Below are 378,249 nucleotides of genomic sequence, written 5' to 3' on the forward strand. Positions count from 1 at the left end.
CCCCCCAGGGAGGAAGCAAAGACCGTTCCGCCGGGATTGACTGTGGAGGAAAACGGGCTGACGATCACCGCCCTGCGCTCCACCGACCAGGGAGTGGCTTTCGTGGTGGAATGTGACGGCAATACCATCTACCATGCCGGGGACCTCAACTGGTGGCACTGGGACGGAGAACCGGAGGAATGGAATGAAGAAATGGGCCGCAGCTACCGCCGCCAGGTAGACTTATTGGCGGGAAGGAAAATTGATCTGGCTTTTCTTCCGGTAGACCCCCGTCTGGGCAGAACGCAGCTGTGGGGGGCGGAATATTTTCTGGAAAAGGTCTCACCGTCCGCCTGGGTTCCCATGCATTTCTGGGAAAAATACGGCATCTTCGCCGCCATGGAGCAGTCTCCCCAATGGCCTCTGCTTTCCCGAGGGCTGGTGAAGCTGGAGCATCGGGGACAAAAAATTGTGCTGGAAGGTGGTTGACACCATGGAATATGACATTCGTCCCGGCCGGTACCGGCATTTCAAGGGCAAGGAATATCAGGTGCTGGGGCTGGCCCGTCACTCTGAAACCGAGGAATGGATGGTAGTCTACCGTCCCTTGTATGGAGAAGGGGGACTGTGGGTTCGTCCAGCCTCCATGTGGGCGGAAACAGTGGAGCGGGACGGCAAGGTCCAGCCCCGTTTTCTGCTGTTGGAAGAGGAAGCGTCTTCCCTGTAAACGCTGCCGGGAAGGATTTTGTTTTTCCCTTTCAATATGGTCCACCGTTTCCTCTGAAAATGGATGGAAGCAGCCGAAACTTTTTTCAGGATATCAAATTACCTGCTCCGTACCCTTTCAAACAGCCTGCGCTCTTTTGCGGGTCATGTCCAAAAGCGCCCTGCGCTTCTCCGGGATATCCGATGATTACCGGTTCGGCGTCCCGGCGAGTTGGAATTAACTCATAAAAAATCAATACAGCTCCCAAACATATTCTCTATCCTCTGCCGTTGGTCTTTGCCTTGACGTTGCCACGGGGATTTGCTACAATAACCCTTGTTTGGAAGTTCGGTCCCTTCCGAAAACTGGAGGGGCCGTATTTTTTTGTCACGGAGGCATAAAAGATGGATGTGATCCTGGTGATGCTGGCAGGAGTGCTCATCGGCGCGAAATGGTTCCCGGAACGGTTTAAAAAACAAAACGAAACCCTCCAGGTGGTGTGTACCGCCCTGCTGATCTTCTCCATGGGAGTGATGCTGGGACAGCGGGAAAACTTTCTTCAGGAGCTGACAGTCATCGGCTGGCAAAGTCTGCTGTTCGCTCTGGTGCCTGCTGCTCTTTCCGGCGTGGTGGTCTTTCTGATGACCCGCCGCTGGAAGCAGGACGAAGAGAAAAAGGAGGAGAACTGATATGGTCTGGATCGCTGTGGCTGCTCTGCTGGGAGGCATCCTGTATGGACTTTCCGGATTGCAGCTGGCTCCTGTGAGCCTGCTGACTCAAAACAGCCAGCTGGTGCTGTACGCGCTGATGTTTCTGGTGGGGATCAGTGTGGGCCTGAACAAGGATGTTCTCCGCAGAATACGCAGTTATCAGCTGCGGGTACTGGTGATCCCTGCGGGAGTAGTGGCAGGCTCTCTGGCCGGCGGCCTTGTTTGCAGCCTGATTACCGGGCTGCCTGTCAATCAGGGAACCGCCATTGCCAGCGGTCTGGGCTGGTACAGTCTTTCCGGCGTCATGCTCACTGAAATGGCCGGAGCTCACCTGGGCAGCATTACCTTTCTAAGCAATCTGCTGCGGGAGATTCTGTCCTTTTTCAGTATTCCCTGGGTATCCCGTCATCTGAATTTTTACACCTGTATCGCTCCCGCCGGAGCCACCAGTGAGGACACCACTCTGCCCATGATGATCCGTTATACCAACGAGGAAACCGTGGTGCTGTCGGTGTTCAACGGTGTTCTTTGCTCCGCCCTGGTGCCCTTTCTCATCCGGGCCTGTTACCGCTTTTTGTAAAAGGGACACAGGGGAAGAAAGATTTGAAAGCCCTTGCCAGAAAGGACTTCTTCCTCCGCCTCCTGAGCACTGGATGCGTGGTGAGTTCATGAAGCCTTCCCCCGCCATTTCATTTGCGCCATTTGGATTTGAGAGAACAAATGGATGGGATGGAGCTTGATTCAAGCCCTGGTATGGATCGCTTTTTCCCCGCTGGCGATTGGTTCCCAGCGGCCTCTGTCTGCTTTTCTCAAAGATATGGAAAGCGTCCCCTGTGAGCTCGGCTGAGCTCACAGGGGACGCTTTTATATCTGCTGCAACCTCTTATTCTGTCCGGCCATACCGGCGGAACCGCTGATATCTCCGTTCCGTCAGCTTTTCCGGGTCCATGGCGCTGTACTTCGCCAGGGCTTTTTCCAGCTTTTCTCCCAAAAGAGCGTAAAGCCGTTCCCGGTTCCGGGGCTCGGTAAAGACCTTGTCGGCAATCTTTTTCTCAAACAGCTGCCGGGCGGTCACCTGGAGACACTCAGCAGCCTCAGGGGCACGGGAGGGGTCCTTCCACAGGATACTGGCGCAGCCTTCCGGAGAGATGACGGAGTAAACGGCATTTTCCAGCATCCACACTTCGTCGGCCACCGCCAGACCCAGAGCGCCGCCGCTGCCGCCTTCTCCAATGAGAATGGAGATAATGGGGGTTTTGAGGGTCATCATTTCCATGAGATTTTCCGCAATAGCCTGACCCTGGCCCCGCTCCTCCGCCTCCAGGCCGCAATAGGCCCCGGCGGTATCCACCAGGCAGATGACAGGGCGATGGAATTTCTCCGCCAGCTTCATCTGCCGCAGGGCCTTCCGATAACCCTCCGGGTGGGCGGAACCAAAGTTGCGGGCGATTTTCTCCTTGGTGTCCCGGCCTTTCTGCTGGGCGATGACTGTCACAGGGCGGTCCCCCAGCCGGGCGATGCCGCAAACCACCGCCGGATCATCTCCGAAGCGCCGGTCCCCGTGGAGCTCCACAAAATCGGTGAAAAGATGCTCAATATAGTCAAGGCCGGTGGGCCGGTCCTTGGCCCGGGCAGCCTGTACCCGGTCGTAAGCTGTAGGCTGTGCCGCTGCCGCCATTACTTTTCCTCCTCCTTTGTGGTGCTGTGGAGCGCCAGCAAACGGGCCAGCAGCTCCTTTTGTTCCTTTCTTGGGGCAACCAGATCCAAAAAGCCCTTTTCCTGGAGGAATTCCGCCCGTTGGAAGCCTTTTGGCAGCTTCTGGCGGATGGTCTGTTCAATGACCCGAGGCCCGGCAAAGCCGATGAGGGCCCCCGGTTCTCCCAGGATGATGTCCGCCTCCATGGCAAAGCTGGCAGTAACGCCCCCGGTAGTGGGGTCGGTAAGGACGGCGATATACAGTCCCCCGGCATCGCTGTGGCGCTTGACGGCGCCGCTGGTCTTTGCCATCTGCATCAGGGAAATGATCCCTTCCTGCATCCGGGCGCCGCCGGAGACAGTATATCCCACCACCGGCAAATGGTATTCCTTTGCGTACTCAAAAAGCAGGGTGATTTTCTCTCCCACCGCGCTGCCCATACTGCCCATCATAAAGAAGGGGTCCATCACAAAAAGACAGGTGAGGTGTCCGCCGATGGTGCAGACGCCGCAAACCACCCCTTCCTCCTCATGGCTCCCCAGGCGGGCAGCCTGGAGCTTCTTTTCATAGCCGGGGAAACTGAGAGGGTCCACACCGGTCACGGCGGGGAACAGCTCCTGGAAGCTTCCCTCATCGGCAATGAGATGAATCCGCTGGCGGGGGCTCATACGGAAGTGATGGCCGCACTTGGGACAAACGTGGAGGTTCTCCGCCAGATCGCTGGAAAACAGCACCTTTTTGCAGCTGGGGCAAGCCACGCACAGGTCATCGGGCACCGAAGGACGCTGTTCTTCCTGAGCGCCGGGACGCTGGTCCCCCTCCTCCAGCTCGTTGCGGGGGCGCATGAAGATATTTTTACTGAGCATCAGGAGCTCTCCTTTCCTGACAACGCCCGGAACAGACCGGCAAGGCAGGAGACAAAGGGGACCGCCCTCTTCTCTTCCTTTCCTGCCGGTTTATTCTCAGAGCCGTCAATGTTCGCCGGATGAACCGGACTGCCATTTGGCTTTGGTCATAAAGTTGGTGCGGTAGCTGCCGTCCCGGAACTCGGGATCGCAGAGAATATCCATTTGCAAAGCGCTGTTGTGGGTGACCCCCTGAATCACCAGATCACCCAATGCCACCTGCATCTTGCGGATGGCCTCCTCCCGGTCCTTGCCATGAACGATGAGCTTGCCCATCATGGAATCATAGAAGGGCGGGATGGCGTAGCCCTGATAGAGAGCGGTATCGAACCGCACCCCAGGTCCGCCGGGGAAGGTGAGGAAGGAAACGGTGCCGCAGCAGGGCCGGAAGCCGTGAGCCGGGTCCTCGGCGTTGATACGGCATTCAATGGTATGGCCCTGGAGCTGAATGTCCTCCTGGGTAAAGCCCAGAGGCATCCCAGCCGCCACCCGGATCTGCCATTTCACCAGATCCACCCCTGTCTCCATCTCGGTGACAGGATGTTCCACCTGGAGACGGGTGTTCATCTCCATAAAGTAGAAGTTGCCCTCTTTATCATAGAGGAACTCAATGGTGCCGGCGTTCTCGTAGCCCACCGCTTTGGCAGCGGCGGTGGAGACCCGGATCATTTCCGCCCGCTGCTCGGGGGTAATGACCGGGGAAGGGCTTTCCTCCAGCAGTTTCTGATTTTTCCGCTGCATGGAGCATTCCCGTTCTCCCAGACAAACCACATTTCCCTGCTGGTCGGCGATCAGCTGCATCTCAATATGCTTGACCGGAGAGAGGAACCGCTCCAGATACACCGCTCCATCTCCGAAAGCACTGGCCGCCTCGCTGGAAGCGGTCTGCCAGGCGTTGTCAAACTCCCCCATGGAGTTGACCAGACGGATGCCTCGTCCGCCGCCTCCGGAGCGGGCTTTGATCAGCAGGGGGAAACCCAGCTTTTCCGCTTCCGCCCGGGCTTTTTCCAGCGTCTCCACCACATCGCAGCCGGGAATGACCGGCACTCCCGCGGCAATCATGGTGCGGCGTGCTTCATCCTTATCTCCCATGCGGCGCATCACCTCAGCGGAAGGGCCGATAAAGGCGATGCCGCACTGGGCGCACAGTTGGGCAAACCGGGGGTTTTCCGACAGAAGGCCATAACCGGGGTGAATGGCCTGAGCGCCGCTGACAATGGCGGCGGAAAGGATGGCGGAAAGGTTCAGGTAGCTCTCCCCTACCGTGGGGCCGCCGATGCAGTAGCTCTCATCGGCCATGGAAACATGGAGGGCATCCCGGTCAGCGGTGGAAAAAACCGCCACAGTGGAGATGCCCATCTCCTTACAGGCGCGGATGATCCGCACCGCGATCTCGCCGCGGTTGGCGATGAGCAATTTGGAAAACATGGGAATCCCTCCTCCGTTGTGTCGTCTAAAGGGCCTGAAAGGCTTTTATTTCTGCTCCTCCGGCACCAGAGCGAAGGAAAAGTCCGCGCTGACGCAAAGGGTGTCTCCCACATAGCCTTTGGCGGAGGCAAAATGGAAAGCCCCCCGGCTGCGGGTGACGGTGCATTCGGTCCGCAAGGTATCTCCGGGGCGGACGGGATGACGGAATTTTACCTTATCCAGGCTGGTGAAATAGGGGGTAGCGGTCCCCGAGATCTTTCCTGCCAGCAGTACGCAGCAGGACTGAGCCATCATCTCGCACAGCACCACACCGGGGACCACAGGATTACCGGGAAAATGTCCCTGGAGGAACCATTCATCCCCCCGGACATGATAGCGGCCAACGGCGGTGTTCTCTCCGGTGACCTCCGCTTCCTCCACCAGCAGCATCGGCTCCCGGTGGGGAAGGATGCCCTTGATTTCTTCTTTATTCATCTCTGGCTCCTTCTTTCCTCACTGGATGCGGAAGAGTGGCTGGTCGTATTCCACAACCGCGCCGTTCTCCACACAGACCTCGGTGATCTCTCCGTCCTGCTCGGCGGTGATCTCGTTCATCAGCTTCATGGCCTCAATGATGCACAGCACATCTCCCTTATGCACCCGGTCCCCCACCGAAACAAAGGGGGCGGCACCGGGGGTGGGAGCGGCATAGAACATTCCCACCATGGGGGAGCGCACTTCCTTACCAGCGGCAGCGGGAGCTTCCGGCTGAGAAGCGGGGGCAGCAGGAGCTGCCGGTGCCGGAGCGGCGGGCGCGGGAGCGGAAAACACCGGCGCGGGGGCGGGAGCCTCCATCAGCCGGGGGGCGCAGGGGCCCTTCTCCAGGCGGATTTTCTCTGTGCCTTCGGTGATCTCCAAAACGCTGAGGGTGGAGCCCTCCAGCACCTGTACCAGTTCTCTGACAGTGTTCAGATCCATCAGTGGTTCGCTCCTTTCCCTTATTCCTCAAACTTCCGCAGAGCCAGGCAGGCATTGTGGCCGCCGAAGCCCAGGGAGGTGGACAGCGCCGCGGTAACAGGCCGCCGCACCGCCTCATTGGGTGTGATATCCAGGTCACACTCCGGGTCCTTCTCCCGATAGCCGATGGTGGGAGGAATGATTCCCTCCCGCAGGGCCAGGACGCAGGCAATGGCCTCGATGGCCCCGGCGGCTCCCAGCATGTGGCCGGTCATGGACTTGGTGGAGCTGACCGAAGCCTTGTAGGCCCAATCCTCTCCCAAAGCCGATTTGATGGCCAGGGTCTCAGTGCGGTCATTGGGGGGAGTGGAAGTGCCGTGGGCATTGATGTACAGCTCCTCGCTGCCGTCGAAGCCCGCTTCGGCTACAGCCTGACGGATGGCGTTGGCTGCTCCCAGGGCATCGGGACGGGGGGAGGTGATGTGATAAGCGTCGCAGGTGTTGCCGTAGCCGCAGATCTCTCCCAGGATCTCAGCTCCTCTGGCCTTGGCGTGCTCATACTCCTCCAGCACCAGCACACCGGCGCCCTCGCCCATGACAAAGCCGCTGCGGCGAGCGTCAAAGGGGATGGAAGCCTGGGTGGGGTCCTCGGCGGTGGTGAGGGCCTGCATATTGGCAAAGCCGGACATAGCCATGGGGGCCAGGGAGGCTTCGGAGCCGCCGGCGATGATGGCGTCTGCATAGCCGTGTGCGATGGCCCGGAAGGCCTCACCGATGGTGTGGCTGGAGGTGGCGCAGGCGGTCACCACAGGCAGGGTGGGACCCATGGCCTGGAAGCGCATGGCCACTTTACCCGCTGCCATATTGGAGATGATCATGGGGATAAAGAAGGGAGAGACACGGCCTACGCCTTTTTCATGGACCTTGTCGCACTCCGCCACAAAGGTGAGGATGCCGCCGATGCCGGAGCCAATGTACACGCCCAAACGCTCGGGGGCGATTTTTCCTTCCAGACCGCTCTGGGCCATAGCCTGGGTGGCGGCACCCATGGCGTACTGCACATACAGGTCGGTCTTGCGGATATCCGCCTTTTCCATGCAGGTCAGGGGATCGAAATCCCGCACCTCGGCAGCCAGATGTACCTTGAGGGCGGAGGTGTCGAACCGGGTGACCTTGTCAATGGCACAGCGGCCTTCCGTCATGCCGTTCCACATCTTTTCCACGGTGGAACCCAGGGGGGAAACCGCCCCCAAACCGGTAATTACGACTCGTCTCATGCTGTTGACGCTCCTGTTCTTCGGGAAGTCACCCGATTAATAATCATGGGAGAAAATAAAGAATTTACCATTTCAAGGAGAGCCGCGCCTGAAAAGACGCCTGGCCCAGGTCCTTCACCAGCTGGTAAAGGAAGGCATCCTGCTCTCTTTTTTCTCATTTACAGCGTGTTACATGGCCATGCCGCCGTCTACCCGGATCACCTCGCCGGTGATATAACCGGCAGCAGGGGAAGCCAGGAAAGCGGCCAAAGCCGCCACATCGGCGGGGGCGCCCATCCGCTTCATGGGGATCTGTCCGGCGATGCCCTCCCGCACCTTGTCGGAGAGAGCGCCGGTCATGTCGGTTTCAATAAAGCCGGGGGCAATGGCGTTGCAGGTGACCCCACGGGCCGCCAGCTCCCGGGCCACCGACTTGGTAAAGCCGATGAGGCCCGCCTTGGCGGCGGCATAGTTGGCCTGACCGGCGTTACCCATAAGGCCCACCACCGAGGAAATGTTGATGATCCGGGCCCCGGAACGCTTCATCAGGTGACGGTACAGGCTCTTGGTCAGGTTGAAGGCTCCCTTGAGGTTGACGCTGAGGACCCGGTCAAAGTCCTCCTCCTTCATGGACAGCAGCAGGCCGTCCCGGACGATACCAGCGTTGTTGACCAGGATATCCACCCCGCCCATCTCGCTGATGACGGTGTCGGTCAAGGTCTTGGCGGCGTCAAAATCCGCCACATCACACTTATAAATGCAGCACCGGCGGCCCATGGCCTCAATCTCCTGCTGCACCTGCTGGGCGGCGGCGTCGCTGGCGTTATAGACAATGGCTACATCCGCTCCCTGGCGGGCCATAGTCAGTGCGATCTCTCTGCCCAGTCCCCGGGAACCTCCGGTGACCAGGGCGATTTTTCCGCTTAACATCGTATTTTTCCTCCTCAGCCTTTCAGCAGCGCCAGAGCCGCGTCCAGGGTCTCGCTGTTTTCCACCCGGCAGACGGTAACGCCGGAAAGGGTCTTTTTCACCAGACCCTCCAGGGTCTTGCCAACGCCCACCTCAATAAAGGTGTCGCAGCCTGCTTCCGCCAGGTTTTCCAGGGTCTTCTGCCACTGAACGGGGCAGCGGACCTGAGCGGCCAGCAGTTCAGCGCCCCGGCTGCCGTAAGGCTGGGCGTTGAGGTTGGCATAAACGGGAATCTCCGGCAGAGAGATGGGATGCTCCTCCAGATACCGCTCCAGGCCCTTTGCCGCGGAGTCCATCATGGGGCTGTGGAAAGCGCCGCTGACCGCCAAAGGCATCACCCGGCCCTTTAAGGGAGCGGCCTGTTTGGCCAGCTCATCCAGCCCTTCCCGGCTGCCGGCCACCACCAGCTGTCCGGGGCAGTTATAGTTGACAGGATACAGCCCGCCGATCCCGGCGCAAAGCTGTTCCACCTGCTCATTGGAAAGGCGCAGCACCGCGGCCATGGCGCCAGGGTTCTCCTGGGCTGCCTGCTGCATCAGCTCCGCCCGGCGGCAAACCAGACGGAAGCCCTCCTCCCGGGAAAAGGCTCCCGCAAAGGTGAGGGCCGCCACCTCTCCCAGGGAGAAGCCGGCGCAGAAGTCGGGACGGATACCCGCTTCCACCAAAGCGTCCGCCGCCGCCAGATCAGCGCAGAAAACGGCAGGCTGGGTGTTGATGGTGACATTCAGCTCCTCCTGGGTCCCTTCAAAGCAAAGGGCGGAGGTGCCGGGGCGGATACTGTCCGCCAGGGCGAACACCTGGGCGGCAGCGGGAGAACGCTCTGCCAGCTGACGGCCCAATCCGGGGACCTGAGCCCCCTGACCGGAAAAAAGGAAGCTTATCTTACCCATTTGCAGGCTCCTTTCAGGATCTCCTCCGCCTGGGTGCAGACGTCGGTGATGATTTCAGCAGCAGGCTGCTCCTTTGTGACCATGGAAGCGATCTGTCCGGCCAGGAAGCATCCCGCCTTCTCGTCTCCCTCCACAGCAGCTTTCCGCAGAGCACCCGCTCCGAGGCCCTCCAGCTCTTCGTTGGAGACATTGGGATCGTATTCCTTCTTCATATACTCCCGGGTGAAGGGGGTTTTCAGAGAACGGACGGGATGTCCCAGACGGCGGCCGGTGGAAGCGGTGTCGATATCCCCTGCCTCCAGGATCTTCTTCTTGTAGTTGGGATGGACATTGCACTCATGGGCTACCAGGAACCGGGTCCCCATCTGGACGCCCACAGCGCCCAGCATGATAGCGGCAGCAAAGCCGCGGCCATCAGCGATACCACCGGCAGCGATGACAGGGATATCCACCGCATCGCACACCTGAGGCACCAGCGCCATGGTGGTCAGCTCGCCGATATGTCCGCCGGACTCGCCGCCTTCGGCAATGACCGCCGCTGCGCCTGCCCGAGCCACCCGCTTTGCGATACCGGTGGAGGGGATGACAGGGATCACTTTGATGCCGGCTTCCAGCCAGGCGGGCATATATTTGGCGGGATTACCGGCGCCGGTGGTGACCACCGGAACACCCTCCTCCACCACTACCTTGGCCACTTCGTCAGCGAAAGGGCTCATGAGCATGATATTGACGCCGAAGGGCTTGTCGGTCAGCTTTTTTGCCTCACGGATCTGACCCCGAAGCCATTCACCGTTGGCGTTCATGGCGGAAATGATGCCCAAGCCACCGCCATTGGAGACAGCCGCCGCCAGAGACGCGTCGGCGATCCAGGCCATACCGCCCTGGAAAACCGGATACTCGATACCCAAAAGATCACAGATAGGTGTTTTAATCATAACGACAGATGCTCCTTTTTCTGCGGGCTCCAACGGCCCGTCAAACAATTTGAAATATAGTTTTGCTCCGGTTTTCAGACCGTGTGACGTCAAAATGGTTCCACGGTTTTTCTATGTATCCCTCTGCACAGCAAGCCGGTCCTCTGCGAAACCGGCCTCAACTCCCAGAGAGTCTTTTTCCCGGACAAAATTCAAGCAGCCTTGCCAGTACGGATGCCGCTTTTTATAAAATCAGGCGTTTTTCTCCAGCTGGTCGTCGATGAAAGTTACCAACTGCTCCACGTTTTCCAGCTTCTCGTCCGGCTCAATGGTGATGCCGAACTCATCCTCCAGACCCATGAGGATCTCGGTCATATCCAGAGAATCCAGCGCCAGGTCCTCAAAAGTGGTGCTCAGGGTAATCTCTTCCGGGTCCATTTCGCGGTAATCGCTGATGACTTTCACAATGCTTTCAAATGTAGACATGATAATTCCTCCCTTTTTCTGTTCACAACTGAAATTGCCTCGAGGGGCTGTTTTTTACTTTTTTTCCTTTGCCCACCGCAGAATACAGGCTCCGGTGGTCAGTCCGCCTCCAAAAGCGGTGAGGGCCAGCAGGTCTCCTTTTTTCAGGCGTCCCTGGCGGCTCAGCTGATCCAGCAGGATGGGCAGGCTGGCCGCTGAAGTATTGCCGCACTGATCAATGTTGCTGGCGATTTTCTCTGCGGGCATCCCCAGCTTTTTCCGGGCCGCCTCCAAAATGCGCATATTGGCCTGATGAGGCACTACCAGAGCGATATCCTCCAGGGAAATCCCCGCTTCCTCTGCCACCTTTTCCACACCCTTGCTCATGGCGGACACGGCGAACTTGTATACCTCCTGGCCATTCATCATCAGGCTTGCAGGGCCCCGGTCATAGCCGGAATAGGGGCAGTTGCCGTTGACATGGGGAATACAGAGAGCATCATTGTTGCCGGCAGCGGACAGATGGATGGACAGCAGATCCTCTCCCGGCTCCAGTACCGCCGCCGCGGCCCCGTCTCCAAAAAGGACGCAGGTGCTGCGGTCGGTCCAATCCATCAGCCGGGTCATGGCCTCGGCACAGATGACCAGCACCTTCTTCACCCGTCCCCGGGCAAAGTATCCTGCCGCCGCATCCAATGCATACAGGAAACCGGAGCAGGCGGCGTTGAGATCATAAGCGGGGCAATGAGCTCCCAGCTCCTTTTGCACCATGCATCCCAGCGAGGGGGTAATATACTCTCCTGCCAAAGTGGCGCAGAGGATCAGATCCACCTGTTCCGGTGTGCTGCCGCTGTCCTCCAGAGCGGCACGGGCGGCAGCCACCGCCATATCCGTCACTGTTTCCTGGGCGGCCACATGACGGGCACGGATACCGGTGCGGGTGGAAATCCACTCGTCGCTGGTGTCCAAAAAAGCAGTAAGATCATCATTGGTAACCACCTTCCCAGGCAGATAGCTGCCGGTACCTGTGATGGTAAAGCTCATGGAACAGACTCCTCTCTCCGGCCCCACTTCGCAAAGGCCGTGCCAGATTCAACCATTGATTTGACTGGAACAGTATATTACTTTGAACTCCAAAGTGTCAAGGGTTTTGACCCCCGAATTTGTAAAAAAATTGTAACAGGCGTTACACACCGTTAAAAGTCCCAAAAACATTTCTGAAACTCACAGGAAGCTGTTAAGAACGTCAAAACCAGCTTGTCCCCTTTGTAAAGGTTGCCGGACCTGTCTGTCTTAATCATTGAATGATTTTACCAATAAACACGGGCATAATCTGTCATGGTCGGTCGGATTCCCGGAAAAAAAACGGTGGGCATACAATCTGGATAAAGCCGGGGAATACCAAAAGCAGTGGCGGAACTGGAGCGGTTTTACCGGTACTCCCCTCTTCGCCCCAACGGCAGCGCCCTGCCGACAGACAAATCACCATCCACCTATATAGTTGTGTTGACAACTATACCGCTTCACCGATATAATGGTAAAGGACGATTTTTTCCCCCATCTCCACGGGAATCGTAATTTGCACAGAAAGGGATGTTCAGATTGAGCGAGCGTTCTCAAACTTCCGATGAACTTCAGGAACGGAAATTCCGGCAAATGGTGGAAACTCCCATCCCCAAGCTGATCGTTACCTTATCCATCCCCACCATCATCAGTATGCTGGTCAGCTCCATTTACAATATGGCCGACACTTTCTTTGTAGGCCGTTTGGGCACCAGCGCCACTGGGGCTGTGGGCGTGGTTTTTTCCCTGATGGCTCTCATCCAGGCAATCGGCTTTACCCTGGGCATGGGGTCCGGCAATTACATTTCCCGGCTGCTGGGACAGAAAAACCGGGAGAAAGCGGAAGTGGTCGCCGCCACCGGTTTTTTCACCGCACTGGCTTTGGGCGCACTATTAGGCGCCCTGGGTCTTATTTTTCTGGAACCGCTGGTGCGGATACTGGGCGCTACTGATACCATCCTGCCATACGCCAAGGACTACGCCTCCTATATCCTCATCGGTTTTCCCTACATGGCCGCATCCTTTGTGCTCAATAACATCCTTCGTTATCAGGGCAACGCCATGATGGCCATGACCGGTATCGCCACCGGCGGCATCCTCAATATCGTGCTGGACCCCATCTTTATTTTTGTGCTGGATATGGGCACCGGCGGCGCGGCGCTGGCTACTATTCTCAGCCAGCTGGTCAGCTTCTGCATCCTGCTGTATCATTCTTTGGGACGAAACGGCAATCTGGGCATCCATATCAGTAAATTCACCTTCAGCTGGGCGGTCCATCGGGAGATCATCCGGGTGGGAATGCCCTCCTTCTACCGCCAGGGACTGGCCAGCCTGTCCACCATCTGTCTGAATCTCAGCGCGGGCCCATTTGGCGACGCTGCCATTGCTGCTATGTCTGTGGTAAGCAAGGTGTTCATGTTTGCTCTTTCCGCCCTGCTGGGCTTTGGTCAGGGCTTCCAGCCGGTATGCGGCTTCAACTACGGCGCTTCCCGTTATGACCGGGTACGGGAAGCCTTCTGGTTCTGCGTCCGTACCGCTTTTCTGGTTCTGGTTCTGCTGGGAACATTGGGCTTTATCTTTGCCCCCCAGATCGTGGAACTGTTCCGGAAAGGCGATCCCGAGGTCATCCGCATCGGCTCCATGGGGCTTCGGTTCCAGGCGGTGGTATTCCCTCTCTGCGGTATCACCACCATGGTCAATATGCTCACCCAGTCGGTAGGTGCCAGCGGTCGGGCTTCCATTCTGGCCATGTCCCGCCAGGGTATCTTCTTTATCCCCCTGGTCATCATTCTGCCCAGGCTGTTTGATGTCACCGGTGTGGCAATCAGCCAGCCTTTATCGGATCTGTGCACGTTTCTGCTGGCCGTTCCTTTGGGGATGCTGACCCTGCGGGAACTGACACAAAAAGAACAGCTGCAAAAGCAGAACAAAGAAGGAGTATAATATGCCTCAGCAGAAAGCCAATCGCTTTATTTCCATTCTTTACCGATACAGCCAGCGGTACTTTACACAACAGCTGCGGCGCATTGATTGTCCCATCGAGGTGGGAGAGATGTCCTGTTTTCTCCAGGCCTGCCGGCATCCCGGCATCAGTCAGGACGGCATCGCCGCCAATCTTTATATGGATAAAGCCACTGTGGCCCGTACGCTCCAGCGGCTGGAGCACAGCGGATATATTCGCCGTGAGCCCTGCGAGACCGACCGGCGGATGAATCTGATCTATGCCACTGACCAGGCGGAGCCTATTTTCCGTCAACTGCAGGAGCTTATTGAGCAATATCACCAGATGCTTTACGCCGGTATGACCGAAGAAGAGATTCAGGTGGCGGTACAGATGCTCATCCGGATGAAGGAGAATGTTTCCCGCACCCTCCGCTGCCGCCAGGAGGAGGACCAGGAAGAAAGATAATGCCTGAGGGCTTGCTTTTCCAGGGGATTTGTGGTAGAGTAAAGGCCACAAGCATAAACGCCGTGACACAGGAAGAAGTACCCTTTTCCGCGGCCTGTTCAGAGAGGAGCGTCTCCGGCTGCAAGCGCTCCCAAAAGCGGGAAAAGGCGAATGCACCTGTCAGCGCCGGGAGGAAATTCCCTGGCGGGTGGCTCCCGTTACCGGGCCGGACCGTTGCAGACGGTCTTTGAGTGAAAAAACGAAGTGGAACCGCGGTCATGCCGCCTTCGCTGTCCTTTGGGATGGGAAGGCGGCTTTTTTTATCCCACAGCAGCGCAAAAGCTCCGGAAAACAGAGGGTATCTCTGGAAGCCGGACAGGAGCATCCGCAAAAGCGGCCATTCTTTTCACTGCTTGATGGATTTGTTTTGCCTCAAAATTCCTTTTTGGGGCAAGATGATCTCTGTTGGAAAAAAGGTTCTATTCTTTTACCTGTCAACATATCACAGAAAAATGGAGGAGATATCGATGAAAGTATTCAACACCCTGTCCCGGCAGAAGGAAGAATTTATCCCTCATGAGGAGGGAAAGGTGAAGATGTACGCCTGCGGTCCCACCGTGTACAACTTTATCCATATCGGAAACGCCCGTCCCCTCTGCGTCTTTGACGTGCTGCGCCGCTACCTGGAGTTCCGGGGCTATCAGGTGCGTTTTGTTCAGAACTTCACTGACATTGATGACAAAATCATCAACAAGGCCAACGAGGAAGGCACCGATTATAAGACTGTCTCCGAGCGGTATATCGAAGAGTACTGGACCGATGTCAAAGGATTGGGCGTGCGTCCCGCCACTGTCCATCCCAAGGCCACTGAAACCATTCCGGAGATCATTGCCATCGTTCAGGAGATCATTGACAACGGCTATGGCTATGTGGTAGACGGCAGCGTTTACTTCCGCTCCAGAAAGTTTAAAGATTACGGAAAGCTGTCCCATCAGCCCCTGGAGGAGCTGGACGCCGGCAACCGCATCGAGGTCACCGACGGCAAGGAGGATGGACTGGACTTCGTGCTGTGGAAGGCCGCCAAGCCCGGAGAACCCAGCTGGGAATCTCCCTGGGGCCAGGGACGTCCCGGCTGGCACATTGAGTGCACCGCGATGATCCGCAAGCACCTCCAGGACCCCATCGATATCCATTGCGGCGGCCAGGATCTGATCTTCCCCCATCATGAGAATGAAATCGCCCAGGCGGAGTGCTGCTGCGGACATAGCGAATACTCCCGCTACTGGATGCACAACGGCTTCATCAACGTGGACAGCCGGAAGATGAGCAAATCCCTGGGCAACTTCTTCACCGTCCGGGAAGTGGCCAATAAATACGGGTATGAGCCGATCAAGTTCATGATGATCCAGGCCCATTACCGCAGCCCCATCAACTATACCCTGGAAGTGATCGAGCAGTGCCAGGCTGGTCTGGAACGGCTGTATACCTGCCGGAACAACCTGGACTTCGCTCTGAAAAACGCCGTGGAAGGCGAGCTGGACAAAGACTTTGCCGCCCAGGTGGACAGCCGCCGGGAGCAGTTCATCACCGCCATGGACGATGACCTGAACACCGCCGACGGCCTTTCCGCTGTCTTTGAGCTGGCCCGGGACATCAACAGCTACACCGCCCAGCCCAGAACCAAGGCTTCTCTGGAATATGCCGCCCAAGTCTTTGACCAGCTGACCGATGTGCTGGGCATCCTCTATAACCGCAAGGAAGAGAACCTGGACCAGGAGATCGAAGATCTCATCGCTCAGCGTCAGGCGGCCCGGAAGGCCCGTGACTTCGCCACCGCTGACAAGATCCGTGACGATCTGAAAGCCCGGGGCATCATCCTGGAGGACACTCCTCAAGGCGTCAAATGGAGCCGCCAGAAATAAACCGCTTGCAGAGATAAAGGGGGATGTTCAAATGCGTTTGGCAACAGTAGGTACCAGTTGGATCACCAGGGATCTGATCGCCGCCGCCCGGCAGCAGGGCCGGCTGGAGCCCTGGGCTGTATGTTCCAGAACAATGGAACGGGGGCGGGCTTTCGGGGCGGAGAACGGTATCCAGCGGGTCTTCGACAGCTATGAAGCCCTTTTGGCCGACCCCCAGGTGGATGTGGTTTATCTGGGCACGCCCAACTCCCTTCACTTTTCTCAGATGAAGGCGGCTCTCCTGGCTGGAAAAGCTGTCATCTGTGAAAAGCCCTTTGTCTCCAATATGGAGGAATTTCATCAAATCAAAGCGCTGGTGGAAGAGCAGGGCAGCATGGTCTTTGAGGCCATTACCACCTGCTATGTGCCCAATTTCCACCGGCTGCGGGATGCTTTGAATCAAATTGGTCCCGTTCATGCCGCCCGTCTGGAATTCACCCAAAAATCCCAGCGCTTTGACGCTTTGAAGAACGGCAGCCGAATCACCGCTTTTGACCGGAACTATTCCGGCGGCGCCCTGTATGATATCGGCGTGTATGCGGTCCATTTGGCGGCGGGATTGTTCGGTAAGCCGGAAAAAGTCTTTTGCATCAGCAACTGGCAGCAGCAGGATATTGATACTTCCGATGCCCTGCTGCTGGGCTATCCGGAAATGGTCTGCTCTGTCCTTTGTTCCAAGGACAGCCACTCCGACCAGCGCAGCGTCATTCAGGGAGAAAACGGTTATCTGCTGATTCAGGGATCTCCCGCCTATTGCGATGACATCCAACTGTGTCTGGCGGGACAGGAACCGGTAACCATTTCTCAGCCTCGCCAGTGGCAGCGGATGACCTACGAGCTGGATCATTTTGTTTCCGCTTTTGAACGGCATGACCTGGATGCGGTTCGCCGAGGGCTGGAGCAAAGTGAGCGAGTGATGGATATCCTCTGCCGTGCCCGGATGCACTGCGGCCTGCGTTTCGCTGCAGATGAACAATAAGCTCCCATTTCAGCGCAATAAAAAGAGCGCCTCCACCGGCAGTTTTGCTGATGGAGGCGCTTGTTATATTTGGTGATTCCGGGAAACGCTGTTGGGGCAAGATAAATCTTTCTGCTATAACTGTATCCACCCAAGTAAAAATCAAGGTACCCTTCACTGGTCTCTGGAAACGCCGGGTCCAATCCTCTTGATTCTGCATCCTGGCGGACACAAGGCCAGGTACAAGGGCAAACCATATGTTGTGCGTTTTATAATTTTAAATTTTCCTGGGAATCAGGTTTTTCTGTAATTTGAAGAGGTGGCACATGAAGTGCCGCCGCTCAGACTATAGAAAAACCTAATTCCAAGAAAAGACAAAATTCAAAATTATAAAAATCAGGACATGTGCCTGATTTTTATACCACGACCCGCGCCCACTGGGGCGCGAAACCGGGGGTATCGAAGCTGGTTTCATCAGGAACCAGCTTCGTATCCAGGGGATATTGGATACCCCCTGGAAGCGTGTCGATTTTTTCGACACGCTCAGGCGGCGGCACATAAAGTGCCGCCGCCCCTTTGCTCTCCCCGCTCTGGCGCGGGGTTTTTCTTTGGATTTTTATTTTTCCTCCAGCGCCACCTTGATGGACAGGTCTTTGAGGGCCTTGTCGTCCACAGGGCTGGGGCAGCCGGACATCAGCTCGCTGGCGTTCTGCACCTTGGGGAAGGCGATAACATCCCGCAGGCTGTCCGCACCGATCATGGTCATCACCAGACGGTCCAGACCGATGCCTACGCCGCCGTGGGGTGGTGCACCGTACTTGTAAGCGTCCACCAGGAAGCCGAACTTAGCCTCGATCTCCTCCTCAGTGAGGCCCAGAGAGGTGAACATCTTGTCCTGAAGCTTGTAGTCGCTGATACGGATGGAACCGGACAGCAGCTCCACGCCGTTGAGCACCAGGTCATAGGCCTTGGCCTTTACCTTGCCGGGATCGGTGTCCAGATATTCCAGGCACTCCTCCATGGGCATGGTGAAGGGATGGTGCATGGCCACCCATTCGCCCAGATCCTCATCCCACTCGAAGAAGGGGAACTGGGTGATCCACAGGAAGTTGTATTTGCTCTTGTCGATAAGATTCAGCTGTTTGCCCAGCATATTCCGCAGGGCGCCCAGCACAGGGAGGGTCACCTTATTCTTATCCGCAACGATCAGCGCCACATCTCCCTGGCGGCAATCCAGCCGCTCCAGAATGGCGTTCATTTCTTCGGGGGTCATAAACTTGCCGAAGGAGCAGGTGGGAGTCTCCTCCACATAGCGGATAAAGGCCAGACCTTTGGCGCCGATACCCTTGGCAGCCTCGGTCAGCTTATCGATCTCCTTACGGGTGAGGGTCTTGACGGCGTCCTTGGCCACAATAGCCCGGACGGAGCCCCCTGCCGCCACAGCAGAGGTGAATACGGAGAAGCCGCAATCCTTCACCAGGTCGGACAGGTCAATGATCTCCATGCCAAAGCGGGTATCCGGCTTGTCGCTGCCGAAGCGGTTCATGGCGTCGTCATAGGTCAGCCGGGTGATGGGTGTGGGGATATCCAGGTCCAGAACCTCTTTGTACAGACGATGGATGTAGCCCTCCACCATCTCCAGGATATCATCCACATCCACAAAGGACATCTCCAGGTCGATCTGGGTGAACTCCGGCTGACGGTCCGCCCGCAGGTCCTCATCCCGGAAGCAGCGGGCCAGCTGGATATACCGGTCAAAGCCGGAGAGCATCAGCAGCTGCTTGTAGATCTGGGGGGACTGGGGCAGGGCGTAAAAGCTGCCGGGATGGACCCGGGAAGGCACCAGGTAGTCACGGGCGCCCTCAGGGGTGGATTTCATCATCATGGGAGTTTCGATTTCCAGGAAACCGTTCTCATAGAAATAATCCCGGGTCACCTTGGCGATCTTGTGGCGAAGAATGATATTCTGCTGCAGATTCTTCCGCCGCAGGTCCAGATAACGGTATTTGAGGCGCAATTCTTCCTTGACGTTGCTGTTCTCAACAATCTCAAAGGGAGGGGTCTGAGCCTGTCCCAAAATGCGGAGATCGGAGACATACACCTCCACGTCACCATTCGCCAGATCCTTGTTGACGCTTTCCCGCATCCGGACCACGCCTTTGGCGGCAAGGACATATTCTGAACGGACGCTCTGTGCCTTGGTTCTCAGTTCCTCGGCGGTCTGGTCGTCAAAGGCCAGCTGGACGATGCCGGTGCGGTCCCGCAGGTCGATAAAGACCAGCATGCCCTTATCCCGGATTTTCTGTACCCAGCCGCAGACTATCACTTCCTTGCCCACCAGGGCGGAGGTGGTTTCGCCGCAATAATTGGTTCGTTTGAGTCCTGACATGGTATCTGCCATAACTGCTTCCTCCAAAACAATGCCTCTTTTCAGGCAGGATTGAAAACTTTACAGGCCCGGCCCACCGGACCTTTTTCCTCCCCAGGGAGATTATTTCTTCTCCTCCAGATGCTCCATGGCATCCTCCAGATCGGCGTAGGCGGTGCTCATGATCTCCTCATAAATGGCATCGGAGAACCGGTCATCCAGGGGAACTGTCCGGGTGGAACCGGAATACATGCTCTTGAGCGTAGCCTCTCCCTGCTCCAGCTCATTGTCACCCAGAACAATGGTATACTTGGCGCCGATCTTGTTGGCGTATTTCATCTGAGCCTTGATGGAACGGCCCATCAGGTCGCTTTGAGCCTGGAAGCCGTCGCTGCGCAGCAGGTTCACCAGCTGGAATGCCTTCAGACCAGCCTTGTCCCCCATGGAGGCGATATAGACGTCGCAGGTCTCCTCCGGCGGGAAGTCGCAGCCCTGATCGATCATTACCTTCAGCAGCCGCTCCAGACCCATGGCAAAACCGATGCCCTCATAATCAGGGCCTCCCAGCTCTCCCAGCAGGCCACCGTAACGGCCGCCGCCGCCGCAGACCAGACGGTTGCCTTCCTTGTCAGTGAAAACGCATTCAAAAACAGTGCGGGTGTAGTAATCCAGACCCCGGACGATGGTGGGATTGACCACATAGCTGATGCCGGCCTGGGTCAGCAGTGCCTTTACCTGTTCAAAGTGGTCAGCGCAATCTTCACATAGGTAATCCAGCACCTTGGGTGCTCCTTCAGCAATAGCGCTGCACACCGGGCTCTTGCAGTCCAGGATACGCATGGGATTTTTCTCCAGGCGCTCCAGGCAGGTGGGACACAGCTGGTCGGTATACTGGGCGAAATAGGCCTTGAGGGCCTCATGATACCGCTTGCGGCAGGTGGGGCAGCCGATGGAATTGAGTTCCACCTGGATTCCCTCCACCCCCAGGGTGTCATAGATCTCGTGGACCAGGGCAATCACTTCAGCGTCAGCCGCGGGAGAGGTGGCGCCGTACATCTCCACGCCAAACTGGTGGAACTCCCGGAACCGTCCGCTCTGAGGCTTCTCATACCGGAAGCAGGAAAGGACATAGCTGAGCTTTACAGGCAAAGCGTCCCCCAGCAGGCCGTTTTCAATGGCCGCCCGAGCCATACCGGCGGTGCCTTCCGGGCGCAGGGTGATGCTCCGTCCGCCTTTGTCCTGGAAGGTGTACATCTCCTTGTTGACCACGTCGGTGGTCTCACCCACGGAGCGATTGAACAGCTCAGTGTGTTCAAAGGTGGGAACCCTCATCTCCTTGTACCCGAAGAGGGCGGCGGTGGTGAGCAGTGTCCGCTCGATATACTGCCATTTGGCGCTGTCCCGGGGCAGGATATCCTTGGTTCCCCGGGGGGCTGTGGTAAGTAATGCCATAGTCAGAGACCTCCAAAAAAGCTTTATCCCGGCTCAACGGAAAGGGCAGACCAACGGTCTGCCCCCTCAGCCGGTAAAAAAATCGTTGAGAGCGTTTCCGGCACCGTGTCGGAAACCATGTTTATTTGGGATTGACAATATCCCGCCAATCCAGATCTCCATGCTCCAGGGCATGGATGAGCGCTTCGGCGGTAGCAATATTGGTGGCCATGGGGATGTTGTACACATCACACAGGCGCAGCAGGTTTGCTTCGTCCGGTTCGGTGGATTTTGCGCCGATAGGGTCCCGGAAAAAGAGGAGCAGGTCGATCTCGTTACAGGAGATCCGGGAAGCGATCTGTTGGTCGCCGCCCTGGGAGCCGGACATAAAGCGAACGATGCTCAGTCCGGTAGCCTCCGCCACCATTTTGCCGGTGGTGCCGGTGGCACAAAGGTTATGTCTGCTGAGAATACCACAGTACGCAATGCAGAACTGAACCATCAGTTCTTTTTTCGCGTCATGGGCGATGAGTGCGATGTTCATAGTGATAAATACGCTCCTTTCCGTTCAGTGATACAGAACCAGTTCCGCGTCCTCCCCCATCAGGCGGCGGGCAATGCGGTCCAGCTCCGCGTAGGCGGGAAAAGGCAGCTTATCCGGGCTGGGCATCCCCAGCTCCTCCGCTTCGGGGATAGCTCCCAGCAGCTGCGCTCCCACCAGGTCGATAACGTCGTCCAGGTCACGGACGTGTTTGCTCTTTTTAAGTGTCTTGGGGACCCTGTTGATGACCAAACGCTGCTGATGCAGACCGGCGCGATGCAGGAGCGCGGACACCCGTCCTCCGCAGCGCACCGCCACAGGCTCGGGTGTGGTCACGATAAGCGCCTGATCGCACATTTTTGCCAGCATGGTCTCCATGGGACCAAAGCCCGCTCCGCAGTCGGTAAGCAGCCAGTCATAATTTCTGTCCGCCCACAGCACCAATGTCCTCAGCTGTTCTTCTCTTGGAACATAGGAAGGGTCCAGTGGAGCGCATAGCAGTTCCATCCCATACCGGTTATGCCGAAGCAAGGCGTCTCCAATCTCGCAGCGGCTCTCCAGCACATCCGCCAGATCATACACCGCCGCGTCCTCCACCGAGAGGGAAATATCCAATCCGCGGAAACCATTGTCCGTCTCCAGAATCAAAACCCGGCCGCCCCGGGATGCCAACCCAGCAGCCACACCGGTGCAGATGGTGCTTTTGCCCACTCCGCCCTTTCCGGACACGATCATGATCTTTTCCGCCAAGGCAATCCCTCCGATGGCGCAATACGCTGATTTGCCTCAAAATTGAACCGGACTGTTCAATCATTACTAGTGTAGCACAAAAACGAGGGATTGAAAACGTGTTTTTGTTCGGTTTTTGCTAAAAATCAAATTTGTTTTAAATTTTTGTGGAGAATCATGGAAGAAGTGTGCCGCTGTCCTGCACAGATTCCGTTTTGGAGCCGCCGAAGAAATACTCTTCCGCGATGGCACGGGCCACCGGAGCACCGGTATAGCCCTGTCCGCCGTTTTCCAGCACCACGGCGATGGCGATCTCCGGGTCCTCCGCGGGGATATAACAGATGTAGCAGGACGTAAGGGTGGAATCCCCTTCGGGGGTACCGGTCTTGGAAGCCACTGTCAGGGGAAAGCCGGTCCACAGCCAGCCGGAGGTACCGCCGTCAGCGGTAGCGGCAACCATACCTTGGTGCACTGTCTCAAAGGCGGATTGGGGGGCAGGGACCTGATCCACCACCTGGGGCTGGGTTTCGCTGATGGTGGTTTTGAAGTCGTAGCTCTTGATGGCCTTGACAAAGTGGGGCTGCATCCTGGTGCCGTTGTTGGCCAGGGTGGCCACATAGTTTGCCATCTGCAAGGGAGTGAAGCCGTGGTCCAGCTGGCCGATGGCCGACTGGATGACGTTGCCGGAGGTCCAGGTTTCCCCAATGGCCTCACGGGTAGCGGGGCTGGAAAGCTGGCCGCTTGCCTCCGGCAGCTCCACCCCTGTCTTGGAACCCAGGCCAAAATGGGCGGCATATTCGTTCTGTTTGTCGATCCCCAGCCTCCAGCCGGTTTCGTAGAAAAAGACATTGCAGCTGCGCTGGAGGGCGGTTACCACATTGATGGGACCATCGGCGTGCATACATTTTGGCTGGTAATCCGGGAACCGGGTATACACCATATTGCAGGTGATGGTCTCAGTTGGTGTAATGACCCCTTCAGAAAGCCCCGCAATAGCCACCGTCGGCTTGTAAGTGGAACCGGGGCGGTAGACGCCCATGGTGGCCCGGTTGAGCAGCGGTTCCGGTTTCTGGGTGGAAAGGGTGGCATAATCCTGTTGATAGGTGCTGATATCATAGGAGGGATAGGTGGCTGCCGCCAGAATCTCACCTGTCTTGGGGTCGATGGCCACCGCCGCTCCGGCGCTGGCGTCCCGGCCCTGTTCATGGGTCAGGGAGGTATTGGCGTTGAGGTTCTTGATAGTCTCCTCCAGCCCCTCCTGGGCCGCCCGCTGAACGTCACGGTCCAGCGTGAGGACCACCGTGTTTCCCGGTACAGGGGCTACCGTCTCCTCCACATCCACGACGTTGCCCTTGTTGTCCAGGGTGATCAGACGCTCCCCCTTCTGGCCCCGCAGCTCGCTTTCAAAGGCGGCCTCGATACCGCTCTTGCCCAGGTATTCATCCCCTTTGTAGCCCTGGGGATTATCGGCGCTCCACCACAGACCGTCCTCTTTGAGCTGAGCCATCTCTTCCTTGTAGATGGGGCCCATCATGCCGATGATGTGGGGGGCCAGGGTGCCGTCCACATATTCCCGGATGGGGCTCTCCACCACATCCACCCCCGGCAGCTCGTAGCTGTGCTCCAGGATGGTATCCCGGGCCACCGAGCCCACGTCACTGGCAAAAACATAGGTGTTCTCCAGGCTGAAATCCCGCAGCACCATCTCATAACGGATACCTGCCAGCTTGCGGCGGGTTTCGGCGTCGTAGTCCCACAGATCGTAGAACCGCTGGTCCGACAGCCAGTACATACACTCCTCAGCGGTGGCATATTCATTGATTTCCAGGTCCCGCTTCAGCTGAGCCACCTGGGTGTCATACCCCTCTTTGAAGGTGAAAGGCTCCGTTTCACTGATGGGCAGGTTGTCAGTCCAGCTCTGGCCCAAAGATTCCATCAGGGTAATAAGGCGGTAAAGCACCTCATTTTCCTTGCCGTAGGGCAGATAGGCCCGGTCTAGAATGATGTTGTAGCCCACCCGGTTGATGGTAAAGGGCCTGCCGTACCGGTCCACGATTTCCCCTCTGGTGGCACTGACCGTCTGACGGCTGACAGTACCCTGGGTCGCCTTGTTTTTATAGGATTCCCCTTCGGCGATCTGAAGAAGCATCAGCTGGTAAACAAAAAGTACAAAAATGCACCCTACCAGTCCGCAGAGGATCGCGAAGCGGATATTTTGCTGTTTTTTATTCATGGGAAAAACCTCCTTTCCCTCCGGAGACCGGAGAGACCGGGCTGAAACCTTTTCGCCTCAGGCGGCGAGGATCTTTTTCTGAAAGGTTCCATGGATCATGCGGGTAAGATAATAAAGGGGTGCCGCCGACACCGCGGTATAGATGCACATGGGCAGCAGCCTGTACAGATAATAACGACCTGCTCCCTCGTATCCCCACAGCAGAAAACTGAAAAAGAAGCCGATCCACTGAATGACCGCCATGGTTATAAAGGTAAAGAGGATGGCGTTGGCCACTACGGGACGCATATAGCTCTGCACCAGCAATCCTATGGTGACGCAAAAGAAAAAGAGGGTCAGGGTATAATAGCCGAAGGAGTAGGAACTGAACAGGTCGCAGCAAAATCCGGCGAAGGCCCCCATAAAGCCTCCCGCCAGTTCCCCTTCAAACATGGCAATGGAGATGGCCATAGCTGCCGCCAGCATGGGTTTGATATTCATAATGGCAAAAAGACCAGGTGTATTCTGCATCACTGTCAAGGCCAGCAGCACCAGCACATAAATGGCAAATTTGGCTGCTTTATACCGTGTAGACAGCATTGGTTTCCTCCTTTCCATCCCAGAAACAGGGCAAAACGGGAATCATATCACAGCAGACGGAAAGCATCCCTGTAAAGTGTGATAACCTTACAGGAACGAATTCTGTTTTCCGGCAGGCCCTCTCCCCGGATAAAAGCATTCCGCTTCATCGGGGAGGATACTGTCAGCCTTTGCTGATACCAGCGGTCTGTTTTCTTACTGCCCCAGCATCACTTTCAGAGAAAAGAAGCCAAAAATTACTCCGTAAAGCCAGCATTCTCATCCTTGCCGGCAAAATCCTTGATCACTACAACGCTCTTGGTTTCCCGGATATCAGCGGCAGGCTTGATAACGGCATAAAGAGACAAGCCGCTCACTTCATTTTCCACCGATTCCACCTCACCGATCACCAGTCCCCGGGGCATCATGCCTCCCACGCCGGAGGTGACGATAGTATCCCCCACCGTCACGCCGCTTTCCCGGGAAAGGAAGCCCAGTTTGCACCGGTCCTGCTCCGCCAGAGGGAAGGTACCGGTGATGACGCCGGTGTCCAGACTGCGGATATCCACGCCGCCCACATCAATGGAAACATCCAAAATCGTGGTGACCTTGGCATAGCCATAGCTGACCCCCTGCACCACTCCCACCAGGCCATCGGAGGTGATGACGGGACAGCGTTCCGTGATCCCATGATAGGTTCCCACATCGATAATAAACGAACCAAAGCGGTCATCGGGACTGCGTCCTATCACCGACGCCGGCTCAAAAACAAAATCCTGATTTCTTTCTTTCAGCTCCAGGTATTCCCGGAACTGATCATTTTCCGTTTTCAGGTTCTGATAATCCACCATCTGTTCGGTCAGCCTGCGGTTTTCCTCCCGCAAAGCCTCATTTTCCTCCACCAGCTGGGCCACATTGAGGTAGGGGCCCAGAGCATCTCCCGCCAGACCGGAAAGGGACGCGGTCACTCTGGCCACCGGTGTCATAATGATTCCCCCCACGCCGGAAAGAAAAGGCATCAGGGCGTCTGTATAAATGGCCCTCAGCAGGAAGGCGAACAGCAGGGAAAACACCGCCAGCAGCAGGTGGAACCGCTTGCTCTTAAAAAAGTCTTTCATGGCTTCTCCCTTCGGGACATAGATATGGCAACGCCCGCAAGCCTATGGGCCCGCGGGCATCTGAGCTGCTTTTCAAAACAGCGTTTAGTGTCTCTCATCGGTGAACAGCGCTTCCTTCTGCTTGAAGGGGAGCTCCAGAATGCGCCCGGTGCCCAACGCCACGCAGTCCAGAGGATTTTCCGCGATATGCACCGGCATCCCTGTTTCAATAGAGATCAGTTCATCCAGACCCTTGAGCATGGCGCCGCCTCCGGTGAGGGTGATGCCGCGATCAATGATATCGGCGGACAGTTCCGGCGGGGTCCGCTCCAGAGTGGTGCGGATGGCGTCCAGAATGGTCACCACAGAATCCGCCAGTGCCTCCCGCACCTCCTTGGGTGTCAGCAGGATGTCCTTGGGGAAACCATCCACCAGATTGCGTCCGGTGACCTGAATAGGCTCCTCATTCTCATAAGGATAGGCGGAACCAATGCGGATCTTGATATCCTCAGCGGTTCGTTCGCCAACCAGAAGATTATATTTCTTCTTGATGTAAGCAATGATATTGCGGTCAAACTCATCTCCCGCAACCCGCACCGACTTGGAGGTGACAATACCTCCCATGGAGATAACAGCCACCTCGCTGGTGCCGCCGCCAATATCCACCACCATGCTGCCGATGGCTTCCTCCACCGGCAGTCCGGCGCCGATGGCCGCGGCCATGGGTTCCTCGATGATGGCCACAGATTTGCCTCCGGCAGTTTCCGCCGCTTCCCGAACCGCCCGCTTTTCCACCGCGGTGACGCCGGAAGGGATGCAGATCACGATACGGGGCTTGCCGAAGATACGCTTGCCCACCACCGACTTGATAAACTCAGAAAGCATGCTGGCGGTAATATCAAAGTCCGCGATAACGCCATCCTTCAAAGGACGGATGGCTACAATGGAGCCGGGGGTACGTCCCACCACATCCTTGGCCTTCTGGCCCACATGGATGACATGGTCGTTGCGGATATCCACCGCCACCACCGAGGGCTCCCGCATGATGATACCTTTGCCTTTCATATAAATCAGGGTGTTTGCCGTTCCCAGATCAATGCCAATATCCTTGCTACCAAACATCTGTCCTTCTCCTTTCCGGCCTGGCCGGAGCTTGTTTCTATGACAAACGGGATTTCTTCCCATCCCGGATCTCCGGCAACGGAAAACGCAACTGGACCCGCGTCCTCCCATAAAGTGAAGGCCGCCGATCTGCCGGAGAGATTTATTCATCTTCAATTGGCTTGTGAGGCTGATTAAAAAGATTTTCGGGAACACCTTCCATTTTCCCGTCGCGAATGCGTGCCGGGTTCTGGAAAGCTGCAGGTCTGCCGGACAGACAAGAGGTTCCGATTCAGACCACTGAACAATGTTATAAAAAGCACCTCAACAGCCGTTTAGAGTTATTATACCCTATCCCGAGACGTTTCACAAGAAAACCAGCGCCAATAATTGCCCCGAAATTATTGCAAATATATGAATTTTTTTCGCTGACCGGTGTGCGGAAAGGATTTGGTCACAAAACCTTCGCACACCATCCCCTTGTCTTACCTATTCCGCTGCCAAAACACACCGGAAAGTTTTGGTCCCCTCTTCCCGCCTGTACCCATGCTCCGCGCCCATATCTTTGAGGAATATCATAGGACGCTATTACGGAAAGACGGAATACAGTTTGCCATCCGGGTCCGCCCGGCGGACAAACCTGAAAATCCAGAGTATCCCTCTGCGGTTTTATCCCCTCTTTCAGGATGGTTCAGTCTTCCTTTCCTTCCAGTACCCGGGCAAGGCGGGCGATGGGCAGTCCCATCACATTGAAGTAATCCCCTTCCAGCCGCCGCACCAGCAAGCCTCCCCGTCCCTGGATGCCATAGGCTCCCGCTTTATCCATGGGTTCTCCGGTGGCTACATAATCCTGGATCTCCCGGGAGGAAAGGGGATAAAACTCCACCTGGGTCTGCTGCGTAAAGACTTTGCGTTCTCCGGGGCCCAGTACCGCCACTCCCGTATAAACGCTGTGTACCCGACCGCTGAGAAGCCGCAGCATCTCCTGGGCTTCTTCGGGGGAATGGGGTTTGCCCAAAATGCGCCCTTCCACCGCCACCACAGTATCCGCCCCGATGATGCGGCAGTTCTGACACTCCGGCAGCTGTGCCACCGCCGAAGCTTTCCGCTCTGCCAGCAGCGCCACCGCTTCCTCCGGAGCAATCCCTTCCGGCAGGCTTTCATCCGCCTGGGAAACCTTCACCTGAAAATCATTGGTATAATAAGACAGCAGCTCCCTGCGTCTGGGAGACTGGGATGCCAGAATCAGTTTCATTCTTCTCCCTCCTTACCGGGTGCCGGTGGAGCCAAAGCCACCGGTTCCCCGCTGGGAATCCTCCAGCTCCTCCACCTGGTTCAGTTCCGGCGTGACTACCGGCAGGATCACCATCTGAGCGATACGCTCTCCCGGCTGAACTGTGTAGGCCTCCTCCAGCTGACAGGTAAGGCCCACCATCATTTCTCCCCGATAGTCGCTGTCAATGACCCCTACCCCATTGGCGGGGACCACGCCCTTTTTGATGCCCAAACCGCTGCGGCCAAAGACCAGCGCCACATATCCCGGCTCCAACTGAATGGCCACCCCTGTGGGCACCACCGTCACCGCCCCATGGCGCACCTCCATGGGCTGGGAGATAGCGGCCGCCAGATCGTAACCGGCGCTGCCTTCCGTTGCCCGGCGGGGAGAAATTGCCTCCGGGCGGGTGAGCTTGTATTTTAACTGTTTCATGGAATTTTCTCCTTTCGGGATCAACAAAAATTCTCCCATGGTCTCAACACACTTTTGGTATTTGAAAAAGACTTTTCCTGTTTTTACGATTTTAAATTCGAGTTGCTCTTTCAAATCGTCTTTTGCCAAACTGGAGGGCGGCGGTTTATCCGCTGTCCCCTTTGGCCGCCCTTGGGCGGCCAATCCTGCATCAAAGCAGCGAGTGGATTGTCCGGCTTTACCCGGACAACCGGCGAGCGGGCGGTTTTTCCCATACCGGGATAGGAACAGGGACCATCCCTCCATCCGTTCCCCTTAACACTAAAAGATACCAACCAAAACAGCGGCAGGCACTTTTCCAGACTAACCCACTCGCTATTGCCTCAACGATGGGATTCCAAAGGGACGAGTCCCTTTGGGCGTAACCCCCGTATCCAAAGGCAAAAACTTTCGTTCAGCACCACTCCGGAAAGAACATCAATCTCAGTTTTCCAGAAAGCAGCGAGTGGATTGTCCGGCTTTACCCGGGCAACCGGCGAGCGGGCGATTTTGCCTCTGGCGATACAGGAGCAGGATCCATCCCTCCAACCGTTCCCCTTAACACTAAAAGGTACCAGCCAAAACAGCGGCAGGCACTACCTCTGACTAACCCACTCGCTGCTGCCTCAACAGTGGGATTCCAAAGGGACGAGTCCCTTTGGGCGTAACCCCTGGCACAAACTTCCGCCCAACTCTCGGCCCCCAAAAAGGCAGAACCATCTTCCCGGCTACCTCTCACCGCTCATTTCAGTTCCCGGTAATAAAGTCCCCCGGTACGTTTTCCGTCAAAGGATATCCCCTGCTGCCAAAGGCGGAATACCTTGGCGCACCGAACTGGGTCCTCGGTGGTAAAGCGGAGCACCACATGGGACATTCCCCGCAGGTCACTCTGCTTGTCTCCCAGATAAAGGGGCACCATATTGAGCAGCTGGGAATATTGCTTGTGATGACACAGAAGAGGAAAATCATTTCCCAGGCGGTCGGTGACCACTGTTCTGCCGCTGCAGCCGCCGCAGCCTTTGGGCCCTTTGGCAGGACAGCTGCGGAAAATCATCAGAGGCAGATTACCATAACCAATCATCCCTGCAGGCATTACCTGAGACAGCTTCCGGGCTGCTTTCAGATTCAGCTCAAAGGAGAGGATCGCTTCCTCCACCCCAAGGGCCTTGTAAGCTTCCAGGGCATCCCGGTTGAGTATGTTGAGGGAATAGTCCCCCACCAGCCGGAGCCCTGCCTCTCTGCCCATATGGATGGCGGCCAGATTGCCCACCATCAGCGTGGCAAGGCCCTGCGCTTTCAGCCGGGGCAGCAGCTCTTTGAGGCGTTGCTCCGCTTTTTGGAAGGCAGCCACCGGCAGCTCTCCCACCAGCTTCTCTCCCAAACGGGTCATCAGCTCCGGGTGCTGTTCCAGTTCCTCCACCGGCAGGATGATCCGCCGGGCCTGGGATTCCATCTCCGGGGACAGCTGCTCTACCTGTTCCAGCCGCACCCAAAGGGCCGGTTTCCCATCCCCCACCGGGGAAAGTACAGCCTGAGGCTCCGGCTCCCGGACAGAATGAGGGCGGGGAGCCTCCTCTTTGGCCAGCAGCTGCTCCAGGGCAGATGATCTCATGGCATTGAGGGCGGACACCGGCAGCATCAGCCCTTCCCCCAGACAGGTTTCCAATTCTCCCAGATAGTAAGGAGTACCCCCGCATTTTTCCATGCTCCGGCGCACCAGGGCCTCGTCGGTGGGGCGGGTGCGGGCCAACTGAGGCTCCGGTCCTTCCACCTGCACTTGTGTCCCCTGTTCACCGGTAACTGTCAAACTGGCGGGGCGTCCTTCCTCCATTTCAAAGTGCATCTTCACCGGTACCAAAGGATTTTCTCCCCGGTAAAGGGCTGCCAGCTCCCCCAGCACCCCGGCGGCGGCGGTGACATCCTCCTTGCGCCGGATGCCGAACATGGACAGATCCCGCTTGCCGGTGAGATAGCCGTCGGTAAATCCGCTGCGGGAAAAGACCGCCTGAAGCCGCTCCAGCTCCGGGGTCTGTCCATCCAGCGCCTGACGGCAGGCAGTGACGGCAGCGGCCACATATTCCGGCCGTTTCATCCGCCCCTCAATTTTCAGGGAATCCACCCCCAGCTCCCGCAGCTGCTCTATGCGGCTGATGAGGCTCAAATCCTTCAGCGACAAGGCATACTCTCTTCCCCTCGCCTTGAAATTGAGCCGGCAGGGCTGGGCACACAGGCCACGGTTGCCGCTGCGCTCTCCGATCAGGGAGGACAGGTAACATTGGCCGGACATGGACATACACAGCGCGCCATGGACAAAAACTTCCAGCTTCATATGGGTTGCCGCCCGGATGGCCCGGATCTCCTCCGCCGTCACCTCCCGGGCCAGCACCACCTGAGAAAATCCCATCTCCTCCAGCTGCCGCACCCCTTCCACGCTGTGGGTGGACAGCTGGGTGGAAGCGTGAAGGGCCAGCTGGGGGCAGATCTGCTGCACCAGTTCCGCCGCGCCCAGGTCCTGGACCAGCACCGCGTCGGCGCCGCTGTGGGCGATGGCTTTGATCTCCTCTATGATCGCTTCCCGCTCGCTGTCCAGAAACAGCGTATTGAGGGTAACATGGACCGCCACTCCCCGGGCATGACAATAAGACACCGCCTCCTCCAGGGACTGTTCCCCGAAATTTTCGGCGTTGCGCCGGGCGTTGAAGCCCTTGCCTCCCAGATAAACCGCTGTCGCGCCGCTGCGTACCGCGGCCAGCAGTTGTTCCCGTCCCCCCACAGGGGCCAGTAGTTCCATCTTACGTTCCATATGCTCCTCCCTCAAAGGCGGCAAAAAAACAGGAGCGGAAAGCCTGTCCCGCCCCTGGGTGTGCTCATGCTGTTTATTTTCTGACCTGTCCCCGGGCCATATCCAGTTCCCTTTTCAGCCGTTCCACCTCCCGGCGGGCCTCCTCCAGTTCAATACGGGCCCGGGCGGCGTCCTCCAGATACTGGCTCAGCTGATCCCGCATCCGATCAGTGGCTTCTTCCCCGGCGTCCAGCTGATCCAGCAGGTTCAGGGCAATAATGACCAGGGCATCCACAGAGGAAAGATTCCTTTTGGAATCCATGATCTCGGTGAGATCATCCTCCAGCTGCCGCTCGATCCGCCGGATACGCTCCTCCTCGCTGTCGGTGGTGATGGTATAGGTGTTTCCAAGGATGCTGACCTTGATACGGTTTGCCACAGTTTACACTCCCTTTTATTTCCATGGGTCCCTTTTATCAAAAAACGAGCCGGAACCCTTCTTTTCTCTTCTCTACGGGCAAAAAACCACGTACTTACATATTATATAGGAAAAAGCGCCTGGAAAAAAGGGCTTTTCAAGATTTTTATCCGCTTTCTTCCTGGTAAACATTGAAGATTCCAGCTTTTTACGGTATAATAAGGGCGTTAGGGCCTGGAAAACACTGTGTTTTTTCCTGTATATTGATTCTTTTTGCCCTTCTCTGTTCTCCCGTACCGGGGATTTTTCTTTCTTCTTTTTCCAGTCATTCGGATACGGGAGTGCAAAATCTTTGCCGTTTTCCACGGCAGAATGGAGTTTCCCACTATGAACAAACCTGTCAATATTTCCGTGGATCAGATTCGTCAGGCCATCTGTGACAAGCTGACCGGCGAAATGTCCACCAACCCTACCAGCGCCTCCAACGAGCAGTTCTACAAGGCCTCCGCCCTGGTGGTGCGGGACCTGATGGAGGAGCGCCGGAAAGCTTTTATCGCCCACTGCAACGCCAAGGGACAAAAGCAGGTGTACTACCTGTCCATGGAGTTTCTCATGGGCAAAAGCCTGAAAAATTCCCTGTATAACCTGGGGCTTCAGGATAAGTTCGCCCAGGCTCTGGCCCAGTGTGATATCAAGCTGGAAAATCTGTATAAATGTGAGCCGGACCCCGGTCTGGGCAACGGCGGTCTGGGCCGTCTGGCCGCCTGCTATCTGGACGGTCTTGCCACCGACGGATATCTTGCCACCGGCTACAGCATCCTGTATGAATATGGTATGTTCAAACAGCGCATCTCCGATGGCTGGCAGAGCGAGCTGCCGGACTACTGGCTTCCCGGCGGAGAGGTCTGGCTGGAGGCGGTTCCGGAGCATACGGTGGAAGTACGCTTCGGCGGCACCGTCACCGAGCGCTGGGACAACGGCCATCATATGTCCCAGCACACCGGATACAGCACCGTTCTGGCTGTGCCTTACAATATGTATGTTTCCGGCTATGACACCCAGGCGGTGAGCCTGCTGCGTCTGTGGCAGGCCAAGAGCCCCGGCATCGATATGGACCTGTTCAATAAAGGCGACTATCTGGGAGCTTTCGGCAAAAATTCCTATTCCGAGGTCATCAGCAAGGTGCTCTACCCCAACGACAACCACGACGAGGGCAAGATGCTCCGTCTGCGTCAGCAGTATTTCCTGGTCTGCGCCGCGGTAGGAGACATTTTCCGCCGCCATATGTCTGTTTACGGCACCATTGACAATTTTGCGGAAAAGAACGCCATCCATATCAACGACACCCATCCCACCCTGGCTATCCCCGAGCTGATGCGGGTGCTGCTGGATGAGTGCGGCTACAGCTGGGATCAGTGCTGGGATATCGTCAAGCGCACCTTTGCCTACACCAACCACACTGTCATGTCCGAGGCTCTGGAGCAGTGGGACATCGGCCAGATGGAATCCCTCCTGCCCCGGATCTATCAGATCATCTGCGAGATCAACCGCCGCTTCTGCATTGAGCTGCGGGAGCGGTACCACAAGAGCGAGGAAGAAATCCGCCGCATGGCCATCATCTGCGACGGCAAGGTGCGGATGGCTTATCTCTGCGTGGTGGGCAGCCACAGTGTCAACGGTGTTTCCAAGCTGCATTCGGAGATCATCAAGGATGATGTATTCCACGACTTCTATACCGTGCAGCCTGCCAAGTTTACCAATGTCACCAACGGCATCGCTTCCCGCCGGTGGCTGATGCAGTCCAATCCTCTGCTGAACAAATTCATCGTAGATCATATCGGAGACGGCTTCCTCCATGACTTCTCTCAGCTTTCCCGCCTCAAAGAGCTGGAAAACAATGATGAGGTCCTGCGGGAGCTGGGGGATATCAAATACCGCAACAAGCTCAACTTTGCCTGTTATCTCAACGATGAGCGGGGTGTGGTGGTCAATCCCCACTCCATCTTCGACGTTCAGGTGAAGCGTCTCCATGAGTATAAGCGGCAGCATCTCAACGCCCTGCACATTGCGCTGGAATATCTGTGGATCAAGGATCATCCCAATGAGGATTTCGTTCCCAAAACCTATATTTTCGGCGCCAAGGCTGCCCCCGGCTACTATCTGGCAAAGCAGATCATCAAGTTTATCTGCGATCTGGCCGCTCTCATTGAGGCTGATCCCCAAGCCAGGGATAAGCTGAAGATCGTATTCCTGGAGGAGTACAATGTCTCCATGTCCGAACGGCTGATGCCCGCCAGCGAGATTTCCGAGCAGATCTCCCTGGCTGGTACCGAAGCCAGCGGCACCGGCAACATGAAGCTGATGCTCAACGGCGCGGTCACATTGGGCACCCTGGACGGCGCTAATATCGAAATCGGCCAGCAGGCGGGAGAGGAAAACATTCTCATCTTCGGCATGAAGGCCCACGAGGTGGAGAACCTGAAACGCCAGGGATACAATCCTCAGAACTTCATTAACGGCAATGAGGATCTGCGCCGTGTGGTGAACTTCCTCAACTCCCGGCCGGATCTGGCCTCCTTTGGAGAGATTGCCCGTTATATCGCCCACAATGACCGTTATATGGCCATGGCGGATTTCGCCAGCTATTGCGACGTTCAGCGCAACGCTTCCCGCATCTACAGCCAGGAGCCTCTCCGTTGGCAGCGGATGAGCCTGCGGAATATCGCAGGGTCCGGTATCTTCTGCGCCGACCGTTCCATCGAGGATTACGCCCGGGAGATCTGGCATCTGAACAAGTGATTTCCATGGTCTTTTCCCGACACAACAGCAACCCTTTCAACAGCACAGGAGGGCGGCTCATCAGCAGCCGCCCTTTTCGGTATTCTGATTTATCATAACCGGAGAGGAACCCTTCGCCATGATCTTTTGCAGCAGAAACGAATTTCACAAATCCCCTTTCGGCGCCGTGCCTGCCGGCACCGCCGTTTCCTTCCGCCTCACCTTTCCACACAATACCCCTGATCCCAAGGCGGTACTGGAGGTGTTCCAGGATGATGTTTTTGACGTCCCTGCCCTGGTAACCCCCTTTGTCTTTGAATCCAGAGCGGAAGGTTTTGACAGCTACATCTGCGAATTTACTCCTTCATCCCCCCAGCTGCTGTTTTACCGCTTTTCCATCCTTTCCGGTGGGAACCGCCGGATACTGGGGCGGGACGCCGGCGGAAGCGGCAGTTTTGAAAGCAAGGACCTGTGGCAGCTGACCGTTTATGACCCTGGTTTTCAAACGCCTCCTGAGCTGGCCGGAGCGGTATTTTATCAGATTTTTCCAGATCGCTTCTGCAACAGCGGCAAGCCTAAGAAAAATGTTCCTTCCGACCGCATTCTTCACAAGGATTGGTATGAGGAACCTGTGAGCCGTCCCAATGCACAGGGAGAGTTTTTGTGCAACGACTACTTTGGAGGAGATCTGGAAGGAATCCGGCAAAAGCTTCCCTATCTGGCGGAGCTGGGGGTGGAGGTGCTGTATCTCAACCCCATTTTTGAGGCTCACTCCAATCATCGCTACAATACCGCCGACTACAGCCGGGTGGACCCTCTGCTGGGGGAAAATGAGGATTTCCGGCAGCTGTGCGCCGATGCTGAAAAGCTGGGCATCCGGGTGATGCTGGACGGCGTGTTCAACCATACCGGAAGTGACAGCGTTTACTTCAACAAAGAGGGCCGCTACGGCCATACCGGCGCTTACCAGGACCCCAACAGCCCTTATCGCAGCTGGTTCAGCTGGGAGCAATATCCCACCCGTTATCAAAGCTGGTGGGGGTTTGAGACCCTCCCCAATGTCAACGAGGAGTGTGACTCTTACCGGGACTTCATTTGTGGGGAACAGGGGGTTTTGCGCAGTTGGCTGCGGGCTGGGGCCAAAGGTTTCCGGCTGGACGTGGCGGACGAATTGCCGGACAGCTTCATCCAGGATATCCGCAAAGCCGTCAAAGAGGAGGACCCCCATAATCTGTTGTTGGGAGAGGTGTGGGAAGATGCCTCCAACAAGATCAGCTACGGCTGCCGCCGCCAGTATTTTCAGGGGCGGGAGCTGGACAGTGTGATGAATTACCCCTGGCGCACCGCTATCCTCAACTTTATCCGCTATGGTGCGGGAGATGAGCTGCGGGAAGCCATCGAGACCATTCTGGAAAACTATCCCGCGCCGGTGATTCCGGTGCTGATGAACTGCCTGTCCACCCATGATGTCCCCCGGGCCATCACCGCTCTGGCCGCACCCCCTATGGATGGCCATGACCGGGAGTGGCAGCGGCAGCACAACACGCTGGACGCCAATACCTTCTACACCGGCCGGCAGATGCTTTTGCTGGCAGCCATGATCCAGTATACCCTCCCTGGCGCTCCCTGTCTGTATTATGGCGATGAAGCCGGGCTGGTGGGGTATGCGGACCCCTTTAACAGGGGAACCTATCCCTGGGGCCGGGAGGACGTGGGGCTGGTGGACTTTTTCCGGATTCTGGGCAGTCTCCATAAAAAATCTCCCACCCTGCGTACCGGCAGCTTTGAAGCGGTATCATTCGACCACCACAGCTGCACCTATCTGCGGCGGCTGGAGAATCACACGCTCCTTGTCTGTGTCAACCGCAGTCGGGAGGATCTGGAGATTCCCTACGACCCATGGCTGCTGCGGGACGCGGAACCTTTGCTGACAGTGGGGGGAATGGAGGACTGCTTCTCCCTACATGGCCATTCCGCTATCCTGATGCGTCTGCCTGACGGAGAAAAAGCCGCAAAAAGCTTTTTCGTTACCACAGGTCACCAATCAAAGGAGTAACCTGATGAAAAAAATGAGTAAAACCACCCTGGTCCTTTATGCTGTCATTGGCATTGCCGCCATTGCCTGCCTGGCGCTGCTGCTTCTCCCCAAAGAGCCTCCCGCTCCCTCTGAACAGCTGGTGGCAGTGCTGTGGGTGGATGGAGATGTCTTTGAGGAAATTCCTCTGGGCACCGCCGAGGACGGCACCTTTTCCATCCTGGACAGCACAGGGCACAACATCACCTTTGAAATCAAGGACCATGCCATCCGCTTTCTGGAATCGGATTGTCCTGATCAGGTCTGTGTCAATACCGGCTTTGTCAGCCAGGATATGGACCTGGCCGCCTGTCTGCCCAATCAGACGGTGCTGTCGGTGGAGCTGCGGCAAAGCCCATAAGTCTCCGGCATGAAAGGCAGCAGTTTTCTCTGTATTTCCAATTTTTCTTTTCCGCTAAGGTATTTTATTCAAAGCAAAATTCCATAAAAAACAACAGGACAATTCCCTTCATTTGAAAGGATTTGTCCTGTTTCCTTTTGCCCGGAAAAATATCATGCGCACAATTCTGTGACACCCAAAAAACTCACTGTTTTTACAACCTTGATCAGCAGATCACTGATCATCCTGTGTTTGGTGCAGAAGAAATTTTACGAGATTTTCTGTTCGATTGATATGTTCTGTGATCGCCTTTTCCACCTGCCGCTCATCATGGTTGAGCAGCGCATCGATGATATACTGGTGTTCTTCAATATTTCTCCGAATATTTTGAGGGATATCCCGTGGATATACCGACGGCATGGAAAACCAAAGCTGCTGGAGCATCTGCTCCAGGCGAGGACTGTTGGCAAGGCGCCAGATTTCATAGTGAAATTCTTTGTTGAGGAAACGAAACTCCTCTTGTTTTGGCTCTCCCTCCAAACAACCTTTAATCTGTCGCTGGATACAGATAAGATTCTCATAGCTTCCGCCGTTGCGGCAGGCCTTTTTTCCTGCAAGGCACTCCAGCAAAACACGAATCTCCAGCTGTTCCTGCACACTCTCCACAGTGATCTCCTTGACCACTGCCCGCTTATTCTTTTTGATCTCGATCAGACCTGCATTTTCCAGTACCAGAAACGCCTCCCGCACCGGCATTCTGGAAACCCCCAGCTGCTCCGAGATTTTTTCCTGAATCAGTTCCTCTCCCGCATGAAAGGTTCCTTTATAAATGGCCTCCCGCAGTTTTTCTGTCACAAGTTCCTTGGCGGACATTCTGTTGATCGGTTCCATTTCACGCTCTCCTTTGGTGATGAATCTTTTTTATTGTATCACGGCTTCTGTTTTTTCACAAGTTGAGGGAAATAAAATATCCAAATTTTCTCTTTCCGTTCCGTACAAAACGACAATTTTTGATAAATTCGTTTTTTATCATTGACTTTTTTATGCTATTTGTATAATATATAATCATATTTTGGATACAGAATCCTTTATCCAAAATGAATATGTTTTTGAGGTGATTTTATGAGTCCGGCTGTCATTACATTGATTATCCTGGCTGTTGCCGCATTTTTCTTTGTAACCGACAAACTTCCCATCGCGCTGACCTCTATGTTGGTGGCCACCGCTCTGTCACTGGCAGGAATTCTGGAACCCGCAGAAGCATTTGCGGGCTTTGCGGATGGTACCGTTATTCTTTTTGGCGCCATGTTCATTGTGGGCGGGGCTCTGTTTGAAACGGGCATGGCTTATCGGATCGGCAAATTCTGCACCAGTCTGGCCAAAAGCGACCGGCAGCTGCTGGTAATCGTAATGGTCGTCACCGCCGTACTTTCCTCTGTGCTTTCCAATACCGGTACAGTAGCTGTTCTGATGCCCATTGTAATTGGCATTGCAGGTTCTTCCGGTATCAACCGCTCCAAGATTCTGATGCCCTTCGGTTTTGCGGCAGGTATGGGCGGCCTGATCACCTTGATCGGCACCCCCGCCAACGCTATCGCAAAAACCGCACTGGAAACCATGACCGACGACCGTACACTTACCTTTTTTGAATTCGCCAAAACAGGAATTCCTCTGTGCGTAGCTGGTATTCTCTTTATGGGGCTTGTGGGGTACAAGTTGATCCCTGCCCGGGCTACCAGCGAGGTAGTCGTGGACAGCGGCGAGAAAAAGGACGTACCTGTCTGGAAGCAATATGTTTCTCTGGCTGTTATGATCCTGACTGTGGTAGGAATGGTTTTTGAAAAGCAGATTGGAATTCCGCTGTTTCTCACCGGCATCATTGGTGCTCTTGTACTGGTAATCACCGGAACGATCACCGAAAAACAAGCCTATGCTTCCATTGATATGCGCACCATTTTTCTTACTGTAGGCATGATGCCCATGGCCAGCGCCCTCAACTCCACCGGAGCCGGTCAAATGATTGCCGACGCTGTTCTGAGCATTTTCGGCGACAAGCCCAATCCCTTGGTCATCACCGCCATCATGTTCCTGCTGGGCGCCCTGCTGACCCAGTTTATGACCATCAATGCCTGCACCACTCTTCTGGCCCCCATCGCTGTTGCCATTGCCCAGGGTCTGGGTGCCAGCCCGGTAGCGGTGGTAATGGCTGTGCTGCTTGGTTCCAATGCTGCCTTCTGCACTCCTATTGCCACGACTCCCAACACCATGGTATATGGTTATGGCGAGTACAAATTTACCGACTATGTCAAAGTAGGACTGCCGCTGGAGATTATCTACTTTATCGGCACTATGCTGCTGGCTACTGTCTTCTGGCCTTTCTATTAATTTTCCTACTCCAAGGAGGATACCATGAAAATCACTCATATCACCCACGAAGCTTTCCAGTGGCCCAGAAAAGTCCCACTGCAAAATGGAACCCAGACCTATACTCACTGCGGCCTTTCGATTGTAAAAATTGAAACAGACGAAGGCATTACCGGATACGGTTTTTCCGGGCCTCTGATTTCCCGGGACCCTTTTATTCTGGCAGAGCTGTTTACCGATCAGCTGATAGGTGAAGATCCTCTGGACACCGAGCGCATCTGGAAAAAGCTTTACAATCCCAAACTGGTGGGCCGCAGAGGGTTGAGTACCCGAGCCATCAGCGGCATTGATATTGCTCTATGGGATATTAAAGCCAAAATGGCCGGTCTTCCTCTTTATCGGCTGCTGGGGGGAGCCCGGAAAAAGGTTCCTGCTTATATTGCAGGCGGCTATTATGCTCCCAATAAAGGCTTGAAGGAGCTTCAGCAGGAGATGTACAGCTACATCCAGCAGGGAGTGGCAGGAGTCAAAATGAAGGTGGGAGCCCTCTCCATCGCAGAAGATGCCGCCCGGGTTAAGGCCGTGCGGGAAGCTATTGGACCTGATCATATTCTGATGCTGGATGCCAATTGTTCCTATCGGTATCATGAGGCAATTCAGTTTGCCCGCCGGATAGAGGAGTATGACATCTACTGCTTTGAGGAACCGGTGGCGCCGGATGATTACGATGGAATGAAAAAGATTGCCGCTATGACCTCCATCCCCTTGGCTGCCGGTGAGAATGAATACACCAAGTACGGATTCCGGGATCTGATTCTCACCCATGCGGTTCCTATTCTCAATCCCGCGCCCTTTCTCAATGGCGGCATTACCGAAACAATGAAAATCGCTGCTCTATCGCAGGCATTTGATCTGGAACTGGCTCCCCATGGAGATCAGACCATTAACGTCACCATCGGCGCGGCGATACCCAATGTCTCCTATGTGGAATATTATCCCAAAGAATACGACGCTTTGTGGAATGAAAGTCTGGACTACCGGTTGACCATCGACAATGATGGAACCATGAGTCCCACAGAACGTCCCGGCATCGGCTTTGAGCCTAATTACGAGGCTCTCAATCCTCATCGAGTCAAATAAAAATGCGCCTCCGCTCCTGTTTTTTTCCACTTTTTTGGATATCCTAGTGGAAAAGAAGGGAGTGGGGGCGTTTGTCTGTTTTGATGGAACTGCGTGAACTGCAAAAATGGTATCCCCAGGGGGATGGGGTGGTCAAAGCTTTGGATGGAGTGGATCTGACAGTGGAGGAGGGAGAATTTGTCACCATTATCGGGCCCTCCGGTTCCGGCAAATCCACCCTGATGAATCAACTGGGGTGTCTGGATCAGCCTACCGGCGGACACTATCGTCTGGAAGGAGAGGATGTGGCCTCCCTCAATGAAGAACAACTATCCCACATTCGACGTAAAACTATCGGCTTTGTCTTTCAGGGGTTTCATCTGCTGCCGGGACTGACCGCCCTGGAAAATGTGGAGCTCCCCCTCTACTATCAGCGGATACCAGCTTTGGAACGGCGGCGGATGGCGCTGGAAGCGCTGGACCGTGTGGGGCTTTCCCACAGAGCGGAGCATCTCCCGGCTCAAATGTCAGGAGGCCAACAGCAGCGCACCGCCATTGCCAGGGCCATCGCACCCCGTCCTCCCCTGATTCTGGCGGACGAACCTACAGGAAATCTGGACCGGCAGGCAGGAGCCCAGATCATGGAACTGCTCCGGCAGCTGTGGCAGGAGGGCCGAACCCTCATCCTCATTACCCACGACCCCGATATCGCAGCTAAGGCCCCCAGAACGGTGGTCATCCGGGACGGCAGAGTGGTGGAGGAGGTGCGGCGGGATCAGATGCCATAGAGCGGGCCAAGAGCGGATAACCCTGAATAGCCCTCCCGACAGCAATTTTCTTCAGAAAATAAACAAGCAGAATATTCCCACCGTATTGGGCAGATTGATCCCTTTCGCTGCTTATGATATACTTTTCCTGAACGATAACCCAACACGATCAGAAAGGAATCGGGAGGGGGCGAGGGGAATGAAAAAAGCGATCCGCACAACATTGCCGCCTTGTGTCGGCGCCAGTATCGGCGCTATTCTGGTACAGGCTTGGAACCATCTTGGGGTATGGGGACTATGGGATATTTTGTTTCATTTTCTGGTGACGTTCCTTGTCACTACCTCGATCATGACCCTGTGCATCTGGATTTGGAACCTGATTCGGGGGAAGAACTAAGAAACGGGAGAAAGTGACGTAACGAAGAGGTTCAGCGCGTTTCCAGCGGTATACAATCCGCCGGATTGGTATTCCAATGGGTACTGAGCATGGCCTAAAAATCAGATAAATCCCCAAGTTTATCATTTTTAAATTACTGTATCTACTAAAACTAAGACCTTTATCATATGGGGGCGGCGGTTTATCCGCCGCCCCTTTTGGCCGCCTTGTGCGGCCATCTTTTCCACCAAAGCAGCGAGTGGATTGTCCGGCTTTACCCGGACAACCGGCGAGCGGGCGATTCTGTCTCTGCCGAAACAGACGCAGAGACCATCCCTCCAACTCGTTCCCCTTAGCACTAAAAAGTACAGACCAAAACAGCGGCAGGCACTTTCCTGGACTAACCCGATCGCTATTGTCTCAACTATGGGATTCCAAAGGGACGAGTCCCTTTGGGCGTAACCCCTGGCACCAACTCTTTACCCGGCAGCCATTCAGGGCAGACAAAAAATCCCTACCCAAAGCAGCGAGTGGATTGTCCGGCTTTACCCGGACAACCGGCGAGCGGGCGATTCTGTCTCTGCCGAAACAGACGCAGGAACCATCCCTCCAATCCGTTCCCCTTAACACTAAAAAGTACAGACCAAAACAGTAGCCGGCACTTTCCTGGACTAACCTACTCGCTATTGCCTCAACTATGGGATTCCAAAGGGACGAGTCCCTTTGGGCGTCCCCCCCGTCTCCCCTTCTTCCCCGCCAAATCTGATTGGTAAGCAAATGCCCCGCCCTCTGCTTAAACCAGAGAACGGGGCGTTTTTATCTGTGATTATCGTTTTTCAGCCAATCCAGCTTTCGTCAGAGGGATTGTCCCGGAACTTGCGGATGCGGGCGATGTCGTCGGTCTTGATGTAGCCTTCCTCAGCGGCCACTTCCAGCAGAGCGTCCAGGTTGCACAGGGAAACGTTCTTCACCTGGGCCTCAGCCATGCGGTCCAGGCCCTTCTTCATGCCGTAGGTGAAGATGCTGACGATACCCAGCACCTCGGCTCCCGCTTCCCGCAGAACCTTTACCACTTCCAGCACACTGCCGCCGGTAGAGATAAGGTCCTCCACCACGACCACTTTCTGGCCGGGCTCCAGCTTGCCTTCGATCTGATTGGTGCGGCCATGGTCCTTGGCGCCGGAACGGACATAGCCCATAGGCAGGTCCAGAATGGTGGCGGTGATAGCGGCGTGAGCGATACCAGCGGTGCTGGTGCCCATGAGCACCTGACAGTCGGGATAATGCTCCTTGATGAGGGAAGCAAGGCCCGCTTCCACATCCTTGCGGACGGCGGGGGCGGTGAGGGTCAAACGGTTATCGCAATAGATAGGGCTCTTAATGCCGCTGGCCCAGGTAAAGGGCTGCTGGGGACGCAGAAAAACAGCTTCAATGGACAACAGATCCTTGGCAATGGTTCTTTCCAGATTCATGACGATTCTCCTTTTCAGTCAAATAGGGCTCAGCCGACAAATTCCTTCACGCAGCGGCGATATGCGGCCACCGGATCGGCAGCGGCGGTGATGGGACGGCCCACCACGATATAATCGGTACCGATCTCACGAGCTTTCTCAGGAGTGGTGACCCGCACCTGATCTCCCCTGTCCCCGTCAGCAAAGCGGATGCCGGGGGTCACGGTGAGGAACTCCTTACCACAGGCTTCCTTCACCATGCCAGCCTCCAAAGGAGAACAGACCACGCCATCCAATCCCGCCTCTTTGGCGTTGCGGGCATAATGAATAACCGTATCGTTGATACTGGCGTTAATGAGCAGTTCCTTCTGCATCCGCTCCTCGCTGGTGGAGGTGAGCTGAGTGACAGCGATGAGGAGCGGCCGGGTGCCGTCGGGACGGGTAAGGCCCTCTCTGGCAGCTTTCATCATCTCGATGGTACCGGCGGCGTGGAGGTTGGCAATATCCACATCCAGCCGGGAGAGAACCGCCATGGCCTTCTTGACAGTGTTGGGAATATCGTGGAGTTTCAGGTCCAGAAAGATGCGATGTCCACGGGCTTTCAGCTGACGGACGATCTCCGGGCCTTCGGCGTAGAACAGCTCCATGCCGATCTTTACAAAGGGCTTCTCCCCTTCGGGAAAACGGTCCAGAAAAGCCAGGGTCTCTTCGCCGGTGGCGAAATCGCAGGCGATAATGACGTCACGGTTCATTTCTTGTATCCTCCTATAATATCACTCAGCTTCTCGATGCCCAGCCGCTCCATTTCCAGGGGCAGCTGTTCAATGATCTCCTTGCAGGCATAAGGGTCGCGGAGGTTGGCAGCGCCCACCTGGACAGCGGTAGCACCTGCCATCATCATCTCCAGCACATCCCGCGCGGTGGAGACGCCGCCCATGCCGATGACCGGCACCGAAACGGCGTGGGCAACCTGATACACCATTCTCAGGGCCACCGGGAAGATGGCCGGGCCGGAGAATCCGCCCATCACATTGGCCAGGATGGGTTTGCCGGTACGGATGTCAATGCGCATTCCTAACAGCGTATTGATGAGGCTGATACCATCGGCTCCCGCTTCCTCACAGGCCTTGGCAATGGAAACAATATCGGTGACATTGGGGCTGAGCTTGATGTACACAGGCTTGGTGGTCACAGCCTTCACCGCTTTGGTGACGGCAGCAGCCATAGCCGGATCAGTACCGAAGCTCATACCTCCATGGCGGACGTTGGGGCAGCTGACGTTCACTTCAATCAGGCCCACCTGTTCCTCTTTGTCGATCATCTCGCAGCATTTGGCATACTCCTCGATGGAGAAACCGGAAATATTGGCGATGACCGGTTTGTGGAAAAAGGTTTTCAGCCGGGGCAGCTCCTGGGAGATGACCGCCTCAATACCGGGATTCTGGAGGCCCACAGCGTTGAGCATCCCTTCGGGGCACTCGGCGATTCGGGGAGTGTCGTTGCCGAAGCGGGGCTCCAGGGTGGTACCCTTGAAGGAGAAGGAGCCCAGAATGTTGATGTCATAAAAATCCTTGAACTCCCAGCCGAAGCCGAATGTGCCGCTGGCGGGAATCACAGGGTTGTCCAGGTGCAGCCCGGACAGGTTTACCGACAGGTCCCTTACCATATGATCTCCTCCTTTGTCAGCACAGGGCCATCCTTGCAGATGCGCTTGGAGCCGTACTTGGTCTTGCAGGAACAGCCCATGCAGGCGCCGAAGCCGCAGCCCATCCGCTCCTCAAAGCTCAACTGGCCGGTGGTGGGGCAAGCGTCGTACAAAGCCTTGAGCATGGGAATGGGACCGCAGGCACAGTAGTCGTCATAGGTAAGCTTCGCCTGGGCGATGGCATGGGTGACAAAGCCCTTCACCCCGGCGCTGCCGTCGGCGGTGGCTACATACACAGGGCAGCCCAGCTCCTCAAATTCCTTCTGATAAAAAACATCCTCTTTGGACTGGAATCCCATGATCATCACCGGGGTCTTGCCCGCGGCCAGCAGGGCCTTGGCCAAACCGTAGAGGGGCGGCACACCAACACCGCCGCCTACCAGCAGCACCCGCTGTCCGCAGCGGCTCACATCGAAGCCGTTGCCCAGGCCGGTGAGGAGGTCCAGCTTCACCCCCGGCTCCATGGTGCTCATCTGCCGGGTGCCCTCCCCCACCACTTTGTAGATGAGGGTGATGGTGTTTTCGTTCCAATCGCAGATGGAAATGGGTCTGCGGAGGTAACGGCCCTCCAGCAGGATGTTGACAAACTGTCCCGGCGCGGTGATAAAGCTGGTGTCTCCAAAGAGCTTCATCACATAGACATCCCGGGCCAGCTTCTGCTGATACAGGATGGTATAGATGCCTTTTTTATACATGGCTCACCGCCTCCTTTCAATGATTCCCCGTCCCCCGAAGAGGACGGGGCCGCTGTATTCATCATAGCAGAAAACAGGATTCTGCAAAAGACCGCAGGAAGAAAGATCTGTCCGAAATCATTCGCTGTCGATGGTGGAAACGCCCATGGTGATCTCCTCCAGAACATTGAGCAGTACCCGCACCGTCTCCAGGGAGGTGAACATCGCCACGTTATTTTCCACGGCGGTACGGCGGATGAGGAAGCCGTCGATGGTGTCCTCCTTGCCCAACTCCATGGTATTGATGACATAGGTGACGTGGCCCTTCCGCAGGGATTCCAGAATCTCCTCACTGTTCTCGCTGATCTTCTTCCGGGCTCTGGTGCGGATACCGTGGGACTTGAGGTAAGCGGCGGTACCCATGGTGGCCTCGATGTTGAAGCCCAGGTCGTAGAAGCGGCGCACCAGGGGCAGCGCCTCTTCCTTATCCCGGTCAGCGATGGTGACAAAGATAGTGCCATAGTTGGCCACATTGATGCCGCTGGCCTGAAGAGCCTTGTAAAGGGCGCGGTTCCGGCTGCGGTCATAACCGATGGCCTCACCGGTGGATTTCATTTCGGGAGAGAGGTAAGCGTCCAACCCACGAATCTTGGAGAAAGAGAAGGCGGGAACCTTTACATACCACCTCTTCTTCTCCGGCCAGCACACTTGGGTGATGCCCAGCTCCTTGAGGCTGTGGCCCAGGATGACCCGGGTAGCCAGATTGGCCATAGGCACACCGGTGGACTTGGAGAGGAAGGGAACGGTTCTGGAGGACCGGGGATTGACCTCGATGACATAAACATCCTCATTGGCGTCCACAATGAACTGAATGTTGTAAAGGCCCACAATACCGATGCCCAGTCCCAGACGGACGGTGTAATCCACAATGGTGTCCTTCACCTTCTGGCTGACGGAGTAGGTGGGATAGACGCTGGTGGAGTCGCCGGAATGGATGCCGGTACGCTCTACCAGTTCCATGATGCCGGGAATAAAGACATCCTTGCCGTCACAGATGGCGTCCACTTCCAGCTCCTTGCCCATGATATACTTATCCACCAAAACGGGCTGCTCGGTGTTGATTTCCACAGCGGTCTGGAGGTATTTCCGCAGGCCCGCCTCATCGGAGACGATCTGCATGGCCCGTCCGCCCAGCACGTAGGAGGGCCGTACCAGCACAGGATAACCGATGCGGGCGGCAGTCTTTACACCGTCCTCAATGTTGGTCACCGCTTCGCCGGTGGGCTGGGGGATCTGGAGGCGCTCCATGATCTTCTCAAAGCTGTCCCGGTTCTCCGCGTTCTCAATGGCCTTGACGCTGGTACCGATGATGGGCACTCCCAGGGCCTCCAAACGCTCCGCCAGGTTAATGGCGGTCTGTCCGCCCAGGGAGACCACCACGCCCTTGGGGTTCTCCAGGTGAAGGACGTTCATGACATCCTCGATGGTGAGAGGTTCAAAATACAGCTTATCGCTGGTGGTGTAGTCGGTGGAAACAGTCTCGGGGTTATTGTTGATGATGATGGCTTCATAGCCCGCTTCCCGAATGGCCCAGATGGCGTGAACGGTGGAATAGTCAAACTCCACGCCCTGACCGATACGGATGGGACCGGAGCCCAGCACCACGATCTTTTCCCGGTCGCTGACTACCGATTCGTTCTCATCCTCATAGGTGGAGTAGAAGTAAGGAACATAGGAGTCAAACTCGCTGGCGCAGGTATCGATCATCTTGTAAACCGGGAAGATGTTCTCCTTTGCCCGCAGACGATACACTTCCAGTTCGTTCATTCCCCACAGCTTGCCGATATACTGATCGCTGACGCCCAGCTTCTTGGCCTCGCGGAGGATCTCCAGATCCATGGGATGGTCCTTGATGACTTGATCGAAGCGGACGATGTTGCGGATCTTCTCCAGGAAGAAGGTATCGATCTTGGTGACATCATAGATGAGGTTCAGGTCCACATCGTAGGAGATGAGGCGGGCGATGGCGAAGATCCGGTCATCAGTGGGATTGGCGATATACTTCAGCAGTTCGGCCTCGCTCCAGTTATCGAATTTCTTGTGATAAAGATGGTTGACGCCGGTTTCCAGGCTGCGGATGGCCTTCAGCAGGCTTTCCTCGAAGGTGCGGCCAATGCTCATCACTTCGCCGGTGGCTTTCATCTGGGTGGACAGATGGTTGTCGGCGTTGGCGAATTTATCAAAGGGGAAACGGGGAATCTTGGTAACCACATAGTCCAGGGCCGGCTCAAAGCTGGCGGGAGTATTGGCAATCTGAATCTCGTCCAAAGTCAAGCCCACAGCGATCTTGGCGGAAACCCGGGCGATGGGATAACCGCTGGCCTTGGAAGCCAGAGCGGAGGAACGGGATACACGGGGGTTGACCTCAATGAGGTAATAGTCAAAGGACAGGGGGTCCAGGGCAAACTGAACATTGCAGCCGCCCTCGATCTTCAGCGCCCGGATCAGCTTGAGGGCGCTGTCACGGAGCATATGATACTCCTTGTTGGTCAGGGTCTGGCTGGGGCAGACCACGATGGAGTCACCGGTGTGGACGCCCACAGGGTCCAGGTTTTCCATATTACAGATGGTGATGGCGGTATCGTTGGCGTCCCGGATCACCTCATACTCGATTTCCTTAAAGCCCCGGATGCTCTTTTCCACCAACACCTGATGGACAGGGGAAAGCTTCAGCGCATTTTTGGCCAGCTCCCGCAACTCGCCCTCATCGTCGGCAAAACCGCCGCCGGTGCCGCCCAGGGTAAAGGCGGGACGAAGAACCACAGGATAACCGATCCGCCCAGCGGCTTCCACCGCCTGTTCAATGCTCTCCGCAATCTCAGAAGGAAGCACCGGTTCACCCAGGGACTGGCACAGCTCTTTGAACAACTCCCGATCCTCCGCCTGCTCGATGCTCTGGAAGCTGGTGCCCAGGATCTCCACCTGGCACTCCTCCAGCACACCCTTCCGGGCCAGCTGCACCGCCAGGTTCAGGCCGGTCTGTCCGCCCAGGCCGGGAACAATGGCATCGGGGCGCTCATAGCGGATGATCTTGGCCACATATTCCAGGTTCAGCGGCTCCATATACACCTTATCGGCAATGTGAGTGTCGGTCATGATGGTAGCGGGATTGGAGTTAATGAGGACAACCTCGTAGCCCTCTTCCTTCAGGGCCAGACAGGCCTGGGTGCCGGCATAGTCAAATTCCGCAGCTTGTCCAATCACGATGGGGCCGGAACCGATGACCAGCACCTTTTTGATATCTGTTCTCTTAGGCATTCTTCTTTCCCTCCTTGTTCTGCTCCATCATGGCAATAAACTGGTCAAACAAATAAGCCGAATCCTGAGGACCAGGGGCGCTTTCAGGATGATACTGCACCGAAAAGACCTGATCTTCCTTGCAGCAGACACCCTCAGCGGTATCATCCAGCAGATTCACATGGGTCAGAGTCAAACCAGTACCTTCCAGTGAAGCGCGGTCCACAGCGTAGGAATGGTTCTGGCTGGTGATTTCAATGCGGCCGGTCTCCAGGTTCTTGACCGGATGGTTGCCGCCCCGATGACCGAATTTCATCTTGTAGGTACGGGCGCCATAGGCCAGAGAGATCATCTGGTGTCCCAGGCAGATACCGAAGATGGGCAGCTTACCCCGCAGCTGACGGATCAACTGGATCACCGGCTCAACATCCTCTGGGTCGCCAGGGCCATTGGAGAGGAACACACCGTCTGGACCCAGGCGGAGGATCTCCTCGGCGGTAGTGGTATAGGGAACCACTGTCACATTGCAGCTGCGGGCATTGAGGCTGCGGATGATGTTGTGCTTGATGCCGCAGTCCACCGCCACCACGTCGTACTTATGGCGGGAGGTGCGGGAATACCAGCGCTTTTTGCAGCTGACTCTGGCCACCTGATCCCGGGGCAGTTCAGTAGCTTTCATCCGGGCTACTGCTTCCTCCCGGTCCGTCTCAGGCGCGGTGAGGAGGACCTTCTGGCTGCCTTCATTGCGGATAATCCGGGTGAGCATCCGGGTATCCACACCGGTGATACCGGGAATATCATTTTCCTCCAGCAGCTCAGCCAGGGTCTTGGTAAAGCGGAAGTTGGAAGGCTCGTCATTATAATCCCGCACAATCAGTCCGCCGATGGTGGGGGTACCGGTCTCATAGTCCTCGTCGGTGATTCCGTAGTTGCCGATGAGGGGATAGGTCATTACCACCATCTGACCGGTGTAGGAGGGATCGGAAACAATCTCCTGATACCCCACCATAGAGGTGTTGAACACCAGCTCCAGCATGGTTTCTTTTCGGGCTCCAAAGCCCCATCCGTACAGTTCCCGCCCGTCTTCCAGGACGATCTTACGGTCATAAGGTCTTCTTTCCATCACTCACTGCTCCTTTTTGATTCCAAACCCGGCGATATCTTCCACCGGTCACTCCTGCCAAACGATCTGCCCTTCCACCATCGTCATGGTGTTGCGGCCCCGCACCTTCCATCCGGCAAAGGGGGTTGCCCTGCCCATGGAAAGGAACGTGCCGGGATCGATCTCATACTCCTCTGTCAGCTCCAGCACCGCCAGATCTGCCGGCTGTCCCGGCTCCAATCCTCCCGCAAGTCCAAAGACTTGTCTGGGCCGCACTGACATCCGCTCCACCAGCTGCTCCAATGTCAACACACCGGGCAGTACCAGGTGGGTATACAGCACTGGAAATGCGGTTTCCAGTCCCACAATACCCATGAGACTCTTTTCCAGTCCCCTGCCTTTCTCCTCGGCACTGTGGGGAGCATGGTCGGTGGCAATCATATCCACTGTGCCGTCCAGCAGTCCGGCAATCAGGGCATCCCGGTCTTCCTTCCCTCTCAAAGGAGGATTCATCTTGAAGCGGCCATCCTCCTGGAGATCCTCGTCACACAATACCAGGTAATGAGGACCGGTTTCACAGGTTACCCGAACGCCTCTGGCCTTGGCCTGACGAATCAGCTCCACCGATTCCTTGGTGGAAACATGGCAGACATGATACCGGCAGCCGGTCTCCTCCGCCAACTTCAAATCCCGCTCCACCTGCTTCCATTCGCTGGCCGAGGAGATTCCTTTGTGTCCGTGAGCAGCAGCATAAACCCCTTCATGGATCCAGCCACCGGTGAGGAGGCTTTCATCCTCGCAGTGGGCCACGATCATCTGCCCCAGAGCAGCGGCCCGCTCCATAGCCTCGTGCATCCGCTCCTCCTGCTGCACCCCTTTGCCGTCATCGGAAAAGGCCACCGCTCCTGCTTGGGACAGGGCGGCCATATCCGTCACCTCTCCCCTGCCTGTCTGACCCATGGTGATGCAGCCATAAGGATATACCCGGATGCGGGCATCCCGGCGAATGGCTTCCTGCTCCACCGCCAGATGCTCCGGCGTATCAGGAGGCGGGTTCAGATTCGGCATGGAACACAGGGCAGTATATCCTCCCCTGGCTCCTGCCGCCGTGCCTGTAGCCACCGTTTCTTTATAAGAAAAGCCGGGCTCCCGCAGATGAACATGAACATCAGCAAAACCCGGTACAATATATTTGCCGGAACAATCCAGCACCGCCGGGCTGTCAGAACGGGAAAGTTCCCTGCCGATCCGAACAACACAGCCATCTTCTATCAGCACGTCCAAAGGAAAAAATCCCGTTGGGGTGTATGTCATTCCGCCAACCAGCAATCGCTTCATCCCTGCCGCTCCTTTCTTTTTTCATGCCTCGGAAAAAGCACCGTGACATGGGCTGTTACGGTGCTTCCAGTGTGTTTGTTTATTTAACCTGTTTTATTCTACCATATTTTCTCCATTCAGGCAAGTGAAAAGGCACACTCTCTTATTCTTTCGGCTATGTTTGCAAAATCTTTGACCATAAATTTCCTTCTTTGCGCTTGTTTGTATGAAACAGAAGAAAAAATATATACTTTTCCTTTCCTGGGGGCAACTGGCTGCCCCAGAAGTTTTAACTATGTGTTTCTTTTCATACAATGGCAGGACAAGTTTATTTGCTCATCCCAATACATTCTCACAAGCACATTATTCTTATGAAAAATCAAAAACAACTGCCAAGGGAATGGAACGGAAAACGATTATTCAAAAATGCCTCTTCCTTGGTGTTGACTTTAAAACAAAAATAGAATAAAATAGATATGATTTGTCAGCGGATGCTGCCGCTTGTACTGATGAAAAAGTCAATGTACAGTGCGTACGCTTTGGGAGAATACGCCCAGAGCCTCTTACAATTTCACATCGGGGTGTAGCGCAGTTGGTAGCGCGCATGCTTTGGGAGCGTGAGGCCGGAGTTCGAGCCACACTTTCTCAAAATCCCGGAAAGCTCTGGGACGCTAAGGCGGACGGAGTTTTGCCCCTCGCCGGGAACTGGTCAAAAACCGGCGCTGACCCCATATTTGACTACAATCAGAAAACTTTATACCCGGGTGTAGCGCAGTTGGTAGCGCGCTTGCTTTGGGAGCAAGATGCCGGGAGTTCGAGTCTCCCCACTCGGACCAAAAACCGCCTCAAAACATCAGTTTTGAGGCGGTTTTTGTAACTTTTTCGACAATGACTTGTTTGGCGTTCTGCATAAATAAGACCTCAAATGTGGTCAACACACTTTTTCGGATTTGTTTTGAATTTTCGTTGTAGACATGGTTTTTGGCCCGTCTCCGCCACAATTCGTTCCGAAAAGAGGCAAAGGAAAACTGCACAATTTTTGAAATATGGGGTCATAACCACCTATTCACGATCAGTTCATGCGGCCACAGCTTTATCTTTGTATCTTGCGTCGCAAAATCTGATGAGCCAGTCTGCGCCTCCCGGCCTTGTCCCTCTCGGCGAGGCCGTATATAATGGCAGTTGGAAACAGTGAAAGAAACGAGTAAGGAGCAGTGCTATGCGGATCCTTATGCTGGGCAACAGCTTTACATTCACCAACAATATGCCGAAGATGCTCTCTGAGTTGACCGGAGCGGAAGTGATTCACCACACCCGGGGCGGGGCGCGGCTGTCGGAACAGCTGAACCCCAACACCAACTTGGGCGGACGGACCCAAGCAGCCCTTCAGGACGAGAAGTGGGACTATGTGGTGCTCCAGGAGATGAGCCACGGCCCCATCACCGCCCCCAAGAGCTTCTTTTCCAGCGTGGAGCAGCTTTGCCGGCAGATTCGGGCAAACGGGGCAGTCCCCATTATGTTCGCCACCTGGACCTACCAGAAGGGCGGGGCCAAGCTGACGGACAAGGGCTGGGACTACGACGAGATGGCCCAAAAGCTGTCTGAGGCCTACCACAAAGCGGCACGGGAAAATAACGCCCTGATCGCCGACGTGGGAAACCGCTTTTATGAGCTGTCCCACGCCCAAAGCCTCTACGCCGCGGACGGGGTCCACCCCAATGAGGCGGGCTCCCATATCGCGGCGGAGACCATTGCAGCAGTGATCCGGCAGCACGAAAAGGAGGCGCAGTAATATGCCAAACACCACAAAGCAGGCTCTGGAGGAATCCCTGAAGCATATGCTGCTGAAAAAGCCCCTGGACAAGATTACCATCCGGGACATCACCGAGGACTGCGGCATCAGCCGCATGGCCTTCTACTACCACTTCAAGGACATCTACGACCTGGTGGAGTGGGCCTGCATCGAGGACGCGTCCAAGGCCCTCCAGGGGAAGAAGACCTACGAGACCTGGCAGGAGGGACTTCTGCAGATTTTTGAGGCGGTGCTGGAGAACAAGCCCTTCATCCTCAACGCCTACCGCTGTATCAGCCGGGAGCAGATGGAGCGGTTCCTCTATCAGCTGACCTACGGCCTGATCCGGGGCGTGGTGGAGGAGCAGAGCCAGGGGACGGCCGTCTCTGAGGAGGACAAGTCCTTTATCGCCGAATTTTACAAGTACAGTTTTGTGGGGGTTATGCTGGACTGGATTCGTCAGGGGATGACCGCCGACCCCCGGGTGCTTACGGGAAAGATCAGCGCCGCCATGCGGGGCAGCATTGCCAACGCCATCCGAAATTTTTCGGAAACAGAATAAGAGCCGCTTTACAATCCGGGCCCGATGATCAAAAACTGATCATCGGGCCCGGATTGTAAATGGAAGAATGGCTCCCCAGGGGGTAAGATCATGCCATCAAATGAATCCGGCCCGCAGAAGCGGCAGGATCGGAAAGGCGGTATCTGACATGGATAAGAAATTGGGAGCACTGACTGCAGCGGCGGCTGTAGCTGGAGCGGGCGCGGCGGTAGTCCTGGCAAAGAAGGGGGCGGGCGGCCAAAAGGCGGTGGAGAAGTCCGGGCCTGAAACCTGCGCTTCGGCCTCCTATCGGAATACGGAGCTGGGGAAACATGAGAAAAACCGCAAGGGCATCTATTATACCAACGGCAACTATGAGGCCTTTGCCCGGCCGGAGAAGCCGGAGGGCGTGGAGAACAAGAGCGCCTACATTGTGGGCAGCGGCCTGGCGGCCCTGGCGGCGGCCTGCTTCCTGGTGCGGGACGGGCAGATGCCCGGGGACCACATCCACATCCTGGAGGCCATGGACGTGGCCGGCGGTGCCTGCGACGGCATCTTCGACCCCAGCCGGGGCTATGTGATGCGGGGCGGCCGGGAGATGGAGGACCACTTTGAGTGCCTGTGGGACCTGTTCCGCTCCATCCCCTCTTTGGAGAAGCCGGGGGCCTCGGTGTTGGATGAGTTCTACTGGCTCAACAAGCACGACCCCAACTACTCCCTGTGCCGGGCAACGGTGGACCGGGGCCGGGACGCCCGCACCGACGGGAAGTTCAACCTGAGCCAGAAGGGCTGCATGGAGATCATGAAGCTCTTCATGACCCCGGACGAGGACCTGTACGACAAGACCATCGAGGACGTCTTTGACGACGAGGTGTTCTCCTCCACCTTCTGGCTGTACTGGCGGACCATGTTCGCCTTTGAGAACTGGCACAGCGCCCTGGAGATGAAGCTCTACTTCCAGCGCTTCATTCACCACATCGCGGGACTCCCCGACTTCAGCGCCTTGAAATTTACCCGGTACAACCAGTACGAGTCCCTGATTCTGCCCATGCAGAAGTACCTGGAGGAGGCCGGGGTGGACTTCCGCTTCGGCACCGAGGTCACCAACGTGATCTTCGACATCCGGGACGGCAGAAAAACGGCCACCGCCATCGAGTGCCGGGTCAACGGCGCGGAGCAGGGCATTGTCCTCACGGAGAACGACCTGGTGTTCGTCACCAACGGCTCCTGCACCGAGGGGACCATCTACGGCGACCAGGACCACGCCCCCAACGGGGACGCGGAGGTGCGCACCAGCGGCTGCTGGAGTCTGTGGAAGAACATCGCCAAGCAGGACCCCGCCTTTGGACGGCCGGAGAAGTTCTGCTCCGACATCTCCAAGACCAACTGGGAGTCGGCTACCATCACCACTTTGGACGACAAGATCCTCCCCTATATCACCAACATCTGCAAGCGGGACCCCCGCACCGGGAAGGTGGTCACCGGAGGCATCGTCAGCTGTCAGGACTCCAAGTGGCTGCTGAGCTGGACCATCAACCGCCAGGGGCAGTTCAAGGAGCAGGAGCCGGAGAAGGTGTGCGTCTGGGTGTACGGCCTCTTTACCGACGTGCCCGGCGACTATGTGAAAAAGCCCATGAAGGACTGCACCGGGAAGGAGATCACCCAGGAGTGGCTCTACCACATCGGCGTGCCGGTGGAGCAGATCCCGGACCTGGCCGCCCACAGCGCCGTGTGCGTGCCCACCATGATGCCCTACATCACCGCCTTCTTTATGCCCCGGACCAGGGGAGACCGGCCCGATGTGATCCCCGACGGCTGCGTGAACTTCGCCTTCCTGGGCCAGTTCACCGACACCCCCCGGGACACCGTATTCACCACTGAGTACTCCGTGCGCACTGCTATGGAGGCCGTCTACGGCCTGCTGGGGGTGGACCGGGGGGTGCCCGAGGTGTGGGGCAGCGTGTACGACATCCGGGAGCTGCTGCACAGCACCGTCTGCCTGATGGACGGCAGGTCTCCGCTGGAGGTTTCGCTGCCCGGCCCCCTGGAGCTGCTGAAAAAGCCCCTGCTGAAGGCCATCCGGGGGACCGTCATCGAAAAGGTCCTGCGGGATCAGGACGTGCTCCGGGACGGCATGTGACCGTTGGGTTCTGCCATTCTGCGTCCTGAAAACCGAGGAGACGACCGTTACCCAGAATACTTTCATCCCTAACCGGGGCCTCCTTCTCAAAGATTATCGCCCGTCATGAGATTGAAAACATTGATATAATGACAAATGAAAGAGGATCGTATCGAGTTATGATACGATCCTCCTCTATTTCAGATTCCCCACCCCCAGTATCCCCCGCATCATCTCATACCACTTGGCCGCTGTGTGCCTTGTCACCCCGGCGCCTCGGGCGATGGCCCGGAAGCTGGTCACGTCGGGGTGGAACTTCATGTACGTCCCAAATTGCAAACCTCCGCACAAATCACTTGCCACAGCGCGCAAGCAGTTGTATAATTTTCATTGAAAAGTAGTATGATAAATCTGTAAAGTTTTCAGTGAGGTGTGGCGCTATGGAGATCAAACGGGACCGCTATCTGAACAAGCTCATATCCTTCATGTGGGATGGACAGGTGAAGGTCATCACCGGCATCCGCCGCTGCGGAAAGTCCTACCTCCTCCGCAATCTGTTCCGCACTTATCTGTTGGGGGAGGGCGTTCCGGCAGATCACATTCTCTCCTTTGAGTTGGATCTGACCCGTGATATTCGGTACCGGAACCCGCTGGAGCTTGCAAATCGTGTCCGGGAGATCGTTGAAAACCAGAGGGAGCAATTCTATCTTTTCGTAGACGAGATCCAGATGTCGGACGAAGTACCGAATCCCTATAACCCGGACGGGAAGAAGATCACCTTCTACGATGCGCTCAACGATTTGAAGTCCCTGTCCAATCTGGACATCTATGTGACCGGAAGCAACTCCCGGATGCTGTCCTCAGACATCCTCACCGAGTTCCGGGGGCGCAGCGACGAGATTCGGGTGCATCCGCTCAGCTTTGCGGAGTACTACTCCGCCGTGGGCGGGGACAAGGAGGACGCATTTGAAAATTACGCCTTCTACGGCGGGATGCCGCTGATCCTGTCCCGCCCCACTGACGCGGCGAAAATGCAGTACCTGCGTTCTCTCTTCTCCGAAGTTTATTTGAAGGACATTGTGGAGCGCAAGAAGGTCAAACGGGAGGATGTGCTTTCGGATATTCTGGACCTGCTCTGCTCCTCAGTGGGATCGCTGACAAACCCCACCAGGGTGGCGGATACCATCAACTCCAAGCAGAAACGGAGCGGCGAGAATACGGTTTCCCCCAACACTGTGAAAGCGTATATGGATCACTTGGCGGACGCGTTCCTTTTTACTGAGTGCAAGCGCTGGGATGTCAAGGGGAAAAACTATTTCGATTACCCTAACAAATATTACTGTGAGGACATCGGCCTGAGGAATGCCCGCATCGGCTTCCGCCAGCAGGAGATGACCCACATCATGGAGAACATCCTTTTCAATGAGCTGATGGTGCGGGAGTGCGCGGTGGACATTGGGATCGTGTACAGCAATGAGCGAAACGCCAAAGGAAAACTGACCCCGGTAGCACGGGAGATCGACTTCATTGCTGCTTCCGGCGGAAAAAAGACTTATATCCAGTCCGCCTACGCTCTTGGGACGGAGGAAAAGTCTGTCACGGAAAACAAACCGCTCTCCCTGACGGGGGACTCTTTTCCGAAGATCATCGTCCGGCACGACATCCGGAAACGTTGGTACGATGACAACGGCGTTCTGAATATTGGAGTCTTGGACTTCCTGCTGGACGATACATTGGTCTGAGCAACGGATCATCTGGATCACAGGAAGAGGCTGGTATCAAAGTGTGATACCAGCCTCTTCCACATTTTACGCCGCCCGCCCCAGCATCCCCCGCATTATCTCATACCACTTGGCCACCGTATGCCTTGTCACCCCGGCGCCCCGGGCGATGGCCCGGTAGCTGGTCACGTCGGGGTGGAACTTCATGTACGTCCAGATCTTCTTCTGAGTTTTGGTCAACTTATCCGGCGGGGTGACGCCCCGTGCCTGGTCCCGCAGGGCCTGCCGCTCCGCGTTCATCTGCTGAATCAGCACCTTCAGTTTCGCCTCGCACTCCTCCCGAGTGTGGGCGTAGACGCATTTGGAGTGTTTGGTGCCGTCCGGCCAGGTGGGGGAGTAACGGCCCTCAAACAGGTGGTCATTGATCTGGGTGATACACCCGGTGCCGGGCTTTCGCTTTCGTCCCAGCACTGGCTGGAAGTTCGCGGTTGGGTCCTGCGCTGCCTGCTCAGGGCTCTCCAACACCTCGTTGCCCAGCCCCCGGTCGATCTTGGCCGCCGCCTCGGTCTGCATATCCCCTGTGACGTGGGTGTAGATGTCCAGGGTGGTTGCCGCCGACACATGGCCCAGCATGGCGGAGAGGGTCTTCACATCCATGCCGCTCTCCAGGGACAGGGTGGCAAAGGTGTGGCGTAAATCGTGGAATCTAATCCTCTTACACCCGGCCCGCTCCAAAATGATCTGGAGCCGCCGGCGCACCGCTCCCGGCGTCATGGGCACGTCCTCCTTGACCGGCGAGGGAAACATCCACCGGGAGTCCACCGTCTCCCGGTATTGCCGCAGCACCTCCACCACGCCGGGCGGCAGGACCAGCCTGCGGATGGACGCCTTGGTTTTGGGGACGCTCACCTGGAGCTGTCCCTTCACCTCGTAGACCTGCTTGTTCACGGTCAGGGCCCCGGTCTTGAAATCCAGATCGTCCCACTGGAGAGCCAGTAGCTCTCCTCGGCGCAGGCCGGTGCATAAGTCCAGAAGAAACAGTTCGAAATAACCTTCTGCCTGTGCCTGGATGAGGAACCGCTGGAGCTCTTCCCGGCCCAGCACCTGCATTTCCCTGCCCCGCTTGGGCGGCAGCTTGCAGCCCACCGCCGGGTTGGTGCGGATCAGTTCCTCCTGCACCGCCTTCTCCAGCGCGGACCGGCAGGCGGCGTGGAGGCCGCGTACCATGGAGTCGGAGAGGCCCTTGCCGAACTGCTCCGTGCGGATGAGCCGCCCGCCCGTTTTCATCCGGGCATAGAACTGCTGGAGGTCCTTCTGGGCCAGCTGGTTCAGGGGGATCTTCCCCAGCTCCGGGATGATGTGCTGATAGATCTTCGCCTCGTAGTTGGCCTGGGTGGTGGGGCGGATCTGGGGCTTCACATAGTTCTGATACCAGAAGTCCAGCCACTCCCCGAAGGGCATCTCCGGCCGAATTTTCTCCGTCTTAGGGCCGGTCACCGTCTCCCGGAGCTGTTTCAGCTTTTCCTGGCACTCCCGTTTCGTTTTGGACAGGACGTTTTTCGTCTTGGGAAGGCCCTTCTCGTCGTAGCCGATGACCACCCGGCCCTCCCAGCGGCCATCTTTCCGCTGGCGGACGGAGCCCTCGCCCTTTTTCCGCCGCTTAGCCATGGCGTGCACCTCCCTCCGGCCTGCCTCTCTGCCACGGTTTCAGGTCTTCCCCCAGGAGATCTTCCAGAAAGCCGCCCACGATGTGGCTGGCCTCCTGCTGCATGTCCGGCGTCACATGGGTGTAGGTGTCCAGGGTGAAGCTGGCGTTGGTGTGGCCCAGAATGCCGGACAGGGTCTTGGCGTCCACGCCGCTGGTGAGGGCATGGGTGGCAAAGGTATGCCTTAAATCGTGGAATCGGATCGCAGGCAGCCCCGCCTCTCTCAAAATTCGTTTCATCCAGTAGTAGGCGGCGCTGGGGCGCACCGGTTTCTCCGGAGCCAGAGGTTCCGGGAAGATCCACTGGCTGACGGTGTGCTGTTTCCGCTCCCGCAGACGCTGGACGGTGCTGGGCGGCAGGCGGATGGTCCGCCGGCCCTGGCTGGTCTTTGTCTCACCGATCTCCAGCTCTCCGGCCTTGGGGACATTCACGGACCGAAGAATCTTCAGCGTCCCGGCCTTCTCATCGAAGTCCTGCCACATGAGGCCGCAGATCTCGCCCCGGCGCAGGCCGGTGGTCAGCTCCGTGTAGAAGAAATCCCGCCAGATCTCGTTGCGCTCCACTGCAGCCAGAAATGTCTCCATCTGCTCCTTCGTGAGGATCTGCTTGGGACGATGGTTGGCCTTGGGCACCGCAGCTCCATCGGTGGGGTTCCGGGCGATCACATGGGCCGCCTCCGCGTCCTTCAGGCACCGGTGGAGCATGGCGTGGATGCGGAGCACCATGGTGTCCGACAGCTCATGCCCGTGTTCCGGGCGCTCGCGGACGCGGCCCTCGTGTTTCAGTGTTCGGTACAGCTTCTGGATGTCAATGCGGGTCACCCGGGAGACGATCTTGTTTCCCAGGTAGGGCTTGATGTAGCACCGGATGAACTGCTCGTAGCTGCGCAGGGTGTTGGGCCGCAGGGTGGCCGCGCCGTAGTCCTCCATCCACCGGTCCAGCCACTCTCCCAGAGTCATGCGGCTGTCCTCGGTGAGCTCCACGTCCTGAAAGGCATCCAGATCCCGGTGGAGCTTGTCCAGCAGTTCCTTCTGGGTCTTTGCCAGGACATACCGGAAGATGGGCTCGCCGTTTTGCTTGTGGCCCACCACGATGCGGCCCTCCCAGCGGCCGTCCTCCCGCTTTCGGACCATGCCGTCGCCGGACGGCCTGCGTTTTGCCATAGGCTATCCCTCCTTATTTGGGTCGAGCAGACTGCCGTCGTCCTCATCCAGGGCCTCCAGGATCATGCGGACTCCCAGACGGAACCCCAGGACGAAGTTCTCCAGGGCCATGGTGCTGCCGATCTCGTTCTCCGCATTGATGAGCCGGAGCAGCAGCGTTTTTTCTTTGTCCTCCAGCAGGGCGGTGAGTTTCTCCTCGCACTCCGCCGACTGCTCCATGGCCTTTTTCAGGGCAGTCCCCGATTTGACGATCTGATCGTTGGGGGTGATGTTTCCAAAGTACAGATTTTCCAGTGTGTCTCTCATGTGTGCCGCCTCCTTTGTCAGCAACACACAATACCCGAACTTCCTTCCAATAGCTACCCCCAACTGCAACTATTTTCAGAAAGTTATCATCTGCGGGCAGGATTTTATCTTTGTATTACGGTCCAGATTTTGATATGCCTGCCATAGAAAAAACCGCCTGCATCTCTGCAGACGGTTCCGGTGACAAATCGTTTCTCCCTATGGAGAAGATTGTCTCTATTCGTTTGTTTCGTCGTCCTGCACATCTCCAAAGAGGATGCGAAGATAATCCCGGCGGCCGTAGAGCACACGATCCACATAGACATCGTTGTCAAGAACTCGGTAAAAAGTGAGGTAACTGCCGGTCACCAGGAAACGATAGTCACTCTCGACATCGGCAATCGAGGACAGGGACGCACCAATCAGACTGTGCTCCCGCAATCTGCGGATGTCCTTTGTGATGTTCCGTACCGTGGAGATCGCCGCGCTGGGATTTTCCAAATTCTTTGCGATATAGGACTTGATCCCGGCCAAATCAGCCTGCGCCTCGTCGGATAAATGCAGGTTATTCATCTGCGATTCCGAGATGTTTTTCTACGGCCTCCAGCGTCAACCAGCCCTTTTCCTCCCCGGACTTGCGGCCCTTGGCCAGCTCGTTCATCAGTCGGAGGGTGGCCTGTGTCCGCTCATAGTCCTGCATGTCCACGATGGCGTAGCGGCCCCGGCCATTCTTCGTCAGAAAAACCGGTGCGCCCACTGCCACGTCACGCAGGACCTCCGTGTAATTACGCAGATCGGAGATGGGTTTGATGTTCGGCATGGTATTCAGCCCCTTTCTTGCCCTTAGTATACCTCGATCTGCTGTAAAATTCAACGGCATTTTTTACTGCGGTTTCGTTGGTGATTGCTACCACCCCATGGTCATGCCGCCCATATCCTGCCGGGGAGCTTCTTCATGGTCATCCGGCTTGTGACCCATGGCGATCTTCTTTTTCTGGATTTTCCGCCGCAGCTTTCGGTCCACCCGCTGTCCCACCGGGGCGGCGGGCGGCACCGAGTTGTCACGAAAGATCTGACTCAGATGGTGGAGCAGTCGGGTGGCCGCCAGGAACACATTGGGCCTGCGCACCTGATCGAAGTGCTCCAGAAAGAAGTCGGCGTACTCATTTCCCTGTTCCGCCGATTCATAGAAATACGCCCAGGCCCGCTCCCGGTCCTGTTTGACATTCTGTCCGGTGAGGTACAGCTTTCCAAGAGCGTACTGGGCGTACTGGTTTCCGTGTTCGGCGGAGTCGGTGAGATAGGCCACCGCCTTTCGCACGTCTTTCGGGACATCTTTCCCCTCCAGATACAGCTTTCCCAGGCGGTAGGCGGCGCAGGTGTTCTCCTGCGCCGCCGCTTTTTCATACCAGGATACCGCCTCGTCCATTCGGTTCTGACTTTGCAGAAGTTTTCCCAGCGCGTACTGAGCGAAGTCATATCCCGCATCAGCTGCCCGCCGGAACCACAGTTCTGCCCGCTCGTCATCGGGGAGAACACCCTGCCCGTCCCGCCAGCACTTGCCCAGCTGGTAGGCGGCCAGAGAGAAACCTCTCTGCCAGAGCTGTTCCAGCACCCGCACCTGTTCCACTTTTTCACTCTCCGGGTTTTCGTACTCCTCCAGCACCTCCTTGGCACTCTGGTAGGCCTCGGTCATCTGCCAGTCGGAGTCCCAGGCGAAGTACACCGCATCCTGGTCCTCATCCACCTCGTCTCTCATGCGGGCGTCCTCGAAGGTAACCGTGCCCAGCCGGAGCCGCTCCGCCTCCCCGATGACCATGTTCTGGATGGCTTTGAACTCCTTCTGCTGTGAGAGAGGCAGGTGTTCTCTGGGGGAGTCTTTGTAGTAACGCTCCAGCTCGTCCCGAAGCCGGTTCCACTGTTCATAGCACTCTGCCACCTCTGGAACCTTGGCCAGTTCGTCCACGATGGCGTCCACCTGCGCCTTTGCCGGCTTTTTCAGGTAGCCGTAGACCTTTTTGCCCTTGTGGTTCTCCAGCATCCCGGCCAGCGTCTCCATCTGCTCCATGATGACGGGGCTGTGGCACAGACCTGTCTCCATCTCCCGGATGAGCCGCCCCATGGCCTCCGTCGCCGCGTCCCGCACTTGGCCGTAGGACAGATCTTTCTGCTGATACAGGGACAGCAGCTCGTCCCGGAAGATCTCATTGGACAGCTGGGAGCGCATCTTCTCGATACCCTTTTCTGTTAGAAATCCTTGCTTTGGGTCCGCCGACCAGACTATCATGTGGATGTGAGGGTGGTGCTTTTCGTCGTGGAATGCGGCCCGCCATCGGAAATTGTTCGGGGAAATTTTCATGGCCTGAGCCAGTTCCGTCTGATGGGCCAGCAGGAGTTTCCGCCAGCTCTCGCTGTTCTCGTAGCCCAGCCGGTGGGCATCTTCCCGTTTTAGGGAGTAGACGAAGGTCCACACCGGCCCGGTATGCCCGTTGATCTCCTCCATGGTGTTCTCCAGATCGGCGGGACCGTCAGCGGAGAACAGGCCGTGGGAGCGTGAACGCTGGGCCATATATTCCAGGTATCTGCCGCCGTCATGGGAGGGGGACGGAGCTTCAATCAGCTCCACCCCCTCCCGGATGGCGATGTACTCGGCGTAGTGTCCGCCGCCGTTTCCCGGCTTGATGTAGCCCGACTTCTGGATCAACCCCGGCATCACTCAGCCTCCTGTTGATAGCGGACAGCGTCCTCGAAACTGATTTCACCGTTGGTTTCCTTCACCTCTTTGACGCACCGGACCCGGGCTTTTCGTAGCTGATCCGGGTCGATCTCTATGTCGGCAGCCAGGATATTCCCCATGAGGTTTTGATCCACCGACAGCTTGAACAGCAGGTGTCCCATCCGTTTACCGAATGCATTCAGCTTGCCTTCCAGCACATCGGACAGGACGCGGGGCAGGTAAGCATCGGCAGATTCCGCATCCAGATAGCCGGAGTAGAAACGAATGGCCTTTTCGATAAATTCATTTCTGGTGGAGCAGTTATCTCGCCTGTAGCGCGATTCCACCTCGGTCCAGGCGGATTCACTGAGCCAGACGGAATGTTTCTTGTTTTCCTTTTTCAAATTCAAAATCCTCTCTTTATTGCATTAGCGCCGCCCGAAAGCCTGTCACAGCGGGGATTCAGGCGGCTTTTGAGAAAAAACAGCGCCAATCTCAAATCGGGTTGGTCAGAACAGCGCCAACTCCAACTCCTGAAACCGCCCGCACTGCGGGCGGAAGTGACCGCCCAGGCGCAACAAAAGCGCCAGGGCTTTCTCCTGCTCCTCGTCGTACCTCGTAGCCCCTATCCCGAAGCGCCCCTGAAATCGGGCCAAATCCGCCCTGAAAGCCCCAGGTGGGGCAGGGACTCTGCCCTGCCCCCAAAGAGGGCACACAGCCCCTCACAGGCCGTTACACGGGGAGAGTTGCTTGCTGCAGGGAACGGCGTGCTGCGGCAGAAAGATCCGGCAGTATTCCTCCGGGCCGGACACCCGATGCCGGCGCATCATCTCGCCGCACTGAAACATCTGGAACACCGCATTTCGATAGCAGGCCTTGATCTCCTCACGGCACTCTCTCGCAAAGTTCCTCTGTTCATCTGTCAGATTCCCGCGGTTCTCATCGCAGAGGAACAGGGCCACCCCGTCTTCGTCGATAGACTCCTCATGCGTACGGTTCCACTGGTTGACAATGTACCGCCGCACGTCTATGGCGCGCCGTGCTGACAGAGACGGATCCTGCTCAATCAGGCAGTCGATCATCTGCATCAGCATCCGGATGCACACTCCTTTCTCTCCAGCGCCGCCATGCGCTGTTCCGCTCTCTGTCGTTCCAGAGCCAGGTCAGCTGCGTGGAGCTGCCGCTCATAGAACTGTTCGATGGACATCTGGATGGGCAGGATGTAGTAACGCAGACAGCCGTTGAGGGTGCGGCCGTCCCGGGTGGTGACGGTGGTGCGCTCCGTCCGGATCAGCCCCCGGTCCTCCAGCTCGGTCACATACTTGCGCACTGTGTTGACGCTCATCCCCACCGCCTCTCCGATGGTCCGGTAGCTGGCCACGCACTGGTAGGTCCTCCGGTCCTCCCGGTGGAGGAGAAACCCGTAGACTGCGATCGCCCCGGCGGACAGTCCCAGGGAGAAGATCTCGTTGGGGAGGGGGAAGTAGTTCTTGATAGGATCCCGCTTGGGCCAGTGCTGTTTTCTCATTTGGCACCTCCCGACTGTCCCTCCGCCCACTGGATGAACTTCTCTTTCGGAACTACCATACGGCTCCCCACCCGCAGTGTGGGGAAACCGGGATCGTTGAGCAGCTCGTAGGCGGTGGAGATGGACACGCCCAGTACCTGCGCCACCATCTTGGCATTGAGGAACAGGGGCAGGTCGTCGTAGGATTTGTAGACAGACAGTTTCAATGTTTAGTACCTCCGGTGTTTCAAATTCAGAGAAAAATTTCTTGCGTTTCGGAGGTCTCTCTGTTAAACTGGAACACAGATCAGGCTGTGTTTTCCGAAACGCAGCAGGCCGCTGAACTGTTGCAGCAGTTCGGCGGCTTTTTTTGCAGGAGCTGTCTTTTTAGATCTGTCTGGCCATGCACCATACCCGTTCCTGCCCTGCGGCCTTGTTTGACCAACACAGCGTTTTCTTCCCCTTGGTACGCTCAATTGTCGGTGCTCTGCGACAACGTCCTGGCGTTACTTCTCCGGGGAGTATCGTCTCTGGTGATGGGTATTCGGTTTTCAAGGTGCCGTTCCGAATGTTTGGGATCAGTTTCCCGTTGACAATCGGATTTTTCGGTGTTAGACTATTGTAAGATTATTTTGACAGTTCCTTTGCAACTGTATCGTAACATGATTTCCAGTCGCTGTCAAGACTATCTTAAAACTAATTTATAATTGTCTATTTCGGAGGGCGCCGACATGTGGTATGCCAAGATGTACTTCTCTGAGAAAAAAGAGGTTTTCCAATTTGATAGCCACGGGGTTCAGGGCGTTCCCTCGACCTACGAGGAATTCCCGTTCCTGGAGAGCCTGCTGTCTTTTCTGGAGGCGGACTGTAAGGAGTTGGAGCCCCTGCTGCGGCGGGCTTATGAGAATTGGTCCCTTCTGATCGACAGGGATGATAGAGATGCTGGGGTCCGTACCTTGATGGATCTGGGTGACCTTGGGAGCCGGCACATCTACCTGCATCTTCTGTATGTGCGCTGGTTTGAGCGGTTTGGGCGCATGGGGATCACCCAGGACCGGGGGAGCAGGGAGGATCAGCAGATGCTGGAGGAGCTACAGGGCCTTCCGGAACAGCTCCCGCTTTATCAGCAGCAGGTACAGCGCTTCTTTGATCTCGTTCTGGATGTGGACAAGGCAGGGCGGGATCCCCAACAGCAGGCGTCGGCCCACTATCTCTACGATGCCCCCAAGGATCCGTCTCTGTTCTCCTTCCGGCCCATCCCCCTCAGCTTTGAGCCGGTAGAACCGGGCCGGTGCTCGCCGGTCTTGTATCCCCTCCACATTTCGGACATGATCGACTACTCCCTGCGCAGCTGCGTGGAGCGCGGGATCACCGTCCGGCGGTGTAAGAACTGCGGACGCTGGTTCCCCCAGACCGGCCGGGTCAGTGCGGAGTACTGCGAGCGCCCGGTGGCCTCCGGCCAGCAGACCTGCCGGGAGGCCGGGGCCTTCCAGCAGTGGACCAAGAAGCAGTCCGACGATCCGGTGTTCAAGGCCTACCGCAAGGAGTACAAAAAGCGCTTTGCCTGGATCAAGGCCGGCCGCATCACCGACGAGCAGTTCTACGCCTGGAGCGAACAGGCCAGAGAGATGAAAAAGAAATGCGACCGGGAGGTCATCACCCTGGAGGAGTTCCAGGATTGGCTGAAGAACGCAAAGGTGCCGCTCTGATAGCGGCCTGTTTCAAAACGGAGAAAGGGACTGGCCGGAGGCCAGTCCCTTGTATTCTTTGACTCGGCGATGCAGTTTTTGATGGGGTCATATGTGCTTAGACTCTCTATTTCCGAGTCTATGACTCCGTCTCATAGGGCCAGGTGCTGATGCCGCCGAATTCGTAGATGTTGGTGTAGCCCAGTTCTGCCAGAGCAGAGGATGCCGTCTTGCTGCGGTTCCCACTGCGGCAGTAGACCAGAACGGTGGAATCCTTTTCGGGGATCACCTCGGTGGCGGTGTCTTCGTCGATGCTTCCCACTGGCAACAACACTGCGCCGGGGATGTGGCCGCTGTCGTACTCGTCCTGCTCCCGCACATCCAGGATGATGACTTCCTGGGTGTCCATCATCTCTTTGGCCTCCTCCTGGGTGATCTGCTGGTAGCCATCCGCGGAGTTTCCGCCGCACCCAGTCAACAGCAGAAGAGATAAGAGTATAGGCAGGATTCGTTTCATCTGAGTTTCTCCAGAAGTCCGGCGGCAAAGGTTCTGTGCCCCTGCTCTGTGAAGTGTACGCCATCATAGTCCCGGATAGCGGCGTCCAGAAAGTCCCGGCTGTTCTGATCCAGGGCGCTGGTGTCTTCGCTGTTCTCCTCGTCCAGAATGCCGTCCGCTTCCTCCTCGTTGGCCCCGTAGCTGTAGATCGTCGCCACCCGCAGTTTCTTTGTGGGGTCGGCTGCCATCTGCTTTTTGAACTCCTGATAGTAGAGCTTGGCCATGTCCACCGAGGCCACCGCGAAGATGGAGTTGAAGCCGCTGATCCTCTGCTTCTGCTTGATCTCCTCTACCGCGCCGTTTTTACCGGAGGCCACCTCCGCGATGTTGGTGAGGGTATTGAACAGATAGGTCTTGTCCCCTCTGTAGGTCTTCTGGTCGAAATGCTCCAGGATGTACCGGGTCACCAGCTCGATGCGCTCCGGCGCCATGAAGGCCTTTTCCCGGTCGATGTCCCAGACCGCCTTGTCGTCAATGTCCGGCTCGGCGTCCATAGTCTGGATGTAGTCCACCCGGAAGGGCAGCACATTCTTGTCGTTGATGGCGTCCACGATGGTGTACGTGTGGAGCTGGTCGCCGAAAGTCTGGGCGGTGGTGAAGAACTGCGCCCCGCCGGCGGCCCTGGCGTTGGCCGCAAAAATGGGGGTGCCGGTGAAGCCAAACAGATGGTATTTCTTGAAATTCTTTACGATGGCCGTGTGCATATCTCCGAATTGACTGCGGTGGCACTCGTCAAAGATGATGACCACATGCTTTTGATAAAAAGCGGCCCCTGATACTCCACCAGGAAAATACCGACATCACGGCAACCGATATACTTTTGAAGTGAATTAATATGATGCTGCCAGTTTTTTCGAAACGATGCTTCATACATCTCATAACTGTATGGCGGCGCTTCCATTTCACAAATTTCACGAGTCAGGCTATTTGCGGGCGGGGCATCGTTCAACTCGCGGCCCATTCTTTGGAATCGCTGTTCCGCCTCTTTACAAAACTGTGCTTGTCTCTGTCTATGTTCCGCACCTTTCCTTGTTTCTCTCGACGCGGTGATTTGAAAGTGCTCAATAAAACCGTTTTCAAACAAAAAGTCCGGAAAGTTGCTCTGTGCGGGATTGGGCCTTGCACTTTTCAAAATACGAATAATCTTTTGCGGGTCACTGCAAAAGTAATGCACCGAATTTCTGTCCAAATTTTGCTTTACCCTTGTGAGGCAGTTGGTTTCCTGCTCACCTCTCATGCTTCGATCTCTCCAATGATCTTGTCAATCTCCGCCCGCAGCACCTGCTCCCGGGCCACGATCTTCTCAATCTCGGCATTCAGCGCGGTGATGTCGATGACCTCCCGGGTGTCCTCCTGCTCCACATAGGTGGAGACGGACAGGTTGTACTCCTGCTCCCGGATCTCCTCATAGGCAGCCAGATGGGAGAAGTGGGCGACCTCGGCGTGGCCGGCGAAGGTGTCCACGATGCGGTCGATGTTCTCCGGCGTCAGCTTATTGTTGTTGGTCACCTTGACGCACTCGCCGGAGGCGTCGATGAACAAGGTCTTGCTATCCGCCTTGTTCTTTTTCAGCACCATGATGCAGGTGGCGATGCTGGTGCCGAAGAACAGGTTGCTGGGCAGTTGGATCACGCAGTCGATGAAGTTGTTGTCGATCAGGTACTGGCGGATCTTCTTCTCCGTACCGCCCCGGTACAGGATGCCGGGGAAGCAGACGATGGCGGCGGTGCCGTTGGACGCCAGCCAGCTGAGGCTGTGCATGATAAAGGCCAGATCTGCCTTGCTCTTGGGGGCCAGCACCCCGGCGGGGGCAAAGCGGGGATCGTTGATCAGCAGGGGGTTGTCGTCCCCAGCCCACTTGATGGAGTAGGGGGGATTGGAGACGATCAGCTCAAAAGGCTCATCATCCCAGTGCTGGGGGTTGGTCAGGGTATCCTCACAAGCAATATCAAACTTGTCAAAGCCGATGTCGTGGAGGAACATGTTGATACGGCACAGGTTGTAGGTGGTGATATTGATCTCCTGGCCGTAGAAGCCGTTGCGGACAGCGTCACGGCCCAGCACCTTCACAGCCTTCAGCAACAGAGAGCCGGAGCCGCAGGCGGGGTCTATAAAGACGTAATCTTTGATACAAGCCCGGTCGCCGGAAAAGTGTATAAAAATAGCGAAAACCGCAGGAAACAAGGCGTTTCTTGCGATTTTCGCTGTATTTGTCGGTGTTCAATTTGTCCTATCAGAGCACAGCTGAGGTTTGTCTGATGCTGATGTCTGGGCTCCTGCGCGGCAGGCTCAGGGAATAATTAAAAAGTATGGCAAAATTAAATGGTTCGGGCAAAATTAAAAAGTATCAGTCGACGACTTCAATCCAACCATTATTCAAGCACATGGTCAGGTTATACTTGACATCCTGACAGGCCTTATCCCCACTCTCGAAATTCAAGACCACATACTCTCCGTCGCATCCAACTACACGAGCGTATGCTTTCTTCGATTTGTGGAACACCCGTCTACCAATGAGCTCGCCATATGCGCTTGTATCGCTCTGCAGTCCTTCTTCTTCCGGTTCCGGAGTAGAATGTGGAGTCTCTTCCTTAACAGGCTGCACAGGTGCAACTCTATTCGACTCCGGCGCTTTTGCCACTTCCTTCGGCTTGGGATTACTGGCAGTCTGCAGTTGGGCTTTGCGCTCCTCTGCAGCTTTTTTCTTCAGCTTCAGAAGCTCTATAATTTCAGCGATATGAGTAGGTGTGAACCAGAAATCATAGTCGTTGATAGCAACTGAAACGTGGTCATTCTCCTCAATGTCATTTTCTGACACATCAAGGATGGAATCTATTAGCCGGTCTGCCAGGTACTTATCATTTCGCAGCGTTCTAAACTTTGCGGCGCAATTCGGACAAAGGCAGACGTTCAACGGGTCGAGCTCTACATCCGGCTTCTGTTCCAGCTGGCACATTTCCACATTGGAGAACGGCTTGTGACACAGCTGGCAGGCATATCGATAAGACGAGTTTACGCGATACATATTCATCAGGTATGCGCGGACATCGTCTTGCGGTCGACTGACGCGGATACGCCTCACGACAGTCGCATATACGGTTGGGCTGGCATAGGACAGTATTTGAGCGGCATGCTTCTTCAGCGCCTCCCAGTTCTTAACGGAACCGGTCGGGAACTCAAATTCGTCCTCCTCAGATTGACCAGTAGAACCTTCTTGTAGAGACAGCCCACCAAATTCACGGCTGAGCTGCTCCGGCGTAATGTGGAATCGGCGCTCCAACTCGATTTCAAAATAGGTTTGTTTCTTCTCATCTGGCAAGGCATCGTAATCCTTGACAATAGCCTCATGCTGGTCAATTTTCCCTTTCTTAAATCCAAGAATGTCGTACAAATTTGAATCAAGGCTTACCTTCCCATATAGCGACTTGTTCAAATCGTGCTTTGATATGGCCTTGTGCGAGACCAGTTCTCCAGACTCAGTATAGAGCCATTTTCCGTTCCAGTCAGAAAGACGCCAGTTAAACCCATCCCTGTTCAGAGTATGGATTACATCTGCAGGCTCGTCATATTTATTTGGCGTTCCTCCGCCGATATAAACAGTACCAACAAGGCGAGACATGTTCTCCTGCAGTGTCTTAAAAATCACCTGTGATTTTATTAAGGCGTCTTTAGCTTTCGCATGCTGGGAGATGTAGAGAAGGGCCTCTTCCAACTTATCAATGCCGAGTTTCCAGCGAAAGTCTCCGGTCGTTCTCCACTCAGGCTGTCTGCCGGGATTGCCGGTATAGTATTCACCCCAGGTTTTTTCGTCCCCGGTGATGATTTTGTCTGTAACGCCAAGCGCCCGTAGGTCATCAAAGGTGATTCCGGCTGACTGGTATGCGTCAAAGTCGACAAAGTAGATATCCGGCGCAATGCCTTTGTAGTATTGCTCCAGCATTAGACCGGTTTCGGACTGAGGGAACCGAATAACCTTTGAATGTGGCCGTACCCAGTATGCCTTTCCTCCTGACCTGCACTTTATGTAGAACGCTTTCCGAACAATCTGTCTCAGGTCAGCCTCGTAGTCAGAATTCCTGAGATACTTGACAAGGGCGTGTATGTCTTGTACGTGCTCCTCAAATGAACCGCTAAAATCTGTACCAGCATACCGCTTTTCAAGAGATTTTACAAAGTGCTCGTACTCGTTGGGCGTCTTCAGGTGCAGTACATTTTCAAAGAAGGTTCGGCACTTCTCAAATAGATATGGATGGACAAATTCCACCTCGGCCTGCATCGCCTTCTTCGACGGAAGAAATACATTGGGCAAATAAGAAGACTGCGATTTTCGGTATGGAGCAACCATGCGGTTGGATGCTGTGCGGACAATCACAGCGTCGAGAATATTTCTGTAATTCGATTCGGAGAAAATATTCGGGACAGTCTCATACAGCTTGTAAAGCCTAACGAGCCAGTCATTATCTCGGTTTTCCAAAAAATTGTGATTTTCGTTGAAGTAGCTTCTAAGGTCTTCCGGACGAATAACCTCTATTCCCAAAATGCTGGAGAAATAAGAGAGCACATCTTTGTACGGGCCTGTCTCCGTCAACGAAACCGGAAGCCATTCATAATGTCTTTTGTCGTTGATAAGTTCCGAGATTAACTCGCTGGGCAATAGCTCTGCAATTTCTCTGCTTCTCGCAATAACTGCATTGGCAGCCTTAGTGTAGCCCTTCCCATCCTTAACCGGCAAAACGCGCTCCGACGAAAACAAATCCCGCATTTCTTCGTATAAAGGATAGAAAAGCGGATAGACATCAAAGTCGTCCTCATCAAGAGGAAGAATCCGAATCAGGCTCAAGTCAAGGAGTCCCATATCGCGCAGCTCAAGGACACTCTGTCTGAGGAGCTTTGCCGTTTGTTCAGCCAGAGCCTCGTTTTCCTCCTCATCGGCAGGAACACTGCTCCGGTTTGGAGTAGTGCGGAACGGGCCTTGGACAATGAAGTCAAGTTTGCTTTCGGTCTCTGTCGGGAAGTAAACGGAGATATACGGATTCTTTGCTTTTTGGAAAGTGGTTTTTCCTTCTTTGTCTGTTGCGACTGTGAACGCAACGTCAATTGTACGGGTAGAAACCCCCGAATCAATCGGCATCGAAAATTTGATGAATGACAGAGACTCGTCCGTCTTATCATCCTCGGATTCAATTGCCGACACGCGGGTGCAGTGGTCATTTACCGGCTCAGCATCCAGTAAATATTCCCCTGATGCTTCTTTGCCCGGAATCTTGATTTCGTACTCAATGAGTTCGAGGTGCCGCATGAAAAGGAGCGTGGTCACTCCGAGATTTTTGAGTCGCTTTGTAATAGCTTCATTCAGCGCAGCCAGATTTTTAAATCCCGAAAACTGGAATCCAACGCTATATGGGAACACGAAGAGGGTCGTATAGCCAGCCGGAACATCAATGGAAGGGATATCTACGGGCTTCGTGAAGTCCTGTATCTCAACAGCGAAGGGATGGCAATTCTCTGCCAGCTCCTTTTTGCGCGGCGAGCTATACAGCCTGACCGTTTCACATATGCCAAAGACTGATTTGAAGCCGACACCGAATTCGCCAATCTGGTTTAAATCATTAACCTTGTCCGACTGCCCTATGTCGCACAGGCCCTGCAGGTTCTCCGTAGTGAAGGATTTTCCATCGTGCATCACTTCAAGCCTGTCAGAGTATTGGACAAACCGAATTCCAGTAGCTCCTGCGTCTTCCGCGTTCTGGAGCAGTTCGTAGACAAAGTGTGATTTATCGGTATAGAGCTGAATTATCCGTTCGAGCGACCGCCTGAGCATGCCGTCCCTATCTTGATTCTGGAGAATCTTATCAGCTATATTCAAAGCGCTCACCTCTTTACTTTACCGTGATAACCCCGTTTGCAATCAACGTAGTATGTATATCTGCCTTCGCAATCTTCGCTTCAATCTCTGAAACCTTCTGCTGATAACGCTGTGTAGCGTTTTCCAATTCAGAGCGATGCATAGTTGCAATTCGTTCATCCCCGGCCTCAGCAATCTTTCTTTCCAAGACCAATTTCCGGTTTCGGTAATTGTTCTTTAAGCTCTCTAATTTATAGCGAGCGACTTGCCTTGTAGACTCTGTATGCTGGGCTTTCTCAGCTTGCCACATCCGGACATGGTGTTCCTCCAAAGCATCCCATGCCTCCGGCTTTAGCTTTGAAGAATAGTCAACTGCGGCAGCTGTCAGGATGTATTCCGGGAGCTCTGCTGCAATTCTCGGTTCTTCACAGATTGCTACCAATTTGAAATTTGAACGAATCCCAACATAATCCCACGCATAAATAGACATCGGGTAATCACCGGCTGGAATCTCGTCAGAGTAGTATTCCAAGTGAATATAAACGAGCTTGTTGGTGGCAAAATAGGATGCGGCTTGTTTGACCAGCGGGTGCACCGGAGTAACGAAAAAGGCGGTTCGGTTTTTCTCGGCAGCTTCTGAATCAAAAGTAATCGGGTGGTTCGGATTGTTGCCCTTAAGATAAACCTCCCATTTCCTACGCAGGCTGTTCCGCAGGCCAGTCAGATTTCTGAGGTCAGACAGGATTTCAGAACGCGCCACTGCACTGAGGCGCAGCGTTTTCAGAGCACCATCACCAAGGATATAATTGCTACCACCTAAGCGGTGATTGAGATACATCTCTACAAGGTGCTGAATGCTCCTGGCCGACAGGAAGGGACTTTCTGCCTCCTGAATTTCCTTTGACATCGTATAGTTCGATAAATCGAACCCGAATAGCTCCTTTTCCTCGCTTTCCAGCTTGTTCAGCTCTTGAGCCTTGCGCACCTCATTATCAGCCATCTGCTCCAGCTTTGCTTTTCGCTCTGCATCCGTAAGGCTGGTATCCAGTGCAATCAGCTCAATTTGCCTGCCGATTTCGCCGAGAATCTCCTCGCACTCACCGATGCTTCCTTCAAAGACACCGATGCGGGAGAGGCAGCGGTCATAAATATCAGCGTCTACCGTATCACTGGTGATAACGTTATAGATGTTGACAACTTCGCTCCCTTGGCCTCGACGGTCGATACGACCGATGCGCTGCTCGATGCGCATGGGATTCCAGGGCAAGTCATAGTTTATCATCATGTCACAGAACTGATAGTCCAAGCCTTCAGAACCGACTTCTGTGAAAAGCATGATGTCAATGGCTTCCGGGTCGTCCTTCGGGAGTTCAAACCGCGCCCGGAAATCCAGCCGGTCATCATTTTTAACGCTACCATCGATTTGCTCGACACGAAATCCCGCTTCTCGCAGCTTTCTTTTGATATAATACAGCGTATAGCGGAATGTGCTGAACAGGATGATTTTATTGTTTTCAGATTTCTGCTTTTCTCGGATAATCTGGAGCACCCCATCGAATTTCGGGTCGTCCTCCGGCAGGTTATCCGCCATTTCCAAAATGTTCTTTGCGATAGAGCGGAATGTCTCCAAGTCCATCTCGCTGAACTCGCCATCATCGAAATCAAACTCCGGGTCGTCCGTCATCTGCTCAAATCTATGGTCAATGATACCCCGGATGTGCGGAGCAAGTCCAAAGATGCAGCTTGCGGCCTGACGACGAATCGTTGACATCATAAATTTGACACCACGTCCACCGTGCAATTTGGACAGCGCGGCAACTTCAAATGTCAGCAGAGCATCATGGAGCTCCCGCTGTTGGTCGGTAAAATCGCTCTCCAGCGTATGCGTTCTCCGAATGCAGAAATCTTGGATATCCTTTCTGCGCGTCCGGTTGAGCATCATATTGAAGCTATGGAGAGACTCAATATCGGTAATGAGCTTTACCCGTTCCTCTCGGGTGATGGTGTCCTGTCTGAGAACCTTCCGGATTTGCTCAAATACCGGATTATTTGCGATTACATTTTCGCCCCATTGGGTAGTGAGAACACTGTCCAGCATCTCCAGTGCTTCTGCTTTCCAGTTTTCCTTCGCAGCTCGAACGATGTGGGCACACTGAGAGATATACGGATTCGGACGCGACATCATCGTGAAGCTCTTCTTGTCGATTACGACATCCGGGCGCAGCAGATTAAGCAGCGTGTACAGGTCGTCGTCACTTGTCTGCAGCGGAGTCGCGGTCAGCATTACGACAGCGTCTGCGTGCTGGCAGAAGTAGTGGACGCACTTATATGCAAATGCCTTGTCCTTCTCCATGCTGCCATTGCGCAGGTGGTGGGCCTCATCAATGATGACCAGGTCAAAATGCGGTGCCGGGTCTAATTGTTGGAGGCCGAAGCTCTTATGGCGCTTGGATTGGTTCCCTTGGTATGTCCTCGCATCCAGAATGGAATACGGGACGATGACCTTTCCATAGCGGGTAGGCCATTCACCGTCACGGTCGGTATCAGAGATAATCTGCCGAAGAGTATCGCCATCCAAGGGCGTGAATTCCTCGTCAAAGCGCTTCATCTCATTTTCCCACTTGCGGTCTGCGACAAGCGGCTTCGGGCAGATAATCATGATGTTTTCCAAATCGGAACGGGCCTGCAGCTCCTTGATAATCAGACCGGCCTCGATGGTTTTACCGACACCGACACTGTCTGCAATCAGAATCCTTGGCTCATCTGCTTTTATCAGTTTCAATGCCGGTCTGAACTGATAGGGCACGAAATCGATACGGGCAGCATTAAGGGAATACAGATTTCCGGCAGACGGATTGTTAATCTGGTAGGCAGAAAGGTAGCTTCGCAGGGTCTCAGAATCCACCCACTCATATTCAGGTGTGCTGCTCACCAGCGCAATCTGACCCTCATAATAGGTCTTCAGCGCACCTTCGACGAACACCTCGTACTTCTTGGTGTCGCCAAGCTGTGTAACAGAAAACACCATACCCTTGGTGTCCGGGCTGCCGACGATGTAAACGAGGCTTCTTTCTGTGATATCGTCCTCCTGCACAACCTCCGGCTCCACTATGACATCTGCCTGCTTGGGCACGGTAACGGTTGGGCGAAGCACTGACTGCGGAGGTGTTTCATCCTTGAATGCTTCGGGACGCTCCACCCTTGCTTTGAACTGTTCCAAATCAGGAATCAGTCCGCTCCGGTTCATCTGGGTGAAAAACCGGATGAGGCATTCAATGTCCGATACGATGGTATCCTTGCCGGGAAGCTCTGCGCTGACATGCGCCCAGTTGTTCCGGACGCCAATCATATCGCGGATGCACTCCCGCTCACTGGTCGGAAGATAGGCATAGCCACGCATCGTGTACCACGACTTGTTGGCAACACGAAGAAGCGCCGCAAGGTCTAATTCCTCCAGCTTAGAAAGGCCCTTTTTCTCGATGAGCTCTCTCTGGGGATAGCTCAGATTGGAGAGTACGCACTCCTCCCACCAGTCTTCACCGGATTTGGGCAGCATCACAGAAAACCACGACGCCAGTGCTTGCGCGGCCTTGTGAAGATAATCGTTCATCCGGGATATGATGTTCTCGTCGTACATTCTGCTTCACCAGCCTTTAACCGAAAAATCCATCCTCATCAAAAATATGGTCAAGCTCGTCATTGGACATCGCGTGGGAAACGCGGTCACGGACGGCGCTGCGGGACATATCCAGTCTCTTGATGCGCCCGTTCAGCAGCCGGATAAGCTGAAGCCTGCCGACACCGGGATTCTGACGGGCATACTCAGCAAAGCCCTTAGCCTTGCCCAGATTGTCCGTTCTGGTACCATCATGCGGTTCCAAAATATCAATGACGAAGCCCATCTCATCCTTCCGGATAATCAGAAAATCGGGATACATCGACTTCTTCTCCGCGTTCTGCTCATAGGGAATGCACAGAGACCACGACTTTCTCGGCGGATTACGGAGCCAGCAGATATAGTCCGAACGGCCACGCTCGGCCTGAAGGACAGCCTTTTCCCAATTGTTCAGGTTAATGACGGCCTTGCCTGTCGCATTGTCCACAAACAGATGGTCGGTATAAGCCTCGCCGACATTGCTGCGCTCAATGCTGATGGTCTCCGGCAGCCGGAAGTTATGCTTACTGATGATGTCGCCATCAGAAACAATGCTGTCATACTTTTTCCGATACCGCTCAGTCAGGCCGGTGATACGGCGGCGATTCGCGTCATTGATATCGTGGAAACGACTGCGGGCATAGTTATGGAGCATATCCATGCAGTCTGCGTCGGCGGCAAAGATGATGACGTCGATTTTGTATCCGGCAGGATTATCGTCATCTGCGTATCGGGTGCCGTAGCGGATGCCGACACCCTCGTTGCCCAGCTTGAGCTCCGCAAGACGGAACTGACGGTCGAGGTCGGTATCCGTGGTGGAAAACAAATCCATCTCCGCATGGTCATCCACGGACTCGCCGAACACATCAAACGTCTGCGTTTTCAGCTTGAACTGCAGTACCTGCGCGGCCAGCTCGTCATATCTACCCTCGTCCTTTGTCTTCTTGATGAAGCTGCGAATCATTTCTACGATTTCATTCACAACATCATAGGAGGCAGAGGGCTGAAGGCCGGACTGCGTCAGGAGCCGGGTAAGGCTGAACAGAGATTTCAGATAGTCGTTGATTCTGACTTTTCGCACGTCATATGTCAGGAGTCCGGCATCATTGATGGCCTTTACGATAGCCTCACGGTCAAGTTCCGGCTCTTCGGAAACGTCCGCCGGAGCAGGCTGAGGCTCAGATGTCGCGGTTGGCTCTGTTCCTGCAACGGCTCCGTCTGCAGGCATTACGGTGTTTATACCACTCGCCGGGTGAACGGCATCCGTGGTGCCGGGAGCAGGTGCCGCTGGTGCGCCGAATGAGGTGCTGCCACTTTGCGAGGGCGTCTGCTGCGTCGGCTCCTGCGCAGAAGGTTCGTTGCCGGTCTCAGGTGAAGGGCTGTCTCCCCAAGAAATCTGGCCGGGAAGTTGTGGTTTTGGTCTTGCGGGTCGCTGAGCCGTAGCCGGTCTGGTCGGACGGACAGTCCACGTTTCGATGGTGCTGTTCTCGAAGGAATCGCCGATAACATCGGTGGGGATCTCACCTCCCTCGGTGCTCTGAAGGGCCTTGACAACATCCTCAACAGTCTGAGCATCAAAGTACGGCAAATAGAGGTGCACGTCGTTCAAAACATCGTCCACCTGAATATGCATCTGCATGGGTGTTCTGACCATTCTGCCGAGCAGCTGCGCGATATAGGTCGCATCTGTAGCACGACGGAAAGACATCATGGTTTCAGCGCGAGGGCAGTCCCAGCCGGTGGAGAGGTTCTCTTTAAAGAAAACCACCTTGACATTCTTATCATCCGCAATGCGGGACGGCTCCAGATATCTGACTGCGACACCATTGATTTGGATGGTGCTGGTCGTCTGGCCGAAGGTATGTACAACTTCTCCGTCCTGAAAGCGGAAGCCTGTCCGCTCCTCAATCTTCCGCAGGCAGTCATCCAAGTCAGTATCGGAAATGCCGCTGCCGGTCTGGTTCTGCACCTGAATCACGAAAACCGGATTCACATAGGCGTAGTGCTGCTCCTGACAATACTGAGTCCAGTGCTCCCACTTCTGCTTCCAGTCATCGGCAGCAGCCTGCAGCACAGCCATATCCTTGCTTCCGGAGGCATCCTCCGGATAGGCGATGATGATTCTGTCCTTCAGTAGACCGGAGGCCCGCACATCGTCGGCGGACACGATGACCTTCTGGATGGTCGATTCTGTCCCGGACACCAGATTGTTGAAGCGCTCCGGTGTAGCGGTCACGCCAAGCACGACCGGAACGGGAGCCAGACGGTCTTCCCGGCTGCCCTTGAGGAACTTCTGCATGATGGTGGTGGCCTGTGCAGCGGCTCGGCCCTGCATACCACGGTGGGCCTCGTCAATGATGAAGTACAAGCGGTCATACTTCTCGTCCATCGTGTTCTGCAGCGTTTCCCAGATGGTGAAGGTGCGTCCGTCGCCCTTCTTCGTCAGGTTACTGCTCTTGCCGAGCTTCTGAGTGTTCAGAAAATAGATATGCCCATCGTCCAGCATCTCCTGGTCGAAGGATTCATCGGTGATGGTCACGCACTGGTTGAGCCGAATCTTATCCGCCTTCAGGTCAATCTTGCTGCGTGACTGTTCATTAAGCTCCGGAGAGTCCGAGAGCCAGACGAAGATGGCATCCGGCTGGTCGGGATACTCCTCATCGCCGAAATAGATGGATTCAATCAAAGACGCCAAGATGATGGTCTTACCCGCTCCGGTGGGAGCGGTGAATGAGAGAACCTGCGGTGTGTGGGTGCGCTGGTAGGCGCCGAGGGCTTCAGCGGTCTTTCTCCGCAGCTGGAACAGCGCCATCTTCTGGAAAGGAAATAATTCTACTTTCATCTTAGCGTCCTCCGTGGTTAATCCGGAAGTTATCCAGATAGTCTCTGTAAAGCTGATAGGTGTCCTCAGCATGCAGGCCGGAAACCATCTCCCGGTAGCCCGGTTCGGAATTGGTCACGATATATACCGTCGTTATGGAGTCCTCGCCGTTCACCCGCGCAGCAAACGCCTCGTACTGCGACTCATCGGTCAGCACAGCGAAATGATTTACCGGCAGCACCAGCATGGCGGGCACTTCCGCTGTCTCCTCAAGCGCGGGACAAGGCCCGTGGGCACCGGCCTTCAGCCAGAGCACTGGGAGCAGCTCCTTAAATTGGCGACCCAGCGCCACGGCGTTCTTATCGAGGAAGCCCAGCTTGAAGAAAGCAGCATTAGCCATAAAGCCATCGGCCATGGAAATATCGCTGCCAAGATAAGACCCTCTCAGCGGATTTCCGTTGACATCATGTCCTTCGATGGAACACACCGTTCTCGGCCATGTCACATATCGGGCAATCCCCAGCCTGTTCCATTCCTTATCTCCCGGTTGATATCCGCCAGCGCGGAGCGCCTTAGCCTCATCATCTGAGACCTCATTGTTTGTAACCATGATGCAGCGACGATGGCCGCCGTCCTCTGCATTTAGAAGATTGACCGCGTGAAGCGTCGTGCCTGAGCCTGCAAAAAAATCTACGATAAGGGCATTTGGTTTGCTGTCTACAAAGAATCTTATTACATCGTGAACCGCATATAGCGATTTAGGGAAGGGGAATTGCCTTCCAGGAAGTATTTTTGTTAATAAATCTGTTCCATGCCTCGTTGCGTCATGAGCCTTTATTCTCCATTGTGTTCCGGGCATAATATCTCGAACTTCATTGGTCGAGATAATAGAGCCATCCTCAGCATATCCATCTATTTGATAGGTTCCTTCTTCGACTTTTTTTATTTCTCCGCTTGTAAGAAAAGTAATTGGAACTCCGTTTTTTGTTGGCCTTCCGAATTTGATGTATCCTTTGGATTTGTACTCTAAGAATTTGTCCCGATTAATATTCCAGTAGTGCTCTCGTCCTTGAGTGTCAATCGGGAATACCGGAAATGTTCCTTCCGGCGAAACAACAGTGCTTCTATCCCTTTCAAGCGGAAGCGGCATCCCCACGCTATGAAACTTCCCATCATTAGTAAAAAACACTGGATAGAAGTTGCCCGGACTTCTCTCGCGAAAGCCAGCGCTACCACTCCGAATCAGATACTTCCAAGTTAAATGAGTCGCTCGTTCATCGTCTGGATTCATGCGCCATTCATCAGATAGTGGCAATCTCTGAATTGTTGCCTCTCCGAATACCAGCACATATATGTACTCATCAAGCCTTGTAAACTGTTGCTTTCGTGCGGAACCTTTAAAACTAATCACACTACTTATCATCTGCATTATCGCTTCGGGAAACATTTCCTCCAACAAACAACCCAGATGAAGATATTCTTTTTCATCTATGGTGACTATCATAACCGAGTCGGCAGGATTCAAGAGACGTTTGGCAAGTCTCAGCCGTTTCTCCATCATGGAAAGCCACTTGCTGTGACGATAAGTATCACTGCCATCCACGTAGTCGTTATTGTATTTCCAGTCACGAGCCCCTGTGTTATAGGGTGGGTCGATATAGATACAATCCACCTTTCCGGCATAGAGGTACTCCAGCAGCTGGAGCGCATGGTAGTTGTCCGCCTCAATCAGCGTGTGCCACAGGTCGCTGTCCGGCGCATTGCAGACGGTGTCCAGCGGCTGCAGATAGGGATAGATGGGCTCACCGAATTGGGCCACGCAAACCAGGGTATCCACGGGAAGCACGACGTGCTCCTTCGTCGCCTTGTGGAAGCAGGTAGCCTGCCCATCCTCGATTTTCTCTACATAGTAGATGTCAGTAACCTGTCCGTCCTTCTTGGCCACGACGGAACCGCGCTTTACCGGGATATCGTAAAGCGGTGTGGCCTCCGGCAGATGCTCTTCAAATACCAGACCGAATTTCTTCTGGCGATTAGCCCGCTTCATCTCTGCGCGAATCCGCTCACGCAGGGACTCGTCCGGAATCTGGCTAATCAAATCGTCTAAAGCAGCCATGCGTTTTGCCTCCTGTGTCTTTCTCTGGAGATTACTCTTCAGGGATTTTTTAATCATCAACGAGCTCCTGGGGCTCATCACATTTTACAACCTGTCCTGTCCCAAAATCAGGACTCCAAGTAAATTTCGGGACTATTATACTGCACCTGTTCTGCTTCTCGGCGAATGCTCAGGTTTTCGCATTCCAGAAGCGCAGGCTTCAACCGGAGTTGGTCATTATCGTCAAAGGTAATGTACTGGCTCCGTTTTTCTGTAATATAGGCTGCCGCTTCGCGGGTGAAGCCATTTCGCTGCAGCCAAACTGCCTCCGGATTCGTTGTGCCGTACTCAACGAGTTCGTACCAATCGGTAAAAGAAGCATCCGGGAAACATGCTCTGTATTCCTGCGAAAACCGGAGGAAGTAGTTTGCAATCCGAAAAAGGATTACATCCTCGATGTCCTCCAGCATCCCGCTGATGAGTGCGTTAACATAGGCAGGCTCATTCTTGAACGCGACATACTGACCTTTGAGCTTTACCTTTCCTTTGCCGGTCGATAGATAGTAATCAATGGAATCTGTAACCATGTGGTTTAAGCTCATGCCAGAAACCCACTGATTCAGGACAAAGGCATAGTGCGACAGCTTCGTATGTGCTCCGGATGATTTGTTTTGAAAGCCAAGAGTATCGTACTCGTAGGTTTCCCACTTGAAAATGTCGCATAGCCGCTCAAGAAAGTTCCTCAGCTCATTATAATCAGCCTTGCCTCCAATGCGGATAGCCGGATAATGGAGTCTTCCACTGCGGATTTCCCTTGCGAGTCGTTCTGTCTGGTCAAGAGATAGGTTGATGTCATCATCAAGGGAATGCTCCCGGCCAGCGAAGGCTGCGGCAATGGCGGCTTCATCCTCCGGGCTCAGCACATCGGAGAACTCCTTTTTCACCCGGCTTGCACGTCCAGAAACAATATCTTTCAACAGGATATTGGCCACCTTGCGAATCAAAGAATACTCCGCTGGTGGCAGGGAGCCATCCTTTGGTATTTCAGCCTGCCCGCTCTTCAAAACAGAAACAATGCCGGTTTTCTGTTCCGGGGTCAAAGCAGTGGCCAGCGACAGCTGCTGTGGTACGATTTTCTCCTGCAGCAGATGGAGGAAGCGTTCTTTTTTCGTCTTCCGCTTTATACACACAAGGAACACGTTGCCATACAGGTTGAACTCTATGCGCCCGACCCTTCCCATCAGGTTTCTGAAATCGACCGGAGACATATCACCACCATTTTTGTGGCTGGTGATGAAAAGGTTATCCGCAGGCAAATTGACGCCTTCCAGTAATGTACTGGTACAAAACAGGGTATGAATTTTTCCGTCCTTATAGAGCGATTCGATACGAGCCCGAATCGTCGAGGGCAAATACCCCATGTGATAGGCTACGCCTTTTTCCACAATATCGGCCAGGTAGTAATCGCCGTGAACATCCTGCCGGATGTCTTGCGCCAGAACATCCAGGTCACTATCATGCAACGGCTGGAGCTGTGCGGCATACTGCAAAGCATACTCCACAACATTGTCCTTACTATTCGAGTACACGATACTCCTGGCACCTTCACCCAATTCACGGACAAAATCCAGTAATCCCTTGTCCTCCGGGAAACTGCAGTATTTTGTGAGTTTCTGAGTCGCCTCATTATAATAATGCAGCTCGAAACGCTTGAAATCAATCAGAAACTTCTCCTGATTCACAGGCGAAAACTTCGTTGCTATTTTATAGTTCTCCCTATTTGCAACGTCTGGGATGAGCTGCAAATAGACTTCTGGATTCGGGATGTTCGGAGACGCAAAAATAATGTGTGGAGGTGTGCTCCTTTGAGAAAGCATATCAACCACCTTGTAGTAGAATGCGCTCCGGCCATCTTTCTTGGAAATCTTGTGAGCCTCATCGATGAAAAGGTATTCAATAGGAATATCCTTCATCAAAATCAGCAAGTAGAGCAGGCGTTCTGGGGTCATGGCAAAGATGAAGTTATGCTCTTCTTCCAAGGCCATTGCTCCCGCTGAGGTAACAATTCTATAATTTTTCTCCTTGAGCTCCGGCCCAAGAACCTCTGTCAGTTTTTCCGTCGTTTCATTTATGAGGGCTTTGGTCGGAACTATAATAGCGAAATTGCACTGTCTGCCTTTTGCTATCTGCTCTCGGATAAATGTCCTCATGATATATGATTTCCCCAGCGATGTGGGGGCTGAATAACTGAAGTACGGTTCGTTAAACTTCTCGTATATTTCCTTTTGAGCGCGGAAGAAGTATTCATTCTCTGCTTCCGGGATACGCAGGTATTCCTTGCTGACCTGGGTGAAAATACGGTCAAGGAGGTCTGCGCTCACATAATCTGCAGCTTTGAGACTCACACCTCTAAAATTGCTCACGCTGGTGAGAACAGAGCCGAGATAATACTGTATCAATTCGTCATCCGGATGGAGAGCATTCAAAAGAGCGACGATTTCCTGCGCCCACAGCTTGTGGGTCTCCTCATTCTGCGTATGTACTGATTTTGAGAGGATATCTGCAAACCGCAAAGCTGCAGGTACACTTATCTCCTTTTCCGGAAGATTTGTCAGCCCAAAGAGCTGCCGACCATAGTTGTATAGAATGGCGTCATACAGTTCGTTGAGATACGGATTCTCCTCAATGCCATCAAAGAGGACAGCGCCGATGGTGGTTTCTTCCATCAGATGCCACCTCCTATCAGCATGTTGATAATGCTGGTTTTATCTTGGGGCGCATTGTTGAACGGCAGAACGTAAATATAAAACGAATGCATCCCAAGATGGAGGGCCGTAATCTTCTGCGAAATATATTCCGCATTCTCAGTGATTGCACTTTCCATTCTTGCAACAGCTTCTTCTATGAACTCTGTCGCGGAATAGTCCTCTGGATTTAATCCAAGAGAATAGCCAAGAAATAGGCCAAATGCGGTTCCGGGCGGTTCCTGCCCCTGCTTCGTAGGAATCAGTATATCCTTGACCGCAAGCGCTGTCTGAACATCCACGCTCCTCCCGAAAGCAGCGCTGTTGACCAGTTCCACGCCTGTAATCCGCTTTGCTTTTATCTGAACCACCGCGTCAAAAGCCGCGTCAATGGCAGATTTCAGGTCTCCTTCCATTTGAGAAGACCCGTACACCATTTGGTATTCGGAGGTGTCCCGCCCGATGGAACGCAAATGAATCCCGGCGCAGTTTGTGCTGGCACCCAGTTCAATAGAGCTCAGCAACTTAGGCGCCTTTAGCACCTCTTCCAAAAACGCATACAGCAGCATATCCGCCAGCTCGTTTCCTGTGCTGTGTTCGCGGATATATTGCGCAGCGTCCATGCCGACGCTTTCCAGGTCGCCCTCTGCCTTATACCGCTCCATCTCAGCTCTGGAATATACATAGCGACCTATGTTGGTATTCAAATACTTTTTCAGACCGGCATAGGTGAATTCGTTATCTTCGATTTTGAGACGGAAGATTTGATAGTCTTCCGGATTTCTGAGCCCAAGAGGAATCTGGCAGACGGGGACGAATGCATCCTCAAAGCCCTTACCTCGAACCGACATAGTAAGGCCGGTAGCAGCTCCACTTTCTAACAGGACTAAACGATTGAGTTCGTCCTGATTGAACGAACTTATATACTCACGTGAGACATCTTGAATGTATGTGCGCCCAGCCTTGTTATCGACTGTCCGAACGACAAAGAAGAAGAAATCTGTTAGCATCTCTGCCAGATTATATCGGTACTCAAGCCGATAGTAGCCCTTGGTATTAGATGTGATGGTGCCGATTCGCACATCATCAGCAATATCATCGTCCTGAAAAAGCAAATCCAAGAGAGCGTGAACAATATGCTTCCGCTTCTCTGGATAGAGCTTCGGAATTATCTGTGTCTCGAAACAGGCCAGAACGGACGGCGCGTGCTCCGGAGAAATCTCATCTGTAATCGCCGGTGAAATATTGTTTGAGCAGTTGACCAAGTGGCCTACGGTACCGTCATCTTCCCGGATGTCATACATGGAATTGACTGCTAAAAACATTGTTCCACAGAGGAATTTTTGCGTCGTGCTTCTGGGAGAGCACAAAGTGAGTATTTTAAGGAATGACCCAAAACAAAGGTGCCCTGCCATCTCAAACTCCTCCTTTCACAAATCGGAACAATTACTCTTTTACATAGTTGACTATGTCGCCGATATCGCAATCCAGCGCTTCACATATCCGCCCCAGTATTTCCATGTTCACAGGTAAGCCCTTTCCCATTTTGGCCATTGTAGAGGAGGTTATATTTGTCTCTGCCATAAGGTCTTTTTTCATCATGTTCCTGTCGATAAGCATTTTCCACAATTTATTATAGCTGAACATCCTTGCACCTCCTTGGGTACCGTAGTGCCGTACTGCTGATACTCAAGCATTATATCACAAAACTTTGCTTTTTGCAATATGAAGTTTGAGTTTGCGAAGATTTATCATTTCCGGTCTAATCCATTTTTTGTTCCACCAAGGTGTCCTGACAAGAGACTTCAATCTTCCAAGTCCGTCCAAGTCTCAATCATGTAATCCAAGTTTGAAAAGCTGTACTCTGTAATTGCTCAAGCGCAGAGTACAGTTTTTCTTTTTGGAAAGGCAGGTGAAAACCAATGCTCTCAAACCGTGATTGGGTCATCAACATCGAGAATGCCGCAGCAAAAGTGGCAGCCGAGTATGGCCAAAAAGTGGTGGATTCCGTGTTCTGCCGCTACGACGCTCACAGCTTGGAGGATTTATCTCCTTGCTACTACGGCGAGGTGTTCAGCGACTTAGAGCAAATCGCCAACGACTAAAGGCTACACAGCCGCCCTAAGCAAGGCGTAAAACTACTTTCCCGAAAACCGACTCACCTTCTTCGTGGCCACGAGGTGTGTTCGCAGTCGGTGGACGGGAGAAAGTTTATATAGAGTGCCAGCTTGCGAACGGCTGGTCACCGAAACGAAGCGGAGAAATCCGCATGAGGTGACCATCTATGTACAGAAGAACTGGCAGCCATACAGGTTATCTCCGCTTCGGCTTCACCGCCGAAAGGAGAAAATCTTATGGCAAAGTACGACAATCAGAAGCAACCCTTTATCTACGACCGCGCCACCGGTGAGAAGATTCCGGTCAGCAAAGAAGTCCGCGACGCCTACTACGGCGAGGCAGCCCGCATCCGGATGAAGGAGCAGGCTCATGGGCGCTGCGTCTGCCCGAAGAGCAAGGTCTGGGCCTGTGACGGCGACTGCCTCATTTGTGAGTACCATCGTTCCGGCGACCTGGCTTCTCTGGACGTTCCCATCGGTGAGGATGGTGAGGATATGGTGCCCTGGGATAGTCCGTCTGCTTTCAAAAATGCTGAGCCCTGCACTGGTGGTGCGGACGACTATCTGCGACTGCCGACTGAGGAGATTATTCCAACGGCAGAGAGAAAGATTGCCGGCGTTCCACGATGGCGGGGAATCGCTGGGTACTCTCTGGCGGGGTTATTTGCCCTGTACGCCATCTATCAGACTGATGTGTTCTCACGGGTGGGGTGCATGTCCGGTTCTCTGTGGTTTCCTGGTTTCAAGGAGTACATTTTCTCCCACGAGCCGAAGCGCCGGCCGGACTGCATCTATTTCTCTCTGGGGGACAAGGAGGCTAAGACACGCAATCCAGTCTTGAAAACAGTTCAGGAAAATACAGAGGAGATCCGGGCTTTTTACCAAAGTAAAGGTATCGACACAGAGTTCCAGCTGAATGCCGGAAACCACTTTGCCCATGGAATCGAGTGGACGGCGGCGGGCATTCAGTGGCTGTTGAGCAGATAGTGGATGATCTTCGGCCCTTATTCTTTGAATAGGCGCGTGAAAAATTGATACGCCTGCCGAGCAGAAAAGACTTGCCTAACCGCCGCGGCAGAGGTACAATACCCCAAACCCAAAGCCACGAAAAGACGCTTCCCAGCCGGGACCGACAGACACCTGCCGCCCCTGGTCAGGAAGCGTTTTTGACCCCATATTTGACCACAGTCAGGACCGGAGCACGTGGAAACAGCGGATTTAAGAGCGTCAAAAAATATTCAATACCGAGCAGAAAGCGCCGGATAGCGCTATAAATCGCCACAAAAAATTTGGTTCAAGCGTTTGGGAGCATGATGTCGGGTGTTCGAGTCACCTCACTCCGACCAACTTTATCAGAAAAACCGCCTGAACAGGCGGTTTTTCTGCGTTTTTAGTTCTGTTTTTGTGCTCAAGGCGATTGCTGTTCAGCGGTGGTTTCAGGGGCAGAAAAGTGGCGGGAGCACGAGTAAGGATAGCCACCGAAACCGCCAAATCCCTAACCCATCCCTAATTGGAAGAAACAGCAAAAACCGAGCTTTTATGACTTAATAATTGAAACCAAATTCAATTTTCGCTATAATAAATTTCGTTGAGCTGGTGAGAGACTTGTTCTTTTCCGTCTATACCGCTTCGGGAAATTTGCAACCTCTTTTATAGATCAAAAAGGAGGTACCGCCATATATGGAGTACATAACAATCGGAGTATGCATCATTGCAGTTGTTGTTATTGGTGCAGTAGTCATGCTCAAATCAAGAATAAAAGCCACTAATAGCTTATCGCCATCTGAAGCATCAACGGATAGCTCAAACAGGGCAACATCTATGTTGCAGGATACTGCTTCTCAGGAGTTTAGGATTTCAGTGGAAATGCTTCCCGCTGAAACGATTAGCGATGAGAGCGAATTGATTGAAATTACTGACAGCAGGGTTTTGGCTCGAGTAAACAGCCTTGTTCCTGGCTTGGTGCAGACTGGTAATGTAATTAACAACGCAGTCCAGGCGGCACAAACTCAAGGCGAAGTTCTATATCGGGCAATCATTCCCGCCGGAGCAAAACTTGCAGATTCAAGAGCAATGGATGGCGCTGTTCGCGGTTTTTATCACGGTGCGGAGGGTATCCAAGGACACGCAAATTGGGTAGCAGTTGAAGCTCAAAAGGGCACTACTGTAATTGCTAATACAGCTGCAGCTGCAATGGGTGTTGCATCTATAGTCGTTGGTCAGTATTATATGACACAGATCAACGCCGAATTGGGACAAATCAGTGATGGCATTTCTAAAATTGCAGATTTCCAGGACAACGAATATCGAAGCCGAGTTTTCTCCCTGGTCAGCCATGTTAAGAAAATCGCTGAGTTTCAAGTGGAGATTCTTGAGAATGATGAGTTGAGACTTTCTAAAATCGCACAGTTGGATAGTCTGGAAGAAGAATGCACCAAACTTTTAGGGCAGGCCAACCTTACATTGGCAGGCTTTACAAGGAAGAATGACCTTGATTTTGCAACCTATGAAAAAGAATTGCAAGAGGTGCAGAACTGGTACATATATCAGAACACCTTACTGGAAATGCTCCATAAACTCTCTGACCTTAGATTCGCTCTGCATCTTGGCGCTGTTTCCAAAGCGCAGTGTACCGCATTGTTGCCGACCTATACTCAGCAAGTCGAGGAAACTCAGTCCCGTATAACTCAGTGGCATCAGGATACCACAAAGCGACTCAATGTCGATACAGCAGAGATACGCCGAAAGAGAGATGGCTTGGATAAAGTCATTCATTTCATCCCTGGTCTGATAAACGATGATTGGAATTTCTGTTCCATCTCCGAAAAAACTGCATGTATGATTGATTGTCAAGCCAGTGGGCGCGCTGAGTTGCACCACGATAATTCAGATTTTTACCTTGAAGATGTGCAGTTGATTTCCAAAGGTGGTAAAGTGTATTATCTACCGCCGTGCAAAAATTGAGCGACTTCTAATTACTCTGCAAAAAACAATGCTTTTCTGCGCAACAAAACGGAAGCCCAAGGGACATACCTCTGTCCCTTGGGCTTCGTTTCTTTTACCCTACCTTCTCGAACGGAATCACCTTGCACCGACCATCCTCTGTTGGTTCCGGCGGGTCGGGCGGCTCGGGTTCCGGCTTGGCCGTGGCCGTTTCCATGAAGCCGCCGATCTTCTCCGCCGCACCTCTCTGCATCTCGTTGGTGATGTGGGTATAGGTGTCCAGGGTAAATCCGGCGCTGTAGTGGCCCAGCATACTGGACAGGGTCTTTACATCCACGCCGCTGGAGAGGGCCATGGTGGCGAAGGTGTGCCGGAGATCATGGAAGCGCACATGCTCCTCGATGCCGGCCTTCGCCAGCAGCTTGCGGTTGATCCGGGACACCGCGTCCGGGCTCCAGTACCCACCGGTGCGGGGCGACGGGAACAGGAGGGGATTGTCCGGGTGCTGTTCATGCTCCCGCATCAGGAGTTCCACCGCCTGCTGGGACAGTGCCACCCTGCGGATGGAGTTCTTGGTCTTTGGCTCGGTCACCACCAGCTCCCCGTCGATGCGGGTGACCTGCTTGCTCACCGAGAGGATGCGGTCCTTCACGTTCAGGTCATCCCACCGAAGCGCCAGCAGCTCCCCGCGCCGCAGGCCGCTGGACAGCTCCAGGAAGAACATGGGCAGGACACCGTACTGTTCCGCTTCCCGGAGATAGGCTCCCAGCTTTTCCGGCGGCAGGATGGTCATCTCCTTTTTCTCCTTGGGCGGGATGCGGCAGTTGTCGCAGGGATTGTAGGGAATCAGCCGCTCCTTCACCGCCTGCTTCAGCGCCGAGGAGAGCACCATGTGGATGCGCCGGACCGAACTGCCGGTGAGGGCAGTGTTGGTCTGGTCTTTCCACCGCTGTACCCGTCCGTTGGTTCGGGAGTCATTGTAGAGCTGCTGAATCTGAATGGACGTAAGCCGCTTGAGCTTAATCCCTCCCAGAGCTGGAATGATGTGGTTTTCGATGGCATTGGCGTAGGTCTTGGCGGTATTGGGGCGGATCACCGGCTTGCTGTAAGTTTCAAACCACAGCCTGCACCACTCCGCCACCGTGTAATCCTCGTTGTAGTTGATGGGGATTCCCCGGTTGTCCCGGATGGCCCTGGTCAGTTTTTCCTTGCACTCCGCCTGGGTCCTGGCGGATACACTTTTCTGGATCGTCCGTCCAGTCACCGGGTCGATGCCCTGGGTATACCGCCCCTCCCAGCGCCCGTTGGGCTTTTTCCGGATGCTGCCCTCACCGTTTGCACGTTTCTTTGGCATAGATGATTCCTCCTTCCATAACACAAACACATACCACAGAATCGCTCCAATAGCTACTGAAACTTTTTCTCTGCCTGCTCCTCGATCCACGCCATAAATCTGTCTCGGGGAATGATGATCCGGCTGCCCAGGGTGATGGCGGGAAAATCCTGCCGGTGTACCACCTCATAGGCATGGGCCAGGCCGATGCCCAGCACATCCGCCACGTCCTGCACATTGAGCATCAGGGGCAGTTCCTCAAAAGAATGATATTTCGATCGCTTCATAGAACTCCTTTCTGCCTTCCCGATGGGAAGGGCTTATTCTTTGTTTAGGCGGCTCACTTTCTGCGCCGCTTACAGGGTCGGGCTGGGGCTCTGCTCTCCCTGATCGTCCGGCTTCTGGCCCAGGGCAATCTTCTTCTGGCGGATCTTCCGGCGCAGCTTCCGGTCGGTCCGCTGGCTGCCCGGCAAAACAGGAGGAACCGAGTTGTCCTGGAAGATCTGCCCCAGCTGATGGAGCAGCCTGGTGGCGGTGAGCAGAAGGTGGGGGCTTTGGGATTCCCCGGCGTGTTCCAGGAAGAACCGGGCATACGGATTCCCCTGTTCTGCCGCCATCTCAAACCAGCGGTACGCCTTTTCCCGGTCTTGCTCCACCTCTTTTCCCATGAGATACAGCTTACCCAGAATGTACTGGGCGAACGGACTGCCCTGTCCGGCAGAGGCGGTCAGATACTCCAGCGCTTTCGGCACATCTTTGGAAACCAGCTCTCCCTGAAGACACAGTTTTCCCAACCGAGAGGCGGCAGCCGGATTCCCCTGAGCCGCCGCTTTTTCGTACCAGGTAATCGCTTCCACCATCCGCCCCTGCGTTTCCAGCAGCCTGCCCAGAGCATACTGGGAGAAATCATAACCGGCTTCGGCGCCGTGGCGAAACCACAGTTCCGCTTGTTCATCATCCGGGAACACTCCTAGCCCGTCCCGCCAGCACTTTCCCAGCTGGTGAGCTGCCGCCGGGAAGCCGCCTTCCCAGAGACGCTCCAGCGTCTGTACCTGCTCAGCCTTTTCCGCTTCTGTAATTTCCGGCTCCGACAGAATTTCTTTGGCGTGTTGGTAGATTTCCCACCTCTCCCGCCGGGAATCCCCCTCCCGAAGCACCGCTTCCTCTTTCTCCTCCACCTCATCTTTCATGTCTTCGTCCTCGAAGGTGAACACTCCCAGCCGCAGATTCTCTGCCTCCCGGACGACCATGTTCTTGATGGCACGGAACTCCTTCTGCCGGGAGAGCGGCCGGTGTTCCCGGGGTGTGTCCTTGTAGTACCGCTCCACCTCGTCCCGAAGCCGGTTCCACTCCTCATAGCAGGCCGCCACCTCCGGCAGCTTTGCCAGCTCATCCACGATAGCATCCACCTGTGCCTTTACCGGTTTCTTCAGATACCCATAGACCTTTCTTCCTTCGGCATTGCCAAACATCTGGGACAGCCTGTCCATCTGCTCCGCAATTACCGGACTGTCGCAGAGGCCCGTTTTCATCTTCCCGATGAGACGGCTCATGGCCTCCATGGCTGTATCCCGTACCTGCTGATATCTGGACGGTTCTCGGGATTTGAGCCGGGCCAAATGTAAAACGAAGAAGTGCTGCTTGACCAAAGGGCACATCACTTGTGGGGACTGCAGGGAGTACGAGTCCTGCGAAATCATTCAATCATTTCTCAACCACCACGGCTATAAATACGGGAAGTACAAGCAGGCGCTGGAGTACATCCGCGCCCATGATTATGCTGCTTTCATGAAAGCGGCTGAAAATTGGAAAAACGCCTATGGCAAATACCCCGAACAGGACAACTAAAAAGTCAGTAGCGCCCGCTGAAATCTGTGGATGTTCAGCGGGCGCTATTCTTTGTATAGGCATATTAAAAACTGATATGCCTGATGTGTGCATGAAGCAGAATTGGGGCAACAGCCAGTTGCTTTGCTTTTTGCTTCCGCTGTGGTACAATCCAGGCAAGGTGGTGATCAACATGGATACCAAAGAAATCCTTCTGGAACTGCGCACCAAGCGTGGACTTTCCCAGGAACAACTGGCGGAACAAGTGCATGTGACCCGACAGGCGGTTTCCCGCTGGGAGACCGGGGGTTCACTTAGATAAAGATACCACATCAATCCCACGCTGACTTTTGCTCAACCGATACAGCCGGAGGGCTGGATAACAAGAAAAGGCGGTATGCGCCCCGTGGAGGGGTAGCGTACCGCCTTTTCTTGTGGGGGTTTCCAAAGGGGGCAACGCCCCCATTTGGCACACGACTTTGCGAAGCAAAGTGTAGTGTGTTATACGCTCTGTCGGCGTTGCCGTGAAAATGCCGTTGCCGCCGGGGAGGGCAAGGGCATTTGGAGCGGCAGGAAAACAGGGCTGTGCTTGCGTGGCGTAGAGCCGTAAGCACAGGTCTGGTTTCAACAGCAGACTGGGCGTATATGAAAGCCCCCGTCCCTCGTCCTACGCTCCGACTTGTGGACAAAGTGTCCCGAAGTTGTGGCTACACTCCCGGAAAAGTAACAGGACAGCGGGCAACCGTCAAGGCTGAAATGAACGGGCTTACACCCGGCCTTGACCGCCACCCGCCGTTCCGCTGAATGGGTGAACAAGGCGACCAATCCCTCAAAGTGCTTGGCCGCTCTCTTTCTGATTTTGGAGTGTTTCTTTTCTCATAATTGAAATGGGCGGGAAGCCATTTTAGGGCTTTCCCGCCTTGATTGCCCATCAGCAAAGCCAGACGGAACGGTCAACGGCGGCGCATGAAATGCGCCGTTCATCTTGACCGTTAACTGGCTTTGCTATTTCTCTGATAAATGAAATTTCGATTTTTAGAAATCGTTTAAGATAGCAATGCGGCTCCACTTGAAATTTTTTCTTTTACTGCAAAAACAGCCTCTTGGATAGAATAGGTTGTCGTTTCTATAACATTCGATTCATATATCCCCAAATTACAAAATTGCTCCCACATTGTTTCTACTAATTCAACATTTGTTTTTCTGTCTAATTTTGAACGTTCCACAGCTCGTTTCATAGTTTCTTCTTTACTGGCTCTTAAAACAATATAGTGTACTTCATAATCTTCTCGAACAAGGGCTCTCCATGGTTCTAAAAACCACGGCCCGACAATTCCATCTACAATTACATCATATCCGCCGCGGGCATAGCGCTTTGCAGCTTCTAAAAAGGCTTCAATGACAACTAAATTTTGTTCGTTGGACTCTGGTAAATGCGGCGGTATTGCTCCTTTGCTTAAATAATGAAAGGCTATGTCACAACAAACAGTTGATAAATAGCCATTTTTATAGGGGAGTATCAGAACTCCCCTACAAACTGTTATTTGCAGTTATCTATACTCATTTGGAATTTCGATATGAAGTGTCTCACACAATAACTTCACATCATGTGCATCATTTTCATCAAACTCGTATCCCAGATGGAACATTACTTGACTATATGGTTCAATACAGGAAACCTCTATTTCCTCAATTCTTCCTTTACCCGAAAAAGTTTCTACCGGAAAACAATCCCCATCATAAAGAATTTCACCTTCGTCCGTATATTCAAAACAATGCAAATCAATAATTCTGTTTTTCAAATCTTCCCATACAGTATGGTTCAATGTTGTATATTCCATCTTAATCTCATAAAAGCCATTAGCTTTCATTATTTCTATAAAGTTCTGATAATCGATCTTTTCTACAAAAATGTCAATATCATTATGGGCTCTTGACTGATATCCAAGAAGAGCATCTACACCCCAGCCACCATCAAGAAAGACTTTAATCTCCGCATCTATTGCAAATTGAAGAATCTGTTTTACATCTGTTATATTGACCATCTTATCATCTCCACAAATTCTAATTAGGCGACCAGAGGAACTGCTGGTCTGTTTGATAAATCTCTGCATTTAGCAGTTTTCAATGTTGCCAAAACGAAAGTTAAGAAGATGTTCCTTTTCTCCATGTCGCTTTCTTTGGCGTAATTTACAAGGTTATTCCACACAAGATAGTTGTTCAGATACTTGGTAGAAACACCGTTAAAGCCACGCATAAACCTCTTTAACTGGCTATGGTAGCTATTGATATGTTGGATATTATAAATGCCTTTCTTGGCTTTGCCAGTCTTTAACTGCACAAGGTCAATGCCATTGGCATTTGTAAATCTCACATAGGAGTTCATCTTGTCCGTAACAAGAGTGGAATTGGTCTTAATCCTACCATCATAAATATGATGTAAATCTATTGTAGAAACTCTACCAGTATTCGTAATCTTGGAGATAGACAAGCCATTCCTATTAACCGCACAAGGAACACATACCTTTTCTTGGGACAAGCCTCTGATATGTGTAGAATGACCACGCTTATGAGCCTTGCGTGGCATAGCAAATGTCTTACTCTTGCTATGATTGCCCTTGTACGAGATGGCGAAAAAAGTTTCGTCAGCCTCAATAATGCCGTCAAGGGTAACATCGTCTGCCATATTCTGAAGTGCATCCAAAATCTTGTGTCTCCAAAGGAATGCGGTGTTTCTGTGAATCCCACAAGCAACAGCAGTCTTACGAATGGATAAGCCATTCATCATACAATCAATGTACTGCTCCCACACGGACAAGTCTTTTCTTGTACCAGACACAATGGAGTTCGTAGCAATCACGAAGGACTTGCCACAATCCTTACATACATATCGCTGTGTGCCATCTTTACGATGACCATTGCGAACCACATGGATACAGCCACAAAGAGGGCATACACGACCATTTGCAAAGCGTTCCTTTGCTACGAAATCTTCAATATTCAAAGACTTTACAAAGGCAGGACTTAAAAGCATTGTTTTAAGGCTTTCCTGCTCTGCGACAGTCAACTTACCGATAATATCTAATGCGTCTTTGATAGTAGGCATATCCAATTACCTCCTTCGGTGGTACTGTTTCTTACTATTATTATACGCTATTTCTCGTCAAAAATCAACCATTTGTTGTGACAGAGCCTAATGAAAAAAGTCGTCTGTGTGCATATGCACAGATTTATCCATGTTCGATTCTTTTGCGACAATCGACGCAGTTGTTGTCTTTCCTGTTCCCGGCGAACCTGTAATCACAATAATTCTTCCTTGATTCATCTACATTCTCCCTCGCAATTCAGATTTACCGCTCTCTTTCTGATTTTGGAGCGTTTCTTCTCTCAAGATTGAAATGGGCGGGAAGCCATTTTAGGGCTTTCCCGCCTTGATTGCCCATCAGCAAAGACGGGCGGGACTGTCAACGGCGGCGCATTTATGCGCCGTTCATCTTGACCGTTGATTGGCCCCGCTAACTTTGCTACTCTGTTCTAAGTAATTCCTCAATTTGTTTTTTCATATATTCTACAAGTGCCATCGCTTCCTTTTCTACTGTCTCCCATTCATCAGACAAATTTCCCAAATAAGCTTCCTTTGCCGTTGTTAGCAGGGGGGGAAATCTCTCCGGCAATTTTAAAATTACCCATTTTGCGGCAACATCTTTTGTCGTGATTTCTTCTGTTACTAAAGTAAACCACATTCGTGATAAGGTTAATAACACATTTCTTTCATCACCCTTAAAGCTGGAAATCAAACCAGGTAAAGAAAACCGAATTGCTTTTTTAATTTCGTGAAATGGGATAGCGGGAATAAGCTCTTTGCTTTCCGCCCCCTTCAAAGTTATGCTATTTTTTCTTGCTTGCCATAATAAAATCATTATATCTGGGTCATTGCAGGCTTGCGGATATTCTCCTGCTTCCATCTCTCCCCTTAGCCATTCACCATACATATACTGACATTTTGGCGGAAATTGCAACGGAACAATATCAGATTGATTGATAATAGTTACCTCTAAAGGTCTTTTTTCAATACAGCCTACGGAGCCAGAAATTTTCAATAATTGCTTTGTTAGATCTGCTCTGATTGAATTACTCAATTCTTGTTTAGTAATTATCAGTATATCTATATCACTATCTGGACGCAGCCCATTCATTGTTGCTGAACCATATAAATATATCCCCAATATTTGACCTTGTAATATGGTTTCTGCTATTGAAATAACTTGATTTACTTGTTGTGGAAATTCATTTATATTCATTGTAACTCCTATATGTATTTATTTTTACTCCTCAACAACTGATAAAACAGCGTCTAAGGCTAATTCTAAGGCTATGGATATACTTGTTTTTCCCCATTCTCTTTCTTGGTATTTATGAGGGTCTGCAAGAGTATCGGCTGAAAAAAGCAGCATAGCCCATGTAACTTTTCTAAATTTTGCACACGCCGCCAATGCGGAACATTCCATTTCTACTACTTGACATCCCTCTTCTTTCCGATACTGAACCATTTCTACTGTTTCTCGATAAAAACCGTCTGTTGTCCATGTTTTAACTTCCCAATATGGTATATTCTTTTGGCTTAAAGCAGATTCAATCGCATTTATACCAGCCTTTGAAATCTCTACTTCTCGGGAGGGAGGAAGATAATGGTAAGATGTTCCCTCATCTCTCAATGCAGAAACAGGTATCAAAAATCTATTTTCCGGGATGTCTTCCAATACGCCGCAGGAGCCGACGGAAATAATCTTTGTTACACCCCCTGCAATTAAATATTCTAAAACTTGGACGGCAGCAGCACTTCCCACAGGAGCCGGACATAGACATATTTTCTCCTGATTATAAAGACATTCATAAATAGGATATCGTCTTGTTGCACTTTCAAATTCATCTATCTGTATTCCATCATGGGTATGTGCATAATTTTCAACCTCGTCTCCTAAAAAAGCAAACACTGCTTTTGCAGGAAAACATTTTTTCCCATTTCCCGGCTGAAAAACAGCTTTTGATGCGGTATCGTACTCTAAAACAGGGTAGTCATGCTTTACTAATGGCATATTATTATCTCGAATAACAGGCTATTATTCTATTCCTTTCATCATCTTTTTTGCCAACTGCTTGAACAGGTCGGCAGTTTCTTCATCCATCGGTGCAAGCTGTCCGATCTGTCCGGCAACCATCGCCGCTACATCGTCAATGGAAAGCGGGTTTTGCTTCTGTTCCGCCAATGCGTCCCGCATGGCTTGGAACATCGCGGCGGTCACAGCTTCTCCCGGCTGTTCCCCGTTGTCAATGTCTTTCTTAATATCCCGCAGGATAGCAAGGAACACATTTTTGATTTTCTCAATCTCCGCCTCATGTTCCCCCATCTTCTGGGCGTTCAAAAGCTGTAAATCCTGCTTTGCTTCCGCCCGGTGTTCCGGGTGTTCTTTCATCAGGTCGGACAGGGAAGCCGTTGCTATCTCGATAAGCTGGTTTCTTGCTGTTATGCCTTTTGCCGCTGTGTCCTGAAAATAAATCCGTATCAAATCTATCAGCTTAGGAAAATTCCTGTGTTCCAACAGGCGGTTGAGGATTTGCACATCAACAGCACCCGTCACGAGCCCCCTCACGGCTCCCTCGGACAAGCCTAATTCAGAAATATCGTAGCTTTTACGGACGCTCACGGTGGATAAGCCCAGTATGTAGTCTGTCGATACCTTAAATTCCTTTGCCACGCCTATGAGAATATCACTGCTGACCGTTCTCGTTTCGCCGCTGACAATGCGGCTCAACTGGGAAGCGGAAACCCCTATCTTCTCCGCAAGTTCCTTTTGTGTGATGTGGTTCCCGTTGCATAAATCGGAAATCCGCTGTCCGGGTGTTCCGGGTAAAGCCATAGATACGCACCTCCTCCGCATACTTCCATTATACAGAATGATTGCAAAAAATGCAATTTCCAAAGTGTAAACTTCATCAAAATGCAATTCTCGCAAAATTCCGGGGATTGCATTTTTTTCGTGTAGACTTAGGGTAGTTCATCGATGGACAGCACCTTGAAAACAGAATGACCGTCCGAAAAGGAATACCCCGGCTGGGGAAGCACCGCAAGGAACCGGACTTCGAGACAAAATGTCCCGAAGCTGCGGGGAGCGTGCCAACGCCGGAACACGCCGCAGGAATGGGGCAGGAAACCTTTTCGGGGAGAACGGCAACGGAAAGCAAAATGGAGGGAACGCATGAGAGATAACCCCTATAAAGACTTGCCGCCACTGGAACGCAGGCCGGACGGTTCCCTTTACCGCATGACACCGGCGCAGAGAAAACAGGCGGCCAGCCTGATACGCCGGGAGTGTTGTTGCTGTGAGGACGGCAACTGCATTGTCCTTGATGATGGGGACACCTGCACCTGCCCGCAGACGATTTCTTTCTCGGTCTGCTGTAAGTGGTTCCGCTGGGCGGTCTTGCCGCTGGACGGGACGCTGGAAGCGGAAATTTTCCGGGATAAGGACTTGAAACGCTGTGCGGTCTGCGGTGGCGTGTTCGTCCCCAAATCCAACCGGGCAAAATACTGCCCCGGCTGTGCCGCCAGAGTTCACAGGCGGCAGAAAACAGAAAGTGAACGGAAAAGGAGGTCTGCTGTGGACAGTTAGGAGCGAAAAAAGCCTTGATTTATCAGGCTTTGCAAGCCCCAAACCGGGGCAGGTGGTATAAAGTATCGCCCGCCCCGGAAAACGGGCTTCTAACCGTCCACAAAACGAACTATGACAAATACCATCTATATCCACCAGCCGGAAAAGGCGTTCAGCTTCACCCGGCTCCCGAATTTTCTCTTTGAAGCCCCCACATTCAAGCCCCTGTCCAACGAGGCAAAGGTTCTGTACGCCTTTATCCTGCGCCGGACAGAGTTATCCCGCAAGAATGGGTGGGCGGATGACTGCGGACGGATTTTCCTGTATTACCCTATCTGTGAAGTGGTCACACTGCTCCATTGTGGGCGGCAGAAAGCGGTGAATACCCTGCGGGAACTGCAATACGCCGGACTGGTGGAGATCCAGAAGCAGGGCTGTGGAAAACCCAACCGCATTTTCCCAAAATCCTATGAAGCGGTTCCAAACACCGACTTTAAGAAATCCCGTTCTGGTACACCGGAGGACTGAAAACCGTACCCATGAAGTACGGAAATCACTCCTGAGACGTACGAAAACCGGACGGTATATAGAAATACAAAGATAAAAAGATTGATTTATATTCTATCCATTCCAATCCTATCCGAGCTATTTTCTGCGGGATTTTCCCTGTGGAAAACCCCGGATAGGAAAGGAATGGGGAAAGGAGCAGAATGGCACAACACGCAATTTTACGGTTTGAGAAGCACAAGGGCAACCCGGCAAGGCCGCTGGAAGCCCATCACGAAAGACAGAAAGAACAGTATGCCAGCAATCCCGACATTGACACAAGCCGGAGCAAATACAACTTCCATATCGTCAAGCCGGAGGGACGCTATTACCACTTCATTCAGAGCCGGATTGAGCAGGCCGGGTGCCGAACCCGCAAGGACAGCACACGGTTTGTCGATACGCTGGTAACTGCCAGCCCGGAGTTTTTCAAGGGGAAATCCCCAAAGGAGATACAGGCGTTTTTCCAGAGGGCGGCGGACTTCCTCATTGGCCGGGTAGGACGGGAAAATATCGTGTCGGCGGTGGTACACATGGACGAGAAAACGCCCCACCTGCATTTGACCTTTGTTCCGCTGACAAAGGACAACCGCCTGTGTGCAAAGGAGATTATCGGCAACCGGGCAAACCTGACGAAGTGGCAGGACGATTTTCACGCCTATATGGTGGAGAAATATCCTGACTTGGAGCGTGGGGAGAGCGCCAGCAGGACAGGCCGGAAGCATATCCCCACCCGGCTTTTCAAACAGGCGGTTTCCCTCTCCCGGCAGGCAAGAGCCATTGAAGCCACACTGGACGGCATTAACCCGCTGAACGCCGGAAAGAAAAAAGAGGAAGCCCTCTCCATGCTGAAAAAGTGGTTCCCGCAGATGGAGAATTTCTCCAGGCAGTTGAAAAAGTACAAGGTCACAATCAATGACCTGCTGGCGGAGAATGAGAAGTTGGAAGCAAGGGCAAAAGCCAGCGAAAAAGGAAAGATGAAAGATACGATGGAACGGGCAAAGCTGAAAAGCGAACTGGACAATTTACAGCGGCTGGTTGACCGTATCCCGCCGGATATACTGGCGGAACTGAAACGTCAGCAGCGGCACACGGTAAAGGAAAGGTGATAGATATAAGCAGAAATTTTCGCCGCCTTTGTGCGGCATTGTACCTTGAAAACTGAATATGGAGGACACTGGATGGCAAAAAGTGAAAGCGATATTTTTACACCCCGAACAGGGCAGGTTATACAAGCAGAGAACGGCACGCAGTATTTTGTATGTGGGAACAACCGTATAAAAATCTCCGAACACTTCGCCGCAGGCGGGAAGCCCCTCGGTGATCTGATTGTAGATGTGGTGCGGCATACCGCAGAAAAAGCCGCTTCAACCTGATAGCCCATCATTGATAACACGCCCACGCTTATGATATAATTGCCATAGAGCAAAAGTATTGTAAGCGTGGGTTGTTTCTTTAGAAGGAGGATTTTTACGGTGAAACAACCTTACAATACTACGATTTACAACACGGCGCTTTATATGAGATTGAGCCGGGACGATGAAAACTATGGTGACAGCGTAAGCATTGAAACACAGCGGACAATCCTGCAACAGTACGCAAAGGAACAGGGGCTTCATGTAGTCGGTGAGTATGTGGACGATGGCTGGTCGGGGACGAACTTTGAACGCCCGGATTTTCAGCGCATGATGGACGATGTGGAAGCCGGAAAAGTAAACTGCATTGTTACGAAAGACCTGTCCCGTTTCGGGCGGGAACATGTGATGATGGACTACTATCTGGAATTTCTGTTCCCGGAGAAACGGGTGCGCTACATCGCCGTTGCAGAGAATGAGGACACAGAGAAAGGGCTTTCCGATTTTGTCCCGTTCAAAAACCTGTTCAATGAATGGTTTGCGAAAGATACAAGCCGCAAGGTAAAGGCCGCTTTCAAAGCAAAGTTTGCCACAGGACAGCGTATCGGCGCCTATGCTCCCATCGGGTACAGGAAACACCCGGAAATCAAAAACAAGCTGATAATCGACGAGGAAACCCGCTGGATAGTGGAGAAGATTTTTGACCTTGCCATTCATGGCAGAGGGGCGGCCAGTATCACAAGAATACTGATTGCGGAAAAGGTTCCCACGCCGGGATTTATCAACTTCCAGCGTGACGGGACTTTCGCAAACATCTATGCGGGTGCACCGGAGGAAAAAAGCTACGCATGGACGATAGCGCAGGTCAAGAGCATTATGAAAGATGAAACCTATATCGGCCATACCATCCACTACCGGGAAACAAATATTTCCTTTAAGAACAAGCGGAGGGTACGCAAGCCCCAAAGTGAATGGGTGCGGGTGGAGAACACGCAGGAGCCGATTATCAGCGAGCAGGTTTTCCGGCAGGTACAGGAGCAGATAGCAAACCGCCGCAGGAAGTGCAAGGATGGTACAACGCAGATTTTTTCCGGATTGGTAAAATGTGCGGATTGCGGCTGGTCGCTGTCCTATGGGGAGAACAGGCAGAACAGCAAGCCTTACGGCCATTATCATTGTAGCAAGTACGGGCAGGGCACACGCCAATGCTCCATGCACTATATCCGTTATGATGTGCTTTATGCCTATGTCCTCTCCCGTCTGCAATACTGGTCGGGACTGGTACAACATGATGAAGAACGGCTCTTGAAGCGGCTGTTAAATGCCACTGATAAGGGACAGGCCGCCGCAAGAAAGAAGCAGGCCGCAGAACTGAAAAAGGCAGAGAAGCGAAAAGCCGAAGTCGATACTTTGTTTGCCCGGATGTATGAGGACTGGGCGGCGGGGCGTATCACGGAATACAACTTCTCTATGCTGTCCGGGAAGTACCAAAGCGAACAGGCTGAACTGGACGAAAAGATTGAGCGGCTTCAATCCGCTATCACCACTGAAAGCCAGAACGCCGCAGACGCAGAAAAATGGATTGCCTTGATGAAAGAGTGCGTCAATCCAACGGAACTGACCGCCGAACTTTTGAATACGCTGATTGAAAAAATCGTTGTCCATGAAGCGGTCAAAGGTGAGGACGGAAGCAGGGAACAGGAGGTAGAAATCTTCTACCGCTTTATCGGCAAGATTGATTGAATGACACCAATATCTTTAACTATGTGATACCGGTGAAACAGTGCCCAACACAGAAACCTTGAAACTGCTCTCCAGGCTGTTTGATGTCTCCATCAACACCCTGTTGGGTTCCCCCAGGCAGCTGATCTGCCAGTGCTGCGGTATGCCCATGGAGGACGCTAATATCAGCCGGGAGCCGAACGGTGCCTTCAACGAGGAGTACTGCAAGTGGTGCTATGCCGACGGAAAATTCGTCTACACGAGCCTTGAGGAACTGCTGAATTTTCTGGAAAGTCATATGTCCAATGAGGCTTGGCCCCCGGAGCAGGTCAGGGCCTACTTTGAAGCTCAACTGCCCAAACTGAACCACTGGAAGCAGAGCATGACATAAATACCTCCCTCTGAAAACCTGAAGTTTCAGAGGGAGGTATTTTTTATCTCATATCATTCAGGACTTAGGATACAGACAGCCTGGACTTGTCTGCAAAGCCAATCATCTGAATAAGATGATAGTTCACGATTTGTTGTGTAATTCAGCAGCGTAATAATATGAGTTTTATGAACTGACTTCGTACATTGAGATTATCTATTAGTATTTTAACCAACTCTAGGTTTCCCGGCGTGAGAGGATTGCCTGCATTGTCAATATTGTGGATTTTGCTATCGTCAGCCAATGTAGAACCGTCTTCTCCGCAAAATAGAAAAAGTTGGCATTACATCTGGCTTGTAGAAGTATCGTCTCCATTCAGATTTTTGTATATGAAAACGCCATCTCTAGGTTGATTTGAGTGGCATAATTTGTCATAATGTGATACACTTTAATAAATAATAAAATAGATTTCTGATCTCCACCTCTTTGCATATGAGGTGAAAACTAGGTGAAATACATTGGGATACTTTAGCAGTAACAATGTTGCTTATGAAGGTTGGGTGAAAAAAGAATGTTACAGTCAATATTGTACTATCCCACAATCGATATAAAAGATAGCGCTTGGCTTAGGTGTGCTGCCTTATATTGGGATGAAGTGTGCTCTATCGTGCCGAACAGAGATTATAATCGTTTTTCTCCCGAGATCCTATATTTGCAGGAAAGAGGACAGTACAGGGCTATATATCCTAAAGATATTTTCACCCTTGGGAAGCCCGCTGAATTTTCAAATATGGTCAAGAGGTACTTCTTACATTCCTCAAATATCAATAGGAGATATTGGAAGCACGCCGAACAAGCAAATCTCGTTCAATTATATGATCCTAGCCTTTCAGCATTAATCTATTATGAAAAGATCCCTCCTGAAGTGAGGCGTATGTTAACAGAAGGCGGACTGATACGCACAGAGGGGGATGGTTATATCGAAACAACAGAAGAATTTGCAACACAATATATGCGCCTTTTAGTTGAGTTTGCGATCAAATACGATGATCACAACATAGTAATCGGAACAGACCGGAAATCAAAGTTGAATAGTATTTATCCGCAAACTTATACTCGAAAAGATGATAATGCCGCAATCTGCCTAATGTTAGAAAAATGTCTACCAATTCCGGCCAATGATGTTAGTTTTGAGACTTTATTAGATTTCAAAGAAATTCATAGAGATGAACTATTATCTCTGCAATTTAAGTTGCTAGAATTTGAACGCGGCGTTGCTGAATGTGAAAATGATATAATGCTGAAAAATCATATATCAGCTTTTAGAATAACTTGGGAAAAAGTCTTATCTGAATCAGAAAAATTGTATAAAGCTGAAAAAGTCAATTTTGTTTTAGGCAGTATAATCTCGTTTATTTCCACTGGAGGCGGAATGGCTGGGTTAGCCCAGTGGGCACAGCAATATGCACTTGCAAAAATTCCTAATATAGCTGTGGGTGCCGCTGTAGGTATGGCGGGTTTGATTGGCATAGGCGCATCATACCGAAAATTTAAAGAGCGAATTCGGGAGGACATGACAGAGGAGGGGTTTGCCTATTTGATTTCCGCCCAAAAATCAGGTTTATTATCTAATCACCATCCTGTGGAAATATTATGAGAGATTATGTATTATCGAAGTTGAGATATAAATTTTATACTCAGCTTTAAGAATAAAAACTTTTTGTTGACGGTCTGCACCCTTGGTACAACTGGATTGAGTTAAGTCTAAGATGATCGTATTTAATGCTGTTATAGGTCACTCTCTACCATAATTCTTTTTGATTAGAATTATCCGTTGTTTTACATCTCCTTCATCAAAATGACAACATTCACAAATTGCGAAGTTCACCACTCAGTTTATAATGGTTTCCATGTAAGTTTCTTTATCAACAGCCTAGAGGTGCCACAGGATAAGAGAGTGTAAGCAATGAATTTCTATTTCCTGGAGCAAGCAACTCAGTGTGGGTAATATCAATACCTGACTTTATATCCCAAAATCATGGATATACCAAGGAGTGAAGTTTTTGAAAAAAGGTAGATATCTCATTCTGGTTGCTTTTTGCTTTTTGCTAATAACTGCGAGCGTTGGATGTAGGGCAAGTGAAAATGTAATAATAGTAAATGATTTAATCTCTAATATCGACACAGTAACCCTTGATACTGAAGATTCAATTATTGATGCAGAACAAGCGTATGATTCACTAAGCAGATGGGACAAGATGCATGTTAGAAACCATCAGAAGCTGTTAGATGCGCGAGAAACTTATAACCGAATTAAAGATGTAAGTAATTTAATCCAAGGACTTGAAACTGTGACAATTGATAGTGAAGAAGACATTACTAAAGCGGAATCCGCGTATGAAGCCTTGTCTTCTGAAGAACAACAAGCTATTCAAAATTATGACTTATTGATAGAGGCAAAAAAGCGCTATGAATCTTTGGTACGTATTAACAGAGTAGAAAAAGCAATTGAAGCAGCAAAAGAAATTGATGTTGAAGAAATCAAAAGCAAGAGTGACATTGCTCTCTATATAGAAGCAAAAAAACTATATGACGCTTTGGACGATACTGAAAAGAGTGAGGTCCAAAACTATAATGTATTAACAGACGTAGAAGCTAAGATTCCAATAGGATGGACCCTTCCAGTCCTGTCAGAAAAGGATTATTGGGAATTTATAGACACTACAATAAGAGAAATATTTCGCAAACACAATCTGTTTATCATTAGAATCGATAGTAGAATGCCCTACTATAACTATTATATTGAGCCGGGTAGATTGCTGGATGACAACACATATCAGCCAATTGGCCTACAGAAAGATAATTATGAAGCACTTATTAGTGAAACGAAAGAATCATTGCATCAACTATTGAAGCAATATTCTATTGATTATGGGAATGGATTTTTTAGTAGGCCAAACAGGGACATCGTCGGCTTGCATTTTTACAATCGTTTTAATAACTCTGTATATGGCAGAGGCGCATGTCTGGGTGTTGCGGATTATCAAGTAGATTTACTTAACTACTATTATCATCACTGGTCTGAAGATTATATACAGATGGATAATTTTGATGATTATTACTGGATAGTCAGTGAAGTATATACCCCTTGATTTTCAACTCACCGGAACTGGAAACTCGATGTGGACGGTCCGGTAGTTGGTTCGCCTCACAGGATGAGACCTATGCTATTGTCGGCCCGGAAAAGTTGCCCAAGCCCTGCGTTCACCTTTGTTGTCTGCATATACCCAATTTACCACAAAGCAATTTTTCTAGATTTGGCCCTTAGACAACAGCTACAGTTTGCTGGTGCCCAATAGCTACATCATTAACTCCTATATTGATAACGAGGACGAGTTGTGGCAAAAGATGACACCATCTGGGAGGAACCAGGACGGATAGCCCAGAAGATTTTGTTGCAGGATCGGGTATACCGTGTCTATGACCGATATGCTCGAGCATTCGTTCACAAAAATTGGTGAGCACAGTCAGAACCATTCTGCATGAGTAGTTTTTACCAAAAAGTAAAATACTCCATCATAACAGGGGCAGGTTCCCAGTTGTCTGAAACTATCCTGCTCAGAGCGGTACATAAAACAAGCCATCCGCAGGCAAGTGCTGCTTGTGGATGGCTTGTTTCTATGGTCCCAGCATCTTCTGAATCATCTCAAAGTGCTTGGCCACTGTATGCCGGGTCACCTTAGCTCCCTTGGCAATGGTGCTGTAATTGGTTTCATCGGGATAAATCTTCATGTACTCCCAGATCTGCCGCTGCTTCTTGGTGAGTTTCTCAGGTGATGGGACCCCTCGTAGCCGATCCAGGATTGTCTTCTGCTCGGCATTCAGCTGCTGGATGAGCACCTTCAGCTTCTCCTCACACTCTTCACGGGTATGAGCATAGACGCATTTGGAGTGCTTGGTGCCGTCCGGCCAGGTGGGTGAGTAACGCCCCTCGAAGAGGTGGTCATTGATCTCAGTGATGCAGCCAGTCCCGGGCTTTCTGGTGCGCCTCATGACTGGTTGGAAGTCGGCGAGCGGATTCTGCGCTGTTTCAGAAGAGTTCTCCGCTACCTCATTGCCCAGGCCTCGGTCGATTTTGGCGGCGGCTTCGTTCAACATGTCACTGGTGATGTGGGTGTAGATATCCAACGTTGTCGCCGCCGACACATGACCCAGCATGGCGGAGAGGGTTTTGATGTCCATACCATTTTCCAATGCCATGGTGGCAAAGGTATGACGCAGATCGTGAAATCTGATTTGCTTGCACCCGGCCCGCTCCAGAATGATATGGAGCCGCCGGAGCATGGAGCCGGGTGTGAGCGGCATATCCAAATTTTTCGGAGAGGGGAACAACCACCGGGATTTTGCTGTCTTTCGGTATTCCCGGAACACCTCCACCACAGCAGGCGGCAGCACTAATTTGCGGATAGAGGCTTTTGTCTTGGGGACACTCAGCTGCATCTTTCCATTTACCTCATAGACCTGTTTGGTTACGGACAGCGTTCCGGTATCCAGATCCAGGTCGGACCACTGGAGGGCCAGCAGTTCGCCTCGGCGGAGGCCAGTGGATAAATCCAGCAGGAACAGTTCAAAGTAGCCATCCGCCTTGGCCTGAATGAGAAATCGCTGGAGTTCCTGGCGTGACAGCACCTGCATCTCCGGGCTCCGCTTGGGCGGTAGCTTACAGCCTACCGCAGGATTGGTCCGGATCAGGTTCTCCTGCACCGCCTGATCCAGTGCTGCCCGACATTTGGCGTGACACATTCGAACCATCCGATCAGACAGCCCCTTCCCAAATTGTTCTGTGCGAACGAGCCGCCCCTCCTTTTTCAGGTGGGCGTAGAATTGCTGGAGGTCCTTCTGGGTCAACTGGCACAGCGGGATCTTGCCCAGCTGCGGGATGATATGCTGATAGATGGTGCTCTCATAAGTGTTCTGCGTGGCGGGTCGGAGACCGGACTTGATGTAAGTCTGATGCCAAAAGTCCATCCATTCACCGAAGGGCATATCGGCGCAGATCTTTTCGGACTTGGTGCTGCCCACTGTCTCCATCAGCTTGGTCAACTTTTCCTGGCACTCGTGCTTGGTCTTGGCCAGCACATTTTTCGTTTTTGGAAGGCCCTTGTCGTCATAGCCCACCACGGCCCGGCCTTCCCAGCGGCCGTCTTTACGCTGCCTTATGGTGCCGGTTCCGCTTTTTCGTTTCCTTGCCATGGGTTCAACTCCTCTCCCAATAGATTTTTCAGAAAGCCGCCAACTACATCGCTGGCGGCTCTCTGCATATCCGGCGTCACATGAGTGTAGGTATCAAGCGTGAACGATGCGTTGGTGTGTCCCTGGATATACGGAGCCGGTGGAGTACCGAGCATCCAGTAAAAAGGACACCACCTGGCTGGGTCGTTTTACCTTCGAAGCTCTTCGGGATTTTAGCGGTATGAACCGTATTTTGACCATCATTGCACGCGGTTTTTTATTTCACGCTTCGGATGGTACGCTGTTGTCAGGCGATCCGAGAGAACGAATCAGTTTTGCTTACGATGGCCTGTGTGCCTGGTGTAGCATTCCGGAGGGAGGCGGGAAGCCGAAAGAAGGTTGGCAGCACCGCACCGATTTTGCGTCACTCCACAAACAGTTTCCCAAGTTAGTGGACAAGGATAGCTGGGGCTGGTTCAGTCGCCACTTCCATCAGGCTATGCGGTTTGCTACCGAACATCCGGAATTGGTCCGTAAAAACTATGCGGACTCTGCCGGCGAGCTAAGCAAGCGGTTTGACCGAGTGTGGCGCAGCAAGGTGCTCCAATACCAAACCAAGGCTCTTTCCACCTCTACGGAAGGTGCGTGGACGATCCGCTTTGATGATATGATTGCCGATGCCCTGGAATTGGGCCCTCTGCGCCGCACAGAACCTGAACTGCCGTCGGATCTGACAGAGAGACTTGAGCAGATTCGCCCTGAGAAAATGCCTTCCAATGTCCTGCCCACCCTGGTGGCTTATTACCTGGCCAACCGCCCAGAGGACAGCGACTGGGTAGTACTCCCTGTGACCAATTTTGACTGTTACTTCGGCGATACCAACTTTGGCCGGAAGTATCTGAACCAACTTCCTCGGGAGGTCATAGAGCGGAGCAATAGTTTCGGTATTAGCCGATATCGAGTAAAAGCGGATTATCTGCCCAAATAAACGGCGGGACTGGCCAACCGGCCAGTCCCGTATTCTTTGTATAGGCGATGTAGGTTTTGTTCCGTTTATCTTACGTTTCCGTCTCATACGGCCAGGTGTTGATACCGCCGAATTCATAGATATTGGTGTACCCCAGTTCGGCCAGTGTGGAGGAAGCGGTCTTGCTCCGGTTCCCACTGCGGCAGTAGGCCAGGGGGATGTCCCACTTTCCGGCGTTGGTAAAGCGGATGCCCATTCGCTCTGCCATAGCCCGGCAGAGCTGGGCGAAGGCGCAGGAGCCGTCAATGAGCTGCTTGCTTGGTACCCACGTTCCCAGGGTCACCGGCGGCGGTGCGATCAGCAGGATCTTGTTTCGATCCAGAGGGATACTTGAGAGGAACCGTTCCAATCTCTCAGCGGCCTGCTCGGGACTACGCCCCTGGAGCAGGTCGTTGGTGCCCAGCATAACGATCAGCAAGTCGGTGTCATCTGGGAAAGCAGGAGCGGCAGAGGGGATCTCCCGGCCGTTCTGTCCCATATTATAGACTGTCCACCTGGTTTCCGTAGCCAGGATGTCTACCCATCGGCAGTCCGCGTCATGCCGCCCGCCGAAATAGCCCCGCGGGTCGTAGCCGTAGGTGTTGGAGTCACCGAAACAGATGACCATCATCTTGTATCTCATCCTCTCTGTGTGGTATCGCTATCATAAATCCAGCAGTTGTTTTACTGCTTCTGCCATCGCAATCGGAGAATCCAAACGCAATGTCTCTACTCTGACAAGGCTCCCACTGGGAGAAGAATAGCAAAGAGGGCTTTCCTGTCCTGACATTGCTTCACAATTCGGATAAAGCAATACCGTCTGTTTCGCCTGATATTCCTTCTGGTATGCGTACATCTGGTACATATCAGCCTGTGAGATCCCATAATTGTGCCACTGTGGAGATAGTAGCTTCCACTTGGTATCCAATACAGTCCGCTCGCCGCTATTCAAATCTTCAATGACCAAATCCGGCCGCAGGGCAAACTGCTTCCGGGGCAGTTCAAAGAGATATTTCCCCTTTGCCTGCACATGAACACGATATTGCTTGGAATCCAATTGCCGACGCAGAACTGCTGCCACATAGCTCTCAAAAATCCGCTCCATGGGGAACAGAAGGGCCAAGGCCGCCTGCCCGCCGGAAAAGGTGGTAAAACTCTTTCCCTGCAAAAATACCCGGCACAACTCCAGAAGTCGCTGGTAGTCTGCCATGGAGCGGGATTGCCCACATCTCTGAAAATCCTGCTCCACATTTTTGGACACCGGAACTTGCTCCATGACGGATAACACGATCCGCAGATCCTTGCGGTTTTGTACATCCGTAGTGTGCCGCTGCAAGTAGAGCGCTGTGGACTTGACCAAGCGGTTTTCCGGGCAATCCACGCTGAATACATCGTACTCTACGAAGATTCGTTCCCGGTGCAGCAGATTCTTTCGGATATTCTCCGAGAATACGATTTTTCCACGGACACAAGTTTCGTTGTCCTGCTTTACCGTATAATCCGATTTTAAGCCGCGCCCGATCAGGCGATGGGTCTCGTCCAAAAACATGCGCACAAACAGATCCATCAAGCGCATACGAGAAGTATTCAGGTGGGCGGTGTGAAATGTCTTGAACGGAGCCTCCTGGACCGTTCTCAGCATGGTGAGAAACACTTTGCGGACAGCCTGGTCGCTGTTATCCCCTGCCAGCGTCAGTTTGGGCAGGATTTCAATCTCTGTTCCGTCTCTGGTGGTGATTACTCCTACATAATTTTTGGCGGTAATCACCTTACCAAAACCAGGTCTTGCGCTCAGGCTCATCAACTCCAGCGGTTCAGCACCGGAATTTGTGTCCCGATTGGAGAGAATAAATTGCTCCAGCTGATCGAAAGCGTGTTCCGGCAAAGAGATCATGCCTGCCCGTGGCGGTCCATTGCGGGTAAACCCCATGTATTCCCGAATGGTATATTGTTTCAATGGAGTTCACCTCCCAATAGAATGTGCCAGTCAGAGATTCCGGTATACTTCCGCATCAAAGAAGGCATCCGGATTGATGCGGTATGTGGGGTTTACCTCAAATTCAAGATCTGTACCGAACAAGCTCTGAAGATTGGCTGTTTCAACCTTGAAAAATCGCTGATGTTCTGGACGCTTTTTATCTCCCAGCACCAGACAGATCTTCTCATAGTCGTCATAGAAGTACTCCTGCAGAAGCGGAACGACCTTATCCCGGAAGATTTCGCCCAGGGTCTGAATAGAGCGGGACTGACGCAGAGGGGTAAAGAAAGCGTGTCCCAGCGTATGCTCGCGGTCAAACAGAACCTCGATCCGGCGGTTCAGCGTCGTAAGCAAGTTGCTGATGGAAATGCCCTCTACCTCTACGCCATCCAGAACGCCACTGTCTGGCATCATTTCCACGAAACTAAACCGGCGGCGAAGGGCAGTATCCAACATAGCGATGGAACGGTCGGCCGTATTCATAGTGCCCAGCAGATAGACATTATCCGGAATTCCAAATACTTCGTGAGAATAGGGCAACTTGGCCTGCAATTCTTCGCTCCGCCCCAGCCGCTTGGACGGCTCAATTAGGGTGATGAGCTCGCCAAAAATTTTCGAGATGTTGCCGCGGTTAATTTCATCAATGATAAATACATAGGGCCCCTTGGTTCCCTTCGTCGGGGCCGAGCCGGAAAACCCGTTCTTGTTCAGAACATCTATCACAGTTGCAACCGTAGTATTGAGACGATAAACGGTGGACAATGTCAAACTCTTTTCCAGGCGGAATTCGGCAATTCCGATGTTTTTCCTTTGTACCAGCCATTTAACGGTTCGCAGCCGCTTATAATGCTCAAGCTCTGGATGCCATTCAGGTTCTCCGGTTACAACACCGATTGCATCAATGGAATGTGCGGTATAGCAGGAAAGAATAATATCTCCCAGCTGCATTCTGGACAAAAACGCGTTCAATACAGTTTTCCCGCCCACATGGTAGTCCATATCATCCGTGATGCTCTCCCCGTATTCATCCCATCCAATCCGAATGCAGCCATGCTCCATGCAGTAATCTCGAACCGGATTGTCTCCTGTGCTTGCAAGAGATACTTTCCAGATTGTTGGGTTCTCTGAGAAACCATAGGGGTTTTGATTGGGGTCTACTGCGGGGGGCTGTGCTGTCGCACAGAATTTTTTAAATACACCATCAGCAATCTCATAAGAGATGTCGCCAGAGTCCTCTTCTTTATCCTCTGCAAAAACCGGACGGATTCCCTCGATAAAGTCCTCGTAACCGAAGGACTGGTGGAAGGTCGTAAATTCGATCCGCCCATTCTGTCGGTACTGCCGGTATCGCTCCAACACCTTTTCGTGGTTTTCTGCCTGGACTTCTTCCAGCGATTTTCCCTCTATGATCGCCACAGCATAGTTGACCGTCTGGTAGGTCTTTCCCGTCCCGGGAGGGCCATAGAGAATCATATTCTTTGCAAACGGCATAGGATTGTTCCTCTCTTTCCGAAACAGAAGTTCCAGCGCATCTGCCAATTCATCACGGAGCTTCCAGGAGTATGTGCCAGGCTGATCCTGGAGAGCTGTGCGGCCTACAAACAGAATTGGCCACCATTTCTTATCATTGTTTTCGTTCTGAACCAGTGGGCAGCCTGTTTTTTCCTGTACTCTCCGGGCAAGCTGAACCATACTGCCGTTATAATGGGTAGAAGGACCTCCTAATTTCAGGCTCAACTGTTTGCAGGTTGTCTCTCCGCCTGCCTGTTGAATGGCTTTCAGAATCTGCAAATTTTCCACTGTGCAGATTGTTTTGTCCGCAAGAAGTTTTAACCACTGTTCTGCGCTGATCTCTGGATCATACTCTGACAAATTGGGCCAATAATCGCTTTTATGTAGCCGGCTTCCAAAGTAGATGATGTCATCGGTCAACAGGTGATGTTCAACATCCGGATAATATGTGCTTCCCAACTCTGATCGTTTTGTCTCGAATATGTTTAGCAGCTCGCTGTCCTGCTGGACGCAGGAAAGAACCTGGTTGGCAATCTCCTGGTAGGTAAGTACATTCTGGGTGTCTCCCATTTTGCAGTTGGCGCTTAAGCCCGTCTCTTCCAGAAACGCCTTGAGCTTACCGTATTGATAGAGAAAGCGTTGGCCTGGTTGCGCAAAAAACAGGTAGGTGCAGATGGTGCGGTCCCCTTGATAATGCTGCTTCATGCTTTCTTTGAACTGATACTTGGCTAACAGGGCATCTGCACTTTGCTTAAAGTTTTGGATTTGCTCAACAATATCTGCTCCGGGAGCCAGAAGCTGCTGAAACATAGAGCGGACCGTATCAGGCTCCTTTTCCGCAAAGAATGTGATCATCTTACAGGGAAACGAGTAATTGGTGTCCAGCAGATTTCTCGCCTGGGCCAAGGATTCCTTCAGCATTTCTGCAAAATCGGCTCTCTCTGGCTTCCAGTGCTCCTGAAAACACTGAACAGCCTTCCACTTATACGCTTCTTCCGGAAACCAGGCGGCAAAGGATTCCTTGTATTGGCTGACAACACGGCGGATGGGATCGGCAGACAGCTTCCACGCCGCCATATCCAGAATCCGATAATTTTTGAAAGAGAAATTGGCATCCCGGAAATCTTTGATTTTCCGGCAGTTCTCTATATAAGTTTCCAGCTTGCCACGGGATTTCAGTTCAATCCCCAGTGCCGCAAAAATATCCTCACTGCCCACATTGCTGTTGATGACAGGGAAAGTGAGCGGTTTTAAGCAGTGCAGTACCACAGAGGCTGCAGCGGCCTGCATCCCACGGAACGATTTCGTCAACACCGATGCGGCACGCTGGAACATCTCCTCATCGTCCGTCATATCCAGAAGATCCACGCACATTCTGATAAAAGCGCGCACGGATTGGATATCTGTCTTGCCATGGAACGAGTAAAAACCAGTACCAAACATTCCGATATGGCCTGTTCCGGAGACAGCTTTTTCCTGGTGCTTGTACACGCCAGCGTCCGCCCGGCTTTTCAGGTCATCAATCAGATGGTCCAATTCTTGTTTGCGAACCTTGGGCAGATGCGTTGCATGGACAGCTTCATGCTTTTTGTCATAACTGTGCCGCCATGTTCCAATGCACATGAGATAAATGGCATTGAGATCCTGGTAGTCCAGCGTAGCTTCATCCACATCACGATAAGCGGCCACAATCATACGCACCAGTTCATAGCTGCCGTCGTGTACATCCGGTGACAGTTCCGGAGTGCTTTTCAGCTTATTCAATATCTCTTGATTCATTTGAGGTCACCCTCCGTTTGTGCGACCTGCAACCGGCCATAATACTGCTCCAGCTTCTCGTCGCAAATCCGCTCGATTTCTTGCTTTTCCTCCCGGGTCAACTTCTTCCAGACAGATTCATCCACCTGAATCACGCCCAGAGTCTTGGTGTGATGAAGCATCTGCATATCTTCAAATCGCTTGAAGGGGTTTGACAGGATGTTCCGCTGGGCCTGGGCGACGGTATAGCCGCCCTTGGCGTAGATGCTGTTGGCCTTTTCCACCACCAGCCCAGCCGCCCGGCGGACCTCGTAGAACTCCCGGAAGTAGGTAACGATGTCGCTGAGTTTCACCCGTCCCTTGTCGTCGGCAAACAGCAGCATCGCCTTGAGCAGTACCGGCTTGTAGGAGTAGCTCATGTCCATCTGCCGCACCATGTCCAGAAACAGATCCTTGCGGTTGGAGTCGTCAATGAGGGTCCAGCCGTACTGCTGAGCATACTTCTGGAGAGTTTCCTCTTTGAAATACTTGAAGGTCCGGTGCTCGCTCATGGGTACCACCAGATCGGGCACCAGCAGGCCATCCCGGACATACCGCTCGATGGTCTCCGTCTGCACATCCACCCGGCGGACGAACTCCATCTGAGAGATCATCCCGGCGGCTTCCTCCTGCCAGTTGAAGATGTCCACCAGTTCGTAGTCCAAGGCGTCCACCGGCCAGTCAATGAGGGCATCCGGGCGTTCGCCCTTGTCATAAAGCCCCTGTTCGGCGGTCTTTTGCCCCTTGGTGCCCAGCACCAGGGCACCGGGCTTGTACTCCTTCAAGCGGAACAGACGGTGCATGGAGTAGGGCATGTTGTACTGGCTGGCGTTGTCCACGAAGTCAAACACCATCAAGCTCTCCTTGCCGGGGGACAGCCGCATCCCGCGGCCCAGCTGCTGGGTATAGAGTACTTTGGACATGGTGGGTCGGGCCATGAACAGCACTTCTGTGGCCGGGCAATCCCAGCCCTCGTTGAGCAGGTCACAAGCGCATAGTACCTTGGTCTCGCCCTTCTCAAACCGGGCCAGCACTTCCCGGCGGTCACTGGCCTTTACCTCGCCGGACACCGCCTCGGCGGCCACACCGGCGTCGTGGAGCCGCCCGGCGATCTCCTGGGCGTGCTTGACGGAGGCACAGAAGATGACGGTCCGCTTGTCCTTCACATACTGGAGCCAGGTGTCCACGATGAGCTGGTTGCGCTCCGGGACATAGATCTTGCTCTCCAGATCCCGGATGTTGTACTGGACGCTGTTGAACCGCACTTTGGTCAGGTCGATGTTGGTGTGGATGCGGATGCACCGTACCGGCACCAGCTCGCCAATCTCCACGGCGGTCTGGATATCCAACTTGTGGGCGGTGTTCTTGAAAATGTCCAGGATATTCTTATCGTCGGCCCGTTCCGGCGTAGCGGTCAGGCCCAGGGTAAATTCCGGTGTGAAGTAGGACAGAACCCTCTGGTATGTATCGGCGGAGGCGTGGTGGGCCTCGTCTACGATGATGTAGCCGAAGTCATCGGGCTTGAACCGTTCCAGATTCAGCGCCACGCTCTGGATGCTGCCGCAGACTACAAAGGCGTTGCCTTGCTTCATGCTCTCCACATAGCGGCCCACCGTGGCTCGGGGCCACAGCTCCCGGAAGGTCTTGGTAGCCTGATCCACCAGTTCTACCGTGTGGGCCAGGAACAGCGTCCGCTTGCCAAACCGCTTGGCATCCATAACGGCGGTCACCGTTTTGCCAGTACCGGTGGCGTGGTAGAGCAGGGCGATGGTCTCGAAGTTGCAGCGCATCTTCTCCAAAGCCGCCAGTGCCTGCTTCTGGTGTTCCTTCAGCTCCAACTGGGAGCCGTCCAGAGACTTGCCTCGCTGGGTGGGGATGTAGTCCTCGATCTCTTTGAAACTGGGATGCTGGCCCAGAAAAACCCGCAGTTCGTCCTTCACGGTCTCCGGCTGCTGCTGTATCTGCCGTACCGCCCAGCGGTACACATCCCAGCCCAGGTAGATCATACTGTTCTGCTTGAGCAGATCATCGCAGAACTTGTTCTGAGAGACCAGCTTGGGGTTGTGGGACGCCTCGTCGTCGATCTCAATGGCCACCTTCCGCCCACCGTTTTCGATCAGAAAGTCGGCAAACCGGCTGTTCTGGTAAATGTCGGAGAAGGGGTACTGGGAGTAGAGATAGCCGGCCTTCTCAGCGCCGAAGGTGTCGGAGAACAGTTCAATGAACAGATCCTCGGCACTGCTGCCGGAGGCGGAGCGGTAGGTAGGCATGGAGGTCACCTCGGTTTCCTGTTAAGATATGTATCTGTAATCTTCCCAAGATCCGCTAATCGGGATTCAATGGCACCTTTGCTTCTGCCATGCTCCTTGGCGATTGCAGAAGTTGTCATTCCTGAGTCAAATTCATCCAGCAGTTTTTCTTCCTCAATATCTGTCCATGGTTTTCCGGCATTTCGGGGCAGACTTTTTTTCTTGGGCGGAGGAATCACATTCAAAATTTCATGAAAGGCTCGAATCATTTCAGGCTGATTGCATATATGGTTTTGGGGTAAAAGTTCTCCAGTGAATGGATCAATGCCATCAGCTAAAGCAGATAATAGCTCTTTTGCTTTTACAATATCCATTTAGCAATCCTCCTTTACTCCCTTCAGCAGGATCTTCTTCTCGAATCCGCCCCGTTTGGCAGCCTTGTCCGACCGCACCTGCTCCAATTCTTCCAGCGTCCAGCCGCGGGCCTTCACGACCGCCTGCATGACCTCCAGAAGGTCGGCAAGTTCTTCCAGGGATTTGCTCTCCTGGTATTCCGCTAATTCCTCATTTAGCTTCTGGTCCAGGAGATACAGGTAGTGCTCGTCAGAAAGCGTTTCGCAGACACAGGTTTTCCCATCGGCTTTGATAATTTCTGGAATACGGTCACGGACAAGTTTATTGTATTGTTTCATAGCAAAAGTCCCCCCTATTATGCTGCGACGAAATCTCTATTTTCCAAGTTGTTTACAGATATTTTTCTTTAAGAATCTTTGCAACACGTATGTGAGCAATATTTGAACTTCTATACAGTTCCTCCACAATTTCAGGAACAGTTCGATTTTCATAGATGCCTTTATTTTCTTTTTCGGTGTCAATTCCGTAATAATTTAAAAATGTCTTACTCAACCATCCGTGGTATGCATCAGTACGAAATAATTTTTGTTCTATCCCGGTCAAACTTAGGCCCTGAAAGAGATAGTAGTATATAATTTCTGGTATCAGATCATTAATATTTCTATGGTCAAATAAATCATATGTTTTAAACATTAATCATCCTCCTTAATCCAATTGATTAGTTCTTCTTCTGCAAATGTTGGAACGGTATCTAAGCAACAATCATATTCTGCATTAAATACGCCTTCAGGGGTTTTCTCGTTAAAGTGAGGAACATTTTTAGCATCAAAATACCGCAAATTTTCTTTCATGTAGATTTCATCGTATTTAATGCCATAAAGCATGTCTTTGTCGACATTTGCAATTGCTGTTTCAACATGCATAAGTAAGATAAAATTGTCAACATATTTATCGCGAATTTTATCGACTAATTCTTGAAGAGATAATCCAAAGTCACTCTTACGAAACATAACAGACACAATTTTGATGTCATATAATTCGCTGAGGAGTTGGTCATGCTTAAAATGATGTACACGGGTAGGCTTCAAAGTGGATTTTATTTCCAATCTTTTGTTCTCTGTAAAAGAGAAATCAAATTTCATTCTATTGCGAGACTGCCAAAATTTAGCTATATTGCAACCGGCCTCTCCTAAATACAAAATCGTATATAGTTCCGCAAAAAGGCCCTGAAGTTCTGATTCAGATACTTTTCTCTCTTTATCAAACAATGCTGAGATAACTGAAAATAACTTTGCTAAATAAAGTTGATCTTCATCAAATTCACTTTGAGAAAATGCTTTTGTTAATCGAATAAATGCCAGTATATTTTCTTCGTCTTTTTCTTTGCATGTGAATAGATGCACTATCCTTGTAACGATTTTATCTTCGCTTTTGAAAACACATTTTTTATTAAAAGCAAATCTTAGAGAACGCGTTTCCTGACATATCGGCATAACTTTTGTGACTCGTGAAGGAATCATAAAGACTACATTGTTATTATAATCTTTTCCAAAATAGCATGTGTTGTCAACTAAAAACACTTCATACGGTTGGTCAGTTATATGTTTATCCTGTAATGCTTTTAATATCTCTCGAATTTCCATCACGCTCTCACCACCAGTTTCTCCAATTCACATGCACAGTTTTCTGGAATATATATTGCTAATGTAGGGGCATAAAAGTTTATTTCAGGTCGGTTAGTTGGTTTAACAAAGTGAATTTGCAACTGAATATGTTCCGGTTGTTTATCTGCAAGACTACGATCTCCTTCATAATATAAGGCACTGGATACATTTGGATTTCGGCCCTGAAATAGCTGGTCAATTGAATTATCATCATTAATTTTACGTGTAGAGTGTTTTGTATCCCGTACCCAATAAACATCAACGGGTGTATTCAGGTTTAATTTCAAAAAAGCTTCGTCTAAAAGCGTAAAATATCGTTTATTAAGTATTTCTCCTTCAACATATTCCAATTTTGATAGAAGTTCGCCGAAAAGTACATGGTAATCTTGTTCACATAGCACAGCATGAATTTGAACATCGTTGTGGTGCTCAAATGCAATTTTTTTACTATACTTTCTTCTAAAAGAATCAATAGTAGTTGTATTATTTTCCACTTTCTGCTTATCAAGCATAAAGTATTTTTGCGGCTTCCACTCAGACAATGCAAAATTTTCGGTTTTAGCAACATTCGCACGGGTTAATCTAAGGAAAGCACTTCGTGCAAGTTTAAAAATTCTCGGCATTTCCTTAAATGGAATTCCTCGCTCCTGTGCCCGTTCAATAGATGCCCACATATCCTCATCATGTTCAAGAATGCTGGTAAAGTCATCTTTTATATCCTTAGTTGTAAAAACACGACACACATCAAGATAGCGAGATTTATATCCAAACCACCGTGCTCGTTGTTCTGTATTGTCAACATTACTCTTACCTTTTGCGCGTCTTGTAATGTAAGTAACTGCGAGTCCTTTAATTGTTATACCACGTTCAACAAGATTCCCGCCGACAAAGATATTTGTTTTGTAATGCTCAGAATTTTCGCTGGCGTTTTCATCACTATTACATACAAGGACTGGAGAACAAGCTTTGATCCGATATAGGATCTCATTTTCAATTTCCTCAAACGGCAAACAGATGACTCCGTCAGACACAAAATTGTCATATGCCTCAACAAGTTGTTTCCGGAGAGATATATAAGAAATATCGCGGTGTCCAGCAAGTTTCGTCTTTGCTTTTGATTTCCAGTCATCAAGAATGGATTGTATTTTCACCTCAACAATTTTGTGATCATACTTTTTCTGGCTGGGGTGTATTAGCATTGCGTGATCCCCCATATCACCTCGACTTTTACGAATGGCGTTCCCTACAAAAAACATTGCCATTGCTTTATACACCGATGGTGGAACCCCAGTTCCATCAAGAAGATTTGGTTCCTTTGCCGGAATTTCATATACATATTTGTCACAATCTTCTCCGTGAAAGGTTTGTAGGCCACAATATCCCTCTCCCGGGTAAACAAGTTCTCCAAAATCAGGAGAAAGCGTATCAAATGTTTCTATAAGAATGTTAGCCTGCGGAGTAGCTGTAACAGACAGGAAACAGTGGCTTTTTAGCTTGTTTTTTAGATTTAAAACAGAGCCATATGTTTTGCTAATAGAATTCTTGTAAGCGCGCGTATTGAGGGTTGCCTGGTCGCCCTCATCATCAATAATCAGCACAGACTTGCTCGCTAAATAGGAATTTTCAAATATCTCCGCTATCTGATCAATATGCTTGTTATGTTTTAGCCCAACAATAATTACTTTATGTCCATTTTCAAGGAAATCTTTAATACGAGCTGGATTAATTAATGTCTTATTGTCATTTGTTTTTAACACAGTGAGCTTTTCTGAGTCTACATTAAATGCAGACTTAATTCTGGTCGCATTCTGTTTTAGAAGATCGAGTGTATTTCCGCCTAAAACAATAGCAATGTCATATCCATTATCAAATGCCAGCGCAAGCACAGAGATAAAATTTGATGTTTTACCACTCTGCACCTTACCGATGACTATTCCTGTTTCTGCAATTTCCTCATGAATATTAGGGTTTGGGCAATGGCTAAGAATTCGAACAGCGTTGCAGAATACCGCATTTATAGCGTCAAGGCTCATGTCATCTGCGAGCATTCTTTTCTCGACATTTGAGCGAAAATATCCATCGACTGAAATGCTCCAAGTTTTAGGCTCTTCACTATCGCAGACAGTAAGCCACTTATCCACCATTACTATTCATCTCCTTTGCGTACAGATTCAAGTATTTCATTCATTTTAAGGCGAATTGCAGACGGCTCAATTCGACCATCTGGAGAAACCGTCATTGACTCTATTTCGGCCAATACAAGTGCAATGGACATCCGCATCATAATTGGCATGAACTCTCGTTTTTCAATGAGTGGTTTGAAAAAGGAATGACGCATATTGATAGAGAGTGTATATTCATTTTCGCCATCAGCTTCCACAAGCAACCAATCCATTGTAGGGTCACTCATATCAAAAATAATATGAAAAAGATATTCTATGTGTTTATACATAAAACGATAATTGACATGATTTCCACCCTCAATAGTCACTCCGTCATCACTTGGCGTAACTACCTCTTCTTGTGAAGAGTTCTCTTGTTGCAAATCTGTCAATTTTTCTTGAATAGCTTTTTTAGCCGGATTTTGAGGTTGGTTGGGTTCCTCTTCAACAATTTCGATTTGTAGATTTTGAACTAGACCAGAGCCAGAAAGGTCTTGTGTTGCCAAGTGTACAAGGTCTTTTGTATGAATTTTTTCTCGCACACGAATACTTTCTGCCTTGCGACGATAGTCTTGTGTAAAATTCTGCAGTGCCTCGATAAATGCTTCCTCTAAACCACTATTGTGCCAGTCAAAGTTGTCTTTTGCCTGTGTAACAGGCCAATTATCCATATGCAGTTCTCCGTATAGTCTCTGCCATGCATAAGAATTTGCATCACCAAATAATTCAACTGGACGATAATTTTTTTCAGATCCTCCAACAATCACTCTTCCTCGCCGAATAAGAGTAAAACCAGCATCTTTCACACTACCTGGAATTCGGATTGCAATAAATCCAGACACATGCAAATCTTTACCTTCATGATTGACAGTAAATTCTATTTCTTTTTTCCACGCTTTGTTCTGCCCGTTAATATTTTCAACAAAAACAGGTGCTTCTTTAAATTGAAGTAAAGTGCCATTGTAAAATATTTTAACTAATCCAGATCTAATGTCTTCTCGATAGATGCTGCTAAGAAGTTCTTTTACCTTACCAACTGTTCTAGGGCCAACTATACGTTTATTTAGTTTCTTAATTACAATTTTTGTGTAGTGTTCTTTGGCGCTAACTAAATCTTCTCGTACATCAATCTCTTCTGTTTTGTATTTTCCAAGATCGTCAATGTTAATCTCAGTATAATACTTATTTCTTGATCCAAGTTGCGTTGATTCAACTGACCAAACAGATCCGAACCAACAAGCCGCAGTTTTAAGCCCCATTCCAAATTCGTTTCGGCCTGTCGTTTTCTGAGGCGGCCTATCGAGAACTACAGCTCGTTGAAAGTCTGACCATTCCATACCATATGCATCATCATAGATTTCAATGGAATCACCCATATCCTTGTCTTCGATATAGTCAATAGTTATCCGAAGTCCCTTTGCATATTTTTGCGACATAAGTTCATTTTTGTGATCGAAAAAACTCTGCGTAGAATTGTCAACAAACTCGGCAATAGCAGTCCAAGGTTGATAGCTAAGCCGTTTATATGTAGCATAGACACCGCTTGTTGGCCTGATATTTAGTTTTTTAGCCATCAAAGTCACCATCCCATCCGTCGTTCGCTAATGCAAACAGGCGTTCCCCTAAAATTTTCAACACACGAACATTTACTGAGTTTCCGAGTTGTTTATACTGTGTAGCATCTGTACCACGGAACTTAAATCCGCCATGAAAGCTTTGCAAATTTGCAGCTTCTCTGGGAGTTAATTTCCTAAAATGATTCTTCTTTCTGTCCCAAATAATAGGAGTATTTACAATAGCGACAAGGGAGGGATAGAATGTAGGACGCTTTGCACGGATTCCTGATTGACGAATTTGTATTAGACAATCATGGATATCGGAGACATCTGCACCACAATTCCATTCAAATTTTTTGAATAATTTAATTCTATTTAGCATGTCATACTTTTGAATCCAGTTATCAATAAAAATTCTATTGTCTAAATACAGCTTTCTATTTCGTTCCAAAAAATTTTTCTTCCATTTGGGCATATCGCCATATCCTTGTGCTTGGAAAACGGCCTGATCATCATCAATCCCTACGCCAAAACTATCTATCCAGATAGGAAATCCAATCACCTTAATCCCTGTGCCAATTCTAAATTCATCCCATGCGAAAATCATCTTTTCCTGCTCTTCAGAGATCATATAAGAGTCATCAACATTTTCTTCCAGTATTGTCCATGCATCCCCCATCTTACACTTTCGAAGATACTTTTCTAAGTGTAAGTCAGTTTTATGAATAAATCCGTTGCTTAGAATTTTCTCATTTCGAATATCCTTCCGAATCCCAAGTATATATACTCTTTCACGAATTTGAGGAATTCCGAAATCTGAAGGAGAGAGGATAAGTGGTTCTTCTGTAATATAGAAATTGCGTTGCATCAATTCGGATGTAATAATGCCCCAATTCTCAGTCTTGTCCGCTAAATTTCGAACATTTTCAAGAATAATAAACTTGACTTCTGGATGCGCATCGAGAATGTTCATTATTGTATAAAATAGATTGCCACGTTTTTTATCCTGAAAGCCCTTTTGGGCGCCAGCTTTACTAAACGGTTGGCATGGAAACCCAGCACACAAGACATCAAACGGCGCAATAGTTAACGGATCTATTTCTGTTACATCTCGGCGAATTTCTTTTTCTTGGGTATGATAATTAAGTTGGTATGTTTTCCTACATTCCTCATTAATCTCAGCTGCCATAACACATTCGCCACCCAGATACCTCATTGCCTGATGAAAACCGCCAATACCAGCAAACAGATCCACAAATCTAAATCGTTTTTTACCAGGAGCCTCTTTATTTGTGCGACGATCTGCTGGTTTTTTTGCATCTTCAGGAATATACCATCTGTTACCATCCCTCACTGCACCTTTGATGCGCCCTTTTTTACAGAGTATAGTAACCCAAGTAACAGAAACCCCCCATTTTTGAGCAATTTCCTTTGTAGTCAATAGCATTGTTTCACTCACCTTATTATAGTTAACAATAACGTCTCCGTTTTTAAATTCTGTTCATTCTATCGCATTAATTGTCCAAAATAGTGGTCTCATTTTCAATCGGGTACAATCTCCACAATGTCCTCTATTTGGCAATTTAACGCCATGCAAATTTTTAAAAGTATTTCTGTGCTAACATGACCATTTCGACCCATTTTGGTGACTGAGGCAGGACTAATGCCTGCTTTCACACACAGATCTTTTTTCTTCATGTCTTTGTCGATAAGAAGTTTCCAAAGCTTTTTATAGCTAACCGCCATAACAAGATTCCTCCACGCCAATATGCAAAATGCCCTGCCAGACGGCAGAGCATTTTGGAGATTGCAGCTATGCCGCCAAGGTCTCTTCCAACACCTGACAGCGTTGTGTATAATAATAGCATATTCAGCAGAAATACGCAAGAAAATCATGCATTCGCATGATTTTTAGTTTCTTTACAACAGGGGCCTATGTAACTTTCATGTCTCGCATCTATTGCATCCAAAGACTCTTTGCTGTAAAATAATTTGACTTTCAACGGTTATCAATCGTTAAAGTGAAAATTGGGGGAAGCAAAATGCCAACCTTCACAATAGACGGCAAAAGAATATCTGTTTTCCCAGGGGGCAAAGTCGGAGGGCCAGCAATCTACCTACATACCTTTTCCGATGAAGGTCAGAAGGTATTTGCGGCCACGCAGGCATCCGATTGTCCGCCGTTTACCTTGGTGGCTATCAGTGATCTGGACTGGAACCACGATATGGTTCCCTGGAACAGTCCGCCTGCTTTCAAAAATGCTGAGCCCTGCACTGGTGGTGCGGACGACTACCTGCGTCTCCTCACCGAGGAGATTATTCCAGCGGCAGAGAAGGCGATTGATGAAGTCCCTTGTTGGAGAGGGATTGCCGGGTACTCTCTGGCGGGGCTGTTTGCCCTGTATGCGATCTACCAGACGGATCTATTTTCTCGGATGGGCAGTATGTCTAGCTCTCTCTGGTTTCCCAGAATGAAGGACTATAATCCGCCAATTTCAGCAGGTGGACCACCGGGATGGTCTGAAACCCACGCTCATAACGGGAATAAACGGTCTGGCTGATTCCCAGAATTTCCGCCACATCCTCCTGCCGCAGGTCTTTATCTTCACGCAGATCTTTCAGTCTTTGAAAATACACACAGCCCACCGCCTTTGCTTATTTATACGATCAGCGATAACACATCTTCCTGTCAGGAGGCTTGTGGAAAAACTGATAGGTGCTAAGAAGGCCTTGGGTGGAACTGTTTCAGCAAAGCCCCTTCCATATACTGGGAAATGAGCATAGCAGCTAAAAATACAAACTATTTCTGTTTTGACAGGAACTAACTGCGATAAAATCAGTGATTTGGACATTTGTGACTCTCTTTGACCTCTGATATAAGAAACTTTCAGCCAGAAACAACCTGCTTCCATGCCATGTATGGGGGCTGTTTTTTTATATGTTCCTATTCGGCTTAAAGTTTTCTTTTGAAAATCAAAAGATACCATATTGTGCAAACTGGGCATAAATGGTAGAATGTATATAATAGTATCTTATCCGATCAAAACATCAGCGCAGGATCAAAAACAAGAGAGGTGCCATAGTCACATCGGTGATGGCGAGAGAAAATGCATTGCATTTATTTTCCTCAAAGGAGCTGTGAGTGAATATGATGGATTTCAATCTGTTTACCCAACAAATGTGGCACACCTATTTTGCGGATATGAACGAAGACGGAACACATCCCATTCAAAATTTCATTGATCCGACTTGCACAATTATCGGAACCGGCAAGCACGAAATCTACCAAACCGCACAGGATTTTCAAGCCGCTATGTACAAAGAATTTGCTGAGCGCAACAACATTCAGTTTCAGTTCCGGGATTTTTGGTGCGATTCGGTTTTGCTGTCAGAAGACCTTTGCCTGGTACATGGAGAAATCTATATTTACTGGGAAAGCGAAGACCAGGAAACCACCATTGATATGGACAGCCGATTTTCCATGGTGTACCGCCGCAGAGAGGACGGATGGAAAATCATTCACATTCATCACTCACTGCCCAATATGGAGCAGGCTGATGGAGAGTACTATCCCAAAACTCTTCTGAGCCAATTCAATGAAAAAATGGAAAAGATGGAATATCTGCGCATATTGGCTGAGAGAGATGGGCTGACCGGATTAATAAACTACCGCACCTTTCAGGAACGTTATAAGCAATATGTAGATACCAATCTCTTCTGTTGGCTCTTCATCATTGATGTAGACCGATTCAAGGATATCAACGACACCTTTGGCCATATGTCAGGAAATCATGTGCTCAAAAAGATGGCTGTGACGCTCAATAAGATGGTGCGCTTTTCCGACATCGTATGCCGAATGGGAGGGGATGAGTTTGTCCTTCTCTGCAGCGGCATTGAAAGCGAGGAACAGGCACAAACCTTCGTACAGATCATAAAAAAGGCCATTGCAGACGCTGGAAAAGACGAAAAAGCCTGGACAAGCATTTCCATTGGAAAAGCAAGACTGTCTGCCGCCGACAAGCTGGAAGATATTATTGAGGCGGCAGATATCGATCTGTATCACGACAAGAAGAATCACCGCCACTGTCTGTCCCAGCAAATTTAATGTGCAAACAAGCATCACCTCAGAACATATTTGCTTTGTTACAAATGGATCATCATAGCTATACAGCTATTTAAGAGAGGATCTGTATTATCGTGAAACGAATAGGACAGTTAGTATGGATCATATTAACTGTATGTATCGCAGGCTCTATGATTTCCATCGCGTGGGGGGATTCAGACGGGCGTACCGTGGTGCGTGTGGGATTTCCCATCCAGCACGGTATTTCCTATCTGGATGAAAACGGAGAGTACGCCGGGTATATGATCGACTATTTGGAATACCTCAGTCTGTATACAAACTGGGATTATGAATTTGTAACAGTCGAGGGGGATACCAATACACAAATCAACACCTTGATGCAGATGCTGATGACCGGCAAGATTGACATGATGGGAACCATGAACTATCTCCCGGAGCTGGAGGAATATTTTCTTTATCCCAGCTACAGCTATGGAACCACCTACACATCTCTGACGGTTCTGGAGGATTCCACCAAGTGGGCGGAAGAGGATTTTTCCTCTTGGGATGGGATGATCGTTGCATCGGCTCCACAACTCTCCCAACGCATGGAAGATCTGGCACAGTATGCGGACTTGAATCATTTTACTTATACAGTCAAGGAGTACCCTTCCATTTCAGACGCACTCCAGGGGGTACGGATGGGCGAAGCCGATGCTGTTCTCCAGGTTGACATGGCAATTATGGATGACTTCCGCACCATTGCACGATTTTCTCCCAATCCCTACTACTTTGCGCTGTATAAGGGGAACCAGTCTTTGCTCCAGCCCCTCAATAATGCGCTGTACCAGATAAGCCGGGCCTATCCTTATTTGCAAAACGAGCTTTACGATGAGTACTTTCACTCCAGCAGCCGCTTTGTCATATCGGAGCAGGACAGGCAGTATATCCAGGATTTGGGGACATTGAAGGTTGCTTTCTGCGATGGAAATGCACCGCTGCAATATGTCCGGGATGGAAAAATAGATGGAATGGCTGCCAGCTACTTTGCCGCCCTGGCAAAAGCAACCGGGCTGCAATATGAACCTGTTATCGTACAGTCCTGTGAGGATGGCATCAGGCTCATCCAACAAGAACAGGTGGACCTGATTGCCTGTGCCGCCAGCACCTCAAGTTATATTACAGTGGACGGTATCCAGTTCACCCTGCCTTATTTCAGCGGAAGCAGTTTGCTTGTTTCAGGGCCATCCGCCGATGCCCCATGGGATAATGAAAATTCCCAGCGTTTTTATACAAATACCCAGTTTGTGTTTAACAAGCTGAGATCCGGAGATATAGGCCATAGCCGTCTGGATTCCTATTCCATAAACTATTACCTTCAAAAACAAGAGCTTTATGAAAATCTTTCTGTTGATTGGTCCAGTGACAAAAATGTATCCTACTGTATAGGCGTGACCGGTCATGTTCCAGGCAATTTGCTGTCCATTTTAAATCGCTATATTGGCTCTGTTTCAGAAACAGAAAGCCAAAATATGTTCTATAAAGCCATGTCTGCAAAAGTGATCTATACCCCCAGAGAATGGCTGTATGTGCATCGTTTTCATCTGCTGTCCGCATTTATTGTCCTGCTGTTGTGTCTGTGCCTGTATTTCTTATATCACAGCATTAAGAAAAACCGCCAGGAAGCAAGCCGTACCCAGCAGCAGTTGGATCAGCTGTCCCGGTATGACAATCTGACGGGCGCATATAACGGCGGGGAATTCCGCTTGCTGCTTACCCAGGCTTGCGCTCAAAAAATTCCCCTGATGCTGGTGGCTCTGAACATCAGGAACTTCAAGTATATCAACGAGACCTACGGTCTTTCCATCGCCGACGAATTCCTGTGCCGCATCAAGCATTGTCTGGATATGATCTGCCGTCCGGGAGAATTTTTCTGCCGGCAGTCAGCAGATATCTTTTTCCTTGCCTTGGGAGAAAATCAGGAGGAGCCTGCCACAGAACGTATTCACGCCCTTCTGGAGCTGATCCAGAAAGAGGCATCCCCCCTGCTGGGAGAATATTCTGTCTCTGTCTATTGCGGCTGCGTACTGACTGCGGCGCCTCCCGAGCCATTCTCAGCCCCTGCCAAGCATAACTACATGATGGCCGCCTTGGCACAGGCAAAAAAGGATAAAAAGCAGTCTATCTGCATCTACGACGAAAGCCTCCATGATACTGAGCAGATGCGGCTCTACATAGAAAGCCATATGCAGCGCGCCTTGGAACAGGGCGAATTCTGTATGTATCTGCAGCCGAAAATGGATCTGCATACGGGCCTGCTGACAGGCGCTGAAGCCTTGGTGCGCTGGCAGAGCAAGGACAAAGGTATGCTCTTTCCAAATCAGTTTATTCCTTTGTTTGAGGAAAACGGCTTCTGCGTACAGCTGGATCTCTATATGGTAGAGCAGGCATGCAAACAGCTGCGACAATGGATGGATGAAGGAATCACACCAATGAATATATCCGTTAATCAGACCAGGCTGCTGTTTGCCAGCGAGGGATATGTGGAAAAACTATTGGCCATTACAGGAAAATATCACATCTCTCCCCGCTACATCACTCTGGAGATCCTGGAAAATCTGGCTTTGGAGCATATGGATCAGGTCAACGACTGTATTACCCAGCTGCGGGCTGCTGGATTCCGCATTTCCATGGATGACTTTGGAAGCGGCTACTCCTCACTCAACACTCTGGGACGGCTGAAAATTGACGAGTTAAAGCTGGACCGCCTGTTTTTGATGGGCGTTGCCAAGGACACAGAAGGCACCCAGCGAAAAATCATGGCTTCCATCCTGGAGCTGGCCAAACAGCTGAATATCAGCACGGTGGCTGAGGGAGTGGAAACCCAGGAAAATGAGCAGATGATGGCCCAACTTTCCTGCAACTATGGTCAGGGATACTATTATAGCCGTCCTTTGACCACGGCCGATTTTAAACGGGACTTTCTGATGCCTTACTCCATGCAGATGGCAGGCGCGATTTCTTCATAATTAAAAATAAATGGCCCTGCCTGATCCGAACAAATGGCTGACATTTGCTTGGATCAGACAGGGCTGTTTGATGTCCAAAATCCTTGAAACAAAAAGGGATTCAGGCTTTTTATATTTGTTCAAACCGCCAGCGGGGAACTGCATTTTTTCTCTTCCCTTTGAGGAGAATAATTTTCCCCGCTGTCCTTTTTTATCCCCCGTGAGAAAAAACTATGCCTGATGGGCAGAAATCAAATCATTTCCCCGGAGAATTCTGCCTCCAGCTGCTCTTTCGGACGGCCAATGTACTGCCGGGATTTCTGGAGACGCAGCTCCATGTCCGCAATTTTCTTCTGAATATGCCCGCGGCTTTCTCCCCTGTTGGTGTGCAGAAAAAAATAGTATCTTTCCTGTAATGTCTCTGCTTTGGGCGGGAATGTAATGGTCCTGTTCCCGATTTGGTTGCCTTCCAGCTCATTGCGGGAGATCTCATCCTCCATAACCGCCATATAGAGCGCATATCGGGTGAATTCCCTCAGGGGCATACGAATTTTCCGGCGCCAGCAGACAGCAGCTCCAGCCACAACCGTCAGGCCGCTCAGGACTGCAATTTTATGAACTGTCTTCATATTTCTCTCTCCTTCTTTTTCAGTGAAACGGCGAAAATTCCCAGCGCTGTGCCCATCCCAGGTATATCCGTTCACACCGACAGTGAGATCTGTCACAGGCTTTCCCATGGCAGCGCCCTTCGTTTTTCTATTGTATGAAAAAGTGAGCAAAAGCGCAAGGCAAGGAAAACATGACATACAGTTGTCCTGTTCCTATGGTATAATACAGAAAAAGTCAGCAAAGGCGGTGATTTCCATGAAGATGGAACGGCTCATCGGCATCCTGTCCATCCTGCTCCAAAGGGAAAAGATCACCGCCCCGGAGCTGGCGGCACAGTTCGAGGTATCCCGCCGTACCATCCAGCGGGACATCGAATCCCTCTGCCGGGCGGGCATCCCCATCTCCACCACCCAGGGCACAGGGGGCGGTATCTCCATCATGGAGGGCTACCGGGTGGACCGCACTGTGCTCACCGGGCCGGAAATGCAGGCTATTCTGGCGGGACTGCGGAGTCTGGACAGCGTCAGCGGTACCCGGCGCTATGCCCAGCTGATGGAGAAGCTGTCCGCTGGGACAGGCAGGCTGATACCCGGCGGCGCCCATATGCTCATCGACCTCTCCTCCTGGTACAAGACCAGCCTGCCGCCGAAAATTGAGTTGATCCAGGGGGCCATGGAACAGCAGCGCACCATTTGCTTTCGCTACTTTTCTCCCAAAGAGGAATCAGTGCGCACCATCGAACCTTGCTATCTGGTGTTCCACTGGTCTGATTGGTATGTGTGGGGCTGGTGCCGGATGCGGGAGGATTTCCGCCTGTTTAAACTAAACCGTATGACGGAGCTGACCATCGGCGAGCCCTTCGCCCCTCGCTGCGCGCCGCTGCCGGACCTTACGCCGGAACGGATCTTTCCTGTAAAATACCAGGTCACCGTTCTCTTTGATCCCGCCTGCCGCTGGCGGCTGGTGGAGGAGTACGGGGCAGACCGCTTCACCGTGGAACCGGACGGCCGGCTGCGCTTTACCGGCGGCTTTCCAGACGCGGACAGCGTGCTCAGCTGGGTTCTCACCTTTGGGGACAAGGCGGAGCTGCTGGAACCGGAAGAATTGCGGCAGCAGCTTGGAGATTTGACCAAAACATTGGCCCACCGTTACCAAGGGAGGAATTGACATGGCGTCTCATCCGGATTTTGTCAACTATGTAGCCGAGCAGCTGCGGGAAGCCGGAGCCATCCGCAGCCGGAAAATGTTCGGCGAATACGGCCTTTACTGCGACGATGTCTTTTTCGCCGTCATCTGTGACGATCAGCTTTTTGTAAAAGTCACCCCCCAGGGCGAAGCCGCATTCCCCCATCTGCCCAAGGCTCCTCCTTATGAGGGGGCCAAGGATTCCTTTCTGGTGGAGGATGTGGAGGACCGGGAGCAGATGACAAAGCTGACACGCATCACCTGCGATGCTCTGCGAAGCACACCCTCAAAAAAGCGGAGGAAATGACCATGGCTTTTGATTACAAAAAAGAGTATAAAGAATTCTATCTGCCCCCCAGAACACCGGGCATCATTACCGTGCCTGCCATGAACTTTCTGGCAGTAAGGGGCCAGGGCGACCCCAACGGGGAAAACGGCCCTTACAAGCAGGCTCTGGAGATGCTTTATGCCGTAGCCTTCACCATCAAAATGAGCAAGATGGGCAAACACAAGCCGGAAGGCTACTTCGACTATGTGGTGCCGCCCCTGGAGGGCCTGTGGTGGCAGGAGGGCGTTTATGGGGTAGACTACGCCCATAAAAAGGATTTCCATTGGATCTCCCTCATCCGCCTGCCGGAGTTTGTGACCAAGGAGGTCTTTGACTGGGCGGTGCGGGAAGCCGGGGGAAAGAAACAGCGGGATTTCTCCCCCGTGGAATTTTTCTCCTGGGAGGAAGGGCTGTGCGTCCAGTGTATGCACATCGGCCCCTATGATGACGAACCCGCCACCGTGGCCGCAATGGAGGAATACGCCAGGTCACAGGGGTACCAGGAGGACTTCGGGGAGGGGCGGCTCCACCATGAGATCTATTTAAGCGATGTGCGGCGGTGCGAGCCCCAGCGGCTGAAAACCGTCATCCGGCATCCGATCAAGATTCAGCGGAAGGATCAAACATGACAGAAATCAGGAAATTGCGGCACAGCGACGATCTTTTCGCCGTAAGCCGGGTATACGAGGAAAGCTGGAAAGCGGCTTATAAAGGACTTCTGCCCCAGGAGTATCTGGATCACCTGCCAGCTGGAAAATGGGTCCCTCTCCTGCGGCAGCCGGGCCGGGATTCTTTGATCCTCCTGGAAAATAACACGGTCATCGGCGTTTCCAGTTACTGTGCCAGCCGCACTCCGGAGTTATCAGGATGGGGAGAAATCATATCCCTCTATCTTCTCCCTTCTCGCTGGGGAATGGGCTATGGACGGCAGTTGTTTTCCGCTGTTATAAAACAGTTGGAAGCTGCGGGCTATGAAAATCTCTTTTTGTGGGTCTTGGAAAACAACCAGAAGGCCAGGCACTTTTATGAACAGATGGGGTTTCACCCTTATACAACTTACCTCGACGATGCAATCGGAGGAATGCCGGTGCGTGAAATTCAGTACCGCCGGAATATGTCAAAGGACACTGATGCTCCAGCTATAAGGAGGGACACGCCTTGAAAGGTTTTATCCGTACGCAAACCCGCTTTTCATTATGTGGTCTGAACTGTGCTGTCTGCTCCATGCATCTGGGCGGCTACTGCCCAGGCTGCGGCGGCGGCGCAGGCAACCAGAGCTGTGCCATCGCCCGGTGCTCTCTGGAGCATGGCGGCATCCAGTTTTGCTGGGAGTGCCCAGAGTATCCCTGTTTCCGTTATGAAGGCTTTGACGCCGGGGATTCCTTCGTCCCGCACCGGAACCGGACGCAGGATATTGCCAAGGTTCAGGAACTGGGACTGGATGCTTACCTTGCCCAGCTGGAGGAAAAACGGGCGATTCTGGGTGAGCTGCTAGCCCATTACAACGATGGCCGCCGCAAAACGTTCTTTCACACAGCGGTCTGTCTCCTGCCCCTGGAGGATTTACGCTCTGTGATGGCTTCCCTGAACAGCCAGCGGGAACTGGGTGGGCAGACGGTCAAAGAACGGGCTTTTTCTGCTGTGGAGCTGCTTGAGGAAGCTGCGGACCGCCGGGGCATCGGCCTGAAGCTCAACAAAAAGCCAAAGAAAGGGTGATTACATGGCGGCTTCCAAGGTAACCGTTCATTTTCCCTGTCCGGCAGAGCAGGTGTGGCATACGGTAACAGACCTTACCCATACCGCCTGGCGGAGTGATCTGGCCCGGGTGGAGGTTTTGGACGAGGCTCACTTTGTGGAACACACCAAAAGCGGCTATGCCACCGCCTTCACCGTCACAGCCTGTCAGCCTCTCCACTTCTGGGCCTTCACCATGGAAAACGGCAATATGTCCGGCTCATGGGAGGGGATCTTTGAGGCGGCGGAGGGCGGCACCCTGCTGACCTGTACCGAGACTGTCACTGCCAAGCATTGGTGGATGCGCCCCTTTGTCCCCGGCTATTTGAAACGGCAGCAAAAGCTGTATCTTTGCGATCTGCGAAAAGAGCTGCTGAAATAATCCATGTTAATCTGCGTTGCTTGCAGCAACGGGTTATTTTCCTTACAATGATGGCAACACCTGAGCGAAAGGAGTTCTCCCTCATGTTAAGCGAAAATATAAAAGCCATCCGAAAATCAAAGGGTCTTTCACAACAAGAGCTTGCCGTCAAACTGAATGTGGTGCGGCAAACCATCTCAAAATGGGAACAAGGATTGTCCGTCCCGGATTCCGATCTGTTGATTTCTCTGTCGGAAGCCCTGGGGACACCGGTGAGCACTTTGCTTGGAGAAACTGTTTTGGAATCGGAGGCTGATGCGATAAAAGCAATCTCCGAAAAACTGGAAATCATCAATCTGCAGCTTGCCCAAAGAAAAACATTAAGGAGAAAAGTCCTTTTTTGGCTGCTGATTTCATTCTGTGCAGCAATAGTGGCTGCTGCTTCGTTTTTGATCGCGGTAAACAGTCCCTACCTGGGTTGGGATTACAGCAATCCGGAACTGGCCGTTGCGGGAGCAGCCTTTCACGTATTTGAATGGGGATTTGTCAGGGTGGCGCCCATTATCCTCATTGCAGCAATCATTGGCGCTTTTCTGATTGGGAGAAAAGAATAAAGCTTTCTGGGAAGGACATTTCCAACAGCTGACCACCTGATAAAACGGAAACATCCTTTTGATTACCATGGGAAAGGAACTGGGTTATGGAAATCAGACTTGCACAGGCACAGGACATTGACGCCTGGATGGCACTGGTGGAACAGGTTCGGGATGTTTTTCCCGGACTGGAGACCGCTGAGGCGATGGAAGAACACAGAGCCACCGTCCTGCGCTTTATCAAAAATGCTTCCGCCGTCTGCGGGGCAGAGACAGACCGGATGGCAGGCATTTTGCTTTTCTCCAGGGAATCAGGCCAGCTGTGCTTCCTGGCGGTGGACCCCTCCTACAGAAGGCAGCATATTGCCCGAAAGATGGTGTCCTTGATGCTGACGCAGATGGATGAAGGAAAAGATATTACTGTCACCACCTACCGTGAGGATGATCCCAATGGACAGGCTGCACGGGCTTTTTACAAGCGTCTGGGCTTTTCGGAAGGAAAACTGACAGAAGAATTTGGCTGCCCGGTACAGGAGTTCATCTTAAAGCGGCCAGCCGCCGGACAAATATGAGCACGGAAAATCGGGCAGAAACCGCTGATTTCCGGTATGCTGAATCCAGAAGGACGGTGTGACCAATGGATTGGGTAACAAGCATCCATCAGGCGATCCAGTATATCGAAGAGCATCTCCGGGAGGAGCTGACCATCGGGGAGATCGCACAGCAGGCGGCCCTGTCTCCCTTTTACTTTCAAAAGGGCTTTGCCATGCTGTGCGGTATGACGGTGGGCGACTACATCCGCCAGCGCCGGCTTTCCGCCGCCGGAATGGAGGTCCTCACGACGGACTGGAAGATCATCGACATCGCGCTGGAGTTCGGCTACGATTCCCCGGACAGCTTTACCAAAGCCTTTGCCCGCTTCCATGGGCTTACACCCGCCGCACTGCGAAAAAGCGGAGGCGCGGTCCGTTCCTTTGCTCCGCTTCGGATCAAAGTCACATTGGAAGGTGGTCAAAACATGGATTGCAAGATCATGAAAAAAGAGGCGTTCACAGTGCTCTGCCGGGCAAAAACCTTTAAGTATGAGGACGCGTTGGCCCAGGTCCCCAAGTTCTGGGCGGAGCATTTCGCCGCAGGCGGCGGCAAAGTGGTGTGCGGTATGTACGGCATCAACCTGGACGAAAGCATGGGCGGCAGCGAGTTTGAATATCTCATCGCTGACAACTATGATCCCGCAAAGGAAATTCCTGACGGCTTCACCACCCGCACCATCCCGGCCCACACCTGGGCGGTGTTTCCCTGTACCGGCCGGATGCCTCAGGCGCTCCAGGGACTGAACCAGCAGATCTTCTCCCAGTGGCTGCCCACGAACCCCGACTACAAGATCGCCGCCGGCATCAACGTGGAACTGTACAGCGACGCCAGCAAATTTGAGAACGGAACCCAGGATCAGGACTATTACTGCGAGATCTGGATTCCGGTAGTAAAGAAATAACACTCCCATATGCGCCAGGCTCCAGCGAAAATCCAGGAGTCGGGCGCATTTTTTGTTCTCTGCCATGGGGTGCTGGTATCTTCCCTCCGTCTGGCCGGTACTTGCTTCATTTTGGGCTACCATGTATAATTCAAGTTGACAGAAAACGGACAAGGAGCATTGCCATGCGTATTCTCATGTTGGGCAACAGCCTTACCTTTGCCAATCATATGCCACAGACGCTGGCCCTTCTGACCGGAGCGGAAGTGGTACAGCATACCCGGGGCGGCGCAAGGCTGTCGGAGCACCTGAATCCCAAAACCAAATTGGGCGCGCGGACACAGGCAGCACTGCGGGATGATCATTGGGACTTTGTTATCCTTCAGGAAATGAGTCACGGCCCTGTCACTTCCTCCAAAAGTTTCTTTTCCAGCGCAGAGCGGCTTTGCCGGCAAATTCGGGAGAATGGAGCCATACCCATCCTTTATGCCACCTGGGCCTATGAGAAGGGCAGTGTCAAGCTGACAGAAAAGGGCTGGGACTATGAGGAAATGGCCGGTAAAATGTCCGCAGCCTATAGCAAAGCCGCTGATGAAAACCAAGCCCTCATCGCTGATGTGGGACAGCGGTTTTATGAACTGTCCGGCACACAAAATCTTTACGCTGCCGATGGTGTTCATCCCAATGAAGCCGGCTCCCGTATCGCGGCGGAGATCATTGCGGCGGTGATAAACCAGTATAAGGAGAAACAACCATGATTCGAGAGATCTGCAAAGATGAAGCATTTCTGGCTCAAAAGGCAGAAGCCGCCACTCCGGAGGATAAGGAGATTGCTGCTGACCTGCTTGAAACCCTGGAGCACCATAAGGACGGCTGTGTAGGTATGGCCGCCAACATGATCGGCGTAAACAAGCGCATCATCGCTTTCGACAACGAGGGTGAATATATGGTGATGTTCAATCCGGAGATCATCAAAAAATCCGGCCCCTATGATACGGAGGAGGGCTGTCTTTCCCTTACCGGAACCCGTCCGGCCAAGCGGTGGGAATCCATCAAAGTACGCTGGCAGAACGAGCATTTCCAGCAGCGGCTGAAAACCTTCCATGGCTGGACAGCTCAGATCATCCAGCATGAAATCGACCATTGTGAGGGAATCATCATATGAAAAAGTGTAAAATCACCGTCATGCGCATCACCCGGTATGAGGATTTGATGGCCCAGTATGAGAACCCCATCTCCCATGCCTGCGACATGAAGGTGGGACAGGTATTCATCGCCAACGGCTGGGAAAAACCGGAGGGCTTTTGTCAAAGCGCCTGGGACACCCTCTCCCCTTTTGTGCTGGCGCTGAGCCACGGCGGAGAGAACTTTTATGACGGCTGGATGAAGAATCCAAAATCCGCCATGCTCTCCTGCAACGATGGCTTCCGCCCTGTGAGCTTTCTGGTGGAAGCCCTGGACCAGGACGCAGACTGAGGAGGAAATACCATGTTTAAAAACAAAGTTGCAGTGATCACCGGCGGTGGTAAGGGGATCGGCAAAGCCATCGGGGAACAATTCCAAAAGGAAGGGGCCAGGGTATGCGTCATTGACCTGCTGCCCAATGATTACTTTCAGGGCGATCTGGCCGATCAGGCTGTGCTGGAGCAGTTTGCCCACAAGGTCATCGCCGACTACGGTCACATAGATTATCTCATCAACAACGCTCTGCCCCTGATGAAGGGTATTGACCAGTGCAGCTATGATGAGTTCAATTACGCGCTGCGGGTGGGTGTCACCGCTCCCTTTTATCTTGCCAAATTGTTTGCCCCTCATTTTGCTCCCGGCGGCGCCATTGTCAATATCTCCTCCTCCCGGGACCGGATGAGCCAACCTCAGACCGAAAGCTACACAGCGGCCAAGGGAGGCATCTCCGCCCTTACCCACGCCTTAGCCGTGAGCCTCAGCGGCAAGGTGCGGGTCAATTCCATCTCTCCCGGCTGGATCGACACCGATTATACGGTTTATGATGGCCCGGATGCCATCCAGCAGCCTGCGGGCCGGGTAGGCAATCCTCTGGATATTGCCAATATGGTCCTGTACCTCTGTTCGGACAAAGCAGGCTTTATCACCGGGGAAAATATTTGCATTGACGGTGGCATGACCCGTCAGATGATTTACCACAACGACTTCGGCTGGAAGCTGCAAGGAGGAAACCACTTATGAAAACCGCAATCTGCTACTACTCCCGCCACCATGGCAATACCCTCAAAGTTCTGGAGGCCATGGCTCAGGAAGGTGAAATTCATCTTATTGATGTAACTGCCCGCCAAACCGTTCAGCTGATGGAGTATGACTGCATCGGCTTTGCCTCCGGCATCTATGGCTTTGAGTTTCAAAAAGCTGTGGTGGAGTTTGCCCGGCAGTATCTGCCTGCGGGCAAGCCGGTATTTTTCATCTACACCTACGGCGGGGTCAAAGGCACCGGCTCAAAGGCTGTAGCGGAAATAGCCAATGCCAAGGGATGTTCCATTCTGGGGGAATTTTCCTGCAAGGGTTACGATACCTTTGGTCCTTTTAAAATGGTGGGCGGCATCGCCAAGGGTCATCCTGACACACAGGATCTGGACAACGCCCGCCGATTTTTCCGGCAGATCCAGGAAGGTCTGGAAGAAAAACAATAAAAGCGGAAAAAAACTAAACCCGGCATGGGATTTTCTCCAAAGCAATTTCAAAAGAACACCCCAACACCTTGTATACTGGGACGCCGCAGACTGTAAAAAACCTATTTCAAGGGAAAAGTAAAATTTAAAATCATAAAAATCAGGACATGCGCCTGATTTTTATACCACGACCCGTGCCCACTGGGGCGCGAAACCGGGGGTATCGCCGCTGGTTTCGTCAGGAACCAGCGGCGTATCCAGGGGGTATTGGATACCCCCTGGAAGCGTGTCGAACTTTTTCGACACGCTCGGACGCCCCAACACCTTGTATGCTGGGACGCCGGACTGTCAAGTCAAACAGGACAGGAGGATCACATATGAAGCTTGCCATTGTATCTGACACCCATGGCCTGCTGCGGCCCCAGGTGGTGGAGCAGCTGAAAAACGCCGATGTCATCCTCCACGGAGGGGACATCAATAAGCAGACCATTGTGGACCAGCTGCGGCAGTACGCGCCCCTCTACATCGTCCGGGGCAATAACGACAAGGAGTGGGCTGAGGCTATCCCCCACCATCTCACTTTTACTTTGGAAGGTGTCAACTTTTTCATGGTCCACAACAGAAAAGAAATTCCGGAGGACCTCTCAGGGGTGGATGTGGTGGTGTTTGGACACTCCCACCAGGCTTTATTGGAAGAAAAAGACGGCATTCTCTGGCTCAATCCCGGTTCCTGCGGTCCCCGGCGGTTCCATCAGGAGATTTCCATGATGACGGCAGAAATCGTGGATGGAAAAATTCAGGTGGAAAAGATCGTCATTCCCCATGAGGTGAAATAATGGAACTGGGACTGACCTTTCCGCTCCAGCGATTTTTGAAAATGAAAACACCTCCCTATGGTGCAGAGACGGATCGGCGTTTTTGCTGGGATCTTCATGTGATCTACCTGCAGGGGAGGTGCTGTCTGCTGGCTGTCCACTGTTACAGTCGTTATTCCTTCGTCCGCTGTGATGTATCACCCTTTCAGTGGGCGGATCTTCCGGGACTGTTCCTGGGAGGACTGACAGAAAGCCTTTCCGCCGGGGGATTTGCTTCCAATCAGATGGAGGCATATCTCCGGCAGGCGGAGGACATCCAAATTACCCGCACCCATGGCCGCCGGGAGGTGGCTTTTCTCAACCGGGCTTGGGATGATGTGCTGGCTCTGGATTTTTGCCTGGACACCTCCCGCCAGGTGCAGCCGCTGCTGGACCATGGTGTAAATACCCGTCCCAGCCGGTGCGTTGGCTTTGAAGGGCTTGGAACGGGGCTGGAACGGATGAGAGAGCTTTTGAAGTAAAGGGAAATGGTAATATGCAAACCGAAAAATTTTATATAGGCACAGTTCCCGCAGTTTTATACGGGAGACCTGCGGACCAGGGATATATTTTTCTTCACGGTCAGATGGGCTGCAAGGAGGAGGCGGAAGCCTTTGCCCAGGTAGTTTGTCCAAAAGGATTTGAGGTGCTGTCCATCGATCTCCCCGGTCATGGGCAGCGGCAGAATCGGGGAGAGGCACTGCTTCCCTGGACAGCGGCGGCGGACATCCGAGGAGCGCTGGACTGGGCAGAGAAGCGGTGGAAAAGGATCTCCCTTCGGGCAAACAGCATTGGGGCTTACTTTGCCATGCTGGCTTTTGATCACCCCTGCCGTGCCCTGCTGGTCTCCCCCGTTCTGGATATGGAAGGGCTTATTTTGACGATGATGGGCTGGGCCGGGGTGACGGAAGAGCAGCTGCAAAAACAGGGCGAGATCGCCACCTCCTTTGGACAAACCCTCTCCTGGGACTACCTGTGCTGGGTGCGGGAGCATCCGGTCCATAACTGGAGCTGTCCGGTTCGCATCCTGTACGGAAGCGGTGACAACATGATCTGCCGCAGTGTGGTGGAAGAATATGTCCGCGGGCACAATGCCGCTCTCACGGTGGTGGAAGGCGGGGAACACTGGTTCCATACACCGGAGCAATTGGCCGCGCTGAAAGAATGGGAGGAGACGGAAGCTTGAGTCGGGAAGAATGTCTGATCTGCAAGGCTCCCCTGGAATACCTGGTCCGGGATGAGCTCATGGAGTGCGCCATCTGCCATAAAAAAGAGCCCAGCAAAACCCGCTGTGTGAAGGGCCATTATGTCTGTAATGAATGCCATACCCAGGGAATGGACTGCATTTTCGGCCTGTGCCTCGCCGAGACCTCCGCCGATCCTGTGGTCATTCTCCGGAAGATGATGGACCAGCCTTTCTGCCATATGCACGGCCCGGAGCACCATGTGATGGTGGGGGCGGCTCTGCTTACCGCTTACAAAAACGCCGGAGGCCGGCTGGAGCTGGAAAAAGCTCTTCATGAAATGTACAGCCGGGGCAAAGAGGTCCCCGGCGGGGCGTGCGGCTTCTGGGGAGCCTGTGGAGCGGGGATCAGCGCCGGACAATTTCTGGCCATTGTTACCGATTCCACTCCCCTGGCCCGGGAGCCCTGGGGCCTGAGCAATCAAATGACTGCCCGGGCGCTGGAAAGTATCGGCAAGGCAGGAGGCCCCCGATGCTGCAAGCGAGATTCCTTCCTTGCGGTTCTTGCTGCCGTGGACTTTGTCAGGGAACATTTTGGGGTGGAAATGGAGCGTACTGTCCCGGTCTGCTCCTACAGCCCTGAAAACGGCCAGTGCATCGGCAGGCGCTGCCCCTTCTCCAAAGCCAGACGGCAAAATCCTAAAGTGGCATTTCTTTGCGTCCACAATTCCTACCGCAGCCAGATGGCGGAGGCACTGGGCAAAAAGCTGGCCGGGGATGTGTTTAATAGTTTCTCCGCCGGCACCAGTCCCACCGCCCGAATCAATCCTGATGCTGTGCGGCTGATAAAACAGATCTATGGTATCGACATGGAGCAGACACAGCACAGCAAATCTCTGGAGCAGCTGCCGGCGGTGGATATTGTGGTGACCATGGGCTGCAATGTCCAGTGCCCCACTTTGCCATGCTCCCACCGGGAGGACTGGGGACTGGATGACCCCAGCGGTAAGGGGGATCAGGAATTTCTCGCCACCATAGCCCGAATTGAGGAGAAGATCCTGGATCTGAAGCACCGCATCCAGAAAGGCGAGCTGGGCTGATTGGAAGAAAAAGAGAACCCGGGGTTTCTGTAAATTCGGAAGCTCCGGGTTCTCTTTGGTTACTTCAAAATCTGTTTCAGCATCTCCCGATGGGAGAAATCCTATGGGGAAAGCCTTCATAGGCAATCCATGGAAAAAGTTCAGCGCTGTGCCGCCTGTCAGTATCGCCACAGCCAGCATCCCAATCTCCAGAATTTCACCCTGGCACACAGTTTATACCAGTGTTTCCTTTGGTATGCCGGGATGCCCAAAATCTGTTTGACATCCATAGACACTTTTTCCTCCTTGGGGAGTGTCGTCACTGCTCCTTTTCATCCAGCAGCAACGTCTGCCGGGGGGCGCAGCCCAGGTCCTTGAATTCAGAGAACAGGCAGTCAATGCGGGCAGGGCGGACCCGGATGAGATGCATGGGGCTGGGCAGCTTTCGCAGTGTCTCCAGGGGAATCTTTTTCCATGCGGCATGGGCGTTATAAGCCTCGCTGAAAGGCTCCACCAGTTCCGCCAAGCCCATCACCTGCATTCCATGAAGCTTTCCGAAACCCTCATACCGGTCAAAAATAGCCAGGCACACATGAGGATTCTTCTGGAGGCCAATAAACTTTTTGCCGCCCTCGCTGAACATCCAGAAGCTGCCTTCATGCCAGCTGTACTCGATGGGAGTGCAGCGGACATAATCCCCCGCTCCCGTGGCCAGGGCACAGGTGTTGTTGGCCAGGATATATTCCTCCGCCATATGCCACAGCACATCCCGTTCCACCTTGACGCTGGCAGCATCTTTTTCTTCCCAGTACCGGGCAGCGGCCTCATACTCCTCATTTGTCACAAAAATCCCTCCCAACCTGTTTTTCTCCAGTATAGCACAGCCACGGAAAAAATGTCAGGAAACCGGGCGAAAGTGACCGCTTTCCCTGGTGGATTTTTTGCGGCCCGGGCGATATACTGAAATCCAGAAACCATCTTTCAGGAGGGAAACGCCATGAGTTTGGGAAGCAGTTTGTACCATGCCCGGAAAAAGAGCGGGCTCTCCCAGGAAAATGTGGCTGAAAAGCTGGGTGTCAGCCGCCAGACCATCTCCAAATGGGAGACCAACGAGACCCTGCCGGACATCCGGCAGTCCAAAAGGCTGGCGATGCTTTATCACATGACCCTGGATGAACTGATCGAGTACGATTTTGACGAGGAGCAGGCCCGCCAGATGATTGAAAGCGTCAGTGATGAGGCTCAGTCCCGAATTGACTGGAACAAAGTGTGGAGCAAAAAATATCCGGTTCTGGCCACCTATCATAAAACGGTGCGCATCGACGATTATGCCCCTGCCCTGCAGGAAATGCTCACTCAACTGCGGGTGGATTACGGCTACAACCATACCGACGCCCTGCTGGTTCTGAAGGACATTCTGGCCCGGGTATGGAAGGGGCAGTTATGAGTTTGAGGTTTATCGACGGCTCTGCCGACTGCGGAAATCCGCCTCAATGTCGTCTTTCCAGTGCTCATCCAGTTGGATGCCGCACCGGACAGCGGCAGCGGCCCGGGCCACCGTCTCATAATTCAGTCGTGTTCCCTCTCCATCGCAGTGGTAATTCACCGCTCTGTCGGCGCCAATTCCCAGATGTCCCGCCGTTTCCACCGCGTCGATATTGGCCCCCAGAAACAGAAACTCCCATCCGTACTTCTCCTTCTGCCTCTGGATCATCCTTTTGATCTCATGGGCGGAATAACGTCGGCTGGCGTTTTCCATACCGTCGGTAGTGATGACAAAGAGGGTGTGTTCCGGTACATCCTCCGGACGGGCATACTTATGGATGTTGCCAATGTGGTCAATAGCCCCGCCGATGGCGTCCAGCAAAGCGGTACAGCCCTGGACCCGGTATTCCCTTGAGGTGATGGGTCTTACATTCTCCACCCTCACCCTGTCATGAAGCACCTCCGTCCGGTCGCTGAAAAGAATGGTGGAGACAAAAGCCTCCCCGGGCTCCTTCTGCTGCTTTTCCACCATGGAATTGAAGCCGCCGATGGTGTCCCCTTCCATTCCCTGCATGGAGCCGCTGCGATCCAGGATAAATACCAGTTCTGTCAAATTCTTTTTCATCACAAAATCCCCCTGTACTGTGTTGTTTTTCTTACAATCACAGTATAGAGGGATTTTTTCTTTGTTTGGTCGCCTGGCAAGCGACAAACTTATTGGGATTGTGTGAGCCTTTCTTTGATGGCCTTCTTTACCTTTTCCAGGTCCGGGTCACACAGCAGAGGCAAAATTTTCACCAACTCCTCCGGCTCCAAATCCCACCAACACAATTGCAGCAGCAGACCGGTCAGCTCTTCATCAAAGCGTTGTTTGATAAGCCTCGCTGGATTTCCGCCAAATACGGTGTAGGGGGGAATATCCTTGGCCACCACAGAACAGGCGGCCACAATAGCGCCATCCCCGATCTTGACCCCGGGCATAATGACACATTCCCGTCCGATCCAGACATCGTTGCCAATGACGATATCACCTTTTCTGGGAAGCTGATCCAGATGGGGCGGCGTGTTCTCCTGCCACGCCCCGCCGAACACGTGAAAGGGATAGGTGGTGACACTGCTGATCCGGTGGTTGGCAGGGCCCATGATAAACTTTGTGCCGCAGGCGATGGCACAGAATTTGCCGATGATGAGATGATCACCGAACTCGGGATAGTTGAACAGCACATTATTTTTTTCAAATCCGGTGGGGTCCACTGCATCATCGTAATAGGTGTAGTCCCCAATGGAAATATTGGGCGCCTTCACCACATTTTTAATAAAGCAAGAGGTTTTATATTCGTTTGGAAAGACCTGATTGGGGTCTGGTATCTGATACATCGCTGTCATCCTTTCTTTTCTTTACATCACATCCTTTCTGCCGCATGTTATGGTGGCAACCGCCCTCTTTTTTCTTATTTCCTTCACTGTTGTGCACTCCTGTTATCATCCGTCGCTGTGCTCGCCTGGCAATTATTTTCTCAGAATCTGCTCCATGGATTTTCCCTTGGCCAACTCATCCACCAGCTTGTCCAGATACCGGATCCGGCGCATCAGCGGGTCCTCGATCTCCTCCACCCGGATGCCGCATATCTTGCCTGTGATCAAAGCACAGTTGGGGTTGATGGCAGGGGCGCCACGGAAAAAATCGCCGTAGCTGATGTCGGACTGTTCCAGACGGGCAATATCCTCCGGTGTATATCCGGTGAGCCATGCAGTCACCTGGTCCACCTCCTGGCGGGTCCGGCCTTTTTTCTCCGCCTTGTTCACCAGAAGCGGATACAGCTTGGCGAAAGACATCTGTGTTACATCAGTACGGGGCATGGCGTCAACCTCCCAGCAGGCTTTGATCAAATGCGAACAAGGCCTCATTGATTTCAAAAATATTGTAGTTGTGATGGGCAATGAAATACTCCACAATGATATCAAACTTACTGGCGTGGGAGAACGCAAAACCCGCTTTTTCCAGCATCTCCCGTGCCTCTTCCAGGGGCAGCTCCAGGGCAATGGCAAAGGCCATGGCAGTGGGTTTGGAAGGCTTGTAGTGAACATCGGAGCGGATTTTGGAGAAAAGCTTGCGGTCAATATTGGCCTTCTTGTAGCATTGGGCGTCGGTCATGCCCCGCTCATCGATCTTCCGCAGCAGCATTTGGGAAAAGCTCTCGTCCACCTGAGACAACGCTTCATCCAGGCTTTGGGGCGCCGGCGCACAGGGTGCCGATTCCCACAGCGCTTTCTCCATGGGTTTCACAGATACGGGGGCTGCGGCCATGAACCGGCGGCGCTGCTCTTCCCTGCTGTCAGCATGCTCTGCCGCATAGCGATCATCAATATAGGCGGCGATGTCGGCAAAGAGCTTGCTGCCGATGGTATAAGCTGCCCGGTCAAAGATCACCAGATAAACCGTCATGTCGTGATGGCAAAGAAAATCCCCGATGGTGTCCACCGCCACCTTGATGGCCTGGTCCTTGGGGTAGCCGTACACCCCGGAGGAAATCAGGGGAAAGGCTACTGTCTCGCACCTGTTGGCAAGGGCCAATTCCAGAGAGGAACGATAAGCAGAGCTCAACAACTCCCGCTCCCCATGACCTCCGCCCCGCCAGACAGGACCGACTGTATGGATCACATATTTTGCGGGCAGACGGTAACCTTTGGTGATTTTGGCTTTTCCCGTTTGGCAGCCGCCCAGGGTGCGGCACTCAGCCAGCAGCTCCGGTCCGGCGGCACGGTGGATCGCGCCGTCCACACCCCCACCCCCCAGAAGGCTTTCGTTGGCAGCGTTGACGATGGCGTCCACTTTCATAGTGGTAATATCGTTTCGCACAATGTGCAGGGGCATGAGAACACCTCCTTTATCAATAAATTTATCATATCATACGCAGTGGAGTCTGACAATTCCTGTTGGGGGTGGACCATGTCCCTTTTCGGAGAAAATCAGGAAAATCCGCAGCTGTCAGTTTAAAGGCATCTTTTGGAAGATCTGTCAGCCAAACGCCCAAGCAAACACCATCCGCCGATCATCACTCCCGGCAAGGCGCCAAAACTCGCCCCCGGTCCACAGGGTCGTTGGGCACAGGGTATCCGGCGGAAATCAGCCTAAAAGAATAAACGGCACTTTGAGATATCCTCCAGCTCCGAACAAACACGATCCAGCGTATCGGCGTCCCTTCCCCGGCTGTGACGAACTTTTCACCACAAATCATTCGGTGTTTTAAAACCGGTCTGTGAATGCTGAAAAAATTTCCTTTTGTCCACGGTATCCTCTTGACTTTCTTTGACAGAAGGATATAATTAGAATTAGAATAATTCTAAAAAGGTTGATGCCCATCATGACCAAATACGCAAAGAAGATTCTGGAAATCGTAGAAAACTCCCACAGCCACATGACGGCGGAGCAGGTGTTTGACGCTCTGAGGCAAACCTATCCCAAAGTCGTGCTGGCCACAGTCTACAATAATCTCAACCGGCTGTGGGAGGAGGAGCGTATCCGCAAAATATCGGTGGAAGGAATGCCTGACCGGTATGATCGGATCAAGCGGCATGACCATCTGGTCTGCAAGGGATGCGGAAAACTGCTGGACGTGGATCTGAGCGATTTGACGGAACAGCTGCAAAAGCAGGTAGGCATCCCTATTCTGGCCTACGATTTAAAGCTGGTGTATCTGTGTGATGAGTGCAAAAATAAACTTCAGCAGAAAGGAACGTGAGGAAACTGAAACATCTGCCCTTGTCGGTTCGTGTCCCCATTGAGGATGAAAATCCCAGCATTCTGCGCCGGGAAGAAAAATGCGTCCGCTGCGGAATGTGCAGGGATGTGTGCACCAATCTGATGGGCGTACACGGGACCTATACCTTTGAGCAAACCGGAGACAAAGCCATTTGCATCTATTGCGGACAGTGCGCCAATGTCTGTCCTGTGGACAGCATTGTGGAACGGGACGAATCCCCTCAGGTGCGCCAGGCCATCGCCGATCCGGAAAGAGTGGTGGTGGTCAGCACCTCCCCCGCTGTTCGGGCGGCGCTGGGAGAAGAATTCGGTATGGAGCCGGGTGCTTTTGTGGAAGGCAAAATGGTGGCTCTTTTGCGGGCGTTGGGCGCGGATTATGTACTGGATACCAATTTCGCCGCTGATCTGACCATTATGGAGGAAGCAAGTGAACTGACCCGGAGGATCACAGAGGGGAACCAGCCTCTGCCCCAATTCACCAGCTGCTGTCCAGGGTGGGTACGGTTTGCTGAAATCTATTATCCCCAGCTGCTGCCCCACTTGTCCACCGCCAAAAGCCCCATCGGTATGCAGGGTCCCACTGTAAAAACCTATTTTGCCCGGAAGATGGGACTGGACCCCAGCCGTATCGTCCATGTAGCGCTGACACCCTGCACAGCGAAAAAATTTGAGATCCGCCGGGAGGAAATGCACGCCGCCGCTGATTATCACCAGCTGCCCCACCTGCGGGATACCGACCAGGTGATCACCACCAGAGAGCTGGCCAGATGGGCCAGAGAGGCTGGTATTAACTGGAATGCTCTGGAGGATTCTTCCTATGATTCCATCATGGGCCGCGCTTCCGGCGCAGGGGTCATTTTCGGCAGCACAGGGGGTGTGATGGAGGCCGCCCTGCGCACCGCCTATGAGTACATCACCGGCAATCCTGCTCCCGCTGTTCTCTATGATCTTCAGCCGGTAAGAGGATATGAAGGGGTCCGGGAAGCGGATGTGGAAGTGGGAGAAATGACCCTTCATGTGGCGGTCATTTACGGCACAGCCAATGCCAGGAGATTTCTGGACGCCATGGCAGCGGGAGAGAAGCAGTATCATTTCATAGAAGTGATGGCCTGCCCCGGCGGCTGCATAGGGGGAGGCGGACAGCCCAAGAACCTGCTGGGCAACGCTGATGAGATTCGGAAAAGCCGCATGGCCGCCCTTTACAGCCGGGACAGCGCCATGACACTGCGAAAAAGCCATGAGAATCCCGACATCAAAGAGGTGTATGAGGCTTTTTATGGTCGCCCCCTCAGCGAAATGGCGGAAAAGATGCTCCACACCACCTATCAGGATCAAAGCGGTATGATAAAAAAGAAGGGAGGACCAGGGATGAGCAAATGGGTATGCAGTATTTGCGGTTATGTGTACGATGAGGAAAAGGAAGGCACCGCTTTTGAGCAGCTGCCGGACAATTGGGTATGTCCCTTGTGCGGCGCGGCAAAAAGTGCCTTCTCCCAGGACAAGCCCAAGGCGGCCAAAGCGCCGGTAACTCCCATTGAGGTGGATGAGGATGTCCGTCAGCTGTCGGCCGGTGAATTATCTGCTGTTTGTTCCAATCTGGCCAGAGGCTGCGAAAAGCAATATCTGGACCGTGAGGCAGCCCTTTTCCGGGAACTGTCTGATTTCTTTTCCGCGGCTTCCCCCGCTGTCCCGGATGACAGCCTGGAGCACCTGATGGCCCTCATCCGCAAGGACCTTGAAGAGGGATATCCCGCTTTAAGCTCCGCCGCTGAGAAAAACGGCGACCGGGGCACACAGCGCATCTGCGTCTGGGGTGAAAAAGTGACCCGCATTTTGGATTCTCTGCTGGAGCGCTACCAGAAAGAAGGGGAAGCCTTCTTAAAGGATACACAGGTCTGGGTCTGCACTGTCTGCGGCTTTATCTATGTGGGCGATGCGGCTCCTCGGCTCTGTCCGGTATGCAAGGTCCCCTCATGGAAATTTGAAAAGGTGGAAGGGAGGCGCTGAGATATGAAACGAATCGCTGTAAGAAACATCCGCTTATGCACCAAGGACTGCCTGTGTCTGTATGTATGTCCCACAGGAGCCACAGATACTGAAAACAGCATCATTGATGTGAACAAATGCACCGGCTGCGGCGTTTGTGCCGATGCTTGTCCCAGCGGCGCCATCTCCATGGTACCCACAGAGTATCCTCCCCAGCAGAAAAAGACGGAGGAAGTGACCGCCCTGGCCAACACCCTTTCAAAGAGCAAAGCGGAAGCGGAAAGCATTGCCCGCCAACTGGCTCAAAAGACGGAGCAGCCTGGACTTTACCGTCTGGCAGCGGCTATTGAAAAATCGGTGCGGCTGGTACATGAGGATTTGCTGCGGGAGGCGGGATATATGCTGCCTCAAAGCGCCAACACCCACCAGCTGCTGAAAAGCTGGGCGGATAATCCTCCCTCTCCGGATTTTCCCGCGGCGGCTGCAAAGGAGCTACTGGAGCGTATTCCATGTAACGAAAAGGAAATAAAAACCGAAACGAAAGGAGAAACAAAAACAATGAGCAAGTGGAAATGCAAGGTTTGCGGATATGTATATGAGGGCGAAACTCTGCCGGAGGATTTCACCTGTCCGGTCTGCCGTCAGCCGGCTTCCGCCTTTGAAAAAATCGAGGAAGCCCCTGCCAAAAACGGCAGTAAATACGCTGGGACCCAGACGGAGAAAAACCTGCAGGCGGCTTTTGCCGGGGAATCCCAGGCGCGCAACAAATATACCTACTATTCCTCTGTTGCCCAGAACGAGGGATATGAGCAGATTGCGGCGCTGTTTTTGAAAACCGCGGAGAATGAACGGGCCCACGCCAAAATGTGGTTTGAAGAGCTCAACGGTCTGGGCAATACTGCGGAAAACCTTCTTCATGCCGCTGAGGGAGAAAACTATGAGTGGACCGATATGTATGATGGATTTGCCAAAACCGCTGAGGAAGAAGGCTTCCCGGAGCTGGCAGCCAAGTTCCGTCTGGTGGCTGCCATTGAAAAGCGCCATGAAGAGCGCTACCGCACCCTGCTGCGCAATGTAGAAGCGGCCCAGGTCTTTGAGAAGAGCAGCGTCAAGGTTTGGGAATGCCGCAACTGCGGACATATTGTTGTGGGAACCGCCGCCCCTGAGGTATGCCCCACCTGCTTGTATGCCAAGAGCTTCTTTGAGATCAACTGCGAGAACTATTAAAAACATCTGACTTGCAGAAAGTATGCCTGAGAGGAGAACCGGGCTGGACTGCACTGAAAAGCAGCCGCCGCTGCGGAAAGCCGCATCAGCCTGTGATCTCCTTACAGCGGTGGGACATCCTGTCTGGCTTCTTCGTATTTTCTGCATCAGGATAGTATTCACCGGCACTGATTCTCCCCCGATATTTGCATTCACAAAAAAGGAAAAGGGCATCCCTGTGATTTGATCTATGGGGATGCCCTTTTTCTCTTTTCATGCCCCATGGTCCGTAAGGGGCTGTTTTGACAGCTGCGCTGAACGCTCAAATAAGAGCGCCGTCAAATCTTCCGCTGATTGCAGCGCCATCAGCTGACATGAAATGAACCACCAAAAGAACCTGCGGCCTGTGAAAAACAGGCAGCAAGCTCTTTTATTCCCTTCCAGCGGCATTTTTGTCAGAAGGCCGACCGGTTCTGGATTTTCCCAGTTGAACCGCGGAGTATTTTATTCTTCCCGGTGCAAAACAAATTTTTCCCCTCTCATTTTCCCAGTTCCAGCAGCAGCTCCAGATACTTTTCCGCCGCCTTGGAAAAAATCTGATATTTCTTCCACACAAGATGCATTCCCGCTTCCAGCCTGGGCTCCAGCGGACGAAAGCACAGGCCGCTGTCTCCGGAAACATTGATGATCCGGTCCAGACACAGTACACAGCCCATACCGTCCTCCACCATAAGGGAACCATTAAAAACCAGGTTATAGGTCCCCACGATCCGCAGACGGCTGATATTCTGCCCAAACCATTCTGCCAGCAATCCATTTTGGAGAGCCTGACGGGAGATGATCAAAGGTTGGTCCAACAGATCCTCCGGTCGGATGCTCTCTTTCCAGGCCAAGGGACTATCTCTGCGCATCAGCACTCCCCAGACATCCCGGTAAGGCAGAGGGATGGCATGATATTTGGAAAAATCCACATGGTCAAACAACAGCCCAAAATCAATGAGCCCCTTGTCCAGCTGCTCGCAGACATCGGTGCCATCCCCGCTGGAAATATGAAAGTGTACATCGGGATACTCCTGCTGGAGCCTGCAGGCGGCTTCGGTGAGAAAATGGACCCCCACTGTCTCCCCCGCTCCAATATAAACGTCCCCGGACAGAAACTCATCCCCCTGGGATAGCTCCCGCTGCGTCTTGTCCACCAGCTCCAGAATCTCCTCCGCCCGTTTGCGCAGCAGCATCCCTTCTTCCGTGAGGGAAACACTGTGGCTGTTCCGGACAAAAAGCTGTTGCCCCAGCTCCTCCTCCAAATCCCGAATCTGCCGTGACAGGGTAGGCTGAGTGATGTGCAGCACATTGGCCGCCCCGGTGATATTGCCCTCCCGGGCAATGGTAAGAAAATACCGCAGCACCCGTAATTCCATGGACCTCGACCCCTTTCGCTTTCAGTATAAGGGAAAAAAGAAATGCTTTTAAGGCATGGCATGAAATATTATATGGGTATTTGCTATTTCACTTTGGATGGATTACACTAAAACCAGAAAATGAACCATCAGGGAGGTCTTGAAATATGGAACGGCAAATGTTGGAAGGTAAGGTGGCTATTATTACAGGAGCCAGCTACGGCATGGGACGCACCATGGCGGAGCTGTTCGCTGAGGAGGGCGCCGCCGTTGTGCTGACTGCCAGGGGAGCGGAAAAGCTCAATGAGGCAGTGGAGGCCATCAAGGCCAAGGGCGGCAGAGCCATCGGCGTTGTGGCGGATGTGTGCTCCACCGAGGACACCAAGCGGGTGTTTTCCTCCGCCCTGGAAGCCTTCGGGGATGTGGATATCCTCATCAATAACGCGGGCATCGGGGAACAAAAGCTTATTGACGAAACCGACGATGACTGGATGCTGTATGTGATGAACACCAATCTGGGCGGTCCCATGCGGTATATCCGGGAAGCGCTGAAAATTTTTCTTCCCAAAAACGACGGCGTCATCATCAATATCTCCTCGGTCAACGGTACCCGTCCCTTCTGCGGCGCCACCTACACTTCCACCAAGGGCGCGCTGAACACCCTGACCAAAAACGTGGCCATGCGGCTGGTGGATACCAATATCCGCTGCAATGCCGTGGCCCCCGGAGCCACCATCACCCCCGCCCATCTGGCCAACAAGGCGGGAGAGCAGCCTGGCGGAGCCAAAATGCTGGCCTACAGCGGCCACTATGTATACTTCCCCGGTCCCGAGTGCCAGTGCATCGACCAGGCCTATGCCTGTCTGTATCTGGCCAGCAAAATGGGCCGGGCCGTCCGGGGACAGGTGCTCCAGGTATGCAACGGCGCGTTTCTGTGATGGGCCGGGCCATGGACCCCGGAGAGATGGAGCAAGCCCTCCGTGACGCGGGATGCACCGGGGAGGACATCGCCTGCATGATGGAAAATGCCGGTGACCCCAAAGGGCTTCTGACACTGCTGGCCCGGCACCGGGCGGCGCTGCTGGAAGAGGTGCACCGGGGGGAAAAGAAAATTGACTGTCTGGATTATCTGATCTATCAGCTCAAGCATCAGCTGTAACATGAAGGAGGAATCGTTATGCTTGGAAACTTTACCTATTGCAATCCCACACGTCTGCACTTTGGCCAGGAGGCTTTGGAGCAGCTTTCGGGGGAACTGGCAAACTACGGTCCCAAGGTACTGCTCACCTATGGCGGCGGGTCCATCAAAAAATCCGGTCTCTATGACCAGGTGGTACAAATTCTCAAAGACAGCGGCAAGGAAATTTTTGAGCTGCCCGGCGTAATGCCCAACCCCACTGTGGAAAAGCTGTATGAAGGCTGTAAATTGGCCCGTGAGCAGGATGTGGATCTGATTCTGGCGGTAGGCGGCGGCTCGGTGTGTGATTACGCCAAAGCCGTGTCCGTTTCCACCTGGTGCCGGGAGGACCCCTGGGATAAATATTACCTGCGCATGGAGGATGTGGATAACCGGATCATCCCTGTGGGCTGCGTGCTGACCATGGTGGGCACCGGCTCGGAGATGAACGGCGGCTCGGTCATCACCAACCACCAGCAAAAGCGGAAAATCGGCCATGTGTTCGGCAGCAATGTCATGCCCAAATTCACCATTCTCAACCCCACCTATACCTTTACCGTTCCCTTCAGACAAATGGTTGCGGGAATTTACGACGCCTTCAACCACATCTGTGAGCAGTATTTTTCCGGTGCGGACGACAATACTACCGACTATATCGCCGAGGGGCTGATGAAGTCTCTCATCGTCAGCTCCCGTACGGCCATCAGGGAACCGGAAAACTATGAAGCCCGTAGCAACATTATGTGGGCCTCCACCTGGGCTTTGAACACCCTGCTGGCCATGGGCAAGTCCACCGACTGGGAGGTACACATGATCGGCCAGTCCATCGGCGCCTATACCGACGCCACCCACGGCATGACCCTTTCCGCTGTATCCATGGCTTATTACCGCTTTATCATGGAATACGGTCTGCCTAAGTTTGTCCGCTTTGCCGTCCAGGTGTGGGGCATTGATCCCCAGGGCAAGAGCGACCGGGAGGTGGCCCAGGCGGGACTGGCTGCTATGGAAAGCTGGATGAAGGAACTGGAGCTTACCATGAACATCCGTGAGCTGGGCGTGACTGAGGAGATACTGGAAGGCATCGCCGACGGCGTGTTTCTCATGAATGGCGGCTACAAAGTCCTCACCCGGGATGACGTGATGACCATTCTGAGAGCGAGTATGTGACAGGAGGCAGCAAAAATGAACAGCAAAAAACGGGTATTGATCCTTTCCACCAGTCCCCGGAAAAATGGAAACTCCGACACGCTGGCGGAGGAATTTGCCAGAGGCGCCAGGGAAGCCGGACATGAGGTGGAGAAAATCAGCCTGTCCGGCAAGGAGATCCGGTTCTGCCAGGGTTGCCTGGCCTGCCAGAAAACGGGGCGGTGTATCATCCATGACGACGCCGACGCCATTGTGCAGGAAAAGATGGTAAGAGCACAGGTGCTGGTGTTCGCCACCCCCATCTACTACTATGAGATGTGCGGCCAGATGAAAACCATGCTGGACCGCTCCAATCCCCTCTATTCCTCCGACTACGCCTTCCGGAAGGTCTATCTGCTGGCCACCGCCGCTGAGGATGGCGATGAGGTCTGGCAGCGGGCCGCCAGCGGCCTGGAGGGCTGGGTAGAGTGCTTCCCCAAGGCCCGCATGGCCGGGGTGGTATTCGGCGGAGGCGCTACCGAAGTGGGTGCTATCCGGGGCAGCGATGCCATGAAACGGGCATATGAAGCCGGAAAAGCCCTTTGATCCACACTTTGGAGCGTCAAGCATGGTGATGTTATGATAACAAAGATTTTAGCCTGTTGGATCGCCCTGGCCGTAGTTCTCACCGGCTGCGGAGCCGTGACTGAGACAGTTTCCGGCAGCTCCGCCGGACAGGGGGCAGAAAGCATGGCGCAGCAGCCGGCCTCTGGCTCTGCGGAGCAGTCTGAGCAGCCATCAGAGCCGCAGCAGGAGCAAGAATCTCAACAAGAACCGGAGCAAGAATCTCAGCAGGAACCGGAACCAGAGCTTCAGCAGCAGCCGGCAGAGGAAGCCGTGCAATCCACGGGGCAGGAGGAGGCGGAGATCATGCTTCAGATTCAGGTGGGCGACACCCTTCTGACCGCCGCCCTGGAGGACAATTCCTCCGCTGATGCCCTCAAAGAGATGTTAAGTGAGGGGCCCCTTACCATTGAGGTGGAAAATTACGGCGGCTTTGAAAAGGTGGGAACGCTGCCGGAAAGCCTTCCCCGTAACGACACCCAAATGACTGCCCAGCCGGGGGACATTATGCTTTATCAGGGCAATTCCATCGTCTTTTTTCACGGTTCCAACTCCTGGTCCTATACTAAACTGGGGACCATAGAGCAAACCGGGGATTTGGATTTAAAAGAGGTCCTGGGCGGTCAGGAGAGCACTGTCACCCTTTCGCTGGGATAACGGTTTCTCCCTCTGTTTGGACACAGGACCCTTTCATCCTCTTTCCCACAATACTCCTGATCCATAAAATAAAGTCCGCTTACCGGCGCATCCTCCTTTCCAGAGAGGTTTGCCGGCAGGCGGACTTTTTAGATTTGCTTTCAGCAAGGGGACAGCTGTTTCCTCTTTTGTTGGGGAAATAGGAAAATATTTAATCCCAAAATCACCGTTTTATCCACAGTGGCAGCACCAACATGGGAAAATCCCCCAACAAAAGGTGAGCGCAGATCTTTTCCCTTTGCCTTTACGGTGCAAATCCGATTTTTCTCCGGGCAGGCCAGGGGAAATCCCGCCATTGACCGCCTTCCTCATCCCCTTTTCCCACAATCAGGCTGGTGGCCGCGTCAGCCAGGTATCCCAGGTAGCTGGCCACAGCGCTGTCGCCGCACAGCAGCTTCCACATGGTACCGCCAAAGAGATAGGACTGGGCAAACTCCCGCCAGCTGTACAGCTCCTCCGACGCTTTCTGGGAAAGCTCCCACAGAATACCCACTGCTTCCCCCTGGGTGATCCACCCCAGGTAGCAGCCCCAGCGGGTGAGCATGGCCGCCCGGCCAATGTCCCATCCGGCCATGAACTGGGGAGGGTACTGTTCCTTATACCGCTGGGCAAAGCGCCAGGCCCGGGCGATATTCTCCTGGTCTTCCTCGTCCTCATCTCCGTCCATCAGCTCCTCGGGAGAATCCGCCTGACTGTAGAGATGATACCGCAGAATATATCCTTCCCCAGACAGATAGCGAATCATGTCCAGCAAATCGCTCCGGCCATCGATGCCCCAGGAGCGGCGGACAATGGACACCACCTGCTGCTCCAGCACCGGGATATGGGCTTCCACATCCATTCCCTCCAGGCTGTGATCGTTGATGGTGGAGACGATGCCGGACAGCAGAATCCCAAACCGCTGCCACCGGTCGGTGTCCTTGCCATAGGGGACCGGCTCCGGCTCCGGCAGTTTTCCAATCCGGTCCATGGTTTCCTCCAGGAGAGCATAGGTCTGCGCCTCCCACCGGGCATCCATTTCCGGCTCTTCTTCCTCTTCCCCGTCCTCTTCTTCCATGGCCAGGGTTTCCATCGCCGCCGACAAAACTCCCAGGTCTTCCCCAAAGAGCTGGTTGAGCATCCCCACGCTGTCCAGCGCAGCGGAGGAGGCTTCCGCCACCCGCTGGTCCACCATTTCCTGGATGTGCTGCTGGTTGGCGGCCATCTGGGCCATCACATCTTCGCTGAAGATCTGCCCCAGAATCTCCACCTGCCGCTGATTGTTGGCGGCGGTCAGTTCCTCCGTACGGGCAGCGGCATCTTCTTCCGTCTGCCGGGGGGCCGGTTCTGACAGCTTTTCTGTCAGGGCCTCCGCCTCTTCCGTGCTCTTTTTCAGCTCTTCCGAGGCCTTTTGCTGGGCTGACTGAGCCCGTTTCATAATCGCGTCCAAATCAAACATCGTTTTTCTCCTCCTTTTCCGGGGGCAGCGGATGCCAGACCGGTGGTTCCTTGCCCCGGTCAAACAGCTTCCTGACGCCGTGGAGGACCGATTCCACCAGATGGAACCATAAATTGCCCGCCACCGCCGCCGCTGCAAGAAGCAGCAAAACTCCTCCTATTTCTCCCCAGGGCATGATGATCCCTCACTTTGTAGCGAAGCGATGGAGGAAGAAATCGGTAAAAGCTGCCAGCTCTTTGTCCTGGGAGACATAGACATACAGGCTCTCGTCCTCCAGCCAATCATAGGCGTTGATGGCAATGTAGCCCTTCTTGTCCGGGTAGATGACAAAGGCGTCGGTGGGATATTTGTTCCGGTAGGCCTTGAGGATCTGGGACCGGCGGTAATAGGTGGGGTCGCCGCAGCCGGACAGGTCCGGGACCGTGGGTACCGCCACGATGGTTTCGTCGGCTTCATTCCATCCCACGATGAGGTTGCCGATCTTTGTTTTGCTGCCGTGAACAAAGCCGTAATTGAAGCGGCTCACATCCTCGGTGTAGCCAAAAATCAGCTGGTAGCGGTCCCCATCCTCCACTACCTGGTTAAAAAGCGCCCGCATTTTCTTGGCATTGGCGTCGCTCTTGGCCATATCGATTTCGGGGCCCTTGAACAGTTTGCTGAAAAATCCCATGATGGTTTCCTCCTGAAAATTTTGTTTTGGTATGGTCACGGCATATGAGCCGATCTGCCCGGAAGGATTACCGCCGGAGTTCTGAAAAGCAGCAAGCTCCGCACCGGCAAAATAAAGATAATTTTTATAATTTGTTTTTATTATAAGGAAAAGAAATCCGCCGAGCCGAAATATGAATTGAAATCATACCTCCGTCCGGACGGATGGCAAAACATGATTCTGTCCGCCAAGGTCACTCCCGGATCTTTTCCAGATAATCCACGATGGCATCGATTTGAACAGCAACGGTTTCATCGGCGGCTTCTGGAACAAACAGCGGCAGCGCCATGGGAATAGCCCTGCGGATCACCATCACCGTCAGGCAGAGATTGGTGAAAAGAGCAATCCGCTCCTTACTGGCTCTGATTCCAAAGCATTCCAGAATCTTTCCAAAGAGAAGGAGCTGCTTTTGGCGGAAAACGTCATAGCTTTCAGGGGACAGGCGGCGGAAGATCATCTGCTGCTCCTCGATGGTCAGCACCGCGATACCGTTCTTTTCCCCATAACAGCAGGAGGAAATGAACTGCTTCACACCCTCCCGCCAGGTGAGCGCCGGGTCCTCCATCAGCTGTCGGGCATAGGCAATGACCCTGGGCTGCTGCAAATAGAGGGCCTCCACGATCAGATCCTCTTTGGTGGGAAAAAAGGAATAGAAAAAGGTGCGGGAGATGCCCACAGCCTTATAAATCTGTTCCACTGTGGTATGCTGAACCCCTTGTGCGGCCATCAGTTCCAGGCCGGTGGAAATCAGCGCCTGCCGGATCCGCTGACGGTCCTGCTGGGAATAAGCAACCTTGGGCATCCTTTTCCCTCCCTGAAATAAAATCATTTTTTGTAATTTGTTTTTATTCTATCATGGCTTTTCCTCCAATACAAGAACAATTTCTCTTTCTTTTCCCGGCGGCCCCCGCTGCTCTTCCCTCTTCAAATTTTCAGGGCCGGGTCTCCTCCCCTCTTTCAGACAGGAGTCTCCGCGCTTTCAGCAGAGTATCAGGACGGCTCCGGCGACAAAAACTTTCTTCCTTTGACAAACAAACCGGCGGAACCGTTGCAATCGGAGCAAATTTTCGCTACAATGATAACTGTTGAAGTGGGCCAAAAGCCGTCGCCGCCCTGGAAGGTGAAACCAGCCGTTTTGATCCGGGGTGTGATACTTGTGTCAACAGAAAAGAGGAACGTCAATGGAAAGACTGATTGGAACCGTATCCCGGGGTATTCGCGCCCCCATTATCCGGGAGGGAGACGACCTGGCCGCCATCGTGGTGGACTCGGTGGTAAACGCCCTGGAATCTGAAAACATCGCTATTGGGGAAAAGGATGTCATCGCCGTTACTGAGGCGGTGCTGGGCCGCGCCCAGGGCAACTATGCCACCGTGGACAATGTGGCCGCTGATATGCGGGCAAAGTTCGGCACCGGCACAGTGGGCGTGATCTTCCCCATCCTCAGCCGCAACCGCTTTTCCATCCTGCTCCGGGGCATCGCCAAGGGAGCGGATAAAATCGTGCTGATGCTCAGCTATCCCTCCGACGAGGTGGGCAACCACCTGATGGATATGGATCTTCTGGATGAAAAGGGTGTGGATCCCTGGCACGATATCCTCACCGAGGCCCAGTTCCGGGAGAAGTTCGGCAAGGTGATCCATCCCTTCACCGGTGTGGATTATGTGGAATATTACGGCAATCTCATCCGGGAAGCCGGGGCCGAGGTGGAGATCATCTTTGCCAACCGTGCTACCGACATCCTGAAATACACCAAAAAGGTGCTGGCCTGCGACATCCATACCCGCAAGCGTACCAAGCGTCTGCTGAAGGCGGCCGGCGCGGAAATCGTACTGGGACTGGATGATCTGCTCACCGCCCCCGTGGACGGCAGCGGCTTCAATCCGGACTACGGTCTGCTGGGCTCCAACAAGGCCACCGAGGAGCGCATCAAGCTGTTCCCCCGGGATTGCCAGGCCTTTGTGGAGGATGTTCAGGCCCGGATGCTGAAGCGTACCGGCAAAAAGGTGGAAGTGATGGTTTACGGCGACGGCGCCTTCAAGGACCCGGTGGGCAAGATCTGGGAGCTGGCAGACCCGGTAGTTTCCCCCGGCTACACCGACGGACTGGTTGGCCAGCCCAATGAGGTGAAGCTGAAATATTTGGCGGACAATCAGTTTGCCGACCTCAAGGGTGATGAACTGAAAGCCGCCATCAGCGACTTTATCCGCAAGAAGGACGCGGACCTGGTGGGACAGATGGTTTCCCAGGGCACCACTCCCCGCCGCCTCACCGATCTCATCGGCTCCCTGTGCGACCTGACCAGCGGCAGCGGCGACAAGGGCACCCCCATCATCTATATCCAGGGTTACTTTGACAACTACGCCAAATAATCGGAAATAAGATTTATTATCAGCTCAACAGCGTCAGCCGGCGGACTTGCTCCGCCGGCTGAACTGCTGCCGGACGGGATGAAGGACAGAAAAAGGCCGCTGCCCCATCCCGATGTCTCTCTATTTGATTTCAGGGAAAGGCTTTTGGGGGAGGCAGCGCGGGTGCAGACAAGACGCTTTCAGGAGCGTGGAAGCAAAAGAAATTTGCGGGAGCTTTTTCTGGCAAACCATCAGCAGGACAAAAAATGGGAGATGAAACAAAATGGTTGGGACAGGGACCATCGTCAATGTGCTGGCAATCATAGCAGGCGGCAGCTTGGGACTGCTGGTCAAAGGGGGGCTGAAGCCTCAGTATCAGGACAGCATTATCAAGTCGCTGGGACTGGCCACCATGTTCATCGGTACTTCCGGCACCCTTCAGGGAATGTTTTCGGTGGCAGGAGAAAGTTTGATTTCACTGGGGACCCGGGATACTTTGGCGATGATCCTCGCTCTGGCTCTGGGCACCCTGGCAGGAGAGATGCTGGACTTTGACGGAAAGATGGAACAGCTGGGACTGTGGCTGAAATCCAGGGCCGACCGGAAGGGAGACAGCCGGTTTGTACAGGGCTTTGTCACCGCCTCCCTGGTGGTGTGTATCGGCGCCATGGCTATTGTGGGGTCCATTCAGGACGGCCTTACCGGCAACGCCTCCACTCTTTATACCAAGTCCATCCTGGATTTCATGATTGTGATGATCTTCGCCTCTACCTACGGCAAAGGAGCCATCTTCTCCGCCCTTCCGGTGGGTGTGATCCAGGGAGCCGTCACCCTCTGCGCCGGGCTCCTCTCTCCGGTATTCAGCCCCGCTGTTATTGCCAATCTTTCCTTACTGGGAAATATGCTCATCTTCTGCGTGGGCGTCAACCTCAGCTTTGGAACCAAGTTCAAGGTGGCCAATATGCTGCCCGCTTTGGTGCTGGGTGCGGTCTTTACCGCCTGGGGGCCGCTTCTGCCCTTTTGAAACTGGTCCGTTTAAAAATTCTGCTTGCAGCTTTTCAAAGCAGGTCCGGGAATGTGATTTCCCGGACTTTTTCTTTTATACGCTTCCTTTCCTGTCACCGGAGCCTGGGACTGATGTCCCACTGTGGGAAAAGCAAAATTTTGAAAAAGTTCCGTTTTTTCACAATAATCCTCCCTGTTTCTTCGTTATATAAATAAGCGGCTTAAAAACACTTTCCAATGCAGTAAAAGCAGCCGATTCAGACACTATTCAAACAGACTGTGAACAAAAGCAAATAATTTGTGAACAGGGTTGCGCTCAACTGTACTAATGTGTTATAGTACAGTAGTACAATTTGGTCAATACGGACACAAGAACTGAGGGATGAGATTGTCTGCGATCATCAAAACGGTGGACTTGCGAAAAGCCTACCGGGTGGGCACCGAAAAGGTGGTGGCCCTCCATTGCATCAATCTGGAGATTGAAAAAGGACAGGTGTGCTGTATTCTGGGCACCTCCGGTTCCGGTAAATCCACTCTCCTCAACCAGCTGGCGGGGCTGGAAAAGCCCACCCGTGGCGAGGTGTGGATCAAAGGCAAGAAGATTTCCGCCATGACGGAAAAACAGCTGGCCCATTTCCGGCAGAAGAATGTGGGATTTGTTTTCCAGTCCTACAACCTGCTCCAGGGAATGTCCGCTGTGGAAAATGTAGCGCTGCCGCTGACCTTCCGGGGCATCAGCAAGAAAAAGCGGCTGCGCCTGGCCAAGGAAATGCTGGTGGCGGTAGGTCTGGGAAAGCGTCTCAAGCACAAGCCCAGTGAAATGTCCGGCGGTCAGCAGCAGCGTGTGGGCATTGCCCGGGCCTTTGTGGCCAAACCGGATGTGGTATTCGCCGATGAGCCTACGGGCAACCTGGATACCAAAACCACCCGGGAAGTGATGCACCTGTTTCTCAGCTTTGCCCGGAAGCAGCAAATCACCATTGTACTGGTTACCCATGACCAGAACCTGGCCCGCTACGCCGACAGAATCGTTACCATTGTGGACGGCGAAGTGATCAAGGATGTGCTCAATGATTCTCTGTATGACATCACCCTCCGGCTGGAGGAAGAGTTCGCCGGCAAAATCAAGGAAAACGCTTCTGTGGAAGCGCTGCGGGATTTTCTGCTGGAAACCAGCGACAAATATGGAGACGGTGTTTCCGCCCAGCTGCTGGAGATGGCAGTAACAGAGGAAAAACGGCAGGAAATGGTTGAGCTTACCCGACGGATGCTTGATTCTGAAAAGGATCTCCAGCGGGGAACAATGATGAAGAAAATCGGCGTGGAAGCAGGGCTTCTGGATAAAGAGGTACCCATTCCAGCGGAGGAAGAAGCCCGTGCCCGGGAGAATGCACAGGTCTCTGCCGCGCCGGAACCTGTGCCGGAACAGGAAAACAGCGTACCCCCGCAGAGCGCCGAAGAATACATCCCCGGAGGGGACAAAGGTCCTTCCCTGGTAGGAAGCGACAAATGATAAGCATGGGAGGAAAAATCAGTGAAAGTACATAACCGGTTTCTGGCCCTGACTATGGCAGCGATGATGCTGATCAGCACCATGGGTTTTGTTTTTGTCACCAGCGCCAGCGCGGCAGGCAATACGACGGCAGCAGTCATCTCCGCCAGTCCCAGTAAAATCAGCAAGGGAGACGACGTCAAGCTGAAAATACAGGTAACGGATGAAGACATCAATCCCGGACAAAAGGCTGATAAGGCTGAAGCTATTAAAAAAGCCACCTTCGAATTTAAGGAAAGCGGCAGCGGATTTGAGCCTTCCAACAAGGGCACTGTCAAGTTTTCATCCCCTCAGGTAACTGTAGATCCTGTAAAAACCCTTATCACCTATTCCTTTGAGGTGGAGAATCTCAACTACAACGGCTCCAATAAGCTGTTCAAGTGTACGGTAAAAATTCCCGGATACCCCTCTTACAACCTGGAAGCAGATATTTCCGACTTCGTTTCCTCCGGTTCTTCCGGGTCCTCCGGCTCCTCCAGCTCTTCTGATGGCGACCCGGTGGCGCCCTCCGATTCCACCCAGAGCTATGTGGTCACCAAGGTTTACCGTTACTCCAACATTGACAACACCACCCGCCCCGGCACGGTCATCTTTGATATGAACGACCAGTCCATGATCGGCAGGGGCGATTCCACCATTCGCCAGGGCTACTATGCCGATATCCTCATCACTGTCAAGGATAACAGCGCCCCCGGCGGAGACTATGAGATTCCTTTGGGTTCCAGCAGCGTTTTAGGCAGCTTCACCTATCAGCAGGGCGTAAGCTCCATCCAAAATCTTACTGACAAGGACGCGGGTTCCTTCACCTTCCTGCTGGAAAAGGTGCGCTATACCGGTTCCAGAAAGCAGCTGGCCTTTTTCATCACCGGCGATGGTTACAAAACCACTGTGGATCTGGAAATCAGCGAGTGCAAAACCCGCAGTGAAGCCGAGGCGGAAAAGGAAGAGGACGATGATACCCCGGACTACAGCAAACTGGAGCGGGCCACTCCCTATGTCATCATCAGCAACTATGGCTATGGCGGCGGCCAGGTTACGGCCGGAGACACCTTCCCCCTGAGTCTGACCTTCTATAACACCAGCTCGGTGCTGTCGGTCAACAACATGATGATCACCGTCACCATGCCCGATGACCTGATGCTCACCAGCTCCTCCAACACCTTCTATGTGGAAAATCTGGGCCGCCAGGAGACCATTACCAAATCCATGATGGTCACCGCAAAGCCCGCCGCGGCAGCCCAGTCCCACAACATCACCGTTTCCATGCGCTATCAGTATGTAGATGATAAGGTTGAGGCCCGCAAGAGCGCTGAAACCAGCGAAACCATCGCCATTCCTGTGGTGCAGGTGGACCGTTTCCAGGCCACCGGCGTGGAGCTGGATCCTGAAATCTACATCGGCGAGGAATCCAACCTCACCGTCAATTTCGTCAACAAGGGACGCAGCGAGGTCTATAACCTGTCCGCTGAAATCTCCGGCAACATCAACAATCCCGGACAGCAGCAGAACCTGGGCAACCTGGCTTCCGGCGCCACCGGCACCGCTGATTTTTATATCACTCCCTCCGGCGAGGGCGAGGTAACCGGCGAGGTCACCATCACCTACGAGGATACCAATATGGTGGAAAAGACCATCACCGTTCCTTATAACACCACTGCCATTGATCCTATGGCCGGTATGGAGCCCACGTATCCCGGTATGGGCGGTGATGTACAGGTCCCCGTGGAAGAGCCTAAATCTCCCATGCCCATTATTATCGTTGTGGCGGTGGCCGTGCTGATCCCCACCGCGGTCATCATCAAGAAGAAGATCGACAAGAAGAGGAGTGAAATGGAGGATGCGGATCTCTGACCTGCTTGCCATCTGCTACCGGAATCTCACCAGGCGCAAGCTGCGCACCGCTCTGACCGCCTTCGGCGTGGTCATCGGCGTCTGCTCCATCCTGGTGATGATCTCCATCGGTATCGGTCTGGAGCGGTATTATGACGATATGCTGGCCTCCTGGGGCGATTTGACCATGATCACTGTCAACGATTACAGCGGAAAAGGCGCCCTGGATGACGCCACAGTGGCTAAAATCCAGGCCATTCCCGGAGTTGAGATCGCCACACCCTTTTATCAGCCCTGGGACCTGGGTCTCCAGTTCAAAACCAAGGACGGCCGGTATGTGGCCTCTCCCCAAATCTATGGGGTCTACCCCGCGGCACTGGAAAAGATGGGCTTTGAACTGAAGGAAGGCAAATACCTTCATGATGGCGACAAACCCTACAGCCTGGTGGTGGGCGAAAATTTCGCCTACCGCTTCCGGGACACCAAGCGAAAAGGGGATAAAAGCCGTGTGGACCCTTACCCCGACCCTGTAACCGGTAAAATCAAGGACCCTTTCGTGGACATTAAAAAGGATAAGTTTATCCTTTTCGCTCCGGCACAAAAGGAGAACGGCAAGGACCTGGAGGTGACCCCCGTCTTTTCCGGCGTTCTCAAAAAGAACGACGCCAACTGGGAAACCTCCGAAGGCGTCTTCATGGATATCAATGAGCTGAAGGACCTGGTTAAAAAGTACAACAAGCTCAACGGTCTGCCCCAGAAAAAGACCATCACCTATGAGGAAGTGCGGGTCAAATGCGTGGAGATGGATCAGGTAGCTGCCATCCAGAAGGAAATTGAAGACATGGGCCTTTCCTGCTGGAGTATGGAGAGCAACCGCCAGGCCATGCAGGAGCAGGCCCGGATGATCCAGCTGGTGCTGGGCGGTCTGGCTGCCATCTCCCTGTTTGTCGCCGCCATCGGTATCGCCAACACCATGGTCATGTCCATCATTGAGCGCACCCGGGAAATCGGCATTATGAAGGTCATCGGCGCCGAGGTGGGCAATATCCGCACCCTGTTCCTGATGGAGGCGGGTATGATCGGCCTCATTGGAGGCGTGGTAGGGGTCATTCTCAGCTATGGTGTATCTTACCTGCTTAACTACTTCGCCGGAGGTTTCTTCGGCGCAGGCGGACAGATCTCTGTGATTCCATTGTGGCTGGTACTGTTCGCCCTTGCTTTCTCCATCCTGGTAGGCGTGCTGTTTGGATTCCTGCCGGCCAACCGGGCTGTGAAAATCTCCGCTCTGGAGGCTATCAAACACGATTGATCACCCTGTCCGGAATTTGAAAATCACCGGTCTGCAACTGATTGCGGATCGGTGATTTTTTGCTCCTGCGCCGAAGTGTGGTGAAAAAGGTCGAGGGGAAATGGTTGCGTCAAAATCGCTTTCATATTATAATATCCGGGAAAGTATCTGGTAAAAAGCAGGTCAGGTTGCTGATCATTCTCTCTTTTGGGAAAAAAGTTTTTTACATAAAAAAGCAGGACCGATGCAATAAACCGGTCAAAACGCGGCACTGAATAAATGTGCCCGGGAAAGGGCGGTGTGATATGCTACTGAGCCGGGAAACCATTGCAAAAGCGAAAGGCGGAGACCGGCAGGCCTTTGGCCAGCTGTATGAATCGGTAGCCTTGGAGCTGTATAAAGTGGCACTGTATACCTTGGGCAATCCAGAGGACGCCGAGGACGCGGTCAGCGAGACCTTTCTGGAAGCATGGAAAGGAATCAGCGGACTGAGGGAGGAAGACAGCTTCCGCCCATGGATCTTTCGCATTCTTTCAGCGCGGTGTAAGCGGAAAATCAGCGGCTATATCAAAGAACGGGGCAACATCGATCTGGAAGACTATCTGGAAGAAGGCGTGGAGGACCGAAGCCCCCGGAGAGCAGAGGTGCTGGAGGTTATGAACCGCCTTACACCGGAGGAGCGGGAGATCGTGGTATTGTCCGTGCTGGAAGGCTACACCATGCGGGAGATCGCCCAAATCAAGGAACTGCCCCAGGGAACGGTCAGCTCAAAGCTTCACCGAACGCTGAAAAAACTCAGGCAAATGCTTAATGATTGAAGAAAGGAGCGGGAAAGATGGCGCTCAATGAAAAAGACCAGGACCTGGAACAGGAGCTGGAACAAGCGCGGCTGTATTTTCAGGATCTGCCGGAAGTACGCCTGCCCGCTTCGCTGACGGCGGAAAGTCTCTTTGAACGGCTGGATGAGCTGGAGCAAAAGGAGGCTGAAAGTCAGCAGCAGCAAAAGAATGGAAAGGTGCTGTTTTGGAAAACCTGGCGCCCGGTATTATCCTATGCCGCTGTGTTTATTCTGCTGGTGGCGGTTTATTATGGTATGGGTATCGATACCCAAAAGCCGGCTCAGCTGATGAGCAGCGCCGCCGCTGTATCTCAGCAAACCGCTGAGGCGGCCCTGCCCCAGGCCCAGCAGGCAGCGCCCACAGAAGAAAACGCTTCTCCCAGAGCCTATCTGGCTCAGGAAGCTCCCCAGGGTGACGCGCCGGCTGAGGCTCCTGCGGAAGAGAGCGCTCCGGCTGCTGATACTCGGCAGGATTCCCCTGAGGAAAACGAGATCGGGCCCATGCTGGCTTCCAGCGGTGAAGCAACGGCCCAAAGCAAAGCAAACAGTGAGGAGGATTCCACCACTGCTTATTACACCGGAGTGGTAGAAGCTCTCCGGCAGGTGGAATTCTGGCCCGAAACTCAAACGGAACAGCTGCCTCAGCTGCCGGGAAATGAAATCGTGGTCCGTGACGGGGATTTATATTTCCGGTATAAAAATATTGATGGCCAGCCCAATATAGTGGAAATTTATCAGGACAAAGGGCTGACCCCTGTATCCTCCTTTCAGGTGGCAGACGCCGTGATCGTGGATCTGGTTCCCCTGGGAGACAGGCTGGCGGTGGTGGAGCAGGAGGATGACAGTTCCGCCCTTTATACCGGACAGCTGCTTACTCCTTTGGAGGAGGGACAGGCAGCGGCTCTTCCGCAGTGCGGAGCGGTAACAGTGTCGGTGTATGATCTGTCTGATCTGGAACAGCCTCGCCTGGTGGAAAGCTTCACCCAGGATGGGAAATATCTGGATCATATGCCAACGGAAAACGGACTGGTGATGGTTACCAGAAAGCATATTGATTTGACAGAGGGGCAGGCAGCGCTGCTGTGTCATGGGGCGCCCATCATTCGTCAGGGCAATAATGCCGTTGCCCAAGCCCTCTCTCCCCAGCAGGTAACGGCGTATCAGGGAGAAACCGGGCGGGAATATGTCGTTCTGTCTCTGGTGGACCTGAGCGGAGAGGATCGGCCAACCCAAACCCAGGCCGTGTTGGGAAGCCGTTTGAATGTGCAGCTGTCCCCCAACGCAATTTTTGTACTGGACAGCGAGGCCCAGGATAATGGCGGAAAGCCTCAGGCTGTATTTGATCTGGGAGAGATAGAAGTTCAGCTGCGGTAACTTCCCCCAAAAATGGATAGCGATCAAAACAGGGAGAACCGATGATAAACACGGTTCTCCCTGTTTGCGTATGGAAAGTTTCTCTTGCTTCCATATTGGATTATTCCCTGGATATGCCCCTTGGCTGACGGCCAAACCAGCGCTGATTCCCCATTGTTTTCCGTTCCGGCGGATGGAGACCACAGGTTCAAAATCAAGGGCGGAAGGATACTTTTGAGAAAAGGCCCTCCCAAGCATCCATCCTCCCACCTGAAAAAAAGATTGAAATCAGAGGTTTCTCTTCTGTTCCGGGCAATAAGGCAGAATAAAGTCTCCCGGAACGGGATCTCTGATTTCCGTACAAGAAAAAAGAAGAAGCCGCTCCTCCGAAAAGGGTGCCGGCTTCTTCCCATTTTTTACCATATTTTTTCAGAGGCATATCCGCCTTTTCAATAAGCAGCCTCTTATTTCATCTGGCCATAGATCTCGTCCACTACCTGGAACAGCTGTATCAGCTCCGGCATTTGGTCCACAGGGGTATTCTCCGGAGTGATCTCAAACTTCATCTGGATATAGGGGGCTACAAACCTCTTGCTCAGGAAAATATGGAGCTTCTCCCCCTGAAAGCCAATAAGCATGGGCGTATTGGGGCAGGCCTCCGCCAGCCGCAGGATCTTACCGGTCACCTCCGGGGTCAGCACCGAGGCCGCGGCAGAACGGTCATTGGTGAGCACCTGGAATTTTTGGGCGAATTTTTCTCCCACGCCTCCCAAAGTCTCCAGGGAGGGGTTGGCATCCAGGTAGCCTTTGACCTCCTCTTCCGGCAAAGCCCCCTGGCTCATGATGCGGATGTAAGCAGGAAAGCTGTGAGGATAGCGCACCTCCAGCCAGCTGCCCATCATCATAGGCAGACGTTTTTTCTTATCCAGCTCTCCTTTTGCGTCCACCCGGCGGATGACGGAAATATCTCCATGGCGGAAGGGCAAATCCTGATGGGTTCCGGAAACCATCTCCCTGCTGAGGAAGCCATCTTTACTGTCCCGCCACCAGATCAAGCCGGTGTCCTTGATTTCCTCACGGGTAAAGCTGCCCTTGAGGGCGTATTGAAGATTTGTTCCATAACTGCTGTAAGCCTCCAGGGCCAATTCTTTCTTGCTTTCGTTTTCAAATCGTTTGATCTGCGGCCGCAGCAGCAAATAATACAGCGCCAAATTAGCCACGATCACAAAAATCATCGCGGCTGCGCTGACAAAGTAGCATCCCAACGCTACCATATAACCTACTCCGTACAGGGCGGTAGCCATCTTGGCGTTTTTTCGCCGGGCTTCAATATCCTTGTACATCTTGGAACGATCTGCCATGTGTGCAACTCCTTTGTTTGTGGATAAGCCGCCTTACCGGCGGACGATAGTTCTATTATAATCTACCCACCATTCCGCCGCAAGGGTTCTCCGGGGATTTATTCCGCGATGCCGTAAACCCGCCGGGCATTTTCCGCCGTGATACGGGCCAGCTCTTCGGGAGAAACGCCCTTTATCTCCGCCAGCCGCCGCAGCACCTGGGTCAGCATGGAGCTGTCGCACCGCTTCCCTCTCCAGGGCTCCGGAGCCATATAAGGGCAGTCGGTTTCAACCAGCAGCCGGTCCAAAGGCACCACCGCCGCCGCCTCCAGGGCTCGCCGGGCGTTTTTGAAGGTGACCACGCCGGTAAATCCAATATACATCCCCAGTCGAAGGATCTCCAGCGCCATTTCAGCGGAGCCGGAATAGCAGTGGACGATACCACGGGGGCGATGTTTGCGCAGCAGCTCCATGGTGTCCTGATGGGCGTCCCGGTCATGGATGATCACCGGCAGCTCCAGCTCCTTTGCCAGCTCCAGCTGCTCCTCAAACACACGCTTTTGGGCCGCCTCCCACTCCCGGTCATAGTAATAATCCAGACCGATCTCCCCAATGGCCTTGACCTTGGGATGGCGGCTCAGCTGCCGCAACTGGTCCAGGTAATCCGGCGGGACCTCCGCCGCTCCATGGGGATGGACCCCCACCGCCCCATAGATATAATCATGTTTCTCCGCCAGCTCCACCGACATCCGGCTGGTGGGCAGGTCGGAGCCGATGTTCATGATCCATTCCACTCCACCCCGATGGGTGGCCTCCAACACTTCTTCCCGGTCCTGGTCGAAGCGCTCGTCATCGTAATGGGCATGGGAATCAAAAATTCCGGTCATGGGAACTTCTCCTTTCAACCGGCTGTCCATACTCGCAAGCCGGTTCCAAGCTGAGCTGCCGCCTCCCGCTCCCCTTTCTCACCGCCCGGGAACTTGGGACACAGCGCACTGTGATAAAACGCCCCCGGCTTTACCGCCGGGGGCGCAGCGTGTTTCAGTCAAAGGGCTGTTTGCGGCAAAAGCGCCTCTCTCAGTGAATACGGGTACCGGCGGGCACAGCGTCATCCACAAAGATCACCTTGCAGCCGCCGTCGGGGGTATCTCCCGCCAGCAGCATTCCCTGGGATTCCACGCCGCAGAACTTGGCGGGCTTGAGGTTGGCGATCACGATGATCTTCTTGCCGGTCAGCTGCTCCGGCTCATACCAGGGATGGATGCTGGAGACGATCTGACGTCCGCCCATACCGTCATCCAGCTTCAGCAGCAGCAGTTTTTTAGCCTTGGGTACGGCGGTGCACTCCACCACCTTGCACACCCGCAGGTCCACAGTATCAAAGCCATCCAGCGTGATCTGAGGAGCCACAGGAGAAACTTCCGGCTTCTCCTCCTTGGGCTGGGCAGCCTCTCTGGCAGCCTTTTCCGCTGCTTCCAGCTCTGCCAGCTCCTTGGCCGCGTCGATGCGGGGGAAGAGATTTTCGCCCTTGACCACAGTGGCGGTGGCTCTCAGGCCGCCGAACTCCTCGGCGCTCTCCCAGCTCCGCTCCTCCTCGCCAGCGCCCAGCATATCCAGGATCTTTTCCGCCGACTGGGGCATAAAGGGCTGGAGGAGAATAGCCGCAAGGCGGACACATTCCAGCAGATTATACAGAACAGTAGCCAGACGGGGCTTATTGGCCTCATCCTTGGCCAGCACCCAGGGAGCGGTCTCATCGATATACTTATTGGCTCTGGAAATGACCTTGAAAATCTCCATCAGAGCGTTCTGGAAAGCAAATGCCTCCATCTGCTCCACATAACGGGCCCGGAGACCGCCGGCCAGCTCCACCAGCTCCTTGTCCATAGGCTCGGCCTTCCGGTCCGCAGGGAGGGTGCCGCCGAAGTATTTGCCCACCATGGCGGTGGTACGGCTGACCAGGTTGCCCAAGTCATTGGCCAGGTCGGCGTTGATGCGGGAGATCAGGGCCTCATTGGAGAAGGTGCCGTCAGAACCGAAGGGGAACTCCCGCAGCAGGAAGTAACGGATGGCGTCCACACCGTAACGGTTGCACAGGACAACAGGGTCCACCACATTGCCCTTGGACTTGGACATCTTGCCGCCTTCCAGCAGCAGCCAGCCGTGGCCATATACCCGCTTGGGCAGGGGGAGATCCAGAGCCATGAGCATGGCGGGCCAGATAATGGCATGGAAACGGACGATCTCCTTACCCACAAAGTGGACGTCGGCAGGCCAATATTTCTCGTAATCGTCGTACTTCTCATTGCCGTAGCCCAGAGCGGTGATGTAGTTGGTCAGAGCGTCCACCCAGACATATACCACATGCTTGGGATCAAACTCCACCGGGATACCCCAGCTGAAGGAGGTACGGGAAACACACAGATCCTCCAGGCCCTGGTTGATGAAGGCTTTCATCTCATTGACACGGGAGGCAGGTGTGAGGAACTCGGGATGCTCGTCATACAGCTGGAGGATCCGGTCAGCATACTTGGACAGACGGAAGAAGTAAGCCTCCTCCTCAGCGTCCACCACTTCCCGGCCGCAGTCGGGACATTTGCCGTCCTTCAGCTGGCTCTCGGTCCAGAAGGTCTCGCAGGGGGTGCAATATTTTCCCTTATAGGTACCCTTATAGATATCGCCCCGGTCATACAGCTCCTTGAAAATCTTCTTGACCGATTCCACATGATAATCATCGGTGGTACGGATAAACCGGTCATTGGAGATGTTCATCAGTTTCCACAGATCATGGATACCGGCGACCACTTTATCCACATACTGTTGGGGAGTAACACCGGCGGCCTTGGCCTTCTCCTCGATCTTCTGACCATGCTCGTCGGTGCCGGTAAGGAACATGACGTCATAACCGGTCATTCGCTTGTAGCGGGCCATGGTATCGGTGGCCACGGTGCAATAGCTGTGTCCGATATGCAGGTTGTCCGAGGGATAATAAATAGGGGTGGTGATGTAAAAAGTTTTCTTCTCCACAGGTGATCCTCCTAAAAAGCGAACTGCGCCGGGCCTGGGTCCGGTCATATGGGTATAGTATAACACCATCGCCGAAAAATTACCAGACACAATCCGCCCGGATGGCGAAAAAGAGGGGAAAAGAAATTTCAGTGGCATTCAGCTCAATGCGGATGGGGAAATTTTGGTTCTGATGGCAGATTTTATATTTTCCCCAGGGGACGCACCATTTTTCCCTGTTTCCGTGCCAATGCGGCAAACTGGGCCGCTCCGCCCCAGTTATGGTTGACATAAGTCACCACCACATCCGCCTGGCGGAGCATTCACTGATTGCGCCAGCTGATGGCAGCACGCGGAGGCACCTTTTCGATCCCCTCTGGCAGCAGCGTATGGGAGAAATCCGGGAGAAGAGATTCTTTCCGGCGGACGGGAAAATAGGCCAACACCACCTCATAGCGGATGTGGGGATATTTTTGGCTCAACTGCTCCAGCACTGACAGCACCAGGGAGTCGAATTTTCCCTGGCTGCCCACATAAAAGGTATCCACTTCCTGAGTTTCAATCAGCTCCACCAGCATTTTCCTCAGCTGGGGTTTGACAGAATCCGGGCAGTCACGGTGGCCGAAAAAAGTGCAAACCTTATTTTTCATTCGTAACACATCCCCAAAAATTTTATGCACTAATAATCAGTCCATATTTCAAATAATACCATTATATTAAGCTAAACTCAATTCATATTTAGTGCATTTTGAGTGTATTGTGAAAAGGGTAATGAGTATGGGCAAACAAAGACATGTTAGTATCCGTGCGGATGGGGAAATGCTGGATAAATTCTATTATGTTTCCAAATACAATGGACGAAGCGGCAGTGGCCAAATACTGTTTTTGATGCGCTCGCTGGTGGAAGAATTTGAGCAAGAACATGGGAAAATCACGGAAGAGGATTTGGCACAAATGCGTTCAGACACTTAAACATATTTTGGAACTCTTCGACTTACACCAGGGCCAAGTATAGATGACTTTGCTTCAATGGTAACAGCAACCAGGGTGGTGAGGGGCATGAAACTCAATGAAGCATTGAGCAAACGTTTACAGGAGCTTTTGCAGCAGCGGGGTATGACCCAATATCAGCTATATATCAAAAGCGGCGTACCCAAATCCACCATCGGAAACGTCATCCACTGCACCTACGATTCCATTAAACTGCGGATTATTCACGAAATGTGTCAGGGACTTGGAATTGGAATCAACGAATTTTTTGATTCGCCCTTGTTCGATGAAGAAAATCTGGAACCTTAAAGCCTTCGCCGTGTGCGGAGGTTTTTTATTACATCCAGTTTCCCTTGCTGAAAGTAAGGCGGGATCTGTTTGTACATCAAAAACGCGCTTTATTTTTGAAAACAGTGTTGACCCTGCGTACAACTTGATAACTGGTGCAGGCGATACATCGCCTATATAGTATCACACATCGCCTATAATTGCCACTGTTTTTTCCTAAAATGCAATTGGGTGATGAATATGACGACTATTGAAGCCGTTAAAAACCGTATTTTGGAACTCTGCCAGGAACACAACATTACGATTAATAAGCTGGCCAATTTGTCTGCTCTGCCGCCATCTTCATTGAAGGCAATTCTGTATGGCAGAAGCCAGAATCCAAAACTCTTAACCATCAAGATCCTTTGTGACGGTCTCGGCATTACCTTGGGCGAATTCTTCTCTACACCGGAGTTTGATCACCTGGAACAAGAAATTCAATAAGCGTTAAAAGTGTATACCCAGGTTGTTTTCTCTACGGGGTGGAAGGATGGAACAAAAGATTCGGCGAGATCGAAAGATAGGGGACAATCTACGAAAATTAAGAAGTGATCGTGGATTATCCCAGGAAAAGCTTTGCGCCCAACTGCAGCGGCGAGGATGCGATATTGGAAGAACCACCTACGCCAAGTATGAATCAGGAGAGTTGAATATCAGAGCCAGCGTTCTGATTGAACTGAGAAAGATTTACCAGTGCAGTTATGATGACTTTTTTGAGGGGTTGGATGTTGGTGAATAAAAGGACATCAGGAAACAAACTGGAACCCAGTGACACATTCAGAGATCAGGATATAAATAGGAAGGTGGAGCATTTTGATTTCATATGAACCGCTATGGAAAACTATGAAAGAGAAAGGCGCCACCACCTACACCCTCCAATATAAAGGTGGAGAGCATAACATCAGCAGTTCCACTATCCGCAGGCTGAAAGCAGGAGAATCTGTTTCCACCAACACACTGGACAGCCTGTGCAAAATCCTTCAATGCAACATTTCAGATGTAATCCAATATATAGACAAAACCCCATGATTTCAAAATTGAAATCATGGGGTTCTGTTTCGGTTGCAGGATTTTCTCGGTATACTGGGAAAACCGCTTCAAAACACCACTCCATTCTTGTTTCTTTTGAAAAACGAAGTGAAAGATTGCGAACCCGGCACAGCCGGGGAGGCATACTTTTTGTGGTATCGTTAGTCTGCAGCCCTCATGCCGGGCGGGCACTTCCTTTGTAATGAAACAAAGGAAGCAAAATTCACCAGCGTTCCGCTTCGCCGACACAAAGTCCGCTATGCTCCAGCCCCCTGGACGGGGGCTATCCGCCCGCTCCCTTGTGTCGGCTCCTCCGGAAAAAGTCCCACTTGCTTCGGCTGCTCGGTTGTAAACGCCCTCCCGACGCCTCCGCTGCGCTAGCAACTTTTCCCGGGCGCTGGTTATTTCCATTTTATAAGGAAAAAAGAACGGCTGCTCTTGCTGTCCCGCCTGGTACGCTCGGAAAAATGGCCCAAGGGGTCTGCTCCACCCCGTAGTCCATTTTTTGCCGCCTGACACACGGGGGCGGCATACCCTCGCTCCTACCCACGGCAGGAAGTACAGACACCGCCGCCTTGCTAATACCGGAATTCCGCTGCCGCCCTCGCCGACACAAAGTCCGCTATGCTCCAGCCCCCTGGACGGAGGCTATCCGCCCGCTCCCTTGTGTCGGCTCTTCCGGGAAAAGTCACGCTTGCTTCGGCTGCTCGGTTGCCTGTGCCCTTTAGGGTAGTAAACGCCCTCCCGACGCCTCCGCTGCGCTAGCAACTTTTTCCGGGCGACGGTGTTTTTATTTGATGCGGAACCGGTATTCCGTTGCGCGGATAAGGTAGAATTCAAATCCGCCCCAGGCGGATGGAGCTTGAGACGAAAGTAAACAAACAGGACCGCTCTCCTGCAAACCGCCGGTTTCGCTCTCTTTAGGGGCGGCGCAGCTAAGCTGCGCCGCCTTTAAGCCGCACATTTGCGGCACTGCCTAAATTCCCTTTTAAATTTTAATCTCCCCCGCCCGAAAAAAGTTGCTAGCGACCAGACGGCGTCAAAAAGGCGCGCTTGTTACCCTAAAGGGCACAGGCAAGCCTTTAGCCGGACGGGAGCGGGACTTTTTTCGGAGGAGCCGCCGCAAGGGAGCGGGTGAGGAATGCCCAATTCCTTAATTGGGCGTTCCGAGGGCAGCGGACTTTGCGGCGGCGAGCGGGCGGCTTTACCTCTGTCGGCACAGGAGTAGGAACCATCCTTTCATCCCGTTCCCCTTAACACTAAAAGGTACCTGCCAAACAGTGGCAGGCACCTTCTTTGACTAACCAGATCGCTTTAGCCTCAATAATGGGTTTCCAAAGAGACGAGTCCCTTTGGCCGTATCCCCTGTCTTCCCTTTCGGCCCTGTCAAGCCTCCAGCCTTTACTCCAGTCCCAGGCCCCGGCGGATTTCCGGCAGCAGGCTGTCCCGGTTCTCGGTGGTGACGGTGAGCACCAGGGTATCCTCCCGGTTTTTGATCCGGTCCAGGAGGGGGGAATCCTTCTTTTGCAGCACACCGATGACCCGCTTGGGGCTGTCCAGGCAGGCTTCCACCAGGCGGGAAAATTCCTTTGCCTTCAGCTCCTGGCGGCCCAGCTCATCCATCAGAATAAAGGGCTCGGCAGCGGCCAGGCTGTCCGTGAGGACCCGGACCCCCAGGGTCTCAAAAACTTCCTCCACTCCGATGACCCCCTGTTGGGCCACCCGTATGGTGGTGACAGAATCGTTGACAAAGGGAGGCAGGGGCACAAAGCCATGGAAATAATGCCCTTTGAGCACCCCATCAATCCGCAGGGGCATGGTGCGAAAGCCGGTATGCCGCAGGCCGGTTTCCCTGATGAGAGCATCCAGAAGGGTGGACTTCCCCACCTGTTTTTCTCCGGTGAGGAAGAGATTGTTCGCCATGTTCAGACCTCCTCCGGCAGCTGCAATCCCATACCGGAAAGCACCGCACGCAGGCTCTCCTGCTGCTCCGGTGTCAAGGGAACAGCCTTGCCTCCCAACGAAACGGTCAGTCCCTGGGAAGCAGGAGCTTCCAGATCATAGCGGTTTTTCCGCTCCATCTGCTTTTCATTCTTATGACAGCCGCACTGACAGGCGGCCCCTGAATGAAGGTCGGCGGCTTCCGGCAGCAGGAAGGGCTTCCCGTGGGCCATCAGCTTGGCCTGGCTCTCCCCGGTATAGGGGCAATCCTCCCGCTTCTTTTCTCCCCGCAGAATGGCCAGAGCCATCTCCCCACAGGAAAGACCGCACTGGGCACAGCTTTCCGGGGTCACGTTGGGCAGCAGATCAAAAACCTTCTCCTCCACCAGGTCCGCCAGGCGCTCCACCTGACGGGTAGCGTCGATGGCGGGCAGCCCCAGGACCTCATTCCGCTCCCCAGCGATGCGGCCGGAGACAGCGATGGTGTAGTCGTTCTTCCGCTCGGCCACCTCTTCCTCTCTGTGGGCGGTGATGATCCGGGGCACAGGAGCGACATAGTCCCCCTCCAGAATGACAAAGTCCTGATGGTAGAGAGCCAGGATCTCATTATTGGTCATGGCACGGCGGGTAATAATAGCCGTCTGGTTCCGGGCTTTGGCAGTCACCAGTTCCGCTCCGGCCCGGCTGTGGCGGGCGGTATTGCTGCTTTCGTCCTCAATGGTGAAGGTGGGACAAAAGATGGTCTTTACCGTTCCCACCGAATAGCCCCGGCGGCGCAGCTCTTGAATGAGACTGGTAATCGTGGTGGTCTTGCCGGACCGGCGGACGCCCACAACACAAAATACTTTCATTTGATCGCTCCTTTATCTTCCTTGCAAACAATATATATATGATGCCCAAGCCAATCCGCTCCTGAACAAACAAAGCGGATTTTCCAGCGGACCGTTTTTCCTTTTAATCCTCCGCCAGTATTTCTTCCAGCCGGTCCAACAGCAGCTGCTGGGCGGCGTGGCTGTAGAGAATGATGGAATAGGCAATCCCCTGCTGGTTGGTCCGCTCCTCCCGCCGCAGACCCAGCTGGGCCCCCAGAGCGGTGATCAGACGGTTTTTCTTGCCGGCGGCCCCCTCCTGGTCCTTGAGGTATCCCTGACTGAGCAGCCAACGGAGAAGGGGCTGGTAGGAGAGCTTTTTCATCCGGCCTTCCGTCACCGCCGCCGAAGCCTCATTGAGGCTCCTGACCAGAGTGGAAATATTCACCGGCTCCGGAAAGAGGACCACCGCCGCTTTTTCTTCCGGGGTGAGGGCGAAGGGTGCGGGACCGCTGTGACCGCCGCTTACCACGCCGCCGTTGCGGATGACCCGTTCCAACACTCCGGCAGTGTAGGCAAAGCATTTTTTCAGCCGTTCCCCGCCCAAAGGGTCCTCCCGGGACAGGGAACTGCCGGTGATGGGGTCTATCCCCTGGGAAAGCTGATCCAGATACATTTTAGCCCGTTTCATCACATCCAAATCGTTCAAAGAAGCTCCCCTCCCTCCCAAATATACATTCAGTAATATTTTGTCGAATTATTTCAATTTATGGAGTTTCCAGTTCAGTCGAACTGGCGCAGCCACTTGCCCATCTCCACCAAACCTGCTTCGATGATTTCCGGGGTATTGCCGTAGCCGATGCGAAGGGTGTGCTCCATCTCCATCACCGCTCCCGGCAGCAGCATCACGCCGGTTTCCTCCTGGAGGCGGCGGCAGAATTCCTCTGAGGGCAGGTCCATGTCATAGCACAGCAAAGCGGTGGTACCACCCTGGGGAATCATCCAGGTGATGTGGGGCTCATTCTCCACCCACTTGGTGAGAAATTCCTTATTACGCCGCAGGATGCCCAGGTTTCGCTCCACGATTTTGTCCCGGTTCTCCAGGGCCAGAGCTGCCAGCAGATCGTTGATCATGCCGCAGCTGATGATATGGTAATCCCGCTGGTGGGCGATCTTCTCCACCAGCTCCACCGGAGCCGCTACCCAACCCATCCGCAGGCCCGCCAGGGAATAGGTCTTGGACAAGCTGCCGGTGGATACCGCTTTGGGATACAGATCAAACACGGAAGCGGTGAAGGGCTCTCCCTCATGGACCAGTCCCCGGTATACCTCGTCGCACAGCAGCCAGGCGTCATGCTCCCGGGCGATATCCACGATCTGACGGAGATAAGCCTCATCCATCACAGCACCGGTGGGGTTGTTGGGGTTATTGATGCAAATCAGCTTCACGCCGCCTTCCGCCAGCTTCCGCAGCTCCTGGAGGTCCGGCAGATATCCGTTTTCCGGGCGCAGACGCAGGATATCCACCTTTGCTCCGATGGATTCCGGGATGGAATACAGCTGTTGGTAGGTAGGCAGCACCGAAATCACATGGTCCCCCGGTTCCACCAGGGTAAGCATCAAAATGGCATTTGCGCCGATGGCCCCATGGGTAATGGCGATATTTTCCTTTTTCGCGGTGCGGTAGAGGCTGGCAATGGCGTTGCGCAGCCGGTCGCTTCCCTCAATGTCCCCATAAGTCAGCCGCATCTTTAAAATCTGGTCCTGAACCCCCTGGGGGTCGCCGGTCATCTCCAGCAGCTCCTGCACCGTCAAAGAGGCCACGCAGGTCTCCGCCAAATTATAGCGGCAGCTGGTTTCATATTGGTTCATCCACATCTCAACGCCAAAATCCTTGATCTTCATCTTCTTCACCCTTTACGGAAAAATCGGAGCCTGGAAGGCTTCTCCCCTGTAAGGGACAGGCGCAGCGCGGCTTCCTTCCGCCTGCTTCCTTCCGTTCCACTGGGGATATTGTAGCACAATCCGTCTGAAATACAAAGCAGTTTCTTCCATCTGCCCCTTTTGGATTTGTCCTCTTTGCTCTTTTTTTCATCAGCTGCGAAAACAGGCACAGATTTTCGTTTTAAATCAGGAAAATCCCTATAAAAATCTTCTTTCAAAGCCGCCTCGTCCCTTTTCCCCCGCCTTGATTTGTGCTACAATAATCCGTATTAAACTGAGGCGGCTGCTGCTTGCTTTCAGTTATCTATTTTCCGGGGACCATTGCCCCTCCAAGGAGGAATCACTGTTGACCGCGCCTTATCTCATTGCTGATGCTCATACCCACATTTTCCCGTCCAAAATTGCCGAGAAGGCTGTCGCTTCCATTGGAAGCTTTTATCATATCCCCATGTGTCACCGGGGTTCTCCCGAGGCGCTGCTGGCCTCCGGAAGCCGTATCGGCGTGCGGAAATACCTGGTATGCAGCACTGCCACCCGTCCTGGTCAGGTAACCTCCATCAACGATTTTATCCATGAAGCCTGCCTTGCCCATCCGGAATTTGTGGGACTGGCCACTCTTCATCCCGATTATGAGGATATTGAAGGGGAAATCCAGCGGGTAAAGGAATTGGGGCTTCACGGCATCAAGCTTCATCCCGATTTTCAGCAGTTTAACATTGACGATCCCGCCGCGATCCATATGTATCGTCTGCTGGCCCGGGCAGGTCTGCCGGTGCTGTTCCATACCGGGGACAACCGGTACGATTACTCCGCTCCCACCCGTTTGGTACGGGTAGCCAGGGAAATTCCCGAGCTGACCTGCATTGCCGCTCATTTCGGGGGCTACAGCCGCTGGCAGGACTGTGACCTGTACAAGGACTGCCCCAATGTCTGGTTTGACACCAGCAGCAGCCTGTTCACCCTGCCTGTGGAGCGGGCCATGGAACTGATCGAAGAACTTGGGGAGGATCGCTTTCTGTTCGGCACCGACTTTCCCATGTGGGACCATGAAGAGGAGCTGGAGCGGTTCCTCCGCCTGCCCCTTACCGAAGCCCAGCGGGTGAAGATCTTTGGAGGCAACTTCCAGCGCTTGTTTGGGGTGACCTTATGAACAATGTGCTTCGACTGCTGGGATTGACCGGCGCCGCAGGGGCGGCGGCTCTGGCGGGAGAAATGTCGCTGAGCCACTGTCTGCTGGAAACACCGGTCATTCATCTTGCCTGTGACGGGCTTCCCGCTGCTTTGGAAGGATTGCGGATACTTCACCTGTCGGATCTCCACTGCCGGATGTGGGGAAAAAGCCACCGCCGCCTGCTGGAGGCCGCCTGTGGGCTGGATCCTCAGCTGGTAGTGATGACGGGGGATATGATCGACCGGGTGGAGGATGATTTCGGGGTGATCTGGGACCTGTGCGGGCAGCTGTCCCGCCGGTGGCCGGTTTTCTTTGCCCCCGGCAATCATGAGCAGCGCCTCAGCTCCGCCAACCGTTCCCTGCTGTATGAAGGGATGGAAGCTATGGGGGTAACGGTTCTGCTCAATCAAAAGCAGGAACTGGCCTTTGGGGACGGCAGGCTGACCCTGTGGGGGTTGGCTCTTTCCACCCGGTACGAGCGCAATTATATCAACGGCAAAAACGTGGACGTCACCCTCACGGCGGCGGATGTAAATGAACTGCTGGGCAAGGCCGACCCAGGGGTCTTTCATCTGCTGCTGGCCCACAATCCCCTCTTTTTCTCCGCCTACCGCCGTTGGGGGGCAAATCTCACCCTCTCCGGCCATGTGCACGGGGGAATGGTGCGGCTGCCTGGGGTGGGAGGGCTTCTCTCCCCGGAGCGGTGCTTTTTCCCCCAATATGACGGCGGACTGTATGGGAACAGTCAAAGGCAAATGTATGTCAGCCGGGGCCTCAGCGGCGGTCCCCGGTTTCTCAATCATCCCCAACTGCCGCTGCTGGTGCTTCATCATACTGAGAAAACGGAGAAAGCATAATGATTCTTCACGCTGGAGGCGTTGTATTTGAGTAATTATATTTTGCAGACCCGGGGATTGGGTTTTCTGGATCTGCTGCGGTATCCCGATCTTTCTATTGAAGAAAATAAAGCTACCTTTATCCTGGGGGAGAGCGGCTGCGGCAAATCCACTTTGCTGCGGCTTTTTAACGCCACCCTTCTGCCCTCTGCGGGAGAAATTTTTTACCGGGGAGAAAATATCAGGCAGCTGGAGGTACTGTCCTACCGGAAAAAGGTGCTGCTGGCCTCCCAGGACGTCTATCTCTTTGACGGAAGCATCCGGGATAATTTTAATGCTTATTATCAGCTGCGGGAACAGGCCCCCATTGATGAGAAAACCATGTCCACTTTTCTCTCCCTGTGCTGTCTGGATTTTGACCTGGATACTCCCTGCGGACGCCTTTCCGGCGGAGAGCGGCAGCGGGTTTTTCTGGCCATCTGCGTCTCCTTCGGCTTTGACGTGCTGCTGCTGGACGAGCCCACCTCCGCTCTGGATGAAAAGACTGCCCGGCAGCTGATGACCAATCTCAAAGAATACATCTCCGCCCAGGGAAAAACACTGGCAGCGGTCAGTCACAGCCGGGAATTGGCGGAAGCCTTTGGGGACCGGATCATTCTGCTGGAAAAGGGGGCGCAGCCATGAACGGTGGTATTGTGGAAATTCAGCTGCAGCAGTTTGTGCTGGTATATCTGCTGCTGTTGGTGGCGGCGGCCATCATGAAAAAGTGCCAGATCGACCAGACCAAACTGCTCATCGTAGCCAGCCTGCGGATGTCGGTGCAGCTGGTGATTGCGGGGTTCATCCTCACGATTATTTTTGAAAACCCCCATCCTCAGTTTACCCTGGCTTACCTGGCAGCCATGACCATCTTTGCCATCTTCCGGGTACTGTCCAAAAACAAGGGCCTCAATCGCCGCTTTCAGCTGGTCATCGCCCTGTCCATCGCTCTGTCGGGGCTATTGGCGGTGTTGTTTTTTATCTGCGTGGTGGTGCGGGAAAGCTTTTTCAATCCCCAGTACGCCATTCCCCTCAGCGGTATGATCATGGGCAACACCATGAATGGCGTCTCCCTGGGCATCAAAACCTTCCGGGAAAGCCTGGAGGGACAGCAAAGGAAGATTGGCACGTTGCTGTCCATCGGCGCTTCTCCCCAAAAGATCCTGCTGCCCTTTGTCCGTCAGGCTATGGAGACCGCTCTGCTGCCCACCATGAACTCCATGCTGGGGATGGGGATCGTCTCCCTGCCCGGCATGATGACAGGACAAATCCTGTCCGGCACCATGCCCGGCACCGCCATCCTTTATCAGATCGCCATGATGATCTCCATCTGTACAGTGGTATGTATGGCCTGCTTCGGCTCCCTTTATTTCGGCTATCGCACCCTCTATCGGAAGGATACACAGATCATTGAGCTGTGAAAAACTTCTTGACGGCTGAGGCTCCTTGATTTAAGATTAAAAAATAAGTTTTATAAGCAATTTTTTCCACAAGGAGGATTTTTCATGTCATCCAAAGTTTATTTCTCCGACCTGCGGGCACTGCCCGGAACCGACCTGCTGGGAAAACTGAAAAAGCTCATTCGGGCCGCCGGTATCGGTCAGATTGATTTTGAAAACAAAATGGTCGCCATTAAAATCCACTTCGGTGAGCCGGGCAACCTTTCCTATCTCCGGCCCAACTACGCCAAAGCGGTGGCGGACGTCATCAAGGACCTGGGAGGCAAACCTTTCCTTACCGACTGCAACACCCTCTATGTGGGACGGCGGAAAAACGCCCTGGACCACATTGACGCGGCCTATGAAAATGGTTTCACCCCCTATTCCACCGGATGTCAGGTGATCATTGCCGACGGTCTCAAGGGTACCGACGATGTGGCGGTTCCTGTGGCAGGCGGCAACTATGTCAAGGCGGCCAAAATTGGCCGGGCCATTATGGACGCTGATGTCTTTATCAGCCTCAATCACTTCAAAGGCCATGAATCCACCGGCTTCGGCGGCGCCATCAAGAACATCGGCATGGGCTGCGGCAGCCGGGCAGGAAAGATGGAGCAGCACAACGCCGGCAAGCCTACCGTCAATGAGGAGCTGTGCCGGGGATGTCATGTCTGCGCCAAGAACTGTGCCCACGATGCCATCTCCTTCGGGGCGAACCGGAAGGCTTCCATCGACCACAACAAGTGCGTTGGCTGCGGCCGCTGCCTGGGGGCCTGCAACTTCGACGCCATCTACAATGAGAACTATTCCGCCAACGCGGAACTGAACTGCAAAATGGCAGAATACGCCAAAGCGGTGGTGGATGGCCGTCCTCAGTTCCATATCAGCCTGGTCATCGACGTCTCCCCCTACTGCGACTGCCATGCGGAAAATGATGTGCCTATCATCCCTGATGTGGGTATGTTCGCCAGCTTCGACCCTGTGGCCCTGGATCAGGCCTGCGCCGACGCCTGCAACAAAATGCCCCCCATGCCCGGCAGTCTGCTGGATGATCATATCCATGCGGAAGGTTTTGTGGACCATCATGACCATTTCACCAACACCTCTCCCGAGACCGATTGGAAGGTCTGCCTGGAGCACTGTGAGGAAATCGGCCTGGGCAGCCGGGAATATGAGTTGATCACCGTCAAATAATCCCTATTCTTCTTTTGCTCCCCTTGTAGTCAAAAAGATAAGCGGCGTTTTCACCGGCACACAGTCCGGCAAAAGCGCCGCTTTTTTCTTTTCTCTGAATATCTCCCCCTGGGGGTACAAGCTCTCTTTCCTCTCAGCGGTAGACCTTACCCATGGTAAAGCCCCGGCCGCGGACCTCGTTGGCCCGGCTGACGATCAGAAAGGCTTTGGGGTCTATTTCGTTGACCCAGGCGCTCAGGCGGGGCAGCTCCCGGTTTCCTACCACCGTCATCACCACGGGAATCTGCTGCCGCAGGTGTCCTGTTTCCGCTGTCAGCAGGGTGGTGCCCCGGTCCATCCGGGTCTGGATCATGTCGTTGATCTCCTCGTATTTCTGACTGATGATCTGCACCTGGGTCTGGCTCTTGCCCAGCAGCAGCACCCGGTCCAGCACAAAGGTATAGATGATGACCACCAGAATACCGTAAAGCACCTGCTCCCCATTGGAGAAGAAGAACTGGAGTACCAGGATAACACAATCAAAGACATACAAAGAAACAGACACCGGAATTCCTGTCTTTTTTTGCAGCACCAGCGGAGGGATATCCATGCCGCCGGTGGATGCCCCCGCCCGAATGACCAGACCCATACCGACACCAATGAGGCCTCCGGCATAAAGCACTGCCAGCATGGGGGCCCGGGTCAGCTGGGTGATGCCGGGAATTTGCTGGAGCACTGACAGGATAAGTGGGTAATAAAAGGTACTGAGCAGTGTGGTGAAGGCAAAATTCTTCCCCAGCACCCAAAAGCCCAGCAGGAACATCAGTACATTAAACGCCCCTACAAAGGCGGCAACGGGAACTCCCGCCAGGTAGTTAAAAAAGAGTGCCAGGCCGGTGGTTCCTCCGGTGATGAGGTGATTGGGCAGAATAAAGGCCGCCACAGCAAAGGCATAAGCGGTATTGCCCAAAAGGATTACTCCGATGGGCACCAGTTTTTGAAGATGCTTCATGAACATCATACGCTCCTTTTTTGGGAGATGGCCGGACTGAACCAGACTGGTACAACCGGACAGGAATCAGTATACCATGATCCGCTCCAAAGGGAAAGTCCCTTTCCACATCCTTTGGGGGCTGTCAGTCTTATTGGAAAAATGGCTTTTCTCAGCGGTAAAAAAGGCGCAGCCTCCGGAAGGTGTTTTCGGAAAGCTGCGCAATGATAAGCTGAAATTCTTTTCTGCAGAGACGGCTGATGAGCCCTTGCATCCTGGTTCTCCAAAACAGGAGCCTGCCGTTTTCTCCGCCTGTATCATGGTCAAAGGGCCGAAACCGCCTGGAGAACAGTGCCGTCCTTCCCCTCAACGATTCGGAAGGTATAGGTCAGCTCCCGGCTCTCCATCACCTGACCGGTTTCCACATTCCATTTGTCCAGCCGGATGCCGTAAGCGGCGGTTTGCCCCTCCACCGTTTCATCCACAATGGAAAGATCTCCCCAAAATCCTTCTCCGGCGGCAATAAACAGATAGGCGTCCTTTTCCTCATTGTAACTGGGCAGCATCCGGGGGTCATCGGAAAGGGGATACTCATAATCTTCTATCCCGTAATGCTCCCATACATAGGAGACAAGGCGCTGCCGTGGGACAAACAGATATCCTCTCTCGTCAGTCTCAAACTCATCCTCATGATAAGCGCAAAGCTGAAACAGACTGTTGCGGCCAATGGCCTCCCGGTCCAGTTCCTCCACCGAGGCAAAGGATTCGGTATAAAACCCGGCAAACTCCAGGGCGTACTCCCGCATCCTCTCCAGGTCCTCCCCTGTCAGGGAAGAGAACTCCTCTTCGCCGGAGGATGAGGCTTCTGGCGCGCTGGATTCCATGGCCGGAGAGGCCCCGCTTTCCTCAGCAGAAGAACTCTCCGAAATGGACGCTTCCGCCTGAGAAGAAGCTGGGACGGTTTCTTCCCCGCATCCGCAGGCCAGTACCCCGCAGAGGATAGCCACAGCAAGGCAAAGCATTTTCTTCATCGTTTCCGCTCCTTTCAGCGGCGTCAACAATAACCAGCAGCTGCCGGTATTCTGTTTCAAAACATTCCCCTGAAAAAACGGCACCGGCCTCCAAAAAAAGCCAGTGCCGCCGCTTCCGGTCATCTCTTGCTGCGGCGGATGAACCGGGAGATTTTTCTTTGTGTCAAACTGTACCCAAGCAAATTTTCAGGTCCCGCCAGGACGTCAGTCCTGTGCCACAGCGGCCCGGTAGCCTTCCATCTCCTGATGATTGCCCAGAACAAAGTGTCCCGGCTCCACTTCCTCCCAGAAGGGCGGGTCCTCCTCATAATGATGGCAGGAGGGGTCGTATACCTTGAGAACCTTTTTCCGCTCGGAAATGGGGTCCGGCTGGGGGATGGCAGAGAGAAGGGCCTGGGTGTAGGGATGGAGGGGATGACGGAACAGCAGCTCTGTTTCCGCCAGCTCCACGATCACGCCCTTATGGATAACGGCGATACGGTCGGTAATAAAGCGCATCACCGACAGATCGTGGGCAATGAACAGATAGGTCAGTCCCCGCTTCCGCTGAAGCTCCGCCAGCAGGTTGAGGACCTGGGCCCGGATGGAGACGTCCAGGGCGGAGATGGGCTCGTCGGCGATGATGAATTCCGGCTCCATAATCAGGGAGCGGGCGATGCCGATCCGCTGCCGCTGTCCGCCGGAAAACTCATGGGGAAAACGGCTGGCGAATTCCGGCAGCAGACCCACATCCAGCAGGGCCTGCTCCACCCGGCGCTTCCGCTCCTCAGGGGAGAAGTGACCGATGTTGTAAAGGCCCTCGGAGATGATGTAATCCACCTTGGCCCGCTCGTTGAGGGAGGCCATGGGGTCCTGGAAGATCATCTGGATCTCCCGGGTGATTTTTTTATCCAGCTCTCTGGAGATCTTGCCGCTGATCCGCTCCCCCTTGTAAAGGACTTCCCCCTTGGTGACGGGATTGATCCGGATGATGGCCCGGCCGATGGTGGTTTTGCCGGAGCCGGACTCCCCCACCAGTCCGAAGGTCTCCCCCCGGTAGATGTCGAAGCTGACCCCGTCCACCGCCACAAAGCGGTTCTTCCGTTCCCCGAATACCACCTGAAGGTCCCGGACCGACAGCAGCACTTCCTTCTTTTCAGCAGTCATGGCTCAGACCTCCTCCCTGCTTGCGCAGCTGGCTGATGTGCTCCGGCGGCTCCACCTTGGGAGCTCTGGGGTCCAGCAGCCAGGTGCGGGCCTTATGGGTGGGGCTCACCTCAAAATAAGGAGACCGGGCCTTGAAGTCCACCTTGAGGGCGTGGGGGTTCCGGGGGGCGAAGGCATCCCCCTTGATCTCCTGGAACAGATTGGGCGGGGTGCCCTTGATGGAATACAGCTCCTGGCCCTTGACACCCAGCTGGGGCAGGCTGGACAGCAGCGCCCAGGTGTAGGGGTGGCGGGGATCGTAAAAGACCTCCTCACAGGTGCCGATTTCCACAATATCCCCGGCGTACATGACGGCGATACGGTCGGCCACATTGGCCACCACCCCCAGGTCGTGGGTGATGTAGATGGTGGTCAGGTGATATTTCTCCTTCAGCTCCTTGAGCAGCTTGAGGATCTGGGCCTGAATGGTGACGTCCAGGGCGGTGGTGGGCTCGTCGCAGATGAGGATGCGGGGTCCGCAGGCCACGGCGATGGCAATGACCACCCGCTGGCGCATACCGCCGGAAAACTCGTGGGGATACTGATGATACCGCCGCTCCGGCTCGGTGATGCCCACGTCCCGCAGGCATTCCAGCACCTTTTCCTTCAGGGCTTTGCCCCGGAGACCGTGGCGGATGGCGATGGCCTCGCCGATCTGATAGCCGATGGTTTTCAAAGGATTCAGGCTGGTCATGGGATCCTGGAGCACCATGGCGATCTCCCGGCCGCGGATCTTCAGCCAATCCTTTTCTTTTTTATACTTGGCCAGATCCTGTCCATTATAAAGGATCTTGCCTCCGGCAATAACGCCGTTCTGGTCCAAAAGCCCCATAAAGGTCTTGGTGAACACACTCTTGCCGGAGCCGGATTCACCTACAATGGCCAGGCTTTCCCCTTCGTACAGGTCCAGGGAGACGCCCCGGATGGCATTGAGGACCCGGCCTCTGAGGTTGAATTTAACGTCCAGATCCTGTACCGACAGGATGACGTTGGACGGATGTTCCGCCATAACTGAGCGCCTCCTTTACATATGATTTTTGGGGTCTGCGGCATCGGCAAAGGCATTGCCGATGATATAGAAGGAAACGGTGACCACCGACAGCACGATGGCCGGGAAAATCAGCTGATACCGCAGGGACTGATACATCAGCATTCCGCGGCCGGTGTTGATGAGGTTGCCCAGGGAGGGGATACTCACCGGCAGACCCAAGCCGATATAGGTGAGGAACACCTCGTTGCCGATGGCCTCGGGGATGGTGGTGGCGATGCGGAGCATCATAACGCTCACCAGATAGGGCAGCAGGTTCCGCAGGATGATGCGATAGGTGGGAGTACCCAGGCAGCGGGAGGCCAGATTATAATCCCGGTCCCGGATGATCACGATCTGATTGCGGATAAACCGGGCCATCTTCAGCCAGCTGGTCAGACACATGGCCAGAATGATGGTAGACATACTGGGCCGGAGAATGTAGGAAATCAGAATCAGCAGAATCGTTTGGGGAATATTGTCCAGCACGTTGTACAGGGCGGTCATAATGTGGTCCAGGCTGCGGACATAGCCCCACAGCACTCCCACGGTGATGCCGATGACCACTTCGGACAGCGCCACGGTAAAGCCGATGATGAGGGATGTGCGGGTACCGCTCCACACCATGCTCCACAGGTCCTGACCGATGGAGTTGGTACCGAACCAGAACTCCTCGTTGGGCTGAACATTGAACAGGGTCATTCCTGTTTCAGGGTCATTGTTGATAAGGGTGGCAGGACGCTGCCCCGGCAGATGAGGCTGGATGAAGGTAAAGAGCAGCAGCGCTGCCAGCAGAATCAGCAGCAGTACCGCCGTGCGGTTCTTGAAAAACACCCGGAAGGTAGAGCGCCAGTAGGAATAATCCGACCAGGTGACCCGTTCCGCAGCGGCCTCGTCATAGTTTGCAAAGGTAAAATCCTTGTCGGAAATCATTTCCTCAATATGATCGGACACCCGGTTAGGTGCGCCGTCCAGAAACTTTTTCATATCAGCGGGCGCCTCCTTTCGATGTAAAGGTGATTCTGGGATCGCAGATGCCCATGAGGATATCTCCCAGCAGCAGGCCCACAATACTCAAAGAGGCGTAGATGAGCACCAAAGCCTGAACCATAGCGTTATCCTGCCGCTGAATGACATCTACCAGCAATCCGCCCATGCCGGGCACGGAATAGAGGGATTCCACATAGATGGAGCCCATGGCTGTCAGCAGGATCATGGAAGGGATGGTCTGGATCAGCGGCACAAAGGCGTTGGGGAACACATGGCGGGCCATGATGGCAGAGTTTTTCACACCCTTGGCCCGGGCCAGCCGGACATAGTCCTTGTTCAGCTCATCCACCATGTACCGGCGCATCCACAGCGCAAAGGTGGCGGTGTTGTAAAGGGACAGGGAGATGGTGGGCAGAATCCAGCTGGAAAAATCCCCCTCCTTAAAGAGCATGGGCAGTCCCAGCCATTCCGTCGCGTAGGTTTGGATAAACAGGTGATAAACCGCAGACGGAATCGCCATCACCAGCACCACAAAGGCCATTCCCAGTTTATCAGGAATGCCGTCCTTGAAACGGGTCATAAAAACACCCAGCGGAATACCTACCACCAAAGAAAGCGCCATGGCCAGCAGCCCCATCTGGATGGAGATGGGAGCCTTTTCCGCGACGATCTCGGAAATGGGAACATTGGGGCGATAAATCCAGGAAGTGCCCAAATCACCATGAAACAGATCCGTATAAAATTTGGCCAGCTGCACCGGGATGGGATCCCGCAGGCCCATTTCGGTAAGGATCGTTTCCCGCTGGATCTCGGTCATCTTATCATAGCTGTCGCCAAGATAGCCCTCCTCCGGCATCAGCCGCAGCAGGCAGAAGATGATGGTCAGAATGACAAACAGCGTCAGCACCGCTTGTGCCAGCCGTTTGAGCAGGTATTTGAACATGAGCAGCGCTCCTTTTCTTTTGGAGTAGGTTCACGGACGCAAACAGCGCCGCAAAAGCTGTGACGTTGTTTCCGCCCGCAAACAAAGGAGAATCCCCGGGGTCCCGACGGCTTTCGCCGCCGGGACCTTCGGGGTGAGGATGGTTCATCGTTTCAAAGAGCAATCATCAGGACTGGCTTGCCTCTTTTGCAGTCTCCCAGGCAGTTTCGGCAGCCTGGAACTCTTCCAGACTCATAGACTTCTCCAGCAGCTTCGCGCCTTTATACTTGAGAGTGGAAACACCAAAGGGCGCAAAGGGCCGGTCAAAGGGGCTGACCATATTGACGCAGTAGCCGTCGTTTCTCACCGCAAAGGGGATCACAAAGGCGTGCTCGATAAAGTAAGCCTCCGCCTCGGCAAACAGCTCATACCGGGCGTCAATATCCAGTTTTTCCGCTTTCGCGGTATCCAGCATCTGATTGTAAACAGTGATGGGCTGGCCTACATACTGGGGATCCAGGCCGGGAGTACCCTCCGCATACACTTGATCGGTGAAATAGGAAGGATCGGTAGCCATTTCAGGCCAGTTGTAGGTGGAGCCTACGCCGAAAGGATCGGTATAGGTCTCGGGATCGGCATAGTCAGGGCCCCAGTTGCACAGCATCAGCGCGTAGTCGCCCGCCTGACGGACCTGGGAGAGGAAGTTGGTGGCAGGACCAGCTACCAGAATAATGTCGATATAATCCTTGCCCAGGGTCTCCTCCAGCTGCTGCTCCACGATCTGGCACTGTTTATCCCAGTTGGCGGTGGAGGGGTTGTAGCTCATGAGGATCTTTACAGGGAAGGTGGCGCCGGCAGCGGTCAGCTCTTCCACAGCCTTTTCCTTGTACTCCAACGCCTTTGTGGTGTCAAAGCCATGTGTGGGATCGTTGGTGTATGCCTTCAGGGGCTCCAGCTGAGTGTAGTCCACACCCTCGCTGTTGGAAACAAAGTTGGGAGGAGTGAGGGTATTGTTCAGCTGGCTCTCAGGATCATAGGGTTCCTCAATGGCCTTGGCCTTCACACGGTCCAGACCATAGAAGATGGATTTACGGAAGTTCTCGTTGTTGACCGCCAGGGTCCAGTTGTCCGGCTCATACTCTTCGTCAAACCGGGGATAGAAGTTGAAGGCGTAGAAATAAGTGAAGTAACCATTGCGCTGAGGACCTACCACCTGGCTCAGTTCAGGATCGTTCATCCAGGTGGGCAGCAGATCGGCGGGGATAACGGCATAGTCGGTCTCGCCTCTCTGATACATGGTGGGAGCCAGGGTCAGAGCCTCTTTGTTGAAGGTCTCCTGGATCTCTTCAATAAAGACATTGTCAGCATCCCAGTACTTGTCGTTCTTGACATAAGTGTGGGAAACCTGAGGCTGGAAGTCTGCCAGACGATAGGCGCCGCAGTAAAGCATGGTGTCTGCAGTGGTAGCAAAGCGGTCACCCATTTCCTTAAGGAAGTCACCCTGAACGGGCATGAAGCAGACATATGTAAGCATGGACAGGAAATAGGGGCAGGGAGCATTGAGGGTATACTCCAGAGTGGTGTCATCCACCGCCCGGACACCGATCTCGTTGATGTCGGTAACAGTGCCGGCGTAGAACTCGGCGGCGTTCTTGATGACGCTGCACACGATCTCAGAGGTGGTGGACTGGTTCTCGGGAGTTACTACCCAGTGCAAAGCGTCCACAAAGTTCTGAGCGGTAACAGGGCCGTACTCGGTACCGTCATTGCGGACCCACACCGCGTCGTCACGGAGCTTGAAGGTCCAGGTGAGGCCATCCTCAGAGGTGGTCCACTCAGTGGCCAGCGCGGGCTGTACATTGCCGTACTTGTCGTACTCCACCAGGGTATCCACACCCTGAGCGGCAGCTTCCATATCTACCGTTTTGCTGGAATACAGGTAGTTGAGGGTGGTGGCCTCAGAGCCGTACAGCTTGCGATAAACGCTGGAGCCTTCCGAAGCAGCGCTGGAACCGGCGGCGCTGGAGCCGGCGGAACTGCTGCTGGAACTGCCGGAGCCGCAGGCAGACAGGCTCAGGATCATCGCCAGGCTCAGGACCAGGGATATCAGTCTTTTCATCTTCTCTTTTCCTCCTTATAGTGAAATCCGATTTATCATTCTGAAGCAGACGCCGGACCACAGTCCCGCGTTTGACAGAAGAACTGCGTCTTTATTCCCAATGATCACAGGGAATACCGCCCACACCAACACCGGGGGCATCGGTCATGGCAATGCCTGCGCCTTCATAAATGGGGCCGCCGTCATAGGGATCATACTTGCACAGAGACGGACCGTCCAGATCCGCCAGAGTGATGATCCCCTTGCCTGCCGCCAGGTGAGCCGCGGCGCTGACGGAAAGCTTGCTTTCCAGCATACAGCCGATCATACAGTGCACCTGATAGATCTCCGCCACAGCGCAGATTTTCAGCGCCTGCCAGATACCGCCGGTTTTCATCAGCTTGATGTTGATCAGGTCCGCTGCGCCCCGCCGGATGATCTCCACCGCGTCCTCCGGGGAGAAAACGCTCTCATCCGCCAGAATGGGGGTTGCCACCTGCTTGGTGATCTTCTCCATTCCCGCCAGGTCATGGGCCTTTACCGGCTGTTCTACCAGCTGGATATCCAGCCCTTTGTCCTCCATGGCGGTAATGATCCGGACAGCCTCCTTGGCGTTCCAGCCCTGGTTGGCGTCCACCCGGATGTCCACATCCGGTCCTACGGCCCGGCGGATGGCGGCGATGCGTTCCACATCCTTTAAGCCTTCCTTGCCCACCTTCACCTTCAGGATATGATATCCCTTGGCCACAGCGTCCAGGCTGTCTTCCACCATGGTGGGAATATCGTTGACGCTGATGGTCAGATCCGTTTCAAAGTGGGTACGGTGCCCTCCCAATACCTTATAAAGAGGACGTCCCAGGCTCTTGGCATACAAATCGTATAAAGCCATGTCCACAGCAGCTTTGGCGGAGGTGTTTTTCACCATGCAGCTGTGGAGCTTGGTCATCACTCCATCCAGATCCTCCAGGTCCATTCCCACCAGCGCGGGACGGATATAATCATGAATGGCGCACAGGATGGAACCTGTGGTGTCTCCGGTAATAACGGCCGTGGGCGCCGCCTCACCATAGCCTTCCAGGCCGTTGTCGGCAGTGACACGAACCACTATGTCCTCCACCTGCTCCACTGTCCGCAGAGCGGTCTTGAAAGGCCGTTCCAGCGGAATACGAATCGAGCCGGTGCGGATATCCACGATCTTCATCACAGCATCACCTTCAAAAATGCAACTTTTGGACCAGTTTGGTGCAAACAGAAAAAAGCATCAGCGAAGCACCACCGAAACCGGAATTTTTCTTTTTTCACCGTTCTTCTTTCTCTATATATGATATTGTTGCCATTATACCACCCGATTTTAGGGATGTAAAGCGGTTATAGAGAATTTATTCAGGTTTAAACGAACAAAATACATTGCAAATTCAGGCGTCAATTGACATTTGCTACAAACGCTCCACGCCAAAAATGCAACTATTCATCTGACAACCTGGCTCGAATATTAAGTTGTAATCATAACATTTCTGTACTTTTTACCGAAAAAAAGGCTTGGTTTTCCTTTTTAAGGGAAAAATTATGACGCTTTTATGCTTTACCTCTCCCGCCAGCAGGGAAAACCGCCCTATTTTTTATTCTGCCTTTTCCTCTCTTATCCCCTGTTCATTCCCCGTTTTCCCCCGCCAAAATCGCCGGGAACATATTTTGCAAAAGAAAAACAAAATAGTGGTGCCAAAGACACTTTTATGGTGTATGATAGAAGCGTAAAACAACAGCAGCAAGGAGGCTGCCTTTATGGACTATCTGCAAATGGTGAAGCAATACCGTCCACGAACCCTGGAAGAGGAAGGAGACCGCCTGCAGATGCTCCGTCTGGCGGAGCTGTTCCCGGACGGACTGCTGACCCGGGACAATATGGTGGCCCACTTTGCCAGCAGCGGCCTGATCCTCAACAGGGATATGACCCATGTCCTGCTGGTGCGCCACAATATCTACCGCACCTGGAGCTTTACCGGAGGTCATGCCGACGGTGACCCGGATCCCCTTGCGGTGGCCCTTCGGGAAGCGGAGGAGGAGACCGGTGTTTCCGTCCGCCCCCTGATGGAGCAGCCCGCTTCTCTGAATATTCTGGCGGTGCGGGGGCACTGGCGGCGGGAGGAGTATGTTCCGCCCCACCTGCATCTGGACCTGGACTTCCTGCTGGAGGCAGACGACCAGCTTCCTGTCCGCTGCAAACGGGACGAAAACAGCGCTGTCCGATGGATTCCTCTTTCGGAATTGGAAGAGGTGTGCGGCGAACCCCATATGCTGGAAATATACCGAAAGCTGCTGGAACAGGCCCGCATTCTTCGGGGATTTCCCCGTCCCCAGCGGCTGCGGCAGCTGGAGGGGCAGCGGGAAACCGTTTTTCTGGAAGCAAAGCAAGCCACCGGCGGCCTGCCGGAAAGCCTGTGGGAAACCCTTTCCGCTTTTGCCAACACCGCCGGAGGCGTCGTCCTGCTGGGGGTGGCGGAGGAGCCGGACCATACGCTGCGTTTGTTTGGTCTGCCCGATGCCGAAGCGCTGGAAGAAGATTTCTGGGCCGCCCTTGGTGACCCAGGACTGATCCATAATCTTCATCTCACCCGCAGCAATGTTTATATCCAGCGAGAGGAGGGAAAAGATATTCTTGTCATCGAGGTTCCTCCCGCTCCCGGGGAGCGCCGTCCTGTCTATCTGGGGGATGATCCCTTTCAGGGGACCTATATCCGCCGCCGGGATGGGGACTACCGCTGCACCCGCCGGGAGGTACTGTTCCTGGCCAAAGAAAATCCCAGACTGCTGGAAAATTTGAATCATCCTGAACCCACAACAAAAAGAACGGAAAGAATGGAGAATGATCATGGCTGACACCGGCATTTTCGACATCATCGGCCCCAATATGGTGGGGCCTTCCAGCTCCCATACGGCGGGCGCACTGCGCATCGCCCTGCTGGCGGGAAAAATGCTTCATTCCCGTCCGGCCTCTGTCCAGTTCACCCTTTATGGCTCCTTTGCCCGCACCTATCGGGGGCATGGTACTGACCGGGCGCTGCTGGCGGGTATCCTGGGGATGAATACAGAAGATCTTCGGATCCGGGATTCCTTTTCCCTGGCGGATCAGGCAGGACTTCAATATTCCTTTGAGGAAAACACAGAAAACCGTGAGGTGCATCCCAATACAGTGGATATTTCTCTCCGCGGAGAGGATGGCGAAGAGGTGCGGATCACCGGTGTTTCGGTAGGCGGCGGCGCGGTGCGCATCACCCGCATCAATGGCGTCAAGGTTCGCTTTTCCGGCGAATACAACACCCTCATTGTCCGTCAGCTGGATACTCCCGGTGTGGTGGCCGCCATTACCCGGGTACTGGCGGAGCATCACATCAACATTGCCTTTATGCGGATGTATCGGGAAGGAAAAGGGGACATCGCCTATACCATTGTAGAGGCGGACGGTCAGATCCCTGAAGCTGCCGCCCAGGAGATCCGTTCCCAGGACAACATCCATAACGTCACCCTTATCACCATCTGATCAACGGGAGGAAGAAATCATGAACTTCAAAAACGCCCATGAGCTGCTGGAGCTGTGCAGCAGTCAGGGTATGGATATCGGCCAGGTGATGGTACAGCGGGAAATCACTGTACTGGAACATTCTCAGGAGGAAACCTTTCAGCGTATGCGCCGCGCCTACAGCATTATGAAAGACGCCGCCGGCACCGCCCGCAAAACCCCGCAAAAGACCATGGGCGGACTGATCGGAGGAGAGGCGTCCCGGCTGGAAAAGCGCCGGCTGGCGGGACAGTCCATCTGCGGCTCTCTCATGGCCAGAGCTATCAGCTGCGCTATGGGCGTGCTGGAAGTGAACGCTTCCATGGGCCTGATTGTGGCCGCACCCACCGCCGGTTCCTCCGGGGTGCTCCCGGGGGTGCTGCTGGCCCTGCAGGAGGAACACGGGCTTACCGATGAGGACATGCTGCCGCCGCTGTTCTGTGCCGCGGCTGTAGGCTACCTTATTTCCCGCAACGCCACTGTGGCCGGAGCGGAAGGCGGCTGTCAGGCAGAGGTGGGAGCTGCTTCCGCTATGGCTGCCGCGGCTGCGGTACAGCTGATGGGCGGCACGCCGGAGCAGTGCCTCAGGGCTGCTTCCACCGCCCTGGCCAATATCCTGGGGCTGGTGTGCGACCCCATTGGCGGATTGGTGGAGGCCCCATGTCAAAGCCGCAACGCCATGGGCGCTTCCAACGCACTGATTTCGGCGGAGCTGGCGCTGGCTGACGCAGCTTTGGACATTCCCTTTGATGAAATGGTGGACGCCATGCTGGCTGTGGGCAAATCCATGCCTTCAGAGCTGCGGGAAACTGCTCTGGGCGGTGTAGCAGCCTGTCCCAGCTGCCGCAGCAGAGGAGTATGCAAAAAGTAAGAAGCGGCCCAAAAGGGACGCAGCGGCATCCGCCTGGATGATTGATGTAAAACGGAATATAAAAAGAGCCTTCCGGAAAAGATCGGCATTGAAGCTTTTTCGGAAGGCTTTTCTTTTTTATCCTATCGCCCAAGGATTTTTGGGGCTCACCCCCTTGGTTTTTTACAAAAAATCAGCCCCTCCCCAATTTTCTTTACATGGGGAGGGGCCGGTGCCTCAGCAATTATTCTGCTTTTGGAAAAATTATGGAATTTACTGCAAAACTCCGGTAGTCTGCACTTCCGGCTGCTCCGGAACACTTTCATCCAGTGTCAGGTCCAGGGTTTTGGCTCTGCCATCCCGGAGAACGGTCAGGGAAATGGTATCGCCGGGATTATGGTTCTCAATCACGGACTTGAAGTCGGACACCTGAGAAATTTGTTCCCCATCCGCTTCCAGGATGCAATCGCCCTGCTGCAGACCGGCTTTCTCAGCGCCGCTGCCTTCCTCTACGGAATAAACATAAACACCCAGATACTGGACCCCATACCGCATGGCGGTAGAGAAATCCTGAATATCCACCAAAGTCACGCCCGCTTTGGATCTTCCGCCTACATAGCCCTGGGAGATCAGCTGCTCTATGACCGGCATTGCAGTATCAATGGGGATGGCAAATCCCAGTCCCTCCACTCCGTTGCCGGAGGTCTTGGCGTTGACAATGCCGATGAGCTCGCCCTTGCTGTTAAACAGTCCGCCGCCGGAGTTGCCGGGGTTGATGGCGGCATTGGTTTGCAGCAGGCTCATGTTTTCGCCTTCTACGGTAACCTCCCGGTTCAAAGCACTGATGATACCGTTTGTAACGGTTCCGCCCAGCTCGCCCAGAGGATTGCCTACAGCAATGGCGGTATCGCCCACCTGAAGACTGTCAGAGCTGCCGATCACGGCGGCAGTCAAGCCTTCCGCATCAATTTTCAGCACAGCCAGATCCGTCTTGGAATCTGCCCCCACAATTTCCGCGTCATATTCGGTGCCGTCATACAGCCGAACTGTCACTTTGTTGGCGCCTTCAATGACATGGTTGTTGGTGACGATGGTGCCATCCTCAGAAATGATGACGCCGCTGCCGGCACTGGCGGAAACGGTCTGGGAAGAGAAGAACCCGCCGCTGCCTACGACTTCCGCCGTGATCTCCACCACCGAGGGAGAAACCTTCTCCACTACCTGGCTGACGCTCAGCTCCTCACCTGAGGACGAAGAAGAGGTTCCTTCGGTGACCACGGAACGATAGATGACAGTGCCGCTGTCGCCGCCCATCAGTTTGAGGGCCGCATATCCGCCGCCAAAGCCCGCCGCACCGGAGACCACCATGCAGCCTGCCAGCACCAGCGCCATATTGCGGCCTTTGCGGTGTTTTTTCCTTTCCGGGGGTCTCTGCTCACCGGAAGGGGTGCTGTAGGGCTGGTAATAGTTCATGCGATTCAGATCAAAATTCTGCCGTTCATTTTCATTATGGTTATAGCCGTTGTTCTCAAACATTCTGAACAACCTCCCGCTTTATGAATTCAGTTCCTGCTGTCCAGGTCCTTCCTGAACTGTGACCTTATAATAATGGATAAATGTGAAGCGCAATTGAAAAAAATGGTGGGAGCGAATGAAAGTTTTTTAAAAAAATTGTTACTTTGTCAAAAAGTCCGCAACTGTAAAAAAGAGACCCTTTCTCTTGCTCCTGGTGAAAAACGACCTGCTCAGCGGAACTCACTGCTTTCCCACAACTTTCCCGCCCCATTGTGCTCCTGTCCCGGAAAAGGAAAGGGGTGTTATCGGTGTTCTGAAATTGGCTGTTGGGCTTTAGAATATATTGCCGCCGCCCCAAAATATGCTTTGATCAGGGATATCATCGAAAGAAGAATTTGCATTTATTTTTCCAAAACCACAAAAAGAGGCTTGCGCTGCTGTTGTATAATAGAACAACAGGACCAGTTCCTTGAGAGATTTGAGAGAAAAAGGATGTGTCTTTTGATGAAAATTACTGTTATTGGGTGTGGACGCTGGGGCAGCTTTTTGGCCTGGTATCTGGACACTCTGGGGCATGAGGTGACCCTCTGCGGCCGTCCTGGTTCCTCCCATCTGGAGCAGTTCCGACGCACACGCTCAAATGGCCTGATCACCTTTCCGCCAACCGTGGCCTTTTCCACCCATCAGCAGGCTGCTGTGGAGGACTGTGAAATTCTGGTCGTTTCAGTGGGCGCTCAAAGCCTCCGGGCACTGATGGGCAGCCTTCCGGTGGAAAAGCTGAGGGGAAAACCCATTGTTTTGTGCATGAAAGGGATTGAAAATGGCACGGGCCTGCGTTTGAGCCAGGTAGTGGAAGAATTTGTTTTTTCCGATACACCGGTTGCCGTATGGGTGGGCCCCGGTCATGTGCAGGAATTCACCCGGGGCGTACCCAACTGTATGGTGATTGATTCCCAGAACAGACAGGTGACCTCTTCTCTGGTGGAGACCTTCCGGGGGCCTCTCATCCGTTTTTATTATGGTACGGATCTGATCGGGACCGAGGTGGGAGCCGCCTCCAAAAATGTGATTGGTATTGCCGCCGGTATGCTGGATGGCCTGGGCCTTTCCTCCCTGAAAGGAGCACTGATGGCCCGGGGAGCCCGGGAAATCGCCCGGCTGATTGAAGCTATGGGGGGCGACTGGCGCAGTGCCTACGGCCTTGCCCATCTGGGAGATTATGAGGCTACCGTCTTCTCTCCCCACAGCCACAACCGTGCCTATGGCGAAGCCTTTGTTACCGGCAGGGATTTTGGCCAGCTGGCAGAGGGAGTGGAAACCGCCCGTGCCCTGGCCCTGCTGGAGCAGCGGTACCAGGTGGAGCTGCCCATCTGTGACGCGGTGCGCCAAGTGCTGGATGGAGTATCTGCCCCTCGGGAGGCCCTGGAGCAGCTGTTTCTCCGCAGCCTCAAGGAGGAGTTTTGAGGGGGAGTCATCCAAAAGCTGACAAGGAGATGCGGGAGGACGGCCAAAGGTATGATTGGTACCAAAGGTCATGAGGGGATACGCCCAAAGGGACTCGTCCCTTTGGAAACCCGCGTCGCGGTGGACTGCGCTGCATTCGGAACACCCAATTGAGAATTGGGCATTCCTCACCCGCTCCGTTACCGCTCCTTCCCCCCAAAAGGTCCCGCTTGCTTCGGCTGCTCGGTTGCCTGTGCCCTTTGAGGGTACAAGCGCCCTCACGACGCCTCCGCTGCGCTACCAACCTTTTGGGGGCGAGGGTGATTTCCATTTTATAAGGAAAAAAGATGGTAGCCTGCCGCTGTTTTGGCTGATACCTTTTAGGCTTAATGGAGACGATGTGGAGGGATAGTTTCTGCTCCTGTCCCGGCAAGGGCAATGTCACCCGCTCGCCGGTTGTCCGGGTAAAGCCGGACAATCCACTCGCTGCTCGCGGCGGGGATGATTTCCATTTTATAAGGAAAAAAGATTCTGGCCGCCAAGGCGGCCAAAGGGTGCGGCGGTAAACCGCCGCACCCCATTTCCACTGCAAAAAGTTCTTGCTTTTTATTCTCTCCGGCGTTATAATGTCCCATCGTGAGGGAATGAAGTTCTCCCGGGGCCGTGAGCCTGAACCGCTTTTTAAAGAGCTGATGACTTCTGTGATCGAATTCACAGGGTCACCAGCTCTTTTTTTGTCTCTCTGGCGGTGATTTTCACCATTTTCATATGACTGCAAATATCCCTCGATTTGTTTTTCTTTCATAAGAATATCTGTAAAATATATCCAGACTATAGAAAAAACCGGTTTCAAGGGAAAACAAAATTCACAATCATAGACCCGCGCCCACCGGAGTGCGAAACCGGGGGTATCACCGCTGGTTTCGTCAGCAACCAGGCGGTGTATCCAGGGGGACTGAGTCCCTCTGGAAGTGTGCTGAATTTTTGCGGCACGCTCAAAAATATATCATTCAAGGCAGATGGATCTGTCTTTAAAAGGAGTTTTTGATCATGCTTTTAAGTCTCGCGCTTATCTTTCTCTGCGGAATGATCCTGGGAGGGCTGTTCCATCGGCTGCGGCTGCCCCCGTTATTGGGGATGCTGCTGACAGGAATGCTGCTGGGTCCCAGTCTGCTGAACCTTCTGGACAGTTCTATCCTGTGCATTTCCGCCGATCTGCGGAAAATCGCCCTCATCATCATCCTCACCCGGGCGGGGCTGAATCTGGAGCTGGACGAGCTGCGGCAGGTTGGACGGCCCGCAGTGCTGATGTGCTTTGTTCCCGCTTCCTTTGAGATCATCGGTATCCTGCTGCTGGCTCCGCCTCTGCTGGGGCTCTCCCGGCTGGAGGCCGCCATTCTGGGGACAGTATTGGCAGCGGTTTCTCCAGCGGTGGTGGTGCCCCGGATGCTGCGGCTGATGGAGGAAGGCTGGGGCCGCTCTGCCGGGGTGCCCCAACTGGTGATGGCGGGGGCTTCGGTGGACGACGTCTTTGTCATCGTCCTGTTCAGCGCCTTCACCCGCCTGGCTTCCGGCGGGTCCGTTTCACCTTTGGATCTGGCCCGTATTCCCATTTCCATTGTGCTGGGTATCGCGGGAGGTGTGCTCTGCGGTCTGGGGCTCTCCCTGCTGTTCCGCCGCTTCCATTTGAGAGACAGCCTGAAAGTGCTGATCATCCTCAGCATTTCTTTTCTCCTTGTAACAGTGGAGGACCACCTCACCGGGGTGATAGGCTTCTCCGGCCTTCTGGCGGTGATGAGCCTGGGGGTCACCCTTCGGCTGCGCCGCCGGGAAGTGGCGGAGCGTCTTTCCGCCAAGTACGGCAAGCTGTGGGTGGCAGCGGAGCTGCTGCTCTTTGTTCTGGTGGGAGCCGCTGTGGATCTCCGGTACGCCCTGCTGTCCAGAGGCGCGGTGGTGCTGGTGATTCTGGGGGCGCTGATATTCCGTATAGCCGGGGTTCTGGTCTCGGTGTCCGGCAGCCGTCTGTCCCGTAAGGAGCGGTTGTTCACGATGGTGGCCTACTGCCCCAAAGCCACGGTCCAGGCGGCTATCGGCGGCGTCCCCCTGGCTATGGGTCTTGCCTGCGGTCAAATGGTGCTGACTGCCGCGGTGATGGCCATCCTCATTACAGCGCCTTTGGGAGCTATTGCCATTGACGCCACCTACCGGCGTCTTTTGAAGCGTGACCCTGTGGAGGGACACTGATTTCTATCCGCTGCAGGCTCTTGGGTGGTATGGCTGCATCCCCGGAGCCTGAGGCGACCAAGTCCATTCCAAAGGCTGGCAAACAGCCCTGTACTTTTCTGTTGCGCCGTGCTACAATGGAAACAAGAGATACCGCGCTTTCGGGCCGGTATCCTTTATTCTGACACAAAAGGCGATGATCATTTTTGCAGGACCAGAATCTCCTTACTGTAGGCAGCGTTCCCAAAAAGATGCTTCTTTTCGCTATTCCCATCTTTTTCAGCAATCTGTTCCAACAGCTCTACAACGCCGCCGATTCCCTGATCGTGGGCAACTTTATCGGTGAGCAGGCCCTTGCCGCCGTCGGCTCTTCGGGCAGTCTCATCATGCTGCTGATCGGCTTTGTCAACGGCATGGCGCTGGGCGCCGGAGTGCTGATCGCACAGCTTTATGGGGCTCAGGATCGTGAGCGTCTGGAACGGGCAGTACATACCACTGTGGCGATGGGGCTTGCCTGCGGCATCGCCTTGACTGTGCTGGGTGTGGCTCTCAGCCCGCAGATCCTTCGCTGGATGGGTACACCGGAAGATGTGATGTCCAGTTCAGTGCTTTATTTCCGGGTCTACTTCCTTGGATGCAGCGCGGTGGTGCTGTATAATATCGGCGCGGGCATCCTCCAATCGGTGGGCGACAGCCGCAGCCCCATGAAGTATCTGATTCTCTCCTCCATCGTCAATGTTGTGCTGGACCTTTTGTTTGTGGCTGTATTGGGCTTCGGCGTGGGCAGCGCCGCCCTGGCCACTGTCATCAGTCAGGTGGTCAGCGCTTTCCTTGCTTTCCGCAAGCTCAGCCTTACCCAGGAGGCCTATGGCGTGCGCTGGCGGCAGGTTCGCTTTGATCTGCCCATGCTTCGCCGGGTGGTGGGATTGGGCATCCCATCCGGCGTGCAGAACTCTGTTATCGCTCTGGCCAATGTCATTGTCCAGTCCAACATCAATGTCTTCGGTTCCGCAGCTATGGCCGGATGCGGCGCTCACGCCAAGGTGGAGGGCTTTGCCTTCCTGCCCATCACCTGCTTTGCGCTGGCCCTCTCCACCTTTGTCAGCCAGAACATCGGCGCCCAGCGGTATGACCGGGTGCGCAAGGGCATCCGCTTCGGTCTGTTGTGCAGTCCCCTGCTGGCGGAGGTCATTGGTGTTATCATCTTCTTCCTCTCACCTGTTTTCGTCTCTGCCTTCAACAACCAGCCGGAGGTGATCGCCTACGGCGTCAACTATGCCCGCACAGTAGCTCTTTTTTATTTCCTGCTGGCCTTCTCCCACTGCTGCGCCGGTATCCTTCGGGGAATGGGCCGTCCCATTATTCCCATGGCCATCATGCTGCTGATCTGGTGTGCTTTGCGCATTACCTATATCACGGTCACAGTTCGTATCTTCCCCACCATTCAGGTGGTCTACTGGGCCTATCCCCTTACCTGGGGCATCAGCTCCCTGCTGTTCGCCTTCTGTCTGACCAAATTGAAGTTCCCGCCCATGGAAGAAATTCCTCAGGCCGAAGGCTACTGAAAAATCATGACCAGACCAAAGGTTCCGTTTTTTTGAATGTTTCAGTATTCCATATCACAGTTAAAGGGCGGCGGCAGATAAACTGCCGCCGCTTCAGTCTGTTGAGGAACCTCTTCCAAGGCACAACCAGAATTCAAAATCATAAAAATCAGGACATGCGCCTGATTTTTATACCTCGACCCGCGCCCACTGGGGCGCGAAACCGGGGGTATCGCCGCTGGTTTCGTCAGGAACCAGGCGGCGTATCCAGGGGGTATTGGATACCCCCTGGAAGCGTGTCGAACTTTTTCGACACGCTCAAGCGGCGGCAGATAAACTGCCGCCGCTTTTTTTGCAGACAAATCCAAACTTGCCTTAAAAGCGAAAGGTTGTTTTGCGGACATAGCAGCACCCCAAGCCCTTTTGCCCCGTACTGCGGCAGCGAAGAGCGAAAGCTTCATTCCGATGGATAATAAATGTGCCAAGTTGATTTTTGAGGACTGCCCATATCTCCCACCATGCCCTTTCGCCGTGGTTTTTCTTTTCCCCGTCTCCATTTCATGTTATAATACCTCCATATCAACAGAAAGGACCCTGTCTATGAATTTGATTGAACAGCTGTCCCGGGAGCTTTCTCTCCGGGTTTCACAGGTGCAGGCCGCTGTGGACCTGATCGACGCCGGCAACACCATTCCTTTTATCGCCCGTTACCGCAAGGAGATGACCGGCAGCCTGGACGACAGCCAGCTGCGGGACCTGGATGACCGGCTGACCTATCTGCGGAATCTGGACAAGCGCCGTCAAGAAGTTCTTTCCTCCATTGAGGAACAGGGCAAGCTGACCGAGGAGCTGTCGGCCGCCGTCGCCGCCGCCCAGACCCTGGCAGAGGTAGAGGACCTGTACCGTCCCTATAAGCAGAAACGGAAAACCCGCGCCAGTGTTGCCCGGGAACGGGGCCTGGCCCCTTTGGCGGAAGCGATCCGGGCTCAAAACACCCTGGCAGAGCCGCTGAATATGGCCAGGGAATATGTCTCTGCGGAAAAAGGAGTGGAGACCCCGGAGGATGCCCTGGCCGGGGCTTTGGATATCATTGCCGAGGAGCTGTCGGATGACGCTTCCATCCGGGGAGAGCTGCGGCAGCTGATTCAGGATCAGGGGGTGATTGTCACCACCGGAGACCCGGAAAGCGCTGTTTACGCCATGTATGCCGACTTTTCCGAAGCGGTCAGACGTATCGCGCCCCATCGGGTGCTGGCCATCAACCGGGGCGTAAAGGAGGGGGCGCTGAAAGCCTCCCTTCAGCTGGACGGAGACCGGGCGGTGGCACTGCTGTGCCGCCATGCCGTCACCGCCAAAAATCCCTGTGGGCGAGCTGTAGCTGAAGCGGCTGCGGACAGCTGGAAGCGTCTGCTTGCTCCCTCCCTGGAAAACGAAACTTTTTCCACGCTCTTTGAAGCCGCCAGTGAGCAGGCCATCAAAGTATTCGGGGAAAATCTTCATCATCTGCTGATGCAGCCGCCGGTAAAGGGGCGGGTGGTGCTGGGGTTGGACCCCGCCTATCGTACCGGCTGCAAAATCGCAGTGGTGGACGAGACCGGCAAAGTGCTGGATACTACCGTCATCTATCCCACTCCGCCCCAGAACAAGGTGGCGGAAGCGCAAAAGATTCTCTTGAAACTCATTGAAAAGCACGGGGTGTCGGTCATTTCCATCGGCAACGGCTCCGCCTCCCGGGAATCGGAGCAGTTTGTGGCTCAGCTGATCCGGGAAAGCGGTCTGCCCCTGTCCTATATGGTGGTCAGCGAGGCGGGCGCTTCGGTCTATTCCGCTTCCAAACTGGCCAGTGAGGAATTTCCTCAATTTGACGTTTCCCTCCGCAGCGCTGTTTCCATTGCCCGGCGTCTCCAGGACCCTCTGGCGGAACTGGTGAAAATCGATCCAAAGGCCATCGGCATCGGTCAATATCAGCATGATATGCCCAAGGCCCGGCTGGACAGCACCCTCAGCGGCGTGGTGGAAAGCTGCGTCAACTCGGTGGGAGTGGATCTGAACACCGCCTCCTTCTCCCTGCTGGGCCATGTGGCTGGGATCAACGCCGCCGTGGCCAAGAATGTGGTGACTTACCGGGAGGAAAACGGCGGCTTCACCGCCCGTTCCCAGCTGCTGAAGGTACCCAAGCTGGGGAAAAAGGCTTATGAGCAGTGCGCCGGATTTCTCCGCATCCCCGGGGCCAAAAATCCCCTGGACGCCACCGCTGTCCATCCGGAAAGCTACAAGGCAGCTGCCCTGCTGCTGGAGCGGTGCGGCTTCCAGCTGGCGGACGTAGGAACTGAGGCTCTCTCCACGCTGCCCCAGCGGGCAAAGGACCAAGGACTGGAAAAGCTGGCTGAGGAAGCGGGGATCGGTGTTCCCACCCTGCGGGATATTATCGATGAGCTGATGAAGCCGGGGCGGGACCCTCGTGATCAGCTGCCCCCTCCCATCCTCCGCACCGATGTGATGAAGATGGAGGACTTAAAGCCGGAAATGATCCTGACCGGAACGGTACGCAATGTGCTGGATTTCGGTGCCTTTGTGGACATCGGCGTTCATGAGGATGGTCTGGTCCATATCTCCCAGCTTTCGGAGCGGTTTGTGAAGCATCCTTCCCAGGTAGTGAAGGTAGGAGATGTGGTAAAAGTGAAGGTGCTGGATGTGGACCTGAAGCGTGGCCGTATTTCCCTGACCATGAAGGGACTGGACTGATATTTTCACGGTGTAAGAGAAAAAGATAAAAGGGTGTTCCCGCACTGTTGAAGTGGGAACCCCCTGGATACGCCGCAGGTTCCTGACAAAACCAGCGGCGATACCCCCGGTTTCGCGCCCCGGTGGGCGCGGGTCGTGGTATAAAAATCAGGCACATGTCCTGATTTTTGTGATTTTGAATTTTGTTTTTTGGAATCAGGTTTTTACAGACTGAAAAGGCGTTCCCGCACTGTTGAAGTGGGAACGCCTTTTTTATGCGCCACAACCGCACAAACCTTTTTCTGGAGAAGTACATGATCCCTTTGCTTGAGAAAAGGGGTGACGACCTTTACCGGACCGCCTGATTGGAGATATACAGCCCCATATCCCCCTGATCTCCGGACCAGCTGATGCTCACCGATTTTTCTCCCTTGGTCATCAGGTATCCCGAGGAAACTTCCTCCGAGGCTCCCTCCGCCTGTTCAAAGCCCTCCTGGGTCAAAAGCTCCAGGTAGCCCTCCGGGTCCGGCACTGATGTCATCTGGATATAGCAATACCCCTTCTCCAGATCGATCCATCCCCGCACCACTTCCCCTTCCGGCCGGGGAATTCCCTTGGTGTAATCGTTATCAGGCCAGACCCCCTCCTTTAATTGCATCAGGGTACCAATGGCCTTGGGGGGCTGACCACTCTGCCAGATCCCGGCCGCCACTGCCGCCGTCAGCACCAATATAATAGGAATGATCCACGCTCTTTTTTTCATTGTTTGTTCCTCCCGGTAGCCTTAAAGCGCCGCAGTAATATCACTGCCAGTATGCCCGCTGCCAGTGACAGCAGTACCAATATCATCAGCGGAGAAATCCCCGGGTTTCCCACTACTTCAATGGCGGTGACGGTCACAGCCCCTCCAATAGCATCCTGGGGAAAGAGCCCACCTGTCATTGCGCCTTTGAGGAAGACCGCAGTTGCTGCAAACGCAAGGCACAGCACTCCACAAAAACATCCCAGCAGCAGACACAAACGTTTCCTTTTTCCGCCCAGCTGAAGGTTTATCTCCCGTGCAAAATCCTCCGGCGGACCCAAATGCTCTGCTATCTGTTCCTCTGTCTGTCCATGCTCTCTGCCTGCTTCAAAGGTATCGGCCAAATCCTCCAATACCCGCTGTTTATCTTTCCGGCTCAGGTCCAGCTTTCTGGCCACCGCTCTGCAATATTCCTCTTTCACAGCTCTTCCTCCTTCCGCCGCTGCCGCACCGGCTGCAAAAACTCCTCCACACACCGGCTGTAGCTTTCCCAAAACTCCGCCAGCTCCAAAAGAGTTTTCTCTCCCAGATCGGTGAGGGAATAATACTTTCTGCTGCCGCCATTGGCTGGAGCGGGGGCCACACGGCAGCGGATCAACCCATTTTCCTCCAGACGGTAAAGGATGGGATAAATCGTTCCTTCCCGTGCCATTCCCATCACTCCGCCCCCATGTTCATTGAGGCGGGTAATGATTTCATAACCATAAGTTTCTCCCTGTGCCATCAAGCTGAGCAAAATCATTTCCAGGGAGCCCTTCTTGAACTGGCGGAGATACCGGTCCTCCATCCGCGTCTCCCTCCTCCATGTTACTATGCATTACTATTTAGTATTACTAAGTATACCAGCAAGCACATCTCCTGTCAAGGAAGTGGTGTTTCCCCATTATTTCACAACATTTGACACAACCTCCTCAAAATGTGATATAATAAGCCCAAAGCAACATTTTATATGGTCTGCCGCCGGCAACATCTTGATTTTGCGGTATCTGCCCTCAGTGGGCTGCTGTCAAATGGCTGTAGTGCTCCTTTCTTTACACTCCACGCCACAAGACGGCATTTCTTTTTTCTTTCTTCTGACACTGCGGGACGGAAAATCTGTCCCCATTCCAGGGAAAAACTGCTCCTTTTCTGATGGATGGGCCGGTATCAATACAGAATTTTGCTTTGAACGACGTGTTTATTTAAACTGCTGATGAATCAAAGGAGGTTTTTTATGAAGATTCTGGTCATCGGAGGCGTGGCTGCCGGTACCAAAGCCGCTGCCAAACTCAAACGTCAGGACCGAAGCCTGGACGTCACCCTTATCGCCAAAGATCCGGATATTTCTTATGCTGGATGCGGCTTGCCCTACTATGTGGGCGGCCTGATCCCTACCAGAGAAGATCTGATCGTCAACACTCCTCAAAAGTTTGCCGGACTTACCGGTGTCAATGTCCTGACAGGACGGGAAGCGACCCATCTGGACAGCAAGGCCAAAACCGTCACTGTGCGGGATCTTTCCAGCGGCAAGGAGGAGATTTTTTCCTACGACGCCTGTATTATTGCCACCGGCGCTTCCCCCATCCTTCCTCCCATTCCCGGCGCGCAGCTGGACGGCGTATTCAAGGTTCGTACGCCTGATGACGCCATTGCTCTGCGGGAACACGCCAAAGCCAACGGCTGCCGCCGCGCGGTGGTAGTGGGTGGAGGCTTTATCGGCCTGGAGATGGCTGAGAACCTCAAGGCCCAGTGCCTGACGGTAACAGTGGTGGATCTGGCTGATCAGATCCTTCCCAATGTCTTTGATCCGGAAATGGCGGAATATGTCCGCCGCCACCTGGAGAAAAACGGTATTCGCATCCTCACCGGTACTCCTCTGGAGGCGATTCTGGGACAGGGCCGAGTGGATGCCGTCAAGACCGGTCAGGGCACTCTTTCCGCCGATCTGGTGGTGCTGTCCATCGGCATCCGGCCCAACACCGCTTTCCTGAATGACAGCGGTCTGGAAATGTTCAAGGGCACTATTGTAGTGGACGAGCATCTGCGGACCAACCTGCCGGATGTCTACGCCGCGGGCGACTGTGCCATGGTCAACAACCGGATCACCGGCAAGCCTCAGTGGTCCGCCATGGGCTCCTCCGCCAACTATGAGGGCCGCACCCTGGCTCAGATTCTCACCGGAGAATCCAAGCGCTATCCCGGTGTACTGGGCACCGGCGTGGTGAAACTCCCCGGTCTGAACGCGGGACGTACCGGCTTGAGTGAAGCGGCTGCCCGCTCCGCCGGTTATGATGTGGAGACGGTGCTCGCTGTTACTGATGACAAAGCTCATTATTATCCCGGCTCCTCCATCTTCATCACCAAGCTCATCGCAGACCGTGCCAGCCGAAAGCTGCTGGGCATCCAGGTGCTGGGCGGCGGCGCTGTGGACAAGATGGTGGACATCGCCGTTACCGGCATTTCCATGGGAGCGGTGCTGGAGGATTTTGAAAATTTGGATTATGCCTACGCACCTCCCTTCTCCACCGCTATCCATCCCTTTGTGCAGGCGGTGTATATCCTGCAAAACAAGCTTTCCGGCGCTTTTGAGACCTTCACCCCCGCCCAGTATGCCGCGGGTGAAGCAGCCGGATATACCATTCTGGACGCGGCCCGTGTTCCATCTATTCCCGGGGCCGACTATATCCTGCCCACCACCGTTAACGGTCCGCTGGAGGGCCATCCCAAGGATGAGCCCTTGCTGCTGGTGTGCAACCGGGGCAAACAGGCTTATTTCCTCCAGAACCGCCTGAAATATTATGGCTACACCAATACCCGGGTGCTGGAGGGCGGCCTGGTTTTCAACGAGGTGAAGTCCTGCGGCTGCGGACCTTCCGTTACACCTGCTCAGATCGCCGAGGTGAAAGCTCTGGGCTTCCTCTTTGACAAACGCACCCGTGACCGTTTCAATGGACGGATCATCACCCGAAACGGCAAGATCACCGCAGAGGAACACAAAGCCATTGCCGAGGCGGCGGAGCGTTTCGGCTCCGGAGAGGTGACCATGACCACCCGTCTGACCATGGAGATCCAGGGCGTACCCTACAACAACATCCAGCCTATGCGGGATTTCCTGGCGGAGCATGGGCTGAGCACCGGCGGAACCGGCTCCAAGGTGCGTCCCGTAGTGGCCTGTAAGGGTACCACCTGTCAGTATGGTCTTATTGATACCTTCCAGCTGTCGGAGGAGATCCACGAGCGGTTCTTCGTGGGTTACAACAACGTCAAGCTTCCCCATAAGTTCAAGATCGCTGTGGGAGGATGCCCCAACAACTGCGTCAAGCCGGATCTGAATGACTTGGGCATTGTGGGACAGCGGGTACCCCAGGTCCAGCTGGATCAGTGCAAAGGCTGCAAGGTTTGCCAGGTGGAGCAGGCTTGCCCCATCAAAGCGGCACGGATGGAAAACGGCAAAATCGTCATTCCTGAGGATAGCTGCAACCATTGCGGACGCTGTGTTGAGAAGTGCCCCTTCCATGTAGTGGATCAGTCCACCTATGGCTACCGTGTCTATATCGGCGGACGCTGGGGCAAGAAGGTAGCTCAGGGCCGTCCTCTGGACCCGGTATTCACCAGCCGGGAGGAGGTTCTGGCCATTGTGGAAAAGGCCATTCTCCTGTTCCGGGAGCAGGGCATCACCGGCGAGCGTTTTGCGGATACCGTGGCGCGGCTGGGCTTTGAAAACGTGCAGAAACAGCTGCTCAGTGATGAACTTCTTTCCCGCAAGGAAGAAAATCTCACCGCTCAGGTGCATTTGGTGGGCGGCGCCACTTGCTGACCTCTTGCTGAGCAATTGCGGCTGTGAGCGATCCTGGGAGCCTGTTTGATCGTCTATGAAAAAGGAAGCCGGCCCCAGAAAACCGGCTTCCTTTTGTTTTGATCTGAAAATAAAAGGGAAAGGAAATGAAACATGAAACGCAGCGAAATCAACGATGTCATCCGGGAAATGGAAGCCATGGTAAAACGCTCCGGCGTTCATCTTCCTCCTTTTTGTCATCTCACACCGGAGCAGTGGGCCTGCGCCGGGGCGGAATATGATGAGATCCGGGACAATATGCTGGGCTGGGATATCACCGACTATGGTCTGGGAAAGTTTGACCAGGTGGGATTCGCCCTCATCACCCTGCGCAACGGCAACGCCGCCCAACCGGAGCGCTATCCCAAAACCTATGCGGAAAAGCTTTTGTATCTTCGTCAGAGCCAATATTCCCCCATGCATTTTCACTGGAGAAAAATGGAGGACATCATCAACCGCAGCGGCGGCAATGTACTGATTCGGGTGTATCTGTCCACACCGGACGAGGAACTGGACCGGGAAACTCCTGTGAGCGTCAGCGTGGACGGCGTCCGCCGGACAGTGCCTGCCGGCAGCCAGATCCGGCTGACCCCCGGTGAAAGCATCACCATCTTTCCCGGACTGTATCATGATTTCACGGTAGAAGCCGGGAGCGGACCAGTCCTGCTGGGGGAAGTAAGCCAGTGCAACGATGACAACACCGATAATCGTTTTTGGGAACCTGTAGGCCGCTTTCCCACCATTGAGGAGGATGAACCGCCTTACCGTTTGCTATGCGGGGAATATCCTCCAGCCAAATAACTGCGCGCAAGAAACGAAAGAACAAGGTCCTCCGGTTTCATCAGTGCAACCGAAGGACCTTGTTCCATCACTCCCACTTCCGGCAGTCAGGATGACTTGGGAAAAAGCGGCGGAAAAATATCGGGAACAGAAAAGGCGGCGGACCTTACAGTCCGCCGCCCATTTTTGTCTGAATCAACGAGGAAATCAGCCCTCAGAGATCGCACCCACGGGGCACGCACCAGCGCAAGCGCCGCAATCGATGCAGGTATCAGCATTGATCTCGTACTTGCCGTCGCCCTGAGAAATAGCGCCGACGGGGCACTCGCCCTCGCAGGTACCGCAGCTGATGCACTCATTGCTAATTACATGAGCCATTGGTAAAACACCTCCATTAATTTTTCAATCACATTGTACCACATTGTCCGGAAAATGCAACTATTTTTTTATTCAGCTTTGTCCCCTTTTTCCTCAGCGGGGTCTTGTCCTTCTTCAGAAGAATGGGGCTTCTGCTTTTTGCCTGCCTTGGTTTCCCGATGCTCTTTAGGCTCTTTTCCTTCCTTTTGCTGCTTGGAAGGGCTTGTTTCCTGCTTTTTGCCGGGGCGCTGCTCCTTGGGACGGTTCTCCCGGAGGCTGCGGCAATCTTCCTTGTTATAAACTTCCACAGAACCATCCGGGTCCTTGTCCAGATGCACCTTGAGCATTCCTGTCAGAAGGCTTACCTCGGTCACTGTTCCCTTACCATCAGGGGTCTGCACCGGTGTGCCCACCTTTGGGGTGGTGCGCAGAAGATCTTCATAAGCTTCCTGCTCATATTTCAGGCAGCACATCAGCCGTCCGCAGGTACCGGAAATTTTGGTGGGATTGAGAGAAAGCCCCTGCTCCTTGGCCATTTTGATGGATACAGGCTGAAACTCTCCCAAAAAGGAAGAGCAGCAGAAAGGACGCCCGCAAATCCCCAATCCGCCCAGCATCTTGGCCTCATCCCGGACGCCGATCTGCCGCAGCTCGATCCGGGTGCGGAATACCGACGCCAAATCCTTTACCAGCTCCCGGAAATCCACCCGGCCGTCAGCAGTAAAGTAAAAAAGGATCTTGCTGTTATCAAAGGTATATTCCACATCCACCAGCTTCATATCCAGCTTGTTGGCTGCGATTTTTTCCAGCCCGATGCGGAAAGCCTTCTTTTCTTTGGCTTTGTTTTCTTCAATATGGCGCAGATCCTCCGCTGTGGCGGCACGGATGATCTTTTTCAGCGGTTTGACAATATCATCCTCCGGCATCTGACGGTTGCGGATGGCCACAGTGCCGCACTCCACTCCTCTGCTGGTCTCCACCACCACCGGAGTTCCCAGCGGCAGATTCTCCCCATTGGGATCAAAATAATAAATCTTGCCCACTTCCTTGAAGCGGACGCCTATGATCTCAGCCATGAATCACGTTCCCTTCCCCGGCGGCATGCCGCCCTTGGTGATATCGCAAAGCTCCCTCAGCGGCGAAGCCGTTCCGCCAGCGCCGCCGACAGCAGAGCTGTATTGCCGTTTGCCTCATTGCGCTCCCAGGTCTGATCCACCCATTGCCGCAAAGCTATGGCCCGGGGCAATGAAATATTCTTCTCCTCGCCAACCTCTCTGCTGCCCAGCAGACGGGACAGGGAAACCAGCAGGCTGCTGTAGGCCGCCCGGTCCTTTTCCCAGGGCGCCATCAGCACCATCAGACGGTATCCGTCTCCCGCGGCCATGGCGTCCAGCAGCTGCCACAGAGCTTGTCCCTGTTTTTTCTCCCCTTCGTCGGTCAGCAGGCACAGTCCCCTGCCGGGGCTTCCCCCTGACAGCAGGGCCGCCTGACGGTACTCCTCCTCCCTCAGTCCCGGAGCCAGCTGCCGCAGCTGCTGGGCACACTGCTGGGTATCCAGCGGGGGCAGCGCCACCGTCACTACCCGGGAGAGAATGGTGGGCAGCAGCTGATACCGGTTGGGGCACAGCAGCAAAAACAGCGTTTCCTCCGGGGGCTCCTCAATGAGTTTGAGCAGCAGGTTCTGACACTCCACACTGATCAGCTGGGCGTTTGGAAGGATAAAAACCTTTCCGCGGCCCTCGCTGGGGCTCTGCCATGCCTGCTGGCGCAGCTGCCGTATGGCTTCCTTTTTATAAGCCGCGGCGGTTCCGCCTCCCACAAACAGATCGCTGTGGACCCCTTCCAGCACCTTGCGGCAGTCCAGGCACTCCCCGCACATCCGCCCCTGCTGGCGGCGGCAAAGCACCGCTCCCGCCAGAGCGTGGGCCAGAGCCGTCAGCCGACGGTCCTGGGGATCTCCCTCCAGGCAGAGGGCGTGGACCAGCCTTCCGCTGTCCACCATCTGGGCCAAAGCCGGAGGCATCTGCGCCTCCAGCAGTTCCCGCTGCGTCCACTGTGCCACCTGCAAACCTCCCGTATCGCAGAAAACGGCGGCCGCCTTGCCGCGGACGCCGTCTCCCGCTTTGCTGGCTGCCCGTTACGGGTCAGACTTTTTTGAACTGCTCCACATCCAGCACAAAAATGGTTGCGCCGCCGATGGCTACCTCCACAGGAGTGCCGGCGTACATCCCCGCTCCAAAGGAAGCGGTGGAAGGCACCATCTTGGTGCGTTTCTTGCTGTTCTCCGCAATGATCTCGATGGCGGTATCCACCTTCTCAGCCTCGGTACCCACCAGCAGCGTGGTGTTGCCGGACATGAGAAAACCGCCGGTAGTGGCCAGTCTGGTCACAGAAAAGCGCTGCTTGGTCAGCGCGCTGGAGACCTTTGAGCTGTCATCGTTGGAAACGATGGCCAAAATCAGTTTCATCATCATAGATCACCCGTCCTTTCTTGGCAAAGGGGCGCTCCCGCTGTTCAGCATCCCCAGGGGAACCGAAGAGCGGAAATACCCGGGCTTTTGTTTTTATTTTACCACAGAAACCTGTCGGATGCCACAAGTTTTTAAAGTATTTATGGCCTGGGCGGTGATTTCTTCCCCAGGAACCAGCAGCGGCATTCCCGGCGGGCAAAAACTTACCAGCTTGGCTGCAACCCGTCCCTGGCACTGCTCCAAAGGCAGCACCACATGGGGCCGGGCCATGGCCTCGCTGATGGACAAAAACTGCCGGGGCAAAACATACGGCTCCGGAGGACACACCAGGGAGGGACGGCGCAGAGGCATTTCCTCCAGCGCCAGCTCCAGGCGCCGCAGTTCCTCATCGCTGTTGGAGGGAGAGGGCATAAACACCCCCACCGTTTCCCCGATATACTCCGGCTCCACCCCCCGCAGTCTGATCCATTCCCCAAACTGCCTGGCGGTGCAGCCCATGGAAGCAAAGCCCACTGTCAGACGAATGGGATCGCACAGGAAGGTACGAACGATCTGATAGCCCCGGCGGGCGGCCCGACCCTTCTGCTCGTGGACCCACTGGGCCAACCGGGTCATCCCTTCCACGCCGCCCCCTTCCATCTGTTCCAGCGCCATATCCGCCGACAGCATGATGAGATAACTGGGGCTGGAACTGCCGAAGAGGCTCATGGCATACAGGGCCTCTTCCCGCATATCCGGGTCCGCCATATGAAGGGCGGCAGCGCCGGTGAGAGCGGGAAGATTTTTATGGAGGGAATCTGCGCAGAGGTCCGCCCCCAGCTGCATGGGATGCATGGCGGCCCGGAAGAGATTGAGATGAGCACCGTGGGCGTTGTCCACCAGCAGAAGTGTACCATACCGGTGACAGATCTCGGCAATGGCCGCGATATCCGCCATCTGGCCGAAATAGTCAGGGCTGGTGATGTATACCGCCGCCGCGTCCCGATGCTCCCGGAGGGCCGCCTCCACCGACTGAGGGCTGGGAGGCAGGCAGATGCCCACAATCCCTTCCTCCTCCCGGGAGGCCGCGGGACAGCTGACCCATACCGGGTCCAGCCCCAGCAGACCCATCATCGCCACAGCGGAACGGTGCAGTGTTCTGGCGGCAATGATGGTACGCCCCCGGCGCCGGGCAAGGAAGAGCATCGCCTGGATGCACAGGGTACTCCCCCCCGCCGACAGCAGCGAGGCTCCCGCCCCATAGCACAAAGCCATCCGGTCCTCCAGCTGTCTGAGGGGACCGTCGCATTCAAAGAGACTGTCCGCCCCCTGGATCTCGGTGATGTCATAGGGGGCCGCCTCGGTAAGCGGCCAGGGGAGATGACCTTTGTGTCCCGGCATATAAAACCGTGCCCGGCCCTCCCGGTTGATCTCTTCCAGCGCCTGACGCAGCGGAGTATCCTTTCCCGGTTCCATCATCTTCCCTTCCCCCTTCCATCCGTTTACAGTGCTCCCTGCTCCACCCGTTGGCGAAGCGCCTCCTGAAAACCTTCCCTGTCATCGGGAGACAGCTCCAGGCGATAGGTTTTATCCCCTTCGGCGAAGATCACATAAAGCCGATGCCGGCCCATAGCCAGCGGCACATAGCCGGTCACCTTGGCCTCCCTCACCGCGTCCAGATCGGTGATGGAGCTGTAAGACACATACAGACGGGAAATACCGCTTTGCAGCTGCATTCCCTCCTCCTCCAGCACATAGCGGGTACGCCACAGCTGGGCAAGCCCCACAGCGTCTACCAGTGCGCAGGCTGCCCCCACCAGCAGCATCAGGATATTACGATGGGCAACGAAGGACCATATTCCCCAGGCAGTCACCGCCAGAGAAACCGTCAGCTCCAGATAAAAGGTCCAATCTGCCTTTCCCCGAAAAATAAGGGGCTGTACCTGATCGTTCATCTTTTATCTCCATTCCTCTCCCCCTGTTTGTGAGGAGCACGCAGTTTTCGCCGCAAGGTCCGCAAAAACTCATTGCAGCGGATGGCACCGTTGACCATCATATTGATCAGCGGACGATAATGGTAATCAAATTCTCCTGCCAGTTCATCCACCCTGCCTCCAAAGCCCCGTTTGAAGCGATAGAGACCATACATATGGCCCTTTTCATTTTCCAGATCCCCGCTGATACCCTGAAAATCGTAAACGGTGCAGCCGGTTTCCACCGCCCAGCAGATCATTTCCCACTGCATCAGATAGTTGGGCATCAGCTGGCGATAGGCGTTGTCGGAAGCGCCGTAAACATAGCAGCATTTTCCGGCGTAATTGGTGGTGATGGCGCCGGAGACCACCTTGCCTTCCACCTCTCCCAGATACAGCCGCACATGGCAGCCCAGAGCGTCCAGCATCCGTTCAAAGTAGGCTTTGGGCCGGGTATTGAAGCCGTCCCGTTCACCGGTCACCTGATAGATGCGCATAAACTCATCCAGGTCCTTCTTATCCCCTACCCGGATGGTAACACCATGCTTTGCGGCGTAGCGGACATTGTAGCGGGCCTTCTGTGTCAGCCCCGCCAAAAGCTGCTCCTCGGTGCGTCCCTCCAGGGGCAGGCGGTAGTTGAACCGGGCCTGAACCGTTTCAAAGCCCTCGGGACCGTAGAAGCGATGGAAACCCATCTCCTCCATGGTTTTAAGAAACTCCTGATCATCGGCGGGAACATCCGGGTCCATCTTGAAGGTATGGGCATTATAGGTTTTAGCCAGCGCATCGATACCGGCTTTCAGATCCTCCAGCACCTTCCGGTCGTGGAGGTCACAAACCGGACCTCTGGGGGCGTACATAAAGCAGGTGCCGAAAAAGGGCATCTTCTGGATGAGAACACCGCAGCTGCCCACGATCTTCCCTTCCTCGTCCCGGGACACCACCACTTCAAAGCGCCAGTTGTTTTTTACTTCCGGCCAATGGATGGACTGGGTAAACTCTCCCCGGGGATGGTTGGAAACAAAATCCTCATATTCCCGGTATTGTTCCCGTCGCAGTATCTCCAAACCAAATCATCTCCATCATAAAATCACGATTTTCGCCGTTGTCAGCAATGAATCAGGCCGTCCGGCCCTTCCATGGCGGTTTCTTCCGGGCCGGGGTCTTCCAGCAGCTCCAGGTTCCGCTCCAGCACCCCGGCGCCCCGCCAGCCGTAGCTTTTTTCCGGCAGCAGCCGTTCCAGCTTTTCACGGGTGAGAAAAGGTTCAATGTTCTCCCGCAGTCCCAAAATAGGAGTAAGAGGACTGCTCTTGTTCCAGGGACAGACGGCGGTGCAGATATCGCAGCCCCAGGCCAGTCCCCCTTCCCGCACCTGCTGCTGTTCCCAGGGGGTGAGGACACCCTTCTTTTGGGTGATCTGGGAGCGGCACCGGCTCTTTTGGAACTCTGTCTGCGACAGCGCGCCGGTGGGACAGGCCTCCAGACATCTGCGGCAGCTGCCGCAATCTCCCCGGGGCGGACCCTCATAAGGGGAAAGGGGAAGGTCAGTGACGATCTCACAGACGAAAACTCGGGACCCAATCCCCGGTATGATCAGCTGGCCGTTTTTACCCCGAAAGCCAAGGCCCGCCCTCACCGCCGCCTCCACCTCGGGGATGGGGGAACTGTCGGTAAATCCCAGCAGGACCGCCTGGGGAAAGGCCTGCCGCAGAGGCTGAAGCAGCCGTTCCAGCATGGCTCCTGCTACCTGATGATAGTCGTCACACCAGGCATACCGTGCCAGATTGGTCCGGGAAGCTTCACCGGTATAATAGGGCAGCGCCAGCGGAAGAACCGAACCTGTTTGAGGTAGCAGGCGAAGAGCGCGGCAGGGCAGCCGCACCGACAGCGCCTCCAAGGCGCAGACGCCCCAGGCAGGAATTCCTTCCGCCTGGGCTCCCTGTTTGAGTATTGCCAGAAAACGGTCCTCTTCGGTCATCATCTTCCTGTTCCTTCCCGCTTGACAGCAGCATTTTACTCAAAGGATGAAAGAACCCCGGAAATACCGGAGCCGGAATGTATCGAAAAACAAAATTTTCCTTCCTGTTTCCGCCCTTTCCGGTATTTCCCCTGATTCAGTCCTGTCAGAGCCTGTCGGACAGCCGTTCTCAGGATTTTTCCGGCAGTCCCAGCGCCTTGGCCACTGCCTCCATATCCACACCGTTGTCTTTGTCATACCGCACCCGGTCCAGGGTATCCTTCAGCTCCTTGCGCCGCAGCAGGATGCCGCTGCCGCCGGTGATAAAGGTAGGCTGATCCTGGGTAAGGGGCACGAAAACATCAATGGGAGTATTATAGATGCGGTTTTTACCCAGCAGCTCCCGCACCCGGGCCTCCGCCTTTCTGGCCTGATAAAGGGGGCTGACGATCCGGCTCTTCTGAGCAGTCTCTTCTTCATTGCCCTCCGCCAGCAGCCATTCCTCCTTGTCCAGATCTCCGTAATAGCTGCCCTTACGGTACAGGTCGCAGGCAATGATGATTCCGAAGGGACCGATCACCAGATGATCCACCGGACAGTCTCCGCCCACCGAAACATCATGATACACCTTCCACTGGCGCAGCAGCCCATGCTTGCGCAGCAGGCCGGCCACCTCTTTTTTCGTGCGGGAAGAAAACTTGCTGCGGCGCACTGAACGGAAAATCACCACCAATACAACCAGCAGCAGCACGCCCATTAAAACCCAGTACCAAAAGAGAATGTCATTCATGTCTGTTGTTCCTCCGTTTTATCTTGTCCAAAGAGAAAGAAAACGTTTTTCTCCCCTGATGAAAAAGTTCTTTATTTAAAAAATCAAATCCTCCATCCCGGCCCAAGGCAGAAACCGGACAGCCGCCGGAACACCCTGAGGGGTCAAAACGGCCTGCGGGGATGGCAAAACTCTTTCAGTCTGCCTGATCTCCCCCAGCCTGGACAGTGGTTTTTCAAAGGGCGCCTTTGGAGCATCCCCTTCTCCCATGAACTTCTTCAAATGCCAGGAAAACAAACCGTTTTCCTTTTGGCCTATTGTATCATACTTTCCGTCTTTTGAAAACGCCGGAGAGGTTCTTTCTCCTTCTTTGCCGTCCCTTACCTCCGTCTTGTGACAGAGGGGCCAATTCTGAACAAATCGGGAACAAAATCCCGCCTTTCTTGACACCCCTCCGATTGTACGGTACAATCAAAACACAGACTGATTCCAGGGCGGCGTATCTTTGCCCCCTGTTTTTTCGGGAGGGACTTATTTGCAGCGTTTTATTCTCATTCTGGCCATTATCATCGTGACCATCATTTTCGCTCTCCAGGGATTTGATGCCACCTATCACCTGCCGGAGATCATCGGCGAGGAGCAATCGGTATCCGAAGACCCTCAGGGACCGGAGCAGGCCATCACCGACATCTACTTCAACGTTTCCATCATGGGCGTTCAGGACGCTACCCCGGAACGGCTGGAAAGCGACTTTGGCATTGATCCGGAAATTTACACCAGCCTTTACGGCAAATATACCGACGGCCGCTTCGGTATCGCTGATGTCATCATCATGCGTCCCCGTTCCGGTCAGGAAGATGAGGTGCGGGAGGCCCTGCAAACCATCAAGCTTTCCCGGATGAGCCTGTTCCAGAATTATGACATCTACAATGCCTATTCCATCGCGGAAAACGGTACCATCTATCAGCGTGGGGACTACACCATCCTGCTGATGATCGACAATGAGGAACAGGTACGGGAGATCATCGACAGCTATATTCCCAATTGATTTTTTCGTCGGAATATGCGGCACACAGCAAAGCGCTTTGGCCCACAGAGGGCTGAAGCGTTTTTTGTTGTCTTGTCTCCCACGGCAGCGCATTTTCCGGGCGGAAAGAAGAGGGGCATTTTTACTTGTGATACCGGCCTCCGGCGCTGATGGAAAAGGCCCGGTACAGCTGCTCCGCCAGCATCACCCGAAACAGCTGATGGGGGAAGGTCATGGGAGAAACGGACAGACGCAGGGCAGCCTTCTCCTTCACACCGTCCCACAGACCAAAGCTGCCGCCAATGACCAGATCCACTTCGCTGGCAGTCTGCTGTATCTGCTCCAGATACCGGGCAAACTGGGGGGACGACAGTTCCTTGCCCTCTACGCACAAGGCGATTAGAGGACCTTTCCCTGTTTTTTGCAAAATGCGTTTGCCCTCCTCCTCCAAGCCCTTGGCGATCTGGGCTGGAGAAGGAGATTCCGGCAGGCGATACTCCTCAATCTCCGTCACCCGGAACCGGCAGTATCCCTCCAGACGCTTCCGGTATTCCTCCAGGCCCCGGCGGAGCCAATCCTCCTTCAGCTTGCCCACGGCGATGAGATTGACGGTGAGCATCCTTTCCCCTCCTTAACGATCCTCTTGCGGCAGCGACACAAAGAAATCCAGAGCCCGCCGGATGTAGGTTTCCCAGAAATCCCACTCATGGGCTCCCGGACCTTCCTCCCAGGTGTGAGGATAACCGCACTCCTCCATCACTTCCAGAAGCTTGCGGCTCATGGGCATACATTCCTCGTCCTCGGTACCGCAGCAGAGATAGGCGGGCGGACGGCGGACGCCGGAAGCGGACAGGCGGCGGGTGAGAGCGTAGACGTCCTCTTCGCTGCCGCCGATGGGCTGGCCGGTATGGAAGATGCAGTCCCCCAGCCCTTCCCAATAGGAGTTGACATTATATTCCCTGGCAATGGTCTCCACATCCAGCGCCCCGGACAAGGAGGCAAAAGCCGCATACTGTTCCGGGCACCGGAGAGCAGCCTTGCAAGCGCCATAACCGCCCATGGACAGTCCCGCGATGAAGGTATCCTGCCGGCGGGTGGAAACAGGAAAATGAGCCCGCACAAAAAGGGGAAGCTCCTGTGTGAGGTAGGTGAACCACTTCAGGCCATGAGCATTGTCTGTGTAATAATTGTTTTCCCCATAAGGCAGCACCAGCGCCATCCCCAGATGACCGGCATAGCGCTCCACATTGGTCCGCCGCAGCCAGACGGTTTCATCCCCATTCATACCATGGAGAAGATAAAGCACCGGAAACGGCTTTCTGGGGGCATAGCACTCCTCCAGGGTCATGGCCGCCACCTGCCCGCTGGAATATTCCGGCAGGCAGACATTGACCTTGGTGATGGTCCGCAAGCTGTGGGAATAAAAGCTGCACTGAAACAAAGACATCTGTTTTCACACTCCTATGTATCCATTGGCCCTCTGGTCTCATCATAAAATGTCCGGGACAGCTCAATTGCAGCGTATGCTGAAAGAACACACCATCACCATATGCCGCTGCTGTGGGAACGCTGCCGAAAAAAGGGCTTTTTCAAAAACAAACCGGCTGGCTGGGCTCCAGGCGCCGGGCCACCTGCAGGAGAAAATCCCGTCCCTCTTCCAGACCGCTTTCCACCAGTACCTGACGCACTGTTTGCCCCGCCAGGTCCGGGGTATTGTTTTCCTTGCTCAAATGTCCCAGAATAAACCGCCCCGTACCGCTGAGGGCCAGACGGCGGATGCACTGAGCGCTGTCGGTATTGGATAGATGTCCCCTGTCGGAACGGATGCGGGTTTTCAGATAATAAGGATAGGAGGAAACCGCCAGCATGGCTTCATCGTAGTTGGCCTCCAAAAACACCAGGTCCGCTCCATACAGTCCTTCCCAGATCTCAGGCGTTACCCGGCCCAGGTCGGTGGCAAAGCCAACCGTCCGCTCCCCTGCCTCCAGGCGAAAGCCCTGAGAATGAGCCACATCATGGGGGGTGTCAAAGGGGATGACCCCCATACCGGCGATATCGCTGGGGCCGGACAGCTCCATCAGCTGGGTATCCTTTTCGGCGCAGCCCGCCCGAAGAATACCGCACAGTGTCTCTTCCGAGGCGTACACCGGCGCACGCAGCCGTTTTGCCAGCACCCGCAGGCCGCTGATATGGTCGTTGTGATCATGGGTGATCAGGATGGCCTTGACGGCGGAGGGATCGATCCCGCACTGGTCCAGGGCCGAAAGAATGCTTTTGCAGGAGCGTCCGGCATCGATGAGCACCCCGGCCTCTTTGGTTCCGATATAAGTGCTGTTGCCGCTGCTGCCGCTGAAAAGGGGACAAACATGGATCAATGGTGTTTCCTCCTGATGACGATAAAATAAAAACAAAGGGGGCCTGTCCCAACAGAACAGACCCCGGCAGGGATTTGCTTACAGCGCTTTGGACAGGGGCGCGTCCGGCAGCGTTACCCGGCGGATATCCGCGCCCAGAGCGGTGAACTTCTCCACCACGTCCTCATAACCTCTCTCAATGTGAATGATTTCCTCGATCTCGGTGGTGCCGGTGGCCAGCAATCCGGCGATGATCATAGCCGCGCCTCCCCGCAGGTCGGTGCAGCGGACAGGAGCGGCGGTCAGCTCCCGCACTCCCTCGATCACCGCCACCTTGCCATCCACGGTGATATTGGCGCCCAGGCGGATCAGCTCGTCAATATACTTGAAGCGGTTGTCCCATACGCCTTCGGTGATGATGCTCACTCCGTCGGCCATGGTGAGCATGGCGGCCATCTGAGGCTGCATGTCGGTGGGAAAACCGGGATGGGGCATGGTCTTGACATTGATGCGTTTGAGCGGACCGGTGCGGCGGACCCGCAGCCAGTCGTCCCCTTCCTCAATTTCCGCTCCGGCGCTGCGAAGCTTGGCAGTGATGGGCTCCATATGCTTGGGAATCACGTTTTCCACCCGCACATCCCCGCCGGTGGCCACAGCGGCAGCCATATAGGTGCCTGCCTCGATCTGATCGGGAATGATGGTGTAGGAAGCGCCATGCATCACATCCACACCCCGGATCTTGATGACATCGGTACCAGCGCCCCGGACATCAGCGCCAATGGAGTTGAGGAAGTTGGCCAGGTCCACGATATGAGGCTCCTTGGCCACATTTTCCAGGATGGTCAAACCCTTTGCCCGGGTAGCGGCCAGCATGATATTCATCGTAGCCCCTACCGAAACCTTATCGAAATAGATATGAGCCCCCCGAAGCTGGTCGGCTTTGGCGTTGATCATACCGTTTTCAATCTCTACCTGAGCGCCCATGGCCTCAAAGCCTTTGATGTGCTGGTCAATGGGGCGGACCCCAAAATTGCAGCCGCCGGGCATGGAAACACTGGCCTGGCCGCACCGTCCCAGGAGGGAACCCAGAAAGTAATAGCTGGCCCGCATATTCCGCGCCAGATCATAAGGAACCACCGGGTCGCAGAGATAGCTGGTGTCGATCTCCACCGTCTTTTTGCCCAGCATCCGCACCCGGGCGCCCATCTCGGTGAGCATCTGAAGAAGCAGCGTCACATCGCTTACATTCGGAATATTTTCCAGCACACAAACTCCCTGGGCCAGAATAGTGGCAGGGATAATGGCTACAGCGGCGTTCTTCATGCCGCCGATCTCCACAGTACCCCGCAGGGTATTTCCTCCGGTGACAAAAAATTTATTCAAAACGGTACTCTCCTTACATTCTCTCTCTTTACAATCACAAGGGTCCCAAAAGGGACAGGGAATATTCTAAAAACACACAAAAAGATTTCATGTTCTGTCCGGGGCAGGTTACTCCGGTCCAATCCATGAAATTTTGTTATCAGATTTTCCTTTATATATGATGGATGGAAAGATGGTATGGTAAAATCTTGTTGAAAATCGGCAAGCTTGTCCGCCGGAAAATCCCAACGCTCTGCCTGTTTAAGAGGCTTTTCCTCAAACTTTATATGCACAGATTATTATACCATCTGCATGGAGAAAATGAAAGAGTTATCTGCAAAAAACCAGCGTTTTCTCCGGTACAAGAAGATTTTTCCAGAATATGGTCCTGATTTTTATCATATCCGCTGCAAACGCATGGGCTTTTTCAGGCAAAAGGAGGGCCAAAGGGCATAAAACCTGGTTTTTACACCAACAAAAGGATCAGAAAGAACATCTTCCCCCAAATGTTTTTGGGGAGCAACAGTGACCGTTTGCAAAAGGATGAGGTACCTTTTTCCAGTCCCAAACAGCTGTATCCAAATTTTACCTGAAACTATGCGTTTCCATCAGACGATTGTCACCCAAAAGGAGACGTCATCAGCTGTATCACAGGAAATTTACGGCGGAAGGAAGGTATACTGATGATGACTGTGGCCGAGAAGCAGTCTTTATTCCTTTTTTCAGAGCAGTTTCAGCAGAGGGCCTTGTATTTCATAAAAGACGCTTCCATATTAACTGTCCGCCTCAGATTTCGTCGGAACTGGATATTCCGCAGCTGAAGAAGCCTGATTTTTACCAGGCTCGTCCCCTTTTTGAAAAAACATGACACATCCTCTGAGGAAAGCCCAAAGGATGTGTCAAAAAATCAATTTAAAATCGCTTTTTGTTTTTGCGATAAAGCCGCTTTTTACTTATCCAGCGGCTTCATGGCAGGAAACAGCAGGACGTCCCGGATGCTGGAAGCGCCGGTAACCAGCATGGTCAGCCGGTCCACACCCATGCCCATGCCGCCCGTGGGGGGCAGGCCGTATTCCATGGCGGTGAGGTAATCCTCATCCACATCACAGGCCTCATCGTCGCCGGCTGCCTTGGCTGCCGCCTGAGCCTCAAACCGCTCCCGCTGATCGATGGGGTCGTTCAGCTCAGAGAAGGCGTTGGCATATTCCCGGCCAATAATGAACAGCTCAAAGCGCTGGGTATACCGGGGATCATCCGGCTGCTTCTTGGCCAGAGGAGAAATGTCGGTGGGATGGCCGCAGAGGAAGGTGGGCTGGATCAGCTTGTCCTCGCAGTACTCCTCAAAGAACAGATTGAGGATCTCGCCCCACTTATGCCGCTCCTCATACTCGATGTGATGCTCCTTGGCTACCGCACGGGCCTCTTCCAGGGTCTTAATCTGGTCAAAGTCCACTCCGGCATACCGCTTGACCGCTTCGGTCATGGTGATGCGCTCAAAGGGCTTGTCCAGATCCAGCTCCACGCCCTCATAGGTCAGCTGAGCACTGCCGGCCACCTTCTTGGCCACGGTACGAACCAGCTCTTCGGTCAGGTCCATCATGCCGTGAATGTCGGTGTAAGCCTCGTACAGCTCCAGCATGGTAAACTCGGGATTGTGACGGGTGTCCATACCCTCGTTGCGGAAGGTACGGCCGATCTCATACACCCGGTCAAAGCCGCCCACAATCAGCCGCTTCAGATGCAGCTCCAGCGCGATGCGCAGATACATATCGATATCCAGGGTGTTGTGATGGGTGATGAAGGGCCGGGCCGCGGCGCCGCCTGCCTGATTGTGGAGCACCGGGGTCTCCACCTCCAGATAGTTGCGGTTATCCAAAAAGCTGCGGATCTCCCGGATCACCTGGCTGCGCTTGACAAAAACATCCTTGACTTCCGGATTGACGATCAGGTCCAGATACCGCTGGCGGTACCGGGTGTCCACATCCTTGAGGCCATGGAACTTCTCCGGCAGCGGCCGCAGGGACTTGGTCAGCAGGGTCAGCTTATCCACCTTCAGGGAAATCTCTCCCCGGCGGGTGCGGAACACCTCGCCTTCCACACCCAGGATATCGCCCAGGTCATAATCGGACATGGCGGCGTAAGCTTCTTCACCCAGGTTGTTGATCTTGATGTAAAGCTGGATCTTGCCGGTGGGGTCCTGGATGTCCATAAAGGTTGCCTTGCCCATATCCCGCCAGCTCATCAAACGGCCGGCCACAGTGACAACCTTTCCCTCATAGGCTTCAAAATTTTCGGTGATATCTTTGTTATAAGCGGTGCGGTCAAAACGGGTGATTGCAAAGGGGTCCTTTCCCTGAGCCACCAGCTTCGCCAAACGCTCCCGGCGGATACGCTGCTGTTCCTGAAGCTGCTCCTCAGCGTTTTCCTGCTGAAGCTGAAGGTTCTCGTCTGCCATGTTGTTTTCCTCCTTACGCCGGATATCCGGCCCTTTCCTCGTCCTGAAAAATGCGAGCCCTGGTAAACAAAGCCCGCATCCTTCTCTTCACTGGCCGCGCCCCTGCTCTCAGGTGCGGATCTCCAGAATCTTGATGTTGAAATTGCCGGCGGGGGCATGAACCTCCACCGTCTCCCCTTCTTTATGTCCCAGAAGAGCTTCGCCCACAGGGGACTTGTCGGTGATGGCGGGAATCTCGTTATCGCTGGAGGATTCCGCGCTGCTGACCAGACGGTACTCCAGCTCCTCATCATATTTGATGTCCAGGATCTTGACGATGCTGCCGATGGAGACAATTCCCTTGGGGATGGCGTCCCGATCCACGATCTTGATATGCTTCATCTGCTCCTCAATGAGCAGAATGCGTGCCTCCAGCTGGGCCTGCTCATTTTTGGCCTCATCATATTCGCTGTTCTCGGACAAATCTCCGAAGCCTCTGGCGGTTTTGATCTTATCCGCGATCTGGCTGCGCTTGACGGTTTTCAGTTCCTCCAGCTCCTGCTTGAGGTTCTCATAACCCTCGGCAGTCATCATAATGGTTTCCTGTGCCATAATGCAAGCACTCCTTTTTTCTGTTGATATTCGGGGGACCGGCCAAACGATCCCAGAAAATTCTGTTTTTTTCGCCTTCTGCGGCTATAAGCAAAGAGGAAAGTCCCGCGTGACCCCGCGCAAGACTTTCCAGCGATCCGCCCGGGAGGTTTTCACCCCAGGGCATCCGACATATCGGCGGGGCTTTCCAAACGATCCCCGCTTTTTTCGGGATACGACTAGATAGGACAAATTGCGCCGCAACCTGCCCAGTAGACATTATTATAGTAAACTACACCCCCCCTGTCAAGTTTTATTTCTGGAAAATACCGGTGTTTTGACTGTTTTTTTCCTTGACACCGGGATGTTCTTGTATGTTTGTCCCATCTGCATTTTCTCCTCCGCCGCTTCTTTGTCCTATTGTATGGCGACCGGCAGAAAAAAATGTCTTTATGAATAAAACCCTCTGTTTTAAAAAAACAGGCCCCCTGTATCAGGACAAAGTGCTTCTGAAAGTAAAATACCACTTTCATGGCCAGCCATAAAAAACCGATCAGGTTTTCATTCTTGGCTGTGAGCCTGTGATAAAGGCATTTCTCTTTTCAGAACATCCTGAAACAAAGGGCCTGTGTTTATTTTTGATTTGAAGCCGCGGGTGCGCTTTCTGCGCCGCTCAGTCAGCCGCTACTGCCGTGGAGCCAGCTACGGCATTTTCCGTCTTGGCCAGAACAGTGACCACTTCCAGCGCTTTGCCCAGCTGTGTGTCCACTTCCTGTACGCCGTAAATATTGGCCCGCTCACTGTCCGCCACATTCAGCTTCACCCGGTAGTCAGGGCTTACGCCGACACCATTATAAGTCTCGCCATCGGTGGTAGCATACAGCGCGGTGGTCAGCACCAGACCGGAGCCGTCAATAAGCTTGTAATCCTTCTGGATGCTGCCCTGTCCGGCAGTGGTCAGGCCCACCACCTTGCCTTTGCTGTTTTGCTGAATGACCAGGGCAAACAGCTCCGGAGTACCCACAGTGGTGTCATCCACCAGCACCGCCATAGGCAGGTCATAGGAAGCGCCATCAGATTCTCCCAAGGAAGTAAGAGTGCCATCCTTGGCCTTGCTACAGGCAATGTCCCCTTTGGGGCAGAACAGCTCCAGCATATCCATCACATATTCCGCGTTGCTGCTGCTGACCCCCCGCAGATCAAAGATCAGGGCGCTGACACCTTCCTGGGTCAGCTGCCGCACCGCCCGGTCCAGCTGTTCCGCTGTAGCGGCGGTGATATTGGAAAAGCGGATATAGCCTGACCCGGAAATATTCTGGCTGGTAACGGTGGGGGTATTCACCTGGCTGCGGGTGATTTCCAGGGTGGTCTCATTGTTGTCCTGGCGCTTGACCAGTGTCAGCTTGGTACCAACATCCCCCTTGAAAGCAGCGGTGAGGGCCGCATAGTTATCCGCCCGGGCCGGTTCCCCATCCACGCTGATGATGATATCCCCTTCCTGAAGGCCCACACTGGCGGCGGGAGAATCAGGATAAACGGTACGCAAACGGATATAGCCGTCCTCACTCAGCTCGGTGACCACACCGATGCCCACATACTGACCATCATCGGTTTTCTGATAGGCTTCATATTCCTTGGGGGTAAGATAACGGGCATAGGGATCCCCCAGACCGCTGATATATCCTGCCGCCGCGCCGGAAAGCAAAGCGTCCTCATCGATATCCCCATAATAGTTGTCCCGGACATAGCGGTCGATCTCGGAAAGCTTATCGTAGGTAGCTTCCCGCTCGTCCAGATTTTTCAGTTTATCATTGAAAATATTGGCGGAGCGGATGCTGGTGATGGCAAATACCACCGCCGCCACAAGGGCCATATAGGCGATGGCCGCGCCCAGAGAAATTTTTTTGTTCATCGGCACCTCCGTATAGGCTGGACCCGGACAGGGTCCGAATTTATGAAGCCAAATAGTTCAGGGGATTCTGATGCTGACCGTCAACACGGATCTCAAAATGGAGATGGTTGCCGGTGGACCAACCGGTGGTTCCCACCTTGGCGATGGTTTCGCCCTTGCTCACCCGCTCTCCCAGCTGGGCAACGATAGCGGAGAGGTGTCCGTAAAGGGTAGTATAACCGCCGCCATGGTCCACGATCATATACCGGCCATAGCCGACGCCGGGGACATAGGTATTCTTGGTGTAGCTGACCACCCCGGCATTGGGGGCCAGAATGGGTGTTCCGGCAGGAGCCGGGAAGTCCACGCCGGTGTGGAAATCTGTACCGCCAAAGCGCCAGCCATAATAGGAGCTGATGCTGCGATAGCTGGGAATGGGATAGGAGAAGGAACCGCCCACATAATCTCCGCTGTTGTCCATGGCGGCATAAATGGCGTCAATTTCGTCCTGGACCTCTTTCATCTCCTGCTGGAGCGCCTCTTTGTTGGCCAAAAATTCCTGCTCCATCTGAGAGATGTTCTGGATCTGCTGTTCTGTGGCGGACAGCTTCTGATCCAGCTCGGCTTTCTTTGCTTCCACCGAAGTCTGGGACGCCTCCAGATCCTCCCGGTCGGCATCCAGCGCCTTCTTGGCTTCCTCCACGCTGGCCTTGTCGGTATTGAGCTGATCGATCAACGCCTGATCGTGCTCCGCCACCCGCTTGAGATACTCGCTGCGGGTAAGAAATTCGCTGAAAGAATCGGATCCGAATACCAAACCCAAGGTGGTGGTATTGTCGGTCATATACATACTGCGGACCCGCTGCTTGAACAGCTCATAATTTTCATCAATATCACTGTTGAGGTTGGCGATCTCTTCCTCACGGTTGGCGATTTCTGTTTCCAGATAGGTGATTTTCTGATTGAGAACGCTGATCTGTTCCTTGAGGATGGAAATCTCGCTGGCGGTTTTTTCTTTGATGGCCAGCTGCTTTTCCTTTTCCGTCTTGGCCTGATCGATCTTGTTCTGCAGCTCGGTTTGTTGTGCCTCCAGCTCCTCATAGCGGGAGTTCAGGTCCTTGAGGGTATCCTCATCATCCGCCTGCACCTCCATTGCCGCCAAAGGCAGCATCGCCAGCAGCATCACACAGCAGACAACCGCTGCCGAAAGCTTGTACCAGAATTTTTTGCCCATTGGAAAACACCTTCTTTGTCCTTGGTCCATGGGAAGACCGCCGCTTGTTTCTCACACTTTCAGATAACGTCCCAGGAAGAACAGGCTTCCCAGCACACCGAAGCTCACTCCCGCTGCGGTAAAGCCTCCCAGCAGCCGCAGCCCGATGCTGTCAAAGGGGATCAGATTGGCGTATGCCATCTGCAGCCAGCTGGAACCGGTCTCCCCCAGCCACCGCAGCACATAATCATATCCTGCCCACAGCAGTCCGAAGGCCAGCAGCGCCGATACCAGACCGATGATCATTCCTTCCACCAGGAAAGGGATGCGGATAAAGGTATCTGTAGCCCCTACATATTTCATGATGCTGATCTCTTTGCGGCGATTGAAAACCGTCACCTTGATGGTGTTGGAAACAATGATCACCGACACCATACCCAGAATGGCCACGATCAAAAATCCCGCTGTGCTGACGCCTTTTTTCACATCCACCAAGGTAGCCGCCACATCGGTGGGAGCCACAGCGTAATTCACTCCCGGCATATTATTGATCCGGGCAACTGTTTCATCCAGCAGCTCCAGATCCTTCAGCTGAATGGAATAGGATGCGGGCAGAGGATTTTCATCCCCCTGAAGGCCCTCCAGCAGATCAGCGGCATCCTCCATGATATTCATCTGCTCTTTCAGGGCGTCTTCCTTGGAGGTGTAGGTGACTGAACTGATGTTGCGGTCACTTTTGAGGGACTGGCCCAGGGCATCTATGGTAGCCTGGTCCGCGTCATCCTGTACAAATACCACCATCTCGTTCATGGCTTCAATGTAGCCCATGATGGAGTTGACATTCATGCTGAACAGCACCGCCGCGCCGATGAGAAGCATACAGGCCACCAGCACACCGATGGACGCCACCGACATCTGACGGTTGGCCTTGATGTTGCGCCCGCCCTCCTTGAGCAGGTAGCCGAAGCTGGACAGGGTCATCAATAGCCACCTCCCGCGGGATAATCCGCCACCACACGGCCCTTTTCCAGCATAATGACACGGTGGTCGAACTGCTCCACCAGCTCCTGGGCATGGGTGACCATGACCACAGTGGTGCCGCATTTGTTGATTTCATTGAGCAGGTCCACGATCTCATAGGACAGCTCCGGATCAATGTTGCCCGTGGGCTCATCGGCGATGATCAGGGAGGGGTTGTTCACCAGCGCCCGGGCCAGCGCCACACGCTGCTGTTCACCGCCGCTGATCTCCTGAGGATAACACCGGGCTTTGCCCGCCAGCCCCAGCAGGTCCAGAATATATGGCACCCGCCGGCGTATGTACTTGCTGGAGACCCCCGTCACCTGCAGTGCGAAAGCCACATTTTCAAACACCGTCATAGTGGGAATCAGGCGGAAGTCCTGGAACACCACCCCGATGGTCCGGCGAAAACCGGGGATCTGCCTGCGTTTCATGGTACTTAAATTATAGCCGTTGACCTTGACGATGCCCTTTGTGGGGGCGATCTCCCGCAGCAGCAGCTTGATAAGAGTGCTTTTACCCGCGCCGGAATGGCCCACCACAAAAACGAACTCCCCCTTGTCGATCTTCAGAGTGACGTTGTGGAGGGCGTCGGTACCGGTATCATAGGTTTTGGACACCTTGGTAAACTGAATCACTGGTCCACCGCCTTGCAATCATAAAAAGTAATCCCCGCTTTTCCCTGTGGGACGCAAAGAATGGGGAGCGCGTTGTATCCCTCCCCATTCCTGATCGTCCCTCCGGGCGAAGCTATTCCGGCTGAGTGCCGCCCAACCCTTAATACTTGACAGGATTGGCGGTCAGATATTTCTTGACCATCAGCGCCACCTTGAAGATAATGGCGTGATCGAATTCCCGCAGGTCCAGACCGGTGAGCTTCTTGATCTTTTCCAGACGGTACACCAAAGTGTTCCGGTGGACAAAAAGCTTCCGGGAGGTTTCGGAAACATTCAGGTTGTTTTCAAAGAACTTCTGGATGGTGAACAGTGTCTCCTGATCCAGGCTTTCAATAGACCCTTTCTTAAAAACTTCCTTGAGGAACATCTCACACAATGTGGTGGGCAGCTGATAGATGATCCGGGCGATGCCCAGGTTATCATAGCTGACGATGAGCTTTTCGGTATCAAAGACCTTGCCCACCTCCAGGGCGGCCTGAGCCTCCCGGAAGGACTTGGCCAGATCCTTCACACCGGTGACCACGGTGCCGATACCCACCACCACTTTGGTGTAGAACTCGCTGCCCAGAGTATCCACAATGGAACGGGCCAGCTTTTCCAGGTCCTTGGTATCGATGCCGCTCTTGATCTCCTTGACCAGAACGATGTCGCTTTCACTGATGTTGAAAACAAAGTCCTTCTGCTTGTCGGGGAACAGGTTCTGAATGACATCGAAGGCGGAAATATCGTTGGCGGAAACAATGCGGATGAGCAGCACCACCCGGCTGACTTCGGAGCTGAAATGCAGCTCCCGGGCCTTGACAAAGATGTCCCCCGGCAGGATGTTGTCCAGAATGACATTTTTGATGAAGTTGCCCCGGTCGTACTTTTCATCATAGTATTGCTTGATGTTGTTGAGGGAAATGGTCAGCACCCCGCACAGCTTGGCGGCCAGGTCGTCGGTACCCTCCACAAACACAGCGTATTCCGCCTTCATCTTGGAGCCGAAGGGCTTGTAGGTATATTTATCATGGATGAACAAATCATTGCTCTCATTGAGCATCTCTGCCACCCGCTCCCGGGGTTCGCCGATTTTGGTCAGGTCGCTGCAAGCGATGATGATGGCATTTTCATCTACAACGCCTATCGTTTTGTTGGTGACGTCGCGCATCTGATAAACGAGACCCTGGAACAATCTATTAGACATACTTCTTACCCCTCTTCACCGTTTGATGATCTGCTTATAATCTCTTATGCAAAGTGACCGGAAACAACCATCTGATACAATCTCTATTGTAACTTGTTTTTTGTGCAATTGCAACAGTTTTTAAGAAATAAATTGTGGCTTTGCAAATCACAATTGGAGACTTTTATCATTTATGAGGGGAAAATCCCAATTTGACTGTGAAAAAAGCTGCTTTTGACACGAAAAAAGCCGTCATTTTTCCTTTTTCTGCGTTTTACAGGAATATTTACCAAAATCGTGCCGCCCTTATTTGGAGCTTGTTTTACATTACCACAAAATTATTTCTATGATATGAACGCACCATGAGCCATTTTTTGCCGTATGTGGCCTCTTTCCGACATTTTACCCAAAATTCAGTTGGATTCTTTTTCTTGTGCAATCTCACCAAGGCCCAGGGGCATCCGCTGCTCCAGCAGCGCCAGTTCTTCCCCTGTCAGCTCCCGGCAGGCTCCTTCCTCCAGCTGAGGGTCCAGGGGCAGCGCGCCCATGGAGATTCGCTTGAGGGCCAATACCGTTGCCCCGCAGACGGTGAACATCCGCTTGATCTGGTGGTACATCCCTTCACAGATGGTCACCTCTCCTTCCCGCTCTCCCCGGGAACGGAGCACCGCCGGCAGGCACTCCCCTTCACCTTTGAGGGGGATGCCCGCGGCAAAGGCCCGCACCATCTCCTCCGTCACCGGACGGTCCAGAAGAGCGATGTAGGTTTTGGGCACATGACTGCGGGGGGAAAGAATGCGGTGGGCCAGATCCCCGTCATCGGTGAGGATCATCATACCGGTGGTGTCCTTGTCCAGACGTCCCGCCGGAAACAGGCCGGGCCGTTTCAGCTCCGGCGGCACCAGATCCACCACCGTCCGCTCCCGCTCATCCCTGGTGGCGGACACCACGCCCGCCGGCTTGTGGAGCATCAGATACAGGTGTTCTTTGAGGGCGATTTCCCGGCCGCTGACCATCACCCGGTCCTTGTCACGGTCCACCTTCCGCCCCGGGTCGGTCTCAGGGATGCCGCCCACTGTCACCTGGCCCTTGCGGATGAGGGCTTTTACGTCCTTGCGGCTCCACATTCCCTGATCCGCCAAAGCCTTGTCCAACCGCACCAACGCCATAGTTCCGCCTCCTTGATCGGCTGCCGCCGTTGTCTTTACCGCAGAACATCATACCACATTTTCCCCTTTGCTGTCACGGCCCGGCTCATATTCTTCTTTTCCTACAGCATAAAAATAGAAGGAAAGATTCTTTTTACCCATGTGTCTCTTTCCCCTTCATTTTTTGCCCCGCTCCATTTTAAACTCATCCCTCGTCAAAGGAGGCGTTTTGATGTTTATCCTTTCCTTCCGGCTGCGCCGGGGCGTAGCTGCCGCAGTTTTCGCCGTTTGCCTGACCTTTCTGGGATTTTTCTTCCTGGCTGGGGATGGAGAGGCCATCCCTGTTTTTGGAGTGCCCAAACCGCCCAAGTGTAAAACCAATGAAGACCGAGTGGCCTATCTCACCTCTCTGGGATGGGAGGTAGCGCCGGAGCCTGTCTCCCAAACAGAGGTGCTCATTCCAAAGGAATTTGATGAAATCTATGTGAAATATTCCCAGATGCTCCAGAGCCGAGGCTTCCGTCTGGAACGGTACAAAGGCAAAACCGCTGATAAATATGTCTACCAGGTGCTCAATTATGAGGGAGAGAAAGGACCGGAGGAGGCGCTGGCCAGTCTGCTGATGCGGGGGGACACCATCATCGGCGCCGACCTGAGCAGCCCCCGTCTGGGAGGATTCCTCCAGGTGCTGGCGGAACGGGAGCCGGCGGAAAAATAGGGAAGATCAAGCTGTAACAGGGGCCTCTCACCGGATACAGGATTTATTCAGCCGTATGATCTCCAAGCCCTGTTTTTGGGCATAATTCAACGTGTAAGCGCTGCCCCCTGTGGAGCGGATACAGTATGCCACACAGATGGAGCTGCGGTCCACCAAAGATCGGTTACGGAGAAGCATACAGTCCTGGCTGTAATGTTGGGATACATACACCACTTGATCCGCTTTTTGGAGAATGGCTTGATAGCGATCCACATCCGCCCTGGACCAGTTTTTGGTCTGTTCCCTGCAGGGCAGCACTAAAATCAAGGAAATTTGCGGTGCTCGTTCTCTGAAACGCAGCACAGCCTCAGCAGCAATCGTATCAAATCCCAGAGCTCCACCTGTGCAAAAATAGCAGACTCCCCTTCCGATCAAGTACTCCAGTGTTTGTTCCAATTCCGTCAAAAGCCCTGGTAAAGTTCCCTTTGGGATGATTCGATGACCAGTAAAGCAGCAGGTTTTTTCTTTCATAAAATCAAGCCTCCTTATTTATAGACTTTAACATCATATAATCGAAAAGTCTACATCCTCAATCAAGAAGGACTCTATTATCTAACCATTACATTAGATATTGGAGGCATTTGTTTATGATAAAGCTTAATATTCTGGCTCTTTTGGAGAAAAAGGGGAAAACAAAGTATTGGCTGTATAAGCAGTTAGGAATGAGCTATCAAAATTTCAGTCGCATGGTCAACAACCAGACGTCCTCCATTAAGTTGGAGCGGGTGGAGACACTTTGTCAACTGTTGGATTGTACACCCAACGATCTTTTCATTATTAATTGGGAAGATGAAAGAGCAAGCAGATGAATTTCCTTTACGAAAAATTATTGGGACAACAGATACGAAACATTCGGATGAGCAAAAAGTTATCTCAGGAACAATTATCCGCTCAACTGCAGGTGCGGGGCTGCGACATCACCAGAAGCGCCCTGGCCAAAATAGAGGTGGGACAGCGGCACATTTACCCTGATGAGTTAAAAGCCCTCAAGGAGATTTTTGGCATCTCCTATGATGAGCTTTTTGTTTGAGGCACAGGGGGGATTTTCATGATAAAGCTGAATATTCTGCCGCTGCTGGAGAAAAAAGGAAAAACAAAATATTGGCTGTATAAACAGCTGGGAATGAGCTGGCAAAATTTCAGCCGCATGGTCAACAACCAGACGTCCTCCATCAAGTTGGAACGGATCGAGACCCTCTGCCAGCTGCTGGAATGCACACCCAACAATCTTTTCCTGATTGACTGGGACCATGAGAGGCCAAAAACCTGAAGCCCCTGCAGCCGGATGCCTTTTTCCTGGAAGCATCCGGCTGCGGGCGGTTCAGGCTGCCTTTCTCAAACAAAGAATCCAGGTCAGCTAAAATCAGAAACCGTTTACACCAGTTGGGACAAACCACGAAACTACCATTGCCCCCGTCATTCCCAAACCTAAAAACGCAACGCAAAACGGCGGCACGAACCATTTTTGGTCCGTGCCGCCGCACTGTTTTTCTGGGAAAGATGCTAATTATTCATCACTGCGGAGCGCCTTGGCTTCCTCAATGACAGAGGCTTCCAGCATCTGAGGCAGCTGCTCATACCGCTCAAAGGTGAGGGTGAAGGAACCGCGGCCCTGGCTGATGGAGCGAAGCGTGGTGGCGAAATCGCCCATCTCGCTCATGGGAACCTCCGCAACGATCTCCTGGAGCTTGTCGTCGGTGGGATTCATGCCCAGCACACGGCCCCGGCGTTTGTTCAGCTCACCGATGATATCACCGGTGTTGGCGTCAGGAACATAGACCTTCAAAGTGCCGATGGGCTCCAGAATGACCGGACCGGCTTGAGGCAGGCCCGCCTTATAAGCCAGAGAGGCAGCGGTCTTGAAGGCCATTTCGGAGGAATCCACCGGATGGTAGGAGCCATCCACCAGAGTGGCTTTCAGGCCCACCACGGGATATCCTGCCAGAACGCCCTGCTTGACGCAATCCTGCAGACCCTTTTCCACTGCGGGGAAGAAGTTCTTGGGCACCGCGCCGCCGAATACGTTCTCTTCAAAAACCAGACCCTCGCTGTCGCAGGGCTCAAACTCGATCCACACATCACCGAACTGGCCGTGTCCGCCGGACTGCTTCTTGTGACGGCCCTGGACCTTCACCTTCTTGCGGATGGTCTCACGGTAAGCCACACGGGCTTTCTCCAGACCCACATCCACGCCGAACTTGTTTTTCAGCTTGGAGACGATGACATCCAGGTGCTGCTCGCCCAAACCGGAAATCAGCTGCTGCTTGGTCTCCACATTGTTCTCATAGGAGATAGCGGGATCTTCTTCCATCAGACGGGCAAGAGCCGCCGCGATCTTGCCTTCATCGCCCTTGTTCTTGACGGTGATGGCCATGGTCAGGCAGGGCTTGGGGAACTCGGCGGGCTTGAAGGAAACCACCCGCTTGGGATCGCAGAGGGTATCGCCGGTGATGGCGGAGGAAAGCTTGGTAACAGCGCCGATATCGCCGGCAAAGATGGCGTCGGCATCCTCCTGCTTCTTACCCTTGACGCAGATGAGCTTGCCCAGACGCTCCGGCTCACCGGTGCGGGCGTTGACAGGGGTGGAGGCGGCGGTCAGACGGCCGGCCACTACCTTGATAAAGGACAGCTTGCCCACAAAGGGATCAGCCACGGTCTTGAAGACCAGACCGGCAAAGGGCTGATTCTCGTCGCAGTCGATCATGACTTCCTTGCCATCGGGCGCAACAGCCATCTCACCGGCATTGTCGGCGGCGGAAGGCAGAATGGAGATCATGGCGTTGAGGAGGGGATGAATGGCCTCGGTAGTCAGGGCGGAGCCGCAGAACACAGGAGCGATGGTGCCGCTCTTGACGCCGCTGAGCAAGCCGCTGCTGATTTCCTCCTGGGTAAAGGGCTCGCCGGAGAAGAACTTATCCATCAGCTCCTCGCTGGTCTCAGCGATGGCCTCATAGAGGTTGTTCTTCATCTCCTCAATGTAATCGGCAGCGGCGGCAGGCAGCTCCCGCTCTTTCCGCTGGCCGGAAGCATCATAAGCAAAGACGGTGTTTTCCACCAGGTTGACATAGCAGACCACCTTATGGTTCTCCACATAGGGCACTACCATGGGGCAGATGTGGTTGCCGAAGACTTCCTTCATCTGAGCCAGCACCTTGGTGAAATCGGCGTTCTCCCGGTCCATCTTATTGACGTAGAACAGCTTGGATTTCCCCATCTTGGTGGCAGCCTTGTAGGCTTTCTCGGTACCAACGTTGACGCCGGATTTACCGGAAACCACGATCAGGACGCTTTCGGCGGCGCGAATGCCTTCCACCATGCCCACCTCGAAGTCAAAGAGGCCGGGGCAGTCGATCAGGTTGATTTTTGTTTCCTTCCACTCCATGGGAGCCACGGCGGAGGATACGCTCACCTTCCGCTTGATCTCCTCGGGATCGAAGTCACACACTGTATTTCCATCCACCACACGACCCAGGCGGTCAGAGGTCTTGGCCCGGTAGAGCATGGCCTCCGCCAGGGAAGTCTTTCCTGCGCCGCTGTGTCCTGTGATGGCCACATTTCTGATCTTATCCGCTGAGAATTGTTTCATAACTGGCTTTCCCCTTTCTGTTCACCTGCCGTCAGGTGTGATGGAAGTCCGTCCGGACAGCGCTGCTCTCCGGCGGCACTGTTTCAAAAAGCCCTGAGGCTCCATTGAAATCAGATTTTGGTGCGATACTTTTACCGCGCCATGGTAATCATTATACCGGCAACTTGGATTTTTTGCAATAGATTTTTACGCAAAAGTACCAATTCAGTTCCGGGGTATGTGGGTAAAAATTATATTTTTTGTCCAGTTTTTGACCTGAATATGAAAAATTTCCCCTTGTTATAATCCTAACGATTGTATGGTTATACAAAAGCCAGATTCAAACTTTGTGCGTCGTGGCTATTGCTATTTTGGACCCGTCAATAAAGGCTGGGACCATTTGGTTATTCCGCTAAGTTTTTGTCCCACGCCTGATAAAAGGGGATTTTTTCCATGATAGAAAGCGCTGTTTCCCGCATATCACAAAAGAGCCGAAAAATTTTCATTTTGCCCCAAAACCTGCTTCGAGGCTCTCCGGCAGGCAAAAAGAGGCACTTTTTCTGGGCCTGTGGCTTTGAAGACAGCTGATGTGATTTCTTTTGGCCCAAATATAACGGGGCTGGGCCCACCCGGACGCAATACCAGAGAGCATCGCCGCTGGTTTTGTCAGAAATCTCCAGCGTACCCAGGGGAACCCAGTCCCCCTGGAAGCGTGTCGAACTTCTTCGACACGCTCAAAGGCCCGCGCTTTTATAAAAAGCGCGGGCCTTTGTTCAAATAGTATTTCTTATCGGAAACCAGTTTTTCTTACAAACCGCGAATCAACGGCACCGTCAGCTGTACCAGCAGCCAGAAGAGCTGATATACAGCAATGGTAATCCAGGTCAAGGCACTCATCCCCTGGGTAAAGGCAAAGAAGGTGACGATGGCGAAACCAATGACCACCGACAGCAGCAGGAACGCCGTTTCCAGAGTGATGCTTCCAGCGCAGGACCGGGCGGCCAGCAGGGCCCGGACATAGGAAGCCGGACTGCCGTTATGGAGAAGGCCAGCCCGCACCCGCCCCCTGGGGGCCAGATACTTGGCTGTGGCTCCGTGAAGAGCCGCCGGCTGGATGGCCACCAGTTCCTTGGGGAAGTCGTAGATCCGGGAGATTTCCTCCGCCGTGACATTGGGATCGGTGGAATAAATACACACCGCCATATCCCGGTCGCACAGCAGCTCCAGCGCCCGGCGCATCTGCTTATCCGCCTTGTAGGACAGGATATACATGGCTGCCGCCTGGCCCGAATTGGACAGATACAGCACCCGGTTGCCGTTCTGGGTATACCGCTCCTCCCATTCCTCGGAGGGCAGCTCCACCCCATAGGCATCCATCAGCTGCCGGTTGCCGATGAGGACCCGCCGTCCGCCCACCCAGGCGGACAGACCCATCTCATCCTGATATTCCAGGCTTTCCACCTTCTGCAGGATGTGGCCGTCCGGGACCATTTCCCGGAACAGGGGGGTGAGGGGAGAATCACAGCTTCCCAGGACGCTGACGGCATCCAAAATCACCTGATCAATGGGACGGCGGTCCAGGGTCTTGATGCCCTGGATGGTAACACAGCCCTTGGGAAACAGCTCAGAGCATTTCAGATACAGGGTATTGACCCCGCTGAACCGTCCCACCGCCTCATAACCGCAGAGGGTTGCTCCCCACCGTGCCAGTCTGCCGTTGACCAGGGAAAGGGGCAGATTGGAGGCGATCACCCCAGCCACCGGAGAGGTGATGCAAAGGGCTCCGGTATAGACACAGGCGGCGGTAAAGATATCCTTGCTGAACAGGTAAGAAATCAGTGCCATCACCAGGGCAGCCACAGCGGTCATAGGGGCGATGATCTTGGAAATATCCTCCGCCTTGCTCTCGCTGAAGGCCTGGTCCAGAAAGTTGCTGACACTGGAGGCCTGGCTGAAATAGGCCACCCGGGGTTCATCCTCAGCGACATTTCCTGCCAGACGGCGGCTCAGCTCCCGGCTCTCCACCACGCCGGCCACCTGCTTGTCACCCTTGCTGACAGCAAAGGAGAAGCTGTGGGCCATCCGGGAAAGCATGATCAGCTTGCCCAGGGTATTGAACAGCAGCATCAGCACCGCCATGGGAAGATAGATATTGCTGGAATATTCCTCATACAGCGCCGGGGTCATCGCCACATAGGCGCCCTGAATCAAACAGGCGAAAACCGCCAGAGAACTGTAGCAGTCATTGTTTGGACGCAGCCGCAGCAGCGAAAGCATTCCGCCTCCCACAGTGTTTCCGCTGACTACAGTGGAAATCATCACCAGTATCACACCGGACCAGAGATAAGCACTCAGGTTCTCTCCCGGATCCAGAAAACCAGGCAGCGGGAAGGCATACTCCGGCGCCAGCGTCAGGTATACCACCATCGCCAGTGTAATCAGGTTCACTCCCAGGCGGATAAAGAGGCTGGTGCGCATCCGGTCCAGCTGCTGGGCCACCTGGGCGTTGTTTTCCTGACGTTTTTTCACCGGACGGGCGGCAGCTGTTTCCTCCTCTTCTTCCTGAGCTTCCGCCGTGGCCTGGAAGATCTCTTCCGCCTGCTGCGCTCGTTTGGACTGGGGCGGACGCTTTGGCTGACGGGCAGGCCGCTGAGGTTCATCCCGTTCCTCCTGGGCGGTGCTGGCCAGAATCTTGGCGTCCAGCTCATCCTCCGGCTCTGCGCCCCCTTCTCCGCTGGTAACGATCCGGGCTGCGGCAGCCATTCTGGAAGGTCTTCTTCCCGGCTGATATAAGCTGCGCCGTCCTCCTTCATTGGCCTGCTGTGAACGGCGTGGACCTTTTGCCTGCTCCTGACGCGGCTCTTCCCCGCCTTCCTGCCGGACACCCGGCCTGGCCTGGCGGTTCTGCTGGGACTGCTGACGCGGACGGGACTGCTGCTGTGAACGGACCCGCTGCGGCTGCTCCTCTTCCGCCATTTTTGGGGCCATCTTCTTCAGATCCGGTATGGGGCCGGTTTTCTCCCGGGCCCGCTGCTCCCAATCCGCTACAAATGTCTGGGCAGGAGTAGGCTTTTCCGGTTCCTCCGGGGTCAGGGGCTCTTCCAGGAAATCCAAATCCGCTTTTTCCCGGCCTCCGAAGCGATCCAGCAAAGCATCCATCTCTTCAGGTGTGGTAGGGGTAAAAGCCTGTTCTCCCAACCGTGGGCGAGTGGGAGCGGAACGAGGCGGACGGCGGCGAAACGCAGTGCTTCCCTCTTCCTGTTCCTCCCCCTGCTCAGACCCTTTCCGGGAATCCGTTTTCCCTTTCATGGCGCCTGTATGTTCCCCTGTTGGGGACAGTTTCTTTTTCAGGTGCCAAAATCTATCCTCATTCTCTTCATCATCCTCCGGCTCTTCCCGCGCCGCTTTCCGGGCTGGAGGAGCGCTTCGGGTGGACTTTTTCTTGGGGCTCCAGGAATCTTTCTCGTCCTCTTCATCCTCTTCCGGCTCTTCCCGTACTGCCTTCCGGGCTGGGGGAGCGCTTCGGGTGGACTTTTTCTTGGGGCTCCAGAAGTCCTCCTCGTCCTCTTCGTCTTCCTCCGGCTCTTCCCGCACCGCTTTCCGGGTTGGGGGAGCGTTTCTGAAAGACTTTCTCTTGGGGCTCCAGAAATCCTCCTCGTCCTCTTCGTCTTCCTCCGGCTCTTCCCGCACCGCTTTCCGGGCTGAGGGAGCGTTTCTGAAAGACTTTCTCTTGGGGCTCCAGAAATCCTCCTCGTCCTCTTCGTCTTCCTCCGGCTCTTCCCGCACCGCTTTCCGGGCTGAGGGAGCGCTTCGGGCTGACTTTTTCTTGGGGCTCCAGAAGTCCTCCTCGTCCTCTTCATCTTCCTCCGGCTCTTCCCGCACCGCTTTCCGGGCTGAGGGAGCGCTTCGGGCTGACTTTTTCTTGGGGCTCCAGAAGTCCTCCTCGTCCTCTTCGTCTTCCTCCGGCTCCTCCCGCACCGCTTTCCGGGTTGGGGGAGCGCTTCGGGCTGACTTTTTCTTGGGGCTCCAGAAGTCCTCCTCGTCTTCTTCGTCTTCCTCCGGCTCTTCCTGCGCCGCCTTCCGGGCTGGGGGAGCGTTTCGAAAAGACTTTCTCTTGGGACGCCAGAAGTCCTCCTCGTCCTCTTCATCCTCCTCCATGGGCTTTTTTCCAAAAGTTCCATTGGCACGGCCGGAGGAAGAAGAACCGGTCCATACCTTCACATCCTCCTCGTCCTGCTCAATGTCCTGAGAAGAACGCTCCCGTTCCTCCGCTCCCTGGGAACGGCGGACGGAGGATTCTTTTTTGCCGCGGCTACTGCCAAACTCACTGAGAATATCGTCAACACTGTATCTGTCAGCCACTGATGAAAAAACCTCCTGTCTACCTCTGTCCTCCGGGCGGGTCACCGGTTTCTGGCGGCCAATCCCATCCTCTGCCGTGCCACTTCATACAGGATAATGCCTCCTGCCACCGACGCATTGAGGGAATTGACCTTCCCACGCATGGGCATGGACACCACAAAATCACACTTTTCCCGCACCAGGCGGCTGACGCCCCGGCCTTCCGACCCAATGATCAGTCCAACACCGCCGCTGTAATCCATAGAGCACCAGTCCTGGCCATCCATATCGGCGCAATAGAACCAAACGCCCCGCTCTTTGAGCTGTTCCATCACCGCCGGAAGATTGGACACCCGCACCACCGGCAGCCAGGCCACTGCTCCCGCCGCGGATTTGGCCACCGTGGCGGTCAATCCGGCGCTGTGGCGCTTGGGAATGATGATCCCATGAGCTCCAGCCGCCTCGGCGGTACGGATAATGGCTCCCAGGTTGTGAGGATCCTCTATATCGTCCGCCAGCACCACGAACAGGGGTTCATCCCCTGCCCGGGCGTAGATATCCTCCAGTGTGGCATAATCCGCCGCCGCCAGTACCGCCGCCACTCCCTGGTGGCTGCTGATGCCGGACATCGCCTGCAATTTTTCCGCTGTGGCATCTTTGACAGGAATCCCCCGCTGACGGGCCATGGCGGCGATCTTTGCCAACGGACCTTTTCGGTCCCCCTGCTGTATGTAGACGCTTTCCAGCTCCTGCTGAGAACGGAGGGCTTCCAAAACAGGATTGCGCCCCGCTATAATCGTATCTTTTTTCTGCTCCATCCTTTTACCCCACCGGCAGACCCGGCTTATCCTTCCCAGAGCCCTTTCAAACCAAATCCCTCTTTTTCTCACCCAGAACAATCTACTCCCTTTGGGCGCTTTTTCACCCGGAGCTGCCTGTATCAGAAAAGAACACAGATCGCCTGCTTTTCAGGGGGCTCTTTCTTTTCACTTTTCAAGGCTTTTGCGGCCCTTATTCGGGCCGCTTCGCTGCTTTTCGATATATTTAGTATAGTATATCACATTTTCCACCGGATGCAAAGAAGAAAAGGCCGGTCTTCAGGGGATATTCCAATCATTACCATTTGCTCCCCAGACAGCTTTCCAACCCGTTTTCCGGCCTTTCTCCGCCGTCAGCGGAGAAACATCCCTGCCGCTACAGCTCCCAGCGCCATTGCTGTGGCAAAGCGCAGTGCTGACAGCGCCAGTTTGGGCAGCGCCACAGACCGGCGGGGGGTATAGCGAATCCCTTTGAGGTATTCCATTGCCCTCTGCCGGATGGTCCCCTCATCCCGTTCTTGTTTCTCCGCCTTGATAAACAGGATCGCTTTTTCAAAATAATCGTTCTCAGTCTCCACTACTTCCACCACTTTTTTATTGACACCTTTGAGCATGATGTAATCCCCTCTCTGTTTCCCCGTCCCCCGCGGACAAGATACCTCCGCTGTGCTCCGGAAATTATTCTGCCGTCTCTCCGGCTTGATTATTTTCTGTCCCGGATATGGATTTTATACCCCATTTTCCCATTTTCCCCATCCAGTTTGTGGAGCATTTCACTGCTTTTGACGATTATTCCACGATGGCAGCGGTGGATTATACCCGTTGTAATATGGTGTTTTCCACTCTTTCCACCCCCGTCTCCACAAATCCTGTTGAAAACCCTGTTGAAAGTGTGGAAAAATCAAGGGTTTGACCACTTTTTTCGCTGAATAAAATGGTGGAGAACTGGAAAAGGATCGTTGTTTTTTTCCCCGGATGTGATAACAGAGTGTTGAGATTCTGTCTCCAGGTAAAACATTTTTCCGCGCATCACGGACGCTTCTTTTTCTTTCCACCATCAGGTCTGACTTTTTTCCACAGTTTTGCCCCGGTATCCCTGCCTGCAGCTGCCGCAGCGCCATGAAAATTTCCCTCAAGAGGCTCCACAGTCCTCCTGTTTCTCACAAACTGTCACAATATTTTCCTCTTGGAGAGGCATTTCCATTTGCCGCGTTTTTTGCTATAATACCCCCATTCGCCCCATGATTTGACCCAAGGCCCAGCGGCGGAACAGCTTTTACGGGTCTTTTCTCATCGGTCAAAGGGGCTGACCACCGCCGCCTGGCAAAGGAGCGATCTGTAATGAAGCCTGTTTTTTCTCAAGAGGGGATACTGCTTCCCGGTTTTGCCCCCCAGCTGGATCTTCCCGGCACATTGGACTGCGGACAGGCCTTCCGCTGGCGGCAGATGGAACCGGACCGATGGGCCGGGCCGGTGGAAGGACGGGTATGGACCATCGCCCGTCAGGGGGAGGATATTCTCTTTCCCGGAGCGGACACAGAAGATTGGCCGCAGCTGCGCCGGTATTTTGATCTGGGCCGTTCCTACGGACGCCTGAAAACACTGTACCGTAAAGATCCGGTTCTCCGGGACGCCATGGCCTGGGCTCCGGGGATACGGGTGCTGCGTCAGGACCCCTGGGAAACCCTCTGTTCCTTCATCATCAGCGCCAACAACAACATCCCCCGGATCAAGGGGATTCTGGAGCGTTTATGCCGGCTGTACGGGGAACCGCTGGAGGAAGACTTTTTCACCTTTCCCACCCCGCAGCGTCTGGCAGTGCTGGAGGCGGAGGATCTGGCGCCCATCCGCTGCGGCTATCGGGCGGAATATTTGCTGGACGCGGCCCGGCAGGTTTCCAGCCGCCGGTTATCCCTGAAAAAGGTGGCCCGCCTGCCTACCGGAGAAGCCCGTCAGGCACTGATGGAGGTCAAAGGGGTGGGGCCCAAGGTGGCTGACTGTATTCTGCTGTACGGTTTTGGCAGGGTGGAATGTTTTCCCATGGATACATGGATGAAAAAAGTTTCCGCCGTTTTGTATCCCCAGGGGCTGCCGGAAGCGCTGCTGCCCACCGCCGGCATCGCACAGCAATTTTTGTTTCACTATGCCCGCCACCACGGAGAACTTTTTGAGGAAAAAGCTTCTTTGCAGGCGGTATGATGGAGAAATCCGGCTTTTAAGGGCAAAAACATGGAATTTCTTTGCATTGCATTGAAACAAAGCTGTCTTTTGAGTTATAATGAAAACGATGTGGGGCCCTTCAGGTCCCGCCCCCCTATACTTGAATAAAAAGGAGAATGCGTCATGCCATTGGTTTCCACGAAAGAAATGTTCCAGAAAGCCTATGAGGGCGGTTACGCCATCGGCGCTTTCAACGTCAACAACATGGAGATCGTTCAGGGCATCACCGAGGCTGCCAAAGAGGAAAACGCCCCTCTGATCCTTCAGGTTTCCGCAGGCGCCAGAAAGTATGCCAAGCATATCTACCTGGTCAAGCTGGTGGAAGCGGCCATTGCCGACACCAATCTGCCCATCGCTCTTCATCTGGACCACGGCGCGGATTTTGAAATTTGCAAATCCTGCATCGACGGCGGCTTTACCTCCGTAATGATCGACGGCTCCGCCCACAGCTTTGAGGACAACATCGCTCTGACCCGCAAGGTAGTGGAATACGCCCATGAGCGGGGCGTGGTGGTGGAAGGCGAGCTGGGCAAGCTGGCCGGCATTGAGGATGATGTCAATGTTTCCGCCGAGGACGCCAACTTCACCAATCCTGCCGAGGTAGAGGAATTTGTCACCCGCACCGGAGTGGATTCCCTGGCCATTGCCATCGGCACCAGCCATGGCGCTTACAAATTCAAGCCCGGCCAGAAGCCTCAGCTGCGCTTTGATATCCTGGAAGAGGTCTCCCGCCGTCTCCCCGGCTTCCCCATCGTGCTCCACGGCGCTTCCTCCGTCATCCAGGAGGATGTGGCCATTGTCAACCAGTACGGCGGCAAGATGCCCGACGCCATCGGCATCCCTGAAGAGATGCTGCGCAAGGCCGCTACCATGGCTGTCTGCAAGATCAACATCGATTCCGACCTGCGTCTGGCCATGACCGCCGCTATCCGCAAATATATGGCGGAGAATCCTTCTCACTTTGATCCCCGTCAGTATCTGACCCCCGCCCGGGATCACATCCGTGAGCTGGTTCGCCACAAGATCGTGGACGTGCTGGGCTGCGCCGGAAAAGCCTGATTTTCCTTTCCCTTCATTTCATACAAACGCAAAAACAGCGGCCGCCGGAAATAATTCCGGCGGCCATTGTGCTTTTATTTGATTTGAAAGAAGTCCGTCTGAAATAGACGGGTGTCCGTAAAACAGTTAATCCTCCGTATGGCTTAGACCATGCGGAGGATTTGTTTATGTCTAATCTTCAAACTTGCTGGCGGCAAACGGTTTGTCAAAACCGTTTGCGGACGGCAAGTCCACAAGGGATAGACGCACAAGCGTCGCAAGGGAGTGTAGCTCCCTTGACGGAACAAAGTGACGAAACATTCTCGGTCTGGCAGTTTTTTCTGCTGACGGAGAATGAAGCTCCGCAGGACGCACATACTCCCGATAGGAGAGTATAGAAGTGCGCCCTTTAGTTCCTAAAGGGATTTTATCAGTTCGCCAAACTGAAAGTTTCCGTTGCTTGTCTATTTATATAAAGCCTCTTTTTTTTGCTTCTTCAATCAATATAGGTTGAATTAAAGGATATGTCCAATTTTCAACTAACTTATCTGAAATCAATATCTTCTCAATCTCACTATGTAATTCCTCAAATGAGTTAATGTCTGCAATAAATAACATTCCGAAAGTTTCATCATCAATATTTTCATTTACTCGTGTCTTTCCTTTAACAGAATACACACATATTGGTTCAATTCTAAAATCAACTGCTCCTGTTTCTTCTTGTAATTCTCTTTTAGCTGTTTCTAAAATACTTTCTCCAGGTTCTCTGTGACCTCCTGGTATTTCATAAGTCTCTCTTTCTTTGTGTTTACAGAATACCCACTTGTTATCTGTTTTGGATATTATCACTGCAAACTTCAAAAATTCATCTGCGACATTGTCATAAAATTTTACTTCTACCATTCTATCAATACCTCGTCAAATTAGGATTTGTTGCTCACTTTTCGTATTCAAATTATACCATAAAACTTGTGAACAGTTCTACCGCAACTTTGGACTATATGAGAAAAGTCCGAACAGTTTTCTGCCCGGACTTCCTCGCTCAATCATAAATCAATTCCGCTTTCACAATCTCCTCTGCCTGTGCCTTGCAAGCGTTCATCTGCCGCACCCATTCCATTTGATTATCGGCTTTCAGTTGCTCGGTCACGCCGTACTGCTTTGCCAGCTTCGGCACGATCAGCTCCATGCGGTTTCGTGCCGCTTCGTCAATCTTAGCGCAATACTGTCTTACGTACACCCAGCTATGATTTGGGGCTTTTTACTTTAATGGAGCCCTTTGGACGATCCAGCGCTTTCCAGGGAAAGGAAGCTTAGTCATCCCAGCCCATCCGCTCCAAAGCGTCCTCCAGCGCATCCTCCTGACGGTCCAGCGCCTCCTCCTGGCGCACGATTTCCACCATCTTGGTCACAAAATCCTCCCGGGTGATGTTGCCGGCACGATAGTCCTGCTTGAGAGTATTTTCCTCCACTTCCAGGGCCCGGCCATCGGTTTCCACCTGCCGCAGCTGCTCCAGCAGCTGTTCCAGGGTACCCTCCGGCAGAGTGCGGTTCATTCTATAGTTCATGTCCACCACATCTTCCAGCAGATCTTCCTCTGCCTCCAGCACATTTTCCTGAAGCTCCAGCTCTTGCTTCTGGACAATAAAGGTATCTCTGTCCAGCTCGCCGATCCGGTATTTCGCTTCCAGATTGTCAATTTCTACATCAATAGCTTCCTGCTCTGCCTTGTTGCGGTAATAGTTTTCCTCATCAGTGGCGGCGTCCCCGGTGACAACATCCGACAGCGTGCTGCTGCGGCTGGAGGAAACTGCGCTTTCACTGGAAGAGGCGGTGCTTTGAGCAGAAGACGAAGCCATGCTTTGCGCAGCGGAAGAACTTTCAGAGGAAACCGCGCTTTGGGACTGAGCACTTTGAGCCAAAGAACTGGACTGGATGGACTGGGTCATCTTTTCTCCATTGGCCTGTGTGCAGCCGGAAAGAAGCAAAACTGCGAAAATCGCTGTAAAAATCATTTTTTTCATGTTAAAATCCTCCTGTAAGCTTTTGATCGTTCCAGGGGGGCTTCCCTGGTCTATGGCTTTATTCTATCCGTGAAAAATGAGAAGAACATTAAAGCAGCGGTGAAAATCAAATTTTTTTGAAAATGTCCCCGCATCCTTCCGCCGGCCAACCTGCCGCAGGCGTACAGCTGCGGGCCATGCCATAAGGAAGGAAATCATTCCTTTGGGACTGTATGGGGGATAATCTGATTTTTACCACGCTGTGGAAGGAGGAATATGCTTTGCGTATTTTATTAGCGGAGGACCAGCCGGATCTGCTGGATGTAACCGTCAAGCGGCTGCGTGCCGAAGGCTTTGGCGTGGACGGCTGTGCCGATGGCCAGCAGGCGCTGGACTATCTGGATGCAACTGATTATGATCTGGTGATTTTGGATATTATGATGCCCAAGGTGGATGGGCTGACGGTACTGCGCACCCTGCGCTCCCGGAAGAATCCGGTGCCGGTGCTGCTGCTTACCGCCCGGGACGCCATATCCGACCGGGTGGAGGGGTTGGACGCGGGTGCTGATGATTATCTCACAAAGCCCTTTGATTTTTCCGAGCTGACCGCCCGGGTCCGGGCGCTGCTGCGGCGCAACTCCACGGAAAAAAGCGATTTGCTCCAGGCCGGCGATCTGGTGATGGAGCTGTCCACCCATCGGGTCACTCGGGACGGCAGGGAAATCAGCCTCTCCACCCGGGAGTTTGCCCTGCTGGAATCCTTGCTGCGCCACAAGGGCGCCATTCTCTCCCGGGCGCAGCTGGAAAATCAGGTATGGGATTACGGCTTTGAGGGAGGCAGCAATATTGTGGATGTTTACATCCGCTATCTCCGCAAGAAGATCGATGATCCTTTTGAGAAAAAGCTGATCCATACGGTTCGGGGGACCGGTTACACCCTCCGGGATGAGCCATGAAGAAATTATCCATCAAAGCCCGTGTGACCCTGTGGTACACCTCCTTTATGGTGGCGGTGCTGCTGGCCACAGCGGGGCTGCTGTTTCTCACCACCCGCAGTCTGTCCCGGCAGCAGCTGAACCAGCAGTTGGTCAACGCCGTCACCGACCTGGTGGGCGATGTCCATTTCCGTTATGGCGAGCTGGAAAGCAGCAAGCTGGACTTTTATCAAGGCGGTGTTTCCCTCTTTGTCTATGATGTACAGGGATATCTGGTTGCTCCCAAAGTGAATCTGGGGGTACAGGTGGATGCGCTGCTGGAAGATCAAACTATCAAGACCGTAGAACAAAATGGAGAAAAATGGCTGGTCTACGACCTTTACGCCATGGATGGCTCCACCGGTTTCTGGGTCCGGGGGCTCTGTTCCCTGACGGAGGCCACCCGTACCTCCAGCCTGCTGTGGCTGCTGGTGCTGCTGGTACTGCCAGGGGTGGCGCTGGCGGCGGCGCTGGGAGGATGGCGCATCACCAGAAGGGCATTCCTGCCGGTGGAACAGATGGCCACCACCGCTGACGCCATCTCCTCCGGCAGCGATCTGAGCCAGCGGGTTCCCCTGTCCGGCGGAGAGGATGAGCTCTACCGCCTGGGGGCCACCCTCAACCGGATGCTCTCCCGACTTCAGCGCTCCTTTGACGCAGAACGGAGATTCACCTCCGACGTCTCCCATGAGCTGCGCACACCTCTGGCGGTCATCCGTTCCCAGTGTGAATTTGCCCTCTCTCCCCAGGCCAATTGCAAGGATCAGCTGGAGGCCCTTGAATCTGTCTCCCATCAGTGCGGCTATATGTCCGCCATTGTCTCCCAGCTGCTTCTGCTGGCCAGAGGGGACAACGGCACCTTTCAGCCCCGTCTGGAGCGGCTGGAGCTGGGAGAGCTGTGGGAAGCGGTGTGTATGGATATGGAGGACCAGGCCCAAAAGGCGGGGCTGACCCTTCGGTGGCAGCTGGAACCGGGGATCTTCCTCACCGGCGATGAGACCCTGCTGATCCGGCTGCTGACCAATCTGCTGACCAACGCCATCCGGTATAACCGGCCCCAGGGACAAATTGATGTCTCTCTCAGCCGTCAGGGGCAGCAGGCTGTATTGGAAGTGAAGGATACCGGCATCGGCATCCCGCCGGAGCAGACAGATCAAATCTGGGAGCGGTTCTTCCGGGGGGACAAGTCCCGTTCCGGGGAATCCAGCGGCCTGGGATTATCCATGGTCCAGTGGATCGCCCAGGTACACAAGGGAAAGGCCTCCGTTCAAAGTACACCGGGGCTGGGGAGTATCTTCACAGTGAGGCTGCCCCTGACAGAGTAAGGGGACACTTTGACAGGAGGAAAATTTTCTGCCGGTTGTTTGACAATGCCGTATGTTGCCTCCCCCTGCGCAAAACATTTTTCTTGTTTTCACCTTCGCAAAAGCCTTTTTAAACTGAATCAGACAAGCAGGCGGTCTCTGAAAAGCATCAGAAACCGCCTGTTTTCATTTCCATCTCCATTTGTCATAGCCTGGATAAGCACCAGTACACACTACTTTATTTATATTGTCAGCTCCAGCGCTTTTTCCAGCAGCTCCAGCAAAATCTGCTGCTGCCGCAGCTCCAAACCACACAGCAGCTCATATGCCTGGCGGGGATAATCCGGTCCCTTTTGGGCGGATACCGGTTCGATCTTCTCAAACAGCCGGTCCAGCGAAATCCCCAGCCCTGCTGCAATCTTCTGGATGCTCTCCATAGAGGCATTTTTCTCCCCCCGCTCCACCTGGCCGATATAGGTGGCGTGGAGGCCGCACCTCTCCGCCAGAGCCTCCTGGCTGAGCCCCTGCCGCTGGCGGAATCCCCGAATCCTTTTGCCGATAATCTGTGTCAGCTCGCTCATCCTTCTCACCTCAAAGATAGACTATCGGTATTATCTTTTCCAAACAACAGACTATTGACATGATATTCAAGGCAATATATACTATAAATATTATTTTTGTTATAATAGATATTATAGTATGTTGGAGGCTGCGGAGAACATGGGTTTGTACCGGCTTCTGTTATGGCACCCCTGGGGAAGATGGCCGTGGAAAGCATTATGGGATTTCATGGCGGAAATGCCGGCATTCCTCAGACCCGTCTTATGCTGGTGCGACGGTGAAAAGCTGATCTTGCTGTTTTGCTTTGGCGGGCAAAACGCCTTGCTTCGTCTGGAATGGAAAAGGGGCCTGATTTTGGGGATTTTCCTTGGAGCCGTAGTTCTGTGCTGTGTGGGCCTGCTGTATCTGACCTGTCTTTACCATAAAAAACACAGAAATACTCCTCCTGATTGAGGCGGATGCTTGACCAACTGGTGATATCCATTCCATCTCTGCACCGCAGTAAAATTATTTTTTTCTGTCGCCCCTTTCCAACTGGGGCTCTCTTCCTTTCGCCTTCCTTTTCTGCTACAATGACAGTGGAATTCACCCAACCGTCACAGTGACAGCAGCAAAGGAGGCGTTTTTGATGTTTTGCCCTTATTGCGGTACACCCATTGATGACCTGACCCTTTCCGCCTGTCCCCATTGCGGCAAAGATATCTCCGGGGATGCTTTTTCCCAGCTGCGGGATGAAAACGAATCGGTTTTTCCAGCTTCCCCTCCCCAACCGCAGACCTGTGATTCTCCTTTCTCCCCTCCTTCCTCCAGTTCTCGTCCCCACCAGGAAGGGCCTTCTCCTGCTGGTGCGGCTGCCCCTGTCCCTTCCCGCAAAAGGTCGGCGGCACCCTTTCTGATTGCGGCCGCTGTGGTACTGGTGCTGGCGGCTGCGGGTATCCTGTTTTATTTCCAGCAGCAGGTCACGCCCCAAGAGCAGCAACAGCGCCTGTCTGAGATCGTGGTAGAGGATTACGCTTTCCTTTCCCTGAAGGAACTAAAAGAGCTGATTGGACCGGTAAACACCGCAGAACTGCCTGAGGGGGTTACTGAAGGTACCGCCTATCAAACCATCTGCACTCCGCCTGTTACCTTTATTCTGGGGGAGCATGGCGTGGAACAGGTTGCGGTGGAGCTGTCCCAACCGCTTCCTTATCATTCATTTATGCCCATGGTTTCCCTCGCCCGCGATTCCATGGAGGAGGGCGGATGGCTGGAACTGACCCGGGATGCCGCTGTTATCTCCGGTGTTTCCGACCGGATCTCCCAGATCGTACTCACCTTTGAGGAGCCGGTTTATTCTTTTCCCGACCTGGCCGGAAGTCGGATCACCCGTTACCGGGTGGTGCTGGATGACCAGGCGGCGGGTTTTTATCACAGCAATCCTCCCACCCTTGTGGGGCATCGGATGGACCCTGCCCTGGTGCCGGAGGATGAAAAAATCGGTACCGACGTGATCACCGGCAGCCTGCGCAATCTCAGCGACCAGGATGTTGCCCTGGCGGTGATCTTTTATGAATGGACCTATTGGGAAGAGGGAGCCCGTAAAAACTCCATGCTGCTGTATGCTCAACTGGATGATATCCCCGCAGGAACAGCGGCGCCCTACCGCATAGAGATCCCTCAGGATTATGAGGGGTTCTCCTCTGTTGTTTACGGTACAGCGGGTCTGTGGTACTGAGGAGCTCCTTCCAGCTGTATCCCGCCTGCCGCCTCCCTTGCAGAAACGACCGGTTTTGGGTACTCTGTTCCCAAGGACCGGATACAGTGACCGGGTCTAGAAAGGAGGACCTATGTTCTGTCCATTCTGCGGCTATCCTCTGCCCCCTCAAAGCAGCTTCTGTCCCAATTGCGGACAAAGTCTGGCCGGCCAGCTGGGGGAGGAAGCGGATGCTTCTTTCTCCACCCCCCAGGCAGCCGCATCTTCCTCCTCCCCTTTCCGGGAGGAAAATACCGTTCCCACTGCCCCGGAAGAAGATGTTTCCACCTGTGCCAAAGAGGAGGAACACCCCGCTTCTTCTGAGCCGGCTTTTTCCCCTGCCCCCACCCCAAAAGGTACTTTGCCCTCCAGTCAGTGGGTCCTTTGGGCGCTTCTCTCCCTGAGCGGGACTTTGCTGGTGGTGCTGGCTATAGCCTTCTTTGTTTATGGGCCGCCTCAGCTGTCCCAAAGGGGCGCCATAGGAGAAGCGGAGCAGGAATCTTCTGCCCAATCCAGCGTTCCCGTTTCTCAATGGGATACCTCTTCCGCTCCCTCTTCCTCCTCCGTGCCAGAACCCCCTTCCTCTGATGCAGCCGAATCCTCCGGCGGCCAGGTTTCTTCCATAACTTCCCCCATTCCTCTGCTGGAATCCTTTCAGGGACTGACACTGGAGCAGGCGGAGGAAATGGTGGGACCCCTGACGCAGTTGTCAGAACAGCCGCTCCTGGATCAACTGGAGATGACGGCCATGAAAGACGCTGACAGCAGCCTGGTTCTGTTATTTTCAGAAGACCGGGTGGCAGGAGCCTCCTTTGCGCCGGCGGAGGGAAGCAATACCCTTTTCCACCTGTTTCAGAACCCGGAGGACTTTGGATTGCAGGTTTCCGAAGAAACCATGATGTATCAGGGGACCGAAAAATCCATCTATCTCTCCCAGGTCTCCCCCAAAATCCAATGGTGTATGCTTCGTATGGCTGACAGCGATACAGCCATTTCCCCGGATTCGGAGATCATGCTGGTGATGACGATTTTTCCCGACCATATGCTGGGATATCTGATGGCTTCCATGGACGATTCCGGCCCTGCCAGCAGTTTTGGGCTGTGGTATGACGTTTCCTCCGGCGTTTATGGCGGAACCGTTGTGGAAGCGTGGAACCTGACCCCCATTCCCGCCTCCTATGTGGAGATCCGCTACCATGTGGAGGGCGATGACACCCTGATGTACCAGTGGTTTCCCGCCCCCGCTCCCGGAGATCATGCCCTTTACCCCATCTCCACCAAAAGCAAGGACCAGGTGGAACTGGTACAGCTGATCCTGTGGCCTGAGGAGGAATAGCCTTCTTCCTTTTGGGGAAAAGCATCCTTTTTGAACCATTACTTGACGTTCATTCTTTCTCATTTTCATCCATAACGGCACAGTCTTTGTGAGTGGTCAAAGGCTGTGCCGTAAACTATGGGGCAACACACCTGAGAAAGGAAGTGAAATACCATTGTCTGCCAAGGCAGCCAGAGACTTATCCCACTTTTTCCCAAAATGGCAGGGAAAAAGTTTTACTCATAAGCAGAAACTTTCTCCCCATTTGCCCTTCACACCGAAAGTCCCGGCAAAAACCGGGGCCTCACAATATAAGCCTTGAAATTCCAAAGGGATAAGGCTTTTTGGATGTAGCCCCACCCTACCCCCTCTCTTTTTTCCGCAAGCCTTCTTGAAAGTTCTCCTCCATCAAAGCTGACGGGTGAGGCGGCAGCAGAGGATGGTGATATCATCCTCCCGGCCATCGGTTCGCCGCAGCCGGGCGGTGCGGGCCAAGCGCTGGCAGAGGCTGTCCAGGTCCTCCTGGCGGAAAGCCTCCAGTTCCCGAAGGATCCATTGACAGCCCTGAGCCGAGGCTCCATCGGAGAGGAGGACCAGCAGATCCCCTTCCTCCAGGGTAAAGCTGCTCTCCTCAAACTCCACCCTTTCCAGGATTCCCGCCGGCAGGGATGTAGATTCCACCAGCACCCCCCTGCCCGACCGGCGCAGGATGGTGGGCGCTGCGCCAGCCTTATAAAGGCGCACTTTGCCGGTATACAGATCAATGGCCGCCGCGTCCAGGGTAGCCAGGGATTCCTCACCGGACTTGACCAGCAGCGCCGCGTTGACCATCCGCAAAGCGGAACGGTAGTCCATCCCCGCCTCCAGCATCCGGGTCACCAGGGAAGCGGCCATGGCGGAATCCACCGCCGCCGCGCTGCCGGTGCCCATGCCGTCGGAGAGAAGCAGGTGAGCTTGTCCGCCGCTGGTGGTAAAGAGGCGGAAGCTGTCTCCGCAAACACTGCCCCCGCCGCTGCACAGCTGGCAGGAGCCATATTCCACCCCGTAAAGAGGACGCTCCCGGAAGGTATAGCGGACATTTGCCCCATACCGGGCAACCTCAGGATAACTCATGGTCAGCTCCAGAGCCTCCCCGATTTCTGCCGCCAGCTGCTCCGGTACCGCCCGGGCCTGCTTGTATTGAGGGATTTCCGCCACTGCCGTCACCCGGCCTTCCCGGTCCTTCCAGCATACCGCCCGCTTCGGTTCCAGCTTCGCTTCCCGAAAGATTTCCTCCACATGGGCCGCCAGAGCCGGGGCCCCTGCGGCAATCTCCTCCAGCTGCTCCACCATCCCTTCCAGGGCGATGGCCATACCGTCAAACTGGTCGGTCACCAGATTCCTGGCCCGGGCCGCCCGCCGCCTGGCTTCCTCCTTGCCGGTCCAGGCAGTGTATTCCGCCGTCAGCAAAGCCGCCATCTGATCCCGCCGGATGCAGCGTCCCAGGCTGTCCGGCAGGTCCTCTCCTTCCAAAGAACCGGTGTTTTTCAGCTTCCGGACGCTGTGGCTCAGGGCATCCACCGTGTCTGAATAATGTTCCTGCCAACAGGCCATGGAGTAGGGACACTTTTTGCACAGCCGCTCCGCCACCCGGTCAAAGATCCCGTTGAGGTCTCCGCCTGCCGTTCGTGCCAGCCGTTTGGCCACCTCCCTGGTGGTATCCGACACCTCCCGCAGGGCTTCCGCTGTACCGGTGAGCCGTTCCTCCAGCAAACATTTGACTGTGGCTTCATCAGCGGCGGATGGGGTGAAGGTAGCCGCCAGCAGCCGGAACACCGTGGGCGGTATCATTAAAAACAGTACCGCCGCCAGCGTCACTTCAATAAAACCAGATGGCGAACGGCTGGCAAGAGCACTGACGGCCCCATAAGTAAAGGTGAAGGCCAATGTACTGCCCAAACGCCCAAAGACGGAAAAGATCCCTGCCAGCATTCCCCCCAGGCCATAGATGGTGACATACAACGGGAAATCCCCCGTACAGAAGCCCACCGCAAGTCCCGACAGGATCCCCGCCATGGCAGCGAAGGAATTTCCCCTTACCCGCACCGCCGCCAGCACCGCTGTCGCCGCGGCGATTCGCCCCAGAGTCACCCCGCCCAGCTGGATGGTGTGCAGCCCCATCACCCCGATGGCAAACAGCACCCCCAGGGCGGTGGCGTAAAAGCGGGTGCGGCAGTCCTCTCCCGACAGAATGGCCATAGCTCTGTCCAAAAAGGAAGCCGCCGCCCCGGCAATGACGATCTGGGTCAGCCACAGCAGCGCGTCATACAAAAGAGGGTCCCGGTACAGGGCGGGAACCACCCCCGCCAGCAGCACGCAGGAGGAGGCGGTAAAGGGGCAGATCCATCCCTTCCACCGGTCCCACTTTTCCGGCCGCAGCAGCCAGCGGATCAGGGTCACCAGAAAGGAGGCGGCGATATACCGGTATCCTCCTGAGACCCCTGCCGAGGCCAGATAGCCCACCGCCACCCCCAATGCGGTGGGCAGGGTAAAGCGGAAGGGCACCGCCGCCGCAAAGGCCACCCCAAAAGGGGCCGGCTGGCCGATAATGCGGGCCATGGCAGCCACCATTCCGCCTCCCCCACAGCATAAACACAGGGCGGCATAGCTGCGGCCCTCCAGCAACCGGCCCAACCGTTCGGTCAGTCTCAGGCCGGTGATTTCTGTTGTATTCTGCATTTGACAAACCTCCTCCGGTTCTTCCGTCCGGCCCTGAGAACCGTTGCCCCTTTTGGTTCATCATAGGTCCGGACAAGCTGATAGGGTCAGTGTACACCGGCTGTTCCGGCGAAGTTTGTCGCTCCATGTATAACACTATGTAATTTATACAAATTGTAATGATTCTGTCTTTTTTCTGCCTTGACAAGCCCCTGCCGGGGACGCTAATATATAGGGTACGAAGCCAGAGCTGCCATGTGGCAGCAGCAAGAATAAAAGGACGGTAAAAGCTATGAAATTCGACAAAGTAAGGACCCGGTTCGCCCCCAGTCCCACGGGCTATATGCACGTGGGCAACCTCCGTACAGCGCTGTACGCCTACCTCACCGCCAAAGCCCAGGACGGCACCTTCATCCTGCGCATTGAGGACACCGACCAGGAACGGTATGTGGAAGGGGCTGTGGACATCATCTACAATACCCTGCGGGAAACCGGCCTGAACTGGGACGAAGGCCCTGACATCGGCGGCCCTGTGGGTCCCTATGTCCAGAGCGAGCGAATGGGAATGTTCAAGGACTATGCCCTCCAGCTGGTGGAAAAGGGCGCGGCCTACTACTGCTTCTGCGATAAGGAGCGGCTGGAAGAGGTGCGCACCATCCAGCAGGCCTCCGGCATGGCTCCCCGCTATGACGGCCACTGCCGCAACCTGACCCCTGAGGAGGTCCAGGAGAAGCTGGATGCCGGCATCCCCTATGTCATCCGCCAGAAGATGCCCCAGGAAGGAACCGTCACCTTCCATGATGAAATTTTCGGGGATATCACCGTCAATTGCGAGGAGCTGGACGATCAGATCCTCATCAAAACCGACGGTATGCCCACCTATAACTTCGCCAACGTGGTGGACGACCACACCATGGGCATCACTCATGTCATCCGGGGCAACGAGTATCTCTCCTCCGCCCCCAAGTACAATCTGCTTTATGAGGCCTTCGGCTGGGATATCCCGGTTTATATCCACTGCCCCCCTGTGATGAAGGACGCCACCCACAAGCTGTCCAAGCGCAACGGCGACGCTTCCTATGAGGACCTGATCGCCAAGGGCTATCTGAAGGACGCGGTGCTCAATTACATCGCTCTGCTGGGCTGGAGCCCCAAGGGAGACCGGGAAATCTTCACCCTGGAGGAGCTGGTGAAGGAATTTGATCCCTCCGGCATCTCCAAATCTCCCGCCATCTTCGACAACCAGAAGCTGCGGTACATCAACGGCGAGTATATCCGCGCCCTGAGCCCCGACGAGTTCTATGAAAAGGCCCTGCCCTGGATGCGTCAGTCCATCCACAGCGAAACCGCTGATCTGCGGGAGCTGTCCACCGTTCTCCAGGCCCGGTGCGAGGTGCTCAGCGATATCCCCGAGCAGGTGGACTTTATCGACGCGGTACCGGACTATGATGTACAGCTGTATGTGAGCAAAAAGATGAAGACCACCCCCGAAAGCAGCCTGGAAGCCCTCAAAGCCGCTCTGCCGGTGCTGGAGGCCATCCCGGCGGAAAACTTCAAGGCTCCGGTCATTCATGACGCCCTCTTTGAGCTGATCGCCAAGCTGGGTGTAAAGAACGGCTGGCTGCTGTGGCCAGTGCGTGTGGCTGTTTCCGGCAAGCAGTTCACTCCCGGCGGCGGTGTGGAGCTGTGCGCCGTTTTGGGAAAGGAAGAATCCCTCTCCCGTATCCGGGCCGCTATTCAGAAGCTTTCCTGACCGGTCCGGCCCATCGTCCCCTTTCCCTGCCGACTGCAAGACCGGAGCCTTCCTTTGGGAAGATTCCGGTCTTTTTTCCTGTCAAAGAATATTTTTTCTGGAAGCTAGTGAACTTTTCTCTTTTCTTTGTCAAAAAACATGATATAATCAGAATAGTATTTTGTACCAATCTTTCAAAAAAAGCAGGTGGACCATTCTATGACGTACGCTTTTTCTGACCGTATGGCCTCCCTTCAGCCCTCCGCCATCCGGGAGATCCTGAAAAACACCTCCAGCCCCGATGTTATTCCCTTTGCTGCCGGTAATCCCGCTCCGGAGGCTTTTCCTCTCAAGGAGATCGAAAACATTACCCGCATCATCATGGGGGATAATCCTGTGGCTGCGCTGCAATATTCTGTTTCTGAAGGATATCCCGCCCTGCGGGACGCGGCCTTCAGTTTTGCTGAAAAGCGGGAGCCGGGCATCCGCAAGCCCGGGGACACCATTCTCATTGTTTCCGGCGCGCAGCAGGGTATTGAACTGGCGGCCAAGTGCCTGATCAACGAAGGGGACACTGTGCTGAGTGAAGACCCTTCCTTTGTGGGTGCTCTGAACGCTCTGCGTTCCTATCATCCCAATCTGGTGGGCGTACCCATGGAAGAGGACGGCATGAATCTGGACGCTTTGGAAAAGGCGATGCAGACCCAGCCCAACGTCAAGCTGCTGTACATCATTCCCAATTTCCAGAATCCCACCGGCATCACCACCAGCCTGGAAAAGCGCAAAGCCATCTATGAGCTGTGCAAACGCTACGGCGTGATGATCCTGGAGGACAATCCTTACGGAGATCTTCGTTTTGACGGCAGCTATATTCCCGCCATCAAGACCATGGATACCGAGGGCCTGGTCATTTATGTGGGCAGCTTCTCCAAGATCATTTCTCCCGGCCTCCGGGTGGGCTATGTCATCGCCAACAGTGACTTCATGGCCAAGATGGTGGTGGCCAAACAGTGCAGCGACGTCCATACCAATATTCTGGCTCAGATGGTCTGTGAGCGGTTCCTCATCTCCTGCAACATGAACAGTCATCTGCTGGGGCTGCAAAAGATCTATAAGAGCAAGGCGGCGCTGCTGATCAAATGTCTGGAAGAGCACACTGCCGGCCGTCTTACCTGGCGGGCGCCTCAGGGCGGTATGTTCATCTGGTGCACCCTCCCTGAAGGAAGCGATATGGTGGCCTTCTGCAAAAAAGCGGCGGAAGCCAAAGTAGCTGTGGTACCCGGCAGCGCCTTCCTCACCGATCCTTCCGAGCCTTGCCGCAGTTTCCGGATGAACTATTCCACCCCCTCCAACAAGCAGATCATCAGCGGCTGCGAGATCATGGGCGGCGTGCTGAAGGATTTCCTGCGGTAAATCAAAATCTATTCATACTACCCGGGCGGTCGCGGCACAGGTTCCGGCCGCCCTTGTTACTTTTATCAAAAGGAGCGATCAAACCATGAGCGAGACTGTAGCCGTCCCCCAGAACGGGGAGCGCAAGAAGGTCATCTTTTCCGGCATCCAGCCCACAGGCACTTTTACCTTGGGCAACTATATCGGCGCGCTGAAAAACTGGGTCAAGCTCCAGGATGATTATAACTGTGTCTATTCGGTGGTCAACCTCCATGCCATTACCGTCCGTCAGGACCCCGCCCAGCTGAAAAAGAACACTTTGAGCGCCTACGCTCTGCTGCTGGCCTGCGGCATCGACCCGGAGAAGAGCATTGTCTTCATCCAGAGCCATGTGCCCGCCCACGCGGAGCTGGCTTGGGTGCTGGATTGCCACACCCAGTTCGGGGAACTGAGCCGGATGACCCAGTTCAAGGATAAATCCGCCCGCTATGCCGACAACATCAATGCCGGTCTGTTCACCTATCCTTCCCTGATGGCGGCGGATATCCTCCTTTACCAGGCGGACCTGGTGCCGGTGGGCGCCGACCAGAAGCAGCATCTGGAGCTGACCCGGGATGTGGCCAACCGCTTCAACAATCTCTATGGCAACACCTTCCGGATTCCGGAACCCTATATTCCCAAGGCGGAGCAGGGAGCACGGATCATGTCCCTCCAGGACCCCACCAAGAAGATGTCCAAATCCGACCCCAACCCCAAGGCTTTCATCTCCATTCTGGACAAGCCGGAAACCATTGTGAAGAAATTCCGCAGCGCTGTCACCGATTCCGAAACAGAGGTCTGCTACCGGGAAGGCAAGGACGGCATCAACAACCTGATGGGGATCTATTCGGTGGTCACCGGCAAGAGCATGGACGAGATCACCCGGGAGTTTGCCGGAAAGGGCTACGGAGATTTCAAAACCGCTGTGGGTGAAGCTGTGGCGGAGGAGCTGCGGCCCATTCAGGAGCGGTATGAGCAGCTGATGAACCAAAAGGATTACCTGGAGCAGTGCTATCGCCTGGGCGCGGAAAAAGCCCGCTCCATCTCCGCCCGCACCCTCCAAAAGGTTTACAAAAAGGTGGGCTTTCTTCCCTGAGGCCCTTTGCACCTGAGCATATTGTAAATTGCAGCCGTCCCTGGACCGTTTTGGTTTGGGGCGGCTGTTTCTTTTTTGTCGCCGGGGATGAGGGGAGAATAGGCCAACCATCCACCGGCTTTTATCTATGTTTCAGCGTTTTCCATCTGCTGTTCCTTTCGGGAAAGCCGCTTTTTCCCTGGCCACAGACACGGGCTTCAAGACAGATCCAGCTTTTCAGTCCGGTTTTCTGCCGCCCCCTTTGGCCGCCTTGGGCGGCCAGTCTTTTCTTCAACGCAATGGTATCAAAAGAGAGCGCCCCGGAGCAATCTCCGAAGCGCCCAGACTGTAGAAAAACTTATTTCCAGGAAAAAACAAAATTCAAAATCATAAAAATCAGGACATGCGCCTGATTTTTATACCACGACCCGCGCCCACCAGGGCGCGAAACCGGAGGTATCGCCGCTGGTTTCGTCAGGAACCAAGCGGCGTATCCAGGGGGACCGGGTCCCCCTGGAAGTGTGCCGAATCACTTCGGCACACTCAGAGGGACATGCGCCTGATTTTTATACCACGACCCGCGCCCATCGGGGCGCGAAACCGGGGGTATCGCCGCTGGTTTCGTCAGGAACCTGCGGCGTATCCAGGGGGACCGGGTCCCCCTGGAAGTGTGCCGAATCCTTTCGGCACACTCAGAGGGACATGCGCCTGATTTTTATACCACGACCCGCGCCCACCAGGGCGCGAAACCGGGGGTATCGCCGCTGGTTTCGTCAGGAACCTGCGGCGTATCCAGGGGGTATTGGATACCCCCTGGAAGCGTGTCGAACTTTTCGACACGCTCAGCGCCCCGGAGCAGCCTCCGGAGCGCCCTTTTCTTTCTTCTCTTCCTTAAAGAATAATACAGATCAGTCCGCTGCAGCCCTCGTTGATGATCCGCTCGATGGTTTCCTGCATCTTCATCCGTGCGTCGCCGGGCATCCGGTACAGCTTGTTGCGCAATCCCTCGTTGACCAGCTCGTGGAGGGACTTGCCAAAGATATTGGATTCCCAAATCTTTCCCGGAGATTCCTCAAACTCCTGAAGCAGATACCGCACCAGTTCCTCCGACTGCTTCTCACTGCCTACAATGGGGGCTACCTCGGTGGTGATGTTTGCCTTCATCATATGAATGCTGGGAGCGCTGGCACGAAGGCGCACACCATAACGGCCTCCCTGCTTGACAATCTCCGGCTCCTCCAGGGTCAGCTCATCCAGGGTGGGCATCACGATGCCATAACCGGTGGCGGAAACCTCTTCCAGGGCGCCGCTGATCTTTTCATACTTTTCCTTGATGCGGGCCAGTTCCACCATGCAGGGCAGCAGGCTTTCCTCATCCTGGATCTCCAGGCCGGTGGCCTCTCCCAGCACCCGGTAGAACAGTCCCCTGCCAATGTCTACCCGGCATCGGATAGAGCCTGTGCCCAGGTCGATGGCGGCAATGCGAATATCCTCAATATACTCGCAGTCTTTCAGCCCCGATACCGCCGTTTCCGCTGTTGCCACCCTGGACAGGGCGGGAGCAATGGAGCGCACCTGCTTGCAGATGGCCTCCCGGAGCCAGTGGCCTTTTTCCAGACGGAGAATCCATGGGGGGATATTCAGCGCTACCTCCCGCACCGGGAACTGATAGAGGATCTGGCCCAGAATGGCTCTGATCTCCTCCTCCCCCAGTTCCAGGCAGTTGACCGCCAGCACCGGTACCCCATACCGCTCACTCAGCTCTTCCTGCAGCTGCCGGGCCTGCTGGCTCCGGGGCTGAGCACAGTTGAGGAGCACCACGAAGGGCTTGTTGATGGCTTGCAGCTCCTCCACCACCCGCTGCTCCGCTTCCTCGTACTCCTGACGGGGAATATCGCTGATGCTGCCGTCAGTGGTGATTACCAGGCCGATGGTGCTGTGTTCGGTGATTACCTTTCTGGTGCCCAGCTCGGCGGCCATATTGAAGGGGACCTCCCGATCAAACCAGGGCGTCATCACCATTCTGGGCTGTTCATTTTCAATATAGCCCAGGGCGCTGGGCACAATGTATCCCACACAGTCGATCATCCGCACCTGGAAGTGCACCTGACCATCCAGGGTGATCTTCACCGCTTCCTCAGGGATGAATTTCGGCTCGGTGGTCATGATGGTCCGCCCTGCCGCCGACTGAGGCAGCTCATCCACCGCCCGATCCCGTCTGGGCTTGTTGTCGATATTGGGCAGCACCATGGTTTCCATAAAGCGCTTGATAAAGGTGGATTTTCCTGTACGCACCGGCCCCACCACGCCGATATAGATATCCCCGCCGGTCCGCCGGGCAATATCCTGATACAAACTGGTCGTTTGTTCCAAAGCTCTTTCCTCCTTTGTCACCCGGTCCTCTAGATCACCGGCACCAGCAGCACTTCCCGCTTTCCCGGCTGCCGCTCCTCCTCCGGATTCTCCTCCTGAATACGCCGGATGCTGGTATTGTAGCGTTTGGCTATCTCCCAGAGGGACTCCCCCTCCTCCGCCAGGTACAGGTAAAGTCCCGGGGCCATCAGCCCCTCCCGGGGCTTTTTTTCATCCACCTCCAGCGACTCGATCACCGACTGTTCCCCAGTCAGGTAGATCATCCCTTCCAGTACCAGCTGGCACCGAAGCTCCGCGCCGCCGCCGGTGAGGGCAAAATCACTGCTTTCCGCCTCCAGCCGCAGATCTGTCTGCCCCGCAGGCAGCTCCATATTCAGCTTCTGGGTGAAGGGGACATTTTTATCCAGATACAGGATCTCCCCTTCCTTGGTCTTTACCAGCATACAGAGGGTGATTTTCCCTTCTATTCCCACGCCTCCGGCCTCGGGGCGCAGGCTCCAGGAGCCCGGCTCACTCCACAGATCCAATACCTGCTGGGTATTCTCCGGCAAAGGCATGGTCTGCCGCATGGGGAAGGGTTCCCGCACCGGTCTTACCTCCCGCAGCAGCGTATGCCGGCGGGTGCGGAAGGTACAGGGATGACGGGTGGAATAGCAGTCCGTACAGATTTGGGCCTGATATCCTCCGTGGATGCGCACGGTGAAGAGCACCGAACCTGTAAGCACCACACAGCGGTTTTCTCCCTGGCCGTCCTCTCCCGGCTCCAGCTCCAGGGAGAGAACCTCCATGCGGCTGTCGCACAAGCTGTCTTCATCGGCGCCTTCCATCTCCAGGGCGGCGGCAGCGGGCACAGTGAAGTTCATCTGCTCCCATTCTCCGGAAACGCTGTGGTACAGCATCCGTACCTCCAGCTCCCCCTTGACCGACACCCTGCCTCCGGATGCCCGGCACTCCACAATTCTGGGGCTGCACTGCCAGCGGAGAATCCGAAGAATGGGCGGTTTTCCATAGGTCAGCTCCAATGTCTGTTCCAGATGGCTTTCCCGGCTCTCCTGTCCCAGGATGCGTACTCCGTCCACCTGTTCCTCCCGCAGCTCCAGCTCCGGCTCCTCACCGCCGCTGACCGCTTCCTCCTTGCGGCAATGGATCACCCGTACCGTCAGTGTCACCGCTCCCCGGATGTCCAGACGCCGCTGTCCCACGCCCCGGCAGTTGATATAACCGGGGGCCGCCGAGACGGTGACGCCGGGAGACTGGGCCTCACCCCGCAGTTCCATCAGCCGGGAAAAGGGCACCTTGAATTCCGCCTTGGTCAGCTCCTCTCCCGAGGCAACATAGTAGACCGTCAGCCGGGCGATTCCTTCCACCTCCAGCTGACCTCCGTTGAGACGGCGCGCGGTGACCACCGGGGTCATCACACACCGCAGCACCCGGACCAGATCCGGGCAGTCGTCCGGCAGCATGGCGTCACATTCCACCGGCTGCTCTACCGTGGTATCCAGCAGCACTTCGCTGGGATACAGCGGCTGCTTGTTGAGCTTCAGTTCCATTCCATGACCTCCTCGCCTGTTCCTTCACGACAATATATTCAGGGTTTGTACCGTTTAGAAGGCCCGGCGGGAGGAAATGTCCCTTTTTCCTTTTTTCATTCCCTGGGGCGATATCAAAGGCCCTTGCCTTCCCTGTTTCAACAGAAAAAGCGCCCTGAACTCCCGGAAGGGAATCCAGAGCGCTGGAACAATCTGATGCCGGTCAGCCGGCTTTTTCCGTTTCGCAAGGGGATGGAGCGGAGGGCTCCGGTGGAATGAAGTGCATGCGCAGCTGCCGCAGCTCATACAGCGAGACCGGAATGAGCAGTATATCGGCGAAAATCCAGGCGGCGGGGTTTGCCATACAGATGGCGTCAAAGGCAAAGCGTCCCACCAGCAGGAAGGCCACCAGGCTTCTGGCCGCCAGCTCAAAGACACCCGCAGCCATGGCAGGAACGCCGAAGCCCATGCCCTGGAGGGAGTTACGCAGCAAAAACAGCACTCCCAATACGGGATAGAACAGGGCGTTGATCCGGAGAAATTCCTGGGTATAGGCCAAAATGGCCACTTCGCTTTTATCCAGGAACAGCAGGGCAATGGCGTCTCCCCAAAACCAGGTCAGAACAGCAGCCACCACGCAATAGCCCAGGGACAGTCCCAGGCTCAGACGGATACCATGATCGATTCGATCCACCCGTCCCGCACCCAGGTTCTGTCCGCAGTAGGTGGCCATGGTGATGCCGATGGTCTCCATAGGCTGGGTAACGATATTCTGTACCTTGTTGCCTGCCGTTACCGCCGCCACCACCTGGGAGCCAAGGGTGTTCACCGCCGTCTGGATAATGGTGGAGCCCACAGCGGTAATGGAAAACTGCAGGGCCATGGGTAACCCCATGGACAACAGCCGAACGGCGCTGCGGCGCTCCGGCCTCAAATCCTGGCGGCCCAGGTGAAGGATGGGGAAACGCAGCACGATATACACCAGGCACAACAGCCCTGATACTCCCTGGGAAATGACGGTGGCCCAGGCGGCTCCCGCCACTGCCAGGTCAAAGCGCAGAATGAACAGCAGGTCCAGCCCCACATTCAGCAGGGAAGAAAGGATGAGAAAATACAGAGGTGTGCGGCTGTCTCCCAACGCCCGCAGGATTCCCGCCAGCATATTATAAAACATGGTGGCGCCGATGCCCCAGAAAATAATGGAGATGTAAGTAGCCGCATCCTGAAAAATATCCACAGGGGTCTGCATCAGAGTCAGGATCATGGGAGTACCCCAAACGGTGACCGCCGTCAGCACCACTGTGATGATCACGCCCAAGTAAAGGGAATGAGCCACCCCCCGGCGGAGGCTGCCCATATCCCCCGCCCCAAAGGACTGGGCCAGAGGCAGGCTGAAGCCGCTGCAAATGCCGGTAACAAAGCCTATGACCAAAAAGTTGATAGAACCGGTGGAGCCTACCGCCGCCAACGCCTGTACCCCTACAAAACGCCCCACAATAATGGTGTCGGCCATATTATAAAACTGTTGGAACAGGTTACCCAGCACCATGGGAAAAAAGAATCCCAAAATCAGCCCCAGGGGCTTGCCCCGGGTCATATCCTTAACCATTGTTTTTCCTCTTCCTCCATCCCTCATGCCGTATCTGCTGCAAGAAAGTTGATCATCTTTTTCATAGGGATTTATCTTAACCGCAGAATTATCAAAAGTCAATGGATTTTTTGCAGCCGATTTTCAAAGCCTTTCATTTTCGGCAATTTGAACCGCACCGCTTTCCTTCCATCCGCCTTCCCTGTATAAAGTGGAACAAACACTTTGATTCTTGACAGAAAAAAAGGGCTGCGTTATAATATCGTTAGATGATATCATTAAATGATATTGAGGCTCCGCAGAAGTATTTTCCATGATGCTTTGGGGTTATCCAGCGTTTATCCATCCCTCAGCCGTCTGCCGGGCCGGTTCGAATCAGAGCCGGAATCTTCAGCGGAAAAAGCTTGCCTGCTTTGATGGGATGGCAACCAATCCTTATGGAGGGCTGACTTTTCCTTGCGCAGCTTCCCTTCCTTCTTTGTCATTTCCCGGAAGCAGAGCATATTTGCGCCAAAGGCAGCAGGCAGTCTCTCCCTTTATAACACCCAAAAGGCGCTTTGAACAGTGGGAATAAAACCGCTCCGGCCACACACCTTTTACTTCTGCCCCCAGGCAATTCAAAAAGGGGGGCTCTCTGCTCTGCCTGTTCCAATCCCCAGCAAGGAGGTCAAAAATGCCGAAAAAACCCCTGGATACCCTGACTGAATCCATGTTTTATGTGCTGATGGCTTTATACCATGCGCCCATGTGCGGTATTGATATCGCGGCCTTTATTGAAGAGCGCACCGGCGGCAGACTTCAAATGGGGCCGGCCACCCTTTATACCATTCTTGGCAAGTTTGAAAAAGTGAAATATATCCGGGAAATTGAAGTTCAGGGGCGCCGCCGTACCTATGAAGTTACTCCTCTGGGCCGGGAAGCCTGGGAGGAAGAGGTTCAGCGGCTCCGCTGCTGCGTCGCCAACGCTGAGCAAACTATCAAGGAGGGGTTATTATGAGTAGTTCCCGCCATGTTTACCAACTTCCCCCCTGCCCCGCCTGGGATGTGGAGGGAACTGAAAGCTGGCTGACCGATCAGGCCGCCGCCGGGCTGATGCTGGCGAAAGACGGTTTCTTCGCCGGCTTTGCCACCTTTGAGCGAACCGAACCTCAAACCGTCCGGTACCGTCTGGAGGCGGCTCCCAAGCCAGTGAGCTTCTGGGCCGATGACGGCGGGAAGCCGGACCCCGAGGCGGAAAACCTCAATGCCGCCTATGGCTGGGAGTATGTAGCCTCCCGAGGTCAATTTTACATCTATCGCACCAACTCTCCGGAGGCCCGGGAGCTGAACACCGATCCCAAAGTGCAGGCTATCGCTTTGGACCTGGTTCGGAAACGGGAACGGGGCAACTGTCTGAATCTGTTGTTCTGGACACTGTTCTATCCCGTTCTGGGGATGCGGGGCGGCATTCTGTTGGTGGCGGTAGAGGTGGGCAGTTGGTTTTTCCTGTGGACCTTCTTGCTGGTTCTTTGGTTCTTTCTCCGTTCCCTGGCCGGTTTGCTGTATCTGCGAAAGCTGCGGAAAAAATTGGCGTCGGGGGAGGCCCCGGATCATCGGCGGGATTGGCGGAAACCCATAGCCCGCCATCGTCTGGCAACCCTGGCTTTGATTCTGGTTTGCGGTGCCTGGGCAGCGGTGGCTCTCCATCTGTGGAGCAATGAGGTGATGGATGTTTATAAGCAGCCTCTCACCGATCAAGCTCAACTGCCCTTTGCCACTATGGCAGACTTCCTTCCCGGGGACTGGCAGCGGGCTGATATGAACTGGACCAATACCATAGAGCGGCGCACAGACTGGCTGGCCCCGGATATGATCCATTTCAATGAATCCGGCAGCATTTCTCTGGGGGACGGCAGAAGTCTCCAGGGCGGTCTGATCATCGATTATTATGAAGCCCGTACAGATTGGCTGGCTCATTGGCTGTTTTTGGATTTGCAGCGTGCCGCCAAACGCACCCGAGATTACGAGGTATTGCCCGCGGTGGAAGTGGGAGCGGACGAAACCGCCGCTTACCAGGAATATTTCCCCACTCTGCTGATTCGCCAGGGAAATAAGGTGCTTCAGGCGGTCTTTTATCAAACCTCCCCCAACTACACCATGCCCAGAGAGCAATGGGGCCGGGTACTGGCGGACAGCATCCAATAAAAGAAAGTCCTCCACTGAAAAATATTTTCTGTTTTACCATTTGAGAGGACCCCGAAATAAAGATAAAAAGTGAGCATCAAAACACAAAGTGAAGTGCACCCCATTTGTTAGACAGTATGATATACTGACTAAGAAGTGGGGTGCTTTATTATGCCAAAAGGAATACCAAACAAACGTTATACACCAGAATTCAAGAAGCAGGTGGTTGAGGCAGTCATGCAAGATGGCCTTAGCTATGAGGAAGCTGCCAAGCTATACGAAGTCCATGGACATGGACGCATTCAAAGCTGGGAACGGATTTATCTGGAAGAAGGTCCGGAAGGCCTTGCTATAGAGCGTCGAGGACGCAGGAGTACGGGCGAAACGGAGAGACTGCCAAGCAAAGTGGAAGAGGATTTACTCGCTGAGGTTCAGCGGCTACGAGCAGAAAATGCTTACTTAAAAAACTTGCAAGCCTTGGTTTTGGAAGAAGAGCGACGCCAGCACAAAAAGCGCAGGTAGTTCAAAAACTGAGGCATGAATTCTCGCTGTCGTTTCTGCTCGAAATCGCTCAACTTCCTCGTGCTACCTTCTACTATCATCTGAAGCAGATGAGGGTACCAGACAAATACAAGGAAGTCAAAGCAGAAATCACCCTGATTTACCACGAGAACAAAGGACGGTATGGGTACCGCCGTATCACAACTGAGTTACATAACCGTGGATTTATTTGCAATCACAAGACTGTCCAGCGGCTTATGAAAGAATTAGGCTTAGTCTGCCGTGTCAGAATCAAGAAATATCATTCTTACAAGGGAGAAGTGGGCAAAATTGCTCCTAATTTGCTAAACAGGAATTTCTGTGCTGAAGAGCCAAACCAGAAATGGGTCACCGATGTGACAGAGTTCAGCCTATTTGGCCAGAAGCTCTATCTTTCTCCAATCCTGGATTTACACAACGGGTATTTGGTGAGTTATGCCATCTTTGACCGACCGATTCTGAGTATGGTTACTACCATGCTGGATAAGGCTTTTGAAACAATACCAGATGCAACAGAGTTAATCCTTCATTCCGACCAAGGTTGGCAATACCAACATAAGCAGTACCAGCGTATGCTTCGTAAGAAAGGAATTCAACAGAGTATGAGCCGCAAAGGTAACTGTCTGGATAATGCTGTTATGGAAAATTTCTTTGGCTTACTCAAAAGTGAGTTGCTGTATCTGCAAGAATTTGAATCTATGGAGCACTTCAAGCGGGAACTGCTGGACTATCTGGATTACTACAACAACCGCCGCATCAAGGCAAAGCTGAAGGGCTTGCCGCCTGCTCTTCACAGACAACAAGCCCTTTCGGCTGCTTAGACAATTTTTACTTTCAAATATTGTCTAACTTTTTGGGGTCACTTCATTTCTGGATGATGGATTGTTTTTTTACTTTATTTTGCGGTTTTCCGGCTTATTTGCGGCCCATAGCCAGAACGGATTCCTTGCCCTGGACGCCCATGACCTTGTCCACCACCTGGCCGTTCTTGAATGCCATGAGAGTGGGGATGCTCATGATGCCGTACCGTCTGGCCAGCTCAGGCTCCTCATCCACATTCACCTTGCCTACCTTGGCAACTCCCTCCAGCTCATCAGCAGCCTGATCCACAATGGGGGAAAACATCCGGCAAGGTCCGCACCAGGAGGCCCAGAAATCTACCAAAACGGTCTTATCACTCTTAAGGACCTCTTGCTCAAAATTATTTGTGGTAAAAGTCAATACTGCCATAATTGATACTCCCTTTCCTGCATGATTGGTTTGTCGGCCGGGACGAATACTTTCATCGGCCCGAACCGTTATTCTGTTCGTTTTCTATATTATATACAGCTTTTGTGTAGTTTTCAACTGTTATTTTAAAAGAAACAGTTGGTTCTTTTTTGGCTGTTTTTACTCATTTTGACCACAATAGCCGCTGATCCTGTTTCTCCGGGGCAAAAGCTTTCCTCCGCACCAGGGAATCCTTCCCGTTTCTGTATGAAAGCTTACTGCATCAACAGGTGCTGCGGCTCCTGCCATGGACGCAGCTGCTCTTTTCTTTTGGAATTCACAGTGCTCCGGCAGTCTCCATCATTCGCTCTACCCGCCGGGCCAGAGCGGGGCAGCTCTCCAGTGTGGGATCCTGGCGGAGCAACAATTCCGCCGCCTCCTGGGTGCGGGCCAGCAAACGGCTGTCAGCGGCAAGATCCGCTACCTGCATCTGCGGAAGACCATGCTGCCGCATACCAAAGAAATCTCCTGGTCCCCGCAGCGCCAGATCCTCTTCGGCGATCCGAAAACCGTCGGTGGTTTTGCAAAGGGTCCTGAGCCGCTGTCTGGTTTCCGGATTCTGGGTATCGCTGAGAAGGATACAGGTGGACCGCTGGGTGCCTCTTCCCACCCGTCCCCGCAGCTGATGAAGCTGGCTGAGACCAAACCGCTCGGCATTCTCAATCATCATAATCACAGCGTTGGGCACATCGATACCCACCTCAACAACGGTGGTTGCCACCAGCAGCTGAATTTCTCCCTGGCTGAAAGCGGTCATCACCGCCTCCTTTTCCCGGGGTTTCATTCTGCCATGGAGCAGCCCCAACCGATAGCCCCGGAAACTGGTTTGCTCCAGCTGGCGCACCCACTCCACCGCCCCTTTCCCCTGAGGCATCGGGCTCTCGGGGTCTTCTTCCACCAAGGGGCAAACGATATAGCCTTGAAGGCCCCGGTCGAGATGCTGGCGAATATAGCCAAAAGCCCGCTCCCGCTTTGGGCTGTCGATGAGATAGGTTTCCACAGGGCTGCGTCCGGCGGGCATCTCATCAATAACGGACAATTCCAGATCCCCATAGATGATCAGTGCCAATGTGCGGGGAATAGGGGTGGCGGACATTACCAGCGTATGGACCCCTTCTCCTTTCGCGGTGAGGGCCATCCGCTGGGCTACACCAAAGCGATGCTGCTCATCGGTGACCACCAGTCCCAGCCCAGCCCAGGACACATCCCCTGTCAGCAGGGCATGGGTGCCTATACACAGGTCCAGCTCTCCTGCTTCCAAAGCGGCTTTTATCTGCTTCTTCTCCTTAGCCCCAGTGGAGCCGGTGAGCAGTCCCACCCGTACACCCAATGGGCTCAGCAGCCCCGTAAGGGTCTTGAAATGCTGCTCCGCCAGCAGCTCAGTAGGAGCCATCATGGCGCTTTGCCGCCCGTTGAGAAAGGCGAAATAACAGCAGGCCGCTGCCACCAGAGTTTTTCCGCTGCCTACATCACCCTGAACCAGGCGATTCATGGGAACTTCCCTGCACAGATCCTCCACAGCCTGGCTGATGGCCCGTTTTTGCGCCCCAGTGGGGGTGAAGGGGAGGCTATGGAAAAAGGGGGCCAGGTCCCGTGGTTCCATGGCGCAGGCACGCTGACTGCTGCGTCCCTCTTTGAGACGGGCAAACCCCATTCCCAAGCAGAGCAGTTCCTCAAAAGCCAGCCGCTGCCGCCCCTGTCTGGCTTGCTCCAGGGTTGAGGGAAAATGGACCCATCTGAAAGCCTGCTGCAGATCCATCAGTTCATAGCGCTGGCGCATCCAGGGAGGCAGGCTGTCAGGGGCCTGCTCCAGGTTGTCCAGAGCTGCCGCCACATGACGGGCCAGCATCCGGGAAGTAATACCCGCCGTTAAAGAATACACCGGAACCAGCTGGGCTCCCTGAACCGGGTAAACCGCCGGGGACTGCATCTCACGCCGGAGGAGTGTGCCCCCCATCCTGCCATAGAAAAGATATTCCTCCCCTTCCCGCAAAGCTGCTACGGTATATTTGCCGTTAAAAAAGGTGAGGGTCATGTCCCCATGGTCATCCACCACCTGCACCTTGAACACAGACAGTCCCTTTCGCAGCCGCTGTTCCCCGCTTTTGGAGGCCACGATCCCCCGCACCGGCACAGTCTCTCCCAGCTGCGCTTCCAAAATGCTCCGGGGATGGCGCAGGTCCACATAGGACCGGGGTACATGGTAAAGCAGTTCTCCCACTGTGCCAATGTTCAGGCGTTGGTACAGCTTCATCCGGGCTTCCCCCACGCCTTTGACGAAACGGATTTCACTGTCCATCGTCAGCGCCATCCTGATCCCCCCTTTGCTGCCTCTCATTATAACCCGGCAAAATATTTTTGTCATCCATATCGGAAAAATCTCCCCAAAAGCCTCTTTTTTCCTTTATTAAATATCAAAAAGCAGTTGACATTCTCCTTCTGGATTGATATAATAATTTAGCGTTCAAGACGAGCCATTAGCTCAGTTGGCAGAGCATTTGACTTTTAATCAAAGGGTCCGGAGTTCGAACCTCCGATGGCTCACCATATTGAACGAGGGTCGACTTTTGGAACAGTTTTTGTAGGCTGTCCCAAAAGTCGGCCTTTGTTTTATCCTCAAAGCCTTGCTTTCAAGGGTTTTACCGTGACAAGTTATCCGTAAGAATCTGGACATTAAAATCCAAACAGTTGAAAATGGCGGCAAAAGCAGCGAAAAATCAGGAATCTGAACCCCTCTTTCCAGAAACAGAACTTTTATTGTTTCCTGAAAAATGCGTCCTCATATTGCTCTGGCGTTTGAAGGTTCAGGGTGGTATGCGGGCGTTTTGATTATAAAAGGCAATGTATTCGTCAATCTTCTTTCGCAGTTCAGCCTCGGAGCGGTAATTATTGCGGTAAAACTCCTCCTTCTTAAATACTGCGAAGAACGATTCCATCACAGCGTTGTCGTGCGGCGTTCCCGCATTGGAAAACGACTGTGTGATCTTTAACTTTTTCAGCAGCTGACGGAACGCATGGGAAGTATATTGACTGCCCTGGTCGCTGTGAAAGATTAAATTTTCCCCCGGCATTCGGGTGTCGTAGGTCATCCTGAGCGTCGCCGTAATCAGCTGTGTACTATTGCGTGTGGATACTTTATGGGCAATCACTTTCCTGGAATATAAATCAACAATGGCACAAAGGTAATAATACCGATCCTTCAATTTCATACAGGTAACATCGCTGACCCAAACACAGTTCGGGGCTTCTGCATGGAACTGCCGCTGTAAAATGTTAGGCTTCCGCTCGTAGCTGTTGGATTTTTTCCACTGTCGCTTGGATGTGGTCGATACACTGCTTAGCCCCATCTCACTCATGAGTTCCCGCACCAATGTTGTACCCGCTTTATAACCGCGCTCATGAAGCACCGCACAAATTTTTTCACTTTCAAATGTCCGTCGGCTGTCATCGAAGATTTCCTGAATTGCCGCTCGCAATTCTTCCCGATGTTTGGCATAGGAGCTATTATCCCGTTTATTCCGCTTGATGTGGTTGTAAAAGGTTCCCCTTGGAACATCTAAGGCTTCGCAAAGAACATAGACACTAAACTGACCGTAGAGCGGCTCCAATACTGCAAGCTTCTCCTGTGTTGTCGCACTGGCAACCGCAGGAACGGATTTCAGGACTGCAATGATTTGCTCCTGCTTTTCGCAGCGGCGGTGAAGGCTGTCAAAGTCTTTCGGAGTAACTGTACGGGAACTGTTCTTGGACTCGACAGACCGATAGGCTTGAATCCAAGAGTAAAAGGTGCTTCTGGAAATCTGATGCTCCTGGCAGATCTCAGTAACCGACTTTCCGTTGTAATATAGACTGGCCAATGTGCGCTTTTCTTTCTCACCATAACGCATCATATGTAATCTCCTTTCACCTTATTTGACTTTTTATGATGATTTAAGTGTATAAGGAGCCCATAAATATGACAAGGGAAAGTTTAAATGTGAGAGGGACATGGCACAGTAAAGGTGCAAAAAACCTGCATTTGTACAGCTGGCCTTGAGGTTGGGAAAAGGTCTGAAAATGCCAGACAGAAATCGATTGTAGAAATAATAAAACCTTGTTATAATGAAAGTCATAATAATGGAAATAGCATTCAAATAAACCGATAATAAGGAGGCGAGGCCGAATTGTATACCCCTATGACGCTTGAAGAATTGATGGAAGCTCAGGAGGGCGAAGGGATTCAGTTTAAGGAAGCAAAGAACCGGTTTGATTTTGGAGAAGCACTTCGTTGCTGCTGTGCGCTTTCAAACTGTGGTGGGGGAAAACTTGTCTTTGGCATTTCGGATAAACGCCCTCGACAAGTTGTCGGTAGCCAAGCATTTGAACAGCCCGAACGCACACGTAAGGGTTTGATCGATAAGCTGCACATTATGGTTGACTTTCAAGTTTATGAACATGAGGGTAAGCGTGTTTTAGTATTTGAGATAGCAGGCCGACCGGTTGGCCTGCCTGTGCAAGCTGATGGCGTTGCCTGGTGGTACGAAGGAGATAGTCTGATTCCTATGCCAGAAACCATTCGCCGACATATCTATGCGGAGGCAGGGTTCGATTTTTCTGGCAGTATTTGTGTTGAGGCAACTCTTGGTGATTTAGATTCATCTGCTGTAGACGAGTTTCGCAACAAATGGGCTGAAAAAAGTGGTAATCGTCGGATCATGAGTCTTTCGCAAGAACAACTTTTGCGAGACTGTGAAGCCATTATTGACGAGGACGGAATTACATATGCAGCACTGGCGCTATTTGGTAAACGAGCAGCGCTCGGAAAGTTTTTGCCACAAGCCGAAATCGTTTTTGAGTACCGCTCGTCAAATGCTTCTGGCCCAGCAAATCAGAGAGAGGAATTTCGGGTAGGATTTTTTTCTTGCTATAACCGCTTGTGGGAGCTTATTAATCTGCGTAACGACAAGCAACACTATCAGGAAGGTTTTTTTGTTTATGATATTCCCACATTTAACGAACGCGTTGTTCGCGAGGCAATTTTGAATGCAGTAAGTCACCGGAATTATCAAATGGGTGGGAGCGTGTTTATCCGGCAGTATCAAGATCGGCTTGTAGTAGAGAGTCCAGGAGGCTTTCCGAATGGAATTACAATTGAAAATATCCTGGACCGGCAATCGCCGCGTAACCGCCGTATTGCTGAAATTTTAGCGCTTTGTGGTCTGGTTGAGCGCTCTGGTCAGGGAATGAACTTGATGTATGAGTGGAGCATTAAGGAGGCAAAACAACTGCCTGATTTCACAGGCACAGACCAAGATTTCGTAAAATTAACTCTAAACGGTCTGGTGCTGGACGAAAAAATGTTATCGCTCATTAACCGCATAGGTGATGAGCGGATGGAGTCGTTGACCACTGGCGATTTCTTGGTAATCAACGCAATGTATCATGCAGAAAGCATTCCTCAGAATCTCAGGCAGAACTTAAAACGTTTAGAAAATCTGGGATTAGTAGAGCATATCGGCCGCAACAAATATGTTCTGGCGCGCAGCCTATACGCCGCAGTTGGAAAATCCGGTGTACATACGCGGATCGTTGGTTTGGATCGTGAAACAAACAAGGAACTGCTACTGAAGCACATCCGCGAAAATGGCGAGCACGGAACGCCGCTCAGAGAATTGCAACAGGTACTACCTGGGCAAAGTCATAATCAATTACAGGTTCTTATGCGTGAGCTTCAGCGTGAAGAACGTGCATATTGCAAGGGTAAAACCCGCGGCGCAAGATGGTTTGCAAATGATTTTGGTTCAGACTCGGATAATTAAATGCGACTGAAATGAGACCTAAGTCGCATTTCAGTCGCATTTAAAAGCAATTCTTTTCATTTAAATTACAATAGTTTGGTTTTAAATGCATGTCTGAAAGCTATTATCTATAGTGTTGCGATGTTCCAAAAAGAGACACGATTTGTATCGTGTCTCTTTTTTTGTGTTTCACCACTTATGAAGAGAATCGCTGTACCGCAAAATCCAGCAGCCGGGGCGCGTATACGGTTAAATGTTTGAACGGACCTGCTGAAAATGCTTCCGCTTCTTCCGGGGTCTCCGGCGTCAGGTAAAACACCGGATCGGTCACATCATAGCAGTCAAAAAGATAGCGGCTGCCTCCCGCCATGACATAAATTTCAAACACAGGAGAAGTCCTGACCGGATCACTCACCAAATCCAGGTCTTCTTCGCTGATACTGTTGAGGATTTCCACCACTTCTTTTTCTTCTTTTTCTGATAACACAAGGTTTTCCGGGAACGGGAACAGTTTATGGTGGAAAGGATCGCTCAGGGAGATACCCTCCACATCTGTGGAGGAGATGGTTTGACACCATTTGAAAAACATACTGTTTTGGGTTTTGCGGCGAATGATGAAAGGTACCACTGCCTGTTGAACCACAAAAGCGCCGCAGAGCAAAAGAACCAGCAGACACAAGCTCCCTTTGACCGCTTTCATGTAACGTCCCTCCTTGCCCACTCAGCTGCCAGGCGTCTGTTCGCTTTTTGTTTTTTCCACTGTTTTCTGTTTTATTTTACCATCCGCATCATTTTGGTACAAGTTCCGCCAGGCTCTGCCCTCTTTTTCTTTTTTCAGACTGATGAAAATCATCCCCTCTTTTTCCAGCCCTTGCGCCTTTTTTCTATTCTGCTATAATATCCTCATAGATCAGGATTCCTGCTCAATCCGGTCCTGAAAGGAGCTGTCTTCATGGAAATCATTCCAGCCCAACTGCAGCATCTTCCCGCTATTTTGGACATCTATGACCATGCCCGGACGTTTATGGCCCAAGCGGGCAATCCTACCCAATGGGGAGATGGATATCCCCAAAAGGCACTGTTGGAGGAAGACATCGCTTTGGGGCGCCTGTGGGTGGCAAAAGAGGGAGAAACGCTTCACTGTGCCTTTGTCTTCTGTCCCGGACCGGAACCGATTTATGAGGAAAGCGCCGAAGCCTGCTGGCCTGATGACGGTCCCTACTGGGTGATTCACCGGATCGCCTCGGCAGGCCTTCAAAAGGGTGTAGGCGCAGCGTGCATCCAATGGTGTCTGGAACAATGCGCCAGCCTGCGCATTGATACCCATCCTGATAATCTGCCCATGCAGCACACCTTGGAAAAATGCGGCTTTTGCCGCTGCGGCCGTGTCTATTATGGCGATTCCCCGCGAGTGGCTTTCCAGAAGTACGGCGCTCTTTATAAACAAAACTGATCCTCTGTCTTTTCGTTTTGGAAAAACCATGGCCTGTTATAATAAACCCTTGGAAAGGAGCTTTTCTTGTGCCCCCTGTCGTTTCTTTGCTGCTGGCGGTAGTTCTTTATCAGCTGCCTTATACTGCCCTTGTGTTGTTGATTGCCTGGCGCATCAAAGATCCCACCCGGCGGCGCCCCCCTTTTGTAGCGGTTTCTCTGATACAGTTTTTTGTCAGTACAGGAGGGCTCATTTTTTTGATCACCTCCCTGGTACTGTTTGCGATATTTTACAGCTTGTTCATTCTCCGGCCATCAGGACGGCTGCGGTAACCCGGACAAAGAGAGGTTTTTCCGCTTTTTATTTCCTGGATTAAATTCAAACCCCGGACTGTCGTTTCTGCTCACAGTCCGGGGCTTTTTTATCAGCTCTTTATTTATCCGACTTTTCCCTGATTTCCCCCTCGTCGGTGATTTCCAGGGGAATCATCACCGATTTGGTATAGCGGATGATATTGTCCAGCCGTTTTTTGTCATCGGGGGCATAAAACAAATAGGCTTCTCCTTCTTTTCCCGCCCGTCCGGTACGTCCCGAACGATGGGTATACGTCTCATTGTCCAGCGGCGTCTCATAGTGGATAACAGCGTCCACATCGGTGACATCAATTCCTCGGGCCGCTACATCGGTTGCAATGAGGATGGCGATTTTTCCTGCTTTATAGGCCGCCATGATCCGGTTGCGGTCCGATTGGGCCATATCTCCATGCAGGCACTCCGCCGCGAATCCCCGGTCCACCAGCTGTCCGCAAAGGCTGGATGTGGCATACTTGGTGTTGCAAAAAATGAGAGTGCGGTGAAACTCTTTCTGCTTGAGTATCGCCACCAAGTCCCGAAGCTTTTTGCTGCCGGTGCTCTGAATGCAGTATTTAGTAATTTTAGGTTTGCTGGCTTCCACCGGCAGCACGGTCAGCTCCACCGGATCCATCTGATACAGCCAGCCGATATCCATCACTTCCCGTGAAATGGTAGCGGAAAACATCACCATCTGCTTGTCCTTGGGCAGCCGGTCCAGGATCTTTCGCACATCCTTGAAAAAGCCCATATCCAGCATCTCGTCCGCCTCATCCAGAACAGCATACTTGACCTTATCCAGACGAATTGTTTTTCTGGCCATATGGTCCAGTAAGCGCCCCGGCGTGGCCACTACGATCTGAGGACGGTTTTTCAGGGCGCTCAGCTGCTTACCCATAGGCTGCCCGCCATAAACTGCCACCACCCGGACGCCTTCCTTAAAATAAGCCAGATTCCGAAGGTCATCGCAAATCTGCGTACACAGTTCCCGGGTTGGGCAAAGAACCAAAGCCTGGAGCCATGGCTTATCCGCTTCCACTTTCTCCACAATAGGAATGCCAAAGGCACAGGTTTTTCCAGTACCAGTGGGCGCTTTGGCAATAATTTCCCGTCCCTCCAGCATCACAGGGATGGCTTTTTCCTGAATCTCTGTCATCTGTGTAAAGCCCATTCGCTCTATGGCCTTATGCATCTGCTGGGAAACAGCCAAATCTTTATATTCCATCATTCTTTCAACGCTCCGTTTTCCGCCCCTGATTTTGCCTCACATCAGCTGAGGTTTTCTGTTTTCTATTATAATGCCTCCCGACCTGCGGCGCAAGGGGCAGGTAGAGTACGCCCCCAATGGTTCTGAACACTCGCTGCCAATATAAATTTTCAGCGTAAAGTATGAAAGGGAAAATGCTTTCTTCATCATACATTCTCCAAAACTGCCAGGTGTGATGCGAAAATTTGACTTCGCATATATTCACACAATCAAAACCACCAGTTGAACTGGTGGTTTGCACCAGCCTTAGAAGGGCATATTACCAGCCCGCGTCTTAAGACGCACTGAATGTTACTTCGCTTGCATCACTTGCTCCGCAGCCCGTAAACGGGCAATTGACGTTACTTGGAAGTTTTTTTCATGGACGAAAATTTGCTCCTTGCAGCTCGCTTCGCTCGATGCTTGAAGCTAAAGCTTCTTATGGGATGCCTCCACCGACAGAGTCGGTGGTTTCCATTGACAAGCAAATAAATATCCCCCCGCAAAGCGGGGGGTATTTCCGTTTCGGGCATAGCCCTAATACTACAGGCAACGCACAAGTGCGTTTTTTATTGGCCTGCCAGCCACGCATAGGATTACTTGCTACCCGTAAACGGGTCTCTGGGATCGTAAAGACTTATTTGATCACTTTCTCGATCCATCTTTAATTGGTTCTCGATATACTCTTTTATTGCTTTTGTATTCTTTCCTACTGTGTCCACGTAATATCCTTTGCACCAAAATTCACGGTTCCGATATGCAAACTTCATATTCCCAAACTTTTGAAATATCATTAAACTGCTTTTTCCCTTGAGGTATCCCATAAATCCCGATACACTCATTTTTGGGGGGATACTTAGAAGCAGATGGATGTGATCTGGACATACTTCTCCCTCTATAATCTCAACCCCCTTCCATTGACACAGTGTTCTGATGATATCTCTTATTGCTGCTCTTTTTTCGTTATAGAATACTTTTCTTCTATACTTTGGCGCAAATACCACATGATATTTACAATTCCACTTCGTATGTGCTAGACTGTTTGTGACGTTATTTTGCTCTGGCATTTTAATGTCCTCCTAATGTGTTTTTCAGCGTAACTGGCAGGTCACGTTTTTACTTTAACACATTAGGAGTTTTTTATCTTTTTCACCGCTTAAGCTCTTTTGAACCACGCGACTATCGCGTGGTTTTCTTTACACAAAAAGGGCCCCCCTGGAGATAGGGGGCCCTTTTCATTCAGCCTTTCGGCTTAAGTTCTGTTGCGAGAACTCTTATTTCTTCAGGGAAACTGCGCCAGCAGCAACCAGAGAAACAACAGCCAGAGCGGTAGCTACGCCGACAACGTCGTTAGCGCCGGTCGCGGGGTTCTCAGTGGTGGTGTCGCCATCACCGGTATCAACAGCGGTGGTGTCCAGCTCGATGTCGGAGATGACATACTGAACAGCGGAGCGGACCTTACCAGTCCAAGCGTAGACATCCTCGTCCCACTTCAGGCCGGAGTTGGTGAGCTTGCCATCCTTAACGGCATAGACATACTCATCCTCAGCAGCATACAGCTCGAAGGACAGAGTGGTGGGGAAGCCGTTGCCCTCGATCTCGAAGAAGCGCATCTCAGCATCGGGATAAGCCTTCAGGATGTCGGTGTCAGCGTCCATGTTGAAGCCATAGAACACTTCGTCGCCATCATAAACGCGGCCCTCAGCATAAGCCTCGCCCTCGAAGTCGATCTCGGTGGTCATGTAGGAAGCGGGATCACCGTAGGAAACGGTGATGTCGCTGCCATTGTTGCTGCCAGTGGTAGCGGTCTCATCCTTGTCGTACTCGACATACAGAGCGTCGCCAGCGGTCAGGTTGATCTCAGCGTCAGCATCGGTCACAGCGACAGTGCTCTTGTCCCAGCCCAGCTCGATCTCGATCTTGCCGTTAGCATAGGTGTACTCGTCGTTCTTCTTCAGGATGGTGGTGTCATCATCCTTGATGGTCTTCTTGGCCTTAACAGCCAGCTCAGAGATGGTCACGTTGACCTTGGAAGTGGTCAGGGTGTAGTCCTGCTTGAACTTGATGACCAGCTGATCATCATCGTTGAAAGCAATGCTGTCAACATAGGAAGCGCCCTTGGTGATCTTCTTGGTGGAGATCACGAAGTTGTCCTCGTTGAAGTCGACATCGCTCACAGGAACCGCATTACCCTTATCATCCTCGAAGCTGGTAGCGCCCAGCTTCAGAGAGCTGCCGGGTTCCTTGTACTCAACAGCAAAGGCCAGAGTAGCCATCATGGCCACGGCCAGTACCAGAGCAAGTACCTTTTTCATTGTGCTTTTCCTCCATAAAATTTTAATCTTTACCGGACGGCTCTCCATTTCCGTTCCGATGGTTACAGTATATTACAACTCTGTAACTTTTGCAAGTGGTTTTGTCATTTATTTTTTCTGAAAAGCCATCTTTTACAATTCATTCATAATTCCACTGTGTTTACGCCCTTTTTTACCCTTCTTTTCAAACTTTCGGTTACAATTTCGTCATATCTTTCCTTTGTACTGAGATTTGCTTCCCCTTCTACCAGAGATTATAATAGGTTCATGAAAGAAAAGGAGGGCGGCCATGGCTGAGAGAAAGCTTCCTGTTACCTATTTATTACAATGCGCCGACGGAAGTCTCTACTGCGGATGGACCAATGATCTGCCACAACGGCTGGCTGCCCATAATAAGGGGCAGGGAGCAAAATATACCCGCAGCCGCCGACCGGTCACCTTGGCCTGGTGGGAACCCCAGCCGGACCGAAGCACGGCTCTGAAACGGGAGCGGCAGATAAAAGCCCTCACCAGAAAACAGAAGCTGGCTCTGATCGCTGCCGCCTCTCCCTGGCAAAGACGACTGCCTGCAGAAAGGATGTATGGGATGAATCAAAACCATCTGGAAATCGAACGAAAATTTTTGCTGGACTGCTTTCCGCAGCAAACGCCTTCCTATAAGGCCATCATGGAGCAGGGGTACCTGACTACCAAGCCCACGGTCCGCATCCGGGCCATCCGGGACAGCGAGGGGAGCCGTTACCGTCTGACCATCAAAGGCAAAGGCACCCTCTGCCGCACCGAAGTAGAGGTATCTTTGGAGGAAAGCGCTTATGAAGCTCTGCTGCCTCTTCTTCCCATGCCGCCGGTAGTCAAGGAATTCCGAACCTATCCCCTTCCTGACGGGCTGACACTGGAGTGCAACCTGGTGGATCCGGGAAGCGACACCGCCTTTTATTATGCTGAGGTGGAGTTTGACAGCCGGGAGGCGGCGGAAGCCTTTGTTCCCCCGGATTTTCTGGGCAAGGAACTGACCGGGGACAAGGACTTTACCATGGCTGCTTATTGGCGCAGAAAGCTGGCGGCTCTTTCTGCCCCAGACAGCAAAGAGAAAGAATAATCCCGTTGCCCATCTCTCCAAAAACTGATATACTGATAAAGATATTCCTACTTCGACGGCAGCTGCCTCTGTTCCAAAAGGAAAGTGCTGCCTGCCGGTTTCATGTTGTGATTTTACCGTTTTTAAAATAAAGGAGCGATCACATGGCCACCAAAGCCTCCGCCAAAAAGAAGAAGCAGCCCACTGCAAAAAAAGAGCGGGCCTCTGCCCCAGTACCTGCCCCTGCTCAGGATCACAGCCCGGAAAACAAGCTGCTCCGGCTGATGAGATTACATCGCCCTGCCATCATTCGGGGGGCTTGTCTCGGGGCGGTACTGATTGTGGCGCTGCTCGTGGGGATTCCCTTTGGGGAACAGTTTGTGGAGGAGGGCCGGGCCAGCCAGGTGGTAGGCAATGCACGCACCTTCTGCCGTGGCGCGCAGCTGGCCGCCGGTGAACAGATGAGCAGCGGAGAAACGCCGGAGCAGGCGGCGGAGTATCTCCTTACCAGCCAGGGCTTTTCCGACGCTCAGGCCGCCGTACAGGAACAACCTGCTGTGGAAGAGGAGCTGCCGGTAACGGAAATCGTGGATGTGACCCTGGACAGCGATGGCTGGATCACCGATTTTTCCTGCATCGTCGCCAATGGCAAGGACAGCTATCTGGTAACGCTGGACCTGACCTCCGGTGACGCTACCGCGGAAAAGCAGCCAAGGGTGGAAGAAAATTGAATTTTTCCTTGAAATGAATCTGAAAACAGGGATGTATTGCCATCTTTGCGGACTTGTCAGTCTGAAAGAGGCGATACATCCCTGTTTTTTCTCTATTTTTCTGCGAAAACTCGCACCCATCATTTTCTCAAAGCTTTATCTGGCCGCTTCCTCCCGAAGAAGTCCATACAAACACAGGTCACAGATAGCGCCATTTTTCACCACACCCCGGCGGATGGTTCCTTCCAGAGAAAAGCCATTTTTCTTCAGCACCCGGCGGGAAGCGATGTTGGGAGCGTAAACCGCCGCTGTGATCCGCTCCAGATCCAGCCGCTCAAACACCTCCCGGCAGAAATGCCCCACTGCCAGGGTAGCAATCCCCCTTCCCCAAAAAGAGCGGTCCAGCAGATAACCCAATTCCCCATCCAGGCAGTAAACATCCTCTTTTCGTTCTACACTGATATTTCCCGCCAAACGGCCGTCAGCTGCAATTGCCCGAAACAGACCTTTTCCTTCCTTTTCCTCCTGGGCAATATGCTCCAGCCACCAATCGGCGCTGTCCAGTGTATAGGGGCTTGGCAGACGGTCGCTGAGATACCTCCGGTCCGCACCATTCATCAGCTGCGTCAGGGCCTCCCGATCACTGGGGGCAAAGGGACGAAGCTCTATTTTTACCTGGTTTAACTTTTCCACAGTTTCAGTTCTCCTCCACTGTCTCCCCGGCGGCGATCTTTTCCGCCAGGTCATTGAGATAGACCCACCGGTCCATCTTTTCTGACAGCTGTTCTTCCAAATGAGCTTTTTGGGCCATCAGCTCTTCCAGGCGGACAAAGTCGGCCGCAGACCGGGCCATCTCCTCCTCGACGGCGGAAATCTGTTCCTCCAGTCCCGCAATTTCTCCATCGATTGCCTGATATTCCCGTTCTTCCTTATAACTGAATTTCAGCTTGCGGCTCCGGGAGCGTTCCGGGGCTTTCTCTTTTTCTGCTTTTGCCGCTGGCCTCTCCTGTTGACGGTTCTTCCGCTCCTCCAGCCATTGGGTATATCCCCCCAGAGTCCGTCTCACCTGGCCGTCCTCCTCCCAGGAGAAAATCTGGTCGGCGATCTTGTCCAGGAAATATCGGTCATGGCTGGCGGCGATGACCACACCGGGGAACCGGTCCAGGTAATCCTCCAAAATGGACAGGGTCTGGATATCCAAATCATTGGTGGGCTCGTCCAGCAGCAGCACATTGGGTGCTGTCATCAAAGTCCGCAGCAGATAAAGCCGCCGCCGCTCTCCGCCGGAAAGCCGCCCGATAAAGGTATACTGGAGGCTGTCGTCAAAGAGAAATTTCTCCAGCATCTGGCTTGCAGTGAGGGTGCCCTCGGGGGTCTCAATGGCGTTGGAAATCTCGCGGATATAGTCGAAAACCCGCTTATCCTCCGGCATGGCCTCATATTCCTGAGAAAAATAACCGATGCGCACTGTCTCACCGATCTCAATGGTACCGCTGTCCGGCTGTACCGAACCGGTGAGCATTTTGAAAAAGGTACTTTTACCGCAGCCGTTATGACCCACAATGCCGATACGGTCCCCCCGCTGTACCCGATAGGAGAAATCCCGGAGCACTGTTTTATCCCCAAAAGCTTTGGAAAGGTGCTCCAGCGCCATGATCTTCTTTCCCAGGCGGGAGCTGACGGAATTCATTTCCAGCTCCGGTTCCTCCAGACGCACCTCTTTGGCGCTTTCCTGGGCATACCGTTCCAGGCGGAACCGGGATTTTGTGCCCCGGGCCTTTGGCCCCTGACGAATCCAGGCCAGTTCCCGTTTCAGCAGCGCCTGGCGCTTCCGTTCGCTGGCGGCGGCCATCTCCAGCCGCTGGTCCTTCATCTCCAGATACTTGGTGAAGTTGGCGCCGTCATACAGGTACAGCTCTCCATGATCCAGCTCGGCAATGCGGTTGGTCACCCGGTCCAGAAAATACCGGTCATGGGTGACCATCACCAGTGCGCCGGTGTAGCGGCGGAGGTAATTTTCCAACCAATCCACCGTTTCACTGTCAATATGGTTGGTGGGCTCATCCAGAATCAGCAGGTCGGAAGGCCGTACCAAGGCAATGCCCATAGCCAGCCGCTTTTTCTGACCACCGGAGAGAGTTCCCACCGGGGCCGACAGATCTTTCAGGCCCAAGCGGTCCAGGATAGAACGACATTCATATTCCCGGGGGTCCTCATGCCCCTGGGCCACCTGCGCCATGGCCTCCTCCAGCACCGTGCGACCCTCTTCAAAAGCCGGACTTTGAGGCAGCCAGGCTACCCGCACACCACGGCCTGTGGTCACCAGACCGCTGTCCGGCTCCTCCACCCCCGCTAAAATTTTCAGGAGGGTGGATTTTCCGGTGCCGTTGACGCCGATGACACCGATTTTGTCACCTTCGTTGATGCCCAGGGAGGCACCCCGCAGCAGCACCCGCTGTGGGTAGGATTTGTTGAGTTTTTCCGCAGTCAGAAGTATCAATGGTCGTATCTCCGTTTTTCTGTAGATTTGAAAATGTAAAATCCAAATCCGCCACGGGCGGATGGGGCTTGTAAACGCCTTTGCAGTGTCTTAACTATAACTTTTTCATTCGCTTAGAAAAAAGCAACAGGCGAAAGATTATGGGCCCGGCACAGCCGGGGAGGCATACTTTTAGCTGAGGAACTAGTCTGTAGCCCTCATGCTCGCCGACACAAAGTCCGCTACGCTCCAGCCCCCTGGACGGGGGCTATCCGCCCGCTCCCTTGTGTCGGCTCCTCCGGAAAAAGTCTCGCTTGCTTCGGCTGCTCGGTTGCCTGTGCCCTTTAGGGTATAAACGCCCTCCCGACGCCTCCGCTGCGCTAGCAACTTTTCCCGGGCGTTGGTTATTTCCATTTTATAAGGAAAAAAGAACGGCTGCTTTTGCTTCCCCGCCCAGTACGCTCGGAAAATCGCTTCAAGTCGCCCCTCCACTTCAGTACAAAAACAAAATTCCTTTTGGAATATGGAGGGAAAGTATCTGGACCCGGCATAGCCGGGGAGGTATACTTTTTGTGGTATCGCTGGTTTGCAGCCCTCATGCCGGGCGGGCACTTCCTTTGGAACGAACCAAAGGAAGCAAAGTTCGCCAGCGTTCCGCTGGACCGTGCCGCGCAAAGGCGCTGCGGCTGCTCTTGCTGCCCCGTCTGGTACGCTCGGAAAATCGCTTCAAGTCGCCCCTCCGCTCCGGCGCGGGGACAAAGTTCATTTCGTTCCGGTCCTCTAAGCGAGGACCATCCACTCCATTTCCTTGCCCCCGCTTCTCCGAAAAAAGTCCCGCTTGCTTCGCCTGCTCGGTTGGTAAACGCCCTCACAACGGCTCCACTGCGCTAGCAACTTTTTTCGGTATGCTAAGGTAGTTTTAGTTGCCGCCTGACACACGGGGGCGGCATTCCCTCGCTCCTACCCACGGCAGGAAGTACAGATACCGCCGCCTTGCTAATACCGGAATTCCGCTGCCGCCCTCGCAGACGCAAAGTCCGCTATGCTCCGGTCCCCTGTACGGGGACCATCCGCCCGCTCCCTTGCGTCTGCTCCTCCGGAAAAAGTCACGCTTGCTCCGGCTGCTCGGTTGACAAGCGCCCTCCCGACGCCTCCGCTGCGCTAGCAACTTTTTCCGGGCGACGGTAATTTTTATTCGATGCGGAACCGGTATTCCGTTGCGCGGATAAGGTAAAATTCAAATCCGCCCCAGGCGGATGGAGCTTGAGACGAAAGTGAATAAACAGGACTTCTCCTCTGCAAACCGTGGCTTTCGCTCTTTTTTGGGGGCGGCGCAGCTAAGCTGCGCCGCCTTTGAGCCGCACATTTGCGGTACTACCAAAATTTCCTCTTGAATTTTAATAGCCTTCGCCCGAAAAAAGTTGCTAGCGACCAGACGGCGTCAATAAGGCGCGCTTGCAAGCCTTTAGCCGGACGGGAGCGGGACTTTTTTCGGAGGAGACGCCGCAAGGGAGCGGGTGAGGAATGCCCAATTCCTTAATTGGGCGTTCCGAGGGTAGCGGACTTTGCGGCGGCGAAAGCAGCGAGTGGATTGTCTGGCTTTACCCAGACAACCGGCGAGCGGGCGGTTTTGGCGATACTCTGATAGAAACACAAACCAGCCTTTCAGCCCGTTCCCCTTAACACTAAAAAGTACAAGCCAAAACTGCGGCAGGCACTATTTTTGACTAACCAGATCGTGATTGCCTCAACGATGGGTTTCCAAAGGGACGAGTCCCTTTGGCCGTATCCCCTTCGCATCCCCCTCTCATCCCCTCGCAATCATCCTGCATCCCCGGCGCAATTTTCAGTCCTCAGCTTCTCTATTTCTCATCTGCCTGAAAGCTTTGGAAGGGCATGGGGCAAAGCTCCTTCAGTGTAGTTTCCATCACTGTGCCATCGGCTCCCGACAGATAAACAGGGATGGTCAAATCCGGGGCAAATTCCAGAAGAAACTGACGGCAGATCCCGCAGGGGGCCGCCTCTCCGGCAGTACCTCCGCCAACGACCGCCAGCCCTGCAAGCCGGGTTTCTCCCGCCGCCACCATGGCCACACAGGCCACCCGTTCGGCGCAGATAGTGCCGCCATAGCTGACATTTTCCACATTGCAGCCGGTGTAAATGTTGCCGGAGGCGCTGAGAACCGCCGCCCCCACATGGAAACCGGAATAAGGGGCATAGGCATTTTGGGATGCCTGCCGTGCCTTCTTCACCAGTATTTCCTTCATTTGCTGCCGCTCCATTTTCCCCGCTCCCTTCCTGAATGCAAAACAGGAGACGCCCATGGATGAACGCCCCCTGCTGCTTTTATTTATATCGGACGGCGGTGCCGTAGGCCATCACTTCCGACGCTCCCTGCATCACTGATGAGGAGGCGTACCGGACGCATACAATGGCATCCGCTCCCAAACCGGCGGCTTCATCCATCATCCGTTTGGTGGCGATGGCCCGGGCCTCATCCATCATCTCGGTGTAGGCGGTGATTTCACCGCCCACAATGCCCTTGAGGCCGGACATAAAATCCCGTCCAATGTTCTTGGCCTGAACAGTGCTGCCCTTGACCAGGGAGAGAACCTCCAGCTCCTTGCCGGGGATGGAATCTGTGGTAACCAAAAGCATCCTTTTTCCGCCTTTCTTCGTTTGACCCCGGGATCAGTATGCCTTGCCCCAGACGATCATGGTTTTGGCAGGCTTGCCGCAGCAGACGCACTTGTCATCCAGGTGCTCCTGCTCAAAGGGCATACACCGGCTGGTGACGCCCGCCACTTCTTTCAGCTTCAGCTCACAGGCCTCGTCGCCGCACCACATGGTCTTGATGAAGCCGTTCTTGCTTCCGGCAATCTCCAGCAGCTCGTCCATATTGTGGGCCACATAGGTGCGGTTCTCCCGGTTCTGCCGGGCCTGCTCAAAGAGGTTGTCCCGGATGGCATCCAACAGCTCCTGGATCTTTTCCTCCAGCTGATCCAGAGAAACAAAGGTCTTTTCCCGGGTATCCCGGCGCACCAGTACACACTGGTTCTGCTCCATGTCCTTGGGGCCGATCTCCAGGCGGAGGGGCACACCCTTCATCTCATACTGGGCGAACTTCCAACCGGGGCTGTTGTCGCTCAGGTCGATAGAGGTACGGAACCGGGCGGTGAGGCGCTCTTTCAGCTCCATGGCCTTGTCCGCCACACCGGGCTTGTGCTGGGCGACAGGCACTACCACCACCTGAATGGGAGCAATGGCGGGAGGCAGCACCAGGCCGTTGTCATCGCCGTGGGTCATGATAATGGCGCCGATGAGACGGGTGGAAACGCCCCAGGAAGTCTGATGGGGATGCTGGAGTTTATTTTCCTTGTCGGTGTAGGTGATATCAAAGGCCCGGGCAAAACCGTCGCCGAAGTAATGGCTGGTACCGGACTGAAGGGATTTCCCGTCGTGCATCATGGCCTCGATAGTATAGGTGGCCTCGGCGCCGGCGAACTGCTCCTTCTTGGTCTTGCGGCCCTTGAGAACAGGGATGGCCAGATACTTCTCGCAGAACTCGGCATAGATGTTGAGCATCCGCTCTGTTTCCTCGATGGCCTCCTCAGCGGTGGCGTGCATGGTGTGGCCCTCCTGCCAGAGGAACTCAGAGGTACGCAGGAAGGGGCGGGTAGTCTTTTCCCACCGCACCACGGAGCACCACTGGTTGTACAGCTTGGGCAGATCCCGGTAGGAATTGATGATATGGGCATAATGCTCACAGAACAGGGTCTCGGAGGTGGGACGGACGCAGAGACGCTCATTGAGCTTTTCCTCGCCGCCATGGGTGACCCAGGCCACCTCGGGGGCAAAGCCCTCCACATGGTCCTTCTCCTTCTGCAGCAGGCTCTCGGGAATAAAGATGGGCATATAGACATTTTCATGGCCGGTGGCCTTGAACATTCCGTCCAGAATGTGCTGGATATTCTCCCAGATGGCATAGCCGTAAGGACGCAGGATCATGCAGCCCTTGACGGAGGAATAATCACACAGCTCCGCCTTTTTCACCACATCGGTGTACCATTTGGCAAAATCCTCTTCCATGGAGGTGATGTCCTCCACCATTTTTTTCTGTTGTGCCATTGTATTCTTTCCGCCTTTCACATGACCGGGAGGCTCCCGGCAGATTTCCGGTTCCATAGCCGGAATAACATACCCTATTATACTGGCTTTCCCCCCGTGTTTGCAAGCCCGGGAAGGAAAAACCGGCGCCCGCAGACAAAAAAATCAGAGGGTCGCTGGTAATGACGCCCTCTGATCAGTTTTTTGTTCAGCTGTAGCGGGGGCCGGAATCAGGCCTTATCCTCCAGATACTTCACCAGGTCGCCCACAGTACGGACACCTTCCACATCCTCATCGGGGATCTCAATGTCAAACTCATCCTCCAGAGTCATGACCAGATCCACGATATCCAGAGAATCGGCTCCCAGGTCATCCACCATGTCAGTGGTCAGCTTGATCTCATCCACATCCACATCCAACTGCTCGGCCAGGATCTGGGCTACTTTCTCAAAAACCATAAAAAAAACTCCTTTTTATTCATCGCTATTGAAGCAACGGATTGCTGACCCTATGATAGCTTGTTTTTCCTTCCTTGGCAAGTGGTTTGCAGTATTTTTTTCCGGCTTAAGGCGGCTTTTTTCCCTGTTTCTCCCAGGTTTAGGTGAAAATAGTACCTTTCTCCTCTGTTTCCGCCCTTTCCGGACAATTTATAAAACTTTGATTTCACTGAAAAACATTCCGGCAGACTGTATCAAATAAGCGAAAAGGTGTGCTTTTCTCTTTTCGCTGGCAGTGACAGCTTGCATCTGCCTCCGCTCCAGGACACAAAACACACCCCCGAAGGATCGTCCTTCGGGGGTGTCCGTGCCGCAAAAAACAATATCATAGGATCCGCATCAACCAAAAGTATTTGCCTATCCCCAAAAATACATCAGACCTGTTGCATACCAAACCTTGGGAGAACCAGTCTCCCGGGGCCTGAGCCAAACTTTCTTTTATTTCATCTGATGTGTGAAGAAACGGTCTCTCTTGCGATAGGAGGTATGGAGGATCTGATGAGCCACACTGCTGCCGGGGGTCTTGAAGAAAGCAGCATAAATCTCCTTGAGGGCGGGATTCTCATGAGATTTCCGCACCGGCAGGTTCCGGTCCTCTTCATAAAGAGCAGCCGCCCGCAGGCCCTTGAGGTCCACATTGTTCCGCACGCGGGCATGCTGGATGGGCTGACCGCCGCCGTTTACGCAGCCTCCGGGGCAGCCCATGATCTCCACAAAGTGATAGGTCTTCTCTCCGGAACGAACCAGATCCAGTACCTTCTTGGCATTGCGCAGGCCGGAAGCCACCGCCACATTCACAGTCAGGTCACCCAGCTGATAGCTGGCTTCCTTGACGCCTTCCATGCCGCGGACCTCGGTGAACTCCAGCTTGGTGTCGCCGCCGCCGGCGATCCAGTCCGCCGCGGTGCGCAGAGCCGCTTCCATCACGCCGCCGGTAGCGCCAAAGATGGCCGCGGCGCCGGTGGAGGTACCCAGGGGCTGGTCGAACTCCTCGTCAGGCAGAGACGGGAAATTGATGCCCGCACGGTCGATCATCCGGGCCAGCTCACGGGTGGTGATGGCCACATCCACATCAGGATAGCCGGAAGCGTCCTCGTCCTCACGGGAGACCTCAAACTTCTTGGCGGTACAGGGCATAACACCCACCACAAAGATGTCCTTGGGATCGATGCCGGTCTTTTTGGCATACCAGGTCTTGGCCAGAGCGCCGAACATCTGTTGGGGAGACTTGCAGGTGGAGAGGTTTTCCACAAAGTCAGGATAGTAGTGTTCACAATACTTGACCCAGCCGGGAGAGCAGGAGGTGATCAGCGGCAGAGGACCGCCGTGCTTGATCCGCTCCATCAGCTCATGGGCTTCCTCCACAATGGTGAAATCCGCCGCCAGATCGGTATCAAAGACGCCGTCAAAGCCCAGCCGCCGCAGCGCCGCAACCATCTTGCCCTTGACATTGGTGCCGATCGGCATATCAAAGGCCTCACCCAGAGTGACACGGATGGAGGGAGCAGTCTGAACCAGAACGTGCTTGGTGGGATCGTTGAGGGCACGCCAGACATCCTTGGTATTGTCCTTCTCGGCCAGAGCGCCGGTGGGGCAGACCACGATGCACTGTCCGCAGGAGACACAGGCCACATCCCCCAGATTGGTATCAAAGGCGCAGCCGATATGGGTCTTGAAGCCGCGCTCGTTGGGGCCGATGACCGCCACACCCTGCCACTTGTCACAGGCAGCTACGCAGCGGCGGCAAAGGATACATTTATTATTGTCCCGGATCATGTGCTTGGCGCTGTCGTCAAAGTCATATTTGATGTTCTCGCCGTCGTACATATCCTCATCATAAACCCGGAAGTCCTTGCACAGCTTTTGCAGCTCGCAGTTGCCGGAACGGACGCAGGAAAGGCATTTCCGCTCGTGGGTGGAAAGGATCAGCTCCAGGTCGATTTTCCGGGAAGCGAACACCTTTTTGGAGTTGGTCAGCACCTCCATTCCCTCAGCCACGGGGTAAACACAGGAGGCCACCAGATTTTTCATGCCCTTGACTTCCACCACGCAGATACGGCAGGCGCCGATCTCATTGATATCCTTGAGGTAGCAAAGGGTGGGGATCTCAATACCCAGCTGCCGCGCCGCCTGAAGGATGGTGGTGCCTTCCGGCACGGTGACAGGCAGATTGTTGATTTTCAAATTAACCATTTTCATGATACTCATCCTCCTCCCTTATTTCTTCACAATAGCGCCGAACCGGCACTTCTCGATGCAGACGCCGCACTTGACGCACTTATCCGGATCGATGACATGGGGTTCCTTCACCTTGCCGGTGATGGCGCCGGTGGGACAATTGCGGGCGCAGATGGTGCAGCCTTTGCACTTGTCAGGGAGGATCTGAACGGTCAGCAGCGCCTTGCAGACGCCGGCAGGACATTTCTTATCCACAATATGGGCGATGTACTCATCCCGGAAATACTTGAGGGTGGAAAGCACCGGGTTGGGAGCGGTCTGGCCTAAACCGCAGAGGGCGTTTTCCTTGATGTGATAACAGAGCTTTTCCAGTTTATCCAGATCATCCATGGTGGCCTTGCCCTTGGTGATCTTATCCAGCAGCTCATACAGCCGCTTGGTGCCGATACGGCAGGGAGTACATTTGCCGCAGCTCTCGTCCACGGTGAACTCCAGGAAGAACTTGGCGATATCCACCATACAGGTGTCCTCATCCATAACGATGAGGCCGCCGGAGCCCATCATGGAGCCGATGGCGATAAGGTTGTCATAGTCCACAGGGATATCCAGGTGCTCCGCCGGGATGCAGCCGCCGGAGGGGCCGCCGGTCTGGGCCGCCTTGAACTTTTTGCCGTTGGGGATACCGCCGCCGATCTCCTCCACGATCTCCCGGAGGGTGGTGCCCATGGGCACTTCCACCAGACCGGTGTTGTGGATCTTGCCGCCCAAAGCGAACACCTTGGTGCCCTTGGATTTCTCGGTACCCATGGAGCGGAACCAGTCGGCTCCGTTGAGGATGATCCGGGGGATATTGGCATAGGTCTCCACGTTGTTGAGGACGGTGGGCTTGCCGAACAGACCCTTCACCGCGGGGAAGGGCGGACGGGGACGGGGCTCGCCCCGGTGTCCCTCAATGGAGGTCATCAGCGCGGTTTCCTCGCCGCAGACAAAGGCGCCGGCGCCCAGGCGGATATCCAGATCAAAATCGAAGCCGGTACCCAGGATGTCCTTGCCCAAAAGGCCCATCTCCCGGGCCTGACCAATGGCGATCTGAAGCCGTTTGACCGCGATGGGATATTCGGCGCGGACATAAATGTAACCCTGGCTGGCGCCGATGGCATAACCGGCAATGGCCATAGCCTCGATGACCACATGAGGATCGCCTTCCAGCACGGAACGGTCCATGAAAGCACCGGGGTCACCCTCGTCAGCATTGCAGCAGACATATTTCTGACCCTTGGGCTGAGCCGCCGCGAAGCTCCACTTCCGTCCGGTGGGGAAGCCGCCGCCGCCGCGGCCCCGCAGGCCGGAATCCAGAATGGTCTGGATCACCTGCTCGGGGGTCATTTCGGTGAGAACCTTGCCCAGGGCCATATAGCCGTCATAGGCGATGTATTCATTGATATCCTCAGGGTTGATGACACCGCAGTTGCGCAGCGCCACACGAACCTGCTTTTTATAGAAATCAGTCTCGTTGAGGCTCTTGACAGCATTGTCCTCCACTGTTTCGGAATACAGCAGACGCTTGACAATACGGCCTTTGATCAGGTGCTCCTCCACGATCTCGGGGATATCCTCAGGCTTGACCTGGGAATAGAAGGCGCCCTCAGGATAGACCACCACAACCGGGCCCAAAGCGCACAGGCCGAAGCAGCCGGTTTTGATGACCTTTACCTCCTGGGTCAGCCCAGTGGCGGCCAGCTCCTTTTCAAAGGCGGTGATGATCCGCTCACTGCCGGAGGAGGTGCAGCCTGTGCCGCCGCACACCAGAATATGAGAACGATACATTTGCGCTTCCTCCCTTCCTTACTTACCGCTGGCGCCGATGGTGTACTCCGTTACAGGGGTACCGTTGACGATGTGGTTGGTCACAATGGTGGGAACCATCTCCGGTGTGACCTTCACATAGGTGACCTTCTCCTGGTCGGGAGCATACACCTCCACCACCGGCTCATACTGACAGATGCCGATACAGCCGGTCTGCTGCACCGAAACATGGGTCAGGTTCCGCTTGGCCACCTCCTCGGTAAAGGCCTGGAGAACGGGACGTGCCCCGGCGGCAATGCCGCAGGTGGCCATGCCCACCACAACACGGATGTTGGTGTCGCTGTCATGGCGGATACCGATTTTATTTTTCATCTGGTCTCTCAATGCCTGGAGTTCCGCGAGACTTTTCATGATTCATTACCTCCGTTCATTTTACCGGAACCGCTCCGGTACGCGGGCCCCGCAGGGGCCGGAAGCATTTTCCGCTCTATGGCTCACAGGGCGGCGGGTTCAGCAGTTCTTTGGTGTTCTCCTCCAGATACTCCCCGATGAAGGAAAGCACCTGAGGCGTATTCAGAGGGATGTCCTCCAGCACCTGCCGGAACTGTCTGGTATCCGCTTCCATGCGGCGGCCATCCAGAATGCGGATATAATCAAAATCAATTTCAGGATTGCCCCCAATCAGGGTCAGCAGCGTCTGGGTCATGTCTCCCAGCGGCATCCGGTCCACACTGCTGCGTCCGAATACAGCCGTGACGGCAGTGCCTTTGCCCACCTGACTGCGGATGGTCAGTCCGCCGCCTGTCAGCTCCGCCGCCATTTTAAAAAAGGGTACCCCCAGCCCCACCCGTCTGGTGGTCCTGGTGGTAAAGAAGGGGTCCTGCACCCGCTCCACCTGTTCCGGGGTCATGCCGCAGCCGTTGTCGGTGATGGTGATGGTCAGCCGGTCGGCGGCGGTATCCTCCTCTATGGTGATTTCCACCAGGGAGGCTCCTGCCCGCACCGAGTTTTCCGCCACATCCAGCACATTGAGGGAAAGCTCCTGCATCATGCCCCCTTCAGCCCCTTTCAGTCGTCCATATATTTGGCCAGAATGGTGTCCACATCATCGGCCACCAAACGTCCGTAAACCTCGTCGTTAATGGTCATAACAGGGGCCAGTCCGCAGGCGCCGATGCACCGGCAGGCTTCCAGGGAAAACTTGCCGTCGGCGGTACATTCGCCGCTCTGAATACCCAGCTTTTCGCTCAAACGCTCAAAAACCGCGCCCGCGCCCTTGACGTAGCAGGCCGTACCAAGACAAACCGAAATCTTGTACTGGCCCTTGGGGTTGAGGGAAAACTGTGAGTAAAAGGTAGCTACACCGTAGATTTCCTCCAGAGGAATATCCATTTCCCGGGAAATCATCTCCAACACCTCAATGGGCAGATAGCCGTAAATACCCTGAGCTTCCTGGAGAATAGGCATCAGCGCCCCTTGCTGTCCCTTCAGTCTGGCAATGGTTTCTTTCAGTTCTTTCTCCTGGTTCGGAGTCCCTTTGAAAGGAATTTTGCAGATCTTATTCGCCATCTCAACTATCTCCGTTCCGCCGCTATGCGTCGGCAGCAATTCTCTCCCCCGGACGGAGGCCGCATAGATTCCCCCGCCGTCCGGCTCCCGCCGGAACTGTCCCATAAAACAAACAGCATCCCCCGCTCTTCCTCCAATTTGAGAAGGGCAGAAATCCGCATTTTGTTTGTTAATATTGTAACATCTTTATCCCTCAAATTCTACCTTCCATTTATGCTCTGGGCATAATTTCTACATTTTATGCAATTGTCTTTCTTTTTTTTGGGTGCTATAATGTATTTTATCCAAAAGCTCTCCGGCGGCCTTCCCGGTTTTCCTTCATGGAAAGAATTTTTATCCACCCCTGTCTCCCTGCCGGAGACCCCTTTTAATGAATGAAAGGAGTACGCCCAATGACACTACAGGAGGTAAAGGATATTTTGGACGCCCAGCTGCTGTGCGGCGACCAGCTGCTCTCTTCCACGGTGAACACCGCCTGCGGCAGCGACATGATGAGCGATGTTCTGGCTTATGTCAAAGATCAGGCGGTCCTGCTGACAGGGCTGATGAACCAGCAGGTGATCCGGACCGCCGAAATGATGGACATGGTCTGCGTCATCTTTGTCCGGGGCAAAACTCCCGGAGAGGATATCGTGGCGCTGGCCAAGCAGAAGGAAATTGCCGTCATGACCACCCCTCACCGGATGTTCACCGCCTGCGGCCTGCTGTACCAGGGGGGACTGAAGGGAGGGCTGAGTCATCATGACTGAGACCGTCACCGAAAACGGCCTTTCCTATCATTTTGTCGTACCGGGAGATGACTTTACCCGGGCGGGTGAGGCTTCCGGCTCCATTAAAAGCATCCTTAAAAAACTGGGCATCCGCCCCGACGTGGTACGGAAGGTAGCCATCTCCATGTATGAAGGGGAGATCAACCTGGTCATCCACGCCGGAGGCGGCGAGATCGATGTGGAGATCGGTCCCGAGGCGGTGGATATCGTTTTGACGGACCATGGTCCCGGTATTCCCGATGTGGCCAAGGCCATGGAGGAGGGATGGTCCACAGCAACCGCTCAGGTGCGAAATCTGGGCTTCGGCGCCGGAATGGGCCTGCCCAATATGAAAAAATATTCCGATGAAATGCATATTGACAGCACTGTGGGCGTGGGGACCACTGTCACCATGCGGGTATATCTGTAATTCCCTCCAACAGCCCAGGATTTTTGCCCCTTTCCGGCTGCGTCAAAGGGAAAGGGACAAGTAAGTTTTCGTTATCATCAGGCAGCCAGCTTCTCTTTCCGCCAGAACAGCGGAGAGAGCTTGGCCGGGATATGGCCCCGGAAGCAAAAGCCTTTTCAGTGAAGGAGCAATGACTTTATGAATCTGGAAGAGATCACCCTTCTCTGCCGTCAGGCCACAGAAGAATTAATTAATATCGCAAAGCTTTCCCCCGGAGATCTGCTGGTGGTGGGCTGCTCCTCCAGCGAGGTGCTGGGAGAGCGGATCGGCACCAACTCCAGCACCGATGTGGCCGGGGCCATCCTGGAGGGCATTCTGCCTGTTTGCCGGGAACACGAAATTTTTCTGGCGGCCCAGTGCTGCGAGCATCTCAACCGTGCCCTGATCCTGGAACGCCAGGCAGCTTTGGCCAGAGGACTGGAACTGGTGAACGTGGTGCCTCAGCCCAAAGCCGGAGGCTCCTTTGCCACCGCGTTTTACAATGCCTGCCAGAAACCGGCAGCGGTGGAGCATATCCGTGCCCAGGCGGGGATGGACATCGGCGACACCCTCATCGGGATGCATTTGGCCGATGTGGCGGTTCCGGTACGGCTGTCGATGCGGCGCATTGGTCAGGCCAATCTGGTCTGTGCCAGAACCCGCCCCAAGTTTATCGGCGGCCAGCGGGCCCATTATGATCAGCAGCTCCTGTGAGTTTTTCACCCAGGGGCACTGAACCTGCATTTTTAGCGACATCTGCGCCGCCCCGGCGGCTGCTGAAAGGAGGACCCTATGGAACCGTATTTCCACTCGGTCACCCTGGACAAGTCCGCCTGTCGGGGTTGTATCACCTGCGTCAAACGCTGTCCCACTGAAGCCATCCGGGTTCGGGGGGGCAAAGCCTGCATCCTGCCGGAGTTATGTATTGACTGCGGCGAGTGTATCCGGGTCTGTCCCCACCACGCCAAAAAGGCGGTAGCGGACCATCTGGAGGCCTGGAACCGCTTTGAGTATAAAATAGCGCTTCCACCCCCCTCTCTGTATGGGCAGTTCAACAACCTGGATGACATCGACATTGTGCTGGACGGACTGCGGGCCATGGGCTTTGACATGGTCTATGAGGTTGCGGGAGCCGCGGAGTTGGTATCCGACTGCACCAGAAAACTGATGAGCCAGGAACCTCTCCCCCGCCCGGTCATCTCTTCCGCCTGCCCCGCTGTACTGCGGCTGATCAGAATCCGTTTTCCCCAGCTGCTGGATCATGTCCTTCCCATCCACGCTCCGGTGGAAATCGCCGCACGGCTGGCCCGGCGTCAGGCTATGCGTCAGACCGGCCTGCCCCCGGAAAAGATTGGCGTCATCTTCATCTCTCCCTGTCCCGCCAAGGTCACCGCTGTCCGCAAGCCTCTGGGCAGCGACCACAGCGAGATCGATCTGGCGGTACCGGTCAGTGAGGTTTATCCCCTGCTGCTGTCCGCCATGAAAAAGGTGGCGGAAAATCCGGCGGAGCTGTCCACCTCCGGCAGAATGGGCATCGGCTGGGGCCGCAGCGGCGGAGAGGCCGCCGCCACCCTTCACGAGCGCTATCTGGCAGCTGACGGCATCGAAAATGTGATCCACATCCTGGAGAATATGGAGGATGAAAAGCTCCACGATCTGGATTTTGTGGAGCTGAACGCCTGCTCCTCCGGCTGCGTGGGCGGGGTGCTGAACATTGAAAATCCTTATGTGGCAGCCACCCGCTTAAAGCGTTTGGGCCACTATCGTCCCGTCTCCTGCAATCACATTGAGGACCGGGTGCCCAAGGAGGCCAAGTGGGAGCAGGAGGTGGAATATCAGCCGGTGATGCGGCTGGATAACAACCCTGTCAAGGCCATGCAGAAGATGCGGAAAATCCAGGAGATCGAAAAACGGCTTTACGGGCTGGACTGCGGCTCCTGCGGCGCTCCCTCCTGTCATGCTCTGGCGGAGGATATCGTATTGGGCCACGCCACCGAGGACAGCTGCGTTTATCTGCTGCGGGAGAAGCTGGAAACAGTGATGGAAACCCTGAAGCAATCCGCGCAATCCCAAAAGGAGGAGGAAAAGATATGAGCACAGCAAAAGAACTGGCGGAAAAAAACGGCTTCACTCTGGCTTGTGGTGACGGCCTGCGTCAGGTGCAAGGTGTTTACTGCTGTGATCTTTTGAGTATCGTCATGGGCCGTGCCCCGGCAGACAGCGCCTGGGTGACGGTAATGGGAAATCTCAATTCCATCGCTGTGGCGGTGCTGGCGGATGTCGCCTGCATTGTGCTGGCGGAAAATATGCCTCTGGACGCGGACGCTCAGGCCCGGGCGGAAGCGGAAAACGTTACCGTACTGCGCACTTCTCTTCCTGTATTTGAAGCAGCGGTAAAAATGGCTCAATAAAAGTTGTGTCTCCAAAGGAGGGAGCTGCTTTGGAAAAAGTTTTCTATGATCTTCACATCCACAGCTGCCTGTCCCCCTGCGGTGACGATCTGATGACCCCGCCCAACATCGCCAATATGGCCTGGCTCAAAGGCTTGCAGCTGATCGCTGTGACCGATCACAACAGCTGCCGCAATGCCCGCGCAGTGGCGGAAGCCGCGAAAGAGCTGCCGCTGACGGTCATTCCCGGGATCGAGCTGACCACAGCGGAGGAAATCCATGTGGTTTGTCTTTTTCCTGGATTTGATGAGGGAGAAGCGGCGGGGGCCTATGCGGAATCCCTGCTGCCTCCGGTGCCAAACCGGGAGGAGATTTTCGGCAGGCAGGAGATCCGGGACCAAGAGGAAAATTTACTGGGAACAATAGACCGGCTGCTGATCAACGCCACCTCCCTGTCGGTGGACGATGTTCCCGCTTTTGCGGCACATTATGGCGGCTTTGCTTTTCCTGCCCATATTGATAAAAGCGCCAATAGTATTTTATCTGCCTTTGGCTGCATCCCGGAGCATCTGCCCTTTACCACTGTCGAGGTAGCCCGGCCGGAACATTTCTTTTCATTGCCCGAAAATAAACACTATCAAAGCCGTTTTCACATTGTTACCGATTCGGATGCCCATCAGCTGGAACTGATTAGCGAAGCGGAGCATTTTCTTTCATTGCCTGGAACGGATTTTTCTGCTCTCAGGTCTTTTCTTACAGCGGCAAAATAAAAGAAATGTATATTTTCCTCTTGCAGGGCAGCTGCCAATAGAGTAAAATATCATTTAAGCCGTCTTGTTTGCTGGCGGAAATTGCTCACAAGATGGATTTTTCATTTTGGTAAAAGCAGGATTTTCCTGTTTTTATATCTGCGGATCAAGGGTTTTTCCCTCCGCCCCGGGCGCCTTCCCCGTGTGAAAATAGAAGGGACTGCGGATCAGGCGTTTTGCCCCGCCTCGGGTTCCCTCCCCGAGTAAAAGTAGAGGGAAACAAAAAGCGGCAGGCTGTGCCGCTCATACTTGCGGATATGGCGGAATTGGCAGACGCGCTGGTTTTAGGTGCTGTCACCTCAGTGAACGGTTTTTTTAATAGTTATTTCTAATGGGGAGGTAATCTTAACTAATGGGAAAGAATAAATTACCAACACTTCCTGGAAATGATCCCATCAAAACGGAAACTTGGGCAGGAAAACATACCGCACGTGTTACTAAAACTTTTGAGCAACCAGATGGCTCCACAATTAGGGCAACCAGAAAAATTAATAAAGACGGAAGTATATCGGATAAAGTTGAACACAGGCATAAGTAACAGCACTTTTATATTTTATAGTTGTAGGTCAAGTGCAATGCTCCGTCGCGGTCTCCTCGCCGTGTAAAAACAGAGGACAACAAAATAACGGCAGGAACCCCTGCCGCCCACATTTGCGGATATGGCGGAATTGGCAGACGCGCTGGTTTTAGGGTCCAGTGTCCACGACGTGCAGGTTCAAGTCCTGTTATCCGCACCAAACCAATATAATCCGAACTTGTTTCCGATAGGAGATGGGTTCGGATTATTTGTTTTCTTTGACCGTTACGAAAGCACCTATTTCCGCAACGGAGTGGAGCGTAAACCGACCTCCAAGCCAAGAGAACCACGGAAAAAGAAGAAATCCATATAAACGCAAAAAAGGCGGGGTGCCACCATTTTCGGATGACACCCCGCTTTTTCTATGCCCTTATTCTGGTTTTGCCTCTTGCTTCTCCATTTCTCTCTGCTTCTTCCATTCAGAAAACTCCCGCTGCCCTTCCTCGCTCCCATAGAAGGCCAGAATGTCCGGCAGGATGCAGCGGGCGATTGCTTCAATCTGGTGCTGAGGAATATCGGTGTTGTTGATCAGCTTTTTTCTTCTAGTCCTCGATTTTCTTCAGCACTTCCGCGACGGTCTGCATAAGCAAGTCAGCGTCAATGATGTGTGGGGAATGGCACTTGGGGTTTTTGGCTTTCCCCTTGTGGTACTCGCTGCAATAGGCAACGTGCCGCTTGCCGCCGTTTCTGTAATCTATGCGGATGTGCATTTTTGCGCCGCAATCTTTACAGAAAAGCAAGCCCGACAAAGGGTGGATTTCCCCGTCCCCGTTGGGGCGTCTGACGGGCGCGTTTTCCAAAATCCGCTGTGCGGTTTCAAAGTCGGCGCGGTCAATAATCGGCTCATGCACATTTTCGGTTATCTGCCATTGGCTCCGGTCTACATAGTGGTTCCGCTTGTCCCGGAAATGCTTTGTAGTCTTGAAGTTGACTACATCGCCGCAATACTCCTGCCGCGTGAGGATATGGGTCAAGGTGACTTTGTTCCACTTGTAGCGGTTATCCTCATTGAGCGCCTTGTTTTTACACGTTCCCCGTCCCCGGTCTTTCATGTAGAAAGTAGGGGTAGGGATTTGCTCCTGCGTCAGATATACGGCGATTTGGTTGCGGTTCTTCCCGCCGATAAACAGACGGAAAATAAGGCGCACAACCTCGGCGGCTTCCTCGTCGATTATCCAAAAATCCTTGTTGTCCGGGTCTTTCATATAGCCGTAGGGGGCTTCGGTGGCAATCGGCTTTCCGCTCATGCCCTTCGTTTTAATGCCGGTCTTTACTTTCTTGCTGATGTCCTTTGCGTACCACTCCGACATGATGTTGATAAAGGGCGCAAACTCCAATGTGTCGGGCTTCTCGCTGTCTATCCCGTTGTTGACCGCGATAAAGCGCACATTGTTCCGTCTGAATATCTCCATAGCGTTGCCAACTTGGAGATAGTCGCGCCCCCAGCGCGTCAGGTCTTTCATAATGCAGACACCGATTTTTCCGTTTTCTACATCGTCCATCATGCGGGAATAGGCAGAACGGTCAAAAAATCTGCCGCTTTCGTCATCGTCAATGTAGTGCCGGATATTGGTTAAGTGCTGTCCTCTGGCATAGTTCTCCAAAAAGATTTTTTGGTTCTGTATGCTGTTGCTCTCACCGCCGTCCCTGTCCTCGTCGCCCACGGAAAGGCGGGAGTAAAGGGCGGTAATTTTGCTATAATCAGTCATGTGCATAACCTCCTGTGCGTCCATGTAGGTGTCCTTTACACTTAAAATTATGCACTCCATCGGGCGCTCCCGTACTCCATGCCCTTGCGATATTTCTTCGCGTTCTTGCCCTTGGAGTAGACCACCAGCCGGATCAGCACCGCGCCGGCGGCGCCCACGCACAGATCCACCAGATGGAAGCTGGGTGCCAGACTGGCAAAGGCCGCCGAAAAGCCCTGCCCGATGTGGAGCAGCTTCTCCGAGGCGTCCGCCCCAGGCGCCAGCCGCACCCCCTGGCAGAGCTTGTCAAAGAGATACACGAAGATGAGATACGGGAGGTTGAGCAGCACCAGCTTTTTCACCTTGTCGCTCATCGCGCCACCTCCCGGTCCTTGGCCTTGACCTTCTCCCGTTCCCGGTGCTTGGTCTTGGTCTGTTCCTGGGCCTGGGCCAGCCGCTCCCGGATGGTGGGGCGCTTCTCCCGGTCCAGGGTCATGGCGGTGAACTCCTTGAAAGCCGGTTGGAGCTGGTCCTTGTCCTTGTCCTTGAAAAACACATAGTAGTGCGGGGGGTCTGTATGGGGGTCCTTTTTCAGGGCATAGTCGATGTCGTACTTCTTCGCCACCGCCGAAAACGCCTTGATGTTCTGCTCCGTGATCTCAATGTTGGTCAGGGAAGCCCCATGCTGTTTGAGCTGGTGAAGGGTCTGTTTTCCCTGGCGGAGGGTGCGCTGGGAGGGCTTTTTCTGCATCTCCTCCAGCACCTTCTTCAGGGCCTTTTGGAGCAGGTCCGCGGTCATCTTGCCCGCCTCCACCGAAAGGGAGACCGCGCCCTGGGTGATTTCTTCCTGCATAGGCACTACCTCCTTTCTCCGCCGCCGTACAGGTCATGGCTCACCAGGGAAGTGTAGTAGCTGCCGATGGTGGCCGGGGCGTTATACAGGGCGGCAAGCAGGTATTTCTTGATATTGCGGACATAGGTGGTGTTCTCCCGCATCCGGTCCAGCACATACTCGATGTGGGAGCTGTCCAGCTTCAGGAACCGGGACTTGACCACCTCCGCCGGGTAGTCGTCCCCGGCAATGCGGATGGTCTCCCGGCGGGAGCATACCGTGTCCACCATGAGCTCCACCAGCTCGTCCAGGCGGTCCCGGTCAAGGTGGTGGTTCTGGATGAGGCAGTCATACTCGATGTTCTCCAAAATCAATTCCCGATAGCTCTCCCGCTCCCGCATCCGGTCCCGTCCTTTCCGGTCCGAGCCCCTGGGGGTTTGGGGGATTGATAGGACAGGATTTGATCCTTCCGTACTTGATAGATCTTTTTTTGATTTTTCTTTACTTGATCTATTAGTATTTAATTGTGCGGGGTTTCCCTGTTCAGGTTCTTCCAAGACAGGGTAAGCCTGTTCAGGATTATCCAAGACTGGATTTTCCCGTTCAGGTTTTTCCGGTTCAGGTGGGCGGGGCTGCTCCAGGATGGTGTACTCGATGGCGCCGAGCTGGCCGTTGGGGTTGCGGACCCGCTGGCGGATCACATACCCGTGTTCCTCCAGCTCCCGCACCCCGGCGCAGATACTGTCAACGCCATCCTTGCAGATCCGGGCCAGCCCCTTGGTGGTATAGTCCCACTCCTCCGGCAGGGAGAGCATGAGGGAGAGAAGGCCCTTCGCTTTCAGCGAGAGCGACTTGTCCCGCAGGTGGTGGTTGGACATCACCGTGTAATCGCGGGTTTTCTCAATGCGGAATACCGCCATGTTGGATACCTCCTTCCGTTGGTTTTGAAAAGTGTTCGTTTCGGTAGTTTTGTGCCCCTGTATTACCGCCCGGCCTCCCATGAGGGAAAAGATATGGGCGGCTTCGTTTGCGCCGCCCACAAGCGAAAAAACAGGGGATTTCCCACCCTAAAACGCGCACTTGATTTGGGGATAGAAAAAGGGCGGCTGTCATCAAAACAGCCGCCCGATAGGGGGTCTAATACAAGTTATTTGCTATCTGGCAAGCCCGGAAACCATTGATATTACGGGATTTTTTGAAAAGTTCTGTATCGCCATTCGTACCAAACCAATATAATCCGAACTTGTTTCCGATAGGAGATGGGTTCGGATTATTTATTTTCTTTGACCGTTATGAAACCGCCTATTTTCGTAACGGGGTGAAGCGCAAAAAATTTAGAGAGCGCTGATTATAACTAGAAAAATAACAAAGATAATATTTTGACAAAATCTTTCATTTTTCCTTGATTGCATGGCAGCTAACGGGTATAATGTAGATATATTTTGATTTTAGAAAAGGAGTTCAGGGCAATGGCTACAATAAATTCCAGCAAAGCTACAACACCGCCTCCTGCATATAGAATTTTCATTAGTTCAACGTACGTTGATATGATTCCGTATAGAGATGCATTGCAAACCGCCATAACCAACTGTGATGCGGTTGCATATGGAATGGAGCGGTTTGTCCCGGCTCCAATTAGACCTCTGGATAGGTGCTATGAGGAAATTGCTGGGTCACAGATTTATATACTTTTAATCGGACATCGCTATGGTGAAATAGATAAGGACACTGGCAAATCATATACTGAACTGGAGTATGACAAAGCAAAAGAAATCGGACTGCCTATTTTAGCTTTTCTTTTGGATACTGAGAAGGTTGGCGCTCCCGAAAAATTCAGAGAATCTGACGCTCAGTACGCAGCTTTGGTAAGGTTTAGGAGTGAGCTTAAAAACAGCAAAGAAATCACGGTAGGCGAATTTACATCCGAGAAAGATTTGCAGGAAAAGGCTACGAGGGCAATAAAAGAAACTATTGGTAGAATGCAAGCTGTTGTTGACACAGCAGAAGATCCAAGCCTCGGTGCAAAATTATATTCAAAGTTCATCAAGCGGCCTGAAAGATATAAGGGTCAAGAAGCAATACTCCGTGTCCGTATGGATGGTAGATATGGTGATGCTCGTTTGCGCGAAGAATTGTACCAAGCATTTGATATGCCAATAGGGGACGCATTGTACTTAAACGACTTGTTTGTCATGGGTTCTGCAATCGACGTTGAGCAAAATGGCTGGTTGATTGATGCATGGGCGGACGGCGAAGCAGCGGATTGGCTAGATGATAATGACGTTACCACGGGGACAACATTTGAGGCTAAATTTCGTTTCGCTCATGAGATTGTTAAAGGAGGAGGTCGGATTTTGGGAGGCCCTCCGCAGGATGTCTACCAAGCGAAGCTTGTCATGCTAAAAGGAATCAAAGTAATTGAGAAAGAACCTAAAAAGCCGACTAGTAGCAAAAGAGGCTCTGATAATAAGACGGTTTCGTTCTCTAGAGAAGATTCCGATGGCATACCGGCAGGGATGATGGAATCTCTGCAGAGCCTCATTGCACAGTTAGAAGAGCAAAAGCAACAATAATCATTAAAAAGTGAATTTCACTCATATAGTTATGAGTGATTAGGCTAAAAATTATACTTTGGGAGCATTTGTATCTGGCGCTTACGACACTTGGAATATGAATAAAATAGCAGGGGCGATGACCGCTATGGTGGTTTGCCCCTGCTATTTAACTATTATGCTTATGCTGTTTTTGAATCTGGCTTATCCTGCAAGTTGGTTTCTTTTTGATGTTGCTCCTGCCATTCTGCAAATTCCCTCTGCCCTTCCTCACTTTCATAGAAAGCCAAAATGTCCGGCAGGATACAGCGGGCAATGGCCTCGATCTGATGTTGTGGTATGGTGGTGTTATTGATTAGATTTTTCCTTCGGCCCAAAGACTCCCTCCATCCGGTCTGTCAGCTTCAAGTTACTGGTCACATTGCTTCTGTCAATCCGTCGGAGGCTTTGCGCCTTCCACCATACTCCTTCAAATTCCGTTACAAAATCCCACATCCCCTTCCTTTCCATTCAGGATGAACTAAAAGAGAGCAAGCATAGGGAGTGTGGCCACACTCCCGTAAAATCTCCGTTTTCGGCCTACTGCCGGAGTGGAGATTTTTTCTTGTTGGGAGTGTCCCAAACCCTCTCTTGATTGCTTCGCTAATAATACGCTCAAACTAGACGTTTCTACCCGCTATTTACAAAAAATCGTTGAGCGATTTCAAGTTGCGCGGTATGATAAAGATGCTATGAAACAGAAAGAAGTGGTGTCGAATGACAAAACTCAACGAAGTGCGGCTCCATGCAAAGCCAGTGGATTGCGACGTTTGCATGGAGTAAAAATCGTCGCATAATCAATATGCTGGCTTTGCTGCTTGACGATCATCTCAAGGAGGAAGCCTGCATGAAATACATCAATGCAAAAAATCTTCTTCCCGATGCGCTGGTCAAGGAATTGCAAAGCTATATTCAAGGGGGCTATCTTTACATTCCCGCTGATCAAGCGCAGCAAAAACGATGGGGAGAATCTTCGGGCTACCGACAGGAATTGCAGCAACGAAACCGCCAAATCGTAGAGGCGTTTCAGAACGGAACCTCTATGGAGGTGTTAGCGGAGAAATACTTCCTGTCCGTATCGGCCATTCGTAAAATCATTTATCAGAAATGAACCGGCAGGGGTTGCAGAAATGCAACTCCTGTTTTTTGTTTGATACAGATTGATTCGGTATTGTCTGGTGGATGGAAAAGTGTTCGTATCGGCAGTACGATAAAAATAACAAATACATCACAAGAGAGGAAAAGACCATGTGTACTCGATTTGTTTACCGAGGTGACGATACTATCACCGGCTTCAATTTTGAGATTGACCTTGCCGTATGGGATCACAAAATCATAACAGAAAAAGACCGCTTTTATATTGGCATCCTGCGGCCCGATGGGGTGCGTCATTCCTATCACGGCGTGAACCGCAACGGAAATGTCGGAACCCTGTTGTACGTTCACGGAAACCCGGAGGGGGCCTATCAGGATTCCAAAAACTGCATGACAATCGCAAACCTGACAGAACAGTTTGTGCAGGCAAAAATCAGCTTTGACGATGCACTGCAAATCGTGCAGGGACGAAAGATTGTCTATGCCCCGGATGCCACCATGCAGGCCATGCTGTCCGACAGGCAGGGACGTACCCTGATCGTTGAACCGGGTATTGGCTGGCGGGAAGATGATAGACGCTACTCGCTGATTACCAATTACTCTGTCCTTGCCCCCGAAAGCACAATGCCCTTTCTTGTGCCGGGAGATGACCGATACGAAAGGGCTGCTCAACTTCTGAACACTTACGGAAAGCAGTTTACTGTCACCGATGCGTTTTCTGTACTTCAAGCCGTCCGGCAGGAAGGAATCTGGGCCACCAGAGTTTCTTTCGTTTATTCGGCAAAAGAACACGCTGTTTACTATGTGGAGAACAACCATTTTTCACGGATTGAGAGATACGAGTTCTCATAACTTCGAGAGGGGGGAACGTCATGAATCCAGAGAACATTTAAGGAGATGAACAAGCTCCTGTCCGCCATTGGCCGGAACATTAACCAAATCGCCAAGCGGGTCAACGCCGGTGGCCCCACCTATCAGGCCGACATGGAGGAAATCCGGGAAAGGCTGGATCAGATATGGCAGTTACAAAGACGCATCCTATTAAGTCAACGCTGAAAGCGGCCATTGATTATATCTGCAATCCCGACAAGACGGACGGAAAGCTGCTGGTGTCCGCTTTTGGCTGCGCCGCCGAGACCGCCGACATTGAATTTGAATGGACACGCCGCCATGCCATTGACAAGGGCACGCACCTGGGCCGCCACCTGATCCAAGCCTTTGAGCCTGGGGAGGTGTCGCCAGAGGAAGCCCACCGGATCGGCATGGAACTGGCACGGGAGGTCCTGGGCGGCAAATATGAATTTGTCCTCACCACTCACATTGACAAGGATCACGTCCATAATCACCTGATTTTCAATGCGGTCAGCTTCACCGATCACAAGCATTACCATTCCAACAAGCGCAGCTATCACGAGATACGCCGGGCCAGCGACCGGCTGTGCAAAGAACACGGCTTGTCCGTCATCGTCCCTGGCCGGGATAAGGGCAAGAGCTACATTGAGCATCAGGCCGCACAGAACGGCACCAGCTACAAGGCAAAGCTGAAAGCTGCCATCGACCGGCTGATCCCCGTGTCCTCCAGCCTGGAAGATTTGCTTGCCCGGTTGCAGCGGGAAGGGTACGAAATCAAGCGGGGAAAGTATATCTCCGCCAGGGCGCCGGACCAGGAGAGGTTCACCCGGCTCAAAACCCTGGGCGCCGATTACACGGAAGAAGCCGTTGTTTCCCGCATTGCCGGAGGTCCCGGGCCCTCCAGACAGCCCCGGCATCGCAGCGGGAAAGTCAGCCTGCTCATTGATATTCAGAACAATATCAAGGCCCAGCAGAGCGCCGGATACCAGCGGTGGGCGACCATTGAGAATCTGAAACGGGCGGCCGCCACCATGAACTTTCTCACCGAACACGGCATCGGCAGTTATGAGGAATTGGTGGAACGGTGCGACGCCGTTGCCGCTGCCTCTATCCGCACCAGGGAAAGTCTGCGGGATACGGAACAGCGAATCGCCGACCTTGCTCTCTTGGGAAAGCAGATCGACACCTACCGCAAACTGAAACCTGTCTATGACCGCTACAAAGTGTCAAAGGACAAGGAAAAATTCCTGCGCGGCTTTGAGAGCGAGATTATCTTATTCGAGGCGGCAGCCAGGGAGATCAAGAAGGCCGGACTCACCAAACTTCCTTCCTCCGATAAGCTGAAAGCAGAACTGGACGGACTCTCCGCCCGCAAGACCGCCTTGCAAACGGAACTTCGGAAGATACAGCGGGAAGAAACGGAATATGACACCCTCCACCAGAATGTGGACGCCCTACTGGAAAGGCCGAAGGAACAGGAACAGCAGCGGCAGCGGAGCAACGACTTGGAGTAACGGGGATTGGGCGCTTTTTACAGTCTTTGCAAAACCCCTGGGCGCATGGTTATCCGGCTGCTATAATGGAACCAGGAATGGAGGTGCTGACTGTGACGAAATCCGAAGTAATCAAAGAGTTTTTCAAAAAGAGCGTGCTGCCCGTGGCGGTGGCGGCTTTGCTGTACTGCATTTTCAAATCCGCCTGCACAAAAGATGGAGTCACCGACTATGTATGGTTGTTCATCCTTTGCGGCCTGCCTTTTGGCATCCCACGGATGTTTGCCTGGATCGTGCCCGGCGGCTCTTTGGGAACCGCCCTTCCGTTGTTTCTGCTGAACTTTATTATTGGCGGAGTGATTGGCGGTTTCGTCCTGATCTGGCGGTTGCTGGTGGCTGCCTGGTATATTCCCTTGACCATCTATCGACTGTTCATAACAAGAGGAACTTCCTATATTCCAGAATAGCACTATGGAAATGTGGAAAACGGCCGCTTCACCGATGGAAAACAAATATTCACGGCCCGATGGAAAAGCTGTAAGCTTTCCCACAGCCCGCAAACATTGTTTCCCACAGCTCCGCCCCTTTGACCGTTTACACACATTCCCACAGCGCCTACTACTGCTACTGAAAATGAGCGCCATCACCGAAATGATGATGGCGCTCATTCTTTATCTCCGTATCCTTCTTCAGCAAGATTAAGTATATTCTTTTTTTCTTTCTGCGCATAGCGCATGGTCCAAGCGGCATTCAAGAATCTGTGAAAATCCAGTAATATCAACGGCTTGTAAGCAAGGCTTTTATCCAAATACTACTTCAGCGGTGAGTAAATGAGGCCACAACGAGATAAACCGTGTCAAAGGCCAGCAGCATCCACAGGGCGGGATTGCTCCACACGCCGCTACTCCCGCCGGCCTGACTTCTCTCGCGCTTCCGTCCCCGTCTTTTCAGCAGCAGGCGGATCCCTCCTGTCACTGCGATCACCACCGAGACAAACACCAGAGCCAAGGTAGCCAGGGCACCAGGAGTGCCCGCCTGGCGCAGTAGCGGCAGCGCCACAGCAATGCTGTTTCCGGCGATGTGCAGTCCGATGGACGTCCCCAATCCGTAGTGCAGGGCCGCATAGCCGAAAATCAATCCGCACCAGAAGGCGGACAACCCCTGATAGAGATCGTGGTGCATCAGCCCGAAGCACAGGGCCGACAGTAAAATGGCCTGCCGCGCCCCCCCTGGCAGCAAGCGGCGCAGCACCACTCCTCGGTAGATCAGTTCCTCAAGGACAGGACCGACTATACAAATATATATTGCCAGCAGCGGTGTGGCGATTTCTTCTCCCACTGCCGCCGCTTGGGCGGTGAAGCCAACCAGGTTCCACACCCGCTCTAGAACCGGAGTAAGTACCATGACGGCAAGATTTCCACTCAGCGCCACACTTATGAGAAAAACCAGCGTGCCCAAAGAGGCCTTCTGGGAAGAGAAGTGAGGGGCTTCGCCGCTCACTAGTGAGGACCAGAGCAGGGGGATCGCCGATGCCACCGCGCAGCTAAGGAGCAGCACGATACCCTCCGGCAAGCCGGGAACAGAAGACAAAAGTTTTTGCAGTAACCCAAACAGCACGCTGTATGCGAATAAGCTGCACCACAGCCATGTCAAGCTGTGTAGCGGGGGAATCTTTTTGTTCATAACAACCTCCCATACGGCCTTGGCCGCAAAATTTGGCCTAATTATAGCATATTCCCGTCGATTTGCGGGCAGCTTTAACAAATTTTAAGCTTTTTTTAAAATAGCTCCATCACCAAACGCACGGCTGCCGAGCTCATTCAGTACATCGAGGTTTATCCTGCGGTCAAGGAGAACAGAATCACCAAAACTGCATTGGATCCTTTGAGGTACCGGATTGCCGGAAAATCCCCGAGCGGGACATTCTTTTGGAAACGAGAAAAGGCGTAGCATTAAGCTACGCCCCCGCACAGATCTCTATAATAAACTTGGAAATAAAAAAATGCGGAGTATCATCAGCAGACCTTTTCAGATCCTTTAATGATACTCCGTATGGTCTGATAAGCTCCACCGCCTGTATGATCCACATAGAATACAACGAGATTGCTTCGCTTCACCATCTGCCGATTGCGAATTTGGAAAGCACCTTTCGGGTGGCTGCTGGCCGCGTTGCCGCATATTTCGATTTCATCATAATAGGCTTCAAAGTTTTCCATATTGTTGCGCAGCTCCGCCGTGGGATATGGCAGTATCCAAATCAAGGAACTGTTGTCATCCCGAACAAGCCGCTGCTGGCGTTTGACAGTGGAGGAAACGATCTGGTCAAAATCTCCGTCCCGTCCGACCAGGAACTCCACATACTCCTTTTCCAAAAGCAGCGCATGAACCGGCGCCTCCACACGATCCTCCGCCTCACGAAACTCCGGGATGATCCGGTGTCCAAAAAAACTAACGCTAAATATGTTCACGGTTTTATCTTCGCCATTTTCAAGCCAGCCTCTCCAACAAAGTAAATAATCTACTTCTCATTATATGCATATATTGACTTAAAGTAAATAATCCTCTAATTTGTTTCAATTATAATTTACCTGCTTTGTTGGTAGCATAATATCAGGAGGTGATATTATGCAGACGGAGTTTCCAGAACGCTATATCACTCTGGGCTTGAAGATCGCATATTACAGGAAAAAGGCGGGGCTGACACAGGAGGTCCTTGCGGAGAGGATCGGGAAAAGTGTCAACTTCGTTGGTCAGGTAGAAGGGACGGGTACGATCCGTGGCGTATCTCTTGAAACACTGTTCAAGATCGCCCAAGTGCTGAAAATCTCGCCCTCCAAGCTGTTAGAGGATGACTAATCGACTGCGACGCAGCCAGAACAAAAAAAGAATGGGAGCGCCAACATCGGATAACTGCATCCGATGTTGACGCTCCCATTTTGCTTGATAAAAGGTGAAAATCCGGCGTTTTTCCTATGCAGAAACGCCCTGCCGCTCCACATAGGAAATCATACTGCCCTTACACGGAAAAGCCACTACAGGCGGTTTCTTCGTCTATTTTGAACCCTAATTCCCGCACTTTTTGGAACGGAGGGAAAGATAGTGCGGGCAGGACACCACCACCGCCCGGAAACTCTGCTTGCAGGGATGGACGCAGCCCTTGCAGAGCTTGTTATACTTGCGTCTGCCGTTCTCGCCCAGGAAGAACGCCCATTCCAGACGCCATTTTTTGCTTCGGCTCATAAGTCATGCTCCGGGGGCTTTTTCTGATGAGCCTTGTCCGGGGGCTTGCGCTCGCCGCACTCCCGTTTTGCGTCCTCCAGCCGTTCCCGGATATCTCGCCGTACTTCTGGTCGTTCCAGTCCACGGTGTCCTCCTTGTGGCTTTTCCAGTTCCCGGACGGGAGCCGGATACGCTCGCCGTTCTCGTCAAGGTCATAAACTTTCCGGCTCTTGGGAAGCCATTTCCCGGTTTCGTCCATTGCCCGGATGGTCAGCAGGATGTGGGCATGGGGATTCCCGTCCCCCTTGTCGTGAATGGCAAAATCGGCAATCATGCCTTTGGAAACAAAAAACTCCCGGCAATAGCATTTATTTGAGTCAGGGGAAAACATAGTTCTAAATTCTCAACTTTTCTTTTTAGAATGTCTAAACTTTCAACATCAATACTTGGCAAGCAATTACTTCCAAAGCTATGTTTCTCATTCATTTTCTCAAAAGCGAACAAACCCAAACGAAATCCGTTTATATCAAAAATACTATAAATATCATCTTTAACAGTTACTTCTTCTTCGAAAAAATCTTGATAAAATTGGATTGCTCTCTCCATATCTTTTACACATAGATATAATGATCTAATATGACAGTTCAATATTCTCTCCTCCAGAAACTTCGATTTGTTATTGCAACTATTATACCTGATTCAGCCTCAAAAAGATAGCAAGCATTTATAAAACTTGTCGGCCGGGAACAACTTGCAGCGCAAGGTATTCCCGGCCGACAAGTTCACAAAGGTGTAGCTGGCACAGCCAGCGCAGGGGAAGCGTAGCGTCCCCTGTGATGATTGGAAGCAGCCGCAAGTGTGCTGGAAATCATCCGCTTTCCGCAGGAAGCCCCCGACAGGGCGCAACGCACCGGCTCGACCGGTGTATAGTTGCGCCCTTACTCCGTAAGGGGTTTCCCGGCTACCCGACCTTTCACGATTTCCGAAACAACTTCTTTCATGCCAGTTTGGGAAAATGCCTGTTTCAGAATATCCATCACATCATCGTCCGTCAGCACTTCCGGCCTTATCAGGAAACTTTCCAGCATAGCCCCTCTGGTGCAGAGCCGGTGCGTCCGTTCCTTCCGGGTAAGCTGCTTTATCTGGTGTTCCAGTATCTTTTCTTCGTGCTGCGCCCGCCGCAGTCTGGCTTCGCCTTGGGCAAGCTGCCGGTTGAGTTTTTCCAGCTTTTTATTCATCACGGTCATCCTCCTTTTTGGGGAGCAGCGTGTAAATGTGGTTCGGTTCTCCCACGCCCTGACGTACCCGCAGGATCAGTCCGGCGTCCTCCAATTCTTTCAGGGAACGCTTGACGGTCACGGAGCTGCGGGACAAGGCCGCTGCCAGCTCCACAATGGGGAACCGGACAAACAGTATCCCGTTGGTATCCTCCGCACCTCCCGCAAGGGTGGCGTCCAGCAGACGGGCATACATGACTTTTGCAGTGCTGCTGACCGGCAACCGCAGCATGGCGGCGGGAAGTGGCATGCAGGGCGGCAGAACGGTGTCTGCGGTCATAAATTCAAAGTCCATTTAGTTGGTTTTCTCCTTTCGCTTGGCTCGTTTGGACAGGTAACAGGGGCAGTCGATCACGACAGCCCGGAAGCTCTGTTTACACTCATGCTGACACTTCCGGCACAGGTCGTTGTAGGCCACACGCCCCCGGTCATTGAGGAAGAAGGACAGCTCCAACTTCCGTTTCTTGCTCATTCTCGGCATGGTGCCTCCTATCATAGAAAATCCGCCCATTTCAGCTGTAACGGTAGAGATGGGCGGATAGCGGTTTCTGGTGTCATGTTTCGGGGCAATTTTCAAAGAAAATACGGCCATAGAGCCGTCCTAAAAAGCCCCATAGTATCACGGACAGGGCAGACTACGCCCCGCCCATTTGTCATGTTTGGGTAGCGTTTTGGTGTCAGTTCTGCCGGGTCTCCCTGATGTCGTTCCTGCCCCTGAATCTCACAGCAGCGTTTTGTTCCCGTTGGTACGCTCGCTGCGGTCAAGGTTCCTCCAACTCCTTGCCGCAGGTCGTTGCGCTACATCGCCAGGGAGCATATCCCATCAGGCCGGTCATTCGATTGGAATAATCCATCGATGAACTGACTTAATCATAGCTCATTTTTGAACCCTTTCCCGTATGTCCAGAAAGTAGGAATACCGCCCCAAAATCGAAAATTTCCACGATTTCGGAACGGTATGGTATAATGATTATATATGCTCGAAAACCACATGGGAAGGGAGTGGCAAACCGATGAAAGACCATGTTTCTTTGCAAGAACGCTTGAAAGATTTACGGGTCGAAAAGGGCTTGAAGCTGGAAGAACTGGCGGAAAAGACCGGCATTTCAAAATCTGCTTTAGCCAGCTATGAAAATGAAGAAAACCGAAATAAGGAAATCAATCACGGCAACCTTATCACACTGGCAGACTTTTATGAGGTGTCCATTGACTATCTGTTCTGCCGGACAGAAAACCGGGAGCAGATAAATACCCCGCTGTCCGAACTGCATTTGACTGATGAAGCTGTGGCGCTTCTGAAAAGCGGACGGATCAATACCCGGCTGCTGTGCGAGATGATGTCCCACGAAAAATTTGCGGAACTGATGGCTGACGCAGAAATCTATGTGGATGGAATGGCTACCATGCGGTTCCATGACATCAATAGTGCTTTGGCCGCTGTCCGGGCAATGATACTGGAAAAACATCCCGAAGCCGCCGCAGACCGCTCCTTGAAAATTCTGGAAGCCGGTCAGATAGAGGAAGAAGATTTTTTCTGCCATGTGACACACAAAACATGGGACGCTATCCTTCACGATATACGCAAAGCCCATGAGAACGATATGGAGAGTGCGCCGGATACCACGCCAGCCGATGAACTGATAAGGGAAGTCCGAAAGGCCATGCAGTCCACTGGCGATAGGGTGCAGGAATTTTTGGAAATCTTCTGCAAGGCGTTCCAGCTAAAATACAAGCGGCTCACAGACGAGGAAAGAACTACCCTGAAAAGGCTGTTCAAAAGATCGCCGCTGATTAAAAATTCCGGGATCAACTTCCGTCGCAGGCCGTGGAAATGAAAACTGCCGTTGTGGGAACAGGCGTTCCTGCAACGGCAGCGTCTTTGTTGTAGTTATTTGTGAATGTACATTCTTGTCATGTCCGGCTCATTATTACCCTGAACCATACACAAGAATTCCCAGCCATATTTTTCATAAAAACTTGTATGGTCTGTAATCAAATAAAGTGGGGCAATTCCTTTAGATCTCATATCTTTTACAACCATGTCAAGTAACTGTCCCGCAATTCCCCGACAGCGATAATTCTCTTCCGTATATAATGCACATACATTTGGCGAAAGGTCTTTTCTATTGTGAAAATCATTTTCTATTACACCCAGACCACCTATAATAAGCTCGCCATCTAAGCAAAGATACCAGCCGTATTCCGTTTCATTTTTCAGGTAGGATTCCATACATTCAAGATAGGCTTCTTGCGGTACGCCCCATTTGGCATGAAACCATGCAGCGGCGGTTTCTTTTAATTCTGGTATTTGTCTTAATGTGACATAGCTATATTCATTCATATCCATGCTTCTTTATATCCACCAGTTGGAAGTAATATCCCCCAATGTGACTATTTTTTTGTTCTCATAGTCCAACATAATTTCAATAGAATGATAATTCTCTGGCATGAGTTGTGTCATAAATTCCCGACACGCACCGCAAGGTGGGATAGCGTTTCCATTCCGATCAATCGCTATAACACGGCGAATATAATTTTCTCCGTTTGTAATCATGTTGGCAATCGCATTTCTTTCTGCACACATTCCCAATGAGCAAGCAGTATCAATGCAAACGCCGACGTAGATATTTTCTTTTTCGGTAAAAATTGTAGCGGAAACACTTCCGGCTTCAATCAATGGAGAAATTACTCTTTCCTGTTGTACTTTCCTTGCGGCGATATACATTTTATCCCATGTACCATCAAATTGAGAGAACGCCAGTTTTTCAATTTCACGCACAAAATTCTCTTTTCCGTCACAATATCCATCAATATCATACGGAAATTTCTTTGCAAGTTCTGTTTTTATTTTTGCGTATTCTTCTCGCTCCTTTTCATGGGTACGCATATAATCACGAAAAGCAAGGTGACGCCCGATATTATTCCAGTCGTCTGCCTGGAAAATATGAATTTGATGGGTTCGCTCATCACCACCTTTGCGAAGATAGCGTCTACCCTCTATGCCAAATTCTCCAAGATATTCATAACCTATGTCGGAAAACTTTTCTGCATCAATATCCACTCTCTCAAGACTTCTGACAACTGCCATAATATCAATAATTGGTTTAGCGGCTAAACCTTCCACAGAGGTGCTTCCAATGTGGTAAATTGCTATGCAATTATCCGCAAGAATATTTCTAATCAGCAAAGACTCTTCTTTATACTTGTTTTTCCATAAGGGACTATACTCTATTACTGTTATGTGTTGACTCATTTATTTCCACCATCAAAACATCAATTCCAACAAAATTACACCTCGATTATGTTGCGGATCTGTTCCAAGTCACCGCTGCATAACGCCTTGAGATTTGCGAATATTTTCTCTGGTGACCAGTCCCACCATTTTATTTCTTGCAAGTATGCAATAAGCTCATCATCAAAGCGTCTTTTTATTATTTTGCAAGGATTTCCACCGGCAATACAGTAGGCGGGAATGTCTTTTGTTACAACAGAATTTGCAGCTATAATTGCACCATCTCCGATATTCACACCCGGCATTACAGTAACATTTTGCCCAATCCAGACATCATTTCCAACCACGGTATCACCCTTTAGCGGCAAGTCCGCCAAAGTCGGAGTGAACTGTTCCCAGCCACCGCCCATAATATTAAAAGGATAGGTAGTAACGCTGCACATTCGATGATTTGCACCGTTCATTACAAACTCTATTCCCTTAGCTATAGCACAAAATTTACCTATAATCAATTTATCACCGAGGAATTCGTAATGATGCGTTACGTGTTCTTCAAATCTTTCTGCGCCATTTATGTCATCATAGTAAGAATATTCGCCCACTATGATATTGGGGCGGGTAATAACATTTTTAATAAAGCACGCACTCTTAATTGCCTCATTCGGATAAATTGCATTCGGATTTGGTCCGTATTGCATATATATAACCTCCTCATAGATCTTTGTTTTATTCTTTACTTTGATTAGCCCCATCTACTTCCAACTCAATCACATCTAAAATGCCACAATGCAGGGTTTCACAGATACGAAGAAGCGTTTTCATACTGATATGCTCGCCCTTGCCCATGTTGGCAATTATATTGGTGGTCAGACCGGCGGCAAGCCGCAAGTCCTCTTTTCTCATACCACGCTCTTTCAATGTGTTCCATAATGGCTGATAGCTGATGTGCATAGGCTTCCCGTCCCTCTTTCCATCGTCCAGCGTTCTGTATCCATTATAGCAGAAATCTTGTGTTTCCACAATATTTCTTGACCGCACCGCCGATTCCGTCTGGATTGTGCTTTTCCTTTCTTCACTTTTGTTACATCTAATTAGCCATCAGCTGCTTGATGCCCTGGCTCTTTGCTTATGTGCGATAAAGAAGTAATAGAAGTGTAAAAAATTTTGCCGTTCCTATCCGGCACTTGGCCATTGTGTCGGATAGGTCGGGCGTTAGGCTTCGGGCAAGTCAATCTTGCCGACAAAGCTGTAATAAATCTCAATACTTTCTTTTCTCGGATACTCAACTTCATAAAAATCAACCTCCTAAAAGTTTATTTTCCGTGTGTTAATCGCCGGTTTGCCTGCAATCGCTCCTGCCCGGATTTCCCCCGGCGTATTGTCCTTCTTGGTGCGCTCTCGTCGTCGCAAGCTACATATCACTCGCTTCCGGGCAAGCTCGAAAGCTCGATCATTTCGCTGCTCCTCCTCTTCCCACAAAATCTATGATTTTGCAGGAGCCCTATTGTGGCGTCACTTCCCCAAAGGTCATACCCCTTGCAGCCGGTCATTCAATTTTCAACGCCTCATGAAATGCCATCACAGCTGAGAATGAAAATATAGTCTGTGCGTTAACCGAAGGATTTGCTAAACTGAAAACAGCAGGCGTAGTCCGGTTGCACCTTGGTGGATTTTCACCCCGTTTGTTCAACGTGGACGAGTTGCCCAAGAGAACAGCAGTATATTGCGTCACGTAAGTGAAGAGCACGAGTAGCAAAGTTCGGATACCCACCCGGGCAATTCCCAGCCTGCATAATTCAGGGAGGGATTTGATGCAAGACATATTGACCTGCGCCATGGGACTGGATATTCATCGTGACGTTATCGTTGCCTGTCTTGCCAAAGGTGAGCTGGGCACCGATCCGGAAATCGAGATTCGCTCCTTCAGCACACTTATCCCGGAAATGCGGAAACTGCGGGATTGGGTGTTGGAAGCAGAGTGCCGCTATGTCGCTATGGAGAGCACCGGGATCTACTGGCAGCCTATTTACGAAATGCTGGAGCCATGTTTTGATGGGCAGATCAGCATTCTGGTCGTGAATGCCCGCCACATGAAGAATGTGCCTGGGCGTAAAACGGATATGCGGGACGCGCAATGGATCGCCACATTACTCCGTGCCGGATTACTAAAGGGAAGTTTTATCCCAGATAAGACCTTCCGGGAACTGCGGCATCTGACCCGGTATCGTAAGAGCATCGTTCGCGACATTACCGCCCAAAAGAATCGCATCGATAAATTTCTGCAAAGCTCCGGTTTCCGCTTCACAGCGTTTCTGTCGGACGCATTTGGCGCTTCCGGGCGAAACATCATCCGTCATCTCATGGAATACGGAAATATTTCGCGGGAAGCTCTGGACCGGTGCCTGAAAACGCAGACCCGGAAACGTATCGACGAAATACTGATTGCCTTGAACGGTTCGCTCTCGGAGCACCAGCGCGGCTTTCTTCGCATGATATTTGGGCACTTGGAAGCGCTTGAACAGCACCGCCATACTGTGGAGGACGCTATTACGAAAGAGATCACAAAGCACGAAGAGGCATTGAGCCTCCTGTGCTCCATACCAGGCATTGATGTAACTGCGGCAGCAGCCATTATCGCGGAGATTGGTACCGATATGAGTGCCTTTCCGGATTCCCAGCATATATGCTCCTGGGCCGGTTTGAGTCCCGGTAACAACGAGAGTGCCGGAAAACGCAAGAGTGCTCACATTAACAAAGGTAATCCGTATCTGAAGAGTATGCTCTGCGAGGTGGGATGGGTCATCTCCGGAAAACGAAGCTTGTACCTCTCCGGTTGGTACTGGAGGATAAAACAGCGGAAGGGCGCTAAACGTGCAACGATTGCTTTAGCTCGCAAACTGCTGGCGCTGATTTACACGATGTTGAAGACAGGTTCTCCATACAACGAAGACTGTTTTGAGATCCGCAGAAAACAAAGTGAGCGCAAACGGGCCAGCCGTATGGTGAACGAACTGCAAAAGCTGGGGTACTTTGTGGTGGCACCAGGCTGATTCCCACTGTACCATACTTCGGCCGGCGACAGGTTTTGGCCTGCCGCTTTTTGTGCTGCGATGGTTTTTCATGAGGCGTTGAAAGCCTGTTTGTCAAGGTTCACGCCCTCGCTACTTATTTTCGTAGCAAGGTTCTGTGTCTCCTGACAAAACTCATTTTACCGAAAAAACAGGCCCTCTCCCGTATGTCCAAAACGATGGAAAACGGCTTGAAATCAGCATATTTCCACGCTTATGGAATCATGGTATAATGGTCATAAACGGAAGGATTTCCCTGATGAAAGGGGGATTTTAGATGCACACAAAACTGTCTATCCCGGAACGGCTAAAAGACTTGCGGGTGGTGGATAAGCACTTGACGCTGGAGCAGCTGGCTGAACAGACCGGGCTTTCCAAATCTGCTCTCAGCAAATATGAGAGTGACGATTATAAGGACATCAGCCCCTTTGCTATCGCTACGCTGGCGGAATTTTATGGGGTGTCCACCGATTACCTGATGGGGTTGTCAGAAAATAAAAATCACCCAAACACAGAGCTTCAGGCCCTGCATTTGAGTGATGATATGGTTACATTATTGAGCAGCGGAAAAATCAACAACCGGCTGCTGTGTGAGATTGCTACACATGAGAATTTTCAGCGGCTGATGACGGATATTGAGATTTTCGTTGACCGAATCGCCGATATGCGAATTGCCCAGATGAATCTGGTGCTGGAGGCCACCCGGCAGGAAGTGATCCGCAGCCATGCACCAGGGGATAACGACCTTTATGTCCGCACGCTGGAGCTGGGACAGGTGCAGGAGAGTGACTTTTTCAGCCACACGATTCATGATGATCTGGACAGCATCGTTCAGGATATTCGTCAGGCCCATGTCACCGACCGCACCACCGCCGATCCGCAGCCGACTTTTACAGAGGTCAAGGAAAAGTTTGACCGTGCCATGCAGCTGGGCAGTAATGAGGAACGGGTGATTCATGAGTTCTGTGACCAGATGCAGATTCCCTTTGACAAGATTGCGTCCGAGGACTTCTCGGCGTTTATGCGAATACTGAGCCTGTCCAAGCTGCTGAAAAATCCCAACAACATGAGGGGGAAGGCCCGGCCACAGGCATACCATGGGACAAAGAAGAAAAAGCGCAAGTAAAAAGGAAGCGCTCAAAATAAAATGAGCGCTTCCTTTTGATTAAATGGAAATTTTCTTGGATATTAGCGCATCCAATTTTTCAATGATTTCCTTCTGACTATTTTGTACTGATATAAACTTCTGGGCAATCTCCTTTTGAAGTGAAAGGCTAATATTTCCTTCACCGTCGACAGGAATTGGTACCATAATGTCGTTTAACATCGAAGGATATAGTTTCGTAAATTCATCCTCTCCGTTATCGCCTTTTCGACCTTTAGCCAGCTCCCGGAATATGGGTTCCAATGTAAATTTCATATAATCGAAGTCCAAATCTTGACGCCCGTTTTTAGGAACCAAGATTCCACGATCTCCGTTAATAGAAAATTTACCATCCAGAATAAGAATCGTACCTGCAAATCCATTTGTTGACCATGTCATATAACGACCATCATAATCGTAGGTATCTAAATGGGTCAGTGTCCCTTGACTTGATGCCGAGTAGACAGGGTAGGGGCCTGAGTGTAGGTTCCCGTACTTTTTGGTGTACTTTGACTTTCCTTTAATAGTGTCAAATAGCTCACTCAAAGGCAAATATTCAATCGCATATTCGTCACAATTCGGCACAATAGAAACCTGTGAGAGATTTGCAATTTGTTCAACAACAGTTTCTTTGGTTTGTTCCAAAGTTACATAACCTGCGGCGATTTCTTTTTGCTTTTCAAGCCAAGGCTCCCCGTTATGGTCTACCGGAACAGCAAATTTTACAGATTGAATCATAAATGGTGGTAGCGATGTGTACTCATTCTCTCCATTATCGCCTTGCCGCCCTTTTTTAAGCTCTCTAAAAATAGGTTCCAAGGTATATTTTGCGTACTCCAGGTCTATATTTGTGTCTTTCAGCAGGAGTATTCCACGGTGGTTGGTTGCGGAAAAAGGTGATCTGTGAATCATCATGTAGCCCGCTAAACCATCTATTGCCCATGTCAATGCCGGAACATTATAATCATAGGAATCGATCTGAGCAAATGGTCCAAATGTGTTGCCAGAATATAATGGATACTCACCAGTGTGTTCATGTACATAAGAAACCAAAAAAGAAGCGTGCCGTATGGATCACTATTTTGCTATGGATTAGTTTCTGGCCTATTATGCTTATTATTACAATTGCAAAAGCGCCTAAAATAGTAAAACCTATCAAAGCGGTTCTCATTGGCCTGGTTGTGATATTCATGATAACCACAGCTCTTTCTTACTCAGAAAATTCTGATTCGTATATCGCTGATGGAAACAGCTCTCTCAACAGCGCACTTTCATCCAGTAGCTCGGAAAAATTGTCTCCAAATACAATATTTTCTGAAACTATCACCGATGAGACCTTGCGGACAAATTTTCTGAATGCTTGTGCGCAGATTGGTATGGATTACCAACGAATTGAGAACCTCGAACAGGTTGACGATTGGATCAGTGGACCACGATACTCCTTCTCTTATGAAGGTATGCCCTTTCGGCTTTACTGCAACATGGATTCCACTGTCAACGCAATTCGGCTAGGGACAAATACTGATATTTACAAGCAAGGCTTTGAGCCATACCAGATAAGCGATTACATGATTGACCTTTCTATTGCAACTGAATTGCAGTTGCTGTCTGAGGAATATGTAAAAAATCAACTCAACTATCCTTCCTCTGCTGATTTCCCCTGGCTGGATTGGGCTTATGGGAGAGATCATGAACTGTATTCAGTCTCCAGTTCAGTTACTGCTCAGAACGCCTTTGGGATGGAAGATAAGTTGCCGTTCACCCTGATTTACCAGATTGAAAGTGATACAAAGAAACTGGTATATTTTGAGTTGGGTGGAAGTATTATTGTCAATCAGATGGATATTGTTTCCACTCCCGAACGAAAAGAAATACCCAACGACACTTCGCCCCAAACAGCGGCAGACAGCCAGGATATTGTGTTGGTAGACGGAGAATTGGGCACTTACGGAAAAACTGTTGATATTGATGGTTTCTCCTACATCAATTATTACGTCCCCGAAGGTACATATATTGTTCTGAATAATGGCAAGTGGTGTAAAGTCTATCTGGCAAAAGACGAATACTACAAAAACTCGGATGGTTATACCGAAAACGAAATTGTGGAAACACTGGAATTCTCTGAATATAGACAATCACAGACGCTTACGGTAAAAAGCGGCGAGCACCTTGAACTGACCATTAACGCATCTGTTACTCTCACCCCCATTGAATAAGCAAAGATTCTATTCTTTGGAACCTCTTATTTCCGGCGGGAACCGACCAGCGTGCTCTCCAGAGATTCTCTCCATCACAATTTCATCAATTTTCTGCTCCAGCCTCTTGATTTTCACCTCTAACGAAGAAATGTGGGCGTCGAGGATTGGTTTCCTCAGCGCCCACATTTTTTGTAATCTCATTGTATTGTCTCCATTTGCTGTTTCTGGCTTTCCATCATCTTTATAGTACCATAGTAATTTCTTTTGTACCAAAATTCACGGTTCCGATATGCAAACTTCATATTCCCAAACTTTTGAAATATCATTAAACTGCTTTTTCCCTTGAGGTATCCCATAAATCCCGATACACTCATTTTTGGGGGATACTTAGAAGCAGATGGATGTGATCTGGACATACTTCTTCCTCTATGATCTCAACCCTCTTCCAGTGACACCGTGTTCTGATGATCTCTCTTATTGCTGCTCTTTTTTCGTTATAGAATACTTTTCTTCTGTACGTTGGTGCAAATACCACATGATATTTACAATTCCACTTCGTATGTCCCAGACTGTTTGTGATGTTATTTTGCTCTGGCATTTTAATGTCCTCCTAATGTGTTTTTCAGCGTAACTGGCAGGTCACGCTTTTACTTTAACACATTAGGAGTTTTTTTATCTTTTTCACCGCTTAAGCTCTTTTGAACCACGCAACTATCGCGTGGTTTTCTTTACACAACAAAAGGCCCCGGAACTTCATTCCAGGGCCTTTTGTCCATCACATCGCATTTTCAACCATAATGGACTTCTCTCCATAAGTTTCCGGAAAAGCAGCATGGCATTCTTCTCTCCAAAGCTCCTGCCTTCGGACAAACAGTGAAAGCATGGTTTAGCATTCTTTTATCCGGGGCTTATACCAATGTATTGGGACGGGCCTCTTCACGAAAGAGAAGATAGTTTTTGGAAAATTGGCTGGGCATAAAAATTCGGTCTCTTACCATAATAGCGGCGCCTTTGATTCCTGCCTGTTCGCCCAAAGAGCTGCATTTGATCTGCAGATTCCGGGTAGCAAGGGCGGTAGAACAGCGATAAATTTTTTCCCGAATACCAGTAAACAGGAGATCTCCCAAATTGATCAAGCCGCCTCCAAAAACCACCATGGATGGGTTGTAAAAGTTCACCAGCTTCGCCATGACCTCTCCGATATACAGTCCGGTCTGATAAACAAACTCCTTACACGCCACATCCTGGGCCAGAATTCCAGCGCCAAGGGTCCGGCAGGTGATGGGTTCGTTTTTGGCCAAGCAGGAAGCGAGAAAATCCGATTTTCCATTCTGAGCCATCCACTGGATCCTCTTTTGAATGGCAGCACCTCCGGCAAGATTTTCCAAACATCCTCTGTTGCCGCAGGCACAAAGATCATCATTTCCCTCAATGCTGATATGCCCGATATCTCCCGCACATCCAGAGGCTCCTCTGTAAATTTTTCCGCCGCAGAAGATTCCGCATCCAATACCGGTGCCCAGCTTCACAAACAAAAAGTTCCCGTCGTTGTGTGTATTTTCCGCTTCATATTCAGCCATGGCCATAATATTAACATCATTGTCCACAAAAGCCGGCTTTCCAAATGCCTCCTCAAAAGTTTCCTTGATGGGATAATTTCCCCATCCCCCGTGCATCAGAGGCGGCTGAGAAGGACGGCCGGTGGCAAACTCTATGGGTGCGGGGATCCCTACACCAATGCCAAACACCTTTGTCATGGGAATATGATTATGGTTGAGCAAATTTTGCGCTGTTGTAATAGCCTGATTCAAAATGATATGAGGTCCAAGATTTACATCCACATCCTCTTGAAACGACGCTGCCAAAGGCTTACCAACCAGATTGCAGACAGCCACATTAAGGCTGGTAACCCCTACATCGACACTGATCACACAACCGCAATCAGCGTTAAAATAAATACAGTGGGAATTTTTTCGTCCTCTGGAAAACCCACTGCCTTCCAGTACCAGATTTTCGGCCAAAAGGGTTTCTACATGATTGGAAATAGTGGATTTTGAAAATCCTGTCAGCCTGGCCAGCTCGGAGCGGGTAGTTCCTTCTCCCGAGAGGCGGATGACAATATCCAGCACTTGTGAAACCGTCAGAATATCAGCCATATTGTAGTAATGATCCAGGGCATTGTTGTTCAAGATACCTCACCTCAGATGTAAAAAAATTCCTTTTGCTTAAAGATAGCACCGATATGTAAAAAATGCAAACCAGCTATCCTTTTGCCTGTGCAGCCCTTCCATTACATCCTGTTGGATGCTTTCCTTCTTTGCCGTATTCAAACTCTTTTTGATACTGCGGCATGGGAGCAAAGCACAGCGGCGGTCGGGAGCTTACTCCCGGCCGCCATTACCCAATAAATTATAACTGAATCCAACGGCGCTGCTGACTGCTTTCCAGAATCGCCTCGCACAGGCGCGCTTCCTGCCATCCATCCGTAAAAGTAGGAAATTGCGGCTTGATACCATGTCGGCGGCCATCCTCAGCCAGATAGCTGTAAACCTGCTCCAGCAGCTGCTTGGAGGTATCAGGGAAGCCTTCCGCGTGCCCGCCGGGATAGGAGGCAAACTTTCGGGCCTGTCCCTGAAGCAAACCGGGGTCTTTGATCATTTCCTCATTGCACTGATCCCGATGTCCAATCCACAGCCGGTTCGGCTGCTCTGAATTCCAGGACAGGGCGCTTTCAGCGCCATCCGCCTCAAATTGCAGAAAGTTCTTTCTTCCAGCGGAAACCTGACTGATGGTAAGACTGCCGCGGATTCCGTTTTCCATCCGGAAGAGAATGGTGGCAAAGTCCTCGGTATCAATGGCGATCTCTTCATACTCCATAGGATCATTTGCTGATTGCGGGGTTTGGAAAGTCAAACACTGTGTGCGGCTTTTTTTCCGCACCGGCAAAAAGGTGGAAAGATCAGCGCATAGTTCCGTTACCCTGGAGCCTGTAATAAAGCAGGCCATATCAAACCAGTGGGAGCCAATATCCGCTACAGCTCTGGAAGGCCCCGATACCTTGGAGTCCAGCCTCCAGGAATAGTCGGTGTCATAAAGGAGCCAGTCCTGAAGGTAGGAACCATGATAAGCATACAATCTTCCCAGTTTCCCTGTCTGGACCATCTCTCTGGCCTGTTGTACCAGGGGATAGTATCGCAGATTGAAGGAAGTCACCCCCGTCAGGCCCTTTTCTTCCGCCAGACGCATCAGCTCTTCCGCCTGTTTTGAACAAATTGCCAGGGGTTTTTCACAGACCACATGTTTTCCCGCTTCCAGTGCCGCTTTGGCAATTTCATAATGAAGATAATTGGGGGTGCAAATGTGAACCACATTGATCTCGGGGTTTTGCAGCAGTTGACGGTAATCGGAATATACTTCCGGGACGTTAAATTTTGCAGCACAGCTTCGGGCCAGCTGCTCATTGGTGTCCGCTACAGCCACAATTTGTGACAATCCTGTTCGCAAAAGCGCTTCCATATGGGCGGGGCCGATAAATCCTAAGCCAATGATGCCTGTTTTCATCATAATTATCCCATCCGTTCTTCTATGTTTCAACGATGTTATGAATGTTCAGTTGAAAAACGTTTTCATTGCTTCCATGCAGCGTAAACAGGCCTGATCTGATTCCATCTGCCACAGTTCTTCATTGAGCAGCTCCAGGCAGCAATAGCCGTGGAAACCCTGGTCCTCTTCCAGCCACCGCAGCCACTCCTTCAGGGGAAGCACCCCTTCTCCCGGAAGAACCCGGACACTGTCATCCATGGTCTCCACCTGGTAACCCTCGGGAAGATCACAGAAATGAATGTTCAGCAAACGGGACATATCAAAGGATTTAAACTGATCCACCTGATATCCATGCTTGATATACCAAAAGAAATCAATACAGAAAAACACATTGGGATGATCCGCTCCATAAACCAGCTTCATGCAGCGGTCCATTTTTCCATCCTCCAGCGCCACCTTCATCTGATAGCGCGCCGCCAGATCCCCAGCCCGGCGAAGATTGGCGATGGCCTGTTCCTCATAGCCATCATAATGAAACTTATCATCGTCGCTGCCAAGATTGATAAACTCGCAGCCCATTACAGAGCAAAGGCGCAGCTGTGATTCCAGAGAGCGGAAGTAAATTTCGGCTTCTTCTCCTCTGGCATAGATGATTCCCACATCTGTAGGCGCCATTCCAATGGCGGACACCGCCCGCAGTCCATGGCTGTCCAACAGTTTGCGCATCTCTTCAGGCGTGTGCTCCTCCAGATAGCGGTTTACGGTAGGGAAGGCCAGCTCCACCAACTGGAAGCCCGCTTTTTCATAGGAAACCACATCTTGCTCCATGGTTTTAGGCAGAGTGGTGATCTGTCCCATGGACATTTTCATGATCCATTCTCCTTTCCTGGGGAATTTTGATAACGATAGCAGCTTACTTTATGATCTCCCTTCCAGGGAATCAGCTCCGGCTGCCCTTTTGCGCATTGGCTGTTATAGTAAGGGCATCTGTGGCTGAAGCAGCAAGCCTCTTGTCCGGCTTGGGGATTTTTGTTTTCTTCCGCTGCCGGGGCATCCTGCCATTTTTCCTCGGGGGAAGCGATGGGGATAGATTGGATCAGCAGCTGTGTATAGGGATGAACCGGATGAAGAATGACATCCTCTGCCTTTCCGGATTCTACCACACAACCCTTATACATGACAATGATCTCATCACTGATTTGGAGCGCGGTGGAAAGATCATGGGTAATATACAGCTGGGAGATACCCAGTTCCTTCTTCAGGCGCACCATCACATCCAGCACTGTCACCCGCAAAGATGCGTCGATCATGGAAACCGGTTCGTCGGCAATCAGCAGCTTTGGTTTAAGCAGCAGCGCTCTGGCCACCAGTATCCGCTGAAGCTGACCTCCGCTCATCTGATAGGAATATTTACCCAGAACCTGTGAGGGGTCCAGCTTCACCAAACGCAGGTTTTCTTCCACCAAGGCCCGCTGCTCTTCCTTGGAAAGGGAAAAATCAAAGTGATCAAAAACCTGCTTGAAGGCATGGTCCACCGTATAGAAAGGGTTATAGGCGTCAAAGGGATTTTGGAAAATAGCCTGGACTTCCCGCCGGTAGGCGTTATGTTCCTTTCCTTTTAATGCAGAGAGGTCTTTACCCTGATACAGGATCTGTCCACTGGTAGGGCGGATAAAATCCAGCACCAGATTGGCCAGGGTGGATTTGCCGGAACCGGATTCCCCCACCACTGCCAGCGTAATGGGCTTATCGCCAGGCAGGGACAAGCTGACATTGTTGACAGCTTTTGTTTTGGATTTCCTGGAGACAAAAACTTTGTTGAGATTTTTGATTTCCAGCAGATTACTCATAGTCCCTTACCTCCTTCAGGAAAAATCCGCCACAAAGTGGCCCGCCGAAATTTCCCTCAAAGGACGGGGCGTCCGCAAACGGAGACGCTCCTCCTCCGACAGTTCGCACGCAGCCAGAACGCTGATGTCATCCCGCCTGCGGATGGAGGGAATGGCGCGGATCAGGCCCTGAGTGTAGGGATGGGTGGGATGATGGAAAATATCCGCGGTAGAACCGATCTCCACAAAATATCCGGCGTACATAATGCCCATCCGGTGGGAGATCTGCGCCTGGAGCGCCATATCATGCCCGATCATGATCATGGAAGCCTTGAGGCTGGTCCGCACATTGGACAGGATTTGCAGTACAGACTTTTGCGAGATCACATCCAGTGCGCTGGTGGGCTCGTCCGCCACAATCAGTTTGGGGGACAGCAGCATGGCCATAGCGATGCAGACCCGCTGCTTCATGCCTCCGGAAAGCTCATGGGCATACCGCTGAGCCACCTCCGGCGCCAGATTGACGCGGTGAAGGGCTTCCGCCGTACGCTGGCGCAGTTCTTCCTTGCTTTTTCTCCCTTCGTGGGCCTCAATGGTTTCAAAAAAGTGCTGGCCGATAGTCAAAATAGGGTTCAGGGTGTTCATGGCCGATTGAGGAATATAGGAAATCTGTTCCCACCGGATATGGCGAAAATCCCGTTCCTTCATTTCAAGGAGTTCCCGGCCCATAAAATCCACATGATCCGCTGTCACCAATGAATTGGCCGGCAGCAGCCGGAGAAAACCGTTGCATAAAGTCGATTTTCCTGAGCCGGATTCCCCTACGATCCCAAACACCTCATCCTCATTGATCTCCAGGGATACCCCATTGACTGCCCGGAAATATCCGGAGGAAGTCTGGTAATCAACATTCAGGTTTTGAATAGACAGGATTCTTTTGTTCATAACCATTCCTCCTCCCTACATTCTTTTCAGCTTGGGATTACCCAGCTCATCCAGGGCCAAGCTGATCAAAAACAGCGCCACAAAAATCAGCACGATCACCACGATGGGCGGCAGCCACCACCACCACATCCCCCGCCACATGGCGGAATAATAGGTAGAAAAATAGATGGTGCTTCCCAAAGACATGGAGCTGGACGGTCCCAGACCCAGCACCTCCAGGCCAATGGAAGAAAGAATCGCGGTGGAAACGGCGTTGACAAAGGTGCTGGCCAGAAAGGGCAGAAGATTGGGCATGATCTCCCGGAAGATGATTTCCAGGTTGCTTACATTGGAAATGCGGGCCAGCTGTACATAGTTGCGTTCCTTGAGGGACAGCATTTGGGAGCGGATGATCCGGGTGGGCTGCATCCAGGCTGTTACCGAGACGATCACACCCATACCCGCAATGGAAATATTCTGGACCGATGCGGCAATGAGGATCATAATAGCCAGCGGCGGTATGGTCATGCCGATATCCACCACCGTGCTGATGACAGTATCCACCTTTCCGCCAAAAAATCCCGCAATCAGTCCCAAAGCTGTACCCAGGCCGATACCGATAAAACCGGCTATCAATCCGATTTTCAGTGTCACCCAGCTGCCGATGAGCAGCAGGGTCAAAATGTCCTTTCCTTCGCTTTGGGTTCCCAAAGGATACTCCTCACAAGGCGCAAGGTTGATGCGGGAACCATCCAGCATGGTCAGATCCATATCCAGCGCAGGCTTGAACAGCGATCCGGGCAGGGCGATGATCAGGATCAGAAGAATTCCCGGCAGCAGTGTGGGCATCCGCCTGTGAAGTTGATAAAGCTTTTTCAGGATGGTCATGGCAGGCTCCCTCCTAGTCGTACTGGATCCGGGGATCCAGCTTGGGATAGATCAGGTCCATTATCAGCGTTGCCAAAGCCACTGTAAAGATGATGAACATAATAACACCCTGCATCACAAAATAGTCCGCCGTCCGCAGAGCGTTATAAAGCACATAGCCTACGCCGGGATAGTTGAACAGAATTTCCACCAGCACAGATCCGCACATGATCTTTCCCAGATCGATGGCAAAAGCGGTATATTGAGGCAGCACCGCGTTTTTGATTCCATAGTGGTAAAAAATACGTCCTCCGCGCAGTCCTCTGGCCTGGGCATAGGTAAGATAATCCTCTCCCAGCACAGTGGACATGATGCCTCTCATGCTCAGGGCCCAGAATCCAATCAGAGACAAAGCTACTGACAGAATGGGCAATACAGCATGGACCGCCAGATCCTGAAGATGTGCCAGAGTAAATCCGCCCGCCGCTCCCGCGGTGGTCGCTCCTGAAATGGGGAAAATGGGATTGAGAATGGCCAGCAGATACATCAGCAGCAGCGCCAGAACGTAGTAGGGAATGGTGGAAAAAGGCATCAGAACATAGATGAAGCCTCTGAAAAAGCGAGGGGTCTTTTTCCACGCGCACAAAGCACCAAGAAGATTTCCGATGAGGAAGGCCACCAGGTTGCCGATGAGCAGCAGTCCCATGGTCCAGGGCAGGGCATTGAGAATAATCGGCAGCACCTTATTGGGATAGTAGGAAATGGAGTAGCCGAAATCAAAACGGAAAAAGATATTTCCCAAATATTTGAAATACTGCACAATTACCGGCTGATCCAACCCGAAGGCCTCGGTATACATCTGTACCACCGACTCGGAGTCGGACAGAACGATACCCTTACTGGCCATCGCGCCCAGCACCGCGGTAATGGGATCCTGAGGCGTGAGACGGGGAACCAAAAAGTTCAGCGTTGCCGCCACCAAAATCGTGATAAAAAAGATCAGTAATCTTTTTAAAAGATATTTCCATGACATAGGCAGGCCCTCCTTCCGGGCAAAACCGCGCGGGGGCGGGAACTGATCTCCCGCCCCCGCGCGGTAAAACACCTTGGTGCCGAAGCGTCTCCGCAAACCTTTTACGCTGCGGCGGCGTGAACATTATGGATGAGCAAATTGCAGTTATACCACCAGGATGTGGGGCTGGTATAGTTGTTTTCAGATGTCGGCCAGTTGGTCCAGTAGGTGCTGTTGAAGGGGACAATGAACATCTGCTGCATCAGCGGCAGGCAGGGCAGACCCTCGAGCCACAGCTCCAACGCGCCCCGGGCAGCTTCCTGGAACTTGGGATCATCCGGCGCGGTAGCCGCCATGATATCCACATAAGCGTCAAAGTCCTTGTTTACCCAGCGGTAAAAACGGGCGTCGGAGGTCTCACCGATAGGCTTGTAATATTTGCTGTGGAAGAAGTCCATAGTGGCATAGGGATCGCTTACAGAACCCAAAGCGCCTCCAAAGCACATATCAAAGTCGCCCGTATAGGTCTTGGTATAAAAGACCGCGCTCTCCAGCGCTTGAGAGGTGGCATAAAAGCCTGCTGCGCGCAGCTGCTGCTCAATGATGGGGGCTTCCTTGACATTGAGGGATTCGCCGGAGCGATAGATCAGATTGATGTTCAGACGATTGCCCTGGGGGTCGGTCCAGAAGCCCTCGCTGTCCTTGGTGTAGCCCTTTCCGGTCATGATCTCGTTGACCTTGTCCAGGTCATAAGTGGCAACATTATACTTGTCCAGCAGGTCCTGATTGGAATCCAGCCATTCTTTAAGGGACTGATAGGTGGGATACATGGTCAGCGCTACCTCAGAACCGCCTTCTGCGGCAATATCCACCACTTCCTGCTGATTGACAGCATAAGCAATAGCCCACTTGATTTCAGGATCGTCAAAGGGCGCCTTGGCGTTGTTGAAGGCGATGCTGGAAGGACAGGCATCCAGGTAACCATAAGGCAGCTCATCCGTCCAGGCAAAAATGTTGGGATTTTTGGCCTTGGCTGTCTCGAATGTGCTGACGCTCATCGTCCAGGAGGAATCCAGCTCATTATTGACCATTTTGGCCGCACGGACTTCCTCTGATGTACAGGTGACCCAGATACACCGCTCCGGCTCGGGCATATCTTCAAAACCGATCTCCGCTCCCCACCAGGTCTCGCAGCGATCATAAACCTGCTCTGTCTCGGTAGAACGCACCAGCTTATAGGGGCCGGTTCCCATGGGCAGTCCCTTTTCCAGGTCATAGTTCTTGAAGTTGACCACGTCCTCTACCTGGGACCAGATATGCTCAGGGGCGATGGGAACGGTATCCCACACCTCATTGACGAAATAATCGTTGAGGAAAGAAGGTTTGGGACCGGTAAGGACAAATTTCACTGTCAGGTCATCCACCTTCTCCACGGAGGCTACCCATTCATTCATGTCGGAGGAATAACGCAGCTCAGGATTTTCTTTGAGCATATTGATGGTGAAAATCACATCATCGGCGGTAAACGCTTCTCCATCCTGCCATTTTACTCCGTCCCGCAGGTTGATGGTCAGCTCGGTAAAATCCTCATTGTAGGAGTATCCGGAGGCCTGCCAGGGCATGATCTCCTTGGTCTCATAGTTATAGTAGAACAAGGATTCCTGATTAGCCTGCCACAAGCCCCAGTCCAGATACTGGGAGTTTGAGTAAGGGTTTTGATTTCCCGGTTCAGAAACACGGCCCTCAATGTTTTCAAAGATCAAGGTTTTTTCCCGCGCCACTGTTGGAATATCGCTGGCCGCACCTGAGGCGGCCTGACTGCTGGAAGCTCCTGGAGTGACGGGAGTGCAGGCTGACGCCAGCGCCATCCACACCATGGCCACCGCAAGTAGCAAACTGATTTTCTTCATTACCTCAGCCCTCCTGTCCTTTTGATCCTTGTTTCTCAGATTTCCTTTGGTATAAGCACGCTGAGGGTATTGTAACCCAGCAGCAAGCCGGATTCTTCAGTGGAGTAGTTATTGATGATGTCGCTTTCCTCACCGATGGAAACATTCAGATTGGCCGCTTTGGCAAACACATCATCCTCATGCTCGATATCCAGATTGCCCTTGTAGCCGATATCCAGCAGCGCGGTGATAAACCGTTTCCAATCCACACTGCCCCAGCCGGGAGCTCTGCCTCTCCACCAACCATGGCCGAATTCTCCCTTCTTTTCAAACAGCAGGCCATAGATGCCGCAGCGGGCCAGAATTTCCGGACGGATCTCGGTGTCCTTGGCATGGGCATGGAAAATACGGGGAGCAAAATCATAAACCGCCTTGATGTAGTCGATTCCCTGCCAGACCATATGAGCGGGGTCGATCTCCAAGCCGAAGTTCTCCGCAGGAATGATGCGGAACATCTCATCCCAGATTTCGGGAGAGTAGGCCAGATTCAGTCCCTTGAGGGTACGATGGTCCATCATGGGGCAGTTCTCAATGGCAATTCTGACATTTCTTTTTGCGGCTTCTTCCACGAAACGGGAGAATACCTCTTTATATTCCGGAAGGTTGTCCTCCACCGACAAGTCTGGATTTCTTCCCACAAAGGTGGCCACAGTAGATACCCCCATACGTTGCGCCAGATCCAGCACCTTGAGGAAGTATTCCCGTGCTTCCTCCGCTTCCTTGGGGTCTCCGGACAGATAGTTGGGATAGTAGCCCAAAGCGGAAACCTGGATGTCCTTTTCTTCCAGATCCCTTTGGATATCCGCCAAATCCTTGTCGCCGATGAATGCGTTCAGTGTAGACTTGGGCCACGCGGAAAGCTCCATGCTCCGGAATCCTGTTTGATAGGCAAACTCCGCAGTTTTCTTTGTGTAATTACCATAGAACCCCAGTCTCATTGTAAAGCTACCTCCTGTTCATGTACCTTTTTGTTCTTTTCTCTCCAAAAGTGTTCGAAATTGTTTTAGTATAGTTCTTAATTTTGATTAAAAAGTTCTGTTATCGAACACTTTATCTATATTATATAAATCACTTTTTAGAATGTCAATAACTTATAATGTATTTAGACAATAAATTAACGTATTTGCAAAACAATTTTTCATTTCTTTTCTTATGCAATCTTACTAAACATTTCCAATTTTACTTTTAAAGCTCATAAGGCACATCGGTTTATCCACCAAAAACGCCAAAAGTTTTTCCTGATTTATCATGTTCACATGGCCGCTTCTTGTTTCTCTTCCCTCCCTCCCTTCTCGGTCCTGGGTACCCGGTTATCACAGATTCCACAGATGAATACCCAAACCATTGGCTCCACACTGGAGGCGATTTCTACAAAGAAATCCTTCATATCCTTTATGATTCTGGGAAAGGCTGAATAACCAGCCGCTGTCTGGGTCCCAGCTGCGTGCAGGATTTGTCCCATCACCAAGTCACGATAAACAAACGTCCGATTCAAACACTGTTGGTGTTCGAATCGGACGTTTGTTTGTTTTTGATCTGCGATTTTGCTTGTCATCCGGCACAGCTTTCCATTGCACTCTTCCAATCAGTTCCGGGGGCCTTACAGAGCTGCGGAAATCTTTTTGGCCGTATCCATCACCATTTCCTTATAGTGGCTCCCCTCCACACTCATGGCGGCATTGGTACCGGAGATGCTCACCGACGCGATCGCTTTTCCATCCTTCCCTGTAATGGGCGAAGCGATGCAGGTAAAGCCCAGCTCATCCTCATCCTTGCTGACGCACACACCGGATTTTCGGATCTCCTCCAGCAGCTTCATCAGTTTTTGAGGGTCAGTGGTGGTGACAGGGGTTTGGGGGATCAGCTTTTCAGAGGTCAGATATGCTTCTGCCTCCGGCTTTGGGAGACTTGCCAGAAGTACCTTTCCGCTGGCTGTGGCGTAGCTTCTGCGCAGCATACCCACATAGGAATCCACACCCACAGGAGCGTTGCCGCTGACCTTGTCGATGAAACGAACCGAATAATTTTCGTCCCAGATGGCCAGATGGGTGTCCGCATTGGTCAGCAGCGACAGCTTTTCCAGAAATGGACGTGCCCGCCGAATAATTTCCATCCGGGAAAGAACCATCGTGCCAAAATATGTAAATTTCATCCCAAGGCGGTACTTGTTGTTGTCATCCTTGACTACAAAATTTCTCATCTCCAATGTAGCCAGCAGGCGGAAAGCGGTGCTTTTACCGATGCCCAGGACCTCGCCTACCGCAGCGCCACCGCTCTCATTCGGGAGGCATGGAAAGCCGCCCAGGCCCATCCGGAAGGATTGCTTTTCCAGCTTTGCCATGGTACCAAAGAGGAAATGACCGGCAAACTGCCCTTTGACGCTATGGATAAGGGCGACCCTCAGGCACGGGAAGTGGTGGAAAACTACATCCGCTGTCTGGGGGAAGGGATCACCAATCTGGTCAACATCTTCCGCCCCCAAGTGGTGCTGCTGTCCGGGGGCGTCTCCGCCCAGGGCCAGCGGCTGACAGCTCCTTTGGAGGAATATCTGGGGCGGTATGCCTTTGCGGGAAAGCACTTGAACATTCCCCCCATTCGGTGTGCCGCTTTGGGAAACGACGCTGGAATCATAGGGGCAGCACATCTGGGAACAGACGAGGTGGGATAAGACATTCTTTTATCCACCATTCTCTTTCTCCGGCAAGCAGCCTTTTCAGAGGCATCCTGGCTATCATTTTATTGAAACGGACTTGGGGCCTGATCCTCATCCTCGTCTGTTTTCACAGAGTCCAGGCCGTGTCATCAAAATAAGGCTTGTCATACCCGCCAAATGGAAAGAAGAGCCGCAAGGGCTCTTCTCAGACTGTAGAAAAACCTGGTTTAAGGAACAAATGAAATTCAAAATCATAAAAATCAGGACATGCGCCTGATTTTTATACCACGACCCGCGCCCACCGGGGCGCGAAACCGGGGGTATCGCCGCTGGTTTCATCAGGAACCAAGCGGCGTATCCAGGGGGACTGGGTCCCCCTGGAAGTGTGCCGAACCCTTTCGGCACACTCAGAGGGACATGCGCCTGATTTTTATACCACGACCCGCGCCCACCGGGGCGCGAAACCGGGGGTATCGCCGCTGGTTTCATCAGGAACCAAGCGGCGTATCCAGGGGGTGTGGGTCCCCCTGGAAGTGTGCCGAACCCTTTCGGCACACTCAGAGGGACATGCGCCTGATTTTTATACCACGACCCGCGCCCACCGGGGCGCGAAACCGGGGGTATCGCCGCTGGTTTCATCAGGAACCAAGCGGCGTATCCAGGGGGACTGGGTCCCCCTGGAAGTGTGCCGAACCCTTTCGGCACACTCAGAGGGACATGCGCCTGATTTTTATACCACGACCCGCGCCCACCGGGGCGCGAAACCGGGGGTATCGCCGCTGGTTTCATCAGGAACCAAGCGGCGTATCCAGGGGGACTGGGTCCCCCTGGAAGTGTGCCGAACCCTTTCGGCACACTCAGAGGGACATGCGCCTGATTTTTATACCACGACCCGCGCCCACCGGGGCGCGAAACCGGGGGTATCGCCGCTGGTTTCATCAGGAACCAAGCGGCGTATCCAGGGGGACTGGGTCCCCCTGGAAGTGTGCCGAACCCTTTCGGCACACTCAGAGGGACATGCGCCTGATTTTTATACCACGACCCGCGCCCACCGGGGCGCGAAACCGGGGGTATCGCCGCTGGTTTCATCAGGAACCAAGCGGCGTATCCAGGGGGACTGGGTCCCCCTGGAAGTGTGCCGAACCCTTTCGGCACACTCAGAGGGACATGCGCCTGATTTTTATACCACGACCCGCGCCCACCGGGGCGCGAAACCGGGGGTATCGCCGCTGGTTTCATCAGGAACCAAGCGGCGTATCCAGGGGGACTGGGTCCCCCTGGAAGTGTGCCGAACCCTTTCGGCACACTCAGAGGGACATGCGCCTGATTTTTATACCACGACCCGCGCCCACCGGGGCGCGAAACCGGGGGTATCGCCGCTGGTTTCATCAGGAACCAAGCGGCGTATCCAGGGGGACTGGGTCCCCCTGGAAGTGTGCCGAACCCTTTCGGCACACTCAGAGGGACATGCGCCTGATTTTTATACCACGACCCGCGCCCACCGGGGCGCGAAACCGGGGGTATCGCCGCTGGTTTCATCAGGAACCAAGCGGCGTATCCAGGGGGACTGGGTCCCCCTGGAAGTGTGCCGAACCCTTTCGGCACACTCAGAGGGACATGCGCCTGATTTTTATACCACGACCCGCGCCCACCGGGGCGCGAAACCGGGGGTATCGCCGCTGGTTTCATCAGGAACCAAGCGGCGTATCCAGGGGGTATTGGATACCCCCTGGAAGCGTGTCGAACTTTTTCGACACGCTCCGATCCCCTCTGGCCTCAGCCAGAGGGGATCGATCTATGATAAAGGCGCGGTATTGCGGAAAAAGGCTGTTCACGGGTCCTCAGACCACCCTTTCCCTCCCNCCACGACCCGCGCCCACCGGGGCGCGAAACCGGGGGTATCGCCGCTGGTTTCATCAGGAACCAAGCGGCGTATCCAGGGGGTATTGGATACCCCCTGGAAGCGTGTCGAACTTTTTCGACACGCTCAGAAGAGCCGCAAGGGCTCTTCTGCCTTTATAAGCGTCGTAAATACGCTCCTTCACTGTTTTGAGGATTGCCCTCACAAGTGGAAGGAGGGACGTTCTTCCGCCGTCCGGCTTTTCCCCAGCACAGTGCGCCGGCGAAAACCTCATGGCAAAAGCTGATCCATGATGAAGAACAGCGCGTTTCCCTCATAGGTTTTCCCGCTTCTGGTTTCCACCTGGAAGGTAAATGACTGGAAAAACCGGACAAACACTGAACCAATCCCAAACAAAAACGCATAGATGGGAGCCACAGAAGTACCTATAAACAGGAAAGGAATGAGGGTATCCAAGAAAATGCCAAAGAGGTACACCACCAGGCTTCCCAGCCAGTTTTGGGAAAACAATTGAGCCAAAAACAGATAAATGTTCCCCAGAACCAGGCCGATGATGGCATAGTCGACGGTCAGTGTCCAGTATTTGACCAGTTTGAGGGGCTTGAGCCTGAGGACACAGAGAGCTGATACTAACAAAAACTCAAACAACACCAGCGCCCCGAAAAACTGATAGCTTTCATGCCATTCCACATAGTTATCAAATGTCATGGACGCCGCCCCCAGCACCTGATGTCCTTTGACGGAGGCCATAAAAAGATAGATGACCAAAAAGGGATAAAATGCCTTCATCACCATATTGGCAAAAATGAAACTATCCGGCAGGTCCATATCATCCTCACTGTCGTTTTTGGTGCTGAATTGGTGAAAGGAGTGCATCATAAAAATGATCCCCAGCACGATCAGCAAGATGGAACCGCCAACCTTCAGCGCCGTGGCATGCTCCGATGCGTCAACATATCTCATCACCGGCATTACAAGATTTCCCACCTGAGCGATTATGTCCCCTACAGTTTGTACCGTTTTTTCCACAAAAGCTTCAAAAGTGTCCATGGCGTGCCTCCGAAAAATCCATATTTTTGAATTCAGTCACGGTTTTTCTATATATTACTATATCACACCATTTTTTTCCATGCAAGATTTTTCGGGGTTCTCCTTCCCTCCAATGTGTCCTCTCCCGCTTCCTCCAAGGGACAATATGCGCAAAAACTTATCCTGCCGGGGCACTTCGCCACAGCTTTTCTCAGACGGCGGGGCTCATTCACAGTCCCCTAAGGTGGATTTTTACGGTGTCGCCTTTCTCGTTCCAGCCGGATTGGCGCAGCGGCCTTAACAAGAGCGCTCGCCCCAGGCTCATTCAAAGCCCGGAGCGAGCGCTCTTGTTCAAAAATGAAAGTTTAAAGGAGAGCCATTATTTTTCAGGGCATCCGAAGAATGTTCCCCTGCTGGTCAAACTGGATATATTCCGGTTCGCTTTCCACCGTCAGACCCTCTACCCCCTGGATTTCATCCAGATAGCTTTCAGACAGCCAGATGTATTCCAGTTCCAGGGTATTTTTCAGATAGATGACCCGGGGATGCTCCCGATCGATGCGATAGCAGCCTTTGACGCAGGTCTGCATCACCAGACGGTCATTCATCATCACAAGGGGGATGGACGCGTTGCGGTAGCAGGTGGTGGTCAAAGCGTTGGGATAGGTGGTAGCGGCATCCAGCTTGTCAAAGGCCCGCTTGCTGATGACGTCTGCCACACCGATGCCGTTGGCGTTGCCATGGCTTTCCTCGGAGATATCCAGCACGCCGATCCGCTGCGCCTCCATTCTGCTGTGGAACAGCGGAGAGTAAAAACGCCCGGTAATGTTGGAATCCATACCGCCGCCGCAGTAGTTTTTGCCGATGCAGGCTACGATCATGGCATCGCAGCTGTCCACCAGCACCCGGGGCATATAGGTGAAAGCCTTGGCCAGGTAGACCAGTTCCTCTTCCAGGATGTTTTCCGCCTTCACTACATGGATCTCCGCCGTTTCATCATAGGCGTTTTCCAGCACACCCACAGCAAACAGCACCTTGGAATGCTCCAGAATCGCCTTGCCGAAAAGGTAGATGTTTTTGGCCAGCGTTTCATCGCCGCCGGAGTGAAGGACTTCGGCGCCGTACTGTTTGCCCAGGCCCACGGCCATCATTTTGATCAGGCCGCTTTCATACTTGCCCCGGAAACCGCTGTGGGGCTTGATACGGTTAAAGACAATGATGCCATCCGCTTCATAGGCGTACCGGTCCATATAGGAATCCACGCCTTCATCATTTTTGCCGATGCAAACCGTCTCCATACTGCTGCGGATGGGACAGCCCACTGTCTCTTCTGTAATCCCCAGGGTTGCCAGCATATCCTTCTGCCCTTCCGCCGTAGCGCCTCCATGGCTGCCCATGGCGGGGATGAGGAAGGGGGACGCCCCCTGGGCCCGGACAAACTCCACGATACCCCGCAGAATCGTAACAGAATTGGCGATCATACGGGAACCTGCTGTAATAGCGATGGACATACCAGGTTTGATCCGGTCCGCCACTCCACCATTCTCCAGCTCTCCCCGAAGGATCTCAGGGATACAGGCTACCTCCAGGGCCGGGCGGGGAAACACCTGACGGGCCCGGAACATCCTGGGCAGATAGGTACCGCTGACAATGGCATTGACGGTTTCCATATGCTCAAACTTCATTGGTATCTCCTCTCTGTCACTCCTTGTGACCCGTGCTTTCCAGGTACTCCGTCAGTACATCGGGGAAGTTGACCGTCATGCCCTCCACCCCGTAGGAGCACATTTCCTTCATAATGTCGGCATTGTAGATGCCCCATGGCCGTACCGAGAAGCCCATGGCATGAAATTCTTCCACCGACTTTTGGGTCACCAGCTCCGCCAGGGGACACAGTTCCTCGCCGCCGATGGCCCGGAGCTTTTCCACCGGCTCCTTCTCGTCCGGCTCATACAGATAACCCACACGGTAATTGGGGTTGTAAGCTTTGGCGTTCTTGATGCTTTCGTAGTTGAAGGAGGTGAGAATGGTCTTCTCCCTCATGCCGAACCGCTCCAGCATATCAATGGTTTCTTTCTCCACATGATCCTGCTTGAGCTCGATGGCAAAGGTGAGGTCCCGGAAAGAAAAATATTTCAAGAAATCCTCCAGCGTCACAATGCAGTCCACCCGGTCACCGGCGGGATTGTGAACACGAAAGCGCAGCAGCTCTTCATAAGTATAATCCGTAATCAAGCCTGTGCCATCAGTGGCCCGGTCCAGCTCATCATCGTGGAACAGCACCAATACGCCATCCTTGGTTTTGTGAATATCTGTCTCAATTCCATTGGCGCCCATCCTCAGGCCAGCGTAAAAAGCGCTGAGGGTATTTTCGGGGAAATATTGACTTGCGCCTCTGTGTGCGTAATTAACAAACACGGAAACAACACCGTCCTTTATATTCTTTGATCAGGTTATTGGGCCTGTCTGGCCTTTCTGTAACGGCTGATGATGGTCCATACCAGAGCCAGGAAAGCCACAACCAGGAACACCATAGCGATGGGAGAGCCCAGCAAGCCGCCGATCAGGTCGCCTCTGGCATACTGGATGCCCCGGATAAGGTTGGATTCCATAATGCCGCCCAGCAGGAAGCCCAGCAGGAAGGGAGTGATGGGGAAACCGTACTTTTCCATCAGCATACCGATGGCGCCGAAAACGATAGCGCCCAGGATATCAAAAATCTGGCTGTTGGTGCCATAGGTACCCACCACGCACAGAGCCATGATTACCGGCATCAGATAATACTTGGGGATGCTGAGGATGCGGACAAAGTACTTCATGCCGAACAGTTCGATGAGGAACATCATCACCGACGCCAGCAGCAGGGCGGTATAAACGCCGTAAACAAAAATCGCGTTGCTCTGGAACAGCAGGGGGCCAGGGGTGATGCCGGCGATGGTCAGTCCGCCCAACAGGATGGCGGTAGGACCGTCTCCGGGGATGCCCAGAGTGAGCAGGGGGATCATGGCGCCGCCGATGCAGGCGTTATTGGAGGCTTCGGAGGCCACGATGCCATCCACAATACCGGTGCCGAATTTCTCCGGATGCTTGCTGCCCTGTTTGGCCACGGTATAGGCGATGACGTTGGAAGCGGAGCCGCCGATACCAGGGAGGATGCCGATGAACAGGCCCACCAGACAGGACCGGAGGAAATTCCAGCCCTGGCCGGAAAGCTCCGACAGCTTGAAGCCCAGACCCTTGATTTTATAATTCTGCACGATCTCCACCTTTTGGGTGGTGGGGCGGATCATGGAAGCGGCCAGGATATCCGCCACCGCGAACAGACCGATGAGCAGCGGCAGGTCCTCAAAGCCCAGCTCCAGGGCCTGGATGCCGAAAGTGAAGCGGACGGCGCTGCCCACGGGAGCCACACCGATGAGGGCCACAAAGACCCCGAAGAAGGCGGAGGTGAAGCCCTTGAGGAGGGAGTCGGAGATAAGGGCGCTGAGGAGGACGATGGCGAACAGGCAGACGGCGAAAAACTCAAAGGGACCGAATTTCAGCGCCAGCCGGGCGATGGGGGCAGCCACGAAGATGAGGATGATGACCGAAAAGAGGGTGCCCACCAGGGAGGAAAAAACTCCTATACCCAGGGCCTTGCCCGCCTGACCCTTCCGGGCCATGGGCACGCCGTCAAAGGTGGTGGCCACCGAGGAGGGGGTTCCGGGAATGTTCAGCAGGATGGCCGAGATCAGTCCGCCGGAGATGCCTCCGATGTACAGGGAAACCAGAAACGCGATGCTCATAATCTGGGGCATCTTGAAGGTCAGCGGAAGGAATACCGCCACCGCCATGGTGGCCGAAAGACCGGGAATGGCGCCGAAAATGATGCCCACCGTGGTGCCCAATAACATAAAGGCAATGGTGGCCGGCTCCAGGATACTGAGGATTCCATCTAGTACCATATCGTTTCCTCCTTTATAGAATTCCGTCCAAAATACCGGCCGGCAGCGTCATGCTCAGGCCCTTGGCGAAAACGAAATAAATCAGCAGCGAGGAAGCCACACCCAGAATACCGGAAAAGAGAAAATTTCTTTTTTCCGGCGGCACCATAAACAGGGACTGGGCGAACACATACAGCGCTGTCATAATCACAAAACCCACCGGTTTAAGCAGCACCGTGTAGAGAATGAGCAAACCGAAGGCGACACAGAAGCGAATGGCCGGCACCGGGTCCCGTTTCTCTTTTTTCTGGACCGGTTCCTCCTTGGGGGCCCGCAGCGCCTGGATCAAAAAGCCAAAGGCGCAGCACAGCAGAATCACCGACACGATCTTGGGCATGAAGTCAGCGCCAAGACCCAGGTTTCCTCCAGCGGGGATCTGGAAGGAAGCGCCCAGAGCCACCCCGCCCAGGATGCCGATAATCACAAACATCATTAGATATTCTTTTCTGGAGTTCTTCATGATGACCTCCTAAAATCTGTTTCAGGCGCCACGATATGGCTTGTCGCGGCGCCTGAATGTTAAGAATCACTGAAAAGCATCAGATGGTCCAGTTCCAGGTGGAGAATTCCTCCCACATATCCCGCATGAAAGCCTCGCCTTCCTCAGCGTTCATGTAAACGGGCGTCTGCTGATAGGCTTCATAGATTCTCTTCGCGTAATCCTCATCGTTGTTGATGATGTCCGCCACGGCGACGTTGAAAGCTTCAATGATGGCGGGATCGGTACCCTTGGGGAAGTTCATCTGATAATAGGCGGGGCAGCTGATATCGATGCCCATGTCGTTCTCAATCTCGATGAGCTCTCCGGTGGCCAGATAATCCTTGGCGTTGCCTCTGGGCACGCTGACAAAGTCCACGTGGTCGCCCAGGATGGCGGTCATACGCTCGGCGGTACCGCCGGTGTCCACCAGGGTGATGCCAAAGCCGTTTTCCAGCATCCGCAGACCGGTGACCAGAACGGTGGTGCCGCTGGCGGCGCCGAAAATCAGCTCGCCGGGATGCTGCTCTGTGTAGGCTTTCAGCTCCGACAGCTTGCTGATGCCCAGGCTGGGACGGCACACCAGCACATCGCTTTCCACCGGGAACAGTCCCACAACAGCGCCGAAGCTCATGTCGTCATAGGTCAGGTCGGAAGCGCCAGCGAAATAGTTGATGATAAAGGCGGTATGGCAGAAGGAGATGTTATACCCGTCCGGCTCGGCGCTCAGGGCCTGGCGGACGCCGGTGGCGCCGGAGTTGCCCGCCACGTTCTGGACGATGAAGGTCTGGCCCAGCTTTTCGGTCAGCTTCTCCGCCAGCAGACGGGCGTTAAAGTCCGAGTCACCGCCGGCAGCATAGGGGACAGTAATCGTGACGGCTTTTTCCGGCCATTTGGTCTCTCCGGTACTCTCACTGGCCTCTGAAGCAGTGCTGGAGCCGGAAGCTGGAGCCGCGCTGGAGGATGAAGTGCTGGAACCACCGCAGCCTGTCATCAGCGATAACACCATAGCAAAGGTCAGAAGCAGCGTTGTTAGTTTTTTCATTTCTTCCCCTCCTAATATTGTGCATAAATTTTTTTCACTTTTTGCAGCAATTAAGTATTTGCTGACCTAATTATAGGGACAATCATTGAAAAATGTCAATAAAGCATTTATAATGGAACATAAGTAAATACTTATGGAAGGGAGCAGAATACCTTGCAGCTGAAAGCCATTGAGTACTTTATCGCCATTGTGGAAACCGGCAGCTTTACCAAAGCCGCGGAAAAACTGTTCATCAGCCAGCCAGCGTTGAGCCAGCAGATCAAAAAGCTGGAAGATGAGCTGGGAGCCAAGCTCTTTGACCGCAGCAAGCACTCCGCTGAACTGACGGAAGTGGGCCAGCTGTTTTTGCAGGAAGGCAAGCGGATGATTCAGATTTATAATCAGCTGGTTCAGCGTATTTTTGAACTGGAACACCCCACGGAAGAAGTGGTCCGCTTCGGCATTTCTCCTTTTTACAGCCGCTATTATTTGCCGCTGCTGCTGCCTCCTTTGATCAACAAATATCCCACCCTTCATTACGAGGTGACGGAAAACTACTCCGCTGTAATAGAAAAGGCTCTCATCGACGGCAAGCTGGATTTCTGCATGGTACCTCTGCTTCCTAAAAATCCGCTGCTCATTTACGAACCTGTCTATCAGGAAAACATCCTGCTGGCGGTACCCAGGGACAGTCCCATCAATCAGTTTGCTTTCTCGGCCAACGGCGTGGACTGCATCGATTTAAAAGTGGTCCGTGACCAGCCCTTTATCGCCCTCAAATCAGTCCAAAAGGTTTCCGAGTTCAGCCGCCAGCTCTGTGAACAGGCCGGTTTTTCTCCCACCATTATCTGCGAGACCATGAACTGGGACACCCTGAACCAGCTGGTTTCCACCGGCCTGGGGGTGGGATTCGTACCGGATCTGCTGATCAATCAGCTGGAGGAAAACATTCGTCCCCGTTACTATCACCTGCTGCCCAACGCCCAGAGAATCTATACCATTGCCTACCGCCAGGGAGACACCCTCTCCCGGTCCGCACGGGTGATGGTGGATGTGTTCCGGAAGGCTTTCAACAGCCTGTCTCTTCTTCAATAAAGCCGCATTTTTGTTTTCAGACAAACAAGACAGGAACACCACCTGGAAGGGTAAAACGTATACCGGTCACCCCTTCCGTGCAAACTTCTTTTATAGCAAAATGTTCATCAGCCGGTACTTTTTTAGCCTCTTGCCCTGTGTTATAATAAAATGCGCGATTCTGGTCGATGAAGCATCAGCAAAGATCTTTTGCCGGCCTGGAAAAACTTTTCCCTCCCGCTGTCGCTGCAGGAGGGGTTATATCGTTTCATGATCAGAACCTGTTTTCACAGGGACTTGACGCAGGCAGCCGTTCCTCTTCTCTGAGGATAACGCTGTCAATCTATCATCCTGCTGTAAGCGGAAAGGAAGGAACGCTATGAAGATCACCGCGGCTGTGGGCAAGACCCTCCTGAGCAGTGACAAACTGCTGCTGACCCTGACCACGGCTCTCTCCACCCTCAGTGTGGTGCTGCTGTGCGGCCTGTACAGCGCGGGATTTTTGGACAGCTCCCGCACCGTGCAGGTGCAGGCCTTCGCTTCTCTGCTGGGGGTGATAGGGGCACTGATTATTTCCGCTTTTGACCCGGAAACCCTTGCCCGGCTGTGGCGGCTGTATCTTCCCCCTGCGGTACTGCTGATGATCTATACGCAATTCTTCGGAGTGGAGCGTCCCGGCTCCAACAACCGCAGCTGGCTGGATCTGGGGATCACCACCGTGCAGCCATCAGAGTTCTTGAAAATCGCGGCCATTCTTTCCCTGGCATGGCACCTGAGCAAAGTGGAGGAGGATCTCAACCGTCCCCGGAACCTGATCCCGGTGCTGGCCCATGCCGCCTTGCCGGTGCTGCTGGTGGTGATGCAGAAGGATGACGGTGTGGCGCTGATTATGGCGGCTATTGTGGCCTCCATGCTGTTTATGGCGGGGTTGAGCCGGAAGCTGATTCTGGCGGGAATCGCCTCCCTGGTGGCGTTGGTTCCGGTGGTCTGGTTCGGCGTGCTGTCGGATTTCCAGCGCAACCGCTTCCTGGTTGTGTGGAATCCCGAGCTGGACCCTTTGGGTATCGCTTACCAGCAGCTGCGGGGGCTGACGGCCATGGGCTCCGGTCAGATTTTCGGCAATGGCATCTTCAGTGAAAACCATGTTTATGTGCCGGAAAATTACAACGACTTTATCTTCACCTTTCTGGGAGAATCCCTGGGCTTTGTGGGATGCTTCCTGGTGATTTTGGCCTTTGCCACCATCTGCGGACGGATCATTCACACCTCCGTTCTCAGCCGCAGCAGCGTGGGGAAATATATCTGTGTAGGGGTTTTTGCCATGATCGCCACCCAGACGGTGGTCAATATCAGCATGTGCCTGATGATCATGCCGGTCATTGGCGTTACGCTGCCGTTCCTCTCCGCCGGAGGCAGCTCGGTACTGGCCACTTACGCAGGCGTGGGATTGGTGCTGAGTGTCTACGCCGACAGCAATCGGAATATGTTTGCCAACTGACCCACCTGTATCTTTTTACTCCATATAAAGAACCCGGTCCCTGTTTTTCCAGTGGCCGGGTTCTTTTTGATGCAAGCTGTCAAAAAATCCATTTTTGTACGGCTGCGCCCCAGAAAGATGAGCAAAATGCGGCGGGCCGATTTCCCTCCGTCACAGGTTTGGCCTTGGCGGAAAATTTTCACAGAAATCTTTTCAGATGGAGGAAAGGGAAGAAGAATGGCCGCCTGTGGCGGAAAACGAAAAGATACAGCGTTTTTTCCATCAACTTTTTCTGTTCGCTGAAGCTGCCAAAACTTCATCCACATCAAGGTGCCCCATAAAGAAGTTCTTCGTTTCTCAAAAATCCCCGGTAAGGGCTTGACAATCTTTAAAATGTGGTATATTTTTATCATAAAGAGCGAAATACATCTCATTTCAGAGTAAGGAGGACTCTCTATGAAAATGCGGACATTTAATCCATTGGTGCTTTTATCCCTGGTGGCGCTGCTGGCCTTGTTCGCCATCCCCACCAACAACGACGGTTTATGGGGCTTTTTAGGCTTTGCTTACTATCTGCGCTATTGGAACATCCTTCCTGACGAACTCTTTTATGAAAATCTGCAAAAGGCCTGCACCACAGCCTTTCTGGGGCAGATGATCGCCCTGCCTTTTTTGACCCTGTGGGCTTTTCTGTTTGCCGAAGCCTCACGGATGCTGCCGATGGCCTTCGGATTAAGCTTTGCCCTTTCCATTTTCCTGTTCACCATCCGCTTGATGGTTCTGGAATGGAAGGAAATGGAGGGCAGCAAATGATCCGTAACCGCATCCGGGAGTATCGGGCCCGCACCAGTATGAAGCAGGAGGAGCTGGCGGCTCTGGTTGGGGTACGGCGGGAAACCATTGGAAACCTGGAAAAGGGCCGTTACAATCCATCCCTGGTTCTGGCCTGGAACATTGCTCAGGTATTCGGAGTGACCATTGAAGAGGTCTTTACGGTGGAACGGGAGGACTAAGATCGGTTTTTCATTGAGTGCCACTGCACTTTTGCAAGCTTGAAACAGCAAAAGAAAGCCAACCCCCAAATAGGCTGTCTTTGCTGCAAACTTTCCTGACGTCTCCAGCCTATGATGCCCAGCAATATTTTACAAAACAGGGCAGGCCCTCTTTGAGGGCCTGCCCTATGGGCGTGTCGAAAAAGTTCGACACGCTTCCAGGGGGACCCAGTCCCCCTGGATACGCCGCCTGGTTCCTGACGAAACCAGCGGCGATACCCCCGGTTTCGCGCCCCGATGGGCGCGGGTCGGGGTATAAAAATCAGGCGCATGTCCTGATTTTTATGGTTTTGAATTTTGCTTGCCATTCGAAACAATTTTTTTGACAAACTGACAGAGCCAGCCCTCAAAGAAGGCCGGCTCTGTCAGTTTGTAATCCGGAATATCAAAAGCACAGACAGGCTGGAGTCAGGGCTTTTAATCCTCCCAATAAGAGAGAAAACTAAAAAACCTGTACGCCTGTCAGGGGAAGATTATTTTTCCGCAATGGCCTCGATTTCGCACAGCGCGCCCTTGGGCAGATCCTTGACCGCCACGCAGCTGCGGGCAGGCTTGGAGGTGAAGTACTTGGCATACACCTCATTGAACGCGGCAAAATCGCCCATATCCGCCAGGAAGCAGGTTGTCTTGACTACCTTGTCAAAGCCTACGCCGGCAGCTTCCAGAATGGCACCTACGTTCTTGCAGCTCCACTCGGCCTGAGCAGCGATGCCTTCAGGCATAGTGCCGGTGGCAGGATCGATTGGGATCTGACCGGATGTGAAAACCAGTCCGCCCACCTCATAACCCTGAGAATAGGGGCCGATGGCTCCGGGAGCATTGTTGGTAGCAATAACTTTCATGATACGAGACCTCCTGCTGTTTTAATCAAACAATATTGGTGAACGCTGACTTTTTGGTCCACCGGTATTTTTATTTTAACAGATACGCCGCAAAAATCAAGCTTGCCCTTTCCATTGAAGTTGAGAAAGAAAATTTGCTCAAAGGCGCCTGCATTAATGAAAAAATCAAACGAATGCTCTTTGCTTCAGCATAGGCACAGGTAGAACAATCCCCTCAGCATATGGGAGGATAAAAACTTTTTCGCCCAGCATCTAAAATTGTAAACGCAGTATTCACATTCTTCACCGCTTAAAAATCGTGCAAATCGTTGGATAAAAAGAACCGGCCCCTTTTCAGGCAGCCGGCTGGCGTGTTCATATCCCTGTTTTTCAGAAAAACCCGGAGCTTTTCCTCAAAAGCGGAAAGCATTTTTGTCAGACTGCGCCCAACAAAAGACAATCGGGGCTGTTGAACCCCATGGTGCGCAGTCCATTTTTTAAACTACTGTCCCGGTGGAGAAAAACTCTGCCGAAACATCAGCGGTATCCTCTCCCATACCCGGGTTTCCTCTTTCTCAGCAGCTTGTCGCCCAAAGCAGTTTCTCTGTCTGCATTTTCCTATTTCTGGGGCTTTTCTCTATAAGCCCACCGGCTGCGTTCTTTATTTAGGATTGGTTTGGCTTCCCTGTCGGGCATATTTCATCTTTGTCGCCATTCCTCCCCGAATGTGCCGTTCTTCCTTGTTTTTGGTCAGTACTGCCCGCACCTGTAGATAAAGCGTGTGGTTGATTTGCTCCAGACGTTCTGTGATATCTTTATGTTTCGTCGTTACGAATTAGAACGGTTTCATCCAAGCCCAGATTGCCAAGCAGCCGGAGGTAAATGTCCACATTCCCATCCTTGTCCACTTCAATCTTCTGGATAATCCGCTTGAGTTGGGCGTTTGTCATTTGCCGCACGTCGGTGATGTCCTCGATCTCCTTGAAGGTCTGACCGAGGACGCTTTCCAACTGCTCGCCCTTTGTCAGATGGTAGGACACCATTTTCAGTTCATTTTCCAGCCGTTCAATCTCTTTCCGCATCCCGCCGATCTTATCATTGAGTTCCTTGCGGGAGATTAAATCATCGGCGTACATATCCATATATTTCTGCCGGGTCTTTTGCAGCTTGGCAAGCTGGGCGGTCAGTTCTTTTTCGTAGTTCAGGTTTTCGTCCTTTGCCTTATAGACCCGCTGGAATTCCCCCACCACATAGCGGATGACATTCTTCTTAGCTTTCAGCAGCCCGGCGAAATATTCCTGCAAAACCTCGATAAGTTCATCTTCGTCCACCGTCACGGCGTTGGGGCAGTTGTCCGCCCCGCGCCCGTTGTGGCCGGAACAGACCCAGCGGACATAGGTGTTTTTGTAAGTGCGGACGGTGCGCCGGAAAGACCAGCCGCACTCCTTGCACTTGATGAGAGTGGAGAACAGGTATTTGTTGCTCTGGCGCTCCTTGTCCACCTTGAACGCCTTACCGCGGGATTTCATAATCTGCTGCGCCTGTTCAAAGGTTTCCGGGTCGATGATCCGCAAGTCCGGGCGGTCAACCACCATCCACTCCGAAGCATCCTTGTCCGCCCGCTGGCCGGTCAGAAAGTCGGTGACTTCCTGTTTGCCATTGATGATTTTCCCCGTATAGAGTTCATTGGTCAGGATGCGGCACACCCCGTTCTGGCTCCATTGGCAATTCCGCTTTGTCCGCAGGCCGCGCTCGTTGAGGAAGATGGAGATTTTTGCTGCCCCGTAGCCGTCCTTGATGTACCACTGGTAAATCTGGCGGACAACCGCCGCTTCTTCCTCATTGATTGCAAGGTTGAAGTAATCCCCGATGGTCTTATCATACCCATAGACGATATTGGGGACGCGGCCTTTTTCCGCGTTCATTTTCTTGCCAAATTTCACACGCTTGGAGGTGTTCGCACTTTCTTCCTGCGCCAGCGCCCCGAAGATGGTCAGGACAAATTCGCTGTTGCCCATGCTGGTCATGTTGGCGGTCAAAAACTGCGTTTCAATCCCCAACGCTTTCAGCTTGCGGACATTCTGCAAGAGGTCAACGGTGTTCCGGGCAAAGCGGGAAATATCTTTTACCACGACCATATCAAAGAGGCCATGTTCCGCATCCGCCATCATACGCAAAAACTCTTTCCGGTTCTTGATTTTCGTCCCGGTAATGCCCTCGTCTGCGTAAAGGCGCACAAGGTTGTCCCCGGTGCGTTTGGTATATTCGGAGAAGAATTCTTTCTGCGCTTCCAGGCTGTTGAGCTGATCCTCTTTGTCGGTGGAAACGCGGCAGTAAGCTGCGATGTTCATAGCAAAACCTCTCTGTTAAAATCAAACCGTTCTGTTACAACCCTATTTTATCATGTGCTGTTTGGGATTGCAATAGGGAAAGGGGCGCCCCGTTTATGCAGGGCGCCCCTCGTTATCCTTTTCGCCGGAACCATCCGCCGTATCTGCGGCAGCCTGTATGGCAAGCTGTACCTTTCCCTGGTTTGCTTTCATGAAGATTTTCAGTAAGTAATCGGCGGTAGCTGCCGTTGGGTTTGGGTTATGGAACCGGTAATTGAGTTTGCGTTCTTTCACAGCAGCATTCCCACCTCCCCCTTGCTGTCTGTCCTTTGTCCATGTCTATGAAAACAAGGCGGAAAATAGTACCTGATTGGATTGTCAAAGATCACGCTCCCGGCGGGGCCGCTGTGCCCGTTCCAATTCCCTGCGGATTTCCGGCGGGATACGGTCAACCAGCCGCTGTAAATCGTCCAGCTTGCTTTTCAGCTTTGCCCGTTCCATCGTATCTTTCAGCTTGCCTTTTTCGCTGGCCTTTGCCCTTGCTTCCAGCTTCTCATTTTCTGCCAGCAGGTCATTGATTGTGACCTTGTACTTTTTCAGTTGCCCGGAGAAATTCTCCATCTGCGGGAACCACTTTTTCAGCATGGAGAGGGTTTCCTCTTTTTTCTTTCCGGCGTTCAGCGGGTTAATGCCGTCAAGGGCGGCTTCAATGGCTCTTGCCTGCCGGGAGAGGGAAACCGCCTGTTTGAAAAGCCGGGTGGGGATATGCTTCCGGCCTGTCCTGCTGGCGCTCTCCCCACGCTCCAAGTCGGGATATTTTTCCACCATGTAGGTGTGAAAATCATCCTGCCACTTCGTCAGGTTCGCCCGGTTTCCGATAATCTCCTTTGCACACAGGCGGTTGTCCTTTGTCAGCGGAACAAAGGTCAAATGCAGGTGGGGCGTTTTCTCGTCCATGTGTACCACCGCCGACACGATATTTTCCCGGCCTACCCGTCCGATGAGGAAGTCCGCCGCCCTCTGGAAGAACGCCTGTATCTCCTTTGGGGATTTCCCCTGGAAAAACTCCGGGCTGGCGGTTATCAGCGTATCGACAAACCGTGTGCTGTCTTTCCTTGTCCGGCATCCGGCCTGCTCGATACGGCTCTGAATGAAGTGGTAATAGCGTCCCTCCGGCTTGACGATATGGAAATTGTATTTGCTCCGGCTGGTGTCAATGTCGGGGTTGCTGGCATACTGGTCTTTCTGCCGTTCGTGATGGGCTTCCAGCGGCCTTGCCGGGTTGCCCTTGTGCTTTTCAAACCGTAAAATTGCGTGTTGTGCCATTCTGCTCCTTTCCCCATTCCTTTCCTATCCGGGGTTTTCCACAGGGAAAATCCCGCAGAAAATAGCTCAGATAGGATTGGAATGGATAGAATATAAATCAATCTTTTTATCTTTATATTTCTATATACCGTCCGGTTTTCGTACTTACGGGGAGTGATTTCCGTACTTCATGGGTACGGTTTTCAGCCCTCCGGCGTACCAGAACCGGATTTCTTGAAGTCGGTGTTTGGAACCGCTTCATAGGATTTTGGAAAAATGCGGTTGGGTTTTCCACAGCCCTGCTTCTGGATCTCCACCAGCCCCGCATACTGCAATTCCCGCAGGGTATTCACCGCTTTCTGCCGCCCACAGTGGAGCAGGTCAACCACTTCACAAATAGGGTAATACAGGAAAATCCGTCCGCAGTCATCCGCCCACCCATTCTTGCGGGATAACTCTGTCCGGCGCAGGATAAAGGCGTACAGAACCTTTGCCTCGTTGGACAGGGGTTTGAATGTGGGGGCTTCAAAGAGAAAATTCGGGAGCCGGGTGAAGCTGAACGCCTTTTCCGGCTGGTGGATATAGATGGTATTTGTCATAGTGCGTTTTGTGGACGGTTAGAAGCCCGTTTTCCGGGGCGGGCGATAGGTTTATACCACCCGCCCCGGTTTGGGGCTTGCGGAGCCTGATAAATCAAGGCTTTTTCCGCTCCTAACTGTCCACAGCAGACCTCCTTTTCCGTTCACTTTCTGTTTTCTGCCGCCTGTGAACTCTGGCGGCGCAGTCCGGGCAGTATTTCCCCCGGTTGGAGCGTGGGACAAAAGCCGCCCCGCAGACCGCACAGCGTTTCAAGTCCTTATCCCGGAAAATCCCCGCTTCCAGCGTCCCGTCCAGCGGCAAGACCGCCCAGCGGAACCACTTACAGCAGACCGAGAAAGAAACCATCTGCGGGCAGGTGCAGGTGTCCCCATCGTCAAGGGCAATGCAGTTGCCGCCCTCAAAGCAACAGCACTCCCGGCGTATCAGGCTGGCCGCCTGTTTCCTCTGGGCCGGTGTCATGCGGTAAAGGGAACCGTCCGGCCTGCGTTCCAGCGGCGGCAAAGTTTTGATAGAATGGATGCTGATCCCTCGTTTCTTGTTGTATTCAACCGGTTGTGAGATCAGTTTATCATGAAAAAATGCAATTCCCGTTTTTCTGCGGGAATTGCATTTGTGCCATCGTGTAGACTTTGAAAATTGTAAATTTGCAATCAGGACTATTCCTAAATGCGGCCCGGTATGGTAAACTGGAAAGAAAAAAACACAGGCAAGGAGGGGGAAATATGGCGGCGAAGCAGCTTGAGGGGCATCCAGGTGATCGGATTGGTGATCTGAGGACGAATTTGGGGATGACAAAGAAAGAATTGAGCCGGAAAACCGGGATTGACGCATCCCAGATTACCCGCATTGAAAACGGCAGCCTCAAAACCATCAGCAGCGATTATCTGATAAAGCTGGCAAAGGAATTGAAAACATCTACCGATTATATCCTCGGGCTTACCACTGTCAGAGTCCCGAAAAGTTATGATATTTCCGAATTGGGCTTGTCAAATGAAGCGGTCAAAGGGCTTGTGACCGGTGCGATTGATATAGAAATCCTCAACCGTCTGCTGGAACACAAAAATTTCCCGCGGCTGATGCACTTGATACGGATTTATTTCCAAGACACAGCGGCGAGGGGGATTATGGCGAGGAACCAGCTTATTGATATGGCTACGGCTTCTCTGTCCGACCTGATGAAAGAATACCCGGAACATCGGGCGGAAGCAAAGCAGGATTTACAGTTTTTGAACGCCCAGAAGGTGGGAGAACACGAAGCGGAGATTGAGAAAATCAAAAATGTGTTCCTCGCTATCCTGCGGGATATTAAGAAAGACATTGACAACGGAGAGCCGCCGGGGGAAGCTGCCACCGCCGCAATGCTCCAAACCATGAGGGACACACTGGCAGGGCAACAGCAAGAGCCGCCGTCAATGGACGATGTTGCCGCAATGATTGCCGGACAGATCGGGCAATTTGTTCCGATGGACGAGGAAACGGCGGAACAATTCCGGCAGTTGGCAAAGAAGATGATGGAGCAGGCAGGAAAATAAAGATTCTATTGGGGGATTAAATATGGATGTATCAACTATTGTTAATATTATTTTGTGCGTTCTTTCGTTCATCCTGGCGGTTATCTCTGTCGTCACAGTTGTAATCACTTTACGCCAGAATAATAGGATGATTGAAGAATCAACACGACCGTTCATTTCTGTTTATACTGATGAAATTAACGCAGGCGATCCATTTTTCTATTTAGTTGTTAAGAACTTTGGAAAATCCACAGCTTACATAACAAAGTTTGAGTATGACTTCGATTTCAACGGATGCTATAAAATCCGGAATGATAGAGATTATTTGCAACAACTTAGTACTGCTGTTTTGGCTCCGGGGCAATCACGAATCTGCACACTTGATTATCAGAAAATAAATAAAGCCGTAACATTTACTCTTGAATACCATTCTGGGGCCAAAAAGACATATTCAGATAAATTTACGATTGATTTAAAAGCGGGCGTAAGTATGCCCTATGGTAAAGTTGCTACGGAGGGCAAAGAACTTCGCACGATTTCCTATGCTCTGCAAGAAATGTTGCAGAAAAACCTCTGATGGTTCGCGTTGCCCATGTGCTGTATTGAAACACTTGCATCATTTCGCTTAAACGAATATAATATACTTGGTTGGATGTAGACATTCAGGATGATTATGAGGTGTCGCAAGTGAATGGATATATAACGGTTCAAGAAGCTGCTGAAAAATGGGGAGTAACTCCACGACAAGTTCAGATATTGTGCAAAGAAAACCGCATAATGGGTGCGTCGCGCATGAGTCGTATCTGGATTATCCCGGAAAATGCCGAGAAACCAACGAAAGATAGCATTACAAGGACGAGGAAGAAAAATGACAAACAATAATTTGACAATGATTGACTTGTTTGCAGGTGCAGGTGGGTTATCTGAGGGGCTTTCTGAAGCCGGCTTTCATAGTTTGTTTGCTTCAGAAATTATGCCGGTGTATGCTGCAACATATCAAAAAAACCATCCATCGGCCAAAGTTTTGACCGCAGATATTCGTACCCTTGATGCTGACCAAATTCGGGATGAGTTAGGTATTGAGCGGGGCGAATTAGACCTTCTTGCGGGTGGGCCACCCTGTCAGGGTTTTTCAATCAATGCTCCTGTGCGTAGCGTGCTGGATCAGCGGAACCACTTATTCAAAGAGTATCTTCGCTTTGTTGATGCCTTTGCGCCAAGAGCAATACTAATCGAAAATGTTCCTGGTCTTGTTTCTTTTGAACATGGAGCAACTCTCCATGCAATTTTGAATGCTTTGGCCGAATTGGGATATGGCGCGGATGTCCGTATTCTGGGAGCAGCATATTATGGTGTTCCTCAAATGAGGTGGAGGACGATTATACTCGGCTTAAGAGGGCGGAATCTGCCAGCTTTGGCGTTCCCAGAACCGATTTATCATGCACCTATAAAACCAAATTTTACAACAACTTTTGACGGACAACTTTTGGTGAAACTTCCTTCTCCCGAAGCATCTGCCAAATTTACGACGGTACAAGAGGCAATTGGAGATTTGCCCCTCTTAAAATGCGGTGAACGCGGGGCAGCTGTAAAGGAATATGCTTGCGAGCCGATGTGCGATTATCAGCGGCGGCTACGAATCGGGAGCAGTGGTGTATATAATCATGAAGCACCTCGGCTTTCAAAAGAAAACCAAGAAAGACTTAAGTATATCAAACCCGGTGGAAATTGGACTGATATTCCTGATGATCTTTTACCAAAAGGGATGCAGAGGGCAAGAAAATCAGATCACACCAAGCGATATGGGCGTGTGACACCTGATGGTCTGGCCTCAACGATTTTGACGAAGTGTGATCCACATTGGGGGGCTTACTTCCATTATAGCCAAGATCGGTCTTTTACAGTAAGGGAAGCCGCGCGTATACAGTCGTTCCCAGATCATTTTATCTTTACAGGAACACAGGGCCAGCAGTTTGCACAAGTGGGAAATGCTGTTCCGCCTCTGTTGGCAGAAGCTGTCGGATTGGCATTGAAATCTATTTTAGAGGAGGGAAAATAAATGGCCGGTTATATTGCGGAGTTCTTCGGCTATCGGACAGAGGATAAATCGGAGCAGGCTATCACAGCGGCGACGCGGCAACTTTGCCCTTTTCTTGGTACTCAGTGTACAAAGGTTTTATCTCGTGATCGCATCGTTGCCGGAGTATGTGCTGTTCGGCAAAAGACAGTGGGTTCCCCAAATGTGATTTGTTGTCCAAATCGGATCTACGCAGAAAATTATAAAATGTTACATCTCGTCGCACAGCAAGCATTTGGTTGTGAATTGGGGTTATATTCTGGTCGTGCAGCCGTAGAAAAAGCAAAATTGGAAAATGGTGCAATAGCTGTTTTCGGGCATGGATGGGGTGGAGAACTGCGCTTGCCCCAGCGTGCAGGTACAGGTTCCTATTTTGTCGATTGGGTTTTGGCCCGGCTGGATGGAAACGGAGAACTTACAGAGTTTACTGCCATTGAAGTACAGACAATGGACACGACCGGAAATTATCGTGAGGCACGCTCTGCTCTTTTGGAGAATCGTGAAATTGTCGCAGATACGGTAGGGCTTAACTGGGAAAATGTCTCGAAGCGGATTATCCCCCAGCTCATCTATAAAGGACAAGTTTTGCAACGCGAAGATTTATGCAAGACGGGGCTATTCTTTGTGTGTCCTAAGGCAGTTTATGATCGTGTACTTAATAGACTGGGCGGGAAAGATCGCATTCCGCGTTTCCCTACTCAGCCAGCTTCCATTCACTTCCTTGCTTACGACTATCAGGGAGCTACTGCGGATGGAATGATTACTCCGCTTGGTATACTGGAAGAACACTGCACGACGGTCTACAAAGTGCAGGAGGCTTTTTCTTCAATGAATCTCCCAGAGGGGAATGTTTACCGCGATGCTATTCGTAGATCGCTATACGGTAATGATTAAGATTACATATCAGTTGATAGTTTGGGATGAAATGGAGGGAACAACTTGACCGGCGAAATGGGTGTGGCGCTCGACCTAATGCGACTTGAGGGTATTTGTAAAATGCTATTAGAAAGTCTTGAAGCAGATGAATTGGAGACTAAATTTCTTGCTGTAACAGGACAACAAAAAGTTGAAAATATTAAAAATTCCCTTCTGAAATTGACCAAAGCCGAATTGCGCCAGATTGTCGAGTTATCGCCTACAATTACAGAGTCGGTTATAAAAAAGTACTACAATGAATATCGTTATGGCCGAAAACCAGGATTTGTATTATTCTGGGCAAGCGGCTTTATCGGGAAATCAATAAATGAAGAACAATTGAAAAATGACCTGCAAAGAGTTCTTTCTGGCAAAACCTATAAAGAGGATGCGAAGTTTAAAGATTTGAAGTGCGTTGCCGCAACTAGCTGGAAAGAAAGCGAATCAACGGTTTTTGAGATAGGGCTCAGCTACTTAAAAAAATATTCTTTCATAACGGCAGACAACAACTTCGATTACATTCATGAGTTGACAGATTGTTTCGCATGGATAAATGCTGAAAAAGGATTTGTTGCCCTCTACAATATGCCCCCGTCCATTGAAGGTATTATAAAGCAGGCTGTTTTTCATTTATACGGTGTAAAGATGCTTGGCTTATCGCTAAATAGGAGTGTGTTAGACACGATCTTCGATCCAGACAATAGAAAAAAGATGTCTTTGACACATTATAGTTCTGATAGTGAAAAACCTCAAAAGGCCACATTTTCAGACCCAGATTTGGCCTCAAAGCAGGAATCTATTCTAGCTGATTATGATGGATATGATATTGCATCTTCACTCTATAGTGAAGGAATCGATGACGACACAACAGCTATTCTTGGAATTAATAGTCATCGTGGAAAACTCTATATAAACAGAAATTTGACTACTACACAGTTCCGACAATGGAGCGTTCGCCGTATCAACACTATTATTGACTATTTTACTGATGTTTTCACAGACGAAGGAATAGATAAGATTGACCACATCCAACTCTTTAACGGAGCTACGTGGGGAAGACTACGCACTTCAGCAAGAGATATGCTGAACAATTTGGCGAAATGTATTTTGATCTGTAAGCAAAAAGGACTAACAAGTTATCCAATTTCAATTGAATCGTCTAATATGTTCTGGACATTCAAAAATAAAATTGACTATTGTTTCTTGTTAAACTGCGATAATTGTAACGAAACCGTAATTCCTTCGTGTCCCAATTGTAGCAAGAGTATATTTACTTTGACAAAAAACGGCATAATTTGTCAATCCTGTGGTGAAACTGTACATTCATTTCGATGTGAGTGTGGACATATCAATACAACATCTTCTGTCGAAGATTGCTTATCTGTGACACTCAAAGATGAATTTGCATCTTCGATAATACAGGAGTTACAGACGGTTGTCCCTTCAATATCTTTAGCGGAGAATGAGTTCCTAGCTATACACAATGGTTATTTGCACATCATGTGCTCTGACGGATATAAGAGACTGCTTCCTAAAGATATTCAAACCTTTGAACCACTGTATGCATTTACTTTGAATCAGTCAATTATTGATAACGCAAATTCTGTCCTAAGCCACTTAAAAGAAAAATGTAATCGACATCCAACGAATGAGATGTGCCAATCTTGTAAATATAAGACTCCTTCGACTCCTAGCGATTTAAAATGTTTGCAACAGCTATTTTGTGTCTTTAATGATTTTACGCCCAAACCACATCAAGGACAAGAATATGGCGATATTTCTATAAGTGTCATGTATGAGGGGCGGAAATGTAATCTGCAAGGGATCATGAAATCTCAAACAAGCAAAATAACGCGATCATCAACTGTAGGCCGCGAGATTACAGATCAGGTTATAAAAGGCTTGGTAGATAATCGTACAGATATAATTTCCGTTATTGTACCTGCGTTATTAGACGACCAGCTGATAGAAACATTATTGACCTTGGCGCGTCGGTTTAATAAAAAGCTCCTATTCCTTGACTCGGATTTTATGTATCGACTTGAGTATTACTATGAGCTAAAAATAGCGCAAAGCAAAACTCAACCATGAACAAGTGCCGGTTATATCCCCGCTGCCACTCCCGAAACCGCCCAGTTTTTTGCTCATTCCCATTCGCAAAAACCTGCCCGTTTTCCTGCCGGGCAAAGCGAGTGTTTCCATCCGGCAAAACCCTCATTTTACCCGCCAGCCGTGACAGCAGGTATAACACACTACACTTTGCAAGCAAAGCCGTGTGCCAAAGGGAGGCCCCTTTGGGAACCCCAGTTTTGTCGGAAAGCCGATACAGCCTACACAAAAGTGCGGCTATACCCCACCCCTCCAAAACGCAAGCAGGCGGCATAGGCCAGCCCGTCCCCGGTGCTAATCTATGCCGCCTACTTGCCTGTATGGGCGCTTACTGTATCGCCCATATCAACCGTTCTAATTTATCACTTCCATATGTACCGTTGATTTTGAAATGTCGAATTTTTTGGCTGTATCCCGGACTGTCGCTCCGGTGTCGATGATGTATTGGGCAAAGCGGACGGCTCTGTCCTCCGGCAAGCCTTTCAAACCTGTACCCCCTCTGTCACGTTGTCTTACCACCAATTTATGCGGAAAATACAGGCGGTATGCGGAAGGAAGCAACAGGTATTTTTTATAAAATCGCAGTCACCCTTCTTCTTTTAGAAAAAAGGCTGGATAACAAACTAAGGGCCCGGCATAAGCCGGGCCCCAGACTGTAAGAATTATTGCAAAGTGCAAACAAAATTCAAAAACCATAAAAATCAGGACATGCGCCTGACTTTTATACCACGACCCGCGCCCACCAGGGCGCGAAACCGGGGGTATCACCGATGGTTTCGCCAGGAACCTGCGGCGTATCCAGGGGGACTGGGTCCCCCTGGAAGTGTGCCGAACCCCTTCGGCACACTCAGAGGGACATGTGCCTGATTTTTATACCACGACCCGCGCCCTCCGGGGCGCGAAACCGGGGGTATCGCCGCTGGTTTCGCCAGGAACCTGCGGCGTATCTAGGGGGACCGGGTCCCCCTGGAAGTGTGCCGAATGCCTTCGGCACACTCAGAGGGACATGCGCCTGATTTTTATACTACGACCCGTGCCCACTGGGGCGCGAAACCGGGGGTATCGCCGCTGGTTTCGCCAGGAACCTGCGGCGTATCCAGGGGGACCGGGTCCCCCTGGAAGTGTGCCGAACTTTTTTCGGCACACCAAAGGGCCCGGCATAAGCCGGGCCCCCACAGTCCAAAAATATTCTTTTATTTGGTGCCGAAGATGCGGTCGCCGGCATCTCCCAGACCAGGAACAATGTACTTGTCGCCGTTAAGGTGATCATCCAGAGCGCCGCAATAAACCTGCACATCGGGATGGGCCTTGGAAAGGGCATTCATTCCCTCAGGAGCAGCAATAATGCACATGAACTTGATGTTCTTTACGCCCCGGGCTTTGATCTGAGTGATGGCGTCAATGGCACTGCCGCCGGTAGCCAGCATGGGGTCCAGAACAATGACATCCCGCTCAGCGATATCGCTGGGCAGCTTGCAGTAATATTCCACCGGCTGCGCGGTCTCATGATCCCGGTACAGTCCGATATGGCCCACCTTGGCGGCGGGTACCAGGGTCAGCACGCCATCCAGCATGCCCATGCCTGCCCGAAGGATGGGGACAAATGCCAGCTTGCGGCCGGAAAGATGCTTCGCGGTCATGGGGCCCATGGGGGTATGGATTTCCACATCCTCCAGAGTCAGGTCTCTGGTGGCCTCATAACAGATGAGGGCAGCGATCTCCGAAGTAAGGGCTCTGAACTCCTTGGAACCGGTTTTTTCATCCCGGAGGATGGAAAGCTTGTGCTGGATCAGGGGATGGTCCATAATGAAAGGTTTGTTTTGTGCCATGAATGTTTCCTCCCGTTCATTCCTTCCCGGCCTGGGCAAGTGACGGTGTGCCCTCGCTCCCTTGGCTGGTGCGTTTGAGAAGCTCCCGCTCTGCCTGAGGCAGCCGCAGATAGGTGGGGGTCAGTTCCCCGCAGGAAACCCCTTCTCCGGCGGCGTAATGCTCCAGGGCGCAGGCTCCCACTGAAGAGGCCCGCTGGAGGCGCAGATGCGGCGGGGCAAGCCTCAGCTGCGGCAGCTTATCCAAGAGTTGATTATAACACATTTCTGCCCTATCGCCAACCAGGAAAAGAGGTTTTTCTTCCTTTTCCAACACTTTTCCCAGCTCTTCCAGGGAGATGGCCTCATCGGGGCTCAGCCGCTCCACACGTCCCTCCGACAGAGAAAAGCGTGCGGTATACACCTGACGGCACCGGGCGTCCATTACCGCCACGGCAATGCCTTCAAAGCCACGGAGATTATAGGCCAGGGCCTCCAGGGTGGAGACTCCCACGCAGGGCTTGTCCGCGCCGAAGGCCATTCCCTTCACCGCAGCCAGACCGATGCGCAGCCCGGTAAAGGAACCGGGGCCGTTGGACACCGCCAGCAGATCCAGCTGCGGAAGGGACAGGCCGGTATCCGCCAGCAGCTGCTGGGTCATAGGCAGCAGCGTCTGGCTGTGGGTCTGGGCAGTGCTGAGGAAGAACTCTCCTACCACCCGCTGATCCTCCAGCAGTGCGGCGGAGGCCGCCACGGCGGAGCTTTCCAATGCTAGCAGCTTCAAAAACGTTCATCTCCTGTAATGGTAATGGTGCGCTCGTCCCCTTCCCCCTTTTGGAACTCCACGGTGATGTGGGGGGACGGCAAAGCCTCTTCAATATTTTCGCTCCACTCCACCGCCAAAATGCAGCCCTGATCCAGATAGTCAAAAAAGCCGGTGGAATACAGGTCGCCCATGGTGGTGATGCGGTACATATCAAAGTGGCACAGGGGAATGGGACCGCCGTATTCATGGACCAGGGTAAAGGTAGGGCTGGAGACCCAGGCGCTGCTGCCCAGGCCCTCCGCCAGACCTACGGTAAAGGTGGTTTTTCCGGCGGCCATCTCTCCCCGATAAGCGATCAGGTCACCGGGGCGCAGAAGCTTGGCCAGCTGCCGTCCCGCCTCTATCGTCTCCTGGGGAGAATGGGTATGGATGATCATAGAGGGTAAAACTCCGTTCTTTCAGATTGAGGCTCAGAACAGCCCCTGGATGTTGCCCGCCTCGTCCACATCGATGAGCGCCGCGGCGGGAGCCTTGGGCAGACCGGGCATGGTCATGATATCACCGGTGAGGGCTACCACAAATCCGGCGCCGTTGGACAGGCGAACATCCCGCACGGTGATGGTAAAGCCGGTGGGACGGCCCAGCTTCTTCTGGTCATCGGAAAGGGAATACTGGGTTTTGGCGATGCACACCGGCAGGCTGTCCCCGCCCAGGGCGGCAATGTCCTTCATGGCCTTCCGGGCGGAAGCGGTGTAGGAAACACCATCGGCGCCATAGATGGTCTTGGCGATGGTTTCGATCTTGCTCTCAATGGTGCCGGAAGCGGCGTCATAAATGGGATGGAAGGCGCTGGGCTTCTCACAGGCGGCCACGATCTTCTCCGCCAGGGCCTTGCCGCCCTCGCCGCCCTTGGCAAACACCTCCGACAGGGCAAAATCCGCACCCCGGGCGGTGCAGTATTCCTCGATGGCGGAAAGCTCCTCATCACTGTCGCTGAGGAAGCGGTTGATGGCTACCACCACCGGTACGCCGTACTTCTGCATATTGTCGATATGGGCGCCCAGGTTGCACAGACCCGCTTTCAGGGCTTCCACATTGGGCTGGGCCACATCTGCCTTGGCCACGCCGCCGTTATATTTCAGCGCCCGGACGGTAGCCACCAGCACAATGCAGCTGGGGGCAAGGCCCGCTGTCTGGCACTTGATGTCCAGGAATTTCTCCGCACCCAGGTCGGAACCGAAGCCCGCCTCGGTGATGGTGTAATCCGCCAGCTTCAGCGCCAGCTTGGTGGCCCGCACCGAGTTGCAGCCATGGGCGATGTTGGCAAAGGGGCCGCCGTGCATCAGGCAGGGGGTATTTTCCAGTGTCTGGACCAGGTTGGGCTTCAGAGCGTCCTTGAGCAGAGCTGTCATGGCCCCTTCCGCCTGAAGCTGGCGGGCATACACCGGCTCGCCGCTGTAGGTATAGGCCACCAGAATCCGGCCCAGTCTGGCCTTCAGGTCCGGCAGATCCGCCGCCAGGCAAAGGATCGCCATGATCTCGCTGGCCACGGTGATGTTGAAGCCGTCCTCACGGGGAACACCATTCATCTTGCCGCCCAGGCCCACCACAATGTTCCGCAGGGCCCGGTCATTCATATCCATGCAGCGTTTGAAGAGGATCCGCCGGGGATCGATACCCAGGGTATTGCCCTGCTGGAGATGGTTGTCCAGCAGCGCGCAGAGAAGGTTGTTGGCAGCGGTGATGGCGTGCATATCGCCGGTGAAGTGGAGATTGATGTCCTCCATGGGGATCACCTGAGCATAGCCGCCGCCGGCCGCGCCGCCCTTGATGCCAAAAACCGGTCCCAGGGAAGGCTCCCGCAGGGCGATGATGGCCTTTTTGCCGATCAGGGGCATAGCCTCGCCGATGCCCACAGTAGTGGTGGTCTTGCCCTCGCCCATGGGGGTGGGGTTGATGGCTGTCACCAGTACCAGCTTGCCGTCGGGACGGTCCGCCATGGAACGGATGAAACTTTCACTGATCTTGGCCTTGGTGCGTCCATAGGGCTCCAGCTCCTCCAGGGGGATGCCGATGGATGCGGCAATTTCGGTGATGGGCTTGGCTGTGGCTTGCTGCGCGATCTGAATATCAGAAAGCATGGAACAATTCCTCCTTCATATTCCCTTCGATTCCCCGGGGCCTGTGCCCCTGCCGTAACAGTTCTATTATAATGCCTCGGGCTCCCTGCCGCAAGTGCTGCCGAAAAATGGAGGTGCTTTTTTATATGAGGCGGGAGGCTGATGACCGGCAAGGAAATGTGTCCTTACATCTTTTGAAAGAAAATGATGGGGGATGCGCCCAAAGGGACTCGTCCCTTTGGAAATCCATTGTTGAGGCAATAGCGATCAGGTTAGTCCCGCAAACAGCCTGCCGCTGTTTTGGCTGGTACCTTTCAGTGTTAAGGGGAACGGATGGAGGGATAGTTTCAGCTCCTGTGTTGGTATAGGCAGTACTGCCCGCTCGCCGGTTGTCCGGGTAAAGCCCGACAATCCACTCGCTGCTCTGGGTGGGGATTTGTTCTCTGTCCTGGATAGCTGCTGGCTAAAAGTTGGTGCTGGGGGAACGCCCAAAGGGACTCGTCCCTTTGGAATCCCGTAGTTGAGGCCGTAGCGAGTGAGTTAGTCCGGCCGACAGCCTGCCGCTGTTTTGGATGGTACCTTTTAGGTTTAAGGGGAACGGGTGGGAGGGATGGTTTCTGCTCCTGGCTGGCGTGGACAGTATCGCCCGCTCGCCGGTTGTCGGGGTAAAGCCCGACAATCCACTCGCTTCTTTGGTGGAAGAGTTGGCCGCCGAAGGCGGCCAAAGGGGGGCGGCGGATAAACCGCCGCCCCCCTCACCTTAGGAAAAAATTCAATCAGATACAGGAATTTGAAATCTGGTTTTACCAAAAAGCAAATTCATATTCCACACAGCGGAATCCCCTCCTGAAAGAATACCGGATGTTTTTGATATACACAAACTCCCCCACACCTAAGGCATGGGGGAGTTCTGTTTCAAAAAAGAGGGACAGACTGGATGGAAAAGATCATTTCTTCGGCATCTTTCAGTTCTCAAACTCAATGATGCTTTTCAGTCTTTCAGGAACTTGCTCCAGGGGCTCCAGCGGAAAATCTCCCCACTGGGTACGGAGGGCAGGCGCCGGAACCTTATAAAGAAAGAATACCACTCTGGAAAAATTCGCATCCTCAGCAGGGCAGTCAAAGGTCTCGCAGACTTTTTCAGTCCCTTCCTCGTTGAGATACTGCTCCATATAGGGACACTGCCAATTGCTGGGGCTGACCCCTTCCTGGGGAACGCAGATAGCATCCCAATGGATCTCACCCGGGGAACAGTCCAGCAGCATTTCCACCATGCACCATTCCTCATTGTAATCATAGCATCCATAACAGGAAACGATATTCTTCTCTTGCAACTCAAGCATCTCCCTTGCTCCTGTTTGGGCAGAGGACTGCATCCATCAGGCCGGGATTTTTCCCAACCCGTATACAATGCCTGTTGCCCCCTTACAGACTGCGGCTAATGGGACGCTCTTCCAGATCAAAGGGAAAATATCTTTTTTATGCGGTCTCAATGACGATCTTGCCGTCCTTCACCACCGCTTTCATCAGAGCGGGATGATCCTCCGGGTGCTCTGCCAGCATCAGGCAGATGGGGTCCTCCACTGTGCGCCGCAGCTCCTTGCGGATGTCACGTGCGCCGTTGCGGTGGCCGTATGCCTCCTGGGCAATGAGCGCCAGGGCTTCATCGGAGCAGTCAAAGTGAACTCCCCGCTCCAGCAAACCGGGCTTCAGCTCGTCGGCCATCAGCCGGGCGATCTTCTTAAAGTCCTCCTGATCCAAGGGCCGGAACACCACGATCTCATCCACACGGGCCAGGAATTCCGGACGCAGGAAGTCCCGCAGGGCGGTGAGCGCCTTGTCCTTTGCGGCGTCATAGGGCTGCTTGTTGAAGCCCATGGCCCCATCCTTCCGCTGGCTTCCGGCGTTGGAGGTCATGATGATGATGGTATTTTCAAAGGAGACATCCCTGCCCTGGGCGTCGGTGATATGGCCCTCGTCCAGGATCTGCAGCAGGATGTTCATCACATCAGGATGAGCCTTTTCGATCTCGTCCAGCAGCACGATGGAATAGGGGCGGCGGCGCACCTTTTCAGTCAGCTGTCCCGCTTCATCATAACCCACATAGCCGGGGGGTGAACCGATGATCCGGGAAACGGAGTGTTTCTCCATAAACTCGGACATATCCAGACGGATAAGAGGCTCCACATTATCAAACAGCTGCTGGCTGAGGACCTTCACCAGCTCGGTTTTGCCCACACCGGTGGGGCCCACAAAGATAAAGGAAGCAGGACGTTTTTTGGGGCTGATCCGCACCCGGCTGCGGCGCACCGCCGCGGAAACGGTGTCGATGGCTTCCTTTTGACCGATGATCTTTTTGGACAGGTTCTCCTCCAGGTCCGCCACCCGGCGCACCTCGGTCTCCTTGATCTTGCTGGCGGGAATCCCCGTCCACAGCTGGATGACCCGGGCAAAATCGTCCTCGGTCACAGGATGGTTCAGGGCGGTTTTGGACAGCTCTTCCAACTGCTGCTCCATCTGAGCCGCCTGAGCTTTCATTCCCGCCAGGGCTTCATAATCCACTTCGGTCTGCTTTTCGGTGTCGGCGATCTTCTGGTCCAGCTCCACCTTTTCCTTGTACAGCCGGTCATACTCCGCCAGCTCCTTGTTTTCCAGGGAAGCGCAGGAGCAGGCCTCATCCAGCAGGTCGATGGCCTTGTCCGGCAGGAAACGGTCATTGATATACCGCTCTGCCAGCACTACCGCCCGTTCCGCCATCTGATCGCTCACCGACACCCGATGGTAGCTTTCATAATATTGCCGCACGCCCTTGAGGATCTGAATGGCATCGCTGATGGTGGGTTCCGCCACCTTCACTGTCTGGAAGCGGCGCTCCAGAGCGGCGTCCTTCTCAATGTTCTTGCGGTATTCATTAAAGGTGGTAGCGCCGATCACCTGAATCTCTCCCCTGGAAAGGGCAGGCTTGAGGATGTTGGCGGCGTTCATGGAGCCCTCGCTGTCCCCCACTCCCACCAGGGTATGGACCTCGTCAATAAAGAGAATGGCTTTGCCGTGCTTTTTCACATCCTCCACCAGGCCCTTGACCCGGCTTTCAAACTGGCCCCGGAACTGGGTGCCTGCCCCCAGGCGGGTGAGGTCCAGCAGAAAAATTTCCTTACCCGCCAGCTTGGAGGGACCCTGTCCCGCCACGATCCGCTGAGCGATTCCCTCGGCGATGGCGGTTTTGCCCACACCCGGCTCACCAATGAGGCAGGGATTATTTTTGGTGCGGCGGTTGAGGGTCTGGATAAACCGGTAAATCTCCTCTTCCCCGCCGATGACCGGGTCCATGCGACCCTGGGCGGCCTTTTCATTGAGGTTTTCACAGAAGCCCTCCAGGAACTTGTAGCGGGGCCGCTGGGGTTCTTTCTGATCCCTGGAGTTCTCTTTTTTCTCCTTTTCATCCCGGCGGCGGATGGCATTGTCATCGGAGCTCTTCTGCTCCCCGGTGTTGAAGATGTTCTGCAGGAAGGGGAAAGGCATGGCGCCCCCCTGTTCAAAGAGGCCGTTTCCGTCGTCCCCCATCAGCTCCATCATCTGGTCGCTGGCGTTGTCGATGTCCTCATCGGTCAGGCCCATCCGCTCCATCATATCGTCCACCGGCTTCAGGCCCAGCTCCCGGGCGCATTTGAGACAAAGGCCCTCATTGATGGTCTGGCCGTTTTCCATCCGGGTCATATAGATTACAGCCAAACGTTTGTGGCATCGGCTGCAAAGCATATTACTGTTCATCTGTTCCTCCCATCGCCTTTCCCGCTTTTGCTCCCGGGAAAAGCCGTTGTATTCCGGGGCAGCCATGCCGCCGGTACCGGAATTTAGGATTGCCCGCCTGGGCAGTGCTATGTCTGTCAAAGAAAGGGCTTTGGAACCTCAGGGCTTCCGCTTTGGCAAAGCCGCGCCCCAAAGGTCCGGTTTTTCAAAAATTTTCGAAGGACAGTCCTTCATGGTGCCTATTATAACCATGCGCTGTGAATTTTTCATGAACGGCAGGGAAAATTTGGCTTCTCTGCCGGTACAGCATACTCTTTTGCCCGCAACCGTCCCTTGCCCCTAGAATGGCAGGGGCCAACCGGCGATCCACCGGATGAGAACGGTATCCTCCAACACCTGATAATTGAGGAAATCCAGGGAGCCCTTGGTCAGACCTACAATAAGCATCAGCAGCAGTACAGCGATATAGCCCTCGATAGCGGCCTTGACCACGCCAACCCCCAGCCCCAGCAGCTGGTTGAGCTGTCCCACCACCGGGATATGGTTGACGCCCCGTCCCAGAGACACCAAAAACCGGAACACCAAAGAAATGATGGAGAAAATCACCAAAAAACAAACCGCCTGGATGAGAAACAGTATGACCGGAGCCATTACCGTATCCACCACTGCTTCCGCCAGGGTGGAGCCTCCCGCCGCCAGGGTATCCAGCACTTTCTCAGCGGAATCGGCCAGGCTCTCGCCGCCTCCCAAAGGCATCTGTGTAATACCCACCTGTTCCAGCGCCTCATGGATGGCCTCCAGGGCCTCATCTCCCAGCTGTGCCAGCTGGCTCAGCTGCTCGGCCGATTCGGGAGAAAATCCTCCCACCTGCTCCGGCAGCTGCTGCGCCACACCGGAAATGAGGTTTTCCCGCAGCAGGGCTTCATAGATCCACCGGCTGATAGGGGCGCTGAGGATGGCCGCTCCCACATAGCCGGCTACCACACCGATGAGGCTCAGCAGTGCTGATACAAATCCCTGCCGCCAACAATTCCAGATCACTGCGATCAGGCAAAGGCCCAGCAGAAGATCCCATATAATCGCCATGCTCATTCCAAAAGGTCCTCCTTTTTCATGATGCTCCCACCCTGGGTCGAAGGAGGGGTCAAAAACGTTTCTTAACCTGCCGTTTCAGACGTTTTATCGGTATCTGAAACTTGTGGTTCATTCTTTACGACTTCGGCTGATAACAGCTGCTGTCGTTCTCATCACCTCAGAACTGCCTGTATTTTCCAGAAAACAGAAAAACACCCGCATTCAAAAGCCCGGCTGCCTCCGTTCCCCATTTATCACAGGCCCTCGTACACCAGTCCTTCCTCGGCGATACCGTACAAGTGGTTGCCTACGCTGGCCACATAGAACAGGCCTCTGCCTTCTCGGGGTTTGAGCTGAGACAAATTTTGATCCGCCAGATACAGCTGCTTGTCTGTCAGCAGAAGCAGGCGGCCGCTGTCATGCTGCATAGAGAAAATCTTCTCTCCCAGGCGGATGGTGCCGGTCTGCTGGAGCTTTTCGTCATAAGCCGCCACCAGTGCTCCCTCGGCGGCCCGATAATCGCCGCTGGCCAGATAAATATATCCTCCGGGAGAGTTTTCAAAATTGGTCAAATCCGATGGAACATCCCCTTTGGCCATTTCCACCCCGTTTTTGTCATAGATCCGCATGGAGCGGTCGGTGATCACCTGGAGCCTCCCGGAGTTGTTCCAGCACAAAGACAGCACCAGCTCATCCGGCAGCTCCACATATCCCGCTTCCTGCTCCTTGTTCAGATGATGGAAATGAAGCTGGCTGACCAGGCTGCCGTCCACCACCTGCACGCCGGCGGCGCAGAACATCTCCCCGTTCTGGTCCATGGCCAGCTGATACAGATAACATTTTCCCGTGGTCCAGCGGTACATTTCCTCACACTGGGCGTTATACACCGTCACCCGGCCCAGGCTTCCCCGCTCGCTGTCCGCTACAGCAAAAGCTCCCGTCTCACAAATGGCCCCGGCGGTGATTTTGCCCTCGGTGGTCAGCTGATACAGTTCCTCCGACTTATTGTCCACCCGCAGGCCATTGCCTCCGGCATCAAAGGTGAGCAGCTTGCCTCCGGCAGTATAGGTGACAGGAATGTTGTAGCTGTTGAGGAAGGTGGCCAGCCTCGCCCCCTTGGAGTTGTAAACATAGTTGCCGGATGTGGTGACAACGGCCACATCTTTCCCCAGAGGCAGCAGCTTTTCCACATTCATATCGTCCACCGCCACCGGGAAGCCGCCCCCCGGCTTGAGGGAGGAGAAAAAGTTCTGGGCCCTGCTGCTGAAATCCAGCTGATAGGCCACACTCCAGATCAGGAACAGGGAGAGAGCCATTGCTGCAAAAATCATCAGCATGGTGGTGCGTTTGAACACCCGCTTGATGCGGCGGCGTTTCCGCAGCTTCTCAAACTCCGTGGCCTTACCCATGGCTCTTTCCTCCCTTCTGTTTGATCATTTATGCTTTTCCTCTCGCTTCTTCCATCAGCGCTTGTGTCAGTTCTTCCCGGCTGTAGAACACCCGGTCCAGATATAGTCCCCAGGGGGAAGCGGTTTTACCCGCCAGCGTCCGGTCCCGGGAAAGGAGCAGCGGCTCCATCTCCTCCGGCTGCCGCCTTCCGGCGCATACCTCCAGAAGGGTGCCGGTGATGATCCGCACCATATTATATAAAAATCCATCCCCCGTCACCGACAGGGTAATGAGATTGCCTTCCCTGGCAGCCCGGCACCGGTAGACCGTGCGGACATGATCCTCCACACTGTCCCCTGCCGAGCAGAAGGCGGAATAATCCCAGGTCCCTTCCAGGCGGCGGGCAGCGTCGTTCATCCGCTCAAGGTCCAGAGGCCGGGGGACATGAAGGGCCAGCCCTTCCTCAAAGGGATTGCGCTCCCGGCTGTTCCAGATGCGGTAGAGGTACCGTTTGCCCACGCTGTCGTACCGGGGATGAAAATCCTCCGGCGCTTCCCGGCAGTCCAGCACCACAATATCCATAGGCAGATTCACATTCAGCGCCCGGATGATGTTGTCACAGGGAATGGTCTCCCGGCATTTGAGGCTGAGGACAAAACCCCGGGCATGAACCCCGGAATCGGTGCGGGAACAGCCCTTGATGTCATACCGGGTGCCGAAAACCGTCTCCACCGCGTCCTGAAAGGCGGCGCAGACGGTGGGCAGATTTTTCTGGACCTGAAAGCCCCGGTAGGCGGTGCCCTTATAGGCTATTGTAATCATCAGGTTTCTCATCATTTGTCGAAAATCCTCACAACACCGGGGGGAACAGGGTATTAAGGGCCAGAATCAGCCCGAACATGGCCGCCATCACCACCGCGGCGGCGGCATCCAGGGAGGACAGCCGCAGCTGTTTCATCCGGGTACGTCCCTCGCCGCCCCGATAGCAGCGGCACTCCATAGCCAAGGCCAGATCATCAGCCCGGCGGAAGGAAGAAACAAACAGTGGAATGAGGATGGGGATCAGGGCCTTGGCCCGCTGGGTCAGCCCGCCGCTCTCCAGGTCGGCGCCTCTGGCCTTCTGGGCGGACATGATCTTGTCCGTCTCCTCAATAAGGGTGGGGATGAAGCGCAGGGCGATGGTCATCATCATCGCCAGCTCATGGACCGGCATCTTCACCCGCTTCAGAGGGCTGAGCAGCCGCTCGATGCCGTCGGTGAGGGCGATGGGGCTGGTGGTATAGGTCAGCAGGGTGGTGCCGGCGATAAGGCAGATAATCCGTCCGCTCATCAGCACCGCCGTCAGCAGGCCCTCCCGTGTCACCCGGATAAAGGCCCAGCGGAACAGCTCCTGGCCGTCCACAAAGAACATATTCAGCACCGCCGTGAAAATGACGATGGGGACAATGGGCTTCAGGCTCTTGAAGATCATCTTCAGGGGGATGCGGCTGATGAGATAGCTCAGCAGCACAAACACCGCTCCGGCGATAAGCCCCGGAATATTATTTGCCACAAACAGCACCACGATATAGACCAGAGAAAGGATGATCTTGGTACGGGGGTCCAGCCGGTGAACAGGGGACTTTCCCGGGAAATACTGACCGATGGTAATATCCTTGATCACTTTTTGTCCCCTCCCTTCTCCAGCTTGCCCAGCAGCTCCCGTACCGCCTGGTCCACGGTATAAACGTTGGGGGAAACGGGGGCTCCCCGGCGGGAAAGCTCCAGAAACACCCGGGACACCTGGGGGATGGCAAGGCCCATGGCGGAAAGCTCCTCCGCCCGGCTGAAGATCCCCTCCACCGTGTCATAGGCGAACAGATGGCTGTGGTTCATCACCAGCGCCCGGTTGGCGTACCGGGCAATATCCTCCATGCTGTGGGAAACCAGCAGAATGGTGTTTTTCTTCTCCTCATGGTACTCCCGGATCTCCCCCAGAATCTGGTCCCGGCCCTTGGGGTCCAGGCCAGCGGTGGGCTCGTCCAGAATCAGTACCTCCGGGTCCATGGCCAGCACCCCGGCGATGGCCACCCGGCGCTTCTGGCCCCCGGAAAGCTCAAAGGGGCTCTTTTGCAGCTGGTCCTCGGTGAGCCCCACAAAACGGGCCGACTGGTGGACCCGCTGGTTGATCTCGTCGGGATTCAGCCCCATGTTGCCGGGGCCGAAGGCGATGTCGCTGTATACCGTCTCCCCGAACAGCTGGTACTCCGGGTACTGGAACACCAGCCCCACCTGGAAGCGGAACTGCCGCAGCTTGGATTTATCCGCCCAGATGTCCTGGCCGCCCACCAGCACCTTGCCGGAGGTGGGCTGCAAGAGGCCGTTGAAGTGCTGAATGAGGGTGGATTTGCCGGAACCGGTGTGGCCGATAACCCCCACATAGGACCCCTTCTCGATGGCCAGAGTGACCCGGTCCACCGCCGTTTTTTCAAAGGGAGTACCCTTGGAATAGGTGTAAGTCAGCTCCTGTGTTTCAATGGCGTTCATGCCCGGCTCACCCCTTTCTCCGCCAGAAGCTTCATCAGCTCCTCCACACATTCTTCCTCTGTGATAACGTCTTTACGCACATCATATCCCGCCTGACGCAGCTCGTACATCAGTTCCGTCACCTGGGGTACATCCAGGCCCACGGATTTGAGCAGCTCCACCTTGGAAAACACCTGGTTGGGCAGTCCCTCCAGAATCAGGTTGCCCTTGTCCATCACCAGCACCCGGTCGCACTGGGCCGCCTCATCCATATAGTGGGTGATGAGGATGACGGTAATGCCATATTCCTTGTTCAGCTGCCGCAGGGTGGTCATCACTTCCCGCCGGCCTTTGGGGTCCAGCATGGCGGTGGGCTCGTCCAGCACGATGCACTTGGGCCGCATGGCGATAACACCGGCGATGGCGATGCGCTGCTTCTGACCGCCGGAAAGCTGATGGGGAGCGTGCTCCCGGTATTCGTACATTCCCACCGATTTCAGCGCTTCATCCACCCGGCGGCGGATCTCCGAAGGCTCCACCCCCATGTTTTCCAGGGCAAAGGCCACATCTTCCTCCACCACGGTGGCAACGATCTGGTTGTCCGGGTTCTGGAACACCATGCCCACCGTCTGGCGGATATCGTACAGGTGGTCCTCATCGGCGGTATCCATGCCGTCCACCAGCACCCGGCCCATCCGGGGCAGCAAAACGGCGTTAAAATGCTTGGCCAGGGTGGATTTGCCGGAGCCATTGTGGCCCAGCACCGCCAGGAATTCCCCCCGGCGCACCAGGATGTCTACTCCGTCCACCACATAGCGGAAGGGTTCTTCCTCATCGTAGGAAAAGTAGATCCCGGAACCGGTAATGATGCTTTCCAATCTGCAAACCTTCTCTCTTATGGAAAATCTGTCGGCCGGGGCTTTCCCCCGGTCCGGCGATGTTGAGGGAACAAGGTCATGCCGGAAAAATCCGGCACACTTCCCGAGGGTATCCCCACACCCCCGGTTTCGCGCCACCATAAGCGCGGGTAGTGCTTAAAGTCAGGTGCTTGTCCTGATTTTTGTGGTGTTGATTTCAATGGGACGGGTACCCATCGGCAGGCCGCACCTGTAAACTGTACTGCTGTAAAAAGGATGGGCCGTCTTCCCCGTCAGAGGGAGACCTTCTCCCCGCCGTACCACAGCGCTGTGGAGCCGCAGGGAAGCACCATGCCGGAATGCTTTACCGGCAGGCCGATCTCGGAGGAATAGGTGGCGCCGCCATATTTCTTTCCCACAGTAGCCCCCAGAATATACTCCATCACCGAGGGGGAAAGACCGGTGGTGTAGCTGTTGACAGCGAAAAAGAGGGGCTTTTCCGTCAGCGCTCCGGCGCACAGCTTCACCAGGTCATAGACACAGTCCTCCAGCTTCCATACCTCGCCCCCAGGGCCCCGGCCATAGGAGGGCGGGTCCATGATGATGCCGTCATAGAGACTGCCCCGGCGGATCTCCCGTTCCACAAACTTCTGGCAGTCGTCCACGATCCAGCGGATGGGCTTGTCCTCCAGCCCTGACAGCCGCTGGTTTTCCCGGGCCCAGGACACCATCCCCTTGGAGGCGTCCACATGGCAGACCGCTGCTCCCGCCGCGGCGCAGGCCAGTGTAGCCCCGCCGGTATAAGCGAAAAGGTTCAGCACCCGCACCGGCCGTCCCGCTTCCCCAATGGTTTTGCGGAACCAGTCCCAGTTGACCGCCTGCTCCGGGAATAATCCCGTGTGCTTGAAGCCCGTGGGGCTGATACGGAAGCGCAGGTCCTTGTAGCCAATGACCCACTGCTCCTTTTTCAGCCGGTAATTCTGCCATTTGCCCCCGCCGGAGGAGGAACGGAGATAGCGGGCGTCCGCCCGATCCCATTCCGGCCCCCTGGGGGTTTTCCACAGCACCTGGGGATCCGGGCGGATGAGGGTCACATCCCCCCACCGCTCCAGCTTTTCCCCGTCGCTTGTATCTAAAACTTCAAAATCCTTCCAATCCGCTGCCGCTCTCATAAACGTCCTCCAAATCCCCCAGGATACTTATTTGAGATAGGTGGTGATAGCCCCTGCAATGGTGTCGGCGATCTGCTGAATCTCCTCCAGATCATTGCCTTCCACCATCACCCGGATAAGGGGCTCTGTGCCCGATGGCCGCAGCAGCACCCGGCCCCGGCCTTCCAGCTGCTGCTCGCAGCGGCGGACCACCTGGCCCAGTTCCACACTGTCATTGATGGCTGCTTTCATATCCCGGGTGGCTTCCACATTCACCAGCACCTGGGGCATGATGGTAATGACCTTGGCCAAATCGCTCAGGGACGCCCCGGCGTCCTTCATGGCCCGCATCAGCTGGATCGCCGAAAGCTGGCCGTCGCCGGTGGTCATGTATTCGCTGAAAATAATATGTCCCGACTGCTCGCCGCCGATGACGAAGCCCTCCCGGAGCATGGTTTCCAGCACATACCGGTCCCCCACCTTGGTGGCTCTGGTGTCGATGCCATTGTCTTTGGCAAACTGGAAAAAGCCATAGTTGCTCATCACCGTCACCACTGCTGTGTTGCCCCGCAGCCGTCCCGCGGCCTTCATATCCCGGGCAAAGATGGCGATCATCTGATCTCCGTCAATGACGTTGCCCTTCTCGTCCACCGCCAGGCACCGGTCGGCGTCCCCGTCGAATGCCACCGCCAGATCGTAGCCCCCTTCCCGGACCCGGTCACACAGCTCCGAGACATGGGTGGAACCACAGTGGTCGTTGACATTGCGGCCATCCGGCTGGTCGTTGATGAGGTCCGCCTGGGCGCCCAGCCGGCGGAACAGTTCTCCGGCAGTGGCACTGGCGCTGCCGTTGGCGCAGTCCACCAGCACCTTCATCCCCTCCAGGCCCTGAGGAACGGTGGACACCAAGTGGTCCAGATAGGCTTCCTTACCGCCGGGAATGGGCCGGAGCATCCCAACCTCATGAGCGGAGGCATAGACAAAGGGAATGCCGTGATCCAGGACGATGTCTTCGATTTCCTGCTCCTCCTCATCGGAGAGCTTGGTGCCCAAAGGTCCGAAAACCTTGATGCCGTTAAAATGGTACGGATTATGGCTGGCGGAGATCATCACCCCTGCCGCTGCCTGCTGGCGGGTGACCAGGTAGGCCACCGTAGGGGTGGGTACCACACCCAGGGGAGCCACATCCACGCCGCCGGCGCACAGGCCCGCTGTCACTGCCGCCTCGATCATATCGGAAGATGCCCGGGTATCCTTCCCCACCAGCACCAGGGGACGTCCGGCGCTCCTTTCCCGCAGCACCATAGCCAGGGCTACGCCGATTTCACTGGCAAGCTGGATGGAAAGGTCCCGGTTGGCAATGCCCCGGACACCGTCTGTACCAAATAGTCTGCCCATCTGTTTGTTCCTCCTCTTCCGGAGGGTCGTCTCCTCCGGACTGTTGTATCATAAATTCAAAATAGAAACCGCAGGTCTCGCCCACGCAAAGTCCGCTGTGCTCCTGCGCCCTGGACGGGGGGATTTTCACTTTATAATAAAAAAACACGAAAGATTGTAGGCCCGGCACAGCCGGGGAGGATTACTTTTAGCTGAGGCACTAGTTTACAGCCCTCATGCCGGGCGGGCACTTCCTTTGTAATGAAACAAAGGAAGCAAAATTCACCAGCGTACCGCTTCGCCGACACAAAGTCCGCTGTGCTCCAGCCCCCTGGGCGGGGGCTATCCGCCCGCTCCCTTGTGTCGGCTCCTCCGGGAAAAGTCACGCTTGCTTCGGCTGCTCGGTTGTAAACGCCCTCACGACGCCTCTGCTGCGCTAGCAACTTTTCCCGGGCGTTGGTTATTTCCATTGTATAAGGAAAAAAGAACGGCTGCTTTTGCTGTCCCGCCTGGTACGCTCGGAAAATCGCTTCAAGTCGCCCCTCCGCTCCGACGCGGGGACAAAGTTCATTTCGTTCCGGTCCTCTAAGCGAGGACCATCCACTCCATTTCCTTGCCCCCGCTTCTCCGAAAAAAGTCCCGCTTGCTTCGCCTGCTCGGTTGGTAAACGCCCTCACAACGGCTCCACTGCGCTAGCAACTTTTTTCGGTATGCTAAGGTAGTTTTAGTTGCCGCCTGACACACGGGGGCGGCATTCCCTCGCTCCTACCCACGGCAGGAAGTACAGATACCGCCGCCTTGCTAATACCGGAATTCCGCTGCCGCCCTCGCAGACGCAAAGTCCGCTATGCTCCGGTCCCCTGTACGGGGACCATCCGCCCGCTCCCTTGCGTCTGCTTCTCCGGAAAAAGTCACGCTTGCTCCGGCTGCTCGGTTGTAAACGTCCTCCCGACGCCTCCGCTGCGCTAGCAACTTTTTCCGGGCGACGGTGTTTTTATTTGATGCGGAACCGGTATTCCGTTGCGCGGATAAGGTAGAA

Annotated in this window: 357 protein-coding genes, 3 tRNA genes, 12 pseudogenes and 1 riboswitch (1 of these 373 only partly in view); of the genes and pseudogenes, 147 read left to right on the top strand and 225 right to left on the bottom strand. The window is 53.3% G+C overall.

Going from position 1 to position 378,249, the window contains the following annotated elements; all coding sequences use genetic code 11:
- The 4 genes from BQ5383_RS02630 to BQ5383_RS02645 form a co-directional block, all read left to right on the top strand.
- Positions 1-468 carry the 3' portion of an MBL fold metallo-hydrolase gene (locus tag BQ5383_RS02630; RefSeq protein ID WP_071429214.1) on the top strand. It extends 249 nt beyond the left edge of the window, so 468 of the gene's 717 nt are visible here — the last part of the coding sequence; its start codon lies beyond the left edge, outside the window; it ends in the stop codon at positions 466-468.
- A 4-nt stretch (positions 469-472) separates the two neighbouring features.
- Entirely contained in the window at positions 473-706 is a 234-nt protein-coding gene (locus BQ5383_RS02635) for a DUF1653 domain-containing protein (protein WP_071429215.1), read from the top strand.
- Between the two features lie 383 nt (positions 707-1,089).
- A complete protein-coding gene (locus BQ5383_RS02640) occupies positions 1,090-1,374 on the top strand; it encodes a LysO family transporter (RefSeq protein ID WP_071429216.1) in 285 nt (94 codons plus the stop codon).
- 1 nt (position 1,375) lies between these two features.
- Positions 1,376-1,975, top strand: a complete 600-nt coding sequence (locus tag BQ5383_RS02645) for a LysO family transporter (protein ID WP_071429217.1) — start codon at positions 1,376-1,378, stop codon at positions 1,973-1,975.
- Between the two features lie 303 nt (positions 1,976-2,278).
- Here the strand turns inward: BQ5383_RS02645 and BQ5383_RS02650 are convergent, their stop codons facing one another.
- From BQ5383_RS02650 to BQ5383_RS02700, 11 genes are all read right to left on the bottom strand, one after another.
- Positions 2,279-3,073 carry an acetyl-CoA carboxylase carboxyltransferase subunit alpha gene (locus BQ5383_RS02650; protein ID WP_071429218.1) on the bottom strand — a complete coding sequence of 265 codons (795 nt, stop codon included), beginning with the start codon at positions 3,071-3,073 and terminating at the stop codon, positions 2,279-2,281.
- Positions 3,073-3,957, bottom strand: coding sequence for an acetyl-CoA carboxylase, carboxyltransferase subunit beta (accD, locus tag BQ5383_RS02655; protein WP_071429219.1), 885 nt, complete (start codon positions 3,955-3,957; stop codon positions 3,073-3,075). The genes BQ5383_RS02650 and accD overlap by 1 nt, the downstream gene beginning before the upstream one ends.
- A 105-nt stretch (positions 3,958-4,062) precedes the next feature.
- Positions 4,063-5,424, bottom strand: coding sequence for an acetyl-CoA carboxylase biotin carboxylase subunit (accC, locus tag BQ5383_RS02660; protein ID WP_071429220.1), 1,362 nt, complete (start codon positions 5,422-5,424; stop codon positions 4,063-4,065).
- Positions 5,425-5,469: 45 nt separating this feature from the next.
- Positions 5,470-5,898 carry a 3-hydroxyacyl-ACP dehydratase FabZ gene (gene fabZ, locus BQ5383_RS02665; protein WP_071429221.1) on the bottom strand — a complete coding sequence of 143 codons (429 nt, stop codon included), beginning with the start codon at positions 5,896-5,898 and terminating at the stop codon, positions 5,470-5,472.
- A gap of 18 nt (positions 5,899-5,916) precedes the next feature.
- A complete protein-coding gene (accB, locus tag BQ5383_RS02670; RefSeq protein WP_071429222.1) occupies positions 5,917-6,381 on the bottom strand; it encodes an acetyl-CoA carboxylase biotin carboxyl carrier protein in 465 nt (154 codons plus the stop codon).
- A gap of 20 nt (positions 6,382-6,401) precedes the next feature.
- A complete protein-coding gene (gene fabF, locus BQ5383_RS02675; RefSeq protein WP_071429223.1) occupies positions 6,402-7,637 on the bottom strand; it encodes a beta-ketoacyl-ACP synthase II in 1,236 nt (411 codons plus the stop codon).
- 168 nt (positions 7,638-7,805) lie between these two features.
- Positions 7,806-8,546 (bottom strand): 3-oxoacyl-[acyl-carrier-protein] reductase, encoded by a 741-nt coding sequence (gene fabG / locus BQ5383_RS02680; RefSeq protein WP_071429224.1) that lies wholly within the window; start codon positions 8,544-8,546, stop codon positions 7,806-7,808.
- A 14-nt stretch (positions 8,547-8,560) separates the two neighbouring features.
- Positions 8,561-9,475 (bottom strand): ACP S-malonyltransferase, encoded by a 915-nt coding sequence (locus tag BQ5383_RS02685; RefSeq protein ID WP_071429225.1) that lies wholly within the window; start codon positions 9,473-9,475, stop codon positions 8,561-8,563.
- Positions 9,463-10,410 carry an enoyl-[acyl-carrier-protein] reductase FabK gene (gene fabK / locus BQ5383_RS02690; RefSeq protein ID WP_071429226.1) on the bottom strand — a complete coding sequence of 316 codons (948 nt, stop codon included), beginning with the start codon at positions 10,408-10,410 and terminating at the stop codon, positions 9,463-9,465. Before fabK ends, BQ5383_RS02685 begins: the two co-directional genes overlap by 13 nt.
- Before the next feature lie 231 nt (positions 10,411-10,641).
- Positions 10,642-10,875 (bottom strand): acyl carrier protein, encoded by a 234-nt coding sequence (locus tag BQ5383_RS02695; protein ID WP_071429227.1) that lies wholly within the window; start codon positions 10,873-10,875, stop codon positions 10,642-10,644.
- A 54-nt stretch (positions 10,876-10,929) separates the two neighbouring features.
- Positions 10,930-11,898 (bottom strand): beta-ketoacyl-ACP synthase III, encoded by a 969-nt coding sequence (locus tag BQ5383_RS02700; RefSeq protein ID WP_071429228.1) that lies wholly within the window; start codon positions 11,896-11,898, stop codon positions 10,930-10,932.
- Positions 11,899-12,456: 558 nt separating this feature from the next.
- Here BQ5383_RS02700 and BQ5383_RS02705 point away from each other — a divergent pair.
- The 5 genes from BQ5383_RS02705 to BQ5383_RS02725 all read left to right on the top strand — a co-directional run bounded on the left by BQ5383_RS02705 (position 12,457) and on the right by BQ5383_RS02725 (position 17,245).
- Complete coding sequence (locus BQ5383_RS02705; RefSeq protein WP_235821922.1) at positions 12,457-13,860, top strand: MATE family efflux transporter; 1,404 nt, start codon at positions 12,457-12,459, stop codon at positions 13,858-13,860.
- Between the two features lies 1 nt (position 13,861).
- Positions 13,862-14,326, top strand: a complete 465-nt coding sequence (locus tag BQ5383_RS02710; RefSeq protein ID WP_071429230.1) for a MarR family winged helix-turn-helix transcriptional regulator — start codon at positions 13,862-13,864, stop codon at positions 14,324-14,326.
- 226 nt (positions 14,327-14,552) lie between these two features.
- Positions 14,553-14,885, top strand: a complete 333-nt coding sequence (locus tag BQ5383_RS20550) for a hypothetical protein (RefSeq protein ID WP_139193325.1) — start codon at positions 14,553-14,555, stop codon at positions 14,883-14,885.
- A complete protein-coding gene (gene cysS, locus BQ5383_RS02720) occupies positions 14,833-16,227 on the top strand; it encodes a cysteine--tRNA ligase (RefSeq protein WP_071429910.1) in 1,395 nt (464 codons plus the stop codon). The genes BQ5383_RS20550 and cysS overlap by 53 nt, the downstream gene beginning before the upstream one ends.
- A gap of 31 nt (positions 16,228-16,258) precedes the next feature.
- Positions 16,259-17,245, top strand: coding sequence for a Gfo/Idh/MocA family protein (locus tag BQ5383_RS02725; protein WP_071429232.1), 987 nt, complete (start codon positions 16,259-16,261; stop codon positions 17,243-17,245).
- Between the two features lie 595 nt (positions 17,246-17,840).
- Here BQ5383_RS02725 and aspS read toward each other — a convergent pair.
- From aspS to zapA, 12 genes are all read right to left on the bottom strand, one after another.
- Positions 17,841-19,625, bottom strand: a complete 1,785-nt coding sequence (gene aspS, locus BQ5383_RS02730; protein ID WP_071429912.1) for an aspartate--tRNA ligase — start codon at positions 19,623-19,625, stop codon at positions 17,841-17,843.
- Positions 19,626-19,715: 90 nt separating this feature from the next.
- On the bottom strand, positions 19,716-21,044 hold the full coding sequence (hisS, locus tag BQ5383_RS02735; RefSeq protein ID WP_071429233.1) for a histidine--tRNA ligase: 1,329 nt from the start codon (positions 21,042-21,044) through the stop codon (positions 19,716-19,718).
- 121 nt (positions 21,045-21,165) lie between these two features.
- On the bottom strand, positions 21,166-21,567 hold the full coding sequence (gene mgsA / locus BQ5383_RS02740; protein ID WP_071429234.1) for a methylglyoxal synthase: 402 nt from the start codon (positions 21,565-21,567) through the stop codon (positions 21,166-21,168).
- Between the two features lie 24 nt (positions 21,568-21,591).
- Complete coding sequence (locus BQ5383_RS02745) at positions 21,592-22,314, bottom strand: nucleotide-binding protein (protein ID WP_071429235.1); 723 nt, start codon at positions 22,312-22,314, stop codon at positions 21,592-21,594.
- A gap of 154 nt (positions 22,315-22,468) precedes the next feature.
- Positions 22,469-24,526: a penicillin-binding transpeptidase domain-containing protein gene (locus BQ5383_RS02750; protein ID WP_071429236.1), complete on the bottom strand. Its 2,058-nt coding sequence runs from the start codon at positions 24,524-24,526 to the stop codon at positions 22,469-22,471.
- Between the two features lie 57 nt (positions 24,527-24,583).
- Positions 24,584-25,105 (bottom strand): hypothetical protein, encoded by a 522-nt coding sequence (locus BQ5383_RS02755; RefSeq protein ID WP_071429237.1) that lies wholly within the window; start codon positions 25,103-25,105, stop codon positions 24,584-24,586.
- A 236-nt stretch (positions 25,106-25,341) separates the two neighbouring features.
- Positions 25,342-26,202: a rod shape-determining protein MreC gene (mreC, locus tag BQ5383_RS02760; RefSeq protein ID WP_071429238.1), complete on the bottom strand. Its 861-nt coding sequence runs from the start codon at positions 26,200-26,202 to the stop codon at positions 25,342-25,344.
- A gap of 84 nt (positions 26,203-26,286) precedes the next feature.
- Positions 26,287-27,303, bottom strand: a complete 1,017-nt coding sequence (locus tag BQ5383_RS02765; RefSeq protein ID WP_071429239.1) for a rod shape-determining protein — start codon at positions 27,301-27,303, stop codon at positions 26,287-26,289.
- 670 nt (positions 27,304-27,973) lie between these two features.
- Complete coding sequence (locus tag BQ5383_RS02770) at positions 27,974-28,537, bottom strand: Maf family protein (protein WP_071429240.1); 564 nt, start codon at positions 28,535-28,537, stop codon at positions 27,974-27,976.
- 12 nt (positions 28,538-28,549) lie between these two features.
- Complete coding sequence (dut, locus tag BQ5383_RS02775) at positions 28,550-28,990, bottom strand: dUTP diphosphatase (protein ID WP_071429915.1); 441 nt, start codon at positions 28,988-28,990, stop codon at positions 28,550-28,552.
- Between the two features lie 760 nt (positions 28,991-29,750).
- Complete coding sequence (locus BQ5383_RS02780) at positions 29,751-31,811, bottom strand: U32 family peptidase (protein WP_083389791.1); 2,061 nt, start codon at positions 31,809-31,811, stop codon at positions 29,751-29,753.
- Positions 31,812-31,884: 73 nt separating this feature from the next.
- Positions 31,885-32,229: a cell division protein ZapA gene (zapA, locus tag BQ5383_RS02785; protein ID WP_071429241.1), complete on the bottom strand. Its 345-nt coding sequence runs from the start codon at positions 32,227-32,229 to the stop codon at positions 31,885-31,887.
- 366 nt (positions 32,230-32,595) lie between these two features.
- Between zapA and BQ5383_RS02790 the strand changes: the two genes are divergently transcribed.
- From BQ5383_RS02790 to BQ5383_RS02800, 3 genes are all read left to right on the top strand, one after another.
- On the top strand, positions 32,596-35,007 hold the full coding sequence (locus tag BQ5383_RS02790; protein ID WP_071429242.1) for a glycogen/starch/alpha-glucan phosphorylase: 2,412 nt from the start codon (positions 32,596-32,598) through the stop codon (positions 35,005-35,007).
- 118 nt (positions 35,008-35,125) lie between these two features.
- Positions 35,126-37,042, top strand: a complete 1,917-nt coding sequence (locus BQ5383_RS02795) for a glycoside hydrolase family 13 protein (protein ID WP_071429243.1) — start codon at positions 35,126-35,128, stop codon at positions 37,040-37,042.
- A 4-nt stretch (positions 37,043-37,046) separates the two neighbouring features.
- Entirely contained in the window at positions 37,047-37,421 is a 375-nt protein-coding gene (locus BQ5383_RS02800) for a NusG domain II-containing protein (protein ID WP_083389792.1), read from the top strand.
- 213 nt (positions 37,422-37,634) lie between these two features.
- On the opposite strand, the gene BQ5383_RS02805 is transcribed toward BQ5383_RS02800, so the two are convergent.
- Complete coding sequence (locus BQ5383_RS02805) at positions 37,635-38,291, bottom strand: GntR family transcriptional regulator (RefSeq protein WP_071429244.1); 657 nt, start codon at positions 38,289-38,291, stop codon at positions 37,635-37,637.
- 231 nt (positions 38,292-38,522) lie between these two features.
- On the opposite strand from BQ5383_RS02805, the gene BQ5383_RS02810 reads away from it, so the two are divergent.
- The 4 genes from BQ5383_RS02810 (at position 38,523) to BQ5383_RS02825 (ending at position 42,047) form a co-directional block, all read left to right on the top strand.
- Positions 38,523-39,785, top strand: coding sequence for an SLC13 family permease (locus BQ5383_RS02810; RefSeq protein ID WP_071429245.1), 1,263 nt, complete (start codon positions 38,523-38,525; stop codon positions 39,783-39,785).
- 24 nt (positions 39,786-39,809) lie between these two features.
- Entirely contained in the window at positions 39,810-40,904 is a 1,095-nt protein-coding gene (locus BQ5383_RS02815; protein ID WP_071429246.1) for a mandelate racemase/muconate lactonizing enzyme family protein, read from the top strand.
- Positions 40,905-40,975: 71 nt separating this feature from the next.
- A complete protein-coding gene (locus BQ5383_RS02820) occupies positions 40,976-41,671 on the top strand; it encodes an ABC transporter ATP-binding protein (protein WP_235821923.1) in 696 nt (231 codons plus the stop codon).
- A gap of 178 nt (positions 41,672-41,849) precedes the next feature.
- A complete protein-coding gene (locus tag BQ5383_RS02825) occupies positions 41,850-42,047 on the top strand; it encodes a hypothetical protein (RefSeq protein WP_071429247.1) in 198 nt (65 codons plus the stop codon).
- A gap of 815 nt (positions 42,048-42,862) precedes the next feature.
- Here BQ5383_RS02825 and pyrE read toward each other — a convergent pair.
- From pyrE to BQ5383_RS02860, 7 genes are all read right to left on the bottom strand, one after another.
- Positions 42,863-43,498 (bottom strand): orotate phosphoribosyltransferase, encoded by a 636-nt coding sequence (gene pyrE, locus BQ5383_RS02830; RefSeq protein ID WP_274953137.1) that lies wholly within the window; start codon positions 43,496-43,498, stop codon positions 42,863-42,865.
- A gap of 29 nt (positions 43,499-43,527) precedes the next feature.
- Positions 43,528-44,229 carry an orotidine-5'-phosphate decarboxylase gene (gene pyrF / locus BQ5383_RS02835; RefSeq protein WP_071429248.1) on the bottom strand — a complete coding sequence of 234 codons (702 nt, stop codon included), beginning with the start codon at positions 44,227-44,229 and terminating at the stop codon, positions 43,528-43,530.
- Positions 44,226-45,143: a dihydroorotate dehydrogenase gene (locus tag BQ5383_RS02840; RefSeq protein WP_071429249.1), complete on the bottom strand. Its 918-nt coding sequence runs from the start codon at positions 45,141-45,143 to the stop codon at positions 44,226-44,228. The genes pyrF and BQ5383_RS02840 overlap by 4 nt, the downstream gene beginning before the upstream one ends.
- On the bottom strand, positions 45,137-45,877 hold the full coding sequence (locus tag BQ5383_RS02845) for a dihydroorotate dehydrogenase electron transfer subunit (protein WP_071429250.1): 741 nt from the start codon (positions 45,875-45,877) through the stop codon (positions 45,137-45,139). Before BQ5383_RS02845 ends, BQ5383_RS02840 begins: the two co-directional genes overlap by 7 nt.
- A 117-nt stretch (positions 45,878-45,994) precedes the next feature.
- Entirely contained in the window at positions 45,995-49,174 is a 3,180-nt protein-coding gene (gene carB, locus BQ5383_RS02850) for a carbamoyl-phosphate synthase large subunit (RefSeq protein ID WP_071429251.1), read from the bottom strand.
- Positions 49,167-50,276 (bottom strand): glutamine-hydrolyzing carbamoyl-phosphate synthase small subunit, encoded by a 1,110-nt coding sequence (carA, locus tag BQ5383_RS02855; RefSeq protein ID WP_071429252.1) that lies wholly within the window; start codon positions 50,274-50,276, stop codon positions 49,167-49,169. Before carA ends, carB begins: the two co-directional genes overlap by 8 nt.
- A gap of 48 nt (positions 50,277-50,324) precedes the next feature.
- Complete coding sequence (locus BQ5383_RS02860) at positions 50,325-51,593, bottom strand: dihydroorotase (protein ID WP_071429253.1); 1,269 nt, start codon at positions 51,591-51,593, stop codon at positions 50,325-50,327.
- A gap of 205 nt (positions 51,594-51,798) precedes the next feature.
- On the opposite strand from BQ5383_RS02860, the gene BQ5383_RS20555 reads away from it, so the two are divergent.
- From BQ5383_RS20555 to BQ5383_RS02880, 5 genes are all read left to right on the top strand, one after another.
- Positions 51,799-52,041, top strand: coding sequence for a hypothetical protein (locus tag BQ5383_RS20555; protein ID WP_139193326.1), 243 nt, complete (start codon positions 51,799-51,801; stop codon positions 52,039-52,041).
- A gap of 291 nt (positions 52,042-52,332) precedes the next feature.
- Positions 52,333-52,408 (top strand) — tRNA-Pro (locus tag BQ5383_RS02865).
- A 383-nt stretch (positions 52,409-52,791) separates the two neighbouring features.
- Complete coding sequence (locus tag BQ5383_RS02870; RefSeq protein WP_071429254.1) at positions 52,792-53,364, top strand: SGNH/GDSL hydrolase family protein; 573 nt, start codon at positions 52,792-52,794, stop codon at positions 53,362-53,364.
- 1 nt (position 53,365) lies between these two features.
- Positions 53,366-53,926, top strand: a complete 561-nt coding sequence (locus tag BQ5383_RS02875; RefSeq protein ID WP_071429255.1) for a TetR/AcrR family transcriptional regulator — start codon at positions 53,366-53,368, stop codon at positions 53,924-53,926.
- A gap of 148 nt (positions 53,927-54,074) precedes the next feature.
- The gene (locus BQ5383_RS02880; protein WP_071429926.1) at positions 54,075-56,045 is read left to right on the top strand and encodes an oleate hydratase; all 1,971 of its coding nucleotides are present in this window, start codon (positions 54,075-54,077) and stop codon (positions 56,043-56,045) included.
- 174 nt (positions 56,046-56,219) lie between these two features.
- Here the strand turns inward: BQ5383_RS02880 and BQ5383_RS20985 are convergent, their stop codons facing one another.
- Positions 56,220-56,363, bottom strand: coding sequence for a hypothetical protein (locus tag BQ5383_RS20985; RefSeq protein ID WP_172724577.1), 144 nt, complete (start codon positions 56,361-56,363; stop codon positions 56,220-56,222).
- 101 nt (positions 56,364-56,464) lie between these two features.
- Here BQ5383_RS20985 and BQ5383_RS02885 point away from each other — a divergent pair, with 101 nt between their 5' ends.
- A complete protein-coding gene (locus BQ5383_RS02885; RefSeq protein ID WP_071429256.1) occupies positions 56,465-57,766 on the top strand; it encodes an ATP-binding protein in 1,302 nt (433 codons plus the stop codon).
- Between the two features lie 66 nt (positions 57,767-57,832).
- Here BQ5383_RS02885 and BQ5383_RS02890 read toward each other — a convergent pair whose 3' ends face one another.
- The 10 genes from BQ5383_RS02890 to BQ5383_RS02940 all read right to left on the bottom strand — a co-directional run bounded on the left by BQ5383_RS02890 (position 57,833) and on the right by BQ5383_RS02940 (position 65,349).
- Positions 57,833-59,413: a tyrosine-type recombinase/integrase gene (locus BQ5383_RS02890; protein WP_071429257.1), complete on the bottom strand. Its 1,581-nt coding sequence runs from the start codon at positions 59,411-59,413 to the stop codon at positions 57,833-57,835.
- Positions 59,406-60,614, bottom strand: a complete 1,209-nt coding sequence (locus tag BQ5383_RS02895) for a tyrosine-type recombinase/integrase (protein WP_071429258.1) — start codon at positions 60,612-60,614, stop codon at positions 59,406-59,408. Before BQ5383_RS02895 ends, BQ5383_RS02890 begins: the two co-directional genes overlap by 8 nt.
- 3 nt (positions 60,615-60,617) lie before the next feature.
- A complete protein-coding gene (locus BQ5383_RS02900) occupies positions 60,618-60,920 on the bottom strand; it encodes a DUF6809 family protein (protein ID WP_071429259.1) in 303 nt (100 codons plus the stop codon).
- Positions 60,921-61,136: 216 nt separating this feature from the next.
- A complete protein-coding gene (locus BQ5383_RS02905) occupies positions 61,137-61,472 on the bottom strand; it encodes a type II toxin-antitoxin system RelE/ParE family toxin (protein ID WP_071429260.1) in 336 nt (111 codons plus the stop codon).
- On the bottom strand, positions 61,465-61,719 hold the full coding sequence (locus BQ5383_RS02910; protein ID WP_071429261.1) for a type II toxin-antitoxin system prevent-host-death family antitoxin: 255 nt from the start codon (positions 61,717-61,719) through the stop codon (positions 61,465-61,467). Before BQ5383_RS02910 ends, BQ5383_RS02905 begins: the two co-directional genes overlap by 8 nt.
- Positions 61,720-61,806: 87 nt before the next feature.
- Entirely contained in the window at positions 61,807-63,612 is a 1,806-nt protein-coding gene (gene mobP3, locus BQ5383_RS02915; RefSeq protein ID WP_071429262.1) for a MobP3 family relaxase, read from the bottom strand.
- Positions 63,612-64,019 (bottom strand): hypothetical protein, encoded by a 408-nt coding sequence (locus BQ5383_RS02920; RefSeq protein WP_071429928.1) that lies wholly within the window; start codon positions 64,017-64,019, stop codon positions 63,612-63,614. The genes mobP3 and BQ5383_RS02920 overlap by 1 nt, the downstream gene beginning before the upstream one ends.
- A 318-nt stretch (positions 64,020-64,337) precedes the next feature.
- Entirely contained in the window at positions 64,338-64,709 is a 372-nt protein-coding gene (locus BQ5383_RS02930) for a hypothetical protein (RefSeq protein WP_071429264.1), read from the bottom strand.
- The gene (locus tag BQ5383_RS02935; RefSeq protein ID WP_071429265.1) at positions 64,703-65,143 is read right to left on the bottom strand and encodes a helix-turn-helix domain-containing protein; all 441 of its coding nucleotides are present in this window, start codon (positions 65,141-65,143) and stop codon (positions 64,703-64,705) included. Before BQ5383_RS02935 ends, BQ5383_RS02930 begins: the two co-directional genes overlap by 7 nt.
- Positions 65,140-65,349, bottom strand: a complete 210-nt coding sequence (locus tag BQ5383_RS02940) for a helix-turn-helix transcriptional regulator (RefSeq protein WP_006877022.1) — start codon at positions 65,347-65,349, stop codon at positions 65,140-65,142. Before BQ5383_RS02940 ends, BQ5383_RS02935 begins: the two co-directional genes overlap by 4 nt.
- 504 nt (positions 65,350-65,853) lie before the next feature.
- Between BQ5383_RS02940 and BQ5383_RS02945 the strand changes: the two genes are divergently transcribed.
- A complete protein-coding gene (locus BQ5383_RS02945) occupies positions 65,854-66,831 on the top strand; it encodes a DUF6076 domain-containing protein (RefSeq protein WP_071429266.1) in 978 nt (325 codons plus the stop codon).
- Between the two features lie 118 nt (positions 66,832-66,949).
- Here BQ5383_RS02945 and BQ5383_RS02950 read toward each other — a convergent pair whose 3' ends face one another.
- From BQ5383_RS02950 to BQ5383_RS03000, 11 genes and pseudogenes are all read right to left on the bottom strand, one after another.
- The gene (locus tag BQ5383_RS02950; protein ID WP_071429267.1) at positions 66,950-67,327 is read right to left on the bottom strand and encodes a rhodanese-like domain-containing protein; all 378 of its coding nucleotides are present in this window, start codon (positions 67,325-67,327) and stop codon (positions 66,950-66,952) included.
- 47 nt (positions 67,328-67,374) lie between these two features.
- Positions 67,375-68,127 (bottom strand): annotated as a pseudogene (locus tag BQ5383_RS02955) (type I restriction enzyme subunit R domain-containing protein); the annotation flags it as partial.
- Positions 68,052-68,603 (bottom strand): hypothetical protein, encoded by a 552-nt coding sequence (locus tag BQ5383_RS20560; RefSeq protein ID WP_071429269.1) that lies wholly within the window; start codon positions 68,601-68,603, stop codon positions 68,052-68,054. The gene BQ5383_RS20560 and the pseudogene BQ5383_RS02955, both read right to left, overlap by 76 nt.
- Positions 68,600-69,475: pseudogene (locus tag BQ5383_RS02965) on the bottom strand (type I restriction-modification system subunit M); the annotation flags it as partial. The gene BQ5383_RS20560 and the pseudogene BQ5383_RS02965, both read right to left, overlap by 4 nt.
- 238 nt (positions 69,476-69,713) lie before the next feature.
- Positions 69,714-73,232, bottom strand: a complete 3,519-nt coding sequence (locus tag BQ5383_RS02970) for a sacsin N-terminal ATP-binding-like domain-containing protein (RefSeq protein ID WP_071429270.1) — start codon at positions 73,230-73,232, stop codon at positions 69,714-69,716.
- A 13-nt stretch (positions 73,233-73,245) separates the two neighbouring features.
- Positions 73,246-76,848, bottom strand: coding sequence for a helicase-related protein (locus BQ5383_RS02975; protein ID WP_083389795.1), 3,603 nt, complete (start codon positions 76,846-76,848; stop codon positions 73,246-73,248).
- Positions 76,849-76,864: 16 nt separating this feature from the next.
- Positions 76,865-79,708, bottom strand: coding sequence for a DEAD/DEAH box helicase (locus BQ5383_RS02980; protein WP_071429271.1), 2,844 nt, complete (start codon positions 79,706-79,708; stop codon positions 76,865-76,867).
- A gap of 1 nt (position 79,709) precedes the next feature.
- Complete coding sequence (locus tag BQ5383_RS02985) at positions 79,710-81,803, bottom strand: site-specific DNA-methyltransferase (RefSeq protein ID WP_071429932.1); 2,094 nt, start codon at positions 81,801-81,803, stop codon at positions 79,710-79,712.
- Positions 81,804-81,910: 107 nt separating this feature from the next.
- Positions 81,911-84,508, bottom strand: coding sequence for a DEAD/DEAH box helicase (locus BQ5383_RS02990; protein ID WP_071429272.1), 2,598 nt, complete (start codon positions 84,506-84,508; stop codon positions 81,911-81,913).
- Positions 84,508-85,941 carry a HamA C-terminal domain-containing protein gene (locus BQ5383_RS02995; RefSeq protein WP_071429273.1) on the bottom strand — a complete coding sequence of 478 codons (1,434 nt, stop codon included), beginning with the start codon at positions 85,939-85,941 and terminating at the stop codon, positions 84,508-84,510. Before BQ5383_RS02995 ends, BQ5383_RS02990 begins: the two co-directional genes overlap by 1 nt.
- Before the next feature lie 31 nt (positions 85,942-85,972).
- Positions 85,973-86,173 (bottom strand): helix-turn-helix domain-containing protein, encoded by a 201-nt coding sequence (locus tag BQ5383_RS03000; protein WP_071429274.1) that lies wholly within the window; start codon positions 86,171-86,173, stop codon positions 85,973-85,975.
- Between the two features lie 275 nt (positions 86,174-86,448).
- Between BQ5383_RS03000 and BQ5383_RS03005 the strand changes: the two genes are divergently transcribed.
- The 3 genes from BQ5383_RS03005 to BQ5383_RS03015 all read left to right on the top strand — a co-directional run bounded on the left by BQ5383_RS03005 (position 86,449) and on the right by BQ5383_RS03015 (position 89,607).
- Positions 86,449-86,631 carry a hypothetical protein gene (locus tag BQ5383_RS03005; RefSeq protein WP_071429275.1) on the top strand — a complete coding sequence of 61 codons (183 nt, stop codon included), beginning with the start codon at positions 86,449-86,451 and terminating at the stop codon, positions 86,629-86,631.
- A 249-nt stretch (positions 86,632-86,880) separates the two neighbouring features.
- Entirely contained in the window at positions 86,881-87,630 is a 750-nt protein-coding gene (locus tag BQ5383_RS03010) for an alpha/beta hydrolase (RefSeq protein WP_235821924.1), read from the top strand.
- Between the two features lie 693 nt (positions 87,631-88,323).
- Positions 88,324-89,607, top strand: a complete 1,284-nt coding sequence (locus BQ5383_RS03015; RefSeq protein ID WP_083389796.1) for a hypothetical protein — start codon at positions 88,324-88,326, stop codon at positions 89,605-89,607.
- Between the two features lie 94 nt (positions 89,608-89,701).
- Here the strand turns inward: BQ5383_RS03015 and BQ5383_RS03020 are convergent, their stop codons facing one another.
- The 4 genes from BQ5383_RS03020 to BQ5383_RS20990 form a co-directional block, all read right to left on the bottom strand.
- On the bottom strand, positions 89,702-90,940 hold the full coding sequence (locus BQ5383_RS03020) for a tyrosine-type recombinase/integrase (RefSeq protein ID WP_071429276.1): 1,239 nt from the start codon (positions 90,938-90,940) through the stop codon (positions 89,702-89,704).
- Between the two features lie 53 nt (positions 90,941-90,993).
- Positions 90,994-91,206, bottom strand: a complete 213-nt coding sequence (locus tag BQ5383_RS03025) for a helix-turn-helix domain-containing protein (RefSeq protein WP_071429277.1) — start codon at positions 91,204-91,206, stop codon at positions 90,994-90,996.
- 69 nt (positions 91,207-91,275) lie between these two features.
- The gene (gene mobL / locus BQ5383_RS03030) at positions 91,276-92,619 is read right to left on the bottom strand and encodes a relaxase MobL (protein ID WP_083389797.1); all 1,344 of its coding nucleotides are present in this window, start codon (positions 92,617-92,619) and stop codon (positions 91,276-91,278) included.
- 4 nt (positions 92,620-92,623) lie between these two features.
- On the bottom strand, positions 92,624-92,941 hold the full coding sequence (locus tag BQ5383_RS20990) for a hypothetical protein (RefSeq protein WP_083389798.1): 318 nt from the start codon (positions 92,939-92,941) through the stop codon (positions 92,624-92,626).
- On the opposite strand from BQ5383_RS20990, the gene BQ5383_RS03040 reads away from it, so the two are divergent.
- Entirely contained in the window at positions 92,940-93,068 is a 129-nt protein-coding gene (locus BQ5383_RS03040) for a helix-turn-helix transcriptional regulator (RefSeq protein ID WP_071429936.1), read from the top strand. The two genes, BQ5383_RS20990 and BQ5383_RS03040, sit on opposite strands and share 2 nt — an antisense overlap.
- A gap of 724 nt (positions 93,069-93,792) precedes the next feature.
- On the opposite strand, the gene BQ5383_RS19875 is transcribed toward BQ5383_RS03040, so the two are convergent.
- The 7 genes from BQ5383_RS19875 to BQ5383_RS03065 form a co-directional block, all read right to left on the bottom strand.
- On the bottom strand, positions 93,793-94,296 hold the full coding sequence (locus tag BQ5383_RS19875) for a phosphotransferase-like protein (protein ID WP_441169890.1): 504 nt from the start codon (positions 94,294-94,296) through the stop codon (positions 93,793-93,795).
- The gene (lnu(C), locus tag BQ5383_RS03045) at positions 94,297-94,791 is read right to left on the bottom strand and encodes a lincosamide nucleotidyltransferase Lnu(C) (protein WP_058962568.1); all 495 of its coding nucleotides are present in this window, start codon (positions 94,789-94,791) and stop codon (positions 94,297-94,299) included.
- 23 nt (positions 94,792-94,814) lie between these two features.
- A complete protein-coding gene (locus BQ5383_RS03050; RefSeq protein ID WP_058962567.1) occupies positions 94,815-95,852 on the bottom strand; it encodes an IS1595-like element ISSag10 family transposase in 1,038 nt (345 codons plus the stop codon).
- Between the two features lie 87 nt (positions 95,853-95,939).
- Positions 95,940-96,071 carry a zeta toxin family protein gene (locus tag BQ5383_RS19880; RefSeq protein WP_132587467.1) on the bottom strand — a complete coding sequence of 44 codons (132 nt, stop codon included), beginning with the start codon at positions 96,069-96,071 and terminating at the stop codon, positions 95,940-95,942.
- A 199-nt stretch (positions 96,072-96,270) separates the two neighbouring features.
- Positions 96,271-97,047: an ANT(9) family aminoglycoside nucleotidyltransferase gene (locus BQ5383_RS03055; protein WP_002578722.1), complete on the bottom strand. Its 777-nt coding sequence runs from the start codon at positions 97,045-97,047 to the stop codon at positions 96,271-96,273.
- A gap of 24 nt (positions 97,048-97,071) precedes the next feature.
- Entirely contained in the window at positions 97,072-97,842 is a 771-nt protein-coding gene (locus BQ5383_RS03060) for a nucleoside phosphorylase (RefSeq protein ID WP_002578723.1), read from the bottom strand.
- A gap of 24 nt (positions 97,843-97,866) precedes the next feature.
- The gene (locus BQ5383_RS03065; protein ID WP_071429279.1) at positions 97,867-98,664 is read right to left on the bottom strand and encodes a helix-turn-helix domain-containing protein; all 798 of its coding nucleotides are present in this window, start codon (positions 98,662-98,664) and stop codon (positions 97,867-97,869) included.
- A 339-nt stretch (positions 98,665-99,003) separates the two neighbouring features.
- Between BQ5383_RS03065 and BQ5383_RS03075 the strand changes: the two genes are divergently transcribed.
- From BQ5383_RS03075 to BQ5383_RS03110, 8 genes are all read left to right on the top strand, one after another.
- Entirely contained in the window at positions 99,004-99,417 is a 414-nt protein-coding gene (locus BQ5383_RS03075) for a cysteine-rich VLP domain-containing protein (RefSeq protein ID WP_058722955.1), read from the top strand.
- A 111-nt stretch (positions 99,418-99,528) separates the two neighbouring features.
- Entirely contained in the window at positions 99,529-99,924 is a 396-nt protein-coding gene (locus BQ5383_RS03080; protein ID WP_008666017.1) for a replication initiator protein A, read from the top strand.
- A gap of 182 nt (positions 99,925-100,106) precedes the next feature.
- Positions 100,107-101,051: a MobV family relaxase gene (gene mobV, locus BQ5383_RS03085; protein ID WP_071429281.1), complete on the top strand. Its 945-nt coding sequence runs from the start codon at positions 100,107-100,109 to the stop codon at positions 101,049-101,051.
- A gap of 72 nt (positions 101,052-101,123) precedes the next feature.
- Positions 101,124-101,318 (top strand): hypothetical protein, encoded by a 195-nt coding sequence (locus BQ5383_RS03090; protein ID WP_002334813.1) that lies wholly within the window; start codon positions 101,124-101,126, stop codon positions 101,316-101,318.
- A 99-nt stretch (positions 101,319-101,417) separates the two neighbouring features.
- Positions 101,418-103,040, top strand: a complete 1,623-nt coding sequence (locus tag BQ5383_RS03095; protein WP_071429282.1) for a recombinase family protein — start codon at positions 101,418-101,420, stop codon at positions 103,038-103,040.
- Positions 103,041-103,080: 40 nt separating this feature from the next.
- Complete coding sequence (locus BQ5383_RS03100) at positions 103,081-103,410, top strand: zinc ribbon domain-containing protein (RefSeq protein WP_338061400.1); 330 nt, start codon at positions 103,081-103,083, stop codon at positions 103,408-103,410.
- Between the two features lie 646 nt (positions 103,411-104,056).
- Complete coding sequence (locus BQ5383_RS03105; RefSeq protein WP_139193327.1) at positions 104,057-105,046, top strand: DUF6236 family protein; 990 nt, start codon at positions 104,057-104,059, stop codon at positions 105,044-105,046.
- Positions 105,047-105,452: 406 nt separating this feature from the next.
- Entirely contained in the window at positions 105,453-106,541 is a 1,089-nt protein-coding gene (locus BQ5383_RS03110) for a hypothetical protein (protein WP_071429284.1), read from the top strand.
- A 526-nt stretch (positions 106,542-107,067) separates the two neighbouring features.
- On the opposite strand, the gene BQ5383_RS03115 is transcribed toward BQ5383_RS03110, so the two are convergent.
- Both BQ5383_RS03115 and BQ5383_RS21430 read right to left on the bottom strand, forming a co-directional pair.
- Positions 107,068-108,642: a tyrosine-type recombinase/integrase gene (locus tag BQ5383_RS03115; protein WP_071429285.1), complete on the bottom strand. Its 1,575-nt coding sequence runs from the start codon at positions 108,640-108,642 to the stop codon at positions 107,068-107,070.
- Positions 108,606-108,770, bottom strand: a pseudogene (locus tag BQ5383_RS21430) (tyrosine-type recombinase/integrase); the annotation flags it as partial. The pseudogene BQ5383_RS21430 and the gene BQ5383_RS03115, both read right to left, overlap by 37 nt.
- 11 nt (positions 108,771-108,781) lie before the next feature.
- On the opposite strand from BQ5383_RS21430, the gene BQ5383_RS03120 reads away from it, so the two are divergent.
- Entirely contained in the window at positions 108,782-109,609 is an 828-nt protein-coding gene (locus tag BQ5383_RS03120; protein WP_172724578.1) for a hypothetical protein, read from the top strand.
- A gap of 70 nt (positions 109,610-109,679) precedes the next feature.
- On the opposite strand, the gene BQ5383_RS03125 is transcribed toward BQ5383_RS03120, so the two are convergent.
- The 12 genes from BQ5383_RS03125 to BQ5383_RS03180 form a co-directional block, all read right to left on the bottom strand.
- Positions 109,680-110,258 (bottom strand): GDSL-type esterase/lipase family protein, encoded by a 579-nt coding sequence (locus BQ5383_RS03125; RefSeq protein WP_071429287.1) that lies wholly within the window; start codon positions 110,256-110,258, stop codon positions 109,680-109,682.
- Positions 110,259-110,291: 33 nt separating this feature from the next.
- Entirely contained in the window at positions 110,292-111,584 is a 1,293-nt protein-coding gene (locus tag BQ5383_RS03130; protein ID WP_071429288.1) for an McrC family protein, read from the bottom strand.
- Positions 111,585-111,614: 30 nt separating this feature from the next.
- Positions 111,615-114,896, bottom strand: a complete 3,282-nt coding sequence (locus BQ5383_RS03135) for an AAA family ATPase (RefSeq protein WP_071429289.1) — start codon at positions 114,894-114,896, stop codon at positions 111,615-111,617.
- Positions 114,893-117,184, bottom strand: coding sequence for a DEAD/DEAH box helicase (locus BQ5383_RS03140; protein ID WP_071429938.1), 2,292 nt, complete (start codon positions 117,182-117,184; stop codon positions 114,893-114,895). The genes BQ5383_RS03135 and BQ5383_RS03140 overlap by 4 nt, the downstream gene beginning before the upstream one ends.
- 5 nt (positions 117,185-117,189) lie before the next feature.
- Positions 117,190-117,537 (bottom strand): hypothetical protein, encoded by a 348-nt coding sequence (locus BQ5383_RS03145; protein WP_071429290.1) that lies wholly within the window; start codon positions 117,535-117,537, stop codon positions 117,190-117,192.
- Positions 117,538-117,855 carry a nucleoside triphosphate pyrophosphohydrolase gene (locus tag BQ5383_RS03150; RefSeq protein WP_071429291.1) on the bottom strand — a complete coding sequence of 106 codons (318 nt, stop codon included), beginning with the start codon at positions 117,853-117,855 and terminating at the stop codon, positions 117,538-117,540. It abuts the gene before it with no gap.
- Positions 117,856-117,907: 52 nt separating this feature from the next.
- The gene (locus tag BQ5383_RS03155) at positions 117,908-118,210 is read right to left on the bottom strand and encodes a hypothetical protein (RefSeq protein WP_071429292.1); all 303 of its coding nucleotides are present in this window, start codon (positions 118,208-118,210) and stop codon (positions 117,908-117,910) included.
- Positions 118,210-119,160, bottom strand: a complete 951-nt coding sequence (locus BQ5383_RS03160) for a PD-(D/E)XK motif protein (RefSeq protein ID WP_071429293.1) — start codon at positions 119,158-119,160, stop codon at positions 118,210-118,212. Before BQ5383_RS03160 ends, BQ5383_RS03155 begins: the two co-directional genes overlap by 1 nt.
- Complete coding sequence (locus BQ5383_RS03165; RefSeq protein WP_071429294.1) at positions 119,160-121,325, bottom strand: Z1 domain-containing protein; 2,166 nt, start codon at positions 121,323-121,325, stop codon at positions 119,160-119,162. Before BQ5383_RS03165 ends, BQ5383_RS03160 begins: the two co-directional genes overlap by 1 nt.
- A 2-nt stretch (positions 121,326-121,327) precedes the next feature.
- A complete protein-coding gene (locus BQ5383_RS03170; protein WP_071429295.1) occupies positions 121,328-122,917 on the bottom strand; it encodes an ATP-binding protein in 1,590 nt (529 codons plus the stop codon).
- Positions 122,910-124,346, bottom strand: coding sequence for a helix-turn-helix domain-containing protein (locus BQ5383_RS03175; RefSeq protein ID WP_076944432.1), 1,437 nt, complete (start codon positions 124,344-124,346; stop codon positions 122,910-122,912). Before BQ5383_RS03175 ends, BQ5383_RS03170 begins: the two co-directional genes overlap by 8 nt.
- A 95-nt stretch (positions 124,347-124,441) precedes the next feature.
- Positions 124,442-124,645 (bottom strand): helix-turn-helix domain-containing protein, encoded by a 204-nt coding sequence (locus BQ5383_RS03180; protein ID WP_071429296.1) that lies wholly within the window; start codon positions 124,643-124,645, stop codon positions 124,442-124,444.
- A gap of 479 nt (positions 124,646-125,124) precedes the next feature.
- Between BQ5383_RS03180 and BQ5383_RS21985 the strand changes: the two are divergent.
- Positions 125,125-125,307 (top strand): annotated as a pseudogene (locus BQ5383_RS21985) (alpha/beta hydrolase-fold protein); the annotation flags it as partial.
- Positions 125,308-125,347: 40 nt separating this feature from the next.
- On the opposite strand, the gene BQ5383_RS21435 reads toward BQ5383_RS21985, so the two are convergent.
- Positions 125,348-125,536, bottom strand: coding sequence for a helix-turn-helix domain-containing protein (locus BQ5383_RS21435; protein ID WP_071429297.1), 189 nt, complete (start codon positions 125,534-125,536; stop codon positions 125,348-125,350).
- A gap of 511 nt (positions 125,537-126,047) precedes the next feature.
- On the opposite strand from BQ5383_RS21435, the gene BQ5383_RS03190 reads away from it, so the two are divergent.
- Together BQ5383_RS03190 and BQ5383_RS03195 are read left to right on the top strand one after the other, a co-directional pair.
- Positions 126,048-127,004, top strand: a complete 957-nt coding sequence (locus BQ5383_RS03190; protein ID WP_083389801.1) for a diguanylate cyclase — start codon at positions 126,048-126,050, stop codon at positions 127,002-127,004.
- A gap of 92 nt (positions 127,005-127,096) precedes the next feature.
- Entirely contained in the window at positions 127,097-129,991 is a 2,895-nt protein-coding gene (locus BQ5383_RS03195; RefSeq protein ID WP_139193330.1) for an EAL domain-containing protein, read from the top strand.
- Between the two features lie 230 nt (positions 129,992-130,221).
- On the opposite strand, the gene BQ5383_RS03200 is transcribed toward BQ5383_RS03195, so the two are convergent.
- On the bottom strand, positions 130,222-130,599 hold the full coding sequence (locus tag BQ5383_RS03200; RefSeq protein ID WP_139193331.1) for a hypothetical protein: 378 nt from the start codon (positions 130,597-130,599) through the stop codon (positions 130,222-130,224).
- Between the two features lie 235 nt (positions 130,600-130,834).
- On the opposite strand from BQ5383_RS03200, the gene BQ5383_RS03205 reads away from it, so the two are divergent.
- The 14 genes from BQ5383_RS03205 to BQ5383_RS03270 all read left to right on the top strand — a co-directional run bounded on the left by BQ5383_RS03205 (position 130,835) and on the right by BQ5383_RS03270 (position 138,917).
- Positions 130,835-131,746 (top strand): helix-turn-helix transcriptional regulator, encoded by a 912-nt coding sequence (locus tag BQ5383_RS03205; RefSeq protein ID WP_071429944.1) that lies wholly within the window; start codon positions 130,835-130,837, stop codon positions 131,744-131,746.
- Between the two features lies 1 nt (position 131,747).
- Complete coding sequence (locus BQ5383_RS03210) at positions 131,748-132,071, top strand: TfoX/Sxy family protein (RefSeq protein ID WP_071429300.1); 324 nt, start codon at positions 131,748-131,750, stop codon at positions 132,069-132,071.
- A 2-nt stretch (positions 132,072-132,073) separates the two neighbouring features.
- Positions 132,074-132,721, top strand: a complete 648-nt coding sequence (locus BQ5383_RS03215) for a GyrI-like domain-containing protein (RefSeq protein ID WP_071429301.1) — start codon at positions 132,074-132,076, stop codon at positions 132,719-132,721.
- On the top strand, positions 132,718-133,254 hold the full coding sequence (locus BQ5383_RS03220) for a GNAT family N-acetyltransferase (RefSeq protein ID WP_071429302.1): 537 nt from the start codon (positions 132,718-132,720) through the stop codon (positions 133,252-133,254). The genes BQ5383_RS03215 and BQ5383_RS03220 overlap by 4 nt, the downstream gene beginning before the upstream one ends.
- Positions 133,251-133,808: a DUF3795 domain-containing protein gene (locus tag BQ5383_RS03225; protein WP_071429303.1), complete on the top strand. Its 558-nt coding sequence runs from the start codon at positions 133,251-133,253 to the stop codon at positions 133,806-133,808. Before BQ5383_RS03220 ends, BQ5383_RS03225 begins: the two co-directional genes overlap by 4 nt.
- A 4-nt stretch (positions 133,809-133,812) precedes the next feature.
- Entirely contained in the window at positions 133,813-134,208 is a 396-nt protein-coding gene (locus tag BQ5383_RS03230; protein WP_071429304.1) for an SRPBCC family protein, read from the top strand.
- An 83-nt stretch (positions 134,209-134,291) separates the two neighbouring features.
- The gene (locus BQ5383_RS03235; protein ID WP_071429305.1) at positions 134,292-134,801 is read left to right on the top strand and encodes a helix-turn-helix domain-containing protein; all 510 of its coding nucleotides are present in this window, start codon (positions 134,292-134,294) and stop codon (positions 134,799-134,801) included.
- 86 nt (positions 134,802-134,887) lie between these two features.
- Positions 134,888-135,352: a GNAT family N-acetyltransferase gene (locus BQ5383_RS03240; RefSeq protein ID WP_071429306.1), complete on the top strand. Its 465-nt coding sequence runs from the start codon at positions 134,888-134,890 to the stop codon at positions 135,350-135,352.
- 65 nt (positions 135,353-135,417) lie between these two features.
- The gene (locus tag BQ5383_RS03245; RefSeq protein ID WP_071429307.1) at positions 135,418-136,275 is read left to right on the top strand and encodes an AraC family transcriptional regulator; all 858 of its coding nucleotides are present in this window, start codon (positions 135,418-135,420) and stop codon (positions 136,273-136,275) included.
- 164 nt (positions 136,276-136,439) lie between these two features.
- Positions 136,440-137,012, top strand: coding sequence for an SGNH/GDSL hydrolase family protein (locus BQ5383_RS03250; RefSeq protein WP_071429308.1), 573 nt, complete (start codon positions 136,440-136,442; stop codon positions 137,010-137,012).
- A complete protein-coding gene (locus BQ5383_RS03255; RefSeq protein WP_071429309.1) occupies positions 137,009-137,419 on the top strand; it encodes a peptide deformylase in 411 nt (136 codons plus the stop codon). Before BQ5383_RS03250 ends, BQ5383_RS03255 begins: the two co-directional genes overlap by 4 nt.
- On the top strand, positions 137,416-137,730 hold the full coding sequence (locus BQ5383_RS03260; RefSeq protein ID WP_071429310.1) for a TIGR04076 family protein: 315 nt from the start codon (positions 137,416-137,418) through the stop codon (positions 137,728-137,730). The genes BQ5383_RS03255 and BQ5383_RS03260 overlap by 4 nt, the downstream gene beginning before the upstream one ends.
- A 12-nt stretch (positions 137,731-137,742) precedes the next feature.
- Positions 137,743-138,459 carry an SDR family oxidoreductase gene (locus BQ5383_RS03265; RefSeq protein ID WP_071429311.1) on the top strand — a complete coding sequence of 239 codons (717 nt, stop codon included), beginning with the start codon at positions 137,743-137,745 and terminating at the stop codon, positions 138,457-138,459.
- Complete coding sequence (locus BQ5383_RS03270; RefSeq protein ID WP_071429312.1) at positions 138,456-138,917, top strand: flavodoxin domain-containing protein; 462 nt, start codon at positions 138,456-138,458, stop codon at positions 138,915-138,917. Before BQ5383_RS03265 ends, BQ5383_RS03270 begins: the two co-directional genes overlap by 4 nt.
- 159 nt (positions 138,918-139,076) lie before the next feature.
- Here the strand turns inward: BQ5383_RS03270 and BQ5383_RS21755 are convergent, their stop codons facing one another.
- On the bottom strand, positions 139,077-139,202 hold the full coding sequence (locus BQ5383_RS21755) for a hypothetical protein (protein WP_268874620.1): 126 nt from the start codon (positions 139,200-139,202) through the stop codon (positions 139,077-139,079).
- Between the two features lie 71 nt (positions 139,203-139,273).
- On the opposite strand from BQ5383_RS21755, the gene BQ5383_RS03275 reads away from it, so the two are divergent.
- The 5 genes and pseudogenes from BQ5383_RS03275 to BQ5383_RS21440 all read left to right on the top strand — a co-directional run bounded on the left by BQ5383_RS03275 (position 139,274) and on the right by BQ5383_RS21440 (position 142,033).
- Positions 139,274-139,732: a metallophosphoesterase family protein gene (locus BQ5383_RS03275; protein WP_071429313.1), complete on the top strand. Its 459-nt coding sequence runs from the start codon at positions 139,274-139,276 to the stop codon at positions 139,730-139,732.
- Positions 139,732-140,232 (top strand): DUF6933 domain-containing protein, encoded by a 501-nt coding sequence (locus tag BQ5383_RS03280; RefSeq protein ID WP_071429314.1) that lies wholly within the window; start codon positions 139,732-139,734, stop codon positions 140,230-140,232. Before BQ5383_RS03275 ends, BQ5383_RS03280 begins: the two co-directional genes overlap by 1 nt.
- Positions 140,233-140,246: 14 nt before the next feature.
- Positions 140,247-140,936: an alpha/beta hydrolase gene (locus BQ5383_RS03285; RefSeq protein ID WP_071429315.1), complete on the top strand. Its 690-nt coding sequence runs from the start codon at positions 140,247-140,249 to the stop codon at positions 140,934-140,936.
- Positions 140,937-141,085: 149 nt separating this feature from the next.
- Positions 141,086-141,598, top strand: a pseudogene (locus BQ5383_RS20585) (DUF5714 domain-containing protein); the annotation flags it as partial.
- Positions 141,590-142,033: an arsenate reductase ArsC gene (locus BQ5383_RS21440; protein ID WP_268874627.1), complete on the top strand. Its 444-nt coding sequence runs from the start codon at positions 141,590-141,592 to the stop codon at positions 142,031-142,033. The pseudogene BQ5383_RS20585 and the gene BQ5383_RS21440, both read left to right, overlap by 9 nt.
- A 298-nt stretch (positions 142,034-142,331) precedes the next feature.
- On the opposite strand, the gene BQ5383_RS03295 is transcribed toward BQ5383_RS21440, so the two are convergent.
- Positions 142,332-142,856 (bottom strand): pyridoxamine 5'-phosphate oxidase family protein, encoded by a 525-nt coding sequence (locus tag BQ5383_RS03295; protein WP_071429946.1) that lies wholly within the window; start codon positions 142,854-142,856, stop codon positions 142,332-142,334.
- A gap of 153 nt (positions 142,857-143,009) precedes the next feature.
- Between BQ5383_RS03295 and BQ5383_RS03300 the strand changes: the two genes are divergently transcribed.
- Positions 143,010-143,459, top strand: coding sequence for a helix-turn-helix transcriptional regulator (locus tag BQ5383_RS03300; protein WP_071429316.1), 450 nt, complete (start codon positions 143,010-143,012; stop codon positions 143,457-143,459).
- Between the two features lie 9 nt (positions 143,460-143,468).
- On the opposite strand, the gene BQ5383_RS03305 is transcribed toward BQ5383_RS03300, so the two are convergent.
- From BQ5383_RS03305 to BQ5383_RS03320, 4 genes are all read right to left on the bottom strand, one after another.
- Complete coding sequence (locus tag BQ5383_RS03305; protein WP_071429317.1) at positions 143,469-144,122, bottom strand: vWA domain-containing protein; 654 nt, start codon at positions 144,120-144,122, stop codon at positions 143,469-143,471.
- Between the two features lie 89 nt (positions 144,123-144,211).
- A complete protein-coding gene (locus tag BQ5383_RS03310; protein WP_139193332.1) occupies positions 144,212-144,874 on the bottom strand; it encodes a CatB-related O-acetyltransferase in 663 nt (220 codons plus the stop codon).
- A gap of 132 nt (positions 144,875-145,006) precedes the next feature.
- The gene (locus BQ5383_RS03315) at positions 145,007-145,357 is read right to left on the bottom strand and encodes a DUF2200 domain-containing protein (RefSeq protein WP_071429948.1); all 351 of its coding nucleotides are present in this window, start codon (positions 145,355-145,357) and stop codon (positions 145,007-145,009) included.
- Positions 145,358-145,361: 4 nt separating this feature from the next.
- Complete coding sequence (locus BQ5383_RS03320) at positions 145,362-146,372, bottom strand: O-acetyl-ADP-ribose deacetylase (protein ID WP_071429319.1); 1,011 nt, start codon at positions 146,370-146,372, stop codon at positions 145,362-145,364.
- A gap of 490 nt (positions 146,373-146,862) precedes the next feature.
- Here BQ5383_RS03320 and BQ5383_RS03325 point away from each other — a divergent pair, with 490 nt between their 5' ends.
- The 3 genes from BQ5383_RS03325 to rbr are packed head-to-tail and all read left to right on the top strand — an operon-like array spanning position 146,863 to position 150,473.
- Complete coding sequence (locus tag BQ5383_RS03325) at positions 146,863-147,240, top strand: Fur family transcriptional regulator (RefSeq protein ID WP_071429952.1); 378 nt, start codon at positions 146,863-146,865, stop codon at positions 147,238-147,240.
- On the top strand, positions 147,237-149,267 hold the full coding sequence (locus BQ5383_RS03330; RefSeq protein WP_338061401.1) for a [FeFe] hydrogenase, group A: 2,031 nt from the start codon (positions 147,237-147,239) through the stop codon (positions 149,265-149,267). The genes BQ5383_RS03325 and BQ5383_RS03330 overlap by 4 nt, the downstream gene beginning before the upstream one ends.
- A 3-nt stretch (positions 149,268-149,270) precedes the next feature.
- Positions 149,271-150,473 carry a rubrerythrin gene (gene rbr, locus BQ5383_RS21810; protein WP_076944433.1) on the top strand — a complete coding sequence of 401 codons (1,203 nt, stop codon included), beginning with the start codon at positions 149,271-149,273 and terminating at the stop codon, positions 150,471-150,473.
- 518 nt (positions 150,474-150,991) lie between these two features.
- Here the strand turns inward: rbr and BQ5383_RS03340 are convergent.
- The gene (locus BQ5383_RS03340; RefSeq protein ID WP_071429320.1) at positions 150,992-151,870 is read right to left on the bottom strand and encodes a LysR family transcriptional regulator; all 879 of its coding nucleotides are present in this window, start codon (positions 151,868-151,870) and stop codon (positions 150,992-150,994) included.
- 146 nt (positions 151,871-152,016) lie between these two features.
- Here BQ5383_RS03340 and BQ5383_RS03345 point away from each other — a divergent pair, with 146 nt between their 5' ends.
- Genes BQ5383_RS03345 through BQ5383_RS03365 form a run of 5 tightly spaced genes read left to right on the top strand, consistent with a single transcriptional unit; the run spans position 152,017 to position 155,432 of the window.
- On the top strand, positions 152,017-152,787 hold the full coding sequence (locus tag BQ5383_RS03345) for an SDR family NAD(P)-dependent oxidoreductase (RefSeq protein WP_071429321.1): 771 nt from the start codon (positions 152,017-152,019) through the stop codon (positions 152,785-152,787).
- Positions 152,766-153,008 carry a hypothetical protein gene (locus BQ5383_RS03350; RefSeq protein ID WP_235821926.1) on the top strand — a complete coding sequence of 81 codons (243 nt, stop codon included), beginning with the start codon at positions 152,766-152,768 and terminating at the stop codon, positions 153,006-153,008. The genes BQ5383_RS03345 and BQ5383_RS03350 overlap by 22 nt, the downstream gene beginning before the upstream one ends.
- Before the next feature lie 18 nt (positions 153,009-153,026).
- Complete coding sequence (locus tag BQ5383_RS03355; protein WP_071429323.1) at positions 153,027-154,193, top strand: iron-containing alcohol dehydrogenase; 1,167 nt, start codon at positions 153,027-153,029, stop codon at positions 154,191-154,193.
- Positions 154,194-154,208: 15 nt separating this feature from the next.
- Entirely contained in the window at positions 154,209-154,757 is a 549-nt protein-coding gene (locus tag BQ5383_RS03360) for a flavodoxin family protein (RefSeq protein WP_071429324.1), read from the top strand.
- A gap of 33 nt (positions 154,758-154,790) precedes the next feature.
- The gene (locus tag BQ5383_RS03365; RefSeq protein ID WP_071429325.1) at positions 154,791-155,432 is read left to right on the top strand and encodes a cyclophilin-like fold protein; all 642 of its coding nucleotides are present in this window, start codon (positions 154,791-154,793) and stop codon (positions 155,430-155,432) included.
- 283 nt (positions 155,433-155,715) lie between these two features.
- Here the strand turns inward: BQ5383_RS03365 and BQ5383_RS03370 are convergent, their stop codons facing one another.
- The 4 genes from BQ5383_RS03370 to BQ5383_RS03385 all read right to left on the bottom strand — a co-directional run bounded on the left by BQ5383_RS03370 (position 155,716) and on the right by BQ5383_RS03385 (position 158,420).
- Complete coding sequence (locus tag BQ5383_RS03370) at positions 155,716-156,909, bottom strand: DUF1266 domain-containing protein (protein WP_071429326.1); 1,194 nt, start codon at positions 156,907-156,909, stop codon at positions 155,716-155,718.
- Entirely contained in the window at positions 156,902-157,057 is a 156-nt protein-coding gene (locus BQ5383_RS03375; RefSeq protein ID WP_235821927.1) for a hypothetical protein, read from the bottom strand. The genes BQ5383_RS03370 and BQ5383_RS03375 overlap by 8 nt, the downstream gene beginning before the upstream one ends.
- Before the next feature lie 36 nt (positions 157,058-157,093).
- Positions 157,094-157,579 carry a hypothetical protein gene (locus BQ5383_RS03380; RefSeq protein WP_071429328.1) on the bottom strand — a complete coding sequence of 162 codons (486 nt, stop codon included), beginning with the start codon at positions 157,577-157,579 and terminating at the stop codon, positions 157,094-157,096.
- Between the two features lie 232 nt (positions 157,580-157,811).
- The gene (locus tag BQ5383_RS03385) at positions 157,812-158,420 is read right to left on the bottom strand and encodes a TetR/AcrR family transcriptional regulator (RefSeq protein ID WP_071429329.1); all 609 of its coding nucleotides are present in this window, start codon (positions 158,418-158,420) and stop codon (positions 157,812-157,814) included.
- Between the two features lie 379 nt (positions 158,421-158,799).
- On the opposite strand from BQ5383_RS03385, the gene BQ5383_RS03390 reads away from it, so the two are divergent.
- From BQ5383_RS03390 to BQ5383_RS03420, 7 genes are all read left to right on the top strand, one after another.
- On the top strand, positions 158,800-159,990 hold the full coding sequence (locus BQ5383_RS03390; protein ID WP_071429330.1) for a coenzyme F420-0:L-glutamate ligase: 1,191 nt from the start codon (positions 158,800-158,802) through the stop codon (positions 159,988-159,990).
- Between the two features lie 262 nt (positions 159,991-160,252).
- Positions 160,253-160,993: a DUF554 domain-containing protein gene (locus BQ5383_RS03395; protein ID WP_071429331.1), complete on the top strand. Its 741-nt coding sequence runs from the start codon at positions 160,253-160,255 to the stop codon at positions 160,991-160,993.
- A 363-nt stretch (positions 160,994-161,356) separates the two neighbouring features.
- Positions 161,357-162,487, top strand: a complete 1,131-nt coding sequence (locus tag BQ5383_RS21845) for an ATP-binding cassette domain-containing protein (RefSeq protein WP_071429332.1) — start codon at positions 161,357-161,359, stop codon at positions 162,485-162,487.
- Positions 162,488-162,508: 21 nt separating this feature from the next.
- Entirely contained in the window at positions 162,509-164,377 is a 1,869-nt protein-coding gene (locus BQ5383_RS03405) for a COG1361 family protein (RefSeq protein WP_071429333.1), read from the top strand.
- The gene (locus tag BQ5383_RS03410; RefSeq protein ID WP_071429334.1) at positions 164,364-165,665 is read left to right on the top strand and encodes an ABC transporter permease; all 1,302 of its coding nucleotides are present in this window, start codon (positions 164,364-164,366) and stop codon (positions 165,663-165,665) included. The genes BQ5383_RS03405 and BQ5383_RS03410 overlap by 14 nt, the downstream gene beginning before the upstream one ends.
- 284 nt (positions 165,666-165,949) lie before the next feature.
- A complete protein-coding gene (locus BQ5383_RS03415; RefSeq protein WP_071429335.1) occupies positions 165,950-166,462 on the top strand; it encodes an RNA polymerase sigma factor in 513 nt (170 codons plus the stop codon).
- Positions 166,463-166,479: 17 nt separating this feature from the next.
- Positions 166,480-167,856: a beta-propeller domain-containing protein gene (locus tag BQ5383_RS03420; RefSeq protein WP_071429336.1), complete on the top strand. Its 1,377-nt coding sequence runs from the start codon at positions 166,480-166,482 to the stop codon at positions 167,854-167,856.
- 443 nt (positions 167,857-168,299) lie between these two features.
- Here BQ5383_RS03420 and BQ5383_RS03430 read toward each other — a convergent pair whose 3' ends face one another.
- The 4 genes from BQ5383_RS03430 to BQ5383_RS03445 all read right to left on the bottom strand — a co-directional run bounded on the left by BQ5383_RS03430 (position 168,300) and on the right by BQ5383_RS03445 (position 172,831).
- Positions 168,300-169,196 (bottom strand): DUF3137 domain-containing protein, encoded by an 897-nt coding sequence (locus BQ5383_RS03430; protein ID WP_071429338.1) that lies wholly within the window; start codon positions 169,194-169,196, stop codon positions 168,300-168,302.
- Positions 169,197-169,294: 98 nt separating this feature from the next.
- Positions 169,295-170,062, bottom strand: coding sequence for a TatD family hydrolase (locus BQ5383_RS03435; protein WP_071429339.1), 768 nt, complete (start codon positions 170,060-170,062; stop codon positions 169,295-169,297).
- A 190-nt stretch (positions 170,063-170,252) separates the two neighbouring features.
- On the bottom strand, positions 170,253-172,202 hold the full coding sequence (gene metG / locus BQ5383_RS03440; protein ID WP_071429340.1) for a methionine--tRNA ligase: 1,950 nt from the start codon (positions 172,200-172,202) through the stop codon (positions 170,253-170,255).
- Between the two features lie 302 nt (positions 172,203-172,504).
- Complete coding sequence (locus BQ5383_RS03445) at positions 172,505-172,831, bottom strand: hypothetical protein (RefSeq protein WP_083389803.1); 327 nt, start codon at positions 172,829-172,831, stop codon at positions 172,505-172,507.
- A 127-nt stretch (positions 172,832-172,958) separates the two neighbouring features.
- Between BQ5383_RS03445 and BQ5383_RS03450 the strand changes: the two genes are divergently transcribed.
- From BQ5383_RS03450 to BQ5383_RS19910, 5 genes are all read left to right on the top strand, one after another.
- Positions 172,959-173,153 (top strand): hypothetical protein, encoded by a 195-nt coding sequence (locus BQ5383_RS03450; RefSeq protein ID WP_083389804.1) that lies wholly within the window; start codon positions 172,959-172,961, stop codon positions 173,151-173,153.
- A gap of 87 nt (positions 173,154-173,240) precedes the next feature.
- Entirely contained in the window at positions 173,241-173,480 is a 240-nt protein-coding gene (locus BQ5383_RS03455) for a helix-turn-helix domain-containing protein (protein ID WP_071429342.1), read from the top strand.
- A gap of 219 nt (positions 173,481-173,699) precedes the next feature.
- Positions 173,700-173,942, top strand: coding sequence for a helix-turn-helix domain-containing protein (locus BQ5383_RS03460; RefSeq protein ID WP_071429955.1), 243 nt, complete (start codon positions 173,700-173,702; stop codon positions 173,940-173,942).
- 46 nt (positions 173,943-173,988) lie between these two features.
- Entirely contained in the window at positions 173,989-174,237 is a 249-nt protein-coding gene (locus BQ5383_RS03465; RefSeq protein WP_071429343.1) for a helix-turn-helix domain-containing protein, read from the top strand.
- A gap of 104 nt (positions 174,238-174,341) precedes the next feature.
- A complete protein-coding gene (locus BQ5383_RS19910; protein ID WP_338061402.1) occupies positions 174,342-174,527 on the top strand; it encodes a helix-turn-helix domain-containing protein in 186 nt (61 codons plus the stop codon).
- A gap of 1,401 nt (positions 174,528-175,928) precedes the next feature.
- On the opposite strand, the gene BQ5383_RS03475 is transcribed toward BQ5383_RS19910, so the two are convergent.
- The 4 genes from BQ5383_RS03475 to BQ5383_RS03490 form a co-directional block, all read right to left on the bottom strand.
- The gene (locus tag BQ5383_RS03475) at positions 175,929-176,450 is read right to left on the bottom strand and encodes a nucleoside-triphosphatase (protein ID WP_071429345.1); all 522 of its coding nucleotides are present in this window, start codon (positions 176,448-176,450) and stop codon (positions 175,929-175,931) included.
- Between the two features lie 2 nt (positions 176,451-176,452).
- Positions 176,453-177,319 (bottom strand): molybdopterin-guanine dinucleotide biosynthesis protein MobB, encoded by an 867-nt coding sequence (locus BQ5383_RS03480; RefSeq protein ID WP_071429346.1) that lies wholly within the window; start codon positions 177,317-177,319, stop codon positions 176,453-176,455.
- A gap of 103 nt (positions 177,320-177,422) precedes the next feature.
- Positions 177,423-177,986 (bottom strand): hypothetical protein, encoded by a 564-nt coding sequence (locus BQ5383_RS03485; protein WP_071429347.1) that lies wholly within the window; start codon positions 177,984-177,986, stop codon positions 177,423-177,425.
- A 74-nt stretch (positions 177,987-178,060) separates the two neighbouring features.
- The gene (locus BQ5383_RS03490) at positions 178,061-179,182 is read right to left on the bottom strand and encodes an aminotransferase (protein WP_071429348.1); all 1,122 of its coding nucleotides are present in this window, start codon (positions 179,180-179,182) and stop codon (positions 178,061-178,063) included.
- Between the two features lie 385 nt (positions 179,183-179,567).
- Here BQ5383_RS03490 and BQ5383_RS03500 point away from each other — a divergent pair, with 385 nt between their 5' ends.
- The 5 genes from BQ5383_RS03500 to BQ5383_RS03520 all read left to right on the top strand — a co-directional run bounded on the left by BQ5383_RS03500 (position 179,568) and on the right by BQ5383_RS03520 (position 183,897).
- A complete protein-coding gene (locus tag BQ5383_RS03500) occupies positions 179,568-180,371 on the top strand; it encodes an amidohydrolase family protein (RefSeq protein WP_235821928.1) in 804 nt (267 codons plus the stop codon).
- A complete protein-coding gene (locus BQ5383_RS03505; RefSeq protein ID WP_083389805.1) occupies positions 180,368-181,249 on the top strand; it encodes a metallophosphoesterase in 882 nt (293 codons plus the stop codon). The genes BQ5383_RS03500 and BQ5383_RS03505 overlap by 4 nt, the downstream gene beginning before the upstream one ends.
- A gap of 27 nt (positions 181,250-181,276) precedes the next feature.
- Positions 181,277-181,912 (top strand): ABC transporter ATP-binding protein, encoded by a 636-nt coding sequence (locus tag BQ5383_RS03510; protein ID WP_172724579.1) that lies wholly within the window; start codon positions 181,277-181,279, stop codon positions 181,910-181,912.
- Positions 181,909-182,688: an ABC transporter permease gene (locus BQ5383_RS03515; protein WP_071429350.1), complete on the top strand. Its 780-nt coding sequence runs from the start codon at positions 181,909-181,911 to the stop codon at positions 182,686-182,688. Before BQ5383_RS03510 ends, BQ5383_RS03515 begins: the two co-directional genes overlap by 4 nt.
- Before the next feature lie 84 nt (positions 182,689-182,772).
- Positions 182,773-183,897 (top strand): DUF362 domain-containing protein, encoded by a 1,125-nt coding sequence (locus BQ5383_RS03520; RefSeq protein ID WP_071429351.1) that lies wholly within the window; start codon positions 182,773-182,775, stop codon positions 183,895-183,897.
- Positions 183,898-184,030: 133 nt separating this feature from the next.
- Here BQ5383_RS03520 and BQ5383_RS03525 read toward each other — a convergent pair whose 3' ends face one another.
- The 8 genes from BQ5383_RS03525 to BQ5383_RS03560 all read right to left on the bottom strand — a co-directional run bounded on the left by BQ5383_RS03525 (position 184,031) and on the right by BQ5383_RS03560 (position 193,321).
- Positions 184,031-184,888 carry a YitT family protein gene (locus tag BQ5383_RS03525; protein ID WP_338061403.1) on the bottom strand — a complete coding sequence of 286 codons (858 nt, stop codon included), beginning with the start codon at positions 184,886-184,888 and terminating at the stop codon, positions 184,031-184,033.
- A gap of 302 nt (positions 184,889-185,190) precedes the next feature.
- Complete coding sequence (locus tag BQ5383_RS03530; protein WP_071429353.1) at positions 185,191-185,898, bottom strand: hypothetical protein; 708 nt, start codon at positions 185,896-185,898, stop codon at positions 185,191-185,193.
- A gap of 204 nt (positions 185,899-186,102) precedes the next feature.
- On the bottom strand, positions 186,103-187,044 hold the full coding sequence (locus tag BQ5383_RS03535; RefSeq protein WP_071429354.1) for an ATP-binding cassette domain-containing protein: 942 nt from the start codon (positions 187,042-187,044) through the stop codon (positions 186,103-186,105).
- Positions 187,034-188,092: an ABC transporter ATP-binding protein gene (locus BQ5383_RS03540; RefSeq protein ID WP_071429355.1), complete on the bottom strand. Its 1,059-nt coding sequence runs from the start codon at positions 188,090-188,092 to the stop codon at positions 187,034-187,036. Before BQ5383_RS03540 ends, BQ5383_RS03535 begins: the two co-directional genes overlap by 11 nt.
- A gap of 15 nt (positions 188,093-188,107) precedes the next feature.
- Positions 188,108-189,097, bottom strand: a complete 990-nt coding sequence (locus tag BQ5383_RS03545; RefSeq protein WP_071429356.1) for an ABC transporter permease — start codon at positions 189,095-189,097, stop codon at positions 188,108-188,110.
- Between the two features lies 1 nt (position 189,098).
- Complete coding sequence (locus BQ5383_RS03550) at positions 189,099-190,043, bottom strand: ABC transporter permease (RefSeq protein WP_071429357.1); 945 nt, start codon at positions 190,041-190,043, stop codon at positions 189,099-189,101.
- A gap of 166 nt (positions 190,044-190,209) precedes the next feature.
- Complete coding sequence (locus BQ5383_RS03555; protein WP_071429358.1) at positions 190,210-192,141, bottom strand: peptide ABC transporter substrate-binding protein; 1,932 nt, start codon at positions 192,139-192,141, stop codon at positions 190,210-190,212.
- Positions 192,142-192,232: 91 nt separating this feature from the next.
- Positions 192,233-193,321, bottom strand: coding sequence for a dipeptide epimerase (locus BQ5383_RS03560; RefSeq protein ID WP_071429359.1), 1,089 nt, complete (start codon positions 193,319-193,321; stop codon positions 192,233-192,235).
- A 581-nt stretch (positions 193,322-193,902) separates the two neighbouring features.
- Here BQ5383_RS03560 and BQ5383_RS21460 point away from each other — a divergent pair.
- Genes BQ5383_RS21460 through sdaAA form a run of 3 tightly spaced genes read left to right on the top strand, consistent with a single transcriptional unit; the run spans position 193,903 to position 196,547 of the window.
- The gene (locus BQ5383_RS21460; protein WP_071429360.1) at positions 193,903-194,997 is read left to right on the top strand and encodes an NUDIX domain-containing protein; all 1,095 of its coding nucleotides are present in this window, start codon (positions 193,903-193,905) and stop codon (positions 194,995-194,997) included.
- Entirely contained in the window at positions 194,990-195,658 is a 669-nt protein-coding gene (gene sdaAB, locus BQ5383_RS03570; RefSeq protein ID WP_071429361.1) for an L-serine ammonia-lyase, iron-sulfur-dependent subunit beta, read from the top strand. Before BQ5383_RS21460 ends, sdaAB begins: the two co-directional genes overlap by 8 nt.
- Before the next feature lie 19 nt (positions 195,659-195,677).
- The gene (sdaAA, locus tag BQ5383_RS03575; RefSeq protein ID WP_071429362.1) at positions 195,678-196,547 is read left to right on the top strand and encodes an L-serine ammonia-lyase, iron-sulfur-dependent, subunit alpha; all 870 of its coding nucleotides are present in this window, start codon (positions 195,678-195,680) and stop codon (positions 196,545-196,547) included.
- A 252-nt stretch (positions 196,548-196,799) separates the two neighbouring features.
- On the opposite strand, the gene BQ5383_RS03580 is transcribed toward sdaAA, so the two are convergent.
- Complete coding sequence (locus BQ5383_RS03580; protein ID WP_071429363.1) at positions 196,800-198,062, bottom strand: S1C family serine protease; 1,263 nt, start codon at positions 198,060-198,062, stop codon at positions 196,800-196,802.
- A 483-nt stretch (positions 198,063-198,545) separates the two neighbouring features.
- Here BQ5383_RS03580 and BQ5383_RS03585 point away from each other — a divergent pair, with 483 nt between their 5' ends.
- The 3 genes from BQ5383_RS03585 to BQ5383_RS03600 all read left to right on the top strand — a co-directional run bounded on the left by BQ5383_RS03585 (position 198,546) and on the right by BQ5383_RS03600 (position 203,272).
- Positions 198,546-199,505 (top strand): NAD(P)H-dependent glycerol-3-phosphate dehydrogenase, encoded by a 960-nt coding sequence (locus BQ5383_RS03585; RefSeq protein WP_071429364.1) that lies wholly within the window; start codon positions 198,546-198,548, stop codon positions 199,503-199,505.
- Between the two features lie 610 nt (positions 199,506-200,115).
- Positions 200,116-200,193, top strand: a riboswitch (Fluoride riboswitch).
- Between the two features lie 341 nt (positions 200,194-200,534).
- The gene (locus BQ5383_RS03595; RefSeq protein ID WP_071429366.1) at positions 200,535-201,728 is read left to right on the top strand and encodes a cation:proton antiporter; all 1,194 of its coding nucleotides are present in this window, start codon (positions 200,535-200,537) and stop codon (positions 201,726-201,728) included.
- Positions 201,729-201,958: 230 nt separating this feature from the next.
- Positions 201,959-203,272, top strand: coding sequence for an MATE family efflux transporter (locus tag BQ5383_RS03600; protein WP_071429963.1), 1,314 nt, complete (start codon positions 201,959-201,961; stop codon positions 203,270-203,272).
- A gap of 41 nt (positions 203,273-203,313) precedes the next feature.
- Here the strand turns inward: BQ5383_RS03600 and BQ5383_RS03605 are convergent, their stop codons facing one another.
- Positions 203,314-203,808 (bottom strand): hypothetical protein, encoded by a 495-nt coding sequence (locus BQ5383_RS03605; RefSeq protein WP_071429367.1) that lies wholly within the window; start codon positions 203,806-203,808, stop codon positions 203,314-203,316.
- A gap of 43 nt (positions 203,809-203,851) precedes the next feature.
- Between BQ5383_RS03605 and BQ5383_RS03610 the strand changes: the two genes are divergently transcribed.
- On the top strand, positions 203,852-205,996 hold the full coding sequence (locus tag BQ5383_RS03610; RefSeq protein ID WP_071429368.1) for a Tex family protein: 2,145 nt from the start codon (positions 203,852-203,854) through the stop codon (positions 205,994-205,996).
- Positions 205,997-206,324: 328 nt separating this feature from the next.
- Here BQ5383_RS03610 and BQ5383_RS03615 read toward each other — a convergent pair whose 3' ends face one another.
- From BQ5383_RS03615 to BQ5383_RS03625, 3 genes are read right to left on the bottom strand one after another with little or no spacing between them, the layout of a single operon-like run.
- Complete coding sequence (locus BQ5383_RS03615) at positions 206,325-206,738, bottom strand: hypothetical protein (RefSeq protein ID WP_071429369.1); 414 nt, start codon at positions 206,736-206,738, stop codon at positions 206,325-206,327.
- Positions 206,735-207,199, bottom strand: coding sequence for an HAAS signaling domain-containing protein (locus tag BQ5383_RS03620; protein ID WP_071429370.1), 465 nt, complete (start codon positions 207,197-207,199; stop codon positions 206,735-206,737). The genes BQ5383_RS03615 and BQ5383_RS03620 overlap by 4 nt, the downstream gene beginning before the upstream one ends.
- Positions 207,196-207,564, bottom strand: a complete 369-nt coding sequence (locus BQ5383_RS03625; RefSeq protein WP_071429371.1) for a PadR family transcriptional regulator — start codon at positions 207,562-207,564, stop codon at positions 207,196-207,198. Before BQ5383_RS03625 ends, BQ5383_RS03620 begins: the two co-directional genes overlap by 4 nt.
- 426 nt (positions 207,565-207,990) lie before the next feature.
- Between BQ5383_RS03625 and BQ5383_RS03630 the strand changes: the two genes are divergently transcribed.
- Together BQ5383_RS03630 and BQ5383_RS03635 are read left to right on the top strand one after the other, a co-directional pair.
- Positions 207,991-210,573: an FAD-dependent oxidoreductase gene (locus BQ5383_RS03630; protein ID WP_071429372.1), complete on the top strand. Its 2,583-nt coding sequence runs from the start codon at positions 207,991-207,993 to the stop codon at positions 210,571-210,573.
- Between the two features lie 132 nt (positions 210,574-210,705).
- Positions 210,706-211,392: a D-lyxose/D-mannose family sugar isomerase gene (locus BQ5383_RS03635; protein ID WP_071429373.1), complete on the top strand. Its 687-nt coding sequence runs from the start codon at positions 210,706-210,708 to the stop codon at positions 211,390-211,392.
- A 186-nt stretch (positions 211,393-211,578) separates the two neighbouring features.
- Here the strand turns inward: BQ5383_RS03635 and BQ5383_RS03640 are convergent, their stop codons facing one another.
- The 9 genes from BQ5383_RS03640 to BQ5383_RS03680 form a co-directional block, all read right to left on the bottom strand.
- Positions 211,579-211,749, bottom strand: a complete 171-nt coding sequence (locus BQ5383_RS03640; protein WP_071429374.1) for a DUF362 domain-containing protein — start codon at positions 211,747-211,749, stop codon at positions 211,579-211,581.
- Positions 211,750-211,817: 68 nt separating this feature from the next.
- A complete protein-coding gene (locus tag BQ5383_RS03645) occupies positions 211,818-212,804 on the bottom strand; it encodes a PSP1 domain-containing protein (RefSeq protein WP_071429375.1) in 987 nt (328 codons plus the stop codon).
- 56 nt (positions 212,805-212,860) lie between these two features.
- Positions 212,861-213,790: a DNA polymerase III subunit gene (locus tag BQ5383_RS03650; protein ID WP_071429376.1), complete on the bottom strand. Its 930-nt coding sequence runs from the start codon at positions 213,788-213,790 to the stop codon at positions 212,861-212,863.
- An 82-nt stretch (positions 213,791-213,872) separates the two neighbouring features.
- Positions 213,873-214,196 (bottom strand): cyclic-di-AMP receptor, encoded by a 324-nt coding sequence (locus BQ5383_RS03655; RefSeq protein ID WP_071429965.1) that lies wholly within the window; start codon positions 214,194-214,196, stop codon positions 213,873-213,875.
- 96 nt (positions 214,197-214,292) lie between these two features.
- Complete coding sequence (locus BQ5383_RS03660; protein WP_083389808.1) at positions 214,293-215,657, bottom strand: Orn/Lys/Arg family decarboxylase; 1,365 nt, start codon at positions 215,655-215,657, stop codon at positions 214,293-214,295.
- 23 nt (positions 215,658-215,680) lie between these two features.
- Positions 215,681-216,133, bottom strand: coding sequence for a PH domain-containing protein (locus tag BQ5383_RS03665; RefSeq protein ID WP_071429377.1), 453 nt, complete (start codon positions 216,131-216,133; stop codon positions 215,681-215,683).
- Complete coding sequence (locus BQ5383_RS03670) at positions 216,130-217,218, bottom strand: lipid II:glycine glycyltransferase FemX (RefSeq protein ID WP_071429378.1); 1,089 nt, start codon at positions 217,216-217,218, stop codon at positions 216,130-216,132. Before BQ5383_RS03670 ends, BQ5383_RS03665 begins: the two co-directional genes overlap by 4 nt.
- A 41-nt stretch (positions 217,219-217,259) precedes the next feature.
- Positions 217,260-218,132: an epoxyqueuosine reductase gene (locus BQ5383_RS03675; protein WP_071429379.1), complete on the bottom strand. Its 873-nt coding sequence runs from the start codon at positions 218,130-218,132 to the stop codon at positions 217,260-217,262.
- A 166-nt stretch (positions 218,133-218,298) separates the two neighbouring features.
- Positions 218,299-218,898, bottom strand: a complete 600-nt coding sequence (locus BQ5383_RS03680; RefSeq protein WP_071429380.1) for a nuclease-related domain-containing protein — start codon at positions 218,896-218,898, stop codon at positions 218,299-218,301.
- Between the two features lie 514 nt (positions 218,899-219,412).
- On the opposite strand from BQ5383_RS03680, the gene BQ5383_RS03690 reads away from it, so the two are divergent.
- Positions 219,413-219,925: a DUF4358 domain-containing protein gene (locus tag BQ5383_RS03690; RefSeq protein WP_071429382.1), complete on the top strand. Its 513-nt coding sequence runs from the start codon at positions 219,413-219,415 to the stop codon at positions 219,923-219,925.
- A gap of 121 nt (positions 219,926-220,046) precedes the next feature.
- Here the strand turns inward: BQ5383_RS03690 and rlmH are convergent, their stop codons facing one another.
- The 12 genes from rlmH to BQ5383_RS03755 form a co-directional block, all read right to left on the bottom strand.
- Positions 220,047-220,523 carry a 23S rRNA (pseudouridine(1915)-N(3))-methyltransferase RlmH gene (gene rlmH / locus BQ5383_RS03695; RefSeq protein WP_071429383.1) on the bottom strand — a complete coding sequence of 159 codons (477 nt, stop codon included), beginning with the start codon at positions 220,521-220,523 and terminating at the stop codon, positions 220,047-220,049.
- 12 nt (positions 220,524-220,535) lie between these two features.
- A complete protein-coding gene (locus BQ5383_RS03700; RefSeq protein WP_071429384.1) occupies positions 220,536-221,351 on the bottom strand; it encodes an alpha/beta hydrolase in 816 nt (271 codons plus the stop codon).
- A 142-nt stretch (positions 221,352-221,493) separates the two neighbouring features.
- Positions 221,494-222,279: an MBL fold metallo-hydrolase gene (locus BQ5383_RS03705; protein WP_071429385.1), complete on the bottom strand. Its 786-nt coding sequence runs from the start codon at positions 222,277-222,279 to the stop codon at positions 221,494-221,496.
- 78 nt (positions 222,280-222,357) lie between these two features.
- On the bottom strand, positions 222,358-223,641 hold the full coding sequence (locus tag BQ5383_RS03710; protein ID WP_071429386.1) for a UDP-N-acetylglucosamine 1-carboxyvinyltransferase: 1,284 nt from the start codon (positions 223,639-223,641) through the stop codon (positions 222,358-222,360).
- 928 nt (positions 223,642-224,569) lie between these two features.
- Positions 224,570-226,075, bottom strand: a complete 1,506-nt coding sequence (gene lysS, locus BQ5383_RS03720) for a lysine--tRNA ligase (protein WP_071429388.1) — start codon at positions 226,073-226,075, stop codon at positions 224,570-224,572.
- Between the two features lie 108 nt (positions 226,076-226,183).
- Positions 226,184-226,666 carry a transcription elongation factor GreA gene (greA, locus tag BQ5383_RS03725; protein WP_071429389.1) on the bottom strand — a complete coding sequence of 161 codons (483 nt, stop codon included), beginning with the start codon at positions 226,664-226,666 and terminating at the stop codon, positions 226,184-226,186.
- A 652-nt stretch (positions 226,667-227,318) separates the two neighbouring features.
- Positions 227,319-228,557, bottom strand: coding sequence for a S41 family peptidase (locus tag BQ5383_RS03730; RefSeq protein ID WP_071429390.1), 1,239 nt, complete (start codon positions 228,555-228,557; stop codon positions 227,319-227,321).
- 40 nt (positions 228,558-228,597) lie between these two features.
- On the bottom strand, positions 228,598-229,770 hold the full coding sequence (locus BQ5383_RS03735; RefSeq protein ID WP_071429391.1) for a murein hydrolase activator EnvC family protein: 1,173 nt from the start codon (positions 229,768-229,770) through the stop codon (positions 228,598-228,600).
- Positions 229,771-229,821: 51 nt separating this feature from the next.
- A complete protein-coding gene (gene ftsX, locus BQ5383_RS03740) occupies positions 229,822-230,730 on the bottom strand; it encodes a permease-like cell division protein FtsX (RefSeq protein WP_071429392.1) in 909 nt (302 codons plus the stop codon).
- Complete coding sequence (gene ftsE, locus BQ5383_RS03745; RefSeq protein ID WP_071429393.1) at positions 230,730-231,407, bottom strand: cell division ATP-binding protein FtsE; 678 nt, start codon at positions 231,405-231,407, stop codon at positions 230,730-230,732. Before ftsE ends, ftsX begins: the two co-directional genes overlap by 1 nt.
- Before the next feature lie 139 nt (positions 231,408-231,546).
- Positions 231,547-232,632: a PucR family transcriptional regulator gene (locus BQ5383_RS03750; RefSeq protein WP_071429394.1), complete on the bottom strand. Its 1,086-nt coding sequence runs from the start codon at positions 232,630-232,632 to the stop codon at positions 231,547-231,549.
- A 392-nt stretch (positions 232,633-233,024) separates the two neighbouring features.
- Positions 233,025-233,780 carry a pseudouridine synthase gene (locus BQ5383_RS03755; protein WP_071429395.1) on the bottom strand — a complete coding sequence of 252 codons (756 nt, stop codon included), beginning with the start codon at positions 233,778-233,780 and terminating at the stop codon, positions 233,025-233,027.
- A 211-nt stretch (positions 233,781-233,991) separates the two neighbouring features.
- Here BQ5383_RS03755 and BQ5383_RS03760 point away from each other — a divergent pair, with 211 nt between their 5' ends.
- The gene (locus BQ5383_RS03760; RefSeq protein ID WP_071429396.1) at positions 233,992-234,477 is read left to right on the top strand and encodes a DUF4830 domain-containing protein; all 486 of its coding nucleotides are present in this window, start codon (positions 233,992-233,994) and stop codon (positions 234,475-234,477) included.
- Between the two features lie 27 nt (positions 234,478-234,504).
- Here BQ5383_RS03760 and BQ5383_RS03765 read toward each other — a convergent pair whose 3' ends face one another.
- The gene (locus BQ5383_RS03765) at positions 234,505-234,987 is read right to left on the bottom strand and encodes an SLOG family protein (RefSeq protein WP_071429397.1); all 483 of its coding nucleotides are present in this window, start codon (positions 234,985-234,987) and stop codon (positions 234,505-234,507) included.
- Positions 234,988-235,103: 116 nt separating this feature from the next.
- Between BQ5383_RS03765 and BQ5383_RS03770 the strand changes: the two genes are divergently transcribed.
- The 3 genes from BQ5383_RS03770 to BQ5383_RS03780 are packed head-to-tail and all read left to right on the top strand — an operon-like array spanning position 235,104 to position 235,786.
- Positions 235,104-235,325, top strand: coding sequence for a helix-turn-helix domain-containing protein (locus BQ5383_RS03770; protein WP_071429398.1), 222 nt, complete (start codon positions 235,104-235,106; stop codon positions 235,323-235,325).
- Positions 235,322-235,546, top strand: a complete 225-nt coding sequence (locus tag BQ5383_RS03775) for a helix-turn-helix domain-containing protein (RefSeq protein WP_071429399.1) — start codon at positions 235,322-235,324, stop codon at positions 235,544-235,546. Before BQ5383_RS03770 ends, BQ5383_RS03775 begins: the two co-directional genes overlap by 4 nt.
- 18 nt (positions 235,547-235,564) lie before the next feature.
- Positions 235,565-235,786, top strand: coding sequence for a helix-turn-helix domain-containing protein (locus BQ5383_RS03780; RefSeq protein WP_071429400.1), 222 nt, complete (start codon positions 235,565-235,567; stop codon positions 235,784-235,786).
- A 237-nt stretch (positions 235,787-236,023) separates the two neighbouring features.
- Here BQ5383_RS03780 and fusA read toward each other — a convergent pair whose 3' ends face one another.
- The 5 genes from fusA to BQ5383_RS20590 form a co-directional block, all read right to left on the bottom strand.
- Positions 236,024-238,102: an elongation factor G gene (gene fusA, locus BQ5383_RS03785; RefSeq protein ID WP_071429401.1), complete on the bottom strand. Its 2,079-nt coding sequence runs from the start codon at positions 238,100-238,102 to the stop codon at positions 236,024-236,026.
- Between the two features lie 786 nt (positions 238,103-238,888).
- On the bottom strand, positions 238,889-242,443 hold the full coding sequence (locus BQ5383_RS03790; RefSeq protein WP_071429402.1) for a cation-translocating P-type ATPase: 3,555 nt from the start codon (positions 242,441-242,443) through the stop codon (positions 238,889-238,891).
- A 41-nt stretch (positions 242,444-242,484) separates the two neighbouring features.
- Positions 242,485-243,240: a 23S rRNA (guanosine(2251)-2'-O)-methyltransferase RlmB gene (gene rlmB / locus BQ5383_RS03795; RefSeq protein ID WP_071429403.1), complete on the bottom strand. Its 756-nt coding sequence runs from the start codon at positions 243,238-243,240 to the stop codon at positions 242,485-242,487.
- Between the two features lie 353 nt (positions 243,241-243,593).
- On the bottom strand, positions 243,594-243,854 hold the full coding sequence (locus BQ5383_RS03800) for a hypothetical protein (protein ID WP_071429404.1): 261 nt from the start codon (positions 243,852-243,854) through the stop codon (positions 243,594-243,596).
- 159 nt (positions 243,855-244,013) lie between these two features.
- Entirely contained in the window at positions 244,014-244,376 is a 363-nt protein-coding gene (locus tag BQ5383_RS20590; RefSeq protein ID WP_139193334.1) for a hypothetical protein, read from the bottom strand.
- A 205-nt stretch (positions 244,377-244,581) separates the two neighbouring features.
- On the opposite strand from BQ5383_RS20590, the gene BQ5383_RS03810 reads away from it, so the two are divergent.
- Together BQ5383_RS03810 and fba are read left to right on the top strand one after the other, a co-directional pair.
- A complete protein-coding gene (locus tag BQ5383_RS03810) occupies positions 244,582-245,439 on the top strand; it encodes a DNA-3-methyladenine glycosylase family protein (protein WP_071429406.1) in 858 nt (285 codons plus the stop codon).
- Between the two features lie 144 nt (positions 245,440-245,583).
- Complete coding sequence (gene fba / locus BQ5383_RS03815; protein WP_071429407.1) at positions 245,584-246,519, top strand: class II fructose-1,6-bisphosphate aldolase; 936 nt, start codon at positions 245,584-245,586, stop codon at positions 246,517-246,519.
- Between the two features lie 447 nt (positions 246,520-246,966).
- Here the strand turns inward: fba and BQ5383_RS03820 are convergent, their stop codons facing one another.
- From BQ5383_RS03820 to BQ5383_RS03830, 3 genes and pseudogenes are all read right to left on the bottom strand, one after another.
- The gene (locus tag BQ5383_RS03820; protein WP_071429408.1) at positions 246,967-247,401 is read right to left on the bottom strand and encodes an NUDIX hydrolase; all 435 of its coding nucleotides are present in this window, start codon (positions 247,399-247,401) and stop codon (positions 246,967-246,969) included.
- 139 nt (positions 247,402-247,540) lie between these two features.
- Positions 247,541-247,726, bottom strand: a pseudogene (locus tag BQ5383_RS03825) (TnpV protein); the annotation flags it as partial.
- Between the two features lie 85 nt (positions 247,727-247,811).
- Entirely contained in the window at positions 247,812-248,522 is a 711-nt protein-coding gene (locus tag BQ5383_RS03830; protein ID WP_071429409.1) for a membrane lipoprotein lipid attachment site-containing protein, read from the bottom strand.
- Positions 248,523-248,782: 260 nt separating this feature from the next.
- Between BQ5383_RS03830 and BQ5383_RS03835 the strand changes: the two genes are divergently transcribed.
- The gene (locus BQ5383_RS03835) at positions 248,783-249,457 is read left to right on the top strand and encodes a response regulator transcription factor (protein ID WP_071429969.1); all 675 of its coding nucleotides are present in this window, start codon (positions 248,783-248,785) and stop codon (positions 249,455-249,457) included.
- Complete coding sequence (locus BQ5383_RS03840) at positions 249,454-250,800, top strand: sensor histidine kinase (protein WP_071429410.1); 1,347 nt, start codon at positions 249,454-249,456, stop codon at positions 250,798-250,800. The genes BQ5383_RS03835 and BQ5383_RS03840 overlap by 4 nt, the downstream gene beginning before the upstream one ends.
- A gap of 221 nt (positions 250,801-251,021) precedes the next feature.
- Here BQ5383_RS03840 and BQ5383_RS03845 read toward each other — a convergent pair whose 3' ends face one another.
- Positions 251,022-251,360 (bottom strand): helix-turn-helix domain-containing protein, encoded by a 339-nt coding sequence (locus BQ5383_RS03845; RefSeq protein ID WP_071429411.1) that lies wholly within the window; start codon positions 251,358-251,360, stop codon positions 251,022-251,024.
- A gap of 608 nt (positions 251,361-251,968) precedes the next feature.
- On the opposite strand from BQ5383_RS03845, the gene BQ5383_RS03850 reads away from it, so the two are divergent.
- Both BQ5383_RS03850 and BQ5383_RS03855 read left to right on the top strand, forming a co-directional pair.
- Positions 251,969-253,057 (top strand): zinc ribbon domain-containing protein, encoded by a 1,089-nt coding sequence (locus tag BQ5383_RS03850; protein ID WP_071429412.1) that lies wholly within the window; start codon positions 251,969-251,971, stop codon positions 253,055-253,057.
- Between the two features lie 112 nt (positions 253,058-253,169).
- A complete protein-coding gene (locus tag BQ5383_RS03855) occupies positions 253,170-254,411 on the top strand; it encodes a zinc ribbon domain-containing protein (protein WP_071429413.1) in 1,242 nt (413 codons plus the stop codon).
- Positions 254,412-254,798: 387 nt separating this feature from the next.
- Here the strand turns inward: BQ5383_RS03855 and BQ5383_RS03860 are convergent, their stop codons facing one another.
- The gene (locus tag BQ5383_RS03860) at positions 254,799-257,108 is read right to left on the bottom strand and encodes a SpoIIE family protein phosphatase (RefSeq protein ID WP_071429414.1); all 2,310 of its coding nucleotides are present in this window, start codon (positions 257,106-257,108) and stop codon (positions 254,799-254,801) included.
- A 271-nt stretch (positions 257,109-257,379) separates the two neighbouring features.
- Between BQ5383_RS03860 and gltX the strand changes: the two genes are divergently transcribed.
- From gltX to trpS, 3 genes are all read left to right on the top strand, one after another.
- Positions 257,380-258,840 (top strand): glutamate--tRNA ligase, encoded by a 1,461-nt coding sequence (gltX, locus tag BQ5383_RS03865; RefSeq protein ID WP_071429415.1) that lies wholly within the window; start codon positions 257,380-257,382, stop codon positions 258,838-258,840.
- Positions 258,841-259,038: 198 nt separating this feature from the next.
- Positions 259,039-260,232, top strand: coding sequence for an aminotransferase-like domain-containing protein (locus tag BQ5383_RS03870; RefSeq protein ID WP_071429416.1), 1,194 nt, complete (start codon positions 259,039-259,041; stop codon positions 260,230-260,232).
- 85 nt (positions 260,233-260,317) lie between these two features.
- A complete protein-coding gene (gene trpS, locus BQ5383_RS03875; RefSeq protein WP_071429417.1) occupies positions 260,318-261,346 on the top strand; it encodes a tryptophan--tRNA ligase in 1,029 nt (342 codons plus the stop codon).
- A gap of 870 nt (positions 261,347-262,216) precedes the next feature.
- Here trpS and spoIVA read toward each other — a convergent pair.
- From spoIVA to BQ5383_RS03895, 3 genes are all read right to left on the bottom strand, one after another.
- Entirely contained in the window at positions 262,217-263,698 is a 1,482-nt protein-coding gene (gene spoIVA, locus BQ5383_RS03885) for a stage IV sporulation protein A (protein ID WP_071429419.1), read from the bottom strand.
- A gap of 29 nt (positions 263,699-263,727) precedes the next feature.
- Positions 263,728-265,248, bottom strand: coding sequence for a DUF3794 and LysM peptidoglycan-binding domain-containing protein (locus BQ5383_RS03890; protein WP_071429421.1), 1,521 nt, complete (start codon positions 265,246-265,248; stop codon positions 263,728-263,730).
- A gap of 202 nt (positions 265,249-265,450) precedes the next feature.
- Entirely contained in the window at positions 265,451-266,836 is a 1,386-nt protein-coding gene (locus tag BQ5383_RS03895) for an MATE family efflux transporter (protein WP_071429423.1), read from the bottom strand.
- Positions 266,837-267,488: 652 nt separating this feature from the next.
- On the opposite strand from BQ5383_RS03895, the gene BQ5383_RS03900 reads away from it, so the two are divergent.
- The 4 genes and pseudogenes from BQ5383_RS03900 to BQ5383_RS03915 form a co-directional block, all read left to right on the top strand.
- Positions 267,489-267,812, top strand: a complete 324-nt coding sequence (locus BQ5383_RS03900) for a PadR family transcriptional regulator (protein ID WP_071429424.1) — start codon at positions 267,489-267,491, stop codon at positions 267,810-267,812.
- Positions 267,809-268,999: a DUF2812 domain-containing protein gene (locus tag BQ5383_RS03905; RefSeq protein ID WP_071429426.1), complete on the top strand. Its 1,191-nt coding sequence runs from the start codon at positions 267,809-267,811 to the stop codon at positions 268,997-268,999. Before BQ5383_RS03900 ends, BQ5383_RS03905 begins: the two co-directional genes overlap by 4 nt.
- 150 nt (positions 269,000-269,149) lie before the next feature.
- Positions 269,150-269,374, top strand: a pseudogene (locus BQ5383_RS22055) (transposase); the annotation flags it as partial.
- 15 nt (positions 269,375-269,389) lie between these two features.
- A pseudogene (locus tag BQ5383_RS03915) lies at positions 269,390-270,339 on the top strand (IS3 family transposase); the annotation flags it as partial.
- Positions 270,340-270,433: 94 nt separating this feature from the next.
- Here the strand turns inward: BQ5383_RS03915 and trxA are convergent.
- Together trxA and recG are read right to left on the bottom strand one after the other, a co-directional pair.
- Positions 270,434-270,748, bottom strand: a complete 315-nt coding sequence (gene trxA, locus BQ5383_RS03920) for a thioredoxin (RefSeq protein WP_071429428.1) — start codon at positions 270,746-270,748, stop codon at positions 270,434-270,436.
- A 316-nt stretch (positions 270,749-271,064) separates the two neighbouring features.
- Positions 271,065-273,098 carry an ATP-dependent DNA helicase RecG gene (recG, locus tag BQ5383_RS03925; RefSeq protein ID WP_071429431.1) on the bottom strand — a complete coding sequence of 678 codons (2,034 nt, stop codon included), beginning with the start codon at positions 273,096-273,098 and terminating at the stop codon, positions 271,065-271,067.
- A 160-nt stretch (positions 273,099-273,258) separates the two neighbouring features.
- On the opposite strand from recG, the gene BQ5383_RS03930 reads away from it, so the two are divergent.
- Positions 273,259-273,334 (top strand) — tRNA-Lys (locus tag BQ5383_RS03930).
- 257 nt (positions 273,335-273,591) lie between these two features.
- Here the strand turns inward: BQ5383_RS03930 and BQ5383_RS03935 are convergent.
- On the bottom strand, positions 273,592-274,674 hold the full coding sequence (locus BQ5383_RS03935) for an IS3 family transposase (protein ID WP_172724580.1): 1,083 nt from the start codon (positions 274,672-274,674) through the stop codon (positions 273,592-273,594).
- A 276-nt stretch (positions 274,675-274,950) separates the two neighbouring features.
- Between BQ5383_RS03935 and BQ5383_RS03940 the strand changes: the two genes are divergently transcribed.
- A complete protein-coding gene (locus BQ5383_RS03940) occupies positions 274,951-276,585 on the top strand; it encodes an ATP-binding protein (protein WP_235821930.1) in 1,635 nt (544 codons plus the stop codon).
- A gap of 175 nt (positions 276,586-276,760) precedes the next feature.
- Here BQ5383_RS03940 and BQ5383_RS03945 read toward each other — a convergent pair whose 3' ends face one another.
- Positions 276,761-277,264 (bottom strand): hypothetical protein, encoded by a 504-nt coding sequence (locus BQ5383_RS03945; RefSeq protein ID WP_071429436.1) that lies wholly within the window; start codon positions 277,262-277,264, stop codon positions 276,761-276,763.
- Between the two features lie 252 nt (positions 277,265-277,516).
- Here BQ5383_RS03945 and BQ5383_RS03950 point away from each other — a divergent pair, with 252 nt between their 5' ends.
- Together BQ5383_RS03950 and BQ5383_RS03955 are read left to right on the top strand one after the other, a co-directional pair.
- Positions 277,517-278,017, top strand: a complete 501-nt coding sequence (locus BQ5383_RS03950) for a GNAT family N-acetyltransferase (RefSeq protein WP_071429438.1) — start codon at positions 277,517-277,519, stop codon at positions 278,015-278,017.
- A 68-nt stretch (positions 278,018-278,085) separates the two neighbouring features.
- Positions 278,086-278,328 (top strand): hypothetical protein, encoded by a 243-nt coding sequence (locus tag BQ5383_RS03955; RefSeq protein ID WP_071429440.1) that lies wholly within the window; start codon positions 278,086-278,088, stop codon positions 278,326-278,328.
- Positions 278,329-278,428: 100 nt separating this feature from the next.
- On the opposite strand, the gene BQ5383_RS03960 is transcribed toward BQ5383_RS03955, so the two are convergent.
- From BQ5383_RS03960 to BQ5383_RS03970, 3 genes are all read right to left on the bottom strand, one after another.
- Positions 278,429-279,574 (bottom strand): DEAD/DEAH box helicase, encoded by a 1,146-nt coding sequence (locus BQ5383_RS03960; RefSeq protein ID WP_235821931.1) that lies wholly within the window; start codon positions 279,572-279,574, stop codon positions 278,429-278,431.
- Between the two features lie 614 nt (positions 279,575-280,188).
- Complete coding sequence (gene tnpA / locus BQ5383_RS03965; protein WP_071428887.1) at positions 280,189-280,659, bottom strand: IS200/IS605 family transposase; 471 nt, start codon at positions 280,657-280,659, stop codon at positions 280,189-280,191.
- Between the two features lie 207 nt (positions 280,660-280,866).
- On the bottom strand, positions 280,867-281,907 hold the full coding sequence (locus tag BQ5383_RS03970) for a hypothetical protein (RefSeq protein ID WP_071429442.1): 1,041 nt from the start codon (positions 281,905-281,907) through the stop codon (positions 280,867-280,869).
- Positions 281,908-282,196: 289 nt separating this feature from the next.
- On the opposite strand from BQ5383_RS03970, the gene BQ5383_RS21850 reads away from it, so the two are divergent.
- Together BQ5383_RS21850 and BQ5383_RS03980 are read left to right on the top strand one after the other, a co-directional pair.
- On the top strand, positions 282,197-283,006 hold the full coding sequence (locus tag BQ5383_RS21850; RefSeq protein WP_338061405.1) for a GIY-YIG nuclease family protein: 810 nt from the start codon (positions 282,197-282,199) through the stop codon (positions 283,004-283,006).
- Between the two features lie 143 nt (positions 283,007-283,149).
- Entirely contained in the window at positions 283,150-283,716 is a 567-nt protein-coding gene (locus BQ5383_RS03980) for a hypothetical protein (RefSeq protein ID WP_071429444.1), read from the top strand.
- A 135-nt stretch (positions 283,717-283,851) separates the two neighbouring features.
- Here the strand turns inward: BQ5383_RS03980 and BQ5383_RS03985 are convergent, their stop codons facing one another.
- The 11 genes from BQ5383_RS03985 to BQ5383_RS04040 form a co-directional block, all read right to left on the bottom strand.
- Entirely contained in the window at positions 283,852-284,388 is a 537-nt protein-coding gene (locus tag BQ5383_RS03985; RefSeq protein ID WP_071429446.1) for a GNAT family N-acetyltransferase, read from the bottom strand.
- A gap of 4 nt (positions 284,389-284,392) precedes the next feature.
- A complete protein-coding gene (locus tag BQ5383_RS03990) occupies positions 284,393-286,195 on the bottom strand; it encodes an ABC-F family ATP-binding cassette domain-containing protein (RefSeq protein ID WP_071429448.1) in 1,803 nt (600 codons plus the stop codon).
- A 1,841-nt stretch (positions 286,196-288,036) separates the two neighbouring features.
- The gene (locus BQ5383_RS04000) at positions 288,037-288,498 is read right to left on the bottom strand and encodes a cytidine deaminase (protein ID WP_268874621.1); all 462 of its coding nucleotides are present in this window, start codon (positions 288,496-288,498) and stop codon (positions 288,037-288,039) included.
- Between the two features lie 22 nt (positions 288,499-288,520).
- On the bottom strand, positions 288,521-288,832 hold the full coding sequence (locus BQ5383_RS04005) for a YbjQ family protein (RefSeq protein WP_071429452.1): 312 nt from the start codon (positions 288,830-288,832) through the stop codon (positions 288,521-288,523).
- 33 nt (positions 288,833-288,865) lie between these two features.
- Positions 288,866-290,302 carry a proline--tRNA ligase gene (gene proS, locus BQ5383_RS04010; protein WP_071429977.1) on the bottom strand — a complete coding sequence of 479 codons (1,437 nt, stop codon included), beginning with the start codon at positions 290,300-290,302 and terminating at the stop codon, positions 288,866-288,868.
- A 209-nt stretch (positions 290,303-290,511) separates the two neighbouring features.
- Complete coding sequence (gene acpP / locus BQ5383_RS04015) at positions 290,512-290,739, bottom strand: acyl carrier protein (protein ID WP_071429454.1); 228 nt, start codon at positions 290,737-290,739, stop codon at positions 290,512-290,514.
- A gap of 477 nt (positions 290,740-291,216) precedes the next feature.
- Positions 291,217-292,977, bottom strand: coding sequence for an NADH-dependent [FeFe] hydrogenase, group A6 (locus tag BQ5383_RS04020; protein ID WP_071429456.1), 1,761 nt, complete (start codon positions 292,975-292,977; stop codon positions 291,217-291,219).
- 18 nt (positions 292,978-292,995) lie between these two features.
- On the bottom strand, positions 292,996-294,783 hold the full coding sequence (nuoF, locus tag BQ5383_RS04025; RefSeq protein WP_071429458.1) for an NADH-quinone oxidoreductase subunit NuoF: 1,788 nt from the start codon (positions 294,781-294,783) through the stop codon (positions 292,996-292,998).
- A gap of 18 nt (positions 294,784-294,801) precedes the next feature.
- Positions 294,802-295,173 (bottom strand): (2Fe-2S) ferredoxin domain-containing protein, encoded by a 372-nt coding sequence (locus BQ5383_RS04030; RefSeq protein ID WP_071429459.1) that lies wholly within the window; start codon positions 295,171-295,173, stop codon positions 294,802-294,804.
- A 76-nt stretch (positions 295,174-295,249) separates the two neighbouring features.
- A complete protein-coding gene (locus BQ5383_RS04035) occupies positions 295,250-295,813 on the bottom strand; it encodes an ATP-binding protein (protein WP_071429461.1) in 564 nt (187 codons plus the stop codon).
- A 17-nt stretch (positions 295,814-295,830) separates the two neighbouring features.
- On the bottom strand, positions 295,831-296,331 hold the full coding sequence (locus tag BQ5383_RS04040; RefSeq protein ID WP_071429979.1) for an NADH-quinone oxidoreductase subunit NuoE family protein: 501 nt from the start codon (positions 296,329-296,331) through the stop codon (positions 295,831-295,833).
- Positions 296,332-296,723: 392 nt separating this feature from the next.
- On the opposite strand from BQ5383_RS04040, the gene BQ5383_RS04045 reads away from it, so the two are divergent.
- From BQ5383_RS04045 to BQ5383_RS04075, 8 genes are all read left to right on the top strand, one after another.
- Positions 296,724-297,080, top strand: coding sequence for a DRTGG domain-containing protein (locus BQ5383_RS04045; protein WP_071429463.1), 357 nt, complete (start codon positions 296,724-296,726; stop codon positions 297,078-297,080).
- Positions 297,073-297,510, top strand: coding sequence for an ATP-binding protein (locus BQ5383_RS04050; protein WP_071429465.1), 438 nt, complete (start codon positions 297,073-297,075; stop codon positions 297,508-297,510). Before BQ5383_RS04045 ends, BQ5383_RS04050 begins: the two co-directional genes overlap by 8 nt.
- Before the next feature lie 177 nt (positions 297,511-297,687).
- Positions 297,688-298,242, top strand: a complete 555-nt coding sequence (locus BQ5383_RS04055; RefSeq protein WP_071429467.1) for a TIGR01440 family protein — start codon at positions 297,688-297,690, stop codon at positions 298,240-298,242.
- 78 nt (positions 298,243-298,320) lie between these two features.
- Positions 298,321-299,622, top strand: a complete 1,302-nt coding sequence (locus tag BQ5383_RS04060; protein ID WP_071429469.1) for a [Fe-Fe] hydrogenase large subunit C-terminal domain-containing protein — start codon at positions 298,321-298,323, stop codon at positions 299,620-299,622.
- On the top strand, positions 299,619-299,939 hold the full coding sequence (locus BQ5383_RS04065) for a DRTGG domain-containing protein (RefSeq protein WP_071429471.1): 321 nt from the start codon (positions 299,619-299,621) through the stop codon (positions 299,937-299,939). The genes BQ5383_RS04060 and BQ5383_RS04065 overlap by 4 nt, the downstream gene beginning before the upstream one ends.
- 29 nt (positions 299,940-299,968) lie before the next feature.
- Positions 299,969-300,688, top strand: a complete 720-nt coding sequence (locus BQ5383_RS04070; protein ID WP_071429473.1) for a PHP domain-containing protein — start codon at positions 299,969-299,971, stop codon at positions 300,686-300,688.
- A 391-nt stretch (positions 300,689-301,079) separates the two neighbouring features.
- The gene (locus BQ5383_RS20595) at positions 301,080-301,265 is read left to right on the top strand and encodes a hypothetical protein (protein ID WP_139193337.1); all 186 of its coding nucleotides are present in this window, start codon (positions 301,080-301,082) and stop codon (positions 301,263-301,265) included.
- A 115-nt stretch (positions 301,266-301,380) separates the two neighbouring features.
- Positions 301,381-301,464, top strand: a tRNA-Leu gene (locus tag BQ5383_RS04075).
- 385 nt (positions 301,465-301,849) lie between these two features.
- Here BQ5383_RS04075 and BQ5383_RS04080 read toward each other — a convergent pair.
- The 4 genes and pseudogenes from BQ5383_RS04080 to BQ5383_RS04095 form a co-directional block, all read right to left on the bottom strand.
- A pseudogene (locus tag BQ5383_RS04080) lies at positions 301,850-303,037 on the bottom strand (recombinase family protein); the annotation flags it as partial.
- Between the two features lie 32 nt (positions 303,038-303,069).
- A pseudogene (locus BQ5383_RS04085) lies at positions 303,070-303,366 on the bottom strand (recombinase); the annotation flags it as partial.
- Entirely contained in the window at positions 303,363-303,845 is a 483-nt protein-coding gene (locus tag BQ5383_RS04090) for a PcfB family protein (RefSeq protein ID WP_071429477.1), read from the bottom strand. The gene BQ5383_RS04090 and the pseudogene BQ5383_RS04085, both read right to left, overlap by 4 nt.
- 5 nt (positions 303,846-303,850) lie before the next feature.
- The gene (locus BQ5383_RS04095; RefSeq protein ID WP_044954114.1) at positions 303,851-304,744 is read right to left on the bottom strand and encodes a DUF6017 domain-containing protein; all 894 of its coding nucleotides are present in this window, start codon (positions 304,742-304,744) and stop codon (positions 303,851-303,853) included.
- 549 nt (positions 304,745-305,293) lie between these two features.
- On the opposite strand from BQ5383_RS04095, the gene BQ5383_RS04100 reads away from it, so the two are divergent.
- On the top strand, positions 305,294-306,397 hold the full coding sequence (locus BQ5383_RS04100; RefSeq protein ID WP_071429479.1) for a DUF4062 domain-containing protein: 1,104 nt from the start codon (positions 305,294-305,296) through the stop codon (positions 306,395-306,397).
- Positions 306,398-306,558: 161 nt separating this feature from the next.
- Here BQ5383_RS04100 and BQ5383_RS04105 read toward each other — a convergent pair whose 3' ends face one another.
- Entirely contained in the window at positions 306,559-306,753 is a 195-nt protein-coding gene (locus BQ5383_RS04105; protein ID WP_071429481.1) for a hypothetical protein, read from the bottom strand.
- Between the two features lie 407 nt (positions 306,754-307,160).
- On the opposite strand from BQ5383_RS04105, the gene BQ5383_RS04110 reads away from it, so the two are divergent.
- The 5 genes from BQ5383_RS04110 (at position 307,161) to BQ5383_RS04125 (ending at position 310,322) form a co-directional block, all read left to right on the top strand.
- Positions 307,161-307,526: a CD3324 family protein gene (locus BQ5383_RS04110; RefSeq protein WP_338061406.1), complete on the top strand. Its 366-nt coding sequence runs from the start codon at positions 307,161-307,163 to the stop codon at positions 307,524-307,526.
- 137 nt (positions 307,527-307,663) lie between these two features.
- The gene (locus BQ5383_RS04115; RefSeq protein ID WP_071429485.1) at positions 307,664-308,362 is read left to right on the top strand and encodes an Ntn hydrolase family protein; all 699 of its coding nucleotides are present in this window, start codon (positions 307,664-307,666) and stop codon (positions 308,360-308,362) included.
- A gap of 45 nt (positions 308,363-308,407) precedes the next feature.
- On the top strand, positions 308,408-308,566 hold the full coding sequence (gene mobC / locus BQ5383_RS19920) for a plasmid mobilization relaxosome protein MobC (RefSeq protein ID WP_476726758.1): 159 nt from the start codon (positions 308,408-308,410) through the stop codon (positions 308,564-308,566).
- Positions 308,527-309,876 carry a relaxase/mobilization nuclease domain-containing protein gene (locus tag BQ5383_RS04120; RefSeq protein ID WP_071429487.1) on the top strand — a complete coding sequence of 450 codons (1,350 nt, stop codon included), beginning with the start codon at positions 308,527-308,529 and terminating at the stop codon, positions 309,874-309,876. The genes mobC and BQ5383_RS04120 overlap by 40 nt, the downstream gene beginning before the upstream one ends.
- Before the next feature lie 92 nt (positions 309,877-309,968).
- Positions 309,969-310,322, top strand: a complete 354-nt coding sequence (locus BQ5383_RS04125; RefSeq protein ID WP_071429981.1) for a DUF6050 family protein — start codon at positions 309,969-309,971, stop codon at positions 310,320-310,322.
- A gap of 349 nt (positions 310,323-310,671) precedes the next feature.
- Here BQ5383_RS04125 and BQ5383_RS04135 read toward each other — a convergent pair whose 3' ends face one another.
- Both BQ5383_RS04135 and BQ5383_RS04140 read right to left on the bottom strand, forming a co-directional pair.
- Positions 310,672-311,538: a CPBP family intramembrane glutamic endopeptidase gene (locus tag BQ5383_RS04135; protein ID WP_016147931.1), complete on the bottom strand. Its 867-nt coding sequence runs from the start codon at positions 311,536-311,538 to the stop codon at positions 310,672-310,674.
- Positions 311,539-311,870: 332 nt separating this feature from the next.
- Positions 311,871-312,323, bottom strand: a complete 453-nt coding sequence (locus BQ5383_RS04140) for a hypothetical protein (RefSeq protein ID WP_071429491.1) — start codon at positions 312,321-312,323, stop codon at positions 311,871-311,873.
- Positions 312,324-312,480: 157 nt separating this feature from the next.
- On the opposite strand from BQ5383_RS04140, the gene BQ5383_RS04145 reads away from it, so the two are divergent.
- On the top strand, positions 312,481-312,711 hold the full coding sequence (locus BQ5383_RS04145) for a helix-turn-helix domain-containing protein (RefSeq protein WP_071429493.1): 231 nt from the start codon (positions 312,481-312,483) through the stop codon (positions 312,709-312,711).
- Positions 312,712-312,918: 207 nt separating this feature from the next.
- On the opposite strand, the gene BQ5383_RS21005 is transcribed toward BQ5383_RS04145, so the two are convergent.
- The 6 genes and pseudogenes from BQ5383_RS21005 to BQ5383_RS04170 all read right to left on the bottom strand — a co-directional run bounded on the left by BQ5383_RS21005 (position 312,919) and on the right by BQ5383_RS04170 (position 314,832).
- Positions 312,919-313,095: a hypothetical protein gene (locus tag BQ5383_RS21005; protein ID WP_006573022.1), complete on the bottom strand. Its 177-nt coding sequence runs from the start codon at positions 313,093-313,095 to the stop codon at positions 312,919-312,921.
- Positions 313,096-313,132: 37 nt separating this feature from the next.
- Positions 313,133-313,438: pseudogene (locus tag BQ5383_RS19925) on the bottom strand (MobA/MobL family protein); the annotation flags it as partial.
- A complete protein-coding gene (locus BQ5383_RS04155; protein WP_071429497.1) occupies positions 313,405-313,722 on the bottom strand; it encodes a VOC family protein in 318 nt (105 codons plus the stop codon). The pseudogene BQ5383_RS19925 and the gene BQ5383_RS04155, both read right to left, overlap by 34 nt.
- A gap of 290 nt (positions 313,723-314,012) precedes the next feature.
- Positions 314,013-314,312 carry a DUF3847 domain-containing protein gene (locus BQ5383_RS04160; RefSeq protein WP_207646802.1) on the bottom strand — a complete coding sequence of 100 codons (300 nt, stop codon included), beginning with the start codon at positions 314,310-314,312 and terminating at the stop codon, positions 314,013-314,015.
- Positions 314,305-314,646, bottom strand: coding sequence for a DeoR family transcriptional regulator (locus tag BQ5383_RS04165; protein WP_071429502.1), 342 nt, complete (start codon positions 314,644-314,646; stop codon positions 314,305-314,307). Before BQ5383_RS04165 ends, BQ5383_RS04160 begins: the two co-directional genes overlap by 8 nt.
- Positions 314,647-314,832: a hypothetical protein gene (locus tag BQ5383_RS04170; RefSeq protein ID WP_071429883.1), complete on the bottom strand. Its 186-nt coding sequence runs from the start codon at positions 314,830-314,832 to the stop codon at positions 314,647-314,649. It abuts the gene before it with no gap.
- A 532-nt stretch (positions 314,833-315,364) separates the two neighbouring features.
- Between BQ5383_RS04170 and BQ5383_RS04175 the strand changes: the two genes are divergently transcribed.
- Positions 315,365-316,186: a helix-turn-helix domain-containing protein gene (locus tag BQ5383_RS04175; protein ID WP_071429079.1), complete on the top strand. Its 822-nt coding sequence runs from the start codon at positions 315,365-315,367 to the stop codon at positions 316,184-316,186.
- A 53-nt stretch (positions 316,187-316,239) separates the two neighbouring features.
- Here the strand turns inward: BQ5383_RS04175 and BQ5383_RS04180 are convergent, their stop codons facing one another.
- From BQ5383_RS04180 to BQ5383_RS20600, 5 genes are all read right to left on the bottom strand, one after another.
- Entirely contained in the window at positions 316,240-316,692 is a 453-nt protein-coding gene (locus BQ5383_RS04180; RefSeq protein ID WP_071429080.1) for a GNAT family N-acetyltransferase, read from the bottom strand.
- Between the two features lie 12 nt (positions 316,693-316,704).
- Positions 316,705-317,604, bottom strand: a complete 900-nt coding sequence (locus BQ5383_RS21855) for a GrpB family protein (protein WP_071429081.1) — start codon at positions 317,602-317,604, stop codon at positions 316,705-316,707.
- Between the two features lie 35 nt (positions 317,605-317,639).
- On the bottom strand, positions 317,640-318,281 hold the full coding sequence (locus tag BQ5383_RS04190; RefSeq protein ID WP_071429504.1) for a Vat family streptogramin A O-acetyltransferase: 642 nt from the start codon (positions 318,279-318,281) through the stop codon (positions 317,640-317,642).
- Positions 318,282-318,309: 28 nt separating this feature from the next.
- Positions 318,310-318,603 (bottom strand): helix-turn-helix domain-containing protein, encoded by a 294-nt coding sequence (locus BQ5383_RS04195; protein WP_476726756.1) that lies wholly within the window; start codon positions 318,601-318,603, stop codon positions 318,310-318,312.
- A 71-nt stretch (positions 318,604-318,674) separates the two neighbouring features.
- Entirely contained in the window at positions 318,675-318,875 is a 201-nt protein-coding gene (locus BQ5383_RS20600) for a hypothetical protein (protein WP_139193338.1), read from the bottom strand.
- Positions 318,876-319,394: 519 nt separating this feature from the next.
- On the opposite strand from BQ5383_RS20600, the gene BQ5383_RS04200 reads away from it, so the two are divergent.
- Together BQ5383_RS04200 and BQ5383_RS04205 are read left to right on the top strand one after the other, a co-directional pair.
- Positions 319,395-320,633 (top strand): IS110 family RNA-guided transposase, encoded by a 1,239-nt coding sequence (locus tag BQ5383_RS04200; protein ID WP_071429506.1) that lies wholly within the window; start codon positions 319,395-319,397, stop codon positions 320,631-320,633.
- 295 nt (positions 320,634-320,928) lie between these two features.
- Positions 320,929-321,777 carry a helix-turn-helix domain-containing protein gene (locus tag BQ5383_RS04205; protein ID WP_071429508.1) on the top strand — a complete coding sequence of 283 codons (849 nt, stop codon included), beginning with the start codon at positions 320,929-320,931 and terminating at the stop codon, positions 321,775-321,777.
- 39 nt (positions 321,778-321,816) lie between these two features.
- Here BQ5383_RS04205 and BQ5383_RS20370 read toward each other — a convergent pair whose 3' ends face one another.
- Positions 321,817-322,848: a restriction endonuclease subunit S gene (locus BQ5383_RS20370; RefSeq protein ID WP_139193339.1), complete on the bottom strand. Its 1,032-nt coding sequence runs from the start codon at positions 322,846-322,848 to the stop codon at positions 321,817-321,819.
- 29 nt (positions 322,849-322,877) lie between these two features.
- Here BQ5383_RS20370 and BQ5383_RS04215 point away from each other — a divergent pair, with 29 nt between their 5' ends.
- Positions 322,878-324,011 (top strand): hypothetical protein, encoded by a 1,134-nt coding sequence (locus tag BQ5383_RS04215; protein ID WP_139193340.1) that lies wholly within the window; start codon positions 322,878-322,880, stop codon positions 324,009-324,011.
- Between the two features lie 9 nt (positions 324,012-324,020).
- On the opposite strand, the gene BQ5383_RS21010 is transcribed toward BQ5383_RS04215, so the two are convergent.
- The 12 genes and pseudogenes from BQ5383_RS21010 to BQ5383_RS21015 all read right to left on the bottom strand — a co-directional run bounded on the left by BQ5383_RS21010 (position 324,021) and on the right by BQ5383_RS21015 (position 336,458).
- Positions 324,021-324,266, bottom strand: a complete 246-nt coding sequence (locus tag BQ5383_RS21010; RefSeq protein WP_172724563.1) for a hypothetical protein — start codon at positions 324,264-324,266, stop codon at positions 324,021-324,023.
- Positions 324,191-324,591 (bottom strand): annotated as a pseudogene (tnpA, locus tag BQ5383_RS19935) (IS200/IS605 family transposase). Before tnpA (BQ5383_RS19935) ends, BQ5383_RS21010 begins: the two are co-directional and overlap by 76 nt.
- Before the next feature lie 310 nt (positions 324,592-324,901).
- On the bottom strand, positions 324,902-326,182 hold the full coding sequence (locus BQ5383_RS04225) for an ROK family transcriptional regulator (protein WP_071429515.1): 1,281 nt from the start codon (positions 326,180-326,182) through the stop codon (positions 324,902-324,904).
- A gap of 220 nt (positions 326,183-326,402) precedes the next feature.
- Positions 326,403-327,557, bottom strand: a complete 1,155-nt coding sequence (locus tag BQ5383_RS04230) for a Gfo/Idh/MocA family protein (protein ID WP_071429517.1) — start codon at positions 327,555-327,557, stop codon at positions 326,403-326,405.
- Positions 327,558-327,602: 45 nt separating this feature from the next.
- Positions 327,603-328,406, bottom strand: a complete 804-nt coding sequence (locus BQ5383_RS04235) for a sugar phosphate isomerase/epimerase family protein (RefSeq protein ID WP_071429519.1) — start codon at positions 328,404-328,406, stop codon at positions 327,603-327,605.
- Positions 328,403-329,386, bottom strand: a complete 984-nt coding sequence (locus BQ5383_RS04240) for an ABC transporter ATP-binding protein (RefSeq protein ID WP_071429521.1) — start codon at positions 329,384-329,386, stop codon at positions 328,403-328,405. Before BQ5383_RS04240 ends, BQ5383_RS04235 begins: the two co-directional genes overlap by 4 nt.
- 15 nt (positions 329,387-329,401) lie before the next feature.
- Entirely contained in the window at positions 329,402-330,310 is a 909-nt protein-coding gene (locus tag BQ5383_RS04245) for an ABC transporter ATP-binding protein (protein WP_071429523.1), read from the bottom strand.
- Between the two features lie 15 nt (positions 330,311-330,325).
- Complete coding sequence (locus BQ5383_RS04250) at positions 330,326-331,177, bottom strand: ABC transporter permease (RefSeq protein ID WP_071429525.1); 852 nt, start codon at positions 331,175-331,177, stop codon at positions 330,326-330,328.
- 13 nt (positions 331,178-331,190) lie between these two features.
- Positions 331,191-332,189 (bottom strand): ABC transporter permease, encoded by a 999-nt coding sequence (locus BQ5383_RS04255; protein ID WP_071429527.1) that lies wholly within the window; start codon positions 332,187-332,189, stop codon positions 331,191-331,193.
- 101 nt (positions 332,190-332,290) lie between these two features.
- Positions 332,291-334,078, bottom strand: a complete 1,788-nt coding sequence (locus BQ5383_RS04260) for an ABC transporter substrate-binding protein (RefSeq protein ID WP_071429530.1) — start codon at positions 334,076-334,078, stop codon at positions 332,291-332,293.
- A 35-nt stretch (positions 334,079-334,113) separates the two neighbouring features.
- Positions 334,114-335,055, bottom strand: coding sequence for a sugar phosphate isomerase/epimerase family protein (locus BQ5383_RS04265; protein ID WP_071429532.1), 942 nt, complete (start codon positions 335,053-335,055; stop codon positions 334,114-334,116).
- 662 nt (positions 335,056-335,717) lie between these two features.
- Positions 335,718-336,458 carry an IclR family transcriptional regulator gene (locus BQ5383_RS21015; RefSeq protein WP_071429536.1) on the bottom strand — a complete coding sequence of 247 codons (741 nt, stop codon included), beginning with the start codon at positions 336,456-336,458 and terminating at the stop codon, positions 335,718-335,720.
- 15 nt (positions 336,459-336,473) lie between these two features.
- Here BQ5383_RS21015 and BQ5383_RS21480 point away from each other — a divergent pair, with 15 nt between their 5' ends.
- On the top strand, positions 336,474-336,785 hold the full coding sequence (locus tag BQ5383_RS21480) for an ROK family protein (RefSeq protein ID WP_071429538.1): 312 nt from the start codon (positions 336,474-336,476) through the stop codon (positions 336,783-336,785).
- Positions 336,786-338,901: 2,116 nt separating this feature from the next.
- On the opposite strand, the gene BQ5383_RS04290 is transcribed toward BQ5383_RS21480, so the two are convergent.
- The 6 genes from BQ5383_RS04290 to BQ5383_RS04315 all read right to left on the bottom strand — a co-directional run bounded on the left by BQ5383_RS04290 (position 338,902) and on the right by BQ5383_RS04315 (position 345,166).
- Entirely contained in the window at positions 338,902-339,681 is a 780-nt protein-coding gene (locus tag BQ5383_RS04290; protein WP_071429542.1) for a hypothetical protein, read from the bottom strand.
- A gap of 365 nt (positions 339,682-340,046) precedes the next feature.
- On the bottom strand, positions 340,047-341,345 hold the full coding sequence (locus BQ5383_RS04295; protein WP_071429544.1) for a nickel pincer cofactor-dependent isomerase, group 22: 1,299 nt from the start codon (positions 341,343-341,345) through the stop codon (positions 340,047-340,049).
- Between the two features lie 16 nt (positions 341,346-341,361).
- A complete protein-coding gene (locus tag BQ5383_RS04300) occupies positions 341,362-342,078 on the bottom strand; it encodes a glycerophosphodiester phosphodiesterase (protein ID WP_071429546.1) in 717 nt (238 codons plus the stop codon).
- Positions 342,079-342,113: 35 nt separating this feature from the next.
- Positions 342,114-343,604 (bottom strand): tripartite tricarboxylate transporter permease, encoded by a 1,491-nt coding sequence (locus tag BQ5383_RS04305; RefSeq protein WP_071429548.1) that lies wholly within the window; start codon positions 343,602-343,604, stop codon positions 342,114-342,116.
- 13 nt (positions 343,605-343,617) lie between these two features.
- Positions 343,618-344,103 carry a tripartite tricarboxylate transporter TctB family protein gene (locus BQ5383_RS04310; protein ID WP_071429550.1) on the bottom strand — a complete coding sequence of 162 codons (486 nt, stop codon included), beginning with the start codon at positions 344,101-344,103 and terminating at the stop codon, positions 343,618-343,620.
- A gap of 79 nt (positions 344,104-344,182) precedes the next feature.
- On the bottom strand, positions 344,183-345,166 hold the full coding sequence (locus BQ5383_RS04315) for a tripartite tricarboxylate transporter substrate binding protein (protein ID WP_083389816.1): 984 nt from the start codon (positions 345,164-345,166) through the stop codon (positions 344,183-344,185).
- Between the two features lie 153 nt (positions 345,167-345,319).
- On the opposite strand from BQ5383_RS04315, the gene BQ5383_RS04320 reads away from it, so the two are divergent.
- Positions 345,320-346,240, top strand: coding sequence for a LysR family transcriptional regulator (locus tag BQ5383_RS04320; RefSeq protein WP_071429552.1), 921 nt, complete (start codon positions 345,320-345,322; stop codon positions 346,238-346,240).
- Between the two features lie 358 nt (positions 346,241-346,598).
- Positions 346,599-347,717, top strand: coding sequence for an FtsW/RodA/SpoVE family cell cycle protein (locus BQ5383_RS04325; protein WP_071429553.1), 1,119 nt, complete (start codon positions 346,599-346,601; stop codon positions 347,715-347,717).
- Here the strand turns inward: BQ5383_RS04325 and BQ5383_RS04330 are convergent.
- Entirely contained in the window at positions 347,681-348,022 is a 342-nt protein-coding gene (locus BQ5383_RS04330) for a hypothetical protein (RefSeq protein WP_071429555.1), read from the bottom strand. The genes BQ5383_RS04325 and BQ5383_RS04330 overlap by 37 nt on opposite strands.
- A gap of 130 nt (positions 348,023-348,152) precedes the next feature.
- Between BQ5383_RS04330 and BQ5383_RS04335 the strand changes: the two genes are divergently transcribed.
- Together BQ5383_RS04335 and BQ5383_RS04340 are read left to right on the top strand one after the other, a co-directional pair.
- Positions 348,153-348,509 carry a DUF3796 domain-containing protein gene (locus BQ5383_RS04335; RefSeq protein WP_071429557.1) on the top strand — a complete coding sequence of 119 codons (357 nt, stop codon included), beginning with the start codon at positions 348,153-348,155 and terminating at the stop codon, positions 348,507-348,509.
- A complete protein-coding gene (locus tag BQ5383_RS04340; protein WP_071429559.1) occupies positions 348,506-348,709 on the top strand; it encodes a helix-turn-helix transcriptional regulator in 204 nt (67 codons plus the stop codon). Before BQ5383_RS04335 ends, BQ5383_RS04340 begins: the two co-directional genes overlap by 4 nt.
- A gap of 512 nt (positions 348,710-349,221) precedes the next feature.
- Here BQ5383_RS04340 and BQ5383_RS04345 read toward each other — a convergent pair.
- The 7 genes from BQ5383_RS04345 to BQ5383_RS04370 all read right to left on the bottom strand — a co-directional run bounded on the left by BQ5383_RS04345 (position 349,222) and on the right by BQ5383_RS04370 (position 354,329).
- A complete protein-coding gene (locus BQ5383_RS04345) occupies positions 349,222-349,590 on the bottom strand; it encodes a RidA family protein (protein ID WP_071429561.1) in 369 nt (122 codons plus the stop codon).
- Positions 349,591-350,230: 640 nt separating this feature from the next.
- On the bottom strand, positions 350,231-350,335 hold the full coding sequence (locus BQ5383_RS22060; RefSeq protein WP_476726759.1) for a sporulation transcriptional regulator SpoIIID: 105 nt from the start codon (positions 350,333-350,335) through the stop codon (positions 350,231-350,233).
- A gap of 49 nt (positions 350,336-350,384) precedes the next feature.
- Complete coding sequence (locus BQ5383_RS04350; protein WP_071429563.1) at positions 350,385-351,920, bottom strand: recombinase family protein; 1,536 nt, start codon at positions 351,918-351,920, stop codon at positions 350,385-350,387.
- A gap of 93 nt (positions 351,921-352,013) precedes the next feature.
- Positions 352,014-352,193 (bottom strand): hypothetical protein, encoded by a 180-nt coding sequence (locus tag BQ5383_RS04355; RefSeq protein ID WP_071429565.1) that lies wholly within the window; start codon positions 352,191-352,193, stop codon positions 352,014-352,016.
- Between the two features lie 84 nt (positions 352,194-352,277).
- Positions 352,278-353,225, bottom strand: coding sequence for a MobV family relaxase (mobV, locus tag BQ5383_RS04360; RefSeq protein ID WP_071429567.1), 948 nt, complete (start codon positions 353,223-353,225; stop codon positions 352,278-352,280).
- A gap of 182 nt (positions 353,226-353,407) precedes the next feature.
- A complete protein-coding gene (locus tag BQ5383_RS04365) occupies positions 353,408-353,803 on the bottom strand; it encodes a replication initiator protein A (protein ID WP_020225131.1) in 396 nt (131 codons plus the stop codon).
- Between the two features lie 112 nt (positions 353,804-353,915).
- Positions 353,916-354,329 carry a cysteine-rich VLP domain-containing protein gene (locus BQ5383_RS04370; protein WP_071429986.1) on the bottom strand — a complete coding sequence of 138 codons (414 nt, stop codon included), beginning with the start codon at positions 354,327-354,329 and terminating at the stop codon, positions 353,916-353,918.
- 197 nt (positions 354,330-354,526) lie between these two features.
- Between BQ5383_RS04370 and BQ5383_RS04375 the strand changes: the two genes are divergently transcribed.
- The 6 genes from BQ5383_RS04375 (at position 354,527) to BQ5383_RS04395 (ending at position 360,398) form a co-directional block, all read left to right on the top strand.
- A complete protein-coding gene (locus BQ5383_RS04375; RefSeq protein ID WP_071429569.1) occupies positions 354,527-355,336 on the top strand; it encodes a helix-turn-helix domain-containing protein in 810 nt (269 codons plus the stop codon).
- Between the two features lie 22 nt (positions 355,337-355,358).
- Complete coding sequence (locus BQ5383_RS04380) at positions 355,359-355,892, top strand: hypothetical protein (protein WP_071429571.1); 534 nt, start codon at positions 355,359-355,361, stop codon at positions 355,890-355,892.
- A 101-nt stretch (positions 355,893-355,993) separates the two neighbouring features.
- Positions 355,994-356,197 carry a DNA-binding protein gene (locus BQ5383_RS19950; RefSeq protein WP_420835660.1) on the top strand — a complete coding sequence of 68 codons (204 nt, stop codon included), beginning with the start codon at positions 355,994-355,996 and terminating at the stop codon, positions 356,195-356,197.
- Positions 356,184-357,374 (top strand): DNA cytosine methyltransferase, encoded by a 1,191-nt coding sequence (locus BQ5383_RS04385; RefSeq protein WP_071429573.1) that lies wholly within the window; start codon positions 356,184-356,186, stop codon positions 357,372-357,374. The genes BQ5383_RS19950 and BQ5383_RS04385 overlap by 14 nt, the downstream gene beginning before the upstream one ends.
- Entirely contained in the window at positions 357,375-358,286 is a 912-nt protein-coding gene (locus BQ5383_RS04390; protein WP_071429574.1) for a NotI family restriction endonuclease, read from the top strand.
- Between the two features lie 45 nt (positions 358,287-358,331).
- Positions 358,332-360,398, top strand: coding sequence for a hypothetical protein (locus tag BQ5383_RS04395; protein WP_071429576.1), 2,067 nt, complete (start codon positions 358,332-358,334; stop codon positions 360,396-360,398).
- Positions 360,399-360,770: 372 nt separating this feature from the next.
- On the opposite strand, the gene BQ5383_RS19955 is transcribed toward BQ5383_RS04395, so the two are convergent.
- The 15 genes from BQ5383_RS19955 to glmM form a co-directional block, all read right to left on the bottom strand.
- The gene (locus BQ5383_RS19955; protein ID WP_420835661.1) at positions 360,771-360,935 is read right to left on the bottom strand and encodes a sporulation transcriptional regulator SpoIIID; all 165 of its coding nucleotides are present in this window, start codon (positions 360,933-360,935) and stop codon (positions 360,771-360,773) included.
- A 674-nt stretch (positions 360,936-361,609) separates the two neighbouring features.
- Positions 361,610-362,245: a uracil phosphoribosyltransferase gene (gene upp, locus BQ5383_RS04400; RefSeq protein ID WP_071429578.1), complete on the bottom strand. Its 636-nt coding sequence runs from the start codon at positions 362,243-362,245 to the stop codon at positions 361,610-361,612.
- Between the two features lie 16 nt (positions 362,246-362,261).
- A complete protein-coding gene (tsaB, locus tag BQ5383_RS04405; RefSeq protein ID WP_071429580.1) occupies positions 362,262-363,005 on the bottom strand; it encodes a tRNA (adenosine(37)-N6)-threonylcarbamoyltransferase complex dimerization subunit type 1 TsaB in 744 nt (247 codons plus the stop codon).
- Positions 363,002-363,424, bottom strand: coding sequence for a tRNA (adenosine(37)-N6)-threonylcarbamoyltransferase complex ATPase subunit type 1 TsaE (tsaE, locus tag BQ5383_RS04410; protein ID WP_071429582.1), 423 nt, complete (start codon positions 363,422-363,424; stop codon positions 363,002-363,004). The genes tsaB and tsaE overlap by 4 nt, the downstream gene beginning before the upstream one ends.
- Positions 363,425-363,457: 33 nt before the next feature.
- Positions 363,458-365,128 carry a formate--tetrahydrofolate ligase gene (locus BQ5383_RS04415; RefSeq protein ID WP_071429584.1) on the bottom strand — a complete coding sequence of 557 codons (1,671 nt, stop codon included), beginning with the start codon at positions 365,126-365,128 and terminating at the stop codon, positions 363,458-363,460.
- Between the two features lie 944 nt (positions 365,129-366,072).
- Positions 366,073-366,450 (bottom strand): hypothetical protein, encoded by a 378-nt coding sequence (locus BQ5383_RS04420; protein ID WP_071429586.1) that lies wholly within the window; start codon positions 366,448-366,450, stop codon positions 366,073-366,075.
- A gap of 136 nt (positions 366,451-366,586) precedes the next feature.
- Positions 366,587-368,878, bottom strand: a complete 2,292-nt coding sequence (locus tag BQ5383_RS04425) for an ATP-dependent Clp protease ATP-binding subunit (RefSeq protein WP_235821934.1) — start codon at positions 368,876-368,878, stop codon at positions 366,587-366,589.
- Between the two features lie 318 nt (positions 368,879-369,196).
- A complete protein-coding gene (locus BQ5383_RS04435; RefSeq protein WP_071429590.1) occupies positions 369,197-369,949 on the bottom strand; it encodes a hypothetical protein in 753 nt (250 codons plus the stop codon).
- A 236-nt stretch (positions 369,950-370,185) separates the two neighbouring features.
- A complete protein-coding gene (locus BQ5383_RS04440; RefSeq protein WP_071429592.1) occupies positions 370,186-371,340 on the bottom strand; it encodes a DUF5711 family protein in 1,155 nt (384 codons plus the stop codon).
- A gap of 28 nt (positions 371,341-371,368) precedes the next feature.
- Positions 371,369-372,157: a tRNA pseudouridine(38-40) synthase TruA gene (gene truA / locus BQ5383_RS04445; protein WP_235821935.1), complete on the bottom strand. Its 789-nt coding sequence runs from the start codon at positions 372,155-372,157 to the stop codon at positions 371,369-371,371.
- A gap of 13 nt (positions 372,158-372,170) precedes the next feature.
- A complete protein-coding gene (locus tag BQ5383_RS04450) occupies positions 372,171-372,983 on the bottom strand; it encodes an energy-coupling factor transporter transmembrane component T family protein (protein WP_071429594.1) in 813 nt (270 codons plus the stop codon).
- On the bottom strand, positions 372,980-373,846 hold the full coding sequence (locus BQ5383_RS04455; RefSeq protein WP_071429596.1) for an energy-coupling factor transporter ATPase: 867 nt from the start codon (positions 373,844-373,846) through the stop codon (positions 372,980-372,982). The genes BQ5383_RS04450 and BQ5383_RS04455 overlap by 4 nt, the downstream gene beginning before the upstream one ends.
- Complete coding sequence (locus BQ5383_RS04460) at positions 373,843-374,703, bottom strand: energy-coupling factor transporter ATPase (RefSeq protein WP_076944437.1); 861 nt, start codon at positions 374,701-374,703, stop codon at positions 373,843-373,845. Before BQ5383_RS04460 ends, BQ5383_RS04455 begins: the two co-directional genes overlap by 4 nt.
- 272 nt (positions 374,704-374,975) lie before the next feature.
- Positions 374,976-375,854, bottom strand: coding sequence for a class I SAM-dependent methyltransferase (locus tag BQ5383_RS04465; RefSeq protein ID WP_071429598.1), 879 nt, complete (start codon positions 375,852-375,854; stop codon positions 374,976-374,978).
- Positions 375,855-375,881: 27 nt separating this feature from the next.
- Positions 375,882-377,231 (bottom strand): phosphoglucosamine mutase, encoded by a 1,350-nt coding sequence (glmM, locus tag BQ5383_RS04470; protein WP_071429600.1) that lies wholly within the window; start codon positions 377,229-377,231, stop codon positions 375,882-375,884.
- Positions 377,232-378,249 lie beyond the last annotated feature (1,018 nt).

This window comes from Angelakisella massiliensis, from assembly GCF_900104675.1.
Taxonomy (GTDB): domain Bacteria; phylum Bacillota; class Clostridia; order Oscillospirales; family Ruminococcaceae; genus Angelakisella; species Angelakisella massiliensis.

Bases quoted from the DNA above. Each gene is read 5' to 3' on its own strand.
- BQ5383_RS02780 (WP_083389791.1), bottom strand. From the start codon at position 31,811: ATGGAACGTAAGATGGAACTACTGGCCCCTGTGGGGGGACGGGAACAA.
- rbr (WP_076944433.1), top strand. From the start codon at position 149,271: ATGAAACGAATCGCTGTAAGAAACATCCGCTTATGCACCAAGGACTGC.
- BQ5383_RS03935 (WP_172724580.1), bottom strand. From the start codon at position 274,674: ATGCGTTATGGTGAGAAAGAAAAGCGCACATTGGCCAGTCTATATTAC.
- BQ5383_RS03515 (WP_071429350.1), top strand. From the start codon at position 181,909: ATGAACGGTGGTATTGTGGAAATTCAGCTGCAGCAGTTTGTGCTGGTA.
- BQ5383_RS03430 (WP_071429338.1), bottom strand. From the start codon at position 169,196: ATGGCAGATCGTTCCAAGATGTACAAGGATATTGAAGCCCGGCGAAAA.
- BQ5383_RS20560 (WP_071429269.1), bottom strand. From the start codon at position 68,603: ATGAGAGGTGAGCAGGAAACCAACTGCCTCACAAGGGTAAAGCAAAAT.
- BQ5383_RS03320 (WP_071429319.1), bottom strand. From the start codon at position 146,372: ATGCCCCTGCACATTGTGCGAAACGATATTACCACTATGAAAGTGGAC.
- BQ5383_RS03890 (WP_071429421.1), bottom strand. From the start codon at position 265,248: ATGGAACTGAAGCTCAACAAGCAGCCGCTGTATCCCAGCGAAGTGCTG.
- BQ5383_RS03545 (WP_071429356.1), bottom strand. From the start codon at position 189,097: ATGAAAAAGTTTCTGGACGGCGCACCTAACCGGGTGTCCGATCATATT.
- BQ5383_RS03760 (WP_071429396.1), top strand. From the start codon at position 233,992: ATGTTTATCCTTTCCTTCCGGCTGCGCCGGGGCGTAGCTGCCGCAGTT.
- BQ5383_RS02930 (WP_071429264.1), bottom strand. From the start codon at position 64,709: ATGCTGATGCAGATGATCGACTGCCTGATTGAGCAGGATCCGTCTCTG.
- BQ5383_RS02750 (WP_071429236.1), bottom strand. From the start codon at position 24,526: ATGAATAAAAAACAGCAAAATATCCGCTTCGCGATCCTCTGCGGACTG.
- ftsX (WP_071429392.1), bottom strand. From the start codon at position 230,730: ATGACCCTGTCCAGCTTCGGCTACCTGCTCAAGGAGGGCGGGCGCAAC.
- BQ5383_RS03215 (WP_071429301.1), top strand. From the start codon at position 132,074: ATGGCTTTTGATTACAAAAAAGAGTATAAAGAATTCTATCTGCCCCCC.
- BQ5383_RS04205 (WP_071429508.1), top strand. From the start codon at position 320,929: ATGCACACAAAACTGTCTATCCCGGAACGGCTAAAAGACTTGCGGGTG.
- BQ5383_RS03465 (WP_071429343.1), top strand. From the start codon at position 173,989: ATGGAACAAAAGATTCGGCGAGATCGAAAGATAGGGGACAATCTACGA.
- BQ5383_RS03200 (WP_139193331.1), bottom strand. From the start codon at position 130,599: ATGAAGACAGTTCATAAAATTGCAGTCCTGAGCGGCCTGACGGTTGTG.
- BQ5383_RS21460 (WP_071429360.1), top strand. From the start codon at position 193,903: ATGGACTATCTGCAAATGGTGAAGCAATACCGTCCACGAACCCTGGAA.
- nuoF (WP_071429458.1), bottom strand. From the start codon at position 294,783: ATGTATCGTTCTCATATTCTGGTGTGCGGCGGCACAGGCTGCACCTCC.
- BQ5383_RS03165 (WP_071429294.1), bottom strand. From the start codon at position 121,325: ATGGTGGATAAGTGGCTTACTGTCTGCGATAGTGAAGAGCCTAAAACT.
- BQ5383_RS04005 (WP_071429452.1), bottom strand. From the start codon at position 288,832: ATGCTTTTGGTTACCACAGATTCCATCCCCGGCAAGGAGCTGGAGGTT.
- BQ5383_RS21005 (WP_006573022.1), bottom strand. From the start codon at position 313,095: ATGAGCCGAAGCAAAAAATGGCGTCTGGAATGGGCGTTCTTCCTGGGC.
- BQ5383_RS03145 (WP_071429290.1), bottom strand. From the start codon at position 117,537: ATGGATATTGTAAAAGCAAAAGAGCTATTATCTGCTTTAGCTGATGGC.
- BQ5383_RS04110 (WP_338061406.1), top strand. From the start codon at position 307,161: ATGCAAAGCCAGTGGATTGCGACGTTTGCATGGAGTAAAAATCGTCGC.
- BQ5383_RS03820 (WP_071429408.1), bottom strand. From the start codon at position 247,401: ATGGTAGAAGTAAAATTTTATGACAATGTCGCAGATGAATTTTTGAAG.
- BQ5383_RS03555 (WP_071429358.1), bottom strand. From the start codon at position 192,141: ATGAAAAGACTGATATCCCTGGTCCTGAGCCTGGCGATGATCCTGAGC.
- BQ5383_RS03900 (WP_071429424.1), top strand. From the start codon at position 267,489: ATGCCGAAAAAACCCCTGGATACCCTGACTGAATCCATGTTTTATGTG.
- BQ5383_RS04255 (WP_071429527.1), bottom strand. From the start codon at position 332,189: ATGTCATGGAAATATCTTTTAAAAAGATTACTGATCTTTTTTATCACG.
- BQ5383_RS03395 (WP_071429331.1), top strand. From the start codon at position 160,253: ATGGTTGGGACAGGGACCATCGTCAATGTGCTGGCAATCATAGCAGGC.
- BQ5383_RS04165 (WP_071429502.1), bottom strand. From the start codon at position 314,646: ATGGACTTTGAATTTATGACCGCAGACACCGTTCTGCCGCCCTGCATG.
- rlmB (WP_071429403.1), bottom strand. From the start codon at position 243,240: ATGGAGCAGAAAAAAGATACGATTATAGCGGGGCGCAATCCTGTTTTG.
- mgsA (WP_071429234.1), bottom strand. From the start codon at position 21,567: ATGAACATCGCACTCATCGCCCATGACGCGAAAAAAGAACTGATGGTT.
- BQ5383_RS02635 (WP_071429215.1), top strand. From the start codon at position 473: ATGGAATATGACATTCGTCCCGGCCGGTACCGGCATTTCAAGGGCAAG.
- BQ5383_RS03450 (WP_083389804.1), top strand. From the start codon at position 172,959: ATGGGCAAACAAAGACATGTTAGTATCCGTGCGGATGGGGAAATGCTG.
- BQ5383_RS19910 (WP_338061402.1), top strand. From the start codon at position 174,342: ATGAAAGAGAAAGGCGCCACCACCTACACCCTCCAATATAAAGGTGGA.
- BQ5383_RS03345 (WP_071429321.1), top strand. From the start codon at position 152,017: ATGGAACGGCAAATGTTGGAAGGTAAGGTGGCTATTATTACAGGAGCC.
- BQ5383_RS03610 (WP_071429368.1), top strand. From the start codon at position 203,852: ATGAATTTGATTGAACAGCTGTCCCGGGAGCTTTCTCTCCGGGTTTCA.
- BQ5383_RS02905 (WP_071429260.1), bottom strand. From the start codon at position 61,472: ATGAATAACCTGCATTTATCCGACGAGGCGCAGGCTGATTTGGCCGGG.
- BQ5383_RS03245 (WP_071429307.1), top strand. From the start codon at position 135,418: ATGGATTGGGTAACAAGCATCCATCAGGCGATCCAGTATATCGAAGAG.
- BQ5383_RS03550 (WP_071429357.1), bottom strand. From the start codon at position 190,043: ATGTTCAAATACCTGCTCAAACGGCTGGCACAAGCGGTGCTGACGCTG.
- BQ5383_RS20555 (WP_139193326.1), top strand. From the start codon at position 51,799: ATGAAACAGAAGAAAAAATATATACTTTTCCTTTCCTGGGGGCAACTG.
- BQ5383_RS03310 (WP_139193332.1), bottom strand. From the start codon at position 144,874: ATGTATCAGATACCAGACCCCAATCAGGTCTTTCCAAACGAATATAAA.
- BQ5383_RS02825 (WP_071429247.1), top strand. From the start codon at position 41,850: ATGAAAAAAGCGATCCGCACAACATTGCCGCCTTGTGTCGGCGCCAGT.
- fabZ (WP_071429221.1), bottom strand. From the start codon at position 5,898: ATGAATAAAGAAGAAATCAAGGGCATCCTTCCCCACCGGGAGCCGATG.
- BQ5383_RS03155 (WP_071429292.1), bottom strand. From the start codon at position 118,210: ATGTTTAAAACATATGATTTATTTGACCATAGAAATATTAATGATCTG.
- BQ5383_RS04160 (WP_207646802.1), bottom strand. From the start codon at position 314,312: ATGAATAAAAAGCTGGAAAAACTCAACCGGCAGCTTGCCCAAGGCGAA.
- BQ5383_RS03605 (WP_071429367.1), bottom strand. From the start codon at position 203,808: ATGGAGACGGGGAAAAGAAAAACCACGGCGAAAGGGCATGGTGGGAGA.
- BQ5383_RS03385 (WP_071429329.1), bottom strand. From the start codon at position 158,420: ATGCCCAAGGTTGCTTATTCCCAGCAGGACCGTCAGCGGATCCGGCAG.
- BQ5383_RS03700 (WP_071429384.1), bottom strand. From the start codon at position 221,351: ATGTCTTTGTTTCAGTGCAGCTTTTATTCCCACAGCTTGCGGACCATC.
- BQ5383_RS04230 (WP_071429517.1), bottom strand. From the start codon at position 327,557: ATGATGAAAACAGGCATCATTGGCTTAGGATTTATCGGCCCCGCCCAT.
- BQ5383_RS03445 (WP_083389803.1), bottom strand. From the start codon at position 172,831: ATGAAAAATAAGGTTTGCACTTTTTTCGGCCACCGTGACTGCCCGGAT.
- BQ5383_RS03435 (WP_071429339.1), bottom strand. From the start codon at position 170,062: ATGACCGGAATTTTTGATTCCCATGCCCATTACGATGACGAGCGCTTC.
- BQ5383_RS03270 (WP_071429312.1), top strand. From the start codon at position 138,456: ATGAAAACCGCAATCTGCTACTACTCCCGCCACCATGGCAATACCCTC.
- mobL (WP_083389797.1), bottom strand. From the start codon at position 92,619: ATGATTTCGCAGGACTCGTACTCCCTGCAGTCCCCACAAGTGATGTGC.
- hisS (WP_071429233.1), bottom strand. From the start codon at position 21,044: ATGGCATTACTTACCACAGCCCCCCGGGGAACCAAGGATATCCTGCCC.
- BQ5383_RS03415 (WP_071429335.1), top strand. From the start codon at position 165,950: ATGCTACTGAGCCGGGAAACCATTGCAAAAGCGAAAGGCGGAGACCGG.
- BQ5383_RS03680 (WP_071429380.1), bottom strand. From the start codon at position 218,898: ATGAATGACATTCTCTTTTGGTACTGGGTTTTAATGGGCGTGCTGCTG.
- fusA (WP_071429401.1), bottom strand. From the start codon at position 238,102: ATGAAACAATTCTCAGCGGATAAGATCAGAAATGTGGCCATCACAGGA.
- BQ5383_RS02880 (WP_071429926.1), top strand. From the start codon at position 54,075: ATGGATAAGAAATTGGGAGCACTGACTGCAGCGGCGGCTGTAGCTGGA.
- BQ5383_RS02815 (WP_071429246.1), top strand. From the start codon at position 39,810: ATGAAAATCACTCATATCACCCACGAAGCTTTCCAGTGGCCCAGAAAA.
- BQ5383_RS03050 (WP_058962567.1), bottom strand. From the start codon at position 95,852: ATGCCTACTATCAAAGACGCATTAGATATTATCGGTAAGTTGACTGTC.
- trpS (WP_071429417.1), top strand. From the start codon at position 260,318: ATGAGCGAGACTGTAGCCGTCCCCCAGAACGGGGAGCGCAAGAAGGTC.
- BQ5383_RS02700 (WP_071429228.1), bottom strand. From the start codon at position 11,898: ATGAGCTTTACCATCACAGGTACCGGCAGCTATCTGCCTGGGAAGGTG.
- BQ5383_RS03355 (WP_071429323.1), top strand. From the start codon at position 153,027: ATGCTTGGAAACTTTACCTATTGCAATCCCACACGTCTGCACTTTGGC.
- BQ5383_RS02755 (WP_071429237.1), bottom strand. From the start codon at position 25,105: ATGCTGTCTACACGGTATAAAGCAGCCAAATTTGCCATTTATGTGCTG.
- acpP (WP_071429454.1), bottom strand. From the start codon at position 290,739: ATGGTTTTTGAGAAAGTAGCCCAGATCCTGGCCGAGCAGTTGGATGTG.
- BQ5383_RS03655 (WP_071429965.1), bottom strand. From the start codon at position 214,196: ATGAAACTGATTTTGGCCATCGTTTCCAACGATGACAGCTCAAAGGTC.
- BQ5383_RS04175 (WP_071429079.1), top strand. From the start codon at position 315,365: ATGAAAGACCATGTTTCTTTGCAAGAACGCTTGAAAGATTTACGGGTC.
- BQ5383_RS03040 (WP_071429936.1), top strand. From the start codon at position 92,940: ATGGATACCAAAGAAATCCTTCTGGAACTGCGCACCAAGCGTGGACTT.
- BQ5383_RS04190 (WP_071429504.1), bottom strand. From the start codon at position 318,281: ATGCAATACGGACCAAATCCGAATGCAATTTATCCGAATGAGGCAATT.
- BQ5383_RS04390 (WP_071429574.1), top strand. From the start codon at position 357,375: ATGGCCGGTTATATTGCGGAGTTCTTCGGCTATCGGACAGAGGATAAA.
- BQ5383_RS02980 (WP_071429271.1), bottom strand. From the start codon at position 79,708: ATGAAAGTAGAATTATTTCCTTTCCAGAAGATGGCGCTGTTCCAGCTG.
- BQ5383_RS04295 (WP_071429544.1), bottom strand. From the start codon at position 341,345: ATGAAGTTTGAGCATATGGAAACCGTCAATGCCATTGTCAGCGGTACC.
- BQ5383_RS02770 (WP_071429240.1), bottom strand. From the start codon at position 28,537: ATGAAACTGATTCTGGCATCCCAGTCTCCCAGACGCAGGGAGCTGCTG.
- BQ5383_RS04440 (WP_071429592.1), bottom strand. From the start codon at position 371,340: ATGGGTAAGGCCACGGAGTTTGAGAAGCTGCGGAAACGCCGCCGCATC.
- BQ5383_RS02640 (WP_071429216.1), top strand. From the start codon at position 1,090: ATGGATGTGATCCTGGTGATGCTGGCAGGAGTGCTCATCGGCGCGAAA.
- BQ5383_RS03775 (WP_071429399.1), top strand. From the start codon at position 235,322: ATGAATTTCCTTTACGAAAAATTATTGGGACAACAGATACGAAACATT.
- fabK (WP_071429226.1), bottom strand. From the start codon at position 10,410: ATGATTAAAACACCTATCTGTGATCTTTTGGGTATCGAGTATCCGGTT.
- BQ5383_RS03020 (WP_071429276.1), bottom strand. From the start codon at position 90,940: ATGCCAAAGAAACGTGCAAACGGTGAGGGCAGCATCCGGAAAAAGCCC.
- trxA (WP_071429428.1), bottom strand. From the start codon at position 270,748: ATGGCAGTATTGACTTTTACCACAAATAATTTTGAGCAAGAGGTCCTT.
- BQ5383_RS02860 (WP_071429253.1), bottom strand. From the start codon at position 51,593: ATGAAGCGATTGCTGGTTGGCGGAATGACATACACCCCAACGGGATTT.
- BQ5383_RS03850 (WP_071429412.1), top strand. From the start codon at position 251,969: ATGTTTTGCCCTTATTGCGGTACACCCATTGATGACCTGACCCTTTCC.
- gltX (WP_071429415.1), top strand. From the start codon at position 257,380: ATGAAATTCGACAAAGTAAGGACCCGGTTCGCCCCCAGTCCCACGGGC.
- mobV (WP_071429281.1), top strand. From the start codon at position 100,107: ATGGCACAACACGCAATTTTACGGTTTGAGAAGCACAAGGGCAACCCG.
- BQ5383_RS02935 (WP_071429265.1), bottom strand. From the start codon at position 65,143: ATGAGAAAACAGCACTGGCCCAAGCGGGATCCTATCAAGAACTACTTC.
- BQ5383_RS02645 (WP_071429217.1), top strand. From the start codon at position 1,376: ATGGTCTGGATCGCTGTGGCTGCTCTGCTGGGAGGCATCCTGTATGGA.
- BQ5383_RS04115 (WP_071429485.1), top strand. From the start codon at position 307,664: ATGTGTACTCGATTTGTTTACCGAGGTGACGATACTATCACCGGCTTC.
- BQ5383_RS02765 (WP_071429239.1), bottom strand. From the start codon at position 27,303: ATGTTTGGTAGCAAGGATATTGGCATTGATCTGGGAACGGCAAACACC.
- BQ5383_RS03960 (WP_235821931.1), bottom strand. From the start codon at position 279,574: ATGATGGAATATAAAGATTTGGCTGTTTCCCAGCAGATGCATAAGGCC.
- BQ5383_RS04375 (WP_071429569.1), top strand. From the start codon at position 354,527: ATGGCGGCGAAGCAGCTTGAGGGGCATCCAGGTGATCGGATTGGTGAT.
- BQ5383_RS02870 (WP_071429254.1), top strand. From the start codon at position 52,792: ATGCGGATCCTTATGCTGGGCAACAGCTTTACATTCACCAACAATATG.
- proS (WP_071429977.1), bottom strand. From the start codon at position 290,302: ATGGCACAACAGAAAAAAATGGTGGAGGACATCACCTCCATGGAAGAG.
- BQ5383_RS03800 (WP_071429404.1), bottom strand. From the start codon at position 243,854: ATGCTCAAAGGTGTCAATAAAAAAGTGGTGGAAGTAGTGGAGACTGAG.
- fba (WP_071429407.1), top strand. From the start codon at position 245,584: ATGCCATTGGTTTCCACGAAAGAAATGTTCCAGAAAGCCTATGAGGGC.
- BQ5383_RS03220 (WP_071429302.1), top strand. From the start codon at position 132,718: ATGACAGAAATCAGGAAATTGCGGCACAGCGACGATCTTTTCGCCGTA.
- BQ5383_RS03950 (WP_071429438.1), top strand. From the start codon at position 277,517: ATGGAAATCATTCCAGCCCAACTGCAGCATCTTCCCGCTATTTTGGAC.
- BQ5383_RS21015 (WP_071429536.1), bottom strand. From the start codon at position 336,458: ATGGCAAAGCTGGAAAAGCAATCCTTCCGGATGGGCCTGGGCGGCTTT.
- BQ5383_RS02710 (WP_071429230.1), top strand. From the start codon at position 13,862: ATGCCTCAGCAGAAAGCCAATCGCTTTATTTCCATTCTTTACCGATAC.
- BQ5383_RS03305 (WP_071429317.1), bottom strand. From the start codon at position 144,122: ATGAAAAAGAATTTGACAGAACTGGTATTTATCCTGGATCGCAGCGGC.
- BQ5383_RS03180 (WP_071429296.1), bottom strand. From the start codon at position 124,645: ATGGCGGTTAGCTATAAAAAGCTTTGGAAACTTCTTATCGACAAAGAC.
- greA (WP_071429389.1), bottom strand. From the start codon at position 226,666: ATGGCACAGGAAACCATTATGATGACTGCCGAGGGTTATGAGAACCTC.
- BQ5383_RS03665 (WP_071429377.1), bottom strand. From the start codon at position 216,133: ATGAACGATCAGGTACAGCCCCTTATTTTTCGGGGAAAGGCAGATTGG.
- BQ5383_RS03970 (WP_071429442.1), bottom strand. From the start codon at position 281,907: ATGAAAAAGGTACTTGCTCTGGTACTGGCCGTGGCCATGATGGCTACT.
- BQ5383_RS03730 (WP_071429390.1), bottom strand. From the start codon at position 228,557: ATGAACAAAAAAATTTCTCTGGGCGCGGCCATCGCCTATATGGCCCTT.
- fabG (WP_071429224.1), bottom strand. From the start codon at position 8,546: ATGTTAAGCGGAAAAATCGCCCTGGTCACCGGAGGTTCCCGGGGACTG.
- BQ5383_RS03140 (WP_071429938.1), bottom strand. From the start codon at position 117,184: ATGCCTACCTACCGCTCCGCCTCCGGCAGCAGTGCCGAGGATCTGTTC.
- BQ5383_RS02990 (WP_071429272.1), bottom strand. From the start codon at position 84,508: ATGGAAGAAACCACCATCGGCGCTGTCCTCTTTGATGGCATTGAGGAG.
- BQ5383_RS03480 (WP_071429346.1), bottom strand. From the start codon at position 177,319: ATGAAAGTATTTTGTGTTGTGGGCGTCCGCCGGTCCGGCAAGACCACC.
- rlmH (WP_071429383.1), bottom strand. From the start codon at position 220,523: ATGCTCACCGTCAATCTCATCGCCGTGGGCAAGCTGAAGGAGGATTGG.
- BQ5383_RS02995 (WP_071429273.1), bottom strand. From the start codon at position 85,941: ATGGCAGGGCACCTTTGTTTTGGGTCATTCCTTAAAATACTCACTTTG.
- BQ5383_RS04240 (WP_071429521.1), bottom strand. From the start codon at position 329,386: ATGAGTAATCTGCTGGAAATCAAAAATCTCAACAAAGTTTTTGTCTCC.
- BQ5383_RS04385 (WP_071429573.1), top strand. From the start codon at position 356,184: ATGACAAACAATAATTTGACAATGATTGACTTGTTTGCAGGTGCAGGT.
- BQ5383_RS03830 (WP_071429409.1), bottom strand. From the start codon at position 248,522: ATGAAAAAAATGATTTTTACAGCGATTTTCGCAGTTTTGCTTCTTTCC.
- BQ5383_RS03735 (WP_071429391.1), bottom strand. From the start codon at position 229,770: ATGGGCAAAAAATTCTGGTACAAGCTTTCGGCAGCGGTTGTCTGCTGT.
- BQ5383_RS03055 (WP_002578722.1), bottom strand. From the start codon at position 97,047: ATGAATATAAATGAATTTCCACAACAAGTAAATCAAGTTATTTCAATA.
- accB (WP_071429222.1), bottom strand. From the start codon at position 6,381: ATGGATCTGAACACTGTCAGAGAACTGGTACAGGTGCTGGAGGGCTCC.
- BQ5383_RS02685 (WP_071429225.1), bottom strand. From the start codon at position 9,475: ATGGGTAAGATAAGCTTCCTTTTTTCCGGTCAGGGGGCTCAGGTCCCC.
- BQ5383_RS03585 (WP_071429364.1), top strand. From the start codon at position 198,546: ATGAAAATTACTGTTATTGGGTGTGGACGCTGGGGCAGCTTTTTGGCC.
- upp (WP_071429578.1), bottom strand. From the start codon at position 362,245: ATGGCACAAAACAAACCTTTCATTATGGACCATCCCCTGATCCAGCAC.
- BQ5383_RS03645 (WP_071429375.1), bottom strand. From the start codon at position 212,804: ATGGCTGAGATCATAGGCGTCCGCTTCAAGGAAGTGGGCAAGATTTAT.
- BQ5383_RS03770 (WP_071429398.1), top strand. From the start codon at position 235,104: ATGATAAAGCTTAATATTCTGGCTCTTTTGGAGAAAAAGGGGAAAACA.
- BQ5383_RS03600 (WP_071429963.1), top strand. From the start codon at position 201,959: ATGCTTCTTTTCGCTATTCCCATCTTTTTCAGCAATCTGTTCCAACAG.
- BQ5383_RS03170 (WP_071429295.1), bottom strand. From the start codon at position 122,917: ATGGCTAAAAAACTAAATATCAGGCCAACAAGCGGTGTCTATGCTACA.
- BQ5383_RS03250 (WP_071429308.1), top strand. From the start codon at position 136,440: ATGCGTATTCTCATGTTGGGCAACAGCCTTACCTTTGCCAATCATATG.
- BQ5383_RS02845 (WP_071429250.1), bottom strand. From the start codon at position 45,877: ATGTATAAAAAAGGCATCTATACCATCCTGTATCAGCAGAAGCTGGCC.
- BQ5383_RS04095 (WP_044954114.1), bottom strand. From the start codon at position 304,744: ATGGCGGTATTCCGCATTGAGAAAACCCGCGATTACACGGTGATGTCC.
- dut (WP_071429915.1), bottom strand. From the start codon at position 28,990: ATGAAACAGTTAAAATACAAGCTCACCCGCCCGGAGGCAATTTCTCCC.
- BQ5383_RS03175 (WP_076944432.1), bottom strand. From the start codon at position 124,346: ATGCTATTGACTACAAAGGAAATTGCTCAAAAATGGGGGGTTTCTGTT.
- BQ5383_RS20990 (WP_083389798.1), bottom strand. From the start codon at position 92,941: ATGTTGATCACCACCTTGCCTGGATTGTACCACAGCGGAAGCAAAAAG.
- BQ5383_RS04180 (WP_071429080.1), bottom strand. From the start codon at position 316,692: ATGAATGAATATAGCTATGTCACATTAAGACAAATACCAGAATTAAAA.
- BQ5383_RS03755 (WP_071429395.1), bottom strand. From the start codon at position 233,780: ATGGCGTTGGTGCGGTTGGACAAGGCTTTGGCGGATCAGGGAATGTGG.
- mobP3 (WP_071429262.1), bottom strand. From the start codon at position 63,612: ATGCCGGGGTTGATCCAGAAGTCGGGCTACATCAAGCCGGGAAACGGC.
- BQ5383_RS04435 (WP_071429590.1), bottom strand. From the start codon at position 369,949: ATGAGCATGGCGATTATATGGGATCTTCTGCTGGGCCTTTGCCTGATC.
- BQ5383_RS02810 (WP_071429245.1), top strand. From the start codon at position 38,523: ATGAGTCCGGCTGTCATTACATTGATTATCCTGGCTGTTGCCGCATTT.
- BQ5383_RS04060 (WP_071429469.1), top strand. From the start codon at position 298,321: ATGGAACCGTATTTCCACTCGGTCACCCTGGACAAGTCCGCCTGTCGG.
- BQ5383_RS03420 (WP_071429336.1), top strand. From the start codon at position 166,480: ATGGCGCTCAATGAAAAAGACCAGGACCTGGAACAGGAGCTGGAACAA.
- BQ5383_RS03000 (WP_071429274.1), bottom strand. From the start codon at position 86,173: ATGTTCAGCTATAATAAATTGTGGAAAATGCTTATCGACAGGAACATG.
- lysS (WP_071429388.1), bottom strand. From the start codon at position 226,075: ATGGCAGACGAGAACCTTCAGCTTCAGCAGGAAAACGCTGAGGAGCAG.
- BQ5383_RS02975 (WP_083389795.1), bottom strand. From the start codon at position 76,848: ATGTACGACGAGAACATCATATCCCGGATGAACGATTATCTTCACAAG.
- BQ5383_RS03870 (WP_071429416.1), top strand. From the start codon at position 259,039: ATGACGTACGCTTTTTCTGACCGTATGGCCTCCCTTCAGCCCTCCGCC.
- BQ5383_RS03780 (WP_071429400.1), top strand. From the start codon at position 235,565: ATGATAAAGCTGAATATTCTGCCGCTGCTGGAGAAAAAAGGAAAAACA.
- BQ5383_RS04065 (WP_071429471.1), top strand. From the start codon at position 299,619: ATGAGCACAGCAAAAGAACTGGCGGAAAAAAACGGCTTCACTCTGGCT.
- BQ5383_RS03520 (WP_071429351.1), top strand. From the start codon at position 182,773: ATGTCATCCAAAGTTTATTTCTCCGACCTGCGGGCACTGCCCGGAACC.
- BQ5383_RS02945 (WP_071429266.1), top strand. From the start codon at position 65,854: ATGTGGTATGCCAAGATGTACTTCTCTGAGAAAAAAGAGGTTTTCCAA.
- BQ5383_RS04000 (WP_268874621.1), bottom strand. From the start codon at position 288,498: ATGGGCGTCTCCTGTTTTGCATTCAGGAAGGGAGCGGGGAAAATGGAG.
- BQ5383_RS04265 (WP_071429532.1), bottom strand. From the start codon at position 335,055: ATGAGACTGGGGTTCTATGGTAATTACACAAAGAAAACTGCGGAGTTT.
- BQ5383_RS03460 (WP_071429955.1), top strand. From the start codon at position 173,700: ATGACGACTATTGAAGCCGTTAAAAACCGTATTTTGGAACTCTGCCAG.
- accC (WP_071429220.1), bottom strand. From the start codon at position 5,424: ATGTTTTCCAAATTGCTCATCGCCAACCGCGGCGAGATCGCGGTGCGG.
- BQ5383_RS03625 (WP_071429371.1), bottom strand. From the start codon at position 207,564: ATGGAGGACCGGTATCTCCGCCAGTTCAAGAAGGGCTCCCTGGAAATG.
- BQ5383_RS03580 (WP_071429363.1), bottom strand. From the start codon at position 198,062: ATGTTTGAGAACAACGGCTATAACCATAATGAAAATGAACGGCAGAAT.
- BQ5383_RS03840 (WP_071429410.1), top strand. From the start codon at position 249,454: ATGAAGAAATTATCCATCAAAGCCCGTGTGACCCTGTGGTACACCTCC.
- BQ5383_RS03115 (WP_071429285.1), bottom strand. From the start codon at position 108,642: ATGGCAAGGAAACGAAAAAGCGGAACCGGCACCATAAGGCAGCGTAAA.
- BQ5383_RS04235 (WP_071429519.1), bottom strand. From the start codon at position 328,406: ATGAAAATGTCCATGGGACAGATCACCACTCTGCCTAAAACCATGGAG.
- BQ5383_RS03895 (WP_071429423.1), bottom strand. From the start codon at position 266,836: ATGGTTAAGGATATGACCCGGGGCAAGCCCCTGGGGCTGATTTTGGGA.
- fabF (WP_071429223.1), bottom strand. From the start codon at position 7,637: ATGAGACGAGTCGTAATTACCGGTTTGGGGGCGGTTTCCCCCCTGGGT.
- BQ5383_RS02950 (WP_071429267.1), bottom strand. From the start codon at position 67,327: ATGAAACGAATCCTGCCTATACTCTTATCTCTTCTGCTGTTGACTGGG.
- BQ5383_RS03635 (WP_071429373.1), top strand. From the start codon at position 210,706: ATGAAACGCAGCGAAATCAACGATGTCATCCGGGAAATGGAAGCCATG.
- BQ5383_RS03090 (WP_002334813.1), top strand. From the start codon at position 101,124: ATGGCAAAAAGTGAAAGCGATATTTTTACACCCCGAACAGGGCAGGTT.
- BQ5383_RS03390 (WP_071429330.1), top strand. From the start codon at position 158,800: ATGGAAAGACTGATTGGAACCGTATCCCGGGGTATTCGCGCCCCCATT.
- recG (WP_071429431.1), bottom strand. From the start codon at position 273,098: ATGGCGCTGACGATGGACAGTGAAATCCGTTTCGTCAAAGGCGTGGGG.
- BQ5383_RS03505 (WP_083389805.1), top strand. From the start codon at position 180,368: ATGAACAATGTGCTTCGACTGCTGGGATTGACCGGCGCCGCAGGGGCG.
- BQ5383_RS03360 (WP_071429324.1), top strand. From the start codon at position 154,209: ATGAACAGCAAAAAACGGGTATTGATCCTTTCCACCAGTCCCCGGAAA.
- BQ5383_RS04245 (WP_071429523.1), bottom strand. From the start codon at position 330,310: ATGAACAAAAGAATCCTGTCTATTCAAAACCTGAATGTTGATTACCAG.
- BQ5383_RS02890 (WP_071429257.1), bottom strand. From the start codon at position 59,413: ATGGCTAAGCGGCGGAAAAAGGGCGAGGGCTCCGTCCGCCAGCGGAAA.
- BQ5383_RS03255 (WP_071429309.1), top strand. From the start codon at position 137,009: ATGATTCGAGAGATCTGCAAAGATGAAGCATTTCTGGCTCAAAAGGCA.
- BQ5383_RS03010 (WP_235821924.1), top strand. From the start codon at position 86,881: ATGGCAAAGTACGACAATCAGAAGCAACCCTTTATCTACGACCGCGCC.
- BQ5383_RS04415 (WP_071429584.1), bottom strand. From the start codon at position 365,128: ATGCTTTCTGATATTCAGATCGCGCAGCAAGCCACAGCCAAGCCCATC.
- BQ5383_RS03350 (WP_235821926.1), top strand. From the start codon at position 152,766: ATGCAACGGCGCGTTTCTGTGATGGGCCGGGCCATGGACCCCGGAGAG.
- BQ5383_RS03540 (WP_071429355.1), bottom strand. From the start codon at position 188,092: ATGGCGGAACATCCGTCCAACGTCATCCTGTCGGTACAGGATCTGGAC.
- pyrE (WP_274953137.1), bottom strand. From the start codon at position 43,498: ATGAATCTGGAAAGAACCATTGCCAAGGATCTGTTGTCCATTGAAGCT.
- BQ5383_RS03535 (WP_071429354.1), bottom strand. From the start codon at position 187,044: ATGACTGCTGAAAAGAAGGAAGTGCTGCTGTCGGTCCGGGACCTTCAG.
- BQ5383_RS04305 (WP_071429548.1), bottom strand. From the start codon at position 343,604: ATGGTACTAGATGGAATCCTCAGTATCCTGGAGCCGGCCACCATTGCC.
- BQ5383_RS03660 (WP_083389808.1), bottom strand. From the start codon at position 215,657: ATGATGGAACCGGGAAAGGATACTCCGCTGCGTCAGGCGCTGGAAGAG.
- BQ5383_RS03615 (WP_071429369.1), bottom strand. From the start codon at position 206,738: ATGAAAAAAAGAGCGTGGATCATTCCTATTATATTGGTGCTGACGGCG.
- BQ5383_RS03205 (WP_071429944.1), top strand. From the start codon at position 130,835: ATGAAGATGGAACGGCTCATCGGCATCCTGTCCATCCTGCTCCAAAGG.
- tnpA (WP_071428887.1), bottom strand. From the start codon at position 280,659: ATGCCAGAGCAAAATAACGTCACAAACAGTCTAGCACATACGAAGTGG.
- BQ5383_RS03455 (WP_071429342.1), top strand. From the start codon at position 173,241: ATGAAACTCAATGAAGCATTGAGCAAACGTTTACAGGAGCTTTTGCAG.
- BQ5383_RS03260 (WP_071429310.1), top strand. From the start codon at position 137,416: ATGAAAAAGTGTAAAATCACCGTCATGCGCATCACCCGGTATGAGGAT.
- BQ5383_RS03630 (WP_071429372.1), top strand. From the start codon at position 207,991: ATGAAGATTCTGGTCATCGGAGGCGTGGCTGCCGGTACCAAAGCCGCT.
- BQ5383_RS21845 (WP_071429332.1), top strand. From the start codon at position 161,357: ATGAGATTGTCTGCGATCATCAAAACGGTGGACTTGCGAAAAGCCTAC.
- BQ5383_RS02900 (WP_071429259.1), bottom strand. From the start codon at position 60,920: ATGAGAGACACACTGGAAAATCTGTACTTTGGAAACATCACCCCCAAC.
- BQ5383_RS03235 (WP_071429305.1), top strand. From the start codon at position 134,292: ATGTTAAGCGAAAATATAAAAGCCATCCGAAAATCAAAGGGTCTTTCA.
- BQ5383_RS04170 (WP_071429883.1), bottom strand. From the start codon at position 314,832: ATGCCGAGAATGAGCAAGAAACGGAAGTTGGAGCTGTCCTTCTTCCTC.
- BQ5383_RS03490 (WP_071429348.1), bottom strand. From the start codon at position 179,182: ATGAAGATCAAGGATTTTGGCGTTGAGATGTGGATGAACCAATATGAA.
- BQ5383_RS03080 (WP_008666017.1), top strand. From the start codon at position 99,529: ATGACAAATACCATCTATATCCACCAGCCGGAAAAGGCGTTCAGCTTC.
- BQ5383_RS21850 (WP_338061405.1), top strand. From the start codon at position 282,197: ATGGCTGAGAGAAAGCTTCCTGTTACCTATTTATTACAATGCGCCGAC.
- BQ5383_RS03340 (WP_071429320.1), bottom strand. From the start codon at position 151,870: ATGGAATTACGGGTGCTGCGGTATTTTCTTACCATTGCCCGGGAGGGC.
- sdaAA (WP_071429362.1), top strand. From the start codon at position 195,678: ATGAACTTCAAAAACGCCCATGAGCTGCTGGAGCTGTGCAGCAGTCAG.
- BQ5383_RS02725 (WP_071429232.1), top strand. From the start codon at position 16,259: ATGCGTTTGGCAACAGTAGGTACCAGTTGGATCACCAGGGATCTGATC.
- BQ5383_RS03210 (WP_071429300.1), top strand. From the start codon at position 131,748: ATGGCGTCTCATCCGGATTTTGTCAACTATGTAGCCGAGCAGCTGCGG.
- BQ5383_RS04425 (WP_235821934.1), bottom strand. From the start codon at position 368,878: ATGAACAGTAATATGCTTTGCAGCCGATGCCACAAACGTTTGGCTGTA.
- BQ5383_RS20595 (WP_139193337.1), top strand. From the start codon at position 301,080: ATGGGAAAGAATAAATTACCAACACTTCCTGGAAATGATCCCATCAAA.
- BQ5383_RS02840 (WP_071429249.1), bottom strand. From the start codon at position 45,143: ATGGTAAGGGACCTGTCGGTAAACCTGTCCGGGCTGCACCTGGACAAC.
- BQ5383_RS03300 (WP_071429316.1), top strand. From the start codon at position 143,010: ATGAGTTTGGGAAGCAGTTTGTACCATGCCCGGAAAAAGAGCGGGCTC.
- BQ5383_RS04330 (WP_071429555.1), bottom strand. From the start codon at position 348,022: ATGTGGATGAAGTTTTGGCAGCTTCAGCGAACAGAAAAAGTTGATGGA.
- BQ5383_RS04120 (WP_071429487.1), top strand. From the start codon at position 308,527: ATGGCAGTTACAAAGACGCATCCTATTAAGTCAACGCTGAAAGCGGCC.
- glmM (WP_071429600.1), bottom strand. From the start codon at position 377,231: ATGGGCAGACTATTTGGTACAGACGGTGTCCGGGGCATTGCCAACCGG.
- BQ5383_RS04050 (WP_071429465.1), top strand. From the start codon at position 297,073: ATGACTGAGACCGTCACCGAAAACGGCCTTTCCTATCATTTTGTCGTA.
- BQ5383_RS04200 (WP_071429506.1), top strand. From the start codon at position 319,395: ATGCAAGACATATTGACCTGCGCCATGGGACTGGATATTCATCGTGAC.
- BQ5383_RS04100 (WP_071429479.1), top strand. From the start codon at position 305,294: ATGGCTACAATAAATTCCAGCAAAGCTACAACACCGCCTCCTGCATAT.
- BQ5383_RS03380 (WP_071429328.1), bottom strand. From the start codon at position 157,579: ATGGGATTTTTCAGCAAACTGTTCAAGGGCCCCGAAATCGATATGGCC.
- BQ5383_RS04465 (WP_071429598.1), bottom strand. From the start codon at position 375,854: ATGAGAGCGGCAGCGGATTGGAAGGATTTTGAAGTTTTAGATACAAGC.
- BQ5383_RS04035 (WP_071429461.1), bottom strand. From the start codon at position 295,813: ATGATGCAGGAGCTTTCCCTCAATGTGCTGGATGTGGCGGAAAACTCG.
- BQ5383_RS04145 (WP_071429493.1), top strand. From the start codon at position 312,481: ATGCAGACGGAGTTTCCAGAACGCTATATCACTCTGGGCTTGAAGATC.
- BQ5383_RS02805 (WP_071429244.1), bottom strand. From the start codon at position 38,291: ATGGAACCGATCAACAGAATGTCCGCCAAGGAACTTGTGACAGAAAAA.
- BQ5383_RS04290 (WP_071429542.1), bottom strand. From the start codon at position 339,681: ATGGACACTTTTGAAGCTTTTGTGGAAAAAACGGTACAAACTGTAGGG.
- BQ5383_RS04020 (WP_071429456.1), bottom strand. From the start codon at position 292,977: ATGAAAATGGTTAATTTGAAAATCAACAATCTGCCTGTCACCGTGCCG.
- BQ5383_RS03265 (WP_071429311.1), top strand. From the start codon at position 137,743: ATGTTTAAAAACAAAGTTGCAGTGATCACCGGCGGTGGTAAGGGGATC.
- BQ5383_RS03125 (WP_071429287.1), bottom strand. From the start codon at position 110,258: ATGATGGTCATCTGTTTCGGTGACTCCAACACCTACGGCTACGACCCG.
- BQ5383_RS04055 (WP_071429467.1), top strand. From the start codon at position 297,688: ATGAATCTGGAAGAGATCACCCTTCTCTGCCGTCAGGCCACAGAAGAA.
- BQ5383_RS04340 (WP_071429559.1), top strand. From the start codon at position 348,506: ATGATCCGTAACCGCATCCGGGAGTATCGGGCCCGCACCAGTATGAAG.
- truA (WP_235821935.1), bottom strand. From the start codon at position 372,157: ATGATGAGAAACCTGATGATTACAATAGCCTATAAGGGCACCGCCTAC.
- BQ5383_RS02875 (WP_071429255.1), top strand. From the start codon at position 53,366: ATGCCAAACACCACAAAGCAGGCTCTGGAGGAATCCCTGAAGCATATG.
- BQ5383_RS04030 (WP_071429459.1), bottom strand. From the start codon at position 295,173: ATGAAAAGTCTCGCGGAACTCCAGGCATTGAGAGACCAGATGAAAAAT.
- BQ5383_RS04135 (WP_016147931.1), bottom strand. From the start codon at position 311,538: ATGAACAAAAAGATTCCCCCGCTACACAGCTTGACATGGCTGTGGTGC.
- BQ5383_RS04420 (WP_071429586.1), bottom strand. From the start codon at position 366,450: ATGCTTGAGTTGCAAGAGAAGAATATCGTTTCCTGTTATGGATGCTAT.
- BQ5383_RS04040 (WP_071429979.1), bottom strand. From the start codon at position 296,331: ATGGCGAATAAGATCTGCAAAATTCCTTTCAAAGGGACTCCGAACCAG.
- BQ5383_RS04045 (WP_071429463.1), top strand. From the start codon at position 296,724: ATGACACTACAGGAGGTAAAGGATATTTTGGACGCCCAGCTGCTGTGC.
- BQ5383_RS02790 (WP_071429242.1), top strand. From the start codon at position 32,596: ATGAACAAACCTGTCAATATTTCCGTGGATCAGATTCGTCAGGCCATC.
- BQ5383_RS03160 (WP_071429293.1), bottom strand. From the start codon at position 119,160: ATGGAAATTCGAGAGATATTAAAAGCATTACAGGATAAACATATAACT.
- BQ5383_RS02795 (WP_071429243.1), top strand. From the start codon at position 35,126: ATGATCTTTTGCAGCAGAAACGAATTTCACAAATCCCCTTTCGGCGCC.
- BQ5383_RS03855 (WP_071429413.1), top strand. From the start codon at position 253,170: ATGTTCTGTCCATTCTGCGGCTATCCTCTGCCCCCTCAAAGCAGCTTC.
- BQ5383_RS19880 (WP_132587467.1), bottom strand. From the start codon at position 96,071: ATGAATCAAGGAAGAATTATTGTGATTACAGGTTCGCCGGGAACAGGA.
- BQ5383_RS03365 (WP_071429325.1), top strand. From the start codon at position 154,791: ATGATAACAAAGATTTTAGCCTGTTGGATCGCCCTGGCCGTAGTTCTC.
- BQ5383_RS04345 (WP_071429561.1), bottom strand. From the start codon at position 349,590: ATGAAAGTTATTGCTACCAACAATGCTCCCGGAGCCATCGGCCCCTAT.
- BQ5383_RS03860 (WP_071429414.1), bottom strand. From the start codon at position 257,108: ATGCAGAATACAACAGAAATCACCGGCCTGAGACTGACCGAACGGTTG.
- BQ5383_RS02650 (WP_071429218.1), bottom strand. From the start codon at position 3,073: ATGGCGGCAGCGGCACAGCCTACAGCTTACGACCGGGTACAGGCTGCC.
- BQ5383_RS04260 (WP_071429530.1), bottom strand. From the start codon at position 334,078: ATGAAGAAAATCAGTTTGCTACTTGCGGTGGCCATGGTGTGGATGGCG.
- BQ5383_RS03190 (WP_083389801.1), top strand. From the start codon at position 126,048: ATGATGGATTTCAATCTGTTTACCCAACAAATGTGGCACACCTATTTT.
- BQ5383_RS03810 (WP_071429406.1), top strand. From the start codon at position 244,582: ATGAAGCCTGTTTTTTCTCAAGAGGGGATACTGCTTCCCGGTTTTGCC.
- BQ5383_RS21480 (WP_071429538.1), top strand. From the start codon at position 336,474: ATGACCGGCAAACTGCCCTTTGACGCTATGGATAAGGGCGACCCTCAG.
- carA (WP_071429252.1), bottom strand. From the start codon at position 50,276: ATGGAAAGAAGACCTTATGACCGTAAGATCGTCCTGGAAGACGGGCGG.
- BQ5383_RS03285 (WP_071429315.1), top strand. From the start codon at position 140,247: ATGCAAACCGAAAAATTTTATATAGGCACAGTTCCCGCAGTTTTATAC.
- pyrF (WP_071429248.1), bottom strand. From the start codon at position 44,229: ATGAACCGTGACGTCATTATCGCCTGCGATTTCGCCACCGGCGAAGAG.
- BQ5383_RS03005 (WP_071429275.1), top strand. From the start codon at position 86,449: ATGCTCTCAAACCGTGATTGGGTCATCAACATCGAGAATGCCGCAGCA.
- BQ5383_RS21855 (WP_071429081.1), bottom strand. From the start codon at position 317,604: ATGAGTCAACACATAACAGTAATAGAGTATAGTCCCTTATGGAAAAAC.
- BQ5383_RS03980 (WP_071429444.1), top strand. From the start codon at position 283,150: ATGGCCACCAAAGCCTCCGCCAAAAAGAAGAAGCAGCCCACTGCAAAA.
- cysS (WP_071429910.1), top strand. From the start codon at position 14,833: ATGAAAGTATTCAACACCCTGTCCCGGCAGAAGGAAGAATTTATCCCT.
- aspS (WP_071429912.1), bottom strand. From the start codon at position 19,625: ATGGCAGATACCATGTCAGGACTCAAACGAACCAATTATTGCGGCGAA.
- sdaAB (WP_071429361.1), top strand. From the start codon at position 194,990: ATGGCTGACACCGGCATTTTCGACATCATCGGCCCCAATATGGTGGGG.
- BQ5383_RS03750 (WP_071429394.1), bottom strand. From the start codon at position 232,632: ATGTCTAATAGATTGTTCCAGGGTCTCGTTTATCAGATGCGCGACGTC.
- BQ5383_RS03410 (WP_071429334.1), top strand. From the start codon at position 164,364: ATGCGGATCTCTGACCTGCTTGCCATCTGCTACCGGAATCTCACCAGG.
- mobV (WP_071429567.1), bottom strand. From the start codon at position 353,225: ATGGCACAACACGCAATTTTACGGTTTGAAAAGCACAAGGGCAACCCG.
- BQ5383_RS03230 (WP_071429304.1), top strand. From the start codon at position 133,813: ATGGCGGCTTCCAAGGTAACCGTTCATTTTCCCTGTCCGGCAGAGCAG.
- BQ5383_RS02985 (WP_071429932.1), bottom strand. From the start codon at position 81,803: ATGGCTGCTTTAGACGATTTGATTAGCCAGATTCCGGACGAGTCCCTG.
- mreC (WP_071429238.1), bottom strand. From the start codon at position 26,202: ATGAAAGACTTTTTTAAGAGCAAGCGGTTCCACCTGCTGCTGGCGGTG.
- BQ5383_RS04365 (WP_020225131.1), bottom strand. From the start codon at position 353,803: ATGACAAATACCATCTATATCCACCAGCCGGAAAAGGCGTTCAGCTTC.
- mobC (WP_476726758.1), top strand. From the start codon at position 308,408: ATGAACAAGCTCCTGTCCGCCATTGGCCGGAACATTAACCAAATCGCC.
- BQ5383_RS20600 (WP_139193338.1), bottom strand. From the start codon at position 318,875: ATGAAGTTGAGTATCCGAGAAAAGAAAGTATTGAGATTTATTACAGCT.
- BQ5383_RS03845 (WP_071429411.1), bottom strand. From the start codon at position 251,360: ATGAGCGAGCTGACACAGATTATCGGCAAAAGGATTCGGGGATTCCGC.
- BQ5383_RS04250 (WP_071429525.1), bottom strand. From the start codon at position 331,177: ATGACCATCCTGAAAAAGCTTTATCAACTTCACAGGCGGATGCCCACA.
- BQ5383_RS03325 (WP_071429952.1), top strand. From the start codon at position 146,863: ATGACCAAATACGCAAAGAAGATTCTGGAAATCGTAGAAAACTCCCAC.
- BQ5383_RS03640 (WP_071429374.1), bottom strand. From the start codon at position 211,749: ATGGCTCATGTAATTAGCAATGAGTGCATCAGCTGCGGTACCTGCGAG.
- BQ5383_RS03240 (WP_071429306.1), top strand. From the start codon at position 134,888: ATGGAAATCAGACTTGCACAGGCACAGGACATTGACGCCTGGATGGCA.
- BQ5383_RS02910 (WP_071429261.1), bottom strand. From the start codon at position 61,719: ATGCCGAACATCAAACCCATCTCCGATCTGCGTAATTACACGGAGGTC.
- BQ5383_RS04335 (WP_071429557.1), top strand. From the start codon at position 348,153: ATGAAAATGCGGACATTTAATCCATTGGTGCTTTTATCCCTGGTGGCG.
- BQ5383_RS03075 (WP_058722955.1), top strand. From the start codon at position 99,004: ATGAGAGATAACCCCTATAAAGACTTGCCGCCACTGGAACGCAGGCCG.
- BQ5383_RS04310 (WP_071429550.1), bottom strand. From the start codon at position 344,103: ATGAAGAACTCCAGAAAAGAATATCTAATGATGTTTGTGATTATCGGC.
- BQ5383_RS04380 (WP_071429571.1), top strand. From the start codon at position 355,359: ATGGATGTATCAACTATTGTTAATATTATTTTGTGCGTTCTTTCGTTC.
- BQ5383_RS04455 (WP_071429596.1), bottom strand. From the start codon at position 373,846: ATGAACGCCATTGAAACACAGGAGCTGACTTACACCTATTCCAAGGGT.
- BQ5383_RS03150 (WP_071429291.1), bottom strand. From the start codon at position 117,855: ATGAAACAATACAATAAACTTGTCCGTGACCGTATTCCAGAAATTATC.
- BQ5383_RS03905 (WP_071429426.1), top strand. From the start codon at position 267,809: ATGAGTAGTTCCCGCCATGTTTACCAACTTCCCCCCTGCCCCGCCTGG.
- BQ5383_RS03370 (WP_071429326.1), bottom strand. From the start codon at position 156,909: ATGTTTGATTTGGACGCGATTATGAAACGGGCTCAGTCAGCCCAGCAA.
- BQ5383_RS03135 (WP_071429289.1), bottom strand. From the start codon at position 114,896: ATGAATCAAGAGATATTGAATAAGCTGAAAAGCACTCCGGAACTGTCA.
- accD (WP_071429219.1), bottom strand. From the start codon at position 3,957: ATGCTCAGTAAAAATATCTTCATGCGCCCCCGCAACGAGCTGGAGGAG.
- tsaE (WP_071429582.1), bottom strand. From the start codon at position 363,424: ATGATCATCCATACCCATTCTCCCCAGGAGACGATAGAGGCGGGACGG.
- BQ5383_RS04325 (WP_071429553.1), top strand. From the start codon at position 346,599: ATGAAGATCACCGCGGCTGTGGGCAAGACCCTCCTGAGCAGTGACAAA.
- BQ5383_RS04090 (WP_071429477.1), bottom strand. From the start codon at position 303,845: ATGCAGGAAGAAATCACCCAGGGCGCGGTCTCCCTTTCGGTGGAGGCG.
- BQ5383_RS04315 (WP_083389816.1), bottom strand. From the start codon at position 345,166: ATGAAAAAACTAACAACGCTGCTTCTGACCTTTGCTATGGTGTTATCG.
- BQ5383_RS03765 (WP_071429397.1), bottom strand. From the start codon at position 234,987: ATGAAAGAAAAAACCTGCTGCTTTACTGGTCATCGAATCATCCCAAAG.
- BQ5383_RS03595 (WP_071429366.1), top strand. From the start codon at position 200,535: ATGCTTTTAAGTCTCGCGCTTATCTTTCTCTGCGGAATGATCCTGGGA.
- BQ5383_RS03015 (WP_083389796.1), top strand. From the start codon at position 88,324: ATGGAGTACATAACAATCGGAGTATGCATCATTGCAGTTGTTGTTATT.
- BQ5383_RS03525 (WP_338061403.1), bottom strand. From the start codon at position 184,888: ATGAAGCATCTTCAAAAACTGGTGCCCATCGGAGTAATCCTTTTGGGC.
- BQ5383_RS03560 (WP_071429359.1), bottom strand. From the start codon at position 193,321: ATGAAGATCGTGGATATCCGCACCGGCTCGATTCGTATTCCGCTGGAA.
- BQ5383_RS03025 (WP_071429277.1), bottom strand. From the start codon at position 91,206: ATGAAGCGATCGAAATATCATTCTTTTGAGGAACTGCCCCTGATGCTC.
- carB (WP_071429251.1), bottom strand. From the start codon at position 49,174: ATGCCTAAGAGAACAGATATCAAAAAGGTGCTGGTCATCGGTTCCGGC.
- BQ5383_RS02895 (WP_071429258.1), bottom strand. From the start codon at position 60,614: ATGGCAAAACGCAGGCCGTCCGGCGACGGCATGGTCCGAAAGCGGGAG.
- BQ5383_RS04350 (WP_071429563.1), bottom strand. From the start codon at position 351,920: ATGAACATCGCAGCTTACTGCCGCGTTTCCACCGACAAAGAGGATCAG.
- BQ5383_RS02885 (WP_071429256.1), top strand. From the start codon at position 56,465: ATGGAGATCAAACGGGACCGCTATCTGAACAAGCTCATATCCTTCATG.
- BQ5383_RS03275 (WP_071429313.1), top strand. From the start codon at position 139,274: ATGAAGCTTGCCATTGTATCTGACACCCATGGCCTGCTGCGGCCCCAG.
- BQ5383_RS03530 (WP_071429353.1), bottom strand. From the start codon at position 185,898: ATGAAGAAAATGCTTTGCCTTGCTGTGGCTATCCTCTGCGGGGTACTG.
- BQ5383_RS03280 (WP_071429314.1), top strand. From the start codon at position 139,732: ATGGAACTGGGACTGACCTTTCCGCTCCAGCGATTTTTGAAAATGAAA.
- BQ5383_RS02800 (WP_083389792.1), top strand. From the start codon at position 37,047: ATGAAAAAAATGAGTAAAACCACCCTGGTCCTTTATGCTGTCATTGGC.
- BQ5383_RS03675 (WP_071429379.1), bottom strand. From the start codon at position 218,132: ATGATGACCGAAGAGGACCGTTTTCTGGCAATACTCAAACAGGGAGCC.
- BQ5383_RS03060 (WP_002578723.1), bottom strand. From the start codon at position 97,842: ATGCCATTAGTAAAGCATGACTACCCTGTTTTAGAGTACGATACCGCA.
- BQ5383_RS03315 (WP_071429948.1), bottom strand. From the start codon at position 145,357: ATGCCCCGTACTGATGTAACACAGATGTCTTTCGCCAAGCTGTATCCG.
- BQ5383_RS03475 (WP_071429345.1), bottom strand. From the start codon at position 176,450: ATGGCGAACAATCTCTTCCTCACCGGAGAAAAACAGGTGGGGAAGTCC.
- BQ5383_RS03065 (WP_071429279.1), bottom strand. From the start codon at position 98,664: ATGGCTTTACCCGGAACACCCGGACAGCGGATTTCCGATTTATGCAAC.
- BQ5383_RS02695 (WP_071429227.1), bottom strand. From the start codon at position 10,875: ATGTCTACATTTGAAAGCATTGTGAAAGTCATCAGCGATTACCGCGAA.
- BQ5383_RS03945 (WP_071429436.1), bottom strand. From the start codon at position 277,264: ATGAAAGCGGTCAAAGGGAGCTTGTGTCTGCTGGTTCTTTTGCTCTGC.